406 protein-coding genes, 8 tRNA genes, 1 other RNA gene, 7 pseudogenes and 1 riboswitch (2 of these 423 cut by a window edge) are annotated in these 457,578 nt (G+C 65.1%); of the genes and pseudogenes, 220 read left to right on the top strand and 202 right to left on the bottom strand.

Going from position 1 to position 457,578, the window contains the following annotated elements; all coding sequences use genetic code 11:
* The 4 genes from LDZ26_RS04280 to LDZ26_RS04265 all read left to right on the top strand — a co-directional run.
* Positions 1-928 carry the 3' portion of an MdtA/MuxA family multidrug efflux RND transporter periplasmic adaptor subunit gene (locus LDZ26_RS04280; RefSeq protein ID WP_244848311.1) on the top strand. The gene continues 443 nt to the left of window position 1, outside the view, so the window shows 928 of its 1,371 coding nt (coding positions 444-1,371); its start codon lies beyond the left edge, outside the window; its stop codon occupies positions 926-928.
* A 16-nt stretch (positions 929-944) separates the two neighbouring features.
* Positions 945-4,070, top strand: coding sequence for an MdtB/MuxB family multidrug efflux RND transporter permease subunit (locus LDZ26_RS04275; RefSeq protein ID WP_244848310.1), 3,126 nt, complete (start codon positions 945-947; stop codon positions 4,068-4,070).
* 3 nt (positions 4,071-4,073) lie between these two features.
* Entirely contained in the window at positions 4,074-7,409 is a 3,336-nt protein-coding gene (locus tag LDZ26_RS04270; RefSeq protein ID WP_244848309.1) for an efflux RND transporter permease subunit, read from the top strand.
* A gap of 68 nt (positions 7,410-7,477) precedes the next feature.
* Positions 7,478-8,137: an SDR family oxidoreductase gene (locus LDZ26_RS04265; protein ID WP_244848308.1), complete on the top strand. Its 660-nt coding sequence runs from the start codon at positions 7,478-7,480 to the stop codon at positions 8,135-8,137.
* Between the two features lie 6 nt (positions 8,138-8,143).
* On the opposite strand, the gene kdpE is transcribed toward LDZ26_RS04265, so the two are convergent.
* From kdpE to LDZ26_RS04245, 4 genes are read right to left on the bottom strand one after another with little or no spacing between them, the layout of a single operon-like run.
* Positions 8,144-8,842, bottom strand: a complete 699-nt coding sequence (gene kdpE / locus LDZ26_RS04260; protein ID WP_244848307.1) for a two-component system response regulator KdpE — start codon at positions 8,840-8,842, stop codon at positions 8,144-8,146.
* A 49-nt stretch (positions 8,843-8,891) separates the two neighbouring features.
* Positions 8,892-9,866, bottom strand: a complete 975-nt coding sequence (locus LDZ26_RS04255) for a quinone oxidoreductase (RefSeq protein WP_244848306.1) — start codon at positions 9,864-9,866, stop codon at positions 8,892-8,894.
* A 32-nt stretch (positions 9,867-9,898) separates the two neighbouring features.
* Positions 9,899-10,288 carry a methylglyoxal synthase gene (locus LDZ26_RS04250; protein WP_244848305.1) on the bottom strand — a complete coding sequence of 130 codons (390 nt, stop codon included), beginning with the start codon at positions 10,286-10,288 and terminating at the stop codon, positions 9,899-9,901.
* A gap of 33 nt (positions 10,289-10,321) precedes the next feature.
* Positions 10,322-11,101 carry an SDR family oxidoreductase gene (locus tag LDZ26_RS04245; protein ID WP_206467884.1) on the bottom strand — a complete coding sequence of 260 codons (780 nt, stop codon included), beginning with the start codon at positions 11,099-11,101 and terminating at the stop codon, positions 10,322-10,324.
* A 279-nt stretch (positions 11,102-11,380) separates the two neighbouring features.
* Here LDZ26_RS04245 and upp point away from each other — a divergent pair, with 279 nt between their 5' ends.
* The 9 genes from upp (at position 11,381) to rng (ending at position 19,456) form a co-directional block, all read left to right on the top strand.
* A complete protein-coding gene (gene upp, locus LDZ26_RS04240) occupies positions 11,381-12,034 on the top strand; it encodes a uracil phosphoribosyltransferase (RefSeq protein ID WP_175939928.1) in 654 nt (217 codons plus the stop codon).
* A 300-nt stretch (positions 12,035-12,334) separates the two neighbouring features.
* Complete coding sequence (locus LDZ26_RS04235) at positions 12,335-13,063, top strand: YebC/PmpR family DNA-binding transcriptional regulator (RefSeq protein WP_206467882.1); 729 nt, start codon at positions 12,335-12,337, stop codon at positions 13,061-13,063.
* Positions 13,064-13,261: 198 nt separating this feature from the next.
* Positions 13,262-14,551 (top strand): phosphoribosylamine--glycine ligase, encoded by a 1,290-nt coding sequence (gene purD / locus LDZ26_RS04230; protein ID WP_244848304.1) that lies wholly within the window; start codon positions 13,262-13,264, stop codon positions 14,549-14,551.
* Between the two features lie 111 nt (positions 14,552-14,662).
* The gene (gene hemF / locus LDZ26_RS04225) at positions 14,663-15,622 is read left to right on the top strand and encodes an oxygen-dependent coproporphyrinogen oxidase (protein ID WP_244848303.1); all 960 of its coding nucleotides are present in this window, start codon (positions 14,663-14,665) and stop codon (positions 15,620-15,622) included.
* A complete protein-coding gene (locus LDZ26_RS04220) occupies positions 15,613-16,311 on the top strand; it encodes a nicotinate-nucleotide adenylyltransferase (protein ID WP_244848302.1) in 699 nt (232 codons plus the stop codon). The genes hemF and LDZ26_RS04220 overlap by 10 nt, the downstream gene beginning before the upstream one ends.
* A gap of 13 nt (positions 16,312-16,324) precedes the next feature.
* A complete protein-coding gene (rsfS, locus tag LDZ26_RS04215; protein ID WP_244848301.1) occupies positions 16,325-16,777 on the top strand; it encodes a ribosome silencing factor in 453 nt (150 codons plus the stop codon).
* A gap of 14 nt (positions 16,778-16,791) precedes the next feature.
* The gene (gene rlmH / locus LDZ26_RS04210) at positions 16,792-17,262 is read left to right on the top strand and encodes a 23S rRNA (pseudouridine(1915)-N(3))-methyltransferase RlmH (RefSeq protein WP_244848300.1); all 471 of its coding nucleotides are present in this window, start codon (positions 16,792-16,794) and stop codon (positions 17,260-17,262) included.
* A gap of 90 nt (positions 17,263-17,352) precedes the next feature.
* Positions 17,353-17,979: a nucleoside triphosphate pyrophosphatase gene (locus LDZ26_RS04205; protein ID WP_244848299.1), complete on the top strand. Its 627-nt coding sequence runs from the start codon at positions 17,353-17,355 to the stop codon at positions 17,977-17,979.
* Positions 17,980-17,986: 7 nt separating this feature from the next.
* Complete coding sequence (gene rng / locus LDZ26_RS04200) at positions 17,987-19,456, top strand: ribonuclease G (protein WP_206467875.1); 1,470 nt, start codon at positions 17,987-17,989, stop codon at positions 19,454-19,456.
* Here the strand turns inward: rng and waaC are convergent.
* From waaC to LDZ26_RS04185, 3 genes are all read right to left on the bottom strand, one after another.
* Positions 19,383-20,444, bottom strand: coding sequence for a lipopolysaccharide heptosyltransferase I (gene waaC / locus LDZ26_RS04195; protein WP_244848298.1), 1,062 nt, complete (start codon positions 20,442-20,444; stop codon positions 19,383-19,385). The genes rng and waaC overlap by 74 nt on opposite strands.
* A gap of 64 nt (positions 20,445-20,508) precedes the next feature.
* Positions 20,509-22,233 carry a lipid A export permease/ATP-binding protein MsbA gene (gene msbA / locus LDZ26_RS04190; protein ID WP_244848297.1) on the bottom strand — a complete coding sequence of 575 codons (1,725 nt, stop codon included), beginning with the start codon at positions 22,231-22,233 and terminating at the stop codon, positions 20,509-20,511.
* A gap of 153 nt (positions 22,234-22,386) precedes the next feature.
* Positions 22,387-23,676, bottom strand: a complete 1,290-nt coding sequence (locus LDZ26_RS04185) for an O-antigen ligase (RefSeq protein WP_244848296.1) — start codon at positions 23,674-23,676, stop codon at positions 22,387-22,389.
* Positions 23,677-23,830: 154 nt separating this feature from the next.
* On the opposite strand from LDZ26_RS04185, the gene LDZ26_RS04180 reads away from it, so the two are divergent.
* Positions 23,831-24,826, top strand: coding sequence for a glycosyltransferase (locus LDZ26_RS04180; protein ID WP_244848295.1), 996 nt, complete (start codon positions 23,831-23,833; stop codon positions 24,824-24,826).
* Between the two features lie 49 nt (positions 24,827-24,875).
* Positions 24,876-25,637, top strand: coding sequence for a glycosyltransferase family 2 protein (locus tag LDZ26_RS04175; RefSeq protein WP_244848294.1), 762 nt, complete (start codon positions 24,876-24,878; stop codon positions 25,635-25,637).
* On the opposite strand, the gene LDZ26_RS04170 is transcribed toward LDZ26_RS04175, so the two are convergent.
* Positions 25,630-26,685 carry a glycosyltransferase family 4 protein gene (locus tag LDZ26_RS04170; protein WP_244848293.1) on the bottom strand — a complete coding sequence of 352 codons (1,056 nt, stop codon included), beginning with the start codon at positions 26,683-26,685 and terminating at the stop codon, positions 25,630-25,632. The genes LDZ26_RS04175 and LDZ26_RS04170 overlap by 8 nt on opposite strands.
* Positions 26,685-30,200 carry a DNA polymerase III subunit alpha gene (gene dnaE / locus LDZ26_RS04165; RefSeq protein WP_244848292.1) on the bottom strand — a complete coding sequence of 1,172 codons (3,516 nt, stop codon included), beginning with the start codon at positions 30,198-30,200 and terminating at the stop codon, positions 26,685-26,687. Before dnaE ends, LDZ26_RS04170 begins: the two co-directional genes overlap by 1 nt.
* Positions 30,201-30,425: 225 nt before the next feature.
* Here dnaE and LDZ26_RS04160 point away from each other — a divergent pair, with 225 nt between their 5' ends.
* Entirely contained in the window at positions 30,426-31,289 is an 864-nt protein-coding gene (locus LDZ26_RS04160; RefSeq protein WP_244848291.1) for a sulfurtransferase, read from the top strand.
* A 10-nt stretch (positions 31,290-31,299) separates the two neighbouring features.
* A complete protein-coding gene (gluQRS, locus tag LDZ26_RS04155) occupies positions 31,300-32,172 on the top strand; it encodes a tRNA glutamyl-Q(34) synthetase GluQRS (protein WP_244848290.1) in 873 nt (290 codons plus the stop codon).
* Between the two features lie 53 nt (positions 32,173-32,225).
* Here the strand turns inward: gluQRS and LDZ26_RS04150 are convergent, their stop codons facing one another.
* The 4 genes from LDZ26_RS04150 to purT form a co-directional block, all read right to left on the bottom strand.
* Entirely contained in the window at positions 32,226-33,707 is a 1,482-nt protein-coding gene (locus LDZ26_RS04150) for a DEAD/DEAH box helicase (protein WP_244848289.1), read from the bottom strand.
* A gap of 437 nt (positions 33,708-34,144) precedes the next feature.
* Positions 34,145-34,510, bottom strand: coding sequence for an MliC family protein (locus tag LDZ26_RS04145; protein ID WP_244848288.1), 366 nt, complete (start codon positions 34,508-34,510; stop codon positions 34,145-34,147).
* 37 nt (positions 34,511-34,547) lie between these two features.
* Complete coding sequence (locus tag LDZ26_RS04140; protein WP_244848287.1) at positions 34,548-34,718, bottom strand: DUF6726 family protein; 171 nt, start codon at positions 34,716-34,718, stop codon at positions 34,548-34,550.
* A gap of 31 nt (positions 34,719-34,749) precedes the next feature.
* Positions 34,750-35,997, bottom strand: coding sequence for a formate-dependent phosphoribosylglycinamide formyltransferase (gene purT, locus LDZ26_RS04135; protein ID WP_370650643.1), 1,248 nt, complete (start codon positions 35,995-35,997; stop codon positions 34,750-34,752).
* A 282-nt stretch (positions 35,998-36,279) separates the two neighbouring features.
* On the opposite strand from purT, the gene LDZ26_RS04130 reads away from it, so the two are divergent.
* Positions 36,280-36,840: an META domain-containing protein gene (locus LDZ26_RS04130; protein WP_370650642.1), complete on the top strand. Its 561-nt coding sequence runs from the start codon at positions 36,280-36,282 to the stop codon at positions 36,838-36,840.
* 209 nt (positions 36,841-37,049) lie between these two features.
* Positions 37,050-41,714 carry a DNA translocase FtsK gene (locus tag LDZ26_RS04125; protein ID WP_244848285.1) on the top strand — a complete coding sequence of 1,555 codons (4,665 nt, stop codon included), beginning with the start codon at positions 37,050-37,052 and terminating at the stop codon, positions 41,712-41,714.
* A 16-nt stretch (positions 41,715-41,730) separates the two neighbouring features.
* Here the strand turns inward: LDZ26_RS04125 and LDZ26_RS04120 are convergent, their stop codons facing one another.
* The 3 genes from LDZ26_RS04120 to LDZ26_RS04110 form a co-directional block, all read right to left on the bottom strand.
* On the bottom strand, positions 41,731-42,786 hold the full coding sequence (locus tag LDZ26_RS04120) for a transporter (protein WP_244848284.1): 1,056 nt from the start codon (positions 42,784-42,786) through the stop codon (positions 41,731-41,733).
* 103 nt (positions 42,787-42,889) lie between these two features.
* Positions 42,890-43,468: an antimicrobial peptide resistance and lipid A acylation PagP gene (locus LDZ26_RS04115; protein WP_244848283.1), complete on the bottom strand. Its 579-nt coding sequence runs from the start codon at positions 43,466-43,468 to the stop codon at positions 42,890-42,892.
* 81 nt (positions 43,469-43,549) lie between these two features.
* On the bottom strand, positions 43,550-44,878 hold the full coding sequence (locus LDZ26_RS04110; RefSeq protein WP_370650641.1) for a lactonase family protein: 1,329 nt from the start codon (positions 44,876-44,878) through the stop codon (positions 43,550-43,552).
* Positions 44,879-45,066: 188 nt separating this feature from the next.
* Here LDZ26_RS04110 and LDZ26_RS04105 point away from each other — a divergent pair, with 188 nt between their 5' ends.
* Entirely contained in the window at positions 45,067-45,219 is a 153-nt protein-coding gene (locus LDZ26_RS04105) for a DUF3096 domain-containing protein (RefSeq protein ID WP_244848282.1), read from the top strand.
* Between the two features lie 138 nt (positions 45,220-45,357).
* Here LDZ26_RS04105 and LDZ26_RS04100 read toward each other — a convergent pair whose 3' ends face one another.
* Entirely contained in the window at positions 45,358-45,606 is a 249-nt protein-coding gene (locus LDZ26_RS04100; RefSeq protein WP_244848936.1) for a hypothetical protein, read from the bottom strand.
* Between the two features lie 334 nt (positions 45,607-45,940).
* On the opposite strand from LDZ26_RS04100, the gene LDZ26_RS04095 reads away from it, so the two are divergent.
* Positions 45,941-47,809: a glycoside hydrolase family 15 protein gene (locus LDZ26_RS04095; RefSeq protein WP_244848281.1), complete on the top strand. Its 1,869-nt coding sequence runs from the start codon at positions 45,941-45,943 to the stop codon at positions 47,807-47,809.
* 366 nt (positions 47,810-48,175) lie between these two features.
* Positions 48,176-49,447, top strand: coding sequence for a polyhydroxyalkanoate depolymerase (locus tag LDZ26_RS04090; protein ID WP_244848280.1), 1,272 nt, complete (start codon positions 48,176-48,178; stop codon positions 49,445-49,447).
* 127 nt (positions 49,448-49,574) lie between these two features.
* On the opposite strand, the gene LDZ26_RS04085 is transcribed toward LDZ26_RS04090, so the two are convergent.
* Positions 49,575-50,207, bottom strand: coding sequence for a TetR family transcriptional regulator (locus LDZ26_RS04085; RefSeq protein WP_244848279.1), 633 nt, complete (start codon positions 50,205-50,207; stop codon positions 49,575-49,577).
* A 344-nt stretch (positions 50,208-50,551) separates the two neighbouring features.
* Between LDZ26_RS04085 and rsxB the strand changes: the two genes are divergently transcribed.
* The 3 genes from rsxB (at position 50,552) to LDZ26_RS04070 (ending at position 52,555) form a co-directional block, all read left to right on the top strand.
* Complete coding sequence (gene rsxB, locus LDZ26_RS04080; protein WP_244848278.1) at positions 50,552-51,406, top strand: electron transport complex subunit RsxB; 855 nt, start codon at positions 50,552-50,554, stop codon at positions 51,404-51,406.
* Positions 51,403-52,047: an endonuclease III gene (gene nth, locus LDZ26_RS04075; protein WP_244848277.1), complete on the top strand. Its 645-nt coding sequence runs from the start codon at positions 51,403-51,405 to the stop codon at positions 52,045-52,047. Before rsxB ends, nth begins: the two co-directional genes overlap by 4 nt.
* Positions 52,048-52,123: 76 nt before the next feature.
* Entirely contained in the window at positions 52,124-52,555 is a 432-nt protein-coding gene (locus LDZ26_RS04070) for a DUF1841 family protein (RefSeq protein ID WP_175939885.1), read from the top strand.
* Between the two features lie 89 nt (positions 52,556-52,644).
* Here LDZ26_RS04070 and LDZ26_RS04065 read toward each other — a convergent pair whose 3' ends face one another.
* Together LDZ26_RS04065 and LDZ26_RS04060 are read right to left on the bottom strand one after the other, a co-directional pair.
* On the bottom strand, positions 52,645-53,061 hold the full coding sequence (locus LDZ26_RS04065) for a c-type cytochrome (RefSeq protein WP_244848276.1): 417 nt from the start codon (positions 53,059-53,061) through the stop codon (positions 52,645-52,647).
* A gap of 149 nt (positions 53,062-53,210) precedes the next feature.
* Positions 53,211-53,576 (bottom strand): c-type cytochrome, encoded by a 366-nt coding sequence (locus tag LDZ26_RS04060; RefSeq protein ID WP_159835678.1) that lies wholly within the window; start codon positions 53,574-53,576, stop codon positions 53,211-53,213.
* A 446-nt stretch (positions 53,577-54,022) separates the two neighbouring features.
* Between LDZ26_RS04060 and LDZ26_RS04055 the strand changes: the two genes are divergently transcribed.
* The 7 genes from LDZ26_RS04055 (at position 54,023) to LDZ26_RS04025 (ending at position 60,084) form a co-directional block, all read left to right on the top strand.
* The gene (locus LDZ26_RS04055; protein ID WP_244848275.1) at positions 54,023-54,865 is read left to right on the top strand and encodes a MoxR family ATPase; all 843 of its coding nucleotides are present in this window, start codon (positions 54,023-54,025) and stop codon (positions 54,863-54,865) included.
* A 28-nt stretch (positions 54,866-54,893) separates the two neighbouring features.
* Positions 54,894-55,484 carry a GNAT family N-acetyltransferase gene (locus tag LDZ26_RS04050; protein ID WP_244848274.1) on the top strand — a complete coding sequence of 197 codons (591 nt, stop codon included), beginning with the start codon at positions 54,894-54,896 and terminating at the stop codon, positions 55,482-55,484.
* Positions 55,485-55,509: 25 nt separating this feature from the next.
* Positions 55,510-56,685, top strand: a complete 1,176-nt coding sequence (locus LDZ26_RS04045; protein WP_244848273.1) for a VWA domain-containing protein — start codon at positions 55,510-55,512, stop codon at positions 56,683-56,685.
* A gap of 26 nt (positions 56,686-56,711) precedes the next feature.
* On the top strand, positions 56,712-57,911 hold the full coding sequence (locus LDZ26_RS04040; protein WP_244848272.1) for a benzoate/H(+) symporter BenE family transporter: 1,200 nt from the start codon (positions 56,712-56,714) through the stop codon (positions 57,909-57,911).
* Positions 57,912-57,986: 75 nt separating this feature from the next.
* Complete coding sequence (locus LDZ26_RS04035; RefSeq protein ID WP_244848271.1) at positions 57,987-58,232, top strand: energy transducer TonB; 246 nt, start codon at positions 57,987-57,989, stop codon at positions 58,230-58,232.
* A 215-nt stretch (positions 58,233-58,447) separates the two neighbouring features.
* On the top strand, positions 58,448-59,401 hold the full coding sequence (tal, locus tag LDZ26_RS04030) for a transaldolase (protein ID WP_244848270.1): 954 nt from the start codon (positions 58,448-58,450) through the stop codon (positions 59,399-59,401).
* 221 nt (positions 59,402-59,622) lie between these two features.
* Complete coding sequence (locus tag LDZ26_RS04025; protein ID WP_244848269.1) at positions 59,623-60,084, top strand: VOC family protein; 462 nt, start codon at positions 59,623-59,625, stop codon at positions 60,082-60,084.
* Positions 60,085-60,097: 13 nt separating this feature from the next.
* On the opposite strand, the gene LDZ26_RS04020 is transcribed toward LDZ26_RS04025, so the two are convergent.
* From LDZ26_RS04020 to LDZ26_RS03995, 6 genes are all read right to left on the bottom strand, one after another.
* Positions 60,098-61,198, bottom strand: coding sequence for an FUSC family protein (locus LDZ26_RS04020; RefSeq protein WP_244848268.1), 1,101 nt, complete (start codon positions 61,196-61,198; stop codon positions 60,098-60,100).
* Positions 61,199-61,327: 129 nt separating this feature from the next.
* Positions 61,328-62,878 (bottom strand): monocarboxylate uptake permease MctP, encoded by a 1,551-nt coding sequence (gene mctP / locus LDZ26_RS04015; protein ID WP_244848934.1) that lies wholly within the window; start codon positions 62,876-62,878, stop codon positions 61,328-61,330.
* Positions 62,878-63,132: a DUF3311 domain-containing protein gene (locus LDZ26_RS04010; RefSeq protein WP_244848267.1), complete on the bottom strand. Its 255-nt coding sequence runs from the start codon at positions 63,130-63,132 to the stop codon at positions 62,878-62,880. Before LDZ26_RS04010 ends, mctP begins: the two co-directional genes overlap by 1 nt.
* A 218-nt stretch (positions 63,133-63,350) precedes the next feature.
* Complete coding sequence (locus tag LDZ26_RS04005) at positions 63,351-64,235, bottom strand: spermidine synthase (protein ID WP_244848266.1); 885 nt, start codon at positions 64,233-64,235, stop codon at positions 63,351-63,353.
* Positions 64,232-64,714, bottom strand: a complete 483-nt coding sequence (locus LDZ26_RS04000; protein WP_244848265.1) for a DNA-deoxyinosine glycosylase — start codon at positions 64,712-64,714, stop codon at positions 64,232-64,234. The genes LDZ26_RS04005 and LDZ26_RS04000 overlap by 4 nt, the downstream gene beginning before the upstream one ends.
* Entirely contained in the window at positions 64,711-65,355 is a 645-nt protein-coding gene (locus LDZ26_RS03995) for a chorismate lyase (protein WP_244848921.1), read from the bottom strand. Before LDZ26_RS03995 ends, LDZ26_RS04000 begins: the two co-directional genes overlap by 4 nt.
* Positions 65,356-65,481: 126 nt before the next feature.
* Between LDZ26_RS03995 and LDZ26_RS03990 the strand changes: the two genes are divergently transcribed.
* On the top strand, positions 65,482-65,739 hold the full coding sequence (locus LDZ26_RS03990) for a hypothetical protein (protein WP_244848264.1): 258 nt from the start codon (positions 65,482-65,484) through the stop codon (positions 65,737-65,739).
* A gap of 57 nt (positions 65,740-65,796) precedes the next feature.
* On the opposite strand, the gene htpG is transcribed toward LDZ26_RS03990, so the two are convergent.
* The gene (gene htpG / locus LDZ26_RS03985) at positions 65,797-67,701 is read right to left on the bottom strand and encodes a molecular chaperone HtpG (RefSeq protein WP_244848263.1); all 1,905 of its coding nucleotides are present in this window, start codon (positions 67,699-67,701) and stop codon (positions 65,797-65,799) included.
* Between the two features lie 178 nt (positions 67,702-67,879).
* On the opposite strand from htpG, the gene LDZ26_RS03980 reads away from it, so the two are divergent.
* The gene (locus tag LDZ26_RS03980; RefSeq protein ID WP_244848262.1) at positions 67,880-68,422 is read left to right on the top strand and encodes a Rhs element Vgr protein; all 543 of its coding nucleotides are present in this window, start codon (positions 67,880-67,882) and stop codon (positions 68,420-68,422) included.
* Here the strand turns inward: LDZ26_RS03980 and LDZ26_RS03975 are convergent.
* Positions 68,419-69,867: a PLP-dependent aminotransferase family protein gene (locus tag LDZ26_RS03975; protein WP_244848261.1), complete on the bottom strand. Its 1,449-nt coding sequence runs from the start codon at positions 69,865-69,867 to the stop codon at positions 68,419-68,421. The two genes, LDZ26_RS03980 and LDZ26_RS03975, sit on opposite strands and share 4 nt — an antisense overlap.
* A gap of 175 nt (positions 69,868-70,042) precedes the next feature.
* Here LDZ26_RS03975 and LDZ26_RS03970 point away from each other — a divergent pair.
* The 6 genes and pseudogenes from LDZ26_RS03970 to LDZ26_RS03945 all read left to right on the top strand — a co-directional run.
* Positions 70,043-70,705: pseudogene (locus LDZ26_RS03970) on the top strand (VOC family protein); the annotation flags it as partial.
* 199 nt (positions 70,706-70,904) lie between these two features.
* Positions 70,905-71,858, top strand: coding sequence for a DMT family transporter (locus LDZ26_RS03965; RefSeq protein ID WP_244848259.1), 954 nt, complete (start codon positions 70,905-70,907; stop codon positions 71,856-71,858).
* An 85-nt stretch (positions 71,859-71,943) separates the two neighbouring features.
* Entirely contained in the window at positions 71,944-73,140 is a 1,197-nt protein-coding gene (locus LDZ26_RS03960) for a PLP-dependent aminotransferase family protein (RefSeq protein ID WP_244848258.1), read from the top strand.
* A gap of 49 nt (positions 73,141-73,189) precedes the next feature.
* Positions 73,190-73,651, top strand: a complete 462-nt coding sequence (locus tag LDZ26_RS03955) for a RidA family protein (RefSeq protein ID WP_244848257.1) — start codon at positions 73,190-73,192, stop codon at positions 73,649-73,651.
* 79 nt (positions 73,652-73,730) lie between these two features.
* Positions 73,731-74,621, top strand: coding sequence for a PhzF family phenazine biosynthesis protein (locus LDZ26_RS03950; RefSeq protein WP_244848256.1), 891 nt, complete (start codon positions 73,731-73,733; stop codon positions 74,619-74,621).
* A gap of 355 nt (positions 74,622-74,976) precedes the next feature.
* On the top strand, positions 74,977-77,415 hold the full coding sequence (locus LDZ26_RS03945) for an EAL domain-containing protein (protein ID WP_244848255.1): 2,439 nt from the start codon (positions 74,977-74,979) through the stop codon (positions 77,413-77,415).
* A gap of 22 nt (positions 77,416-77,437) precedes the next feature.
* Here the strand turns inward: LDZ26_RS03945 and LDZ26_RS03940 are convergent, their stop codons facing one another.
* The 5 genes from LDZ26_RS03940 to LDZ26_RS03920 form a co-directional block, all read right to left on the bottom strand.
* Positions 77,438-77,896, bottom strand: coding sequence for a CopD family protein (locus LDZ26_RS03940; RefSeq protein ID WP_244848254.1), 459 nt, complete (start codon positions 77,894-77,896; stop codon positions 77,438-77,440).
* Positions 77,897-78,040: 144 nt separating this feature from the next.
* The gene (gene parC / locus LDZ26_RS03935; RefSeq protein ID WP_244848253.1) at positions 78,041-80,362 is read right to left on the bottom strand and encodes a DNA topoisomerase IV subunit A; all 2,322 of its coding nucleotides are present in this window, start codon (positions 80,360-80,362) and stop codon (positions 78,041-78,043) included.
* Positions 80,363-80,395: 33 nt separating this feature from the next.
* Positions 80,396-82,375 carry a DNA topoisomerase IV subunit B gene (locus LDZ26_RS03930; protein WP_175939858.1) on the bottom strand — a complete coding sequence of 660 codons (1,980 nt, stop codon included), beginning with the start codon at positions 82,373-82,375 and terminating at the stop codon, positions 80,396-80,398.
* Positions 82,376-82,685: 310 nt separating this feature from the next.
* The gene (locus LDZ26_RS03925) at positions 82,686-84,620 is read right to left on the bottom strand and encodes an ATP-binding cassette domain-containing protein (protein WP_244848252.1); all 1,935 of its coding nucleotides are present in this window, start codon (positions 84,618-84,620) and stop codon (positions 82,686-82,688) included.
* A 130-nt stretch (positions 84,621-84,750) separates the two neighbouring features.
* The gene (locus tag LDZ26_RS03920) at positions 84,751-85,152 is read right to left on the bottom strand and encodes a DUF4399 domain-containing protein (RefSeq protein ID WP_244848251.1); all 402 of its coding nucleotides are present in this window, start codon (positions 85,150-85,152) and stop codon (positions 84,751-84,753) included.
* Positions 85,153-85,344: 192 nt separating this feature from the next.
* Between LDZ26_RS03920 and LDZ26_RS03915 the strand changes: the two genes are divergently transcribed.
* A complete protein-coding gene (locus tag LDZ26_RS03915; protein WP_244848250.1) occupies positions 85,345-85,527 on the top strand; it encodes a rubredoxin in 183 nt (60 codons plus the stop codon).
* Between the two features lie 31 nt (positions 85,528-85,558).
* Here the strand turns inward: LDZ26_RS03915 and LDZ26_RS03910 are convergent, their stop codons facing one another.
* Together LDZ26_RS03910 and LDZ26_RS03905 are read right to left on the bottom strand one after the other, a co-directional pair.
* Positions 85,559-86,302: a class I SAM-dependent methyltransferase gene (locus tag LDZ26_RS03910; protein WP_244848249.1), complete on the bottom strand. Its 744-nt coding sequence runs from the start codon at positions 86,300-86,302 to the stop codon at positions 85,559-85,561.
* Positions 86,302-87,105 carry a hypothetical protein gene (locus LDZ26_RS03905; protein WP_244848919.1) on the bottom strand — a complete coding sequence of 268 codons (804 nt, stop codon included), beginning with the start codon at positions 87,103-87,105 and terminating at the stop codon, positions 86,302-86,304. The genes LDZ26_RS03910 and LDZ26_RS03905 overlap by 1 nt, the downstream gene beginning before the upstream one ends.
* A gap of 201 nt (positions 87,106-87,306) precedes the next feature.
* Between LDZ26_RS03905 and LDZ26_RS03900 the strand changes: the two genes are divergently transcribed.
* A complete protein-coding gene (locus tag LDZ26_RS03900; protein WP_244848248.1) occupies positions 87,307-87,486 on the top strand; it encodes a hypothetical protein in 180 nt (59 codons plus the stop codon).
* A 194-nt stretch (positions 87,487-87,680) separates the two neighbouring features.
* On the opposite strand, the gene LDZ26_RS03895 is transcribed toward LDZ26_RS03900, so the two are convergent.
* From LDZ26_RS03895 to LDZ26_RS03885, 3 genes are all read right to left on the bottom strand, one after another.
* Complete coding sequence (locus tag LDZ26_RS03895) at positions 87,681-89,300, bottom strand: histidine kinase famiy protein (protein WP_244848247.1); 1,620 nt, start codon at positions 89,298-89,300, stop codon at positions 87,681-87,683.
* Positions 89,301-89,401: 101 nt separating this feature from the next.
* Complete coding sequence (locus LDZ26_RS03890; RefSeq protein WP_370650638.1) at positions 89,402-89,800, bottom strand: cupin domain-containing protein; 399 nt, start codon at positions 89,798-89,800, stop codon at positions 89,402-89,404.
* A gap of 82 nt (positions 89,801-89,882) precedes the next feature.
* Positions 89,883-90,773, bottom strand: coding sequence for a LysR family transcriptional regulator (locus tag LDZ26_RS03885; protein ID WP_244848246.1), 891 nt, complete (start codon positions 90,771-90,773; stop codon positions 89,883-89,885).
* A 126-nt stretch (positions 90,774-90,899) separates the two neighbouring features.
* Between LDZ26_RS03885 and LDZ26_RS03880 the strand changes: the two genes are divergently transcribed.
* Complete coding sequence (locus LDZ26_RS03880) at positions 90,900-91,763, top strand: SDR family oxidoreductase (RefSeq protein WP_244848245.1); 864 nt, start codon at positions 90,900-90,902, stop codon at positions 91,761-91,763.
* An 86-nt stretch (positions 91,764-91,849) separates the two neighbouring features.
* Here the strand turns inward: LDZ26_RS03880 and LDZ26_RS03875 are convergent.
* Positions 91,850-91,924, bottom strand: a tRNA-Arg gene (locus tag LDZ26_RS03875).
* A 213-nt stretch (positions 91,925-92,137) separates the two neighbouring features.
* Between LDZ26_RS03875 and LDZ26_RS03870 the strand changes: the two genes are divergently transcribed.
* Positions 92,138-92,455: a hypothetical protein gene (locus LDZ26_RS03870; protein ID WP_244848244.1), complete on the top strand. Its 318-nt coding sequence runs from the start codon at positions 92,138-92,140 to the stop codon at positions 92,453-92,455.
* A gap of 12 nt (positions 92,456-92,467) precedes the next feature.
* On the opposite strand, the gene LDZ26_RS03865 is transcribed toward LDZ26_RS03870, so the two are convergent.
* Together LDZ26_RS03865 and LDZ26_RS03860 are read right to left on the bottom strand one after the other, a co-directional pair.
* Entirely contained in the window at positions 92,468-92,650 is a 183-nt protein-coding gene (locus LDZ26_RS03865; protein WP_244848243.1) for a hypothetical protein, read from the bottom strand.
* 85 nt (positions 92,651-92,735) lie between these two features.
* A complete protein-coding gene (locus tag LDZ26_RS03860) occupies positions 92,736-94,628 on the bottom strand; it encodes a bifunctional sugar phosphate isomerase/epimerase/4-hydroxyphenylpyruvate dioxygenase family protein (protein ID WP_244848916.1) in 1,893 nt (630 codons plus the stop codon).
* Between the two features lie 266 nt (positions 94,629-94,894).
* Between LDZ26_RS03860 and LDZ26_RS03855 the strand changes: the two genes are divergently transcribed.
* On the top strand, positions 94,895-95,761 hold the full coding sequence (locus LDZ26_RS03855) for a shikimate dehydrogenase (RefSeq protein ID WP_244848242.1): 867 nt from the start codon (positions 94,895-94,897) through the stop codon (positions 95,759-95,761).
* Positions 95,762-95,813: 52 nt separating this feature from the next.
* Here the strand turns inward: LDZ26_RS03855 and LDZ26_RS03850 are convergent, their stop codons facing one another.
* Positions 95,814-96,515, bottom strand: coding sequence for a TetR family transcriptional regulator (locus tag LDZ26_RS03850; RefSeq protein ID WP_244848241.1), 702 nt, complete (start codon positions 96,513-96,515; stop codon positions 95,814-95,816).
* Positions 96,516-96,784: 269 nt separating this feature from the next.
* Here LDZ26_RS03850 and LDZ26_RS03845 point away from each other — a divergent pair, with 269 nt between their 5' ends.
* The 8 genes from LDZ26_RS03845 (at position 96,785) to LDZ26_RS03810 (ending at position 103,403) form a co-directional block, all read left to right on the top strand.
* A complete protein-coding gene (locus tag LDZ26_RS03845) occupies positions 96,785-97,054 on the top strand; it encodes a hypothetical protein (RefSeq protein WP_244848240.1) in 270 nt (89 codons plus the stop codon).
* Positions 97,055-97,286: 232 nt separating this feature from the next.
* Positions 97,287-97,790, top strand: coding sequence for a YbhB/YbcL family Raf kinase inhibitor-like protein (locus LDZ26_RS03840; protein ID WP_244848239.1), 504 nt, complete (start codon positions 97,287-97,289; stop codon positions 97,788-97,790).
* A gap of 111 nt (positions 97,791-97,901) precedes the next feature.
* The gene (locus LDZ26_RS03835) at positions 97,902-99,269 is read left to right on the top strand and encodes an MFS transporter (RefSeq protein ID WP_370650637.1); all 1,368 of its coding nucleotides are present in this window, start codon (positions 97,902-97,904) and stop codon (positions 99,267-99,269) included.
* 990 nt (positions 99,270-100,259) lie between these two features.
* Positions 100,260-100,811: a type 1 glutamine amidotransferase domain-containing protein gene (locus LDZ26_RS03830; RefSeq protein WP_244848237.1), complete on the top strand. Its 552-nt coding sequence runs from the start codon at positions 100,260-100,262 to the stop codon at positions 100,809-100,811.
* 36 nt (positions 100,812-100,847) lie between these two features.
* Positions 100,848-101,411 (top strand): DUF4142 domain-containing protein, encoded by a 564-nt coding sequence (locus tag LDZ26_RS03825; RefSeq protein ID WP_244848236.1) that lies wholly within the window; start codon positions 100,848-100,850, stop codon positions 101,409-101,411.
* An 83-nt stretch (positions 101,412-101,494) separates the two neighbouring features.
* Complete coding sequence (locus LDZ26_RS03820; RefSeq protein WP_175939838.1) at positions 101,495-101,782, top strand: DUF1488 domain-containing protein; 288 nt, start codon at positions 101,495-101,497, stop codon at positions 101,780-101,782.
* Positions 101,783-101,857: 75 nt separating this feature from the next.
* Positions 101,858-102,412, top strand: coding sequence for a hypothetical protein (locus LDZ26_RS03815; protein ID WP_244848235.1), 555 nt, complete (start codon positions 101,858-101,860; stop codon positions 102,410-102,412).
* 538 nt (positions 102,413-102,950) lie between these two features.
* Complete coding sequence (locus LDZ26_RS03810) at positions 102,951-103,403, top strand: PA2169 family four-helix-bundle protein (RefSeq protein WP_244848234.1); 453 nt, start codon at positions 102,951-102,953, stop codon at positions 103,401-103,403.
* Between the two features lie 80 nt (positions 103,404-103,483).
* On the opposite strand, the gene LDZ26_RS03805 is transcribed toward LDZ26_RS03810, so the two are convergent.
* A complete protein-coding gene (locus LDZ26_RS03805; RefSeq protein ID WP_244848233.1) occupies positions 103,484-103,714 on the bottom strand; it encodes a hypothetical protein in 231 nt (76 codons plus the stop codon).
* Between the two features lie 288 nt (positions 103,715-104,002).
* Positions 104,003-104,365, bottom strand: a complete 363-nt coding sequence (locus LDZ26_RS03800) for a BON domain-containing protein (RefSeq protein ID WP_244848232.1) — start codon at positions 104,363-104,365, stop codon at positions 104,003-104,005.
* A gap of 497 nt (positions 104,366-104,862) precedes the next feature.
* Here LDZ26_RS03800 and LDZ26_RS03795 point away from each other — a divergent pair, with 497 nt between their 5' ends.
* On the top strand, positions 104,863-106,350 hold the full coding sequence (locus LDZ26_RS03795; protein ID WP_244848231.1) for an RNA polymerase factor sigma-54: 1,488 nt from the start codon (positions 104,863-104,865) through the stop codon (positions 106,348-106,350).
* A 124-nt stretch (positions 106,351-106,474) separates the two neighbouring features.
* On the opposite strand, the gene LDZ26_RS03790 is transcribed toward LDZ26_RS03795, so the two are convergent.
* The 9 genes from LDZ26_RS03790 to LDZ26_RS03750 all read right to left on the bottom strand — a co-directional run bounded on the left by LDZ26_RS03790 (position 106,475) and on the right by LDZ26_RS03750 (position 113,271).
* Positions 106,475-107,383, bottom strand: coding sequence for a YihY/virulence factor BrkB family protein (locus LDZ26_RS03790; RefSeq protein ID WP_244848230.1), 909 nt, complete (start codon positions 107,381-107,383; stop codon positions 106,475-106,477).
* Between the two features lie 132 nt (positions 107,384-107,515).
* Positions 107,516-107,878 (bottom strand): chemotaxis protein, encoded by a 363-nt coding sequence (locus LDZ26_RS03785; RefSeq protein ID WP_244848229.1) that lies wholly within the window; start codon positions 107,876-107,878, stop codon positions 107,516-107,518.
* Positions 107,879-108,000: 122 nt separating this feature from the next.
* Positions 108,001-109,449, bottom strand: coding sequence for an alpha,alpha-trehalose-phosphate synthase (UDP-forming) (gene otsA / locus LDZ26_RS03780; protein WP_244848228.1), 1,449 nt, complete (start codon positions 109,447-109,449; stop codon positions 108,001-108,003).
* Positions 109,450-109,637: 188 nt separating this feature from the next.
* A complete protein-coding gene (locus LDZ26_RS03775) occupies positions 109,638-109,874 on the bottom strand; it encodes a hypothetical protein (protein ID WP_244848227.1) in 237 nt (78 codons plus the stop codon).
* Between the two features lie 211 nt (positions 109,875-110,085).
* Positions 110,086-110,292, bottom strand: a complete 207-nt coding sequence (locus LDZ26_RS03770; protein WP_175939827.1) for a hypothetical protein — start codon at positions 110,290-110,292, stop codon at positions 110,086-110,088.
* Between the two features lie 231 nt (positions 110,293-110,523).
* A complete protein-coding gene (locus tag LDZ26_RS03765) occupies positions 110,524-111,927 on the bottom strand; it encodes a sigma-54 dependent transcriptional regulator (RefSeq protein ID WP_244848226.1) in 1,404 nt (467 codons plus the stop codon).
* 357 nt (positions 111,928-112,284) lie between these two features.
* Positions 112,285-112,482, bottom strand: a complete 198-nt coding sequence (locus tag LDZ26_RS03760; RefSeq protein WP_244848225.1) for a hypothetical protein — start codon at positions 112,480-112,482, stop codon at positions 112,285-112,287.
* Between the two features lie 39 nt (positions 112,483-112,521).
* On the bottom strand, positions 112,522-112,839 hold the full coding sequence (locus LDZ26_RS03755; protein WP_244848224.1) for a YqjD family protein: 318 nt from the start codon (positions 112,837-112,839) through the stop codon (positions 112,522-112,524).
* Between the two features lie 69 nt (positions 112,840-112,908).
* The gene (locus tag LDZ26_RS03750) at positions 112,909-113,271 is read right to left on the bottom strand and encodes a hypothetical protein (protein ID WP_244848223.1); all 363 of its coding nucleotides are present in this window, start codon (positions 113,269-113,271) and stop codon (positions 112,909-112,911) included.
* Positions 113,272-113,856: 585 nt separating this feature from the next.
* Between LDZ26_RS03750 and LDZ26_RS03745 the strand changes: the two genes are divergently transcribed.
* From LDZ26_RS03745 to LDZ26_RS03735, 3 genes are all read left to right on the top strand, one after another.
* Positions 113,857-114,921, top strand: a complete 1,065-nt coding sequence (locus LDZ26_RS03745) for a sigma-54-dependent Fis family transcriptional regulator (RefSeq protein WP_244848222.1) — start codon at positions 113,857-113,859, stop codon at positions 114,919-114,921.
* 257 nt (positions 114,922-115,178) lie between these two features.
* Positions 115,179-115,733 (top strand): hypothetical protein, encoded by a 555-nt coding sequence (locus LDZ26_RS03740; protein WP_244848221.1) that lies wholly within the window; start codon positions 115,179-115,181, stop codon positions 115,731-115,733.
* A complete protein-coding gene (locus LDZ26_RS03735) occupies positions 115,730-116,254 on the top strand; it encodes a hypothetical protein (RefSeq protein WP_370650663.1) in 525 nt (174 codons plus the stop codon). The genes LDZ26_RS03740 and LDZ26_RS03735 overlap by 4 nt, the downstream gene beginning before the upstream one ends.
* 203 nt (positions 116,255-116,457) lie before the next feature.
* Here LDZ26_RS03735 and LDZ26_RS03730 read toward each other — a convergent pair whose 3' ends face one another.
* Complete coding sequence (locus tag LDZ26_RS03730) at positions 116,458-117,843, bottom strand: AAA-associated domain-containing protein (protein WP_244848220.1); 1,386 nt, start codon at positions 117,841-117,843, stop codon at positions 116,458-116,460.
* 12 nt (positions 117,844-117,855) lie between these two features.
* The gene (locus LDZ26_RS03725) at positions 117,856-119,607 is read right to left on the bottom strand and encodes an ABC transporter permease subunit (protein ID WP_244848219.1); all 1,752 of its coding nucleotides are present in this window, start codon (positions 119,605-119,607) and stop codon (positions 117,856-117,858) included.
* An 832-nt stretch (positions 119,608-120,439) separates the two neighbouring features.
* On the opposite strand from LDZ26_RS03725, the gene LDZ26_RS03720 reads away from it, so the two are divergent.
* Together LDZ26_RS03720 and LDZ26_RS03715 are read left to right on the top strand one after the other, a co-directional pair.
* A complete protein-coding gene (locus tag LDZ26_RS03720; RefSeq protein WP_244848218.1) occupies positions 120,440-122,122 on the top strand; it encodes a sensor domain-containing diguanylate cyclase in 1,683 nt (560 codons plus the stop codon).
* A gap of 96 nt (positions 122,123-122,218) precedes the next feature.
* A complete protein-coding gene (locus LDZ26_RS03715; RefSeq protein WP_175939818.1) occupies positions 122,219-122,482 on the top strand; it encodes a hypothetical protein in 264 nt (87 codons plus the stop codon).
* Positions 122,483-122,507: 25 nt separating this feature from the next.
* Here the strand turns inward: LDZ26_RS03715 and LDZ26_RS03710 are convergent, their stop codons facing one another.
* Together LDZ26_RS03710 and LDZ26_RS03705 are read right to left on the bottom strand one after the other, a co-directional pair.
* Positions 122,508-123,851: an ATP-binding protein gene (locus LDZ26_RS03710; RefSeq protein WP_244848217.1), complete on the bottom strand. Its 1,344-nt coding sequence runs from the start codon at positions 123,849-123,851 to the stop codon at positions 122,508-122,510.
* Complete coding sequence (locus LDZ26_RS03705) at positions 123,835-124,557, bottom strand: response regulator (RefSeq protein ID WP_175939816.1); 723 nt, start codon at positions 124,555-124,557, stop codon at positions 123,835-123,837. Before LDZ26_RS03705 ends, LDZ26_RS03710 begins: the two co-directional genes overlap by 17 nt.
* 222 nt (positions 124,558-124,779) lie before the next feature.
* Between LDZ26_RS03705 and LDZ26_RS03700 the strand changes: the two genes are divergently transcribed.
* Positions 124,780-125,373, top strand: a complete 594-nt coding sequence (locus LDZ26_RS03700) for a periplasmic heavy metal sensor (RefSeq protein ID WP_244848216.1) — start codon at positions 124,780-124,782, stop codon at positions 125,371-125,373.
* A 64-nt stretch (positions 125,374-125,437) separates the two neighbouring features.
* Here the strand turns inward: LDZ26_RS03700 and LDZ26_RS03695 are convergent, their stop codons facing one another.
* Positions 125,438-126,136: a pirin family protein gene (locus LDZ26_RS03695; protein WP_244848215.1), complete on the bottom strand. Its 699-nt coding sequence runs from the start codon at positions 126,134-126,136 to the stop codon at positions 125,438-125,440.
* A gap of 501 nt (positions 126,137-126,637) precedes the next feature.
* Here LDZ26_RS03695 and LDZ26_RS03690 point away from each other — a divergent pair.
* The 5 genes from LDZ26_RS03690 (at position 126,638) to LDZ26_RS03670 (ending at position 131,952) form a co-directional block, all read left to right on the top strand.
* Entirely contained in the window at positions 126,638-127,324 is a 687-nt protein-coding gene (locus LDZ26_RS03690; RefSeq protein WP_244848912.1) for an ABC transporter permease, read from the top strand.
* Positions 127,325-127,378: 54 nt separating this feature from the next.
* The gene (locus LDZ26_RS03685; protein ID WP_244848214.1) at positions 127,379-128,092 is read left to right on the top strand and encodes an ABC transporter permease; all 714 of its coding nucleotides are present in this window, start codon (positions 127,379-127,381) and stop codon (positions 128,090-128,092) included.
* 28 nt (positions 128,093-128,120) lie between these two features.
* Entirely contained in the window at positions 128,121-128,900 is a 780-nt protein-coding gene (locus LDZ26_RS03680; RefSeq protein ID WP_175939811.1) for an ABC transporter ATP-binding protein, read from the top strand.
* Positions 128,901-129,429: 529 nt separating this feature from the next.
* On the top strand, positions 129,430-130,584 hold the full coding sequence (locus LDZ26_RS03675) for a porin (RefSeq protein ID WP_175940619.1): 1,155 nt from the start codon (positions 129,430-129,432) through the stop codon (positions 130,582-130,584).
* Positions 130,585-130,830: 246 nt separating this feature from the next.
* Complete coding sequence (locus tag LDZ26_RS03670) at positions 130,831-131,952, top strand: porin (protein ID WP_244848910.1); 1,122 nt, start codon at positions 130,831-130,833, stop codon at positions 131,950-131,952.
* 122 nt (positions 131,953-132,074) lie between these two features.
* Here the strand turns inward: LDZ26_RS03670 and LDZ26_RS03665 are convergent, their stop codons facing one another.
* The 3 genes from LDZ26_RS03665 to zwf all read right to left on the bottom strand — a co-directional run bounded on the left by LDZ26_RS03665 (position 132,075) and on the right by zwf (position 136,285).
* Positions 132,075-133,991: a bifunctional transcriptional regulator/glucokinase gene (locus LDZ26_RS03665; protein WP_244848213.1), complete on the bottom strand. Its 1,917-nt coding sequence runs from the start codon at positions 133,989-133,991 to the stop codon at positions 132,075-132,077.
* The gene (gene pgl, locus LDZ26_RS03660) at positions 133,972-134,694 is read right to left on the bottom strand and encodes a 6-phosphogluconolactonase (protein ID WP_244848212.1); all 723 of its coding nucleotides are present in this window, start codon (positions 134,692-134,694) and stop codon (positions 133,972-133,974) included. Before pgl ends, LDZ26_RS03665 begins: the two co-directional genes overlap by 20 nt.
* A 130-nt stretch (positions 134,695-134,824) precedes the next feature.
* Positions 134,825-136,285 carry a glucose-6-phosphate dehydrogenase gene (gene zwf, locus LDZ26_RS03655; protein WP_244848211.1) on the bottom strand — a complete coding sequence of 487 codons (1,461 nt, stop codon included), beginning with the start codon at positions 136,283-136,285 and terminating at the stop codon, positions 134,825-134,827.
* Between the two features lie 602 nt (positions 136,286-136,887).
* On the opposite strand from zwf, the gene LDZ26_RS03650 reads away from it, so the two are divergent.
* From LDZ26_RS03650 to LDZ26_RS03630, 5 genes are all read left to right on the top strand, one after another.
* Positions 136,888-138,141 carry an ABC transporter substrate-binding protein gene (locus tag LDZ26_RS03650; protein ID WP_244848209.1) on the top strand — a complete coding sequence of 418 codons (1,254 nt, stop codon included), beginning with the start codon at positions 136,888-136,890 and terminating at the stop codon, positions 138,139-138,141.
* A 220-nt stretch (positions 138,142-138,361) separates the two neighbouring features.
* Positions 138,362-139,303 carry a carbohydrate ABC transporter permease gene (locus tag LDZ26_RS03645; RefSeq protein ID WP_244848208.1) on the top strand — a complete coding sequence of 314 codons (942 nt, stop codon included), beginning with the start codon at positions 138,362-138,364 and terminating at the stop codon, positions 139,301-139,303.
* Complete coding sequence (locus tag LDZ26_RS03640) at positions 139,293-140,150, top strand: carbohydrate ABC transporter permease (protein WP_244848207.1); 858 nt, start codon at positions 139,293-139,295, stop codon at positions 140,148-140,150. Before LDZ26_RS03645 ends, LDZ26_RS03640 begins: the two co-directional genes overlap by 11 nt.
* A 49-nt stretch (positions 140,151-140,199) precedes the next feature.
* Positions 140,200-141,318, top strand: a complete 1,119-nt coding sequence (locus LDZ26_RS03635) for an ABC transporter ATP-binding protein (protein ID WP_244848206.1) — start codon at positions 140,200-140,202, stop codon at positions 141,316-141,318.
* Between the two features lie 114 nt (positions 141,319-141,432).
* Positions 141,433-143,559 (top strand): prolyl oligopeptidase family protein, encoded by a 2,127-nt coding sequence (locus LDZ26_RS03630; RefSeq protein ID WP_244848205.1) that lies wholly within the window; start codon positions 141,433-141,435, stop codon positions 143,557-143,559.
* A gap of 432 nt (positions 143,560-143,991) precedes the next feature.
* On the opposite strand, the gene LDZ26_RS03625 is transcribed toward LDZ26_RS03630, so the two are convergent.
* The gene (locus LDZ26_RS03625; RefSeq protein ID WP_244848204.1) at positions 143,992-145,203 is read right to left on the bottom strand and encodes a Bcr/CflA family multidrug efflux MFS transporter; all 1,212 of its coding nucleotides are present in this window, start codon (positions 145,201-145,203) and stop codon (positions 143,992-143,994) included.
* 174 nt (positions 145,204-145,377) lie between these two features.
* Between LDZ26_RS03625 and LDZ26_RS03620 the strand changes: the two genes are divergently transcribed.
* The 8 genes from LDZ26_RS03620 (at position 145,378) to LDZ26_RS03585 (ending at position 152,665) form a co-directional block, all read left to right on the top strand.
* Positions 145,378-145,935 (top strand): hypothetical protein, encoded by a 558-nt coding sequence (locus tag LDZ26_RS03620; protein WP_244848203.1) that lies wholly within the window; start codon positions 145,378-145,380, stop codon positions 145,933-145,935.
* Between the two features lie 152 nt (positions 145,936-146,087).
* Entirely contained in the window at positions 146,088-147,371 is a 1,284-nt protein-coding gene (gene hemL, locus LDZ26_RS03615; protein WP_244848201.1) for a glutamate-1-semialdehyde 2,1-aminomutase, read from the top strand.
* Positions 147,372-147,398: 27 nt separating this feature from the next.
* Positions 147,399-148,520, top strand: a complete 1,122-nt coding sequence (ribD, locus tag LDZ26_RS03610; protein WP_244848199.1) for a bifunctional diaminohydroxyphosphoribosylaminopyrimidine deaminase/5-amino-6-(5-phosphoribosylamino)uracil reductase RibD — start codon at positions 147,399-147,401, stop codon at positions 148,518-148,520.
* 27 nt (positions 148,521-148,547) lie between these two features.
* Positions 148,548-149,162: a riboflavin synthase gene (locus LDZ26_RS03605; protein ID WP_244848198.1), complete on the top strand. Its 615-nt coding sequence runs from the start codon at positions 148,548-148,550 to the stop codon at positions 149,160-149,162.
* Positions 149,163-149,294: 132 nt separating this feature from the next.
* Complete coding sequence (gene ribBA / locus LDZ26_RS03600) at positions 149,295-150,461, top strand: bifunctional 3,4-dihydroxy-2-butanone-4-phosphate synthase/GTP cyclohydrolase II (RefSeq protein WP_244848197.1); 1,167 nt, start codon at positions 149,295-149,297, stop codon at positions 150,459-150,461.
* Positions 150,462-150,510: 49 nt separating this feature from the next.
* Positions 150,511-151,020 (top strand): 6,7-dimethyl-8-ribityllumazine synthase, encoded by a 510-nt coding sequence (gene ribH, locus LDZ26_RS03595; protein WP_175939795.1) that lies wholly within the window; start codon positions 150,511-150,513, stop codon positions 151,018-151,020.
* Complete coding sequence (nusB, locus tag LDZ26_RS03590; RefSeq protein WP_175939794.1) at positions 151,017-151,451, top strand: transcription antitermination factor NusB; 435 nt, start codon at positions 151,017-151,019, stop codon at positions 151,449-151,451. The genes ribH and nusB overlap by 4 nt, the downstream gene beginning before the upstream one ends.
* Positions 151,452-151,471: 20 nt before the next feature.
* The gene (locus LDZ26_RS03585; RefSeq protein WP_244848196.1) at positions 151,472-152,665 is read left to right on the top strand and encodes a pyridoxal phosphate-dependent aminotransferase; all 1,194 of its coding nucleotides are present in this window, start codon (positions 151,472-151,474) and stop codon (positions 152,663-152,665) included.
* 86 nt (positions 152,666-152,751) lie between these two features.
* Here LDZ26_RS03585 and LDZ26_RS03580 read toward each other — a convergent pair whose 3' ends face one another.
* Positions 152,752-153,900, bottom strand: a complete 1,149-nt coding sequence (locus LDZ26_RS03580; protein WP_244848195.1) for a lytic transglycosylase domain-containing protein — start codon at positions 153,898-153,900, stop codon at positions 152,752-152,754.
* Positions 153,901-154,487: 587 nt separating this feature from the next.
* Between LDZ26_RS03580 and LDZ26_RS03575 the strand changes: the two genes are divergently transcribed.
* From LDZ26_RS03575 to LDZ26_RS03565, 3 genes are read left to right on the top strand one after another with little or no spacing between them, the layout of a single operon-like run.
* The gene (locus tag LDZ26_RS03575) at positions 154,488-156,098 is read left to right on the top strand and encodes a UbiD family decarboxylase (protein WP_244848194.1); all 1,611 of its coding nucleotides are present in this window, start codon (positions 154,488-154,490) and stop codon (positions 156,096-156,098) included.
* Positions 156,095-157,090 carry an asparaginase gene (locus LDZ26_RS03570; protein WP_244848193.1) on the top strand — a complete coding sequence of 332 codons (996 nt, stop codon included), beginning with the start codon at positions 156,095-156,097 and terminating at the stop codon, positions 157,088-157,090. The genes LDZ26_RS03575 and LDZ26_RS03570 overlap by 4 nt, the downstream gene beginning before the upstream one ends.
* On the top strand, positions 157,087-157,758 hold the full coding sequence (locus tag LDZ26_RS03565; protein WP_244848192.1) for a LysE family translocator: 672 nt from the start codon (positions 157,087-157,089) through the stop codon (positions 157,756-157,758). Before LDZ26_RS03570 ends, LDZ26_RS03565 begins: the two co-directional genes overlap by 4 nt.
* A gap of 8 nt (positions 157,759-157,766) precedes the next feature.
* Here LDZ26_RS03565 and LDZ26_RS03560 read toward each other — a convergent pair whose 3' ends face one another.
* The 3 genes from LDZ26_RS03560 to LDZ26_RS03550 all read right to left on the bottom strand — a co-directional run bounded on the left by LDZ26_RS03560 (position 157,767) and on the right by LDZ26_RS03550 (position 159,978).
* Entirely contained in the window at positions 157,767-158,732 is a 966-nt protein-coding gene (locus LDZ26_RS03560) for a threo-3-hydroxy-L-aspartate ammonia-lyase (protein WP_244848190.1), read from the bottom strand.
* Positions 158,733-158,861: 129 nt separating this feature from the next.
* Positions 158,862-159,182, bottom strand: coding sequence for a hypothetical protein (locus tag LDZ26_RS03555; RefSeq protein WP_244848189.1), 321 nt, complete (start codon positions 159,180-159,182; stop codon positions 158,862-158,864).
* 550 nt (positions 159,183-159,732) lie between these two features.
* Entirely contained in the window at positions 159,733-159,978 is a 246-nt protein-coding gene (locus LDZ26_RS03550; RefSeq protein ID WP_244848187.1) for a hypothetical protein, read from the bottom strand.
* 435 nt (positions 159,979-160,413) lie between these two features.
* Here LDZ26_RS03550 and LDZ26_RS03545 point away from each other — a divergent pair, with 435 nt between their 5' ends.
* The 3 genes from LDZ26_RS03545 to trmB all read left to right on the top strand — a co-directional run bounded on the left by LDZ26_RS03545 (position 160,414) and on the right by trmB (position 161,977).
* Entirely contained in the window at positions 160,414-160,974 is a 561-nt protein-coding gene (locus LDZ26_RS03545; protein WP_244848186.1) for a YggT family protein, read from the top strand.
* A 62-nt stretch (positions 160,975-161,036) separates the two neighbouring features.
* Positions 161,037-161,111: transfer RNA gene (locus LDZ26_RS03540), tRNA-Gly, on the top strand.
* Between the two features lie 116 nt (positions 161,112-161,227).
* Positions 161,228-161,977 (top strand): tRNA (guanosine(46)-N7)-methyltransferase TrmB, encoded by a 750-nt coding sequence (trmB, locus tag LDZ26_RS03535; RefSeq protein WP_244848184.1) that lies wholly within the window; start codon positions 161,228-161,230, stop codon positions 161,975-161,977.
* A gap of 67 nt (positions 161,978-162,044) precedes the next feature.
* Here trmB and LDZ26_RS03530 read toward each other — a convergent pair whose 3' ends face one another.
* From LDZ26_RS03530 to LDZ26_RS03520, 3 genes are all read right to left on the bottom strand, one after another.
* Complete coding sequence (locus tag LDZ26_RS03530; RefSeq protein ID WP_244848183.1) at positions 162,045-162,878, bottom strand: undecaprenyl-diphosphate phosphatase; 834 nt, start codon at positions 162,876-162,878, stop codon at positions 162,045-162,047.
* Between the two features lie 61 nt (positions 162,879-162,939).
* Entirely contained in the window at positions 162,940-163,527 is a 588-nt protein-coding gene (locus tag LDZ26_RS03525; RefSeq protein ID WP_244848182.1) for a DUF1439 domain-containing protein, read from the bottom strand.
* A gap of 50 nt (positions 163,528-163,577) precedes the next feature.
* On the bottom strand, positions 163,578-163,859 hold the full coding sequence (locus tag LDZ26_RS03520) for a YkgJ family cysteine cluster protein (RefSeq protein WP_244848181.1): 282 nt from the start codon (positions 163,857-163,859) through the stop codon (positions 163,578-163,580).
* A gap of 139 nt (positions 163,860-163,998) precedes the next feature.
* Here LDZ26_RS03520 and hemN point away from each other — a divergent pair, with 139 nt between their 5' ends.
* From hemN to LDZ26_RS03470, 10 genes are all read left to right on the top strand, one after another.
* Positions 163,999-165,381: an oxygen-independent coproporphyrinogen III oxidase gene (gene hemN, locus LDZ26_RS03515; RefSeq protein WP_244848180.1), complete on the top strand. Its 1,383-nt coding sequence runs from the start codon at positions 163,999-164,001 to the stop codon at positions 165,379-165,381.
* Positions 165,382-165,592: 211 nt separating this feature from the next.
* Entirely contained in the window at positions 165,593-166,972 is a 1,380-nt protein-coding gene (locus LDZ26_RS03510; protein ID WP_244848179.1) for an amidase, read from the top strand.
* Between the two features lie 140 nt (positions 166,973-167,112).
* A complete protein-coding gene (locus tag LDZ26_RS03505; protein ID WP_244848908.1) occupies positions 167,113-167,631 on the top strand; it encodes a disulfide bond formation protein B in 519 nt (172 codons plus the stop codon).
* 244 nt (positions 167,632-167,875) lie between these two features.
* Entirely contained in the window at positions 167,876-169,402 is a 1,527-nt protein-coding gene (xdhA, locus tag LDZ26_RS03500; protein ID WP_244848178.1) for a xanthine dehydrogenase small subunit, read from the top strand.
* Complete coding sequence (gene xdhB, locus LDZ26_RS03495) at positions 169,399-171,804, top strand: xanthine dehydrogenase molybdopterin binding subunit (protein WP_244848176.1); 2,406 nt, start codon at positions 169,399-169,401, stop codon at positions 171,802-171,804. The genes xdhA and xdhB overlap by 4 nt, the downstream gene beginning before the upstream one ends.
* Positions 171,805-171,850: 46 nt before the next feature.
* A complete protein-coding gene (xdhC, locus tag LDZ26_RS03490; protein ID WP_244848174.1) occupies positions 171,851-172,867 on the top strand; it encodes a xanthine dehydrogenase accessory protein XdhC in 1,017 nt (338 codons plus the stop codon).
* Positions 172,868-172,909: 42 nt separating this feature from the next.
* Complete coding sequence (locus LDZ26_RS03485) at positions 172,910-173,932, top strand: adenosine deaminase (protein WP_206467779.1); 1,023 nt, start codon at positions 172,910-172,912, stop codon at positions 173,930-173,932.
* Between the two features lie 32 nt (positions 173,933-173,964).
* Entirely contained in the window at positions 173,965-175,335 is a 1,371-nt protein-coding gene (locus LDZ26_RS03480; protein WP_244848172.1) for an NCS2 family permease, read from the top strand.
* A 29-nt stretch (positions 175,336-175,364) separates the two neighbouring features.
* Positions 175,365-176,693 carry a guanine deaminase gene (gene guaD, locus LDZ26_RS03475; protein WP_244848171.1) on the top strand — a complete coding sequence of 443 codons (1,329 nt, stop codon included), beginning with the start codon at positions 175,365-175,367 and terminating at the stop codon, positions 176,691-176,693.
* A 129-nt stretch (positions 176,694-176,822) separates the two neighbouring features.
* Complete coding sequence (locus LDZ26_RS03470; protein WP_244848170.1) at positions 176,823-177,263, top strand: hypothetical protein; 441 nt, start codon at positions 176,823-176,825, stop codon at positions 177,261-177,263.
* A gap of 3 nt (positions 177,264-177,266) precedes the next feature.
* On the opposite strand, the gene LDZ26_RS03465 is transcribed toward LDZ26_RS03470, so the two are convergent.
* The 8 genes from LDZ26_RS03465 to LDZ26_RS03430 all read right to left on the bottom strand — a co-directional run bounded on the left by LDZ26_RS03465 (position 177,267) and on the right by LDZ26_RS03430 (position 185,387).
* On the bottom strand, positions 177,267-178,331 hold the full coding sequence (locus LDZ26_RS03465) for a 2-aminoethylphosphonate aminotransferase (protein WP_244848168.1): 1,065 nt from the start codon (positions 178,329-178,331) through the stop codon (positions 177,267-177,269).
* A complete protein-coding gene (gene aepY / locus LDZ26_RS03460; protein WP_244848166.1) occupies positions 178,331-179,521 on the bottom strand; it encodes a phosphonopyruvate decarboxylase in 1,191 nt (396 codons plus the stop codon). The genes LDZ26_RS03465 and aepY overlap by 1 nt, the downstream gene beginning before the upstream one ends.
* A complete protein-coding gene (aepX, locus tag LDZ26_RS03455) occupies positions 179,514-181,211 on the bottom strand; it encodes a phosphoenolpyruvate mutase (RefSeq protein WP_244848164.1) in 1,698 nt (565 codons plus the stop codon). The genes aepY and aepX overlap by 8 nt, the downstream gene beginning before the upstream one ends.
* Complete coding sequence (locus LDZ26_RS03450) at positions 181,208-181,984, bottom strand: NTP transferase domain-containing protein (RefSeq protein WP_244848163.1); 777 nt, start codon at positions 181,982-181,984, stop codon at positions 181,208-181,210. The genes aepX and LDZ26_RS03450 overlap by 4 nt, the downstream gene beginning before the upstream one ends.
* A gap of 25 nt (positions 181,985-182,009) precedes the next feature.
* On the bottom strand, positions 182,010-183,026 hold the full coding sequence (locus LDZ26_RS03445) for a flippase-like domain-containing protein (protein WP_244848162.1): 1,017 nt from the start codon (positions 183,024-183,026) through the stop codon (positions 182,010-182,012).
* Positions 183,023-183,835, bottom strand: a complete 813-nt coding sequence (locus tag LDZ26_RS03440) for a 2OG-Fe(II) oxygenase (protein ID WP_244848161.1) — start codon at positions 183,833-183,835, stop codon at positions 183,023-183,025. Before LDZ26_RS03440 ends, LDZ26_RS03445 begins: the two co-directional genes overlap by 4 nt.
* Positions 183,832-184,572 (bottom strand): CDP-alcohol phosphatidyltransferase family protein, encoded by a 741-nt coding sequence (locus tag LDZ26_RS03435; protein ID WP_244848160.1) that lies wholly within the window; start codon positions 184,570-184,572, stop codon positions 183,832-183,834. The genes LDZ26_RS03440 and LDZ26_RS03435 overlap by 4 nt, the downstream gene beginning before the upstream one ends.
* A gap of 95 nt (positions 184,573-184,667) precedes the next feature.
* Positions 184,668-185,387 (bottom strand): DUF4136 domain-containing protein, encoded by a 720-nt coding sequence (locus tag LDZ26_RS03430; RefSeq protein ID WP_370650662.1) that lies wholly within the window; start codon positions 185,385-185,387, stop codon positions 184,668-184,670.
* A gap of 175 nt (positions 185,388-185,562) precedes the next feature.
* Here LDZ26_RS03430 and pepN point away from each other — a divergent pair, with 175 nt between their 5' ends.
* The 5 genes from pepN (at position 185,563) to LDZ26_RS03405 (ending at position 191,204) form a co-directional block, all read left to right on the top strand.
* Positions 185,563-188,289, top strand: a complete 2,727-nt coding sequence (gene pepN / locus LDZ26_RS03425) for an aminopeptidase N (protein ID WP_244848158.1) — start codon at positions 185,563-185,565, stop codon at positions 188,287-188,289.
* Positions 188,290-188,438: 149 nt separating this feature from the next.
* A complete protein-coding gene (locus LDZ26_RS03420; protein WP_244848157.1) occupies positions 188,439-189,458 on the top strand; it encodes a class 1 fructose-bisphosphatase in 1,020 nt (339 codons plus the stop codon).
* 53 nt (positions 189,459-189,511) lie between these two features.
* A tRNA-Thr gene (locus LDZ26_RS03415) sits at positions 189,512-189,587 on the top strand.
* Between the two features lie 635 nt (positions 189,588-190,222).
* Positions 190,223-190,372, top strand: coding sequence for a hypothetical protein (locus LDZ26_RS03410; RefSeq protein WP_175939762.1), 150 nt, complete (start codon positions 190,223-190,225; stop codon positions 190,370-190,372).
* Positions 190,373-190,592: 220 nt separating this feature from the next.
* Entirely contained in the window at positions 190,593-191,204 is a 612-nt protein-coding gene (locus tag LDZ26_RS03405; RefSeq protein ID WP_244848156.1) for a chorismate mutase, read from the top strand.
* Between the two features lie 2 nt (positions 191,205-191,206).
* Here LDZ26_RS03405 and LDZ26_RS03400 read toward each other — a convergent pair whose 3' ends face one another.
* On the bottom strand, positions 191,207-192,355 hold the full coding sequence (locus LDZ26_RS03400) for an exonuclease domain-containing protein (protein WP_244848906.1): 1,149 nt from the start codon (positions 192,353-192,355) through the stop codon (positions 191,207-191,209).
* Positions 192,356-193,036: 681 nt separating this feature from the next.
* Here LDZ26_RS03400 and LDZ26_RS03395 point away from each other — a divergent pair.
* Together LDZ26_RS03395 and LDZ26_RS03390 are read left to right on the top strand one after the other, a co-directional pair.
* Positions 193,037-193,276 carry a hypothetical protein gene (locus LDZ26_RS03395; protein ID WP_244849185.1) on the top strand — a complete coding sequence of 80 codons (240 nt, stop codon included), beginning with the start codon at positions 193,037-193,039 and terminating at the stop codon, positions 193,274-193,276.
* Positions 193,277-193,805: 529 nt separating this feature from the next.
* Positions 193,806-194,957: a porin gene (locus LDZ26_RS03390; RefSeq protein WP_244848155.1), complete on the top strand. Its 1,152-nt coding sequence runs from the start codon at positions 193,806-193,808 to the stop codon at positions 194,955-194,957.
* A gap of 81 nt (positions 194,958-195,038) precedes the next feature.
* Here the strand turns inward: LDZ26_RS03390 and greB are convergent, their stop codons facing one another.
* Complete coding sequence (greB, locus tag LDZ26_RS03385) at positions 195,039-195,590, bottom strand: transcription elongation factor GreB (RefSeq protein WP_175939758.1); 552 nt, start codon at positions 195,588-195,590, stop codon at positions 195,039-195,041.
* A 154-nt stretch (positions 195,591-195,744) separates the two neighbouring features.
* Here greB and LDZ26_RS03380 point away from each other — a divergent pair.
* Positions 195,745-195,821: transfer RNA gene (locus LDZ26_RS03380), tRNA-Arg, on the top strand.
* Positions 195,822-195,920: 99 nt separating this feature from the next.
* Positions 195,921-195,997 (top strand) — tRNA-Arg (locus LDZ26_RS03375).
* 66 nt (positions 195,998-196,063) lie between these two features.
* Here LDZ26_RS03375 and LDZ26_RS03370 read toward each other — a convergent pair.
* The 5 genes and pseudogenes from LDZ26_RS03370 to LDZ26_RS03350 form a co-directional block, all read right to left on the bottom strand.
* Positions 196,064-196,555, bottom strand: coding sequence for a phage protein NinX family protein (locus tag LDZ26_RS03370; protein ID WP_244848154.1), 492 nt, complete (start codon positions 196,553-196,555; stop codon positions 196,064-196,066).
* A 63-nt stretch (positions 196,556-196,618) separates the two neighbouring features.
* Positions 196,619-199,014: pseudogene (locus LDZ26_RS03365) on the bottom strand (bifunctional (p)ppGpp synthetase/guanosine-3',5'-bis(diphosphate) 3'-pyrophosphohydrolase).
* Between the two features lie 103 nt (positions 199,015-199,117).
* The gene (rpoZ, locus tag LDZ26_RS03360; protein WP_006025620.1) at positions 199,118-199,321 is read right to left on the bottom strand and encodes a DNA-directed RNA polymerase subunit omega; all 204 of its coding nucleotides are present in this window, start codon (positions 199,319-199,321) and stop codon (positions 199,118-199,120) included.
* A gap of 69 nt (positions 199,322-199,390) precedes the next feature.
* Positions 199,391-200,065 carry a guanylate kinase gene (gmk, locus tag LDZ26_RS03355; protein WP_175939755.1) on the bottom strand — a complete coding sequence of 225 codons (675 nt, stop codon included), beginning with the start codon at positions 200,063-200,065 and terminating at the stop codon, positions 199,391-199,393.
* 9 nt (positions 200,066-200,074) lie between these two features.
* Complete coding sequence (locus LDZ26_RS03350; protein WP_244848153.1) at positions 200,075-201,004, bottom strand: YicC/YloC family endoribonuclease; 930 nt, start codon at positions 201,002-201,004, stop codon at positions 200,075-200,077.
* A gap of 267 nt (positions 201,005-201,271) precedes the next feature.
* Here LDZ26_RS03350 and rph point away from each other — a divergent pair, with 267 nt between their 5' ends.
* The 5 genes from rph (at position 201,272) to LDZ26_RS03325 (ending at position 205,213) form a co-directional block, all read left to right on the top strand.
* Positions 201,272-202,030, top strand: coding sequence for a ribonuclease PH (gene rph, locus LDZ26_RS03345; protein WP_244848152.1), 759 nt, complete (start codon positions 201,272-201,274; stop codon positions 202,028-202,030).
* Positions 202,023-202,640 (top strand): RdgB/HAM1 family non-canonical purine NTP pyrophosphatase, encoded by a 618-nt coding sequence (gene rdgB, locus LDZ26_RS03340; RefSeq protein WP_244848151.1) that lies wholly within the window; start codon positions 202,023-202,025, stop codon positions 202,638-202,640. The genes rph and rdgB overlap by 8 nt, the downstream gene beginning before the upstream one ends.
* Positions 202,637-203,860 carry a radical SAM family heme chaperone HemW gene (hemW, locus tag LDZ26_RS03335; RefSeq protein ID WP_244848150.1) on the top strand — a complete coding sequence of 408 codons (1,224 nt, stop codon included), beginning with the start codon at positions 202,637-202,639 and terminating at the stop codon, positions 203,858-203,860. The genes rdgB and hemW overlap by 4 nt, the downstream gene beginning before the upstream one ends.
* On the top strand, positions 203,857-205,080 hold the full coding sequence (locus LDZ26_RS03330; RefSeq protein ID WP_244848149.1) for an MFS transporter: 1,224 nt from the start codon (positions 203,857-203,859) through the stop codon (positions 205,078-205,080). The genes hemW and LDZ26_RS03330 overlap by 4 nt, the downstream gene beginning before the upstream one ends.
* A 43-nt stretch (positions 205,081-205,123) precedes the next feature.
* Positions 205,124-205,213 (top strand) — tRNA-Ser (locus LDZ26_RS03325).
* Positions 205,214-205,458: 245 nt separating this feature from the next.
* Here the strand turns inward: LDZ26_RS03325 and LDZ26_RS03320 are convergent.
* From LDZ26_RS03320 to LDZ26_RS03300, 5 genes are all read right to left on the bottom strand, one after another.
* Positions 205,459-205,860 carry a DUF4279 domain-containing protein gene (locus LDZ26_RS03320; RefSeq protein ID WP_244848148.1) on the bottom strand — a complete coding sequence of 134 codons (402 nt, stop codon included), beginning with the start codon at positions 205,858-205,860 and terminating at the stop codon, positions 205,459-205,461.
* A gap of 69 nt (positions 205,861-205,929) precedes the next feature.
* Entirely contained in the window at positions 205,930-206,349 is a 420-nt protein-coding gene (locus LDZ26_RS03315) for a DUF4279 domain-containing protein (protein ID WP_244848147.1), read from the bottom strand.
* Positions 206,350-206,677: 328 nt separating this feature from the next.
* Positions 206,678-207,133 (bottom strand): hypothetical protein, encoded by a 456-nt coding sequence (locus LDZ26_RS03310; RefSeq protein WP_244848146.1) that lies wholly within the window; start codon positions 207,131-207,133, stop codon positions 206,678-206,680.
* A gap of 130 nt (positions 207,134-207,263) precedes the next feature.
* Positions 207,264-207,749 (bottom strand): hypothetical protein, encoded by a 486-nt coding sequence (locus tag LDZ26_RS03305; protein ID WP_244848145.1) that lies wholly within the window; start codon positions 207,747-207,749, stop codon positions 207,264-207,266.
* Positions 207,742-208,431: a hypothetical protein gene (locus tag LDZ26_RS03300; RefSeq protein WP_244848144.1), complete on the bottom strand. Its 690-nt coding sequence runs from the start codon at positions 208,429-208,431 to the stop codon at positions 207,742-207,744. The genes LDZ26_RS03305 and LDZ26_RS03300 overlap by 8 nt, the downstream gene beginning before the upstream one ends.
* Positions 208,432-209,438: 1,007 nt before the next feature.
* On the opposite strand from LDZ26_RS03300, the gene LDZ26_RS03295 reads away from it, so the two are divergent.
* Positions 209,439-209,744, top strand: coding sequence for a hypothetical protein (locus tag LDZ26_RS03295; RefSeq protein WP_244848143.1), 306 nt, complete (start codon positions 209,439-209,441; stop codon positions 209,742-209,744).
* 18 nt (positions 209,745-209,762) lie between these two features.
* Here LDZ26_RS03295 and LDZ26_RS03290 read toward each other — a convergent pair whose 3' ends face one another.
* Positions 209,763-209,921 (bottom strand): hypothetical protein, encoded by a 159-nt coding sequence (locus tag LDZ26_RS03290; protein ID WP_175939749.1) that lies wholly within the window; start codon positions 209,919-209,921, stop codon positions 209,763-209,765.
* A 133-nt stretch (positions 209,922-210,054) separates the two neighbouring features.
* On the opposite strand from LDZ26_RS03290, the gene LDZ26_RS03285 reads away from it, so the two are divergent.
* Positions 210,055-210,552, top strand: a complete 498-nt coding sequence (locus tag LDZ26_RS03285; protein ID WP_244848142.1) for a TonB family protein — start codon at positions 210,055-210,057, stop codon at positions 210,550-210,552.
* 298 nt (positions 210,553-210,850) lie between these two features.
* Positions 210,851-212,155 carry an MFS transporter gene (locus tag LDZ26_RS03280; protein WP_244848141.1) on the top strand — a complete coding sequence of 435 codons (1,305 nt, stop codon included), beginning with the start codon at positions 210,851-210,853 and terminating at the stop codon, positions 212,153-212,155.
* Positions 212,156-212,378: 223 nt separating this feature from the next.
* Here LDZ26_RS03280 and opgC read toward each other — a convergent pair whose 3' ends face one another.
* Entirely contained in the window at positions 212,379-213,566 is a 1,188-nt protein-coding gene (gene opgC, locus LDZ26_RS03275; RefSeq protein ID WP_244848140.1) for an OpgC domain-containing protein, read from the bottom strand.
* A 235-nt stretch (positions 213,567-213,801) separates the two neighbouring features.
* Between opgC and LDZ26_RS03270 the strand changes: the two genes are divergently transcribed.
* Together LDZ26_RS03270 and LDZ26_RS03265 are read left to right on the top strand one after the other, a co-directional pair.
* On the top strand, positions 213,802-213,981 hold the full coding sequence (locus LDZ26_RS03270) for a hypothetical protein (RefSeq protein ID WP_244848904.1): 180 nt from the start codon (positions 213,802-213,804) through the stop codon (positions 213,979-213,981).
* Between the two features lie 262 nt (positions 213,982-214,243).
* The gene (locus tag LDZ26_RS03265; RefSeq protein ID WP_244848139.1) at positions 214,244-215,623 is read left to right on the top strand and encodes a chloride channel protein; all 1,380 of its coding nucleotides are present in this window, start codon (positions 214,244-214,246) and stop codon (positions 215,621-215,623) included.
* A 105-nt stretch (positions 215,624-215,728) separates the two neighbouring features.
* Here LDZ26_RS03265 and minE read toward each other — a convergent pair whose 3' ends face one another.
* The 5 genes from minE to map form a co-directional block, all read right to left on the bottom strand.
* The gene (gene minE, locus LDZ26_RS03260) at positions 215,729-215,983 is read right to left on the bottom strand and encodes a cell division topological specificity factor MinE (protein ID WP_106855712.1); all 255 of its coding nucleotides are present in this window, start codon (positions 215,981-215,983) and stop codon (positions 215,729-215,731) included.
* Positions 215,984-215,992: 9 nt separating this feature from the next.
* Positions 215,993-216,808 carry a septum site-determining protein MinD gene (gene minD, locus LDZ26_RS03255; protein WP_175939742.1) on the bottom strand — a complete coding sequence of 272 codons (816 nt, stop codon included), beginning with the start codon at positions 216,806-216,808 and terminating at the stop codon, positions 215,993-215,995.
* 79 nt (positions 216,809-216,887) lie between these two features.
* On the bottom strand, positions 216,888-217,667 hold the full coding sequence (minC, locus tag LDZ26_RS03250; RefSeq protein ID WP_244848138.1) for a septum site-determining protein MinC: 780 nt from the start codon (positions 217,665-217,667) through the stop codon (positions 216,888-216,890).
* A gap of 117 nt (positions 217,668-217,784) precedes the next feature.
* Positions 217,785-218,309 carry a GNAT family N-acetyltransferase gene (locus LDZ26_RS03245; protein ID WP_244848137.1) on the bottom strand — a complete coding sequence of 175 codons (525 nt, stop codon included), beginning with the start codon at positions 218,307-218,309 and terminating at the stop codon, positions 217,785-217,787.
* A gap of 172 nt (positions 218,310-218,481) precedes the next feature.
* The gene (gene map, locus LDZ26_RS03240) at positions 218,482-219,264 is read right to left on the bottom strand and encodes a type I methionyl aminopeptidase (RefSeq protein WP_244848902.1); all 783 of its coding nucleotides are present in this window, start codon (positions 219,262-219,264) and stop codon (positions 218,482-218,484) included.
* 220 nt (positions 219,265-219,484) lie between these two features.
* Between map and LDZ26_RS03235 the strand changes: the two genes are divergently transcribed.
* A complete protein-coding gene (locus LDZ26_RS03235; RefSeq protein WP_244848136.1) occupies positions 219,485-219,835 on the top strand; it encodes a hypothetical protein in 351 nt (116 codons plus the stop codon).
* A 102-nt stretch (positions 219,836-219,937) separates the two neighbouring features.
* Here LDZ26_RS03235 and LDZ26_RS03230 read toward each other — a convergent pair.
* From LDZ26_RS03230 to LDZ26_RS03220, 3 genes are all read right to left on the bottom strand, one after another.
* A tRNA-Ser gene (locus LDZ26_RS03230) sits at positions 219,938-220,028 on the bottom strand.
* Between the two features lie 110 nt (positions 220,029-220,138).
* On the bottom strand, positions 220,139-221,434 hold the full coding sequence (gene serS, locus LDZ26_RS03225; protein ID WP_244848135.1) for a serine--tRNA ligase: 1,296 nt from the start codon (positions 221,432-221,434) through the stop codon (positions 220,139-220,141).
* A 118-nt stretch (positions 221,435-221,552) separates the two neighbouring features.
* Positions 221,553-222,869, bottom strand: a complete 1,317-nt coding sequence (locus tag LDZ26_RS03220) for a replication-associated recombination protein A (RefSeq protein ID WP_244848134.1) — start codon at positions 222,867-222,869, stop codon at positions 221,553-221,555.
* 232 nt (positions 222,870-223,101) lie between these two features.
* Here LDZ26_RS03220 and cytX point away from each other — a divergent pair, with 232 nt between their 5' ends.
* Entirely contained in the window at positions 223,102-224,406 is a 1,305-nt protein-coding gene (gene cytX, locus LDZ26_RS03215) for a putative hydroxymethylpyrimidine transporter CytX (protein WP_244848133.1), read from the top strand.
* 252 nt (positions 224,407-224,658) lie between these two features.
* On the opposite strand, the gene LDZ26_RS03210 is transcribed toward cytX, so the two are convergent.
* The 3 genes from LDZ26_RS03210 to LDZ26_RS03200 are packed head-to-tail and all read right to left on the bottom strand — an operon-like array spanning position 224,659 to position 228,325.
* The gene (locus LDZ26_RS03210) at positions 224,659-225,237 is read right to left on the bottom strand and encodes a hypothetical protein (protein WP_244848132.1); all 579 of its coding nucleotides are present in this window, start codon (positions 225,235-225,237) and stop codon (positions 224,659-224,661) included.
* Between the two features lie 58 nt (positions 225,238-225,295).
* The gene (gene lolA, locus LDZ26_RS03205; protein WP_244848131.1) at positions 225,296-225,967 is read right to left on the bottom strand and encodes an outer membrane lipoprotein chaperone LolA; all 672 of its coding nucleotides are present in this window, start codon (positions 225,965-225,967) and stop codon (positions 225,296-225,298) included.
* A gap of 30 nt (positions 225,968-225,997) precedes the next feature.
* Positions 225,998-228,325: a DNA translocase FtsK gene (locus LDZ26_RS03200; RefSeq protein ID WP_244848130.1), complete on the bottom strand. Its 2,328-nt coding sequence runs from the start codon at positions 228,323-228,325 to the stop codon at positions 225,998-226,000.
* 344 nt (positions 228,326-228,669) lie between these two features.
* On the opposite strand from LDZ26_RS03200, the gene trxB reads away from it, so the two are divergent.
* The 5 genes and pseudogenes from trxB (at position 228,670) to LDZ26_RS03175 (ending at position 232,494) form a co-directional block, all read left to right on the top strand.
* Positions 228,670-229,677, top strand: coding sequence for a thioredoxin-disulfide reductase (gene trxB / locus LDZ26_RS03195; protein WP_244848129.1), 1,008 nt, complete (start codon positions 228,670-228,672; stop codon positions 229,675-229,677).
* A gap of 219 nt (positions 229,678-229,896) precedes the next feature.
* The gene (locus tag LDZ26_RS03190; RefSeq protein ID WP_244848128.1) at positions 229,897-230,688 is read left to right on the top strand and encodes a Smr/MutS family protein; all 792 of its coding nucleotides are present in this window, start codon (positions 229,897-229,899) and stop codon (positions 230,686-230,688) included.
* Between the two features lie 10 nt (positions 230,689-230,698).
* Positions 230,699-231,318, top strand: a pseudogene (locus tag LDZ26_RS03185) (trimeric intracellular cation channel family protein).
* Positions 231,319-231,433: 115 nt separating this feature from the next.
* Positions 231,434-232,087: a protein-L-isoaspartate O-methyltransferase gene (locus LDZ26_RS03180; protein ID WP_244848127.1), complete on the top strand. Its 654-nt coding sequence runs from the start codon at positions 231,434-231,436 to the stop codon at positions 232,085-232,087.
* A gap of 83 nt (positions 232,088-232,170) precedes the next feature.
* Positions 232,171-232,494 (top strand): rhodanese-like domain-containing protein, encoded by a 324-nt coding sequence (locus LDZ26_RS03175; protein WP_175939728.1) that lies wholly within the window; start codon positions 232,171-232,173, stop codon positions 232,492-232,494.
* Positions 232,495-232,611: 117 nt separating this feature from the next.
* Here LDZ26_RS03175 and LDZ26_RS03170 read toward each other — a convergent pair whose 3' ends face one another.
* Genes LDZ26_RS03170 through LDZ26_RS03155 form a run of 4 tightly spaced genes read right to left on the bottom strand, consistent with a single transcriptional unit; the run spans position 232,612 to position 237,363 of the window.
* Positions 232,612-233,805, bottom strand: a complete 1,194-nt coding sequence (locus tag LDZ26_RS03170) for a heme biosynthesis protein HemY (RefSeq protein ID WP_244848900.1) — start codon at positions 233,803-233,805, stop codon at positions 232,612-232,614.
* Positions 233,805-235,853: a fused uroporphyrinogen-III synthase HemD/membrane protein HemX gene (gene hemDX, locus LDZ26_RS03165; RefSeq protein WP_244848126.1), complete on the bottom strand. Its 2,049-nt coding sequence runs from the start codon at positions 235,851-235,853 to the stop codon at positions 233,805-233,807. Before hemDX ends, LDZ26_RS03170 begins: the two co-directional genes overlap by 1 nt.
* The gene (gene hemC / locus LDZ26_RS03160) at positions 235,853-236,863 is read right to left on the bottom strand and encodes a hydroxymethylbilane synthase (RefSeq protein WP_244848125.1); all 1,011 of its coding nucleotides are present in this window, start codon (positions 236,861-236,863) and stop codon (positions 235,853-235,855) included. The genes hemDX and hemC overlap by 1 nt, the downstream gene beginning before the upstream one ends.
* Complete coding sequence (locus LDZ26_RS03155) at positions 236,860-237,363, bottom strand: hypothetical protein (protein ID WP_244848124.1); 504 nt, start codon at positions 237,361-237,363, stop codon at positions 236,860-236,862. The genes hemC and LDZ26_RS03155 overlap by 4 nt, the downstream gene beginning before the upstream one ends.
* On the opposite strand from LDZ26_RS03155, the gene ppc reads away from it, so the two are divergent.
* Entirely contained in the window at positions 237,320-240,259 is a 2,940-nt protein-coding gene (gene ppc, locus LDZ26_RS03150; RefSeq protein WP_244848123.1) for a phosphoenolpyruvate carboxylase, read from the top strand. The two genes, LDZ26_RS03155 and ppc, sit on opposite strands and share 44 nt — an antisense overlap.
* Before the next feature lie 24 nt (positions 240,260-240,283).
* Here the strand turns inward: ppc and LDZ26_RS03145 are convergent, their stop codons facing one another.
* Complete coding sequence (locus LDZ26_RS03145) at positions 240,284-241,048, bottom strand: class I SAM-dependent methyltransferase (protein WP_244848122.1); 765 nt, start codon at positions 241,046-241,048, stop codon at positions 240,284-240,286.
* 157 nt (positions 241,049-241,205) lie between these two features.
* Here LDZ26_RS03145 and LDZ26_RS03140 point away from each other — a divergent pair, with 157 nt between their 5' ends.
* The 15 genes from LDZ26_RS03140 to LDZ26_RS03070 all read left to right on the top strand — a co-directional run bounded on the left by LDZ26_RS03140 (position 241,206) and on the right by LDZ26_RS03070 (position 257,551).
* Positions 241,206-242,018: a helix-turn-helix transcriptional regulator gene (locus LDZ26_RS03140; protein ID WP_244848121.1), complete on the top strand. Its 813-nt coding sequence runs from the start codon at positions 241,206-241,208 to the stop codon at positions 242,016-242,018.
* 54 nt (positions 242,019-242,072) lie between these two features.
* Positions 242,073-243,476 (top strand): argininosuccinate lyase, encoded by a 1,404-nt coding sequence (argH, locus tag LDZ26_RS03135; RefSeq protein WP_244848120.1) that lies wholly within the window; start codon positions 242,073-242,075, stop codon positions 243,474-243,476.
* 438 nt (positions 243,477-243,914) lie between these two features.
* Positions 243,915-246,029 carry a glycosyl hydrolase family 18 protein gene (locus tag LDZ26_RS03130; RefSeq protein WP_244848119.1) on the top strand — a complete coding sequence of 705 codons (2,115 nt, stop codon included), beginning with the start codon at positions 243,915-243,917 and terminating at the stop codon, positions 246,027-246,029.
* An 84-nt stretch (positions 246,030-246,113) separates the two neighbouring features.
* The gene (gene gspG / locus LDZ26_RS03125) at positions 246,114-246,599 is read left to right on the top strand and encodes a type II secretion system major pseudopilin GspG (RefSeq protein ID WP_244848118.1); all 486 of its coding nucleotides are present in this window, start codon (positions 246,114-246,116) and stop codon (positions 246,597-246,599) included.
* Positions 246,596-247,801 (top strand): type II secretion system F family protein, encoded by a 1,206-nt coding sequence (locus LDZ26_RS03120; protein WP_244848117.1) that lies wholly within the window; start codon positions 246,596-246,598, stop codon positions 247,799-247,801. The genes gspG and LDZ26_RS03120 overlap by 4 nt, the downstream gene beginning before the upstream one ends.
* A gap of 4 nt (positions 247,802-247,805) precedes the next feature.
* Positions 247,806-249,452 (top strand): GspE/PulE family protein, encoded by a 1,647-nt coding sequence (locus LDZ26_RS03115; protein ID WP_244848116.1) that lies wholly within the window; start codon positions 247,806-247,808, stop codon positions 249,450-249,452.
* 14 nt (positions 249,453-249,466) lie between these two features.
* Complete coding sequence (locus LDZ26_RS03110; protein ID WP_244848115.1) at positions 249,467-250,264, top strand: hypothetical protein; 798 nt, start codon at positions 249,467-249,469, stop codon at positions 250,262-250,264.
* Positions 250,261-251,085, top strand: a complete 825-nt coding sequence (locus LDZ26_RS03105) for a hypothetical protein (protein WP_244848114.1) — start codon at positions 250,261-250,263, stop codon at positions 251,083-251,085. The genes LDZ26_RS03110 and LDZ26_RS03105 overlap by 4 nt, the downstream gene beginning before the upstream one ends.
* On the top strand, positions 251,082-251,603 hold the full coding sequence (locus tag LDZ26_RS03100) for a hypothetical protein (protein WP_244848113.1): 522 nt from the start codon (positions 251,082-251,084) through the stop codon (positions 251,601-251,603). The genes LDZ26_RS03105 and LDZ26_RS03100 overlap by 4 nt, the downstream gene beginning before the upstream one ends.
* Positions 251,600-252,181 (top strand): hypothetical protein, encoded by a 582-nt coding sequence (locus LDZ26_RS03095; RefSeq protein WP_244848112.1) that lies wholly within the window; start codon positions 251,600-251,602, stop codon positions 252,179-252,181. The genes LDZ26_RS03100 and LDZ26_RS03095 overlap by 4 nt, the downstream gene beginning before the upstream one ends.
* Entirely contained in the window at positions 252,178-254,118 is a 1,941-nt protein-coding gene (locus LDZ26_RS03090) for a secretin N-terminal domain-containing protein (RefSeq protein ID WP_244848111.1), read from the top strand. Before LDZ26_RS03095 ends, LDZ26_RS03090 begins: the two co-directional genes overlap by 4 nt.
* 22 nt (positions 254,119-254,140) lie before the next feature.
* Positions 254,141-254,608 carry a type II secretion system protein gene (locus tag LDZ26_RS03085; RefSeq protein WP_244848110.1) on the top strand — a complete coding sequence of 156 codons (468 nt, stop codon included), beginning with the start codon at positions 254,141-254,143 and terminating at the stop codon, positions 254,606-254,608.
* Positions 254,609-254,613: 5 nt separating this feature from the next.
* A complete protein-coding gene (locus LDZ26_RS03080; RefSeq protein ID WP_370650661.1) occupies positions 254,614-254,991 on the top strand; it encodes a type II secretion system protein in 378 nt (125 codons plus the stop codon).
* Positions 254,966-255,448: a type II secretion system protein gene (locus LDZ26_RS03075; RefSeq protein ID WP_244848108.1), complete on the top strand. Its 483-nt coding sequence runs from the start codon at positions 254,966-254,968 to the stop codon at positions 255,446-255,448. The genes LDZ26_RS03080 and LDZ26_RS03075 overlap by 26 nt, the downstream gene beginning before the upstream one ends.
* Positions 255,449-255,481: 33 nt before the next feature.
* Positions 255,482-257,551: a glycoside hydrolase family 19 protein gene (locus LDZ26_RS03070; protein ID WP_244848107.1), complete on the top strand. Its 2,070-nt coding sequence runs from the start codon at positions 255,482-255,484 to the stop codon at positions 257,549-257,551.
* Between the two features lie 38 nt (positions 257,552-257,589).
* Here LDZ26_RS03070 and LDZ26_RS03065 read toward each other — a convergent pair whose 3' ends face one another.
* Positions 257,590-258,435, bottom strand: a complete 846-nt coding sequence (locus tag LDZ26_RS03065; protein WP_244848106.1) for a lytic transglycosylase domain-containing protein — start codon at positions 258,433-258,435, stop codon at positions 257,590-257,592.
* A 272-nt stretch (positions 258,436-258,707) separates the two neighbouring features.
* Here LDZ26_RS03065 and LDZ26_RS03060 point away from each other — a divergent pair, with 272 nt between their 5' ends.
* Entirely contained in the window at positions 258,708-259,340 is a 633-nt protein-coding gene (locus LDZ26_RS03060; protein WP_244848105.1) for a 2OG-Fe(II) oxygenase, read from the top strand.
* A 46-nt stretch (positions 259,341-259,386) separates the two neighbouring features.
* Here the strand turns inward: LDZ26_RS03060 and LDZ26_RS03055 are convergent, their stop codons facing one another.
* Positions 259,387-260,814, bottom strand: coding sequence for a lytic polysaccharide monooxygenase (locus LDZ26_RS03055; RefSeq protein WP_255774850.1), 1,428 nt, complete (start codon positions 260,812-260,814; stop codon positions 259,387-259,389).
* Between the two features lie 392 nt (positions 260,815-261,206).
* On the opposite strand from LDZ26_RS03055, the gene LDZ26_RS03050 reads away from it, so the two are divergent.
* Entirely contained in the window at positions 261,207-262,139 is a 933-nt protein-coding gene (locus tag LDZ26_RS03050) for a bestrophin family protein (RefSeq protein ID WP_244848104.1), read from the top strand.
* Here the strand turns inward: LDZ26_RS03050 and LDZ26_RS03045 are convergent.
* Both LDZ26_RS03045 and LDZ26_RS03040 read right to left on the bottom strand, forming a co-directional pair.
* Entirely contained in the window at positions 262,126-262,509 is a 384-nt protein-coding gene (locus LDZ26_RS03045; protein ID WP_244848103.1) for a T6SS amidase immunity protein Tai4 family protein, read from the bottom strand. The genes LDZ26_RS03050 and LDZ26_RS03045 overlap by 14 nt on opposite strands.
* Entirely contained in the window at positions 262,509-262,997 is a 489-nt protein-coding gene (locus LDZ26_RS03040; RefSeq protein WP_244848102.1) for a type VI secretion system amidase effector protein Tae4, read from the bottom strand. The genes LDZ26_RS03045 and LDZ26_RS03040 overlap by 1 nt, the downstream gene beginning before the upstream one ends.
* 179 nt (positions 262,998-263,176) lie before the next feature.
* Between LDZ26_RS03040 and gstA the strand changes: the two genes are divergently transcribed.
* The gene (gene gstA / locus LDZ26_RS03035; protein ID WP_244848101.1) at positions 263,177-263,782 is read left to right on the top strand and encodes a glutathione transferase GstA; all 606 of its coding nucleotides are present in this window, start codon (positions 263,177-263,179) and stop codon (positions 263,780-263,782) included.
* Positions 263,783-263,862: 80 nt separating this feature from the next.
* On the opposite strand, the gene LDZ26_RS03030 is transcribed toward gstA, so the two are convergent.
* From LDZ26_RS03030 to apbC, 4 genes are all read right to left on the bottom strand, one after another.
* The gene (locus LDZ26_RS03030) at positions 263,863-266,148 is read right to left on the bottom strand and encodes an arginine/lysine/ornithine decarboxylase (RefSeq protein WP_244848100.1); all 2,286 of its coding nucleotides are present in this window, start codon (positions 266,146-266,148) and stop codon (positions 263,863-263,865) included.
* Positions 266,149-266,252: 104 nt separating this feature from the next.
* Positions 266,253-266,822 carry a dCTP deaminase gene (gene dcd / locus LDZ26_RS03025; RefSeq protein WP_014190693.1) on the bottom strand — a complete coding sequence of 190 codons (570 nt, stop codon included), beginning with the start codon at positions 266,820-266,822 and terminating at the stop codon, positions 266,253-266,255.
* A gap of 159 nt (positions 266,823-266,981) precedes the next feature.
* The gene (locus tag LDZ26_RS03020; RefSeq protein WP_244848099.1) at positions 266,982-267,527 is read right to left on the bottom strand and encodes a superoxide dismutase family protein; all 546 of its coding nucleotides are present in this window, start codon (positions 267,525-267,527) and stop codon (positions 266,982-266,984) included.
* A 119-nt stretch (positions 267,528-267,646) separates the two neighbouring features.
* Positions 267,647-268,735 (bottom strand): iron-sulfur cluster carrier protein ApbC, encoded by a 1,089-nt coding sequence (apbC, locus tag LDZ26_RS03015; protein WP_244848098.1) that lies wholly within the window; start codon positions 268,733-268,735, stop codon positions 267,647-267,649.
* Positions 268,736-268,994: 259 nt separating this feature from the next.
* On the opposite strand from apbC, the gene LDZ26_RS03010 reads away from it, so the two are divergent.
* Positions 268,995-269,651, top strand: a complete 657-nt coding sequence (locus LDZ26_RS03010) for an OmpA family protein (RefSeq protein ID WP_244848097.1) — start codon at positions 268,995-268,997, stop codon at positions 269,649-269,651.
* Positions 269,652-269,868: 217 nt separating this feature from the next.
* Here the strand turns inward: LDZ26_RS03010 and LDZ26_RS03005 are convergent, their stop codons facing one another.
* Positions 269,869-270,288, bottom strand: a complete 420-nt coding sequence (locus LDZ26_RS03005) for a type II toxin-antitoxin system HicB family antitoxin (protein WP_244848096.1) — start codon at positions 270,286-270,288, stop codon at positions 269,869-269,871.
* Positions 270,289-270,323: 35 nt separating this feature from the next.
* Positions 270,324-270,503 (bottom strand): type II toxin-antitoxin system HicA family toxin, encoded by a 180-nt coding sequence (locus LDZ26_RS03000; RefSeq protein ID WP_244848095.1) that lies wholly within the window; start codon positions 270,501-270,503, stop codon positions 270,324-270,326.
* A gap of 222 nt (positions 270,504-270,725) precedes the next feature.
* Here LDZ26_RS03000 and metG point away from each other — a divergent pair, with 222 nt between their 5' ends.
* Complete coding sequence (metG, locus tag LDZ26_RS02995) at positions 270,726-272,852, top strand: methionine--tRNA ligase (protein ID WP_244848094.1); 2,127 nt, start codon at positions 270,726-270,728, stop codon at positions 272,850-272,852.
* Between the two features lie 69 nt (positions 272,853-272,921).
* Here the strand turns inward: metG and LDZ26_RS02990 are convergent, their stop codons facing one another.
* Entirely contained in the window at positions 272,922-277,037 is a 4,116-nt protein-coding gene (locus tag LDZ26_RS02990; RefSeq protein WP_370650660.1) for a translocation/assembly module TamB domain-containing protein, read from the bottom strand.
* Positions 277,038-277,071: 34 nt separating this feature from the next.
* Positions 277,072-278,778 (bottom strand): autotransporter assembly complex family protein, encoded by a 1,707-nt coding sequence (locus LDZ26_RS02985; RefSeq protein WP_244848092.1) that lies wholly within the window; start codon positions 278,776-278,778, stop codon positions 277,072-277,074.
* A 484-nt stretch (positions 278,779-279,262) separates the two neighbouring features.
* On the opposite strand from LDZ26_RS02985, the gene LDZ26_RS02980 reads away from it, so the two are divergent.
* The 4 genes from LDZ26_RS02980 (at position 279,263) to panD (ending at position 281,645) form a co-directional block, all read left to right on the top strand.
* Complete coding sequence (locus LDZ26_RS02980; RefSeq protein WP_175940608.1) at positions 279,263-279,451, top strand: DUF3460 family protein; 189 nt, start codon at positions 279,263-279,265, stop codon at positions 279,449-279,451.
* 59 nt (positions 279,452-279,510) lie between these two features.
* Positions 279,511-280,338 (top strand): ScpA family protein, encoded by an 828-nt coding sequence (locus LDZ26_RS02975; RefSeq protein ID WP_175940607.1) that lies wholly within the window; start codon positions 279,511-279,513, stop codon positions 280,336-280,338.
* 72 nt (positions 280,339-280,410) lie between these two features.
* Positions 280,411-281,244: a pantoate--beta-alanine ligase gene (gene panC, locus LDZ26_RS02970; protein ID WP_175939701.1), complete on the top strand. Its 834-nt coding sequence runs from the start codon at positions 280,411-280,413 to the stop codon at positions 281,242-281,244.
* Between the two features lie 14 nt (positions 281,245-281,258).
* Positions 281,259-281,645 (top strand): aspartate 1-decarboxylase, encoded by a 387-nt coding sequence (gene panD / locus LDZ26_RS02965; RefSeq protein WP_244848091.1) that lies wholly within the window; start codon positions 281,259-281,261, stop codon positions 281,643-281,645.
* 57 nt (positions 281,646-281,702) lie between these two features.
* Here panD and LDZ26_RS02960 read toward each other — a convergent pair whose 3' ends face one another.
* Positions 281,703-282,329, bottom strand: a complete 627-nt coding sequence (locus LDZ26_RS02960) for a ParA family protein (protein WP_244848090.1) — start codon at positions 282,327-282,329, stop codon at positions 281,703-281,705.
* A gap of 177 nt (positions 282,330-282,506) precedes the next feature.
* Here LDZ26_RS02960 and LDZ26_RS02955 point away from each other — a divergent pair, with 177 nt between their 5' ends.
* Positions 282,507-282,923, top strand: a complete 417-nt coding sequence (locus LDZ26_RS02955; RefSeq protein WP_244848089.1) for a PaaI family thioesterase — start codon at positions 282,507-282,509, stop codon at positions 282,921-282,923.
* 5 nt (positions 282,924-282,928) lie between these two features.
* On the opposite strand, the gene LDZ26_RS02950 is transcribed toward LDZ26_RS02955, so the two are convergent.
* Entirely contained in the window at positions 282,929-284,401 is a 1,473-nt protein-coding gene (locus LDZ26_RS02950) for a cobyric acid synthase (RefSeq protein ID WP_244848088.1), read from the bottom strand.
* Positions 284,402-284,457: 56 nt separating this feature from the next.
* Between LDZ26_RS02950 and cobU the strand changes: the two genes are divergently transcribed.
* From cobU to LDZ26_RS02930, 4 genes are all read left to right on the top strand, one after another.
* The gene (cobU, locus tag LDZ26_RS02945; protein WP_244848087.1) at positions 284,458-285,006 is read left to right on the top strand and encodes a bifunctional adenosylcobinamide kinase/adenosylcobinamide-phosphate guanylyltransferase; all 549 of its coding nucleotides are present in this window, start codon (positions 284,458-284,460) and stop codon (positions 285,004-285,006) included.
* Between the two features lie 21 nt (positions 285,007-285,027).
* Positions 285,028-285,969: an adenosylcobinamide-phosphate synthase CbiB gene (gene cbiB, locus LDZ26_RS02940; protein WP_244848086.1), complete on the top strand. Its 942-nt coding sequence runs from the start codon at positions 285,028-285,030 to the stop codon at positions 285,967-285,969.
* Positions 285,962-286,957, top strand: coding sequence for a threonine-phosphate decarboxylase CobD (cobD, locus tag LDZ26_RS02935; protein WP_244848085.1), 996 nt, complete (start codon positions 285,962-285,964; stop codon positions 286,955-286,957). The genes cbiB and cobD overlap by 8 nt, the downstream gene beginning before the upstream one ends.
* 233 nt (positions 286,958-287,190) lie before the next feature.
* Positions 287,191-288,039 (top strand): cobalamin-binding protein, encoded by an 849-nt coding sequence (locus tag LDZ26_RS02930; RefSeq protein WP_244848084.1) that lies wholly within the window; start codon positions 287,191-287,193, stop codon positions 288,037-288,039.
* Between the two features lie 183 nt (positions 288,040-288,222).
* On the opposite strand, the gene LDZ26_RS02925 is transcribed toward LDZ26_RS02930, so the two are convergent.
* From LDZ26_RS02925 to LDZ26_RS02880, 10 genes are all read right to left on the bottom strand, one after another.
* Positions 288,223-288,534: a PAAR domain-containing protein gene (locus LDZ26_RS02925; RefSeq protein ID WP_244848083.1), complete on the bottom strand. Its 312-nt coding sequence runs from the start codon at positions 288,532-288,534 to the stop codon at positions 288,223-288,225.
* Entirely contained in the window at positions 288,494-291,091 is a 2,598-nt protein-coding gene (locus LDZ26_RS02920) for a T6SS effector BTH_I2691 family protein (RefSeq protein ID WP_244848082.1), read from the bottom strand. Before LDZ26_RS02920 ends, LDZ26_RS02925 begins: the two co-directional genes overlap by 41 nt.
* Positions 291,088-292,035 (bottom strand): DUF4123 domain-containing protein, encoded by a 948-nt coding sequence (locus LDZ26_RS02915; RefSeq protein WP_244848081.1) that lies wholly within the window; start codon positions 292,033-292,035, stop codon positions 291,088-291,090. Before LDZ26_RS02915 ends, LDZ26_RS02920 begins: the two co-directional genes overlap by 4 nt.
* A complete protein-coding gene (locus LDZ26_RS02910; RefSeq protein WP_244848080.1) occupies positions 292,032-294,098 on the bottom strand; it encodes a type VI secretion system Vgr family protein in 2,067 nt (688 codons plus the stop codon). The genes LDZ26_RS02915 and LDZ26_RS02910 overlap by 4 nt, the downstream gene beginning before the upstream one ends.
* 551 nt (positions 294,099-294,649) lie before the next feature.
* Positions 294,650-295,219, bottom strand: coding sequence for an alpha-ribazole phosphatase (cobC, locus tag LDZ26_RS02905; RefSeq protein ID WP_244848079.1), 570 nt, complete (start codon positions 295,217-295,219; stop codon positions 294,650-294,652).
* The gene (locus LDZ26_RS02900; protein ID WP_244848078.1) at positions 295,204-295,965 is read right to left on the bottom strand and encodes an adenosylcobinamide-GDP ribazoletransferase; all 762 of its coding nucleotides are present in this window, start codon (positions 295,963-295,965) and stop codon (positions 295,204-295,206) included. The genes cobC and LDZ26_RS02900 overlap by 16 nt, the downstream gene beginning before the upstream one ends.
* Before the next feature lies 1 nt (position 295,966).
* Complete coding sequence (gene cobT, locus LDZ26_RS02895) at positions 295,967-297,019, bottom strand: nicotinate-nucleotide--dimethylbenzimidazole phosphoribosyltransferase (RefSeq protein WP_244848077.1); 1,053 nt, start codon at positions 297,017-297,019, stop codon at positions 295,967-295,969.
* Positions 297,020-297,031: 12 nt separating this feature from the next.
* A complete protein-coding gene (locus LDZ26_RS02890) occupies positions 297,032-297,811 on the bottom strand; it encodes an ABC transporter ATP-binding protein (RefSeq protein ID WP_244848076.1) in 780 nt (259 codons plus the stop codon).
* A complete protein-coding gene (locus LDZ26_RS02885; RefSeq protein ID WP_370650659.1) occupies positions 297,808-298,806 on the bottom strand; it encodes a FecCD family ABC transporter permease in 999 nt (332 codons plus the stop codon). Before LDZ26_RS02885 ends, LDZ26_RS02890 begins: the two co-directional genes overlap by 4 nt.
* Positions 298,807-298,841: 35 nt before the next feature.
* Positions 298,842-300,713, bottom strand: a complete 1,872-nt coding sequence (locus LDZ26_RS02880; RefSeq protein ID WP_370650635.1) for a TonB-dependent receptor domain-containing protein — start codon at positions 300,711-300,713, stop codon at positions 298,842-298,844.
* 83 nt (positions 300,714-300,796) lie between these two features.
* Positions 300,797-301,092: riboswitch (cobalamin riboswitch) on the bottom strand.
* A 261-nt stretch (positions 301,093-301,353) separates the two neighbouring features.
* Here LDZ26_RS02880 and LDZ26_RS02875 point away from each other — a divergent pair.
* From LDZ26_RS02875 to LDZ26_RS02855, 5 genes are all read left to right on the top strand, one after another.
* The gene (locus LDZ26_RS02875; RefSeq protein WP_244848075.1) at positions 301,354-301,743 is read left to right on the top strand and encodes an ATPase; all 390 of its coding nucleotides are present in this window, start codon (positions 301,354-301,356) and stop codon (positions 301,741-301,743) included.
* Positions 301,740-302,054, top strand: a complete 315-nt coding sequence (locus LDZ26_RS02870; RefSeq protein ID WP_175939686.1) for a cell division protein ZapA — start codon at positions 301,740-301,742, stop codon at positions 302,052-302,054. The genes LDZ26_RS02875 and LDZ26_RS02870 overlap by 4 nt, the downstream gene beginning before the upstream one ends.
* A 118-nt stretch (positions 302,055-302,172) precedes the next feature.
* A non-coding RNA gene (ssrS, locus tag LDZ26_RS02865) (6S RNA) lies at positions 302,173-302,355 on the top strand.
* 91 nt (positions 302,356-302,446) lie between these two features.
* Positions 302,447-302,905, top strand: coding sequence for an EVE domain-containing protein (locus LDZ26_RS02860; RefSeq protein WP_244848074.1), 459 nt, complete (start codon positions 302,447-302,449; stop codon positions 302,903-302,905).
* Between the two features lie 79 nt (positions 302,906-302,984).
* Positions 302,985-303,710, top strand: coding sequence for an SIMPL domain-containing protein (locus LDZ26_RS02855; RefSeq protein WP_244848873.1), 726 nt, complete (start codon positions 302,985-302,987; stop codon positions 303,708-303,710).
* A gap of 54 nt (positions 303,711-303,764) precedes the next feature.
* Here LDZ26_RS02855 and lgt read toward each other — a convergent pair whose 3' ends face one another.
* Together lgt and LDZ26_RS02845 are read right to left on the bottom strand one after the other, a co-directional pair.
* On the bottom strand, positions 303,765-304,661 hold the full coding sequence (gene lgt, locus LDZ26_RS02850; RefSeq protein ID WP_244848073.1) for a prolipoprotein diacylglyceryl transferase: 897 nt from the start codon (positions 304,659-304,661) through the stop codon (positions 303,765-303,767).
* Positions 304,662-304,697: 36 nt separating this feature from the next.
* Positions 304,698-305,654 (bottom strand): LysR family transcriptional regulator, encoded by a 957-nt coding sequence (locus LDZ26_RS02845; protein ID WP_244848072.1) that lies wholly within the window; start codon positions 305,652-305,654, stop codon positions 304,698-304,700.
* A gap of 106 nt (positions 305,655-305,760) precedes the next feature.
* On the opposite strand from LDZ26_RS02845, the gene ilvD reads away from it, so the two are divergent.
* Complete coding sequence (ilvD, locus tag LDZ26_RS02840; protein WP_206467720.1) at positions 305,761-307,434, top strand: dihydroxy-acid dehydratase; 1,674 nt, start codon at positions 305,761-305,763, stop codon at positions 307,432-307,434.
* A 79-nt stretch (positions 307,435-307,513) separates the two neighbouring features.
* Here ilvD and LDZ26_RS02835 read toward each other — a convergent pair whose 3' ends face one another.
* From LDZ26_RS02835 to LDZ26_RS02825, 3 genes are all read right to left on the bottom strand, one after another.
* Positions 307,514-307,864, bottom strand: coding sequence for a DUF2486 family protein (locus LDZ26_RS02835; protein ID WP_175939681.1), 351 nt, complete (start codon positions 307,862-307,864; stop codon positions 307,514-307,516).
* Between the two features lie 71 nt (positions 307,865-307,935).
* Complete coding sequence (locus LDZ26_RS02830; protein WP_244848071.1) at positions 307,936-308,352, bottom strand: DNA polymerase III subunit chi; 417 nt, start codon at positions 308,350-308,352, stop codon at positions 307,936-307,938.
* Between the two features lie 7 nt (positions 308,353-308,359).
* Positions 308,360-309,901, bottom strand: a complete 1,542-nt coding sequence (locus tag LDZ26_RS02825; RefSeq protein WP_244848070.1) for a leucyl aminopeptidase — start codon at positions 309,899-309,901, stop codon at positions 308,360-308,362.
* Positions 309,902-310,061: 160 nt separating this feature from the next.
* Here LDZ26_RS02825 and lptF point away from each other — a divergent pair, with 160 nt between their 5' ends.
* From lptF to LDZ26_RS02810, 3 genes are read left to right on the top strand one after another with little or no spacing between them, the layout of a single operon-like run.
* Positions 310,062-311,159: an LPS export ABC transporter permease LptF gene (lptF, locus tag LDZ26_RS02820; RefSeq protein WP_244848069.1), complete on the top strand. Its 1,098-nt coding sequence runs from the start codon at positions 310,062-310,064 to the stop codon at positions 311,157-311,159.
* Between the two features lie 4 nt (positions 311,160-311,163).
* Complete coding sequence (gene lptG, locus LDZ26_RS02815) at positions 311,164-312,312, top strand: LPS export ABC transporter permease LptG (protein ID WP_244848068.1); 1,149 nt, start codon at positions 311,164-311,166, stop codon at positions 312,310-312,312.
* Positions 312,313-312,338: 26 nt separating this feature from the next.
* Entirely contained in the window at positions 312,339-312,710 is a 372-nt protein-coding gene (locus LDZ26_RS02810) for a sirohydrochlorin chelatase (RefSeq protein WP_244848067.1), read from the top strand.
* A 63-nt stretch (positions 312,711-312,773) separates the two neighbouring features.
* Here LDZ26_RS02810 and cobA read toward each other — a convergent pair whose 3' ends face one another.
* From cobA to LDZ26_RS02780, 6 genes are all read right to left on the bottom strand, one after another.
* Positions 312,774-313,532 carry a uroporphyrinogen-III C-methyltransferase gene (cobA, locus tag LDZ26_RS02805; RefSeq protein ID WP_244848066.1) on the bottom strand — a complete coding sequence of 253 codons (759 nt, stop codon included), beginning with the start codon at positions 313,530-313,532 and terminating at the stop codon, positions 312,774-312,776.
* Between the two features lie 24 nt (positions 313,533-313,556).
* Positions 313,557-314,870 (bottom strand): sulfate adenylyltransferase subunit 1, encoded by a 1,314-nt coding sequence (locus tag LDZ26_RS02800; protein ID WP_370650633.1) that lies wholly within the window; start codon positions 314,868-314,870, stop codon positions 313,557-313,559.
* A gap of 28 nt (positions 314,871-314,898) precedes the next feature.
* Complete coding sequence (gene cysD, locus LDZ26_RS02795; RefSeq protein ID WP_206467713.1) at positions 314,899-315,861, bottom strand: sulfate adenylyltransferase subunit CysD; 963 nt, start codon at positions 315,859-315,861, stop codon at positions 314,899-314,901.
* An 80-nt stretch (positions 315,862-315,941) separates the two neighbouring features.
* The gene (locus tag LDZ26_RS02790; protein WP_244848065.1) at positions 315,942-316,673 is read right to left on the bottom strand and encodes a phosphoadenylyl-sulfate reductase; all 732 of its coding nucleotides are present in this window, start codon (positions 316,671-316,673) and stop codon (positions 315,942-315,944) included.
* A 3-nt stretch (positions 316,674-316,676) separates the two neighbouring features.
* Complete coding sequence (locus tag LDZ26_RS02785) at positions 316,677-317,216, bottom strand: DUF934 domain-containing protein (protein ID WP_244848064.1); 540 nt, start codon at positions 317,214-317,216, stop codon at positions 316,677-316,679.
* Positions 317,217-317,226: 10 nt separating this feature from the next.
* The gene (locus LDZ26_RS02780) at positions 317,227-318,903 is read right to left on the bottom strand and encodes a nitrite/sulfite reductase (RefSeq protein ID WP_244848063.1); all 1,677 of its coding nucleotides are present in this window, start codon (positions 318,901-318,903) and stop codon (positions 317,227-317,229) included.
* Positions 318,904-319,120: 217 nt separating this feature from the next.
* Here LDZ26_RS02780 and LDZ26_RS02775 point away from each other — a divergent pair, with 217 nt between their 5' ends.
* The 7 genes and pseudogenes from LDZ26_RS02775 to LDZ26_RS02740 all read left to right on the top strand — a co-directional run bounded on the left by LDZ26_RS02775 (position 319,121) and on the right by LDZ26_RS02740 (position 326,184).
* The gene (locus LDZ26_RS02775; protein WP_244848062.1) at positions 319,121-320,062 is read left to right on the top strand and encodes a CysB family HTH-type transcriptional regulator; all 942 of its coding nucleotides are present in this window, start codon (positions 319,121-319,123) and stop codon (positions 320,060-320,062) included.
* A 61-nt stretch (positions 320,063-320,123) separates the two neighbouring features.
* Entirely contained in the window at positions 320,124-321,293 is a 1,170-nt protein-coding gene (locus LDZ26_RS02770; RefSeq protein WP_244848061.1) for an ABC transporter substrate-binding protein, read from the top strand.
* A 64-nt stretch (positions 321,294-321,357) separates the two neighbouring features.
* Positions 321,358-321,442: transfer RNA gene (locus tag LDZ26_RS02765), tRNA-Leu, on the top strand.
* A 577-nt stretch (positions 321,443-322,019) separates the two neighbouring features.
* A complete protein-coding gene (locus tag LDZ26_RS02760; RefSeq protein ID WP_244848060.1) occupies positions 322,020-324,374 on the top strand; it encodes a hypothetical protein in 2,355 nt (784 codons plus the stop codon).
* A gap of 362 nt (positions 324,375-324,736) precedes the next feature.
* Positions 324,737-325,447, top strand: coding sequence for a pseudouridine synthase (locus LDZ26_RS02755; protein ID WP_244848059.1), 711 nt, complete (start codon positions 324,737-324,739; stop codon positions 325,445-325,447).
* A gap of 39 nt (positions 325,448-325,486) precedes the next feature.
* Positions 325,487-325,585: pseudogene (locus tag LDZ26_RS02750) on the top strand (16S rRNA pseudouridine(516) synthase); the annotation flags it as partial.
* A gap of 422 nt (positions 325,586-326,007) precedes the next feature.
* Positions 326,008-326,184: a hypothetical protein gene (locus tag LDZ26_RS02740; RefSeq protein WP_206467705.1), complete on the top strand. Its 177-nt coding sequence runs from the start codon at positions 326,008-326,010 to the stop codon at positions 326,182-326,184.
* Here the strand turns inward: LDZ26_RS02740 and LDZ26_RS02735 are convergent.
* Positions 326,181-327,197 carry an NAD-dependent epimerase/dehydratase family protein gene (locus tag LDZ26_RS02735; RefSeq protein ID WP_244848058.1) on the bottom strand — a complete coding sequence of 339 codons (1,017 nt, stop codon included), beginning with the start codon at positions 327,195-327,197 and terminating at the stop codon, positions 326,181-326,183. The genes LDZ26_RS02740 and LDZ26_RS02735 overlap by 4 nt on opposite strands.
* 81 nt (positions 327,198-327,278) lie before the next feature.
* On the opposite strand from LDZ26_RS02735, the gene LDZ26_RS02730 reads away from it, so the two are divergent.
* The 3 genes from LDZ26_RS02730 to LDZ26_RS02720 all read left to right on the top strand — a co-directional run bounded on the left by LDZ26_RS02730 (position 327,279) and on the right by LDZ26_RS02720 (position 330,194).
* Positions 327,279-328,310 (top strand): CDP-6-deoxy-delta-3,4-glucoseen reductase, encoded by a 1,032-nt coding sequence (locus LDZ26_RS02730; RefSeq protein WP_175939662.1) that lies wholly within the window; start codon positions 327,279-327,281, stop codon positions 328,308-328,310.
* Between the two features lie 280 nt (positions 328,311-328,590).
* On the top strand, positions 328,591-329,775 hold the full coding sequence (locus tag LDZ26_RS02725; protein WP_244848057.1) for an acetylornithine transaminase: 1,185 nt from the start codon (positions 328,591-328,593) through the stop codon (positions 329,773-329,775).
* Positions 329,772-330,194, top strand: a complete 423-nt coding sequence (locus LDZ26_RS02720; RefSeq protein WP_244848056.1) for a GNAT family acetyltransferase — start codon at positions 329,772-329,774, stop codon at positions 330,192-330,194. Before LDZ26_RS02725 ends, LDZ26_RS02720 begins: the two co-directional genes overlap by 4 nt.
* 171 nt (positions 330,195-330,365) lie before the next feature.
* On the opposite strand, the gene LDZ26_RS02715 is transcribed toward LDZ26_RS02720, so the two are convergent.
* From LDZ26_RS02715 to LDZ26_RS02685, 7 genes are all read right to left on the bottom strand, one after another.
* Positions 330,366-331,070: an ABC transporter ATP-binding protein gene (locus tag LDZ26_RS02715; RefSeq protein ID WP_159837870.1), complete on the bottom strand. Its 705-nt coding sequence runs from the start codon at positions 331,068-331,070 to the stop codon at positions 330,366-330,368.
* An 18-nt stretch (positions 331,071-331,088) separates the two neighbouring features.
* Entirely contained in the window at positions 331,089-331,865 is a 777-nt protein-coding gene (locus LDZ26_RS02710) for an ABC transporter ATP-binding protein (RefSeq protein WP_175939658.1), read from the bottom strand.
* A gap of 15 nt (positions 331,866-331,880) precedes the next feature.
* A complete protein-coding gene (locus LDZ26_RS02705) occupies positions 331,881-333,050 on the bottom strand; it encodes an ABC transporter ATP-binding protein (RefSeq protein WP_206467701.1) in 1,170 nt (389 codons plus the stop codon).
* Between the two features lie 24 nt (positions 333,051-333,074).
* On the bottom strand, positions 333,075-334,025 hold the full coding sequence (locus LDZ26_RS02700) for a branched-chain amino acid ABC transporter permease (RefSeq protein ID WP_206467700.1): 951 nt from the start codon (positions 334,023-334,025) through the stop codon (positions 333,075-333,077).
* Positions 334,026-334,246: 221 nt separating this feature from the next.
* The gene (locus LDZ26_RS02695) at positions 334,247-335,464 is read right to left on the bottom strand and encodes a branched-chain amino acid ABC transporter substrate-binding protein (protein ID WP_244848055.1); all 1,218 of its coding nucleotides are present in this window, start codon (positions 335,462-335,464) and stop codon (positions 334,247-334,249) included.
* 349 nt (positions 335,465-335,813) lie between these two features.
* Positions 335,814-336,782 carry a 4-hydroxy-3-methylbut-2-enyl diphosphate reductase gene (ispH, locus tag LDZ26_RS02690; protein ID WP_244848054.1) on the bottom strand — a complete coding sequence of 323 codons (969 nt, stop codon included), beginning with the start codon at positions 336,780-336,782 and terminating at the stop codon, positions 335,814-335,816.
* Positions 336,783-336,784: 2 nt separating this feature from the next.
* Positions 336,785-337,240, bottom strand: coding sequence for a peptidylprolyl isomerase (locus LDZ26_RS02685; protein ID WP_206467698.1), 456 nt, complete (start codon positions 337,238-337,240; stop codon positions 336,785-336,787).
* Positions 337,241-337,447: 207 nt separating this feature from the next.
* On the opposite strand from LDZ26_RS02685, the gene radC reads away from it, so the two are divergent.
* The 4 genes from radC to nadB all read left to right on the top strand — a co-directional run bounded on the left by radC (position 337,448) and on the right by nadB (position 340,730).
* On the top strand, positions 337,448-338,263 hold the full coding sequence (radC, locus tag LDZ26_RS02680) for a DNA repair protein RadC (protein WP_244848053.1): 816 nt from the start codon (positions 337,448-337,450) through the stop codon (positions 338,261-338,263).
* Between the two features lie 239 nt (positions 338,264-338,502).
* Positions 338,503-338,736, top strand: a complete 234-nt coding sequence (gene rpmB, locus LDZ26_RS02675) for a 50S ribosomal protein L28 (RefSeq protein ID WP_008351171.1) — start codon at positions 338,503-338,505, stop codon at positions 338,734-338,736.
* Positions 338,737-338,747: 11 nt separating this feature from the next.
* Positions 338,748-338,915: a 50S ribosomal protein L33 gene (gene rpmG / locus LDZ26_RS02670; protein WP_007180630.1), complete on the top strand. Its 168-nt coding sequence runs from the start codon at positions 338,748-338,750 to the stop codon at positions 338,913-338,915.
* Between the two features lie 216 nt (positions 338,916-339,131).
* Positions 339,132-340,730: an L-aspartate oxidase gene (gene nadB, locus LDZ26_RS02665; protein ID WP_206467696.1), complete on the top strand. Its 1,599-nt coding sequence runs from the start codon at positions 339,132-339,134 to the stop codon at positions 340,728-340,730.
* Positions 340,731-340,733: 3 nt separating this feature from the next.
* Here nadB and nadC read toward each other — a convergent pair whose 3' ends face one another.
* From nadC to purN, 6 genes are all read right to left on the bottom strand, one after another.
* On the bottom strand, positions 340,734-341,606 hold the full coding sequence (gene nadC / locus LDZ26_RS02660; RefSeq protein WP_244848052.1) for a carboxylating nicotinate-nucleotide diphosphorylase: 873 nt from the start codon (positions 341,604-341,606) through the stop codon (positions 340,734-340,736).
* Positions 341,606-342,733: a quinolinate synthase NadA gene (gene nadA / locus LDZ26_RS02655; protein ID WP_244848051.1), complete on the bottom strand. Its 1,128-nt coding sequence runs from the start codon at positions 342,731-342,733 to the stop codon at positions 341,606-341,608. Before nadA ends, nadC begins: the two co-directional genes overlap by 1 nt.
* A gap of 101 nt (positions 342,734-342,834) precedes the next feature.
* Entirely contained in the window at positions 342,835-344,034 is a 1,200-nt protein-coding gene (locus LDZ26_RS02650) for an acyl-CoA desaturase (RefSeq protein WP_244848050.1), read from the bottom strand.
* Between the two features lie 250 nt (positions 344,035-344,284).
* A complete protein-coding gene (locus LDZ26_RS02645) occupies positions 344,285-345,661 on the bottom strand; it encodes a mechanosensitive ion channel family protein (protein ID WP_244848049.1) in 1,377 nt (458 codons plus the stop codon).
* Between the two features lie 7 nt (positions 345,662-345,668).
* The gene (locus tag LDZ26_RS02640; RefSeq protein ID WP_244848048.1) at positions 345,669-346,976 is read right to left on the bottom strand and encodes an RsmB/NOP family class I SAM-dependent RNA methyltransferase; all 1,308 of its coding nucleotides are present in this window, start codon (positions 346,974-346,976) and stop codon (positions 345,669-345,671) included.
* A complete protein-coding gene (gene purN / locus LDZ26_RS02635; RefSeq protein ID WP_244848047.1) occupies positions 346,973-347,623 on the bottom strand; it encodes a phosphoribosylglycinamide formyltransferase in 651 nt (216 codons plus the stop codon). Before purN ends, LDZ26_RS02640 begins: the two co-directional genes overlap by 4 nt.
* 166 nt (positions 347,624-347,789) lie before the next feature.
* On the opposite strand from purN, the gene LDZ26_RS02630 reads away from it, so the two are divergent.
* The 6 genes from LDZ26_RS02630 (at position 347,790) to dut (ending at position 354,947) form a co-directional block, all read left to right on the top strand.
* Entirely contained in the window at positions 347,790-348,785 is a 996-nt protein-coding gene (locus tag LDZ26_RS02630) for a bifunctional riboflavin kinase/FAD synthetase (protein WP_244848046.1), read from the top strand.
* Positions 348,786-348,884: 99 nt separating this feature from the next.
* On the top strand, positions 348,885-351,716 hold the full coding sequence (gene ileS, locus LDZ26_RS02625; protein WP_244848045.1) for an isoleucine--tRNA ligase: 2,832 nt from the start codon (positions 348,885-348,887) through the stop codon (positions 351,714-351,716).
* On the top strand, positions 351,716-352,222 hold the full coding sequence (gene lspA, locus LDZ26_RS02620; protein WP_244848044.1) for a signal peptidase II: 507 nt from the start codon (positions 351,716-351,718) through the stop codon (positions 352,220-352,222). Before ileS ends, lspA begins: the two co-directional genes overlap by 1 nt.
* Positions 352,223-352,277: 55 nt before the next feature.
* Positions 352,278-353,483 (top strand): bifunctional phosphopantothenoylcysteine decarboxylase/phosphopantothenate--cysteine ligase CoaBC, encoded by a 1,206-nt coding sequence (gene coaBC / locus LDZ26_RS02615; RefSeq protein ID WP_244848043.1) that lies wholly within the window; start codon positions 352,278-352,280, stop codon positions 353,481-353,483.
* Between the two features lie 7 nt (positions 353,484-353,490).
* Entirely contained in the window at positions 353,491-354,504 is a 1,014-nt protein-coding gene (locus LDZ26_RS02610; RefSeq protein WP_244848042.1) for an LLM class flavin-dependent oxidoreductase, read from the top strand.
* Positions 354,501-354,947, top strand: a complete 447-nt coding sequence (dut, locus tag LDZ26_RS02605; RefSeq protein WP_244848041.1) for a dUTP diphosphatase — start codon at positions 354,501-354,503, stop codon at positions 354,945-354,947. The genes LDZ26_RS02610 and dut overlap by 4 nt, the downstream gene beginning before the upstream one ends.
* 70 nt (positions 354,948-355,017) lie before the next feature.
* On the opposite strand, the gene clpA is transcribed toward dut, so the two are convergent.
* Positions 355,018-357,321 (bottom strand): ATP-dependent Clp protease ATP-binding subunit ClpA, encoded by a 2,304-nt coding sequence (gene clpA / locus LDZ26_RS02600; protein WP_175939639.1) that lies wholly within the window; start codon positions 357,319-357,321, stop codon positions 355,018-355,020.
* The gene (gene clpS, locus LDZ26_RS02595; protein ID WP_008351199.1) at positions 357,318-357,632 is read right to left on the bottom strand and encodes an ATP-dependent Clp protease adapter ClpS; all 315 of its coding nucleotides are present in this window, start codon (positions 357,630-357,632) and stop codon (positions 357,318-357,320) included. The genes clpA and clpS overlap by 4 nt, the downstream gene beginning before the upstream one ends.
* A gap of 516 nt (positions 357,633-358,148) precedes the next feature.
* Here clpS and LDZ26_RS02590 point away from each other — a divergent pair.
* Positions 358,149-358,355: a cold-shock protein gene (locus tag LDZ26_RS02590; RefSeq protein WP_175939638.1), complete on the top strand. Its 207-nt coding sequence runs from the start codon at positions 358,149-358,151 to the stop codon at positions 358,353-358,355.
* An 89-nt stretch (positions 358,356-358,444) separates the two neighbouring features.
* Here LDZ26_RS02590 and icd read toward each other — a convergent pair whose 3' ends face one another.
* The gene (gene icd, locus LDZ26_RS02585; RefSeq protein WP_244848040.1) at positions 358,445-359,701 is read right to left on the bottom strand and encodes an NADP-dependent isocitrate dehydrogenase; all 1,257 of its coding nucleotides are present in this window, start codon (positions 359,699-359,701) and stop codon (positions 358,445-358,447) included.
* A 220-nt stretch (positions 359,702-359,921) separates the two neighbouring features.
* Here icd and LDZ26_RS02580 point away from each other — a divergent pair, with 220 nt between their 5' ends.
* From LDZ26_RS02580 to LDZ26_RS02535, 10 genes are all read left to right on the top strand, one after another.
* The gene (locus LDZ26_RS02580) at positions 359,922-360,497 is read left to right on the top strand and encodes a pseudouridine synthase (protein WP_244848039.1); all 576 of its coding nucleotides are present in this window, start codon (positions 359,922-359,924) and stop codon (positions 360,495-360,497) included.
* A 348-nt stretch (positions 360,498-360,845) separates the two neighbouring features.
* Complete coding sequence (locus LDZ26_RS02575; protein ID WP_244848038.1) at positions 360,846-361,046, top strand: hypothetical protein; 201 nt, start codon at positions 360,846-360,848, stop codon at positions 361,044-361,046.
* 367 nt (positions 361,047-361,413) lie between these two features.
* The gene (locus LDZ26_RS02570; RefSeq protein WP_244848869.1) at positions 361,414-361,875 is read left to right on the top strand and encodes a DUF192 domain-containing protein; all 462 of its coding nucleotides are present in this window, start codon (positions 361,414-361,416) and stop codon (positions 361,873-361,875) included.
* Positions 361,876-362,151: 276 nt separating this feature from the next.
* Positions 362,152-364,257 (top strand): elongation factor G, encoded by a 2,106-nt coding sequence (fusA, locus tag LDZ26_RS02565; protein ID WP_244848037.1) that lies wholly within the window; start codon positions 362,152-362,154, stop codon positions 364,255-364,257.
* A gap of 101 nt (positions 364,258-364,358) precedes the next feature.
* Positions 364,359-364,838, top strand: coding sequence for a cupin domain-containing protein (locus tag LDZ26_RS02560; protein ID WP_244848036.1), 480 nt, complete (start codon positions 364,359-364,361; stop codon positions 364,836-364,838).
* Positions 364,839-364,984: 146 nt separating this feature from the next.
* Entirely contained in the window at positions 364,985-366,646 is a 1,662-nt protein-coding gene (locus tag LDZ26_RS02555; RefSeq protein WP_244848035.1) for an ABC transporter substrate-binding protein, read from the top strand.
* On the top strand, positions 366,643-367,662 hold the full coding sequence (locus tag LDZ26_RS02550; RefSeq protein ID WP_370650632.1) for an ABC transporter permease: 1,020 nt from the start codon (positions 366,643-366,645) through the stop codon (positions 367,660-367,662). Before LDZ26_RS02555 ends, LDZ26_RS02550 begins: the two co-directional genes overlap by 4 nt.
* On the top strand, positions 367,659-368,510 hold the full coding sequence (locus tag LDZ26_RS02545; RefSeq protein ID WP_244848034.1) for an ABC transporter permease: 852 nt from the start codon (positions 367,659-367,661) through the stop codon (positions 368,508-368,510). Before LDZ26_RS02550 ends, LDZ26_RS02545 begins: the two co-directional genes overlap by 4 nt.
* Positions 368,507-370,588, top strand: coding sequence for an ABC transporter ATP-binding protein (locus tag LDZ26_RS02540; RefSeq protein ID WP_244848033.1), 2,082 nt, complete (start codon positions 368,507-368,509; stop codon positions 370,586-370,588). Before LDZ26_RS02545 ends, LDZ26_RS02540 begins: the two co-directional genes overlap by 4 nt.
* 73 nt (positions 370,589-370,661) lie before the next feature.
* Positions 370,662-371,069: a Rap1a/Tai family immunity protein gene (locus tag LDZ26_RS02535; protein ID WP_206467681.1), complete on the top strand. Its 408-nt coding sequence runs from the start codon at positions 370,662-370,664 to the stop codon at positions 371,067-371,069.
* 127 nt (positions 371,070-371,196) lie between these two features.
* On the opposite strand, the gene LDZ26_RS02530 is transcribed toward LDZ26_RS02535, so the two are convergent.
* The 3 genes from LDZ26_RS02530 to aspT (LDZ26_RS02520) form a co-directional block, all read right to left on the bottom strand.
* Positions 371,197-372,042, bottom strand: a complete 846-nt coding sequence (locus LDZ26_RS02530; RefSeq protein ID WP_244848032.1) for an aldo/keto reductase — start codon at positions 372,040-372,042, stop codon at positions 371,197-371,199.
* Between the two features lie 90 nt (positions 372,043-372,132).
* On the bottom strand, positions 372,133-373,821 hold the full coding sequence (gene aspT / locus LDZ26_RS02525) for an aspartate-alanine antiporter (RefSeq protein ID WP_244848031.1): 1,689 nt from the start codon (positions 373,819-373,821) through the stop codon (positions 372,133-372,135).
* Between the two features lie 22 nt (positions 373,822-373,843).
* Positions 373,844-375,526, bottom strand: a complete 1,683-nt coding sequence (gene aspT / locus LDZ26_RS02520; protein ID WP_244848865.1) for an aspartate-alanine antiporter — start codon at positions 375,524-375,526, stop codon at positions 373,844-373,846.
* Positions 375,527-375,669: 143 nt separating this feature from the next.
* On the opposite strand from aspT (LDZ26_RS02520), the pseudogene LDZ26_RS02515 reads away from it, so the two are divergent.
* A pseudogene (locus tag LDZ26_RS02515) lies at positions 375,670-376,098 on the top strand (NAD(P)-dependent oxidoreductase); the annotation flags it as partial.
* A gap of 26 nt (positions 376,099-376,124) precedes the next feature.
* On the opposite strand, the gene LDZ26_RS02510 reads toward LDZ26_RS02515, so the two are convergent.
* Positions 376,125-376,622 (bottom strand): hypothetical protein, encoded by a 498-nt coding sequence (locus LDZ26_RS02510; RefSeq protein ID WP_244848030.1) that lies wholly within the window; start codon positions 376,620-376,622, stop codon positions 376,125-376,127.
* A 218-nt stretch (positions 376,623-376,840) separates the two neighbouring features.
* On the opposite strand from LDZ26_RS02510, the gene LDZ26_RS02505 reads away from it, so the two are divergent.
* The 4 genes from LDZ26_RS02505 to pdeM all read left to right on the top strand — a co-directional run bounded on the left by LDZ26_RS02505 (position 376,841) and on the right by pdeM (position 383,870).
* A complete protein-coding gene (locus LDZ26_RS02505) occupies positions 376,841-377,890 on the top strand; it encodes a ligase-associated DNA damage response exonuclease (protein ID WP_244848029.1) in 1,050 nt (349 codons plus the stop codon).
* Positions 377,887-379,554 (top strand): ATP-dependent DNA ligase, encoded by a 1,668-nt coding sequence (locus tag LDZ26_RS02500; protein WP_244848028.1) that lies wholly within the window; start codon positions 377,887-377,889, stop codon positions 379,552-379,554. The genes LDZ26_RS02505 and LDZ26_RS02500 overlap by 4 nt, the downstream gene beginning before the upstream one ends.
* 241 nt (positions 379,555-379,795) lie before the next feature.
* Positions 379,796-382,495 (top strand): ligase-associated DNA damage response DEXH box helicase, encoded by a 2,700-nt coding sequence (locus LDZ26_RS02495; RefSeq protein WP_244848027.1) that lies wholly within the window; start codon positions 379,796-379,798, stop codon positions 382,493-382,495.
* A 706-nt stretch (positions 382,496-383,201) separates the two neighbouring features.
* Entirely contained in the window at positions 383,202-383,870 is a 669-nt protein-coding gene (gene pdeM / locus LDZ26_RS02490) for a ligase-associated DNA damage response endonuclease PdeM (RefSeq protein ID WP_244848026.1), read from the top strand.
* Here the strand turns inward: pdeM and LDZ26_RS02485 are convergent.
* Positions 383,864-384,304, bottom strand: a complete 441-nt coding sequence (locus LDZ26_RS02485) for a hypothetical protein (protein WP_244848025.1) — start codon at positions 384,302-384,304, stop codon at positions 383,864-383,866. The genes pdeM and LDZ26_RS02485 overlap by 7 nt on opposite strands.
* Positions 384,305-384,572: 268 nt before the next feature.
* On the opposite strand from LDZ26_RS02485, the gene LDZ26_RS02480 reads away from it, so the two are divergent.
* Both LDZ26_RS02480 and LDZ26_RS02475 read left to right on the top strand, forming a co-directional pair.
* Positions 384,573-385,745 (top strand): MFS transporter, encoded by a 1,173-nt coding sequence (locus LDZ26_RS02480; protein WP_244848024.1) that lies wholly within the window; start codon positions 384,573-384,575, stop codon positions 385,743-385,745.
* A gap of 19 nt (positions 385,746-385,764) precedes the next feature.
* Positions 385,765-386,054 (top strand): annotated as a pseudogene (locus LDZ26_RS02475) (MFS transporter); the annotation flags it as partial.
* Between the two features lie 258 nt (positions 386,055-386,312).
* Here the strand turns inward: LDZ26_RS02475 and LDZ26_RS02470 are convergent.
* From LDZ26_RS02470 to hmgA, 3 genes are read right to left on the bottom strand one after another with little or no spacing between them, the layout of a single operon-like run.
* On the bottom strand, positions 386,313-387,653 hold the full coding sequence (locus LDZ26_RS02470; protein WP_244848023.1) for an MFS transporter: 1,341 nt from the start codon (positions 387,651-387,653) through the stop codon (positions 386,313-386,315).
* A gap of 10 nt (positions 387,654-387,663) precedes the next feature.
* Positions 387,664-388,956 carry a fumarylacetoacetase gene (fahA, locus tag LDZ26_RS02465; RefSeq protein ID WP_244848022.1) on the bottom strand — a complete coding sequence of 431 codons (1,293 nt, stop codon included), beginning with the start codon at positions 388,954-388,956 and terminating at the stop codon, positions 387,664-387,666.
* Positions 388,953-390,290, bottom strand: a complete 1,338-nt coding sequence (gene hmgA / locus LDZ26_RS02460; RefSeq protein WP_244848021.1) for a homogentisate 1,2-dioxygenase — start codon at positions 390,288-390,290, stop codon at positions 388,953-388,955. Before hmgA ends, fahA begins: the two co-directional genes overlap by 4 nt.
* 192 nt (positions 390,291-390,482) lie before the next feature.
* Here hmgA and LDZ26_RS02455 point away from each other — a divergent pair, with 192 nt between their 5' ends.
* Positions 390,483-391,310 carry an EAL domain-containing protein gene (locus LDZ26_RS02455; RefSeq protein ID WP_244848020.1) on the top strand — a complete coding sequence of 276 codons (828 nt, stop codon included), beginning with the start codon at positions 390,483-390,485 and terminating at the stop codon, positions 391,308-391,310.
* Positions 391,311-391,325: 15 nt separating this feature from the next.
* Here LDZ26_RS02455 and LDZ26_RS02450 read toward each other — a convergent pair whose 3' ends face one another.
* Entirely contained in the window at positions 391,326-392,870 is a 1,545-nt protein-coding gene (locus LDZ26_RS02450; RefSeq protein WP_244848019.1) for an FGGY-family carbohydrate kinase, read from the bottom strand.
* A gap of 27 nt (positions 392,871-392,897) precedes the next feature.
* On the opposite strand from LDZ26_RS02450, the gene LDZ26_RS02445 reads away from it, so the two are divergent.
* The 4 genes from LDZ26_RS02445 to LDZ26_RS02430 all read left to right on the top strand — a co-directional run bounded on the left by LDZ26_RS02445 (position 392,898) and on the right by LDZ26_RS02430 (position 397,225).
* A complete protein-coding gene (locus LDZ26_RS02445; protein WP_244848018.1) occupies positions 392,898-393,212 on the top strand; it encodes a hypothetical protein in 315 nt (104 codons plus the stop codon).
* On the top strand, positions 393,209-394,609 hold the full coding sequence (gene dalD, locus LDZ26_RS02440; RefSeq protein ID WP_244848017.1) for a D-arabinitol 4-dehydrogenase: 1,401 nt from the start codon (positions 393,209-393,211) through the stop codon (positions 394,607-394,609). The genes LDZ26_RS02445 and dalD overlap by 4 nt, the downstream gene beginning before the upstream one ends.
* A 116-nt stretch (positions 394,610-394,725) precedes the next feature.
* The gene (gene xylB / locus LDZ26_RS02435; RefSeq protein WP_244848016.1) at positions 394,726-396,207 is read left to right on the top strand and encodes a xylulokinase; all 1,482 of its coding nucleotides are present in this window, start codon (positions 394,726-394,728) and stop codon (positions 396,205-396,207) included.
* A 70-nt stretch (positions 396,208-396,277) separates the two neighbouring features.
* The gene (locus LDZ26_RS02430) at positions 396,278-397,225 is read left to right on the top strand and encodes a sugar-binding transcriptional regulator (protein WP_244848015.1); all 948 of its coding nucleotides are present in this window, start codon (positions 396,278-396,280) and stop codon (positions 397,223-397,225) included.
* A 4-nt stretch (positions 397,226-397,229) separates the two neighbouring features.
* Here LDZ26_RS02430 and LDZ26_RS02425 read toward each other — a convergent pair whose 3' ends face one another.
* The 7 genes from LDZ26_RS02425 to LDZ26_RS02395 form a co-directional block, all read right to left on the bottom strand.
* Positions 397,230-398,093 carry an MOSC domain-containing protein gene (locus tag LDZ26_RS02425; protein ID WP_244848014.1) on the bottom strand — a complete coding sequence of 288 codons (864 nt, stop codon included), beginning with the start codon at positions 398,091-398,093 and terminating at the stop codon, positions 397,230-397,232.
* Positions 398,094-398,165: 72 nt separating this feature from the next.
* Positions 398,166-399,326, bottom strand: coding sequence for an ABC transporter ATP-binding protein (locus tag LDZ26_RS02420; RefSeq protein ID WP_244848013.1), 1,161 nt, complete (start codon positions 399,324-399,326; stop codon positions 398,166-398,168).
* A 61-nt stretch (positions 399,327-399,387) separates the two neighbouring features.
* Positions 399,388-400,056 (bottom strand): HAD family phosphatase, encoded by a 669-nt coding sequence (locus LDZ26_RS02415; protein ID WP_244848863.1) that lies wholly within the window; start codon positions 400,054-400,056, stop codon positions 399,388-399,390.
* Between the two features lie 40 nt (positions 400,057-400,096).
* Positions 400,097-400,948, bottom strand: coding sequence for a carbohydrate ABC transporter permease (locus LDZ26_RS02410; protein WP_244848012.1), 852 nt, complete (start codon positions 400,946-400,948; stop codon positions 400,097-400,099).
* Positions 400,945-401,880 (bottom strand): carbohydrate ABC transporter permease, encoded by a 936-nt coding sequence (locus tag LDZ26_RS02405; protein WP_244848011.1) that lies wholly within the window; start codon positions 401,878-401,880, stop codon positions 400,945-400,947. Before LDZ26_RS02405 ends, LDZ26_RS02410 begins: the two co-directional genes overlap by 4 nt.
* Before the next feature lie 86 nt (positions 401,881-401,966).
* A complete protein-coding gene (locus LDZ26_RS02400; RefSeq protein WP_244848010.1) occupies positions 401,967-403,352 on the bottom strand; it encodes a sugar ABC transporter substrate-binding protein in 1,386 nt (461 codons plus the stop codon).
* Positions 403,353-403,552: 200 nt separating this feature from the next.
* The gene (locus LDZ26_RS02395) at positions 403,553-404,326 is read right to left on the bottom strand and encodes an L-iditol 2-dehydrogenase (protein WP_244848009.1); all 774 of its coding nucleotides are present in this window, start codon (positions 404,324-404,326) and stop codon (positions 403,553-403,555) included.
* Between the two features lie 364 nt (positions 404,327-404,690).
* Between LDZ26_RS02395 and LDZ26_RS02390 the strand changes: the two genes are divergently transcribed.
* The 6 genes from LDZ26_RS02390 (at position 404,691) to LDZ26_RS02365 (ending at position 409,176) form a co-directional block, all read left to right on the top strand.
* The gene (locus tag LDZ26_RS02390) at positions 404,691-405,533 is read left to right on the top strand and encodes a hypothetical protein (protein ID WP_244848008.1); all 843 of its coding nucleotides are present in this window, start codon (positions 404,691-404,693) and stop codon (positions 405,531-405,533) included.
* Positions 405,534-405,712: 179 nt separating this feature from the next.
* A complete protein-coding gene (locus LDZ26_RS02385) occupies positions 405,713-405,985 on the top strand; it encodes a hypothetical protein (RefSeq protein WP_244848007.1) in 273 nt (90 codons plus the stop codon).
* A gap of 138 nt (positions 405,986-406,123) precedes the next feature.
* Complete coding sequence (locus LDZ26_RS02380) at positions 406,124-406,609, top strand: Fur family transcriptional regulator (RefSeq protein ID WP_244848006.1); 486 nt, start codon at positions 406,124-406,126, stop codon at positions 406,607-406,609.
* Entirely contained in the window at positions 406,606-407,499 is an 894-nt protein-coding gene (locus tag LDZ26_RS02375; RefSeq protein WP_244848005.1) for a metal ABC transporter solute-binding protein, read from the top strand. The genes LDZ26_RS02380 and LDZ26_RS02375 overlap by 4 nt, the downstream gene beginning before the upstream one ends.
* Complete coding sequence (locus LDZ26_RS02370) at positions 407,496-408,395, top strand: metal ABC transporter ATP-binding protein (protein WP_370650630.1); 900 nt, start codon at positions 407,496-407,498, stop codon at positions 408,393-408,395. Before LDZ26_RS02375 ends, LDZ26_RS02370 begins: the two co-directional genes overlap by 4 nt.
* Positions 408,388-409,176, top strand: a complete 789-nt coding sequence (locus LDZ26_RS02365; protein WP_244848003.1) for a metal ABC transporter permease — start codon at positions 408,388-408,390, stop codon at positions 409,174-409,176. The genes LDZ26_RS02370 and LDZ26_RS02365 overlap by 8 nt, the downstream gene beginning before the upstream one ends.
* 27 nt (positions 409,177-409,203) lie before the next feature.
* On the opposite strand, the gene fghA is transcribed toward LDZ26_RS02365, so the two are convergent.
* From fghA to LDZ26_RS02345, 4 genes are all read right to left on the bottom strand, one after another.
* Complete coding sequence (gene fghA / locus LDZ26_RS02360) at positions 409,204-410,052, bottom strand: S-formylglutathione hydrolase (RefSeq protein WP_244848002.1); 849 nt, start codon at positions 410,050-410,052, stop codon at positions 409,204-409,206.
* A gap of 14 nt (positions 410,053-410,066) precedes the next feature.
* On the bottom strand, positions 410,067-411,173 hold the full coding sequence (locus LDZ26_RS02355) for an S-(hydroxymethyl)glutathione dehydrogenase/class III alcohol dehydrogenase (protein WP_175939595.1): 1,107 nt from the start codon (positions 411,171-411,173) through the stop codon (positions 410,067-410,069).
* Between the two features lie 34 nt (positions 411,174-411,207).
* Positions 411,208-412,422, bottom strand: a complete 1,215-nt coding sequence (locus LDZ26_RS02350; RefSeq protein WP_244848001.1) for an AGE family epimerase/isomerase — start codon at positions 412,420-412,422, stop codon at positions 411,208-411,210.
* A 95-nt stretch (positions 412,423-412,517) separates the two neighbouring features.
* Positions 412,518-413,939 (bottom strand): xylulokinase, encoded by a 1,422-nt coding sequence (locus tag LDZ26_RS02345; protein ID WP_244848000.1) that lies wholly within the window; start codon positions 413,937-413,939, stop codon positions 412,518-412,520.
* Between the two features lie 354 nt (positions 413,940-414,293).
* Here LDZ26_RS02345 and LDZ26_RS02340 point away from each other — a divergent pair, with 354 nt between their 5' ends.
* Both LDZ26_RS02340 and LDZ26_RS02335 read left to right on the top strand, forming a co-directional pair.
* Positions 414,294-415,685 carry a nucleobase:cation symporter-2 family protein gene (locus LDZ26_RS02340; RefSeq protein WP_244847999.1) on the top strand — a complete coding sequence of 464 codons (1,392 nt, stop codon included), beginning with the start codon at positions 414,294-414,296 and terminating at the stop codon, positions 415,683-415,685.
* Between the two features lie 562 nt (positions 415,686-416,247).
* A complete protein-coding gene (locus LDZ26_RS02335; RefSeq protein ID WP_244847998.1) occupies positions 416,248-418,929 on the top strand; it encodes an excinuclease ABC subunit UvrA in 2,682 nt (893 codons plus the stop codon).
* A gap of 75 nt (positions 418,930-419,004) precedes the next feature.
* On the opposite strand, the gene LDZ26_RS02330 is transcribed toward LDZ26_RS02335, so the two are convergent.
* The 3 genes from LDZ26_RS02330 to LDZ26_RS02320 are packed head-to-tail and all read right to left on the bottom strand — an operon-like array spanning position 419,005 to position 424,992.
* Positions 419,005-420,540 carry an efflux transporter outer membrane subunit gene (locus LDZ26_RS02330; protein WP_244847997.1) on the bottom strand — a complete coding sequence of 512 codons (1,536 nt, stop codon included), beginning with the start codon at positions 420,538-420,540 and terminating at the stop codon, positions 419,005-419,007.
* A 1-nt stretch (position 420,541) separates the two neighbouring features.
* Positions 420,542-423,742, bottom strand: a complete 3,201-nt coding sequence (locus LDZ26_RS02325) for an efflux RND transporter permease subunit (protein WP_244847996.1) — start codon at positions 423,740-423,742, stop codon at positions 420,542-420,544.
* A 17-nt stretch (positions 423,743-423,759) separates the two neighbouring features.
* Positions 423,760-424,992: an efflux RND transporter periplasmic adaptor subunit gene (locus tag LDZ26_RS02320; protein WP_244847995.1), complete on the bottom strand. Its 1,233-nt coding sequence runs from the start codon at positions 424,990-424,992 to the stop codon at positions 423,760-423,762.
* Between the two features lie 395 nt (positions 424,993-425,387).
* On the opposite strand from LDZ26_RS02320, the gene LDZ26_RS02315 reads away from it, so the two are divergent.
* Positions 425,388-426,032 carry a TetR family transcriptional regulator gene (locus LDZ26_RS02315; RefSeq protein ID WP_244847994.1) on the top strand — a complete coding sequence of 215 codons (645 nt, stop codon included), beginning with the start codon at positions 425,388-425,390 and terminating at the stop codon, positions 426,030-426,032.
* A 9-nt stretch (positions 426,033-426,041) separates the two neighbouring features.
* Here LDZ26_RS02315 and LDZ26_RS02310 read toward each other — a convergent pair whose 3' ends face one another.
* The 7 genes from LDZ26_RS02310 to LDZ26_RS02280 form a co-directional block, all read right to left on the bottom strand.
* On the bottom strand, positions 426,042-426,656 hold the full coding sequence (locus tag LDZ26_RS02310) for a cysteine hydrolase family protein (RefSeq protein WP_244847993.1): 615 nt from the start codon (positions 426,654-426,656) through the stop codon (positions 426,042-426,044).
* Positions 426,657-426,714: 58 nt separating this feature from the next.
* Positions 426,715-427,512 (bottom strand): CoxG family protein, encoded by a 798-nt coding sequence (locus LDZ26_RS02305; protein WP_244847992.1) that lies wholly within the window; start codon positions 427,510-427,512, stop codon positions 426,715-426,717.
* A 75-nt stretch (positions 427,513-427,587) separates the two neighbouring features.
* Positions 427,588-427,962, bottom strand: coding sequence for a DUF427 domain-containing protein (locus LDZ26_RS02300; protein ID WP_244847991.1), 375 nt, complete (start codon positions 427,960-427,962; stop codon positions 427,588-427,590).
* 149 nt (positions 427,963-428,111) lie between these two features.
* A complete protein-coding gene (locus LDZ26_RS02295) occupies positions 428,112-428,612 on the bottom strand; it encodes a carboxypeptidase regulatory-like domain-containing protein (RefSeq protein WP_244847990.1) in 501 nt (166 codons plus the stop codon).
* Positions 428,613-428,742: 130 nt separating this feature from the next.
* Positions 428,743-430,245, bottom strand: a complete 1,503-nt coding sequence (locus LDZ26_RS02290) for a DegQ family serine endoprotease (protein WP_244847989.1) — start codon at positions 430,243-430,245, stop codon at positions 428,743-428,745.
* A gap of 813 nt (positions 430,246-431,058) precedes the next feature.
* Positions 431,059-432,384 (bottom strand): ATP-binding protein, encoded by a 1,326-nt coding sequence (locus LDZ26_RS02285; RefSeq protein WP_244847988.1) that lies wholly within the window; start codon positions 432,382-432,384, stop codon positions 431,059-431,061.
* Positions 432,384-433,046 carry a response regulator gene (locus tag LDZ26_RS02280; protein WP_040051669.1) on the bottom strand — a complete coding sequence of 221 codons (663 nt, stop codon included), beginning with the start codon at positions 433,044-433,046 and terminating at the stop codon, positions 432,384-432,386. Before LDZ26_RS02280 ends, LDZ26_RS02285 begins: the two co-directional genes overlap by 1 nt.
* A gap of 203 nt (positions 433,047-433,249) precedes the next feature.
* Between LDZ26_RS02280 and dacB the strand changes: the two genes are divergently transcribed.
* Both dacB and LDZ26_RS02270 read left to right on the top strand, forming a co-directional pair.
* Complete coding sequence (dacB, locus tag LDZ26_RS02275) at positions 433,250-434,854, top strand: D-alanyl-D-alanine carboxypeptidase/D-alanyl-D-alanine-endopeptidase (RefSeq protein WP_244847987.1); 1,605 nt, start codon at positions 433,250-433,252, stop codon at positions 434,852-434,854.
* A 306-nt stretch (positions 434,855-435,160) separates the two neighbouring features.
* Positions 435,161-436,267 carry an SGNH/GDSL hydrolase family protein gene (locus tag LDZ26_RS02270; protein WP_244847986.1) on the top strand — a complete coding sequence of 369 codons (1,107 nt, stop codon included), beginning with the start codon at positions 435,161-435,163 and terminating at the stop codon, positions 436,265-436,267.
* A 213-nt stretch (positions 436,268-436,480) separates the two neighbouring features.
* Here LDZ26_RS02270 and LDZ26_RS02265 read toward each other — a convergent pair whose 3' ends face one another.
* From LDZ26_RS02265 to LDZ26_RS02215, 11 genes are all read right to left on the bottom strand, one after another.
* Positions 436,481-438,202 (bottom strand): YadA family autotransporter adhesin, encoded by a 1,722-nt coding sequence (locus LDZ26_RS02265; protein WP_244847985.1) that lies wholly within the window; start codon positions 438,200-438,202, stop codon positions 436,481-436,483.
* Positions 438,203-438,318: 116 nt separating this feature from the next.
* Positions 438,319-439,128, bottom strand: coding sequence for a hypothetical protein (locus tag LDZ26_RS02260; protein WP_244847984.1), 810 nt, complete (start codon positions 439,126-439,128; stop codon positions 438,319-438,321).
* A 348-nt stretch (positions 439,129-439,476) separates the two neighbouring features.
* Positions 439,477-440,508, bottom strand: coding sequence for an L-threonylcarbamoyladenylate synthase (locus LDZ26_RS02255; protein ID WP_244847983.1), 1,032 nt, complete (start codon positions 440,506-440,508; stop codon positions 439,477-439,479).
* A gap of 20 nt (positions 440,509-440,528) precedes the next feature.
* A complete protein-coding gene (locus LDZ26_RS02250) occupies positions 440,529-441,725 on the bottom strand; it encodes a 5-(carboxyamino)imidazole ribonucleotide synthase (RefSeq protein ID WP_244847982.1) in 1,197 nt (398 codons plus the stop codon).
* A gap of 76 nt (positions 441,726-441,801) precedes the next feature.
* Positions 441,802-442,323: a 5-(carboxyamino)imidazole ribonucleotide mutase gene (gene purE / locus LDZ26_RS02245; RefSeq protein ID WP_244847981.1), complete on the bottom strand. Its 522-nt coding sequence runs from the start codon at positions 442,321-442,323 to the stop codon at positions 441,802-441,804.
* 61 nt (positions 442,324-442,384) lie between these two features.
* Complete coding sequence (locus tag LDZ26_RS02240) at positions 442,385-443,275, bottom strand: phosphoribosylaminoimidazolesuccinocarboxamide synthase (protein WP_244847980.1); 891 nt, start codon at positions 443,273-443,275, stop codon at positions 442,385-442,387.
* Between the two features lie 170 nt (positions 443,276-443,445).
* Positions 443,446-444,510: a class II fructose-bisphosphate aldolase gene (gene fba / locus LDZ26_RS02235; protein ID WP_244847979.1), complete on the bottom strand. Its 1,065-nt coding sequence runs from the start codon at positions 444,508-444,510 to the stop codon at positions 443,446-443,448.
* Positions 444,511-444,662: 152 nt separating this feature from the next.
* Positions 444,663-446,099 carry a pyruvate kinase gene (gene pyk / locus LDZ26_RS02230; protein ID WP_244848861.1) on the bottom strand — a complete coding sequence of 479 codons (1,437 nt, stop codon included), beginning with the start codon at positions 446,097-446,099 and terminating at the stop codon, positions 444,663-444,665.
* A gap of 345 nt (positions 446,100-446,444) precedes the next feature.
* Positions 446,445-447,635, bottom strand: coding sequence for a phosphoglycerate kinase (locus LDZ26_RS02225; RefSeq protein WP_244847978.1), 1,191 nt, complete (start codon positions 447,633-447,635; stop codon positions 446,445-446,447).
* Between the two features lie 379 nt (positions 447,636-448,014).
* Entirely contained in the window at positions 448,015-448,338 is a 324-nt protein-coding gene (locus LDZ26_RS02220; RefSeq protein WP_244847977.1) for an AzlD domain-containing protein, read from the bottom strand.
* Positions 448,335-449,135: an AzlC family ABC transporter permease gene (locus LDZ26_RS02215; protein ID WP_244847976.1), complete on the bottom strand. Its 801-nt coding sequence runs from the start codon at positions 449,133-449,135 to the stop codon at positions 448,335-448,337. Before LDZ26_RS02215 ends, LDZ26_RS02220 begins: the two co-directional genes overlap by 4 nt.
* A 336-nt stretch (positions 449,136-449,471) precedes the next feature.
* Between LDZ26_RS02215 and LDZ26_RS02210 the strand changes: the two genes are divergently transcribed.
* The 6 genes from LDZ26_RS02210 to LDZ26_RS02185 all read left to right on the top strand — a co-directional run bounded on the left by LDZ26_RS02210 (position 449,472) and on the right by LDZ26_RS02185 (position 454,258).
* Positions 449,472-450,392 carry a branched-chain amino acid transaminase gene (locus LDZ26_RS02210; RefSeq protein WP_244847975.1) on the top strand — a complete coding sequence of 307 codons (921 nt, stop codon included), beginning with the start codon at positions 449,472-449,474 and terminating at the stop codon, positions 450,390-450,392.
* 64 nt (positions 450,393-450,456) lie between these two features.
* The gene (locus tag LDZ26_RS02205) at positions 450,457-450,651 is read left to right on the top strand and encodes a zinc-finger domain-containing protein (RefSeq protein ID WP_244847974.1); all 195 of its coding nucleotides are present in this window, start codon (positions 450,457-450,459) and stop codon (positions 450,649-450,651) included.
* Between the two features lie 179 nt (positions 450,652-450,830).
* On the top strand, positions 450,831-451,904 hold the full coding sequence (waaF, locus tag LDZ26_RS02200; protein ID WP_244847973.1) for a lipopolysaccharide heptosyltransferase II: 1,074 nt from the start codon (positions 450,831-450,833) through the stop codon (positions 451,902-451,904).
* A 184-nt stretch (positions 451,905-452,088) separates the two neighbouring features.
* Complete coding sequence (locus LDZ26_RS02195) at positions 452,089-452,532, top strand: nuclear transport factor 2 family protein (protein WP_175939561.1); 444 nt, start codon at positions 452,089-452,091, stop codon at positions 452,530-452,532.
* Between the two features lie 49 nt (positions 452,533-452,581).
* Entirely contained in the window at positions 452,582-453,673 is a 1,092-nt protein-coding gene (locus tag LDZ26_RS02190; protein WP_244847972.1) for a hydrolase, read from the top strand.
* Positions 453,674-453,676: 3 nt separating this feature from the next.
* Positions 453,677-454,258 (top strand): DUF2946 family protein, encoded by a 582-nt coding sequence (locus tag LDZ26_RS02185; protein WP_244847971.1) that lies wholly within the window; start codon positions 453,677-453,679, stop codon positions 454,256-454,258.
* 814 nt (positions 454,259-455,072) lie between these two features.
* Here the strand turns inward: LDZ26_RS02185 and LDZ26_RS25625 are convergent.
* A pseudogene (locus tag LDZ26_RS25625) lies at positions 455,073-456,533 on the bottom strand (M48 family metalloprotease); the annotation flags it as partial.
* A gap of 472 nt (positions 456,534-457,005) precedes the next feature.
* Between LDZ26_RS25625 and moaC the strand changes: the two are divergent.
* The gene (moaC, locus tag LDZ26_RS02170) at positions 457,006-457,497 is read left to right on the top strand and encodes a cyclic pyranopterin monophosphate synthase MoaC (protein ID WP_244847969.1); all 492 of its coding nucleotides are present in this window, start codon (positions 457,006-457,008) and stop codon (positions 457,495-457,497) included.
* 19 nt (positions 457,498-457,516) lie between these two features.
* On the opposite strand, the gene LDZ26_RS02165 is transcribed toward moaC, so the two are convergent.
* Positions 457,517-457,578, bottom strand: the final stretch of a protein-coding gene (locus LDZ26_RS02165) for a Wzy polymerase domain-containing protein (protein ID WP_244847968.1). Its footprint extends 1,762 nt past the window's final position; only the last 62 of its 1,824 coding nucleotides appear in the window; its start codon lies off the right edge, out of view — the gene reads right to left on this strand; its stop codon occupies positions 457,517-457,519.

The following is a 457,578-nucleotide window of genomic DNA, read 5'->3' as shown; positions in this document are numbered from 1 at the left end:
CCCCTACGAGATTTCGCTGCGCAACGCGCAAGGCACGCTCGCCCGCGATCAGGCGCTGCTGCAAACCGCGCGGCTCGACTTGCAGCGGTATCAGACGCTGCTCTCGCAGGATTCCATCGCCAAGCAGCAGGTGGACACGCAGGCCTCGCTCGTCAAGCAGTACGAAGGCGCGGTAACGTCCGACCAGGCCAACGTCGATACGTACAAGCTCGACCTCGCCTACGCGCGCATTACGGCGCCGGTTTCCGGGCGCGTGGGCTTGCGTCAGGTCGATCCGGGCAACTACGTGACGACGGGCGACACCAACGGCGTCGTCGTCATCACGCAGTTGCAGCCGATCAGCGTGATCTTCACGACCTCCGAGGACAACCTCGCCGCGATCATGAAGCCGCTGCGCGCGGGCGTGAAGATGTCGGCAACGGCCTATGACCGCGCGAACACTACGGCGCTCGAATCCGGCTATCTCGAAACGGTCGACAATCAGATCGACACGGCCACGGGCACCGTGAAGCTGCGCGCCACCTTCGACAACAAGGAAAACCGGCTCTTCCCGAATCAGTTCGTGAACACGAAGCTGCTCGTCGACGTGATCAAGGACGCGATCATCGTGCCGACCTCGGCGGTGCTCAACGGCTCGTCCGGTTCGTTCGTGTACGTCGTGAAGCCGGACAACACGGTGACCGTGCGCAACGTGAAAACCGGCCCGGTCGATGGCGAGCGCACGAGCATCAAGTCCGGCCTGCAAGTGGGCGAGCGCGTGGTGATCGACGGCTCCGACCGCCTGAAGGAAGGCGCGAAGATCACGATTCCCGCCGAACGCGCGAAGGCTGCGTCGGGTGCGTCGGGGGCATCGGGCGCGGCGGCGGATTCGGGCGCATCGGGCGCGCAGCACGGCGGGCATCATCGCCGTCAGCAACAGCAGCAGTGAACCTTAAGCCTCGCGCATGAATCCCTCCCGCATATTTATTCTGCGACCGGTCGGCACGGCGCTGCTGATGGCGGCGATCATGCTCGTCGGCCTCGTCGCGCTGCGCTTTCTGCCGCTGTCCGCGCTGCCCGCCGTCGACTATCCGACTATTCAGGTGCAGACCTTCTACCCCGGCGCGTCGCCGGACGTGATGACCTCCAGCGTCACCGCGCCGCTCGAAAAGCAGTTCGGGCAGATGGCGAGCCTGAACCAGATGTCGTCGCAGAGCTCGGCGGGGGCATCGGTCATCACATTGCAGTTCAGCCTCGACTTGCCGCTCGATATCGCGGAACAGGAAGTGCAGGCCGCCATCAATGCAGCGGGCAATCTGCTGCCGTCCGACCTCCCCGCCCCGCCGATCTACGCGAAAGTGAACCCCGCCGACGCGCCGATCATGACGCTCGCGATCAGTTCGAAGACGCTGCCGCTTACGCAGGTTCAGGATCTGGCGGACACGCGGCTCGGGCAGAAGATTTCGCAGGTCGCGGGCGTGGGCCTCGTGTCGGTGAGCGGCGGCAACCGGCCGGCCGTGCGCATTCAGGCCAATACGCGGGCGCTTGCCTCGTACGGGCTGAATATCGACGATCTGCGCACCACGATCTCGAACCTCAACGTCAACACGCCGAAGGGCAATTTCGACGGCCCGACGCGCGCCTACACCATCAACGCGAACGATCAGCTCACCGACGCCAACGCGTACAAGAGCGCGGTCGTCGCGTACCGCAACGGGCGGCCGGTGATGCTGACGGACGTCGCGACCATCGTGCAGGGACCGGAGAACACGAAGCTCGGCGCGTGGGTCGATTCGACGCCCGCCATCATTCTGAACGTGCAGCGTCAGCCCGGCGCGAACGTGATTCAGGTGGTGGATGGCATCAAGAAGCTGCTGCCGCAGTTGCAGCAGTCGCTGCCGGCCGCGCTCGACGTGCGCGTGGTCACGGACCGCACCACGACCATTCGCGCCTCGGTGCGCGACGTGCAGTTCGAGCTGGCGCTGTCCGTCGTGCTCGTCGTGCTCGTCATTTATCTCTTCCTCGCCAACGTCTACGCGACCATCATTCCGAGCTTGTCGGTGCCGCTCTCGCTCGTCGGCACGCTCGCGGTCATGTACCTGTGCGGCTTCTCGCTCGACAACCTTTCGCTGATGGCGCTCACCATTGCGACAGGCTTCGTCGTGGACGACGCCATCGTGATGATCGAGAACATCGCGCGTTACGTGGAGGAAGGCGAAGCGCCGCTCGAAGCGGCACTGAAAGGCTCGCGGCAGATCGGCTTCACGATCATTTCGCTCACGGTGTCGCTCATCGCGGTGCTGATTCCGCTGCTCTTCATGGGCGACGTCGTCGGGCGGCTCTTCCATGAATTCGCGATCACGCTCGCGGTGACCATCGTCATCTCGGCGATCGTGTCGCTCACGCTCGTGCCGATGATGTGCGCGAAACTGCTGCGCCATACGCCGCCGAAGGACAGCAAGCGGTTCGAGGCGCGGGCGCATCGGTTCATCGACTACGTCATCGGCCGCTATGCGGTGGCGCTCGAATGGGTGCTCGACCGGCAGCGCGCGACGCTCGTGGTCGCGCTCCTTACGCTCGTGCTGACCGGCGTGCTCTACGTGTCCATTCCGAAGGGCTTCTTCCCGACGCAGGACACGGGCGTGATTCAGGCGATCACGCAAGCGCCTCAGGCGGCGTCGTATCAGGCGGTCGCGCAGCAGCAGCAGGCGCTCGCGGCGAAGATTCTGCAGAACCCGGACGTCGAGAGTCTCACCTCGTTCATCGGCGTGGACGGCACGAACATCACGCTCAACAGCGGCCGCATGCTCATCAACCTGAAGCCGCGCGACGACCGCAGCAACACGTCGAGCGAGATCATCCGCTCCATTCAGGACGACGTGGCGGACATTCCGAGCATCAAGCTCTACATGCAGCCGGTGCAGGACTTGACAATCGACTCCACGGTCAGCCCGACGCAGTATCAGTTCATGCTGACGGACCCGAATCCGGCCGAGTTCGCGCAATGGGTGCCGAAGCTCGTCGACCGGCTGCAACACACGTCGATTCTCACGGATGTCGCGACCGATCTTCAGCAGAACGGCCAATCGGTGTACGTGGAAATCGACCGCGAAACGGCGGCGCGCTTCGGCATCACGCCCGCGACGGTGGACAACGCGCTCTACGACGCGTTCGGCCAGCGCATCATTTCGACGATCTTCACGCAGTCGAACCAGTACCGCGTGATTCTGGAAAGCGAGCCGACCGACGCGCACTACAGCGAGACGCTCAACGGCATCTATCTGCCCTCTTCCACCGCGACCAACGGACAGGTGCCGCTCTCGGCCATCGCCAAGTTCCACGAACGCGCCGCGCCCTTGCTCGTGACGCACCTCGGGCAGTTCCCGGCGACCACAGTCTCGTTCAACCTCGCGAAGGGCGCGTCGCTCGGCGCGGCGGTGAAGGCGATCGAAGAGGCGAAGAACGAGATCGGCTTGCCGGCCTCGTTCCAGATTCGCTATCAGGGCGCGGCGCTCGCATTCCAGGCGTCGCTGTCCAACGAACTGTTCCTGATTCTCGCGGCCATCGTCACGATGTATATCGTGCTCGGCGTGTTGTACGAGAGCTTCATCCATCCGATCACCATTCTCTCGACGCTGCCCTCGGCCGGCGTCGGCGCGCTGCTCTCGCTGATGATTACCGGTCACGACCTGGACATCATCGGGATCATCGGCATCGTGCTTCTGATCGGTATCGTGAAGAAGAACGCGATCATGATGATCGACTTCGCGCTCGAAGCCGAACGCGAACAAGGCAAGCCGCCGCGCGAGGCCATCTTTCAGGCGTGTCTGTTGCGCTTCCGGCCGATTCTCATGACGACCATGGCCGCGCTGCTCGGCGCGCTGCCGCTGATGCTCGGCTGGGGCGCGGGCTCCGAGTTGCGACATCCGCTCGGCATCGCGATCGTCGGCGGGTTGATCGTGTCGCAACTGCTCACGCTTTTCACGACGCCCGTGATCTACCTCGGCTTCGATTCGCTCGGCCGCAAGCTGCGCGCGCGCTTCGGCGGCGACGGCATGAGCGCGGCGCGTGCGGCCGGCGACGTGGAGTAACGCATGAACCTGTCGCGCCTTTTCATCGACCGGCCTGTGGCGACGACGCTGCTGGCCGTCGGCATCGCGCTCGCCGGCATGTTCGCGTTCGTGAAGCTGCCGGTCGCGCCGCTGCCGCAGGTCGATTTCCCGACCATCTCGGTGCAGGCGTCGCTGCCGGGCGCGAGCCCGGAGACCGTGGCGACGAGCGTCGCGAGTCCGCTGGAGCGGCATCTGGGCAGCATCGCGGACGTGAGCGAAATGACGTCGATGAGTTCGGTCGGCAGCACGCGCATCACGCTGCAATTCGGCCTGAACCGCGATATCGACGGCGCCGCGCGCGACGTGCAAGCCGCGATCAACGCCGCCCGCGCCGATCTGCCGACGTCGCTGCGCAGCAATCCGACGTACCACAAGGTCAATCCCGCCGACGCGCCGATTCTCGTGCTCGCGCTGTCGTCGCCCACGCGCACGGCGGGCTCGCTCTACGATTCCGCCGCAACCGTCTTGCAACAGACGCTTTCGACGGTGCCGGGCGTCGGCGAAGTCGACGTGAGCGGCTCGGCGAATCCGGCGGTGCGCGTGGAACTGGAGCCGGGCGCGCTCTTTCACTACGGCATCGGGCTGGAGGACGTGCGGGCGGCGCTCGCGTCGGCGAACGCGAACAGCCCGAAAGGCGCGATCGAGTTTCAGGGCACGCACGTCCAGCTCTACACCAACGATCAGGCGAGCAAGGCCGCGCAATACAAGGACCTCGTGATCGCGTATCGCAACGGCTCGGCGGTGAAGCTCTCGGACGTCGGCGAAGTGGTCGATTCGGTCGAGGACCTGCGCAATCTCGGCCTCATCAACAACAAGCACGCGGTGCTCGTCATTCTGTACCGGCAGCCGGGCGCGAACATCATCGAGACGATCGATCGCGTGAAGGCGATGGTGCCGCAACTGCAGGCCGCCCTGCCCGCCGACGTCGAGATCACGCCGACCGCCGACCGCTCGACCACCATCCGCTCGTCGCTGCACGACACCGAGCTCACGCTCGTGATAGCGGTCGCGCTCGTCGTGATGGTCGTGTTCCTGTTCCTGCGCAACTGGCGCGCGACGCTGATACCGAGCGTCGCGGTGCCGATCTCGATCATCGGCACGTTCGCGGCGATGTACCTGCTCGGCTTCTCGCTCGACAATCTCTCGCTGATGGCGCTCACCATCGCGACGGGCTTCGTGGTCGACGACGCCATCGTCGTCCTCGAAAACATCGCGCGGCATGTCGAAAAAGGCGTGCCGCGCATGCAGGCCGCGATCATCGGCGCGCGGGAAGTCGGCTTCACGGTGCTGTCCATCAGCGTGTCGCTCGTGGCCGTGTTCCTGCCGATCCTGCTGATGGGCGGCATCGTCGGGCGGCTGTTCCGCGAATTTGCGCTGACGCTCTCGCTCGCCATCGCGGTGTCGCTCGTCGTGTCGCTCACCGTCACGCCGATGATGTGCTCGCGCCTGCTCGAAGAAACGCACGAAAAGCGCGAGGAAGGACGCGTCGCGCGCTGGCTCGAACGGCAATTCGAGCGCATGCAGCGCGGTTACGCGCGCACGCTCGGCTGGGCGCTCGGGCATCCGCGCACTATCCTGCTGATTTTGCTCGCGACCATCGGCCTCAACTTTTATCTGTACGTGATCGTGCCGAAGGGTTTCTTCCCGCAGCAGGACACGGGGCGCATCATCGGCGGCATTCAGGCGGACCAGAGCACGTCGTTTCAGGCGATGAAGGTCAAGTTCTCGGAGATGATGCGGATCGTCGAAGCCGATCCCGCCGTGGATAGCGTCGCGGGTTTCACGGGCGGACGTTCGACCAATTCGGGCTTCATGTTCATTTCGCTCAAGCCGAAGAGCGAGCGCAAGGTTTCGGCGGACCAGGTTATCAACCGCCTGCGCCGCCCGCTCGCCAGTGTCGCGGGGGCGCGCACGTTCCTTCAGGCGGTGCAGGACATTCGCGTGGGCGGCCGGCAGTCGAACGCGCAGTATCAGTTCACGTTGCTCTCGGACACGACCTCGGACCTGTACACATGGGCGCCGAAGATCACCGAGGCGCTGCAACACCGCCCCGAGTTGACCGACGTGAATTCGGATCAGCAGCAAGGCGGCCTCGAAGCGATGGTGACGTTCGACCGCGCGACCGCTGCACGTCTGAACATCAAGCCCGCGCAGATCGACAACACGCTCTACGACGCGTTCGGCCAGCGGCAGGTCTCGACCATCTACAACCCGCTGTCGCAGTATCACGTCGTCATGGAAGTCGCGCCGAAGTACTGGCAAGACCCGGAAATGCTGAAGCAGATCTACATCAGCACGTCGGGCGGCACGGCGAGCGGCGCGGCATCGACCAATTCCACGAGCACATCCAGCGCGACGAGCACGGCATCCACATCCGCGACGGGTTCGACCGGCGCGGGCGGATCGTCGACCAGCACGGCCGACACCACCGCCGCGCTCGCGCTCGAATCCGTGCGCAATTCCGCGACCAACGCCATTGCGGCGAGCGGCAAGTCGGGATCGTCGTCGGGCGCGGCGGTGTCCACGTCGAAGGAAACGATGGTCCCGCTATCGTCCATCGCGAAGTTCGGGCCGGGCAACACGCCGCTTTCGGTAAATCATCAGAGCCAGTTCGTCGCCTCGACCATTTCGTTCAACTTGCCGCCGGGCAAGTCGCTCTCGGAAGCCACCGCCGCGATCTACGAAACGATGGCCGAGCTGGGCGTGCCGCCGACCATTCACGGCAGCTTTCAGGGCACGGCGCAGGCATTCCAGCAATCGCTCAACGACCAGCCGCTGCTCATTCTCGCGGCGCTCGCGGCGGTGTATATCGTGCTCGGCATCCTGTACGAGAGCTACATCCACCCGATCACCATTCTTTCGACGCTGCCGTCCGCCGGCATCGGTGCGCTGCTCGCGCTGCTGCTCTTTCACACGGAGTTCAGCATCATCGCGCTGATCGCGGTCATTCTGCTGATCGGCATCGTGAAGAAGAACGCGATCATGATGGTGGACTTCGCGATCGAAGCGACGCGCCAAGGCGCGAAGAGCTCGCGCGATGCGATCGAGGAAGCGTGCCTGCTGCGCTTTCGCCCGATCATGATGACGACCGCCGCCGCCCTGCTCGGCGCGCTGCCGCTCGCGTTCGGCACGGGCGAAGGCTCGGAGATGCGCGCGCCGCTCGGCATCGCGATTGTCGGCGGCCTGATCGTGAGTCAGATGCTGACGCTCTACACCACGCCTGTCGTCTATCTGTACATGGACCGCATCCGCTTGCGCGGGGAAGCGCGGCGGGCGCGTCGCAAGGGCGGCGCGAGTCCTGCAAGCGCGGTCGAATGAAGTTACGCTGGCATGGGCCGCGAAAATGGCCTACGGTGTTCTGACCGTCCACGCAAGGAGCGTCTCGAATGAAGGCGATGAAAGTCCTGCTGATCGGCGCGCACGGCCGCACGGGCCGCCATCTCGCGCGGCGTTTGCATGAAGAAGGCATTCCCTTTCGCGCGCTGTTGCGCAAGTCCGCGCACAAGAGCGAGTTCGCCGCGCTCGGCGCGGAGATCGTGCTCGGCGATCTGACACACGACTTCTCGCATGCGCTGGACGACATCACGCACGTCGTCTATGCGGCGGGTTCGGCGGAATCGGAAGGCGTGAGCGAGGAACGCGACATCGACCGCGACGCCGTGATGCGCACCGCCGATTACGCGAAGCGCCGCCGCGTGCGGCAACTGGTTGTGGTGAGCGCGTTGTCGGCGTATCAGCCGCAGCGCAGTCCGCTCGCGCTGCGCCACTACTCACGCATGAAGCGCGAAGCCGACGATTACGTCGCCCGCCGCGGCGTGCCGTACGCGATCCTGCGGCCGGGGCCGCTTTCGGATGCGCCGGGGCGCGGGACGATCGCGCTCGCCGACGAACGCGTCGAACAGATGCCGGCGGTGTCGCGCGAAGACGTCGCGGAAGTGGCGATGCGCTGCCTGCTGCTCGGCGTGACGAATCGCACGATCGGCTTCGTCGGCGGCGACGTGCCTATCGACGATGCGCTCGATGCGCCCGCTGCCGCTACCGCGTAAGCGCCTTCAGTTTGCGCCGGCGAGCCGGTAGCCGACGCCCGTTTCCGTGACGATATGCTCCGGCTGCGCGGCGTCCCGTTCGAGCTTCTGCCGCAGATGCGCCATGTAGATGCGCAGGTAATGCGGACTCTCGACATGCGACGGCCCCCACACTTCGCGCAGCAAATGCCTGTGCGTCAGCACGCGCCCCGCGTCGCGCACGAGCGTCGCGAGCAGGCGGTATTCGATCGGCGTCAGATGCACGCTCTCGCCGTTTCGCGTGACGCGCCGTAGCGCCAGATCGACCGTGACATCGCCGAAGCTGACCACGGGCGTTTCGCTCGCCGCAGTCTGATTGCGCCGCCGCAGATGCGCGCGGATACGCGCCATCAGTTCCGAGACGCCGAAGGGCTTGGTCAGATAATCGTCCGCGCCGGCATCGAGCGCGGCGACTTTCTCCTCTTCCTGCGTGCGCGCCGAGAGCACGATCACCGGCACTTCGGTCCAGCTACGCAATTCGCGGATCACGTCGATGCCATCGGTATCGGGCAAGCCGAGATCCACGATCACGAGATCGGGCTTGCGCGTGGCCGCCGCGATCAGCCCTTGCTGGCCGGTTTCGGCTTCGAACACGGTCATCTGCTGCGCTTCGAGCGACACGCGCACGAAGCGCCGGATCTGCTTTTCGTCTTCGATCAGGACGACGGTAAAGGACGGCTCGCTCATCGTTTGTTATGGGTTATGGAGTCGAGCCGGCTGCGCGGCATCCTCGCGCTCAGGGCAAAAGTATGGTCGAGCCGGTCGTCTTGCGCGCTTCGAGTTCTTCGTGGGCGCGCGCCGCGTCCGCGAGCGGATGGCGCTGCCGCACGTTGGTCTTGACCTTGCCCGACGACACCATATCGAACAGGTCGGCGGCCATCGTGTCGAGATCGCTGCGCTTCGCGATATAGCTGAAGAGCGTCGGACGCGTGAAGAAGAGCGAGCCGCGCCCGGCGAGTTCGGACGAATCGATCGGCGGCAGCGGCCCCGACGAATTGCCGAAGCTCACGAAAAGACCGAGCGGCGCGAGGCAATCGAGCGAGCCCACATAGGTGTCCTTGCCGATCGAATCGTAGACCACCGGCACGCCCGCGCCGTTCGTGATCTCGCGCACGCGTTGCGTGAAATTCTCGCGGGTGTAGACGATCGGATGATCGCAGCCGTGCTCTTTCGCCAGCGCCGCCTTTTCGTCCGATCCGACCGTGCCGATGACCGTCGCGCCGAGCGCCTTCGCCCACTGGCACGCGAGCATGCCGACGCCGCCCGCCGCCGCATGGATCAGCACGGTGTCGCCCGCTTTCACGGGGTACGTGCGGCGCAGAAGATATTGCGCCGTCAGCCCTTGCAGCATGATGGACGCGGCATCTTCGTAGCCGATCGCATCCGGCAGCTTGACGACGTAATCCGCCGCCATCACGCGTTCTTCCGCGTAGGCGCCCGGCGGACGCGACGCATACGCCACGCGATCGCCCGGCTTGAATTGCGTGACGCCTTCGCCTACCGCCGTGACTTCGCCCGCGCCTTCCATGCCGAGGCCGCCGGGCAGCGGCATCGGATAGAGGCCGGTGCGAAAATACACGTCGATGAAGTTGAGCCCCACCGCATGATGCTTCACGCGGATCTCGCCCTTGCCCGGCTCGCCCACGTTCACATCGACCCATTTCATGACTTCGGGGCCGCCGGGTTTGTCGAATCGGATTGCCTTGGTCATCGCTCGAACGTCTCCTTCGTTTCGTGGATGCTTCAGCGCGCCCGCGTGAGCCGGGCGCGCAACTCGTCGAGGATCATGCGCGCGGTCGACACGTTGGTCGCGCACGGCACGTTATGCACGTCGCAGGCGCGCACCAGCGCGTTGATGTCGGGCTCGTGCGGCTGCGGCGTCATCGGATCGCGCAGAAAGATCACCACGTCGACGCGCCCTTCCGCCAGTTCGCCGCCGATCTGCAAGTCGCCGCCATGCGGGCCGGACAGCTTGCGTTCGACGTCCAGCCCGTGCGCCGCTGCGATGCGCGCGCCCGTGGTGCCGGTCGCGACCAACTGGCATTGCGCCAATGTGTCGACGTACTCGCCCGCGAGCGCGACGATGTCGTCCTTTTTCATGTCGTGCGCAATCAGCGCGACGCGTGTGCTCATCTGCTGCCTTCTCCCCTCTTGTCGTGTCGCCGGTCAGTAGGTGCCAGGATAAGCGCCGCCGTCGATCAATATGTTCTGGCCGATGATATAGCCGGCATGGACGCTGCAAAGAAACGCGCAGGTCCGCCCGAACTCGTCCGGATTGCCGAAGCGCCCGGCCGGAAGACTCTGCGCGCGGCGCGCGCGCGCCTCTTCGATGGAGATGTTCTGCGCCTTCGCCTGCGCCTCGAAGGTGACGGCGACGCGGTCGGTGTCGAACGTGCCCGGCAGCAGATTGTTGATGGTGACGCCGGTGGCCGCGACCTTGCGCGCCACGCCCGCGACGAAGCCCGTGAGCCCCGAACGCGCGCCGTTCGACAGCCCGAGCACGTCGATAGGCGCCTTCACCGACGAACTCGTGATATTGACGATGCGCCCGAAACCGCGATCGATCATGCCGTCGATCGTCCGCTTGATGAGTTCGATCGGCGTCAGCATGTTCGCTTCGAGCGCCTTGATCCACATGTCATGCGTGAAGTTGCGGAAGTCGCCCGGCGGCGGGCCGCCCGCGTTGTTCACGAGAATGTCCGGCTGCGGACAGGCCGCGAGCGCGGCGTTGTGGCCTTCGGGCGTCGTGATGTCGCACGCGACGGCCTGCACGTTCACGCCGTATTGCGCGCGGATGCTCGCCGCCGTCGCTTCGAGCGTCTCGGCCGTGCGCGCCGTGATGACGAGATTCACGCCCTCGGCGGCCAGCGCCTCCGCGCAGCCGCGCCCGAGTCCTTTGCTTGCCGCGCACACGAGCGCGGTGCGCCCTGCGATTCCCATATCCATCGTCCGTCCTCCATGACCGTCGTTTAGTGTTCGAATCGGTTCCAAGCGTGGCAGCGTGGCATCGTTGCACGCGTCGAAACCCTCTCGCGCATTCTAGAAGAATCGGGGCGGCAACGTCGGCGCTCGCATGGCCGCATCGAGGGCGATTATTCTTAGGTCATGGCGGCCTTTTCGGTAAACTGTCGCCACTGTCGGCCCGGCGCTCTCCGAAAAGCGCGCCGCGCGCGACCGCCCACGGCAGGACCATCACCCGAGCAGGACGCGCATTGCGCGAGACCCATGAAACAAGACAGCCGCTTTCCCAATCTCTTCATCCTCAATCACCCGCTGATCCAGCACAAGCTCACGCACATGCGGGACAAGGACACGTCGACGCGCACGTTCCGCGAGTTGCTGCGGGAAATCACGCTGCTGATGGGCTATGAAATCACGCGCAACCTGCCGTTGACGACCAAGCGCGTGGAAACGCCGCTCGTGGAAATCGACGCGCCCGTGATCGCCGGCAAGAAGCTCGCGATCGTGCCGGTGCTGCGCGCGGGCATCGGCATGTCGGACGGCCTGCTCGACCTGGTGCCGTCGGCGCGGGTCGGGCATATCGGCGTGTATCGCGCGGACGATCATCGGCCGGTGGAGTATCTCGTGCGCCTGCCGCCCGATCTGGAGGAGCGCGTGTTCATTCTCTGCGATCCGATGGTCGCGACCGGTTACTCCGCCGTGCACGCCGTCGACGTGATGAAGCGGCGCAACGTGCAGGACGAGAACATCATTTTCGTGGCGCTGGTCGCCGCGCCCGAGGGCGTAAAGGTGTTCCAGGACGCGCATCCGAACGTGAAGCTCTATGTGGCGTCGCTCGATTCGCATCTGAACGAGCATGCGTATATCGTCCCCGGTCTCGGCGATGCCGGCGACCGCCTCTTCGGCACGAAGAACTGACCGCTCGTCCGTTTTGCCCTGACCGCCGCCTGACCGCCGCCCGACCGCCGCGCACCGCGCGGCGGTTTCGTTTTAGCGGCCGGCCGGCGCGCACGCCGCTGTCCGGGCGTTGCGCCATGCTAAAATTTTGGTCTGTTTCCGATCCGGAATCGACGCGCGTACCAGCATTGCGCCGCGTCGCCGGACGGACCCGGCAGCCGCTCGCAAGCACTCAACGAGGCAGCGCGCAGGCCGGTCGATAATCACGCATCACAGCACACTAGGCGCACGAATTCACGCGGCGCGCGACGGAGAAAGGTAATGGCGGGTCATTCGAAATGGGCCAACATCAAGCATAAGAAAGCAGCGGCCGACGCGAAGAAAGGCAAGATCTGGACGCGCCTCATCAAGGAAATCCAGGTCGCGGCCCGCATGGGCGGCGGCGACATTGACTCGAATCCGCGCCTGCGGCTCGCCGTCGACAAGGCCTACGACGCGAACATGCCGAAGGACAACGTCAATCGCGCGATCCAGCGCGGTGTCGGCGGCGTCGATGGCGCGAACTACGAAGAAATCCGCTACGAAGGCTACGGCATCGGCGGCGCGGCGATCATCGTCGACACGATGACGGACAACCGCACGCGCACGGTCGCGGAAGTGCGCCACGCATTCTCGAAGTTCGGCGGCAACATGGGCACGGACGGCTCGGTGTCGTTCATGTTCGACCACGTCGGCCAGTTCCTGTTCGCGCCGGGCACGCCCGAAGACAAGCTGATGGACGCGGCCCTCGAAGCAGGCGCCGACGACGTCGTGACGAACGAGGACGGCAGTATCGAAGTGCTCTGCCCGCCGAACGACTTCCAGAAGGTGAAGGACGCGCTGGAAGCCGCGGGCTTCAAGGCCGAACTCGCCGAAGTCACCATGAAGCCGCAGACGGAAGTCGAATTCAGCGGCGACGACGCAGTGAAAATGCAAAAGCTGCTCGACGCGCTGGAAAATCTCGACGACGTGCAGGAAGTCTATACGAACGCCGCAATCAACGACGAGTAACGAGGAGCAGGCAGCCGCCGCGCCGGGTGGTTTCGCCGCGCCGCGACTGGAACGGCTTTCGCTTGGCTTCGACGATTGAAAGGCGCGTGACGCAGCCGATGTCCGCGCGAGCCGCCTTTCGACCGCTCTGACCGCGCCGCAACCAGGCGCGTACGCGTGCGCGGCCACAGTTTTCATTCAAGCTTTTCGGGGATTCAAATGAAGTTACTCGTCGTCGGTTCGGGCGGTCGGGAACATGCACTGGCATGGAAGCTCGCGCAGTCGCCGCGCGTGCAGATCGTCTATGTGGCGCCCGGCAACGGCGGCACCGCGCAGGACGAGCGCCTGCGCAACGTCGATATAACGGACCCGGCCGCGCTCGCCGATTTCGTCGAGAAGGAGCACGTTTCGCTGACCGTCGTGGGTCCGGAAACGCCGCTGGCCGCGGGCATCGTGAATCTGTTCCGCTCGCGCGGGCTGAAGATCTTCGGGCCGACCAGGGAAGCCGCGCAGCTCGAAAGCTCGAAAGACTTCGCGAAGGCGTTCATGAAGCGCCACAACATTCCGACGGCCGAGTACGAGACCTTCACGGACGCCGCCGCCGCGCACGCCTACATCGACGCGAAAGGCGCGCCGATCGTCGTGAAAGCGGACGGACTCGCCGCCGGCAAGGGCGTGGTCGTCGCGATGAGCGCCGAAGAAGCGCACGCCGCCGTCGATTCGATGCTCGCCGACAACCAGTTCGGCGATGCGGGCGCGCGCGTGGTCATCGAAGAGTTCCTGACCGGCGAGGAAGCCAGCTTCATCGTGATGGTGGACGGCAAGCACGTGCTGCCGCTCGCCTCCAGCCAGGACCACAAGCGCCTGCTCGACGGCGACAAGGGCCCGAACACCGGCGGCATGGGCGCGTATTCGCCCGCGCCTATCGTCACGCCGCAACTGCATGCCCGCGTGATGCGCGAAATCATCCTGCCGACGGTGCGCGGCATGGAAAACGAAGGCATCCGCTATACCGGCTTTCTGTATGCGGGCCTGATGATCGACGCGAACGGCAATCCGAAGACGCTCGAATTCAACTGCCGAATGGGCGACCCGGAAACGCAGCCGATCATGGCGCGCCTGAAGGGCGACTTCTCGAAGGTCGTGGAAATGGCCATTGACGGCAAGCTCGACGGCGCGGAACTGGAGTGGGATCGCCGCACGGCGCTCGGCGTGGTGCTGGCCGCGCACAATTACCCGGACGCGCCGCGCAAGGGCGACCGCATCAACGGCATTCCGGCCGAAACGGACAACGCCGTGACGTTCCACGCGGGCACGACGCTGGCTGACGGCAAGCTGACGACCTCGGGCGGACGCGTGCTGTGCGTCGTCGGGCTGGCGGATTCGGTTCGCGGCGCGCAATCCGTGGTCTACGATACAGTCAATCAGATCTCGTTCGACGGCATGCAGTATCGCCGGGACATCGGTTACCGGGCGGTGAGCCGCAAACAGGCCGACCGCCACGGCTGACGCGGAGTTTTCCGCTTCGCCGAACCCGCGCTGCCGGACCTAGTGTTCGGCAGCGCGTTTTGAAGAGAACCACGACTTTCGCGCCAGCCGGCTGGCGCAGTGCATCCATCGATGAGTGAACCGAAACGCAGCGCGGACCGCGAGGCACAAAGAGACGCATCGCACGATATCGCGGCGGTGCGCGACTATCTGACGGGCCTGCAAACGCGCATCGCCGACACGCTCGGCGCGTTCGACGGCACGCCCTTCGCCACCGACGCCTGGACCCGCGAGCCGGGCGCGCATCTGCGCGGCGGCGGCGTGACGCGCATTCTCGAAGGCGGCGGGTTTTTCGAGCGGGCCGGCATCGGTTTCTCGGACGTCGCGGGCGACGCCCTGCCGCCTTCGGCCAGCGCGGCGCGTCCGCAGCTGGCAGGCCGCGGCTTCGAGGCGCTCGGCGTCTCGCTCGTCATGCATCCGCGCAATCCGCACTGCCCGACCGTGCACATGAACGTGCGCATGCTGACGGCCGTTGCGCCCGGCGAAGCGCCGATCTTCTGGTTCGGCGGCGGCATGGACCTCACGCCCATCTACGGTTACGAGGAAGACGCGGTGCATTTTCATCGCGTATGCCGGGAAGCGCTGCAACCCTTCGGCGCGGACTTGTACCCGCGCTTCAAGACGTGGTGCGACGAGTACTTCACCCTGAAGCATCGGAACGAACAGCGCGGCATCGGCGGGATCTTTTTCGATGATTTCTCCGAGCCCGGCTTCGAGCGTTCCTTCGCGATGATGCAAAGCGTCGGCGATGCGTTTCTGGACGCGTATCTGCCGATCATCGAGCGGCGGCGCGACACGCCGTACACCGAGCGCGAGCGCGATTTTCAGGCCTACCGGCGCGGGCGCTACGTCGAATTCAATCTCGTCTTCGATCGCGGCACGCATTTCGGTCTGCAGAGCGGCGGCCGCACCGAGTCCATTCTCATGTCGATGCCGCCGGTCGCGAACTGGCGCTACGACTGGCAACCGGAGCCCGGCACGCCGGAAGCGCGGCTGTACCGGGACTTTCTGGTGCGCCGCGAATGGCTGTGATCTCCGCCGCCACTCCGGGCGCGCCGTGCGAGAAGCGCGTCGGCCTGCTCGGCGGCACGTTCGATCCGATTCACAACGGACATCTCGCGCTCGCCCGGCGCTTCGCCGCACTTTTGCAACTGACCGAACTCGTGCTGCTGCCGGCCGGCCAGCCGTGGCAGAAGGCGGGCGTCTCGGCGCCGCATCATCGGCTGGCGATGACGCGCGCGGCGGCGCAATCGCTCGATTTCGGCGGCACGAAAATTACCGTCGCGACCGATGAAATCGAGCGCGACGGCCCCACTTACACCGTCGACACGCTCGCTCAGTGGCGCGAGCGCGAAGGCGCGGGGGCGTCGCTTTCGCTTCTGATCGGCGCCGATCAGCTGGTGAAGCTCGATTCATGGCACGACTGGAAGCGGCTCTTCGACTACGCGCACATTTGCGTCGAGGCGCGGCCGGGCTTCGATATGCGCGTGCTGCCCGAAGAAGTCGCGAAGGAAGTGGCCGCGCGCCGCGCGTCGGCGGACGTGCTCTGCGCGAGTCCGTGCGGTCATGTGCTGATCGACGAATCACTGTCCATCGACGTCTCCGCCACGGCGATCCGCGAGCACGCTCGCGCGCAAGACGGCACGCGCGAACTGCGCGCTCAGGTCCCTTCCGCCGTATGGGACTATATTGTTCAACATCACCTGTACCGGACACGGTAAAGACACAGCAACCATGGAACTTCAAAAGCTGCAACGCGCGATCATCGACGGTCTGGAAGACGTCAAGGCGCAAGACATCAAGGTGTTCAACACGAGCCACCTGACGTCGCTGTTCGACCGCGTGGTCGTGGCGAGCGGGACGTCGAACCGGCAGACCAAGGCGCTTGCGAACAGCGTGCGCGAAAAGGTCAAGGAAGCGGGTGGCGACATCATCAGCACGGAAGGCGAAGAGATCGGCGAATGGGTGCTGGTCGACTGCGGCGACGCGGTCGTTCATATCCTGCAACCGGCGCTGCGCCAGTACTACAACCTCGAGGAAGTCTGGGGCGACAAGCCCGTGCGCGTGAAGCTGCAAAAGCCGAACATGTTCGGCGGCGCGAGCGTGACCGACGACGAGGACGAAGACGAAGAAGACGCGCCCGCGGTGAAACGCCCGGCGCGCAAGACCGCGCGCAAGCAGGCCTGAAGGCTCGCGCCTTCATGAAGCTCTATATCCTGGCCGTCGGACACAAGATGCCCGACTGGATCGAAAGCGGGTTCGACGAGTACGCGAAGCGCATGCCGCCCGAGCTGCGCATCGAACTCAAGGAAATCAAGCCCGAGCAACGCTCGTCCGGACGCAATGCCGAGAGCGTGATGACTGCCGAGCGGCAGCGAATTGAAGCCGCCTTGCCGAAGAACACGCGCGTGGTCGCGCTCGACGAACGCGGCCGCGACTGGACCACGATGCAACTCGCGAACGCCCTGCCCGGCTGGCAGCAGGACGGGCGCGATGTCGCGTTCGTGATTGGCGGCGCGGACGGCCTCGCGCCCGAAGTGAAGGCGCGCGCCGAACTGATGTTGCGCGTCTCCAGCCTCACGCTGCCTCACGGCATGGTTCGCGTGCTGCTGGCCGAACAGCTTTACCGCGCGTGGAGCATCACGCAGAATCATCCCTACCATCGCGCGTGAGTCCGGGCCGCTGGGCTTTGCGCTCAGGTCTTCGTTCAGGCTTGCTGTGCGGTCCGACCACGCGCGCACTTCTTCGAGACCTTTTCGCCGATGTCCGCTCACTCCTCCGCTTACTCCTTCGTCTATCTCGCCTCGCAAAGCCCGCGCCGTCAGGAGTTGCTTCGGCAACTGGGCGTCCCATACGAACTGCTGCTGCCGCGCCCCGATGAAGACGCCGAAGCCCTCGAAGCCGAGCTTCCGGGCGAGGCCGCGGACGCCTATGTCGTGCGCGTCTGCGCGCTGAAGGCGAAAGCAGCCCGCGCGCGTTTGCTTGCCGGCGGACATGCACTCGCGCCGATTCTTGTCGCCGATACAACCGTGACCATCGACGGCCTGATTCTCGGCAAGCCTTTGCATGAAGCCGATGCGGTCGCGATGCTCGAACGCCTCGCCGGCCGCGAGCACGAAGTGCTGACCGCGCTTGCGGTCGTGGATGCCGAAGGCACGCTGCTCGAAGTGGCGCTGTCGCGTTCGACGGTGCGCTTCGCCGCTGTCGAGCGTGCTGCGCTGCAACGCTATGCCGCGACCGGCGAGCCGCTCGGCAAGGCGGGCGCGTACGGCATTCAAGGCCGCGCGGCGGCGTTCATCGAGCGAATCGAGGGGTCCTATTCGGGTATCATGGGTCTGCCCCTTTTCGAAACCGCAGCACTCTTGCGCGTGGCGCGCGTCGCATTCTAAACAGGCCATGAACGAAGAAATCCTGATCAACGTCACACCGCAGGAAACCCGCGTCGCACTGGTTCAGCAAGGCGCCGTTCAGGAGCTTCACGTCGAGCGCACGCTTTCGCGCGGGCGCGTCGGCAATGTGTATCTCGGCAAGGTCGTGCGCGTGTTGCCGGGCATGCAGTCCGCGTTCATCGATATCGGTCTGGAGCGCGCCGCGTTCCTTCACGTGGCCGATATCTGGCATCCGCGCATCGCGGGCGAGGCGCATGGGTCCGCCGCGCATGTTCCGATCGAGAAGATCGTGTTCGAAGGCCAGGCGCTGATGGTGCAGGTCGTGAAGGACCCCATCGGCACGAAGGGCGCGCGGCTGTCGACGCAGGTGAGCATCGCGGGACGCACCCTCGTGTATCTGCCGCAGGAGCCGCATATCGGCATCTCGCAGAAGATCGAGAGCGAGGCGGAACGCGAGGCCGTTCGCGCTCGCCTGACCGCCGTGCTGCCCGCCGACGAGAAAGGCGGCTATATCGTGCGCACCATCGCGGAAGATTCGTCGAGCGAGGAGCTGGCCGCCGATGTCGCCTATTTGCGCAAGACGTGGGCGACCATCGTGACGCAGGCGCAGCGCGTGCCGCCGACCACGCTGCTCTATCAGGATCTGAACCTCGCGCAGCGCGTGTTGCGCGATTTCGTGAACGACGAGACCACGCGCATTCAGGTCGATTCGCGCGAGACGTACCAGATGCTCGCGGACTTTGCGGCCGAGTTCACGCCCGCGGTGGCGTCGCGCGTGCATCACTACACCGGCGAGCGGCCGCTGTTCGACCTGTACAACATCGAAGCGGAGATTCAGCGGGCGCTGTCGCGGCGCGTCGATCTGAAGTCGGGCGGCTATCTGATGATCGACCAGACCGAGGCGATGACGACCATCGACGTGAACACGGGCGGTTATGTGGGCGCGCGCAATTTCGACGACACCATCTTCAAGACGAACCTCGAAGCGGCGCATACCATCGCGCGGCAACTGCGTTTGAGGAACCTGGGCGGGATCATCATCATCGACTTCATCGACATGGAGAACGTCGAGCATCGCGATCAGGTGCTGGGCGAACTCAAGAAAGCGCTGTCGCGGGATCGCACACGCGTGACGGTGAATGGCTTCTCGCAACTGGGGCTTGTCGAGATGACGCGCAAGCGCACGCGTGAATCGCTCGCGCATGTGTTGTGCGAGCCTTGCCCGACGTGTCAGGGCAAGGGGCAGGTCAAGACGCCGCGGACCGTCTGCTACGACGTGCTGCGCGAAATCATGCGCGAATCGCGGCAGTTCAATCCGCGCGAGTTTCGCGTGGTGGCGTCGCAGCAGGTCATCGACCTTTTTCTCGAGGAAGAGTCACAGCATCTCGCGATGCTGATGGATTTCATCGGGAAGCCGGTTTCGTTGCAGGTGGAGTCGAATTTGAGTCAGGAGCAGTATGACATTGTGTTGATGTAGGCGCCTGCCCCGCCGCTTCCTGTTTCTCGGGCTCGACTGCGCGAATGGCCGCCAGGACTTCTTCCACTGAAGGCGGCCTCCCTTCGTCCCCGACCGACAAGCAAACTCCGGGAATGTTGACCCCGAAATGCGGCCGCGACGTCGCGCTGAAGATCATCACGGTGGGCTTGCGCAGTGCGGACGCGAGGTGAACCAGACCCGTGTCGGTTCCGACGACAAGTGCGGCAAGATCGACGTGTTGCGCGATCTCCTCGATCGTGAGCCTCGGCAGCACGCGCGAATTCGGCACCTCGCGGGCAATCGCTTCGGCTTCGATCCGCTCTGCATCCGTTCCCCACGGCAATAGCGGCGTGAGCCCGCGCTCGACAAGCGCCTTTCCCACAGCGATCCAGTTGGCGGCGGGCCACTTTTTTTCCGCTTTCGACGTCGCGTGAAATAGCAACGCAAAAGGCATGTCCGATGCCGCCTGGGGCGCCACCTTCGGCTTCGGAATGGCGAGGACAGCCGGCGGGAACGGCTCGATTGAATATCCGAAAGTTTCCGACAGCGTGCGACGCATGCCTTCCCATGCGTTGTCGTCTCTGCGCGGCGCGAAGCGGTGCGTGTACGCGAAGGCCGCACCGGCCTCGCCCAGATTCGCCCGCGAGTAGCCGAAGCGGCGCTTCGAGCGCGTTAGAAAGGAGATGATGGCGCTCTTGTAAACGCCGTGCAGGTCCACCACCAGATCGTACTTCTCGCGTCGAAGATCGGATATGGAAGACCAGATGGCCGACAGATCACGAAGATTGCGCATCTTCTTGAAGCGTCGCAGCGGCGCGCAGAGCACACGCTCGACACCCGGATTCCAGCGTGGAATGTCGGCAAAGGCCTCGTCGACGGCCCAGTCGACAATCACGCCGGGAAACGCGCGATGCAGATCGCCGACCACCGCCTGCGCCTGAATCACGTCGCCCAACGACGTGACTTTCACGACCAGGATTCGCTTCATCGTCCAGGTATCTTTCCGACGCCAACCGTCGGGATCATGAGGAGACTTCTAGTCGACATGAGAGCTACGCCGCCTCTTGTTGATACTGCATGCGATGCAGATGGGCATAAAGTCCGTTCTGCCGCAGTAATTCCGCGTGACTGCCCTGCTCGGCGATGCGGCCACGTTCCATGACCAGGATGCGGTCCGCGCGTTCGATAGTCGATAGCCGGTGCGCAATCACGAGCGTCGTTCGACCCTTCATGAGCGCCTCTAGCGCGGATTGCACATGCCGCTCCGATTCGGAATCGAGCGCAGATGTCGCCTCGTCGAGAATCAGGATCGGCGCGTCCTTGTAGATGGCCCGCGCAATCGCGAGCCGCTGCCGCTGGCCACCTGACAGACGCATGCCGTTACCACCAATCAGCGTATCGATGCCATCAGGCATCGACGCGACCATGTCCGCCAGGTTCGCCGCAGTGAGCGCGCGAAGCACGCGTTCCCGGTCCGGCGTCGTGCCATAGGCGACGTTGGCGGCGATCGAGTCGTTGAAGAGCACGACATCCTGGCTCACCATCGCCATTTGCGCGCGCAGGTCTGAGAGCGCATATTCGCGCAGCGGAACGCCGTCCACTAGCACGTCGCCGCTCGCCGGATCGAAGAATCTCGGCAGCAGATTGACGAGCGTGGTCTTGCCGCTTCCTGACGGCCCTGCCAGCGCAACCATCTCGCCGGGCGCGACCTTGAACGACACATGATCGAGCGTCGACCGGTCGGGGGAATAGGCGAAGGAAACGTCGCGGAACTCCACTTCGCCGCGCGCGCGTTCCAGACGACGCCCGCCGCCGCTTGGCTCCGGAGGTTCGTCGATCAGGCCGAAGATCAGTTCGGCCGCGGTCATGCCGCGCTGCATCGGCTGATTGATGTCGATCAGATGCTTGAGCGGCGAAATGACCAGCAGCATCGACGTGACGAACGCCACGAAACCGCCGACCGTGGTCTGATCGTTGGCCGATTGCACGACCGCGATGGTGAGCACGACTGCAAGCGCGATCGACGCGAGAAACTGCGTGAGCGGCTGCGCGAGGCCGCCGGATACCTGCATGCGCATGGAATAGCCGCGCAGCCGGTGGCTCATTTCCGTGAAGCGGTCGATCTCGTAGCGCTCGCCGTTGTGCACTTTCACGACCTTATAGCCGCCCACGGTTTCCTCGACGACATACGACAGTTCGTTCGTGAGCGCCTGATGCTCGCGGTTCAGCCGCCGCAGCCGGCGATTGATCTTGCTCACGAGCCAGCCGATCAGCGGAAGGATGACCGCGACGATCAAGGTGAGGCGCCAGTTGAGGATGAACAGATAGCCAAGCAGGAACACAACCGTGAGCGAATCGCGCACGAGCGTCACGACCACGCTCGACAGCACCGATAGAATCTGATTGACCTCGAAGACGATCGCGTTGATGACCGTGCTCGCCGTCTCGCGCTGGAAGAAGCCTGCACTCGTGTGGATCATGCGCTGGAACATCTCGAGCCGCAGTTGCAGCAAGATTTTGTTCGACACGTACGACAGGAAATAGCCGGATGCGTACTGCGCCGCCCCGCGCACGAGCGCGAGACCGATGACGGCTGCAGGCACGAGCCACTTCGCGTGATCGCTGCCCTTTGTACCGAAGCCGTGGTCGAGCAGCGGCTTGAGCAGCATCGGAATGCCGGCCTCGGTCGCGGCGACGATGCCCATCGTCGCGATGCCGAGAATGACCATGCCCATCAGCGGGCGAATGTACGGCCAGAGCCGCTTCATGACGGCCATCGGCGATGAAGCTTCCGTGCCGCCGATGGGCTTGCGGAGTGATGCCGGTTTGTTCAAGAAAGTTTCTCCACTTCGCCCCGCGCCGGTCCGCTGTCGCGTGACCCAATCTCTAATATTACGTCTAGGTGAATCGCTCGAGCCTGATGCGGGCAATCAGCGATTTCGGCTATCGGCTCTCGACTCGATGGTCGAGCTTTGCCGCAGACAAGTGTCACGCGCTATAACCGCAAGCAGCACAGCCCACATAAGCGCGATAAGGGCGGTACTCATCACCACCGTAAGCACGTCGATGCTCAAGCCGAAGATGATAACCGACCCCGACACCGCGATTCCGCAATACGCGGCAGTCGAAACATCGCGGTGCGGCGAACGACGGTATCGCAAGAAGTACACGAGCGGCCCCAAATACAGCAACGCAAGACAGACGACTCCGACGGCGCCGAGTTCGGCAACCGTCGAGAAAAATTCACTGTGCGCACGCTGGTTGACGACGAGCGGCGATATTACGCCGGCGTCCGCCATGCTCTGCAGATGGCTTTTCAAGTGACCCTTTCCCACGCCCAGCAACGGATGCTCTTCGAACATTTGGATTGACGCCCGCCATAGCTGCAAGCGAGCACCGAGCGATGTACTCGGCGCGGCATCGTGGGTCAGTTGCGCAAGATCCGACTCCGTCGCCATGACGCGCTCGCGTCCGATGGGCGATGCAAGAAGAAGCGCCATCGCCAGGACGACGGCACCGGCCGCCGCCAACCCGTCTTGCCACCGTTTCACCCACCCGAAGTTGAACGAACAAAGAACCAAGAAAAGCGGGATGGCGAGCCACCCGCCGCGCGTGCCCGAAAGGTACGACGCATAGAGTCCCGCCGCGAATCCTAACAGTTTGAGCCCGATGCCGAGGCGCCGCATCCAGGCATTGCGGTAGTCGTCCCAGCGAATCGTCATCACTGACAGGAAGCCGAGAAGCAAGGCCGTGTTGCCATACGGGATAGGATTCGTGAAATCGTTGCCGAGACGGTTGAGTTCAGTCACCGTCATGTGGATCGCGCTATCGGCTGCCCAGACGCCCGCACCGAACGCGCCTAGCGTGCAACCCCAACCAAGCGCCTTCAGATATCCGATCGGCACGTTGACGAGCAGAAGAAAGATCGGCAATGACAGCGCAAAGCGCGATAGACCGTCGAACTCGCGCGGCAGATAATATCCTTCGAGTGCCTGCTGCAGGGGCAAATAGACCATGAAGCACAGCATGCCCGCGGTATACAACGGGTAAGCTGAAATCAGCAAACCGGGGCTGAGCCTGAACGGCTTGGACAAACCGGCGAAGACTGCGATCGCGACCAGGACAAAGAAACAGTACCCCGTTCCGCCTCTCACGACCAACGTGCTTGCGGGCGCCAGCAGGACCATGCTGGCAATAAGATAGCGAATTGTCTTTTCCAATCTTCGAACCTGAAGGGGTGCGGCAGGCCGGTCCGGCCGCGTGTCCCAGAACTCCGGTATTATACGGCTGCCCCATGGCGTACTCGTCAACGAAGGCGAGAGAGACCTGCATCAGCAAGGCTCCTTAGAACGGCCGATGTGTCTTGATCGATAAATGTCTGCAACATCCCAATCTACGCCGACCGCGCCGCTCGCGAGCCTGCTGCTCATCACATTCCGCCAAGAAGACACTGTCGCCGATGCAATACGAGGCGCCCTGGAACAAACATGGTCGCCGCTCGAAATCCTGATCTCGGACGATGCCTCTCCGGACGCCACATTTGCGATTGCGCAGCGCTGCGTGAACGCTTATCGAGGTCCGCACACTGTACGGCTCTTTCGGAATGAGGTAAATCTCGGCATCAGCGCGCATCTGAGCGCGCTTGCCGCGCGCGCGTCCGGTGAGATGCTGTTCATCGCCGCCGGCGACGACATATCGAAGCCCGAGCGCGTCGAGCGCGTGATGCGAGTATGGCTCGACAGCGGCAAGCGCTGGGACCTGATCGCCACCGATCTGCAGGACCTCGACGCGAACGGCGAGGCGCACGGCGTGCTGCGCGTGACCGATCTGGACGCTTACCGCAGCTTCGAAGCGTGGTCGGCCAATCGCCCTCATCTGGTGGGAGCGGCGCATGCATGGACGCGGCGACTGTTCGAAGCCTTTGGGCCGATTGCGCCCGGCATTTACGGCGAAGATCAGATCATGGCGTTCCGCGCCATCATGAGCCGTGGCGCATATACGCTGCACGAACCGCTGGTGCTCTATCGGCGCGGAGGGCTATCGAGCAAGCGCACATGGCGCACGCCCTCCGATTACGTTGCGCGCATCAAGCTGGCCAATCTGAATGGCTCCGGCGAAACGCGCCAACTGCAACGTGATGCCGATAAAGTCGGCGTCGGCGAACGAATGCGCGCGCTGCTTGCCGGCAAATCTGCCCGTGAGCGGTACGTCAGCGCCCTGTTCGACGAACCTTCGGCCATGCGCCGCCTCTCGTTGATGTCAAGATCGAAGGACGTGAGCCCCGGCTTTCGCATTCGCATGTTCGTGTATGCGACCTGGCCGTGGTTGCTCGCGCCGTTCTTCTTCGTGAAATGGCATCTGCGCCGTTGACAGGATGCGTCATGGCCGCCCGGCTCTTTTCGTCGATTCGAAGGAAACGTTGAACGTGCCTACCCTCGGCATCGCCATCATCACCTACAACGCCGCCGCGCGGCTCGCGCAGTGCCTGCAATCCGTGTCATTCGCGGATCAGATCGTCATCGTCGACGGCGGCAGCACGGACGCCACGGTGGACATCGCGCGGGCGAACGGCGCGCGCGTGATCGAGGCGCACGACTGGCCGGGCTTCGGTCCACAGAAGAACCGCGCCGTCGATGCCCTGACCACGGACTGGATCATGTCGATCGACGCGGATGAAATCGTTTCGCCGGAACTCGCGGCGTCCATCCAGTCGGCGATTGGCGCTCCGCACGCCGATGTGTACGCAATCGACCGCTTGTCGAGTTTCTGCGGCGTGTGGGTGCATCACAGCGGCTGGTATCCGGACTGGATTCCGCGTTTGTTCAGGCGCGGCACGGCGCGGTTTTCAGGGGATCTGGTACACGAGCGCCTTATCCTGTCGACGGACACACCCGTCACGCGTCTGAGCGGCAAGCTCATGCATTACTCGTACGAGGACTTCGAAGCGGTATTGCGCAAGCTGGACGCTTATTCGACCGCCGGCGCGCAGCAGCGCCATGCGGCAGGCAAGCGCGGCAGTTTCGGCGTGGCGGTGTCGCGCGGCGCATGGGCGTTCCTTCGCACTTACGTGTTAAGGCGGGGCTTTCTCGACGGCAAGACCGGCTTCATGATCGCGCTGTTCAACGCGCAGACCGTCTATTACCGCTTTCTCAAGCTCGCGCACCTCAACAAGACTAGGTAGCGCGAATGCCCTGCGCAAGCGCGAGCAGCGCATCGACGTGCGCCGCAACGCTCGCGTCGTACCGCACGGCCGTCCCGGACACGCGCTCGCGCCGTGATGCAATGGCCGCGCTCGCCACACGACGCAGATCGTCGGCGTCGCCCGGCAGAAATACATGTTTGGCGCTCTCTTCGATGGCATCCACACAGCCGATGCTCGCGGGAAAGATCACCGGCGTGCCGCACATCACCGATTCGATGCCGACAAGGCCGAACGGTTCGTAGCTGGACGCAAGAATGGTAAAGTCCGCCGCGCGATACGCGTCCTCGATGTTCTTCACGTAGCCGAGATAGCGCACGTTCGACGCCGCGGCTTGCGGCGCGCGTCCCGCCACGGCGACCGTTACATTCATGCCTGCGAGCGCCATTTCGATGAGCGGCAGACCCTTGCGCTCGTGACTGCTCGACGGAAACAGCAGCACGGTTTCGTCGCGCGCAAACCCGAACTGCTCGCGCAGACGCTCGCGCTCGGTGGCATCGACGGGCGAGAAACGCGCGCCATCCACGGGCGGGTACAGCACGCGAATCTTGTCGTCGGCAATGTCGTAGAGCGTGCGGAGCTCCTCGCGCATCATCTCCGAATGCGCGACGATCACTGAAGCCGTCGCGTACTGGTTCCGTTCCAGCGCAGTTTGCCGCCTGTCCGAACGCTTCTCGCGCCGTCCCGTCGCGCGCAGAAAGCCGATATGCGTGCCCCCGCAGATCGCAATCTCCGAACCTCTCACGCGATTGCACCCAATCAGCACATCGACGTTGGCGCGCCTGCGCTCGCGCTGCAACGCCCTGGAGAAAAACCCATCGCGCCACTTGCCCGGCAAAAAGGACACGTTGATGCGATGCGCCTCCACCATCGCGTATTCGGGCAGCGAAGAATCGATCTTGCGCGCGAAGAATACGGGCTTGTTCGGCGCGACGAAACCCGCTTGCGCGAAGCCGCGCACGAGGTCCATCGCGTAACGTTCAAGGCCGCCGGAATGCTTCAGCGCATTCGCCGATATGCCGATGCGCATCAATAAACAATCTCGATCTCACTCCCCGCGAACTCCCCGCGCAGCGCGCTGATGAGATCGTCGGTCGGCTTGACGCGCCACGCGTCGCCTAAACGCACTTCGCCTTCGGCGTGCTCGCTGCGATAGACGATGCTGACGTTGAGTCCATTGGGAATCGGCGCGGCGCTCTGACGCTGACGGCCATTGTCTCTGACCGGCATCGGCGGCGGCGCGGCCTGTTCGCCTGCCGCATGCGCTTCGAGCACGCGACGCAGCCGCAATGCGTCGGCGTTCCCGTTCATCTCGACCTTCACGGCTTGCGCGTAGCGGCTACGCGCGCGTTCGAGATCCATCGCCGTATCGACGGTGAAGCGGATGCCGCCCGTGAATGCGTCGTTGCGCGCCTGCCCCTGCACCACCAGCAGTTCGTCTTCCTTGAAAAGCGCCTTGTTCGCTTCGAACTGCTCGTTGAACACGGTCACTTCGCACTGGCCGGTGCCGTCGTCCAGATTGACGATCAGCATCTTGCCGCGCTGGGTCATCTGTGTGCGCATCGACGAAATCACGCCCGCGACGAGCTTGTCGCGGCCTTCCTTCAGCTCGCCGATCTTCTGGCGCACGAAGCGGCGCACTTCGCCCTTGTAGGCGTCGAAAAGATGCCCCGACAGATAGAAGCCGAGCGCCGTCTTTTCTTCCTGCAGACGCTTCTTGTCCGACCACGCGGGCTCGTCGACGAGTTCGTGCTTCTGCAGCGGCGCGTCGCCCATGTCGAAGAGGCCCGCCTGCATGGCGTTCGCGGCGGCCTGTTCGGCGGCCTCCATCGCGAGCGGCACCGAAGCGAGCAGTTGCGCGCGATTCGCGTGCACCGCGTCGAACGCGCCGGCACGAATCAGCGCCTCGACCGTGCGCCGGTTCACGACGCGCCGGTCGATGCGCTCGCAGAAATCGAAGAGGTCGGTGAATGCGCCGTCTTCGCGCGCCCGCAGGACCTCTTCGATGGCGTTCTGGCCGCTACCCTTCACCGCGCCCAGTCCGTAGCGAATGGTCTTCGAACGCTTGCCGTCCGCCTCCGCGACCGGTTCGAAGCGATACGCCGACTGATTGATGTCCGGCGGCAGCACCGTCATGCCGTTGGCGATGCAATCCTCGAAGAGGATCTTCACCTTGTCGGTGTCGTCCATGGCGAGCGACATGTTGGCCGCCATGAATTCCGCCGGATGATGCGCCTTGAGCCACGCCGTGTAGTACGCGAGCAGCGCATACGCCGCCGCGTGCGACTTGTTGAAGCCGTAGCCCGCGAACTTCTCCATCAAGTCGAAAATCTCGTCGGACTTCTCGCGCGTGAGGCCGTTCTTGGCCGCGCCTTCCGCGAAAATCTCGCGGTGCTTCGCCATTTCCTCGGGCTTTTTCTTGCCCATCGCGCGACGCAGCAAGTCCGCGCCGCCGAGCGAGTAGCCGCCGATGATCTGCGCCATCTGCATCACCTGCTCCTGATAGACCATGATGCCGTAGGTCTCTTTCAGGACAGGTTCGACGCGCGGGTCCGGATACTCGACGATTTCGCGCCCGTGCTTGCGCGCGCAGAAGCTCGGAATCAGGTCCATCGGGCCGGGGCGATACAGCGCCACCAGCGCGATGATGTCCTCGAAGCGGTCCGGCTGCGCGTCCTTCAGCATGCCCTGCATGCCGCGGCTTTCCAGCTGGAACACGGCGACGGTGTTCGCCTTCTTGAGGATGGTGAACGAAGCCGGATCGTCCAGCGGCACTTGCGCGAGGCTCCAGTCGCGCTTGCTCGGATCGAGCCGGCGGATATACCGTTCGGCCCAGTCGAGAATCGTGAGCGTGGTCAGGCCCAGGAAGTCGAACTTCACGAGGCCAACGGCTTCCACGTCGTCCTTGTCGTACTGGCTGACGACGCCGCCGTCTTCACCCTGCGTATAGAGCGGGCAAAAATCGGTGAGCTTGCCGGGCGCGATCAGCACGCCGCCCGCGTGCATGCCCACATTTCGCGTCAAGCCCTCGACGCGCTGCGCGAGCTCCAGCAACTGATGCACTTCGTCTTCGGAGTCGAAACGCTCCTGAAGCGCCGGCTCTTCCTTCATCGCGTCTGCGATGGTCACGTGCTTGCCCGGCTTGAACGGAATGAGCTTCGCGATGCCGTCCGTGAACATGTAGCCGAGATCGAGCACGCGGCCGATGTCGCGCACCGCCGCCTTCGCCGCCATGGTGCCGAAGGTGGCGATCTGCGAGACGGCGTCCGCGCCGTACTTGCCCTTCACGTACTGGATGACGCGGTCGCGCCCTTCCTGACAGAAGTCGATGTCGAAGTCGGGCATCGACACGCGTTCCGGATTCAGGAAGCGTTCGAAGAGCAGGTTGTAGCGCAGCGGATCGAGATCCGTGATGCCGAGCGCATACGCGACGAGCGAACCCGCGCCCGAGCCGCGCCCCGGGCCGACCGGCACGCCATTGTTCTTCGCCCACATGATGAAGTCGGCGACGATCAGGAAGTAGCCTGGAAAGCCCATCTTGATGATGGTCCCGCACTCGAAGTCGAGCCGCTTGTAGTACGTGTCGCGTTGCGCGTCGCGCTCGGCCTCGTCCGGGTAAAGCTGCGCGAGCCGCACTTCGAGGCCTTCCTTCGACAACTGCACGAGGTAGTCGTCGAGCGACATGCCGTCGGGTGTCGGGAAAAGCGGCAGCTTCGGCTTGCCGAGTTCGAGCGTGAGATTGCAGCGCTTGGCGATTTCGACCGTATTCGCGAGCGCCGACGGAATGTCCGCGAAAAGCGCGCACATCTCGTCCTGCGTGCGGAAGTACTGCTCGGTCGTGAAACGCTTCTGGCGGCGCGGATTGGCGAGAATGTCGCCCTCGGAAATGCACACGCGCGCTTCGTGCGCGGTGTAGTCGTCCGGGGTCATGAACTGCAGCGGATGCGTGGCGACCACCGGCAGGCGCAGCTTCGCGGCGAGCGCGACGGCCTCCAGAATGTACGCCTGCTCGCCCGGCTGACCGGCGCGCTGCAGTTCGATGTAAAACGCGTTCGGAAAGAGCTTCGCCCAGCGCTCGGCGTGGCGCTCCGCGCTCGCGGTGTTGCCCGCCGCGAACGCCATGCCGATGTCGCCGGTCTGCGCGCCCGAGAGCGCCAGCAGCCCTTTAGCGAGCCCTTCTTCGAGCCATTCGACCATCACCTCCGCGCGGCCGCGATACTGATTCGTGAGCCACGCGCGGCTCAGCAGTTCGCACAGATTCAGATAGCCGGTCTTGTCGCGCACGAGCAGCAACAGGCGCGAAGGCTTGTCGCGATCGGCGGGATTCGTGATCCAGACGTCGCAGCCCGCAATGGGTTTCACGCCCTTGCCGCGCGCTTCCTTGTAGAAGCGCACGAGGCCGAAAGCATTGGCGAGATCGGTCAGCGCGAGCGCGCCCTGACCGTCTTCGGCGGCCGATTTGACAACGTCGTCCAGCCGCACGATGCCGTCGGCAATCGAGAATTCGGAGTGGACGCGGAGATGAACGAAGCGGGGATCTGACATGCCGATATTGTACATGCGGGCTGTCGCGAAATTGCCCGGGAGGGCCGCGTTGGCCGAACGGATAAGGCGCCCGCCGCTCTCGAAATCGGGCACGCGCCGCGAATCGCCGAGCGGGGCCGCGCGCCGCGCCGGACGCGCCCGCCGTTTGCGGGATAATAGCGGTTTCGCGCGACGCACGCGTGCCGCGCCTGGTCCCGTTTCGACATGTTTCACCCGTATCCGATCATGAGCATACTGAATCTCTCCGCCTACAAATTCGTCACCATCGAGGACGGCGCCGCGTGGCGGCCGCTCGTCACCGAACGCTGCAATGCGCTCGGCCTCAAGGGCACGATCCTGCTTGCGCCGGAGGGCATCAATCTGTTTATCGCGGGGCCGGTCGCGCGAGTGCGCGAGTTCATCGACTACATTCGGACGGACGCCCTCTTCGGCGGCCGTTTCGCCGATCTGCAGTTCAAGGAGAGCTTCTCGGAGACGCAGCCGTTTCGCCGCATGCTGGTGAGGCTCAAGCGCGAAATCATCACGATGAAAAAGCCCGCGATCAAGCCGGAACTGGGCCGCGCGCCGTCCGTGGATGCGCCCACGCTCAAGGCCTGGCTCGACCGCGGTCACGACGACGCCGGCCGCCCCGTCGTGATGCTCGACACGCGCAATGCGTTCGAAGTGGACGTCGGCACGTTCGAGAACGCGCTCGACTATCGCATCACGAAGTTCAGCGAGTTCCCCGAGGTGATCGAGCAGAACCGCGCGGACCTCGAAGGCAAGACCGTGGTGTCGTTCTGCACCGGCGGGATTCGCTGCGAGAAAGCTGCGATTCACATGAAGGAAGTCGGCATCGAGCATGTTTATCAGCTCGAAGGCGGCATTCTGAAATACTTCGAGCAAGTGGGCGGCGCGCATTACACCGGCGACTGCTTCGTGTTCGACTACCGCACCGCGCTCGATCCGAACCTCCAGCCGACGGCGACCGCGCAGTGCTTCGGCTGCCGCGCGGTGGTGAGCGTCGAAGACCAGAAATCGCCGTATTACAAGCCGGGCGAGACGTGCCCCGCGTGTCACCCGGACGCGAAAGTCGGCCAGGCGGCTTAAGCCTCGGTACATGATCTATCGCGGCCGCTTCGCGCCTTCGCCGACAGGCCCGCTGCACGCGGGATCGCTCGTCAGCGCGCTCGCGAGTTTTCTGGATGCCCGCGCGCACGGCGGAACGTGGATCGTGCGCATCGAGGACGTCGATTCGCCGCGCACGGTCCCCGGCGCCGCCGACGACATCCTTGCGACGCTCGCCCGCTTCGGCATGCATTCCGACGAGCCGCCCGTCTGGCAGAGCCGGCGCGACGACGCGTACTCTCGCGCCTTCGCTCAGCTGCAAGGCGACGGCCTCGTCTATCCTTGCGGATGCACGCGGCGCGAGATCGCCGATTCCCTCGTGCATGCGCACGCGCGTCACGCGACGCTCGCGTATCCCGGCACGTGCCGCAGCGGGCTGAACGGCCGCCCGGCGCGCGCGTGGCGGCTGCGCGTGCCGGACGGCGACGCGGCGCGCGTCACATTCGTTGATCGCTGGCAAGGGCCGCAGTCGCAAGATCTCGCCACCGAAGTCGGCGATTTCGCCCTGAAGCGCGCGGACGGCTTGTGGGCTTATCAACTGGCAGTCGTCGTCGATGACGCCGACGCGGGCATCACGCACATCGTGCGCGGCGCGGATCTGCTCGATTCGACCGCCCGGCAAATCTATCTCCAGCGCTGTCTCGGCATGCCGACGCCTGCCTATCTGCACGTGCCGGTCGTCAACAATGACATCGGCGAGAAACTCAGCAAGCAGACCGGCGCGACGCCGCTCGACACCACCGCTCCGCTCGACGCGCTCACACAGGCAGCGCGGCATCTCGGAATCGATGCCTCGGCGGCGTGCTCGCTGGATGCGTTCTACGCTCGGGCCATCGCCGACTGGGCGAAGCGATTCGTGCCGTAAAACGAAAAACGGCAGCCGCGAAGGGCTGCCGTTCCGATGGACGCGTGCAAAACTCAGGACGTCTTGCGCGGCATGCCGAGTCCGCCCAGGAGCGCCGCCAGCGGCTGCTTCGAGACGCTCTTGCGCTCGGGCTCAACGCTTTCCTCTTGACGCTTCATCGCCGAGGGCGACGGTTCATACGGCTTCAGGAAGAATTCGTCCACCGGCTGCTGACGCCCGCGCGGCCGGTCGTATGCGCTCGACGTGCGGCGGCGCGAACCCGACTCTTCCCGCGCGCCATGCCGATGCTCGGTGCGCTCGCCGCGCGCCGGCCGCTCGTCGCGGCGGGATGCGTCGCGCCGCATGGGCGTGGCAACCTGCAGCGTCTCGACTTCCAGCGGGCGCTTGATCAGCTTTTCGATGTCGGCCAACTGCTTGCGCTCGTTCGGGCTGCACAGCGACAGCGCGTCGCCCGAAGCGCCCGCGCGCCCCGTCCGGCCGATGCGGTGCACGTAATCTTCCGCGTTGAACGGCAGGTCGAAGTTGATGACCGCCGGCAGTTCGGCAATGTCGAGACCGCGCGCCGCGACGTCCGTGGCCACGAGCGCCTCGATCTCGCCGCGCTTGAACGCGTCGAGCGCCTGCATGCGCTCGCTCTGCGAACGGTCGCCGTGAATCGCGGTCGCCACGATGCCGTCGCGCTCCAGCACGCGCGCGAGCCGGCTCGCGCCGATCTTGCTGTTGCAGAACACGATCACCTGCTTCAGTCCGCGCTCGCGAATGATCTGGGCGACCGCGCCCGACTTGTCGCTCTCGTGGACCTCGTAGACGATCTGGCGCACGTTGGTCGCCGTCGAATTGCTGCGCGCGACTTCGATGGTCTGCGGATTACGCAGGTACGTCGCCGCCAGCTTCTTGATTTCCGGCGAAAACGTGGCCGAAAAAAGCAGCGTCTGACGTTCCTTCGGCAGCAGATTCAGGATGCGTTGCAGGTCGGGCAGAAAGCCCATGTCCAGCATGCGGTCGGCTTCGTCCAGCACGAGCATCTGCACCTGGCCCAGGTTGAGCGTCTTTTGCTGCACGTGGTCGAGCAGGCGGCCCGGCGTCGCGATGAGAATCTCGACGCCGCGGCGCAGTGCCTCCGACTGCGGGTTCATGTCGACGCCGCCGAAGACGACCGTGCTGCGCAGCGGCGTGTGCTTCGAATACGTCTGCACGTTCGCCGCGACCTGATCAGCGAGTTCGCGCGTCGGCGTGAGCATGAGCGCGCGCACCGGATGCCGCGCAGGCGACGCGCTGGTGTTGGCGTTCGGCAGCAGGCGCTGGATGATCGGCAGAGAGAAGCTCGCCGTCTTGCCGGTGCCGGTTTGAGCCGCGCCCATCACGTCGCGGCCCGAGAGCACGACGGGAATGGCTTGCGCCTGGATCGGCGTGGGCGTCGTGTAGCCCGACTCGCGCACCGCCTTGAGGATCTCGGGGGACAAGCCGAACTGGTCGAACGTCGGTGCGGCCGTGGCTTCTTCGGTGGACGTGTTCGGGGCGACGGAATCAGACATGGTGACTATGGTGGCTTTCGCTATAAAACCGCGTATGCGGCGCGCGTGAACGATCGTTGAATCCGACTCGACGTTTCACGCGTAAGTTTCGATGGCGCGGAACGACCCGCGACGCATCTGTTAGGGGTGCACGCTTGTCGTGCGCATGTTGCGTGCCTTGGCGCGCGACTGGACAGGCTGCCGGACATCGGGCATCGGCGGCGAGACTTGTTTCGCACCTTCCTTCGACGCACACCCGAATGGAACACGGCTTCGATGACGCTTTAGCGACACCGGGCGCTGATGCCGCGCGTACGGCCCGCTGCGCAGCGGTTGCTCGGGCGCTGGGAAGGTCCGCTGGCGACCGCCGCCCTCTTACTGCGGGAAAGCCGCACATTGTAGCACCGCCTCTCGAAGCGTTCGGACGCACGCGGCCGGGGCCGCGCGCTCGCATCCGGCTACTTCGTGCGCGCCTGACAGTCCGCAAGCAGCGGCGGGGAATCCTTGGCGGCCATCTCGTCGTACAGGTTGGCCTGCGGGCCCTTGGTCCACCAGACATATTGATCGGCGGCGTATTTCGCGCCCGAACCGGCGACCACGTTCACGAACAGGAGCTTGCGCCCGTCGACGGTCAACGCCGCGAAGCTCTGGCGATTGCGCGTGGTCGTGTACTGCACGGTGACGCTCTTGCCGTCGCGGCAGTCGTAATGCGTGGATTGCGTCGATGCCGTCTGGATCTGCGGAACCGTCAGCGGCATGGCCTGCGCCGATTGCACGGCCAGCGCCGTCGGCAAGGCGATCGAGAGTGCGAGGAACTTGTTCATCGTCCTGTTTTTCGGTGTTGAGAAGACCGCACGCCGGTCAGGGATCGATCACGTCGGCGCACGCATCGGTGGGCGCGGCCGCGACGTGACCGACGACCGGCACGATCTTCAGGCCTGCGGATGCGATCCGGCACGGAGCGGCGGCAAGGCCGCAGCCCGACAGCCCGACGCATGCCGCGACGAGCGCGGCGAGAAAAAAGCGTTTCACTGGAATGCTCCTGTCTGTCGCACGGCTGCCGTCACTTGGTGGAAACCGGACGCACCTTCGATGCCGCGAGCTTTGCGCGCTCGCGCGCCTCGTCCGTATCGACGCCGGTTGCCACCGCGACGCCCATGCGCCGCTTCACGAAACTCTCCGGCTTGCCGAAGAGCCGCAAGTCCGCGCCCGGCACGGAGAGCGCGTCGCGCACGCCTTCGAAGGCGATGCCCGCTTCGTCCAGACCGCCGTAAATGACCGCCGACGCGCCCGGCGTGCTCAACGACGGGTCTACGGGAAGCCCGAGAATCGCGCGAGCATGCAGCTCGAATTCGGAGAAACGCTGCGTCGCGAGCGTGACGAGCCCGGTGTCGTGCGGACGTGGGCTCACCTCGGAGAACCACACGTCGTCACCGCGCACGAACAGTTCCACGCCAAAGAGGCCGCGCCCGCCGAGCGCCGTCGTCACCTTTTCGGCGACCTCGCGGGCTTTGTTCAGCGCCGCCGCGCTCATCGGCTGCGGCTGCCAGGATTCCACGTAATCGCCCGCCACCTGAACGTGCCCGATCGGCTCGCAGAAGTAAGTCCGCGTTTCGCCGCTCGCCGGGTCCGCCGCGCGCACGGTGAGCTGCGTGATCTCGTATTCGAAGTCGATGAAGCCCTCCACGATCACGCGGCCGTGATTGACGCGCCCGCCGGCCATTGCGTACTGCCACGCCGGCTCCACGTCGGCCTCGCTGCGCAGCACCGACTGCCCTTTGCCCGACGACGACATGACCGGCTTCACGACGCACGGAAAGCCGATGGTCGCGATCGCGGCTTTCATCTCGTCGAGCGATTGCGCGAACGCATACGGCGAAGTCGGCAAGCCGAGCGTTTCGGCGGCCAGCCGGCGAATGCCTTCGCGGTTCATCGTGAGCTGCGTGGCCCGCGCGGTCGGAATGACGGTCGCGCTGCCCGACGCCTCGATGTCCGCGAGCGCGTCCGTGGCGATCGCCTCGATCTCGGGCACGATCAGATGCGGCTTCTCGCGTTCCACGAGCGCGCGCAGCGCGGCGGGATCGGTCATGTCGATGACATGCGCGCGGTGCGCGACCTGATGCCCCGGCGCGTTCGCATAACGATCGACCGCGATGACTTCGACGCCGAGGCGCTGTAGCGCGATGATCACTTCCTTGCCCAGTTCGCCCGCGCCGAGAAGCATGACGCGCGTGGCGCTCGGAGAAAGCGGCGTGCCGATGCGCATGGCGATATCGTGCGGTGCGTTCTTGTCGGCTGAGTCGGTCTGCATGCGTGCTCCGGAAGCGTTTCGGTTGTGCGTCGGCAATGAGTCTCTTCGATAACTCGAACGCCGATTGTCACGATTCGGCGGCGATGTTAACACGCAGCGCAGCCGCCGACTGCTATGCCATTCGGCCTATTGACAACGCATATGGACTCGCGTCCGCGCCGGGAATTCCCGCGCGCGTCGATGGTCCGCTGCGCGACAAATCCATTTGTTGCATCTGAATGCTGGACAAACGATACGACGCGTGCGGTACCCTTACGGCTTTCGCCAGTCCTGGGATTTTCGATGTCTTCGCATTTTCGCCGCGCTTTATCTCCACGCTCGATGCCGCGTCCGCTGGCAATCCTTGCGCCGTGCGCTGGCGTCGCTGTTTTAATGGCAAGCCTCGTGAGCGGCTGCGCCATGCCGAAGCACTCGGACGCGAGCGCGCCGCCCACCGATCCTTATAACCCCGCCGCGACACAATTGCTCGACGACACGCATTGGGAACTCACGAGCTGGACCGAGGCGAACGGCCAGCCGCGCGCCGTGCCGACTCGCGCCGCGGGCGGTCAGCCGATCACGCTCGATCTTTCCACGGAGAGCGGCCGTCGCCGGGCGAGCGGCTTTTCGGGCTGCAATCGCTACACCGGCCCGTACGTCCTCAAGGACGGCAAGCTGAGTTTCGGCGCGCTCGCCGGCACGCGCATGGCGTGTCCAACGAGCGTCGGCGGCGCGGCGGAGCAACCTTATCTGGACGCGCTCTCGCATGTCGCAAAGAGCGGCGTGCAGATGAATCCGCCGCAGTCGCTTCAGTTGACGCTCGACAACGGCGGCGTGCTGACGTTCGCGCAGCGCGTTGAATGACTCGCCGCCGCTTCGCGCGCGCGGCACATGACAGGCTAAGTGTTGCTGACTGTTGCGCGCTTGCGCCATGCGCGTCCGGTTTAGCCCGCAACCGTTAAACTGCACAGTCGATACGCCCGGCCCGTGCGCGACACACGCACATTGCGCCGACTACGCGACCGGGCAGCCGTCTCCCATCCGTCTCATCCAACCTTGGTTCGATCCTTAGCATGCACACGGTAGTTCTCGGCTGGTTCGGTGCATCAGTCGTCTGGTTTCTCGCTCTCTTCTGGCGCGTCGTCAAATCGGTGCTTCCGGGCGGCGCGGGGCTGCGCGGTCCCGGCACGATCCGCCTGTGGCTCGGCTTTTTCACCGTTCTGCTGTCGAGCGCAGCGCTGGAAGGCGCGCTCGCCGGCGCACTCGAAGCACAGCAGAACGTCAATCGCGCTGGCCGCGCGCTCGCGGGGGCGCTCGCCGGCCTCGCGCATGCGCCGGGGGCCATCGCCATCGCGGCTGCGGTGCTTGCAATCAGTTTGCCGTGGCTCCTCGAATTCAGCTGGCGTTCGGTGCTCGCCTGGGCCGACGAAGCATTCGGCTTCGGCCTTCCGCAAAGCTGGCTGACGCCGCGCGAGCCGTCCGACCGCGAGTCGCGCGCTCGCGAGCCCGAGCGTGCCAAGTCGAGGTCGAAGCGTAGCGCGCCGGCAAGCGAGCAGCCCACCGGCATGCGTTGGCGCGAGCGCCGCACGCGTGAGACGACGACTGCGGATGCGCCGTTGCGAGGCATCGGCGGCGAGCGTTTCGATGCCATGGCCTCTCGCACTTCGCCCGACGAGCCGACGCTCGGCATGCCCACCGGGCAACGCAGCGGACGTTATCAGCGGCCGACGCCGTGGCGTCCGCCAGCGACGGCCGGGCGCGTCGTGAAGGGCGCGGAGACATCGGCGGCGAGCATCGCGGCGACGGCGGAGGCGTATTCGCGCCGCCCCGCGTTCGAGCGCGCCGGCACGCCGGTGTCCACGTTCGTCGAGCCGGTCGCGCCTGACGGATGGCTCAATTCCCTGTCGACGGCAGCGGCGGCGCTCGGCTCGACGGCTTCGCGCGCCAATTTGCCGTCGGGCTCGCCTGGCCGCAACAACGAGACCGGCGCGGCGGCTTCGACGCGTTCCGCAGCTTTTTCCACGGGTTCTTCTTCTGCGTCGGCCAGGGCGCCGCAGCGGCCGATGTCCACGCAGCCCACGCAGACGACGCCGGCACGCGCCGCCGGGCTTGCGAGCGGCCCGGCTCCCGCGCCGAGGAACGGCGTGCCGGCGCGCAACCCGGTTCCGGCGTCCGCGGCGACATCGACTCAGGTATCGCGTGGCCCGGTAAGGCGCCCCCTGCCGACGGAGATGACAGGCGATGGACGCTCGTCGGCTTTCGCGCCGCCCGCGTTCTCGCGTCCGCCTTCGCCGCCTGTGCCGCCGCCCGCGCCCGACGCCATTCAGGCGACGCTGCGTTCCATCGAGGAAAAAGCGGCGCTCTGGACGTCGCTCGCAGGAGCGAGTCTCGCGCGTCATCACGAGGCGCAGGCGTCGCCGCCGACCGATGCTGCGTCGCTGGTTCCGGAGCGCGCGGTGGCCGCGAACGCGTTGGGGGACGGCGTTTCGGGCGATCGTGCGCCGTTCGGGCTGCGCGCTTCGCCGGATTCTTCGTCTGACACGCGCGCCACGGCTGCACCGATCGGAGAAGCCGCCTTGTCCAGCTTGTCCGTTCAAGGTAAAGCGAGTGCGGAAGCGCCCGTTGCGCCACAAGCCGATGAATTGCAATCAACCGCATTCCGAACGCCGCAGCGCGAGCCCGCGAGCGAGGTCGAAGTGTCGCCGGCAATGCTGGACGCCGGTGCACGCGTCCAGCGCGAACTGAGCGCAACGACGCCTTCGATGCCGTCGCCGATCCCCGATGAGCCGTCGAGCGAACCCATCGGCACGCATGAAGCGCCGATGGCAACCTCGGACGTTGGCGAAGAAACGCCCGGCATCGCGGAAACGCCCGCATCCGTTCCGCAATCAGCAGTCGACGCGCGCGCCGCTTCGGAGACAGCCGAGACTAGCCGACGCCTGACTGACGGCAAAGCATCGCGGGTTGACGAGGCTCCGGCTGTTGCGCTACAGCCAGCGACTGCCGCTACGGCGTTGGCGCACGCGCCCGTATCGCACCAAGTCGTCCACGCGTTTGCGAGCGCTGTGGAAGCGCAAGGCGCGTCGACCGAGCCGGCGACTTTGACGGCATCGCCGTCGCCGACGCCTCTCGCGGAAGTGTTCACGGCGACCGCGGTCGGGCGTGGTGCAGCACTACCCGCCGACGCGCCAAGCATGGAACCGGCGGCAACATCGGCGGCGCACATCGTCCCTGATGCACCGGCCACGCTCGAAGCACGCTCCGATGCCGAACGTGAGCCGCACGCGCCGTCATGGAAAGCGTCCACGGCGACCGCGGTCGGGCATGGCGCAGAACCACCCGCCGACGCGCCAAGCACGGAACCGGCGGCAACATCGCCGGCGCACATCGTCCCCGACGCACCGGCCACTCTCCAAACAAGCTCCGATGCCGAACGTGAGCCGCACGCGCCGTCATGGAGAGTGTCCACGGCGACCGCGGTCGGGCATCGCGCAGAACCACCCGCCGACGCGCCAGGCATGGAACCGGCGGCAACATCGCCGGCGCACATCGTCCCTGACGCACCGGCGACCCTCCAAGCAAGCTCCGATGCCGAACGTGAGCCGCATGCGCCGTCATGGAAAGCGTCCACGGCGACCACGGTCGGGCGTGGCGCAGAACCGTCCGCCGACGCGCCAAGCATGGAACCGGCGGCATCATTGCCGGCGCACATCGTCGCTGACGCACCGGCCACGCTTGAAGCACGCTCCGATGCCGAACGCGAGCCGCACGCGCCCTCATGGATGATGCGCGAACCGCTGGCGGACGAGCCGACGCGTTTGGGCATGGACTCGGCCGCCGTGCGACACGCAAGCCCACAGGATCTCGCGCCCTCTCCCAGCATCGACGTCTCGCGAGACGACCGGCCCACGCCTGCGAACACGCCACGGCTAGAAAAGCGCGAAGCATCGCCCATCGAACCGGACACTGTGCCGGACCGACCGGACTATCCGTTCGATTCGGCGCCCATTCTGCCGCCGCCGCTGCCCCGCGCGCTGTCCGGGCCTGGCGAGCCGCAGCCGTCGTTCGACGAAGCACCGCCCTGGCTCGATCAGGAGCCGCAGACGTTGCGCGTGTTGTCCGCGCCGCCCGCATTCGACGCCCCATCCACGCGCGCAAGCATCGACGAAACGCGCCCCGCCGCCGCTCCCGAGCCGCGTCAGCCGCTGCGCGGCTTCGCGCCGACCGAGTTCGAATTCCACGCGCCGCAGGCGTCGGCCGTCGAGTTGCCGACGCTCGATCTGCTCGAACCCGCCTCCGACGAAGTCGAGCCCGTGTCCGAGGAACGCCTCGCCGATACGGGCCAACTGATCGAACAGCGCCTGCAGGAGTTCAAGGTGCCGGTGACGGTCGTCGGCGCGTCGGCGGGTCCGGTCATCACGCGCTTCGAAGTGGAACCGGCGCTCGGCGTGCGCGGCAGCCAGATCGTCGGGCTGATGAAGGATCTGTCGCGCGGGCTCGGGCTCACGTCGATTCGCGTCGTCGAAACGATTCCCGGCAAGACCTGCATGGGCCTGGAATTGCCGAACGCCCGGCGGCAGATGATCCGCCTCTCCGAGATTCTCGAAGACGACGTGTATCGCGCGTCGAAGTCGAACCTGACCATCGCGATGGGCAAGGACATCGTCGGCAATCCGGTCGTGACCGATCTCGCGAAAGCGCCGCACATGCTCGTCGCGGGCACGACCGGCTCGGGCAAGTCCGTCGCCATCAACGCGATGATCCTTTCGCTGCTCTTCAAGGCGAAGCCCGAGGACGTGCGCCTCATCATGATCGACCCGAAGATGCTCGAATTGTCCGTCTACGAGGGCATTCCGCATCTGCTCGCGCCGGTCGTGACGGACATGAAGCTCGCGTCGAACGCGCTCAACTGGTGCGTCGGCGAAATGGAGAAGCGTTATCGGCTGATGTCGGCCGTGGGCGTGCGCAACCTGCAAGGCTTCAACCAGAAGGTGCGCAACACCGAAGCCGCGGGCAAGAAGCTCACGAACCCGTTCTCGTTGACGCCCGACGCGCCCGAGCCGCTTTCGACGCTGCCGCTGATCGTCGTCGTGATCGACGAACTCGCGGATCTGATGATGGTTGCGGGCAAGCAGATCGAGCAGTTGATCGCGCGGCTCGCGCAGAAGGCGCGCGCCGCCGGCATCCACCTGATCCTCGCCACGCAGCGGCCGTCGGTAGATGTCATCACCGGGCTCATCAAGGCGAACATTCCGACGCGCGTGGCGTTTCAGGTGTCCTCGAAGATCGATTCGCGCACGATTCTCGATCAGATGGGCGCCGAATCGCTGCTCGGCGCGGGCGACATGCTGTTCCTGCCGCCCGGCACCGGCTATCCGCAGCGCGTGCACGGCGCGTTCGTCGCGGACGACGAAGTGCATCGCGTGGTCGAATATCTGAAGCAGTTCGGCGAGCCGGAGTACGAAGAAGGCATCCTCTCCGGTCCGACGCCGGAAGGCGGCTCGCAGGATCTCTTCGGCGAAGCGCCCGATGCCGAAGCCGATCCGCTCTACGACGAAGCCGTCGCGTTCGTCGTGCGCACGCGGCGCGCGTCGATTTCGTCGGTGCAACGGCAGTTGCGCATCGGCTATAACCGCGCCGCGCGTCTTGTCGAGCAGATGGAATCGGCCGGGCTCGTCTCGCCGATGGGCAGCAACGGCAACCGCGAAGTGCTCGCGCCGCCCGGTCCGGCCGACTGAGCCTCAGCCAAGCGCCTCACCAGACGCGCAGCTTGCGCAACAGGTAGATCGTGATGGCGGCGCAGCCCGCCATCACGCCGATGACAATCCAGAACGACGCCGGATTATGCGTGCCCGGCAAGCCTGCCACGTTCATGCCGAAGATGCCGGTAAGCAGCGTCGCGGGCATCAAGAGCGCGGACATGATCGCGAGCCACAGCAGCTTGCGGTTGATGTCCTCGGAGAGCAGCGCCGCGATTTCGTCCTGCAAGAGTTTCGCGCGTTCGTAGAGTCCTTCCAGCCCCGCGCCCAGGCCGTTGAGCACCTGAATGGCCTGCACGAGCGCCTCCATGGAACGCGGCTCGGCCCATTCCAGACGGCGCGTGACGAGCTGCGTCAGCGCGTTGCGCTCCGGATCGATGAAGCGCTTCACCTCCACCAGCCTGCGCCGCACGTCACCGAGATGCGCGCGCCAGTTCGCCTGACGGTTTTCGAGCACGCCCTCTTCCACGTCGTCGAGCCGGTCGCCGATGTCGTCGATGCGATCGACGAAGGTCTCGTTCAGCGCGCGAATCAGGCCCGCGAACAGGTCGACGGTATCGCGGAACGTCGCGCCTTCGAGCACGGCGTGGCGCAGACGGTCGGTCGATTGCAGCGGCCGCGCCCGCACGGTAATCATGCGGTGGCGGTCCACGAAAAAGCGCAGCGCGCTCGTCGCGCGATTGGCCTCGCGCACGCCCGGCGAGGCCGCATCCGGCGCGGCCGCGACGAGTTCGAGGTCCGCGACCACGCCGTACACGAAGTTCGCGCCCATGTGCACGCGCGGCCGCTTGTCCTCGCCGTTGAGGAACTCACGCGCGACGTCCGGCATCGACGTGACGCCTTCGAGCCAGCTTTCCACCGTGTCGTCGTTGGCCGAAAGATGCAGCCACGTGAAGCCGTCGCCCGCCACGGCCCGGCGCGCCTCGTCCCACGAGAGCCGCAACGCGTCGCCGCCCGCGAAGTCGAACGCGCTGATGAATCCCGGCGGCGCCGGCTGGTCGTGGCCGGCGCGCGCGCGCTCGGCCGGGTCCTGCGTACGGGTCGTATCCAATGTTGCTTCCCTGCTGTTACCTTACGAATTGGTCGGGACACCTTTCGATTTCCGATACGATGCGACTTCACGCCCGCATGAAGCGGGCCGCGCGGCCATCGTACTAGAACTCGTAGCGTCCCCAGAAGAAGGCGACGTCGCCGTCGTTAAGTCCGGGCAGGCGCGGAATGAACGTGCCCATGAGCGACGCGCGCTTGTAGCGGATAGAGCCGATGGGCAAGGCGAGCGGCAACGGCAAATAGTGCGCGACGTCCGAGCGCGCGGTGAAGCCTGCGAAGAAGCCGCCGCCGGCCTGCAAGCCGCCCAGCACCGGCTTCGTGAACCACTGCCGCGCATAGCCGCCTATCGGCTGGAAGTTGTGATGCGAGTCCGAGAACCCGAACGCGAACAGGATGTCCTCGTCGCCGTTGGCGTCGGTCCAGTGCTTGCCCGCGCCGCCGCCCCAGGACCACGGATTCAGCTCGCTGCGATTCGTGTAACCGTCGATGTGCCAGCCGTAGCCGGTAACGTAAAGGTCCCACGTGCCCTCGTGCGCGACGCGCATCACGCGCTCGCACGCCGACGACATCCAGTCGCGCTTGAAATCGCATTGCCCTTCGTCGGCGCGCGCGGCGAAGGGACTTATCGCGCACACGCTCAGCAACGAAACCGTGACCGCCCTGACCGCTGTTTTTTTTGTCATCGTCGATGGACTGCGCATCGCTGTGAAGGTAAGACGCCGGGGCGCCGCGCGTCAAACGACGCGCGGCGCTTCGTCATGAGCTCACGAAGGCGAAACGAACTTGAAATCGACCGGCGAGCCGATCGACAGCTGTTTGGGATCGGACGCGAGTTCGCCCGTCGCCGGATCGCGGCGGAAGAAATACGCGCTGTCGCTCTCCTGATTGCCGACGACGAGCCAGCGTCCGGTCGGATCGATGGCGAATTCGCGCGGCGTCTTGCCGAGCGTCGGATAACGTTTTAGCAGCTTCAGATGCCCGTTGGCCGGATCGACGGCGAATGCCACGAGCTGGTTCGCGTCGCCGCGATTCGTCGCGTAGAGAAAGCGCCCGTCCTGCGACAGATGCAGCGCGCCCCCGCCGATCTTGCCTTTGAAGCCGGGCGCGGTCATCGGCACGGACTGCGTTTCGGTGAGCTTGCCGCCGGCGTAGTCGAAGACGACGACCGAAGCGTTCAGCTCGGTCGTCAGATAGGCGTGCTTGCCGCTTGCGTCGAAAATCAGATGGCGCGGACCGGAGCCCGGCTTGATCGGCGTGTAGCGCGACTCGGTCGGGCCGAACAGACCGCGGCTGCCGTCCGGCGTGTAGCGATAGCCGAACACCTTGTCGACGCCCAGGTCCTGCGCGAAGAGATACTTGCCGTCGGGCGAGAAAACGGTCGAATGCACGTGCGAGTTGTCCTGCCGTCCTTTGACCGGGCCGCTGCCCTCGTGATGCACGGTCAAGACCGACGTGCCGACGTGTCCATCGGCGGAAAGCGGAAACACGGCGAAGCTGCCGCCCGGATTCGCCGCGACCGAATAGTTGGCCGTGAGCAAGTACTTGCCGTCGGGCGAGATGGCGAGATAGCAGGGATCGTTGCCGTCCGCCGACACGCGGTTCAGAAAGCTCAACTGCCCGCTCGCGCGATCGAAGCGAAATGCGCTCACGCCGCCGCGCTGCGACGCCGGGCCATTGTCGCCCGGCAATTCGTTCACCGCGTAGACGTAGTTGCGATCGCGGCTGACGACGAGATACGACGGATTCACCGTCTGCGCCGATGCAATGCGCGTGAGTTCGCCGTTGCCCGCATCGAAACGATAGACGTAGATGCCTTCGCTCTTCCCGCTGCCCGTGTATGTGCCGATGAGCAGGTCGAAGACCTCGCCCGAGTTTCCGGTCGTCGCGCTGGCGGCGCTGCCGCTCGCTGCGCTCGCCGCTGGCGTCGCGTTGCCGGCCGTTTGCGCGAACGACTGCGCGGCGGCAAGCGAGAGCATCAGCGCCACGCCTTTGGCCCAGCGCGCCGGCTTGGCGCGCGCGCGCAACGCGCGCAAGAGCGGGCGCGGCGCTTGCAACGGCGCACGCATCGCGGCGCAGGAACGGCTCGGTTGCATGAGACCTCCTCATCGACTATTTGCTGCGTGTTATGGATGTCACGCGCACAGGCGTCGCGCGACGGGCGTGACCGGCGTGACCGGCGTGCGTGGGCAGCAAATTGCGGACCGCTCGCGCGAGGCCTGAGTCGGTGCGTCGCGCGTTCCGTCCAGCCACAGCACTCTAACCAAGAAACGGAGCTGATGCGATGAACATCCACATAAGCCTCGGGCCGCTCGTTTCGCTGATCGCGGGCATCCTTATTCTCGTGATGCCACGCCTGCTCAACTTCATCGTGGCGATCTATCTGATCGTCATCGGGCTCATCGGACTGTTCGGCATGGGCGCGACACACTTGTGACGGCGATGCGCGCTCGCGGTTCCGTGCGCCGGGCGCCGAGCGAAAAAAGGCGCACGCGCGGATGGAGCCGCGGACGTGCGCAGTATGTGATGGATGACGGAAGGCGCCGCGTTTCGGAGGCGCGGCTGGCAACGGCGTTCAGCCGTTTGCAAGCTGGTCCAGACGCAGACGCCCTTGCAGCGACAACGCGCCGACCGACAGGCCGCTCATATCGAAGCTGTAGCGGCTGAAACAGCCCCGTTCTGTGAGAAAGGCCGCAGCCGTGTCCATGGCATTGCGGGAGAGGCCGAGGCGCTTGTGATCGAGAGGAAGCAGGTTGTCGCTGTCGCGCATGCGGCTCGCAGCGGAAAGAATGGCGATGCAGTCTGCTTTCGACGGATTGAGCATAGTGATGGTTTCCTCGAAACGCAAAGCAACGAATGGCGCCGGCCGCCCCGCAAGCCGACAGGGGAAAACGGAGCCGCGAGCGCGGTGACGCGCGGCACGGTTACGTTTAGCTTCCATTCTAAACATCAGCCGAAACGCGTGACAACGGTTTGATCGGCGCTTCGATAGTGCTTTTCCGCCAACGCGGCGCGGCTTGCGGTCGCGGGACGGTTCCCGCGCCGCCGCACGCGCCCGGTTTTCTGCTTGCGCGAAGCGAATGCGGCAGAATGCGACGACATAACCGCCAAATCGCTCTGCCTCGCGGCGCATCGCCGCCAGCACAACCACGCTCACTATGCCCGCTCTGATTGAAGACTACGCCATGATCGGCGATGGCCATACTGCCGCCCTGGTCTCCCGCGACGGCTCCGTCGACTGGCTCTGCTGGCCGCGCTTCGATTCGGGCGCGTGCTTCGCCGCGCTGCTCGGCACGCCCGAGCATGGCCGATGGCTGCTCGCGCCGTCGATGCCGGACGGCGAAGCGCCGGTCGTGCGCCGCCGGTATCGCGGCGACACGCTCATTTTGGAAACAGACTTCGAAACGCCGCAGGGCGCCGTGACCGTGGTCGATTTCATGCCGTCGCGCAACGGTCATTCGGAACTGGTGCGCATCGTGATCGGACGGCGCGGCGTCGTGCGCATGAAGATGGAACTCGTCGTGCGCTTCGATTACGGGTCGGTGGTGCCGTGGGTCAGCCGCCTGCCGAACGACAGCGGCATCCGTGTGATCGCCGGTCCGGACCTCGCGGTGCTGCGCACGCCGGTGGACCTCGTCGGCGAAAACATGCGCACGACCGCCTGCTTCGACGTGACCGAAGGCGAGCGCGTGCCCTTCTCGCTCTGCTATTCGCAGTCGCATCTGCGGCTGCCGCCCGCGCACGATCCGCACACGCAACTCGCGCGCACTGAGAATCACTGGCGCGAGTGGTCCGGCAAGAGCCAGCTCGCGGGCCGCTGGGCCGGCGCCATCCGCCGCTCGCTCATCACGCTGAAGGCGCTGGCCTACGAGCCGACAGGCGGCATCGTGGCCGCGCCGACCACATCCCTGCCCGAACAGCTCGGCGGCGCGCGCAACTGGGACTACCGCTACTGCTGGCTGCGCGACGCCACCATCACGCTGCTCGCGCTGATGCGCGGCGGCTACTACGACGAAGCCCGCGCCTGGCGCGCGTGGCTCGGCCGCGCAATGGCCGGCGCGCCGTCGCAGGTGCAGATCATGTACGGCATCGCGGGCGAGCGTCGGCTCGCCGAATGGGAGATTCCGTGGCTGCCGGGCTATGAAGGATCGCAGCCGGTGCGCGTGGGCAACGGCGCGGTCGAGCAGTTGCAGCTCGACGTGTACGGCGAAGTGATGAACGCGCTGCATCTCGCGCGCGTCGGCGGCCTGCAAAGCGACGAAACCGCGTGGTCCATCCAGTGCACGATGCTCCAACATCTGGATACGGTCTGGGATCAGCCCGACGAAGGCATCTGGGAAGTGCGCGGCGGCCGTCAGCACTTCACCTTTTCGAAGGTCATGGCGTGGGTCGCGTATGACAGGGCCATCCGTTCGGCGGAACAGTTTGCGCTGGCGGGACCGATCGACCATTGGCGTCAAATGCGCGCGCGCATCCACGCGGACGTCTGCGACAAAGGCTGGAATCCGACGGTGAACGCCTTCACGCAGGTGTACCACGGCGATGCACTCGACGCGAGCCTGCTTCTCATACCGCTGCTCGGCTTTTTGCCGCCGGCCGATCCGCGTGTGACCGCCACCGTACATGCGATCGAGACCAATCTGACGCACGATGGTCTCGTCAAGCGCTATCACACGACCGAAACGGCGGACGGGCTGCCGCCAGGAGAAGGCACGTTTCTGGCTTGTAGCTTCTGGCTGGTGGACAACCTGGCGTTGCAGGGCCGGATCGACGACGCGCACGCGATGTTCGAGCGTCTTGTCGGCCTCGCGAACGATGTCGGCCTGCTCGCCGAGGAATACGACACGACGGCGAAACGCATGGTCAGCAATTTTCCGCAGGCGTTTACGCACGTGGCGTTGGTGCATACGGGGATGAACCTGATGAAGCACGAGCAGGCGATGGCGCATGTCACCGGTCAGCCGTCCGCTGCGGACCGCAGCGCCGCAGGCAAAGAGGCTCCGGTTGGTATCAGCGAGGAAGGCTGAGGAAAGACGGAGCGCGTTTTAGTTTGGCGGCATCGCTGCGCGACGCTAGAATGGTGCAATGCACAACGATGAAGCTGTTGCAGGAAAGCCCGCAAGTTTGACCGGTCTATTGTGCTATCCAGGCGTCGAGCGGAAACTGTTGCTGCTTAGTATCAAACTTTTGCATCGCTGGTCGTTAATGTAGGGAATCACGGCGATACCCAGCGACCGAGCGCGAAAACGCGCCTTTGCAGTAAGAAACAGCAGCCCCGCGGTGCGGTCGAGCCGCACGGCGGGGATTTTTTGATTGCCGTTGGGTCAGGTTGCCGGCCGAATCGCCGGGACCAACGGGCATTACCGGTTCGTACCGAAGTCATTGGGGCCACCATGCTCTATCAAATACACGAATTCCAGCGGGCCATGTTGTCTCCTCTCACGGCATGGGCCCAGGCCGCCTCGAAGTCGTTCGTGAATCCGGCCAGCCCCCTCGCCTACGTTCCCGGTTCCACGCGTCTTGCCGCCGGATACGAACTGCTCTACCGGCTCGGGAAAGACTACGAGAAGCCCGAGTTCAACATCCATCAGATCGTCAAGGACGGCCACAACATTCCGATCGTCGAACAAACGGTGGTCGAGAAGCCGTTCTGCCGGCTCTTGCGCTTCAAACGGTTTGCCGATGACAGCGCGACCGTGACGAAGCTCAAGGACGAGCCGATCGTGCTGGTGTGCGCGCCGCTATCCGGCCATCACTCGACGCTTTTGCGCGATACCGTCCGCACGCTGTTGCAGGACCACAAGGTCTACATCACCGACTGGCTCGACGCGCGCATGGTGCCGGTGGAAAACGGCGCGTTCCATCTGGACGATTACGTCGAATATATTCAGGAGTTCATCCGTCACATCGGCGCGAAGGATCTGCACGTGATCTCGGTGTGTCAGCCGACGGTGCCCGTGCTCGCCGCCATTTCGCTGATGGCGAGCCGCGGCGAAGACACACCGCGCACGATGACCATGATGGGCGGCCCGATCGACGCGCGACGCAGCCCGACATCGGTGAACTCGCTCGCGAGCGAGCACTCGTACGAATGGTTCGAGAACAACGTCATCTACACGGTGCCGGCGAATTATCCGGGCGTGGGCCGCAAGGTGTATCCGGGCTTCCTGCAGCATGCGGGCTTCGTCGCGATGAATCCCGAACGGCATCTCACGGCCCATTGGGACTTCTATCAAAACCTGCTGCGCGGCGACGACGACGATGCCGAACAGCATCGCCGCTTCTATGACGAGTACAACGCCGTGCTCGACATGGCCGCCGAGTATTACCTCGAAACCATCCGCATCGTGTTCCAGGAGTTCCGTCTTGCCGAGGGCACGTGGGACGTGAACGGCGAACGCGTGCGCCCGCAGGACATCACGCAGACGGCGCTCTTCACCATCGAAGGCGAACTCGACGATATCTCCGGCGACGGCCAGACGCGCGCCGCGCATGACCTGTGCACGGGCCTTTCGCAGAAGGACAAGCGCCATTTCACCGCGGAAAAGGCCGGCCACTACGGCATATTCTCGGGCCGGCGCTGGCGCACGATGGTGTATCCGCAATTGCGCGAATTCATTCTCGAACACGACAAGTCGCCGAAGAAAGAAGCGGTCCCCGCGTAAGTCGATTCATCGCGGCGCAGTGCTTCAACCTGCGCTTCGGTACCGATTCCATTCGCAAAAGAAAAACGTCGCGCCCTTTGCAAGGCGCGACGTTTTTTTCGTCAGACGGCGCTCTTTTCGAGCGGCGTCAGCGACGGGTCAAATATGCAAGCAGCAATTCCGTGTTCATCTTCACCATTTGTTCGCGCTGCGTAGGTTCGCTGAAGTCGAGACCGAAGCTCACCTGAAGCGTAAAACGATTCGATACGATGTAATAACCGAGGCCCGACAGCGTGATATAGAACTTCAGCGGATCGACGTCGGTGCGAAACAGTCCGGCCTTCTGTCCGCGCTCGAGAATGGTCGCGAGCGTCTCGACCACCGGCGAGATGACCTCGCGCATGCGATTGGATCCCTTGATATATCTCGCCTCGTGCAGGTTCTCGTTGTTGATCAGACGCAGCAATTCGGGGTGGTCACGATAGTAATCCCAAACGAAATGCGCAAGCCGCGTCATGGCTTCGATGGGGGCGAGGCCCTCGAGATCGAGCGAGCGCTCGGCCTCGACGAGTGCGGACAGTGCATGTTCGAGCACGGCTGTGAACAACTGCTCCTTGCTGCCGAAGTAGTAGTACAGCATGCGCTCATTGGTCTCTGCCCGCCGGGCGATTTGATCCACACGTGCGCCAAACAGGCCGCCGGCTGCGAACTCTTCCGCGGCGGCAAGCAGGATACGGCGGCGTGTCCCTTCGGGATCTCTTTTGATTTTCGGCTGATTCATGATGGCATGAGTCGGGAGCCGCGTTGTCCGGATATGCGTCACGCGGCCCGCAGGGGGTACATGACGTGAACGGGCGCTGCCCATGGTTATGGGGGAACACCGTCCTGCGGTCAAACGATAAAGCGCTTCGATTATGCGCACATCAGCGGAGCATTGGCAATTAGGATAAGGATCACCTGCGGCGGGCGTCACGCACTTGCGCGATAATCACGTCTGCCGCAATGAATCGCGGCGCTGACGCGGCGCCGTCTCGCGTCTCTTTTTTTGCCGCTGTTTTTGCCGCTGATTGTTGCTGCCGTTTCTACTGCTTTTTGCCCGCCTTATTTGCCACCGCGCAACCTCACGTGACCGCAACTGTTTCAAAGACGCTCGCCGAGCGCATCGAAAACCTGCTGCCGCAGACGCAATGCACCAAGTGCGGCTATCCGGCCTGCCGCCCTTATGCCGACGCCATCGCGACAGGCGAGGCGAGCTACAACCAGTGCCCGCCGGGCGGACAGGAAGGCGTCGCGCGTCTCGCGGCGTTGCTTGGCAAGCCGGAGATCGCGCTCGATACCACGCATGGCGTCGAGCGCGCGCGACCGCTTGCGGTCATCGACGAGAACCTGTGCATCGGCTGCACGCTGTGCATGCAGGCATGTCCGGTCGATGCCATCGCGGGCGCGGCCAAGCAGATGCATACGGTCATCGACGCGCTGTGCACCGGCTGCGACCTGTGCGTGCCGCCCTGCCCGGTCGATTGCATCACGATGATTCCCGTCACGGGCGACGCCACCGGCTGGGACGCATGGAGCCAGGAACAAGCGGATGCGGCGCGCACGCGGCACGACCGGCGCCTCGCGCGGCTCGAACGCGAACGCACGCAGGCCGAAGCGAAAGCGTCCGCGCGGCAGGCGTCGCGCGCAGCGCAGACAGCGGCCGCTGCCGCATCGGCTATGCCGCCCGCATCGACGGAAGACGCTGAAGCGAAGAAACGCGCCATCATTCAGGCCGCGCTCGAACGCGCGCGCAAGAAGAAAGAAGAAATGGCCAAGCTCGGCGCAGGTCCGAAGAACATGGAGCATGTCAGCGCCGCAGTGCAGGCGCAGATCGACGCCGCCGAAGCTCGCCGCAAACGCATCGGCCTCGTGGAACACGCGAGCCGCGCGAGCGATGCAGGCGGCGATACAAACGAGACCGATTCAGACACGACGCAATGAACGCGAAGAAGCGCCGCGCCATCTTCGAAACGCTGCAGAGCATCGATCCGCATCCGAAGACCGAGCTCGAATACACGACACCGTTCGAACTGCTGATTGCCGTGATGCTGTCGGCGCAGGCCACGGATGTCTCCGTCAACAAGGCCATGCGCAAGATGTTTCCGGTGGCGAATACGCCGGAGAAGGTGCTCGCGCTCGGCGAAGAAGGCGTGACGGAATACATCCGCACGATCGGGCTTTATCGAACGAAAGCGAAGAACGTGATCGCGACGTGCCGCATCCTCGTCGAACAATACGGCGGACAAGTGCCGGACAATCGCGAGGCGCTCGAAGGGCTGCCGGGCGTCGGACGCAAGACAGCGAATGTCGTGCTGAACATTGCGTTCGGGCAACCGACGATCGCAGTCGACACGCACATCTTTCGCGTCGCGAATCGCACGGGCATCGCGCCCGGCAAGGACGTGCGCGCGGTGGAAGCGGCGCTCGAAAAGCACGTGCCGAAAGAGTTCATTCAGGACGCGCATCACTGGCTCATTCTGCACGGCCGATACGTCTGCAAGGCGCGCGTGCCGGAATGCTGGCATTGCGCGATCGAGCCGCTGTGCGAATATCGGCCGAAGACGCCGCCGCCTGCCGAGTGACACGTCGCCTGCGGATCGAGCGGCGACATGCCGCCGCGATCTACAATGATGAATTCCCGAGCCGAACCCCACTCTCATGTTCAACCCTAGTCGCGACGAAGTCCGCCAGTTCTTCACCGAGACGTGGCGTAAGGAGCGCGCGGGCGAAATCCTGACGCCGCTCGAAAGCATGGCCGCCGACTGGATCCGCGAGCATCCCGAGTATCAGGCCGAACTTGCGGACCCCGACGCGCGGCAGGCGGACTATTCGCCCGACGCGGGCCGCACCAATCCGTTCCTGCACCTGTCGATGCATCTCGCCATCAGCGAGCAGTTGTCGATCGACCAGCCGCCGGGCATTCGCCGCGCGCACGACAAGCTCGTCGCGCGCCTCGGCTCGCCGCACGACGCGCAGCACGCCATCATGGAATGCCTCGGTCAGGTTATCTGGGAAGCACAGCGCAGCAACACGCCGCCGGATACGGACGCGTACCTCGCGCTCATCGAGCGGCGGGCTTCGCGCGACTGACGCGCGACTGACGATCCAAACACCACGCGCCCAAACGAAAACACCCCGCGAGAGCGGGGTGTTTCGTTTCCTACGATGCGGCGACGCGCTTACTTCTTCAGCACGAGACTGCCATCGAGCGATTCGATGTATGCGGCAATGTCCTTCAGATCGCTTTGCGACAGGTTCTGCACCTGCGCGGCCATGATCGCGTTGTTGCGACCGAAGTTCGGGTTGCCGTTGCCCATCTGATACTGGCGCAGCGCCCAGTAAATGTAGGTCGCATGCTGGCCGGCCAGCTTCGGATATTCGCCGCTCACCGGCTTGTTGAGGCCGGGGCCGTGGCAGGCCGCGCAGTTGTGGCTTTCGGAAAGCACCTTGCCGTTGCCCGCATCCGCTGCGTGCGCCGTGCTGAACGCCGCCGAGCCGATGATCGCGGCGGCAGCGCATGCTGCCTTGAAGCTGAACCGAAATGCCTGAGACTGTGCCTGCGACTGTGCCTGCGACTGTGCCTGATAGGGCTTCATGAATTCTCCTGTCGACCGGTTTTCGAGGCGCGGCGCCTGAACCCGGTCCCATGCAAGATGATGACTGCCTGCGTTGTCGGACTGCCGTGCATCGGATTGTCCTGTCACGGCGGCGGGCGCTTCGACCCGCTCGATCGCGGCAACGGGGATTACTTGTCGGGGTTGTTCTTCGACTGCGGCGTCTGCGCGGCGTAGTACGCGGCGATATCCGCGATATCCTGATCCGAGAGCGTCACCGCAATGGCGCGCATGGTGTCGAAGTGGCGGTCGCCCTTCTTGTAGGCGTGCAGCGCGTTGGCAATGTACTGCGCGTTCTGACCGCCCAGCATCGGCACCTCGTAGACCTCGGGGTAAGCCGTGCGATAGCCGGGAATGCCGTGGCAGCCGATGCACATCGCGACCTTGCCCTCTGCGGCCTTTGCATTGCCCACGACGTCGGCCGACGCCTGGGTCGCGAAGCCGGCAAGACCGGACAGCACTGCAATCACGGCAAGTTTGCCGACGAAATAGTTCATAGCTTGTAACCTAGCATGAGGGGAAAACCGGCGCTCGAAAGCCGCGGCCCGCGCCGAGCGCATCACAACCTTCTCGGGACTGTTTGCTGCCTTTCACTGCTTCGCAAGCGGCGCATGCGCACCTAAATGCGGCCGCCCGGCCGCGCAGGCCAAAAAAATCGGGCTAATTGTACCGCGCGACCACCCTAGCGTCCATTCTCCGAGATAGCGCAGAGCCGCCTCTGGCAATGGGAACCGGCTGAAAGACGCCTTCTCGCCCTGCGACAATTCGCCTCTGTACGCCGGGCTCGTCTCGCTTCACAGCGTGTTCTCAGCAAGCGGCATGCAGCACTGCCGGGGCTCCTTTGCAGCCCTGTCGCAGGCGGCTGCAACGATACCGGCGAGGCGTCCGTCGCAACAGGGCTTCTGACTTATACTGGGATTTTTTTCCTCACCGAATCTTCGTCATGCGCTTCGAAGGCTCATCGCAATACGTCGCAACGGACGACCTCAAGCTCGCGGTGAACGCCGCGATGACGCTAGAGCGCCCCTTGCTCATCAAGGGCGAACCCGGCACCGGCAAGACCATGCTCGCCGAGGAAGTCGCGGGCGCGCTCGGCATGCCGCTTTTGCAATGGCACATCAAGTCCACGACGAAGGCACAGCAAGGTCTCTACGAATACGACGCCGTCTCGCGCCTGCGCGATTCGCAGCTGGGCGACGAGCGCGTGAAGGACATCCGCAATTACATCGTGAAGGGCGTGCTGTGGCAGGCGTTCGAGTCGGACCGGCAATCGGTGCTCCTGATCGACGAGATCGACAAGGCCGACATCGAGTTTCCGAACGACCTGCTGCGCGAACTCGACCGCATGGAGTTCTACGTCTACGAGACGCGCGAGCTCGTGAAGGCGAAGCATCGGCCGCTCGTCATCATCACGTCGAACAACGAGAAGGAACTGCCGGACGCGTTTTTGCGCCGCTGCTTCTTCCACTACATCAAGTTCCCCGATGCCTCGACGATGAAGGACATCGTCGAAGTGCACTTCCCCGGCATCAAGCAGGACCTGCTCGCTGCCGCGATGCAGAGCTTCTTCGAATTGCGCAACGTATCGGGGCTCAAGAAGAAGCCATCGACATCCGAACTGCTCGACTGGCTGAAGCTCCTGCTCGCCGAGGACATTCCGCCCGAGGCGTTGCAGTCGTCGGATCAGAAGCAGATCGTGCCGCCGCTGCACGGCGCGCTGCTCAAGAACGAACAGGACGTCGCGCTCTTCGAGCGGCTCTTGTACATGAACCGCCACAACCGCTGATCAGCACGCCAAGAAAAGGAAACCACGCATGAGCCGCTGGATCGAACCCGTCACGCTCGAAGGCGAGCACGTGAAACTGGTGCCGCTGACCGTCGAGCACGAACAGGGGCTCGCGGCCGCCGCCGCCGACGGCGAGCTCTGGAAGCTCTGGTACACGAGCGTGCCTTCGCCCGATACGGCGCGCGCCTATATCGACGCGGCCATCGACATGCGCGACCGGCTCGGCGCCCATCCGTTCGCGGTCATCGATGCGAAGACAGGCGATGTAGTCGGCTCCACGCGCTATTTCAACGTCGAAGCGGTGCATCGGCGGCTCGAAATCGGCCATACGTGGTACGCCAGGCGCGTGCAGCGCACCGCGCTCAACACCGAAGCGAAGCGCCTGCTGCTCGGCCATGCTTTCGAGCAACTGAAGGCCATCGCCGTGGAGTTCCGGACGCATTTCATGAACCACCAGTCGCGCGCGGCCATCGCGCGGCTCGGCGCCAAGCAGGACGGCATTCTGCGCAATCACCAGATCGGCCGGGACGGCGCGTATCGCGATACCGTCGTGTTCTCGATCATCGAATCGGAATGGCCGGCCGTGCGCGCGCATCTCACGCACCGGCTCGACCGCTGATCCACGTCACGAAGGAAAGCGCGCCATGCTGATCGACTTCTTCTACTCGCTGCGCGACGCAAAGCTGCCCGTGTCGGTGAAGGAATACCTGACGCTGCTCGAAGCGCTGAAGGCGCAGGTCATCTCGCCGTCGCTCGACGAGTTCTATTTCCTCGCGCGCATGACGCTCGTGAAGGACGAAAAGTACTTCGACAAGTTCGACCGCGCGTTCGGCGCGTACTTCCATGGCGTCACGCAGTTGCCCGACGAAGCGTTCGACATTCCGCTCGACTGGCTCAAGAAGCGGCTCGACCGCGAGTTCACGCCGGAGGAGAAGAAGCGCATCGAGGCGTTGGGCGGGCTCGACAAGCTCATGGAGCGCCTCAAAGAGCTGATGGACGAGCAGAAGGAACGGCACGAAGGCGGCAACAAGTGGATCGGCACCGGCGGCACGTCGCCGTTCGGGCATGGCGGCTATAACCCGGAGGGCATCCGCATCGGCGGGGAATCGGCGGGCAATCGCACGGCGGTCAAGGTGTGGGACGAACGCGCGTTTCGCGATTACGACGATCAGGTGGAAATCGGCACGCGCAACATCAAGGTCGCGCTGCGGCGCTTGCGGCGCTTCGCGCGCGAAGGCGCGGCCGAAGAGCTGGATCTGCCCGACACCATCCGCAGCACCGCGGCGAACGCGGGCTGGCTCGACATCAAGATGGTGCCCGAGCGTCACAACAACGTGAAAGTGCTGATGCTGCTGGATGTCGGCGGCTCGATGGACGACCACATCAAGCGCGTCGAAGAACTGTTCTCCGCCGCGAAGGCCGAGTTCAAGCATCTGGAGTTCTACTACTTCCACAACTGCGTCTACGACTATTTGTGGAAGAACAATCGCCGCCGCCACACCGAGCGCACGCCGACGTTCGACGTGCTTCACAAGTTCACGCCGGACTACAAGCTGATCTTCGTCGGCGACGCGACGATGAGTCCCTACGAAGTGCTTCAGCCGGGCGGCTCCGTCGAATACAACAACGCCGAAGCCGGCGCCGTGTGGCTGCGGCGGCTCGCGGATCAGTTTCCGCATCACGCGTGGCTCAATCCCGAGCCCGAGCGGCTATGGGAATACCGCCAGTCCATTTCCGCGATCCGTCATGTGCTCGGCAACCGCATGTACGCGCTGACCCTGTCCGGACTCGAAAGCGCCATGCGCGCGCTGTCCAAATAACACCGCCAGAAAGAAGCAGAACCCGCATGAAAGCCACGCCGTCTGTCGCGCACGCCCCGCTGCGCCCTTTTTCCGATACATCGGTGTCCGCGGTCGTCGCCGGTTTCGTCGCGATGATGACCGGCTACACGAGCTCGCTCGTGCTGATGTTTCAGGCGGGACAGGCCGCGCATCTGTCGGACGCGCAGATTTCGTCGTGGATCTGGGCGCTTTCCATCGGCATGGCGCTGTGCACGATCGGGCTCTCGCTGCGTTTTCGCGCGCCGATCGTCGTCGCTTGGTCGACGCCCGGCGCGGCGCTGCTCGTCACGTCGCTGCCGAACGTGCCTTACGCCGAGGCCATCGGCGCGTTCGTCGTCTGCGCGCTTTTGCTGACCGCAGTGGGTGTCACCGGCTGGTTCGACGCGCTGATGAAGCGCATTCCGTCGGGCATCGCGGCGGCGCTGCTGGCGGGCATCCTGTTCGAGATCGGCATCGAGATTTTCCGCGCGGCGGAGCATCAGACGGCGCTCGTGCTCGCCATGTTCTTCACGTACCTCGTGTTCAAGCGCGCGACGCCGCGTTACGCCATTCCGGCGACGCTGGCAGCAGGCGTGGCCGTCGCGGGCGCGCTCGGCCTGCTCGATTTCACACGCTTTCACGTCGCGCTCGCGCACCCCGTCTTCACGATGCCCGCGTTTTCGCTCTCCGCCATCGTGAGCATTGGCGTGCCGCTTTTCATCGTCGCGATGGCTTCGCAGAACGTGCCGGGCATCGCCGTGCTGCGCGCGGACCGCTACACGACGCCCTCCGCGCCGCTCATCGCGACGACGGGCATCGCGTCGCTTCTGCTCGCGCCGTTCGGCTCGCACGGCGTGAACCTCGCGGCGATCACGGCTGCCATCTGCACCGGCCCCGAAGCGCACGAGCGCCACGACCGGCGCTATACGGCGGCGGTGTGGTGCGGCGTTTTCTATCTGATCGCAGGCGTTTTCGGCGCGACCATCGCCGCGCTTTTCGCGGCGTTTCCGAAGGCGCTCGTCGTCTCGGTCGCGGCGCTCGCGCTCTTCGGCTCGATCATGAGCGGCCTCGCCAACGCGATGCACGACGCCCGCCAGCGCGAACCCGCGCTCGTCACGTTCATGGTGACGGCCTCCGGCCTCACGCTGCTGTCCATCGGGCCGGCGTTCTGGGGCTTGATCGCGGGCGTCGTGACGCATGTCATTCTGAACGCCCGGCGCGGCTGACGCGGCCTACAATGCGGGAATCGGCCGAACGTGCTTCGCGCCGATGCACCACGACCCCATTTCAGAATCACGAAGATGGCTTTGCTCGACAAACTGCTGGCGCGCACCGCGCCGCCCGGCCCCACCAAACGCAAGACGATCGTCCGCGTGCTGCTCGACGACGCCGGCCACGTTCAGGACGTCGTCCTGAAAATGAGCTGCGGCGATCCCGCAAAAGACGCGCACGCGCTCGAAGAAGTGCGCAAGATGCGCTTCGCCCGCGGGCAGCTCGGCTCCGGCACCGTGCGGCGCTGGCACGAGCTCGCCTACGCCGTCGACTGATTGATGCGGCGCGGCGGGCGACGGAACGCCCCGGCGCTCGCCCGGTCGAACCAGCGACGCGCACGCCCCGAGCGCGAACAGCACGCGCGGGTCTAGAATGAGACATTGGCAGTAGGGGCGAGCCCGGCGCTTCGAAGGCGCATTCCGGCATCGCGATCATGGACACCCCGCGGGTTACCGCAATTTGACAAGGCGCTTCGCGCCGACGACTCGACATGACATCCGCTCTCGACCAGCTCAAGCAATACACCACCGTCGTCGCCGATACGGGCGACTTCCAGCAATTCGTTCAGTTCAAGCCGCAGGACGCGACCACGAATCCGTCGCTGATCCTGAAGGCCGTCCAGAAGGACGACTACAAGCCGCTGCTCGAGAAGACCGTCAAGGAGCACGCCGGCAAGCCGATGGGCCAGATCATCGACCATCTGCTGATCGCGTTCGGCACCGAAATCCTGAAGATCGTGCCGGGCCGCGTATCCACCGAAGTCGACGCGCGCCTCTCGTTCGACACGAAAGGGTCCATCGACAAGGGCCTCGAAATCATCAAGCTGTACGAAGCCGCGGGCATCAACCGCGAGCGCGTGCTGATCAAGCTCGCGTCGACGTGGGAAGGCATCCGCGCAGCCGAAGTGCTGCAGAAGGAAGGCATCCGCTGCAACATGACGCTGCTCTTCTCGCTCGCGCAGGCCGCGGCGTGCGCCGAAGCGGGCGCGCAGCTCATTTCGCCGTTCGTCGGCCGCATTTACGACTGGTACAAGAAGTCGGCCGGCGCGGATTGGGACGAAGTCAAAAACGGCGGCGCGAACGATCCCGGCGTGCAGTCGGTGCGCCGCATCTACTCGTACTACAAGAAGTTCGGCTACAAGACCGAAGTCATGGGCGCGAGCTTCCGCACCGTGAGCCAGATCACCGAACTCGCTGGCTGCGATCTGCTCACCATCAGCCCTGACCTGCTGAAGAAGCTGGCGGACAGCGACGAGAAGGTCGAGCGCAAGCTGTCGCCGGACGCAGCGGACAACACGGATCTGGAGAAGATCAGCGTCGACGAGCCGACGTTCCGCTTCGCCGTGAACGAAGACGCCATGGCGACCGAAAAGCTGGCCGAAGGCATCCGCGCGTTCGCGGCTGATGCCATCAAGCTGGAAAAGCTGATCACGGCGCTGCGATAAGCAATAAGCAATAAGTAATAGGCAATAGGCAATAGGCAATAGGCAACAAGCGATGCACGAGGCGCGCTGCGCGCGCCTCGCCTGCCGCAAGACATTCAGAAAAATACGGTTTCCAGGCGTCTTTTGACGTAAATTGACCTTCTCCGAGTCGGCGCGGCTCCCGGTTGCAATAGACTTCCGAGCTTTGGCGGGAGCGCCGCCCAAGCTCGGAGAAGCTATCAATGCAACTGGATACGTATCTTTTCTTCCACGGAGATTGCGCGGACGCCCTCGCGCTGTATCAATCCGCGTTTGGCGCGGAGATTCAGACGCTCATTCGCTTCCGCGACACGCCCGACGCGGCGAACGTGCCGGCGGAGTGGCACGACAAAGTCATGCACGCGCTCTTTAGCGTCGGCGGCACGGCAATCATGGTGTCGGACGGCCAGTTCGGTCAGCCGCACTGCGAATACCAGGGCTTCACGCTGTCGATCGGCGCCGACAGCCCCGAAGCGGGCGAGCGCGCGTTCAACGCATTGAGCGAAGGCGGCACGGTGCTGACGCCGTGGCAGTCCACGTTCTTCACGGCGGGCTTCGGCATGCTGAAAGACCGCTTCGGCGTACCGTGGCTCATCAACGTCGTCAACGCCGTCGAGATGGCCGACGCACCGCAACCGTCGCAGGACGCGGCAGCGCAGTCCTAAAGCGCGCGGCGCGTCAGCCGGGAAGCGGCCGCGCGCCTTCGATATTCCACTCCCGCTCTATTTCACTCAGACGCAGCCGCAAGCGATCCACCTGCTCCGCGAAACGCATCGCGAGCCAGTGCATGCCCTGCGTCGATCCATCGCCCGCCTCCGCTTCGACGCTCGCATCCGCTTTAGCGTCGGGACGCATGTACAGCAAACCGACGCGGCCGAAACGCAGCGCGCGCGCCATCTTCAGCAGCTTCTGCCGCACCTGCTGCTCGTGCGGTGAGCAGTCGAGTGCGATATTGCACGTCGCGCGCGGCGTATCCGGCATCGACGTCACGAGCATTTCCAGCGCGGCGAGGATCGAGCGATGCAGCCGCTGAATCTCTTCGAGCCGCGCGACCGGCACGCGCGTTTCCTTCGCGACGGACTCCATCAGCGCGCGGGACTGCACGAGGCGCTGACTCATCGCGAAGAAGCGGCGCGCGGTTTCTTCCGCGAGCAACGGCGTGCCGTCGAGCAACGCGCCGTAAAGACGCGCGCATTCGCGCAGATTGTCGGCGAGGCGATAGCGCCACGAGTACGTCGCGTACTGCGGCAGCACGAACGAGAACGCCAGCGCAATGGCAATGCCGATCAGCACGTTCGCGGTCCGCCACAAGCCCACATCGAACGGCGAATCGCCGTGGCCCGCGACAATGACCATGGTGATCGCCGTCAGCAGCGCGACATAGCCCGCCTTGCCGATGGCGTAATACGCGCACGCCCCGGCGATGGCGGACATCAAAATGAAGAACAGCGTGAGCGAGCCGAAGACCGTCTGCACGAGAATCAGCGCGAGTCCGATAGCCGCGCCGAGCGCCGTGCCGAGCGCCCGTTCCGCCGCCTTCTTGCGGATATTGCCGTAGTGCTGCAGCCCGCCGACCACGACGAGCAGCGAGACCGAGGCCCAACTGCCGTGCGGGATATTGATGCCCGTGGTGACGAGAAACGACGTCGCCATGCCGAGCGCGACGCGCACCGCGTGGATCATCTTCGCATGGCGATAGCGGAAGAATGGCGACGCCAGGCCGTGCATGAGCCGCATCGCGCGGCTTCTGCGCGCTGACGCCGATGTCGATGAAAACATGAGTCGCTCGCGTCGGTATCCGGGTTTGTCGATCGACGGGCGCGAAGCAAAACGCCCGCAACGGCCGATGGCCATTACGGGCGTTAGCGTATCAGACAGACTGCCGCGTCACGACACGCAGCGCCGGCTTCAGCTTTCCACGACGTCCAGATAGTCCTCGGGGCGCGTGCGGTCATCCGAGCGCTTCAGGCCGATGGCGCGCACCAGCACGCTCACGCCCACCGACACGATCAGATTGACGATCAGCGCCCACACGGCCGCATAGCCCGGCACGGCGTAACCGAACATGTGCACCGTGAAGATCGAGCCCTTCAACTGGAGCGACACGGCCATCCACGTGCCGACGGCAATGCCCACCGCCCAGCCGATCAACAGACCGCGATGATCGAGCACGCGCGTATAGAGACCGAGCACGAGCGCGGGCAGCGTCTGAATGATCCAGATGCCGCCGAGCAACTGAAGCTGAATCGCGTAGGTGAGCGGCAGCGCCAGAATGAACACGACCGCGCCGACCTTCACGATCAGCGACACCAGCTTGGCGACGTTGGTTTCCTGCTCCGGCGTCATCGAGCGATTAAGGAACTCGCGGTGCACGTTGCGCGTGTACAGATTCGCCGCTGCGATCGACATGATCGCGGCCGGCACCAGCGCGCCGATGCCGATGGCCGCGAACGCCACGCCCACGAACCACGACGGGAAGTAGTGCAGGAAGAGCGCCGGCACCGCGAAGTTCGCGCCGTAAGCCTTGAAGTACGACGCGTACTCCGGCATGTCCTTCACGCCCGAGGCAAGCGCCATGTAGCCGAGCAGCGCCAGCAGCCCGAGCACCAGCGAATACGCGGGCAACAGCGCCATGTTGCGGCGGATGGTGTTGCCCGAGTTCGACGAGAGAATCGCCGTCACCGAATGCGGATACAGGAAGAGCGCGAGCGCCGAGCCGACCGCGAGCGTCGCGTAGGCGCTGTAGCCGTTCAGGCTCGCGGCGTCGGGCGCCTTCAGCAGCAGCTTCGCAGGCGGCACGGCGCCAAAGATATGCCCGAAGCCGCCGAGTTGCGCCGGAATCACGATCATCGCGGCGATGATGGTGATGTAGATCAGCACGTCCTTGACGACCGCGATCATCGCGGGCGCGCGCAGGCCCGACGTGTACGTGTAGGCCGCGAGAATGGCGAACGCGATGATGAGCGGCAGATCGCCGACGAAGCCTTGCGTGCTGAAACCGAGCGCGCCGATCACCACTTCGATGCCGACGAGTTGCAGCGCGATATACGGCATGGTCGCGACGATGCCCGTCACCGCGATGGCGAGCGCCAGCATGCGGCTGTTGTAGCGCGCGTGCACGAAGTCGGCTGCGGTCACATAGCCGTGACGCTTCGCGATGCTCCACAGCTTCGGAAACACGACGAACGCGAACGGATAGATCAGGATGGTGTACGGCAGCGCGAAGAAGCCCGTCGCGCCCGCGCCGAACACGAGCGCCGGCACCGCGACGAAGGTGTAGGCCGTGTAGAGATCGCCGCCGAGCAGGAACCACGTCACGATGGTGCCGAAGCGCCGGCCGCCGAGACCCCATTCGTCGAGCTGGCCGAGATCCGCCTTGCGCCAGTGCGCCGCGATGAAGCCGAGAATCGTCACCCCGACGAAGAACAGAACGAATACGAAAGTTGCGGTGACGTTCATCATCGCGCGCCTCCTTGGCCTTGCCCCGCGCGGCCGGACGACAGCGCCTTGGTTTTCTTGTAGACGACGGCTGTGATGACCGCGCTCAGCAGCACCCAGAGAAGCTGATACCAGTAGAAGAACGGGAAGCCCCACAGCACGGGCTCGATCTTGTTGTAAAACGGCACCCACACCACGCCGATCCACGGAAGGATCAGAAGCCAGAGCCAATGCTTGTTGCGCGGTTGTCCAGTGCGGCCCGGATCTTGAGCCATGATGGTCTCCAGTTTGTTTTTGAGCATTTGCTTCGAGCCGTGGCCCGCGGAGCCGTCCGGTGCGGCGCTCGCGCAGACGACACGCCGCAGAAAGCGCCCCGAAATAACAGGAGGAGTATAGGGACCGCCAAAACACGGTCAAGCAGGGAGAATCCCGAGCATTCCCCAGATGTGAAAGGCGCTGAGGTGGGTCGGCGCCCTGCGTGATTCGCTTCGAACTAGATGGAGAAAGAGCCGTTCAACGGCAGGCCCGCGCTTTCGGCAAGCCCCTTCACCCACTTGCGCCCGGGCAAGCCGAGCTCCGCTTCGATCAACTTCGCGCGTTCGCCGAGCGCGGCGAACGGGACGTCGAGCGCGGGACCGGCGAACGCAATCGCCACGCGGTTGCCGTCATGCACTTCGGGCAGCGCGATCACGCGACGATCGAATGCTTCGTTCAGATGGCGCATGTTGCGCACGAAGCTCGGATGATCGCCGAAGAGATTGATCGTCACGACGCCCGCTTGCGGCGCGAGACACGCGCGGCACGCCCGGTAGAACGACACGCTGTCGAGCACGGGACCGCGCGCAGTGGCATCGTAGATGTCGATCTGCAACGCGCCGATGGTGCCGTGATTCGCGCGGTCGTTGACGAACTCCCATGCGTCGCGTTCGGTCACGGTGAGGCGCGCGTCGTCGTAGGGCAGCTCGAACATCGCGCGCGCGGCGATCACGACCGCCGGATTCAACTCAACCGCTTCGACCTTCGCGCGCTTCAGATACCGATAGCAAAACTTCGTGAGCGCCGCCGCGCCGAGCCCCAGTTGCACGATGCGCTCGGGCGTCTCGATGAACAGCAGCCACGCCATCATCTGCTGCGCGTATTCGAGTTCGATGTGATCGGGCTTTCGGAGGCGCATCGCGCCTTGCACCCATTCGGTGCCGAAATGCAGATAGCGCACGCCGCCTTCTTCGGAGAACGTCACGGGCGCGAAACGCGGCTTGCGCGGCGCGTCGATGCGCGGCGCGTTGGCGAGATCGTCTTCGTCATGTCGATGCTTGTTGTCTTTCTTGCGGCTGAACGCACGCGCTTCGGCCGATGCGCGCTTGATGAGAGTCGTCATTGTGTGCTGAGAAGGTCGCGCCAGATGCGCAATTTTTGATCGAACGAGAGGATAGCATTGGCGGGACTGGACGACGGCAGCACGAGCGTGGCGTAGCCCGCCGCTGCGATCACGGGCGCGAACTTGCCCGATGTCTTGCCGTTGAAGCACACCTTGCGCAGCGTCGGAAAGCGCTCGCGGAACACGGCGAAATCGTTCGGCGATGCATGGCGGATCGCGCTGTCAAGACTGCCTTTGCGCTCGCACGCGGCGAGCACGTCCCACAGGCCGATGCCGTGCTTCATCACGCGCGCGAGCCGTTGTTCGTAGGCGAGTTCGTGCAACGGTTCGCCGATGACCGCGCCGACCAGCCGCCAGAACTGATTGCGCGGATGCGCGTAGTACTGCGTCGCCGCGAGCGACGCGACGCCCGGAAAGCTGCCGAGAATGAGCGTATGGGTATGCGCGTCGCCGACCGGCGCGAAGCCCGCGAGTTTCATCGCGCTTCGCCGTGCGCGACGCGCTTTGCATGCGAGCTCAAATGCTCGTAGGCCCGCGCATGTTCACGATGCACCGCATGCGGCACATGGCGCGATGAGAGCGCGCGCCAGAGCGCATCGAGAAAGCATTCGGTGACCATCAGCGCCGCGCCGTGGCGCAGAAAGACGGACCGCCTCGCGACGAGCGCGTGACTCGCCTGCGCGTGCTTCGCCGCCAGCCGATACAGCGGATGCCGCGCGGTCAGCACGCGGCTGGCGAGCATCGAACGCGACACACTGCTGTCGCTATAGAGAAGCTCGGCGAGCGGCCGCGTGCGCAGGCGTCGCATGGACTGCCACACGCCCGTGCTGTGCGACAGCGCGACGATGCTGTGCGCCGCGACGAACGGCACGCCATCGACCTTCAGCACGACTTCGCGCGTCCAGACCGGCGTGCGCGGCGTCGCGCCGAGCGCGCGGCATTCGTCGCGCCACGGTTTATCGACGGCTTCGCGCGTGACCTCGACCGTCACCGCGCCGAGCGTGCGCAGATGGGCGGTCAACGAGCCGCCGCGCGTGAGCCAGTCTTTCTGATCGTCACTGCAAACGGGATGCGGCGCGATGCGCCAATGGGCATCGACGGGATCGTTCGGAATCGGCATGGCGGCCATTATAGAACCGGCCTCGGGTTCGGATGAATCGTATGGCGCGCGTAGCGCGGGCGGGCAAGACTATTGAATCCGCGCGCTGCCGAACGCCGGAATCTGTAAAACCTTGAGGACATCGAAATGACTAAGAACACGAAGCAAACCTCGCCGAAGGTCGCGCACCTCGCCGCCGATACGCTGCACGATCCGAAGGCATCCGCAATCGCGAAGAAGCTGGCCGGATCGGCGCTCGCGCAATCGCACTCTTCCAAGCAGACGAGCGCCGAATTGGAGCACAAGGCCAGTGAAGTGCTGCACAGCGAAAAGTATTCGCACGAGACGAAGACGCTCGCCGCATCTGTGCTCGCGCAGTCGACGAAAGACCGCAAGAGCAAATAAAAAACGCGCTGCCGGCTCACCCGGCAGCGCGTTCTTTCATGCGCGTCTCAATACGGCTTAGTGCGCGAGCAACAACGCGTTCGTCCGCTTCACGAAGCTCGCCGGATCTTCCAGCGTGCCGCCTTCGGCCAGAAGCGCCTGATCGAAGAGCAGATGGCACCAGTCCGCGAAATTCGCGTTCTCGGCGTTCAGCGCCTTCACGAGCGGATGGTCCGGATTCACTTCGAGAATCGGCTCCGCTTGCGGCGCCTTCTGCCCCGCCGCCTTCAGCATGCGCTGGAGATAGCCGCTCATGTCGCCTTCGTCCGCGACGAGGCAGCTCGGCGAATCGGTCAGACGGAACGTGAGGCGCACGTCCTTCGCCTTGCCTTGAAGCGCCTCTTTCATCTTCTCGACGAGCGGCTTCATTTCCTCGCCGACCTTTTCCTGCTGCTGCTTTTCTTCGTCGTTGAGCGCGCCGAGATCGAGGTCGCCGCGCGCCACGCTCGCGAGCGGCTTGCCGTCGAATTCGTTCAGGAACGACAGCATCCATTCGTCGACGCGATCCGTCAGCAGCAACACCTCGACGCCCTTCTTGCGGAACACTTCGAGATGCGGGCTGTTCTTCGCGGCCTGCCAGTTGTCGGCGGTCACGTAGTAGATCTTCGTCTGCTCGGGCTTCATGCGCGCGACGTAATCGGCGAGCGACACGTTCTGCACGTCGCTGTCGTTATGCGTCGATGCAAAGCGCACGAGCTTCGCGATGCGCTCGCGATTGCTGAAGTCCTCGCCGATGCCTTCCTTCAGCACCTGGCCGAACTCGCGCCAGAAGGTGGCGTACTTTTCCTTGTCGGCGTCTTCGGTCGCTTCGGCCGAGGACGTCGCCAGTTCTTCGAGCATCGACAGCACGCGCTTGGTCACGCCTTCGCGGATCGCCTTCACGTCGCGGCTTTCCTGCAGGATTTCGCGCGACACGTTGAGCGGCAGATCCGCCGAATCGACCACGCCCTTCACGAAGCGCAGATACGCGGGCAGCAGTTGCTCGGCGTCGTCCATGATGAACACGCGCTTCACGTAGAGCTTCAGGCCGCCGCGATGCTCGCGGTTCCAGAGATCGAACGGCGCGTGCTTCGGCACATACAGCAGTTGCGTGTATTCGCTCCGGCCTTCCACGCGGTTGTGCGTCCACGCGAGCGGATCGTCGTGATCGTGCGAAATGTGCTGATAGAACTGCTTGTACTGCTCGTCGGTGATCTCGCTCTTCGGGCGCGTCCAGAGCGCGCTCGCCTGATTGACGGTCTCGTCCTCGTCCTTCACGACCACCTCGCTCTTCTCCGCGTCCCATTCTTCCTTCTTCATCAGAATGGGCAGCGCGACGTGATCCGAGTATTTCTGGATGATCGATTTCAGCCGATGCGACGACAGCAGATCGTCTTCGTCCGCACGCAAATGCAGCGTGATGGTGGTGCCGCGTTGCGCGCGCTCGATGTCCTCGACTTCAAAATCGCCCTCGCCCGCGCTCGTCCAGCGCACGCCCTGGCTCGCCGGCAGGCCGGCGCGGCGCGTTTCGACCGTGATCTTGTCCGCGACGATGAAGCCCGAATAGAAGCCCACGCCGAACTGGCCGATGAGCGCGGCGTCCTTCTGCTGGTCGCCGGAGAGCTTCGAGAAGAACTCCTTGGTGCCGGACCGCGCGATGGTGCCCAGATGCGAGATGGCTTCGTCGCGGCTCATGCCGATGCCGTTGTCGTCGATGGTGACGGTGCGCGCGGCTTTATCGAACGAAATGCGGATGCGCAGGTCGGGATCGTTCTCGTACAGCGCGCTGTTTTCGATCGCTTCGAAGCGCAGCTTGTCCGCCGCGTCCGATGCGTTCGAGATCAGCTCGCGCAGGAAGATTTCCTTGTTGCTGTACAGCGAATGGATCATCAGGTGCAGAAGCTGCTTCACTTCCGCCTGAAAGCTCATGGTTTCTTGCGCCATGGTCGGGTCCTCTGGTTGATGTCGTCGGATGCTGTCGTGCCGCCGGGCAATGCGGCCGGCTTTCGGCGCGCCGCCCGGCGAATTCGTCCGATATGAGGGCGGCCTGCGCCATTTCAAGAGCGTTGAGCGACGCGTTCGATAAGATGCGCCTGCGCCACTTTCCACCTCGCCGAACGACATGCTCAAGCCCGCCCGCCGCTCCCGCTCGCTCACGCCCGGCGAGATCGCGCTGGCGCGTCTCGTCTTTCGCGAGGCGATCGACTATGCGACGGTCCGCGTGCATGCGCGGGCGTATCTGCCCTTCGGCTTGCAGCCGCCGCATACCGCAATGGCCCCCAACGGCAGCCTTTATTTCCCGCGCGCGTGCCATCGCGATGACTTCTCGGGGTGCGGCATCGGCGATCAGATGTGGTTCATCCACGAGATGACGCACGTCTGGCAGTTCCAGCTCGGCTATTGGGTGCGCCTGCGCGGCGCGATTCGCATCGGGCTCGGCTACGGGTATGCGCTCGGAGCGGAGAAGCGCCTGTCCGACTACAACATGGAAGCGCAAGGCAATCTGCTAGCCGACTACTTCGCGCTGAAGTTCTGCGACGCGCCCGGCGCGCTCTACGAACACCGCTACCGGCACGCGCCCGATGCGCTCGCACGTTACGAAACGGTGCTCGCGGATTTTATCGACGCGCCGTTTTCACGACGCCATTTGCCGGGCGGCCGCTAGACCGAGCGCCGCGCGACCTTCTCCAGATGGCCCGCGATCAGCGCGGGCAGCGCCGGATCGCCGCAATTGGCGACGTTGAAGCGCATCCATGTGGTCGGTGACTGCTGCGGCGAAAAAAGACTGCCGGGCGTCATCAGAAAGCCGGCCTCGTGGCCCGCCGCCGCGAGACCGTCCGAATCGACGCCCGCGTCCGCCCACAGGAACATGCCGGCCTCGGGCGTCGTGAAAAGCCGCAGGCCGGTGCTTTCCAGCATGCGCGCGGTCTTGTCGCGCACGGTGTCGAGCCGCGTCCGCAGCCGCTCGACGTGGCGCCGGTAGTGGCCCTCGGTCAGAATCTTGTAGACGACGCGTTCGTTCAGCTCCGGACTCGTCATGCCGACGAGCATCTTTTGATCGGCGAGCGCGTTGGCCACGTCCACCGACGCCGCCACGTAGCCCACGCGCAGGTTCGCGGCGAGCGTCTTCGAGAAGCTGCCGAGAAAGGTCACGCGCTTCAGTTGATCGAGCGAAGCGAGACGCGTGGCGGCGAAGCCCGTCGGGCAAAGGTCGCCGTAGACATCGTCCTCGACGACGATAAAGTCGTACTCCTGCGCGAGCTGAAGAATGCGAAACGCCTGCGCCGCGGTCAGCGACGTGCCGGTCGGATTGTGCAGCACCGAGTTCACGATGAGCATCTTCGGCCGCCACGTCGCGACGAGCGTTTCCAGCGCGTTCAGATCCGGACCCTCGGGCGTGTACGGCATGCCGACGAGCCGCGCGCCCTGCGACGCGAAGCGGCCGAACATCTGGAACCACGCGGGATCGCCGACGATCACCGCATCGCCCGGCTTCACGTAGATGCGCGCGATCAGGTCGATGGCCTGCGTGATGCCCGATGTCAGCACGATCTGCTGCTCGGATGCGCCGATCTCCAGTTCCGCGAGGCGCGTCTGCAACTGCTGGCGCAGCGGCAGGAAGCCTTGCGGCGTGCCGAGACCGAGCATTTGCGCGCCGGCGAGACGGCTCATGGACCGCAGCGCGTTGGTGATCAGTTCGCCGTCGAGCCAGCGCGAAGGCAGATAGCCCAAACCCGGCCCCTTCTCGGGACTCGCCGTGTGCAGCATGTTGCGCAAGAGCCAGACGACGTCGATGGTGCTCTGCACCGGCTCGCGTTGCGACACGGCAAGCGCGCCCGGCGCAGACGGCGTGATGCGATCGCGCACGTAGAAGCCCGAGCCGCGCCGCGAATCGAGATAGCCGTGCGCGACGAGCCGCTCGTACGCTTCGACGACGGTGAAACGCGACACGCCCTTGTCGATCGCGAGCTTGCGGATGGACGGCATGCGCATGCCGGGCCGGAACACGCGCTCGTCGATGCGGCGTCGGCCCCACTGCACGAGCTGGTCGACGAGCGTGAGCTGCTCTGCGTCATGCGGCGCGGGAATCTGGTCGAGCGGAACGGACATGCGGACCTCGGCGGACGGATGGGCGAAACTGTACCGAATGGGATCAGGCCGATTGTACCGTTACTGTTCTGGTGATTGCCGCTACATTTTCCTTTCCGGCGACCGGTACGGACGCCCGACGGGCCAGAATCAGCGGTTATGCTATCGGCCCCCGATTACCGCCTCACGCGAAGCCATGACCGCTCATCCGCTGAAACTCGACCATCTCGTGATCGCCGCGCGCACGCTCGAAGAAGGCGCGCGGTTCGTCGCCGCGACGTTCGGCGTGGAGACGGCGCCGGGCGGCGCGCACGCGCAGATGCGCACGCACAACCGGCTGCTCAACCTGTGGGGCGGCGCGTATCTCGAAGTGATCGCCATCGATCCGGCCGCGCCGCCGCGCGAGGCGCCGCGCGCACGCCTTTTCGCGCTCGACGATCCGGCCATGCACGCGCGCCTCGCGAACGGCCCGCAACTCGTGCACTGGGTCGCGCGGGTCGAGCGTCCGAAGTCGCTCGCGCGCTGGCGCGAGCAGTATCCGCAACGCATTGCGCCGGTGGTCGCGATGTCGCGCGGCGGCAATACGTGGGGCCTCACCGTCCCCGACGACGGCGCGTTCCCCGCGTGGCAAGGCGCCGGCGACGGCGTGCTGCCCTCGCTGATTCAGTGGGACACGCCGCGCCATCCGAGCGGCGCGCTCCCGGAGACCGGCATCCTGCTGCGCTCGCTGACGGGCTATCACCCGAACGCGGAGGCGGTCGCCGAGCAGCTCGCGTGGCTCGGCGCGGCGCATCTGATGCGCGTGGAAACGACGGCGGGCGCGCCCGCGCTCGTCGCGGAATTCGAGCTGCCGGACGGCTCCGTCGTGACGCTCGGCGAAACCGCCGAATCGTCGGATGCGGCCCGGCGCGCGCAGGAAGAAGCGCAGCAGGCGTCGAACAAACGCCGCCGCGCGAAAGCCCGCAAGGCCGACGAAGATGCGCCGCAGCCGGAACTCCCGCTTTCACCCGAAACACTCGATACACCCGACTGACGCATAAGAAAGGAGACGCCCCACGATGAGAACCCGCGAAACCGAAGGCATGCTGCTCGGCCTGATCGGCGTCGTCATCTTCAGCCTGACGCTGCCGATGACGCGCATCGTGGTGCAGGAAGTGCATCCGCTTCTGAACGGCCTCGGGCGCGCGCTCGTCGCGGCGATTCCGGCGGCGCTCCTGCTCGCATGGCGGCGCGAGAAACGCCCGACCTGGCCGCAGATCAAGAGCCTCGCGGTCGTATCGCTCGGCGTCATCATCGCGTTCCCGGTGTTCTCCGCCTGGGCGATGAAAACCGTGCCCGCGTCGCACGGCGCGGTAGTCAACGGCTTGCAGCCGCTGTGCGTCGCCATCTACGCGGCGTGGCTGTCGCACGAACGGCCGTCGAAAGCGTTCTGGGCGAGCGCCGTGGCGGGCAGCGCGATCGTCGTCGCGTTCGCGTTGCAGGCGGGCGGCGGCGGCTTGCAGGCGGGCGACCTGCTGATGCTCGTCGCGGTCGGCATCGGCGCGCTCGGTTATGCGGAAGGCGCGCGTCTCGCGCGTCAGATGGGCGGCTGGCAGGTCATCTGCTGGGCGCTCGTGCTGTCCGCGCCGTTCCTGCTGCTGCCGGTGGGCTGGCTTGCGTGGGCGCATCACGCAGCGCACCCGGAGCCGCTCGCGTTGCGCACGTGGCTCGCGTTCGGCTACGTCACGCTCTTTTCGCAGTTCATCGGCTTCTTCGCGTGGTACGCCGGGCTCGCGATGGGCGGCATCGCGCGCGTCGGACAAGTGCAACTGCTGCAGATTTTCTTCACGATGGCATTTTCCGCGCTCTTCTTCGGCGAGCACGTGAGCGCATCGACGTGGCTGTACGCGGCCGCGGTGATCGTCACCGTGGTGATCGGCCGCAAGACCGCGGTGCGCGCCGCGCCGGCTGCGGTGAGCAGCGTCAGTAAGAGCCCGGCGCCCGTGGCCGCGCATCCCGGCCACGCAAAATAACCCACGCGGGCGATAATCGCAGTTTGCGCGTCTTCCTTGCCCACGCGAACGCAATAACCGAAACCCGAGACAACCGAGACACTTCATGAATCAAGCCGACCTCCGCGCCACGCCGTGGCAACTCTCCGAACGCGCCCGCAAGCTCACCAGTTCGGCGATTCGCGAAATCCTGAAGGTGACGGAGCGGCCCGAAGTCATTTCGTTCGCGGGCGGACTGCCCTCGCCGGCCACGTTTCCGGTCGAAGAAATGCGCGAAGCGTCGGAGCGCATCCTGCGCGATCAGCCGTCGGCGGCGTTGCAGTACAGCGCGACCGAAGGCTTCATGCCGCTGCGCGAATGGGTGGCCGCGCGCTATTCGGTGGACGGCGTGACCATCCGCCCGACGCAGGTGCTCATCACGACCGGCTCGCAGCAGGCGCTCGACCTGCTCGGCAAGGTGCTGATCGATCCGGGCAGCCGCGTGCTGGTCGAAACGCCGACGTATCTCGGCGCGCTGCAGTCGTTCTCGCTGTTCGAGCCGAACTACGTGCAGGTGCCGACCGACGAGTCCGGCCTGATCCCCGAAGGCCTCGATGCCGCGCTCGTCGCGAATGCGCGCCTTTTGTACGCGCAGCCGAATTTCCAGAACCCGACCGGCCGCCGCCTGCCGCTCGCCCGCCGCCGCGCGCTCGCGGCGTTCGCGCAGAAAGCCGCGTTCCCCGTGATCGAAGACGATCCGTACGGCGCGCTCGACTACGCCGGCGCGCCGCTGCCGACTCTGCTCTCCATGGCGCCCGATCACATCGTGCATCTCGGCTCGTTCTCGAAGGTGCTCGCGCCGGGCCTGCGCGTGGGCTACATCATCGCGCCCGAGGAACTGCACTTCAAGCTCGTGCAGTCGAAGCAGGCCACCGACCTGCACACGCCGAGCCTCACGCAGCGCATCGTGTACGAAGTCGTCAAGGACGGCTTTCTCGATACGCACGTGCCGACCATCCGCGCGCTGTATCGCGACCAGTGCGCCGCGATGCTCGCCGCGCTGGAACGCCACATGCCGGCGGGTGTCGAATGGAACCGGCCGGAAGGCGGCATGTTCGTGTGGGTGAAACTGCCGAAGCACATCGACTCGATGAAGCTGCTGGAGGAGTCCATCGCGCAGAACGTGGCCTTTGTGCCGGGCGGTCCGTTCTTTGCGAATCAGGCCGAACACAACACGATGCGCCTCTCGTTCGTCACGGTCCCGCCCGCGACGATCGACGAAGGCGTCGCGAGGCTGGGCGCGCTTATTCGCGCGAGCATCTGACGCGATTCACGGGCGCCCGCGCGCCCTTCACTCTTGAACAGGAGCAACGATGGCATCCAACATTTACGACAAGCTGAAGGAACTCGGCATCGACCTGCCCAGCGCGGGCGCGCCGGCCGCCGCTTACGTGATGAGCGCGCAAAGCGGCAACACCGTCTATCTGTCGGGCCATATCGCGAAGAAGGACGGCAAGCCCTACGTCGGCAAGCTCGGCGACACGCTCACGACCGAAGAAGGCAAGGCCGCCGCGCGCAACGTGGCCATCGACCTGATCGCGACGCTGCATGCGCACACCGGCGATCTTTCCCGCGTGAAACGCATCGTCAAGGTGATGAGCCTCGTGAATTCGACCTTCGATTTCACCGAGCAGCACATCGTGACCAACGGCGCGTCGGAGCTCATCGCGGACGTGTTCGGCGATGCCGGCAAGCATGCGCGCTCGGCGTTCGGCGTCGCGCAGATTCCGCTCGGCGCGTGCGTCGAGATCGAATTGATCGCCGAAGTCGGCTGATCGCGACGGTTCTTGCGCACTTCGCAAACCCGGCCGCGTGAGCGCGCCGGGTTTTTTATTACCCTTCCACTTTCAAACCATGTCCGCCCGCACCGTGCGCTTCAGTCAGGTCGATGTCTTCACGTCCGTCGCGTTCAAAGGCAACCCGCTCGCGGTGGTCTTCGACGCCGACGATCTTTCCACCGAGCGCATGCAGGCCATCGCGCGCTGGACCAATCTCTCGGAAACCGCGTTCCTCCTGCGGCCGACCGATCCGCGCGCCGACTATCGCGTGCGCATCTTCACGACGGCGACCGAGTTACCGTTTGCCGGCCATCCGACGCTCGGCACTGCGCACGCGCTGCGTTCGAGCGGCTACGCGCCGAAAGAACCGGGGATGCTCGTGCAGGAATGCGGCGTCGGGCTGGTGACGCTGCGCGACCGCGATGACGGATGCTGGGCGTTCGCCGCGCCGCCCGCGCGCATGATCGAGCTGGATGAAGCGCAGCGCGAGCGTCTCGCCGCCGCGCTCGCGCCCGTCGAGATCGACTTCAGCGCGCCGCCGTGCGCCGTCGACAACGGCGCGCCGTGGCTGATCGTGCGTCTGAGCGACGCGGCCCAATGCCTCGCGATGTCGCTTCGCGGCGAGGCACGGCAGGCGCTGACGGCGCTCGTCGCGGAAGTCGGCACGCACGGGCTCGTGGTCTATGGCCCGCATGAGAACGGCGTGCCGGCGACGTTCGAGTTGCGCGCGCTGCTGCTCGGCGCGGAGAACGTCGAAGATCCGGTGACGGGCAGCGCCAACGCCGCGCTCGCCATGTTGCTCACGCGCCAGGGCAGGCGCCCCGCCGACGCGTATACGGTGCGCCAGGGCACCGCGCTCGACCGTGACGGCCGCGTGACCGTCATCTACGACGACCGCGCGGACGGCCCGCAGGTGTGGATCGGCGGCGACTCGGTGACGGTCATCGAAGGGACAATCCGCTTGTGAAACAATGGCCTGCGCGCGGCTAGCCGTAAACCCCGAGCGGCCATGCTTTTGCTTTCTTAATCGCTGCGGCTTCAGTACTATCTGAACATTCGGGGGCCGGAAGAAAGGCGCGGAACCCGGTCCCGCGCCCTGCCGCGTAGTGCGGCGAGGCCGCAAACGCAGGCGCAAACGCAGGCGCCGACGCCCGCTTCGTCGTCACGCAAACGGTTAAACGGTCGCATTCAGGCGGCCGAAGCTCGTCAAGCGGTATATTGAACGGCTTTGGCCGAACGTCTCGAGACATGCATCGCCACTTTCACGACGCGCGCTGGTTCGCAGGGCGCGCGCTTCGCGGCATGGCCGCGCCGGGCACTCCATGAAGCGCACGCGCTCCCACGCGGCGAGCGATTCGCGCGTCAACGCGCCGTCGCTGCGGCGGCGCCGCGCGCTGCTGGCGATCCCGGTGCTCGGCAGCTTGCTGCTGGTGCTGCTGTGGGCGGTGATCTTCGCGCGGCTTTCGGTGGAACGAGAGGCCACCATGCACGAATCGATGGCCTCCGCCGCGATTCTTTCGTCCGCGCTCGAACAGCACACCATCAAGGCGATTCATCAGGTCGATCAGATCACGCGCTTCGTCAAATACGAGTACGAGAAAGCGCCCGACCACTTCAACCTGATCGCGACCGTCGAAAAAGGCGTCGTGCAGAGCGACACGCTCGTGCAGGTTTCGCTGATCGACGAGGACGGCATTCTGATCGCGAATACGTCGGACCCGCATCCGAAGCCGATCGACCTGTCCGACCGCGAGCACTTCAAGGTTCACCTGCACGCGAACGACGATCTGCTCTACATCAGCCGTCCGGTGCGCGGGCGCGTCTCGAACCTGTGGACGCTGCAGATCACGCGACGGCTCAATCATCCGGACGGCTCGTTCGCGGGCGTGGTCGTCGTTTCCGAAGACCCGACGTACTTCACGAGCGACTTCTATAACGTCGCGTCGATCGGGCGCGAAGGCGTGATCGCCGTGGTGTCGGACAACGGCTCGGTGCTTGCGCGCAGCACGAGCGGCACGCTGGCGGAGAATTCCGCCCGCGACGCGGTGTCGGCTGGGGGCTCGCGCAACGCGGGCAATGCGTCAGGATCCGCGCACGCCGCATTCAGCGCAAGCGGCGTCTATCCGACCTCCGAGCACGCCTCGGGCATCTATGTCGATCCGATCGACCACGTCAAGCGCCTCGTCTCTTACCGGCATATCGACGGCTATCCGCTCGGCGTGCTCGTCGGCCTCTCGGAGCGCGAGGAATTCGCGGACTACAACCACACGCGCAACGTCTATCTGCTGATGGCGAGCTTCATCTCTTTCGCGATGCTCGGCTTCTTCGCCGTCGCGACAGGATTGATCGGCAAGCTGCTCGGACGCGAGCGCGAGATGACGCATCTTGTCGAATACGATCTGCTCACCGGGCTGCGCAACCGTTATTCGACGCTGCGCGCGTTGCGGGCCGACGTCGCGCAGACGGACAACATCGGGCGGCTCGCGCTGCTCTTCATCGATCTCGACAACTTCAAGACGGTCAACGACACGCTCGGCCACAACGCGGGCGATATCGTGCTGCAAATGACCGCGTCGCGGCTCGCCGAAACGGTGGGCCACGGCGGGACGCTCGCGCGCATTGGCGGCGACGAGTTCGTCGTGATCGTCAAGGGCGACGACGTCGAAAAGCGCGCGGTCGGGCTCGCCAACGACATCGTGACCATGTTCGCGACGCCCTTCGACGTGCGCGGCAGCGCGTTCGTGCTGCACGCGAGCATCGGCATTGCGCTGTACTCGGTGTCGAATGAAAGCGAGATCGACCTGCTGAAGAAGGCCGACCTCGCGATGTACAGCGCGAAGGACGCGGGCAAGAACTGCTATCAGTTCTACTCGCCGCAGCTCTCGCATCGCGCGGACCATCTGATGAAGTGGGAGCAGCAGCTACGCGTCGCGCTCGCCGAGCGCCAGTTGTTCCTCGTCTATCAGCCGAAGATCGATCTGGCGCGCCGCTGCATCACGGGATTCGAGGCGCTCGTGCGATGGAACCATCCGCAGCACGGGCTCATTCCGGCGAACGAGTTCATTCCGGTGGCCGAATCGACCGGGCTGATCGTCGCGGTCGGCGATTTCGTGATTCACACGGCCTGCGCGCAGCTCGCGCAGTGGCAGCGGGCCGGCTACACGGGCCTGTCGCTCGCCGTCAACATCTCGGCGGTGCAATTCTGGCGCGGCGACTTGCTCGAAACCGTCGCCCGCGCGATCGAAGCGTCCGGCATTCCGCCGGCCAAGCTCGAACTCGAAATCACCGAGACCGTGATGGTCGAGTATCCGGAACTGGTGCAGGAGAAGATCGTTGCGCTCAAGCGTCTGGGCGTGCGCATCGCGCTCGACGACTTCGGCACCGGCTATTCGTCGCTGTCGTATCTGAACCGCTTTTCGGTCGATACGCTCAAGGTGGACCGCTCGTTCATCCAGGCCATTCCCGAAGATCGCAGCGTCTGCGTGATGGTGTCCGCGATCATCAATCTGGCCCGCTCGCTCGGGCTGACCGTGGTGGTCGAAGGCACCGAGCGCGAGGAACAGATCACCTGGCTCGCGGCGCTCGGTCCGGTGGAAGCGCAAGGCTTCCTGTTCTCGCGGCCCGTTCCCGCCGACGGCGTCCAGGCGCTTCTGGACCGCTTCGGCGTATGCGGCTGGGCGCTCGCAAGCGGCGCGCTCGGGCTCGGCACGCTCGGCCAGGAGCCGTCGAATACGGCGTTGAGCGACGAGCGCGGTAGTTAATCGGTTGATCCGGTTGCTGGGATCAGATGCCGCGCGACAGCACCGCAGTCCCGATCGTCACGATTCCCAACACGAGATTGACGACAACGAGCCTTCGCACGGTGCCGACCGCCCGCGCGCCATCGGGCCAGTTCTGCGCCTGCACCGCACGGCGGATGCGCGGAAACACGGCGAAGCGGATATGCCCGAAGATCAGCATCATCACGATGCCTAGGCCTGCCATCGCGTGAAGCGGCCATGCGGCATGCGCGCCGCCGTATTGAGTCAGCAGAAAGCCGCCCGTGATCAGGATCACGAGCACCGCGCCCGCGACCCAGTTGAAGAAGCGCGCGAATACGGCTTCCCAGAGCGGCAGACGCAATTGCGGCGCGAGGTCGCCGAGCGCGGGGCGCAGGCAGAAGTGCGCGAAGACCATGCCGCCTATCCATACGGCCACGCCGAGCAAGTGAAGAAAGAGCGCGGCTTCGATGGCATGAGTCATGAGGTGTCGAGGGCAGAAGGTAAGTGAAGTTTGGCCGTTCGACTCAAGCGCGGCGCGTCAGTTCCGAAACGTCGGCGCGAAGCCAGAAGAAAACGCCTCGGTGCGAGGTTCGCAGCGAGGCGCTATCTACGCTTTGGCGCGAAGTCAGCCTTCGAACACCGGCCGCATTTCGCTCACCTTCAGCGACGTATCCGGCGTGCGGCCCTTTCTCGCGCGCTTGCCGAGATGCTGTTGGAGTTGCGCGCCCGAGAGCTTCTCGTCGCGGATCTTGCCGCCGCGCCCCGCGCCGATCAGCACCACGCCACGCGCGTCGATGGCGAGCGCCTGACGCAGCGTTTCGTTGGGATCGAGCGTCATCAGCGTGACGCCGCGTCCGCCGCCCGAGAGCGTTTTCATCTCGTCCATGCCGAAGACGAGCAGGCGGCCCGCATTCGACAGGCACGCGACGTACAGCGCGCCCGGCAGCACCGGCATCGGCGCGAGCGGCAACGCGCCTTCGTCGATGGTCATGAACGACTTGCCCGCCTTGTTGCGGCTCACCATGTCGCCGAGCTTCGCGATAAAGCCGAAGCCGTTGCTCGACGCCAGCAACAACGGCTGCTCCGCCGACGCCGCAAAGTAATGCAGCAGATGCGTGCCCGATTCGAGTTCGATCAGCGACGTGACCGGCACGCCGTCGCCGCGACCGCCCGGGAGCGCGGCCACCGGCACCGAGTACACGCGGCCGTTGCTGCCCCACGCGATGAGCGTGTCCGGCGTGCGCGCCTGGAACACGGCGTACAGCGAATCGCCGGCCTTGAACGTGAAGCCCGCCGGATCGAGCCCGTGGCCCTTCAGCGCGCGCACCCAGCCCTTCTGCGAGACGACGACCGTCACCGGCTCATCCACGACGCGCACTTCGAACGTCGCGCGCTTTTCCTGCTGGATCAGCGTACGGCGGTCGTCGCCATATTGCTTCGCGTCCGCTTCGATTTCCTTGATGAGCAGGCGCTTCATCGCGGCGTCGCTGTTCAGCAGTTCTTCGAGCTTCTTCTTCTCGTCGCGCAAGTCGGAGAGTTCCTGCTCGATCTTGATCGCTTCGAGCCGCGCGAGTTGCCGCAAACGGATTTCGAGAATGTCCTCGGCCTGACGGTCGGAGAGCCTGAAGCGCGCGATCAGCGCCTGCTTCGGCTCCTCCGCCTCGCGGATGATGCGAATGACTTCGTCGATATTCAGGAAGACGATCATCCGCCCTTCGAGAATATGGATGCGGTCGTTCACCTTGCCCAGGCGATGCTGCGTCCGGCGCGTGACGGTGACGAACCGGAAGCCGACCCACTCGTGCAGGATTTCGACGATGCCCTTCTGCCTCGGCCGGCCGTCCGCGCCGATCATCACGAGGTTGATCGCGGCGTTCGATTCGAGGCTCGTATGGGCGAGCAGCGTGTTGACGAACTCCGTCTGGTCGATGCGGCTCGACTTCGGCTCGAACACGAGGCGCACCGGCGCGTCCTTGCCCGACTCGTCGCGCACGGTGTCGACGAGCGCCAGCAGCGTTTGCTTGGTCTGCAATTGATCCGGCGTCAGGGTCTTCTTGCCGAGCTTGATCTTCGGGTTGGTCAGTTCCTCGATTTCTTCGAGCACCTTCTGGCCCGACGTGTTCGGCGGCAATTCGTTGATGACGAGTTGCCACTGACCGCGCGCGAGGTCTTCGATCTTCCAGCGCGCGCGCACCTTCAGACTGCCGCGCCCGGTTTCGTAGGCCGCCGAGATTTCCGCTTGCGACGAAATGATCTGCCCGCCGCCGGGGAAGTCCGGGCCGTTGAGCTTGTCCATCACGCCTGCGTGATCGAGCTTCGGATCGCGAATCATCGCGACGGCGGCTTGCGCGACTTCGCGCAGATTGTGCGACGGCACTTCCGTCGCGAGACCGACGGCGATGCCCGATGCGCCGTTGAGCAACAGGAACGGCAGGCGCGCGGGCAAGAGCTTCGGCTCTTCGAACGAGCCGTCGTAGTTCGGCATGAAATCGACCGTGCCCTGATCGATTTCATCGAGCAACAAGCGCGCGATCGGCGTCAGGCGCGCTTCGGTGTAGCGCATGGCCGCGGCGCCGTCGCCGTCGCGCGAGCCGAAGTTGCCCTGACCGTCGATGAGCGGATAGCGCATCGAGAAGTCCTGCGCGAGACGCACGAGCGCGTCGTACGCGGACTGATCGCCGTGCGGGTGATACTTGCCGAGCACGTCGCCCACGACGCGCGCCGACTTCACGGGCTTCGCGGTGCTCGCGAGGCCCATCTCGTTCATCGCGTAGAGAATGCGGCGCTGCACGGGCTTCTGCCCGTCCGACACGTCGGGCAGCGCGCGGCCCTTGACCACGCTCACCGCGTAGTCGAGATACGCGCGTTCGGCGTAATCGCCGAGCGTCAGGTGTTCTCCGTCGGGCGCCGCTTGCTGTTCGGCGAAAAGATCGTCAGTGATTCCCATCGAATATCCGTTATGCGTTTTCCGAAGCCGGCATCAGATGTCCGCTTCCACTTCGTTGCCCTTCTCTTCGAGCCAGCTTCGGCGCGACGCCGCTTCGCCCTTGCCCATCAGCATGGTCATGCGCGAGACGGTGAGATCGAAGCCGAGATCGCCCAGGCGGACCGGCAAGAGACGCCGCGTGTCGGGGTTCATCGTCGTGTCCCAGAGCTGTTCGGCGCTCATTTCGCCGAGGCCCTTGAAGCGGCTGATGCTCCATTGCGTTTCGCGCACGCCGTCCTTGCGCAGCTTGTCGAGAATCGCTTCGAGCTCGCCTTCGTCGAGCGCGTAGAGCTTCTGCGCCGGCTTCTTGCCGCGCGCGGGGGCATCGACGCGAAAGAGCGGCGGACGCGCGACGCACACATGACCGCGTTCGATGAGTTGCGGAAAGTGTTTGAAGAAGAGCGTGAGCAGCAGCACCTGAATGTGCGCGCCGTCTACGTCCGCGTCCGACAGAATGCAGATCTTGCCGTAGCGCAGATTAGAGAGATCGATCTGATCGTCGGGACCGTGCGGATCGACGCCGATGGCCACCGCAATGTCATGCACTTCGTTGTTGGCGAAGAGCCGGTCGCGTTCGGTTTCCCACGTGTTCAGCACCTTGCCGCGCAACGGCAGAATGGCCTGAAACTCCTTGTCGCGGCCCATTTTCGCGGAGCCGCCCGCCGAATCGCCCTCGACGAGGAAAAGCTCGTTGCGCGTGATATCGGTCGATTCGCAGTCCGTGAGCTTGCCCGGCAACACGGCCACGCCCGAGCTCTTGCGCTTCTCGACCTTCTGACCGGCGCGCGTGCGCGCCTGCGCCTGGCGAATGACGAGTTCGGCGAGCTTCCTGCCGTATTCGACATGCTGATTGAGCCACAACTCCAGCGCCGGCCGCGAGAACGACGACACCAGCTTCACGGCATCGCGGCTATTGAGACGCTCCTTGATTTGCCCCTGGAACTGCGGGTCGAGCACCTTCGCCGACAGCACGAACGAGACGCGCGCGAACACGTCTTCGGCGAGCAGCTTCACGCCCTTCGGCTGAAGGTTGTGGATCTCCACGAAGTTCTTGACCGCCTGAAAGAGCCCGTCGCGCAGGCCGGATTCGTGCGTGCCGCCCGCGGGCGTCGGAATCAGGTTCACGTACGATTCGCGCAAGAGCGGCCCTTCCTCGCTCCACGCGACGACCCACGACGCGCCTTCGCCTTCCGCGAAAGTCTCTTCCGTCGTGCGCGAGTTGTCCGCGTAACGCTCGCCTTCGAACAGCGGAATCAGCAGTTCGCTGCCGCCCATGCCTTCGAGCAGATAGCCGCGCAGGCCGTCTTCGTACTTCCATGTCTGACGCTCGCCGGTCTTCTCGATGACGAGCACCACCTCGACGCCCGGCAGCAGCACGGCCTTCGAGCGCAACAGGCGCTGCAACTCGCCGAGCGGGAGATTGGGCGAATCGAAATACTTCGCGTTCGGCCAGGCGCGCACGCGCGTGCCGCTCTTCTTCTCGCCGCGTTCGGGCGAACGGGTCGTGAGCGGCTCGATGACGTCGCCATTGGCGAACGCCAGATGCGCGACCTTGTTGTCGCGCCAGACCGTGACTTCGAGGCGCGTGGCGAGCGCGTTCGTCACCGACACGCCGACGCCGTGCAGGCCGCCCGAGAAGGTGTACGCGCCGCCCGCGGCCTTGTCGAACTTGCCGCCCGCATGCAGCCGCGTGAACACGATCTCGACGACCGGTACGCCTTCTTCCGGATGCAGGCCGAACGGAATGCCGCGGCCGTCGTCTTCCACCGAGACGGAGTTGTCGGCGTGGACCGTCACGGTGATCTGCTTGCCGTAGCCGCCGAGCGCTTCGTCCGACGCGTTGTCGATGACTTCCTGCACGATATGCAGCGGATTTTCGGTGCGCGTGTACATGCCGGGCCGCTGCTTGACCGGCTCGAGGCCCTTCAGGACCTTGATCGATGCTTCGCTGTAGCCCGCCGCCTTCGCGCTCATCGCGCGCGGCCTGGCGCCCTCGGCGCGCTGTGGGGTGGCTGCTTGGGCCACACTGGATTTTTTCGTGGACATAGTTGAACGTTGATCCGGCTCGCGACCCCGCGCGGGAATGGTCACCGCACGACGCCGCGATGCCGGCGAATGCTTTATCGAATGCTCAAGATTGCCTCACCGGATAGGCGTCGCGAGGGCCTTCGCCCCGTCCGCCCGTCCGGCCGCGCTAGGAGAATAGCGGTTTTCGCCCGCCGCGCCCACCTCGGGCGCGCTAAAGCGAGCGCCGAATGGCGAATCGCGCCGCCCAGCGCAGAGCCTATCCGCGCTTCGCTTCGAGTTCTTCCCAGCGTTCCAGCGCGACGAGCAATTCCTCTTCGATGGCCGCGTGACGCTCGGACAGGCGCGCGCCTTCCTTCGCATCCGTGGCGAAGATGGAGCCGTCTTCGAGCAGCGCGCCGATGCGTTTCTGCTCGTCTTCCAGTTCCGCGATGCGCGCGGGCAGCGCCTCCAGTTCGCGCTGTTCCTTGAACGAGAGCTTGACCGTGCGCTGCGCGTTGCGGCCCGCCGCGCTTTCCTTCGGCGCGTCTTCCTTGGGCGCTTCCTTCGCGCTTTGCCGCGCGGCTTCCTCGGCGATGCGGTCCGAACGTTCGCGCTGAACCTGCCAGTCCGAGAAGCCGCCGACATACTCGCGCCAGTTGCCGCCGCCTTCCGCCGCGAACACGGATGTCACCACGTTGTCGAGAAACGCGCGGTCGTGGCTCACGAGCAGCACGGTGCCGTCGTAGTCTGCGAGCAGTTCTTCGAGCAGTTCGAGCGTGGGAATATCGAGGTCGTTGGTCGGCTCGTCGAGCACGAGCACGTTCGCCGGACGCGCGAAGAGGCGCGCGAGCAACAGGCGATTGCGCTCGCCGCCCGAGAGCGACCGCACCGGCGAACGCGCCCGCTCGGGCGCGAACAGGAAGTCGCCGAGATAGCTCATCACGTGCTTCTTCACGCCGTTCACTTCGACCCATTCGCTGCCGGGACTGATGGTATCCGCGAGCGATTTGTCGAGGTCGAGCTGCGCGCGCATCTGATCGAAATACGCGGTCTGAATGTTGGTGCCGGTGCGAACGCGGCCTTCGTCGGGCTGCAACTCGCCGAGAATCAGCTTGAGCAGCGTGGTTTTGCCCGCGCCGTTCGGCCCGACGAGACCGATCTTGTCGCCGCGCATGACCGTGGCCGTGAAGCTGTCGACGATGGTGCGCGCGCCAAAACGCTTCGTCACGTCCGTCAGTTCCGCGACGATCTTGCCGGACTTCTCGCCCTGCCCGACGTCGAGCTTCACGTTGCCCTGCACGTTGCGCCGTTCGGCCCGTTCCTTGCGCATTTCGACGAGCCGCGCAATGCGCCCGACGCTGCGCGTGCGCCGCGCCTCCACGCCCTTGCGAATCCACACTTCTTCCTGCGCGAGCAGCTTGTCGAACTTGGCCTGCTCCACTTGCTCGACTTCGAGCTGCTGCGCCTTGCGGATCTGATACGCGCTGAAGTTGCCGGGATACGACAGCAAGCGCCCGCGATCCAGTTCGACGATGCGCGTGGCCACGCGATCCAGGAACGCGCGGTCGTGCGTGATGAAAAGCAGGCCCGTGCGCAACGTGACGAGCAGTTCTTCGAGCCAGCGAATGCCTTCGAAGTCCAGATGGTTGGTCGGCTCGTCCAGCAGCAACACGTCCGGCTGCACGACGAGCGCCCGCGCCAGCGCGACGCGCTTTCGCATGCCGCCGGACAGCGCGCCCGCGCGGGCCTCGCCGTCGAGTCCGATCTGCGCGAGCGTGGTGGCGACGCGCGTGCGCCAGTTCCAGGCATCGCGCGTATCGAGCGCCGATTGCAGCGTGTTCATGCGCGCGAGCAACGCGTCGTGCTCCGCGCCTTCGGGCGTGTCCGCGAGCCGGTGCGCGACGGCATCGTATTCGTCGAGCAGCGTGCGCGCATCGACGAGGCCGGAGGCGACGACATCGAACACGGATGCGTCGAGATCGAACTCGGGCTCCTGCGGCACATAGACGGTCGTGAGTTCGCTCTGGCGCGTGACGAGGCCGTCGTCGGGCGCGGCGAGCCCCGCGACGATCTTGAGCAGCGACGACTTGCCCGCGCCGTTGCGGCCGATCAGCCCGACACGTTCGCCCGCTTCGAGCGAGAAGTCGGCGTGATCCAGCAACGCGACGTGGCCGAACGCGAGTTGTGCGTCCGTGATGGAATAAAGCGACATGGGGATGAATGCGAACGAAGGCGATACCGAGGAAGCGGTCATTGTACCGATGTTCCCTCGCGCCGAAGGTCGCATCGGCCGAACGGACAAGGGCGCGCGGGCCGTGGCGCGCGCCGTCCGCCGCCCGCGCCTACTTGACGTGGACCTTGATCGTCTGCGCCATCTCGGGCCCGTACGAGCGATGCGCGCCGTCGCCGAGCTGCATCGTCAGCGTGTGGTCGCCGGGCGGCAGCTTGACGTCGGCTTCGGTCTGCGCCTTGCCGTAGTGCAGCGACGTGTCGCTCGCCGGGATCACGGTTCCCTTGGGCAGCGGGCCGCTGTCGATCAGCAGATGATGGTGCCCCGCGCCTTCCGTCATCGTGCCGGCCGGCGCGAGCGTCATGCCCTCGACGCCGAACTTCACATGGACGGGGCTCGTGACGGTGGCGCCGTCTTTCGGCTCGATGAAGTACACGCGCGACTGCGCGTGCACGTGGCCCGCGAAGGCCGCCGCAACGACGATGGCGCCGGCTAATACGGTCTTGTTCAGCATGGTCTTCTCCTTTTTGATGGAGCGAGCGTCGCTCTGGAAATCAACGGCGCCCCAGCATACACCTGCCTTTTGGCCGACCGCATCGGACGCGCGTTTTTTGCGACGGCGCTTCGGGTAAGATGCCGGCTCGCCGTTTCGCGAGCTTTCTCTCGGGCTTGCACGGCCCTTTTCAATTCGAATCAAGAGTCTGTCGTGAGCGAAGTCATCGAATATAAAAGCTGGGTATGCCTGATTTGCGGCTGGGTCTACAACGAGCAGGACGGCCTGCCGAGTCAAGGCATCGCGCCGGGCACGCGTTTCGCCGATATTCCCGCGAGCTGGCGCTGCCCGGAATGCGACGTCGGCAAGGAAGATTTCGTCGTCGTCGAGTTCTGAAGCAACACGGCGCCGCACTCGCGGCGCTCTTTCAGCGCGCCACCGCGATCAACTCGCGGCTCGTTTCGTCCACCGGCGCGCGGTTCCAGTCCCCATACCAGTCGATCTGCGCGAAGCCCGCGCGGGTGAGCAGTTGCGCGAGTTCGTCGCGAGTGCGGAAGCGCAGTTCGCTTTCGGCACGCAGGGTCTCGGTCTCGCCATCGAAGCGCGCGTGAGTCGTGAACGCGACGCGGCCGGTCGAGAGCGGATCGGGCTTCGCGTGCCGCTCCTGCCACACGTCGACGGCGCGTCCGTCCGCGCTCTCTATGCGTCTAAGCGACCGCTCCGCCGTCCAGTCCTCCCATGCCCGCGCCGCCGGATTGCGGCTCTCGAACGCGATGCGCCCGCCGCGACGCAACGCGCGTCGCGCGGCGACAAGCGTCGCGAAGAACGATGCATCGTCGAGAAACACTTGCGCGACGTGACCGGTCATCACGAGCAGGTCGGCCGCGCCGACGAACGGCAGCGCGGACGCATCGCCTTCGATCCACGTCACGCGGTCGCCGGACGGACGGCCGCGCGCGATCTTGAGCATCTGCGGCGACGGATCGATGCCCGTCACGCGATAGCCGCGCCCGGCAAGCTCGCAAGCAAGCAGACCGGTGCCGCATCCGAGGTCGATCACATGCGCCGCCGACTCGGCGAGCGCCACGTAGAACGCTGTGTCGGCAGCGGCGGGATTGAGCGCGTCGTAGAGCGCGACGAGGCGCGGGTCGGCATAGAGATTCGTCGGCATCAGCGGCTTTGGTAGGCGAGCGCTTCGCGCATCGGCTGGCTGTGGACCATGATCGGGCCGGTGAACGGCGTATCGAGATCGAGAATGACGAGCACGGCCGACGCGATGGAAAGCGCGCCCAGCATGATCGTCACGAGGGACAGCGCGTTGCGCGGGGCGATCAGCCCGAAGCACAGAAAGATGATGAGCAGCCAGCCGACGAGAATGCGGTCGAACGGATACGAAATGGTGCCGTGCGCTTCCTCGATCAGCTTCCAGCGCAGCGCGATGAGTTGCTCGAAGCGCGTGGCGGTGTTGTCGGCGAGCTTGCGGTGATACGCGTCGGCGGGCTGAAGCAACCGGACCTGACGCTGCCCGCGATCGAGCAGTTCGCCCAGCGCGCGACTCTCCAGCTTGCCGCTCGCGTGCGGCGACGGTTCCACTTGCGGGTAGTAATCGCCCGGCGGAGGCGGCTCGGCCGGCCAGGTGCTCGCAATCGCGGCCGCCGTGTAGCTGCGCAGCACGGCGCGCGTTTCGTCGAGGTCCGCGCCGTAGTCGCGCATCGCCCGGTCGAGTTCGATGATCGCGGCGGCGTAGGCGCGCACGTCGTTATCGGTGGTATCGAAAACGGTTTTCGCCGATGCCGTCAGCAGCCCCAGCACGAGCGCCGCGAACGTCACCAGCATGCCGACGACAAGCTGCACGAGCTGCACCGTTTCCTGCGCCTTGTGCTCCTCCGGCAAGAGCGGCCGAATGATCGCGCCGATGCCAGTGCTCGCGAGCAGCAGAAAGAACACGAGCAGCGCGGATTCGATTTCCGTCATGAGCGCATGAGCCGCGAGCGAGAATGGGTGTGCTCGCATTATCCGGTGGAAACGGCTCGCGGTCCAATGCGGGCGGCGACTGAGGCTGACGACGAGCGGCTTCTGCGCGGCTTGTCATAGCCGCGTTTCGTCGAACAACGGCGGTGCATCGCCGAACGCCTCCGCGAGGGAATCCACGAATCGGCGGACAACGATGCCGCGATGCGTCCGACGAACAGCGTCGAGATCAGCGCGCGCCCGGATGAACTACACCGCGCGATGGCGCAACTGCTGGCCGCGAAGCCGCGCATTCGCAATACGGTGCGGCGCGTGGTGTCGAGCGGAAACATCGCGCGGGTTCTGGCGGACTGGACGCTGGCTGTTACGCTACCCGACGGGTAGCCGCACGTCGAATCGGGCTGCGCGACTCAGGTCATGGAGAAAGGAACGGACGATGCCTGGCGGCTTAGAATCTCGAATCCGTTGGAACTGGACTGAGTCGAAAGCCGCTACTTACGAACAAAACGATAAGCACACCGAATCTCACTACACCGCGACGCGTCGCGAAGCCTGCGCTCGTCGCGCAGGCTTCGCGGTCAACTGTCGGTGCCGGGATTGTGCAGCGCCTGCGATATCGCCGCGCGCAGTTCGATGGCCTGATACGGCTTGTGGAGCACCGGAAACTCCGTGCCGTCGATGTCGTTTCTCGCAATCGACGTGTCGGCGTAGCCCGTCGTCAGCAAGACGCGCAGCAGTGGCTTGCGGCGCTTCGCTTCCTGCGCGAGCATCACGCCGTTCATGCCTCCCGGCATGATGAGGTCGGTGAAGAGCAGTTCGACCTGAGCGTCCCCGCCGAGTATCTCGAGAGCGTCATGCGCCCCATGTGCAACGCGCGTCTTGTACCCGCCTTGCTGCAGGATCATCGCGGCGACTTCGGCCACGTCGGGCCGGTCATCGACCACGAGGATCGTCTCGTTGTGCGCGGACTCGGCGACACGTCTGTGCCGCTGCTCGATGGACGGCTCCGCCGCCACCGCCGGAAAGTAGAGCCGCACGGTCGTGCCGTGGCCCGGCTCGGAGTAGATATCGACCGCGCCGCCTGATTGTCTCGCGAAGCCGTAGACCATCGACAAACCCAGGCCCGTTCCCTTGCCTTCTTCCTTCGTCGTGAAGAACGGGTCCATCACATGCGCGAGAATATGGGCAGGAATGCCGGTGCCATTGTCGCTCACCGACACCCATACATACTCGCCGGGCGTGAGCTGCGCGAATCCGATGGGCCTTCGGTCCGTCAGCGACAGATTGCCGGTGCGCACCGTGACTTGCGGCTTGTCCTTGCCGTTAAGCGCATCGCGCGCATTCAGAAGCAGGTTGAGCACGGCCACTTCCAGTTGCGAAGCGTCGAGCTGACAATTGCGCAACCCCGGGTCCGGAACGAAGTCGAGCGCCCCACTGTCGCCGAACGTGTTTTCCGCGAGTTCCCGAATGTCGGCGAGCCGTGCGTTGAGGTTGATGATTCGGCCGCGCAGTTCCTGCTTGCGCGCAAACGCGAGCAGTTGCTGCGTGAGCGTTGACGCACGCGTGATCGCATCGCGCATCCGCTCCACCGGCATCACGAACCGGCTGAGATCAAACCGCTCCTCGATGCCGAGCTTCATCACATCGACATAGCCGCTCATGACCTGCAACAGGTTGTTGAAGTCGTGCGCGATGCCCCCTGTCAATTGCCCGAGCGCTTCCATCTTCTGCGATTGCCGCAGCGCCTCTTCCGCGTCGCGCCGGCGGCTGATATCGAGTTGAGACGCGAAGAAATACACGATATCGCCGGCCTCGTTTCTGACCGGCGAGATGAAGAGCGCGTTCCAGAAGGTCGACCCGTCCTTGCGATAGTTCAGCACCTCGATATTGATTTCGCGGCCTTGCAGGACGGCATCGCGAATCTCGGACACGGTGGCCTGGCTCGTCTCCGGCCCTTGCAAGAGCCGGCAGTTCTGCCCGATCAGTTCCTCGACGCTGAACCCCGTCAGGTTGAGGAACGCCGAGTTCACGAAGACGATCGGGTTGTCGGGCTGATTCGGGTCGGTGACGAGCATGGGCATGCGTGTCGTCGAAACGGCCGCGAAAAAAATATCGTTCGAATGGTCGCTGAAGGATGGCCGTACGTTGCTTACGGTGGGGCGCTCAATGTTCAATTTTTGTCCTCGTTCTGGCCGCATCCACCGTCTGGCGGTGCGCGAGGACCGCCGAAACCCGGCGATGTGTCGACGAGGATTCTAGCTTGCGGCGCCCAACGTTGTCGCGTTCGCGTGGACGCGAATCACGCTCTGGCCGCGCCGCTCAACTGCTCTTCTATCGTCCTCGTCAGCGGCGACTGCACGTCGCCCGTGTGCTTCGTCTCAACAGGCTCGATCAGCACGATCCAGCACTCTTCGTCGGCAACCGGGTTATGCAGCGTGCCGCGCGGCACGACGTGCATGGAGCCTGCGGGCAAACGCACGGCGCGGCCGCCTTCGTATTCGATGGTGAGATTGCCGCGCACCACGAAGAACAACTCGTCTTCGTTCGCGTGGTCGTGCCACGCGAGTTGACCGCGCACCTTGGCGACCTTCACATACTGATCGTTGACTTGCGCGACGACTTTCGGCGACCAATATTCGCGGACATCGCCGAACGCGGCTTCGAGGTCGAATGATTCGGCAAACTGAAGAACAGGCACGGTCAACTCCACATGAACGAAACGTTTGGTCCAGCGTGACGCCGACTCTAGCGCATAAGCGGACGATCTGCCCGAACCACCGTCATTCGATCAGTGCCGCGAGTTCATCCGCCGTACCCGACGGAAACGATGCCTTGAGGTGCGTGAGGAAAGCCGACACGCGCGTGCTCAGCAAGCGCCTGGACGGATACAGCGCCCACAACGCAATCTCCGGCCCGTCGACATCGCCCCAATGCGCGAGTTTGCCGGCGGCGATATCGCGGCTCACCAGCGACAGCGGCAGACAGGCGGCGCCCACGCCGAGGCGAACGGTGTCGCGCACCATGACGAGCGACGACAGTTGCGCGACCGGCTCGATGAATATGCGCGCCTTTCCCCGCGCGCCGATCACGTCCCAGTACGCAGTGCCTTCCGGCGCTACCCGAACGACTGCGCGAACGCTGGATTCGGCGGCCGGTCGCTTCAGTCCCGGCTGCGCGACGACAACGAGCCGGTCGCGCAGGAAGATGCGACCGACCAGCGTCTCGTTCGGTTCAGGGTTGACGCGGATCACGAGGTCATACCCTTCTTCGATCATGTTGACCGGGCGATCTTCCGTCGTCACTTCGATGCGGACCTGCGGGTGCTTCAGGACGAACGACGCCACCAGCTTTCCCATGGCTATCTGCGAGAAGAGCGCGGGCGCGCTGATGCGCAAGCGGCCGCGCGGCTCGTCGCTGCCGGATGCAATGGCGGCGGCGCTTTCGTTGAGTTCGGCCAGGAGCGCGCCGGTGCGCTCGTAGAGGGCGCGGCCCTCCTGGGTGAGCGTGACCCCGCGCGGACCGCGTTCGAAGAGCCGAATGCGAAGGTCGTTTTCGAGTTCGGTGACGCGTCGCGAGAGCGTCGCCTTGGGCCGCTCGGACGCGCGAGCGGCTTCTCCAAAGCTGCCGTAACGCGCGACGAGGTTGAAGTCAGCGAGAGCGAGAAGGTCCATGCGGGTCCTAGTCAGCGTTCGAGGAGTGTTCCATGAGTGAGACGCCTCGTCTCTATATCACATCTTCCGGACAGTCAGTGGATCACTTACCTTAGGTGCATGCCAACCACTTGAAGGAGTTCCACCATGACTATTCTCGTTACCGGCGCCACCGGCCGCGTCGGCCGTCAGGTCGTCGAACAACTCGTCAGCCGCAACGCGGACGTGCGCGTGCTGGTGCGCGATCCATCGAAAGCGCGCTTCCCGGTCGACGTGGCGGTCGCACAAGGCGATATGCTCGATATCGATTCGCTTCGCCGGGCCTTCGCCGGCGTGCGCACGCTGTTCCTGCTCAACGCGGTCGCGGGCGACGAGTTCACGCAGGCGCTGATCACGCTGAACATCGCGCGGGAGTCGGGCGTCGAGCGTGTGGTTTATCTGTCGGTCATGCACGCGGAGCGGTTCGTGAACGTGCCGCACTTCGCGGTGAAGTCCGGCGCCGAGCGCATGATCGACCAAATGGGTTTCAGCGCGACGATCCTGCGCCCAGCGTACTTCATCGACAACGAACTGATGGTCAGGGACGTCGTCGTCGATCACGGCGTATATCCGATGCCCATCGGGAGCAAGGGCGTCGCCATGGTCGACACGCGGGATATCGCGGAGGTCGCGGCCATCGAACTGTTGCGTCGCGACGAGGCCGCTGCGGATCTTCCCGTCGAGGTCATCAATCTCGTCGGACCGGACACATTGACGGGCACTGCGCTGGCGTCCATCTGGTCCGACGTGCTCGGCCGGCCGGTGGCCTACGGCGGCGACGATCCTAGCGGATTCGAGCAGAACCTTGCGGGCTTCATGCCGAAGTGGATGGCTTACGAGATGCGCCTGATGGCCGAGCGTTATGTCAGCGACGGCATGGTGCCGGAAGCCGGCGACGCCGAACGCCTTGTGCGCATGCTGGGGCGTCCGCTGCACACGTACCGCGACTTCGCCGCGCAACTGGCGAGTTGAGCGTCGCGGGTGCTGATTGACGAGGACGAATCGGCACCCGCGGGTGCCGATGAAGGGAGGCGTCGGCGCGCATAGAGAAGCTATCGTGGTCCCCCCGACAGGAATCGAACCTGTATCTAGCGCTTAGGAGGCACTCGTTCTATCCATTGAACTACGGGGAGCGGACCGCACGTCCCGCCGAGGGCCGGATCGACTCAAGCTGCACCCAAGCGGACGTCCGGGCTGGCGGGAGCGCAGAGTATAGCAAACGCATTCGCAAACGCATTCGACGGCCATGCGCACGCCGAACGAAAAAGCATCGGCGCAAAGGTTTGGCGACAAAACCGCGGGTTTGTCCCTATCAAGTTCCGCGCAAACGCGCCGCCATCGGACAAATGGACCCCATATCCGATATCAAGCCCCAGGGCGCGTTTTCGGCGTTGCTGGCAGACCAGGACCTCGCGCATCTTCAGAAGGTGCTGCGTCGTTCGCTGTCTTGCGATCTCGGCGGTCCATTGCTGCCGCCCTCGTACTGGCGCGGGCGGCTTGCTGCCATCACGCGGCAGGCACACCTGTCGCATACGCAGATCCAGATCGTTCACCGGCTTTATCTGGTGATCGATGCGTTCGAAGCCGCGTCCGCCAGGAGCGATGCCGATGCCAATGCCGAAGGCCCCGCGCCCGACGAACCGCTCGCCGCGTCAGGCGCTTGAGCGGCCCGTCGGTCAGTGCCGGTGCCTGAGCCACCACTCGCGCAGCGAATGGCCCGGCGCGGCTGCGCGCGTCGCTGTTTTCGCGCGATGCGCCCGCCTCTCGCGATATTCGTCGCGCCAGTCATGCGCGAGCAACACGAGGCCGATCGCGGCCAGCGCCGCGACGCCGATGAGTATGTCGGGGAAATCGAGCATGGCGCCCTCCTGCTTGCGGCTGCCGTCATGCTTCCATGATAGGCCGCGCGCGGCGCAAGTCGCTGGCATTTACGCGCCTAGTTTCCTATGCTGCCTGGCGAGCGCGCTGCTGCTGCGCATGCGCCGCGAGCCGCACCGCCGCGTTCGCCGCGCCGTAGCCGTCGTAGCCGCCGCGCCGCTCGATCACTTCGAGAAAGAAGCGCTGATCGAGCTGCTCCGTGTAGGCGTGGAAGAACTCGCCGCCGCGCTCGTCCCGGTCGTACAGGATGTTGTGCTCGCGCATCGCGTCGACCTGCTCGTCGGGCAGGCCGTAGCGCGCCACGAGGTCGTCGTAGTAGTTGCGCGGAATGCGCAGGAACTGCACGCCGTCCGCTTCCAGACGCGGAATCGCGTCGAAGATGTCGGGCGTGCTGAACGCGACGTGATTCAAGCCCGAGCCGCGATACGTCGAGAGCGACTCGGACACCGCCGTGAAGCGGTCCATCGACGCGTTGAGCGCGATGCGCACCGAGCCGTCGCGGCTTCGCACGGCGCGGCTGCGCACGAGCCCGTACGGATCGGGCACGAGCACGCTCGCCTCCGTCTCGAAGCCGAACGCGCTGCGGAAAAAGAGCACCCACGTATCGAGCGCCTCGGCCGGCAGCGAAAGGCACACGTGATCGATGCGCGAAAGCGGCCCGACTTCGTAAGGGCCGTCGATATCGGTCAGGACGAAGTCCGATTCCCAGAGCGTCGGCGCGCCGGGCGCTTCATCGACGAAATAGTCGAGGCTGCCGTCCGGCGACTGCACGCCCGGCACCACGCGCTCGTTGGGTCCCACGCGGCCCGAGAACGGCTTGGAGCCGTAAGCGGCGGCGCGCTCGAACGCGCATCTGGCGTCATCGACATGAAACGCCGACGCGCACAGCGACAAGCCATGCTGCTGGAAGAACGCGCTCGCGAACGAATCGGCTTCCGCGTTCAGCACGATCGATCCCGCGCCGTGCCGATACAGCGTCACGTCCTTCGACCGATGCGTGCCCGCGAGCCGGAAGCCGAGCTTGCGCAGCCAGTCGGCGACGTGCTCGCGCGTCGTGTCGTCCACGGCGAATTCGAGGAACTGGAAGCCGATGTGCGCAGGCGGCGCGGGCGGATCGAAGAGTGCCGCGGGCGCGCGCTCGCCCATGAGCGCGCGCGTCTGCTCTTCGAGAAAGCGCAGCGAGCGATGCCCGTCCGCCGCGGTGATGGCGGTCGGCGCGGCGCGAAAGCCGTCGTTGAAGATTTCGAGCGAGAGCGGCCCCGTGTAGCCCGCCTCGAGCACGCGCGCCGTGAAGCCGGCGACATTGAATGCGCCCTGCCCCGGAAAACAGCGATAGTGACGGCTCCATTCGAGCACGTCCATCGAGAGCACGGGCGCATCGGCGATCTGCACGAAGGCGATGCGATCGCCGGGAATGGCCGCGATCTCATCGACGGAATCGCCAATGGACAGCGTATGGAAGCTGTCGAGCACGAGACCGAGGCTCGGATGATTGACGGCATCCACCAGACGCCACGCGTGCTTGTACGAGTTGACGTGCCGGCCCCACGCGAGCGCCTCGTAGCCGACGATCACGCCCGCTTCCTCGGCGAGGCGCGCGAGCACGCCGAGCTGATCGACGATGAGCGCGTCGTTGGCGACGGTGTCCGGCGACACGTTGCTGCACGCGAGCATACGATCCGCGCCCAGTTCGTGCATCAGGTCGAACTTGCGTTTCGCGCGCTCGACGTTTTTCGCGAGCCGCTCACCGCTCACGCCCTCGAAGTCCCGAAACGGCTGGAACAGATAGATGGCGAGGCCCAGGTCGTCGCAGAGACGCCGGACGTCGGCGGGCGTGCCGTCGAAGTAGAGCAGATCGTTTTCGAAGATCTCGACGCCGTCGAAGCCCGCCGCGCGAATGGCCTTCAGCTTTTCGACGAGCGTCCCGCTGATGGATACCGTCGCGATGGATGTCGGGATGGAACGCGGCATCGCTGCCTCCTCTGCATTTCGTTGCGGGGTGAACCGTTAGAGTGTAGGCGCTCTGCGCGCAGTTCACGTCATTGTGTGCGAGCATAACAAACTAACTAGATGGTACAAAATACGTGAAAATACCGAAGGACAGGATGCGCGCGCACGCGCACACTGAGCTTGCAATCGCCGCACTGCACCATCGCGCCCTCTTTCACTGCTGTACGCTACGTGCGAGCGTCTAGCCTTAAGCCTCTTCTCGCGGGAGCACTCGCATGACCAGCAAAACTTCGTATCTGATCGGACTGATCGGCTCGGGCATCGCCGGATCGCTGACGCCCGCCATGCACGAGCAGGAAGGCCGCGTGCTCGGGCTGAACTACGTGTATCGGCGCATCGACCTGCAGGCGCTGAAGCTCGAGCCGTCCGCGCTTCCCGACTTGTTGATCGCCGCCGAGCGCATGGGCTACGACGGCCTCAACATCACGTATCCGTGCAAGCAAAGCGTGATCCCATTGCTCGACGAGCTGGACCCCGACGCCCGCGCGCTCGGCGCGGTGAATACCGTCGTGCTGAAGGACGGCAAGCGCATCGGCTACAACACGGACTGGTCGGGCTTCGCGCGCGCGTTCCAGCGCGGCCTGCCGGATGCGCCGCTCGGCCGCGTCGTGCAACTGGGCGCGGGCGGCGCGGGCGCGGCGGTCGCGCATGCGGCGCTGGTCATGGGCGCGAACGCGCTCACGCTGTTCGATTCGGACGAGGCGCGCGCATCGTCGCTCGCGGCGGAACTGGCGGCGCGCTTTCCGGATCGCGAAGTGACGAGCGGCGGCGACCTGCGCGAGACCTTGCGCCCGGCCAACGGCCTGATTCACGCGACGCCGACCGGCATGGCGAAGCTGCCCGGCATGCCGCTGCCGGCGGAGTATTTGCACAAGGACTTGTGGGTGGCGGAGATCGTCTACTTTCCGCTCGAAACCGAGCTGCTCAAGACGGCGAAGGCGCTCGGCTGCCGCACGGTGAGCGGCGGCGGCATGGCGGTGTGTCAGGCGGTGGATGCGCTGCGCATCTTCACGGGACGCGAGCCGGACGCCGAGCGCATGTTCGCCCATTTCCAGACCTTGCTGCCCGCTGACGCGAAGTAAGCGCGGCATCGAAAACAAAACGGCGGCCTCGCAGGAGAGCCGCCGTTTGTCTTTAGCCTTCGCGCCGCATGTAGCACAGCACCGCTTCGATAATCATCTCGCGATGCCTAGCCCGCGAGCGCGGCCCGGACGGATCGCGCCCGAACGCGGCGCTCCACGTATGGCGGTTCGCCACGCGATGAAAGCAGAACGAGCTGATCATCAGATGCAGGTCGAGCGGCTCGACATCGTCGCGAAAACGCCCTGCCGCGACGCCTCGCGCGATGAGGTCTTCGAGTGTTTTGACGACCGTGGCGTTGCGCCATTTGAAGGTCTTCGACTGCTCGACGTACTTCGCACCGTGCACGTTCTCGATCGTCACGAGACGCACGAAATCGCGATGTTTGTCGTGGTAGTCGAACGTGAAACCGATAAGCTCGCGCAGCGCCTCTTCGGGGTCCATCTCCGCGAGTTCCAGTTCCTGTTCCAGCGCGCGGATATCGCCGTAGACCTGTTCCAGCACCGCCTCGTACAGCCCTTCCTTGCTGCCGAAGTAGTAGTACAGCATGCGCTTGGTGGTGTTGGTGCGCTCGGCGATGGCATCGACGCGCGCGCCCGTGAGGCCCATCGCCGAGAATTCCTGCGTGGCGATGTCGAGAATATTGCGCTTGGTCTCCTCTGGATCGTACTTGCGCCGCCCCTCCGATCCGGCCGGCGCGGACGCAGCACTGGCGGCCTTGCTCACCTCGGTGGCGGCCTTGCTTGCTTTTTTCATGTTTGCGTCTGAGAACGGCATTGGGAAACGATTCTAGCATGGGGGTCATAGCGTTCTTCGCCAAGGAAAGCGCTTCTTTCCAGGGCTTCATCTATACTTTTCCGATGCCCGATTCCCTCATTCGATTTCACTCATTCCGCATGCCGCGCCCCGCAGTTTTCGCCGCATGCTTCGCCCTCTTTTGCACGCTCTGCGCGAACGCGTCGGCGCAAACGCAGCTTCCGCCAAGCCATCCATCGAGGCCGCAACTGCTCGCGGCCGAAGGCGTGATGACAAGCGCGAACATCGCGCGCGGCGCGGCCGATATCTGCCACATCGATGCCGCCAAGGTCGCGCGCTTCAAGGACGCTGCGCGCGCCAACTTCGTGGACGCGCCCGACTTCGAGGCCGAATGGACGCTCGGTTATCGGCAGGCGCAAGCGACGGTAGACCGCTTCGACAAGCTGAAGACGAGCAATCCCGCCGAGTACAAGAAGGAAATCGACGAGGCATGTCCCGCGCTCAACCGCGGTATCGACGAAGTCACGCAGCCGCAATAGCGGCAAGCGAACGCGTGCGCTTTGAACTTCGGGTCATCGACGGCCATCGCCCTTCTGATCCGCGCATCGACCACGGGCCCGCCGCGGAAATTCGGGGGCGGATGCTAAACTCGACGCGCTCCCCCGGCGCTCGCTCCATTGCGGGCACATTCGCTGCGGCGCTTGGCGCATCCGAAGGAGCGCCACGCGCTGCGGGGCACGCTTCTATCGCTTATCAGGAGGCACGACTCACATGGCTGATTTCCGCATCTGGTCCGACGAATTTCCACCGAACGGTTTCATGACCCGCGCGCAGGAACTCGACATGCAGGCGTTCGGCACGTCGGGCGAGAACATCTCTCCCGCGCTCCAGTGGGAAGACCCGCCCGCCGACACCAAAAGTTTCGCGCTCACCGTCTACGACCCGGACGCGCCCACGGGCAGCGGCTTCTGGCACTGGGTCGTGGTCAATATTCCGGCCGATGCGCGCTCGCTGCCGCGCAATGCCGGCAAGGCGGACGGCAGTCTGCTTCCGGCGGGCGCGCTGCAACTGCGCAACGACTACGGCACGGTCGGCTTCGGCGGGGCCGCGCCGCCGCGCAGTGACAAGCCGCATCGCTACATCTTCCGCATTCACGCGCTGCAGGCGGAAAAGCTGCCGCTCGACCTCAACGCGACCAACGCCGTCGCGCGCTTCATGACGCACCTGAACGAAATCGATTCGGCGACCTACACGGGTCTCTACGAACTCAAGTAACGCGTGAACCACGCAGGCCGGGCCGCATGAGCGATCACGCGGCCCGACGCCACAAGCGATTTGAAAACGGCGCGTCGTACAATGCGCCGCCTTGCCACTCAAGATCCGTCGATGGATTCCGATCAAGGCCTGCCCCTTCCCCAACGCTATTGGGCGATTGTCGTCGTCGCGCTCGGCATCACGCTCGCGGTGCTCGACGGCGCCATCGCCAACGTCGCGCTGCCGACCATCGCGCGCAATCTGTCGGCGACGCCCGCCTCGTCCATCTGGGTCGTCAACGCGTATCAGCTCGCGGTCACCATCTCGCTCTTGCCGCTCGCCTCGCTCGGCGACCGGATCGGCTATCGGCGCGTGTATCTCGGCGGCCTCGCGCTCTTCACGCTCTCGTCGCTCGGCTGCGCGCTTTCCGGATCGCTCGTCGCGCTCACCCTCACGCGCGTCGTTCAGGGCTTCGGCGCGGCCGGGATCATGAGCGTGAACACGGCCATCGTGCGCATCATCTATCCGCAGAAACAACTGGGGCGCGGCGTCAGCATCAACGCCACGGTGGTCGCGATCTCGTCGGTGATCGGTCCGACCGTCGCATCGGGCGTGCTGTCGGTGGCGTCGTGGCCGTGGCTCTTCGCGATCAACGTGCCGATCGGGCTCGCGGCGCTCGCCATCGGCATGAAGGCGCTGCCGCGCACGCCGGGCCACCGGCAGCCGTACGATTACGTGAGCGCCGTGCTCAACGCGCTGTTCTTCGGCATTGCGATCGTCGCGGTCGATGGACTCGGGCACGGCGAGCATCGCCCGTACGTGATCGCAGAATTCATCGCGACCGGCGTGATCGGCACGATCTTCGTGCGGCGGCAACTGAACCAGAGCGCCCCGCTTCTCCCGGTCGATCTGCTGCGCATTCCGGTGTTCGCGTTGTCGATCGGCACGTCGGTCTGTTCGTTCTGCGCGCAGATGCTCGCGTTCGTCTCGCTGCCGTTTCTGCTGCAGGACAGCTTCGGCATGAGTCAGGTCCAGACCGGCTTTCTGATGACGCCGTGGCCGTTGGTGATCGTGTTCGTCGCGCCGCTCGCGGGCGTGCTCTCGGACCGCTATCCCGCCGGATTGCTCGGCGGCATCGGGCTGGCGGTGCTGACCGTGGGACTCGTTCTGCTCGCGACCGTCGGCGGGCATCCAAGCGCGTTCGACATCAGCTGGCGCATGGCGATCTGCGGGCTCGGCTTCGGCCTCTTTCAGTCGCCGAACAATCGCCAGATGCTGTCGTCGGCGCCGCGTCATCGCAGCGGCGGCGCGAGCGGCATGCTCGGCACCGCGCGCTTGACCGGGCAGACGCTCGGAGCCGCGCTCGTCGCGCTGATTTTTGGTCTGGAGCCGCATCGCGGGCCGTTGATCGCGCTCGGGGTCGCGGCGGTGTTTTCGGCGGCGGCGGCTGTCGTCAGCATGCTGCGGCTTGCCGGGAAGCGCGGCGTCGAAGCGGCGTGAAGCGCGCCGCGCTGATATGCGACTGAAGCGCCATCGCGAGTGATTGATCGCTCGCCGTGGCAGAGGCATTTGCGGCGGCGGCTGTCGTCTGCATGCTGCGGCTTGTCAGCAAGCACAGCGTTTAAGCGGCGTGACGCGCCGCGCTCGTCTTTGACTAAGACCGCATCGTAGCCCGTTGATCGCGCTCGGCGTCGCGGCGGCGTTTTCGGCGGCGGCGGCCGTCGTCAGTGTGCTGGTGCTTGCCAGCAAGCACAGCATCGAAGCGCGGTGACGCGCGCCGCGCATGTCTCTGACCGAAGCCGCATCGCGGGCCGTTGATCGCGCTCGGGGTCGCGGCGGTGTTCTCGGCGGCGGCGGCTGTTGTCAGCATGCTGCGGCTTGCCGGCAAACACGGCGTCGACGCGGCGTTAAGGGCACCGCGTTTGTCTTTAACTGAAGCGCTTCGCGGGTCGCTAATCGCTCGGCGTAGCGGCGGCATTCGCGGCGGCGGCGGCTGTCGTCAGCGTGCTGAGTCTTGCCAGCAAGCAAAGCATCGAAGCGTGGTGACGCGCGCCGCGCATGTCTCTGACTGAAGCCGCATCGTGGGCAGCTGTTCGCGCTCGGCGTGGCGGCGATGTTTTCGGCGGCGGCCGTTGTTAGCATGTCGCGTCTTGCCAGCAAGCATAGCGTCGAAGCGGCGTGAGCCGCGCCGCGCTCGTCCTTGACTGAAGCCCGCATCGCGGGCCGCTGATTGCGCTCGGCGTGGCAGCGGCATTCTCGGCGGCAGCACGGCCGTCGTCACCATCTGCGTCTCTCCAGCCCGTACAGCGTCGAAGCGGCGTAACGCGCATTGCGGCCGCGATTGGCCTGCCGCCTGATCACGCCGGCATCTGCATCCATCCGATGCAATAAGGCGATTAATTGGGCACATCCCTTGCTCCCCTTTCGAGCGCGAATCCGCGCGTGAATCTGCCGCGCGACCATCCGAAACGAGCAATGACAGGAGTGTTCATGGCGATTTCCCTCAACGGCTACAAGGTAGCGATCCTCGCCGTCGACGGCTTCGAGCAGGCCGAACTCGTCGATCCGCAGCGCGCGCTGAAGGAAGCCGGCGCGCAGGTCGACGTCATCTCGCAGAAGCACGGCGAGATCCAGGGTTTCAAGCACGTCGACAAGGGCGACACCGTGAAAGTGGATCGCACGCTCGACGAAGCGACCGCCGCAGACTACAACGCCGTCGTGTTGCCCGGCGGCGTCGTGAATGGCGACGCCATCCGCCTCGACGCGAAAGCGCAAGCCTTCGTCAAGGAAGCCGATCAGGCGAAGAAGCCGATTGCCGTCATCTGCCACGGCGGCTGGCTGCCGATCTCGGCGGGCATCGTCGCGGGCCGCACGATGACGAGCTGGCCGAGCCTTCAGGACGACGTGCGCAACGCAGGCGGCACGTGGGTCGATCAGGAAGTGCAGATCGACGGCAATCTGATCACGAGCCGCAAGCCCGACGACCTGCCTGCCTTCAATCAGGCGCTGATCGAGGCGCTCGGCCAAGCGCGCGCTGCCTGAATGCGCCGGCTCGACCCACGAACCGGAGCCACGCCGATGCCACGCGCCGCCCATCTCACCGCCCGCTTTATCGCCCTTCTGTTCGCGGCCTGCGCGACCATCGCCCAGGCGCAGATCGAAGAGGCCGCGAGCGCCAGCACGCCCGCGAACGCGCCGCCATCGCAGAAGCTCTCGGCGACCGACCAGCAGTTCATCCAGGACGCCGGCACCGCGGGCGCGACCGAGATCGCGGCGAGCAAGCTGGCGCTCACGCGTTCGGGCGACAAGGACGTGAAGGAGTTCGCACAGCGAATGATCGCGGATCACGCCAAGCTCGCGCGCAACCTCGATGTCATCGCGAAGCGCCACGGCATCACGTCGCCGCCGAGCGCGGATTCGTCCGTCACCGGTAGTCTGCAAAATCTCAAGGGGGCCGACTTCGACAAGGCCTATATTGAGAAAGTCGCGCTCGCCGCGCATCAGAAGGCGGTCGAGCTGTTCGCGAAGGAGAGCGAAAAAGGCAACGATGCCGCGTTGAAGGCGGCGGCGGCGAAGGCGCTGCCGATCCTCCGTCATCACTACGCGATGGCCCAGCAATTAGCCAAGGCGAAGGCGTCATGAGCGCCGGGCACCTTCTCGACCGCGCGGACGCTCCATGCGTTCGCGCGTCCGCCGGCCCTCGTCCGGCTTATGAGGACTCGACCATGCACATCACGTTTTCCGACGATCCCCCCGTCTACAACGGCGACGATCTCGCCATCCACTTCACCGCGCTCGTCGATGGCGAAGCGGTCGTCTGCTCGATCAGCGCCGAGGCGCTCGAAGACCATTTCGGCGCGAAGTCGCCGCGCGAGGAAGACCTGCTGCCCGCGTTCGAAAGCGGCGCAGCGCGCATTCGCGCGGTGTGCGCCGAAGCGCTCGACGACAACGGCGGCCAGTCGGTCGTGCTGCGCAGCGGACTCTTTCGCGTGGCCGGCATGGAGCCGGAATGATTCCGCGCGCGTCTCTCTGAACGGCTCCGCCCTGCGCGAGCCGCATTCGACCAACCGATACTAAAAGGAGGAAACATGTCCCTGATCATCGCGGGCCGGTTCCAGACTTTTCCTGCCGCCGAAACGGCTGCCCAGCGGCTCTTCGCAAACGGCTTCGTGGAAGAGGACGTCACGCTGTTCTTCGTGAACCCGAGCGGGCAGCACGCGCGCTTTCCGATCGGCGGCGACGTCCATACCGACAAGGGCGCGGGCGCCGCGCCCAAAGGCGCCGGCAAGGGCGTGACCATCGGCGCGGTGATCGGCGCGGTCATCGGCGCGGCGATCTTCGCAGTGTTCAAGGCGCCGCTGATCGTGTCGGTGGTGGCTGCCGGCGTCGGTGCCTATATCGGCTCGCTCGCGGGCGCGATGTCGCACACGAAGAAGAAGCCGGGCGCGCCCGCGCAGCCCGAGGAAGAACCCACGCGTCACTCCGGCGTGCTGGTGGCCGTGCACGTATCGCCGGAGACGTATGATCGCGCGGCGAACATTCTGCGCGAAGCCGGCGGGCTGGATATCGAACGCGCGTCGGGCCGCTGGAAGCAAGGCCGCTGGAGCGACTTCGATCCGCTCAAGCCGCCGCAACCGGTTTGATCGTTATCGCTCGACGATCGCACGCATAAAAGCCGAAGCGCCCGGTTCTGGCCGGGCGCTTCTTCGTACTATTTGGTTCTACGCAGCAATCAAACCCATAGCCGCTCGGTTGGCGTCGGCTCCACACGCGCGCGCGCCCGGCAATCGGCGGGGCGCGGGTGCGCTCGCGTCGAGCCATGCGGCGAAGGCTCGCATAGCTGCGAATAAGCCGCGCGCATCGCTGCGGCTGCCGCAGAGTCAGCGGACCGGTCAATCGCTTCTGCACGGACGTGCAGCGCAATCGCCGACGCGACGATCGCAACGAATACGAAAAGCTCGCGATTCGCGAGCATGCGGGACCCTTTCATCGTTTCTCCTGTTGCCTTGTCGCTGCGCATCTGCATGGGACGCGTCGTGATATGTGCGGCAGAGGCTGAGCAATGCATGTGCCGCGCTTTCTGGCCGTCCGGGCACGCGACATGCAATAGCTAACCGGCAAGCGCGCGCCTCGGCACCGAGGCTGCGTAGAACGCAACTTCGTCACTAAAAGGAGGTGTATATGAGCACGAACGTCGTATCGGTACTGAATGACCTCATCGAAACGTCGAAGGACGGCGAAAAGGGGTTCCTGAAGGCCGCTGAAGACACGCGTGACCCGAGCCTCAAGCTGTTGTTCCAGAACCGCGCGGAAGCCTGCGCGCAAGGCGCCATCGAACTGCAAGGTCTCGTGCAGCGTCTGGGCGGCAAGCCCGAAACGGGCGGCTCGATCTCCGGCGCGCTGCATCGCGGCTGGGTGGATGTGAAGTCGGCCGTGACGACGCAAAGCGATCACGCCGTTCTCGCCGAATGCGAGCGCGGTGAAGACGCCGCGAAGAAGAACTACCGCCAGGCGCTCGACAAGGACCTGCCGGCCGATATCCGCGCCGTGGTCGAACGGCAGTATCAGGGCGTCGTCGAGAACCACGACCGCATCCGCGATCTGCGCGACCAGTACGCAGCCGCGAAGTCCTAAAGCGCCAACCGCTTTCATGCGGCGATCGGAAAGCAAAACGGCCACTCGCGTGGCCGTTTTGTCGAGCGCGCGCCGCAGGCTTAGTGCGGCTGGCCCTTGTCGTTCGTGCCGAGCGACGAAGCGGCAGCGGCCGCCGACGCGCCCTTCAGCTTGTGGCTCTTGTTCTGCTGATGCAGATACGTGCCCTTCTTCTTCGCATGCGCGCCGGAAGCTGCGTCCGTCGTCGCGGCGCTGTCCGATGCCTGCGCGAACGCCGTCGTCGTGAATGCGAGCGCCAGCGCGCCGATCAATGCCATCTTTTTCGTCTTCATCAAGAGCTCCTTTTGCCGGGGCCTTCCAGCGCCGCAGTACGGCGCTTCTTGCCGCCTCTAGTGACGCCTGAACGGGCCGTCTGTTTTTAGGGTGTCAACGATGCTGCGAGGTGATGCATCTTCTGCTTCGAGCCACGAGCGGTATGACCGCCTGATGCGCGAACCCGCGCCCGGAGCCCGATGTGCAGCCTGCTTCGGCCACATGACGGACCCCTGCGCGGGTTCGTTTGCTCGCGCCCTGACCCGCCGAGGCAGGCCGGGCATACGAACTATGCCATCACTTTCGTGTTAGTCGGCAGCAATTTTAAGATGGTTCTTCACGGATGCAACACCCGAGACTTCCTTGACAACCTGCTCGGCATTCGTCTTGTCTTCTGCCGACGGCACGGTGCCGGTCAGCGAAACGACGCCGCCGCGCGTCTTCACGTGGATGTGCGTGGACTTCACGTTCTTCGCGCTGAGCAGTTCGGCCTTGACCTTGGTCGTGACCGCGCTGTCATCCACCTTTTTGCCGACCTGATCCATTTTCTGGCCGACGGACGATTCCGAGCCCGAGGACGACGACGTCGAGTTGGTCTGGGCGCCTGCGTTGAGCGCGAACACGACGCACGCGATACCGCCGGCTGCTTTGAGGAATTGAGTCGTCTTCATAGTATTACTCCTTGTTTTCAGTTCTGGCCTTGCGCCCCGGTCTTACCCGCTCTGTCGCGGGACATGGATGGAGCGCCCCGTTTGTGCTGCTGGTCTGGTGCGTGTTGCATGCTGCGTCATCTCGGCCGGCGTCGCCGCGCCGACCGCAAAGGTCTGATGCAACTCGCGTGCCGGGTCGTAGCGAAACGGGTCTTCGTTCGGGGGCGCACAAGCCGGGAACGCTGCCGTCTGCGGGCCGGCAACGGTTCAGACGCCCTCGCTCGCCATGCCGCCGACGCCGCGCAAAACCCCGCGCGCCAAGCCTCGACCGGCGCGGTGCTTTTGTCTGAGCCCGTGTAAAAAGTGCGTGAAAGTGGCCTTCCGCACGCATCAATGCGACGCGCGCCGAGAGAAAAAACTCAAGCTGAGCATGGCTTTAGCAATCGATGGCATAGGTGTTGCTCTAGGTGGTCGGCACACACATCGACCCCGTCAAGAACATCGAGGATTAGCAAGCAATGCCGCCTTCACTCGAACTCCGCACCAAGCAAAGCCTTGCGCTCACCCCGCGCCTACAGCAGTCCGTACGCCTGCTGCAGCTTTCGTCGCTCGAATTTCAGCAAGAGCTGCGTAACGCGCTGGATACCAACCCCTTCCTCGAATACGACGAGTCGCAAACCGAGGACAACGCTCTCGGCGCGGACAACGGCAACTCGATGAGCGACACCGCGCTCTCGCCCGCCGCCGACAGCCCCGCCGAGGCGCCGCTCGCCTCGGAAAGCAGCATGGACGGCGATTCGGGCGCGGACAGCGGTTCGCGCGACGACGCCATCAGCGAATTCTCGTCCGACCCGTTCGGACGCAACGGCTCGCGCAACAACGGCGACGGCGAAGGCTCCGATCCGGCCGACTGGGTCCGCATCGAACCGTCGCTGCACGAAACGCTGCACGACGCGCTGCGTCTTTATCAGCTGAACGAACGCGACCGCGCGGTGGCGCAGCTCATCATCGAAGCGCTCGACGACGACGGCTATCTGCGTCAGGAATTGAGCGAACTGGCCGATGTCGTGGACATCGAGCCCGCGATCAACGAGGACGAGCTCAACATCGCGCTCAAGCTCGTGCAGTCGCTCGACAAACCGGGCGTCGGCGCGCGCAACCTGTCCGAATGCCTGACGCTGCAACTCGACGCGATGCCCGAAGACACGCCGGGCCGCGACGTGGCGCGCGAAATCGTCGGGCATCATCTGGAGCGGCTCGCGCGCCGCGAGCAGGCCGAGTTGCAGAAGAAGATCGGCTGCAGCGCAGAGGAACTGCGCATCGCGTGCGCGCTCGTGCGGCGTCTCGACCCGAAGCCGGGCGAGAACTACGGCCAGAGCGAAGACAACTACGTGGTGCCGGACGTGATCGTGCGCCAGGTCAAGAAGCAATGGGTCGTCACGATCAACCCGGCGGTGCTGCCGCGCGCGCGCATCCACCGCATGTATGCCGAACTCTTCGCGCAGTCGGCGGGCGCGAGCCGTTCGCCGCTCGCGCAGCAGTTGCAGGAAGCGCGCTGGCTGATCCGCAACGCGCAGCAGCGCTTCACGACGATTCAGCGCGTGGCCGAATGCATCGTCTCGCATCAGAAGGCGTTCTTCGACTACGGCGAGATTGCGCTGAAGCCGCTCGTCCTGCGCGATGTCGCCGATGAGCTCGGCCTGCACGAATCGACCATCTCGCGTGCGACGGGCAACAAGTACATGTCGACGCCGCGCGGCATCTTCGAGTTCAAGCACTTCTTCCCGCGCGAACTCAGCACCGAAAGCGGCGGCACGTGCTCGGCTGCCGCAGTGCGCGCGCTCTTGAAGGAGATGATCGCGAAGGAAAACACGCGCGATCCGCTCTCGGACGTGAGTCTCGCGAAGATGCTCGCCGATCAGGGCGTGATCGTCGCGCGCCGCACGGTAGCGAAGTATCGGCATCTGATGAAGGTGCCGCCTGCGGAACTTCGCAGGCAGGCTTGACGGCAGAACGCCGCAAGCAGTTTCCGCGCTCCTGCACTCAGCGAAGACCCGGTCAAGCGAATCGCAGAGCAGCACAGCAGGAAGCGCCATGTCGGGCCGCCCACATCGGGCGGCCTTTTTTTCGTCAGCGCCAGCCGGACTCGCGATGCGTGCGCTTGCGCGCCGCCGTCGCGGAAAGCTCGGCGCCCAGCAGGAAGACCGCCGCCGAGTAGTAGAGCCACAAGAGGATGACGGCGAGCGATCCCGCCGCGCCGAACATGTTCGCCGTGCCCGCGTGTTGCACGTAGAGCGCGAAGAGCCGCTTGCCGCCTTCGAACAGCAGCGCGGCGGCGGCCGCGCCGAGGGCGGCGTCGCGCCAGCGCATGCGCGTCGTCGGCAGAAACTTGAGCAGAACGGAGAACGCGAGCATCAGCATCGCCAGCGAAATGGCGTGGCGCGTGAGGCTGGATAGCACGACGAACGGATTGCCGTCGCCGAGCGCCCAATGCCCGAGCACTTCGACGGCCGCATCGAGCAGCAGCAGCGCGACGACGAGCAGCCCCGCGCCGACCACGAGCGCGAACGACATCACCCGCACGCGCAACAGGCCGACGATGCTCTCGCGCGTGCTGACGAGAGGCGTCGGCCAGATCACGTTCAGCGCGCTGTGCAGCGACGAGAACGTGGCCGACGCGCCGATCAGCACGCCCGCAACGGACAGCACGGCCGTGCTGCGCGCCATGTCCGCGTGCCACGCATTGGCGACGATGGCCTCCAGCGTATGCGCGGCGTCCGCGCCGACGATGCCGCTGATCTCATCGAACAGACGCCCCTGCACGGCGTCCGCGCCGAAGAAGATGCTCGCCACCGCGATCACGATGACGAGCGTCGGCGCGAGCGAGAACGCGGCGAAGAACGAGATGGCCGCCGAGAACATCAGGCAGTGGTCATGTATCCACTGCGTGACGGGATCGGCGACCCACGAAAGCCAGCCGAAGCGCGTCGTGCGGCCTTCGGCGAGCGGAGTCATCGGCTTGGAAACGTCGCGGTTCATCGGCAAGGGCGGCGCGGGCGTGCGCGTTCGTGGTTCGACCGCCGATGTTAGCGTTCCCGGGCGATGCACGTAAAAAGGCGCGCACGGAATGATCCGCGCGCGCCTCTTTTTACGGCTGGCCGGCCCGAACCGTCAGACGTCTTCCTCGTCCGCGTCCGGATCGACGGCTTCGTCGTCGGCCAGATCGCTGATCTCGGTTTCATCCTCGACGCCGTCGGGCAGGATGTCCGCGTTCGCGAAGAGGTTGTTGTCGCCGTCGGCGGATGCGTCTTCGCCGGTGCCGGCGCGGTCGCTGTCGCTGTCGAGCTGCGCATCCGACAGGCCGAGCGCATGGGCGTCGAGTTCGTCTTCGATGTCGCCCGGACGACGCATTTCGCCCTGTACGTCAGAGCCGGAGTCCGAAGAATCGCTCGGGCCGAGCGCGCCGGTGCCGTGCCCTTTGCCCCATTCCGTGCCGCCTTCTTCCGGCGGATTCAGTGTGCTTCCAGTCATCATCGATCTCCTTCAAGTGTGTCGCAGAGGAGATCGCAAGGAGCGTTCCGCGGTTGGCATCGCTCAAGTGAAAAGCCCCGCGCTTGTCTTGATGTGCGGGGCCGAATGGCATCCAATGCAGAGTCTTACGCGCGCGCGGCCCGCTTCGCCTCGGATGCGCCCTGCTTCACCGTCTTGACCGTCTTCGCCGTGACGGACGTCGCAGTGGCAACGCTGCGCAGATCCGACAGGAAGGAATCGCGCCAGACGGAAAGGTTGTTCTTGCGCAAAGGCGCCATCATGTCGGCGTGGCGCGCCTGGCGTTCGGCGAGCGGCATCGAAAGCGCGCGCTCCAGCGCCTCGGACATCTGCGAGAGATCGAACGGATTGACGACGAGCGCGCCCGGCAGTTGATCCGCCGCGCCCGCGAACTGCGATAGCACCAGCGCGCCCGGATCTTCCGGGTCCTGCGATGCCACGTACTCCTTCGCGACCAGATTCATGCCGTCGCGCAACGGCGTCACATAGCCGACCTGAGACAGCCGGAACAGCGCCATCAGCAGATTGCGTTCGTACTTGCGATTGAGGTACTGAATCGGCGTCCAGTCTAGCTGCGCGAAGCGCCCGTTGATGCGCCCCGCCTCGCCTTCCAGGTTCTGGCGGATGCGTTGATACGTTTGCACGTCGGCGCGCGTCGGCGGCGCGATCTGCACGAGCGACACGCGGCCGTGCCAGCCGGGCGCGTTCAGGAGGAGCCGCTCGAATGCCTGAAAGCGCTCGACGAGACCCTTCGAATAATCCAGCCGGTCGACGCTCATGATGAGCTTGCGGCCGCGCATGGAGTCGCGCAGGCTCTTGACCTGCTTGCGCGTGGAGTACTGCTCCGCGGCTTTCGCGATCGCGTCCGGATAGATGCCGATCGGATACGCGCCCACCTTCAGCATGCGGCCGAACGCCTGCAACATGCCGTCGTCGCTAAAGTGGCCGCGGCCGCTGCGCTCGATGTAATCGATGAACGACTGTTTGTCGCTCTCGGTCTGGAAGCCGACGACATCGAACTGGCACAGCGCCGTCATCAGTTCTTCGTGCGGCGGGACCGTGCGCATGACTTCGGGCACCGGAAACGGAATGTGCAGGAAGAAACCGACCGGATTGGTCACGCCGATCTTGCGCAACTCCTGCGCGAACGGCAGCAGATGGTAGTCGTGGACCCAGATGATGTCGTCCGGCTGCAGCAGCGTCTTCAGCTTCGCGGCGAGCGTCGCGTTCACGCGCATGTAGCCCGCGTATTCTTCGCGATCGAAGCGCGAGAGATCGTTGCGATAGTGGAAGGTCGGCCAGAGCGTCGCATTGGAGAAGCCGCGGTAGTACTGGTCGTAGTCGCGCCGCGTGAGCCCGACGGTGGCATAGGTCACGTTGCCGTTCTTCTCGACAACGGGCGCAGCCGCTTCGCCGACGATCTCGCCGCTCCAGCCGAACCACACGCCGCCCGTCTCCTTGAGCGCGTCCAGCACGCCGATCGCGAGCCCGCCCGCGCTGGGCTTGCCTTCCTGGACCGGCGCGACGCGATTCGATACCACGATCAATCTGCTCATTACGGCGTCACTCCATCAGTTATCGTTGCTGCTCGATTGGCGACGGGAAACATGCAAGTCTTATGCCTTTTTGCTCCGCTATCGAGTGGGAAATTCGTATCCAGATGTTACTGGCGAACGAAAACACGCGGCGAAAGGCTGCCGCGTAGAACTTTATGCTTGTGATGGTTGGCCCGAGCGGAGGACGCTCACGCGTCCTGCTCGGAGCCGAGGTCGCGCTGATAGTCGATGCCTTCGGAACGCACGCCGCCCTGGTTGTGTTCGCCATCCGGCGGAACGCCAGGCGCAGGGCGGTTCTGGCCCGCCGGGTCGTGGTGCGCGGGCGGCGTGACCGACGCGGGCGCGGCGCCGTTTTTCGCGGCTTCGGCGCGCGCTTCGCGTTTGGACGAATGACGCGCGGAGCGTCGCAGTGCGGGATGCCTCATTGATGCCTCCAGAAAGAAGGCCGTCGCGAATGGACCTCGGCGGCGTCGGACCGATGCGCTGCCGGGCTTGCCGGCGGCGCGGTTTGAGAAAGAACGACCGACGATCTTAGATGCCGCCGGTCATTCGTACTTCGTCTGTTGTAATCCCTACGTTCGGGATGGAAGATTGTTCAAGGCTTGCACGACTTCGGTGAACCGGCCGAATCGAGCTTCAGCCGACATGCGGCGTTTCGTTCGGCCCGGGCGGCGGATCGCCGATCGGCTGCGTCGGCGGCTCAGGCGGGTCGCGCGTCGGGTCCGGATTGGTATCGGGCGGAATCGGCGTCGGCGGCGGCTGATCGGGCGGCGTCACCGGCGGGTCCGGCGGCTGCGGCGTCTGCGCGCTGATCGGCGCGCGGTCGGAGGCGAAATCGGACATTGCGGGCTCCTTGCGGTCTTGTGATCGTGGTTGCATCCTCGTCCGGAGGCTAGCTGCGGCCCCGTTGTACGCGGATGTCGCATGGATCGGCAGCAAGGGTTATGCCCCTGATTTCACCTCGGCCGACGCGTCCATTCATGTCATTATCGTTGCTGAAAGCGCGCCTGCCAACAAAAACGCCCGCGCTTTTGCAAGCAGCGGGCGTGGTTTTCGTGTGAAGATAGCCGACGTTCAGCGATTTTCGCTTTCCGATTCGCTCACGTCTCCGCCTTCGCCGACGGCCGCCTTGTTCGCATCTTCACCGTACTCCACCAGCCGGTTGTAGAGCGTTTTCAGGCTGATGCCGAGGATTTCCGCTGCCCGCGTCTTCACGCCGCCGCACTGTTCGAGCGTCGCGAGAATGAGTTGGCGGTCGGCCTGCGCGAGCGACGTCCCGAACGGAATCGTCACCGCCGTGCCCGACGAAGGTCGCGACAGCGAGATTTGCAGCGGGACGGTCGCGGTGCTGTCCGAATCGGAGCCGGACATGATGTACGCGCGCTGCACGTAGTTCTTGAGTTCGCGCACGTTGCCCGGCCAGTTGTACGACGCGAGCATCTCGCGCACCGCCGGCGGGAAGTCCTTCTTCGTGTTGTAGCGGGCGTTCAGCTCGTCGAGGAACGCCTGACCGAGCAGTTCCACGTCCTTGCCGCGTTCGCGCAGCGGCGGCAGGTTGATCGGGAACACGTTGAGCCGGTGATACAGGTCGAGCCGCAGCTTGCCTTCGAGCACGGCCTGCTCCGGATCGCGGTTCGTCGCGGCGATCAGGCGCACGTCGGTCTCGATTTCCTTCGTCGTGCCGACGCGCATGAACATGCCCGTCTCCAGCACGCGAAGCAGCTTCACCTGCAATTCGATCGGCATTTCGGTGATTTCGTCGAGGAACAGCGTGCCGCCGTTCGCGCGTTCGAAATAACCCTTGTGCTGGCGATCCGCGCCCGTGAACGATCCGCGTTCGTGGCCGAACATTTCGGACTCGATCAGGTTCGGCGAGATCGCGCCGCAGTTCACCGCGATGAACGAATGCTTGCGGCGCAGGCTGAGCTCGTGCAGCGTCTGCGCGGCGACTTCCTTGCCCGTGCCCGATTCGCCGATCAGCAGGACGGAGGCCGCGGTCGGCGCGACGCGGCCGATCTGGTCGTAGACCGTCTGCATGGCGGGCGAATTGCCGAGCATGAGCCCGAAACGGCCCATGCGGCGCAACTCGCCGCGCAGCGTGCCGATTTCCGCCTTCAGGTCGCCGGCGCGCGGCAGGCGCGACAGAATCGCCTTCACGCGCTGCATGTTGATGGGCTTGACGAGGTAATCGGCGGCGCCCATTTTGAGCGCGCTCACGGCCGATTCCACCGTCGCATGCCCGGTGATGACGATAAATTCCACGCCGGAGCGCGGATCGAGATCTTCGAACAGGTCGACGCCCGTTCCGTCGGGCAGTTTCAGATCGGTGAAAACGACGTCCGGCGTCTGCCGCACGAGCTGAATGCGCGCTTCGCGCAGATCGCTGGCGGTGGCCGTGGTCAGTCCGTCTTCGCCGATGATCGCGGCTAGCGCCTCGCGGGTACTGGGATCGTCATCGACAATCAATACGTGTGGCATTGCGTCTCGAATTCTTCCAAAGCGTTTCAGGGTCACACGCCGCGCGGCGGCGTGGTCTTCTCCGGGCGACTGTGGCCGTCCGGGCCGGTGCGTCTAGCGGGTCGGGCGCCCGAGGGGCTAAAACCCGACCGCGAAGCGCAGAAAACAGATAAATTTCCGAAAGTTCCGCACGCTTGGGTCTCTGAGCCGTAAGTTTTTCCAATTCGCGACTTATGGCAGAGGTTCAATGATTATAAGGGTTTATCAAGATAAAAACGCACGCCACGAGGGCGTGCGTTTTATTGCGTGAGTATCGCGAAGGGCTCGGCGCATCCAGCCGATGCGCCCGAGCGCGCAGTGTCGACGCGAATTGCGCGATCAGCTTTTCGGGAAATGCCAGGCGTCAGGCGTGCCGCCGACGACGTACTTTCCGCCGCGCGAGCGTCCTCCTTGCCAGCGGTTCTTGCCGCTTACGGCGCGCCGCCCGTTCGCGTCCTGCGACTGCACCCATTTCCAGGCGAGCACGCTGCCGACCGCGAAAAGCGCGCCGAACACTCCAATCGATGACCGTGCCATTGTTGTTCTCTCCCGTGTCGTGAATTCGATGCCGCGCCGTTAGCGCGAAATGATTGCGGCCAGCAGGAATCCCGCAGCAGCCGCCATGCCGAGCGATTGCCACGGATTCTCGCGCACGTACCGCTCGGTGCATTCGATGCTCGCGCGGTAACGGCTTTGCGCACTCGCCTGCGCGTCTTCGAGCGCGGCGCGTGCAGTGTCGGCGTGATCGCGCAGACGCGAGCGCAGCGCCTCGACGCCCTCGCCCGGCAGCGCCGACGACAGCCGCAACAACTCTTCCGAGTCGTTCAACAGCACCTTGATGTCTTCGATGATCTTCTGCTTGCCCAACGCAAGCTGGACAGTCGTGTGACTCATGAATCAGTCCTCGCCAAGTGGGTCTTCCGCACGATTGCGGGCCTCAATAAAGCTACAGCGGCCAGGCGACTACTGCGCCTTCGGCACCGTGACGGCCAGCGGCCGATGTGCGCCGCTCGTCGCCATGCGTGCGCGCAGCCGCCGGATGACGCCGCTCGCCGTCAGCGCGCCGCCTGCCACCCCGAACACGAGGCTCGTCACGTTGGCGGCGCGAGCCAGCGCGGGCGTGCCGGCGGCGTAGCCGAGCACCGCGCACATGAGCGCCGTGACCAGCGCGACGGCCGCCCAGTGATAGATGTCGATCGGTTCACCGGCCGCGAGTTCCTGCCGCTCGCCCGATGCCCGCGCACCCCCGCCGCGAGCCGGCCGCGCACCCGCCGCCTGATCGCGACGCTCGTCGGCGGCAACATCGAAATCGAAAATGTCTTCCATGATGTGCTCGACCTCTCCCGTTGCCCGTTTCTTCAGCTTCCCGTCGCGGGCATTCGAATAAGGATGATCACGACGAAGCAGCTTCCGTGCCATTCACGCGGAGGGCGGCGCGCGCGTGGGCGTCTGCGCAAAAGTCGAAATAGACGCGCGTCTGTCGGGTAACTCTTACGCCGTGGACTTGTAAATTCGCGGCGCGCACGGAGAACCTTTCCGGATCACTCGCGCTTCGCAAAACGCATTCAGACAAATTGCCATCCGACTGACGGCACGCATTGCCGCAATATCGTCGCGAATGGTTAAATAGCGTTTATGAGATAGAGTCGCAGCGGCGAATCATTGGGTTGCGCCGCGACTCCGGACTGACGCTTTCGAGGGAAACCGGCTCATCGCCATCGAGCGCACGACAGCGCAGCGCGTCAGCACCGCCGCGCCGCTACCGACGCTCGACGCCACGGACCCGCCCGGCCGCGCCGGACATTCAGCCGAATCGAGCGACCGCGCGTGCCCACCGGGCGGCGCGTCAGCCGTCGGCGCCGCGCGCCGCCCGCCCATCACATTCGCAGAACTCAGGAACTATCAGGACCTATGGCGTCAACCGATCTTGACCCGCCGCTTGTCGCAGGCGAAACACCGGCGCAGAAAAAGCGCTCTGCGGGGGACGTGCCGGGTTTGAAGTCTTACGGACTACTGTACGGCTCGTCGCCCGTCATGCTGGAGTTGTATGCGCAGATCGAGCGCGTCGCCGCCACCGACGCGACCGCGCTCATCATCGGCGAGTCGGGCACCGGCAAGGAGCTCGTCGCGCGGACGATTCACGACCACAGCGCGCGCAAGGACGCGCCGTTCATCGCCGTCAACTGCGGCGCGATTCCGGACAACCTGATCGAAGCCGAACTCTTCGGCCACGAGAAAGGCAGTTTCACGGGCGCGGTGCAGGGCCGCATCGGCTATTTCGAGCATGCGAACGGCGGCACGCTGTTCCTCGACGAAGTGACGGAAATGTCCCCGGTGCGCCAGGTGAAGCTGCTGCGCGCGCTGGAAACCGGCACGTTCTTTCGCGTCGGCGGCAATGATCTGATCAGTTCGGACGTGCGCGTGATCGCCGCGACGAACCGCGATCCGGTCGCCGCGGTCAAGGAAAACGGGCTGCGCGAAGACCTGATGTACCGTCTCGCCGTGTTCCCGCTGCGCGCGCCGCCCTTGCGCGAGCGCGACGCCGACCGCGAACTGCTCGCGCAGCATTTCCTCTCCGAAATGAACGCGCAGGAAGGCACGAACAAGGTTTTCAGCAAGCGCGCGCTCGACGTGCTGCGCACCTATTCGTGGCCCGGCAACGTGCGCGAGTTGAAGAACACGGTCTATCGCGCGTTCATCCTCGCGGAGAAGACGGTCGAAATCGCGCATCCGCACCTGGCGTCGCGGGTGAAGAAGCCCGTCACGCAAGGCGATGCAATGAACGTCTGGGTTGGCACGCCGCTCGCCGACGCGCAGAAGCAGATCATCCTCGGCACGCTCAAGCATTGCGGCGGCGACAAGCGGCGCGCGGCCAAGGCGCTCGGCGTCAGTTTGAAGACGCTGTACAACCGCCTCGGCGCCTACGAAAACGAAGACACCGACGCGAGCGACACCCCTTCCACCAGCGAAAGCTGATCCTCGTCTCAACCGCCGCAGGAGGCCGTTGCAGCCTCTTGCGGCGTCCTTCTCGTGCGGCCCGCGTTACGGAATGCGCAACGCGTTCCCGCCGCTTGCAATTTCTTGCAATTTTCCCGAAGCGGTAATTAGAGGCATGCTTCAAAATGCGCGAAGCCCGCGACAGGACTCGCACTGAGTGACTGCTCGAAGGAACGTCGGCTACGGCCTTTCGGAAGGCCGCAGCGAGAAAAAACGGCAGACGAAGGAAAAGCAATATGCAGATTGGTGTCCCCCGGCGCGGCAAGCGCGCCGCCGCGCTCGCCGCGATCACGAGCGGCGTCATTGCGTGCCTGACTCTCAGCGGATGCAATTCCCTTTATAGCGAAGGCGCGACAGCGGGCGCGGGTATCGCGGGCGCGGCTGTGGCGGCCAAGGTGACGGACAACGCCGCCGTGGCGACAGGCATCGGCCTGGGCGCGGTGGCGGCGGCGCGGGCGGGCGTGCAGTACACGCAGCGCATCGTGCATACGGATACGCAGGACAAGATCGCGGCTGTCGCCGGCCCGCTCGCGGTGGGCGCCGTGGCCCCGTGGGTCGTGACGCATTCGATCCCGCTCGAAGACGACGAAAAAGGCCGCGTGACGGTCAGCCGTACGATCAGCAGCGGCGCGCTCGACTGCAAGGAAATCGTGTTTTCCGTCGATCGCGACGCCACCAAGGACCGCCCCGCCGACAGCGCGTTCTACGTCGCCTCCGTCTGCCGTGACGGAGCCAAGTGGAAATGGGCGTCGGCCGAACCCGCCACGCCGCGCTGGGGCTCGCTGCAATGACGGTGCGGCTCGCAGTCCATCCCGCGCTGCGCTTCTCGCTTGCCGTGGCGGTCGCCGCCGCGTGCGTGACGATGAGCGGATGCGCGTCCATCGGCGCGGCCACGGGCGCGGTCGCAGGCATCGCGACTGGCGCCGTGACGACGAATCCGGCGATCGGCTTAGGCGTCGGCATCGCGGTGCAGGCCGCCACCGACGAAGCCGTGAAGCGTGTGTCGAAGTCGCTGCATACGGATCAGCAAGTGGCCATCGCGGCTGCGGCGGGCGTGTCGGCCGTCGGCGAAACGCGACCGTGGAAGGTCAAGCACACGCTGCCGATCGAAAACGGTCACGGCGATGTGCGCGTGCTGCGCGAGTTCGACAACGCGCTCGCAAGCTGCAAGGAGTTCGCCTTCTCCGTCGGGGACGGCGACGATGCGAACGCGCACGCCGAATGGTTCGTCGCGAGCGCGTGCAAGCAGACCGAAGGCTGGAAGTGGGCGTCGGCGGAGCCAGCGGTCGAGCGTTGGGGCAACTTGCAGTAAGCAACACGCGTGGCGTACGAAAAAGCGCGGCTTCTGTTCTCGGCAGCCGCGCTTTTGATTTGGGCGACAGAACCGCGCAATCTGCTTGTGCGTCCACTCGCGTTCTCCGCCGTGGATGACGACGATGCGAACGCGCACGCTAAAAAAAAGCGCGGTTTCCGCTTCCGGGGCCCGCGCTTTTGTTTTGCGCCGAGAAACCGCAATCAGGCTTCGACATCCTCCAGACTCAGCATTTCCGTCTGGTCGTTATACGAAAAGATCTCGCCGTAACGTCCCCAGTCGATGACCGCATCGAGCGTCTCCTGCGCAGCTTTATCGGAGAGGAAGTCTTCGAGTTCCTGCTCGAAGCGCACGCGCGGCGCGCGATGCCCCGGCCGCTCGTTGAGCACCTTCTTGATTCGCGCGGCGAGCGGCACGTGCCGCAGCAAGTGCTCGGCGAACATCATCTTGCGTTCCTGCGTGCCGAATTCCGCGAACACGCGGGCCTGCGGCGTCAGGTAGATGTCGCCTTCGCGCACGTCCGCGAAACCGAGATGTTGCAGCACTTCGGCAATCGGGAAGAGGTCGTCCACTTCCAGATGCAGCGTCCGCGCAATTTCCGGCATGTCCGCGCGGCCGTGGTACGGCTCGGCGGCAAGCGTTTCGATGAGACCGGCCATCAGGTTCGTCGACACGGACGGCAGCCAGCTTCCCAGCTCCAGCCCCTTCTTCTTCGCGTCGTCGAGCTGGCGCGCGGTCATCTTCGCGTAGATGTCGTCCACCAGGCGCCGGAACGCCGGGTCCAGCCGGTTGCGCGGATGCTTGAACGGCACCTTGATCTCGGCCATCACGCGGCCGGGATTCGACGACAGCACGAGAATGCGGTCGCACATGAACACCGCTTCTTCGATGTTGTGCGTCACGATCAGCACGGACTTGATCGGCAGACGCCCCTGCGTCCACAAGTCGAGCAAGTCGGTGCGCAGGTTCTCGGCCGTCAGCACGTCGAGCGCGGAGAACGGCTCGTCCATCAGGAGCAGCGTCGGATCGACGACGAGCGCCCGCGCAAAGCCCACGCGCTGCCGCATGCCGCCCGACAGTTCGCGCGGATAGGCGTTTTCGAAGCCGTCGAGACCGATCAGGTCGATAGCGGCGAGCGCCCGCTCGCGGCGCTCCCGCGCCCCCACGCCCTGCGCTTCGAGACCGGCCTCCACGTTTTGCAGCACGGTCAGCCACGGAAAGAGCGCGAAAGTCTGGAACACCATCGCGACGCCCTTCGCCGGGCCGCGCAACGGCTCGTTCAGATAGGTCACTTGGCCATCGGTCGGCTCGATCAGTCCGGCGATGATGCGCAAAAGCGTCGACTTGCCCGAGCCCGAGCGCCCGAGCAGACCGACGATCTCGCCTTCGCGCAGCGAGAGGTTCGCGTCGTCGAGCACCAGCAGTTCGCCCTGCGTCTTGTTGAAGCCGCGGCTCACGTTCTGCACACGCAGAATCTCCGGGCCGAGACGCGGCGGCTTCTGCGACGCCGCCTGCGCGCCGGCGGGCGTGCCCGGAGTGCGCACCGCCGCCTGCTGGGCGGGCGTCTGAGTATTTTTAAGGTTCTGCATCGGAACTCGTCCTCAATCCAGTCGAAGCCGCGCTTCGGCGTAGGCGTACAGCGGGCGCCACAACAGGCGGTTGAACAGCGTCACGAAGAGCGACATCACCGCGATGCCGAGAATGATTTTCGGGTAGTCGCCATCGGCCGTGTTCTGCGCGATATAGGCGCCCAGTCCGTGCGCGACGACGCTGGTCTTGCCCCACGACACCGCCTCCGCGACGATGCTCGCGTTCCACGCGCCGCCCGAAGCGGTGATCGCGCCGGTGACGTAGTACGGGAAAATGCCCGGCAGCATGGCCTTCTTCCACCACTGCCAGCCGCGAATCTGGAAGTTGGTCGCGGCCTCGCGATAATCGTTCGGATAGGCCGACGCGCCCGCGATCACGTTGAAAAGGATATACCACTGCGTCCCGAGCACGATGAGCGGCGACAGCCAGATATCCGGGTTCAGATGCCAGCGCACGATCGCGACGACGAACACCGGAAACAGCAGATTCGCCGGAAACGCCGCGAGGAACTGCGCGAGCGGCTGGAACTTCTCGGCGAGCGCCGGGCGCAGGCCGATGAGCACGCCGATCGGCACCCAGATCACCGAGGCAATCGCGATCAGCACCACCACGCGCAGCAGCGTGATGAAGCCGAGCACGAACACATTCCCGACTTCGCCCCAGGTGACGCCCGTCGCGACGAACGACACCACCTTCCAGACCACGTACGCGGTAATCACGAGCACCGCCGCGCCCCACGCGATATCGCCGGCGCGCGTGGAGGACACCGGCGCGCGCAGCGGCAGCTTCACGCCTTGCAGCGACGGCAGTTTGATCGGCACGCGCGCGGCTTTGGCGAGAATCCATCCGGCCGGCACGAGCAGGCGGTGAATCAGGCGCGTGCGACGAATCAGGTCGAGCAGCCATGATTCCGGCGCGTTGCCCGAACTCGTGTTCTCCATGCGGAACTTGTCCGCCCACGCGACGAGCGGGCGGAACATCAACTGGTCGTAGGCGAGAATCACGACGGTCATCGCGAGAATCACCCAGCCGATCGCGCCGAGGTTGCGCTCGCCGATGGCCGCCGCGAGATACGCGCCGATGCCCGGCAGCACGATGCTGCGATTGCCGACCGTGATCGCCTCCGACGCCACGACGAAGAACCAGCCGCCCGACATCGACATCATCATGTTCCAGATGAGGCCGGGCATCGAGAACGGCACTTCGAGCTTCCAGAAGCGCTGCCAGTTGGTCAGGTGAAAGCCGCGCGAGACTTCGTCCAGGTCGCGCGGCACCGTGCGCAGCGACTGGTAGAAGCTGAACGTCATGTTCCACGCCTGGCTCGTGAAGATCGCGAAGATGGCCGCGCACTCCGCACCGATGACGCGCCCCGGGAAAAGCGCGAGAAAGAACGTGACGGTAAAAGAGATGTAGCCGAGCACCGGCACCGACTGGAGGATGTCGAGAATCGGCACCAGCACGAGCGACGCGCGCCGGCTCTTCGCGGCGAGCGTGCCGTAGGCGAGCGTGAAGACGAGCGACGCGACCATCGCGGCCAGCATGCGCAAGGTCGTGCGCAATGCGTATTCAGGGAGATTCGCGGGGTCGAGCGAGATCGCCTGCGTCTGCAGGGTCGAGATGGGCGCGAGCGTCTCGTGAAAGCCGACAGCGGCGAGCGCGATGATGCAGATGATCATCGGGAACGCCACGAAGTCCCAGCGGTTGGGCAGGAGCCGCCAGGCGGACGCGTTCGCCGTGCGATTCAGATTGAAACCAAATTCCATTCAAGGCCCTCCCCGTAAGGCTGTGTTACGACCGCGCCACGCGCGGATGATGCTCGAGACGGCCAATGCCGTCGCCCGGGCGAGCCCCCTCACTCCAGCTGCCGCGACGGCGCGCGATGGCGCACGACACGTTCAACCGGTTCAACGCGTCCGGCCGCCCGGCGGACGACACGCGCTCGCGCTGAACCGAGCGACACTACACCACTCACGATGACAGGCACAACCTTCGCGCCGAACTTTGGCTCGCGGCGCGCGGCTTGTGTTGCTCATCGGCACGGCCCGGCCGAACTGAAGGGCCGGCGCAGACCGAGCGCCCACCGTTTCGTCCTTGCAGCGCGCTTTCGGCCGGCCATCGCACGAATGCACGCACGAATGCACGCACAAGCGGGCCGCCGCGGCAAGCGAAGTCGCGTGGTTGCGAAGCGATGTGTTGGGCGAACGCCGTTCGCAGCAATAAGGCGCTTGATAGACGACGAAAAACATCGTCCAATCTGGGCTTATCACAAACAATAAATGAGCGCCGATGCAATGCGAGACGCCAAGACCGAGTCGGAGGGCCGTCCGACGGACGCGAGACGCCCTTCTGGCCGCACGCCCGAAGCTCGCGCGCATGCAGGCAAAGCCGCTGCCGCGCCTTACAGACGCAATGAACGCGCCCGGGCAAGCCGGCTGAACGCCCGCCTCAGGGCGGCGATTATCGCGTTTTTGGCCCGTGACGGCGAGTCCCCGCGCGAATCGGCCACGCCCGGCGCCCCGCTTTTTGCGAACGCGCCCCGGGCACGCGCCGAACACCCGATGGTCGCGGCGTGACGCCGCGCCACGGGCCCGACCGATGAACAAGCTCCTTCTGCACCGTGCCATCGCGACGCTTTGCCTCGCGTTGCTCGCGCTCGGGTGCTGGGTGGCCGCCGGCCTGCTGTCGGACCGGATGGTACAGCAGGAGATGACCGCGACCGTGCGCACCGAACGGCAGATGGCGGGTTCCATCGTCGACAACATGGCGCAAATCATCGCGAGCGACCTCGCCATGTCCCGCGCCATTCCCGCGACGCTCGCGCAGATGGACGTCACGCAGCGCGCGCTGTCGGAGTCGCGGCGCTATGCGTCGAGCGTGCAGGCGACGGAAAGCGTGCGGCGCCAGCAGTGGATGGCACGGCCCGGACTGGAGAAGGTGAACCGCTTCCTGCATGACGCGCAGGGCTTCTCCGGACTCGACTCCCTTTGGCTCGTGAACGAACAGGGCTACTGCATTGCGTCGAGCAACGCGGGCGAAGAAGACAGCTTCATCGGCTACGACATGAGCGCCCGCGCCTATGTCGTGCGGGCGCTGCTCGGCGGTTTCGTCGAAATGTACGGCGTCGGCCGGCTGTCGGGCGAACCGGGCATCTTCATCGCGGCGCCCGTGTACCAGGACGGGCTTCTGGTCGGCGCGGTGATCGCGAAGGTGAGCATCGACCGGTTGCGGCACTGGGTCTCGCGCCCCGGCACCTTCGTCACCGACGAAAACGGCGTCGTGGTGATGGCGCACGACGGCCGGCTCGAATATCGGGCGATGCCGGACGCGGCCATCGCACGCATGACCGCCCGCGAGCGCCTCGAACATTATCGGCGCGACGCGTTCGCGCCGCTGCGCATTCAAAACGTCGGCGAGCGCATGCGGCAGTCGGCGCCCTGGCTCGCGCCCGCGCTCGCGAAGGGCTTCTTCGCCGTCAACGGCGACTCCGTGCCCTCGCTCTACGACGAGCGCACCGGCCTCAATTCGGGCTTGTCCGCGCATATCGTCCACCCGCTCACCAGCTGGACCGAGATCACGCGCAACCATACTCGCGACCGCCTGCTCGTGTTCCTCACGATGCTCGGCGTCGTCACGCTCGCCGTGGTCATCGCCACCTCGTATTCGCGCGAGCGCAGGCTGCATCGCGCAACGCGTGATCTCGCGGAGCAGTTGCAATCGGCCAATACGCTGCTGTCGGCGGAAGCGCGCCACGATGCGCTCACGGGCGCGCTGTCGCGCCGCTATTTCCTCGACACGCTGCGGCAAGAGGTGGAACTGGCGCGCTCGACCGGCACGCCTCTGTCGGTCGCCATCGCCGATCTCGATCATTTCAAGCAGATCAACGACCGCTATGGGCACGCCTCGGGCGACCGCGCGCTCGAGCATTTCGCGGAGGTCTGCCGCGAGCAGCTTCGTCCGAGCGACGCGATCGGGCGGCTCGGCGGCGAGGAATTCGGCATTCTGCTGCCCCAGACCTCGCTCGCCGACGCGCAAGCCGTGCTCGAACGGCTGCGCAAGCGCTTTCATCATGAGCACTGCGCGCATCTGCCGGACGATGCGGTGCTCTCGGTCAGCATCGGCATCACCGAACAGGCGAACGACGACGCGCTCGAATGGATGCTCTCGCGCGCCGATCTCGCGCTCTACGAGGCGAAGTCGCGCGGGCGCGACCGCAGCGAAGTGCGCCCCGCCGACCCGCCGCCCACGCGCCACACCGTGGACTCGCTCGCCGGCAAGTAGCGCCGCCGGCATGTCCCTCGTCGCCACGCGGACATGTCCGCGCAGGTATCATCGGTCCTTGGGTATCGACTGCGTGGCTGTTATCGGGAGGATTGCATGAAGGGAAATCTGGTCATCGTGTGCCGCGATCAGGACGCTGAAACGTTCGACCAATTGCTCGCGGAGTACGGGTCGTTCCAGACGCGGCTGTCGTCCACCGCGTGGTATCTGAAGATCGACCTCGCGCCGGAAGTGATTCAGGAGGAAATCCTGTCGCGCCTCGGCAAGTACACGACGCACTACATCTTCGAGGCGTCCACCGTGACGTACAACACGGTGGATAGCGAGGCGGCCTCGGCACTCCAGACGCTGTTCGACTGAGCCTCGCGGAAGCACGCGCGCGTCGTCAGAACGCGCGCTCCTCGTGCGGCGCTCCGGCGCGGCGCGGCGGGACCGTTCGGGCGGCGGGATCGAACGGAAAGGTCATCGCGACCTGCAAGCCGCCATCGACCTGATTGCCGATCTCGCACTCCCCGCCCGCGCGCCGCGCGAGCCGCTCCACGATGGCGAGCCCGAGGCCGCTATGCCCGCTGCCGCCGCGCGCCGGATCGAGCCGCACGAACGGGCGGCTCGCCTTGATGAGGTCGTCGGGCGCAATGCCCTTGCCGTGGTCCGACACGGACAGCACCCAGCCTTTCGCCTCGCGCCGCGTCTCGATGACGATGGGCGCCGCGCCATACGCATGCGCGTTGTCCAGCAGGTTCGATAGCAGCCGGTCGAGCGTCGCGGCCGGCAACACGAAGCCCGGCCCGGCTTCGAGCTTCAGACGCACGGTATCCGCGCCCGGCGCGACCGCGCGATACGCCCGCGCGACGCGCTCGCACTGCTCATCCACCGCGACCGGCTCGCTGCCGTCCGGGCGGTCGTGCGCGAAGACCAGAAACTGATCGACGATATGCGCCATGGAATCGACGTCGCGCACCACGCCGTCGCGCGTTTTTTCGTCGTCCATCATTTCGGCGCGCAGGCGCAGGCGCGCAAGCGGCGTCTTCAGATCGTGCGCGACGCCCGCCAGCATCACGGCGCGGTCGCTCTCGCTTTGCGACACTTCGCGCACCATCTGATTGAAGCCGTGCGTGAGCTGGCGCAGCTCGCGCGGGCCGCGCTCCGGCACCGGCGGCGTGGGCTGCCCGCGACCGAAGCGCGCGACCGCCTGCGCGAGCGAGCGCAACGGCGACTGCAACTGCCACGCGGCGAAGAGCGCCGCCAGCACGGCCGTCGAAAAGATGATGGCAAGCCACACGAGCATGCGGTCGCGCGAGCGCGGCGGGCGCAGCGGCTGCACCGGCACGACGATCCAGCCCGCGTCCTTCGCGCCGTGAACCCAGACGCTCGGCGGCGCGCCGGGCGGGCCGGGCCGCACGTCGGTGCCGTCGGGCAAGCGGTCTTTCATGTCCTCGATGAAACGCGAGAGCGGACGCGGAAGCTCGTCGCCGCTCGCGGGCTGCGGCGCATCCGCCGCTTGCAGCGGCACGATGCGCACGCGCGAGGGCAACGGCTGCTCCGGATTGTTGGCGATGTGCTGCCGCACCGCTTCGACGAGGAACGCCGCTTCTTCGACCGCGTAGCGCGTTTGCGAGTAATCCCGCTCGACGCGGATGACGGCAAACCAGGCGAGATGCGAAAGCACCAGCACGCCGATGACCAGAACGACCAGCCGGCCGAACAGAGAATCAATGGGCCGGCGCATTTTGCTCGCCGTCGGGCACGAACACGTAGCCGCGTCCCCGCACCGTCTGAATGAAGCGCGGCGCGGAAGGATCGCTTTCAAGAATGCGCCTCAGGCGCCACACCTGCACGTCGATGCCGCGGTCGGTGCCGTCGTATTCCGGGCCGTGCAGCAGTTCGAGGAGGCGCTCGCGCGTGAGCGTGCGCATCGGGTGATTCACGAAAATCTTGAGGAGCGCGAATTCGCTGCCGGACAGCGTGATTGGCTTTTCGTCGTGTTGCAGCGTGCGCGACTGGAAGTCCAGCCGGAAGCGGCCGAACGAATACGGCTCGCGCTGCTCGGGCGCGGCGGACGGAATGGTGCGGCGGCGGCGCAGCACGGCCTGCACGCGCGCGAGCAGCTCGCGCGGGTTGAACGGCTTGCCGAGGTAATCGTCCGCGCCGAGTTCGAGACCGACGATGCGGTCCACGTCGTCCGCGCGAGCGGTCAGCATGATGACGGGAATGTCGTCGCCCGATGCGCGGAGCTTGCGCAGCGCCGTCAGACCGTCGACGCCCGGCATCATCAGATCGAGAACGATCAGATCGGGGCGCTCGCGCTCGATACGGCGTTCGAGCGAACCGGCGTCGTGCAGCACCGATACCTCGATGCCCTGCCGGACCAGATAATCGCGCAGGAGGTCGCGCAGTTCGGCGTCGTCGTCGACGACTAGAATTTGTGTAGTCATGAGAGGGAGTTTAGCGCGGGAGTCCCGGCCGGTCGGCGGTCTCTCGCGCCGCAAAGGGTTACGGGGTGTTACCGCGAAAGCAGCGCGTAAACCAGCGTAATACGAAACGCCGCCTTGGTAACACGCGCGACGGCACCAGCCACTACGCTGTGTCTCACCGACCAAGCGCGGTCTCAACGAAATCCGCGCATTCGGCTCCGACATCAATCAGGGAGTCTCACGATGAGCAAGCAATATCGCATTCTCGCCGCCGCTGCTACCGCACTCGCGCTGACCTTCGGCGCGGCCCACGCCGCCACCAACGACGCGCCGAACGCGCCGCCGCCCGGCGCTGCGGGCATGATGGGCGGTCCTGGCGGTCATCACATGGAAATGCGCATGCAGAAGCAGCTCGACCAGTTGCACGGCCAACTGAAGCTGAATGCGGATCAGGAGAAGCTGTGGCAGACGGCCATCGACACGATGAACCAGAACCACAAGGCCATGCGGGAGAGCCATCGCCAGATGCACGAGCAGTTCCAGTCGATGCAGAACCAGCCGATTGTGGACCTGAACGCGATGCACGCGGCGCATCAGAAGCTCGAAGAGCAGCAAATGCAGTTGCACGAGCAGACGGCGACCGCCTGGCTCAATTTCTATAACTCGCTGAACGACCAGCAAAAGACGACCGTGAGCACGGCGCTCAAGCAGCACTTCGCCCGCATGCGCGAGCATCAGCAGAAGATGCACGAACGCTGGGGCAAGCATCGCGGCGGGCCGGACGCGGCTCAGGCCGCGCCGGGCGCGCCGGGCGCATCCGCGACTGCGAAGCCCTAAGCGGTTCTTGCAGGCGCAAAAAAACCGCGGGCGCGAGCCCGCGGTTTCTCACATTAATGGCCGGTCAAGCCAGATCGAACAGCAGCACTTCCGCCCGCTCGCCGCCGTTGATGCTCACCTTGGCGATATCCTCGATCTTCGCGGCATCGCCCGCGCCGAGCGCCTCGCCGTTCACCGACACCTTGCCGCGCGCCACATGCACATACACGCGGCGGCCCGCCGGCACGTCGAACTCGCCCCGCTCGTCGCCATCGAACAGGCCCGCGAAAATTCGCGCGTCGGCGCCGATTTTCACCGAGCCGTCCGTGCCTTCGGGCGAAGCGATCACGCGCAGGCGGCCGCGCTTTTCGTCATCGGCGAAACGCTTTTCCTCGTAGCCCGGCGCGCCGCCCGGCGCATCCGGAATGATCCAGATTTGCAGGAAGTGCGCCGTTTCGGTCGGCGAGCCGTTGAACTCGCTGTGCCGCACGCCGGTTCCGGCGCTCATGCGCTGCACGTCGCCGGGGCGGATGGTCGATCCGTTGCCCATGCTGTCGCGATGCGCGAGCGCGCCTTCCAGCACGTAGCTCACGATCTCCATGTCGCGATGACCGTGCGTGCCGAAGCCCTGTCCGCCCGCGACCCGGTCTTCATTGATCACGCGCAGCGCGCCGAAGTGAACGTGCTCCGGATCGTGGTAGTCGGCGAACGAGAAGCTGTGATACGAGTCCAGCCAGCCGTGGTTGGCGTGACCGCGTTCGTTGCTGCGGCGAATCTCGAACATGTTGTGCTCCCGGTGTAGACGTTGAACTGCGATGGAGACAATGTAAGGGCGGCCGCCTGCCGGAACAACGAGCGCAACGGCACTACACCGTCCCGCCGATGGAGGTAATCGGACTTGTCCGGCTATCGCCGCGCGCACGCCGGGTTCGGGTAAAATACCGCGCTTTTCGGGCGGCGGCGGTGTAGCAGCGCCTTCGGAAACACGGACATTCGGGGCATTCGCGGCATCCACGACATTCGCGGCATTTGCGTTTTGGACGTGCTCGCCAATTTTGGCCACCTAGAATACGGACCGCCGGCGGACCGCCAGCGCGCGAGCCACGAGCGGCGCCGGAAAGAAACGAGACCAATCGCGCCGGAGCTTCATCGAGGCAACGCTCGCGAGCCGCGCGTAGGCGGCGAATGGCGGCGGCGAATGGCGGCGGCGAATGGCGGCGGCGAAATCGCGGCGGCGAGCCGCTTCGTGCGCGCGTGGAATGGCGCACCTTATCAAGGAATCACCATGTTGCAAGGCTACGGTCCGCTGATCCTCGCGGGCACCTGGCAGACCGTCAAGCTCGCGGTGCTGTCGCTGGCGTTCGCCTTCGTGATCGGCCTCATCGGCGCGGCGGCGAAGCTCTCCAAGAGCCGTATCACGTCGGGCATCGGCACCGTCTATACGACGCTGATTCGCGGCGTACCCGATCTCGTGCTGATGCTGCTGCTCTTCTACAGCATCCAGATCTGGCTGAACTTGTTGACCGATCACCTCGGCTGGGATCAGATCGATATCGATCCGTTCCTCGCGGGCATTCTCGTGCTCGGCTTCATCTACGGCGCGTACTTCACCGAAACGTTCCGCGGCGCGTTCCTTTCGGTGCCGCGCGGCCAGCTCGAAGCGGGCGCGGCCTACGGCATGACGCCGTGGCAGACCTTCTCGCGCATCATGTTTCCTCAGATGATGCGCTTCGCGCTGCCGGGCATCGGCAACAACTGGCAGGTGATGGTGAAGGCGACCGCGCTGGTGTCGATCATCGGCCTCGCGGACGTCGTGAAGGCCGCTCAGGACGCCGGCAAAGGCACGCAGCGGTTCTTCTTGTTCACGCTGCTCGCGGGCGTCGTCTATCTCGCCATCACCACGATCTCGAACTTCGTGCTGATCTGGCTGGAGCGGCGCTACTCCATCGGCGTGCGCAAGGCGGACCTGTAACCAGCGGCATTCGGACATCCAGCCTTATTCCAGTATCAGAGAGCGGCGGACTTCATGATCGAAATCATCCAGGAATTCTGGAAGAACTACCTTTTCACCGACGGCTACCGCATTACCGGTCTCGCCATCACGATGTGGCTGCTCGTGGTGTCCATCGGACTCGGGTTCTGCCTCTCCGTGCCGCTCGCCGTGGCGCGGGTGTCGAAGAACAAGCTGCTCTCGCGCAGCGTCTGGCTGTACACGTACGTGTTTCGCGGCACGCCGCTCTATGTGCAACTGCTGCTCTGCTATACGGGCCTGTACAGCCTGCAGGTCGTGCGCGATCACATGCTGCTTTCCCAGTTCTTCCGCAGCGGCATGAACTGCACGTTGCTCGCGTTCACGCTGAACACCTGCGCCTACACGACGGAAATCTTCGCCGGCGCAATCAAGGCGACGCCGTATGGCGAGATCGAAGCGGCGCGCGCGTACGGCATGTCGAGCTTCACGCTGTATCGCCGCGTGATTCTGCCGTCGGCGCTGCGCCGCGCGCTGCCTTACTACAGCAACGAAGTCATTCTCATGCTGCACGCGACGACCGTCGCGTTCACGGCGACCGTGCCGGACATCCTGAAGATCGCGCGGGACGTGAACTCAGCGACGTATCAGTCGTTCCAGGCGTTCGGCATCGCTGCCCTGCTCTATCTCGTCATTTCGTTCGCGCTCGTGTGGCTGTTCCGCCGCGCCGAACATCGCTGGCTCGCGTACCTGCGGCCGCAAGGCAAATAAGTCAGGCAATCGGCCTACAGGACCGCACATGAATTCCCAGAAGCACAAGCTTTTCGTCGACGACATTCACAAGCAGTACGGCAGCAACGAAGTCCTGAAAGGCGTCTCGCTGAAGGCGAACGCCGGCGACGTGATCAGCATCATCGGGTCGTCGGGATCCGGCAAGAGCACGATGCTGCGCTGTATCAACTTCCTCGAGCAGCCGAATCGCGGGCGCATCTTCGTCGACGGCGCCGAAGTGCGCACGATGTTGGACAAGACCGGCGCGTTGAAGGTCGCGGACGCGAAGCAACTGCGGCAGGTCCGCTCGAAGCTCTCGATGGTCTTCCAGCACTTCAACCTCTGGTCGCACATGAACGTGCTGGAGAACGTGACGGAAGCGCCCGTGAACGTGCTCGGCCTGCCGAAGAAGGAAGCCGAGGATCGCGCGCGCACGTATCTGGAGAAGGTCGGGCTCGCGCCGCGGCTGGAGAAGCAGTATCCGTCGCACTTGTCGGGCGGTCAGCAGCAGCGCGTGGCGATTGCCCGCGCGCTCGCCATGCATCCGGATGTGATGCTCTTCGATGAACCCACGTCCGCGCTCGATCCGGAACTCGTCGGCGAAGTGCTGAAGGTGATGCAGACGCTCGCCGAAGAAGGCCGCACGATGATCGTCGTCACGCACGAAATGGCGTTCGCGCGCAATGTGTCGAACCATGTCGTGTTCCTGCATCAGGGGCGTATCGAAGAAGAAGGTCGCCCGAACGAGGTGTTCGCTCAACCGAAGAGCGAGCGGCTCAGGCAGTTCCTCTCGGGTAGTCTCAAGTAGCTGCCGCACACTTCTCTGGAAAAAGCGCCCCCAAGGCGCTTTTTTTTCGCCCCCGCGCCCCGCCCGACGGCCCTTCCAGCCCGTTTCGGCCACCTAGCGCCGACACGTCCGCGCGTCAATAGGCGTGAAACCTGACCCCGAAACTTTCCCGAGCGCAGAGCCTTGCTGGGTAAGGCTTTGCGGGCCGTTTCCCATGCTTTGGGTCGCGTCTAAGCCACAATGGCTTTGCGTTTTTGACACACCGCATCGGCGAGCGTCAAATTCCTTTGGCGAGTGTGACGTAATTTGTTAAATTGGTAACTAAAGTACCAAAACGAAGTGCACAAAAAGTAGTTTTACTTCAAAACAAAGTGAGGAGACGCCAGTCGACGGACCAGCGTCAGATTCGCGCCCACGACGCGCGAGTCATCACGAGCACTGTCGTTACGCGTGTGTCGTTCCTCGAAAAACAATTTCCGGTTGGATGCGCCCGCATCGAACCGCACACGGCAGCACTTGGTTCTATTTCTTGACAGGGTTGGAGGAGATGATGAAGAAAGCTTTGCTCGCGGCAGCAGCACTGCTGACGTTCAGCGCAGTGGCTCAGGCTCAAAGCAGCGTGACGCTGTATGGCCGCCTGGACGCCGGCCTGGAGTACATGAACGGCGTGCCGACCGGCGTTGGCGCCAACGGCGCGGCCACCGGCTCGTCGCACCGCTTCCGTGCGGAAAGCGGCGACTGGGGCACGAGCCTCTGGGGCATGAAGGGCGTCGAAGACCTGGGCGGCGGCTATCGCGCCGTGTTCCAGTTGGAAGGCAGCTTCAACACCATGACGGGTCAAGGCCCGGGCGGCGGCGGCCTCTTCAATCGTTGGGCGACGGTCGGTATCGCGAACAACAACTTCGGTACGCTGCTGTTGGGCCGCGAACTCTTCATCGCTAACGGCGTGTGGGACTTCGATCCGTTCGGTCAGTCGAACTGGTCGTCGGCTTCGCTGGTGCGTGGCCGCAACTGGCCGCAATCGAGCAACAACATTTCGTACCAGTCGCCGAAGTTCGCGGGCTTCGACTTCTACGGCCAGTACGCACTGTCGAACGCGACGAACTGGAACGGCAACGGCACGACGCCGCAAGGCCGCGAAGGTGGCGCGTACATCACGTACACCACGCCGCTCTTCCAGATTCGCGGCATGTACGACGAAATCCGCAACCCGGCCAACGGTACGCTCGGCGGCGCCTACAACGCGCTCAACGGCGGCACGAACAACGGCAACGGCGTCTACGCGTACTCGCGCGAGTACACGGCGATGTTCAACCTGTTCCTCGGCCAGTTCAAGGTTCAGGGCGCTTACCAGGCGATCCGCTCGTCCGGCATGGTGGGCCAGTTGCCCGGCCAGCCGACCACGCTCGACCACGAATGGGGCGGCGTGACGTGGCAAGCAACGCCGGCGGCGGCGCTGATCGGCGCGGTCTACCACGTGAACGGCAACAACGGCGCGGGTAACGCGACCATCTACACGGTCGGCGGCTCGTACAACCTGTCGAAGCGCACCCTGTTCGACCTGCAAGTCGCGACGGTCCAGAACAGCAAGAGCGCCAACTACGGCCTGAACGCCAACAACTTCGGCACGGCTGCCGCGACGGACAACCCGTTCGCCGGCCACAGCCAGACGGGCGTCTATGCCGGCATTCAGCACTCGTTCTAAGCGAGTCTGAAGCAAGAATAGTTCTATAAGGTTTTCACGCTGCTGCGAGAGGCGCGTATCGGTGCGGTGCCCGAAAGGGTGTCGCACCGTTTTTTATTGGCGGCTCGTCTGACGCATGCATGCGGCGGCTTGTTGCCGCGTTTGTCAAATTGAATCAAAAGTACACGCTCGACCCTCCGAAAATGTAGTTCTCCTTCAAAATTCCGACGGCAGTTGGTTCACTTTTGACAGGAGTTGGAGGAGATGATGAAGAAGGCTTTGCTTGCAGCGGCGGCGCTGCTGACGTTCGGCGCGGCGGCGCATGCCCAAAGCAGCGTGACGCTGTATGGCCGCCTGGACGCGGGACTCGAATACATGAACGGCGTGCCGACCGGGGCGGCGAAGAACGTCACGGCAAGCCGCATCCGCGCCGAAAGCGGCGACTGGGGCACGAGCCTCTGGGGCTTGAAGGGCGCCGAAGATCTGGGCGGCGGCAATCGCGCCGTGTTCCAGTTGGAAGGCAGCTTCAACACCATGACGGGCCAAGGCCCGGGCGGCGGCGGCCTCTTCAATCGCTGGGCGACGGTGGGTATCGCGAACAACAGCTTCGGCACCGTGCTGCTGGGGCGCGAACTGTTCGTGTCCAACGGCGTATGGGACTTCGATCCGTTCGGCCAGTCGAACTGGTCGTCGGCTTCGCTGGTGCGTGGCCGCAACTGGCCGCAATCGAGCAACAACATCTCGTATCAGTCGCCGAAGTTCGCGGGCTTCGACTTCTACGGTCAATACGCGCTCTCGAATGCGACCAACTGGAACGGCAACGGCACGACGCCGCAAGGCCGTGAAGCAGGCGCGTACGTCACGTACACGTCGCCGTATCTCCAGGTGCGCGGCATGTACGACGAGATCCGCAATCCGGCCAACGGTCAGCTCGGCGGCAGCTATGGCGCGACTCAGGGCGTCTACGCCTACTCGCGCGAATACTCCGCCATGGCGAACGTGTTCCTCGGCCAGTTCAAGCTCCAGGCGGGTTATCAGGCGATTCGTTCTTCGGGCATGACCGGCCAGTTGCCGGGCGAGCCGACCACGCTCGACCACGAATGGGGCGGCGTGACGTGGCAGGCGTCGCCGGCCGCGGCGCTGACCGCCGCCGTCTATCACGTGAACGGCAACAACGGCGCAGGCAACGCGACGATGTACACCGTCGGCGGTTCGTACAACCTGTCGAAGCGCACGTTGTTCGACCTGCAAGTCGCCACCGTTCAGAACAGCAAGACGGCGAACTACGGCCTCAACGCGAACAGCTTCGGCACCGCTGCGTCGACGGACAATCCGTTCCCCGGCCGCAGTCAGACGGGCGTGTACGCGGGCATTCAGCACTCGTTTTAAGCCGCGCGTCTGATGCACTGAGCGGCGCGGCCCCCCCGCAAGGGCCGCGCCGTTTTATTGTCCGCCATAGAAAAAGGGCCGCCGATTCGCATCGACGGCCCTTTGTTCGAACTGCTCGGGCGCTATTCCTTCGCCATGCCCGACGCACCGTGACTCAGCCAGTCGAGCACGGCGGCGGCTTCGTCGTCGCTGGACTCGCGCGCGTGCGCGACCGTCTCGCTGATCTGCGCGCCCGGCTGCGGCGCCGCGCGGCGGATCGCCACGCCGACCGCGAGGATGTCGATGATCACGAGATGCAGAATGCGCGAGATCATCGACAACTGCGACTCGCGAATCTCGATGTGATCGGTCTCCAGCGCCACCGTCGCGCGCTTGGCGAGCGGCGTGTTGCTCGACGTGATCGCGATGACCGTCGCGCCCTGCTGCATCGCCACTTCCAGCACGCGCAGCAGTTCCGGCGCGCGCCCGGACTTCGACACGGCCACGATCACATCGCCCTTGCCGAGCAGCGCCGCCGAGGCTGCCTGCATGTACAGATCGCCATAGGCGATCGTCGGGATGCCGAAGCGGAAGAACTTGTAATGCGCGTCCTGCGCGACGATGTTCGAATTCCCGAGGCCATAGAACTCGATGCGCCGCGCGCCGTTCAGAATGTCGATCGCGCGCTCGACGTTCTCGAAGTTCAGATGCTCGCGCAGTTGAAGGATGGCGGACACGGTGTTGTCCAGCACCTTCGCGCCGAAGTCGGTGGCCGTATCGCCGAGATGCACCTGACTGTGGCTCACCGGAATCGTGCCCGTGAGCCCCGTCGCGAGCTTCAGCTTGAAGTCGGACAGGCCCTGACAGCCGAGCGAGCGGCAAAAGCGAATCACCGTCGGCTGGCTCACGTCCGCCTTGCGCGCGATGTCGATGATCGGATCGTTGATGATCGAGCGCGGATGATTCAGCGCGAGATCGGCCACGCGCCGCTCGGCGGGCGTGAGCGCGTCCCGCATCTGGCGAATGCGTTCGAACACGGCCGACGATCCGCTGTTCGCGCGGTTCGACAACTGCTCGGCAAGAATCGCGGACACGCCGAGGAACGCCGGATATTCCGCGGTGATGACGTAAGTCGGAATGCCGGACAAATACTGCTGGAAGCGCCCTTTCGACTCGAATCGCTCGCGAAACGGCGACTTGTGGAACAGCTCGCCCAGCTTCAGCACGATGCCGCCGCCGATATAGATGCCGCCCAGCGCGCCGAGCGTCACCGCGATGTTGCCCGCGAATGTGCCGAGGATCGCGCAGAAGCAGTTCACCGTTTCGAGCGCGAGCGCTTCGCCTTGATGCGCGCGCGTAGTGACGTCGGCGGCGGTGAAGGTGTCGGCGACCGCGACGTTGTCGCGCTCCGCGAACGCGCGGTAGATCAGCTCCAGCCCCTGCCCCGCGCACACGCGCTCGAACGACACGTGCGGGTACTTGCGGCGCGCATAGCGCGTGACGAGGTCTTCGCTTTCATCGAACGGCGAGAAGGTCGCGTGGCCGCCTTCGCTGCCGAGCGCGATCCAGCGATCGTCAGCGGGGATCAGACCCGACACGCCCAGGCCGGTGCCCGGACCCAGCAAGCCGATCACGCTGTTCTGCCGGCGCGCGCCGCCGCCCACCTGCACGCGCTGCCCATCGGTGAGGCCGGGCAGCGCCATCGCGAGCGCGGTGAAATCGTTGACGACGAGCAGCGTGTCGAAGCCGAGCGCGCGGCGCGTCGCTTCGATCGAAAAGCTCCAGTCGTGGTTCGTCATTTTCACGTGATCGCCGTCCACCGGATTGGCGATCGCGATCGCCGCGTGATTCACGCGTCCGACTTTCGTGTCCTTCAGATACTGCTGCATGACTTCGGCGATGCCCGGGTAATCGGCGCCCGGATACACGCGAATCTGCCCGATCTCGCCGGGCGCCGTCTCCAGCGCGAAGCGCGCGTTGGTGCCGCCGATGTCGGCGAGCAGCCTCGGTCCGTCGGCGTGGCTCGGCGCCGGCGCGGCCTTATGCACACCAGTAGACATCGAGCTTCACTCCTTCATCGTTGGCCAGGGTCGAGATGGCATTCTTTTGGCGCGCGGCGAGCGCCGCGTTCAGCACGTCCAGTTTCTTCTGGCCGGAGATGAAGAGGAAAAGCTGCTTCACCTGCTTGAGAGCGGACATCGACAGGCTCACCCGCGCGTGCGGCGCGCTGCCCGGATGCACGGCGACGAAGCGGTCCTGCGTGGAAATGGCGAAGTCCCATTCGGGCGCGTCCGCAAAGATGGACGCCGTGTGGCCGTCCTCGCCCATGCCGAGCACCGCGACATCCGGCAGACGGCGGCGCGCGTCTGCGTTGAGCGCGGCGACGTGCGCGTCGAGCGTGGCGGACGTATCGACGAGCGGCAGGAAGTACGCCGCCGCGCCCGCGTCCTGCAAAAGCGTCTCGCGCACGAGTCGCGCGTTGCTCGCGGAATCGGTTTCAGGCACCCAGCGGTCGTCGACGAGCGTCACGTCGATATGCGCCCACGCGAGCGGCTCGCGCGACAGCGTCTGCAAGAACGGACGCGGGCTCGTGCCGCCGGACACGGCGAGCGTGGCATGAGCGGACTGTCCTGATGCGGCTGCGCTGGCATCGGCCGATGCGGCGCCTCTGGCCGCGAGCGACGCGGCAAGCGCGTCGCTGACGGCCTTCGCCAGCGCGTCCGAGTGGGCGCGCGGGTCGTCGAAAGTGCGAAGCTCGATCACTGCTCCTCCATCCTGCTTGTCTTGGTTTATCGACCCGCCTTATGCCGCGAAGCCGCGAACGGCCCGCGAAGCGGTCTTGTGTGCTGGCGCGCGCGGCGTCTCTCTGAACGGAGCCGTCAGCGCGACGCCCTCAATTCTCTTCTTCCAGCCAGCACGTGCCATGCTGCGCGAGCATTGCGCTCGACGCCGCCGGCCCCCACGTGCCCGCCGCATACGGCTTGGGCTTGTTCGTGGACGCCGCCCACGCGTTGAGAATCGGCTCGACCCAGCGCCACGCGGCTTCCTGCTCGTCGCGACGCACGAAGAGCGCGAGCCGCCCGTGGATCACGTCCAGCAACAGCCGCTGGTACGCCTCCATCTGCCCTTCCTTGAAGAACTGGTCGAACGCGAGGTCCAGATGGACGCTTGCGAGATTCATGCCCTCGCCCGGCTGCTTCGCGAGGCAGTAGAGGCGAATCGTCTCGTTCGGCTGCAGGCGGATCACGAGCCGGTTCGCGCCCGCGCGCAACGCATTCGCGCCGAGCGCCGAATGCGGCACGGGCCGGAAATTCACGACGATCTCCGCGACGCGGTCCGCGAGCCGCTTGCCGGTGCGCAGGAAGAACGGCACGCCGGCCCAGCGCCAGTTTTCGATTTCGACTTTCAGCGCGACGAAGGTTTCCGTGTTGCTGTCGGGGCGCACGCCGGCTTCCGTCGCGTAGGCCGGCACCGATGCGCCGCGAATCACGCCGGCGTGATACTGCCCGCGCACGGCGACGCGGCTAATGTCGCGTTCGTCGATCGGCTTCAGCGCGCGCAGCACGCGCAGCTTTTCGTCGCGCACGGAGTCGGAATCCATCGAATGCGGCGGCTCCATCGTCACGATGGAAAGCAGTTGCAGCAAATGGTTCTGCACCATGTCGCGCAACGCGCCGGTGTTGTCGTAGAAGTCGCCGCGCGCTTCCACGCCGAGTTCTTCCGCGATGGTGATCTGGATGCTCTCGACCCATTCGCGCCGCCACAGCGGCTCGAAGAGCGCATTGCCGAAGCGCAGCGCGAGGAGGTTCTGCACCGGCTCCTTGCCGAGGTAATGGTCGATCCGGTAGATCTGCTCTTCCTGAAAGATCTCGCCGACCGCGTCGTTGATGGCGTTGGACGACTTCAGGTCGTAGCCGAGCGGCTTTTCCAGCACGATGCGCGCGTTCTGGTTCAGACCGACTTCCGACAGCGCGCGGCAGATGGGTACGAAGAGCGACGGCCCGGTCGCGAGATAGAAGACGCGCGTGCCGTCGTATTTGGCGAGCGCGTCGCGCAACACCACGAAGTCTTCCGCGCGACCGAGATCGAGCTGCACGTATTCGATGCGCTCCAGAAAGCTGCGCCACGCGGTCTCGTCCAGGCCCTTCTTCGACACATGCGGCTTCACGTGTTCCTCGACCCACGCGAGGTATTCGCCGGGGGCCTGCGCGCCGCGCGCCACCGCGACGATCTTGCCCGACGCGGCCAGCATGCCCGCCCGGTGCGCTTCGAACAGCGCCGGAAGAATCTTGCGCATGGACAAGTCGCCAGTCCCGCCGAAGAGCACGAAGATGAAATTCGAGTCGCTTTGCATGGGTTTTGAGGCCGCCTGTGAAGTCGGTGGGACGTCGAACGAAAGGCTACCGTAGTTCGACAAAATTTTTTTTGACACTGAATTGTAGTTTAACTACAATCCAAATCAAGAGGAAATGTCACCCGGGAAAAAAATGGCTTGTCAATCAGAAGCTGAGTGTTTTCCCTAAGGCGACCGCGTACTCATGTTAGCGAAGACCGGAAATCGCTGCTTCCATGCACCGGCTGCGTCTCACACGTGTACCGCCTCGTGCCTGCGCCCTCTCGTCCGCTTGCAATGCGGCTCGTGTGCGCGGGTAAAAATCAAAAGCAATCACTAGCATGGGCCGGCACAGGCATGACGCCATCGGCTCGCAGAGGAGACAGTCGTTGCGATTTGACCTACTCATCTCTTGAGAGCCGTGCGGCCGACTAATCGGTACCGGACTGCCGGCTTCGCACGCGCGCATGCATCGCCCGCGTGGCGCGCTTTTCCGCCGACACCCCCGACACCCGAGTCCCGGCCACCCAAGCATTGCCGTTGTGTAACCACCGTTTTTTCAACGCTTCCTGGCGACATCAGGGGCCACTCGTTACTTGTTCAGGTGCTGGAGGAGATAAACAATGAAAGTCCGTAAGCTCATGGGCGCGCTGTGCGCCGCAGGTCTTCTGTGCGGCGCGACGGCGTCGGCGGTTCAGGCTGCCGAGGCTGTTTCCGTGCTGCACTGGTGGACCTCGGGCGGCGAATCGAAAGCGGTCGGCGTGCTCAAGGACGACATGACCAAGCAGGGCTATCAGTGGAAGGACTTCGCGGTCGCGGGCGGCGCAGGCGCTGCGGCGATGACCGCGCTGAAGACCCAGGTGATCTCGGGCAACGCGCCGTCGGCGGCTCAGATCAAGGGTCCGCTGATCCAGGAATGGTCGGAGCAAGGCGTGCTGGTGCCGATCGACTCGGTCGCCGGCGACTGGAAGAAGAACCTGCCGCCGGAAATCGACAAGATCATCCACGCTGACGGCCACTACGTCGCGGCGCCGTTCTCGGTGCATCGTGTGAACTGGCTGTACATCAACAAGGCCGCGCTCGACAAGGCAGGCGGCAAGGTGCCGACGACCTGGGCCGAGTTCTTCCAGGTGGCCGACAAGATGAAGGCCGCGGGCATCATGCCGATCGCGATGGGCGGCCAGCCGTGGCAAGACCTGACGCTGTGGGAAGACGTCGTGCTGTCGCAGGGCGCGGACTTCTATAAGAAGGCCATCGTCGATCTGGACCAGAAGACGCTGACCTCGGACAAGATGGTTCAGGTGTTCGACACCGTCCGCAAGATCCAGGGCTACTTCGATAGCGGCCGCACCGGCCGCGACTGGAACCTCGCCACCGCCATGGTCATCAACGGCAAGGCCGGCATGCAGTTCATGGGCGACTGGGCGAAGGGCGAATTCGCCGGCGCGAACAAGAAGGCCGGCACGGACTACATCTGCGCCGCGGTGCCGGGCACGGAGAAGGCGTACACCTTCAACGTCGACTCGTTCGTGTTCTTCCAGCAGAAGGGCCAGAAGACGGCCACGCCGGGCCAGCTCGCGCTCGCGAAGACCATCATGTCGCCGGAGTTCCAGGAACAGTTCAGCCTGAACAAGGGCTCGATCCCGGTGCGTCTCGGCGTGAAGATGGACAAGTTCGACGACTGCGCGAAGAAGTCCTACGCTGATGAACAGACGGCGATCAAGTCGGGCGGCTATGTTCCGTCCCTCGCGCACGGCATGGCTCAGGGCGACGCTGTCGCGGGCGCCATGACCGACGTCGTGACGAAGTTCATGAATTCGTCGCAGGATTCGAAGAGCGCGGTTCAGGCGCTCGCGAACGCCGCCAAGACGAAGTAAGGACGTAGCAGCGTGACGGGCGGCAGGCGGCGCAATACGGCCGCCCGCCGCCCGAGCCACAGAAGCGTCGCACAAGGTCGTACAAAACGCGTACCAAGCGCCGGTCGTGCCGAAGTCAGCCGATCCGAAAGCACACCTTCGCACCGCGCGCGCAAGTCAGCGTCATTCAAGCGCGTCATGGCGCCATTCAAGCGCCGGCGCATCTTCCAGGAGTCGAGTTGTGACTGCCTCCCTCAGCGGTACCGCGGAAAAGAGTCCGCACCAGCCTCGCCGCGCTTCGCCCACGGCGGCGCTCGCCGATCGCTGGATTCCCAAGCTGGTGCTCGCTCCCAGCATCGTGATCGCGCTTATCTTCGTCTATGGCTTCATCGCCGTGACGGGCTATCTGTCGCTGTCCGAATCGCGACTCATGCCGCGCTACGAGTTCGCCGGTTTCGACCGATACCGTCAACTCTTTGCCAACGACGTCTGGTGGACTTCCGCCGCCAATCTCGGCTGGTTCGGCATTCCGTTCATCGCCATCTGCGTCGGTCTGGGCCTTTTCCTCGCCATCCTGCTTGACCAGAAAATCCGCAACGAAGGCGCGCTGCGCGCGATCTTTCTCTATCCGATGGCGCTGTCGTTCATCGTGACGGGCACCGCGTGGCAATGGATTCTGAACCCCGGCCTCGGCATCGAAAAGGTGTTCCACGACTGGGGCTGGACGAGCTTCACCTTCAACTGGCTCGGCGACCCGGACAAGGCCATCTTCTGCGTCGTGATCGCGGCTGTCTGGCAATCGAGCGGCTTCGTGATGGCGCTCTTCCTCGCGGGCCTGCGCGGCGTGGACAGCGAAATCTTCAAGGCCGCGCAAGTGGACGGCGCGACGCTGCCGACCATCTACCGCAAGATCGTGATTCCGAGCATGCGTCCGGTGTTCTTCTCCGTGCTGCTGATTCTCTGCCACATCACGATCAAGACCTTCGACCTCGTCGTCGCGTTGACCGCGGGCGGACCGGGCACGTCGTCGTCGCTGCCGGCCATCTTCATGTACACGTTCTCGTTCAACCGGGGACAACTGGGCGTCGGCGCCGCTTCGTCGATGATGATGCTCGCCACGGTGGTCGCGGTTCTCGTGCCGCTCATGTATCTGGAATCGAGGAGCACTCGCAATGCAGCCTAAGATGACGATCAGCCGCGCCGTCATTTACGCGGTGCTGATTCTTTTCGCGCTCTACTTCCTGTTCCCGATCTACGTGATGCTGTCCACGTCGTTCAAGGACCTGGACCAGCTTCGCACCGGCAACCTGCTCACACCGCCCACGCATATCACCTTCGCGCCGTGGGTGAAGGCGTGGCAGGAAGCGTGTACCGGCGTGCGCTGCGACGGCATGGAGCCGTTCTTCATGAACTCCGTGCGCATGGTGATTCCCGCCGTGCTGATCTCGTCGATCGTCGGCGCGTTCAACGGCTACGTGCTCACGCACTGGCGCTTTCGCGGCGCGGACGCGTTCTTCACGATGCTGCTCGTCGGCTGCTTTATTCCGTTCCAGGCCATTCTTCTGCCGATGGCGCGGCTGCAAGGCTTCCTCGGACTGTCGAACACGACGAGCGGCCTCGTGCTCGTGCACGTGATCTACGGCATCGCGTTCACGACCATGTTCTTCCGCAACTTCTACGTGAGCATTCCGGCTGAACTCGTGAAGGCGGCGCGCATCGACGGCGCGGGCTTCTTCACGATCTTCACGAAGATCCTGCTGCCCGTCTCGCTGCCGATCTTCATGGTCTGCCTGATCTGGCAGTTCACGCAGATCTGGAACGACTTCCTGTTCGGTATCGTGTTCTCGGGCGTGGATTCGATGCCGATCACGGTGGCGCTGAACAACCTCGTCAATACGTCGACGGGCGTGAAGGAATACAACGTGGACATGGCGGGCGCGATCATCGCGGCCTTGCCGACGATTCTCGTCTACATGATCGCAGGACGTTACTTCGTGCGCGGCCTGACGGCGGGCGCGGTGAAGGGTTGAGCGCAACGAACGCGCTTCCCGCTGAAGAGACAACATAGAGGATTCAAGCATGGCAAGCCTTTCCATCCGTGACGTGTACAAGACCTACCCGAACGGGGTGCCGGTTCTCAAGGGCGTCAACATCGACATCGAGGACGGACAGTTCCTGATCCTCGTCGGCGGCTCGGGCTGCGGCAAGTCCACGCTGCTCAACATGATCGCGGGGCTGGAGACCGTCACCAAGGGCGAAATCCAGATCGACGGCAAGACGGTCAACAACCTCTCGCCGAAGGACCGCGATATCGCGATGGTGTTCCAGTCCTACGCGCTCTACCCTTCCATGAGCGTGCGCGACAACATCTCGTTCGGCCTCAACATCCGCAAGGTGCCGAAGGACGAGCAGAAGAAGATCGTCGATCGCGTGTCCGAGACGCTGCAGATCGGCCATCTGCTCGACCGCAAGCCGGGGCAACTGTCGGGCGGTCAGCGTCAGCGCGTCGCCATGGGCCGCGCGCTCGCGCGCGATCCGGTGATGTTCCTCTTCGACGAGCCGCTCTCGAACCTCGACGCCAAGCTGCGCATCGAGATGCGCTCGGAAATCAAGCTGCTGCATCAGCGCCTCGGTACGACCATCGTCTACGTGACGCACGATCAGATCGAAGCGATGACGCTCGGCGACCGCATCGCCGTGATGAAGGACGGCATCGTGCAGCAGTTCGGTGCGCCGCAGGAAATCTACGACTCGCCGTCGAACCTATTCGTCGCGGGCTTCATCGGCGCGCCGCCGATGAACTTCATCAGCGGCAAGCTGGTCGAGGCCGGCGCGGGCGTCGGGCTGCAACTGGACACGGGCGTCGCGCGCAATGTGCTGAAGCTGCCGTTCGATGCCGCGAAGCTGCGCGGCAGGATCGGTCAGGACGTGGTGCTCGGCCTGCGCCCGGAGCGCATCACGGACGCGCGCAGCGCGCACGACGTTGCGGACGCGAGCCTGCAACCGATGGACGTGCGCGTCGACGTGATCGAGCCGACCGGCCCGGACACGCTCGTGTTCGCGCAGGTGAACGGCAAGCGCATCGTGTCGCGCGTGCACCCGGCGAGCAATCCGCAGCCGTTGTCGAACATGACGCTGCTGTTCGATGTGTCGAAGGCGGTGCTGTTCGATCCGAAGACGGAAGAGCGGCTGGCCTGAGCGCCGTCGTCGCTAATCTGCTTCGAAGCCGCGCCTCGTGCGCGGCTTTTTGTTTGATGGCGCGGTCGCGCCGATGCGGCACAATCAGCGTTTCGCTTTCGAATGCGCCGCGCCATGTCCCTGCTCTCCGATCACCCTTCGCTCCTCTGGCCGCAAGCCGACAACCCTGATCCCTTCATCGGCCTCGAATCGCTCGACGACACCCGCGTGCAAGCCTGGGTCGATGCGCAGAATCGCCGCACCGAAGCCGCGTTCGGCGAAACGCGCGACGCGCGCGCGCTCGCCGCGCGGCTCGAGAAGGCGTACACGTCGCAGGATCGCATCGTCACCTGCTCGCGCTACGGCGACTGGGCCTACAACACGTGGCAGGACGACGCGCATCCGCTCGGCATCGTGCGCCGCGCACCGTGGAGCACGTGGCTCGCCGGAACGCCCGAATGGGACATCGTGCTCGATGTCGATGCGCTCGACCTCAACACGAACGAGCGCGACGACACGCGCTGGGCGCTCGCCGACTTCGACATGCTCTACCCCGGCTACGACCGCGCGCTGGTGTCGCTGTCGCCGGGCGGATCGGATGCTTGCATCGTGCGCGAGTTCGATATCGAGGAACGCCGCTTTGTCGAAGACGGCTTCGTGCTGCCGGAAGTCGGCAAGCACGACATTTCGTGGATCGACCGCCATACGGTCTATGTCGGCTGGGACGACAGCAAGACGAGCGCGCGGCCCGCGCTCACCACTTCGGGCTTTCCGCGTCAGGCGCGGCGCTGGAAGCGCGGCACGCCGCTCGCGGATGCGCCCGTCGTGTTCGAAGGCGCGCGCCGCGACGTGTCGGCGGGCGCGGACTACGATCCGCTCGAAAAGCTGCATCTCGCGTCGCGCGCCGTGACGTTCTACGACACGCTGCACTTCTGGCTCGACGAAACCGCGAACGAATGGCGTCAGTACGACTTGCCTCAGCACGTCGAGATCGAGCACTGGAACGGCTGGCTCTTCGTCACGCCGCGCAAGCAATGGAACGTGGGCGGCCGGCGTCACGCGGCAGGCTCGCTCACCGTGATCCGGCGCGACGCGTTTCTCGACGGCTCGCGCAACTTCACCGCGCTCTTCACGCCCGCCGAACGGCGCGTGCTGGCGAGCATCGACTTCACGAAGCAGTGGCTGATCGTCTCGCAAATGGACGACGGCACGCCGCGCGTCACGCTCTGGCGCCCGCCCACGGATGTCGACGGCGCGTGGCAATCGCGCGAGTTCGCGTTGCCGGAGTCGAGCCAGAGCTATGTCGATTCCATCGACAGCGAGCGCGACGACACGGTGCTCATTCACGTCGAGCACTTCCTGATGCCGCCGTCGCTCTATCACGCCGATCTTGCCAGCGACGCCCCGTGGACCTTGCTCGCACGCCTGCCCGCGCAGTTCGACGCGACCGGGCTCACCGCCGTGCGCCGCCACGCAATTGCGCCCGACGGCGAGCGCATTCCGTACTGGCTGATCGGCCGCGATGTCGATGCGCAAACGCCGCAGCAAGCGCGGCCGTGCCTCCTCTACGGCTACGGCGGCTTCGAAGTCGCGCTCGACCCGCATTACGACGCGACGACCGGCATCGCGTGGCTGGAGCGCGGCGGCCTGTACGCGGTGGCGAACATTCGCGGCGGCGGGGAGTTCGGTCCGCAATGGCATCAGGCGGCGCTGCGCGAGAACCGGCAAGTCTCGTTCGACGATTTCGTGGCGGTCGCGCAGGCGCTCGTCGAAAGCGGCGTCACCACGGCGAAGCAGCTCGCCATTCGCGGCGCGAGCAACGGCGGCCTGCTCACCGCCGTGTGCATGGTGCAGCGGCCGGAGTGCTTCGGCGCGGTGCTGTCCGAAGTGCCGCTCGTCGACATGGCGCGGTTTCATACGCTTTTGCAAGGCGCGTCGTGGATCGACGAGTACGGCGATCCGGACGACGCCGCCGATCTCCCGCATCTGATGGCTTATTCGCCGTATCAGAACGTCAAAGCGGATGCCGTCTATCCGCCGGCGCTCTTCACGTCATCCACGAGCGACGACCGCGTGCATCCGGGCCACGCGCGCAAGATGGTCGCGAAGATGCAGGCGCAAGGCCACGACAACGTCTGGTATCAGGAAACGGGCGAAGGCGGGCACGGCGCGGGCGTCGAGCCGGAAGCCGTCGCGCAGGCGGAGGCTGCGGCGTTCACGTTCCTCGCGTCGGTTGTCGGGCCGCTGCCGCCGACACGGTGATCCGCACGGGGCGCAACGGCGCGTTTCGGTGAAAAAGGGTCGCTCTCTTACGATTCGAATTCGTTCGATATAGCCGAGCTTACGGCCCGCCTATAGTTCAACCATTCCTTGTTGATCCGGCGAAACGCCTTCCTCGACAGAAGGTGCGCGGCAACGGGAATGGTTGACTGACTTTTCGACCGAAACGAACCGATCGGGAACACCTTTGACCCAGGCACCCGATTCTCGACAGGAGCAGACGCCTATCGCCCAAGCCGAATCGAGCGAGTATTCACCTTTGACCCGGACGAATACTGCCCACTGAAAACCGCTCGACCGCGCGGCCTTCTGACCCAAGGCGGCATGAGTCGAGTTTGAAGCACCTTTGACCCAGATTGACCTCGCCATCGCGCGAGGTTTTTTTTCGCCCGCGCGCCGCGCGACTGCCTGATCTCAGACACGCACGGGCGCGGCGTGCGAGCGCATCACGAGCGTGCGCCCGGCGAACGTCAGCACGCCGCACGTGCCGATCACGATGCCCATGCCGTGCGGCGAGACGTCGTGAAAGAGGCCGACGGCGAGACTCGCCAGCGCGCCGAGCGCGAGCTGCATCGCGCCGAAGACGGCGGCGGCCGCGCCCGCGTTGCGCGGATACCGGTGCATGAGTTCCGTCGTGCAATTGGCGGACAGGAGACCGACCACGCCGACCACGAAGAACAGGCTCGCGACGATCGACCACAAGCCGCCCCAGCCCGTCAGCGCGACGAACGCCACCACGATCGCCGCCACGACGCTGACGAACGCCGCTGCCGAGATCATCTTCATCGCGCCCACGCGCCCGACGAGCTTCGTGTTGAGCACGTTCCCGCCGATGATCCCGACGATATTGAGCCCGAACAGCAGCCCGTAATGCTGCGGCTTGACGTGGAAATAGTCGATGTAGACGAAGGGCGTCGCGGTGATGTACGCGAACATCGACGCGAACGCCATGCCGCCGCAGAGCACGTGGCCCCACGTGACGGTATCGGCCAAGAGATGCCCGTATGCCGCGAACGACGTGCCGAGCGCCGCGCCCGCGCGTTTCTCCTTCGGCCATGTTTCGGGCACGCGCAGGAACGCGGTCACCGCGCACAGCGTGCCGAAGAGCGTGAGCGCAACGAACACCACACGCCAGCCGCCGAGCAGCAGCAGTTGCCCGCCGATCAGCGGCGCGAGCAGCGGGCCGATGGACGTCACGATGGACAGCATCGACAGGACGCGGGCGGCGTCGGACGGCGCGTGCGCGTCGCGGGCGATGGCGCGCGCCAGCACAGACGCCGCGCCCGCGCCGAGCGCCTGCAGGAAGCGTACGAACACGAGTGCGTCGATGGAAAACGCCGTCGCGCAGGCGATGCTCGCGATCGCATACAACGCGATGCCGCCCAGAAGAATCGGCCGCCTGCCGTAGGCGTCGGACAGCGGGCCGTACAGCAGCATGCCGAACGAGAAGCCGAACATGAAGCTCGTCAGCGTGCTTTGCGCGGCGGCCGGGCTCGTCCCGAACGCGGCGGCGAGCGACGGCAGGCTCGGCAAATACATGTCGATGGACAGCGGACCGCATGCGGCGAGCGCGCCGAGCAACAGGATCAGCCGGCCATCGGGCCGGCGGCGGGTGGTGTCTGACATCGAGTGTGCAAGGAAGAGGACGGGCGCTCAATGGCCCGTCGTGGTGGTTGCAGCTATCGGGGAAGCGTTCGAAGCGAGCGGCCATTGTACGCGACGCCCCGATTCGGCCGGGTGCGCTAAGCTCACCGCTCCTGCCCTTTCCGCCTTGCGCCCTTGCCCCCTTGCCACGACAGGATGACCGCCTTTTTGCTGATCTGGAGCCCGAAGAAATGGCCGTGGCCCGAGTTGCCCGACATCGCGCGCCGCGTGGCGGCAGGCGAAGCCGTCGCCGATGTCTGGGGCTGCGGCACGGCGCGCGGCCTCATGCCCGGCGATCGCGTGTTCGTGCATCGCGTGGCGCAGGAGCCGAAGGGCGTGTTCGGCTCGGGCTACGTGACGCGCGCGCCGTACGAGGTGCCGGACGCGCAGTCGAAGCGCGGGTATCGGCTATGCATCGACTTCGTGTATGACTGGCTCGCCGATGCACACGAAGAAGTCGTCGTCACGCGCGACGAGTTGCGGGCGCACCCGTTCTCCGTGCAGACGTGGGATGCGCAAAGCTCCGGCACGCTCATCAAGCCGATGGCCGAGGGCGCGCTCGAAAAGCTCTGGACCGAGCGCACCGGCCGCCGCGGCCGTCCGCCCGCGTTGAGCAATCCCGTTCCCGCGATGCCGAGCAAAGCAAGCGCGCGCCAGGCCCGCGCAGCCGGCGACGCGCCGCCGCGCAAGCCCGCGCGAACGCGCCAGCCGTAACCGGCTCCCCGTCAACGACTCCGGTACAATTTCAGGCAACATTTGTCGCACCGGACGCGCATCGGCGCCGTGCTTTCATCGCGCCGCGGGGCGTCTTTCGCCGCGTAAGCCGGTCGCGTGTCTTGCATCCACTTTCAGCGCAGGCCTTCTCCATGTCCAAGAACCAAGCCCTCTTCGAACGCGCTCAGCGAACCATTCCCGGCGGCGTGAATTCGCCGGTGCGGGCGTTTCGCTCGGTCGGCGGCACGCCCCGCTTCATCGAGCGCGCGCAAGGCCCGTACTTCTGGGATGCCGAAGGCAAACGCTATATCGACTACATCGGCTCGTGGGGGCCGATGATCGTCGGCCATGTGCACCCGGAAGTGCTCGAAGCGGTGCAGCGCGTGCTCGCGGACGGCTTCTCGTTCGGCGCGCCGACCGAAGCTGAAATCGAGATCGCGGAGGAAATCTGCAAGCTCGTGCCGTCGATCGAACAGGTGCGCATGGTGTCTTCCGGCACCGAAGCGACGATGAGCGCGCTGCGTCTTGCACGCGGGTTCACGAACCGCAGCCGCATCGTGAAGTTCGAGGGCTGCTATCACGGCCACGCGGACAGCCTGCTGGTGAAGGCGGGCTCGGGCCTGCTGACTTTCGGCAATCCGACGTCGGCGGGCGTGCCCGCGGACATCGCCAAGCACACGACGGTGCTCGAATACAACAACGTCGAGCAACTCAACGAGGCGTTCGCTGCGTTCGGCGCGGAGATCGCGTCGGTGATCGTGGAGCCGGTCGCGGGCAACATGAACCTCGTGCGCGCGACGCCCGAGTTCCTGAACGCGCTGCGTGAACGCTGCAACGAGTACGGCTCCGTGCTGATTTTCGACGAAGTGATGTGCGGGTTTCGCGTCGCGCTCGGCGGCGCGCAGCAGGTGTACGGCATCCAGCCGGACCTGACGTGCCTCGGCAAGGTCATCGGCGGCGGCATGCCGGCGGCGGCATTCGGCGGACGACGCGACATCATGGCGCATCTCGCGCCGCTCGGCGGCGTCTATCAGGCGGGCACGCTCTCGGGCAATCCCATCGCGGTCGCGGCGGGTCTGAAGACATTGCAGATCATCCAGCGCGAAGGCTTCTACGACGACCTCGCAAAGAAGACGCGCAAGCTCGTCGACGGGCTGACTGCCGCCGCCCGCCAAGCGAAAGTGCCCTTCTGCGCCGACTCCATCGGCGGCATGTTCGGCCTGTACTTCATGGATTCCGTGCCGGGCAGCTTCGCGCAGATCGCGAAGGGCGACACCAAGCGCTTCAACGCGTTCTTCCACGCGATGCTCGATGCCGGCGTGTACTTCGCGCCGTCCGCGTTCGAAGCGGGGTTCGTGTCCAGCGCCCACGACGACGCCGTGCTCGACGCGACGCTCGACGCCGCGCGTGGCGCGTTCGCGTCGCTCGCGGTTTAAGGCCGCGTCGCGCAACGGGCCGCCGCGATGTTCTCGCAATCCGATTTCACCTACATGGAGCGCGCGCTCGCGCTCGCCTCGCGCGGCATGTACACGACGACGCCGAATCCGCGCGTCGGCTGCGTGCTGGTCAAGAACGGCGAAGTGATCGGCATGGGCTTCACGCAGCCGGCCGGCCAGGATCACGCCGAAGTGCGCGCGCTGAAAGACGCCCGTTCGCGCGGCAAGGACCCGCGCGGCGCGACCGCCTATGTGACGCTCGAACCGTGCAGCCACTTCGGGCGCACGCCGCCCTGCGCGCACGCGCTGATCGACGCGCGCGTCGAGAAAGTCATCGCCGCGATGGAAGACCCGAACCCGACGGTCTCCGGGCGCGGACTCGCGATGCTGCGCGACGCGGGCATCGACGTGCGCTGCGGGCTGCTCGCGAACGAGGCGCACGAGATGAACATCGGCTTCGTCTCGCGCATGACGCGCCGTCGCCCGTGGGTGCGCATGAAAGTGGCGGCGACGCTCGACGGGCGCACCGGCCTGCCGTCGGGCGAAAGCCAGTGGATCACCGGCGAAGACGCGCGCGCCGACGGCCACGCCTGGCGCGCTCGCGCCTGCGCGATCCTGACCGGCATCGGCACGGTGCGCGAGGACGATCCGCAACTCACCGTGCGCGCGGTCGACACGCCGCGCCAGCCGCAGCGCGTTCTGATCGACAGCCGGCTCGACGTCCCGCTGGACGCGCGCATTCTCGACGGCGCGCCGCCGTGGATCTTCCATTCCGCCAATGCCGACGCCCAACGCGCCGAGTTGCTGCGCGACAAGGGCGCGCAATTGATCGAGTTGTCGAACGAGCACGGCAAGGTCGATCTCCCCGCGATGCTCACGGCGCTCGCCGATCGCGGCATCAACGAATTGCACGTCGAGGCGGGCCACAAGCTGAACGGCTCGCTCTTGCGCGAAGGCTGCGTGGATGAACTGCTGGTGTATCTCGCGCCGAGCCTGCTCGGCAGCGCGCCCGGCATGTTCGACTTCGCGCCGCCCGCCACGCTCGATGCGCGGCCGCATCTCAAGTTTCATCGCATCGACCGGCTCGGCGACGATCTGCGCATTCTGGCGCGCTTCGCCGATGCGCACGTCGCCGGTCCGCTGCTCTAAACACGCTTCGATAAAGGAACGCGCTTCATGTTTACAGGAATCGTCGCGGCGGTAGGCCGCATCGAAAAGGTCACGCCGCTCGGTACGGAGCCGCAAGCCGGCGTGCGTCTGCGGGTGGCGGCGGGCGGCCTCGATCTCGCGGATGTCGAACTGGGCGACAGCATCGCGATTCAGGGCGCGTGCATGACGGTGATCGAGAAGACGCCGGATGCGTTCGATGTCGACGTCTCGCGCGAAAGCCTGAACAAGACGGTCGGCCTGGGCGATGCGGGCGCAGAGGTCAATCTGGAAAAGGCGCTGCGCGCGCACGACCGGCTGGGCGGGCATCTGGTTTCCGGCCACGTCGATGGGCTCGGCACGGTGTCGCGCTTCGAGCGCGTGGGCGAATCGCATGAATTGCGCATCGTCGCGCCGAAGGACATCGGCAAGTATCTGGCTTACAAGGGCTCCGTGACCGTGAACGGCGTGAGCCTCACGGTGAATGCCGTGGAGGATGGCGCGGACGGCTGCGAGTTTTCCATCAATCTGATTCCGCACACGGTCGAAGTGACGACGTTGAAGGCGCTTCACGCGGGCGCGAAGGTGAATCTGGAGATCGATCTTATCGCGCGGTATGTGGAGAGGATGATGTCGGCGGGGTGAGGCGGCACGGAAGCAACGCTCATCGACACAGCACGCAACACCGCCGCCCCGCCCCGCGTTTTCCCGACAACTGTCCATCGGCCGTGGCGTAAAATACAGGCCTTTCCCAAACAGACCTGCCGGGACGCCACCATGTCGATCGCTTCCACTCCAGAAATCATCGCCGAGCTCAAGGCCGGCCGCATGGTGATCCTCGTCGACGAAGAAGATCGCGAGAACGAAGGCGATCTTATCGTCGCCGCCGACTTCATCACGCCCGAAGCGATCAACTTCATGGCGCGCTACGGCCGCGGCCTGATCTGCCTCACGCTCACGCAGGAACGCTGCAAGCTGCTCAACCTGCCGCTCATGACCCAGCGCAACGGCACGCAGTACGGCACGGCGTTCACCGTCAGCATCGAAGCCGCCGAGGGCGTGACCACCGGCATTTCCGCCGCCGACCGCTCGCGCACCATCGCAGCGGCGGTCGCGGCGAATGCGCGCGCCGAGGACATCGTCCAGCCGGGCCACGTGTTCCCGATCATGGCGCAGCCGGGCGGCGTGCTCGTGCGCGCGGGGCATACGGAGGCCGGCTGCGACCTGACCGCGCTCGCGGGCCTCACGCCCGCCGCCGTGATCTGCGAAGTGATCCGCGACGACGGCGAAATGGCGCGTCTGCCCGACCTGATCGAGTTCGGCGAGCAGCACGGCATCAAGATCGGCACCATCGCGGACCTGATTCACTATCGCAGCCGCACCGAATCCATCATCGAGAAGGTCAGCGAGCGCACCATGCAGACCGCGCACGGCACCTTCCGCGCGGTGCTGTATCGCGACGAACCGACCGGCTCGCCGCATATCGCGCTCGTGCGCGGCACGCCGTCGCCGGATCGCGAAACGCCGGTGCGCGTGCACGAACCGCTGTCGGTGCTGGATCTGCTCGAGATCGACGCGTCCACGCACTCCTGGACCATCGACGCCGCCATGAAGGAAATCGCCGCGCGCGATCTCGGCGCCATCGTCATGTTGAATTGCGGCGACAGCCGCGAGCATCTGGTCGAAACCTTCCGCGCGCTCGACGAAAGCGACAAAGCGGCCAAGCCCCAGCGCCGCCCGATCGACTTCAAAACGTACGGCATCGGCGCCCAGATTCTGCGCGATCTGGGCGTCGGCAAGATGCAGGTGCTCGCCAATCCGCGGCGCCTGGGCAGCATGTCGGGCTACGGGCTCGAAGTGACCGGCTTCATTCCGATGCCCGGCTGCCCCGCGACGGCGGCGAGCGCCACGGACGGCACGGTCGCGCATCTGCGTTCGGCCTGATTCACGACAGCCGCTGCATTCAACTTATTCCAAACCAACGGATCTCTACATGGAAATCGGACAATACCAGCCGAACCTCGACGGTGACGGCCTGCGCATCGGCATCGTGCAGTCGCGCTTCAACGAACCGGTGTGCAACGGCCTCGCGGACGCATGCATCGAGGAGCTGGAACGCCTCGGCGTGATCGGCGAGGACGTGCTGCTCGTGACCGTGCCGGGCGCGCTCGAAATTCCGCTCGCGCTGCAAAAGCTCGCCGAATCCGGCCAGTTCGACGCCCTGATCGCGCTCGGCGCGGTCGTGCGCGGCGAAACGTATCACTTCGAGCTCGTGTCGAACGAGAGCGGCTCGGGCATTTCGCGCATCGCGCTCGATTTCGGCATTCCGGTGGCGAACGCGGTGCTCACGACCGAAAACGACGAACAAGCCGTCGCGCGCATGACCGAAAAAGGCCGCGACGCTGCGCGCGTGGCGGTCGAAATGGCGAACCTGTCGGTCGCGCTGGAACAGCTCGGCGGCGACGAAGAAGACGACGAAGACGAAGACGAGGACCGCGCATGAAGAGCGCACGACGCCGCTCGCGTGAACTCGCGACGCAAGGGCTTTACCAATGGCTGCTGTCGGGCGCGCCCGGCGGCGAGATCGACGCGCAACTGCGCAACGCGCAGGGCTTCGACAAGGCCGACCACGAACATCTGGACGCGATTCTGCACGGCGTCATCAAGGAAGCCGATGCGCTTTCCGCCGAACTGCAACCGTGCCTCGACCGCCCGATCGACCAGTTGTCGCCGGTCGAGCGCGCGGTGCTGCTCGTGGCCGCGTTCGAGTTCAAGCATCACATCGACATTCCGTATCGCGTGGTCATCAACGAGGCCGTGGAGCTGACGAAGACCTTCGGCGGCTCCGACGGCTACAAGTACGTGAACGGCGTGCTGGACAAGCTCGCCGTCGCCATGCGCCCTGCCGAAGCGCAGGCGCGCGGCCGCGGCTAACGGGAAACGGGATCGACGGCATGAATACCGCCTCTGAGCCGCTCATGCGGCTCGCCTCCCGCGTCGACGCCATCGAGCCGTTCTACGTGATGGAACTGATGAAGGACGCCCAGGCGCTGGAGCGCGCCGGACGCGACATCATCCATATGGGCATCGGCGAGCCGGACTTCACCGCGCCCGCGCCGGTCACGCGCGCCGCCGCCGACGCGCTCACGCGCGGCGTCACGCAGTACACGAATGCGCTCGGCGTCACCGCGCTGCGCGAGGCGATCGCCGCGCATTACCGCGACGCCTTCGGCCTCGCCGTCGATCCCGCGCGCATCGTGGTGACGGCGGGCGCGTCGGCGGCGCTCTTGCTCGCGTGCATGGCGCTCGTCGACAACGGCGACGAAGTGTTGATGCCCGACCCGTGCTATCCGTGCAACCGGCACTTCGTGTCGGCGGCGGACGGCAAGCCGGTGCTGATCCCGAGCGGCCCGGCCGAACGCTTCCAGCTCACCGCCGATCAGGTCGAAGCGCACTGGACAAGCGCGACGCGCGGCGTGCTGCTCGCGTCGCCGTCGAACCCGACGGGAACCTCCATCGAGCCGGACGAATTGCGGCGCATCGTCGGGAAAGTGCGGGAACGCGGCGGCTTCACCATCGTCGACGAGATCTATCAGGGCCTGAGCTACGACGCGAAGCGCGTGTCGGCGCTCTCCTTCGGCGACGACGTGGTGACGGTCAACAGCTTCTCCAAGTACTTCAACATGACCGGCTGGCGGCTCGGCTGGCTCGTGGTGCCGCCCGCGATGGTCGGCGCGGTCGAGAAGCTCTCGCAGAATCTGTTCATCTGCGCATCGGCGCTGGCGCAGCATGCGGCGCTCGCGTGCTTCGAGCCGGAGACGCTCGCCATCTACGAAGCGCGCCGGCTGGAGTTCAAGCGGCGGCGCGACTACATCGTGCCGGCGCTGCGTTCGCTCGGTTTCGGCGTGCCGGTGGTGCCCGACGGCGCTTTCTACGTCTACGCCGATACGACGAGCGTGCCGCATCCCGCCGCCGGAGACAGCGAAAGGCTCACGCGTTCCATGCTGCACGACGCGGGCGTCGTGCTCGTGCCGGGCGCGGATTTCGGCTTTCACGCGCCGGACCGTTACATCCGGCTCTCGTATGCGACGGCGTATTCGAAGCTGGAAGAAGCGGTGTCGCGGCTCGGGGACTTGTTCAGTCGCTGACCACTACTCGACGCAAACGACAAAAAGGGCACCCGCATGAGGTGCCCTTTTCTTTTGCCCGACCGTCCGACCGTCCGACTGACCGATCAAGCGCCCAGTTCTGCGGACGCGGCGTGCTTCGACTCGCCGGAATCGCTGTCGTCCTGCGCGTCGGCCTTCTTCGCGCCGTCGATCGTCACGTGAACGCGCTTGGCCGTATCCGCCGAGGCGGACGCCAGCACCTGCTTCGGCGCGGCCTGAACCGGCGCCTGCGGCGCGTTGATCGGCACGTTGCGGCCGCGCGCGACATCGCGCAGACGCGCACGCTCGGCGAGCACCTTGGCGCCATAGCCGCCGTCGTCCTGCGAGGTCGAGCCGACGTAGTAGCGCAGGCCGCCCGCCACGGAGCCGCCCCGCGCGATGCAGTCCTTCAGCACCAGCGCCCCGACCTTGATGTTCGCGAGCGGATCGAGCGCCGCGTGGCTGCCGCCGAAGTACTCGAACTTGTCCGAGTGCACCTTTGACATCACCTGCATCAGCCCTTTCGCGCCGACGCCGCTTTCCGCGTACGGATTGAAACCGGATTCAATGGCCATCACCGACAGCAGCAGCAGCGGATCGAGACCGACTTCGCGGCCGGTGTCGAACGCGGCGCGCACGAGGTCGCTGACCGGCTCTTCGGCCACGCGATACCGCCGCGCGATGAAGCTGGCAACGAGCTTCTGCTCGCGCGTGGAGACGAGCACGCGGTCGTCGCGCGCATCGGCGACGATGCGCTGCGCCGGAATCGCGCTCGCCAGCAAGCTGACCGAAGGCATCGTGCGCGGATCGAGCCCGTTGGGCGACACGGCGAGACTGATGCCGCCCGTCAGTTGACGGGTGCTCTCGTCGTCGGTGGCGGCGGCGCCGAGCGACGGCACCTGCGCCGGCGGCGCAGCCGGCAGTTCCGGGTTCGCGGCGAGGCTGACCGGCGCGGCGTCCGCCCGCTGGCGATGCACGGCCGAGAACGGCGGAAGCGGCTGGCCGGCCAGAAGCCGCGCAGGACCCGCCTGGACCGCGGCGGACACGAACGGCATGATCCGTGCGGCAAAGGTGGTGCGCCAGGACGGCAGGAGCCACAGCGCGAGCGCCGTGACGATGGCCGCGCAACCGACCAGGCTGAAGAGATAGTGACTCATACGGCTTCCACGACGCAGCGCGGTGCGCAAACTTTGCGCGACGCGAGTGTCAGGACGCCACGATAACCAAGCGTTCATCGATGCTCCCAATGTTGCATGATTTAGGCTGATGAATACCAATAAACCGGTGTTCGAAAGCGCAAATCAGACACCGCTCGCTCTTGGCAAGGCGTAAGCGGCATCGGGGAAACGGCATGCGCCGTCTGGAAAGCCGAACCGGCAAAAGCGGCCGGAGTGCGCGACACGAACAGCATGCCCTTGATGCGCAGATGGCTTCCCACGCGAAAAACCGGCGTTCGATAACGCCGGCCGTGACAACCAACAGCCATGAATCGCCGGGCAGGTGCGGCGCAGGCGACGCATAGCGTCTGAGAAAAGACCTGAGGCTAAGGTAAAAAGTTTCAAAACCTGCAATGGATGCGAAGGGATTCTAGCAGGGTTTAATGATCCGTCAATGCTATACCGTTCCGTTTCAATTACTTACAGTAATAATGAACACTGTTTAGGAGCGCCAGCGCACGTGCCGGAGGCGGTTTCCAGCGGAATGTCCTGAATGTCTCCCAGCGCACGGACTGACACGCAGGTAAAATCGACAATCGCTTAGCGCGCAGCCGTCCCGCCCGTCCCGCTCCTTGTGGCGGCCTCGAGTCCTCGTCCGACCATCGATGAAATATAAAGATCTGCGCGACTTCACCGCCCGCCTCGAAGCGCTCGGTGAACTGCGCCGCATCCCGCAGCCTGTCTCCCCCATCCTTGAAATGACCGAACTGTCCGACCGCGTGTTGCGCGCGGGCGGCCCGGCGCTGCTTTTCGAAGCGCCGACCGGTCACACCATGCCAGTGCTCGCGAACCTTTTCGGCACGACCCGGCGCGTGGCGCTCGGCATGGGCATCGAAACCGAGGCGCAGCCGGGCGCCGATGCGAGCCTCGGCAGCGACACCGCCGCGCTCAGTTCGCTGCGCGATATCGGCAGGCTGCTGTCCGCGCTCAAGGAACCGGAGCCGCCGCGCGGCCTGAAGGACGCCGGCAAGCTGCTCTCGCTCGCCAAGGCCGTGTGGGACATGGCGCCCAAGTCGGTGAGCGCGCCGCCCTGTCAGGAGATTGTGTGGGAAGGCAACGACGTGGACCTCGCGCGTCTGCCGATCCAGACCTGCTGGCCGGGCGACGCCGGACCGCTGCTCACGTGGGGCCTCACCGTCACGCGCGGGCCGAACAAGACGCGGCAGAACCTCGGCATCTATCGGCAGCAACTCATCGGGCGCAACAAGCTCATCATGCGCTGGCTCGCGCATCGCGGCGGCGCCCTCGATTTCCGCGAGTTCGCGCTCGCCAATCCGGGCAAGCCGTATCCGGTGGCGGTCGTGCTGGGCGCGGACCCGGCCACCATTCTCGGCGCGGTCACGCCGGTTCCCGACACGCTCTCGGAATATCAGTTCGCGGGCCTCCTGCGCGGATCGCGCACCGAGCTCGCGAAGTGCCTGACGCCGGGCGTCGATACCTTGCAGGTCCCGGCCCGTGCCGAGATCGTGCTCGAAGGCTTCATCTATCCGCAGGAAGGCGCGGTGCCGCCCGCGCCGGAAGGCGCGCCGCCGCGTCCGTCGACAGGCGCCGCCGCGCGTTACGAACACGCGCTCGAAGGTCCGTACGGCGATCACACCGGCTATTACAACGAGCAGGAGTGGTTTCCGGTCTTTACCGTCGAAAAAATCACGCTGCGCCGTGACGCCCTGTTCCACTCGACCTACACCGGCAAGCCGCCCGACGAACCGGCGGTGCTCGGTGTCGCGCTCAATGAAGTCTTCGTGCCGCTGTTGCAGAAGCAGTTTCCCGAGATCACGGACTTCTATCTGCCGCCCGAAGGATGCAGCTACCGCATGGCCATCGTGCAGATGAAGAAGAGCTACGCCGGCCACGCCAAGCGCGTGATGCTCGGCGTCTGGAGCTTCCTGCGGCAGTTCATGTATACGAAGTTCATCGTCGTGGTGGATGAGGACGTCAACGTGCGCGACTGGAAGGAAGTGATCTGGGCGATCACCACGCGCGTCGATCCCACGCGCGACACGGTCATGGTCGACAACACGCCGATCGACTATCTCGACTTCGCGTCGCCGGTCGCGGGCCTCGGCTCGAAGATGGGACTCGACGCGACCAACAAGTGGCCGGGCGAGACCAATCGCGAATGGGGCCGCCCCATCACGATGGATGCGGCCGTCAAGCGGCGCGTCGATGCGCTTTGGACCGAAATCGGACTGGACGACGCGGGGAAAAACGCATGATCGCAGCGACCTTGTATCGGGGAAACGCAATCGAGAACACGCACGTCGCGCATGTCGCGGTGGTCGATGCCAACGGCCGTCTGCTCCATTCGTTCGGCGATCCGCATCGCGTGACGCTGCCGCGCTCGGCCGCGAAGCCGGCGCAGGCGCTTGCCGTGATCGAAACAGGCGCGCTGGAACAGTTCGGCTTCGACGAAGCCGATCTCGCGCTCATGTGCGGCTCGCATAGCAGCGAGCCGCGCCACATCGAACGCGCCCGCGCGATGCTGGTGAAGTCCGGCGCGAGCGAGAGCGATCTGCGGTGCGGCGGCCATCCGCCGCTATCGGATGCCGTCCACAAGGACTGGATTCGCCGCGATTTCACGCCGACGCCCGTGTGCAGCAACTGTTCCGGCAAGCATGCCGGCATGCTGGCAGGCGCGCGGGCCATGAACGCGGCGCTCGACGGCTATCACTTGCCGGAGCATCCGCTGCAGGCGCGCGTGAAGCAAGCGACGGCGCAGGCAGTCGATCTGCCGTTCGGCGACGTGCTCTGGGCCATCGACGGATGCAATTCGCCGACGCCCGCCTTCCCGCTCGACCGCCTCGCGCGGCTTTACATGAAGATCGCCGATGCGCCGGACGGCTCGCCGCTCGGGCGCATTTATCGCGCGATGACCTCGCATCCGGAACTCGTCGCGGGCGAAGGACGCTTCTGCACGCGCTTGATGCGGGCGTACGGCGGCGCGCTCGTCGGCAAGACCGGCGCGGATGCGAGCTATGCGATCGGCGTAAAGCGGCCGGAAGGCGCGCTCGGTATTGCGGTGAAGGTCGAAGACGGCAACACGAACGTGCTGCACGCGATCGTCGCGCACGTGCTGCAGCTGCTCGACATCGGCACGCGCGAGCAACGCGCCGCGCTCGACGATTTCCGTCACCCGCCGATGCTGAACACGATGCGCGTGCCGACCGGCCATCTCGACGTCACGCTCGCGCTCACGGAGCACGCATGACGCATTCGTGGTCGTTGATGTCGGACGGCTTCTTCCTGTCGCTGTCGCTGTGTCTGGATATCGGAATCGCCAACGTCGCGATCATTTCGCTCGCGCTGTCGCACGGGTTCAAGCCTGGGCTCGTGCTCGGCCTCGGGACGTGTTTCGGCGACCTGTTCTACGCCGCCCTGGCGCTGGCGGGCATGTCCGCGCTGCTGCAATTCTCCGCCGTGCGCTGGGTCGTGTGGATCGGCGGGGCCATCGTGCTGCTGTTTCTCACGTGGAAGATGGCGCGCGAGGCGCTGAATCCCGCGTCCGCGCCGCCCGTCGAGGGCGAAGCGGATGCGCGCGCGCCGCGCCAGAGCCATCTCAAGAGCTTCCTGCGCGGATGCCTGCTCGCGGTTTCATCGCCGAGCGCGATTCTGTGGTTCGCGGCGGTCGGCGGCGCGCTGATCGCGAAAGCCGGGGCAACGAGCCCGATGAGCGCGTCGGTGTTTCTGCTCGGCTTCTTTTGCGGCGGACTCGGCTGGACGCTTTTCGTCTGCACGCTCGCCGCCCACGGCCGCAAGCGCGCCGGCACGCGCCTCCTGCGCGCGTGCCATGTGATGTCCGCCGTGCTGTTCGCTTATTTCGCGTACAGCGTGATCGTCAACGGCTACCGCGATCTGATCGTTCACGCGGCGTCCTGACGCCCGCTTCACGCGATGAACTGCGCGAAGCGCGCCAAGTCGACGTTGCCGCCGCTTACGATCACCCCCACGCGCTTGCCCTCCACCGGCACGACCTTCTGAAGCACGGCCGCTGCCGCCAGGCAGCCGGTCGGTTCGACGACCATCTTCATGCGCTCGGCGAAGAAACGAAGCGTATCGACGAGTTGCGCGTCGCTCACGGTGACGATGCGCTCCACATGCTTGCGGATGATCGGAAAGTTGTATTCGCCGACGTGCGTGGACGCCGCGCCGTCCGCGATGGTGCGCGGCACCTCGATATGCACGATCTCGCCGCGCGCGAGCGACTGCTGCGCGTCGTTGCCGGCTTCCGGCTCGACGCCGATGACCTTGCACGAAGGCGACAGCGCCGCCGCCGCGAGCGCGCAGCCCGCGATCAGCCCGCCGCCGCCGAGACACACGAAGAGGTAATCCAGCGGCCCGGTTTCTTCGATCAATTCCTTCGCCGCCGTGCCCTGCCCCGCGATCACATGCGGATGGTCATACGGCGGAATCAGCGTCATGCCGCGCTCCTCGGCCAGCACGCGGCCGATCTCCTCGCGATTCTGCGTGTAGCGGTCATACGTGATGACTTCGCCGCCGTAGCCGCGCGTCGCCGCGATTTTCGCGGCGGGCGCGTCTTCCGGCATGACGATCGTCGCGCGGATGCCGGCGAGCTTGGCCGATAGCGCGATCGCCTGCGCGTGATTGCCCGACGAATACGTGATGACGCCGGCCGCGCGCTGGGCGTCGTCGAAATGCGAAAGCGCGTTGAACGCGCCGCGGAACTTGAAAGCGCCCATGCGCTGGAAGTTCTCGCACTTGAAGAAGAGCGACGCGCCGGCGGTTTCGTCCGCCGTGCGGGACGTGAGAACCGGCGTGCGATGCGCGACGCCGTCTATACGGCGGGCGGCATCGGCGACGTCATCGAAAGTCGGGGCAGGAAGTGGAAGCATCGGATGTGAAGTGGCGTCGGAAAAACGCCATTCTCGCCAGTTCCGAAGCAAACCGGAATAGCCAGTTTCAGCGATGCCGAAGAAAAAGCCCCTTGCGGGGCTCCTGCGGTCGATCGCGAAAATCGGTTATTAGTGCCAGCGGCCGTGACCGTAGCCGTAACCGTGGCCATATGGGTGGCCATAATACCCGTGCCGCCAATAAGGACGGCCGTAATATCCGTATCCATAGCCGCCCACGGCGACGGCCGGCGGCGGCCCATAAACGACAGGCGGTGGCGGCGCGACATAAACCGGCTGCGGGGGAGCGACATAAACCGGCGCGGGCGGCGCCTGATACACCGGATACGCCGGCACGCTGATACCGACCCCGACCGAAACATGCGCTTGCGCGACACCCGCGGCACCCAGGCCAAGGGTGCCGGCGATCAATAAACTACCGAGCTTTTTCACTTTGGTTCTCCTCGCCGCTTAGGGCCGACCGGTCCATCCGGTCGCGCGGCTGCGTACTCTGAATTTAGCGAAAAACGTACGCGGACGCTCGGGCCATTTGTTGCAAATTGCAAGGTCTGCGAATGCCGCGCGGGCGGGCTGGCGATGCACCGGGCTAGGAACCGGCCGAGCGGCAAGGTGGACGGCGCACCGTCCATCTAGCTGCGTCGAGCGAACGTGCGATTGCAGTAACGCATCTTTACAAATCAAATTAAAAGCCCCGCCGGACTGACCGTCCGGCGGGGCTGTGTATTGTGTCTCGACTCCTTTTGAGGCGATCAGCCTACTTTGACATAAGCGAATTCGCGCGTGACATTCGGCGGGACATACGCCCCACCGATTACGACACGCGGCGTCAATCGCTTCTTCTGATCCCACCACCGACGCCTTTGCGCCTGGCTCAAGAAACGCAGATGCTTTCGATAAGAGAAAATGCTCATGCGACCTCCGAACGTAGCGTTTTGAAACGTGGAGGAAAGCAGCCGCTTAAAACGCGGACCATGCGTTTCCGTTAATCACTCTTGTCTTTAGTATTCGCGCCCGGTTCGTTCATCAATGTTCGCAAAAGAACCAAAACCCGCAAGCCGCGTGCGGTGAACCACATAAACAGGATTAAACCAGCAGAAAACATGCCATGGATTAACCGGCGCAATGCCGCCAGATCTGTAACGGCGTCTGATTCAATCGTTTTCTGTCGTCCTATGCTGCCATCTTTGCGTGAAACGCGCTCGCGGAAAGCGTCGTGCGGCGGCAACATCAGGGTTTGCGGCAATGCGCGCGCACATACGCTATGCTTGCGATCGCCTTTCAGTCGACTGTGAGAGGAAACGCTCGCCGTTGTTCGACAACGCGCCCAAGCCGCCCCGCAGCCATGTTATGGTGACGTCCGGCGCGCCACCGGCATCGACGGTGGGCGGGGAACGCAAGGCGCCAGTGGCTTGCAAGAGAAAGAAATCGCGGCGCTCGCGGGCAGCGGCACGAGCGCGACGACTTCACATGACATCCAGTCCAGAGAACGAACAATGATCAAGGTCACTCATTACGACTCGCGCGACGCAGCGGGCGCGTTCGCCGCGCCACGCCAGCATCTGTCGCGGCGACCGTCGTAGCGGCTGCCAGCGTCATTCGTTCCTTCGCTTTTCCCGACCCCGGCGCGGCCCTCGTCCCGCGCACGTTTTCCAGAGGACCCGAGATGTTCGGCGATATCGCCCGTTTTCTGCTCAATACCGTTTTCACCCTGTTCGGCGCGGCGCTGCTCCTGCGCGCGTGGATGCAGGTCGTGCGCATGCCGCCGTACAACCCGGTTTCGAATGCCGTCATGCAGGCGACCAACTGGATCGTGCTGCCGCTGCGCAAGATTCTGCCGGGCGGCAAGATCGACTGGGCCAGCATTGTCGCCGCCTATATCGCGGCGCTCGTCTATGTGACGTTGATGGTCTATCTCGCCGGCGTCGATCCGACGGTCATGCTGCCGATGCTTCTGCTCGTCGCGGCGCTGACGGTGGTGAAGTGGGCGCTCAACCTCATCATCTGGATGACGATTCTGATGGCGCTGCTTTCGTGGCTCAATCCGCAGTCGCCGGCCATGCCGTTGCTCTATCAGATCACCGCGCCGTTTCTCGAGCCGCTGCGCCGCATCTTGCCCCGTTTGGGCGGCATCGACCTGTCGCCGATCCTGCTTTTCGTGATCGTGCAGGTGCTGCTGATGGTCGTGACGCGCGTCGCGGTCTCGATGACGCTCTTCGGCATCTGAGTGAGGCCGCGCCGCCCGCGATTGCGCGGCGGCGCGCGTTGCGCTTACAATAGTCGGCTCACGCGGGCGTCGTATAATGGCTATTACCGTAGCTTCCCAAGCTACTGACGTGGGTTCGATTCCCATCGCCCGCTCCAGAATGACGAGCAGCACATAAGCAGCAATTAAGCAGCAAATAAGCGAAAGCCGCCTTCCATACAGCGAGGCGGCTTTTTAGTTTCCGCGCGACGCTTCTTCGCCTTCCGATCCCGCCATGAACGACCAATCCCACGATTCCCACGACGACGACGCGCATGCCGCCGGTGAGCGTAGCGAGAGTGCGGCATCGCAGCCGCTGCATCATCGGCGTATTCGCAGTTTCGTGACGCGCGCGGGCCGCGTTTCGCCGGGGCAGCAACGCGCGATGGACGAACTGGGTCCGCGTTTCGTCGTGCCGTACGCGCCGGAACTGGCGGACTGGGACGCCGTCTTCGGCCGGCAGGCGCCGCGCGTGCTGGAGATCGGTTTCGGCATGGGCGCGACGACGGCCGAAATCGCGGCCGCGCGCCCTGGCGACGACTTCATCGGCGTCGAAGTGCACGAGCCGGGCGTCGGCGCGCTGTTGAAGCTGATCGGCGAGCAGCAGCTTGGCAACATCCGCATCCTTCAGCACGACGCGGTCGAGGTGCTCGAACACATGATCGCGCCCGCGAGTCTCGACGGCGTGCACATCTACTTTCCCGATCCGTGGCACAAGGCGCGGCACCACAAGCGCCGGCTCATCCAGCCGAAGTTCGTCTCGCTCCTGAGCTCGCGCGTGAAGCCGGGCGGCTATCTGCATCTCGCGACCGACTGGCAGAACTACGCGGAGCAGATGCTCGACGTGCTGTCGGCGGAACCGACGCTCGAAAACACCGCGGACGGCTACGCGCCGCGTCCGGATTACCGGCCCGTGACGAAGTTCGAGCGCCGCGGCTTGCGGCTCGGACACGGCGTCTGGGATCTGCTCTTTCGCCGCAAGTAAGTCGCGCTGAAAACGACAACGCCACGGCTAGCCGTGGCGTTGTCGTTCGTGCGGCACGCGAGCCCGATTAGTCCGCCCAGCTCAGCCCGCCGCTATAACCGACGATCAGAATCAGCAGCCCGAAGCCGATGCGATACCACGCGAATGCCGTGAAATCGTGCGAGGCGACGTAACGGAGCAGCCAGCGCACGCAGATGAAGGCGCTCACGAACGCCGATACGAGCCCGATGGCGAAGAGCCCGAGGTCGTTCACGGTGAGCGTGCGCCAGTACTTGGCCATTTCGTAGAGCGTCGCGCCGAAGATGATCGGAATAGCGAGAAAGAACGAGAATTCGGTGGCCGCGCGGCGCTCCAGCCCGAAGAGCATGCCGCCGATGATCGTCGCGCCCGAACGCGAGGTGCCCGGAATCAGCGCGAGACATTGCGCGATGCCGACCTTGAGCGCATCGGCGTAAGAGAGGTCATCCACCGAATGCACGCGCGGCGGCGCCCCGCGATCCCGCTGGCGCGCCTCCGCCCAGAGAATCACGATCCCGCCGACGATCAGCGCGACCGACACCGGCACCGGCGAGAACAGCACCGACTTGATCTTCTTCTCGAGCAACAGGCCCAATACGATGGCCGGAATCGTCGCGATGATGACGTTGATCGCAAAACGCCGCGCGTCCGGACGGCTGCCGAGGCCGCCCACCACCGAGCCGATCTTCGCGCGGTACTCCCAGCAGATCGCCAGAATCGCCCCGAACTGAATGACGACGTCGAACGTCTTGGCTTGCGCGTCGGTGAAATTCAGCAGACTGCCCGCGACGATCAGGTGCCCCGTGCTCGACACCGGCAGAAACTCCGTCAAGCCTTCCACGACGCCCAGCACGAGCGCCTTCACCATCAAAATCCAGTCCATCCGTCAGCCCTTGTTCGCTTTTTTGCTGTGGGTGTGCAGCAGTGCGCGCCGAGATTTCGAATCACTTCTCGACAATCTGAACGCGTATGCCGTTTGTAAGGACTGTGATTGTACCGGGTTCGTAAGACACGCCCGCAAATTGCAGCTCTTCCGGCTTGAACGTGTAGATCGGATAGCGGTCGAGCAATTGCGCGGCGAGCAGCGCGCCGGCCGCCGCGATTTGTTGGTTGTACTGGGCAGCGTCGCCGGTTAGCTGCGAATCGTCAACTGTTGGCGAGACGAGCACGACCGAGCGGCTCGGTGCGTCGTAGGCCAGTTGCGTCGACAACGTGAACGCGCCGTTCACCGGGTTCGGCATGAAGGGCGTGGACAGACGCGCATCCACGCGCACCGTGACGCGGTTGCGGTCCGCCGCCATGCCGACCACAGGATTGCTCAGCACGACATCGAAAATCTGCCGCGCGGTGCGTTCCAGCGGAAACTTGCGCGCGACCGCTTCCTGTACCTGCTTTTGCGAGAATGTGTAGTGGTCCGGAATAAACGGAAAGATGGATGCGGCATGCGCCGTCGATGCGAGCGCGAGTGCCGGCCACGCGGCGAGCGCGCCCAGCAGCAACCGGCGCCTGAGCGGCGCGACGGGTCGTGGCATGCGGGAATCTCCTCTACTGAATGTCGTGACGGTGCTTGGACACACGAAGTTCATTGCGGTTGCGTGTCGATTTCGAGCCGCGCGAGCCATTGAACGGCGTGCTCGCGCGTTTCGCCGCACATCTCGGCGGACGGCTGCAGGCCGCCGCAGCACGCGGGCCGGCGCGGATCGCCGAAGATCTTGCAGCGCAGGTCATCGTCGAGCTGGACGCACGGCTCGCCCGCGCGCTTGCCGTTGGGCATGCCGGGAATGGCGCTCGTGATGGACGGCGCGATGCAGCACGCGCCGCATCCTTCGCGGCAGGCATGAGGGGACGAAGACGAAGTAGACATGGCGAAAGCGGACGAGACAGCGGCTAAGGCGCCATTGTCCCATGCCGGCCAGGAGCACCCCGGAAAGCGGCTGCGACGTTATCACGCAAGGCGCGCGCGCACGCGCCCGCGTAAGATCGGCGCAACTTCAAGGCTGCCCATGACTCTCGCCGACACCCTCTTTCGCCCGGACCTGCTCGCGCGCTACGACGCGCACGGCCCGCGCTACACGTCCTACCCCACGGCCGTCCAGTTCACGGATGCGTTCGATCCCGCGCACTACTTCGAAGCCGCACGCCAAGGCGGCGCATCGGCGGATCTGTCGCTGTACTTCCACATTCCGTTCTGCGACACCGTCTGCTTCTACTGCGGCTGCAACAAGGTCGCGACGAAAAACCGCGCGCACGCCCGCCCGTATCTGGACCGCATGAAGCGCGAACTCGCGATGCAGGCCGCGTGCTTCGATACGCGCCGCCCCGTCACGCAGCTTCACTGGGGCGGCGGCACGCCGACATTCCTCTCGCACGGCGAGATGGCCGAACTCATGGCCGCCACCGCCGAGCATTTCAATCTCGTGCCCGATGCGCGCGCCGAATATTCGATCGAAGTCGATCCGCGCGAAGCGTCCGTCGGAACCATCAAAGTGCTGCGCGAACTCGGCTTCAACCGGTTAAGCCTGGGCGTGCAGGATTTCGACGAGCGCGTGCAGCAGGCCGTCAACCGCATCCAGCCGCGCGCGATGACCGAGGACGTGATGCGCGCGGCGCGCGAGCACGGCTTCGAGTCGGTGAGCGTCGATCTGATCTACGGCTTGCCGCATCAGAGCGTCGAGAGCTTCACGCGCACGCTCGATACGATCATCGCGCTCGCGCCGGACCGCGTCTCCGTGTTCGGCTATGCGCACATGCCCGCGCTCTTCAAGATGCAGCGTCAGATCGACGAAGCGGCGCTGCCTTCGGCCGCCGTGCGGCTCGCCATTCTGGAGCGCGTGATCGAGCGGATGAGCGATGCGGGCTACGTCTACATCGGCATGGACCATTTCGCGCTGCCCGGCGACGAACTCGCCCGCGCCTTCGAGGCCGGCACGCTCCAGCGCAACTTTCAGGGCTACAGCACGCATGCGGACTGCGATCTGATCGGCATCGGCGCGTCGTCCATCGGCAAGGTCGGCGACGTCTACGCGCAAAACGCGCGCGATCTCGCCGACTACGCAGCCGCCATCGACGCGGGCCGCTTCCCCATTCAGCGCGGCGTGCGTCTCTCCGCTGACGATGTCTTGCGCCGCGACGTCATCATGCGGCTGATGTGCGGCGGCGCGCTGCGCTTTGCCGACGTCGAGCGCGAACACGGCATCGTCTTCGCACACGCTTTCGCGGCCGAACTCGCGCGCCTCGCGCCGATGGCCGACGACGGCCTCATCGACATCGCGCCGGACGCCATATGCGTGCTGCCGGCCGGACGCATGCTCGTGCGCAACGTCGCATCGGTGTTCGACCGCTATCTGGGGCAGGCGAGCCTCCGGCGGTTCTCGCGGACGATCTAAACACACGACTCATCGCGAGGTCGGGTATTTCTTACTGCGCTGGCTTAGAATGACAGCCACCCTGGGCGTCCGGCTTCAGTTCGCCAACCGCCCGCCCTTTCACCGCCGATGCGCCGCGCCGCCGCCCGCATCGGACCGCCGCCGGCACGATGACCGAAGCCCGCCGCACGCTTCGCCTGCGCCACCGCCGGCAACGCCACTGCTCGATGCCATGCCGACCACTTCGCCGCAGTTTCCCCCGCTAGCCCTCCTCGCCGCAGAACTGAAGTGCGGCCGCACGACGAGCCGCGCGCTCGTCGAGACCGCGCTGGAACGGATCGCCGATCCCAACGGCCAGGGCTCGACCGTGTTCCTTCAGGTCGATGCCGAACACGCCCGCGCCGCCGCCGACGCCCACGACGCACTGCGCCGCGCAGGCACAGTGCTCTCGCCGCTCGCGGGCATTCCGGTGTCCGTGAAAGATCTCTTCGATGTCGAAGGTCAGGTAACGCGCGCCGGATCGCGCGTGCTGGCGAACGCGGAGCCCGCCCGCGCCGACGCCGTCACGGTGGCGCGCCTGCGCCGCGCGGGCGCGGTGATCGTCGGACGCACGAACATGAGCGAGTTCGCGTTTTCGGGGCTCGGCCTGAATCCGCACTACGGCACGCCCCGCTCGCCGTACCGGGCGAACGGGCCGGACGACGCGCGCATCGCGGGCGGATCGTCGTCGGGCGCGGCGGCATCCGTCGCGGACGGCATGGCCGCCGTCGCGCTCGGCACCGATACGGGCGGTTCGCTGCGCATTCCCGCCGCGTTCTGCGGCCTGACCGGCTTCAAGCCGACCGCGAGCCGCATTCCGAAGCAAGGCGGCGTGCCGCTTTCCAAGACGCTCGATTCGTTCGGCCCGATCGGCGCGACGGTCGCGTGTTGCGCGCTCGTCGACCGCATTCTCGCGGGGCGAGAGCCGGACGTGCCCGCCACCCGCCCGCTCGACGGCGTGCGCCTCGGCGTGCTCACGAATTACGTGACGGACGGCGTGGAAGCGCCTGTCGCGCAGGCCGTGCAGGCGGCGGTCGATCATCTCGCCGCTGCCGGCGCGCTGGTGGAAGACGTGCGCTTCGCGCCGCTCGACCGTCTGCCGGAAATCAACCGCTTCGGGCTGGTGGCGATCGAGGCGTACGCGTGGCATCGCAAGCTGATTGCCGAGCACGCAAGCGAATACGATCCGCGCGTGCTCGCGCGCCTGATGCGCGCGGAATCCGCGAGCGCCGCGGACTACATCGAACTGTGCGAAGCCCGCGCCGCCATGATCGAGGCCGCGCGAACGACGCTCTGGCAACGCTTCGACGCCATTGTCTGCCCGACGGTGCCCGTGCTGCCGCCGCGCATTGTCGATCTTGAGACCGACGACGACCGTTTCGCGCGCACCAACGCGCTCGTGCTGCGCAACCCGACGACCTTCAATTTCCTCGATGCCTGCGCGCTGTCGCTGCCGTGTCATCGGCGCGGCGAGGCGCCGGTCGGCCTGATGCTCGCGGGCGCGCCGAACGCCGACGACACGCTGCTCTCCATCGGCCGCGCGGTCGAAGCCGTGCTGGAGACGACGCGCTGACACGCCGCATCGGTCACGAAAACGCGGCTGTGTTTCGCGCCGGGCGATCGCGCTAGAATTCCTGCGCGATGCCCGCCCGGTCAGGTGCTTCCTTCTCGAAACGTTGCGAAATAATGAACAACCATCTACATCAATTCACGATGCACGAGGACGACCGCGCGCTGCGCCGCGAGCGTCGGCTCTTGACGCTCCTGGGCTTCGTGTGTCTCGCGCTCGTCGCCGGGGCGCTGTATCTGCAGTTCTTCCGTGGCGAAGACCCGTGTCCGCTTTGCATCATCCAGCGCTACTTCTTCGTGCTGATCGCCGTGTTCGCGTTTCTCGGCGCGGGCTTCAACGGCTGGCGCGGCGTCGCGCTGCTGGAGGCGCTGGTCGCGCTTTCGGCGCTGGGCGGGCTGGCCACGGCCGCGCGGCATGTCTACATTCAGGCGAATCCCGGCTTCAGCTGCGGCTTCGACGCGTTGCAACCCGTCGTCGACAGCCTGCCGCCCGCGCGCTGGCTGCCGCAAGTCTTCAAGGTAGCGGGGCTTTGCGAGACCGCTTATCCGCCGATTCTCGGGCTCTCGCTGCCGCAGTGGTCGCTGGTCGCGTTCGCCATTATTTTCGCGCTCGTTGCGTTGAGCCTCCGGTCGAGGCGCAAAACGCGGGCGGCGGCGCTTTGACTTGCCTTCGGCGCGGGCATTCACGGCCCGCGCGTCTTGCCTTTCTCTCGCATTTCACTTCCCCGCATCAGCGCTTCCGCATAATCTGAATACGATCCCAAAAATATTTTTGGGATATTGCGGTGCTATGGTCGAGGCTGGATGGCGATCTACGTGCGCGCAGTCCGCATGACATGCCCGAATTTCGGGATGCAGGCGGAAACCGCGTAACGCGCGCCTGGTCCGCAATGTCCCTGCCCGGCTCATGACAACGCACACCATCCGCTTCCTGCACCGCGGCATCGTCCGCGACATCGCCGATGCGCCCGCCACGCGCACCGTGCTTCAGCATCTGCGCGCGAACGACTGCACCGGCACCAAAGAAGGCTGCGCCGAAGGCGATTGCGGCGCCTGCACCGTGGTCGTCGGCGAACTCGATTCAGCCGGCGAGCTCGCGCTCAAGGCCGTCAACGCGTGCATCCAGCTTCTGCCGACGCTCGATTCGCGCGCGCTGTTCACCGTCGAAGATCTGCGCAACGCGGACGGCGCGCTGCACCCGGTGCAACAGGCGCTCGTCGATTGCCACGGCTCGCAATGCGGCTTCTGCACGCCGGGCTTCGTCATGTCGCTGTGGGCGCTGTATCACGCCCATCCGCGCGATGCCGGCCCGCCGTCGCGCGACGAAATCGCCGCCGCCATTTCCGGCAATCTGTGCCGCTGCACCGGCTACCGGCCGATCATCGACGCCGCCGAGCGCATGTTCGACTACCCGCCGCCGGCTTTCGACCGCGATGCGATCCGCGCAACGCTCGCCGGCTTGCGCCGCGATCAGACGTTCGAGTACCGCGCGCCGGACGCGCGCGGCGAAGCCTTCGGTGCGCCGGCGTTCCATGCGCCCGTCACGCGCGCCGAATTCGCCCGCCTCCGGGCAGCGAACCCGGACGCGCGGCTGCTCGCGGGCAGCACCGATATCGGCCTGTGGATCACCAAGCAGTTTCGCGATCTCGGCGACATCCTCTTTATCGGCAACGTCGAGGAACTGAAGCGCATCGAACGCGACGCGCAGACGCTGACGATCGGCGCGGCGGCATCGCTCGAAGACGCCTATGCCGCGCTCACCGCCGATTACCCGGAACTCGCCGAACTCTGGACGCGCTTCGCGTCGCGCCCGATCCGCAATGCCGGCACGCTCGGCGGCAACATCGCGAACGGCTCGCCGATCGGCGATTCGATGCCCGCGCTCATCGCGCTCGACGCCGAACTCGTGCTGCAACTCGGCGACAAGACTCGCACGATGCCGCTCGACGCGTTCTATCTCGCGTATCAGAAGACCGCGCTTCAGCCGTGCGAATTCGTCGCGGCGATTCGCGTGCCGCGCCCGGGCGCGGACTTGCGGTTCCGGACGTACAAGGCGGCGAAGCGCTACGATCAGGACATCTCCGCCGTATGCGCCGCCTTCGCGATCCGGCTCGACGACAGCCATCGCGTGACGAGCGCACGCATCGCATTCGGCGGCATGGCGGCAACGCCCAAGCGCGCGGCGCAGGCCGAAGCGGCGCTCATCGGCGCGCAGTGGAGCGACGACACCGTGCGCGCCGCGATGAACGCGCTCGACGCCGACTTCCAGCCGCTCACCGACATGCGCGCATCCAGCGCTTATCGGGCGAAGGTGGCGCGCAACCTGCTGCGGCGCTTTCATCTGGAGACGCGCGCCGACGCGCCGCTCGCGCTGGCCCAAGTGAACGCGTTCGCGTACGCCGCGCATGCGTCGATCTCCGAGGAGCAGCCATGAACAAGGCGAGCGAACCGATCGCACTCGATACGGCACTGGATGCCGCAGCCCGCCCCGCCAACGTGGACGCCGATGCCGCGGGCGCCGCGCTGCCGCACGAATCGGCGGCGCTGCATGTGAGCGGCGAGGCCGTCTACACCGACGACATCCGCGAATTGCGCGGCACGCTGCACGCGGCGCTCGGGCTGTCGCGATACGCGCACGCGCGCATCGTCTCGATGAATCTCGATGCCGTTCGCGCCGCGCCCGGCGTCGTCGCGGTTCTGACCGCCGCCGACATTTGCGGCGAGAACAACTGCGGCCCAGTGCTGCACGACGACCCGATCCTCGCTGCCGACGAAGTGCAGTACCTCGGCCAGCCGGTGTTCGCGGTGATCGCCGAGACGCACGACCTGGCGCGCCGCGCCGCCGCGCTCGCCAAAAGCGACGATGTCGTGCGCTACGAGCCGCTCGAAGCCGTGCTCACGCCGCGCGAAGCCAAGGCGCGCAAGCAGTTCGTGCTGCCGCCGCTGCATCTGAAACGCGGCGATCCGGACGCGCGCATCGCGGGCGCGAAGCATCGCATCGCCGGGGAATTCGAGGTCGGCGGGCAGGAACAGTTCTATCTCGAAGGCCAGGTGGCGTACGCGGTGCCGAAGGAATCGGACGGCATGCTCGTCTACAGCTCAACCCAGCATCCGAGCGAAATGCAGCAGGTCGTCGCGCACATGCTCGACTGGCCGACGCACGCGGTCGTGTGCGAATGCCGGCGCATGGGCGGCGGGTTCGGCGGCCAGGAATCGCAATCGGCGGTGTTCGCGTGCGTCGCGGCGCTCGCCGCGCATGTGCTGAAACGCCCCGTGAAGCTGCGCGCCGACCGCGACGACGACTTCATGATCACCGGCAAGCGCCACGACGCGGTCTACGAATACGAAGCGGGCTTCGACGACGACGGGCGCATCGTCGGCGCGCGCGTCGAGATCGCGCTGCGGGCCGGTTATTCGGCGGACTTGTCGGGCGCGGTCGCGACGCGCGCCGTCTGCCACTTCGACAACGCGTACTTCTTGAGCGATGTCGATATCCGCGCGTTCTGCTGCAAGACGAACACGCAGTCGAACACGGCGTTTCGCGGCTTCGGCGGCCCGCAAGGCGCGCTCGTGATGGAAGTGATGCTCGATGAAATCGCGCATCGGCTGAAGCGCGATCCGCTCGATGTGCGGCGCGCGAACTACTACGGCATCGACGCGCGCAATGTCACGCCGTACGGCCAGACGGTCGCGGACAACGTGCTCGCGCCGCTCACCGACGAGTTGATCGCGACGAGCGATTACCACGCGCGCCGCCAAGCGATCGCCGCGTTCAACGCGACCAACGACGTGCTCAAGCGCGGCATCGCGTTCACGCCGGTCAAGTTCGGCATCTCGTTCAACGTGCCGTTTCTGAATCAGGCCGGCGCGCTCGTGCATGTCTACAAGGACGGCTCGGTGCTCGTCAATCACGGCGGCACGGAAATGGGCCAGGGGCTCAATACCAAAGTCGCGCAGGTGGTGGCGAGCGTGCTCGGCATCGGCCTCGCGCGCGTGCGGGTGACGGCCACCGATACGTCGAAGGTCGCGAATACGTCGGCGACGGCGGCATCCACTGGAAGCGATCTCAACGGCAAGGCGGCGGAAGCGGCGGCGCTGACCATCCGCGAGCGCCTCGCGGAACTGGCCGCGAAGCAGCTCGGCGGCGCAGCGGCCGACGTGCGCTTTCACGGCGGCGTTGTCGAGGCGAACGGCGGGCAGATGCCTTTCGATCAACTCGTCGCGGCCGCGTATCTGGCGCGCGTGCAGTTGTGGTCCGACGGCTTCTACGCCACGCCCAAAGTCCATTGGGACGCGAAGACGCTGACCGGCCATCCGTTCTACTACTTCGCGTACGGCGCGGCGGTCTCCGAAGTGGTGGTCGATACGCTCACCGGCGAATGGAAGCTGCTGCGCGCCGACCTGCTGCACGACGCGGGGCGCTCGATCAATCCGGCCATCGACTTAGGCCAAGTGGAAGGCGGCTTCATTCAGGGCATGGGCTGGCTCACGACCGAGGAGCTGTGGTGGAACCGCGACGGACGCCTGATGACGCACGCGCCTTCCACCTACAAGATTCCCGCCGTCAACGACACGCCCGCCGCGTTCAACGTCGCGCTCTTTCGCGGCGCGGGCAACGAGAATGTCGAGCCGACCATCTTCCGCTCCAAGGCGGTCGGCGAGCCGCCGCTGTTGCTGGCGTTTTCGGTGCTGCTCGCGATCCGCGCGGCCATCGCGGGAGCTTCGCCCGACGCGCAGCACGCGCCGAAGCTGCGCGCGCCCGCCACGCCCGAAGCGATTCTCGACGCGCTGGCTTCGCTTGCCGTCGAAGCCGAGTCCGCCGCCCCGGTAAACTAGCGCCTGCGACGACGCAACAACCCGATCCTCTCCCGGAGCCTCATCCATGCAAGTTTGGCTGAACGACCTGCAACACCTGCTCGCGCACGGCGACGCCGTCGTGCTCGTGACGGTCGCGCGTGTCGAAGGCTCCGCACCGCGCGAGCCGGGCACGAAGATGATCGTCACGCGCGAGGACGCCCGCTACACCATCGGCGGCGGCCATCTCGAATGGAAGGCGATCGAAACCGCCCGGCAAGTGCTGAAGGACGGCATGCGCAGCCCGCGCATGCGCAGGCTCGAGCGTTTCGCGCTCGGTCCGAGCCTCGGCCAGTGCTGCGGCGGCGCGGTCGTGCTCGCGTTCGAGCGGCTCGACGTATCGGACCTGAACTGGGTGACTTCGCTCGCCAAACGCACGGCAGCCGGGCTTTCGACGGTGCGCAGCGTCTCTTTCGCGCCGATGCCCGACGCCGTGATGCTGTCCGATCCCGAGCCGGGCGCCGACAACGCCGACTGCCTGTTGTGGGACGGCGCGGGCTTCGACGAGAGCGGCGCGCTGCTCACCGAAACCATCGCGCCGCGCGACTTTCAGGTGGTGCTGTTCGGCGCGGGTCACGTGGGCGCGGCGCTCGTGCGCGTGCTCGCCACGCTGCCCTGTCACGTGCGATGGGTCGACGAGCGCGACGCCGCGTTTGCCGCCGCGCAGTTCGTGCCGGACAACGTGACGATCGAGCCGAACGACGCGCCCGACGAAGCCGTCGACAACGCGCCGCCGGGCACGTACTTCATCGTCATGACGCACAACCATGCGGTGGATCTCGTTTTGGCCGAACGCATTCTCGCGCGCGGCGACTTCGCGTTCTTCGGCATGATCGGCTCGCACACGAAGCGCAGGCAGTTCGAGCACCGGCTCGCGGCGCGCGGCATCGACCCCGCGCGCATCGCGAGAATGGTGTGTCCGATCGGCATAGACGGCATCGTCGACAAAGCGCCGGAAGTGATCGCCGTCGCAGCGGCCGCCCAGCTGCTGCAGGCCGTGGAAGCGCGTGCCGAGCTTTCCGCGTCGTCGCAACAGACCGCTTGACCCCGAGCGGAAGCCCCTAGCATCGACATAAGAACCCAGCCCATGAATCCCACACTCGCCGACAAGATCGCGCGCGCGCCGAAGGCGGAACTGCACATTCACATCGAAGGCTCGCTCGAGCCGGAACTGATCTTCGCGCTTGCCGAAAGGAACGGCGTGAAGCTCGCGTACGACTCCATCGACGCGCTGCGCGCCGCGTACGCGTTCACCGATCTGCAGTCGTTCCTCGACATTTACTACGCGGGCGCGAGCGTCCTCTTGCATGAAGCCGATTTCTACGACATGACGATGGCCTACGTCGAGCGCGCGCTCGCCGACCACGTCACGCACGCGGAGATCTTCTTCGATCCGCAAACGCATACGGAGCGCGGCGTCGCCATCGAAACGGTCGTCGCGGGCATCGAGCGCGCGCTTGCCGAAGGCGAAAAGCGCGGCCTCACGTCGAAGCTGATTCTCTGCTTCCTGCGTCATCTTTCCGAGGAAGACGCGCTGGCCACATATGAAAGCGCGCTGCCGCTCTTCGATCAGTACGCGCACCGGCTGATCGGCGTCGGGCTGGATTCGTCGGAACGCGGGCATCCGCCGTCGAAATTCGAGCGCGTCTTCGCGAAGGCGCGCGAGCGCGGCCTGAAGCTCGTCGCGCATGCGGGCGAGGAAGGCCCGCCCGCGTATGTCTACGAAGCGCTGGATGTGCTCAAGGTGGATCGCGTCGATCACGGCGTGCGCAGCATCGAGGACGCGGCGCTCGTCGCGCGTCTCGCGGATGCGCGCATCGCGCTGACCGTGTGCCCGCTCTCGAACATCAAGCTCTGCGTGTTCGACGACATGACCAAGCACACGCTGAAAGACCTGCTGGATCAGGGCGTCGCGGTGATGATCAATTCGGACGATCCCGCGTACTTCGGCGGCTACGTCAACGCGAACTACTTCGCCATCGTCGATGCGCTGAAGCTGTCCGACAAAGAGGTCTACACGCTGTTGAAGAACAGCCTGGAAGCCTCGTTCGTCACCGATGAGGAACGCGCCGCGATGGTCGCGCGCCTCGACGCGTACTGGAAGCAATAAACCCAAGCACTAACCGCACTAAAGCAAGACAGATGGATACCACAGCAACAACACAACGCGACACCACCGCCCTCGAACGATTCTTCGGCATTCGCGCGGCCGGCTCGCGTACGAAGACGGAGATCGTCGCGGGCATCACGACGTTTCTCACGGCGATGTACATCATCGTCGTCAATCCGGGCATTCTTTCGCAGGCCGGCGTGCCGTTCCCGGCGGCGCTCACGGCAACGGTCATCGTCAGCTTTCTCGGCAGCTGCGCGATGGGCCTCTACGCGCGCAACCCCGTGCTCGTCGCGCCCGGCATGGGCATGAACGCGCTCTTCGCCTTCGTGATGGTCCACGGCGGCAAGATGCCGTGGCAAACGGCGCTCGGCTGCGTGTTCTGGGCCGGCGTGATCTTCGCGGTGCTCGCGGTGTTCAACGCGCGCAAGCTCGTCGTCGATGCGATTCCCGCGAACCTGCGCCATGCGGTGTCGTGCGGCATCGGCTTGTTCATCAGCCTCATCGGGCTCGTGAACGCGAAGTTCGTCGTCGGCGATCCGGTGACCATCGTGCATTCGGCCTCGCTCAATCCGGTGGTCATCACGTTCCTGATCGGCCTCGCCGTCACGACGATTCTGGTCGCGCGCAAAGTGACCGGCGCGCTGATGCTCGGCATCGTGTTCACGACGATCATCGCCATTCCTATCGGCCGCGTCTGGGGCGACGGCACCGCGTACTGGCCCGCCGCCATCGCCACGAAAACGCTGGTGAACTGGAACGGCCTGTTCTCCGCGCCGGACTTTTCGGGCATCTGGCAACTGGACCTCACGGGCGCGCTGAAAGTGGTCTACTGGCCGTTCATCTTCGTGATGCTCTTCACGTCGTTCTTCGACGCGCTCTCCACGTTCATGGCGATCTCGGAGGCCGGCAAGCTCTTCGACGCGAACGGCAACCCGCGCAACATCCGCCAGTCGATGATGGTCGACGCGTTCTCCGCGCTCGTTTCCGCGCCGCTCGGCACGAGTCCCGCGAACGCGTATATCGAATCGGCGGCGGGCATTTCGGCGGGCGGGCGCACCGGGCTCGTCGCAGTAGTCGCGGGGTTGTGCTTCCTGCCGTTCCTTTTCCTCTCGCCGCTCTTGTCGCTCGTTCCGGCGATCGCGACCGCGCCCGCGCTCGTGCTGGTCGGCGTGTTCATGATGGAAGCGATCACGCAGATCGAATGGCATCGCTTCGATGAAGCCATTCCCGCGTTCCTCGCGATGATCCTGATTCCGCTGACCTACTCGATCACCGACGGCGTCGCGTACGGCTTTCTCGCGTTCGTCGTGCTCAAGGCCGCGACCGGGCGCGCGAAGGAAATCAAGCCGGCGATGTGGATCATCGCGGCCTTCTCGCTCGTATTGCTTTCGCAGTTGTAGACATCACTAGAAATCGGAGACGTTGCACCATGACTCAGACCGCCTACCGCGCCCAGTTGCTCACCTTCCGCGAAGACCCCGCGCTCGCCGCCGACGGCGCGGTGTACGAGGCCGACGGCCTTCTGATCGTCGAGGACGGCAAGGTGGTCGCGGCGGGCGCGTATGCGTCGCTGCGCGACACGCTCGGCGCGGACGCGACCGTGCACACCATGCGCGACAAGCTGATCGTGCCAGGCTTCATCGACTCGCATATCCACTTTCCGCAGACGGACATGATCGCGTCGCCCGCGCCGGGTCTTCTGCCGTGGCTCAACACGTACACGTTTCCGACCGAGCGCGGCTTCGAGAATTCAGCCGTCGCGCGCGAGACGGCGAGCTTTTTCCTCGATGAACTGCTCGCCTGCGGCACGACCACGGCGCTCGTCTACTGCACGGTGCACAAGCAATCCGCCGATGCGTTCTTTACCGAAAGCGAGGCGCGCAATCTGCGCATGGTGGCGGGCAAGGTGCTGATGGACCGCAACTGCCCCGAGTTCCTGCGTGACACCGCGCAATCCGGCTACGACGAAAGCGCCGAGCTCATCGCGCGCTGGCATGGCCGCGGGCGTCAGCATTACGCGCTGACGCCGCGTTTCGCGCCGACATCGACGGAAGCGCAACTGGAAGCGTGCGGCGCGCTCGCGCAGCAGCACCGCGATGTGTTCATCCAGACGCACGTCGCGGAGAACACCGACGAGATCAAGTGGGTCGAAAGCCTGTTTCCGGGGCACCGCAGCTATCTGGACGTCTACGATCACTACGGCCTATTGCGGCGGCGCGCGGTGTACGGCCACTGCATCCACCTCGACGATACCGACCGGCAGCGCATGGCCGAAACGGGCGCGGTGGCGTCGCATTGCCCGACTTCGAACCTGTTTCTCGGCAGCGGCTTGTTCGATTTCGAGAAAGCTGGCGCGTCGAAGATGCCGGTCGCGCTCGCGACGGACGTCGGCGGCGGCACGTCGTTCTCCATGCTCCAGACGATGAACGAAGCGCACAAGGTCGCGCGTCTGACCGGGCATCACCTGAGCGCGACGCGCATGTTCTGGCTCGCGACGACGGGCGCGGCGCAAGTGCTCGAACTCGACGACAAGATCGGCACGCTCGCGCCCGGCAGCGAAGCGGATTTCGTGGTGCTCGATCCGGCCGCGACGCCGCTGCTCGCGCGGCGCACGGCGCGCGTGGAGTCGCTGGAAGAACTGCTGTTCGCGTTCGCGCTGCTCGGCGATGACCGCGCCGTGTCCGAGACCTACGCGGCAGGCAAGCGCGTGCACGAGCGCGAGCGGCGCAGGACGACGGCGCTGGAACTGGCGGCCTGAGTGTTCAAGAAGCGCCCTTCTGACGAAGGGCGTTTTTCCTTGCGGGATGGACCGGACGCGCTCATCCGAGCACAATCTTTGCAGGCTCGCTAAAGTGCAAGCTTTCGTCCGTCACCGTGAAGATTCGTTATGAAGGCCGCTGCGCTTTTCTTTCGCCTAGCCGCATCCATTGCGCTCGCCATGTCGGCCGCGCCGTCGCATGCACGCGCAATCGAAGCGCAACTCGACTGCCGCTCCACCGCGCACGACTTCATCGCGCCGCTTCAGCAGGACGGGTTGATCGAGAAGAAGCCGATGCGTGTCGAGCCGAACTCGGTCAACGCATTCAAGGCGGTCAAAGGCGCGACGCTGACGGCATACGGTTTCAAGGTGTATGCGGTCGTCGGCTACCAGAAGGACGATCCGATGTTCAAACAGGGCAACGGTGAGCCGATCGCGGATTCGGCTTACGGCGTGGTCGTCTGGGCGAGCGACGACGCCGTGAAGGAAAAGGTCGACGCAGCGGGCAGCGACGCGGATGTACACCACGTCGCGCCCTTCATCACGGCGATCTTCTGCAAAGGCCGTTAGCTGTTAATGCAGCAGTTCCGCGACGGATCCGATCAGCCGATCCATGTCGCTGGCATCGAGCGCGCCCATCGTCGAGATGCGGAACAAGGTCTTCGACAAGCCGCCCTGCCCCGCGTAGATCACGAAGCCCTTGGCCTTCAGGGCATCGTGCAGCGTTTCGTAGCTGATGCCCGCCGGCAACCGGTACGCGCGCAGCACGACTGATGACTCGTCCGCCGGCAACCCGCTCTCGATACCCAGCGCCGCAAAGCCCGCGCGCACTTGCTCGGCGAGCGCGGCATAACGCTCGTGGCGCTTGCGCCAGCCGCCTTCGTCCTCGAACTCGCGCAACGCCTCGACGAGCGCGTAGTACGCATGCACGGACGGCGTGAACGGCGTGTTGCGCGCGTCCTGCAACTTCGCGAGCCGCGCGATGCCGAGGTAGTACGTGCGGCTCGCGGCCTTCGCCAGCGCGTCGCGCCGCGCGATCACGAACGCCGCGCCCGGCACGCCGTGCAGGCACTTGTTCGCCGTCGCCGCCACCGCGACGATGCCGCCGCCGTCGAAGTCGATCGCTTCCGCGCCGAAGCTGCTCACGCCATCGACCAAGAGGCCGACGCCGCGCTCGGCGCACGCCCGCGAGAGCGCATCCAGCGGATTCAGGCGGCCGGTCGTCGTTTCATGATGAATGATTGCGACGTGCGAGAACGCCTTCTCGTCGATCATCCGGACGATCGCGTCGGTGTCCGGCGCCTGCATCCATTCGTACTTCAGCACTTCATGCTCGATGCCGTACTGCGCCGCGATCTGCGCGATGCGGTCGCCGTACACGCCGTTTTCCACGACGAGCAGCCGCCCGCCTTCCGGCACGAGGCCCGCGATCATGCTTTCGACGGCAGCCGTGCCGGAGCCGGTCATCAGCACCGCCGTCCACTTCGCGGGATCGAGCTCGTACGCCGCGACGAGCCGCGCTCTCGCTTCGTCCTGCAAGTCGAAGAACTCCGGCTCGCGATGGCACAGGTCCGTCCGCAGCAGGCTGTTGCGCACGCGTTCGGTCAGCGTGACGGGGCCGGGATTGAGCAGCAGCATCAGCGTTCTCCGATGTGTCGTTGCAAGCGCGCGCGCACGTCTTGCGGCGTGATCTTCGGGCGCGGCAGATCGGCGGGCGTGCCGGTGCTGATCGACAGCCGCGCGAAGCGCGCGCCTTCGGGCGCTTGCGCGTCGAAGAGGCGGTCGATCACGCCGATGTCGTCGCCGTCGAGCGCGAGCGCGTAGCCGCACGCCGACGCGATCGACGCGAAATCGACGCCGCGCGAGACGGTCGCCTGTCCGCCCGTCGATTCGTGCGCGCCGTTGTCGAGCAACAAGTGGATGAGGTTGGACGGGCCGTACGCGCCGAGCGTCGAAAACGCGCCCATGCGCATGAGCGCCGCGCCGTCGCCGTCGAGCGCGACGACGGCCAGGTCCGGACGCGACAACGCCAGGCCGAGCGCCATCGGCGTCACGCAGCCCATCGAGCCGACGAGATACAGCTGGTTCTCGCGGTCGTCGATGGCGTACAGCTCGCGGCCGCAGAAGCCGGTCGAAGCCAGCACGACAGTCGAATCCTTAGGCGTGCGTGCGATCACGCGCTCAAGCGCGGCATGACGCGTCACGCGCTCGCCTTCGAATCGGTCGACCGGCGCGGCGGCTTGACCGGAGCGCACGCCGGACAGCCCGGTCTTCTTCAGTTCATACGGCGCGACGCTGCCCTTCTGCATCACGAGCGCATACGGACGGCCCGTGCGGTCCATGTATTCGGTCGCGCGGTCGAGCGCCGGACCGATGGCGTCCGCTTCCGTCGGGAAAAGCTCCCACGGAATCTCCATCGTGTCGAGCATTTGCGGCGTGATCGGGCCCATCAGCGCGTGCTGCGGTTCATCGGCGACGCCCGGCTGGCCGCGCCACGTCACGATCAGAAGCTGCGGCAGCCGGAACGTCCACGTAAGCGAGGTCAGCGGGCTCACCGCGTTGCCGAGCCCGGAGTTCTGCATCATCGCGATGCCGCGACGTTTGCGCTCACCGTTCCCCGCGCCGTTCCCCGTGCCGCTTCCCGCGCCAAGCGCCACGCCTGCGATCAGCGCGACCGCATCGCCTTCGTTCGCCGCCGACACGTAATGCAGCGATTCGTCCTGCAGCACGTAGTTGATGAACGGCGTGAGAAACGAGCACGGCACGCCCGCATACCAGTCGAAGCCGCGCGCGCGCGCCGCTTCGACGAACTGGGCGGCCTCAATCACGCGCGTTCTCCAGACCTTCCGAGCCGATCGGCGTTTGTCCGTGCGCGAAGTCGCCCGCGCGGCGGAAGTCGTCGAGGTCGTTCACGCCGCGCCAGTGGCCGTGCACGTACTGCACTTCGATCTTCTCGCCCGCCGCGACGAGCGCATTCAGCAGCGCGGCCATGTCGAGCGTATCGAAGTCGGGACGCGCCTGAAGCTGCGCGAGCACCGCGAGCAGGCGCTCGCGCGCGCCGCTGCGCACATTGATGAGACCCATCCAGCGGCCCTGCGGCGCGCGTCCTTCGGTCAGAGCGTGTCCCGCGCCGACGACGCTTTCCAGCCACACTTTCTGGCCGAAGAGCGCGCGGTCATCCGGTTGCGAGCAGTAAGCGAAGTCGGTCGCGGACGCGCCCGATTGCGGCGTCTGCGACGAATCGACGACGACGCAGAAGTCGCTCGGCGATTCGACGAGATCGCGCAGGATATAGCTGCGAAACAGCAGGTCGCCGTAGGAGAGCACCGTGTCGCCGGTGATGTGCTTCGCGGCGCACGCGAGCGATGCCAGTTCGCCCGTCGACGCGTGCTTGTCGTTGACGACGAGGCGCACGCCCGACGTATCGATCGCATCGGCACGGTAGCCGCCGACCACGGTGATGTCGTTGATGCCTTCCTTCTTGAACGCCTCGACGAGATGGCGCAGAAGCGGCTTGCCCGCGACCGGCAGCATCACTTTCGGACGATCGGCCGTCACGGCTTCGAGCCCCGCGCCGCGGCTCGCCGCCAGCACGACCGCGCTGCGCTTCTCGTTGGCCGCCGTCAGATAGATGTTCTCGGCGGCGGAGTATTCGTCGGCGTCTTGCAGGCGGAAGATCTCGTTGACCGTCGCGATGCGGTCTTCCACATTGACGAGCGTCTCGCTGTCGTGGATTTCCTTCGCGATGGCCTGCATCGCCGACACCGCGCCGCGAATCAGATGGTTCGCCCAGATCACGCAGCTGATGCCCGCCTGACGGAACGCGTCGGTCGGCGTGCTGTAGTACTTCGTCGGCACGATCACGAGCGGACCGCGCCCGGCCCATTCGCGCGCGAAGGTCAGGATTTCGTCGGGCTTCGAGAGCTTGCTGTGGATCAGGATCGCGTCCGCGCCCGCCTGGCGATACGCCTCGGCGCGCTTGAGCGCTTCCTCCATGCCCCAACCGGCGATCAGCGCCTCGACGCGCGCCACGATCGAAAAGTTAGGATCGCTTTGCGAATCCTTGCCCGCCTTGATCTTGCCGCAGAATTCGTCGATGTCGGCGAGCGGCTGCGCTTCGCCGTTGATGAAGCTGTTGGTCTTCGGGAACTGCTTGTCCTCGATGCACACGCCCGCGATGCCGCGCTGCTCCAGCTTCTTCACGAGCCGGCGCACGTTGTTGAAGTTGCCGTAGCCGGTGTCGCCGTCGAGCAGGATCGGCAGATCGCTCGCGTCGGCCATGAATTCCAGGTTATCGACAACCTGCGTCCAGCTCGCTTCGTTGTTGTCGCGCACGCCGAACTGCGCGGAGATCGAGAGGCCCGAGCCCCAGATCGCCTTGAAACCGGCTTCCTTCGCGATGCGCGCGGAGATGCCGTTGTGCGCTTCCATCAGGAATTCGAGGCGGCTGCTTTGCAGCATCTCGCGCAGGCGCATGGTGCGCGAGTAGCCGACGGGAATGGTTCGGGGTGCGTTCATTGTTGGGAGGCTCCTGCAAACTGACGTAGCGGTTGCAACTGCGGCAGCACTTCGTCCGCTGCGCGCTTCACGTCGTTCTGAAAGTCGATTTCGATCCACGGCGCGCCGGTGACATCGGCGATATCGAACACGTGGGCTTTTTCCAGCAGCAGGTCGCGCACCGCTTCTTCGTGCGGCATCTTCGCGCGGCCCGTTTCGACATAGCTCGCGACGATATCGGCAAGACGCGCGGCCGTTTTCTCGTCGAAGCGGAAGAAACCGACCGATTCGCCGATGGTGTCGTACGCGAGGCCCGCCGCGACCTGCTTGCGCAGTTCCACCGGCACGCCGTTTTCGATGCACAGCTTCACCGGCTCGTCGCCGGCTTCGAAGTCGCGGTCGATCAGCAGGCGGTTTACGGTTCCGCCCGCGACCAGCGGTTCGATGATGCGCTCGTCGTAGAGCACGTCGGCGTCCATCAGCAGCACGTCGCCGCCGCGCGTCATCGCCTCGCGCGCGGTGTGCACGGACAGCACGCTGCCGAGCGTGAATTCCTCGTTCACGACGATTTCGGTCTTCGGCTTCCAGTCGATCGACGCGAGTTCGGCCTCGATCTGTTCGTGCTTGAAGCCGGTGACGAAGACGATTTCATCGACGCCCGCGCCTTTCAGATAATGAAGATGGCGTTCGAGAAGCGACGCGTCCCCAAAGCGCAGCAGGCATTTCGGCTTTTGCTGGCCTTCGGGCTGGACAAGACGCAGTCCCATCCCGGCCGCAAGAATAATTGCGCGCATGGTTGTTGTTCCCTTCGAGGGTGAATCAGTCGATATCCGGCACGCGCGCAAGACGACGGCGCTGCCAGCCTTTTTCAACGAAATGCAGGTAGACGATGCCCGGCACGCCGAGCAAGAGCTCGCGGGCGCGCTTCGCGAGCGAGAGCGCCAGCGCCGTTTCGGGCGGCAGGCCGACGAGGCGCGCGAGCAGCAGATAACCGCCCTCCTGCACGCCGAGCGAGCCGGGAATGGCGAAGGCCGCGCCGCGAATCGCCTGACCGAGGCTTTCGAGCAGCAGCGCTTCCGTCCAGCCGACCGGATGCCCTAGCAGATCGAGCACGATCCAGACTTCGCCCGTGCCGACGATCCAGCCGAAAAGGCTCAGGCCGAAGCTCGCCACCACCTTGCTCCGCTCGCGATACAGCGCGTGAACGGCGGTATCGACCGCCTCGGCGCGCGTGACGAGCGACGACCAGTCGCGTTTCTTCGAGAAGCGGGCGGCGATGCCGGACGCAAAGCGCATCGCACGGCCGAAGAGACCGCGCCGCTGCGCAAGATAGAAACCGAAGATCATCGCGCCGATCACGCCGACGACCGCGAGGACCGCAATCGACACGACCGTCGACGAGCCGCCCGCCGCGTAGCTCGTCAAGAGCACGACGCCGACGAGCGCGAAGAGCAGTTGCGCGACGGTCTGCATCGTCGTGCTCACGGTGATAACGGCGGCGGCGTCGCGTGCGCGCATGCCGCGCTGCGAGAGATGGCGCACCATCAGCATGGGCCCGCCGATCTGCCCGGCGGGCATCAGGCTATTGACCGATTCGCCTGCCCAGCGCGCGAGCAGCGCGTCGCGCAAAGTGACGTCGCGTTCGTTGCGGGAGAAGAGCACGCTGATCGCGCCCGCGTCGAGCACGAGCGGCGCGAAGTGAAAAGCGGCCACCGCGAAGAGGCCCCAGCCCGCGTCAGCGAGCGTCGACGCAACCGAGCCGAAACCTTGCCAGCCGAGCAGCGCGATGAACAACACCACGCCGATCGAGAGCAGAAACGTGCCCGCGCGACTCATGCCTGTCCGTTTTTGCCGCCTTTGCGGCGAAAGACCTGCTTGAAGCCGAAGTACGCGATCGAGTCCTTCATGTTCGAGATGAAACGCTGGAACGGCCGCATCTCCGGGTTCGTGACGTACTCGAACGTGAGCGATACGCGCATCTCGTTTTCGCCGAGCGGCGTGACGCGATGCCGGAGCTTGTCGCCGTCGAAGAACACCAGCGCGCCGGGCGGATACTGCACCGAGCCGGGTTCCGGCGTCGCGTTCGGCGTGCGCGTGTGCAGTTCGTAGTCGAGACGGCAGGATGAGTCGTCGATCACGCCGAGCAGCATGGTGTAGCGGCGGCCGTTGTAGTACGACGTGTCGTAGTGCCAGCCGATGTGATCGCCGGGGCGCGTATAGAAATAGAGCGCGTAGGCGTGAGGATCGTCTTCGGGCGAGAGTTGCAGCTTGTCGCCGCTCACCGCCTCCAGCCACTTGATGAGCGCTTCCGAGCGGTACAGGTCCGCGATGAACGGCGCGAGCTTGTCGAGCGTATGACGGCTCACGCTGCCGCCCGCCTTGTGGCCCGGCAGATAGTTGCGGTTCACGGCCGGCATCACGTCGTGCACGGCGGCGATCAGGCGTTCGGTGTAGTCGCGCGGAAGAAAGTCGTCGAGATAAAGGAAAGAGCCTTGTTTCTCGTAGTCCGCGTGCAGCTTGGGCGTGGGCAGCGAGGCGAGGCGCGCGTCGAGGGTCGCGTCGATATCGCGCGGCGACGGGCGGCCCGCAGGGTCCGCGTGTGACTGTCGAGGTTGCTGGTTGACCGGAGTTGCCGTATCGCTCATCTCACCGCCTGGAAATCGTTGCCGTCCTTGCGCGCCGCGTGCGCCGACTGTGCCGTCTGTGCCGTCTGTGCCTTGGCGCGTACGGTGGCCTCGGCGCGCACGCGGCGCGTCACGCGCCGGTAGTCCACCGCGACGAATACCGCGAACAACGGCGCGCCGATGGCCGCCGCGATCAGAAACGGCGTCATGCCGTTCAGCACCGTCACGACCGGCAGCAGATACAGCACGTCTTCGGTTTCGAAGCCGGCGACCGAAGCCTGCTTGGTGCCGGACTTGCCGACCATCGACTCGATGCGCATGCGCAGGAAGAAAATGAGCGCGACCGCGACGCCCGCCACGCCGCCGAGCCACTGCGCGGCCGTCGCGTACGAAGGATGATGCACCGCGACGTAGAAACCGATGCCGGCGAAGAGCAGCACGGTCACGAGCGCGTCGCACGCAAGGTCGTAAAAGTGTCCGATCTTACTCGACTGACCGCTGATGCGCGCAAGCTCGCCGTCGGTGTGATCGACGAAATTTGACAGCGCGATCAGAAGCGCGCCGAGCGAGCACAGCCAGAAGTCGCCGAGCGAAAGGTAGTACGCGCCGCCGAGCCCGATGGCAAGGCGAACGGTCGTCAGATGATTCGGCGTGACGGGCGTGCCGACGAGCGGCGTGACGAGGCGGCGGGCGAGCCGGGCGTCCCATGTGGCGGGCTCGGGAACGGCTTTCGGATGGGGCGGACACGGTTTTGTCATGACCGCGAATATATCGCTTATTGACCGCCGCTGCATATATTGCGGCGCGGCCGAATGCCCTGTCCTGGCGCGTCTCGGCGTGCCGCAAGCCACCGTCACTCAGCAGTTTTGGGCGCTGTTGCGGGTGCCGGCGCGGCGCCGCTCGCCGTCGAATCGAGCGATGCCGCAGTTTCGTTGCCGATGCCGCCGTTCTTGTCCACCGGCAGCGTCACCGTGCGCACCGTGCCGTTGCCGAGCGGGAAGTCGGCGAGCGCGCTGCGGGCGAGATAGGGCATCGCGCGATACAGCGAGGCGTCGTCGGACGAATTCACCGCCGTCACCTTGTAGACCTCGCGTCCGGTCGCCCGGTCGGTCATGCGGATTTGCAGCGCGTGAATATAGACGGGGTAACTCTGGTCGACATAGCCCGTCGGACCCCACGGGCCGTATGGACCGAAGCCGCCCCACGGCCCCCAGAAGGGACGGCCGTAGTAGCCGTACCACGGCCACGGATCGTAATAGACGGGCCGGCGCACCGTCACCAGGTCGCCGCGCACCGAATACGCGAGCGCCACCCGATAATGCGCGCTCGCTTGCGGCGCCTCCTTGAACGCGTATTTCGCCAGTTCGCCCGCGACGAGCGTCTCGTAAGTCTTCTGCTCGATGCTGTTCTGCTGTTCGTCACCGCGAGCGAACGCGTACGTGCGCGTGGCGTCGCTGCCGGTCCAGTCCGAGAACGCTGTCACCTGCGTCTGGACGTAGGTGGTGCAGCCCGCGAGCCATAGCGCGCCCGTCAGGCAGGACGCGCGCATCAGGCAATGGATCGAGAGATTCATGGTCATCCTCACTTCGTTGACTGCGCTTCGGGCGACGTCGCACTGCGGCGTCCGACTCACCGGACTCACGATAGCCAACCGTTTTGTACAATGGTTCGACCTGCGGAGCCCGCATTCGTGCCGTACTCATGCACATGACCGAGCGGGCCGCCACTCTCACCGAGAAGATCTTGCCATGTCCAACACGCCCGCACCGACCGCGTCCGCTGTGATTCGCCGCGAGGACTATACGCCGCCCGCTTTCCTCATCGATTCGGTCGCGCTGGAATTCGACCTCGTGCCGTCGCGCACGGTCGTGAAGAACACCATGCGCCTGCGCCGCAACCCGGACGCGCCCGGCCACGCGCCGCGCCTCGAACTGATCGGCGAGCAAATGGAGTTCGTGCGCGCGGCGATCAACGGCGCGGCGCACGCGGATGTTCAGATCAACGACAACGGCCTGTCGATCGGCGATCTTCCCGGCGACGCGTTCGAACTCAGCATCGAGAGCATCTGCAATCCGGAGCAGAACACGACGCTCTCCGGTCTTTATGTGTCGAGCGGCAACTTCTTCACGCAATGCGAGGCGGAAGGCTTCCGGCGCATCACGTACTTCCTCGACCGTCCGGACGTGATGGCCACCTACACCGTCACGCTGCGCGCCGACAAGGCGGCGTATCCGGTGCTCTTGTCCAACGGCAATCTGATCGAGGAAGGCGATCTGCCCGATGGCCGCCACTTCGCCAAGTGGGAAGACCCGTTCAAGAAGCCGAGCTATCTGTTCGCGCTCGTCGCAGGCAAGCTCGTCGCGCTGGAAGAACGCATCAAGACCGGCTCGGGCAAGGAGAAGCTGTTGCAGGTGTGGGTCGAGGAACACGATCTCGACAAGACGCGCCACGCGATGGATTCGCTCATCCACTCGATCCGCTGGGACGAGAAGCGCTTCGGGCTGGAACTGGATCTGGACCGCTTCATGATCGTCGCCGTGAGCGACTTCAACATGGGCGCGATGGAGAACAAGGGCCTCAACATCTTCAACACGAAGTACGTGCTCGCCAATCCGGAAACGGCCACGGACACGGACTTCTCGAATATCGAAGCGGTGGTCGGCCACGAGTACTTCCATAACTGGACCGGCAACCGCGTGACGTGCCGCGACTGGTTTCAGCTGAGCCTGAAGGAAGGGCTGACGGTGTTTCGCGATCAGGAGTTCTCCGCCGACATGGCCGCCGGCGACGCCGATGGCGCGGCGAGCGCCGCAGCCCGCGCGACGAAGCGCATCGAAGACGTGCGCGTGCTACGGCAGATGCAGTTCGCCGAGGACGCCGGCCCAATGGCGCATCCGGTGCGCCCGGAGAGCTACGTCGAGATCAACAATTTCTACACGATGACCGTCTACGAGAAAGGCTCGGAAGTCGTGCGGATGTATCAGACGCTGTTCGGCCGCGACGGCTTCCGGCGCGGCATGGACCTCTACTTCCAGCGCCACGACGGCCAGGCCGTGACCTGCGACGACTTCCGTCAGGCGATGGCGGACGCGAATCATCGCGACCTCGCGCAATACGAGCGCTGGTACAGCCAGGCGGGCACGCCGCGCGTCACCGTTCGCGCGTCCTACGACGCCGCGAACAAGAAATACACGCTGACGCTCGCGCAAGGCTACGGCGAGACGTCGGAAGCCGCCCGCGCGACGCAAAAAGGGCCGCTGCTGATTCCGTTCGCGGTCGGTCTGATCGGCGCGAACGGCGCGGATCTGCCGCTGCGTCTGGAAGGCGAAAACGAGCCGAGCGGCACGACGCGCGTGCTCGAATTCACCGAGCGCGAGCAGGCGTTCACCTTCGTCGATGTCGCCGAGGCGCCCCTGCCCTCGCTCTTGCGCAATTTCTCGGCGCCTGTGATCGTCGAATTCGACTACACGAACGAACAGCTCGCGTTCCTGCTCGCGCACGACAGCGATCCGTTCAACCGCTGGGAAGCCGGCCAGCGCCTCGCCACGCGCGAGTTGCTTGCGCTCGCCGGGCGCGCGGCCAACGGCGAGACGCTTTCTATCGGCGATGAAGTCATCGCGGCGTTCGCGCAGGTGCTCGACGACACCACGCTCACGCCCGCTTTCCGCGAACTCGCGCTGATGCTGCCGTCCGAGAGCTATCTCGCCGAGCAGATGAGCGTGTCGGACCCGGCCGCCGTCCACGCTGCGCGCGTGTTCATGAGCCGCCGGCTCGCGTCGCAGTTGCGCGACAAGTGGCTCGCCGTCTACGAGGCGAACCAGACGCCGGGCGAGTACCAGCCGACGCCCGAAGACGCCGGCAAGCGCGCGCTCAAGAATCTGGCGCTCGCCTATCTGAGCCAGCTCGACGATCCGAGCGACGCCGTGCGTCTCGCGCAGAAGCAGTACGACGACGCGAACAACATGACGGACCGCTCCGCCGCGCTTTCCGCGCTGCTGCTCGCGAGCGCGACCGCTGGCGCGGACGCCACCGTCGCCGACGCGGCGCTGGCGGACTTCTATCGCCGGTTCGAGAAGGAGGCGCTGGTGATCGACAAGTGGTTCGCGCTTCAGGCGACGCAGCGCGGCGGCGACGAGCGCAAGGTGATCGATATCGTGCGGCAGCTGATGCAGCATCCCGCGTTCACGCTGAAAAATCCCAACCGCGCGCGCTCGCTCATTTTCAGCTTCTGTAGCGGTAATCCCGCGCAGTTCCACGCGGTCGACGGTTCCGGCTACGCGTTCTGGGCCGAGCAAGTCATCGCGCTCGACGCGCTGAATCCGCAGGTTGCGGCGCGGCTCGCGCGCGGGCTCGAGATGTGGCGGCGCTTCACGCCGGCGCTGCGCGAGAAGATGCACGCGGCGTTGAGCGAAGTCGCGTCGAAGGCGAAGTCGCGCGACGTGCGCGAAGTGGTCGAAAAGGCACTCGCGGCCTAAGCGTTGTTAGCTGCTCAGTGGCCGTCGCGCGATGTTTCGCGCGGCGGCCATTCTTGTTTATGGCGGCGACGGCCGGTGCTGTCACACGGGCGAGCAGGATCGAGCGGTTAGAATCGTGAATATTCGTCTAACGCTCACCGGAGCCCAGCATGTCCTCCATTTCAAGCCGTACCACGCTCACGAAGTATCTGATCGAGCAGCAGCGCGAACACCAGAACCTGCCCGCCGACTTGCGTCTTCTGATCGAAGTCGTCGCGCGTGCCTGCAAGCAAATCGGCTATCAGGTGAGCAAGGGCGCGCTCGGCGACGCGCTCGGCTCGGCCGGCAGCGAAAACGTGCAGGGCGAAGTGCAGAAGAAGCTCGACGTGCTCTCGAACGAAATCCTGCTCGAAGCCAACGAATGGGGCGGCAACCTGGCCGCGATGGCATCGGAAGAAATGGAAAAAATTTTCCCGATTCCGAACCGCTACCCGAAGGGCAACTATCTGCTGACGTTCGATCCGCTCGACGGCTCGTCGAACATCGACGTCAACGTGTCGATCGGCACGATCTTCTCGGTATTGCGCTGCCCGGACGGCGCTGACCCGACGGAAGCGGTCTTCATGCAGCCGGGAAGCGCGCAAGTGGCCGCGGGTTATGCAGTGTACGGACCGCAGACGGTGCTGGTGCTGACGACGGGCAATGGCGTCAACTGCTTCACGCTCGACCGCGAACTCGGATCGTGGGTGCTCACGCAGCGCGACATGCAGGTGCCGACCGAAACGCGCGAGTACGCGATCAACGCATCGAACAGCCGCCACTGGTACGAGCCGGTGCAACGCTACGTCAACGAACTGAACGAGGGCAAGGACGGTCCGCGCAAGGAAGACTTCAACATGCGCTGGATTGCGTCGATGGTCGCGGACGTGCATCGCATCCTGAATCGCGGCGGCATCTTCATGTATCCGGCCGACAAGCGCACGCCGGATCGCCCGGGCAAGCTGCGCCTCATGTACGAAGCGAATCCGATGGCGTTCATCGTCGAGCAGGCGGGCGGTGCCGCGACCGACGGCGAGCGGCGCATTCTCGACATCGTTCCGACGAGCCTGCACCAGCGCGTGCCGGTGTTCCTCGGTTCAAAAAACGAGGTGGACCGCGTGACCCGCTACCATCTCGAAAAGAAAAATTGATTCAGGGTCTTGCCAAATCGAGAATGTGGTCGCTATAATCTTGTTTCTCTGATGCCGGAATAGCTCAGACGGTAGAGCAGCGCATTCGTAATGCGAAGGTCGGGGGTTCGATTCCTCTTTCCGGCACCACAAGATTCAAGCAGCAAACCAAAACTCGCGTTCATGCAAATGACGCGGGTTTTTGTTATTGGTGTCTCGTATCGGTGGTCTCCTATCGGTGGTCTCGAACGCGCGCGAGACCGGCCCTCCCCTCAGCGCGCAATCGCCCGCACCTCTCGGCTGCTTCCCGATTCGGTTCTCGACGGAAATACGCAAAAGCATTTCGCATTTGGACACTCGGAATGTCGAAGTTGCGCCGAATGTGCGCTTTCGTACAACGACGAACCTTTTTCCGCTTTGCACCACAGCGTCAACTAACGTTTCCCGGTATCGTTATATCCATAGAGGAAAGGCGACGATCCAGCGTGGACACGCCCCAGCGCCTCGCGCGACGGGGCTCTGCGCTGTCCCGACGGCTGGTCCACTGCGGTTGTTTTTGCTAAAACTTGAGTAAGCGAACTCATCCGCCAGCGAGAATTACCGACGGCCGTACGAACGGTCATATGCTTGATCGGTCCCCGCGGTTTCGTGCTCAAGCCGAAGCCACGCCGAACCGATAACGCTTAATTAGAGGATCAGTTAATCGGCCATTGCGGCGGCGCACGAGACATGCAGCAGCCGCGATCGCCAGCAATCGAATGTCGATGTCACCCGAGGAGAGAACCATGGACGCCAAACCGACGAAAATCCCGACGCCCGACAAGGTGCATTGTCCGGACCCGGAGCCGGTAGCCGTCGAGTTTCTCGCGACCGAACTGCCCGAGCACGTGCGCGCGTTCTTCGACGAACAGCGCAAGCTGGCTTCGGTCAAGTAGGCGGCTGCGCTGAACCATCACGCCGCCGTCGTGAACACGACGCCCGGTGCGCGCGGCGCGCACGGACTTCGTAGTCCGCATATGGCGCTCGCCAGGAAGCGTCACGCCCTCTCCTTCTGAAACGAGTCGGGCTGACGCCTGGCTTCGCTCGTCTGATCTCAGAGCCCGCACGACTGCGCGCCTGCGCTATGCTGGCGCTTTTGCGCGAACCGCCCAGACGATGCGCCACCGATCGGCCCCCGTTCTCCTCTCTCTTCTTTCTCGCCTGACCGTCGCCTGCACGCTGCTGCTCGCGGCCGCCGCGCCCGCACAAGCAGATGGCGACGACACGGCGTTCACCAACCTCATCGCGCTCGTTTCACAACGCTTGGCACTCGCGGAACCGGTCGCCCGCTACAAATGGGCGCGCCATGAGCCGATCACCGACGGGCCGCGTGAAGCCGCGCTGCTCCGGCACGTGGACGAAAAAGCGCGCGCCGCGGACATCGATCCCGAGTTCGCGCAACAGTTCTTCCGCGATCAGATCGACGCTAGCAAGGACGTGCAGAACGCGCTGTTCGCGAACTGGCGCGCGCTGAAGGCCGCGCCCGAAGGTTCGCCGCCCGATCTCGCTACCGACACGCGTCCGAAGCTGGACCGGCTGACCACCGCGCTGTTGACCGGCCTTGCCCGTATCGAGCCGATGCGCCACGCCGATGACTGTCCGCTGCGCCTCGCCGACAGCCTCGCGCGCTGGAAGCACGTCACGCGCTATGACTCGTCGATGAACGCGCCGCTCGGACGTGCGTTGTCGCACGTGTGCGCGGCCGGGGGCGTCGGCGCGGTCGGCTGACGTTACGAAGTCGCGCTCGCCAGCACGTCCTGCCGCAACGGCACGAACGCGAGACCGCGAGCAAGACGTTCGCCGAGAATGCGGTAGATGGCGAGGTCAAAACGCGCGGGCTCGGCCTTTCCGCGCAATTCTCTTGCTTGCTCGAGCGACTCAGCCGTGCCGAAGTACTGCCAGTTGTCGATGACATGCCATGCGCGTTGCCCGCTTGCCGCGTCGCGTTCCTCGATTGCGATGGCGCCTGCGTGCGGCCACGGCATGCCGCGCGCATCGCCAGAACGGGACTTCGGCGCGCGATTGAGCGAAGGACGCAGCGTCGCGATCATTTGCGCTTCGGCAAGCATCGCGCCGATTTCGCCGCCCGTCGCCTTCCATTCCACGCGCCGCACGAGCGCGGCCAGGCGCAGATCTTTCGCTGATCGGCGCGGCCCGGTCAAATGCGAACGCACGCGCTGGCGCAGCCGCACGCTGCGGCCGACATAGAGCGGCGCGTCGTCGTCGCCGAAGAACACGTACGCGCCGCAGCCGGCCGGAATGCGCTCGATGGTGTCTTCGTCGATCTGCGCCGCAAGCCGAAACCGGCGCGTCACGCGGCCCACGTGCTCGGCAACCGTCTCCGGCGCGTGCGCCCGATGCAGATGCTGCCAGAACTGCCAGAGGAGATCCGCATCGGCGAGCGCGCGATGCCGGGCGGCAGGCACGAGCGCGTGACGTTCGACGAGCGCATCCAGACCGTGCCGCGTTTCGGCCGGATACACCGCCCGCGACAGTTGGACGGTGCACAGCACGTCCGGCACGAAGCGCATGCCGATGCGCCTGAACTCGCCCTTCAGAAAACTGTGGTCGAAGTGCGCGTTGTGGGCGACGAAGAGCCGCCCGTCCATCCGGTCGAGCAGGCCGGCCGCGAGTTCGGCGAACGTGGGCGCGTCTCGCACCATCGCGTCGTCGATGCCGGTCAGCTGCTGAACGAATGCGGGAATCGGCCGCTCCGGATTCACGAGCGAGGTCCACTGCGACACGCCTTGCGGCCCGGCCTCGACAATTCCGATTTCAGTAATGCGATCGACGCCGAACGTGCCGCCTGTGGTTTCGAGATCGACGAAAACGAGAGGGGTGGAAGGCAGGCTCAGCGCGGGAGGGAAATGAGGGTGCATCGTGATCTGAGGCAATGCGGCGGCTTCGGCCGTGCAGCGGAGGTTTCTGAATTGCCCATTCTAACGCACTGGTATCTCGGAGGCATCGGCGGAAATTTCGGAGAAAGCGGGTGTGGGCGGCATTTCATCGGATATCTTTAGGGCATCGGCGTAAGTATTTTCACCGATTTACCCGGCTATTATGGAGTCGCAGGGGCGACCATAACGCATAACGGGTTTGTACGCTTCCGCTCAAATTTACCGGTTTGCAAATTGGTATAAGCCCCGAGCCAGCAGACCCTTAGGCGAATATTTTTTCAGAGATTTGGCGTGCTAGGGCTCGCCGGGCATCCATAGCGGGCCGCACCCTTCCCGCCAAGGCGGCTGCGCCGAGCCTGTCGGGTTGCGCAGCCTCGCAAGGCCGCGCACGACGCGCCACGGCTGATTACCTCCTTATTAACGGCGCACGGGATTATATGGTCCGTATTAATCACGCCTGTTCAATCAGCCTCAGTTGAATCATGCGACAGTTTTACTCCCCCTATAAGGCTCAATAAAAAAGGAGCGACTCTCCCGACTGATTATCTCGCACGGTCTTTAAAAGCCATTGCGCAAGATTAAGTGTTAACTCGCCTTGCCTGATTCTCCGCCCGAGAGGATCATTGGAATCAGCACGCGGCGTAATGAACGGGAGGATCGACGATGAATTACTTGACGCACTTCGCGCAATGGCTGAAATCACGCGTCGGTCCGTCTTTTTCACCGAGCACGCCGTCGATATCGCCACTTCCATTTGAACCGGCATGGCATGGCGACCACTGGCAGAACCTGCTTGCATCGCCGATGGACGCCCGCCGCTACGTCATGGAGGACTGGGCGACGCCGCTCGACGACGACCTGGTGCCGGACTCGCACGAGGCCGTGGGCTTGGAGACGCTTTGATCCGGCGCGACGGAGAGAGATCGGCAAAAAAAAGCGCGACCCAAAGGCCGCGCTGACAAAGTTTGGAGATCTTTTCCGTCAACGAAAAAGTCTGCTTCGGAAAGCAGAAATGACAGTATAGCCACGGCCATCGCAATAATTACCCTCAGGCGCAGCAATCTTCTGTTGCCAATTCCTCAACAATCCGTTTTCTTGGAGTTATCCGATTGCCTGAACGCGTGAATCGTGTCGCGCATCTGCAACGCGCATTGGTTGACACTTAATCGCGCGACACTTTATTCGACTATAAAGCATTGAAAATAAAGGCGAAAAACGCCTCTTTCGATCATTGCTAATCGGAGAATGATTTATTGCGCGAACTGGAACGTCCTGTCTGTAACACCCTCTTTACACTTCGTCTGGTCCGGAAACAAATGTGTCGCCCCTGGCGGCATGTTGCTCCTCCGACCGCGCCTCTCGCAGCCGGTCGCAGCGAGGTTTCCTCAAAGCCTGGGTTCCTTAGGCCCAATCTGCTCTCGGAGTTACAAAGATGAAAAAGACTCTCATGGTCGCAGCCCTCACGGGCGTCTTCGCTACCGCAGCTCACGCGCAAAGCAGCGTCACGCTCTACGGCCTGATCGATGCGGGCATCACCTACACGAACAATCAGAACGGCCACAGCAACTGGAAGGCGACGAGCGGCGCGGTCAACGGCAGCCGTTGGGGCCTGCGTGGTTCGGAAGACCTGGGCGGCGGCCTGAAGGCGATCTTCACGTTGGAGAACGGCTTCAACATCATGAACGGCACGAACGGCCAAGGTGGTCGTGAGTTTGGCCGTCAGGCATATGTCGGTCTGTCGAGCACCCAGTTCGGCGCCGTTACCCTCGGCCGTCAATATGACTCCGTGGTCGACTTCCTCGGGCCTCTGGCTCTGACGGGCACGCAATACGGCGGCACGCAGTTCGCCCACCCGTTCGATAACGACAACCTGACCAACACGTTCCGCGTCGACAACTCGGTCAAGTACACGAGCGCAAACTATGCTGGTCTGAAGTTCGGCGCGATGTACGGTTTCTCGAACCAGGCTGGCGGTTTCGCGAACAACCGTGCGTACAGCGCGGGCGTGTCGTACAACTACGGTCCGTTGAACGTGGCGGGTGCGTACTTCCAGACGAACAACAGCGCGCCGCTCAATGCAGCGGGCGCGGCAATCGCGGGCGGCGCGGTCACGGCTGACCAGGCTCCGTTCTCGGCAGGCCGTCAGCGCATCTTCGGCGGTGGCCTGAACTACGCGTTCGGTCCGGCGACGGTCGGTTTCGTCTTCACGCAGACCATGCTCGACAGCGGCGTCGGTCTGACGAACGTCGGCTCGCAAGGTCTCGGCAACCTCGCGCTGGGCAACAGCGTGCGCTTCCAGAACTACGAAGTGAACGGCCGCTACAACCTAACGCCGGCTCTGTCGCTGGCAGCGAACTACACGTTCACCGATGCGCGCATCGAAGGCGTGAAGCCGAAGTTCCACCAGGTCGACCTGCAAACGGCATACGCGCTGTCGAAGCGTACCGACGTGTACCTGCAGGGCGAGTACCAGCACGTGACGAACACGGACGGCACGAACATCGGCGCGACGATCAACGGCGTTGGCATCTCGTCGACGTCGAACCAAGTCTCGGCAACGGTTGGCGTTCGTCACCGCTTCTAAGCCTCGACTGCAGTTCTGCTTGTCAAAAAGCCGCTCTTCGGAGCGGCTTTTTTTTCGTCCGTTCGTCGCGTGACGCGCGAACTAGCGCGGATACCGCACATCAAGAATATCGATCTGCTGCACGCCCGCCGGCGTGTGCAGCGGCACCGTATCGCCGATACGCGCTTTCAGGAGCGCCCGCGCGACCGGCGAGATCCAACTCACGTGCCCGCGGTCCAGATCGACCTCGTCGACGCCGACGATCGTCACCGTATGCACGATGCCGTCGTCGCCCGCGTAGTCCACCGTCGCGCCGAAAAAGACCTGATCGACGTTCTCCTGCTTGCGCGCATCCACGACCTCCGCGAGATCGAGACGCTTGGTTAGAAAGCGGATGCGCCGGTCGATCTCTCGCAGGCGCCGCTTGCCGTAGATGTAGTCGCCATTCTCCGAGCGATCACCGTTGGACGCCGCCCACGACACGAGCTTGACCACTTCGGGGCGCTCGTTGTCGAGCAGTTGCAGCAGCTCGTCACGCAGCCGCTGATGCCCCGCAGGCGTGATGTAGTTCTTCGCGCCCGCCGGCACATCCGGCTGGGCCAGTTCGAGATCGTCGTCGCTCTCGTCGGATTCTTTGACAAATGCCTTGTTCATGATGCAAACCAATTCCAGAATTCCGCGCATCGCGCGCTGAGTGTGTAGAGGCGTGTAATCGTCAACTTACCACGGCGCTAGCCGGTCTCAGCCACTTTTCGGTCAACGCCTCTTCCTTTTTCAAACAGGCTTGGCTATAATTCCGCTTCTGCGTGCGGCTGTAGCTCAGTTGGATAGAGTACTTGGCTACGAACCAAGGGGTCGTGGGTTCGAATCCTGCCAGCCGCGCCACTTTTTCCGGTGTTTTGCTTCAAAGCCGAACACCAGCGCTTAACCAAAAGCGCGTTGAAGTCACAAGTAGTAGTACCGTTTAGTAGCACCGTTTTGCGTGCGGCTGTAGCTCAGTTGGATAGAGTACTTGGCTACGAACCAAGGGGTCGTGGGTTCGAATCCTGCCAGCCGCGCCACTTTCGAAGGGCCTTCCATCCGGAAGGCCCTTTTTGTTTTGGCCGCGCTTATCGCTACGCTGATCGTCAGGGCCGCGGCGGCGACTTGATATCGCCGATGCGCGCGTTGGGCGCCGGCACATCCTCGGCCGAGATGAACGCCGTCGGCTCGCTGATCGCTTCCGCGCGCGTGCCGAGCAAGGTCTGCGGATGCCGCAAGTAGACATCCTCGACGGTATCGCCGAACGAATGCCGCACAAACGCGCGCAAGAGCGCCACGCGTAGCGACGGCCCGCGCGCGCGCACCGGCTCGCCGTCCTTGCCGAACGTCGCGGTGCATTCCACTTCGCCGCGCCCAACATCGCTCATTTCGAGCCGGCAGGCGCGCTCCAGCACGACAGAGGCGGCCTCCCACGACGTCGACGGCAGAAACCGCCCGTCCCACGCCTTGCCGCGGTCGTTGCCGCGGATCGAAAGCGTCGTGCCGCTGTCGGTGAAGTGGATTTCCCTGATGAAGTCGTGAAGGCCGCGCGCCACCCAGTAATCGAGCGTGGGGCCTTCGAGGTCGGATGTATTCATATCGGCGCTCTCCATGCTTTCGGTCGACTGACGACCGCATGCACGCCGCGTTCCCGCGCCGGATCAGTAGTCGGCGCGTTCCCGGTCGATGCGCATGCCGCCGTCCTGATTGCGATGATGCGGCTCGTCGCTCGGACGCTCGCGCGCAATGCGCATCACGTCCAGATTCGTGCGCACGCGACGCATCACGTTCGCGAGATGCACGCGATCGCTCACCTGAATGACGAAGCGCAGCAGCTTCGCTTCCTGCGAGACGTCCTCGTCCATCGCGATGTGAACGATGTTCGCGTCCGCCGACGTGATATCCGCCGCCACGCGCGCGAACACGCCCTTCGTGTTCTTCACGAGCACCTTCACGGCGACGTCGAAGAGACGCCCGGCTGCGGCGCCCATGCCACGTCGATCCAGCGTCCCGGATCGCGCCGGTGGATGCGCTGCGCGACGCGGCATTCCGTCGTGTGGATCGCCATGCCGAGCCCGATGCCGATATAGCCCATGATGTCGTCGCCCGGAATCGGGCGGCAGCACGGCGACAGTTGCACCGACATGCCTTCCGTCCCGGTGATGACCACGGGCGGCGCGGTATTGGTGTTGTGGTGCTCGCGATGCGGATGATCCTCGTCGTCCGCGATGCCGTTCATCAGCACTTCGATGCGCTTGGCCATGACCGCCGCCACGCGCCGGCCGAGGCCGATATCCGCGAAGATTTCCTGACGCGTCTTGTTGCCGGTCCACAGCACGAGCTTGTCCCACACTTCCGGCGTGACGTCCGACAGCGCGAGGCCGTAGCCCTTGAGACTTTGATCGACGAGGCGCTCGCCGAGCTGCACGGATTCGTTCAGGCGCATCGTCTTCAGATAGTGACGGATGGCCGAGCGCGCCTTGCCGGTGCGCACGAAGCCGAGCCACGCGGGATTCGGCTTCGAATACGGCGCGGTGATCACTTCGACGATATCGCCGCTCTTCAGCTCCGTGCGCAGCGGCAGCAGTTCGTTGTTGATCTTGACCGCGACGCACTGATTGCCGAGGTCGCTGTGGATCGAATACGCGAAGTCGAGCGCCGTCGCGCCACGCGGCAGCGGCATGATCTTGGACTTCGGCGTGAACACGTAGACCGCGTCAGGGAACAGGTCGATCTTGACGTGTTCGAGGAATTCGCTCGAATCGCCCGCCTCGCTCTGGATGTCGAGCAGCGATTTGAGCCATTGATGCGCGCGCTTCTGCACGTCGTTCAGATCGGCGCCGCCGTTCTTGTACAGCCAATGCGCCGCTACGCCTGCCTCGGCGATCTCGTGCATCTTGCGCGTGCGAATCTGGAACTCGATCGGCGCGCCGAACGGCCCGACGAGCGTGGTGTGCAACGACTGATAGCCGTTCACCTTCGGAATGGCGATGTAATCCTTGAACTTGCCCGGCACGGGCTTGTAGAGCGCATGCAGCGCGCCGATGCACGTATAGCACTCCAGCGCGCTTTCCACGACCACGCGAAAGCCGTACACATCCAGCACTTGCGAGAACGACAACTGCTTGTCCCGCATCTTCTTGTAGATGCTGTAGATGGTCTTTTCGCGGCCGGTGACTTCGGCGCTGATCTTCGCGTCCGCAATCGTGCGCTGCACCGCTTCGAGAATCTTGCCGACCACCTCGCGCCGGTTGCCGCGCGCCGCCTTCACCGCTTTTTCGAGCGTGGCGTAGCGGTTCGGGTTGAAGTTCGCGAAGCTCAGGTCCTGCAACTCGCGATACGTGTTGTTGAGGCCGAGCCGATGCGCGATCGGCGCGTAGATATCCAGCGTTTCGCGCGCGACGCGCCGACGCTTCTCCGGCGGCACCGCGCCCAGCGTGCGCATGTTGTGCAGCCGGTCGGCGAGCTTCACCAAGATGACGCGCACATCGCGCGCCATGGCGAGCAGCATCTTGCGGAAGTTCTCCGCCTGCGCTTCCTCGCGGTTGCGGAATTCCATCTTGTCCAGCTTGGACAAGCCGTCGACCAGTTCCGCGACCTTCGCGCCGAAACGCTCGGCGATTTCGGTCTTGGTCACGCCCTGATCTTCAATCACGTCATGGAGGAGCGCGGCCATGATGGACTGCGCGTCCAGCTTCCAGCCCGCGCAGATTTCCGCGACCGCGACCGGATGCGTGATGTACGGCTCCCCGCTCTGGCGATATTGCCCGAGATGCGCTTCGTCGCTGAAATGGAACGCCGACTTGACTTCCTTGATCTCGTCGGCGGAGATGTAGCTTGCCAGCGCGTTCGTCAGATTCGCGATGGAAACGACGTCGTGCTTGCGCGGCTGCTCCGGCGTGGCGGTCGGCCCGAACAGATGACGAAACGACTGTTCGAGAACCGCGTCGATGTACTTGCGCGCCGCGTGCGGCTTGTCGGCATCGAGAAGCGAATCCTGATCGATCTCGATGTCCGGTTCCACTGAAGCGGAGACGGGCAGCGGTGTCTGACTCATGTTCGCCTCCGTGTTCGTCTGACGCGCCGCTTATCCATCAGTTGCGCCGGTTGCAAGAAGTGAAACGGGTGAAACGGGTAGAAGACTTCGAAAAAGCCGCCCGTCAGACGGGCACTTTCTTCAGCATTTCGACGCCCACCTGCCCCGCTGCGATTTCGCGCAGCGCGACGACCGTCGGCTTGTCGCGGCTTTCGATCTTCGGGGTGTGGCCTTGCGCGAGCTGACGCGCGCGATACGTTGCCGCGAGCGCGAGCTCGAAGCGGTTCGGAATTTGTTTCAGGCAGTCTTCGACAGTGATGCGGGCCATGTTTGTATCCTTCTCGATGTGGGTTTTATTCTACCTTATGTGACCGATACGACTCGGCCACCGCTCGCGTCATTGCGGGTGCGTGGGATGAATGCCGAGCTCGACGAAAAGCTGCGTATGACGCGCGTATTGCGACGTGAAGCGCAGGCGCGTGGCGGCCACGAGACAGCGCAGTTCGTTGAGCGCGCGATCGAAGTTCTCGTTGATGACGACATACTCCGCTTCCGACGCATGCGCCATCTCGCTGCCCGCCGCGAGCAGCCGCCGCACTATCACGTTGGGCGCGTCCTGGCCGCGCTTCTTCAGGCGGTCTTCGAGCGCATCCAGCGAAGGCGGCAGAATGAAAATCTCGACCGCATTGCGAAAGCGCTTCTTGACCTGCTGCGCGCCCTGCCAGTCGATTTCGAGCAGCACGTCGTGGCCCATTTTCATCTGGTCCTCGATCCACAGGCGCGAGGTCGCGTAGTAGTTGCCGTGCACTTCCGCGCTTTCGAGAAACTCGCCCTTGTCGTGCCGCTCCATGAATTCGTCGACGGACACGAAGTGATACTGCACGCCGTTGGTCTCGGCCGGGCGCGGGTCGCGCGTCGTGTAGGAAACCGACAGGCGGATGGCCGGGTCCTGCGCGAGCAGCGCGTTCACGAGCGTGGACTTGCCCGCCCCCGACGGCGCGACGACCATGAACAGGTTGCCGGGATAGATGCCCGTGTACGTGCTATGCGAGCGGTGCGTGGTGTTCGGCATGATCGAGCGTTACTCCAGATTCTGTACTTGTTCGCGCATCTGTTCGATGAGCAGCTTCAGCGTCATGGACGCATCCGCGAGTTCCTTGGCGGCCGCCTTCGAGCCGAGCGTGTTCGCTTCGCGATTGAGCTCCTGCATCATGAAGTCGAGCCGCTTGCCGACCTTGCCGCCCTTTTGCAGCACGTGGCGCGTTTCCGTGAGATGCGCGCTTAAGCGCTGCAACTCTTCCGCGATGTCGATGCGAATGCCGTACATCGTCACTTCCTGACGGATGCGCTCGGCGATTTCATCGCGCGGCACGCTCGTCGTCGCGGCATTGTCCGACGTCGCGATGCCGAGCGCGTCCTGCAGGCGCTCGACGATCTTCTGCTGATGCTTCGCGATCAGTTCGGGCACGAGCGGCGTGATGCGCGCGACGATCGCTTCCATCTCCGTCACGTTGTTGATGAGCACGCTGGCGAGCGCCGCGCCTTCGCGCGCGCGCACTTCGATGAGATCCGCGATCGCCTGCTTGGCGCACGCGAGCACCGCTTCGCGCAGCGTGTCCTGCGAGACCGAGCTTTCCGCGAGCACGCCCGGCCAGCGCAGGATTTCGCCGGTGCGCATGCGTTCGGCATCCGGAAAGACGTCGAGCACCGCGCGCTCCAGCGTGGCGAGTTGCGTGAGCGCGTCGCGATTGAGCGCGCCCGCATTGGCCGTCTGCTCGACGCGATTCAGGTTGATGCGGATATCGACTTTGCCGCGCGAGAGCTTCGTCATCAGCATTTCGCGCATTTGCGGCTCGGTGGCGCGCACGTCTTCGGGCATGCGGAAGTTCAGGTCGAGAAAGCGCGAATTCACCGTGCGCAATTCCACCGAAACGCCGACGCCTGCGCCGCCCGCGCCGTCCGCTGCGACTTCGCGCGTCGCGCTGGCATAGCCTGTCATGCTGTAGATCATGGTACGTCTCGCGATGTGCGCCTTCGCTTGCCGAAGGCCGGTTCAACGAAACGCCCGGCGCGAATGAAGGTGCGCTGGGATTGGCACGCGTTTGGCCGCCGGGCGATGAACCCGCATTATCCCATTTTTGCCGCGCGCCCCGCCCGCTCCGGGCCCGCGGCGCGCATTCCGCGGTCGGCAACGCCGCCCGGGGATTGACGATAAAATCGCACCACCTGGCGCACCGGACATTCGAATCGCGCCCGACTCTTTCTTCCCTCGCTCACCATGACCGACTCTCCCCTGCTCAAGCCTTCCATCGCCCGTCCGAGCGGCCGCCGCGCGAGCCAGTTGCGCGACGTGCGCATCACACGGCACTACACGAAGCACGCGGAAGGATCGGTGCTCGTCGAGTTCGGCGATACGAAGGTGATCTGCACGGCGAGCATCGCCGAACGCGTGCCGGCGTTTCTCACCGGACGCGAGCAAGGCTGGCTCACCGCCGAATACGGCATGCTGCCGCGCGCGACGCACACGCGCAGCGACCGCGAAGCCGCGCGCGGCAAGCAGACCGGGCGCACGCAGGAGATTCAACGGCTGATCGGCCGAGCGCTGCGCTCCGTGTTCGATCTGAACGTGCTCGGCCCGCGCACGCTGCATCTCGACTGCGACGTGATCCAGGCCGACGGCGGCACGCGCACCGCGAGCATCACGGGCGCGTTCGTCGCCGCGCACGATGCCGTGACGAAGCTGCTTGCGAGCGGACGCATCGCGCAGTCGCCGGTGAAGGATTTCGTCGCGGCCATCTCGGTCGGCATTTTCGAAGGCTCGCCCGTGCTCGACCTCGACTACGAAGAAGACTCGCAGTGCGATACCGACATGAACGTCGTGATGACGGGCGCGGGCGGTTTCGTCGAAGTGCAGGGCACGGCCGAAGGCGCGCCGTTTTCGCGCGACGAGATGAACGCGCTGCTCGATCTCGCCGACAGCGGCATCAAGGCGCTGATCGCCAAGCAGAAGGCCGCGTTGGAGATCGAAGGTGTCTGATTCACATGGCATCGGACGCGTCGTGCTCGCGTCGAATAACGCGGGCAAGCTGCGCGAGTTTGCGTCGCTTCTGAACGCCGCGGGCATCGAACTGATCGCGCAGGGCGAACTGGGCGTGCCGGAAGCCGAGGAGCCGCATCCGACGTTCGTCGAGAACGCGCTGGCGAAGGCGCGTCACGCGTCGGCATTGACCGGCCTGCCCGCGCTCGCCGACGATTCCGGTCTCTGCGTGCGCGCGCTGAACGGCGCGCCCGGCGTGCACTCGGCGCGCTACGCGATGAAGCACGGCGGCGAAAAGAGCGATGCCGCGAACAACGCGCGGCTCGTCGCCGATCTCGCGAACGAAGCGGACCGTCGCGCGTATTACTTCTGCGTGCTCGTGCTCGTGCGTCACGCCGATGATCCGGAGCCGCTCATCGCGGAAGGCCGCTGGCACGGCGAAGTGATCGACACGCCGCGCGGCGCACACGGCTTCGGCTACGACCCGCACTTCTTCCTGCCGGCGCTCGGCGCGACCGCCGCCGAGCTCGATCCGGCGCGCAAGAACGCGGTGAGTCATCGCGCGCTTGCATTGCGCGATCTGCTGCAACGACTGAAGGAACTCGCGTGAGCAGCGGACCGAAGACGATCAACATCGTGCAGGCGTTCACGTCGCCCGGAAGCATTCGGCTGACGTCGCTGCCGCCGCTTTCGCTGTACGTGCATTTTCCGTGGTGCGTGCGCAAGTGCCCGTATTGCGACTTCAACTCGCACGAGTGGAAGGACGATACGTTCCCCGAAGAACGTTATCTCGATGCCTTGCGCGCCGACCTCGAACGTGCGTTGCCGCTCGTCTGGGGACGGCACGTGCATACCATCTTCATCGGCGGGGGCACGCCGTCGCTGTTGTCGGCCAAGGGCCTCGACAGGCTGCTCTCGGACGCGCGCGCGCTCTTGCCCATCGACGCCGACGCCGAAATCACGCTCGAAGCGAATCCCGGCACGTTCGAAGCGGCGAAGTTCGCGTCGTTCCGCGCGAGCGGCGTGAACAGGCTGTCGATCGGCATTCAGAGCTTCAACGAGGCGCATCTGAAGGCGCTCGGCCGTATCCATGACGCGACGCAGGCTCAGCGCGCCGTCGAGATCGCGGCGAAGCACTTCGACAACTTCAACCTCGATCTGATGTTCGCGCTGCCGCAGCAGTCGCTCGACGAATGCCGGCGCGATATCGAAACGGCGATTGCCTTCGCGCCGCCGCATCTGTCGCTGTATCACCTGACGATGGAGCCGAACACGCTCTTCGCCAAATACCCGCCCGCCCTGCCCGACGACGATGCCGCCGCCGACATGCAGGACTGGATACACGAGCGCACGCTTGACGCCGGCTACGAGCGCTATGAAGTGTCGGCGTATGCGAAGCCGCATCGGCAGAGCCGCCACAATCTCAACTACTGGCGCTTCGGCGATTACCTCGGCATCGGCGCGGGCGCGCACACGAAGCTGTCGTTTCCGTCGAAGATCGTGCGGCAGGCGCGCTTCAAGCATCCGGCGACGTACATGGATCACGCGCTGTCGGCCACGGAAAGCGCGATTCAGGAAGAGCGCGAAGTGGGCCCGCGCGATTTGCCGTTCGAGTTCATGCTGAACACGCTGCGGCTGGTCGAAGGCTTTCCGGTGCATGCGTTCGTCGAGCGCACCGGACTCGCGCTTTCGGCGATCGAGCCGGCGCTCGTGGAGGCGGAGAAGCGCGGCCTCATCACGCGCAGTTTCGAGCGCATCGCGCCGACCGAGCGCGGTCAACGCTTTCTCAACGATCTGCAAGAGCTCTTTCTGGACGATTCGGCACGATGAGCGCACCGACGATGGCGCCGGGCTCGGTCATGCGGCATCGCCCGTTCGCGCTCTTCTGGACGGCGCGCGTGATGTCTTCCGTCGCGTTTCAGATGATGTCGGTCGCAATCGGCTGGCAGGTCTATTCGATCACGCACAGCGCGTTCGCGCTCGGTCTCGTCGGCCTCGCGCAGTTCCTGCCGATGTTCGTGCTGACGCTCGTCGTCGGGCACGTCGCGGACCGCTATGACCGCCGCACGATTGCGTACGTCTGTCAGACGGTCGAGAGCGTCGCGGCGCTCATGCTGTGTCTTTACGCATGGCGCGGCTGGAATCACGCCGGCCCGATCTACGCGATCGCCGCGATCACGGGCGCGGCGCGCGCGTTCGAATCGCCGTCGATGGCGGCGCTCCTGCCGAACCTCGTCGCGCGAAACCAGTTGCAGCACGCGAGCGCCTGGTCGACGTCCGCGAACCAGACGGCGCAGATTCTCGGTCCCGCGATGGGCGGCCTGCTCTACGGCCTGGGCGCGTCGACCGTGTACGGCGCGGTGTGCGTGGCGTTTCTCGTTGCCGCGTGCGCGGTCGGCGCGATCAAAATCGAGAGCGCCGTGCGCGTGCGCGCGCCGTTGTCGTTCGAGGCGCTGTTCTCGGGCATCGGCTTCATTCGCAGCAAGCCGGTGATTCTCGGTGCGCTGTCGCTCGATCTGTTCGCCGTGCTGCTCGGCGGCGCGACGGCGCTGCTGCCGGTCTTCGCGCGCGACATTCTGCACACGGGGCCGTGGGGACTCGGCATCCTGCGCGCGGCGCCGGCCGTGGGCGCGCTCTGCGGGTCGATCTGGCTCGCGCATTTTCCGCTGCGACGGCGCGCGGGCACGGCGCTCTTTGCCGGCGTGATCGCGTTCGGCATTGCGACGATCGTGTTCGGGCTCTCGCGCAACGTTTATCTTTCGCTGATTGCGCTGGCGGCGCTGGGCGCATCCGATGTGATCAGCGTGGTCGTGCGCATGTCGCTCGTGCAGTTGCAGACGCCGGACGAGATGCGCGGTCGCGTCGGCGCGATCAATTCGCTCTTTATCGGCACGTCGAACCAGCTCGGCGAGTTCGAATCGGGCATGACGGCGGGCCTGTTCGGCGCGGTGCCGGCGGTGCTGATCGGCGGATTGGGGACGATCATCGTCGCGCTTCTGTGGATGCGGCTTTTCCCCGCGCTCCGGGCAACGCGTACGCTCGAAGGCTGAGGTCCTCGACGCCGACGAGTTGCGCTACAATACGCGCCTTGCTGGAGGTGTGGCCGAGCGGTTTAAGGCACCGGTCTTGAAAACCGGCGAAGGAGCGATCCTTCCGTGAGTTCGAATCTCACCGCCTCCGCCAATTCTCCTTTCCGCGCTGGTCCCCTTCCGTCTGAATTGTTCCCCGAAACGCTCGCCAGGTAAGTTCCGCCGGCACGCCCTTAGAGCCGCCGCCGATTCGTTGTTCACATTCGCCAACGGGAACTTACAAGTCGTTCGGCGATGCCGCGCACCGGCACGATGAGCGCCCGGGCTTACCTCCCCTGACCGATGCTCATGCGCCGGCGCGCCGGCGGACGGAACTACCGCAGGCGTCGGCCCGCCCTGTCACCGGTATTCGTCGATATCAATCTCAATTCCCGTCGCGTCAGCCATCCTTCGAATATCCGGAGGCACGTCCGGCACTCGGTTTCCGTCCGCGTTGTTCCAATAGCAGAAGAACCGAACCTGCGCGTGCTGCCGCTCGATCTGTGCGCGCAGATCGCCACGAGGAAGACCGAGAAGGCTAACGAGATAGCGGAGGTGCGGCGAGAGGTAGTCGCTAGACACGACATCCTTGCTCGAAACGCTCCAGTATCCTTGGCGCCAAGGGAATGCACTCTTGCCGCCGGATAGGGTTAGCCGGGGCTGCCCCTTTACTCCGGTCGTCGAAGGCGGCAAGCCGAAATAGCCCGTCCAGAATTCTGGCGGCTCCACGTCTTGATAAATGGAAAACGACGCATAGGCCAAACGCTCTGGTCCGCCTCGACGCAGAGTCGCGTGCGGGCGCACGAACCTTCTTCAAGCCGCGGGGCGAATCTACCACCGGTACTCGTCAATCTCGATGGTGCCGCCCAGCGACTCCATCATGGCGCGAATGTCATCGGGGACTTCTGGCACGCGGCCGCCCCCTTCGTTATCCCAGTAGCACCAGAACCGCGCCTTGACCCCTTTCTGCTCCAGCGTTTCGCGAAGGCCGGAACGTGTCAGATTCAGTCGTTCAATGAGAAAGCGCAGATGCGGCTCGAGGACATCGCTGTGGACGAATGATTTGCTCTCGGCACCCCACAGTCCTACGCGGCCAGGCGAGCGGCTCAGTCTTCCAGAAGGTGTCGTGAAGAATTCGCCCTTGGTTATGGCCGTGTCAGGCCTGACGCCGAAATAGTCGGTCCAAAACGCCGGGACTAACGAGTCATCCATTACATGGAACGTCGCGTGCGCTAGTTGATAGTCAGTCATTCTCGATCCCGTCAATTGGCCCAATCGTGAAAGTTGCCAACGAAATCCCCGTTGAGTAGACATCGCCGTTGTCATGCCAGATTACGTTGTCAGCTGGCCCTAGGCCGCTATCGGGTTTGAACTTGTGCAAGATGTTGCCAAAGGTTTTCTGGTCGTAGCCGAGTATCTTCGCCGCATAGCGCGGGTTGTTCGTGCTAGCCGCGAGCTCGTCGACATCGCCGCCGAGCTCATCGGGAACGTACTCGAACGGCTGTGCATCGGCGAAAAAGCACTTCGAGACCGGCGTTGCGATGGAACCGTCCGGCAGGATGTCGCCCGGTTCCGCCGCCTAAATTGCTGGGCCATCGGCGGCAGTTAGCTGCCGCACTGCTGGCGCAACGTACGACGCGGCGAGCGGCAACACGCTCGCCGCACGCTTAAAGAGCTGCGACGGCGTGAACGTTGGTCCTGATGCAAATGAGCGGGGCCCGCCGCCCGACTGACCGCCCTCGCGTGGTCGATCGTGCGCGGTCTCAATCGGCGCGTCCGGAATTGTGACCAGTTCGCCCATTTCGATGGCACGTTCGATCTTCCATCGCAGAAGCAGCGAATCGGGTTCGCTGATACCAAGAAGTTTGCGCATTCCTTCGAGGAACTGAAGATCCCCAATCCAGTCGAGTTTGTTCGACAGGAACGCCCGCGCTGCCCGCTCCGCCTGCTCCTTTTCGTCGGCGGTCTGAGCAACGACGCTGCGACGATGTATCACCGTCAAGGCTCCCCACTGCGGCCTGATGCCGTTCGGCATTGTCTCGTCCTTCTGATTGAATCGCCCTCGACTCATACAGCGTGGCGGGAGCGAGTTCAACTGTCTGGCTGTGTCGTCTTTTGACAGATTTGCGACGCACATGACGGCTTCGATCAAAGTCATCTTCGCGCTAAGACAACGACCACGGGTCGATATTCCCTCCTTCGACAACGAAATGCTTGATGCCACTGCCCGGTTCAAAGAGCCGCCAATCTTCCTCATCTGGCATCGTCCCCGCAACGACTTCTAAACAAAAACTATTCGCCATTTCGAGTTGAAAACCGCCGAACTCAGTTGCCGATAGGCTCTTTACAATCGTTGGTCCGTCCGTCACCAAAAGCCTGTTGAGCCAAGTCGCACCACGATGGGCCGCGTCATCGGAACCGGCAAGCACGGCTTGCGTTGCCACGACAACACCGGCTCGCGCGATCTGCCACTGACATTGAACATGTAGGGCCCAAGTACCGCCTTGTAGAACAGCGCCTCTGCGCGTTGTGTACTGCTTTTGTGGACCAAAATGTATGGTCAGCATATCTGCCGCATGGCTGACTGCACTCACGTCGAGTCCGATGAGCACTGACAGGCGTTGAGTGATTTCGCTTTTCGTGTCAGTCACCTGCACCTCCAAAAAGGTCCTGCGCGCGCTCCATGATTTCGTGATAGCCCAGCCCCTGCTTACTAACTTCCATGTGGAGTTCTTGCGCTTGATCTTTGTCGAGACCCAACGCCCTCACTACGGCTCTGAACTGCTTGTTCTGTGCTTGATTATTGCTCGGGGTTCCTTCCCCACCTGCCAAAGTATCCACGGCTCCGCCGGGATCATCCGGCTGATACTCGAACGGTTCCGCGTCACCGAACGAAGACGCGATATCGAGATTTTGCGGCAAGCGCGGCGGCTTGCTCATCATCTGCTGCACAGTCGCGTAAGGGTTGGAGTCATGCTGCTGCACTGCGAGTGAACACTGCTTCTGCCGGTCCGCCTGGATGGCTCGGGCGCATCTGCGCAAATCCTCCGGCTCTGGAACGAAGACCAAGCGGCCTTTTTCTACTTCCTCGCGCACGGCTTCGGCCATCTGCCGTTGGTCCTGCCATACCCATTCCGGAAACGATTCGCTGGAGCGTCCCAGCACGGAGCGCAGGTGTTCGCGTGAGTGCGCCATTCGCATGCCGTCAAAACCCAGAAGAAATGCCTGTCTTGCGGCTTGCATCGCCGACGCGATTGCGGCGATCTCGTCGCGGGTGACATCGGCGGCGCTCCGGCTCGTCCCAAAACAATAATGATCGGCGGCGGAAAACATGCATGGGTTCTGCACGCTCACAGCGAGCGATTGATGGAGGCTTGCCCAGAAGAGATGTGCATATTCCGTGTAAGCGCCATGCGTGTCGTAGTCCGGAACAAGGTAAGACTTGAATCGTGTTCCCCACTTCCTGCGTCTCGAAAGGCAACGACAGAAGTAGCACGCAGCCGTGGCAGGGGAATAGTGCGTTTGTCCGAAACGTGGCGCAGTTGACTATGGGCTGGCAGCGCTCTTGTTTGTTTTGAAGCGATGAGAACACCGCTTTGACCTAGTTCGCCACGGTATGCGCGAGCGAGTTCAGCAACGTCATTAGCGCAGTCCGGTCGCTGGCCCAAGCGCGGAAGCTGCTGCGAAAGCCGTGGGCCGTGGCGATGCGTCCGGCCTATCGTCTTCGCTTGCACGCGGCGAAGAAAGGACGTTAGAAACAGTCGCTGACAAGTCTCCTGCGTGGTGACGGAAAGACAAAGGTCTCGCGTAGCTTCAGTGCCGACGGACAGCGCAACGCGATGCGTTTTTCGCATCGATCCGGCCGACCGGAATCGTCGAATCTGCGGCATGAAGGGTTTGAGCGAGTCGACGTGCCATCCTTCGGAATTACTCGACACAATCTTTCTGCGGCTCTGACGCCCACTCGACCATTCAAAGATTGGGCCGGCAGATTCCGACGCTCGACCCGATTAACATTTTAGGAGAGCGAAAGCGGGTCCGGAAAGCGCAATGACGCGTCGGCCTGCGCGTTCGTCACAAACGCGCCGTGATCCGTCGCATAGGAGCGTTCGAGTTTCAGACAAACCGCATTGCGCCCCCACTCGCCGCCAAGTATCGTCGCAGAGCTTCTTCGCGCGTTCCCCCGTATCCGCGTGATGGGAGCCTTCGATGGTAGGTTGGCTTGGGCCTCGCCGGGCGCGAGGCTCTTTTTTGCCGCTGCGGTCACTTCTAACGGCAAGTGAACGCCGCGCCCGCTACCGCATCTAACCGCGCTTACGACTCAGCGCGGAGACCTGCCGATGCGCCGCACTCGCAGCATCCCTCTTCTGTTGGCGCTCGCCTGCTGCCGCGAAGCGTCGGCGCAGGCGGACACATTGCCCAACGCCCAATGGCGCCGCGCCGACACCACCCTCTTCGATCTAGTCCAGAACGGCTACACCATCGTCGCGGTGACGAGCGCGCCCGCGCGCAGCCCGGCGTCGTCCGAGGACACGTATATCCTGCAGAAAACCAATAGCGTGTACCGCTGCGTGGAAACGCGCGAAGCGACGCGCCCGACGTCGCCGCCGCTTTGCGCCGAGCTCGTCAAGCCCTACTCCGACTAGCCCGGCGCGCAACCGCGCTCAACCCACGGGCGGTTCGCCCTCGCCGGGCTGCTGGCCCGGGTTGTCGTGCGGCGCCTGCTTGCGCCCCTGATCGTCACGCTCCGGCAGCTTGCTCTTCTCGTTATCGCTGTGTTCGGCAGGCTGTGCGTCGTCGGGACGATTCGTTTCACCGGTCATGGCTCCCTCCTTGTACGTTCGATGTATCTGAGTAGCGGAGCAAAACCCGCACCCGGAAAGCGCTAATACCGGGCCGCTCCGGCAGCGGCTACTATTTGGGTATCGCCCTCTGCGCCACTCGTCCTCACGAATCATGATCGCGACGTCCGCATCGCCCGTTCGCATCGCCGCCGGCTGGCTCGGCATCGCGCTGATCCTCTCGACGACCGCCTGCACGTTCACGCCGCCGCCGAGCGTCGTTCAGGCGCGCGCCGCCGCGCCTTCAGCGGCGCCCGGGCTGACGCTCGATCAGTACAAGGCGCGCATCGCGGAAAGAATTTTCGAGCGCAATCCGTCGCTCGTGCTGCACGGCACGCCGCAGGCGATGCTGCGGTCCTTCGTGCTCGTCGCGTTTACGGTTGACCGTAGCGGGCGGCTCGTGCAATCGTCCGTGTATCGAACCAACGGCGACGACGAAGCCGAAGCCACAGCGCTCGCATCCCTGCGTCGCTCGGCCCCGCTGCCGGCGCCGCCCGTCCGCCTTCTGGACGGCAAAGGTCAGGTCGAATTATTCGAAGGCTGGATGTTCAACGACAACGGACAGTTCCAGTTGCAGACGTCGCATTCGCCCCAAGCGACGAGCATCGAATAGCGCGGAGTGGCGCAGACTCGCGCGCGTTGGTGCAGATTGGCGCTCGCCGGGCGCGATCGTTATAATTTTTGGCATCCCTCGCCGGTTCCACACCGGCCGGCCTTCGCCACGCGCTTACCCCGCGCGCCGTGCGAAGCGCCTCCAAGCATGGCCCGCCCGCGCCCGCCTCGCGCACCACGCCTCGCGCGAGCCCGAGCCATCGCGCCCGACTTTCCAGACGCATGCAGCGCCCATCGAGCACGTCCCGCGAATGCGAGCGCGCAGCAACAGACACTACAACGCTATAAACGGAGACAGCATGTCATCACCCTCGCTTTCCGCCGCCAAGCACGGCGACAAAGCCCAAAGCACGTCGCGCGTGATCTTCGCGAGCTTCATCGGCACCGCGATCGAGTTCTACGACTTCTACGTCTACGCGACCGCCGCCGCGCTCGTCATCGGGCCGGTGTTCTTTCCGCACGGATCGCCCGCCGCACAGGCGCTGTCGGCGTTCGTGACGTTCGGCATCGCGTTTCTCGCGCGGCCGGTCGGCTCGTTTCTGTTCGGACATTTCGGCGATCGCGTCGGCCGCAAATCGACGCTCGTCGCATCTCTGCTGGTGATGGGTGTGTCGACGACGCTCATCGGCTTCGTTCCCGGCTATGCGTCGATTGGCAGCCTCGCGCCCGTGCTGCTGTGCATCCTGCGCTTCGGGCAGGGCATCGGGCTCGGCGGCGAATGGGGCGGCGCGGCACTGCTCGCTACCGAATACGCGCCGCAAGGCAAGCGCGGCCTCTTCGGGATGTTTCCGCAACTCGGGCCGTCGGTCGGCTTTCTGGCGTCGAACGGGCTCTTCTTCGGCCTCGCGCTCTCGCTGTCGGACGAGCAGTTTCGCAGCTGGGGCTGGCGCGTGCCGTTCCTCGTCAGCGCGGTGCTGGTGGCGCTCGGCCTCTACGTGCGCCTGAAAATCGCCGAGACGCCCGCGTTCCGCGCCGCGCTGGAGCGTCACGAGCGCGTGAAGGTGCCGATCGCGACGCTGTTCAGCCGCTATCTCGCGCCGACGCTGCTGGGCGCGCTCGCGATGGTCGTCTGCTACACGCTCTTCTACATCTCGACGGTGTTCTCGTTGTCGTACGGCGTCGCGACGCTCCACTTCTCGCGCGAGAAGTTCCTCGGTCTGCTCTGCTTCGCGGTGCTGTTCATGGCGATCGCCACGCCGATTTCGGCCATCGCCAGCGACCGGTTCGGCCGCAAGCCGGTGCTGATCGTGAGCTGCATCGCGGCGATTCTGTCCGGTTTCGCGATGTCTCCGCTGCTCGGCAGCGGCAACACGGCTTACGTGGCGCTCTTTCTGACCATCGAGCTGTTCCTGATGGGCGCGACGTTCGCACCGATGGGCGCGCTCCTTCCCGAGCTTTTTCCGACGAACGTGCGCTACACGGGAGCGGGCGTCGCCTACAACCTCGGCGGGATTCTGGGCGCGTCGGTCGCGCCGTATATCGCGCAATTGCTTGCCAATCGCGGCGGGCTGGCGTGGGTCGGCGGGTATGTGTCGGCGGCAGCGGCGGTCAGCCTGCTCGCGGTGCTCGCCATGCGGGAGACGCGCGACATCGTGATGGAGTAAGGGCGTGGCCGGCGCGCTAGCGCGTGCGATGACGCGCGGAAGCGGAAAAGGCCGGCCTGCCCAGCAATCATTCCAGAAGCGTTCGCCTACTGTCGCGGTGTCGTAGCTGGCGCGCTCGTCAGCGCGAAGACGTACCCGAATGAAGCGGCGTTTGCGGGCCGTCGCTGTGTCGGGGACGTCAACGAGTCCCGCGACAACGACGAGCAGCCACGCACGCCCGCACTCACCGATCGCACCGTTTGACCGCATGCGCGGGAACGGGCCGTCGATTCATGGCGGCACGAGGCTGGGCCGTCGCGTGACCGACGCGCGCCGCCTTTGCTGCTCTCGCCGCTTTGCGCTCCGCCCAAAACCGCGCGAGCCACATCAGAAAGCCGACGGCGATCGCATCCGCGGCGATCCCCGCCAGCCAGTGCGACGGATACCGCCCAAGGTTCTCGACGCCCATCGCGCGCAACGCCGAATCCAGCACGAGCGAAACCGCCGCGCCCGCGATAAAGCATACGAGCCCCTGCTGCCCAACCGTCACGATGCCCGGAAACCTGCGAGCGAGCGCGCCGATCCACCCCGCATAGACCGCGCGCGCGATGATCCACGCCACTGCGCCGAAGCTCACGATGCGCAGCGTCGCGAGGTTCTGCTTCATGTATCCGGGCGGCGCCTGCGTTTCCAGAAAGAGCTTCGCGAACGCAAACGTCAGCGCGAACGCAACCGCCAGGCAAGTCAGCGCCCGCGCGACGCGGCCCGCGTGGAAGTCGTCGCTGATCGGCTGCACGCGCGCGAGCACGCCGGTCACGAACATCAGCTGCCACGCGAAGGGATTGAAGGACCACGCCTGCGCATAGGAAGCCGGAAGCGCGTTCGCAAGCGGCGTGGCTGCGAGCCAAAGGAGCAGGCTGCCGAACATCGCGACGACGGGCCTGCGCGCGGCGAGCGGCACCACGACCGGCACGGCGAGAGCGAAGAGCGAATACATCGGCAGAACCGACGACAGATACGGCTGCTGCCGCAGCAACGCGACATCGAACAGCAGGCTGAAAGGACGCGCGAGAAGCGCCGGCCATTCGGTGTACTGGAGCATCGGCGAATCGATCCGCAGCAGCATCAGGAGCGCGCCGCCGATGAGCATCAGCACCGCCGTCAGCAGATACGCGCGGTAGATTTCCCAGCTGCGCCGGAAAAAGCGACGGCGAGCGGCCGAATCACTGCGGCGCGTCGCAAGCGCCGTGTAAGCCGCCGCCGACGCGTAACCGCCCAGAAACACGAACACTTCCGCGGAATCGCAAAAGGCGTACTGATGCAGCGTGAAGCGCGATAAAACGCTTCCCGATATGTGGTCCACCGCGATGATCAGAAGCACGATTCCCCGAAAGAAATCGACTTCGAGCGAACGTGCCGGCGGGGAAGTCATCTGTCGAATGCTCCTCGGACTGCGGTCGGGCGCGCCTGGCGGAAGCGATCGCGCGCATACGGGGTTTGTACCTAGCGTCGAAATAAAATTCCCGTGGCAACGTAATCAGGTACGTACTTTCAAGGTAACACCCGCAGACGGTCGGCAAGCTGGCGGCGAAATGGCCGTTTCGCCGGTTTCGCCGCGCCCGGTTCGACCGATCCTGGACAACAACGGACGTTGCATCGAGACCATCATGTCCCTCCACCTGACCAGCTCCCATCTCGTCGCGATGATCGCCATCGCGCTCTCGGTCGCGTTGCTGCTCGCGATCCGGTTCCGGCCTGCGACCTGGCGCGGCGTGGTGTGCGAGGCGCTCCTTGCCAACCTGAGCGCGATCGCGGCGGTCGTCGCTTTCGAAATGCTGACAGCCTGACTTTTTTGCGGACTACTTTCGATTTCTTTGAACTCTGGCGAGCGGGCGTGGTCGGAAGCTGTATTGCCGTTCGCGTCGCTGACTGCGGCGCGCCCGGCTCTCTTCTCCTCTCCGCTCCTGGTTGATAGGAGCGTTTCCTGGGCGCCTGGCGAAAGCCTCGCGCCTGTTCTTTTTCCGCGCCGGCTTTCCTGTCTTCACGCTGGCGACGCGGATTGCGTTTTGAGATCGTCGTTATAATCGGCGCTTTGCCGGTGGCTTTCGCATGATCCGCGCGCTTCGTTCCCTCTCGACTCTCACCACGCGCAGAACGCGCAGCCTCTGGCGCCGCTACGGCATCTTCTGGCTGGGCGCGATTCTCGTCGGTCTCGTCGCCGTGTATTACGCGCGGCTAATCGACTGGGGATACGGCCTTTTCATGGGCTTTCGCGCGGAACATGCGTGGCTGCCGCTCATCGTGACGCCGACGGTTGCCGCGCTTTGCGTGCTCGTCACGCGCGCGTTCTTTCGCGGCTCGGAAGGCAGCGGGATTCCGCAGGTGATCGCCGTGCTGCATAGCCCGACATCGGCGGCGGGCGGGCGTCTGCTCACGCTCAAGATTCTCGCCAGCAAGATCGCCGTTTCGTTCCTCGCCATTCTCGGCGGCTTCACCATCGGTCGCGAAGGGCCGACGGTGCAGGTGGGCGCGGCGCTCATGTTCAACATGCGGCGCTTCTATCCTCGCTCGAATTCGCTGATCGAACGCCAGCTCGTGCTCGCCGGCGCGGCGGCCGGATTGTCCGCGGCATTTAATACGCCGCTAGCGGGCATCGTGTTCGCCATCGAGGAACTCACGCGCAGCTTCGAAGTGCGCGCGAGCGGCGTGCTGATCACCGGCATCATCATCGCGGGTATCGTCGCGCTCGGGCTCAACGGCAACTACACCTACTTCGGCACCATCGACGTCGGCGCGCATTTTCCGAAGATGCTGGCCGTGGCCGTCGTCGTCACGGCGATCGTCACCGGCATCGCGGGCGGCGTGTTCTGCTGGCTGCTGCTCAACACGAGCAAGTGGATTCCCGCGCCGTTGCGCAAGCTCCATGCGTCGCAGCCGGTCGCGTTCGCCGCGCTGTGCGGGCTCGTGATCGCGGCGGTCGGCATCGTGTCGGGCGGCAACACCTTCGGCAGCGGCTACGCGGAAGCGCGCGGCCTGCTGGAAGGACGCGAGCATCTTTCGGTGTTCTATCCGCTCCTGAAGATGGTCTCGATGATCGGCTCGTATCTGCCCGGCATTCCGGGCGGGATTTTCGCGCCGTCGCTGTCCATCGGCGCGGGCTTCGGCAACGTCCTGCACATGGTCTTCTCGGACATGCAGTTGCCGATGCTGATCGCGCTCGCGATGGTCGGCTATCTCGCCGCCGTCACGCAATCGCCGATCACCGCGTTCGTGATCGTGATGGAGATGATCAACGGGCACGCGCTCGTCATCTCGCTGATGGCGACCGCGCTTATTTCGAGCCGCGTGTCGCGCGTGTTCGCCCCGCCGCTCTACGAGGCGCTGTCCGAGCGTTACATGACACCCCTCGCGCATCCCGCCGCGCCTTCGCCCGAAGTGCCGGACCCCGAGACGGAGGCCGCTGCCGAGGCGGCTACACCGCAGAAATAGCGCGCGCAAACGATAGCGCGGCAAACAAAAAGCCAGGATCGCGCGATCCTGGCTTTTTCATTTCGATGTCCGCGACAGCACGCGCCGCGCGGACCGATGGCGGCGCTAGGCCTGTGGAATCTCGATCTTCACTTCCAGCACTTCGAGATCGTCCTGACGTTCGAGGCTCACCCGAATATCGTCATCGGAAATCTTCACGTATTTCGAAATCACGGCAACGAGTTCTCGTTGCAACGCCGGCAGGTAATCGGCGGCGGCTTTGCCACCCGCGCGCTCGTGCGCAATGATCAACTGCAAGCGTTCCTTCGCGACCGAAGCGGACTTCTTCTTCTCGCCCAGCAAAAACGAAAGAATCGACATTGCGTCCCCTTACTTGGTGCCGAAGATGCGTTGCAGCAGACCAGGCTTCTGATAGTCGGTGAAACGCAGCGCCTTGTCCTCGCCGAGGAAACGCGACACCACGTCCTTGTAGGCTTCCGCGACGTCCGTGCCGTCCAGATGCACGGCCGGCAAGCCCTGATTCGATGCATGCAGCACCGCTTCCGATTCCGGAATCACGCCGATCAGGTCGATGCGCAGAATCTCCTGAATGTCGTTGAGCGACAGCATCTCGCCTTCGGACACGCGCTTCGGGTTGTAGCGCGTGATCAGCAGGTGCTCCTTCACGGGCTCCTTGCCTTCCATCGCGCGCTTCGTCTTCGACGCGAGAATGCCGAGAATGCGGTCCGAGTCGCGCACGGACGACACTTCCGGATTCGTCACGATGAGCGCCTCGTCGGCGAAGTGCATGGCCATCAGCGCGCCCGACTCGATACCGGCCGGCGAATCGCACACGATGTACTCGAAGTCCATCTTGATGAGTTCGTTGATGACCTTCTCGACGCCTTCGAGCGTGAGCGCGTCCTTGTCACGAGTCTGAGACGCCGGAAGGATGTAGAGGTTCTCGCACTTCTTGTCCTTGATGAGCGCCTGATGCAGGTTCGCCTCGCCCTGGATCACGTTGATCAGGTCGTACACCACGCGGCGTTCGCAGCCCATGATGAGGTCGAGGTTGCGCAGACCGACGTCGAAGTCGATCACGGCCGTCTTGTGGCCGCGAATCGCGAGCGCCGATGCGAAACTCGCGCTCGTGGTCGTCTTGCCGACGCCGCCCTTCCCCGAAGTCACCACAATGATTTTTGCCATACAAGTACCTTGTGTTCGTCAAATGGGTCCGCCTGCGCTTCCTGCACGAGCGCGCGCCAAACGCACCGGGCGCGCGGCTTCAGGTCAGCCGCAGCGGTTCGATCATGAGTTTTTCTTCGTCCAGCCAGATTTGCACGGGCTTGCTCGCCACGTCGGCGGGCAGCGGGTTCTCGGTCGTCCGGTAGATTCCCGCGATGGAGATCAGTTCCGGTTCGAGACACGTGCAGAAGATGCGCGCGTCCAGATTACCGTGCACGCCGGCGAGCGCGCGGCCCCGCAGCGGCGCATAGACGTGGATGTTGCCTTCCGCGATGACTTCGGCCCCGTACGACACGAGCCCGAGCACGATGAGATCGCCCTTCGCGTAGACCTGCTGCCCCGAGCGCAGCGGCCGGTCGATGATGGTCGCCGGTTGCGGCACCGCGGGCGGCGGTTCCTTGGCGACAGCCGCTTCGATGACGGCTGCGGCTTCGGTGTTGGGCTTGGCTTCGTCCACCGATGGCTTCGGCGCGCCGCGGCGATCGCGTGCTTCGAGAATCGGCAGGCCGCCCGAGTTCGCCCATTGAATCGCCCATGTCTGCGCGGGCAGCGCGACGACGCCGACCGGCCGCATGCGCACGCTCTTGAGCAGCGCTTCGAGGTCCGCGAGCGAGATGCGTTCGCCTTCGCCATTACCCAAAGCCGCGAGACGCCGCACGTCGATGGCGACGACATCGTTAGCAAAGAATTCGGGAGTCGCCTCGAAGCGCCGCGTGAGTTCGGTGCGCAGGGCATCGAGGTCTGGAGTCTTGACGACGAAGAGAAGCGTGTCGACGGAGCCGCTGCGCAGTTCGAAGAAGGGCGTTTTGTTGAGCGACATAGGAACGGCCAAAAATTTTGCGTATTTTACAGGCGTACACGCTCGCGGCCATAGTTTTTAAGACCGATTTGCAGCCGCTGGAAAGGAAGAACGCGCGATGAGATGCGCCCGAAAGTCTCAGGCGTCGCGCCCGGTCTTCATGTGACGCACATACAGCGATTCGGCTTCCTGCTCGTTCGCAGGCATGGCGCGGCGATCGCCCGTGGGACCGAAGCCGAGCCGTTCGTAGAAGCGCATCGCGGTGCGGTTTTCATCGGCGATCCACGCATGCACTTCGGATACGCCCTGCTCGGCGAGCCATTGCGACGCGACGTTCACGAGCAGTTCACCGCCGCGCAGGTGACGCACGGCCGGCGCGACCCACAGCGCGCTCACGAACGCGCGCTTGTTGCCGCTCTCCTCGATGTACGCATGCACGAGCCCCGCGGGATGACCTTCGGTGTACAGCAGAAACGTCGCGAGCCGGGGCGAGCTGGCGTGCAGCGCAGCGGTCTGATCGAACGATGCGGGATCGACGAGCAGTGCATCTTCGAGCGTCTCGCCGAACGCGTAGGGCGCTTCGCGCAGCGACGACGTGCGAAGCTCGCGCAGAACCGAACCTTGTTGCGCGGCAATGCGGCTGACGGTCAGTGAGGGACTCATGCGGGCAATTATCTCTCTGGCTTTCTGGCTGTGCTTCGAACGCCTTGCAGCGGCTCGGACACATGGCCCATTCGCGTAGCTTCAACCGAACGGGCGAACCCGTCAATTCCTAAATCTTTGCAAAGTGCCTTACAGCGCACATCCTTCGCGCGCGGCCGGCCGAGGGCGCGGCTCAGGGTGCCGGATACGCGCCGGTGCCGTCCGGCCACGGTGTGAGGACCTCGTAGCCGTCGTCGGTGACGGCGACCATGTGCTCCCACTGCGCGGAGAGCGACCGGTCCTTGGTGGTCACCGTCCAGCCGTCGCGCGATTGCTGCGTGGCCGCGCGGCCCGCGTTGATCATCGGCTCGATGGTGAAGACGAGGCCAGGCTTGAGTCGCAGACCGGCGCCCTTCTGGCCGTAGTGCAGCACTTGCGGGTCTTCGTGATACACGCGCCCGATGCCGTGGCCGCAGTACTCGCGCACGACCGAAAAGCCTTCGCGATGCGCGACCGACTGAATCGCGAAGCCGATATCGCCGAGCGTCGCGCCGGGACGCACCTCGCGGATGCCTGCGAGCATCGCTTCGTAGGTCGTCTCGGTGAGGCGGCGTGCTTCCTTGCCGGGCGTGCCCGCGTAATACATGCGGCTCGTGTCGCCGAAGTAGCCGTCCTTGATGATCGCGACGTCGATGTTGATGATGTCGCCGTCTTTCAGTTCCTTCGGTCCCGGAATGCCGTGGCAGACCACGTGATTCACCGAGGTGCAGACGGTCTTCGGAAAGCCCATGTAGCCGACGTTCGCCGGCACGGCCTTGAGTTCGTTGACGATGAACCGGTTGCAGATGGCGTCGAGCTCGTCCGTGGTGACGCCGGGGCGGACGTGTTCGGCGATCATCGCGAGAACTTCGGCGGCCATGCGGCCAGAGATGCGCAACTTTTCGATGTCGGCGGGGGTCTTGAGCGTGATGGCCATTGAGCGATGCGGATGGATTCGTGCCGCCTGCATGCGGGCGCCGGGCCGCCGTTCGCGAACGTTCGACGCGCGCCGCGCACGAGGACAATGAGGCCGATGATAGCATTCCCGCTTTCGTCGCCGGCTGCTTTCAGGCTGCGTCCCTTGCCCGATGGCTGCCCTTGCGATGCGGCTTCGTCTGTGTTCAAGTGCGACGAATCGACTTTTCGTACGGAGCGTTATGAGCTTGTATCGCTTGAGTGTGGCTTGTGTGCTGGCGTCGGCTGCGGCGGCGCTCGCCGCGTGTGGATCGACGAGTGGCCCGGAACTGCGGGCATCGAAACCTGTGATCTATGTGTCTTCGGCGCGCACGGCGTCGGATGTATCCAGTTGCCTTCAGCGCATGCTGCCGTCGGCGCAGATGACGCGCGACCAGGGCTCGACCGAGCTTCTCGTAGGATCGAACGCGTGGCTCGTGACGCTGACGCCGTCCGGTTATGGCTCGATCGTCAAGGTGCAGCACGCGGCGTCCGACGACGGCGGCGTGCCCGAGCCGGAACTGCGCTTCGATGTGGCGCGCTGCGCGGTCTGAAGGCAATGCGCGGCCGTCGCGCCGCGCGTCCCGTCCATCAGTGAACCGCTGACTGAAAACGAAAAACCCCGCAAGCCTGACGACTTGCGGGGTTTTGAATTTTGGCGGAAAGGGTGGGATTCGAACCCACGGTACGGGGAAACCGTACGCCTGATTTCGAGTCAGGTACATTCGACCACTCTGCCACCTTTCCGTCTACCAGCTTCCTGCTGCCGGCCTTCGCTGAACGGGTCGTTGCTCAACGAAGAATCGAAGTATATCGAAGTCGTGAAAGCTTTCCAAGCACCTTTTTGCAAATAAACATCATGCAGCCGGCGCTTCAATTCGCTCCGCGCCGCGCATGTAGGGACGCAGCGCGGCCGGAATGGTCACCGAGCCGTCCGCATTCTGGAAGTTCTCCAGCACCGCGACGAGCGTGCGGCCGACCGCGAGCCCCGACCCATTGAGCGTGTGTACGAACTCCGGCTTGTTCTGCGCATTGCGAAAGCGCGCCTGCATGCGCCGCGCCTGAAAGGCCTCGGTGTTCGAGCAGCTCGAGATCTCGCGATACGTGTTCTGCGCCGGCAGCCACACTTCCAGATCGAACGTCTTCGCCGCCGAGAAACCCATGTCGCCCGTGCAGAGCGTGATCACGCGATACGGCAGTTCGAGCTTCTGCAGAATGGCTTCGGCCTGTCCGACCATCTCGTCGAGCGCCGCGTACGAGTGTTCGGGCGCGACGACCTGCACCATCTCGACCTTGTCGAACTGATGCTGGCGAATGAGACCACGCGTATCGCGGCCATACGAGCCCGCCTCCGAGCGGAAGCACGGCGAATGCGCCGTCAGCTTCACCGGCAGCGCGCTCGCTTCGAGAATGCTGTCGCGCACCGTATTCGTCAGCGAAATCTCGGACGTCGAAATGAGGTACTGCGTGACCGTGTTCTCGTCGCCGCCCTTCTCGACGCGGAACATGTCGTCGGCGAATTTCGGCAACTGACCCGTGCCGTAGAGAATCTCCGGATTCACGATGTACGGCGTGTAAGCCTCGGTGTAACCGTGCTGTTCCGTATGCGTGTCGATCATGAACTGCGCGAGCGCGCGATGCAGCCGCGCAATCGGCCCGCGCAGCAGCGTGAACCGCGCGCCCGAGAGCTTCGCGCCGGTCTCGAAATCGAGTCCCAGCGGCGCGCCAACGTCCACGTGGTCCTTCACCTCGAAGTCGAACGCGCGCGGCGCGCCCCAGCGCCGCACTTCGACGTTGTGCGTCTCGTCCTGGCCGACGGGCACGCTTTCGTGCGGCAGGTTCGGCACCGTCAGCATGAGGTCCGACAGGCGCTTCTGGATGTCTTCGAGCTTCGCCGCCGATTCCTTCATCGTGTCGCCGATGCCGCTCACTTCCGCCATCACGGCCGACGTGTCCTCGCCACGGCCCTTCATCGCGCCGATCTGCTTCGACAGGCTGTTGCGGCGCGCCTGCAGTTCTTCGGTGCGCGTCTGAATCTCGCGGCGCTCGGCTTCGAGCGCGGCGAAGGCGGCGACGTCGAGCGTGTAGCCTCGATCGGCGAGGCGCTTCGCGACGCCGTCCAGGTCTTTGCGGAGGAGTTGAATGTCGAGCATGGCGGGGCTGCGTTTGTTAAGTATTCGGAAACGCCGATTCTAGCGCACGGGCTCAGGCGTTCGCGGGCATCGCGGGATCGCTTGGCGAAATGCGCCTCGTGCCGCAGCGAAACGACGCTCAACGCTTCTTCGGGTCCGGATGCTCGCGGCGCCAGGCTTCGTCGAGTTCGGAAAGCCGCGCGAGCTTTTCGCTGATCTTGCCTTCTAGGCCGCGCGGCGTCGGCTGATACCAGTGCGGATCGCGCATGCCGTCCGGCAGATACGTTTCGCCCGCGGCGTACGCGTCCGGCTCATCGTGCGCGTAGCGGTACTCGTGGCCGTAGCCCAGTTCTTTCATCAGCTTGGTCGGCGCGTTGCGCAAATGCACCGGCACGCCACGCGACTGGTCCCGGCTGACGAACCGCCGCACCTCGTTGTACGCGTTGTAGCCAGCGTTCGACTTCGGCGCGACGGCGAGATAGATGAGCGCCTGCGCGATGGCGAGTTCGCCCTCCGGCGTGCCGAGACGCTCGTACGTTTCGGCGGCGTCGAGCGCGATGCGCGCGCCGCGCGGGTCGGCGAGCCCGATGTCCTCCCACGCCATGCGCACGATGCGCCGCACGAGATAACGCGGGTCCGCGCCGCCGTCGAGCATGCGGCAGAACCAGTACAGCGCGGCGTCCGGATTGCTGCCGCGCACCGACTTGTGCAGCGCGCTGATCTGGTCGTAGAACGCGTCGCCGCCCTTGTCGAAACGGCGCAGATTCTCGGCGAGCGCGCTACCGAGCAGCGCGCCGTCCACCTCGGTTTTCTTCTGCTGGGCCGCTGCCCGCGCGACGATTTCCAGATTGTTCAGCAGTTTGCGGCCGTCGCCGTCGGCCGAACCGACGAGCGCCTCGCGCGCTTCGTCCGTGAACGTCAGTCCGCCGAGTTCGGCCGTCGCGCGTTCGAGCAGTTCCTTGAGCTCGTCGGCATCGAGACTCTTCAGCACATACACGGCCGCGCGCGACAACAACGCGCTGTTTACTTCGAACGACGGATTTTCCGTCGTCGCGCCGACGAACACGAAAAGCCCCGACTCGACGTGAGGCAAGAACGCATCCTGCTGGCTCTTGTTGAAGCGATGCACTTCGTCGACGAACACGAGCGTCTGCCGCCCGTTCGCGCGATGAATCTGCGCCGTCTCGACGGCCTCGCGGATGTCCTTCACGCCCGAGAGCACCGCCGACAGCGAGATGAACTCGGCGTCGAAGGCCGCTGCCATCAAGCGCGCGAGCGTGGTCTTGCCGACGCCGGGCGGGCCCCACAGAATCATCGAGTGGGCCTCGCCCGACTCGAACGCGACGCGCAGCGGCTTGCTCGGCCCGAGCAGATGCTTCTGCCCGATGACTTCGTCGATGGTGCGGGGACGCAGACGCTCCGCGAGCGGAACGGTGCCACGGTTTTCTTCGAACATGTGCTGTGGACGCAATTGGAGCGGTTGAAGCAAATGGATGCGGGCTCTCGCGCGGAGTCCGCACGCGGCGATAAGCTTGCGCTTTTTCCCGTGCGCCCGGCATCGGCCGTTCGGCCTAGTTTTCAAGCCGGGCGACGGCAGGCACAATCGCGCACGATTCGGGTGATTATGACAGCCGCGCGCCGGGCGCGAACGGCACCGCTCCAACCGACTTCTATAGGCAGACCTTTCGATGCAGCAAGAGAACACTTCCACCTACGCGCCGCTCGTGCCGGTGCCCGCCGAGCGCCGCGCCTTCGGCATGAGCGACGCCTTCGCGCTCTGGTTCTCGCTCGGCATCGGCCTGCTCGTCGCGCAGGCGGGCGCGCTGCTGGTGCCGGGACTTTCGCTGCCGCACGCGCTCGCCGCGATCGCCATCGGCACGGTGATCGGCGTCGTGCTGCTGGCGCTCGCGGGCGTGGTCGGCACGGATACCGGGCTCGCGGCCATGTCCTCGCTGCGGCCGACGCTCGGCGTGCGCGGCGCGTCGGTGCCCGCCGTGCTCAATGCGGTGCAACTGGTCGGCTGGGGATCGTTCGAGATCATCGTGATGCGCGATTCCGCCGACGCGCTCGCGAAGCAATCCTTCCATCTCTCGATGCCGCTCGTCTGGACGCTGCTTTCCGGCGCGCTCGCGACGCTGCTCGCGGTGAGCGGGCCGCTCTCGTTCGTGCGGCGCTTTTTGCGCACATGGGGCATCTGGCTCCTGCTCGGCGGGGCCGGCTGGCTCACATGGAATCTGCTGTCGAAGCACGATCTCGCCGCGCTGATGGGGCGCCCCGGCACCGGCGAAATGGCGTTCGGCGCGGGCATCGACCTCGTGGTGGCGATGCCGCTGTCGTGGCTGCCGCTCATCGCCGATTACACGCGCTTCGGCCGCAGCGCGAGCGGCACGTTTCGCGGCACGCTGCTCGGCTACGGCATCGCGAATCTCTGGTTCTATGCGCTCGGCGCGGTCTACGGCCTGGCTGCGGGCGGCGGCGACACGTTGCTCACCGTCGCGCTCGCGCAGGCGGGCGGCGGCATTGCGCTGCTGCTGATTCTGATCGACGAAATCGACAACGCCTTCGCCGACATTCACTCGGCGGCCGTGTCCACCGGCACGTTCTGGGCGCGCGCGAGCGTGCCGATGTTGTCGGCGGCGTTCGGCGCGCTGTGCACGCTCGTCGCGCTCGTCGTCGCGATGGGGAAGTATCAGAACTTCCTGCTCCTGATCGGCTCCGTGTTCGCGCCGCTTTTCGGCGTCGTGCTGGCGGATCACTTCATCGTGCGAAAGCGCCGTGTGGATGCTGCCGCCCTCGGCCGTCTCGACGGGCGCTACGGCTACTCGGGCGGCTGGCACGTGAGCGCGTTCATCGCGTGGGCGGTCGGCATCGCGGCCTATCACGCCATTAACGCGTGGCTGCCGAATCTCGGCGCGACGCTGCCGGCGCTCGCGCTCGGCGCAGTGTGCTATTTGCTGCTGGTATCGACGCGGCGGGCGGCGGTCGCCTCGTGACCTGAACGGCAGCGCGCGAGGATTCGGCTCGCAAATCAACGCGCTAGGCGACTTGTCAGGCGCTTTTCCACAGGGCGTTGCACAGAAGTTGTGGAGAACTGCCCAGGGCGCGCGCTGGTATTTCCGTTCACGCGTTTGAGAAGCGATGCCTTCATCGCGAGTCTAGCGACGGCGCTCCGCGTCTTGTGATTGCAGCTTCTTAGCAGTCGAAACTATCGAACATCTGCCTAGGCAACACGCATCGCACATTTTTCAACCGCGCAAGCGAAAAGTCATTGTCGAATCAATCGGAGTCCTCCTATTATCGTCTGACGCATTGACGGATCGAGTAAGACCACATCCGCCGATGCGCGCGGTATCGAACCGCGACAACACGACCAATAAGGGGAACACGATGAACAAGATGACGCTGCGCAGTGCGGGAAGCTGGCGAATTGCAATGGCAGGCGCGGCCGCCTGTTTCGCCCTATCGGCGAACGCGTACACCATGCCGGGCGGCACGATCACGTTCCGAGGCGCGCTTGTCTCGCCACCTTTCGCGATATCGGCGCGACCAGCCATGCACGCAGGTGCATCGACCACGCTGAGGCAAAACGGACGAACAGCGACCGTCGCGTTCGACGCTTTTCCGAACAGCACCCCGAACGCCGTGGCTTCGCTGATGGTCGACAACCATCGTGCGAAATCGGATGCCCTCGTCACGGACTTCGTCGACGGCAACGGCCATCGCATCGCCGCAGCAAGCGACGGTGCATTCCGCGTCGGCGCTTCGGGCGGACTGTTGTCGATGCAAAACAGATCGCCGTCCGCGATGCGCGTGACGCTCGTCACGGAATATCGCTAGACGCGCCATAAGCGACGCGCGGCTCCGAAGAGCCGCGCCGCGACATCATCCGTTGATGACGTCCGCGCCTTTCGGCACGTTGAACTTGAAGGTGTCGGCCTTGACCGGCGGGTTCTTCTGGATGTTCGAGAACGTGAGCAGCGTCACGTTGCCGAATACGTCGTGCAGTTCCATCGCTTCGAGATTGCCGTCCTTGAAGCCGATGCCGACCGTCTGGAATTGCGTGTCTTTCGCCTTCGGCGTGAGTTCGAGCCAGTCGATGCCGCCCTTCACGCCCGCATCGCGCAACGTGAAGTTCTTCTCCAGATCGTTGCTGCCGAAGAGAATGGCCGCCGGGCTCGCGCCGAGCGCGCCGCCGAGATTGCGCACCGTCACCTGGTTCAGGTCTTTGTCGTAGACGTAGAGCTTGTCGCCGTCGGCCTGCAACAACTGCGAATACGGCTTCTCGTAGGACCAGATGAACTTGCCGGGCCGCGCGAACATGAACGTGCCGCTCGATGTCGCGCCCTTGGTCGGCGTCGTGGTGCTGCTTGCGCCGTTGTTGACCTTGCCGGGCGCCTTGACTTCCTGCTGCGTGAAGTCGCCGCGCGCCGCGTGAACCTGCGACACGAACATCTTCAACTGCTCCGTGCCGCTCGCGAATGCATGCGATGCAAACAGCATCGACGCCGACAGCAGCGCCGCGCCGAATGCCTTCTTCCCCGTGTACTGCTTCATGCCGTTGTTCTCCTTCCGTTGCCGCCCGCGCTATTCCGACTCGCGCGCGGGCGTGAGGATCTCGCGGTTGCCGTTCGACGACATGGCGGACACGAGACCCGAATTCTCCATCTGTTCCAAAAGGCGCGCGGCGCGGTTATAGCCGATGCGCAAGTGCCGCTGCACGAGCGAAATCGACGCGCGCCGGTTCTTGATCACGACCTCGACCGCCTGATCGTACAAAGGATCGGACTCGCCATCGGTCGAGCCGGTTCCGCCCGCGCCCGCCGCGCCTTCGTCGCCCTCGCCCGCGAGCCCGCCTTCCAGAATGCCTTCGATGTAATTCGGCTCGCCGTGCTCTTTCAGCTTGTCGACCACGCGATGCACTTCCTCGTCCGACACGAACGCGCCGTGCACGCGCACCGGCAAGCCCGACCCCGGCGGCAGATACAGCATGTCGCCCATGCCGAGCAGCGATTCCGCGCCCTGCTGATCGAGAATCGTGCGCGAGTCGATCTTCGACGACACCTGGAACGCCATGCGCGTCGGCACGTTCGCCTTGATGAGGCCGGTGATCACGTCCACCGACGGGCGCTGCGTCGCGAGAATCAGATGGATGCCCGCCGCCCGCGCCTTTTGCGCGATACGCGCGATCAGTTCTTCCACCTTCTTGCCGACGACCATCATCAGATCGGCGAGTTCGTCGATCACCACGACGATATTCGGCAGGCGCGTGAGCGGCTCGGGATCGTCGGGCGTGAGGCTGAACGGGTTCGGGATCTTCTCGTCGCGCTTCTTCGCCTCGTCGATCTTCGAGTTGAAGCTCGCGAGATTGCGCACGCCCATCTTGCTCATGAGCTTGTAGCGGCGCTCCATTTCGGCGACGGCCCAGTTCAGCGCGTGACCGGCCTGCCGCATGTCGGTGACGACCGGGCACAGCAGATGAGGAATGCCTTCGTAGACGCTCATTTCGAGCATCTTCGGATCGATCAGAATGAGCCGCACCTGCTCGGCGCTCGCCTTGTAGAGCAGCGAGAGGATCATCGCGTTGATGCCGACCGACTTGCCCGAGCCCGTCGTGCCCGCGACCAGCAAGTGCGGCATTTTCGCGAGGTCGGCGCACACCGGATTGCCGCCGATATCCTTGCCGAGGCCCATCGTGAGCGGCGAGGCCGCCGCCGCGTAGACTTCGGAACCGAGAATTTCGGACAGCTTGACGGTCTGCCGGCGCTGATTCGGCAATTCGAGCGCCATGTAGTTCTTGCCCGGAATCGTCTCGACCACGCGGATCGACACGAGCGAGAGCGAGCGCGCCAGATCCTTCGCGAGCCCGACGATCTGGCTGCCCTTCACGCCCGTCGCCGGCTCGATTTCATAGCGCGTCACGACCGGCCCCGGATACGCGGCGACCACGCTCACCTCCACGCCGAAGTCCTTCAGCTTCTTTTCGATCAGGCGCGACGTGTATTCGAGCGTATCGGCGGCGATGGTTTCCTGCGTCTTGGGCGGCGGATCGAGCAACGAGATGGCCGGCAATGTGGAATCGCCCGGCAGATCGGCGAAAAGCGGCACCTGCTTTTCCTTCTCGACGCGCTCCGAGCGCGGCGGCGTGGCGACCGGCGGCACGATCACGATCGGCTCGTGATCCTCGCTCTTCACGCGCGAGCGCACGACCTTGCCTTCGCGCTTGGATGCGGCTTCTTCGCCGAGCTTGCGGTCGCGGCCCGCTTCGCGGCGCAGTTGCGCGCCGGTGATCGCATTGAGAATGCCCTCGCCGACCTTCTCGCACACCGAGAGCCACGAGAACCGGAAATAGAGCGACAGACCGATGGCGAGCGCAATCAGCAGAAACAGCGTCGCGCCCGTGAAGCCGAGCGCATGCGAGACGTGACGCGCGATCATGTCGCCGACCACGCCGCCCGGCGCGCGCGGCAGCGGCACCTTGAGCGACCACATGCGAAGCGCCTCGATGCCGTCCGTTGCAAGCAGCACGAGCACGAACGCGAACGCTTCGGCAAGCCACGTGCGGTCGCGCGGCGCGTTTTCATCGTCCGACGATGCTTGCGCCGCCGGCTCCGCGATGCGCCGGTAGTTCGCGACGATGCGCCGCCCGAGCAGCACGACGAGCCAGTAAGACGACAGCCCGAACACGAGCAGCAGAATGTCCGACGTGTACGCGCCGACGCGCCCGGCCCAGTTGGAAATGTGATCGACGCTCACCGCGTGCGTCCAGCTCGGATCTTTCCGGCTGTACGAAATGAGCGCCATGACGAGGAAGAGCCCGAGGGCGACCTGGAGAATCCAGCGAATCTCGGTGAAGAGCCGCGACATGCGGTGCGGCAACGCCTGCGGGCTCGCGGAATAGGATGCTTTGGCCATTGATTCGGTGTCGCTTGTCGCGGCCTTCGTCGGTTGGATCGGGGCCGCATGAACGGTGACCTATTGTAAACGCTGCATTGCGGTGAAAGGCGCAAAAACGGCCCCGTTCTTGCAACCTGTAACACTCCTCACATGCCGTTCATCGCCCGTTTCTGCGTGAAATCTGCGACGCGCGCCTATCAAAGCCATTGAAAGGTTCACTCGGAACGCTTTGGCAGCGGCCTTTATAATCGAGGTTTCGCATCCAACTACGGGTCATCGGCGGCACGCATCGGGTGCCGAACTTGCTGCGCGAAGCAGAGCGCATGCACTGCCGATCCGACCATCCATAACGGACCACCATCATGTCATCACCGCAACCCGCGCCCAAACACGCCAAAGTGCTGATTCTCGGTTCCGGCCCCGCCGGCTATTCCGCCGCCGTCTACGCGGCCCGGGCGAATCTGGCGCCGCTGCTCGTCACCGGCCTCGCGCAAGGCGGCCAGCTGATGACCACGACCGACGTGGAAAACTGGCCGGGCGATCCTTCGGGCGTGCAGGGTCCGGAACTGATGCAGCGCCTGGAAGAGCACGCGCGCCGGTTCAACACCGAGATCGTCTTCGACCACATCCATACGGCGAAGCTCAACGAGCGTCCGCTGCGTCTCATCGGCGATGCGGGCGAGTACACGTGCGATTCGCTCATCATCGCGACGGGCGCGTCGGCGCAGTATCTCGGCAATCCGTCGGAACAGGCGTTCATGGGCAAGGGCGTGTCGGCCTGCGCGACCTGCGACGGCTTCTTCTATCGCAACGGCGAAGTGGCGGTGATCGGCGGCGGCAACACCGCGGTCGAAGAAGCGCTGTATCTGTCGGGCATCGCGAAGAAGGTGACGGTCATTCACCGCCGCGACAAGTTCCGCGCCGAGCCGATCCTGATCGACCGCCTGCTCGCGAAGGAAAAGGAAGGCGTCGTCGACATCAAGTGGAATCACGTGCTCGACGAAGTGACCGGCGACGAATCCGGCGTCACGGGCCTGCGCGTCAAGCACACGCAGACCGGCGAAACCACGGACATTGCGCTGCAAGGCGTGTTCGTCGCGATCGGCCACAAGCCGAACACCGAGCTCTTCGCGGGTCAGGTGGAGATGAAGAACGGCTACATCCTGACGAAGGGCGGCACGAGCGGCAACGCGACGGCAACGAGCATCCCCGGCGTGTTCGCCGCGGGCGACGTGCAGGACCACATCTACCGCCAGGCCATCACCAGCGCGGGAACCGGCTGCATGGCCGCGCTCGACGCGCAGCGTTATCTGGAAGCGATCGACGAAACGCCGACGCCGCACTCGATGAGCCACGAAAAGGATCGGTAAGCACGAGGGCGCGGCGCGCCTTCACCTTGACGACGCATTTCGTCGAAGAACGGGCCCCGGTTCGCGCCGCCGGCCCGTTTTTTGTTTCCTACGTTGTCGATGCCCGTTTCGCGCCGGCGTATCCGAGGATGACCGCGCCCGTGGCACAATCGGCGCGCTGCGTCGGATTGCCGCCTCCCTTCCGCCGCTGCCCGCGCAGCCGTACCTTCTGGCCGAACGATGCCGAAAAATCATCCTCACCCGAACGAACCGAAGCCTCGCCGTCCGCAGACGCCACGCCCGGCCGCTGTCGAAAAGCCTCCGGCCGCCGATCCGCGCGATGTCAAGGACGCCGTCAAGCGCGACGGGCTCGCGGGCCTCGCCGGGCTGAAGGACGCGCTCAAGTCCGACGCCGACAAGCGCGCCGCCGAACGCGCGGCGGCGGTGCTCGCCGAACGGGAAGCAGCCGCACACGCGGACGAGTTTCGCCGGTCCATCGGCCAGATCGAGCCGCTCAAGACGCCGCCGCGCATGCCGGTGACGCGCGTGCCCCCGCCGCCGCTTCCGCTGCAAAGCCGCCGCGACGAGGAAGCCGTGTTGCAGGAGGCGCTCTCCGACGAATACGACCCGGAAAGCCTGCTCGATATCGACGAGACGCTTTCCTACTGCCGGCCTGGCATCAGCCAGGAAGTCGTGAAGAAGCTGCGGCGCGGCGCGTGGATCGTCCAGGCGCAGCTCGATCTGCACGGCATGCGGCGCGAGGAAGCACGCGAGGCGTTGGCGGAATTCATCCGCGAATCGGTGAAGCGCGGACTGCGCTGCCTGCGCGTGATTCACGGCAAGGGGCTCGGCTCCATCGGCAAGGAACCGATTCTCAAAGGCAAGGTGCGCGCGTGGCTCACGCAGAAGGCCGAAGTGATTGCCTTTTGTCAGGCGCGTCCGCACGACGGCGGCGCGGGGGCCGTGCTCGTGCTGTTGCAGCCGGGCGGCACGCCGCGGCACCACAATCATCCCCAAGACAAGACCCGCTGACTGAACGACCGTGCATCCGAGACTCACCCTCGCCATTTCCATCATGGAGGCGTTCGCGATCTTCGCGTATGCGCTCTCCGGCCTCATCGAAGCGAGAAAGCGGCGGCTGGACGCCGTGGGCGCCTTTCTCGTCGCGCTCGCCACGGCGTTCGGCGGCGGCACGGTGCGCGACGTGCTGCTCTCGCGCCGGCCGTTCTACTGGGTCGAGCATCAGGATTACGTGCTCGCGATCTTCGCGATGGCGATCTTCGCGCCGCTCTTTCTGCGCCTGACTTCGCGCCTGTTCGACCAGCGCGCGCTGCTCGTCACCGACGCGATCGGACTCGGCCTGTTCAGCGGTCGGGCACGTCGATCGCGCTCGATGCGCAGATGCCCGCGTTCACCGCGACGATGATGGGCGTCACGACCGGCGTCTTCGGCGGCATCATGCGCGACGTGCTGTGCAACGAGATTCCGCTGATTCTGCGCGATTCGCGGCCCTACGCCGTGTGCGCGTTCGCGGGCTGCTGGATCTATCTCGGCCTCGCGCAACTGGACGTCGATACCATCTACAACGTGCTGCTTTCGACGGCATTCATCCTCGTCGCGCGGCTCGCCACGTTCAAGCTGGACATTCGCCTGCCGCATTAGGGCGGGCGGGAAAACCCGTCCGTTTGCTACAATCGCGAAGTCAATCCGCCCCGTCCGGCCGCTCGCGCCGGTGCTTCGGGGCATCGGTTTCCTGTCGTCAACACGCACACAGAACATGAATATCGAGCAAGCGCGTTTCAACATGATCGAGCAACAGATTCGTCCCTGGGATGTGCTGGACCTGGACGTGCTCAACCTGCTGTCGATCGTCAAGCGCGAGAACTACGTTCCCGCCGCCTATCGCAATATCGCTTTCGCGGACCTCGAAATCCCGCTGCCGGGCGGCGAGCGCATGCTGGCCCCGAAGATCGAAGCGCGCATCCTGCAAGAACTGACGGTCCACAAGGGCGAGACAGTGCTCGAAATCGGCGCGGGCTCGGGCTACATGGCCGCGCTCCTCGCGCATCGCGGCCGCAGCGTGACGACCGTCGAAATCTCGCCGGAACTGGCCGAATTCGCGAAGCAAAATCTCGCGGCCAACGGCGTGACGAATGCGGAAGTAGTTGTGGGCGACGGCGCGCGCGGCTGGAGCCAGGGCGCACCGTTCGACGTCATCTGCGTGTCGGGCGGCCTGCCCGTGATGCCGCAGGAGTTTCTGGAACTGCTGAACATCGGCGGGCGCATCGCGGCGTTCGTCGGCACGGCGCCTGTGATGGAAGCGCAGATCATCACGCGCATCGACGAGAAGCAGTTCCGCGTGTCGGCCGTGTTCGAGACGTTCGTCGCACCGCTCAAGAACGCGCTGCATCCGCCCGCGTTCAAGTTCTGAGCGTTCGACTTTCGCCGCCGGGCCGCCGGGCTTCCCCGCGCCCGGCGTCCGCTTCGCCCACATCCTTCCGCGCCCGGTATTTCATGCAAAACCTGACCGCATCCGAACTCGCCGCGTGGCTCGCGGATTCTTCCCGCCCCGCTCCCGTTTTGCTCGACGTGCGCGAGCCGTGGGAACTGCAAACGGCGAAGATGGAGAACGTCGTGTCCATTCCGATGCGCGACATTCCCGCGCGCAGCGAAGAACTGGAAGACGACGCGCAGATCGTCTGTATTTGCCATCACGGCGCACGCAGCGCCCAGGTCGGCATGTTCCTCGAATCGCGCGGCTTCACGAATATCTTCAATCTGTACGGCGGCATCGACGCGTGGTCGCGTCAGGTGGATCCTTCGGTTCCGACGTATTGACTTCTGCGGGCGCCGTCGCCCGCGTCTCGTTTGGCTATTTCAGCTATTTCGGCGCCCCACAAAGCAAAGGCCGCATACGCTCTCACGCATGCGGCCTTGTCTCGCTGAACCCACGCCCTAGACGACGTTCATCGCCAGCGCGCTCGCCCGATAATGCTCGGCGGCCTTCTCGGCATCGCCCAGTTGCTCATGCAGGCGCGCCAGCGCCCGATGCGTCCGGATCTTGAGCGGCTCGTTGTCCGCCAGCTTGAGCGCCGATTCGAGAAACGCCTGCGCCTTGCCCCACAACTGCTGATGCAGGCACAAGCGCCCGAGCGTGAAAAGCAGGTCCGCGTCTTCCGTGCGCTCCTTCTGCCAGGCTTCGGCGCGCTGAATGAGCGGGAACGCATCGCCGCCCACCACGCAATCCGGATAGCGCCGCAGCAGCCGCGCGTCCCAGTTATGCGCGAGCGCCTCCTCGACAATCTTTCTCGCCTCCGCGCGGCGGTCCAGCGCGATCAGCAGTTCCGCGGCGAGATCCGCGAGACGCGGCGACTGGCGCTCCGTCGCGGAAAGCGACTGCCACAGTTCCAGCAACGCGTCCGGATTGTGCCGCCGGTCGCGCAGCAGATTTTCCGCCGCGACCTGCCGCAAACGCACGGCGACCGCCGGATGCAACGCCTCGCGCTTCTCTAGCATGCGCACGAGCTTCAGCACTTCGGCCCAGTTCTTCAGCTGTTGCTGCGCGCGCAGCGCGATCTGCTGCGCGTGAATGCGCCGCCCGCCCTGCGCCTGAATCTCCGTCAACGCGACGAGCGCGCCGTCCGCGTCGCGGCCATCGGCGCGCATGTCGGCGGTGGCCATCAGACGCGCGTCCTGCCAGTCCGCTCCGCTGATCTGCGCGAGCCATTCGTCGCGACGCCCGTATTCATGCAGCCGATGCGCCGCGTTCGCGCCGATCAGCCCCGCCGCGCCCTGATTCTCCGCGACGGAAAGCGCATCGCGGGCAGCCTTCTCCGCCTTCGAGAAACGCCCGGCGTACAGGTGGCCGATGGCATCGCGCAACGAAGCGTTCGCCTTCGCGAGCCGGCTGCGGGCGCGGTAAGCGGCCACGCGCTGCGGCATTTTCCAGACGCCGCGCGCCGCCCGAATCAGCGCGTACAGCGCGATGAACAGCACGACGAGCGCCACCGCGAACAGATTGAGCGACACGTCCACGCGATACGGCGGAACGACGATCAATACCTGCCCGCCATTGAAGCCGCCGACCGTCGCGACGATCACCGCGACCGCGAAGAGCAGCGCGAGCCAGATGAGTCCTCGAATCGTCATCATCCGCCTCGCTTGAACTGATGAACGGCGGCAAGGCTCGCGTCCAGGTTCGGCACGGCGACCGCGAGCGACGACTGATCGACCTGTTTCACGAGATCGCGCACGGCGGCGACCTTCTTGGACGACGGATCGAAGTAGCGGCCGAGCGCGGCATCCGCTGCCGCGAGATCCGACTTCAGCGTGGATTCACTGCGCGAAAGCAGCGACAGACGCGCCGACAACAGGCGCAGCTTCACGTTCTCGCGCACGAAGTAGCCCTGATCGGGCGACGTGAGCATGGCGTCCGCATTGTCGATGCGCCGCACCGACACGAGACTGGACAACTGCTGTCCGATGCCGGTCGTGATCTGCCGCCACAGCACCTTCCAGCGCGGCTCGCCGGTGGCCGCCGCGATCGACGCGCTGTCGCCCGGCGCGGCGGCCTGCGCCCGCGCGGGCTCGATCGGCGCCTCGCCCGCGAGCGGCAAGCCGTCGATCTGCTCGATGGCCGTATCCAGCTTGATCGCGAGACCGGTGAGGTCGGTGGTTTGCGTCGACTTGAGCTTGTCGATGTCCTGCGCGATGGCCTTGCGGATCGCGACGACTTGCGGGCCGGTCGTCGCGGCGAGGCGCGTGTCGGCGCTTTGCAGCGCGAAGAGCGCGAGCTGGACGTTGCCCGTCAACTGCAACTGCTGGCTTGCGCTGGAGAGAATCTGCTCGACTTCCGCGATCGTCCAGTCGTCGCGGTTGCTCGCGAGATCCTGATACTGCTGCTGCAACGCCTGACTGTGCGCTTCGGCATCGGCGAGCTTGCCCTGCAACTGGATCAGCTGCGTGTTGAGCGCGGAGGTGGCGCTCGCCGCCTGATCGGCCTTCGCGCGCAGCGCGGCGTTCTGCGCATCGGCTTCTTCGACGCGCTGCGCCATTTCCTGTTCCTTGCGGTCCACTTTGCGGTTCAGCGCGTAGCCGCCCGCGCCCGCCGCCACCGCCAGAATGGCGATGACGAACCACAACAACACAGTGCCCGCGCCGCCGCGCCGCTTCTGTTGTTCATACGGCGTGAAGGGCGTGTTCGGCGGCAAGGGCGGTGTCACGTTCGGCTGAGGTGAAGCTTTCTTGGAATCGTTCGAGTCAGTCATGCGTGATTGAGCCGTTTGGTGGGCCGGCGGCGTGGCCGGCGATGTGTCGGTCGCTCGAGAGAATGCGCCGGCCGTCGCCTGCGCGTCGGGCTCCTGATTCGCTGCCGAGGCGTAGGGAAACAGCGCCTTCAGCGTATGCACGATGCGTTCGTCGCCGGCGCCGGACACCGTAATCCTATCAAAACCCGTTTGGCGCGCGGCTTCGGCAATGCGCGGGTGCGGGCAGACGAGCGGCGCGTGCTTGAGCCGGGCGATCTCGTCGGCGGTGAGATGCTCGCGGGCGAGCTCATCCAGATTGCGCACGCCTTCGGAACTGGTGAGCAGCCACGCATGATCGCCGCCCAGCAGCGCGTGAATGCGCTCCCACTTGCGCATGGACGGCTCGGGCAGCAGACGCCGGTATGCCGCGACCTTCGTCACCCGGGCGCCGGCCTGTTCGAGCCGTTCGGCGAGCCACTCGCGCCCGCCGTCGCCGCGCACGATCAGGACGCGCCGGCCGTCGAGTCCGTTCGCGCCGAAGTGCGACTCGATGGCGGCGTAGAGCGCCTCCGAGTCGAAACGCGGATCGTCTGCTTCTTCCGACGGGCTGATCACGCAATGCGTCGGCGCATGCACGCCTTGCCGCGCGAGCGCCGCGACGCTGCCCGGGCCGACGACCGCCACCGCCACGTCCGCCGGCCACGGCGCGAAGAGGCGGCCGAACGCATGATCGACCGCGTTCGGCGACACGAACACGACGAGCGCGTAGCGCTCGGGCGCATACAGTTCGTCGAGCGCGGCGCGAAGAGGCGCGTCGTCGGCGACCGGCGCGATGTCGATCAGCGGAAATTCGAACGCGTCGAAGCCGGCGCGCCCGAGCCGCTCGACGAGCGCCGACGACTGCCCGCCCGGACGCGTGATGACGACGGTGGCGCGGACCGCGCTCGCCATCAGGATGCGTTCGCCGCGGGCGGCGGCTCGTTGGGCGCGTCGGCGCGGCTCATCGTCGAAAGCGCGTTGACGATCTCGCTCGCGCCCTGCGCTTCGAGATCGGCCGACACCCGCTGACCGAGCGCGAGCGCGCCGGCCAGATCGGGCGCGCGCACCGCTTCCTCGGCGCGCAGCATGCGTTTGCCGTCAGGCATCGACACCGCGCCGCGCAGAAACAGCGCGCCGTCGCGCCAGTGCGCGAACGCGGCGAGCGGCACTTCGCAGCTTCCGCCGAGCGCGCGCGACACCGCGCGTTCCGCTTCGACGGCGAGCGCGGTGGCTTCGTCATGCAGCGGCGCGAGCCACGCCGCGAGTTCCGGGCGATCGGCGCGAATCTCGATGCCGAGCGCGCCCTGCCCCGCCGCCGGCAAGCTCTCGGACGCATCGAGGCATGCGCGAATGCGCGATTCCAGGCCGAGCCGCTTGAGACCCGCCGCCGCGAGAATGATCGCCGCGTAATCGCCGCGATCGAGCTTGGCGAGGCGCGTGTCGAGATTGCCCCGCAGCGGCCGCACGTCGAGATGCGGAAAGCGCGCGCGGATCATCGCTTCGCGGCGCAGGCTGGACGTGCCGACGACGCTGCCCGCAGGCAAGGCATCGAGCGATTCGTAGTGCGGCGACACGAAGGCATCGCGCGGGTCTTCGCGTTCGAGAATGGCGCCGAGCGTGAAGCCTTCGGGCAACTGCATCGGCACGTCCTTCAGTGAATGCACCGCGAGATCGGCGCGGCCTTCCGCGAGCGCGGCTTCCAGTTCCTTCACGAAGAGACCCTTGCCGCCGACCTTGGACAGCGTGCGGTCCAGAATCTGATCGCCGCGTGTCGTCATTCCGAGAATTTTGACGTCGCAAGATGGATATAATTTGTGCAGCGCACACCGCACATGCTCGGCTTGCCACATCGCGAGCCGGCTTTCCCGCGAAGCGATGACAAGCGTGGCGGGCGGTGTCGTTGAATGCGTCTCGGAATTCATTGATGCTCGATCGAATACGGGATGAAATAACGAACAATGGTAGCACGCACGCCACGGTCCATTCGGGCATGGGCGGCGCGCGAGAGCCTTGTCCGGCGCGCCTTTCCGAGCGCCGGGAAGCGGGCTTGGCGCATGGGGAGACACATGCGCCGGGCGCGGACGCCTCGCACACGTTCATCTTTTGCTGGTCCGCATGACTTGCTTCGCGCGGCGCCGCACAGGCCGCCGTTTCGCCGATGGTCCCTGGCTTCGCCTATCAGAGAGCAGAGAGAGGAACTCAACGTGACGTCTTCCGCTTCGGCCCGCCCGGCGCGCCGCAACGCCGCATCGCCCGACTCATCCTCCGACACGTCCAGCGCGGCGGCGTCGCCTTCCAATTCGAAGACGCGGGCCGCAGGCGCCGCGAAAGCGTCCACGGCGGCGGTCGACGTCGAGGAGAAGCCGGGCGTCGAAGTAATGGTGAAAGCGCCGAAAGCGGAGAAGCCGTCGAAGAAGGCCAAGGCCGCTTCGGTCGCGGACGCGAACGTCGCCGCCGAATCCCCGGAAGCCGAGCCCGCCGACCGCGCGAAGCCCGCGAGCCGCGCCCGCGACGACAAAGACCGCCCGCTCTTCGAAGACATTCGCTTTATCGGCCGCGTGCTCGGCGAAGTGCTGCGCGAGCAGGAAGGCGACGCCGTGTTCGACATGGTCGAGGCGATTCGCCAGACCGCCGTCAAGTTTCGCCGCGAGGACGACGTGGATGCCTCGCAGACGCTGGAAAAGCGCCTGCGTGCGTTGTCGCCGGAGCAGACGGTATCCGTCGTGCGCGCGTTCAGCTATTTCTCGCATCTGGCGAACATCGCGGAAGACCGGCACCACAACCGCCGCCGCCGCATTCACGCGCTCGCGGGCTCGGCGCCGCAGCCGGGCACCATCGCCTATGCCATCGAGCGCATGCGCGAGCAGAAAAACGTCAGCGCGACGCGCAAGATGCTGCAGAACTTTTTCGACGACGCGCTGATCGTTCCGGTGCTCACCGCGCATCCGACCGAAGTGCAGCGCAAGAGCATCCTCGACGCGCAACACGACATCGCGCGTCTGCTCGCCGAACGCGATCAGGAACTGACCGCCCGCGAACGCGCGCAGAACGAGTCGGTGCTGCGCGCGCGCGTCACGTCGCTCTGGCAGACGCGCATGCTGCGCGACGCGCGCCTGACCGTCGCCGATGAAATCGAGAACGCGCTCTCCTACTATCGCGCGACCTTCCTCGCGGAGATTCCCGCGCTCTACGCCGACATCGAAGCCGCGCTCGCCGAGCACGGCCTGCCCACGCGCCTGCCGCCGTTCTTCCAGATGGGAAGCTGGATCGGCGGCGACCGCGACGGCAACCCCAACGTCACGGCGGAAACGCTCGACGCTGCCATCACGCGGCAGGCGACCGTCATCTTCGAACACTATCTGGAAGAGGTGCACAAGCTCGGCGCGGAACTGTCGGTGTCGAACCTGCTCGCAGGAGCGAGCGATGCGCTGCTCGCGCTCGCCGATGCGTCGCCGGACCATTCGCCGCATCGCACGGACGAGCCGTACCGGCGCGCGCTGATCGGCATCTACACGCGGCTCGCGGCGAGCGCGCGCGTGCGGCTCGGCGAAGGCGTGGTGTCCGTGCGCAGCGCCGGGCGCGGCGCGGCCCCGATCCGCGCGACGCCGTATGCGGACGCCGCCGAGTTCACGCGCGATCTGAACGTGTTGATCGAATCGCTTGGGCAGAACCACGGCGCGTCGCTGGCGGCGCAGCGCCTGTCGCCGCTCGCGCGGGCGTCGGAAGTGTTCGGCTTTCATCTCGCGAGCATCGACTTGCGGCAAAGCTCGGATATTCACGAAGCGGTCGTGGCGGAACTGCTTGCGCGCGGCGGCGTCGTGGCCGATTACGCGTCGCTCGACGAAGCGCAGAAGCGCGACGTGCTGTTGAAAGAGCTCGGCCAGCCGCGGCCGCTGCGCCTGCCGTACGCGCAATACTCCGATCTCGCGAAAAGCGAACTCGGCGTGCTGGAAGCGGCGCGGGAAATCCGCGAGAAGTTCGGCGCGCGGGCGGTGCGCAACTACATCATCTCGCACACGGAAACCGTCAGCGATCTGCTCGAAGTCATGCTGCTGCAAAAGGAAACCGGCGTGCTGCAAGGCTGTCTGGGCAGCAAGGACGACGCCGCGCGCGACGGCCTGATGGTCATTCCCCTCTTCGAAACCATCGCGGACTTGCGCAATGCGCCCGTCATCATGGGCGAATTCTTCGCGCTGCCGGGCATCGACAAGCTGATCGAGAATCAGGGCCAAGAGCAGGAAGTCATGCTCGGCTATTCGGACAGCAACAAGGACGGCGGCTTTCTCACGTCGAACTGGGAGTTGTATCGTGCGGAACTGGCACTCGTTGCGCTGTTCAAGGAGCGCAAGACGACGCTCAGGCTCTTTCACGGACGCGGCGGCACAGTCGGGCGCGGGGGCGGTCCGACGTATCAGGCGATTCTTTCGCAGCCGCCCGGGACCGTCGACGGCCAGATCCGGCTAACCGAGCAAGGTGAAGTGATCGCGAGCAAGTTCGCGAACGCGGCAATCGGGCGGCGCAACCTGGAGACGGTCGTGGCCGCGACGCTCGAAGCAACGCTCTTGCCGCACGAGAACGCGCCCGCGCAGCTGCCGCAGTTCGAAGCGACGATGCAGACGCTCTCGGATGCCGCGATGTCGGCGTATCGCGCGCTCGTCTACGAGACGCCCGGCTTCACCGACTACTTCTTCTCCTCGACGCCGATTGCGGAAATCGCGGAACTGAACATCGGCAGCCGGCCGGCGTCGCGCAAGCTGCAAGACCCGAAGCATCGGAAGATCGAGGATTTGCGCGCGATTCCGTGGGGCTTCTCGTGGGGCCAGTGCCGGCTGCTCTTGACCGGCTGGTACGGCTTCGGCAGCGCGGTGACCGCCTATCTCGATGAAGCCGGATCGGATGCCGAGCGCAGCCGGCGTCTTGCAGCGCTTCGCAAGATGCACAAGACCTGGCCGTTCTTCAAGAATCTGCTGTCGAACATGGACATGGTGCTCGCGAAGACCGATCTCGCGGTGGCGTCGCGTTACGCGCAGCTCGTCAGCGACAAGAAGCTGCGCAAGCTCGTGTTCGACAAGATCGTCGCGGAACACGAGCGCACTTGTCGCGTGCTCACCGAGATCACCGGCCGAAGCGAGCGGCTTTCCGACAACCCGCTGCTCGCGCGTTCCATCAAGAACCGCTTTCCGTACCTCGATCCGCTGAATCACTTGCAGGTGGAACTGCTCAAGCGCCACCGCGCGGGCGATCAGAACGTGCGGCTGCGGCGCGGGATTCATTTGACCATCAACGGAATCGCGGCGGGGCTGCGCAATACCGGCTGACGCTTTCCGCGAGGCAAAGCGGCTTTATTCGCGCCGCTTTGCCTCGATCATCAACGCGTCCAGCTCGAACGAAAAGTCGTCCTTCACGCCGAAATACTGGCGCACTTCCTCGGGCGCGTTCTTCCACATTGATCTGATCGCCGTCACGCGCTCGGCCGGCGTGCGCATTCTCGTCACCCATGCGTCGAACTCCAGCGGCAGGCGCCAGCGTTCGGTGACGCGCGCGTCGAAGCCGGCGGCGTCGAGCATCGCGATCCATTCGTCCGCGCGATAGTCGCGGATATGCGATGCGTCGCGCAGCACTTCGATCGCCTGAATGTGCGTGTCGAAAAGCGGATCGTCGATGCCCGCGATGTCGATGAACTTGAGCCGCCCGCCCGGCTTCAGCACGCGATGCACTTCGGCGAGCGCCTTTCGCACGTCGCGCCAGTGGTGCGCGCTCATGCGGCTAATCGCCCAGTCGAACGAGGCGTCGTCGAAGGGCAGCGTTTCCGCCGCGCCCTGCTGCGTGCGGATGGTGGTCAGCCCGCGCTCCTTCGCGGCGGCTTCGACGGTGGCGAGCATCTGCGGCGCGATGTCGTAGGCCACGACTTGCTTCACATGCGGCGCCACCGCGAAGCTCGCGTGACCCGCGCCGCAGCCCATGTCCAGCACGGTCGCGTTGCCGCACGTCGCGGCGAAAGTCGCGGCGAGGTTCTGCAAATCGGCGCCGGTCGCGTGAACCTGACTCGTGAGATACGCGGCGGCAGTGCTGCCGAAGGCGTCGGCGACCTGTTCGTGGTGTTTCATCGTGACTCCGCATGGTTGCGTGTTGTGCATCGGATTCCGGTCGCCGCAGCGCCGGCCTGTCGATACAATAGAGCCCGCCTTGTACCGGTACAAGTTGACTGGTTATCCTGGTATCCGAACCACCCGTCGCGCGCCGACGTTTGCGTCCGAAGTCCGCATGAACCGAACCGAAAACAAGCCCGCCGAACCGCTCGCTGATACGCCCGCGCGCGCGCTCGGCGAATTCATCCGCACGCACCGCGAACGTCTGTCGCCGCTCGCGGTCGGTTTGCCGCCGGGTCCGCGCCGCCGCACGCCGGGCCTGCGCCGCGAGGAAGTCGCGCAACTGTGCGGCGTGAGCCCGACCTGGTACACGTGGATCGAGCAGGGCCGGCCGGTTTCCGCTTCCGCCGAAGCGCTCGCGCGCATCGCCGTCGCGCTGCAACTGTCGCGCGCCGAACGCGCGTATCTGTTCGAACTCGCCGCACAGCGCGACCCCGCCGAGCCCGATCCCGCCGCGCAGGACGTCCCCGCCGCGCTGTTGCAGACGGTCGGCCTGATCGGCGCGCCCGCCTACGTGCTCGACCGTCAGTGGAACGCGCTGCGCTGGAACGCGCCGGCGGCGGACCTGTTCGTCGGCTGGCTCGACGGCGAGCACGACCGCAATCTCCTGACCTACACGTTCACGTCGCCGGCGGCGCGGACGCTGATCGTCGACTGGGAAACGCGCGCGCGGCGCCTCGCCGCCGAATTTCGCGCCGATTCCATCCGCCATCTGAACGATCCGCCGACGCGCGCATTGATCGACGCGTTGAGCGCCGCAAGCGATGCCTTCGCGCGCTACTGGGCCTCGCAAGACGTGTTCGAGCGCGAAGGCGGCGAGCGCGCGTTCGACCATCCGTCGCGCGGGCGCGTGGTGTTCAATCAGATCACCTTCAAGCCGGCGCATCGCGAAGACCTGAAGCTCGTGATTCTGGTCGGGGACGCGTAGCCCCGAATGTTAAAATTCTCGTCTTTCTGACGCCTCGAACGCCGAAAACACACCATGACGTCTCAACTTCACAAAAAAGGCGAAGCCTGGTCGGCTCGCTTCTCCGAGCCGATGTCGGAGCTCGTCAAACGCTATACGTCGTCGGTGTTCTTCGACAAGCGGCTCGCGCTCGTCGACATTCAAGGCTCGCTCGCGCATGCGTCCATGCTCGCGGCGCAGAAGATCATCGGCGCGGATGACCTCGCGGCCATCGAGCGCGGCATGGCGCAGATCAAGGGCGAGATCGAGCGCGGCGAGTTCGAATGGAAGCTGGATCTGGAGGACGTGCACCTGAACATCGAGGCGCGACTGACCGCGCTGATCGGCGATGCGGGCAAGCGGCTGCACACCGGCCGCTCGCGCAACGATCAGGTTGCAACCGACATCCGCCTGTGGCTGCGCGGCGAGATCGACCGCATCGGCGACTTGCTGAAGGACCTGCGCCTCGCGCTCATCGACATGGCGGAGAAGCACGCGGACACCATCATGCCCGGCTTCACGCATCTGCAAGTGGCGCAGCCGGTGACGTTCGGGCATCACCTGCTCGCGTACGTCGAAATGTTCACGCGCGATGCCGAACGCATGCGCGATTGCCGCCGTCGCGTGAACCGGCTGCCGCTCGGCGCGGCGGCGCTCGCGGGCACGAGCTATCCGATCGACCGTCACGCGGTGGCGGCCTCGCTCGGCTTCGACGGCATCTGCGCCAATTCGCTCGATGCCGTCTCCGATCGCGACTTCGCGATCGAATTCACGGCGGCGGCCGCGCTCATCATGACGCACGTCTCGCGCTTCTCCGAAGAACTCGTGCTATGGATGAGCCCGCGCGTCGGCTTCATCGATCTGGCGGACCGCTTCTGCACCGGTTCGTCGATCATGCCGCAGAAGAAGAACCCCGACGTGCCGGAACTGGCGCGCGGCAAGACGGGCCGCGTGAACGGGCATCTGATGGCGCTGCTCACGCTGATGAAGGGTCAGCCGCTCGCGTACAACAAGGACAATCAGGAAGACAAGGAACCGCTCTTCGACACGGTCGATACGGTCGCCGACACGCTGCGCATCTTCGCGGAAATGGCTGCGGGCATCACGGTGAAGCCGCAGGCGATGCGCGCGGCGGCCCTGCAAGGCTTCGCAACCGCCACCGATCTCGCGGACTATCTCGTGAAGCGCGGCCTGCCCTTTCGCGATGCGCACGAAGCCGTGGCGCACGCGGTGCGCATCTGCGACGAGCGCGGCTGCGATATCGCGGATCTCTCGCTGGACGCGATGCGCATCGAACTGCCGAACGTCGCGCATCTCATCGGCGAGGACGTGTTCGAGTATCTGACGCTCGAAGGCTCGGTCGCGAGCCGCAATCATCCGGGCGGCACCGCGCCGGATCAGGTGCGCGCGGCGGCCAGGGCGGCACGCGAGTCGCTCTGAAAGCCCTCTTCGACGCATTTGAATGACCCGCACGACCCGCATCATGCGGGTCATTTTTTTTGCGGCATTCGCGTAACGAAACCATCATTGCATTGCGCAGGATTGCTGCGCGGTTGCGTTCACGTCTTCGATAGACGTCGAACCGCATGATGATCGCGCATGAACCGCCGTCGGCAACGACGGCTTCGACATCCATCCATCCGTGCCCTCCTTGAAACATCGTTTCGAGAAACGGATGCGTGGTTCATAGCGCCTAAGATCCTCGAAATCGAATTCCAGCGATGCCTGTTCTCCTTTTGCAACTTGCTTCGCATGGGTCGTTGGGCTATCAATACATCCGCATGACCTCGCGCCGGCGATCCGCTTATCACGTCGAACGCCACGGCTAACTCAAAGATCGAAACGCACAACGCACAACAAAGTGGCGGAGCCGTCTTCATGAATCGACTTCGTAAGCAATCCAAAGTTTTGCCACTGGTTCTGGCTGCGATCGTCGCCTATTCGACATCCGCATCGGCCGCCGAGTGGCAGGAAGGCGCGACCTACACGGCAGGCACGACCGTCACATACAACGGCCACACATATCAGGCGCTGCAGACGCACACGGCCTATGCGGGCGCGGGTTGGACGCCCTCTTCGACGCCGACGTTGTGGAAAGATCTCGGGGCGTCGGGCGGAACGCCATCGCCGGCTCCGGCGCCCGCTCCTGCTCCCGCACCGACGCCAACGCCGACACCCACGCCGACGCCCGCACCGACGCCCACTGCGTGCTTCGCGGCGTGGTCGGCAACGCAGGTCTATGCGAACGCGGGCAGCCGCGTGACGTACAACGGGCGCAATTATCAAAACAAGTGGTGGACGCAAGGCGAGAATCCGGCGCAATCGGGACAATACGGCGTGTGGCAGGACATCGGCGCATGCTCCGGCGGGCCGACGCCGGCTCCTGCACCTGCACCTGCACCTGCACCTGCACCTGCACCTGCACCTGCACCTGCACCTGCACCTGCACCTGCACCTGCTCCTACGCCGACGCCCACGCCCACGCCCACGCCCACGCCAACGCCAACGCCAACGCCAACACCGACACCGACACCAACGCCAACGCCAACGCCAACGCCGACGCCGACGCCGACGCCGACGCCGACGCCGACGCCAACACCAACACCAACGCCGACGCCAACACCGACGCCCACACCAACACCGTCCCCCGCGCCCGTCGGCGGTCGGGAAATCGGTGGCTATTTCGCCCAGTGGGGCATCTACGATCGCAATTACAAGGTGAAGGACGTCGACGCGACGGGTTCGGCCAGACTGCTCACCTTCATCAATTACGCATTCGGCAACATCTATCAGAAGAACGGCGGTTACGAATGCGGCATCGTCAACAAGGCGGAGCCGGGCGCGACCAATCCGAGCGCGCCGGATGCAGGCACCGGCGGCGATGCATGGGCCGACTACCAAAAAGGCTTCTCCGCGAATGAAGCCGTCAGCGGTCAGGCCGATGCCTGGGACTTCCCGCAAAACGATCCGCGTTACGGCAGCGGCAAGGCCGGGCCGCTCAAGGGCAACTTCAACCAGTTCAAACAGTTGAAGGCCAAATATCCGAACCTCAAGGTCATCATTTCGATCGGCGGATGGACGTGGTCGAAGTGGTTCGGCAAGGCCGCATCGACGGATGCAATGCGCAAGCAACTGGTCGCATCGTGCATCGACGTCTACATCAAGGGCAATCTGCCGTTCGACTCGGGCTCGAATGCGGGCGGCGAAGGCGTCGGCGCGAACGTGTTCGACGGCATCGATATCGACTGGGAATTTCCCGGCGGCGGCGGCCAGCCGTACAACGTCGTCGACCCGAACGACAAGAAGAACTACACGCTGTTGCTCGCCGAGTTCCGCAAGCAACTGGATGCAATCGGCTCGCAAAACGGCAAGCACTACTACCTGACTGTCGCCATCGGCGCGGGCGGCGACAAGATCGCCATGACCGAGCCGGCCGAATACAGCAAGTCGCTCGACTGGATCAACATCATGTCCTACGACTTCCACGGCGGCTGGGAAGCGAACGGGCCAACGGACTTCCAGGCGCCGCTCTATGGCGACCCCGACAGCCCGAACTACAAGGCAGGTCAATACGCGCCGACCTACAACGTCGACGGCGCGGTGAAGGCGCTGCTCAACGCGGGCGTGCCGGCGACGAAGATCGTCGTGGGCATCCCGTTCTACGGACGCGGCTGGTCCGGCGTGAGCGCGGGCCCGAGCGGCAACGGTCTCTATCAGAAGGCGACCAAGCCCGCGCCCGGCAAGTACGAGGAAGGCATCGAGGACTACCGCATCCTCAAGAGCGCAGCGGGCACGCTGTACGAGCATCCGGTCGCGAAGACGTCCTACAAGTTCGACGGCAACAACTGGTGGTCCTACGACTCGCCGGCCGCCGTGCGGCTCAAGATGGACTACGTCAAGGCGCAGAGCCTGCGCGGCTCGTTCGCCTGGGAACTGGACGGCGACGGCCCGAGCGCGGAGCTTCTGAAAATCATGAGCGACGGACTCAAGTGATTCGTGAACAGACGCGCGCGTGTCGCATGACGTGACGCGGCGACCGCGCGCATGGCGACGTATCGAAATCTGGCGGGAGCAGCCATGCACCGACTCTCACTCAAAGCCGCATGCGCGACGGCGGCGGCTTCACGCGCGCGGCTCGCCCGCCGCGCAATCAGTTGGCGGCAACGCGGATTCACCTTGCTGGAACTGCTCGTGGTGTTGCTCATCATCGCGCTGCTGGCGGGTTATGTCGGGCCGAAGCTCTTCGGCGAAGTGGGCAAGGCGCGCAGCAAGACGGCCGCCTCGCAGATGAAGGGCATCGAAAGCGCGCTCGATCGATACCGGCTCGACACGGGACACTTTCCGGGCACGGACGCTGGCCTCGCGGCACTCATGACCAACGTGGGCAACGCGAGCGGATGGGAAGGCCCGTACATGAGCAGCGCGATTCCGAACGACCCGTGGGGCAAGCCGTATATCTATCGCTCGCCAGGCGAAGGCGGCAAGGACTACGACCTGATGACCTACGGCGCCGACGGCAAGCCCGGCGGCTCGGGCGAGGACGCGGATATCGTCAACAAATGACGAGCGCACCGGTCATCATGCGATATCGCGCCCGGGTGGATAGCGAAAGCGGCCCGCAGTATCTCGAACTCGACGCCGACGACGAAGCGCAGTTGCGCATGCGGCTCGCGGAAATGGGTCTCTCGCTCGTCGACGCCGCGCCGCTCGACCCGAAAAAGCGCGGCTTCTCGTTGCGCAAGCCGGTGTTCGAGCGCGGGCTCTTCACGCAGGAACTCATTGCGCTGCTCGAAGCCGGACTCAGCCTCGTCGAGACGGTGGAAACGCTGCGCGACAAGAGCAAGGAAGGCTTGAACCGGACCGTGCTGCAAGGCATCGTCGCGGCGCTGTACGAAGGCGAGCCGCTCTCGCGCGCGCTCGAACGTCAGCCCGAACACTTTCCGCCGCTGTATGTGGCGACGGTGGCATCGGCGGAGCAGACCGGGCATCTGGCCGAGGCGCTCAAACGCTATCACCATTACGACGCGCGGCTCTCGACGGTGCGCAAGAAAGTCGTGTCGTCGATGGTGTACCCGTCGATCGTCATCGGCACGGGCGCCATGATCATCCTGTTCATGGCGTTCTACGTGATCCCCAAGTTCAGCCAGGTTTTCGCGACGATGAAGGACATGCCCTTCACCGTCCGCATGATGCTCGCGTGGGGCAAGCTGGTGGAGGCGCACGGCGGCGTACTGCTCGCGGCGCTCTTCGCGGCGCTTGCCGGCGCGGCTCTGTCGCTGCGCAGCGCGAAGGTACGCGAGCGGCTGATGTCGGCGTTCTTCCGCTTGCCGAAGCTCGCGGATTACCAGCGCCTCTTCGGCCTTACGCGCTTTTATCGCACGCTCGGGCTGCTGCTCGCAGGCGGCATGTCGATGGTGACATCGCTCGAACTGGCCGCACAGGTCTTGCCCGCGCATCTGCGAAGTGCATTGTCCGAGGCGCTCGACGAGATTCGCGCAGGCAAGCCGCTATCCGGCGCGCTGCCCGCCGCGAACCTGACGACGCCGGTGGCCGAGCGGCTCATCCGCGTCGGCGAACAGAGCGGCGAGCTCGCCGACATGGTGACGCGCTCCGCCGAGTTCTGCGACGAGGAACTCGACCGCGCCATCGACACGCTCATGCGCGTCGTCGAACCGGTGCTGATGCTCGCGGTGGGCGGCATCGTCGGAACCATCATCTTCTTGCTGTACATGCCGATCTTTCAATTGGCCGGCGCGGTGGGGTGACAACATGAACGAAGCCGTCAGCGCACCGGCTCGCCGGCGTCAGCAACAGGTCTGGGACGACGCCGGCCACGATCCCGCCGCCTATCTCGAGACGGTCGCGAGCATGCTCCACTTGCGCGCATTCGACGCCGCCGCGCTCGAAACGCTCGAACCGCGCTTCGACCTGCTCTCCTTCGGCGATGCCGCCTCGCGCAAATGCCTGCTCGCCGCCGATCCGAGCCGGACGGAAGCCAAACTCTGGCTCCTGCTCGCCGATCCCTTCGACCCGCTCTTGCGCGCCTGGGCGATGAACCGCGTCAAGAAGCCGTTCGCCTTCGGAATCTGCGTGCCGTCGGAGTTGATGGCGTTCCTCGCGCTGCACGAATCGGCGCATCAGGCGCTCATGCAGATCAATGTCGAAGGCCAGTCGGCGGCGATCGCGGATGCGGGCGTCGAAATCACGCTGGCGACGCTCGCCGCCGACTCGCATCCGGTCATACGGCTCGTCAATTCGTCGCTGTACGACGCGCTCAAGGCTCGCGCATCGGATATCCATATCGAAAGCACGGCGACGGGACTCGTCATCAAGTACCGCATCGACGGCGTGTTGCAGGAAACCGCGAGCGCGAACGGCATCGACACGGCGGAACAAGTGCTCTCGCGCCTGAAGGTGATGGCGGATCTCGACATCGGCGAGCGGCGCATTCCGCAGGACGGGCGCTTCAAGGCGATCATCAGCCAGCGCGAGATCGATTTTCGCGTGTCCATCATGCCGTCGATCCACGGCGAGGATGCCGTCCTGCGCGTGCTCGACAAACAGCGCGGCGAAGCGACGACGAGCGCGCTGCGGCTCGATTCGATCGGTCACGAGCCGGAGATCGTCCACGCGATCCGCAAGATCGCGCACGAGCCGTACGGCCTTCTGCTCGTGACGGGACCGACAGGCTCCGGCAAATCGACGACGCTCTACGCCACGCTCACCGAGATCAACACGGGCGACGAGAAGATCATCACCATCGAAGATCCGGTCGAGTACGAACTCGCGGGCGTGCTGCAAATCCCGATCAACGACAAAAAAGGGCTGACCTTCGCGCGCGGGCTGCGCTCGATCCTGCGCCACGATCCCGACAAGATTCTCGTCGGCGAGATTCGCGACGGCGAGACCGCGAACATCGCGGTGCAGGCGGCGCTTACGGGTCACCTCGTGCTCACCTCCGTGCACGCGAACAACGTGTTCTCCGTGCTCGACCGCTTTCTGCACATGGGCGTCGACATGCACAGTTTCGTCGATGCCCTGCTCGGCGCGGTCGCGCAACGGTTGATGCGCAAGAACTGCCCGCACTGCGTGCGCGACGACGATCCGCCCGACGACGCCATGCTGCGCGCCTCGGCGCTTTCGCGCGAGCAGGTGGCGAACTGGCGCTTCAGGCGCGGCGCGGGCTGCGAGATGTGCCGGCGCACCGGTTATCTCGGGCGTCAGCCGATTGCCGAAGTGCTGCGTCTGAACGATGCGATCAAGCAGTGCTTCGTCGAGCGGCGCCCGATCATGGAACTGAAGCAACTGGCCTACGACAGCGGCTTCGTGCCGATCCGGCAGATCGCGCTGCGCGCGGTGGCCGACGGGCGCACGACGCTCGCCGAAGTCAATCGCGTCACCATCGTCGAAAACTAGGCGCAAGGCGCACGATGTCGCGTTTCTCCGATCACATCGACTCTCTGCGCGCGAAGGCCGCGGCATCGGCCAGCGCCGCGTCCGGCCTTGTCAGCCGCACGACGATTCTGCTCGAAGGCGCGCGCGCACGCGTGCCCGGCACGGCTCGCAGCGCCGGTTCGTTTTCGCCCGGCGATGTCCCGGCGGCGCTCAAGGCCATCGAAACGCTCGCGCCGAAGCCGTCGCGTCTCGGTCTGCATGCGCTGCGCGTGGTGGCCGGCGCGCCTTTCGCCCGCTATCACGCGCTGCCTTGGCAGCCGCTCGCGAAGCCGCAGGACTGGATTGCCGCCGCACGCGTGCAGTCGTTGCAGACCGGCGCGGGCAGCGAGCCATCGCGCTTTGCCGCAACCGACGGCAACTGGCGATGCCCACGCCTCGTCGCCGCGATGCCGGAGGCGTTGTGCGCGGGCATCGAGAAGATGTGCAAGACACGCAGGCTGATGCTGAGCGGCATCGAGCCGGCTTATACGTTCGCGCTGCAACGGCACGCCGCGCGGATTCGCGACGGTTCCATCGCCATCGTCGCGCTGGAGACCGTGGACGAAGGCGCGGCCGTCGCGCAAATCGGACTGCGTAACGGCGGCGGCTGGACGGGTTTTATCGCGCTGCCGGTGGCAGGCACGCTCGACGACGTGCTGCGCGATGCCTTCGTGCTCTGCGCCGACACGCCACCCGCGCGCCGCTACGTGATCGGCGCGGGCGACGGCGCGCGCTGGTCGGCAGAGGCGCCGGGCATCGAATGGCTTCGCGCGCCCTGGGACGAAGCGACATGAAAGCGCCGCGCATCGATCTGCATCGCGCGAATCGTCCGGGCGCGGCCGCGGGGCTCGCCGCGCTCGTCGCGGGCGTCGCCGCCGTGATCGCGGCGATGCAGGTCCGCGATGCGCTGCACGCGAAAGGCGAGGCGCTGGACGAGCGCGAGTCCGTCATCGCGAGAAAGGAGGCGCATTTCGCGCGCATCAGCAACGCGCATCGCGGCGGCAGCGACGCGCGCAGCGCCGCGCTGATGGCGCAGCAACGCTATGCGGCCGAGCCGGCGCGCGATCTGATCGAAGCGGGATGGCATCCGAATATCGCCTTCCTGACGATAGATATCGTCACGGCATCGCGGCAGATCAACATGCAGTTCGAGACGCGCTCGGTGCAGGAAGCGATTTCTTACGCCGACTGGTTTCAGGTGCAGCCGCAAACCGAAAGCGTGACGCTCAAGCGGCAGACGGAAAAGCCGGGACCGCCGGCGCCGTCGGTGCAAACGTCGTTGCAGGTGACGTGGAAGGCTTTCGCCAGCGCGCCCGCGCGGGGGGCGGCGGCGGCTTCAGCCGCTTCAACGGCTGGCTTGGCGACGGCGACTGGCTCGGCGACTGCCTCGTCGACCGATGCGCCAGCTTCCGCGCCGCGCACTGCTGAGCGAGGCAGGACCGCGCCGCCGACTGCCACGCCGACATCTGCGCCGACAGGCTCACCGACACCCGCTTCGACAGGCTCGCCGACATCCGCTTCGACAGCCACGCCAGCTCCCGCCTCACCGACGCCTGCGCCAACCCCGCCCGCCGCGCCGACGCCCACCGGCCACGCATCCGGAGGCCGCCGATGAACCGCTGGACGTGGGAGCTGCGCCGTCTGAGGTGGCGTCTCGGGACGTTCGGGCTGATCGCGCTGCTTCTGCTAGGCGGCGCGGCCATGATCGCGCTCGCGGACATCGTCCCGCTGCGCCGCGACATCGCCGCGCGCGAGGCCGATCTCGACGCGCGCGCCGCGAAGCTCACGCAACCGCCGCCGTCGTCGCCCGATGAGGCGGTCGCCCCCGTCAGCGCCGAACAACGATATTTCGTATTCCTTCACAGCATGCACGCCATCGCCGCGAAGAACGGCCTGACCATCCCGCAGGTCACGTATCAGCTCGCCGCGCAGGACAAGGATTCGTCGCTGCGCCGATATATCGTGGAGGCGACGTTCACGAGCCGCTATCTTCCGCTGCGCAACTTCGTCTTCGAAATGCGAACCTTGCCGGGCACGCGCTGGGAGCGCGTCACGATCTCGCGGCCGAACATCGGCGCGACGAATCTGGAAGTGCGCCTGCAATGCGCGTTCGTCGTGGAAGCGTCGAAATGAAAGCCCTCGACACGCGCGCGCTGAAAGTGTCGAAGCCGCTTTTGCTGCTCCTCGCGCTGACGCTCGGGCTGATCGCATTCGTGTACTTCCGGGGCGAAACGCAGGACGCCGCGCCGCCCGTGGACGCAACGACGCCATCGACGCCATCGACGCCCCGCGCAGCCGCGCCGCAGTCCCCTGCCAGCGCGCCCGAATCGCCCGAGCCCGAGACCGTCGCGAATGCCGCGAGCGCGCCCGTCGATCTGTTTCCGAGCCAGAACTGGCAACCGCCGCCACCCCCGCCGCCGCCACCGCCGCCGCCCGGCTCGGTGAAGCCGCCCCCGCCGCCGGAACCGCCGCCGCTGCCCTTTGCCGTGCGCTCGCTGTGGCTCGATTCGCGTGGCGCGTTCTACATCGTGCTGTCCGGCACCGGACGCGAGTTCCGGCTCTGCGCGAGTTGCCAGAACAAAGGCTTCCTGCACCAGGGCGACACGATCCTCAACGCCTACCGGATCGACGAGATCGACCGCAAGCACGTCCGCTTCACGTACCTGCCGCAGAAACGCCAGCAAACGCTGCCAATCGGGGGAATCCAATGATCCGGCTGAAAGACGTGGCCGTGTGGCTGCTGCTGCCGCTTCTGAGCTCGTGCGCGGGCGAACTGCATCGTCAGGACCTGCAAAACCGGCTCGCCGGCATGCCGCCCGACGCGCAACTGGACCTGCTCGCGCAGCAGAGCGCGGAGTATCCCGACGATCTCGAAATCAAAAGCTGGTACATGAGCTTGCGACGCCGCCTGTCGGTGGAGTACCTGCAGCGCGCGACGGTCGCATACCGCGCGGGCGACTCCGCGCAGGCGCTCGCGTGGGCGCGCCGCGCGCAAGCCGCCGCGCCCGGCGACGACCAGCCGCGCGAACTGATCGAGTGGATCAACCGGCAAGCCGCCATCGACGGCGCGCTGCAATACGCCGAATCGATCCGGGTGGACCAGCCGCAAGCGGCGCTTGCCATCGCCACGGACACGCTCGCCAGGCAGCCCGAAAACGCCCGCGCCGCGCGTCTGCGCGACGAGCTGCTCACGCCGAAAGCCGCCGATCTCGCGCCCAGACTGAACAAGGACATGGATCAGCCCATCACGGTGCAGTTTCGCGATCAGCCGCTCATCAGCATTTTCGAGCTGATGTCGAACATCACGGGGCTGAATTTCAGTTTCGACCGCGACGTGCAGTCGGGCGCGCCGACCACCATCTACGCCAGCAATACGCCGGTCAAACAAGTGCTGACCATGGTGCTTCAGGCCAATCAGCTTTCGAGCAAGGTCGTGGGCGACAACGCCATCCTCATCTATCCGAAGCGGCCGGACAAGGAAACGGAGTACCGCGATCTCGTCGTTCGCACGTTCTATCTCACGAACTCGTCGGCAGCGCAGGTGCTCGGCGTGCTCAAGCAGATGGTCAAGACGCGCGACGCCGTGCTCGACGAGCGCACCAACGCCATCGTCATGCGCGACGCGCCGGAAACGCTGAAGGTGGCGGAGCGCATCATCCGCGCGCTGGACGTGACGCCCGCCGAAGTCGTCATCGATGCGCAGATTCTCGAAGTGTCGTCGTCCGATCTGCTGCATCTGGGCATTCAATATCCGGACAACATCGTGTTCGGATTGCAGTCCGGCACCGCCGCCGATCAGACCACGCTGCCGCCGAACACGGTCACGCTCCAGCAATTGCGCAACCTCAACAGCAGCGACGTGCTCGTGCGTATCGGGCCGGTAGGCATCGACTTCCTCCAGACGCAGGGCAAGACGCGGACGCTCGCGAACCCGAGCATCCGCGTGAGAAACCGCGAGAAGGCGAAGGTGCTGATCGGCGACCGGCTGCCTGTCGTGACGACCACGCTGTCGAGCAACTTCAGTTCCGAGAGCGTCAACTATCAGGACGTCGGGCTGTCGCTGGAAGTCGCGCCGGTCATCGTCAACAACGACGAAGTGCAGGTGAAGCTGCACATGGAAGTGTCGAACGTGACCGATACGATCACGACATCGACGGGACTCGTCGCGTATCAGATCGGCACGCGCACGGCGGACACCGTGATGAGCGTGCGCAACAACGAAACGCAGATGCTCGCCGGGCTGCTCCAGCGCAACGAGCGCGCAGCCGCGAGCGGCCTGCCGGGGTTGAGCCGCCTTCCGCTGCTCGATCGCATTTTCGGCGACCGCACCAACGACGCCCGCGAAACCGAACTCGTGCTCTTGCTGACGCCGCGCATCGTGCGTAATCAGGCGATCCCCGCGGGAAACGTCGTGCAATTCGATTCGGGCACGGAAAGCCGCATCACCACCGAACGCGACGTGGTCGGCGGAAATCAGGCTGCGCGCCTGCCGCCTCCGGTGGCGCCGCAGACATCCGCGCCGCCGCCTCAGCAGCCGCCGCAGCCGCCCGCGCCGCCAGAGCCGGTCGGCGCGTTGCCGCCGCCGCTGCCGTCGTCACGCATGTCGCCGGCTGCCGCGCCCAATGGGCCGCCGCGCACGCAGCCCTGAACCACCGCATGAGCCGATCACGATGCAACGAGGCTTCACGATCATCGAACTGCTGGTGACGCTCGCGATTCTCGCCGCGCTCGCCATGGTCGCCGCGCCGCTCGTTCAGGTGGCGGCGCAGCATCAGCGGGAGGACGAACTGCGTCGCGCGCTGTGGAGCATTCGCGATGCGATCGACGCGTACAAGAAAGCCGGCGACGAAGGAAAGATGGATCGCGCGCCAGGCGATGCGGGCTATCCGCCGAAGCTTGCGACGCTCGTCGAAGGCGTGGTCGACAAGACCAGTCCCACGCACGCGCGCATCTACTTCCTGCGGCGCGTGCCGCGCGATCCGATGTGCGACTGCCCGAGCCGTTCGGACGAGGCCACGTGGGGCAAGCGCAGCTACGCGAGCGACGCGGAATCGCCCGCCGAAGGAGACGACGTCTACGACGTGTATTCGCTCTCGGAAGGCACGGGACTCAACGGCATTCCCTACCGGAGATGGTGATGGCGATGCTACGCAAGCTGCGTCGCGCGTTCACGCTGATCGAGCTGCTCGTGGTGCTGGCGATCATCGCGACGCTGCTGACGATCGTCGTGCCGCGCTACTTCGGCCAGGCGGACAAGGCGAAGGAAACGGTGCTGCACGAAAACCTCGCCGCGATGCGCGATTCGATCGACCACTTTCGCGCGGATCAGGGCCGCTACCCGCAATCGCTCGACGAACTCGTGCAGAAGCACTATCTGCGCGAGGTTCCGCTGGACCCCGTTGCCATGAGCCGCTCGACATGGACTGTCGAGCCGCCCGCCGACGGAACGCCGGGCGTCTACAACGTGCGCAGCGGCGCGAAAGGCAAGGCGAAAGATGGCACCGATTACAGCGCGTGGTAGGCAACGCGGCTTCGGCATGTTGTGGGCGCTGATGTCCGTGGCGGTCATCGGCATCTATCTGATGAAGGTCGGCGAGGTGTGGAGCACGCAGACGCAGCGCGCGAAGGAAGACGAACTGCTGCGTCGGGGCGACGCGATACGCGCAGCCATCAAGGCGTACGTCAAGGCGGACAAGAGCGGTGCGTTCCCGAAGGAATTGAAGGACCTCACACGCGATCCGCGCGCGTCGTTCGTGCGGCGCTACCTGCGCCAGCCCTACGACGATCCCATGACGGGCGGCGAGTGGCAAACCATTCGCGGGCCGGGCGGCGAGTTGTACGGCGTCTATAGCGCATCGACGCAAGCGCCGCTCAAGAAGGACGGATTCTCCGACAGCGACGCGAGCTTCGCGACGCAGACGAGCTATTCGGAGTGGAAGTTCACCCATTTCCCCGACAGAGGCATGACCCGGCGCTGACCGCCGCCGGACGTTCGCGTGTGGAGGACTGAGATGTCATCGATTCGAAGAAAGCTGGCGGTGCTGCCCGCCGCATTGCTGCTCCATGCCGGCGCGGCGCTCGCGCAGGAAGCATGGCGCGAGGGCGCGACCTATTCGGCCGGCGCGACCGTGACGTACAACGGGCGCGTGTATCAGGCGTTGCAGACGCACACGGCGTATCCCGGCGCGGGATGGACGCCATCGGCGTCGCCGACGTTGTGGCGCGATGTGGGCGCGGCCGACGCGGTGCCTGCGCCTGCTCCTGCTCCTGCTCCTGCTCCTGCTCCTGCTCCGGCTCCGGCTCCGGCTCCGGCTCCTGCGCCTGCGCCTGCGCCTGCGCCTGCGCCTGCGCCTGCGCCTGCGCCTGCGCCTGCGCCTGCGCCTGCGCCTGCGCCTGCGCCTGCGCCTGCAGGATGCTATGCGGCCTGGTCGTCGAGTCAAACCTATGCGCAGCCCGACACCCGCGTGACATACAACGGCCGAAACTATCGCAACAAGTGGTGGACGCAAGGCGACAACCCCGCGCAATCGGGCATGTATGGCGTCTGGGAAGACCTCGGCGCATGCGGCGGAGCGCCTGCGCCTGCGCCTGCGCCTGCACCTGCTCCTGCTCCTGCACCTGCACCTGCACCTGCGCCTGCGCCTTCGCCCGCACCCGCTCCTGCTCCTGCACCAACGCCGGCACCGGCACCTGCGCCCGCACCTGCCCCCGCCCCTGCTCCCGCACCAACGCCGACGCCAGCACCGGCTCCATCGCCATCACCGGCGCCTGCCCCTGCTCCAGCTCCCACGCCCGCGCCCGCCCCGAGCGCCGCCTATAAACCGAAGATCACCTACATCGCCGAACCGGCGGGCTATCCGACGCCCGCGCAATTGAGCGCCACCGAGAAGACGCTCGTCGATCAGACCAACGGCCTCATCGCGATCGTGCGCGACGCGCTGCGCGTCTTGCCCGACGACGACGTCAATGCCGTCGTCCCCGGCCGCGCGGCGAATCCGTCGAACGTGAAGCGTGTCGAGTCGATCATCGACGAGCAGAAGTTCGATCAGCTCTTCCCGGTGCGCGACATCCGCTACTCGTATGTGAACTTCCTGCGCGGCGTCGCGAAGTTCCCGGCGTATTGCGGCGACTATGCGGACGGACGCGATGCGCTCGCCATCTGCCGCAAGCTGCTCGCGACATCGTTCGCGCACTTCACGCAGGAAACCGGCGCAAACTGGCCATCGCTCACGCCCGCGCAAGTGCGCTCCGGGTATCCGGACCACAACAACGCCGTGCTCGCCAAGATGCCTCAGGACACGCCGATTCCCTTCTGGCAGCAGGCGCTGTGGTTCCTGCGCGAATCGGGATATCAGGAAGGATCGGCGGTCGGCGCGTATCAGCAATGCGAGCCGGGCTCGCACGCGACCAACTGGATCTTCTATGCGTGCGCGAAGAATTCGGCGGGCCGCTATCTCGACTACTTCGGACGCGGCGCGAAGCAACTGTCGTGGAACTATAACTTCGGGCCATTTTCGCAGGCGCTCTACAACGATCCGAACATCCTGCTCGACAATCCGGGCCGCGTCGCGGATACGTGGCTCAACTTCGCGTCGGCGATCTGGTTCGCGGTGACGCCGCAAACGCCCAAACCGCCGATGACCTGGGCTATCGACGGCACCTGGAAGCCGAATGCGGTCGACCTCGGCAACAACATGAAGCCGGGCTTCGGCGCGACGGTGTTCATCATCAACGGCGGCATCGAATGCGGCAAAGGCGGCGCCGAGCAGCCGCAAGTCACCAACCGCATCAACGCGTACAAGGAAATGGCGCGCGAACTCGGCGTCACTATCCCGGCCGACGAACCGCTCGGCTGCGCCAACATGCGCGGCTTCAACGAAGGCTCGGCGGCGGCGCTCAAGGCCTATCTCGACAAGGACTATTCGTGGGCCGACGGCAAGCCCGTGACCGGATGCAAGGTCGTCGACTACGGCATGCCCTTCTCGCTCGTCAATCCGGGCGATTACAAAGCCTGCACGGACTACTTCTTCCGGGGCAAGGTCGAATACAACGGACAGATCGTGATCGACAACACGAAGTAGACGCGCGGCGCGATCGACAGCGCCGACCAAGTGGGCCGCTAGCGCACAGCGCGATAGCGGTCCACGAGCAGCTTCACGCGCGAAACGTACGCCTGCGTCTCGGCATAGGGCGGCACGCCGTCATGACGCGCAACCGCGCCTTCGCCGCTGTTGTAGGCCGCGAGCGCAAGGTCGACGTCGCCGCCGAAGCGCCGCAGAAGCCACGCGAGATAGCGCACGCCGCCGCGGATGTTCTGCGCGGCGTCGAACGGATCGCCCACGTCGAAGCGCGCTGCCGTCGCGGGCATCAACTGCATGAGACCCTGCGCGCCCTTGCCCGAGATAGCGTCGGCGCGGTATCCCGATTCGGCGTGAATCACGGCTCGCACCAGCGCGCGATCCACGCCGAACGATGCCGCCGCCGCGTCGATCTCGCGTTGGTATGAACGCGTGTCGAGCGAGAGCGCGGCGACGTTCACGTCCGCGGCGGGCTCGCACAGATTGCACGTTTCGATGTAGTGCAGCTCGATCACCGACACGCTCGCTGCGACGCCTTGCGGCTTGCGCGTGAGATAGTGCCGCACGCCGTCCTCGACGTAGCTGTAGATGCGCGTCGTGGCTTCGCGCCGCCGCAACGCGACGGGGCGCGGCATGGCGGGCGCGGACGCAGACGCGCTGGTCGCGGGCAACGCCTGTTGCCGCCAGTTCATCGGCACACGGCTGCATCGCGCATGTTCGATGCGCTCGCTGACATAGCTCACCGTGTTGTCGTCGGACTCGCAGCGCAGCATGGTCGCCGCGTGCGCGTGACAGGCGCACAGCGCGCACGCGAAGAGACACGCTCGCATCGTGCCGCGCGCTGTTTCAAGCACGGCGTTGTGATGCGCGCGCTTTTGTGCTTCCATGAATGGACGTCCCGTCATCATCGCCAGGCCGCCATGAGCACCCTTCCTCGCTTCGATGCCGCATGGAAAACGTGGCTCGATGAGAACATCGTTCGCGGATGCACGCATCAATCGCTGATCGACGCCATGATCGCCGCGGACTTTCATCCGAACACCGCGCGGCTGATTCTCGCGCGTCACCTGGCGGGCGAAGCGTTCGACGAGTCCGCTACGGCGCAAGCCGCCGATGCCTCCGAATACGTCTACGGCACGCCGATGCTGCCGCCCGGCGCGTGCTCACCGCGAGCGACTGTGAAGCGCCCAAGCTCTTCAGTTGCGGCCAGCCCGTCGTCGCGCTGCTCGCCGATGTCCTCACGCACGGCGAATGCGACCGGCTTATCGAAATCGGCCGCGCGCGCGTGCAGCGCTCGTCGGTCGTCGATCCGGATTCGGGCAACGAGATCACCATCACCGAACGCCAAAGCGAAGGCGCGTTCGTCGATGCGTCGACGGATGCGCTCGTCGGCACGATCGACCGGCGACTCGCCGAACTGTTCCGGCAGCCCGTCGAAAACGGTGAGGATCTGCATATCCTTCGTTATGGCGTGGGCGGCGAATATCGTCCGCATTTCGATTATTTCCCCGAGGAGCAGGCGGGCAGCCGGCATCACATGCAGCGCGGCGGACAGCGGGTGGCGACCGTCATCCTCTATCTCAACGAAGTCGCGCGCGGCGGCGACACGACTTTTCCGGCCGCCGGACTCGCCATCCATCCGCGGCGCGGCTGCGCGCTCTACTTCGAGTATGTGAACGAACTCGGCCAGAGCGATCCGAGAACGCTGCATGCCGGCACGCCCGTCGAAGAAGGCGAAAAGTGGATCGCGACGAAGTGGATCCGACGCGGACGCTTTCGCGCGGAGCAGTGAACGCATCGCGCGAAGCGCTTCGTCTCGCGCGATGCGCGGCTCACGACTACTTGCACGGCCCGATCTTTTCCCACGCGCCGTCGGAGTTCGTCGCCGGATCGACATTCGCCGACCACCACTTGTTGCGATAGTTCATGCCGTTGTAGCTCACGTTCGTGCCGGCGGTCGCGTAGGTCTTGCTCGCACTCCACGGCGCCGCGCACGCCAGCGACGTTTGCCCCGAGCATGTACCCAGGTCTTGCCACGCCTTGTCGCTGCCGGAGTTGGTCACCGGATTGTCGCTGTTCTCCCAGCGTGCGCTGTAGTTGTGTCCGTTCGCCGAGACCTGCTCCTTCGACTTGTAGATGGTGCCCGCCTGCCACGGCACCGCACACGTGCCGCCGGTAGCTGGCGATGGTGCGGGTGCGGGTGCGGGTGCGGGTGCGGGTGCGGGTGCGGGTGCGGGCGTCGGAGTCGGTGCAGGCGCGGGAGCCGGAGCAGGCGTTGGCGCAGGCGCAGGCGTCGGCGTCGGCGTCGGCGTCGGCGTCGTCGAGCCGGTGTAGTCCACCATGAAGTTGTAGTCCGTCGGGCCATCGACATAAATGCGGTTCGCCGACGGCTCCTTCTGCGGCACGATATTGCCGTTGTTGTCGATCAGGCCGATATGCACGCGCCTCGACTGAGCGTTGATGGTCGTCGCCATCGCGTACATCCAGTCGGCGGCGTTCGTGGTCTGCGCCGTCACGATGTAGCTGATCGATTCGAGATCGTGGCCGTCCGGGTCGAATACGCGCAACGTGATCTTCATGCCGGCAGGCTGGTTCTGCGCGGTCGTCGGCACCGGTCGCAGTTCGCGCCACGTCGACTTGACCGCGTTGATGACCACGTCCGTACACGCGTAGAAAGCCTCGGCGCTGTCGTTGCGCTGCCAGATCACATAGATGATGCGCTTGCCCGTCTTGCCCGCCGGGAGTTTGCACTGCATCTTGTAGCGTCCGTTATCCAGCGTGACGTTGTTGATCTCGCAAAACGGCGCGCTGTCGAGATCGGACCATTTCAGCGGCTGGTTGAAATCGTAGTTGTCGTTCGTCATGTAGAACTGGAAGTATCGCGTGACGTGCGGCGCGGTCGCATTCCAGACAAACGTGAAGTTGCCGCTGAGATCGGCGGAAATTGAAGTCGCCGGCCAGTCGTTGCGACCGAGATCGAGCCCGTAGTAATTCGTCTTGCCGCCGCTGCACAGATGCCCGTCCGGCACGAACGCCTTGTGATCGCCGTTGGGCAACTGGTTGACGCCCGCCCAGTCATACAGGAACGCCGGCCCCGCGACGGCCACCGCCGCCTGGCACGCGGCCGACTTCGGATTTTCAGGCCCTTCGAGATAGCACGAATACACACGGCTCAACGGGGTCTCGAGCGTTCCGTGCGCCGATACGGCACATGGAACCGCAAGGGGAACCAGCACCAAAAAGACGTTGCGCCTGGCTGCGAGCATGAATGCCTCCGTTTTTGTCGTCTATGTGCGAGGTTTCTGGAACAGGTGTCGAGACCGTTTCGGCGCCGCAACCATCGTCACGTTTACTTCGAATACCTAACTATCACTTGAAGCAAGCGTCGGCTGACCTTCATTCTAGTAGGCGGCGCCAGAAGCGGTTAGCACGAAGACGTCAAGGCACATCGTGATCGACTCGCGCGGCGCATCAGTCGCGCGGCATCCGCGCCTGGCCGCACCTTGCGAACGAAGCGCGTCGAGCCGATCGTTCAATGTTCCGATACGGCGGCATGCTGACTTAGAATGCAGGACGCGCAACGTCTCGTCGCGACGTATCACGTCGTATTGCGTCGTATCGCGCCGCACGCCATTCATTCCGAAAGCAGACCCGAAACATGATCATTCGCCCGAAGCTGCACTGGTTCCGCATGCTGTTCGTCTGGCGCGGCTCCGTGCTGCCGCAACTGTTGCCGCGGCTCGGGCTGATCTTCGCGCTGTCGGTCGCGGCGATCTTCATGCACGACCACATGCGGCACTATCCGATCGGGCTCGGCACGCCGCCGTTCGCGCTCGTCGGCATTGCGCTCGCGGTGTTCCTGGGCTTTCGCAACAGCGCGAGCTACGACCGCTGGTGGGAGGGACGCAAGCTCTGGGGCTCGCTCGTCATCACGGCGCGTTCGCTTGCGCGCCAGGCGTTGTCGATGCCGCATCCGCGTGATTCCGTCGACACGCGGCGCTTTCTCGCGGCGATAGGCGGACTGGCGCATGCGTTGCGGCATCAGTTGCGCGGCACCGACGCGACGAGCGATCTCGCGCCGCGCCTGCCGCCCGAACTGCATGCGCGCGTAGCCGCCGCGCAGTACAAGCCCGCGCTGATCTTGCTGTGGCTCGGCGAATGGGTCGCGGCGAGAAAGCGCGAAGGCGCGCTCGACGGCTACGCGATGCTCGCCATCGACGCGAACCTGAACGCGTTGTCGAACGTGGTCGGCGGCTGCGAGCGGCTCACCTCGACGCCGCTGCCCTTCTCGTACTCGGTGATGATTCACCGCACGATTTATCTGTTCTGCGTGCTGCTGCCCTTCGGTCTTGTCGATGGCGCGGGCCTGTTGACGCCGCTCTTCGCGTTGCTGGTGGCGTATGCGTTCATGGCGCTTGAGGCGATTGCGGCGCAGATCGAAGACCCGTTTGGGCTGGAAGAGAATGACCTCGCGCTGAATGCGATCTGTGCGACGCTCGAAGCGGCGCTGCACGATATGGCGGCGGACCCGGCGTTCGAACCGGCGCCGCCCGTATCGCGCGATCCATCGCGCAGATTCATCGTCGATTAGCGGCGGCGGATGGTGCAGTCACGATTCGGGCGGTGAGATCGTCGAGCGCTCTGCTATCGAAAAGATCGATGCATTTCTTCGTTCCGAACGACGAGTGAACCGCGCCCGAGTAACGCCGGTTCGCGTACTCGGTCGCGAGCTTGTCCACAGCGAGGTATGCGTCAGCCGGGACACTGCCAGCTTCGAGATAGCTACTCGCGGTAGCGTTCGCGTCGTCCCTCGCCGGTGAGCCGGGATAGACCTTCGCGAGGCAACGGCTCAGTGCCCATCGCTTCAAGAGCGCCTGTTGCTTCTCAGTCACTGACGCCGGGGAGGCGAGTGCAAGCTGGCCGAGCGCCAAGAGCATGACACCTGCGACGAACAGGCGCATCAATGCAACTCCCACAGCGATGCCGTATCGGGAATGAACGTGCCGTTGTCCGGATTCTGAAGCAGGTGGCAGGAATCCGAACATGCAGCCCCGTTCCAAAGGGTGACGTGCCCTCGCGCATCCTTCCCGCCGTGTCCGCGTACGACAAGAATGCCTCGCTGACCCCGGAAGTCTGTTTCCTTCGGAGACTTCACTGTTTGATCGGGCCTTCCGAACTCGCGTTCAAGGTAGGCCATCATGTCGTTAACCCGGAACAGGTACTGCTTTCCGTCAGCGCCCGATACAGTCGCATAGCCTGCTTCCTTCTCGACGGGAAAACCGGTGCTGTTCAGCACGTAGCTCATTCTTATCGGACATGCGTTCTGGAAGATACCTGACTTGATGTTATCGTCGACGCGACCGCCGATCAATTTCCCGACATCCGCCACGCTCATGCGTACCCGGGTGAATGCGAGCCATGCGCTCCCGAATGCTGGCCTGCCGCTCATGATGACCTCGCTGCTTTGCTATCGATCGGACAGCATGGTCGTGAACAGCTTGAACGAACACACGATTTGTCCTATTTGCAGCTGAGGCAAATTGATCTCCGAATGTCAAAAGCGATCGCTCGCGCCGCGCCCTAGTTTGAATCGTTCATAATGGCGCGCGTTTCACCTTGGAGATTCGAATGAAACTGTTCTACAAAGCCGGCGCCTGCTCGCTTGCCTCGCATATCGTCCTCGAAGAATCCGGTCTGCCCTACGAGATCGAAGCCGTCGACCTGAAGACGAAAGTCACCGCAAGCGGCGCCGATTTCATGGCGATCAACCCGAAGGGCTACGTGCCCGCGCTTCAGCTCGATGACGGCAACGTGCTGACCGAAGGTCCGGCCATCATGCAGTACATCGCGGATCAGGTGCCGGGCAAGCACCTCGCGCCGCTCGCCGACGCGATGTCGCGCTATCGGCTGCAAGGCTGGCTGACGTTCATCGGCACGGAACTGCACAAGAACTTCTCGCCGTTCTTCAACCCGGCCGCGACGAGCGAGTGGAAAGCCGCCGCGATGGCCAATCTGGAGCGCCGTCTCGCGTACGTGGCGAAGCATATCGACGACAAACAGTATCTGCTCGGCAATGAATACAGCATCGGCGACGCGTATCTCTTCACCGTGCTCGGCTGGGCGTCGTTCATCGACCTCGATCTGAACAAGTGGCCGGCGTTGACCGCGTATCAGGCGCGCGTCGCGGCGCGTCCGGCGGTGCAGGCGGCGATGAAGGCAGAAGGCCTGATCTAAGCGATCCGCGCTTGCCCCGAACGACAAACGGCCCTTCGATGAAGGGCCGTTCGTTTTTAGAGCCGGGAATCAGAACGAAATCAATCGCGCACGCAATCGACGAAATACTCGATGCGCCCGTTGATCATCTCACCGACGAGCCCGTGGATATCCGTGTGGAAGCCCGGGAAGCGCTCGTTGAACTCGCGCGCGAAGCGCAAATAATCGACGATCGTGCGGTTAAAACGCTCCCCCGGAATCAGCAAAGGAATGCCCGGCGGATACGGCGTCAGCAGAATGCTCGTCACGCGCCCTTCGAGTTCGTCGATCGGCACGCGGTCGATCTCGCGGTGCACGAGCTTCGCATACGCTTCCGACGGTTTCATCGCGGGCTCCATGCTCGACAGATACATCTCGGTCGTGAGCCGCGCGATGTCGTTCGCGCGATAGACGCTGTGGATCTGCTCGCACAGATCGCGCAGCCCGATGCGCTCGTACGACGGATGCTGCGCGATGAATTCCGGCAGCACGCGCCACAACGGCTGATTGTTGTCGTAGTCGTCCTTGAACTGCTGAAGCTCGGTGACCATCGAGTTCCAGCGGCCCTTCGTGATGCCGATCGTGAACATGATGAAGAACGAATAAAGCCCGGTCTTCTCCACGATGATGCCGTGCTCGGCCAGATACTTCGTCACGATGGCGGCCGGAATGCCCGTCTCGCCGAACTCGCCGTCCACGTCGAGGCCCGGCGTGATGATCGTCGCCTTGATCGGGTCGAGCATGTTGAAGTTCTCGGCGAGCGCGCCGAAACCGTGCCAGCGGTCGTTCGGCTTCAGCATCCACTCCTCGCGGTCGCCGATGCCCTCTTCGGCCAGCGCGTCCGGGCCCCAGACCTTGAAGAACCAGTCGTCGCCGTATTCGGCATCGACCTTGCGCATCGCGCGGCGGAAGTCGAGCGCCTCGGCAATCGACTCTTCCACGAGCGCCGGGCCGCCCGGCGCTTCCATCATAGCGGCGGCCACGTCGCACGACGCGATGATCGCGTATTGCGGCGACGTCGACGTGTGCATCAGATACGCCTCGTTGAAACGATGGCGGTCGAACGTGCTGTTCTCGCTGTCCTGCACGAGGATTTGCGATGCCTGCGAAATGCCGGCGAGCAGCTTGTGCGTGGAGTGCGTCGCGAACACGAGCGCGCCGGTGCGCGGGCGGCCCGCGCCGATCGCGTGCATGTCCTGATAGAACGAGTGGAACTCGGCGTGCGGCAGCCAGGCTTCGTCGAAATGCAGCGTGTCGAGCATGTCGCCGAGCAGGTCCTTGATCATCTCGACGTTATAGACCACGCCGTCGTACGTGCTCTGCGTGATGGTCAAAATGCGCGGCTTGACCTTCGGGTTCTTCGCGAGCGCCTCGCGTGCGAACGGATTCGCTTCGATCTTGCGGCGGATGTTCTCGGGCTTGAACTCGTCGCGCGGAATCGGCCCGATGATGCCGAAGTGATTGCGCGTCGGCGTGAGGAACACGGGAATCGCACCCGTCATCGTGATGGCGTGCAGAATCGACTTATGGCAGTTGCGGTCCACGAGCACGATATCGCCCGGCGCGACGGTCGCGTGCCACACGATCTTGTTCGAGGTCGACGTTCCGTTGGTCACGAAAAAGAGATGATCCGCGCCGAAGATGCGCGCCGCGTTGCGCTCCGAGGCCGCGACCGGGCCAGTGTGATCGAGCAGCTGGCCGAGTTCCTCCACCGCGTTGCACACGTCCGCGCGCAGCATGTTCTCGCCGAAGAACTGGTGGAACATTTGCCCGAGCGGGTTCTTCAGGAACGCGACGCCGCCCGAGTGGCCCGGACAGTGCCACGAATACGAGCCTTCGTCCGCGTACTGCACGAGTTCCTTGAAGAACGGCGGCGCGAGCGCATCGAGATAGACCTTCGCTTCGCGAATGACGTGGCGCGCGACGAACTCCGGCGTGTCCTCGAACATGTGAATGAAGCCGTGCAGTTCGCGCAGGATGTCGTTCGGCAAGTGCCGCGAGGTGCGCGTTTCGCCGTACAGGAAGATGGGGATGTCGGCGTTGCGGCGGCGCACGGCGTTGATGAACGCGCGCAACGCGACGATGGCCGACGCCAGCTCGGGCGTGTCGCCTTCCACGACGACATTGTCGGCGTAAGGCAGCAGTTCGTCGTCGTCGATCGACAAGATGAAGCACGACGCGCGGCTCGACTGCTGCGCGAAGGCGGCGAGATCGCCGTAGCTCGTGAGACCGAGCACTTCGGCGCCTTCGCCCTCGATCGCCTCGGCCAGCGCGCGAATGCCGGAACCCGAGATGTTCTCGGAGCGAAAGTCTTCGTCGATGATGACGACGGGGAAGCGGAACTTCATGAGGCGAATCTCCAAATGGAACGACCGCTGCCCGAGACTTTTTCCCGGAGCCAGCGGTCCTTCGACAAGCGCGTGCCGTGTGCGGTTCTAGGGACGCAAAGCGATCAGGTTTTCGGCAGCGTCACGCCGTGCTGCCCTTGATACTTGCCGCCGCGGTCGGCGTAGGACGTCTCGCAGATCTCGTCGCTTTCGAAGAAGAGAACCTGCGCGACGCCTTCGTTCGCGTAGATTTTGGCGGGCAATGGTGTCGTATTCGAGAATTCGAGCGTCACATAGCCTTCCCACTCCGGCTCGAACGGCGTGACGTTCACGATGATCCCGCAGCGCGCGTAAGTCGACTTGCCGAGACACACGGTCAGGCACGAGCGCGGAATGCGGAAATATTCGACGGTGCGCGCGAGCGCGAAGGAATTCGGCGGAATGATGCAGACATCGCCCTTGAAGTCCACGAACGATTTCTCGTCGAACGCCTTCGGATCGACGATGGTCGAGTTGATGTTCGTGAAGATCTTGAATTCGTCAGCGACGCGAATGTCGTAGCCATAGCTCGACGTGCCGTAACTCACGATCTTGCGGCCGTCCTCGGCCACGCGCACCTGATCGCGCACGAACGGCTCGATCATCTTGTGCTCTTCGGCCATGCGCCGAATCCACTTGTCGGACTTGATGCTCATAGGGGACGTACCCAACGTTGCGGCGTGAAGTCGCGCAGAGGGCGAGACTGCAGGCCTGCGGTGAAACGGCGCATGGCCGCGTGCGGCCAGACGAAAATGGAAGCGCGTATTTTACGCGGAACGACGCCCGCCGCGAGATCGGCCGTTCGGACGATGCCGTTATCGCCGGATGACGCCGCACGCAAGCGTCGGACCCACGTTGTGCGGGCTCATCGCGTAGGGGTCGGCCGCTTCGCGGTGCAGCATGATCGCGCGTGAGATGACCGAGCGCACGCCGTCGAGCGACACGTCCGTCGCCACGATAAAGCCGGTGGCCGCTCCGGTGGCGTCCGCGTGGATATTGCCGAGTTCGCCTTCGAGCCGGCTGCCGGCACGCCCGCGGTCCGAGGGCAGCGCGAAGACCGGGCTCGCGTCGCCGTTCACCGCGATGCAGTCGCCGCGTTCGTGAACTTGCAGCGCGTGGTCGCTGTTGGGCGGCATATCGACGAGGTTGTACGAAATCTGTACGCCGTCGGCGCGCTCGATCAGCGTCACGGTGCCGCGCGCCGTGTTGCCGGGCGTGGGCGTGAGCGTAGCGTCCGCCCGTTTCTCGTGATTCTGGAAGATGATGCCGCAGCCGCCGAGCAGCACGCTGCACACCGCCGCGGCCACGGCGAACAAGGCGAACCAGGCGAAGCGCGTCCGCCCGTTGACTCTGTCTCTCATGCGATCCTCTCGGCGGCCCGCCGACACCCGTTGCGTCGACGCTGCCGCGTCTCGAAGGCGACATGATACCGCGAGCCGCGCCGCACAAGGCTCGCGCGAGAGGGCCGCTTTGCCGCGGATCAGGTGTTCTGCACGACGATGCTCGGGAACTTCGAGGTCATGTCGCGCTGACGCTCGGCAACCGAAATCGCGACGCGCCGCGCAATCGCGCGATACGTCTCCGCAATCCTGCTTTCCGGCTGCGATACGACCGTCGGCTGGCCGGCGTCGGTGCGCTCGCGGATCGAGATGTCGAGCGGCAAGGAGCCGAGAATCTGCACGCCGTATTCCTTCGCCATGCGCTCGCCGCCGCCCGCGCCGAAGATATGCTCCTCGTGGCCGCAGTTCGAGCAGATATGCGTGCTCATGTTCTCGACGATGCCGAGAATCGGAATGCCGACCTTCTCGAACATCTTCAGGCCCTTCTTCGCGTCGAGCAGCGCGATGTCCTGCGGCGTCGTCACGATCACCGCGCCCGTCACCGGCACCTTCTGCGACAGCGTGAGCTGGATGTCGCCCGTGCCCGGCGGCATGTCGACGACGAGGTAATCGAGATCCTTCCAGTTGGTCTGGCGCAGCAGTTGTTCGAGCGCGGACGTGACCATCGGGCCGCGCCACACCATCGGGTTATCCTGCTCGATCAGAAAGCCGATCGAGTTCGCCTGAATGCCGTGGCCGGTCAGCGGATTCATCGACTGATTGTCGGGCGATTCGGGCCGGCCGGAAATGCCGAGCATCATCGGCAGCGAGGGGCCGTAGATGTCGGCGTCGAGCATGCCGACCGATGCGCCTTCCGCCGCCAGCGCGAGCGCGAGGTTCGCGGCGGTCGTGCTCTTGCCGACGCCGCCCTTGCCCGACGCCACCGCGATGATGTTCTTGACGTTCGGCAAGAGCTTCACGCCGCGCTGCACTGCATGCGCGACCACTTGCGAAGAAACGTCGACGGCGGTATCGGTGACGCCTGGCACCTGACGCAGCGCGTCCTCGACGAGTTTGCCGATCAACGCGAACTGCGTCCTGGCCGGATAGCCCAGCACGACGCTCACCGAAACCTTGCCGCCTTCGACCGATACGTTGCGGATGCTCTTGGTGTCAACAAACTTGCGGTTGGTGTTGGGATCGGTCAGGTTAGCGAGTGCGGTGTCAATCTGTGCGCGGTCAATGCTCATTGATACTCCGTGGAACGAGGGTTGCTGCCGTGCGTCGCCGTGCAACAAACTGAGGAATTTGCAAGTAATTGTTAGCGCCGTTGCGCGCGACTCGGCAATCGCTGCACTATGCCGCTGCTGTCGTTTTCCGGGGACGTATCGCCGGGGAAAAACGGACGTTTCTCAATATTGTAGAGGCTCGTCCGAAAGCCCGTCCGAAGACCCTTTCGCACTGTCGGCGCGTGGGCGTCGAATCGCTTGTTGAATCAAGGAGATCAAGATGAAGATGAAGATGTTGACCCGTTTGTCCGTGTTCGCCGTCGCGGGCGCGCTCGTCGCAGGCTGCGCGTCGCAGCAAGGCACCAACGCGGCGGTCGGTACCGGCGTCGGTGCGGCCACGGGCGCGGGCATTGGCGCGATTTTCGGCGGCGGCAAGGGCGCGGCGATCGGCGCGGCCACGGGCGCGGCGGTCGGCGGCATCACCGGCTACAACTGGCAGTCCATCCGCAACAAGATTTCCGGCGACTCGAAGGGCACCGGCACGCAGGTGACCGAGCAGCAGGACGGCTCGCTGAAGGTCAACATCCCGAATTCCATCTCGTTCGATACGAACAGCTACGCGATCAAGCCGTCGTTCGACCCGGTTCTGAACTCGGTCACGCAAACGTTGCAGCAGCATCCTGAGCTGATCGCGAGCGTCGTCGGCCATACGGACAACACCGGCACGGCCGCGTACAACCAGACGCTGTCGCAGAACCGCGCGCAGAGCGTGGCGTCGTATATTTCGAGCCATGGCGTCGCGGCGCAGCGTCTGTCGGCGCAGGGCATGGGCCAGAACCAGCCGATCGCCGACAACTCGACGGAAGCCGGCCGCGCGCAGAATCGTCGCGTGGAAATCTATCTGCGCGCGACGGCGCAGCCGGGCCAGGTTCAGTAAGACCTGACTGTGAGGCGACGGGCGTGATCCGGCACCGTTTCAGAGGCGAGTGAAAAATTTTTGAAACTTGCCGGCGCGCCGCTGGTCTGTCGTTATGGTGGGTGGATGGCTGGGCCATCGCCTGCCATTCTCCTCTTGTCGTTGTTGCTCCGGGGCCCGATTGGACCCCGGTTTTTTTTGGGCGGCGTAAATCCGCCGTTTCGCGCGCAGGCCGCCCCTACGCGAGAGAAATGCTGAGGCGCTTGCCCAGCGACTTCAATGCGGCTTCAATAGCGTCGAGTTTTGACGGATGACGCGGATTCAGCAGCCGGTCCACCTGCGGCATGTGAACGTTGAGCCGACGCGCAAGCTCGGACTTTCGCACGCCTTGCCGCACCATTTCGTTAGCCAATAGAACTTTCGAGACGACGAGCGCCGGCAACGTAACGACGGCCTGCCCCTTGCGCGGCTTCGACGGAGGCGGCAATTCGCGTTTCTCATCGAAGTAAATTTCGATGGCGCTTTCGAGCGCATCCAGCGCATTCAGAAGCGCCTCCTGTTCGTCGTCGCCTACCGACACCGCTTCCGGAATGTCGGGGAACGTCACCAGGTAGCTGTTGTTGGTATCGAGCTCCAGGTTGACTGGATAAGACAACATGACTGTGTCAGCTCCCGCGTGCATGAGACTTTCTTTCACTTCAATCCCAGTTGTTTCTTGATCTGTTCGACTAGCTTGGTACCGATTTCCCTGCTTCCATGGTCGGGGAAAATCGTTGTTCTTCCATGCAAGGTCACGCGAAAACGGCTTCCTTTTGCCGGCTTGAACTCAGCTCCTTGCTGGCGCAGCCACCTTTTGAATTCGCTGTACTTCATATGCCTCCTGCAGTGCCAAAGTCACAGTACAGCGTCTCTCGCGTCGCTCGATCAACCATAGCACAACATCTGTGTTGCATTTTGTCGTGACGCGTAGCGAGCTTCGCCTGGTGGGTTGATTTGCCCGGCGCAACCCGCAGCCGCGCGTCCTGCCCGCCCGCCCTGCTAAAATCGACATTCCCCTTTTCACCCGCTTCCAGCACTCCTTCGGGCCGCGCCTCCATGTCAGCATCGTCAGCACCGATTACCGTCACCGCGTCCGCCGCTTCGGCCAACGAAGGCGGCCGCCGCCAGATTCTCGTCACGTCCGCGCTTCCGTATGCGAACGGCCAGATTCATATCGGCCACATGGTCGAGTACATTCAGACCGACATCTGGGTGCGGACGCTGCGCATGCACGGCCACGAGGTCTACTACGTCGGCGCCGACGATACGCACGGCACGCCGATCATGCTGCGCGCCGAGAAGGAAGGCATCACGCCGAAAGCGCTGATCGAGCGCGTCTGGAAGGAGCACAAGCGCGATTTCGACAGCTTCGGCATCTCGTTCGACAACTACTATTCGACCGACGCCGAAGAAAATCGCGTGCTGTGCGACTCCATCTACACCGCGCTCCAGCAAGCCGGCCTGATCGACGCACGCGACATCGAGCAAGCCTACGATCCGGTCAAGGAAATGTTCCTGCCGGACCGCTTCATCAAGGGCGAATGCCCGAAATGCGGCGCGAAAGACCAATACGGCGACAACTGCGAAGTCTGCGGCTCCACGTATCAGCCGACCGAGCTCATCAATCCGTATTCGGTGGTGTCGGGCGCGACGCCCATCCGCAAGACGTCGACGCATTACTTCTTCCGCCTGTCCGATCCGCGTTGCGAAGACTTCCTGCGCGGCTGGGTCGGCGGACTCGCGCAAGCCGAAGCGACCAACAAGATGCGCGAATGGCTCGGCGACAAGGGCGAAGCCAAGCTCGCCGACTGGGACATTTCGCGCGACGCGCCGTACTTCGGCTTCGAGATTCCCGGCGCGCCGGGCAAGTACTTCTACGTGTGGGTGGACGCCCCCGTCGGCTATTACGCGAGCTTCAAGAATCTGGCGGATCGCATCGGCGTGAATTTCGACGCCTGGGTGAAGCCCGGCTCGAAGGCCGAGCAGTATCACTTCATCGGCAAGGACATTCTGTATTTCCACACGCTGTTCTGGCCCGCGATGCTCCAGTTCTCCGGCCACCGCACGCCGACGAACGTGTTCGCGCACGGCTTTCTGACCGTGGACGGCGCGAAGATGTCGAAGTCGCGCGGCACGTTCATCACCGCGCAAAGCGTGATCGACACGGGCATCAATCCGGAGTGGCTGCGCTATTACTTCGCGGCGAAGCTCAACAGCACGATGGAAGACATCGACCTGAACCTCGACGACTTCCAGGCGCGCGTGAACAGCGATCTGGTCGGCAAGTACGTGAACATCGCGAGCCGCGCGGCGGGCTTCCTCATCAAACGCTTCGATGGCCGCGTGCAGGACAGCGCGATGCAGCATCCGCTTATCGCGCAACTGCGCGGCGCGATTCCGCAGATCGCGTCGTTCTACGAATCGCGCGAATACGGCCGCGCGCTGCGCACGACGATGGAACTCGCCGACGCCGTCAACGCATACGTGGATACGGCGAAGCCGTGGGAACAGGCGAAAGATCCCGCGAACGCCGTCGCGCTGCATGAGACGTGCAGCGTGAGCCTCGAAGCGTTCCGGCTGCTTTCGCTGGCGCTGAAGCCGGTGATGCCGAAGCTCGTCGAATCCGTGGAAGCGTTTCTCGGCATCGCGCCGCTAGCATGGGCCGATGCCGAACGCCCGCTTTCGTCCGGGAACGCGATCAACGCGTACAAGCATCTGACCACGCGCGTCGATCCGAAGCAGATCGAGGCGCTGCTCGCGGCGAATCGGGAATCGCTGCAACCGGCGGCGCCGGAAGCCGCGACCGCCGCTGCGAAACAGGAAATCAAAAAGGAAGACTCCGGCGTCATTTCCATCGACGATTTCGCGAAGGTCGATTTGCGCATCGCGAAGATCGTCGATTGCAAGGCCGTGGAAGGCTCCGACAAGCTGCTGCAACTGACGCTCGATATCGGCGAGGAGAAGACGCGCAACGTGTTTTCCGGCATCAAGTCGGCGTATCAGCCGCAGGATCTCGTGGGCAAGCTGACGGTGATGGTCGCCAATCTCGCGCCGCGCAAAATGAAGTTTGGCATGTCCGAAGGCATGGTGCTCGCCGCATCCGCCACGGACGAGAAGGCCGAACCGGGCCTCTACATTCTGGAGCCGCATAGCGGCGCGAAGCCGGGCATGCGGGTGAAGTGACGCGCGTCGGCGGAGAGATAAAGGGCACGCGAAACCGCGTGCCCTTTTGCTTTCAGCCAGACCCGGCGCTCAATCCGAATCCACCGCCGTCGCCGATGCCCCGAACGGCGCCGACACGCCCGACGCGCCCGATGCCGCCGAAGGCTGCTCCGCCGAACGCGAATCCGGCGAGCTCGACGCAAAGAGCCGCATCCACGAATTGAAGCGCCGCGTGTACGACAGATCCACGCCCTGATACGTGCCGCCATACGCGGTCACCGACCAGAAGCGCGACAGGCTCAGCGTCGCCTTGACCGCGTTGGCCGCCGACTGCAGCCCCTGCTCGTAGCCGATCACGAGCCGCTCGTTGATCGCCTTCGAAATCAGCACCACTTGCTGATCCGTCAGGCCGACTTCGCTCGATCCGATCGAGAACTCGTCGAGCCCGAAGGTCTGCGCGATGCGCTTGCCGCTCGACCCGCCGATGAGCGCGAGCGCGCTCGTCATCGCGCTTTGCTGGCCGATGTTGTTGCCCTGATCGGTGCCATGGCCGAACAGCAGCCACGAGAGCTTTTCGTTGTCCGGCACGTTCGGCTCCGAAATGAGCTTCGCCACCGGCGACTGCACCGTGCCCGTCACCTGCACGCCCGCCTCGATTTCCTGATTGCGGCGCATCGCGAGAATATTGAGGCCGGGATTGGTCACCGGGCCGTTGAACGTGAAGAAGCCGTTCTCGATGTTCAGCTTGCGGCCGAACGCCGTGTAGGTCGATCCGGGCGTCACGCGCACGTTGCCCACCGCGCGCAGCGGCATGTTCGGCGCGCTCATCGCGGTGATCGTGCCGGCAAGCCCGAGGTCGGCGCCCGCGCCCTTGAAACGGAACCGCTGCCCGAGGTCGATATCGATATTCGCGCGCGGCGTGAACGGCCCGACCGGTTTCTCCGTCGCGGCTTCGAACGATTTCGCGTTCTCGCCCTTCACCGTGCCGTCCGGACGCATGACCACGACGTCGTCGCCGAGCGCGGGCGCCGAGCTTTCCGGCAAGTCGAAGAGTCCGTGATCGACGGTGAACTTGCCGTTGATCGCCATGCCGCCCGCAAGACCCGCATTCGCGATGCTCGCGCTGCCCGAGAGCATGAGTTGCCGGTCCGGCGACGCGAAGAGTTCGAGCTTGTCCGCGATGATGCTCGCCGTCAGATCGGGCTGCTGCTGGTCGAGCCGCACCTTGCCGGTCGCGCGCAACGTGCCGCTCGCGCCGTGGAACTCCACTTGCCGGAAGTCGACGAGATTCTCCGACAGCGCAATCCGGATGATGCCGTCCTTCAACTGCACGCCCTGATCCACGACCGTCGCCGACACGTTGTCGCCCGTCAGCGAACCGGAGAGCGTCGGCTTCGCGACGATGCCCGCGATCGTCAGTTTCAGCGCGAGCCTGCCGCCGAGCAGATAGTTCGCGCCGAGCAGGCCGCCGGTCGTGCGCAGTTCGGGAATGTTCGCGTCGATGGCCCCGGTGAGCGGCGCATCGTCCGCGACGGTGAGCGCGCCGTCGCGGGTGACGAGCGTCGTGTGCGCGTTCGCGTCGATCACGCCGATGCGGCTTGCCTGCGCGTGCAGCGTCGCGTTCAGGCGATTGCCGCCAGTGAAATCCGCACGCGCGACGATATCCGAAATGCCGAGCGCCGCGACGCCGCGCGTGCCGTCGATGGTCACGTCCCCGGCGCGGCGTTTGATCTGCGCGTAGCCGGTCGCGGTCGAGCCGAGCGAGAAGTTCCAGTCGCCGTCGAAAACGAGGTCCGTGCGCAGCGACGATTCCTCGCCGGTCATCTCGCGCCGCACTTCCATCAGGCGCGGCACCGAGAGATTCGTGAGCGTGCCGGCCGATTGCATGCGCCCGTTTTCCAGCGCGAACGACTTGAGACTAAGCACCGCGCCCTCCGCGACGAGCCGCGTCGCGCCGAGCACGATGCGCTTCGGCCCGTAGCTCACCGCGAGAGGCGCTTCGAGATTCACCGACGGCGTGCCCTTGTTCGACAGCTTCGTGATGGCGCCGTCCCAGTGCGGGCCGTCGGCGGCGTCGGTGAACTTGCCGTTCGCGCCGAGCGCCAGATTCACCGCCTGACCCTGCACCTTGCCGGTCGCCGTGACCGCGAGCGTGTGCTGCATGCGCGTGCCGTTGAGATTGGCGTCGAGCGTGGCGACTTCGATGCCCGTCGTGCTCGCGTCGCGCGCCTTGAGCGTGAAGACGAGCGGGCCGTTCGCGCCGTCGCGGATATCGGCGCGGCCTTCCGCGTGGCCGAGCCGGTTCGCGCCGAACACGACGCCATCGGCCTGATAGTTCGCCGCGACATTCGGATGCGCGAGCGAGCCGGTGAGATCGCCGTCCGCCTTCACGGTGCCCGCGATGCCGAAGCCGAGCCGCTCCAGCTGCGGCGCATCGACGCGAAAGCGCAGCCGGTCGCCCGGCGCGCCGAAACTGCCGTTCAGATCGACATCGTTGCCCGCAATCGAAAGCTGCGCCGTGCTAGGCAGGATGCGCATGCCCGCCACCTGTACGGTGCCCGCGCCGGTGAGCGGCAGGTTGTCGTATGTGCTGTCGTTCAGCTTGAACGTGGCTTTTGTGGTGAGCGTCGGCGCGAGCATGCCCGAGGCGGCCAGCGTGCCGTTCACGCGGGCCTCGATCACGCGCAGCGGCGGTCCTTTCTTCGCGGCGGGCTTCGGCTGAACGAGTTGCTGCGTGAGCAGAAGCGGATTGAAGTCGATGAACTTCGCTTTCACGTCGTAGCTCGAATTCGCGTCTTTCTTCAGCGCGCCGCTCGCCTCCACGCGGCCTTTCCCGACGATCAGCTTCACGTCGTCGAGCGTGGTCGCTTTCGGATCGAGTTTCACCTTCGCCTGCGCGCGGATGGCGGCGCGCGGATCGTTCAGATCGGCGGTGACGGTTTGCGTATCGCCCGCCAGCACGACGCGCACGGGACCCGCGAAGTCCGTCGGGCGCACGCTCGGCTCGATTGCGTTCAGATCGAGCTTCGCCACGTTCAGGTCGAACTGTCCGTTGCCGCCCGACAGCGCGCCGCCGCCCGTGATCGTCGCGTTCTTCAGAAGCCGCACGTTCAGGTCCGCGATGCGCTGCGCCGACGCGTCGAGCCGCACGTTCGCCCGCGCGTCGATGAGCGGCAGCAGTTTCTTGTCGATGGAACCGGGCTTCGCGTTGACGATCGACACCGGCCCGCTCACCACGAAGGTTTTCGCGTCGGGCACCGGCTTCACTTCGGCGCGCACGGCGAGATCGGCGGCGGGCGCGCCCGCGCTGAACGCCTGCGGGTTGATGTGATCGGCGGTGACGATGGCGAGCTTGAGCGGCACGTCGGCGAAAGGCGTCGCTTCGACGTGCGCCTGCCCCGCGAGCTTCATGCCGCTCGCATTCACGTCCGCGACGAGGTCTTCGAGCGAACCCGAAAGGCGCGCGCCGACCTGCACCGTCTCGCCGCTGACCTTGCCCGCGTAGGTCACATCGCCCGTGAGCGGAAACGGCCGCGCGCCGCCGTCGAGCTTCGCGGCCGCCGTCACGGCGCCGAACGGCGTGTCGAGACGCTGCACCGTCGCCTCGTGATGCTGGCCGTCGCTGCGCCCGTTGAAGAGCAGGCGCGAGAATTCGGTGGTCGTCGTCCCCTGGTGCAGCCGCAGTTTTTCGACGCTCAGATCGCGGATCGCGAGCTGGATCGGCAGGCGCAGGTCCTTCGGCAGTTCCGTCTTCTTGCTCGGCTCGTTGGATGGCGCAATGCGCGCGTCGATGGTGCCGACATGCAGATAGTCGATGGTAAAGCGCAGCGGATCGCGCGTGAGCGACCAGCGGCCCGACACGCTGTCGACGGCGATATCGCTGCCTTTGCCGTCGAGGCTCTTCCAGTGGACATCGCGCAATTGCAGGCCCGTGGCGACCGCGCCGCCGTCCAAGTTGCCGGTGAGCCGGCCGCCGAGGAGCGAGGTCGCCGCCTGCCACAGATAGCGCGTGCCCGGCTCGGTCGTGAGCGCGAAAAACACCGTGCCGAGCGCCAGCACGACGATGATCAGGACGACGAGCACCAGCGCCGCGAGCCAGCGCAGCGCGCGCCGCCCGCCGCTGCGGCGCGGCGGCGTCTTCGGAGTTTGCGGCGCGTCGCCGCTGCCGTTGCCATTGCCGCCTGCTTGCGCGTCGGGTTCCGTCATGCGTTCGTTGTCGGGAAGATCGCTCATGGCGTGCTCAGAACGCGATGCCGAGCGTCAGATACGGCTTGATGCTCTTGTTCTTCAGGCCGTAGGCGACGTCCACGTTGACCGGCCCGACCGGGCTGCGCCAGCGCGCGCCGACGCCCACGCCCGGCTGAAACACGCGCTCGTGCCAGGTATCGGTCGCCGTGCCGATGTCGAAGAACACCGCGCCGCCCCAGTCGTGCGTGAACCAGTGCTGATATTCGCTGCTGCCCGTCACCATGTACTTGGTCGGCAACACCGAACCGGAGACATTGTGGCCGATACCCAGATAGCTATAACCGCGCACCGAATTCGCGCCGCCCGCGCGAAACAGCAGCGACGCCGGCACGCCGCTCGACGGCCCGGTCGTGAACACGCCGCCGAACTCGGCGCGAAACACCAGCAAATCGTTCTTGCCGAGCGGCAGGTACTGCTGCGCATTCGTGTAGAGGCGCGCGAACGTCTGATCGGTCATCACGTTTTTCACGGCGAAGCCCGCCTCCGCCCGGATCACGTTGCCGCGGCGCGGGAACAGCGGATCGTCGACGTCGCGGCGCACCCACGTCCACGCGGGCACGAGCGCGCGCGCGGTCGACGGGTTCGGCTCGTTCTGCGTGAGACGGTCGTCGTAAAAGGTCAGCGAGTACGTCGTGTCGATGTTCTGCGTCGAGCGCGAACGCTGCACGCCGACGCGCGCGCTGTAGATCTTCGTATCCGATACGTCCGTGATCGTGTAGGAGCCGAACACCGCGTTGACCCAGCCGCGCGAATCCGGCGGCATGGCGAGCTGCACGCGGCCGTACTGCTGCGTCTGGTCGAGCCGGCCGGAGATGGTGAACGGGTACGCCGCGCCGAACGTATTCAGATAGCTGTAAGCGCCCTGAATGTGAAAGCCGGTGTCCGTCGCATAGCCGACGCCGTAGCGCACGCTGTTGTACGGATACTCGCTCACCTTGATGTGCAGCGGCGTCTCGATGGGCTTCGTGACGTCGTTGCTCGCGTCGATCGCGACGCTCGCATAGTACGGCGTGTTCTGCACCTGCCGCTGAAGCTCGTTCACGCGGGCGATGTCGTAGATTTCGCCTTCGTGGATCGGATTCACGTTCTCGATGATCTTCTGCGGATAACGCTTCGTGCCGCTGATATCGAGCTTGCCGAAGGTGAAGGTCGGGCCGCTGTCGAACGTGACCGAGAGATCCGCCATCTGCGTGCGCGGATTGATGCGCGCCTGCGACCGGACGATGCGCGCGCCGAGATAGCGGCGCGATTGCAGCGCCCGCAGCGCCGCGCTCTTCGCGTCGTCCCACGCGTGCTGCGAGAAGGCGTCGCCTTCGTTGACCGAAAACGCGAACCGCGCGGCGTTTTCCTGCGCGCGGTCTTCTGTCGCCACCGCGCCCGTGAACTTCAGGTCCACCGAAGCGACTTTCGTCTGCGGACCGGGATCGACGCTGACTTTCACCGAACGCTTCTCGCCCGCCGTGTTGACGTCCGTGCGCACGACCGGCGTGAAATAGCCCTCGGTCGCGACGAGATCGCGCACGTCTTTCGGCGTGGCGGTGACGAGGAACTGGAACTGGTCGTCGCTCACGTCGTCGCGCTTCGCGAAACGCGCGAGGTCGAGATGATCCTGCAACAGCTTCTTGATGCTGCGCGGTGCGTCGATGTCCACGTCGTATTTCGCAAAGGCGGGCGTCGCGGCCGCCAGCAATGCAAGCACCGCGAGCGCAGCCGACGCAAGGCGGAACCCGGCGACGGCGGCCGGGCGATTGCGGCCAGGAGGCGCAAACGGTTTCGCTGTGCGCGGTATTGCGGCCAGGTTGCGCAGCGCGCGCAGCGAATCAGACAAACGCCCCGCCAAACGTGACCTCCGGCATCGGGATGAGTGGGAATCGAAAGGTGAAGCGGTCCTGCGGGTGCTTCCGGTACGGCTCGAGTGCGGCTTCGGCGCGGCTCGCGCCGCACGGCGCAGGCGCTATTTCACCACATCGATGCGCGCGGGCGACGCAAAAAAGCACGGTACGGCACGAAAGCCGTGCGCCGTTGGACGGCGCGAGGGCCCGGCGGGTTCCGCACGCGAGCGCGGCAAGCGCCGATATGCGTGGACCGCGCCTCTCCTTGCGGTAAAATCGCCGACGAACTCGCGCGCCCGATTGCCCGGGCGCGCCGCCCTCATCGAACCGAATCGACTCAACGGAAGCCGCATCATGTATCAGTCGGACATCACCCAGTTCATCAATCAGCTGAAGGCGCAGAAACCCACGCTGGAAGACGAACAGCGCCGCGGCCGCGCGCTCCTGTGGGACAAACAGCCCGTCGATCTCGACGAGCGCGCGCGTCAGCAAACCTCGCGCGTGAAGCAGACGCCTTACGTGTACTACCAGAACTTCTGAACGTGAGCGCCGGCCAGGAGCCGCAAGCAGCGCGGGACGATGCACGCGAAACTCGCGACGTGGCGCTCGCCGCGCCGGCGACCGATTCGACGCCCGACACCATCGACGGCGTCGCGATCGCGCATCTGTACGGCGAGCCGCTCTGGAAGCTGCCGACGGATCTCTACATTCCGCCGGACGCGCTCGAAGTCTTTCTGGAAGCGTTCGAAGGCCCGCTGGACCTTCTGCTCTACCTGATCCGCAAGCAGAATTTCAACGTGCTCGACATTCCGATGGCGGATGTCACCGCGCAGTATCTCGGCTACGTGGACCAGATTCGCCAGTCGAATCTGGAACTGGCGTCGGAATATCTGCTGATGGCGGCCATGCTCATCGAGATCAAGTCGCGCATGCTGCTGCCGGTCAAGAAAGCCGACACCGGCGAGGACGCCGAAGACCCGCGCGCCGAACTCGTGCGCCGGCTGCTCGAATACGAGCAGATGAAGCTCGCAGCGCAGCGCATCGACCAGTTGCCGCAACTCGGCCGCGACTTCCTGCGCGCGGAGGTCTATATCGAGCAGGCGTCGGTGCAACGCTTCCCGGACGTCGACATGAACGACCTGCGCGCCGCCTGGGCCGACGTCATCAAGCGCGCGAAGCTCGTGCAGCATCACAAGATTTCGCGCGAAGAGCTTTCGGTGCGCGAGCACATGAGCATCATCCTGCGCCGTCTGCAAACCGCGCGCTTCATGGAGTTCACGGAGCTTTTCGATACGTCGCGCGGCGTGCCGGTCGTCGTCGTGAACTTCATCGCGATGCTGGAGTTGTCGCGCGAATCGCTGCTCGAAATCACGCAGGCCGAGCCGTATGCGCCCATCTACGTCCGGCTGGCGTACTCTCCTGCCTAAGAACCCGCTTTTCTCCCACATTTGCCTCGGGGCAGCCGTTTTTCACGCCGCCCGCCAGGAGACACCCGCTCGATGAAAGTCATCAGCTCGATCCATGAACTGCGCGACCAGTTGCGCGGCCAGAACCGAACCGCCTTCGTCCCGACGATGGGCAATCTTCACGAAGGCCATCTCTCGCTGATGCGGCTCGCGCGTCAGCATGGCGATCCCGTGGTCGCGAGCATCTTCGTGAACCGCCTGCAATTCGGGCCGAACGAAGACTTCGACAAATATCCGCGCACGTTGCAGGACGACATCGAAAAGCTGCAAAGCGAGAACGTCTACGTGCTCTTTGCGCCGACCGAGAAGGACATGTACCCGGAGCCGCAGCAGTATCGCGTGCATCCACCGCACAATCTCGGCGACATTCTGGAAGGCGAATTCCGCCCCGGCTTCTTTCATGGCGTGTGTACCGTCGTGATGAAGCTGATGTCGTGCGTGCAGCCGCGCGTCGCGGTGTTCGGCAAGAAGGACTACCAGCAGTTGATGATCGTGCGGCAGATGTGCCACCAGTTCGCGCTGCCGACGGAGATCGTCGCCGCCGAGACCGTGCGCGACGAAGACGGCCTCGCGCTGTCATCGCGCAACCGCTTTCTGTCGCCTGCCGAGCGCGCCGAGGCGCCGCAGCTGGCCGCGCAACTGCAGCGCGTGCGCGAAGCCGTGCTGTCGGGAAACCGCGATATCGCCGCGCTCGAACGCGACGCCATGAACGCGCTCGCCGAGCGCGGCTGGAAGCCCGACTACGTGAGCGTGCGCAAGCGCGCCGACCTGCTCGCGCCGGGCGAGGCGGACGCGGATGCGCCGCTCGTCGTGCTCGCCGCCGCGAAGCTCGGCGCGACGCGCCTCATCGACAATCTGGAAATCTGAAGGAAGTCCGCAACATGCAACGCACCATGCTCAAATCGAAGATTCATCGCGCGACGGTCACGCACTGCGAGCTGCACTACGAAGGCTCGTGCGCCATCGACGAGGATCTGCTCGAAGCGGCGAATCTCCTGGAGAACGAGCAGATCGACATCTGGAACGTGAACAACGGCGAGCGCCTGACCACGTACGCGATCAAGGGCGAGCGCGGCAGCGGCATGATTTCGCTGAACGGGTCGGCCGCGCGGCGCGCGCAACTGGGCGATCTCGTCATCATCGCGGCATTTGCGCAGGTGGACGAAAAGGAGATCGCGGCGGGCTGGAAGCCGAATCTCGTGTTCGTGGACGACAACAACCGCATCAAGGGCAGCCGCGATCACGTGCCGACGCAGAACTGGACGTAAATCGTCGGAGCTTTGCCCCACGAAGCCGGCGCATCCGTCAAGGAGCGCCGGCTTTTTTCATTTCTTCTGCACCCAGTCGATGATCGGCTGCCACTGCTCCAGATCCTTCTCGACGCGGCTTTGCGCGACATCCCAGATGGTGAGACCGTGCGCGGCGAGCTGCACGTAGTTCTGCGTGTCGCGCAGAAAGGCGAGCACCGGCAGATCGAGCCCTTCCACGAAACGATGCAGCTGGTCTGCCGAGCGCGTGCGCGCATCGACGCGCATGCCGACCACGCCCACCTGTATCGAGCCTTTGCGCACCGCCTTTTCCTTCGCCAGCTTCGCGAGAAATTCCTGCGTCGCGAGAATGTCGAACATGGACGGCTGCAACGGCACGATCACCTTGTCCGCCAGTTGCAGCGCCAGCGCTAGCCGGTTGCCGTGTACGCCGGCCGGTGTATCGACGATGGCTTTTTCCAGACCTTTCGGCGGCTTCGTAGGCGCATCGGGATTCACGCCCCATTCCTCGATTTTCGGCAGCGTGTCGACGCGCAGCGAAAGCCAGCCGTGCGCCGAGCGCTGTTTGTCGAGATCGGCGAGCGCGACCCATTCGCCGTTCGCGGCGAAATAGCCTGCGAGGTTCGTTGCGAGCGTGCTTTTGCCGACGCCGCCTTTCGGATTTGCCACCACGATCACGGTCATGGAATGTCCTGATATTTGTACGGCGCGCGAGAAAGTGCGGAAGCCGCGCGCACGGTTTCGTCGTTATAGAACGGATACATGATTCGAGCCGTTGATAATATCGGCAAACGACACGCGCGGCACGCTGGCCGGTTGGCCGATGGCGCGCGCTTTCTCTTCTCGACCGGATGACCGCTCATGCCCCTTCGCCCCGACGTCACGCTCGACTTCTTGCGCCACCGCCAGAAAGGCCGTCTGCCCGATCTGCTCGGCATCCAGCTGCTTTCGCTCGATGAAGGCGCGCTCAGCGGCGAACTCGTGATCCGCCCGGAACTGCTCGCGCCGAACGGCTTTCTGCACGCGGCGACCGTCGTCGGGCTCGCGGATACGTGCTGCGGCTATGCGTGCATCGCGCATCTGCCGGAGAAGGCGCAAAATTTCACGACGCTCGAACTCAAGAGCAACCACGTTTCGACGGCGCGCGAGGGGAAGATCGTCGCGAAGGCCAGCGCCGTGCATCTTGGACGCAGCACGCACGTGTGGGACGCGACGGTGACGAATGGCGACGGCAAGCTGATCGCGATGTTTCGGTGTACGCAGATGATCCTGTACTGACGCCCTTACCCGAACAACGCCGCCACCGCATCCATATCGAGCGACTCGGCAAACGCATCCGCGAGACGTTCCAGCGACGCCTCGCGCAGCGCGGGATAGTCGAGCGGCGCGGCATCATCGACGCCGGCCCACGCGAGCAGCGCGGCGCAGGCTTCGGGCGTATCGAACACGCCGTGCAGATACGTCGCGGCGATCTGTCCATCGTCCGATATCGCGCCATCGACGCGCCCCGAATCCAGCGCGACCAAGGGCCGGTCCAGCGCCGCGCCGCTCGTGCGGCCCATGTGAATCTCGTAGCCACGCACGGGCGCTGAATCCGAATCGACCAACAAGCGACCGCTCACGTTCTCCAGTTGCTTCTGCGGCGTGAGCATCGTGTACAGATCGAGCAGGCCGAGACCCGCAACACGCCCCGCCGCGCTTTCCACGCCATCCGGATCGTCGATCTCGCGCCCGAGCATCTGCATGCCGCCGCAAATGCCGAGCACTTTCCCGCCGTATCGAAGATGCCGGGTGATCGCGCGATCCCAGCCGTGCTCGCGCAGCCACGCGAGATCCCGCTGCACGCTTTTCGACCCCGGCAGCACGATGAGATCCGCAGGCGGCGGCGCGACGCCCGCGCGCACGTACTCGAAATCGACCTGAGGATGCGCCCGCAGCGCATCGAAGTCCGTGTGATTGCTGATGCGCGGCAACGCCGGCACGATCACCCTCAGCGCCGCGCCTTCACTCGGCGTACGGGAATCGCGCGGCAGCATGTCTTCGGCATCGAGCGTGAGGCCATGCAGATACGGCAGCACGCCGAGCACGGGCTTGCCAGTCTGCGCTTCGAGCCAGTCGAGCCCCGGCTTCAGGAGGCCGATATCGCCGCGAAACCGGTTGATGACGAAGCCGCGCACGCGCGCCCGCTCGCTCTCCGACAGACACGCCAGCGTGCCGACGAGATGCGCGAACACGCCGCCGCGATCGATGTCCGCCACCAGCACCACCGGGCAATCGACGCGCTCGGCGAAGCCCATGTTCGCGATATCGCGGTCGCGCAAGTTGATCTCGGCGGGACTGCCCGCGCCTTCCACGATCACCGCGTCGAAGTCGGCCTGCAAGCGCGCGTACGACTGCAAGACGGCATCGAAGGCAATGCTTTTGTACGCGTGATAAGCGCGCGCGTCGAGATTGGCGTGCGCGTGGCCGTGGATGATGACCTGCGCGCCGCGATCGCTCGTCGGCTTGAGCAGCACCGGATTGAAGTCGATGCGCGCCGGCACGCCCGCCGCGACCGCCTGCAACGCCTGCGCGCGGCCGATCTCGCCGCCGTCGATCGTCACCGCGCTGTTGAGCGCCATGTTCTGCGGCTTGAAGGGCGCAACGCGCGCGCCGCCGCGCCGCGCGAGACGGCACAGACCCGCGACGAGCGTGCTTTTGCCGGCATCGGACGTGGTGCCCTGAATCATCAACGTGCCGCGCGGAGTGAAGGGCATCGGAGGATTCCCATGAAGAACGACGCGCTATCTTAGCCCGTCAGTACAATATTGCGATGATCCCCGACATCACGTTCATTCTCGGCGGCGCTCGCTCCGGCAAAAGCGCGCACGCCGAACGCCTCGCCGACGAAAGCGGCCTGCCCGTCACGTATATCGCGACGGCGCGTATCGGCGATGCCGAGTTCGCCGAGCGCGTGCGGCATCATCGGTTGCGCCGGCCCGCGCACTGGACGCTCGCCGAAGCGCCGCTCGATCTCGCGGGCGCGTTGCGCGAGGCGGATCGCGCGGGACAGTGCGTGCTGATCGACTGCCTCACGCTCTGGCTCGCGAATCTGCTCTGCCCTCCCGATGCCTCCTTCGACGAGCCCGCCACGCTGCCGCCCGCCGCCATCCAAGCATTCGATGCCTTCGACCGCGCCCTCGCCGATGCGCGCGGCAAGGTCATCGTCGTGAGCAACGAGATCGGGCTCGGCGTGGTGCCGCTCGGCTCGGTCACGCGCCTTTACGTCGACGAGCTCGGCCGGCTGAACCAGCGCGTCGCGGCCGCCAGCACGCGCGCCATGTTGATGGTCGCGGGCCTGCCGCTCGTGCTAAAGGGCTAAAGGGCTAAAGGGTCGAACGTCATGCTCCTTCTTTCCGTCTACGCGATGTCGCTGCTCGCCGTCCTCGGCGTGATCGTCGATCGCATCGTCGGCGAGCCGCGCGGGCGGCATCCGCTGGTCGCGTTCGGCCAGTTCGCGACGAAGCTCGAAGCGCGGCTCAACACCGGGCATCGCGCGCGGCCGGCGGGGATTCTCGCGTGGATCGTCGCGGTGGCGCCGCCCGTTTGCATCGCGTGGCTCGTCGTGAGCGTGCTGCCGTTCGCGTACGCGTGCATCGTTCACGTGATGCTGCTGTGGTTCGCGCTCGGCGCGAAGAGTCTGCGCGAACACATCGCGCCGATTGCGCGGGCGCTCAGTCTCGGCGATCTCGACGGCGCGCGGGCGCTCACGTCGCGCATCGTGTCGCGCGATACGTCGGAGGCGGACGAGCTGGCGTTGTCGCGCGCGGCGGTCGAATCGGCGCTGGAGAACGGCAACGACGCGATCTTCGGCGCGCTCTTCTGGTTCGCGATCGCGGGCGGGCCTGGCGCGCTCGCGTTCCGGCTCGCGAACACGCTCGACGCGATGTGGGGTTATCGCACGCCGCGCTATCTGCGCTTCGGCTGGGCGGCGGCGCGCTTCGACGACGTGCTCAACTACATCCCCGCGCGTCTCACGGCCGCGAGCTACGCGCTCACGGGCGACACCGGCATGGCGTGGCACTGCTGGCGCACGCAGGCGCGTTCGTGGGACAGTCCGAACGCCGGCCCGGTGATGGCCGCGGGCGCGGGCAGCCTGAACGTGCTGATCGGCGGCGCGGCGGTCTATCACGGCGTGCTCGAAGCGCGGCCGACGCTCGGCGCGGGCCACAACGCGACGCCCCGGCATGTGGTGGCGGCGCTGCGGCTCATCGACCGTTCGGTGCTGCTGTGGCTCGCCGTCTTTCTGGTCCTCGCCATCCTGAGTGTGACGACGAATGCCTGATCCGATTCCGCACGGCGGCAATTTGCGCTACGCCGCGCGCCGCTATTCGATACCGCTCGACGACTGGCTCGATCTCTCGACGGGCATCAATCCGCGCGGCTACCCGGTGCCGCCCGTGCCGCCCGACGCCTGGCGACGCCTGCCCGAAGACGACGACGGACTCGCCGATTGCGCCGCGCGTTACTACGGCGCGCCGCTCGCGTTGCCGGTGGCGGGCTCGCAAACAGCGATCCGCGCGCTCCCGTATCTGCTCGAGCGCGGCACGGTGGGCGTCGCGCCGCTGACCTACGGCGAATATGCGCCGGCGTTCGTTCGCGCGGGGCATCGCGTCGTGACGCTCGATGTCGCCTGCGCGGAGCTGCCTGCGTCGCTCGATCACGTGATCGTCGCGAATCCGAATAACCCGACGGCCGAGCGGCTCGACCGGAAAACACTGCTGCGCTGGCAAGCGCGGTTGGCTTCGCGCGGCGGCACGCTGATCGTCGATGAAGCCTTCGCCGACGCCGATCCCGCCGCGTCGCTCGCCAGTGACACCGCCCGCGAGGGTCTCGTCGTGCTGCGTTCGGTCGGCAAGTTCTTCGGGCTGGCGGGCATCCGCGCGGGCTTCGTGCTCGCCGCGCCCGCGTTGCTCGACCAACTGCGCGACGCGATGGGCGCGTGGACCGTCGGCGGACCGGCGCGGCATGCGGTCATGGCCGCTTTTGCCGATCACGCGTGGCAGGCCGAGACGCGCGAGCGCTTGCAGCGCGACGGCGCACGACTCGCCGCAATCATCGCGCGACATGGGTTCGATGTGCGCGGCACGCCGCTGTTCGCATGGACGCAAACGCAGCGGGCGCGGTCGCTGCAACACGAACTGGCGATGCGCGGAGTCTGGACGCGGCTCTTCGAGCGGTCCGATATGACGCCGAGTCTGCGCATCGGTCTGCCGGGCAGCGAAGGCGACTGGGCGCGGCTTGAACGCGCGCTTGCGGAGATCGTCGGATGAACTGGTTCGCCGTCTTCGCGATGAATCGAGCTCACGCGTCGTTGAACTGCCGGTGCCAGCGGAGACCGCCGCATGAAGGCGCGCACATGGAGACTGCACTTAATCGCATGCGTCGCCCTCATTCCAATGAATCACGCCCACGCCCCACTGACATGGCCCGCGCCTGGGCAGATCGCCGCATGACGACGCGCACGTTCAACTTGCGTCTCGCCACATGCGCCGCCCTTCTCGCAATGAACCAAGCGCACGCGTCGCTGACCGTCACCGACGACACCGGCGCTCCCGTCACGCTCCCTGCGCCCGCGACGCGCGTCGTGAGTCTCGCGCCGCATGTCACCGAGTTGCTGTACGCGGCGGGCGGCGGCGCGCGCATCGTCGGCACGGTCAGCTATAGCGATTATCCGAAGGAAGCGCAGTCGATTCCGCGCGTCGGCGACAACAAGGCGCTCGATCTCGAGCGAATCGTCGCGCTGCATCCGGATCTGATCGTCGTCTGGCGGCACGGCAATGCCGCGCGTCAGACGGACAAGCTCAAGGCGCTCGGCATCCCGCTCTTTTTCAGCGAGCCGAAGCATCTGGCCGACATCCCCGCGAGCATCGACAAGCTCGGCGCGCTGCTCGGCACGGAAGACACGGCGCGCGCCGCATCGACGGCTTTCACGCGCGATATCGCGGCTCTGCGCGCGAAATACGCGCAACTGCCGCCGGTGCGCGTGTTCTATCAGGTCTGGGACGATCCGCTGATGACGCTCAATCGCGACAACGTGTTCAGCGAAGTGATCGGGCTATGCGGCGGCGTGAACGTGTTCGCTGCCGAAGCGCCGCGCGTGCCGACCGTTTCGACCGAAGCCGTGCTCGCGGCGAACCCCGAAGCGATCGTGACCGCGACGCCCGGCGCGACGAAGCCCGACCGCCCGTTGCCCGCGCTCGACCGGTGGAAGCAGTGGACGTCGCTGACGGCGGTCGCGCGTGGCAATCTGTTCGGCATCGACGGCGATCTGATCAATCGGCCGACGCCGCGGCTGGCGCTCGGAGCGGCGCAGCTTTGTCGTGATTTGGATGGGGCGCGGAAGCGGCGTTGAAAGCGGAGGCGGATGGCCGAATGCGAGCGTACGGGCCGCCTTTGTTGGGAGGCGGTAGACAGATGCGCCTAGACGAGTTCGTCCTGCGTTGCGCAAGCCAGGCGCGCTCTGCGTACGAGCGTGAGCTTGTTTGGCAATGAGCCGCTGAAACAGGCAATCGCGCATGGGCAAGTCAAATCGCTATCAGACGCGTGCATAGCCATCCGCGCAAGACGAGCAGATCGAACAGCCGCACTCGAGCGCGGCGGGCTCGAACACCAGCGGTCGACCGTCGATGGCGGCTGAGGCATCGCCGCCAGAAACGAGGGGAAACTTGCCGTCGTGCTTGGGACAGATCGCCATGTCGCCCAACACGCACTGTCGGATGTCGTTCACGGGGAAGCCGCTGGCTTCCACCATGACGCCGCCGCCCGAATGTCTGTCGCCTAAACGAATTGCACCGCCTGACATTGATTTACCTTCCTTGTTGATCTTCGACGAATAAACCTTTCTCATGGCGCAGTCCGCGATTCGATATCCATCGCTTCGGGCCACTCGACCTTCGGTGCCAGACGCAGGGCGAGGTTGTACGGCGCAACATCGTTAGCATTGCGCGGTTCACCACCCGCACCGCCCCAGCGAAACTCGTCGCCGCATCGGCCACTCCCCCCACCGCCGCGAACACCCCACCCGCCTTCACCAGCACCTCACCCAGCCCGATCACCTTCGATAACGTGGGCGTGACCTCCGTCCCCGCGCGCTGAATGAACGCCTGTATCGCCTTGGCCGGAATCTTAATTGCCTGCCCTGCGATCTCCGCGCCGCCACCCATCATCCCGATCGACGCGCCATAAAACGACGCCACGGCCTCCGGATGACGCGCGCCCACTTTCGCATCCAAATCCGCAAGACTGTTCTTCAGCGAGTCTTGCAGGAAGTACAGGCTGATCATCGACAAGCCGCCGTCCACACCGTTAATGGACAAATTCTTCAAGCTTCTGAAGCTGCCACTGGCGAAATCACGCGCGGCCTGTCCGGCGATCTTGATGCCGCGCAGCGCTTTGGCGACCTCCGGCTCCAGGTTCTTCAAGCCCGCGGCTACTTCGCGTAACACCTCGCCCGTATTAGCTTTCAGCCCACCGCCCGCCGACATTAGCCGTTGCTTTGCCTGTTCCGCGCTACCCTGTACCCACAGTGTCACCTCGATCAGTGTCTTGCGCACAGCAGGATTTGGGATGGCAATCAGGCCAGCGAAGACCATCGCCCGCACGCGCCGTCCGGCAGCTTTGGTGGAATCGACCGAGCCGCGCAGATTTTCGGAGAGGATATCGAAGCACTCGCCTACGGTGAGCTGTATCTTGACCTGTGTCAGCTGGAAACCTCCGTAGAGCCAGTTAGCTCCTTGGTGGAGTCCGTTCAGGGCCAACTTGGTGCCATCGCTCAGTTGCTTGTCCAGGCGGTTGACGGCGTCGTGCATGGCGGCCAGCAGACGATCCGCAGCCTCGGCGGTGAGGTGCTCGCGCAAGTCGGCGACTCCCTTGCTGCCGGCGACACCTTTCACGCTGTCGTAATACTTCTTGCCCGCATCGTTGGCCATATTCGCTGCGTTGAACAGCGGGGTCAGCGCGGCGAGCAACTGCGTGCGCTGGCCTTGGAGGGCCACGTAAGCAGCACTCTTCGGATCGCTGAGCAACTGCTGCCAGGCCTTACCGCTCGGACCCAACACTTCAGGTGTCGGCTTTGCACCGGGTTTGGCCGGCGGAGGCGGCCCATCGGTCACGCCGCCCAGCAGGCAATCCGACACCATGCTCAGACGGGATGCCCAGCACCGAGATTCGGTGTCTACGTAATCCAGTTCGACGATGCGGCTCCAGTCTGCCTTGACCACGGCCTCGGCCCAATCCTTGGCATACGCATCGATACGTTTCTGGGAATCCGCTGAAGCCTTGTCGTACTGATCCTGAAAGTCCTTGCGTGTCTTTTCATCGTAACGATCCTCCAGGCGGGCGTGACGGCTTTTTGTCTTGCTGGCTGCGAGCTGGTCGGTCTGCCGCGCGACGTCGACGGGAGGCATGCCAGCCTTGGCGGAAAGAAATGGATTGTTGTTCCAGGCTTCCACCCGAGCCGCATTCGCCTTGGCTTCGGCTGCGGCGTCATCGCGTGCGCGCGAAGCTTCCAGTGCCTTGATGCCGAGCAGACATTGCGAGGTAAGGTATTTGTAGCGAATCGTCGGCTCTTCCGCCCAGCGCTGCTTTTGCGTGCGTTCGGCAAGACGCAGGTTGTTGAGTTCGTGAATCGTTCCTGCCGGGTCGGGCAGGACGATGCCCGCGACGCCATTGGGCAGTTGGTACTGCTTCTCCATGATGTGCAGAAAATCGCGCATGGCCTGCGTGCGAGACTGGCGCGAGTACCAGCCGTGTACGCTGCCGAAATCGCTCATGACGCTTGAGTATTCAGCAACCTGGCCCACGAGCGGATGAGCGTGTTCCAGCGCGAGCGCCTGAGCTTTCGCGGGATCGGTCTTCAAAATGGTCAGATCGACGACGGTAAAACGACTGCGCCAGTCGCTACGAAGCGGGACGGCGAAGCGTGTGCCATTGCCGTCGGTCTTGATGGTCTTCCCAGTTTTGTAGGCGTCGAGCACTGCCATAGCCCAAGGGTCCTGCGAAAACGCAATCCACGCTTCCTTGTACCTGCTGGTGTCTATGTTCAGGAACGCGGCACGCAGATCATGCCCGGCAGTGATGCAATCCTTCGAAAGCGGCGGCGCCTTGGCGCGCGGCATCTCGTAAGGGTTGAAGCTCCGTAGATACCCTTCGGGCGTGACCTGATAGGCCTGCCAGTGGTTCTGGTCGAGGAGCACGTACACATAGCCTTCGCGCAGCACGCGCGCACCCATTTGCGTGTTCGGATTACTGAGCGTCCCGTGCTTGGCTAGTGATTGGGTGGCCGGCAACACGGCTTCGCGCAGCGGCAAGATGGGCAAGCCCTTGCGCTGACATGCGTTGCAATGTCCCGGTGTGACCGGACTGGTTTCCGCGCCAGCGGCGCTGAGCGCTCGGCTCGTGCTCATGAGTATTCCTTCGCTGGGGGCAGTGACGCGACGATGCGCATCCACGCGCGATCGTCATACTGTTCTAAGAGGACGCTTAGGCTGGACTCGCCGCGAGCTGCTCGCTTGATGTCGGCCTGGACGCCCGGGTCGTACGGGACGTGAGGATGCACGGACACCCGCACAAGCGCCAACATGATGATGTCGTGGCTATCACGCAAGCCGAACTTCCGTGCATCGCGAATCAGGCGATACGCATGGGCCGCTGCCTGCGGCGGAAGCATGCTGACAGGAGAGCGCCAGCGATGCGGCGCATAGTCCATTGGCGCGACTGTCGAACGCTTCCACGCCGCGAGTACGGCAGCGACCAACGGCGCCTCGCGCTGAACGTCGAACGCAAGGGCAGGCAAAGGTGTTGCGGGGGTGTCGCGACTTTCAGTGAGCACCGCGAAGTCGCCCCAACTGGTAGGACACAGCCAATGCGAAATTGGACTGAGGCGACTGGCGAATTCGCTGCGCGCCGCGGACGCCAGCAGTTCGAGTCGGAGCGGCTCAAAGACCGGGAAGAACTCCTCCATGTCGGGTTGTGAAGAAAACTGGCAGAACGACACGAGGTGCGCCGCCAGCGCCTCGGGCGGTAAGCGGCTAGTCAGCCATCCGCAGACGTACGGCTTGCGGTAGCCTCGATCGTCCGCTGCGTAGGCATGCGAACGGGTCAGTAGTTCCTCATCGGGTCGATCCTCAGGCTCGGCCAACGTAATCAAAACCGGGAACGCTTCCGAGGCGTGAGAAAGGTCGGGACGCGGCACGCGCTGAACGGCAGCGTCGCCCAGACGTTTGGCGAGCGAATTGATGTGGAGAGGATTCGCCTCATCGCACGCGGACAGGGGATCGAGCAAGAGATAAAGATATTGATCGGCCGGCCGGGTGTCGCGCGCGAAGTTCAGAACAGTGTCCACGCTCATCGGTTCTTCTCCACGCAATCGGCCGCGCCTTCCATCACCGAGCCATTGAACGAGAGGCCGTTGCCCGATCCGGTGCTCACCGTGACGGCGCCCTCAAGGCGGATCTGAGGCCCCTTGATCGTGATGCCACTGCCGTCGATCGTTATCGTGCCACCTGGCCCTTGAATGACCGCGCGGTCGCTGGCCTGCAACTGGTACATCTGCGTCTGGCGTTCGATGCTTTGCCCGACGCTGAGTTTGTGATGCCCCTGCACGGTTTGTTCGACGTGGCCTCCCACCTCGGTGGTGTGGTTGGCAGTAATCTTATCGGTGCGATCATTTCCTATTGTTTCGACACGATTCTTGCCGATGGTGAGCGTGTGGTTGCGCTCGATCATGAGTGTGGCGTCCTGGCCGACCCGGTGAGTACGGTTATGACCGACGCTCACCTCTTCGTCGTTGCCCACCGTCTCGCTACGGTCGTGCCCGATGCCGATGGTTTCATCACGCTCGACATTCTCGCTGCGGTCGTTACCGACGAAGATCGTCTCGTCATGATTGACGTGGATGTTCTGATCCTTCTGCGCGTGAACGTAGATTTCCTCCTGATCCTTCTCGTCCTCAAAGCGCAGCTCGTTGAAGCCATCGCCCTTGTGCGTCTGGCTCTTGATGGTCATGCGCGTCTTGTGACGCGGCAGCTCATAGGGCGGCAAGTTCTCCGCGTGATACGTGCGCCCGATGATGATCGGCTGGTCCGGGTCGCCGTCCAGAAATGCCACGATCACTTCCTGACCGATGCGGGGAATCGCCATGTGGCCCCAGGTCGCACCCGCCCAGTTCTGCGCCACGCGCACCCAGCAGGAGCTTTGCTCATCGGGCGGGTCGTTGCGCTGCCACGGAAAGCAAATCTTCACGCGGCCGAACTCGTCGCAATAAATCTCCTCACCCGCAGGACCGGTGACGGTCGCGATCAGCGGCCCGTCGATACGCGGCTTAGGTGGCAGCGGCGCTTTCCATTCGACATCGTCGGGCACCAGCTCGGCGGTGTAGCCGTAGTGCGTGCCTTGCTGAGCATCCGCAGATTCCTCTTGCTGGCTCACGTGCTGGGTGCCGCGATGCATGATGCGCACGGGCCGCCAGCCGCGATTCCATTCCTCGCGCGGATGGTCGACGAGATCGAAGCGCAAGCCCGGCACAAGGCGCGCGTCGTCGCCCTCGGCGATCGCAATCTGCGCATCGCGCCGCAGCGCCAAGAGGCGCGTCTGCGTGAAGGGAACACCGGCCGCATCTTCCTTGTAGCGTCCGGGGTAGCCGTAGCGTTCGTAATCCCGACCCTGGTGGTCGACATTGGCCCCGTCCTGGCTGTGCTGCTGGCCGTAGCGCGGATTCTTGAACGTGTAGTCGCGTTGCGCCTGACGGGCCGTCCGTACGCGTTCGGCGTAGCGGAAGCTGCGTAAGCCCGGCTCGGGCGCATCGCCGCCGGGATTCGGGTTATAGGAGACCGGCCCGCCCGCGATCGCGCCATGCACGATGAGCTTGTCGCCGTGGATCAGGCGGTGGCCGTTCGCGGAGAACTGAAAGGCATAGTAGAAGCCTTCCTCCGCGCCAATGCGCTGCACCCATTCGAGTGTCGACTCCCCTGCCTGCACACAATACTCACGGGGCAAATGCGTGCTAAACGCCATCTGTTCGTAGTCGGTGATGCCTTGCTCGGTCATCAGCGTCTGCAGAATCTGCGGAATGCTCTTCTGCTGGAACACGCGCCAGTCGCTGCGCAAGTCAGCCCGGGCCAAGGCCGGCGTCACCGTCGCGTGATACACCGTGCGTCGAAATCCCGTCTCGCCTTGCTCGAAGGCGCTGACGATGCCGTGGACGTAGCGCACTGGCACATCATCGCGCCAGATGGTCAGCAGCGCGCCTTGGTCGAGCACATCACCGAAGTCGACGGCAGGATCGTGGCTAGCAAGCTCCAGATCAAGCTCAAAGGGCTCGGAAAGCCCTTCCACTAAGTCAAAGCTGCGAACATCGAGCGTGAGGCCGCTCGCGGTCCCGAAAGTGAAGCGCAAGTCGGATTGACGCGGCATGAATAATGAGTTCCCCGAAAGGCCTCGTGCGAAGCGAGTAAGTCGTAAGATGCGGCGCACACGTCAGAAGAGACGTCCGTATGCGAGTATCCTCAATGGGCAAGTTTTCGATACAAGAAAACTCCGAATGCGTCCCTTATTTTGATATCAATGAGTCAGCGCGCAGCCTTGAAGCTTTGAAACTTGCTGGTCGGCAATCTGTTCGATGAGATTTCGACGTGATCTAAGCGGGACCGAAGAAGCGCCCTGGGGCGCGCAACCGCATCCGGTGTGAACCGCAGACGGAGTTAGGTAGGTGTTGGTCGTCCATGCCTGGCGCTGTAAGCGCGGTCGGAGAAGCTGCGGTCCCGAATCCTTCGAGGCGCGGCCGGGCGACCGAACGGCGGCCGTGCGCTCGCGTCGACCCGTCAAGCCGCGCGAACGTCGCGTACGGCTTGACACGACCTCGTCAGCACTCAAGCGTGCGTCAGAGACACGCGCTGGCAGCCAAGGAACCGCCAGGCATGACGCGTTCGGTATCGAACGCCGACGGACTTGCGCCCGCTAATGCCCTACGCATTCCACCGCACAAGCCCCCACCCCGTACCGAACCGCCGAAGCTGCACGATCCCGCCAAACGCGAGCGGCCATTGCAGCACGCTCGCCCGATCCACGCGCAGCAAATGCGCCGCGAGCACCCGCACGACGCCCGCATGCGCGACGACATGCACCGCATTCGACGCGTTCGCGCACGTGTCATCGAACCATCCCGTCACGCGCTCGCCGAACTGCGCGAGACTCTCGCCGCCGTGCGGACGCGCGTGCTCGATATCGGCGGCCCACGCGTCGATGAGCGCGCGGTCGATATCGTTCCAGGCGCGGCCTTCCCATGCGCCGAAATGCAGTTCGGAGAGCCGCGCGTCGATGCGAACCGCGCCGAGCGCCTCGGCCAGCAAAGCGCATCGGCGCAAAGGACTCGTGTGCCATCCATCGACGCAAGCGGGAACATCGAGCGAACGCATGCGCGCGTCGATCTCATGCGCCGAAGCTCGCGCATCGCGGGCAAGCGGCACATCGCTTTGGCCGTAGCAGACGCCTTCATCGACGGCCACAGCCGGGTGACGTATCAATACGAGGTCCATGCGAGCCCGACGAGATAGATCGCGATTTCGAAAATCTGCTGCGCGCAGCCGAGGCAATCGCCCGTATAACCACCGATGCGCCGCACGAAGTAGCGCCCGACGACCACGCGCAGCAACGCGAGCACGGCCATCGCGACGCAGGCGAACGTCCAGCCGAAGCAAAAGAGCCACGGCAAGCCGAAGAGCATCGCGATCGCGAAGGACATCGCGCTCATGCGCTGCGCGACCGGCTTCGCCTTGCCTTCGGCGCGCACGTAATCGAGCGTGACGAGATAGCTGATCGCGAACGCGCGGCTCGCGGCGTGCGCGGCAATCATCAGGACTACTGCACGAATCGGCGGCAACGCCGCGAGGCTTTGCCACTTCAGCGCGAGCGCGATGACGAGCGCGATCGCCCCGAATGCGCCGATGCGCGAATCGTGCATGATGCGCAGCACGTCGTCGCGCGTGTAGCCGCCGCCGAAGGCATCGGCGCAATCGGCAAGTCCGTCTTCGTGAAATGCGCCGGTGAGCAGAAGCGTCGCGGCCATCGAAAGCAGCACCGCGATGCCTGCGGGAAACACGCGCAGCGCGGCGAGATACACGAGCGCCGCGACGCCGCCGACCATCGCGCCGACGAGCGGAAAGTACCGCGCCGCCGCGTTCAGATAGTCGCGCTCGAAGCCGACCCAGCGCGGCACCGGCACGCGCGTGAAATAGCCGAGCGCCGTGAAGAAATAGCGCAGTTCGTCGAGCGGCCGGTTCATGTCAGGCTTGTTTGTTCGAGACGCCCGCTGCATCGAAGCTCGCCATTTCGTCGACGAAAGCCACGGCCGCGCGCAAGATAGGCAGCGCGAGCGCCGCGCCCGTGCCTTCGCCGAGACGCATGTCGAGTTGCAAGAGCGGCGCGGCGTCCAGATGCGCGAGCATGCGCTGATGCCCCGCTTCGTTCGATGCATGCGCGAACACGCAGTACTCGCGCACGTCCGGCGCGATCCGCGACGCGACGAGCAGCGCGGACGTCGCGATGAAGCCGTCGACGAGAATGGTCATGCGCGCTTCTGCCGCCGCGAGATACGCGCCCGTCATCATCGCTATTTCGAAGCCGCCGAACGTGGCGAGCGTGTCGATCGCGTTGCCGCTCGCCGCATGCGATGCGAGCGCGCGCCCGAGCACATCGCGTTTATGCGCGAGGCCGCGATCGTCGAGACCCGTGCCGCGGCCGACGCATTCGTCGATAGGCAGCGCGCACAAGCGGCTCATCAGACACGCCGCCGCCGACGTGTTCGCGATGCCCATTTCGCCGAAGCCGATCACGTTCGTCCCGAGCGACGCGTGATGGCGCACACGCGACGCGCCCCGCGCGATGCCTTCGAGCGCCGTCTCGCGCGACATCGCCGCTTGCCGCGCGAAGTTGCGCGTGCCGAGACCGAGCGACAGCCGCTCGTAGCCGTGATCGACCGGAATGGGCGTCGCCACGCCCGCATCGACCACTTCGAGCGCCATGCCGACCGAGCGCGACAACGCGTTGATCGCCGCGCCGCCCGCCAGGAAATTCGCGACCATCTGCGCCGTCACTTCCTGCGGATACGGACTCACGCCTTCGGCCGCGATGCCGTGATCGCCCGCGAACACGATCATCGCGGGACGCTCGATGCGCGGCTTCGTCGTCTGCTGGATCAAACCCATTTGCAGCGCGAGCGTTTCGAGCCGGCCGAGGCTGCCGGGCGGCTTCGTCTTCATGTCGATGATGCGGCGCAGCTCCGGTTCGATGCTGCGGTCGAGCGGGCAAGGCTTCGGCAGCGCGTGAGCAGTGGACATCGGCGTTCCTCGTCAGAAAGGGTGAAGCGAAGGCACGAGCGCTTCGTGCTCGCCATCGCGGATCAGGACCAGCGGATAGCCGAACGCCGCGCTCGCGCGCGCGGGCGTCAGCACGTCGGCGACGGGACCGACATGCGCGCCGCCCTTGCCGTCGAGCAAGAGCGCGTGCGTGGCGAAGCGGCGCGCAAGATTCAGGTCATGGCACGAAAAGACGATCGCGCGTCCCTCGTCGCGCGCGGCGGCGGCGAGCGCATGCAGGCAGTCGATCTGATGATGCAGGTCCAGATGCGCGAGCGGTTCGTCGAGCAGCAAGAGCGGCGCTTGCTGGCATAGCGCGGCGGCAAGCGCCACGCGCTGCCTTTCGCCGCCCGAGAGCGTGAGCACGTCGCGCGAAGCCAGGTCTGCGAGACCGAGCGCCGCGAGCGCGGCATGCGCGGCGGCGCGGTCGTCTTCGCTTTCCCAGCCCCAGCCCGTCAGATACGGAAAGCGGTTGAGCAGCACGGTGTCGAGCACGGTTGCGCTGAAGGCGTCGTGCGTGCTTTGCGGCATCAGCGCGCGTTCCCGGGCGAGGTCCGCCGCGCGCCACGACGCAAGCGCGCGGCCGCCGAGCGTGATCGCGCCCGACGCCGGCTTCGCGATTCCCGCGAGCACGCCGATGAGCGTGGTCTTGCCCGCGCCGTTCGGCCCGGCGATACACCACACTTCGCCCGCCGCGATGGTCGCAGAAAGGCCATCGACGAGCGTTCGGGCGCCCGCGCGCAAGGCGAGGTTATCGACAGAGAGCGGCTTCATCGCGGCCTTCGCAGCAGCATCCACAGGAACATGGGCACGCCGATCAGCGCCGTGACGACGCCCACCGGCAACTGCGCCGGCGCGATGACCGTCCGCGCGGCGAGGTCCGCGCTCATCACGGCGAGGCCGCCCGCGAGCGCGGCGGCGGGCACGAGCATGCGCTGGTCGTTGCCGAACGCGAGCCGCAGCAGATGCGGCACCACGAGCCCGACGAAGCCGATGGTCCCCGCCGTAGTCACCGCTGCCGCCGCCGCGAGCGATGCCACCAGATACACGCGCAGCCGCACGCGTTCCACCGGCACGCCGAGCGAACGCGCGGTGGCTTCGCCGCGCAACAGCACGTTCAACTGCGGCGCGCACGGCACGATCAACGCGAGCGCCACGCCGAGCGCGATCATCGCGGGCCACGGCGTCGATGCGCCGTTGAGGTCGCCGGTCAGCCAGAAGACCATGCCGCGCAGCCGGTTCTCGGGCGCCACGCTGAGTATCAGCGTGATGAGCGCGCCCCAGCCCGCCGCGACCACGACGCCCGTGAGCAAGAGCCGTGGCGATGCGTCCTGTTCGCCGTGCCACATGTGCGTGCGCGCAAGTCCGAGCACCAGCACGATGGATGCGAGCGCGCCCGCGCACGCGGCGAGATCGACGCCCCACCACGGCATCGACGCGAGCATCGCGGAAAGAGCGAACGCCGCCGCGCCGCCGGACACGCCGAGCACGTACGGTTCAGCGAGCGGATTGCGCAGCAGCACTTGCAGCAGCGCCCCGGCGAGCGCGAGCAGCGCGCCCGATGCGAAGCCCGCGAGCGCGCGCGGCAATCGCAGGTTCAGCACGATTTCATCGGCGATATCGGGCGTGGCCGCGTGCGCGTGCAGCAGCGCGGCGATGGCGCGCGTCGGCGGCAGCGCGACGCTTCCGAGCGCGAGCGACGCCGCCAGCACGACGACGACCGCCGCGCCCAACGCGAGCCAGATCGCGGCGGCGCGGCCTGCGTGCATCGCCTTCATCGGACGGCGCGCGTCAGCGGCGTGGCTCACGACGGATGCCAGCCGATCGTGACGTAAGCGCCGCGACGCGGCGTGTTGTACGAGTAAGCCAGTTCATAGTTGCGGTCGAACAGGTTGTCGATGCGCGCATTCACGTACCACGACTTCGTGATGTCGTATTGCGCGGACAGATTGACGACGCCGTAGCCCGCGAGCGTCGAATCGTAATCGCTGCGCGCGCCGCTCACGATCCACTCGCCGCCCACGCGCCAGCGCCCGATCGACCGATGCGCCGACAGCGACGCGAAGCGCCGCGCGCGACGCGTCAACTCTTCGTGATTCGTCTCGTCGACGGGATTCTGGAACGTCACGCTCGCGCGCACGTCCGTTGCGCCCACGTGTCCCGCCCACGATCCCTCGACGCCCTGCACCTTCGCGCGCCCCACGTTCTGCGCGGTATAGAAGCCGCTGCTGTCGCCCACGTAGTCGATCAGATTCGAATAGCGCGTCTCGAATGCCGTCACGCGCATCACGCCGATCTTGTCCGATGCGTACTGCAACGCGGCCTCGGCCGAATGGCTGCGCTCCGGCTGTATCGACGGATTGCCGCTGAACGGATAGTAGAGATCGTCGAAGCTCGGCGCGCGAAACGACGCCGCGTAGCTCGCGCTCGCGCGCCAGTGCGAATCGAAGTTGTACGCGTAGCCCAGATAGTAGCTGTTCGCGCCGCCGAAGTCGGAATACTGGTCGCGGCGCACGTTGGCCTGCACTTCGCTCGGACCGAAGCGGCCGACATAGCCCGCGAAAACGGAGTTCACATGCCGGTCGGGCGCGCTGAACTGGTCCGAATCGAGCGACTGGTCGAGGTGCTCGTAGCCGAACACGAGCTTGTGCGCGTCTGTGAGCCGAAAGTCGTTCTGCCACAGATACTGATGATTCTCCGAGTCGAAGCGGCTCGTATAGACGCCGTTCTTCTCGATGTTCGCGCGGTCTTGCCCCTGCGCGACGGTGAAGTGCGTCGTCCAGTTGTCGGTGAGCTTGCCGTTCGCGAACACCGACGCCGAGCGCACGCGATCATGCGATTCGTTGAGATCGGTCGGCACGCCGTAGGGATCGTCGAAGCTGTTCACGCCGTTCGATTGCAGGAAGCGCACGCCCGCGTCCCACTTGTCGCTGAACTTGTGGCGCAGCGTCGCGGCGACGCTTTCGTTCAGATAACCGTTCGCGTTCGGATTCGCGCCGGGCGCGCGCGCGGGATCGATCGACGAAAAGCCGTCGGTCTTCTCGCGCGACACGTTCAGGCTGAACGTGGTGCGGCCCTCGGCATCGAGCGCGCCGTCGACGCCCGCCGATTGCCGTTGCGTGTGATAGCTGCCGTATTCGGCTTCGAAGTGAAAGCGCGGCGGATGTGCTTCGCCCTCCTTCGTGAAAATCTGCACGACGCCGCCGATCGCGTTCGATCCATACAGCGCCGACACATTGCCATTGACCACTTCGACGCGGCCGGTCTGATCGAGCATCAATTGCGACAACTGCGCCGCGCCCAGAGAGACGGATTCGACGCGCACGCCGTCGATCAGCACGAGCGATTGCGTCGACGACGCGCCGCGTATGAAGACGCCCGAGGTCGCGCCGGGCCCGCCGTTGCGCGTGATCTGCACGCCGGGCGCGAGCGCGATGAGTCCGAGCACATCGTCCGCATTGCTGTCGGCGATGTCTTGCGCGTCGAAGAGCGTCGCCTGCGGGATGGAATCGGCGAGCGGTTGCGCGCCGCGCGTCGCCGTGACGACGACGGGCGCGAGTGTCTGCGACGGAGAATCGGAATCGGCGTGCGCGGCCTGGACAAGCGGCGCACTCGCGGCGGCGCACATCACGACGCGCGCCGCGCGACGAATGAGGCCGGACGAAGGCAAGACCATGTGGATGCGTTCCCGTTGGAGACTGGCGCGTGCCCCGCTCCCCGCGAGGTCTGTGCGCGACGCACGCGCCGTCTTGCGAAGCATCGGCGCGCTGGACGATTGGCCGGTATCCGGGCTGGCGACGCATCGTCCCGCCTTCCCGCGCTTCGAAGCGCAGTGGCGCCGACACGTTTCTTGCAGTCGCGTCTCCAATGGCAAACGACCACGGAGCAACACGGAGAAACGCGCGAGGGACGACTTGCAACTTGCGTTGCGGTCGCTTACCGTTGCGGGGGCAGCACAGGTTGGCGAGCCGCGCGAGGCGAGACGACGCTTCCTGTTTCCCGTTTGACTGCGCCGCAAGAAAGGCGGCGCGAGCACCAAAAGTGCGGCAAGTGTAGGAGCGCGCATGGGGGCCGTCAAGAAGGCGCGCGGCGCCTCACCGCGAGGTCTGGACAACGAGCAAGCGACGAGCAAGCGACGAGCAAGCGACGAGCGAGCATCGTCAGCCGCGCATCCGGGTGCGTCACGCGCGGACATTCCACACATGAATACGCGGCGATGCGCGCAAGATCGCGTGTTGTTACGTCTCGAAACGAGACAATTATCGGAAGCGCCTTTGAACCGCGCTAAAATGCCAGGTCTTTAGAGGACGCAGCACATGCTCAACGAACTCGAATCACTGTCAGGGAACATCGGCCGGCTGATCAAGATCAGCGAGCGCCACAATCAGGCGCGTCTCGCGCTCGAAGCACAAATGGAACAGCTGCGCGCCGATTACGCCAGCGTTCAGGCCGAACTCGCGCAGGTTCGCCAGGAGCGCGACGCGCTGCAAGGCGAACGGGATTCGCTGTCCGCGAAGATCGACGACGCGCAAGTGCGCCTCAACGCGATCCTCGAAAAGCTGCCGCGCGGCAAAGCGCATCATGCCGAGAGCGACAATCAGCTCGATCTTCTGAACGCCGAAGCCAGCGCGTCGCGCGAAGCGCAGCACGAACATGCGCACGCGGAAGAAGTGCACGGCGAGCATCATCAAGGAGAGAAGGCATGACGACCACGCAGATCGAAGTATCCATTCTCGGCCAGCAGTATCGCCTCGCGTGCTCGCCGGAAACCGAAGCCGCTCTGCGCGAAGCCGTGGCCCGCGTCGATGCCGAAATGAACAAGGTCCGCAACGCAAGCAGCGTGCGCGGCACGGACCGCATCGCGGTAATGGCCGCGCTTTCGTTGGCGTCCGAATTGCTCAAGCTGCAGGAAAGCGTGCGCCACGGCGAAGCGTTCCCGGCCGAGGAAATCCGCCGCACCATGCATTCGATGAACGAGCAGCTCGGCGCTGTCATTGCGCAATATGAAGCGCACTGAGCGAAGCGCACTGACGGTCATGCGCTGACCTAATCAGCGTCGCGATATCCATCAAAAAAAGATACCGCGAGAAACGCGGGCAAACGCTGCAAGGACCAAACGTTTGGTGTACAGTGAGGTCTCCCTGCCTGGTACGCCAAGGTCATATATTCCTTGAACCAATGCTACATTGGCACGGTTGCGGAACGTTGCAGCACGGGCGCGCGCGTCACTCTGTCTGATGTACCCGAAGTGTTGCTTACCGCGACCAATCTTGAACCCAGGTTCAGGATGCCGGCCTAGCGGCTGAGGCGGGGACCTTATTTACGAAGCACGAACGGCATCGGTTCTTACCGGTGCCGTTTTCATTTGCATCGCCCAAAACCGCACGCACACTCCTTCACGCCGAAATCATGCGCTACTGGCTGATGAAGTCCGAACCGGACGAAGCGAGCATCGATCATCTCGCGCACGCGCCCAAGAAGACGCTGCCGTGGACCGGCGTGCGCAACTATCAGGCGCGCAACTTCATGCGCGACCAGATGAAGATCGGCGACGGCGTGCTCTTCTACCATTCGAGTTGCCCCGAGCCCGGTATCGCGGGAATCGCGAAGGTCTGCTCGACGGCGCATCCCGATCCCACGCAGTTCGATCCCGAAAGCGCCTACTACGATCCCAAGTCCAAGCAGGACACGCCGCGCTGGATGCTCGTGGATGTGAGATTCGTGAAGAAGACGCGGCTCATTGCGCTCGCCGAACTTCGTGAGCACGCGGAGCTCGCCGGCATGCAAGTGCTCGCGCGCGGCAACCGGCTGTCGATCACGCCTGTCACCGAGGACGAGTGGCGCTTTATTACCGAACGCCTCGTCTAGAGCAGGAACTAAGGGCTGCAGGCCGACGCCTAAGTGCGGTCGCGAATCACGCGACGCCTTGCGTTGGAGCCCTTCGATGATGAACAAGAAAACCGCCGCCGCCCTCGCCCTCGCGATGTCGGGCGCCACTCTCGCCTATTCCGCCTCGGCCGCCGCGCAGACGGTCATCGCCAATCCGCAGCCCGCGGGCGTGCTCTCGCTCTCGGCGCAGGCGAGCGCGCAAGTGCCGCAGGATGTCGTCACCATCACGCTCTTTTACGAGCAGGAAGCCGCCGATCCGTCATCGCTCACCGCGACGCTCAATCAGCGCGCCGAAGCCGCACTGCGCGAAGCGAAGGGTGTGGATGGCGTGACCGCGAAGAGCGGCTCGTTCACCGTGTATCCGTCGACCGACCGCGACGGCAAGATTTCCGCGTGGCGCGGGCGCACGGAGGTCGTGCTCGAATCGCACGACTTCGCGGCGGCCTCGAAGCTCGCGGGCAAGATGAGTTCGTCGATGCAGGTCGGCAACGTCACGTTCTCGCTGTCGCCGGAAGCGCAGCGCGCCGCGGAGCAGAAGCTCTCGACGCAGGCCATCGATTCGTTCCGCAAGCAGGCGCAAGCCGCCTCGCAGGCGTTCGGCTACAGCAGCTATTCGATTCGCGAGGTGAACGTCGGGCATAGCGGCGTGGCGCCGCGCCCGGTGATGATGATGCAGTCGCGCGCCATGGGCGCCGACGCCAAGATGGCCGCGCCGATGGCGCTCGAAGCCGGCACCACGACCGTGACCGTCGATGTGTCCGGCTCGGTGCAGATGGGCCGCTGATCGAGCGAGCTCAAGCTAACCCAAGCGGGACCGCAAGCGCGGCCCCGCGCGAGATCACGCCGCGTTCGCCGCCACGCGACGATGCCGCTTGTACGCCCACACCAACATGATGACGCCCGCGACGATCATCGGCAGCGACAGCCACTGGCCCATCGAGAGGCCCAGCGCGAGCAGGCCGAGATAGTCGTCCGGTTCGCGGGCGAATTCCACCGTGAAGCGCGCGAGTCCATAGCCGATCAGAAAGAGCGCGGAGATGGCGCCGACCGGACGCGGCTTGCGCGAGAACGTCCAGATCACGATGAACAGCACGATGCCTTCGAGTGCGATCTCATACAACTGCGACGGATGGCGCGGCAGCATGTGATAACGCTGGAAGATCTCCGTCAGATGCCACTTGGCGTCGAGCTGCGGATTCTTCGCGAGCCAGATGGCGTCGTCGTTCGTCGAGTTCTGGAACAGCATCGCCCAGGCTGCGGCAGGGTCGGTCACGCGGCCCCATAGTTCGCCGTTGATGAAGTTGCCGAGACGCCCCGCCGCGAGGCCGAGCGGCACCATCGGCGCGACGAAATCGGTCACTTGCAGCCACGTGCGTTTGCGCTGGTACGCGAACAGCACCATCGCGAAGGTCACGCCGAGGAAGCCGCCGTGAAACGACATGCCGCCTTCCCACACCTTGAAGATGTCGAGCGGATGCGCGGCGTAATAGCTCGCCTTGTAGAACAGCACATAGCCGATGCGCCCGCCGAGAATCGTGCCGAGCACGCCGTAGAACAGCATGTCGTCGATATCCTTCGCGCTCCAGCCTTGCGCGGCGACGTACGGCAGGCGCAGCCGCAGCCGTCCGATGACGATGGCCGAAATGAACGCGACCAGATACATGAGGCCGTACCAGCGCACGGCGAGCGGTCCAAGGTGAATCGCGACGGGATCGAAATTGGGGTGAATGAGCATCGTAGAGTTCTTGAGCCAAGCGAAGTCAGGCACGAATCATAAAGCAGAGACGGCGGCGGCCCGCGCGCGCACGATCTCGATGAAGCCGGCGAGCACCGGACTCACCTCGGCCGCGCGCCACACGAGTCCGGTTTCGACGACCGGCGCATCCGCCACCGGCCGCAGCGGACGATACACCACGCCCGTGCGCCGCAAATGCCGCAGCGACTGCGGCACGAGCGCGACGCCCATGCCGGCGGACACAAGGCTCACGATGGTCTGCATCTGGATCGCCTCCTGCCCGATGCGCGGCGTGAGTCCCGCCGCGCCGTAGCAGCCCATAATGATGTCATACAAACCCGGCGCGAGACGCCTCGGAAACACGACAAGCGGCGCCGTTGCGAGATCGCGCAGATCGACGCTCGTGTCGGCCCATTCGGCCGTACCCTGCTGCAATTGCTCGGCGGCGTCCGCGGACATCGCGACGACGAGCGGCTCGCGGGCAATGGCGAGATACGACAGCGACATCGCGTGGCGCGGCGGCAGCGGCGGAATGACGAGCCCCGCGTCCACGCGCCCGGCGACGAGTTCTTCGATCTGCACGTCGCTCGTCGCTTCGGTCAGCTGCAGCCGCACGCCGGGATAGCGCGCGCCGAAATCGCGCAGCAGCGCGGGCAAGAGGCCGTAGTCGGCGGTGGACACGAACGCGAGCGACAGCACGCCCGCCTCGCCGCGCGAAAGCGACTGTGCGAGCGGACGCAGCGCATCGGCGGCGGCGAGTATGCGCCGCACTTCCGGCAGCAGATCCTTGCCGACCGGCGTCAATTCGACCGTGCGCTTGGTGCGCGCGAAGAGCGCGACGCCGAGCGCGTCTTCGAGCGCGCGAATGGCCTGCGAAAGCGGCGGCTGCGTCATCGCGAGGCGCGCGGCGGCGCGGCCGAAATGCATCTCTTCCGCCACCGTCACGAAATAGCGCAGCAAACGCAGTTCGATCGGCGCGTTTCGCTCGTCCATCAATATCTTCTCCGACCTAATAGACCCTGAATAATATATTGGACAGATACAAGCCGACGCTGCATTCTTGCGCCACTAGACAAAAGAATCTTCAAGGAGCCCCAACATGGCCTTCAATCGCCGCTCGAAAAACGTAACGCAGGGCGTCGCGCGTTCGCCCAATCGTTCGATGTACTACGCCCTTGGCTACAAGGAAGAGGATTTCGACAATCCGATGATCGGCGTCGCCAACGGCCACTCGACGATCACGCCGTGCAACGCCGGCCTGCAGCGCCTCGCCGATGCCGCCATCGCGGCGATCAAGCAGTCGAACGCGAATCCGCAAGTGTTCGGCACGCCGACGATCTCCGACGGCATGTCGATGGGCACGGAAGGCATGAAGTACTCGCTGGTGTCGCGAGAGGTGATCGCGGACTGTATCGAGACGGCCGTGCAGGGCCAGTGGATGGACGGCGTCGTGGTGATCGGCGGCTGCGACAAGAACATGCCGGGCGGCATGATCGGCTTGGCGCGCATGAACGTGCCGGGCATCTACGTGTACGGCGGCACCATTCGTCCGGGCAACTGGAAGGGCAAGGACCTGACCATCGTGTCGTCGTTCGAGGCGGTCGGCGAGTTCACGGCTGGCCGCATGTCGGAAGAAGACTTCAAGGGCGTCGAGAAGAACGCGTGCCCGTCCACCGGCTCGTGCGGCGGCATGTACACGGCCAACACCATGAGCTCGTCGTTCGAGGCGCTCGGCATGTCGCTCTTGTATTCGTCGACGATGGCGAACCCCGACGACGAGAAAGTGGACTCCGCCGCCGAATCGGCGCGCGTGCTCGTCGAAGCCGTGAAGAAGGACCTGAAGCCGCGCGACATCATCACGAAGAAGTCGATCGAGAACGCGGTCGCGCTCATCATGGCGACGGGCGGCTCGACCAACGCCGTGCTGCACTACCTCGCCATTGCGCACGCGGCGGAAGTGGAATGGAGCATCGACGACTTCGAGCGCATGCGCAAGAAAGTGCCGGTTATCTGCGATCTGAAGCCCTCGGGCCAGTATGTCGCGACGGACCTGCACAAGGCCGGCGGCATCCCGCAAGTGATGAAGATCCTGCTCGACGCGGGTCTCATGCACGGCGACTGCATCACGATCACGGGCCGCACGCTCGCCGAAGAACTGAAGGACGTGCCGAGCAAGCCGCGCGCGGATCAGAAGGTGATCTACCCGATCGAGCAGGCGCTTTATAAGGAAGGCCACCTCGCCATTTTGCGCGGCAATCTCGCGGAAGACGGCGCGGTCGCGAAGATCACGGGGCTCAAGAACCCGGTCATCACCGGTCCGGCGCGCGTGTTCGACGACGAGCAGACCGCAATGGAAGCGATTCTCGCCGACAAGATCAAGGCAGGCGATGTCGTCGTGCTGCGCTATCTCGGCCCGCAGGGCGGCCCGGGCATGCCGGAAATGCTTGCGCCGACATCGGCGATCATCGGCAAGGGGCTGGGCGAATCGGTCGGGCTCATCACCGACGGGCGTTTCTCCGGCGGCACGTGGGGCATGGTGGTCGGCCACGTCGCGCCGGAAGCGTACGCGGGCGGCACGATCGGGCTGGTGCAGGAAGGCGACTCCATCACCATCGACGCGCACAAGCTGCTGCTTCAACTGAACGTGGACGACGCGGAAATCGCGCGCCGCCGCGCCGCCTGGAAGAAGCCCGCGCCGAAGTACACGCGCGGCGTGCTGGCGAAATTCGCGGCGCTGGCGCTGCCGGCGAATCGCGGAGCGGTGACAGGCTGACGCTGATCGACAGTCTTCGTTGATGCAAGCAAAAGGGGCGCTCGATGCGCCCCTTTCGTCATTCCCGGCAACGCGAGACTCAACCGCCCCGCTGCCGCTGCAACTCTTCCTCGACCGCCACGGCCACCCACTCGCGCATCTTGCTTTCGAGCGCCAGCGACACTTCGCGCGTGATCTCCTGCACCATCTTCGCCGAATGCTCGCGCAGCACGTCCTGGCAACGCGCCTCGATGATCGCGCGGGCATCGCCGCTCAAAAACTGCGTGACACGGCCTTGCAGCCGCTCGCCGACGCGTTGCGCCTCGTAGGCGGCCGCCGCGTCGTTGACGCCCGCGGCGCGCGCGAATTCCGGCTTGCCGGGCACGACGACATCGGTGAGAACGGGAATGGACGAATCGAAAGATTCGGGCGTGTGCGTGTTGTCGGTCATGATGTCGGATGGTCTCTCAGTGGTCTCCACGCGCCGATGCTAACGCGGCGCGGGGCTTGCCCACTGTTCGCTCAACCGCCTTGCTTGTGCGTTTCGATGGCGTAGCCGCGATCGCGATAGAAGCGAAAGCGCTCGCGCCCTGCCGCGAGCTCGTCGGCGTCGTCGCCGATGATTTCCACCAGACGCTCGAAGCGCGCGAACTGCGCGGGCACCGGCGCGCCCAGATTCACGAGCACCTGATGATGCGGCACGTCGTCGAGGTCGGCGGCGAGCACCACCGGCGTTTCCTGCGCGAGCGCGCTCTTCGCCATGCAGTGCGGCACGAACTCGAGCGGCGCGAAGGTCCACAACTGTTCGTCGAACGCGGCGAGGCGCGCAGGTTCCGCGAGCACGACGAGCGAGCGCCCGCTCGCATACGCCTTGCGCGCGAGGCGGCAGGCATAGGCAAGCGGATCGCCGACGTTCGTGTGAAAGTCGATGCGCGTCATGGCGCGATCACTGCCCCGCGCGGTCGATCAGGAACTGCGAGAGGAGCGGCACCGGACGGCCCGTCGCGCCTTTCGCCGCCCCGCTCTTCCACGCGGTCCCGGCGATATCGAGATGCGCCCACGGATAGTTCTGCGCGAAGCGCGACAGGAAGCACGCCGCCGTCACGCTGCCCGCCGGACGCCCGCCGATGTTCGCGACATCCGCGAAATTCGACTTGAGCTGATCCTGATACTCCTCGTCGAGCGGCAGACGCCACGCCGGATCGACCGCCTCGCGCGATGCGTCGAGCAGTTCGCCCGCGAGCGCGTCGTCTTTCGAGAACAGGCCCGTGTTGTGATGGCCGAGCGCGATGATGCACGCGCCGGTCAGCGTGGCGATGTCGACGACCGCAGCCGGCTTGAAGCGCTCCGCGTAAGTGAGCGCGTCGCACAGAATGAGGCGGCCTTCGGCGTCCGTGTTCAGCACTTCGATGGTCGTGCCGTTCATCGCGGTCACGATGTCGCCCGGTTTCAGCGCGTTGCCCGCAGGCATGTTCTCGCACGTCGGCACAATGCCGATCACGTTCAGCTTCAGGCCCATTTCCGCGACCGCGCGCAGGGTGCCGAACACCGAGCCCGCGCCGCACATGTCGTACTTCATCTCGTCCATCGCCTCGCCGGGCTTGATCGAGATGCCGCCCGAATCGAACGTGATGCCCTTGCCCACGAGCACGATCGGCGCGTTCTTGTTCTTGCCCTTGCCCGATTCGCCCGAAGCCGCGCCCGCGCCCTGGTACTGCATGACGATGAACTGCGGCGGCTGCACCGAACCCTTCGCCACGGAAAGGAACGAGCCCATGTTGAGCGCCTCGATCTGCTTGAGGCCGAGCACGTCTACTTTCAGCTTCCAGTCGCGGCCGAGCTGCTTCGCGGTCTGGCCGAGATAGGTCGGCGTGCACACGTTCGGCGGCAGATTGCCGAGATCGCGCGTCAGATCCATGCCGTTCGCAATCGCGACGCTCTGCTTGATCGCCGTGCGGCCGGCTTTCTCGTCCGCCGGGTCGATGCTGAAGACGACCTTTTTCAGCGAGCGCGCGCCGTTTTCGGGCTTGCTCTTCATCTGCGTGAACTTGTAGGTCAGCTCGCGCAGCGCGAGGATGGCCGCGCGCACCGCCCAGTCGCCGCTGCGCTCTTGAATGGGCAGTTGCGCGAGCGTGAACGTGACTTGCGCGATCTTCGTGCCGAGAATGACGCGCCACGCCGCGCGCACGGCTTCGCCATACGCTTTCTGATTGAAGGCGTCCTGCTTGCCGAGGCCGACGAGCAGCACGCGCGCCGCGCCGATGCCCGTGACTTCCGGCACGAGCAGCGTGGTGCCCGCGCGGCCGTTCATGTCGCCTGCCTTCACGATGCGCGAAATCAAGCCCTTCGTCGCGAGATCCAAGGCGAGGGCCGCGCCCGAGAGCGTCTGTGCTTCGAAGACGCCGAGCACCACGACATCGGCCTTTCCGGTCAGGAAACCATTTGACTCGCCTTTGCTCCAATCACAGGCTTTTATGCTAAAGTCCATCGCGCTTATCCTCGGTAAAATCCAGGCTGAAGGATGAAAGCCGCAATTATCCGCTATTTTTACCGCGGCGGTCACAGGCTCGCGGCGCCGGGGAACGAAGCTGCGTTTCCCGGGTCAGTCAACGCGTAGCCGCATCGCCGCCGGCCTCAAGCAGAAATCAATGATCTTCGAACGCTCCCTGCAGCGCGAACTCGCGTATACGGCCGGCGCCGTATTCATGGTGCTGCTCACGATCATGCTCACGACGATGATGATCCGCATCGTCGGCTTCGCGGCGCAAGGTCAGGTCGACCCGCGCGATGTCGTCGTGCTGATCGGCCTCACCGTCATCGGCTATCTCGCCGTCATGCTGATCGTGACGCTCTTCGTCTCGATTCTCTTCGTGCTCACGCGCTGGTATCGCGATTCGGAGATGGTGGTGTGGCTCGCCTCGGGCGTGAGCCAGACGCAGCTCATCAAGCCGATCGCCGTGTTCTCCACGCCGATCATCATTCTCATCATCTTCTTCGCGTTCATCGGCTGGCCGTGGTCGAACCAGCAAAGCAAGCTCATCAAGGCGCGTTTTCAGCAGCGCGATGAAGTGTCGCTGCTTGCGCCCGGCCAGTTCCGCGAATCGCCGTCGAGCCACCGCGTGTTCTTCATCGAGAAGATGTCGCCGGATCAGGGGCACGTGGAAAACGTGTTCGTCACGAGCACCGAGGGCGGCAAGGTCAACGTGATCGTGTCGAAGAACGGCCACACGGAAACGCGCGCGGACGGCGACCGCTTCATCGTGCTGGAAGACGGGCGGCGCTACGACGGCACGCCCGGCCAGCCGAACTTCCGCATCATGGAGTTCGCGCGATATGGCGTGAAGATCATGAGCCATCAGGTGGTCAATACGCCGACCACGACCGGCATCTCCACGCCCAATCTGCTCGCCAATCCGACCAAGGAAAACCTCGCGGAATTCGCCTGGCGCATGGGGTTGCCGCTCATCGCCATCAATCTGATGCTGCTTGCCATTCCGCTTTCTTATCAGAACCCGCGCCGCAGCCGGACCATCAATCTCGTGATGGCCGTGCTGATCTATCTCACGTACTCGAACCTGCTGAACGTGGTGCAGTCGTGGATCGAACAGGGCAAGCTCTCGTTCGGCGTCGGCATCGTCGGACTGCATGTGCTGGTGCTCGCGCTCGTCGCGTTCATCTTCTGGCTGCGCGTGCGCAACCGGCCGCTCTTCACGCGAGCGAGCTTCACGCGCTCGAAGGGAGCCTGAGCCCATGCGCATCTACGAACGATACTTCGCGCGCCAGATTTATCTCGCGTTCATCTTTATTCTGTTCGCGTTCTCGGGCCTGTTCTTCTTCTTCGACCTGATCAACGAACTGAACACGGTCGGGCACGGCAACTACAAGTTCACGCTCGCGGTGCTGCGCGTGGCCTTGCAGACGCCTTCGCGCTTCTACGAAATCATTCCGGTCGCCGCGCTCATTTCCGCCATCTACGTGTTTGCGCAGATGGCGGCGGCATCCGAGTTCACCATCTTTCGCGTCTCCGGGCTCTCGACCGGCGCGGCGCTGCGCTCGCTTTTGAAGATCGGCGTGCCGCTCGTGCTGGTGACGTACATCATCGGCGAAGTGGTCGGGCCGTATGCCGATCAGTTGTCCGAGCGCGTGCGGCTGGAGGCGCTGGGCTCGTCGGTGTCGTCGAATTTCGAGTCGGGCGTGTGGGTGAAGGACACGCTCTCCGCGAAGGAAAACGGCGAACAGGTCACGCGCTTCGTCAATGTCGGCACGCTGAACCCGGATACGACGATCGCCAACGTGCGCATCTACGAATTCGATTCGAAGTTCCGGCTCTCGAGCGTGCGAATCGCGCAAAGCGGCGTGTACCAGCCGCCGGGCCACTGGAAGCTGACGGGCGTGACGGAGACGCAACTGGTCGATGCGCAACCGCAGACCGCGACCACCGCCGATGCGCTCAACCCCGTGTATCGCGCGAAAGAGACGACGCTGCCGCAGTTCTCGTTGCGCTCGGAGCTGACGCCTCAGATTCTTTCGGTGCTGCTGGTGTCGCCGGATCGCATGTCGATGTTCAATCTGTTCCGCTATATCCAGCACTTGACGGAGAATCATCAGGACACGCAGCGGTATCAGATCGCGTTCTGGCGCAAGATTCTGTATCCGTTCGCGGTATTCGTGATGCTGGTGCTGTCGCTGCCGTTCGCGTATCTGCATACGCGCGCGGGCGTGGTGGGCGTGAAGGTGTTCGGCGGCATCATGATCGGCATGAGCTTCCAGTTGTTCAATACGCTTTTCTCGCACATCGGCACGTTGAACACATGGCCCGCGCCGATCACGGCGGCAGCGCCCGCGCTGGCTTACCTGGCAATCGGCTTGCTGGGTCTCAAATGGGTCGAGCGGCACTGACGGCCGTGTGAACGGAGGACAACGCGATGAGCACTCACGGCATCATCCTTTTCGGACACGGCGCACGCGATCCGCGCTGGGCCGAGCCGTTCGAACGGCTCGCCGCGAAGCTGCGGGCTTTGCGGGGCGAACCGGTGTCGCTCGCGTTTCTCGAACTGATGACGCCGGATTTGCCCGCAGCGGTAGCCGCGCAAGCTGCGGGCGGCTGTGACGCGATCACCGTCGTTCCGGTGTTCTTCGGGCAAGGCGGACATGTGCGGCGGGATTTGCCAGAAGTCGTCGCGAAATGCCGGGAGGCGCATCCGGATGTGGTCATCCACTGCGCGACGGCGGTGGGCGAGGACGATGCGGTGCTGGATGCGGTGGCCGCGTACTGCGTGCGGCAAACGGACGCTTAACGCACGCGCAATGAAAAAAGCGCATCGTCTCCGATGCGCTTTGGTCTTCCGGGAGGCTGAAAATCAAGCCGCCGCCTGCATCCCCTTAAGCTGCACCTTCGCCTTCCCCGCCGACGCCCTTTCCCTGAACGCCTCGCCGATCATCAGCAGACTCGGCTGCGATGGGTCCAGCCACGCCTGCGCCTCGCCGAGCGCCATTCGCGCGAGCGTCAGCGTGAGCGTGCGTTCGCGCGGCGTGCTGCACGCCTCCACGATCGCCACCGGCGTCGAACCCGGCCGCCCCGCGTCGATCAACTGTTGCGCGATATCCGCCGCGCTGTCACGGCCCATGTAGAACACGAGCGAATCGGCCTTCGCCTGCTCGCGGATGTCCTCGCTGTCGGCGGCACGGCTGTGCGTCGCGAGCGCGACACTGCGCGATACGCCGCGCAACGTCAGCGAGCGACGCAGCGTCGCCGCGCTCGCGAGCGCCGCCGTGATGCCCGGCACCACTTCGTATTCGATGCCCGCCGCTTCCAGCGCGCGCATCTCTTCGTCGGCGCGACCGAACAGCATCGGATCGCCGCCCTTCAGCCGCACGACGACGCCATGCTCGCGCGCCGCATCGACGATCTGCTTGTTGATGAAATGCTGGGCCGTCGACCGCTGTCCGCAGCGCTTGCCGACCGCAATCCGCTTCGCATTCGGCGCGTAGTCGAGCATCGCCGGCTCGATCAGCGCGTCGTGCAGGACGACATCCGCCTGTTCGAGCAAGCGCATGCCGCGCACGGTGATGAGATCCGCCGCGCCCGGTCCTGCTCCGATCAGATAGACCTTACCCATGTGCATTCCGTCCGTCATCAAGCATCAAGCCGCGATCTCGCGAATCATGCCGGCCGCGACCGTGTGATGCGTCGCCTCGTCGATCAGCACGAACGCGCCGGTGCCCTGATGCGTATCGTACTCGTCCGCGACGATCGGCTTTTGCAGCGTGAGCGCCACACGGCCGATATCGTTCATCGCGAGCGTCGTGCGGTCCACCGAATGCGACAGCGTGTGCACGTCCAGCACCTCTTTCACCGCGCCGATGCGCGCGAACACGGTATTGGTCGTCTGCTTCAGCAGATACTTGCGCTGCGGCGAAAGCGGCTCTTCGTCGAACCAGCACAGGTCGGCTTCGAGCTTCTTCGCCGGGGCGACGGTCGCCGTCGCCGGGACGAACGTATCGCCGCGCGACACGTCCACGTCTTCGGTCAGGCGAATGGTCACCGTCTGGCCCGCGAACGCGCGATCCACCGGCGCGACGCCGCCCGGCACCGGCGCGATAATCTCCGCGACCGTCGCCTGGCGATTCGCCGGCAGCACGTTGATCGCGTCGCCCACGCGCACCTCGCCCGCCTCGACACGGCCCATGTAGCCGCGGAAGTCGTCGGCCTGGGAGCCGTCCTGACGCGCGACCCATTGCACCGGAAAACGCAGCGCCTGTTCGTTCGGCTGCGCAACCGGCAGCGATTCGAGCAGATCGAGCAGCGGCTCGCCCGCGTACCACGGCATGCGCTCGCTCGCGCTCACGATGTTGTCGCCCTTCAGCGCCGACACCGGCACGAAGCGCACGTGCTCCAGACCGAGCTGACGCGCGAGCGCGACATACGCATCGCGAATCTCGTTGAAGCGCGTCTCGCTGTACTCGACGAGATCCATCTTGTTGATCGCGACGATCACGTGCTGCAAGCCGAGCAGCTTCACGATGGCGCTGTGGCGCTTGGTCTGCGGCAGCAGTTGCGCGTCGCCGTTCTCGAACGTGACGCGCATCGCGTCGACGAGAATGATCGCGGCGTGCGCCGTCGATGCGCCCGTCACCATGTTGCGCGTGTACTGCTCGTGGCCCGGCGTGTCCGCGATGATGAACTTGCGCTTGGCGGTGGCGAAATAGCGATACGCGACGTCGATGGTGATGCCCTGCTCGCGCTCGGCTTCAAGACCGTCCGTGAGCAGCGACAGGTCGATTTCATCGCCGACGGTGCGCTTGTTCTTCGCGCGCGAGATGGCCGACAACTGGTCGGACAGGACCGCCTTGCTGTCGTACAGGAGTCGGCCGATCAGCGTGCTCTTGCCGTCGTCGACGCTGCCCGCCGTGATGAAGCGCAACACGCCCAGGTCTTCCGCTTGATAGATGCTCATGATTCGTTGGTTCCTCGGAGCGTGATGCTTAGAAATAGCCTTGCTTCTTGCGCTGTTCCATCGCGGCTTCGGACGCTTGGTCGTCCATGCGCGTGGCGCCACGCTCGGTAATCTCGGTCACGGCCGTTTCGGCGATGATCTTCTCGACGTCGTCGGCATCGCTCGCCACCGGGCACGTGCAGCTGATATCGCCGACCGTGCGGAAACGCACCTGCGCGATCTCCGGCGTCTCGCCTTCGCGCACCGGCGTGAGCGGCGTCACCGGCACGAGCAGCCCGTTGCGGCGCACGATTTCGCGGTCGTGCGCGTAGTAGATGGACGGCAGTTCCAGCTTCTCGCGCGCGATGTACTGCCACACGTCGAGTTCGGTCCAGTTCGAAATCGGGAACACGCGCAGATGCTCGCCCGCATGCAGGCGCGCGTTGTAGATGCTCCACAGTTCCGGGCGCTGCGCCTTCGGGTCCCACTGGCCGAATTCGTCGCGGAACGAGAAGATGCGCTCTTTCGCGCGCGCCTTCTCTTCGTCGCGGCGCGCGCCGCCGATCATCGCCGTGTAGCCGTATTGCTCGATGGTTTCGAGCAGCGTGACCGCTTGCGCGGCGTTGCGCGAATCCGTCTCGCGGCGCAGGCGCACGGTGCCCTTCTTGATCGAATCCTCGACGTGTCCGACGACCAGTTCCGCGCCGATCTCCGCCGCGCGGCGGTCGCGGAAGTCGATCACTTCCTGGAAGTTGTGGCCCGTGTCGATATGCACGAGCGGGAACGGCAGCACCGTCTTGCGGTTGCCGCCTAAGCCGAACGCCTTCAACGCGAGCGCCAGCACGACGACCGAATCCTTGCCGCCCGAAAACAGCAGCGCGGGCTTGCTGCACTCCGCGACGAGTTCGCGCAGGATGTGGATCGACTCGGCTTCGAGCCAGTCGAGGTGGTCCATCCGCGTCGCCTGATTGACGATCGGGGCCGTGACGTTGGGGTCGAGCGTGGTGCTCATGTTCGTCGATCCTTTTTTGTGCGGCGTGGTTCGCCAAGCCGCGTTCAGTAACAGGGTTAAGCCGGCGTCTGTGCGCCTTTTCAGATCGCGGAGCTCGGCGCTTCCTGAACGATCTTGATGCAGCTGATATTGGTCATGTGCAGGCCGCATTCCTTCGTATCGCGCGATTCCCACCACCAGCGGCCCGCGCGGCTGTCCTCGCCGGGACGCACGGCGCGCGTGCACGGCTCGCAGCCGATGCTCGGATAGCCGCGCGCATGCAGCGGGTTCACCGGCACGTCGAAGGCTTTCAGGTAGTCCCACACGTCCGTTTCGGTCCAGTCCGCGAGCGGATTGAACTTCGCGATGCCGCGCGGCGCGTCGTGCTCTTCCTCGTGCAGTTCCGCGCGCGTCACCGACTGCTCGCGGCGCTGGCCGGTGACCCACGCGGAGACATCGGCGAGCGCGCGGTTCAGCGGCTCCACCTTGCGGATATGACAGCAGCTCTTGCGCAAGTCGATGCTCTCGTAAAACGCATTCACGCCGTGATCGCGCACGTATTCATCGACAGCGGCTTGCTGCGGATGAAACTGCTCGATGTCGTAGCCGTAGCGTTCCTTCACGCGGTCCATCATGCCGAGCGTTTCCGCGTGCAGACGCCCCGTGTTCAGCGAAAAGATGCCGATGCCGACCTTGCGCGAAAGAATGGCGTGCGTGAGCACCATGTCTTCGGCGGCAAGGCTGCTAGCCAGCTTGACGCGCTGGTGGCGCGCTGCGATGGAATCCAGCAGCGCATCCAGGCGGTCGATTTTAGCTTGGAGCTCAGGCGTCATTCTTCAGACTCCGAGCGTCGCGAGCACGGCGGCGCGGCGGCGGAACAGCGGTTCGGGGTTGTCGGTCGCGCCCTGATACAGCTCGCTGAATTCGTTGAACGCGTTGAGCGCGTCGTTGATGTCCTTGTCCGCGCGCACGGCGAAAGCGTCGAAGCCGCAGCGGTAGTGGAAGAACACCTGATCGCGCAGCACGTCGCCGATGGCGCGCAGCTCGCCCGTCCAGTTGTAGCGCTCGCGCAGCAGGCGGCCGATGGAAAAGCCGCGGCCATCGCGAAACACCGGGAAATCGACTGCGATCACCGCGATCTTGTCGAAATCCGGCGCGAGGTCGGCGGGTTCGTCGTCGGGCGCGAGCCACACGCCGAGCGATTCCTTCGCACGCGATGCGACGAGCGCGTCCTTCGCGTCCTTCCACAGCGCGAACGGCACGATCACCTTGCCTGCGGGAAGCGCATCGGCGGCCGGCAGCACGCCGTCTTCGCCTGCGCGCACGACGGTGAAATCGTCTTCGACGACCGCGCGGTTTTTGATAATCAACGTCATCTGCAGATCCTTAAGCGTGGGCTTGGCGCGATGCGTACACGCGCTCCTTGAACGGCGCGATGCCGATGCGGCCGAACGTCTCGATGAAGCGCTCGCCTTCCAGTCGGTTGTCGACGAAGGTGTCGATCACGCTCGAGACGACGTCCGGCATTTCGTGCGCCGAGAACGACGGCCCGATGACCTTGCCGAGATGCGCGCCCGTCGCGCCCGAGCTTTGCTCGCCGCCGAGCGTCACCTGATACCACTCCGAGCCGTCCTTATCGACGCCCAGCACGCCGATGTTGCCGACGTGGTGATGACCGCACGCGTTCATGCAGCCCGAAATGTTGATCGACAGGTCGCCCAGGTCGTAGACATAGTCGGCGTTGTCGAAGCGTTCCTGGATGGCTTGCGCGATCGGGATCGACTTCGCATTCGCGAGCGAGCAGAAATCGCCGCCCGGGCACGAGATGATGTCCGTCAGCAGGCCGATGTTCGCAGCCGCGAGACCGATCGCCTTCGCGCGCTCCCAGACGGCGTACAGGTCGCGCTTTTTCACGTTCGCGAGAATCAGGTTCTGCTCGTGCGAGACGCGGATTTCGCCGTAAGAGAACTCATCGGCGAGATTCGCGACTTCGTCCATCTGCTTGTCGGTGGCGTCGCCCGGCGCGACGCCGGTCGGCTTGAGCGACAGCGTGACCGCCGCGTAGCCGGCGATCTTGTGCGGGCGCACGTTGCGCTCGACCCAGCGCGCGAACGCCTTGCTTTCGATCAGATGCTTCTCATAAGAGGCGTCCGTGTCCGCGAGCTGTTCGTACACCGGCGGCGCGAAGAACTTCGACACGCGCTCCACTTCGTCCTGCGTGAGCGTCGAGGGACCATCCTTCAGATGCGCCCACTCTTCTTCCACCTGCTTCGCGAACTTCTCGGGCGACAGCGCCTTCACCAGAATCTTGATGCGCGCCTTGTACATGTTGTCGCGGCGGCCGTAGCGGTTATAGACGCGCAGCACGGCTTCGCAGTACGTGAGCAGATGCTGCCACGGCAAATCTTCCTTGATGACCGCGCCGATGATCGGCGTGCGGCCGAGCCCGCCGCCCGCGAGAATGCTCGCGACGACTTCGCCCTCTGCGTTCTTCTTCAGATACACGCCGAGATCGTGAATCTGCACGGCCGCGCGGTCTTCCGCCGAGCCGCAGACGGCGATCTTGAACTTGCGCGGCAGCCACGCGAATTCCGGGTGGAACGTGGACCACTGGCGCAGAATTTCGGCCCACGGACGGGGATCGACGGTTTCGTCCGGCGCCACGCCCGCGAACTGGTCCGCCGTGATGTTGCGGATGCAGTTGCCCGACGTCTGGATCGCGTGCATTTGCACCGACGCCAGCTTGCGCAGGATTTCCGGCGTTTCTTCCAGCTCGATCCAGTTGAACTGGATGTTGGTGCGCGTTGAAAAGTGGCCGTAGCCGCGGTCGTGCTCCCGCGCGATGGTGGCGAGCATGCGCAACTGGTCGCTGCGCAGGTTGCCGTACGGAATCGCGATGCGGTGCATGTATGCGTGGCGCTGCATGTACAGGCCGTTTTGCAGCCGCAGCGGACGGAATTCTTCCTCGCTCAACTCGCCCGACAGACGCCGGCGAACCTGATCGGCGTACTGCGCGACTCGTTCGTCAACGATTCGCTGGTCGATCTGATCGTATTGGTACATTCGGGGGCCCCAAGTTTTTGTTTGGCCGCCGGCGCCCTAGGTTGCGCCGCGCGTCAGATATCCATTGATTCGCCGATGCGCGCGGCGTTCAGACGGAACGCTCATTTGCTAATGACGAAAACAGCTATGGATATTGGAAAAATTGGACTGATAGTAATAAACCTGCTATATATTGCAAACGACTGAAAAATTACTTTGATATGCGCGTGGGTTATAAATGAATCTGCATCAGTTCCGCTTCGTGCGGGAGGCCGTGCGGCAGAACTTCAACCTGACCGAAGCCGCCAAGGCGCTGTACACATCGCAGCCGGGCGTGTCGAAGGCGATCATCGAGCTGGAAGACGAGCTGGGCGTCGAAATCTTCACGCGGCACGGCAAGCGCGTGCGGTCGCTGACCGAACCGGGGCGCATCATTCTCGCGTCCGTCGAAAAAATCCTGCAGGAAGTGGAAAGCCTCAAGCGCGTCGGCAAGGATTACGCGGCGCAGGATCAGGGCAATCTCGTGATCGCCGCGACCCACACGCAGGCGCGCTACTCGCTGCCGGCCGCCATCGCGGAATTCAAGAAACGCTTCCCGAAAGTGCATCTGTCCATCCTGCAAGGCAGCCCGACGCAGGTCGCCGAGATGGTCATTCACGATCAGGCGGACATCGCCATCGCCACCGAAGCCATCGCGAACTATAAGGAACTGGTGTCGCTGCCCTGCTTCCAGTGGCAGCATCTGGCGGTCATGCTGCCGGAGCATCCGCTCCTGGAACGCAAGCTTCTCACGCTCGACGATCTCGTGCAGTACCCGCTCATCACGTACGAAGCGGCGTTCGCCGGGCGCACGAAGATCAACCATGCGTTCCACCTGCGCAATCTGACGCCGGATATCGTGCTCGAAGCCATCGACGCGGACGTCATTAAGACTTACGTCGAACTGGGGCTCGGCGTCGGGATCATGGCGGACATCGCGTTCAATCCCGAGCGCGACCGCCATTTGCGCGCGATGCCGGTGGGGCATCTGTTCGGCACGAACGTCACGCGGCTCGCGCTCAAGCAAGGCGCTTATCTGCGCAGCTATGTGTATACGCTCGTCGAGCTGCTTTCGCCCTCGATGAACCGGAAGCTGATCGAGCAGGCGCTTTCCGGCGACCACGAAAGCTACGAACTCTGACTCTGAAGGCGACGGCGCCATGCCGATCACAAAAACACGAACTTCCCTGGGGAGCTTTCCGATGACGTTGTCGAAAATCACGCGCCGGCTCGCCGCCGGCGCCGCGCTGGCTGTGCTGTCCGTGTTGCCCGCCGCCGCCCACGCACAGATCAAGGTGGGCGTGGACTTGTCGAGCACGGGGCCTGCCGCCGCCATCGGCATTACGAGCAAGAACGCGATGCTGATGTGGCCGAAGACCATCGCGGGACAGGAAGCGCAGTACATCATTCTCGACGACGGCTCGGACCCCGGCGCGGCCGTGCGCAATATCCGCAAGCTGATCACCGAGGACAAGGTGGACGTGATCGTCGGGCCGAACATCACGCCGGCCGCGCTCGCGGCGCTCGATCCGGTCGCCGAATATCAGACGCCGATGATTACGCTGATCGGCTCGGCGTCGGTCGTCGAACCGCAGGAAGGCAAGAAGGTCTGGGCGTTCAAGATGGCGCAGACGGACCGCGCGATGGCCGACGTGATGACGCGCTACATGGCCAACCACGGCGTGAAGACGGTCGGCTTCATCGGTTTCGCGGACAGTTACGGCGATAGCTGGCTGTCCGAATTCACGAAGTTCGCGGATCTTCGCCATATCAAGATAGTCGCGAGCGAACGCTTCAACCGGACGGACGCGAGCGTCACCGGCCAGATTCTGAAGCTGATGGCCGCGAAACCCGACGCCGTCCTGATCGCGGGCGCGGGCACGCCGACGGTGCTGCCGCAGCGCACGCTCGTCGAGCGCGGGTACAAGGGCGCGATCTACCAGACGCACGGCATCGCGACGCCGGAGTTCATCAAGCTCGGCGGCAAGGACGTGGAAGGCACGCTCTTTCCGACGCAGCCGGTGGTCGTCGCGCGCACCCTGCCGGCGGATCATCCGTCGAAGAAGGCGGCGCTCGCGTTCGTCGATGCTTACGAGAACAAGTACGGCAAGGGCACGGTGACGCAATTCGCCGGCGATGCGGCGGGCGTTTATCCGCGCTTGCAGGACGCGGCGACGCGCGCGCTGAAGGCCGGCAAGCCGGGAACGAAGGAATTCCGCGTGGCGCTGCGCTCGGAACTGGAGCACGCGCATGAGCTGGTGGTGCCGAACGGCGTCGTCAATACGAGCGCCAGCGACCACGTCGGCCTCGATCAGCGCGCGAGCGTGATGGGCATCGTCCGCAACGGGGCCTTCACGTATCTGAGTCAGTAATTCGCCGACAACCGGCGCTGCTTGCCGAGCGCGCGGTTTTGGGTCATAATCGCCGACTCAGCATGCCCAGGTGGTGAAATTGGTAGACGCAGGGGACTCAAAATCCCCCGCCGCAAGGCGTGCCGGTTCGATTCCGGCCCTGGGCACCACGAATTTTCCGAAAGAGCCGCTCATCGAGCGGCTTTTTGCGTTTGGGCGGCGCGGTGTGCGTTTCTCGCATTGCTTGCCGTCCGGCGTCGCGCTGCGTAGCGATGGTGGCACGGCTGACACCCGGCACACGGCGCTTCGCTCTGCCAACCACATTGCGTTGCGCATTGCTTCGACGTCCTTACGGACCTCGACGCAATCCTATCTCCGTTTCGGCGCCCATCGCCCACATTCGCGGACGACTTTGCGCGAAGCCATCCGACAAAGCACAGGCATACTCATCTTCCCGCCCGCTCGCGCTCTGATACGCACGACAGAACGTGCGTTCGACGCGAGATGCGGAACGCTCGCACTCCGCGTTTTCCCTGACGCGATCATTACGCGAATGTGCGCAATCGCTTAGACGCGTGGCTGCCGGCGTCGCAAGAATGGGCGCTGGATCGGCGTCGCGGCATCCCGGCGCGGGGCGTGTCACGAGGGCACGCGCCCGCGGGCAATCGGCTTTCGGTTGCAATGGATACACCGCTGCCGTGATCTCGCTTCGCGCGTTGCGCGAGCCATAACTCGAACGAGCGCGCCATGACGCAATCCGAATCTTCGCTGACGCTTGACGCCGTCATTTGCGGCCGCTGCCACGCCATTTCGCCGGCCGGCGAGCTTACCTGCCCGTACTGCGGCTCGGATCGCCACGGCGCGGTCTTCACGAGCGTCGCCGACGCGGCAGCCGTTGCGCCCATCGAGGAGATGTACGGCGTCGTCGATCTTCGCGACACCGGCTGGCTTACGCGGCTCGCGCGTCGAAAGATGGTGACGTCTTATCCGAGCCTCGTCGAGCCGGGCGACGAGCCGGCCGCCCCGGCGCGACGGCCCGCGCGCAAGATGCTCGCGGTGCTGGTGAGCGGCATCGTCGCGGGCGCGGCGGCGGGCGCGTACTTTTATGCGGAGCAGGACGCGGGCGTCGCGCCGACGAAGTCGGTCAGCGCAGCGGGATCGGTCGGCGACCGCGTTTCGGGAGCGCAAAGCCATGCCGACGCGGCGCGTCCGGCGCTCGCGCGTCGCGGGAGCGATGTATCGAGCGACGACGCGCAGGCGCATTCGACTGTTGCGGCAGCCAAAGCATCTCAGAGCGATTCGGTGCCGAACACCGGCGAGCGCATGCAGGCATTGCAGGCAGACACTGCGACGGGGGCAGTGGTTTCGCAGACACGGTCGGCGGATGTTTCGTCTGCAAGCGCGACGGACAAAGCTGCAATGACGTCGGGATCGACGACTTCGGCGGAGGCACGGACGACTGCCGCTGCAAGCGCGGGCGCGACGGTCCCACCGACAGTCGCGAGAGCGACGGACAGCGCCGCCGCGACTTCGGCGCAAGCACGCGGCACCGCGTCTGCAAGCGCGGGCGCGACGGTCCCGCCCACAGTCGCGCGATCGACGGACACGGCAACGGCTGCGGCGGCAACTTCTGCGCAGGCACGCGCGTCCGTACTTGGAAGCGCGGCCGCGACAGTCCCGCCCAGAGTCGGGCGATCGACGGACGCGGCAACGGCAACGGCGACGGCGGCGAGTTCTGCGCAAGCACGCACGTCCGCGTCTGCGAGCGCGACGGTCCCGCCCACAGTCGGCCACTCGACGGAAGAAGCCGCTGCGACGTCGGCGCAAGCACGCGCCTCCGCGTCCACAAGCGCGGTCGGGATAGCGGGCGCGCCAGCAGCGTCGGCGACTGCTGCGCGGGCGTCCTCGTCTGCGCCTGGCAACACTGTCGCGGCGACGCCTACGGTCACGCCACCAACGGATAAAACCGCGACGAAGAACGCGACCGCGCCGCGCTCGCCCATGCCAACGGCGGTGGCCGATGCCACTATAGCGACCGGAGCGGGCGTCTCCGCACCTGTAGCGGTCGCACCGCTCACGCGCGCCGCGCCGACAGCCTCCGCGCGGTCCGTGCCGGCTACGTCCAGCCTCGCGGCCAACGTCCCCGCCGCACCGGCCACGAACGCGCTCGCGCAGGCAAAGGCCGCTCCGACGTCGAGCAGTTCCCCTGCGCCGATGGCTTCGGCGGCTCCGCCAGCGCGCAGCCGTGGATCGCAGGCTGAATCGACGGCGACGCACCCGACACCCGCTTCGCCGATGGCTGCCTTGCCGGCGAACCGCCCAACGCCCGACCTCGCTTCGCAGCCGCAAGCGACGACGACGCATCCGGCACAAGCCTCGTCGATCGCATCGCTGCCGACGAGCCGTCCAGTGTCTGGCCTCGCGCCGCAATCGCAAGAGCCGGCCGCGCGCCCGGCGCAGGCCTCGCCGATGGCATCGTCGATCGCATCACTGCCGGGGAACCGTCCGAGCCCGGCCCCGCAGCCGCAGACAGCAACGCCGAGAACCGCCAACGCCAACGCAAGCGCACGCCCCCAGGACAACGCGGCGCAAAAAGCACTGCCCGCGGTCGCGCGGAACATCGTCGCGATAAAGCAGGCGCTGGCCGCTCACGACCTCTCCGCTGCGCGCCGCCACATGCGCGGCCTGTACGCGAATCAGGCCCCGAGCCCGGAGATTCAACAACTGGCCGCCGATCTGACGCGCGAGGAGCGCGCACGCGACAGCGCGATGGCCAGCGCCCGCTCATGCTCGGTCAAGCAGGAACCCGCCTGCGCCGTGCGCAACGCCCGCCGCGCGGTGGCGCTCGATCCGCGCAATCCGCAAGCGCAGACGCTGCTGCGTCAGGCGACCGCCGCACAGGCCGAAGCCAACACCGCGTACTTCCGTCAGGCGAGCGCACTGCCCGCGCCTGTGCCGGCAGCCATGACATTCGACGGACGCTGGAGCGCCGCAGGCAGGCACGGCGTAACGGCGAGCCAGCAGGACCGCTCGCCGTCGACATTCACGATCTTCGGCCTGGGCGTGCCGACGGTGGCGAAGGGCCGCGGCGACGCGCATTGAGGCAGCCGCGATCCGCGCCTGTTCGACACGGGTAACTCGCCGCCGCGTGGCTTGGCGACAGTTCTCAACGCGCATGCCTTGCGGCGATCAGCCGTCCGCGCGCCTGTTCGACTCAGACAACTCGCCTCCGCGAGGCGTAGCCGACAGCTCTCAACGCGCATGCCATGCCGCGATCGGCCGTCCGCGCGCCCGTTCGACTCAGACAGCTCGCCTCCGCGCGACTTGGTCGAAAGCTCCGAACGCGCATGCCATGCAGAGATCGGCCGTCCGCGCGGCTTAGCCGACTGCGCACGTCGGCCACGGACCTCGCGCGTTCACGCCCCTCCGCTTGCTAAAATGCGCCCTCCGTCCCCACTCGTCCGATGGACCTCGAAACACTCCTCTTCTCGCAAGGCTTCGGCTCGCGCCGTCAATGTCGCGGCATCATCGCGGAGGGCCGCGTGCGCATCGGCGGCGAGGTGTGCAGCGATCCGCACGCCAGTGTCGCGGTCGCCGAATCGCCGGACTTCGAAGTCGACGGCACCGTCTGGACGTATCGCGAGAAGGCGTATATCGCGATGAACAAGCCCGCCGGCTACGAATGCTCGCGCGATCCGCAGCATCACTTGAGCGTGTTTCACCTGTTGCCGCCGCAACTCATCGAACGCGGCGTGCAGCCGGTGGGCCGGCTCGATCAGGATACGACGGGCCTCCTCCTCTTCTCGGACGACGGCGCGTTCGTCCACGCCTTCACGTCGCCCAAGCGCAAAGTGCCAAAGGTGTATCTCGCGACGCTGCGCCATCCGCTCGACGACGCCCAGCTCGCCAGCCTGCGCGACGGCGTGCTGCTGCACGGCGAAACGAAGCCGAGCGCCGCGCTCGCCGCGCATCGCCGCGACGAACGGCTGCTCGAACTGACCGTGCTCGAAGGCAAATATCATCAGGTGAAGCGGATGGTCGCGGCAGCGGGAAATCGCGTGGAGAAGCTGCATCGGGAGCGCGTGGGCGGTTACGCGTTGCCGGCGTCGCTCGCGGAAGGCGAATGGCAGTGGCTCGGTGACGACGATCTCGCTGCACTGCGCGCCCAGGGCTGAGGCGCCGCGCTCGGCCGCGCAGCACAGAAGCTGCATCCGAAGCGGGTGGGCGGGTATGCGCTGCCCGCGTCGCTCGCGGAAGGCGAATGGCGCTGGCTCGATGACGACGACCTCGCTGCACTGCGCGCCCAGGGCTGACGCGCCGCGCCGCCCCGCAGCAACAAAAACTGCCCTCCGGGAGCGTAGGCGGCTTCGCGCTGCCGGCGTCTCCCCGAAAATGCGAATGGCAATAGCTCCGCGACGACGATCTCGATGCACTTTGCGCCCAGCGTTGACGCGCCGCGCTCGGCCCCGCAACAACAGAGAATCCGCACTCCGGGAGCGCGTGAGCGGCTATGCGTTGCCCGCGTCGCTCGCGGAAGGCGAATGGCGCTGTCTCGACAGCGACGACCTCGCCGCACTGCGCGCCCAGGACTGACGCGCCCCGCAGCCATCAATCTTCACGCCAATCGGTACAAGCCCCGATGCCTCGCCGCTGCGCCGCAGCATGCCTTCTGCGCGCCCCGCTCATATACTCGTCTTACGGAATCAAAATCACTAGAAGAAAGCAGGAGGGCATCATGGCTTCCCACATGAGCGTCGCGCTGATCGCGTTCGTGGCGTTGAGCGCGGTCGTGATCGGGGTATTGGGTGTCGTCATGCACGTGCGTCACCGGTATTCGCCGAACCTCATCGGCGCATTGATCGGCGCGCTGATGTGCTTCGTCCTGCTCGAAACGATTCCCGCGCTGATCTAGCGCCGCGTCGTGCCGGCGCGCGAGCGCAAGAAGTCGTCCACGGTCGGATGACGCAGCGCGTAGCCTAACTCGCGCTTCATCCGTGCGTTGGACAGACGGCGCGACTCGCGCATGAACGAAAGCGTCACCGGTTCCAGACGCGCCTCCGCCTCCTCGCGCGTGATGCGTGGCACGCGCGGCAAACCGTACGCGTCGGCGACGCGATCGAAATAGTCGGCCATGCGCAAATTGGTGTCGTCCGATGCGTTCACGACGCGCTGCGGCCGCCCGCGCCCGAGCGCGCGCACGAGAATCGCGGCGAGATCGTCCGCGTGAATGTGATTCGTGTAGACATCGTCGCGTTCGGTGAGCGCGGGCATCGCCCGTTCGATGCGCGCAAGCGGCAGGCGATTCTCCGCGTAAATGCCGGGAATCCGCACGATGGAAACGCGCCAGCCGCTTCGCGCGCCCACGCGGCGCAACTGCTGCTCCGCCGACACGCGCCGCCGTGCGCGCTCGTTGTCCGGCCGCGCGGGCCGCGTTTCGTCGATCAGCGCGCCCCCGCAGTCGCCGTAGACGCCCGTCGTGCTCGCATACACGAAGCGCACAGGCGCAACGCGCGATGTGGCTCCAAAAGAGGCGTCGGGTACAATGAAAGTCCATGCGCGCCAGGCACGATGCCGCGCAACGGCGCCCTGAGCGCCACGCGCGACGGAACGGCGCGGCGCGCGCATGGCCGCGAGCAACGCACGCGTGCGGCGGTCGGTGTCGCCTTCGCGCTGAGGCGGCGCGAGATGCAGCACCTGCGGCGCGATGCCTGCGAGCCTGCGAAGGCTGCGCTTCGCATCGAGGTCGCCGGCGATCGGCAAGGCGCCCGCGGCGCGAAGTTCGGCGGCGCGTTCCGCGTGATGCGTGAGCGCGATCACGCGCGGCGACGCGGCGCGCGAACGCAAGAGCGGCAACGCGCGCAGCCCGACATCGCCGCATCCGACGATCAAGACGCGCGGGCGGCGCAAGGTTCGAGTGGCGATCATGCGAAGCATTGTATCCGCCGCTTGCGTGACGCGTTCCGGCGTCATCGAGAGACACATTCACACATCGCAAGAAATCGATCTATGGCATTCAACGTAACGCTCCGGCAAAGCGGCCGGCAGTTTCAGGTGGAACCCGACGAGCCGGTGCTGACCGCGGCGCTGCGCCAGGGCATCGGCTTGCCTTATGGCTGTAAGAACGGCGCGTGCGGTTCCTGCAAGGGCGCGGTCGTCGAAGGCGAAGTCGAGCAGGCGCCGCATTCGTCGTCGGCACTCTCCAACGACGAAAAAACGCGCGGCATGGCGCTCTTCTGCTGCGCGACCGCGCAGAGCGATCTCACGATCGACGTGCGCGAAGTCGCGGGCGTCGGCGACGTGCAGGTCAAGAAGCTGCCGTGCCGCGTGAACGCGCTTCAGCGCAAGGCCGACGACGTCATCGAAATGAAGCTGCAACTGCCCGCCAACGAGCGCCTGCAATATCTCGCGGGGCAGTACATCGAATTCATTCTGAAGGACGGCAAGCGCCGCAGCTATTCGATGGCGAGCCCGCCGCATCACGAAGGCCCGCTCGAACTGCACATTCGCCACATGCCGGGCGGCACGTTCACGGACCATGTGTTCGGCGCGATGAAAGAGCGCGACATCCTGCGCTTCGAAGGCCCGCTCGGCACGTTTTTCCTGCGCGACGAATCGGACAAGCCCATCGTGCTGCTCGCATCGGGCACGGGCTTCGCGCCGATCAAGGCGATCATCGAACACGCGGTCTTCAAGAACCTGAACCGGCCGATGACGCTTTACTGGGGCGGCCGCCGCAAGAAAGACCTGTACATGATGGACCTCGCCGAGCAATGGGCGAAGGAAGTGCCGAACTTCAAGTTCGTGCCGGTGCTGTCCGAACCCGATCCGCACGACGGCTGGACCGGCCGCACGGGCTTCGTTCATCGCGCTGTCATCGAAGATCTGCCAGACTTGAGCGCGTATCAGGTCTATGCGTGCGGCGCGCCTGTGATGGTGGAATCGGCGCAGCGCGATTTCACGCAGCATCACCGCTTGCCGGAGGACGAGTTCTACGCCGATTCGTTCACGAGCGCAGCGGACCTCGCGCATCCGGTCTGACGGCCCGCGCGGGCCTCGCAACCCGCCGGCGCGCAACAAATCGACGCCGGCGGTTTACATGCACGAACGTCATCACGTATCCTTCGCGAATGAACCGAATCGCAACCATCGTCCGACGCCGCCGCTCGCCGCTTCCCTAGGGATGCCGCTGGCTCGTCACGCATTCGCGCTCGTCATGTTCGGTTAGTCTGAAGCGAGAGAATGAAGCCACGGAAACACCGTGGCTTTTGTTTTTTGCGCGCCGTTTTTTCACCTGAGTCAACGCCCGGAGCCCGCTGTCATGAATTTCAATGAGTACCCTGTCGATTCGCTGATGTACATCACGAACCGCCCCGAGATCGTGTTCACGCACGGCAAGGGCTCCTGGCTTTACGACAACACCGGCAAACGCTATCTCGACTTCATTCAGGGCTGGGCAGTCAATTCGCTCGGCCACTGCAACGACGGCGTGATCGAGGCGCTCGACAAGCAGGCGCGCACGCTGATCAATCCGTCGCCCGCGTTCTATAACGAGCCGATGGCGAAGCTCGCCGCGCTGCTCACCGCGCACAGTTGCTTCGACAAGGTGTTTTTCGCCAACAGCGGCGCGGAAGCGAACGAAGGCGCGATCAAGCTCGCGCGCAAGTGGGGCCGCAAGTTCCGCAACGGCGCGTACGAGATCATCACGTTCGATCACAGCTTCCATGGCCGCACGCTCGCGACCATGTCCGCGAGCGGCAAGGCGGGCTGGGACACCATCTATGCGCCGCAAGTGCCGGGCTTTCCGAAGGCGGATTTGAACGATATCGCATCGGTCGAGAAGCTCATCACCGAGAAGACCGTAGCCGTGATGCTGGAGCCGATTCAGGGCGAAGGCGGCGTGATTCCCGCGACGCGCGAGTTCATGCAGGAATTGCGCGCGCTGACGAAGCGCCACAACATTCTTTTGATCGTCGATGAAGTGCAAAGCGGCTGCGGTCGCGCGGGGACGTTGTTCGCGTACGAGCTGTCGGGCATCGAGCCGGACATCATGACGCTCGGCAAGGGCATCGGCGGCGGCGTGCCGCTGGCGGCGCTGCTCTCGACTTCGGATGTGGCGTGCTTCGAAGCGGGCGATCAGGGCGGCACGTACAACGGCAATCCGCTGATGACGGCGGTCGGCTATTCGGTGATTTCGCAACTGACGGCACCGGGCTTTCTCGAAGGCGTGCGCGAGCGCGGCGAGTATTTGCGTTCGGAATTGCTGAAGCTATCCGACGAACGCGGTTTCAACGGCGAGCGCGGCGAAGGTCTCTTGCGCGCGTTGCTGCTCGATGGCGATCAGGGGCCGCAGATCGTCGAGAAGGCTCGGCTGATGCAGCCTGATGGACTCTTGCTGAACGCGGCGCGGCCTAATCTGCTGCGCTTCATGCCCGCGCTCAATGTGACCAAGGATGAGATCGATCAGATGATGTCGATGTTGCGTTCGGTGCTCGATTCGCTGTGATCATCCGTACCTTCGATGCGAGCGATCGCGATGCCGTGATCGCCTTGTGGCGCGATGTGTTCCCGGAGTATGCGGATGCATCGCGGCCGCAGCGCGATCCGGCGTTGTCGATTGCTAATAAGCTGCGCACGCAGCCGGAGTTGTTCTTTGTCGGAGTTTCCGACGGGGATGTCGTCGGGACTGTGATGTGCGGGTATGACGGGCATCGCGGGTGGATTTATTCGCTCGCAGTTTCGCCTGCTATGCGAGGGCGTGGTTTCGGGCGCGCTTTGATGCTTCATGCGGAAGCGGCGCTTGGTCGGGCTGGTTGTCCTAAGGTTAATTTGCAGATTCTTTCTGCTCGGACGGACCTTTTGCCGTTTTATGAGCGGCTTGGGTATCGTGTTGATGAGGTTGTTAGTCTTGGGAAGCGGCTCTAGTTTTGTCGCTTCGTTCTCTTGTTTCGGTCTATTAGTGTTGCCCCTCCCCGGGGCGGGGAGGGGCAACGCCAATAGACCGACAAGAAAGCAAGTTTCACGAAAGAACAAAGAAACGAAAAGAGCGGGAAGCAAAACCACGCCCCCGCCCCGCGAGGGAAAGAAAAAGAACCCTCACTCGCCCAAATAGGCAGCCCGAACCTTAGGATCATCGAGCATGACCTTGGCATCGCCGGACATAGTGACAGTCCCTGAATCCATCACATACCCGCGATTAGCGGCCTGCAGAGCAAGACGAGCATTCTGCTCGACGAGCAGCACGGTCAGCCCTTCGCTAGAAATCTCCCGAACCACTTCAAAGATCTTCTCGACCATGATGGGCGAAAGTCCCATCGAAGGCTCATCGAGCAACAGCAGTTTCGGTCGCGACAACAACGCCCGCGCCATCGCCAGCATCTGCTGCTCGCCGCCGGACAGCGTGCCCGCATACTGCGACGCCCGCTCCTTCAGACGCGGAAAGAAGCCGAACATCCGTTCGGTGTCCTTCTGAATGCCGTCCGAATCGTTGCGCAGATACGCGCCCATCTGCATGTTTTCGAGAATCGACATGCGCGCGAAGATGCCGCGCCCTTCCGGCACCATCGCGAGGCCGCGCTTCAAAAGCTCGTGCGTGGGCACGCCCTTGATCGACTGGCCCATGTACTCGATATCGCCGCCCGAGAACGGCTTCAGGCCCGTGATGGCCTTCATCGTCGTGGTCTTGCCCGCGCCATTCGCGCCGATCAGCGTAACGAGTTCGCCCTGCCCGACTTCCAGATCGACACCCTTCACCGCCTGGATGCCGCCGTAGTTCACCTGCAGACCCTTGACCTTCAACATTGCGCTTGTGGTCGCCATTTAGTGCACCCCCGCACCCAGATATGCCTCGATCACCTTCGGGTCCTTCTGCACGTCCTGCGGCAGACCTTCGGCGATCACCTTGCCGTAATCGAGCACCGTCATGCGGTTGCACAATCCCATCACGAGTTTCACGTCGTGTTCGATCAACAGAATCGTCTTGCCGTCCGCGCGAATCTTGTCGAGCAGGCGCGTCAGCTCGACCTTCTCCGTCGCGTTCATGCCGGCTGCCGGCTCGTCGAGCGCGAGCAGCTTCGGATCGGTCGCGAGCGCACGCGCGATCTCCAGACGACGCTGGTGGCCGTACGACAGATTGCGCGACGTGTAGTCCGCGTATTGCAGCACGCCGACGTACTCCAGCAGTTCCAGCGCGCGCTCCTTGATTTCCTTCTCTTCACGGCGCTCGGCGGGCGTCTGGAACACCGCGCCGATCAGGCCGTGCTTCGTGCGCACATGGCGGCCGACCATCACGTTCTCCAGCGCGGTCATGCCGCCAAAGAGACGAATGTTCTGGAACGTGCGCGCAATGCCCGCCTTCGCCACCTGATACACGGCGGTCGGCGTGTAGGCTTCGCCGTCGAGCTTGAATTCACCGGAATCCGGCGTGTAGAGGCCCGTGATGACGTTGAAGAACGTCGTCTTGCCCGCACCGTTCGGGCCGATCAGGCCGTAGATTTCGCCTTCCTTGATTTCGAGGCCCACTTCGGACAGCGCCTGCAAGCCGCCGAAACGCTTGTTCACGCCCTTCACGGACAATCGAGTACGTTTGTCGCTCATTTTTGATTCCCCCGCTTAGGCGCGCACCGGCTTCTTGCCGTTGCGCTTCGCGATCTTCGCGATCTTGTCTTCGTGTTTCGCGGCGGGCCACAGGCCTTCCGAGCGATACAGCATGATCAGCACCATCGCCAGGCCGTACAGCAACTGGCGGATGACTTCGGTATCCACGATCTGATGGCCGAAGACGGCGTTTTGCAGCGGACCCATCGTCGAGCGCAGGAATTCGGGGAACACGGCGAGCAGCACCGCGCCCAAAATCACGCCCGGAATGTGGCCCATGCCGCCGAGCACCACGCACGCCAGCACGACGATCGATTCCCAGAACGTGAACGATTCCGGCGACACGAAGCCCTGGAACGCGCCGAACATCGCGCCCGAGAGGCCGCCGAACGACGCGCCCATCGCGAAGGCGAGCAGCTTCACGTTACGCGTGTTGATGCCCATGGCCTTCGCCGCGATTTCGTCTTCGCGAATGGCGGCCCATGCACGGCCGATGCGCGAATGTTGCAGACGCGTACAGACCCAGATCACGATGAGCGCGCCGAGCACGAACAGGTAGTAGTACATGTACACCGACGGGAACTTCATGCCGAAAAGCTCGTGCGTCTGCGACAGATTGAAGCCCGCCACCGTCACCGGATCGATGCCCGTGATGCCCTTCGGGCCGTTCGTGATGTTCACCGGGCGGTCGAGGTTGTTCATGAAAATACGCACGATTTCCCCGAAACCGAGCGTCACGATAGCGAGGTAGTCGCCACGCAGACGCAGCGTCGGTGCCCCGAGCAGCACGCCGAAGGTGGCGGCGAGCGCCATCGCGACCGGCACGATCAGAAGGAACGGCACATGCAGCCCGCCCGGCGCAAGATGCGCAATCCATTCGAACTGCGAGGTCAATTGCGGCGAAGACAAGAGCGCCGCCACGTACGCGCCGACCGCATAAAACGCGATGTAGCCCAGGTCGAGCAGGCCGGCGAAGCCGACGACGACATTGAGGCCCAGCGCGAGCATCACGTAAAGCATCGCGAAGTCGAGCACGCGGACCCAGTAGTTGCCGCCGGCTGCGCCGATCACCATCGGCGCGGCGATCACGAACGCGGCGACGATGATGCCGACGACGAGCGTCTTGCCCGTGTTCTTCTCGGGGATGAGCGTCGTGGACGGCTCAATCGGTTGAATCGAAGTCATTTTGTAGAGCTCCTCACACGGTCTTTAAGCGCGGTCCGCGACACGTTCGCCGAGCAGACCCGACGGACGGAACACGAGCACGATGATCAGCACGACGAAGGCGAACACGTCCTGATAGTTACTGCCGAAGACGCCGCCTGTCAGATTGCCGATGTAACCGGCGCCCAACTGCTCGATCAAACCGAGGAGCACGCCGCCGACCATCGCGCCGCCCAGGTTGCCGATGCCGCCCAGCACCGCCGCCGTGAACGCCTTCAGGCCGGGAATGAAGCCCATGTAGAAGTGCGCGTTGCCGTATTCGGACGCGATCATCACGCCGGCGAGCGCAGCAAGCGCCGAGCCGATCATGAAGGTCGCCGAGATCACGAAGTTCGGGTTCACGCCCATCAGCGATGCGACGCCGGGGTTCTCCGCGATCGCGCGCATCGCGCGGCCGAGCTTGGTCTTGTGCACGAGCAGCAGGAGGCCGCCCATCACGAGGAACGCCACCACGATGATGACGATTTCCGTCATCGAGATGACCGCGCCGGGACGCGTTTCAGTCGCGGTGATGACGTTGATCGGGTCGGTCGGCAGCAACTGCGGAAACGCGAGCGGGTTGCGGCCCCAGATCATCATGGCGACCGTTTGCAGCAGGATCGACACGCCGATTGCGGTGATGAGCGGCGCGAGACGCGGCGCCTTGCGCAGCGGCCGGTACGCGACGCGTTCGATGGTGTAGCCGACGATCGCGCAGACGATCGCCGCGACGATAAGCGCGATCGTCAGCATGATCGGGCCGGGCATCGAGGGAAAGTGATTCTGCATGACGCCGATGGCTGAAAGCGCCACCATCGCGCCCACCATCAGCACGTCGCCGTGCGCGAAGTTGATGATGCCGAGAATGCCGTACACCATCGTGTAACCCAACGCGATGATGGCGTAGACGCTGCCAAGCACCAGACCGTTGAGGATCTGCTGGATGAAAATATCCATTTAAAGCTCCTTAGCCCCGTGCGACCGGATGACGCCTTTATCACCGGCCGATAAACCGGTGTGAAGCGAAATCTGGAGCGGCACTGCGCGTACTTTTAAAAAAACCGGTAAGGATTAATCGCCTGCCGTTGCGCCCGCCGCCGGATAGGTGCGGGCGTCCGCCAGACGCATGCGAAACGGCGCTTGTCGGATAGGCGCCGCAAGACTGCAAACGCCTGCTGCTACTGCTTCACGACGTCGAGCACATCCTTCTTTTTGTCCTTGAAGTCGTAAAGCGTGATGGTGCTGGTCTTCAGATCGCCTTTGTCGTCAAAAGCGATATGCCCCGTCAGACCGTTGAAATCCGTCGTGGCCACCGCCGCGAGCACCTTGCTCGCTTCGATGGAATTGGCGCGCTTCATCGCATCGACGATCACGTACACCGCGTCGTACGTGAACGGCGCGTAAATCTGCACCGGCGTGTGAAACCGTGCCTCGTACTTCTGCGCGAAGTCCGCGCCCTTGTCCATCTTCGCGAGCGCGGGCCCGGCTTCGGAACACACGACGTTCTGCACCGCGTCGCCCGCCAGTTGCGGCAATTGCTGCGTGCAAACGCCGTCGCCCGCCAGAATCTTCGCCTTCACGCCGAGCGCCGCCGCTTCTTTCGCGAACGGTCCGCCCGTTGCGTCCATGCCGCCGTACATCACGGCGTCCGGCTGCATGCGCTTGATCTTCAAGAGGATCGCCTTGAAGTTGCGCGCCTTCTCCGACGTCGTCTCGCGCGCGGCGACCTTCACGCCGCCCGCCTGCGCCGTCTTCGCGAACTCGTCGGCGAGGCCGCGGCCGTAGGCGGTAGCGTCGTCCACGATCACCACTTTCTTCGCGTGCAGCGTCTTGATCGCGTAGCCGGCCAGCACGGGGCCTTGCTGCGCATCGGTTGCGACCACGCGGAAGGTCGTCTTGTAACCCTGCTTCGTGTATTGCGGGTTCGTCGTCGACGGCGAAATCTCCGCGATGCCCGCATCGCTATAAATCTTGGACGCCGGAATCGATACGCCCGAATTCAGATGGCCGATTACCGCGACCACATGGTCATCCACCAGGCGCTGCGCGGCTTCTTCGCCGGTGCGCGGGTCGGCTGCGTCATCCTGGCTGTCGAGCACGAGGCGGATGGAGCGGCCGTCGATGGTGAGACCCTGCGCGCTGATTTCCTCCAGCGCGAGCCGCGCGCCGTTTTCGTTGTCTTTCCCTAAATGCGCCTGCGTGCCGGACAACGGCGCGACATGGCCGATCTTCACCACCGTCGCTTCGCTCGCCGGTGCGGGCGCAGCCGTTGCCGCCGTCGGGGCGCTTGCCGCCGGTGCTGCTCCGCTCGCTCCGCCTTCGTCCTTCTTGCCGCATGCAGTTGCCATTGCAACCGCAGCCGCGATGGACACGGCGTAAGCAAACTTGAATCGCATCAAATGAGATCTCCTGCGCCTTTCAGAACCGTTGCCAGAGGCCCTTCCGGACTCAGGACGCGCGAATTGTAACGCTAAATATGAGACGAGCAATATTCTTGCGTGGCGGGGTTTTCCAGCATTGCAACCCGCATTTTCCGGCGATTTTCCGTCAAAAGCGCAACCGGGTTGCGATCCGGTTTTGTGCAGCAGTTGCACCATTCCGGGAGCGGGGTTTATCGAGGCTCGGCGGAATACGTTTGCGACGCTTTGCAGCGGTGCACCGAAATGGTTCACGCGCGGTCGGCTTGCCTGTGCCCGGGCGAAAAAAAAGCGCCCGCTGGGCGCTTTTTCGAAGGTTTCGTCTAACTTATTGCGGCAACGACAGTCCGCGCGGCAGCGGAAACGAAATCGTCTCTTCGATGCCCTCCAGCGAGCGCACGCTGCGCACGCCGAGTTCGCGCAGCCGCGCGATGACAGCCTGCGCGAGCACTTCCGGCGCCGACGCGCCCGCCGTCACGCCGATGCGCTTCTTGCCTTCGACCCAGTTCGGATCGATCTGCGTCGGCGAATCCACCATATAGGCCGGAATGCCGCTGCGCTCGGCTACTTCGCGCAGCCGGCTCGAATTCGAGCTGTTCGGGCTGCCGACCACGATCACGACATCGCACTGCGGCGCGAGGAACTTCACCGCGTCCTGGCGATTCTGCGTCGCGTAGCAGATGTCCTGCTTCTTCGGCTCCTTGATCGCGGGATATTTGTTCTTGAGCGCGTCGATGATCGCCGAGGCGTCGTCGACCGAAAGCGTCGTCTGCGTGACGTACGCAATGCGCTCCGGGTCGGGCAGATCGAGCTTCAGCACGTCCTCGATATCCTCGACCAGATGCATGCCCTCGCCGGACTGCCCCATCGTACCTTCGACTTCCGGGTGTCCCTTGTGGCCGATCATCACGATATCGAAGCCTTCCTGCCGCATCTTCGCGACTTCCATGTGCACCTTGGTCACGAGCGGACACGTGGCGTCGAACACGCGCAGCCCGCGCGTTTCCGCTTCGACGCGCACGGCTTTCGAAACGCCGTGTGCGCTGAAAATCAGCGTGCTGCCCTCGGGCACGTCCGACAGGTCCTCGATGAAGATCGCGCCCTTCTTGCGCAGATCCGCGACGACGTACGCGTTATGCACGATCTCGTGACGCACGTAGATCGGCGCGCCGAACAGCTTGATCGCGCGCTCGACGATCTCGATCGCGCGGTCCACGCCCGCGCAGAAGCCGCGCGGCTGCGCGAGCAGGATTTCGACGTCGGTTTCGATATCGGTGAGGCTTTCGGTCAGGCTCATGGCTACAGAATTCCGATGATTTTCACTTCGAACGCCAGCGTCTGGCCGGCAAGCGGGTGATTGAAGTCGAAAAGCGCCGACGTCTCGCCCACTTCCTTGAGCACGCCCGCGTAGCGCCCGCCGTTGGGCGCGTTGAATTCGACGAGATCGCCGGGAGAAAAATCCTCGCCGACCATGCTGTTTTCGCGCAGCGTCGCGAGCGACACGCGCTGCAGCAGTTCCGGATTGCGCGGCCCGAACGCCTGCTCCGGCGTTAGCCGAAAGGTCGAATGGTGGCCGACCTTGAGGCCGAGCAGAATTTCTTCGAGCGGCGGGGCGAGCTGGCCTGCGCCGAGCAGGAGCGTGGCGGGCTTGTCGGTGAAGGTGTTGACGATGTCGGCGCCGTCGGCCAGTGCCAGCCGGTAATGCAGCGTGACATGGGAGCCGGGCTTGACCTCGGAGATATCGATGATGCTCATGAGTATTGGATGTGGCGGTTCAGTCGAAAGCGCGGCGTGGGCCGGGCGAGCGGCGGCTCGTCGGCGCGAAGCTGCGAACCGCGTGGCGCAGGGTCGAAACGGGCGCCAAAACCGCTATTGTAAGACAGAGTGGTCCGGCGACGCGTCAGGCGCGTGCGGCGTTGGTGCGGCGGCGCGCGCAATTCGGTCTCTTCGGAGGAGCGGGCGATGACGGGCGTCGTGGCGCTGCATGCTGCGCCGGTTGTCGCGCCGGTTTCCGCGTCGCTTACCGCGACCGACGCCGCGCCAGTTGCTGCGTCCGTTCCCGCCGCGCCAGCGGAGGCTGCGGAAACCGTCCGGCTCGCGGCACTAGCCATCTCGAAATGGGACAAGGCCGACCGGCCGCGTGAACGCCTGCTCAGTTCGGGCGCCGAGAAGCTAGCCGATGCCGAATTGCTCGCGCTCTTCTTGCGCACCGGCGTGCCGGGGTTCACCGCCGTCGATGTCGCCCGCGCGCTGCTGCTGCGTTTCGGCTCGCTGCGCGCCGTGCTCGATGCATCCGCCGCCGAGTTGCAAGCCGAACGCGGCATCGGCGAGGCGCGCGCAGCGACGCTCATCGCGGTTTCCGAACTGTGCCGGCGCATGCTGGCGGAGAAAGCGCGCGAGCGCATGCTGCTGAATTCTCCCGGTGCCGTCGAAGACTTTCTGCGCCTGAAAATCGGCACGCGGCCGAACGAAGTGTTCATCTGCATCTATCTCGACGCGCGCCACCAGTTGCTGGACATCTGCGAGGAAGCGCGGGGCTCGCTCACGCGCGTGGCCGTGTATCCGCGCGAAATCGTCAAGCGCGCGCTCGCGCTGAATGCGGCCGGGCTGATCGTCGCGCATAATCACCCTTCCGGCAGCATCCAGCCGAGCGCGGGCGACCGCAAGCTCACGCGCACGCTCCAGGACGCGCTCGCGCTCATCGACGTGAAGCTGCTGGATCACATGGTCGTCGCGTCGAATGACATTTTTTCGTTCGCGCGCGAGGGTTGGCTGTGACGCTGGCTTTCAGGTCGATCCGCCGAATAGGAAAAGGAGCAAAACGCCTTGATAACGCACGGCTTTTCCTGCTAGAATCCGCGTTTGCTTTTCTCAACCCACCTGTTCTGAGCTTACGCGGTCCTCATTGGCATAACCGTGCTGCCAAGTTCCCGGTAAAGGCAACCAGGGAAAAAGAGGTCGGCTCGCAGAATCCGCTGCGCCGAGCGTAGGAATCAGACTGTATTAGGAGTGCTCGCATGGCACGCGTATGCCAAGTAACTGGGAAAGGGCCGATGTCCGGCAACAACGTTTCCCACGCCAACAACAAGACCAAGCGTCGTTTCCTGCCGAACCTGCAGAACCGCCGTTTCTTCGTTGAAAGCGAAAACCGCTGGGTCCGTCTGCGCGTTTCGAACGCGGGTCTGCGCCTGATCGACAAGAACGGTATCGACGCCGTGCTCGCAGATTTGCGCGCACGCGGTGAAATCTAAGGAGCACGCACATGGCCAAGGGCGCACGCGACAAGATCAAGTTGGAATCGACCGCAGGCACGGGTCACTTCTACACGACGACCAAGAACAAGCGCAACATGCCGGAAAAGATGCTGATCAAGAAATTTGATCCCGTCGTCCGCAAGCATGTTGAGTACAAGGAAACCAAGATCAAGTAAAGCGGCGTTGTTCCGCGCAAGCGGAAGACGGACCGCACTTGAGATTGAGTGCCTGACGAAGACAGCAGAAAGCCCCGCTCACGCGGGGCTTTTTGTTTTTGCGGCGCGCTTTTCACACGCGTTTCACATGGTCGTGCATGGGTTTTCGCGGTTTCTTTGCCCTCGCGCGTTATGCTTGCCGGCTATCGACAACGACAGCGACGGAGACACGGCGGCATGAACTTCGATGTAGCGATCGTGGGGAGCGGACTCGCGGGCCTGAGCGTCGCGCTGAATCTGGCCGAGACGCGGCGCGTGGCGATCATCGCGAAGCGCGCGGCGAGCGAAGGCGCGAGCGACTGGGCGCAAGGCGGCATCGCGGCGGTGCTGGATTCGGCGGACAGCGTCGACGACCACGTGGCCGACACGCTCATCGCGGGCGGGGGCCTGTGCGACGAGGCGGCGACGCGCTACATCGTCGAAAACGGGCGCGCCGCGATTCAATGGCTGATCGACGAAGGCGTGCCCTTCACGCGCGACGTCTCGGCCGAACTCGGCTTCCATCTGACGCGCGAAGGCGGGCATAGTCATCGCCGCATCATCCACGCCGCGGACGCCACCGGCCACGCGGTCGTCACGACGCTCGGCGAGCGCGTGCGCAATCATCCGAACATCACCGTTCTCGAAGATCACTACGCGATCGACCTGATCACGTCCGACCGGCTCGGGCTGCCGGGCCATCGCTGCCACGGTCTGTACGCGCTCGACCTGAAAAGCGGCCGCACCGTCACGATCGAGGCGCCGCACACGGTCCTCGCGACGGGCGGCGCAGGCAAGGTCTATCTCTACACGACCAATCCCGACACCGCGACCGGCGACGGCATCGCGATGGCATGGCGCGCGGGCTGCCGCGTCGCGAACATGGAGTTCATCCAGTTCCATCCGACTTGCCTCTTCCATCCGTACGCGAAGTCGTTCCTGATCTCGGAAGCCGTGCGCGGAGAAGGCGGCGTGCTGCGCCTGCCGGACGGCACGCGCTTCATGCCCGCGCACGACGAACGCGCCGAGCTCGCGCCGCGCGATATCGTCGCCCGGGCGATCGACTTCGAGATCAAGAAGCGCGGCATCGACTGCGTGTACCTCGATATCAGCCACCAGCCGCGCGCGTTCCTCGAAGAACACTTCCCGACGATCCTCGCCCGCTGCCGCGAGTTCGGCATCGATATCGCGAAGGAGCCGATTCCCGTCGTGCCGGCCGCGCACTATACCTGCGGCGGCGTCGTGACGGATCTCGCCGGGCGCACCGACCGTCCCGGGCTGTATGCGGTCGGGGAAACGTCGTGCACGGGCTTGCACGGGGCGAACCGGCTGGCGAGCAATTCGTTGCTGGAATGCATCGTGGTCGGCCGGGCGGCGGCGGCGGCCATCGAAGCGGACGGTTTTTCGGCCGGATGCCACGCGCCCCTGCCCGACTGGGACGAAAGCCGCGTTTCCGATCCGGACGAGGAAGTCGTCGTCGCGCATAACTGGGACGAGCTGCGGCTTCTGATGTGGAACTACGTCGGCATCGTGCGTACGGACAAGCGGCTCGCGCGCGCCCGGCATCGCATTGCGCTCTTGCGCGACGAAATCCACGAGTACTACGCGAATTTCAAGGTGAGCCGCGACTTGCTGGAACTGCGCAATCTGGTGGATGTGGCGTCGCTGATCGTGGAAAGCGCATGTTCGCGGCGCGAAAGCCGCGGCCTGCACTACAGCCGCGACTGGCCCGAAACCTTGCCGAAGGCGCTGCCGACCGTGCTGACGCCGCCGGCGGCGCGGCGGCGCGCGGTCTGACGGCTAGATAAGGCGCATCGAGTAATCGGTGGCGCGCACGTCCTTCGTGAGCGCTCCAATCGAAATGCGGTCGACGCCGGTTTCCGCTATCGCCCGCACAGTTTCGAAGTTCACCCCGCCCGACACTTCCAGCAACGCGCGGCCCGCCGTCACGCGCACAGCGTCGCGCATCGCGTCGAGCGTGAAGTTGTCGAGCAGAATGGACTCTGCGCGGTGCGCGAGCGCCGTTTCGAGCTGCGCGAGCGTTTCCACTTCGATCTGAACCGGCACGCCCGCGTTCAGCGCGAGGGCCGCGTCCATCGCCGCGCCGACGCCGCCCGCCGCCGCGATGTGGTTCTCCTTGATCAAAATGCCGTCGTAGAGCGCGAGCCGCTGGTTCGCCCCGCCGCCCACGCGCACGGCGTACTTTTGCGCGAGCCGCAGGCCAGGCAGCGTCTTGCGTGTGTCGAGAATCCGCGCGCGCGTGCCTTCGATCGCGTCGACGTAACGGCGCGTCGCGCTTGCCACGCCCGAAAGCAGTTGCAGGAAGTTGAGGCCATTGCGCTCGGCCGTCAGCAGCGAGCGCGCGGGGCCGTGCAGCAGCACGACCGGGGTATCGGCGGCCATGCGCTGCCCTTCGCGACACTGCCATTCCACTTCGATGGACGCATCGACGCGCCGCATCACTGCGTCGAACCACGGCGCACCACACAGCACGGCTTCTTCCCGCACGATGATCCGCGCCGTGCGCCGCGCGTCCGCCGGCACGAGGCGACCGGTCACGTCGCCGGTGCCGATGTCTTCGGCGAGCGCATCGGCGACATTACGCGCGAGCGCGGCGTCGAATGCTTCGCCGTATTGCGAGCGCACTTCGTCGAAAATCGGTGAGTACGGCATCACGCGGCTCCCACGTTCGAGAACAGCGCGGCGTCCTTCGCCAGATCGCCGCTCGCCTGCACGGGCTTCTTGTGACGCGCGGCGAAATCGAGCATCCGGTCGATCGGCACGCGCGCACGCTGCCCGATGGCGGCGTCGACGTGAATCTCGTTATGCCCGCGTTCGAGCACGTCGGCGAGATTGGTGAGACCGTTCATCGCCATCCACGGACAATGCGCGCAACTCTTGCACGTGGCGCTGTTGCCGGCCGTCGGCGCTTCGATAAACGTCTTCCCCGGCGCGGCGAGCCGCATCTTGTGCAGAATGCCGAGATCGGTGGCGACGATGAAGCGGCTCGCGTCGAGGCGCACGGCGGCGTCGATCAACTGCGTGGTCGAACCGACGACATCGGCCAGCTTCACGACCGCTTCCGGCGACTCGGGATGCACGAGAATCTTCGCGTCCGGATACTCGGCACGCAGCAGGTCGAGTTCGATGCCCTTGAACTCGTCGTGAACCAGACAGGAGCCCTGCCACAGCAGCATGTCCGCGCCCGTCTTCTTCTGGATGTAGCCGCCGAGGTGACGATCCGGCGCCCATAGAATCTTCTCGCCGCGTGCGTGCAAGTCCGCGACGATTTCCAGCCCGATGGACGACGTGACCATCCAGTCGGCGCGTGCTTTCACGGCGGCGCTCGTGTTCGCGTACACGACGACCGTGCGGTCCGGATGCGCGTCGCAGAACGCGGCGAATTCGTCGGCGGGACAGCCGAGATCGAGCGAGCACGTGGCGTCGAGGTCGGGCATCAGCACGCGCTTGTCCGGGCTGAGGATCTTCGCTGTTTCGCCCATGAACCGCACGCCCGCGACAACCAGTGTCTTTGCCGCATGGTCGCGGCCGAAGCGCGCCATTTCCAGGGAATCGGCGACGCAGCCGCCGGTTTCGTCGGCGAGTTCCTGTAGCTCGGCATCGACGTAATAGTGCGCGACCAATACGGCCTGTTCCCGCCGCAACAGCGCGCGAATGCGCTCCTTCAACGCGCGTTTTTCGTCCGGCGACGGCGCTTGCGGCACGCGCGCCCACGCCTCGCCTACTCCACACGTCAGCCCTTGCGGCCGGTCGTACTCGACGCTTCTGATCGCCTGCATGTCCCCTGTCTCCTGCCGAATCAGCGAAAATCCGTCGCCCAAAAACAAAGACCCCGCCAAAGCGGGGTCTTGTGACGTCTAAGAATTTTAGCGGATATCGCTTACAGGGCGTAGCGGCGCAGACGCAGCGCGAAGTCCTGCAGCGCCTTGATGCCGCTTTGTTCCGCGCGATGACACCAGTCCTGCAACTGCGCCAGCAGTTGCTCGCGCGATGCGTTCGAGCGGTCCCACATCGCCGCCAGGTCCTTGCGAAGTTCGATGTACGTGCGCAGCTTCTGGTTGTCCGAGAACAGTTCCGGCAGTTGCTTGCGCTGCGGCTCGTTCAGGCCGTCCTCGTCCTTGTGGAACCACTTGCGCGCCCCGCGCATCAGCTGATACTTCTCGCGCGCGCCGGCTTCCTTCAGCTTCACGAGTTCCTGCTTGTACGCACGCTTGAGCGCCTTGCCATAACGCGCCATGACTTCGTAACGGTTCGCGAGCACGGCTTGCAGCGTGTCGTGATCCGGCACCGACTTCGATTCCGACAGGCGCGGCGTGGGCGCGAGCTTCTTCACCTTGGCGAGGCCAACTGCCGACAGAATGCGGATGTACAGCCAGCCGATGTCGAACTCGTACCACTTGCTCGACAGCTTGGCCGAGGTCGCGTACGTGTGGTGATTGTTGTGCAGTTCTTCCCCGCCGATCAGGATGCCGAGCGGGAAGATGTTCGTGCTTGCATCGCTCGAATTGAAGTTGCGATAACCCCAGAAGTGCGCGAGACCGTTGACGACCCCCGCCGCCCAGAACGGAATCCAGATCATCTGCACGGCCCACACCGACAGCCCGACGATGCCGAACAGCGCCACGTCGATGACCATCATGATGCTGATGCCGAGGATCGGATAACGCGTGTACACGTTGCGCTCAATCCAGTCGTTCGGCGTGCCGTGGCTGAAGCGGCGCAGCGTTTCTTCGTTCTTCGCTTCCGCGCGATACAGTTCCGCGCCTTCGAGCAGCACCTTCCAGATGCCGCGCGTTTGCGGGCTGTGCGGATCTTCTTCGGTCTCGCACTTCGCATGGTGCTTGCGGTGGATGGCCGCCCACTGGCCGGTCAGCATGCCGGTGGTCATCCACAGCCACAGGCGGAAAAAGTGGCTCGCGATGGGGTGCAGGTCCAGCGCGCGATGCGCCTGGCAGCGGTGCAAATAAATGGTGACGCCCGCGATGGTGACGTGCGTCACCGCCAGCGTGAACAAGAGAATCTGCCACCAGGAGAAATCCAGCAATCCGTTGGCGAGAAAATCGAGGGAGGAATTCAGCAAGGCAATTTACCTATGTAGCTGTGAAATTCGGAAAAAATGGCCGACGAAGAGAGTCAAAAATCGACTTATCGCCGCATGTCGGGCGCGTGAAAGGTCAGCGCCGAAGTTCGATCGCATTCTACTGCATGCGTTCCAAGTCGTTGTCGTAAAGGTGAATTTTTTTGAATCTCGGACATTCAAGAAAAATCTTACGCGGCAAAGATTGGCGTCATCCTTGCAGAAAAGGAAGGAATGCCGCCCCGTTGATGCTTCAAACGGCGCCTCCAGCCGTCGACGAAAGCTCGTCGCGCTGGAATCCGGCATTTCCTACCGATTCACTTGCCGCACCGCCGACGATTCGCACTTCGCGCTGCGCGTACGGAATCTCGATGCCATGCTCGCAGAATAACCGCCACACGCTGCGATTGACTTGCGACTTAACGCCGCCCGTGCCCTTCGCCGCGTCCTCGATCCAGAAGCTCAGTTCCAGATTGATGCCGTCCGCGCCGAAACTCGCGAGCAGCGCCGCCGGTGCCGGGTCCTGCAACACGCGCTCGACGCCCTGCGTTGCTTCGACGAGGAGTCGCATCGCGCGTTCCACGTCCGAGCGATAACTCACCTGCACCGCGATTTTCGCGTTGCCGCGCGTCAGATACGACGAGTGATTCTGTACGACATCGGTAATCAGCTTTTCGTTCGGAATCAGTGTTTCGATGCCGTCCAGCCCGCGCACGACCGTGTATCGCGTGCGAATCTGCGTGACGGTGCCCTGAAAGCCGCTGACATTGATCATGTCGCCGAGCCGGAGCGACCGGTCGAGCAGAATGATGAAGCCCGACACGTAATTGCTGGCGATCTTTTGTAAGCCGAAGCCGAGCCCGACGCCCAGCGCGCCGCCGAACACGCCGAGCACCGTGATGTCGATGCCGACGATCGACAGGCTCACGAGTATCGCCGCGAGAATCATCAGCGCCCGCGCGACGCGCCCGAGCACCACCTTCAGGTTCGCGTCGAGCGAGCGCGAACGCGTGAGGCGGTCGTCGAGAAGCGCGCCGGCCCACATCGCTACGATCAGCGTCACGCACACCCAGAGCAGGCCCGAGGCGAGCGAGAGCAGCGTCATGTGCGCGTTGGCGAAGTTGAAGCGCACGCTCGCCATCCAGCGGACGACGTCGTCCTGAATGCCCATCACCGTGAGGAGCATCGCGACCCAGACGAGCACCGTGACCAGCTTTTCGAAGAGGAACAGCAGCGCGCCCGCCTCGTGGTCCGCGCCGCCGGTGGCGCTCTTGCTGAAGACGCGCCGCACCACATAGAACATGGTGTAGATCACGGTGATGCCGCACAGCGGCACCAGGGCGAGCCGCAGCAGCGCCGTGTGCATGACGGGCGCGAGCGCGAGTTGCGCGATCGAGACGAAAACGGTCCCGAGCAGCGGAAACAGCGCCTTGTTGAGACTCTCCGCGCCGAAGCGGACGGCCTCGAAGCGCGACTGCCGCCGCGCGTCGAGCTGTTTGCGCAAGAAACCCGCGCACCACCACGCGATGGCGAGCAGCGCGATCAGCGCGCCGACTTGCCACAGCACTTCCGCCTCGCCGAAATCGCGGACGAGCCGTTCCGAAAGGTGGCTCAGGAAGCGGGTCTGCATCGCGCGCTTATGCGCTCTCTTCCCCGGAGCTTTCGTCCGCCGCTTGCGCCTTCGCGCCGGGCACGCGCTCCAGCACGGCCGCGAAGAAGCCGTCCGTGCCGTGCTTGTGCGGCCACAACGACAAATACTCGCCCGTGTCCAGCTCGATGCGCTGCTCGGCGAGCACGTCGCGCGCAGGGACGACGCGGAAGTTCGGATGCGTTTCCAGGAACTGCGCGACGACGCCCTCGTTCTCCGCTTCGAGCATGCTGCACGTCGCGTACACGAGGCGGCCGCCTGTCTTCACGAGCCGCGCGGCGCTCGTGAGAATGGAAAGCTGCTTCGGCGTGAGTTCCGCGACGGTCGCGGGCGACTGCCGCCACTTGAGGTCGGGATTGCGGCGCAGCGTGCCGAGCCCGGAACACGGCGCATCGACGAGCACGCGGTCGATCTTGCCCGCGAGGCGCTTGATCTTCGCGTCGTGTTCGCTGTCGATCAGCACCGGATTCACGTTCGAAAGACCGCTGCGCGCAAGGCGCGGCTTCAGCTTCGCGAGCCGCCGGTCGGACACGTCGAAGGCATACAAACGGCCGGTGGAGCGCATCATCGCGCCGAGCGCAAGCGTCTTGCCGCCCGCGCCCGCGCAGAAATCGACGATCATCTCGCCGCGTCGCGGGGCCACCAACGAACACAGCAACTGGCTGCCCTCGTCCTGCACTTCGATCCAGCCTTCCTGGAACGGCTGCAGGCGCGTGAGCGCGGGCTTGCCGTCCACGCGGATGCCGAACGGCGCGAACGGCATGTCGAACGCGTCGATGCCCGCGTCGATGAGCGCCTTGCGCACCACGTCGCGGCTCGCCTTGATCGGATTCGCGCGCAAGTCGAGCGGCGCCGGATAGTTCAGCGCGGCGGCAAGCTGCGCGAGCTCGTCCGGCTCGAAGCGCTTGGCCATCGCGTCGTAGATCCACTGCGGCAGGTTCGTGCGCACGCGCACCGGCAGGCTCGCGGGGTCGATCTTCGAGACTTGCGCGAGCCACTGATGCTCGTCCGCCGAGACGAACGGCTTGAGCGCGGTGAGGCCCGCGGTCTGCATCAGCCCGAGCAGCGCGAGACGCCGCGCCTGATTGCCCGTGCCGCTTTCCGCGAGATGCGAGAACTCCATCTTCCGCCGCAGCACGGCGAAGACCGCCTCGGCGATCACGCCGCGCTCGCCGTGACCCAGCTTCGGATGCGCGCGGAAGAAACGGCTCGTCGCCGCATCGGCGGGACCGGAAAAGCGGAGCACGTCCGCCAGCAGCGTTTCGGTTTGACCAATCAGAAATCCATGCAGCCTCATGCGCCCTCCCCGGCAATGTCGGCAAAGAGCCACTGCGGCTCAGACGGCGTGAGGGCGACTCGTTCGCCCTCGATAGAAAGACGCCCTTCCACGAACCAGCGCACCGCGCGCGGGTAAATGATGTGTTCTACGGCGAGCACGCGCGCCGCGAGCGCGGCGGCGTCGTCGCCCGCGAGGACCGGCACCGCGCCCTGCGCGACGATCGGCCCGTGATCCAGCTTCGCCGTCACGAAATGCACGCTCGCGCCGTGCACGCGCACGCCCGCGTCGAGCGCCTGCTGATGCGTGCGCAGGCCGGCAAAGCACGGCAAGAGCGACGGATGCACGTTCAGCATGCGCCCGGCGTAGCGTTCGACGAACGCATCGGTGAGCACGCGCATGAAGCCGGCCAGCACGACGCAATCCGGTTCGAAGCGGTCGATTTCACGCGCGAGCGCCGCGTCGAACGCTTCGCGGCCGTCGAATTCGCGGTGATCGACGACCACAGTTTCGATGCCGTTCGCGGCCGCGAAGCCGAGCCCGGCGGCATCCGGCCGGTTTGAAATGACCGCACAGACGCGCGCCGGCCAGCCCTCGCGCGCGCAAGCACGCACGACGGCCTCCATGTTGCTCCCGCGTCCGGAGATCAGAATGACGATTTTTTTCATCCGCAGATTTTATCATTCCAGGGACGGCGAAAATCGTGCCAGTGAGACGACGGCGGCGCGCGAGTCCCTCGGGCGCCGCCGCCCGGCACGCGCGCCCGTGCATCCGTGTGAGCGTTTATAATCGAACGCTTTGCAGCATCAGCCCTCCCACCGACCAACGCCTATCGTGAGAGTCTTTCGCGGCCTCCCCAATGCCGAAAGCCGGGCGCCCTGCGCACTGACCATCGGCAACTTCGACGGTGTCCATCGCGGGCACCAGGCGCTGCTTGCGCGCGTGCGGGCCGCTGCGGACGCGCGCGGGCTGCCGGTCTGCGTGATGACTTTCGAGCCGCATCCGCGCGAGTTCTTCAATCCGGCGGGCGCGCCGCCGCGCATCGCCATGCTGCGCGACAAGCTCGAAGCGCTGCGCACCAACGGCGTGGATCGCGTGGTGGTCGAGCATTTCAATCACACGTTCGCGAGCCAGCCGCCGGACACGTTCGTCAAGAACGTCATCGTCGACGGCCTGCACGCGCGCTGGGTCATGGTCGGCGACGACTTCTGCTACGGCGCGAAACGCGCGGGCAATTTCGATTCGCTCAAGGCCGCAGGCGACAAGTACGGCTTCGAGGTCGAGCAGATGGCCACCGTCGCGCATCCGAACGGCGCGCGCATTTCGTCGTCGTCGGTGCGGGCGTCGCTCGTCGCGGGCGATCTCGACGCGGCGAACGTCGCGCTCGGGCGTCCGTACATCATCAGCGGCCACGTCGTGCATGGCGCGAAGCTCGGCCGCGATCTCGGCTTTCCCACGCTCAACCTTCCGATTGCCCACAAGCGTCCGGCGCTCGCGGGCATTTTCGTCGTGCGCGTGCACGGCCTGACGGATGAACCGCTGCCCGCCGTCGCGAGCCTCGGCCTGCGTCCGACCGTGGACGATTCCGGCCGCGTACTGCTCGAAGTCTTCGTGCTCGACTGGCACGGCGACGCGTACGGCAAGCTCGTGCGCGTGGAGTTTCTGAAGAAGCTGCGCGACGAGGAAAAGTACGTCGATCTCGAAACGCTGTCCGCCGCCATCGCGAGGGACGTCGACAACGCGCGCGCCTACTTCGGCCTGCCGCCCGCCAGCAACGCGGGCAACCGCGCGACGGGCTTCGCCATTTCGGCCACCGACCGAATTAGGTAAGCGCGCCGTGCCGCATGATCCATGCGCGCATCGCCCGCTGCCCCGCCTCCGAATCATCGCGCGCCAACGCGCCGTCTCACCGAATTCACTGAGTCACCCATGAGCGACAAGAAAGAGAAAGCCTCCTCGAAATACCCGGTCAACCTGCTCGACACGCCGTTTCCGATGCGCGGCGATCTGCCCAAGCGCGAACCTGCGTGGGTCAAGGAATGGCAGGAGAAGAAGGTCTACGAGAAAATCCGCGCGGCGAGCCGCGGCCGCAAGAAGTTCATCCTGCACGACGGCCCGCCGTATGCGAACGGCGACATCCACCTGGGCCACGCGGTCAACAAGATCCTGAAGGACATGATCGTCAAGGCGCGCAATCTCGCGGGCTTCGACGCCGTCTACGTGCCGGGCTGGGACTGCCACGGCATGCCCATCGAGATCCAGATCGAAAAGCAGTTCGGCAAGTCGCTGCCCGCCGCCGAAGTCATGCAGAAGGCGCGCGCCTACGCGAGCGAGCAGATCGAGAAGCAGAAGGTCGGCTTCCGGCGTCTGGGCGTGCTCGGCGACTGGGACAATCCGTACAAGACGATGAACTTCGTCAACGAAGCGGGCGAAATCCGCGCGCTGGCGAAGATCATGGAAAAGGGCTTCGTGTTCCGTGGCCTGAAGCCCGTGAACTGGTGCTTCGACTGCGGCTCGGCGCTGGCCGAAGCGGAAGTCGAGTACAAGGACAAGACTGACCCGACCATCGACGTGCTGTTTGGCTTCGCGGAACCGGAGAAGACCGCGCAGGCGTTCGGCCTGCCGTCGCTGCCGAAGACGGAAGGCGGCATCGTCATCTGGACGACGACGCCTTGGACCATCCCCGCCAATCAGGCGCTGAACGTGCATCCGGAGATCGTGTACGCGCTCGTGGATACGCCGCGCGGCTTGCTGATTCTCGCGCAGGAGCGCGTCGAAGCGTGCCTGCAGAACTACGGTTTGCCCGGTGAAGTCATCGCCACGACGACCGGCGCGAAGCTCGCGAACGTGCGCTTCCATCATCCGCTCGCGGCGGCGCATCCGGGCTACAAGCGCACGTCGCCCGTCTATCTCGGCGAGTACGTCACCACGGAGAGCGGCACGGGCGTCGTGCATTCGTCGCCGGCTTATGGCGTGGAAGACTTCGTGTCGTGCAAGGCGCACGGCATGGCGGATTCGGACATCATCAACCCCGTGATGGGCGATGGCCGCTACATCGAATCGCTGCCGCTCTTCGGCGGCTTGTCGATCTGGAAAGCGAATCCGGAAATCGTGGAAGCGCTGAACAACGCCGGGTCGCTGCTCAAGACCGAAAAGTACACGCACAGCTACATGCACTGCTGGCGTCACAAGACGCCGATCATCTATCGCGCGACGTCGCAATGGTTCGCGGGCATGGACGTCACGCCGAAAGACGGCGGCAAGACGCTGCGCGAAACGGCGCTCGAAGGCGTCGAGAACACGGCGTTCTATCCGTCGTGGGGCAAGCAGCGCCTTTTCAGCATGATCGCGAACCGCCCGGACTGGACGCTCTCGCGTCAGCGTCAATGGGGCGTGCCGATGGCGTTCTTCGTGCACAAGGAAACGGGCGAACTGCATCCGCGCACGATCGAATTGCTGGAGGAAGTGGCGAAGCGCGTGGAGCAAGGCGGCATCGAGACGTGGCAAACGCTCGATCCGCGCGAGCTGATCGGCGACGACGCGAACATGTACGAAAAGAACCGCGACACGCTCGATGTCTGGTTCGACTCAGGCACGACGCACTGGCACGTGCTGCGCGGCTCGCACAAGGACGAGCTGCAATTCCCGGCTGATCTGTATCTGGAAGGCTCGGACCAGCATCGCGGCTGGTTCCATTCGTCGCTGCTCACGGCTTCCATGCTCGACGGCCGCCCGCCCTACGACGCGCTGCTCACGCACGGCTTCACCGTCGATGGCGAAGGCCGCAAGATGTCGAAGTCGCTCGGCAACGGCGTCGATCCGCACGAAGTGGCGAATCGCCTCGGCGCGGAAATCATCCGCTTGTGGATCGCATCGACGGACTATTCCGGCGAGCTCGCCATCTCCGAGGAGATTCTCAAGCGCGTGACGGAGACGTATCGCCGCATCCGCAACACGCTGCGCTTCCTGCTCGCGAATCTCTCGGATTTCGACTTCGAGAAGAACGCGGTGCCGGTCGCGGATTGGCTGGAAATCGACCGTTACGCGGTGGCGCTCACGCGCAATCTGCAGGACGACGCGCTCTCGCACTACGAGAGGTACGAGTTCCATCCGGTCGTGGCCAAGATCGCGACGTTCTGCTCGGAAGACTTGGGCGGCTTTTATCTCGACGTGCTGAAGGACCGTCTCTACACGACGAAGCCCGATTCGCGCGAGCGCCGCAGCGCGCAGACCGCGCTCTTTTACATCGCGCACGGCTTGCTGCGACTCGTGGCGCCGTATCTCTCGTTCACGGCGGAAGAAGCGTACAAGGTGCTGAAGCCCGGTCAGGACACGATCTTCGCCGAGGTCTACGCGACGTATCCGGACATTCCGAACGGCGGCGAGTTGCTGGACAAGTGGTCGCTGATCCGCTCGGCACGCGGCGACGTCACCAAGGCGCTCGAAGAAGCGCGCACCGCGAATCTGATCGGCTCGTCGTTGCAGGCGGAAGTCGTCGTTCGCGCGAGCGGCGCGCGTTACGACGCGCTCGCGAGCCTCGGCGATGCGCTGCACTTCGTGCTCATCACGTCGCAGGCGTCGGTTGAGCGCGTGGGGAGCGAAGCGGAAGAAGGCGTCGACGTGGCCGCATCCCCCTACCTGAAGTGCGAACGCTGCTGGCACTATTGCGCCGACGTCGGCTCGCACCCCGAGCATCCGGGTCTGTGCGGCCGCTGCTTCTCCAACCTGTTCGGCGCTGGCGAAACGCGAGGCGCAGCATAATGGCAAGGACTATGGCGAAACAAAGTACTTCGAGCGGTTCGCTCGCGCCGTGGATCGGCGTCGCGCTCATCGTGATTCTGTTCGACCAGTTGACGAAGATCGCGGTCCAGAAGGTCTTCGCGTACGGCGAGCCACATGCGCTCGCGCCCTTCTTCAATCTGCTGCTCGTCTATAACCGCGGAGCCGCGTTCAGCTTTCTCGCGGCGGCGGGCGGCTGGCAGCGCTGGGCGTTCACCGCGCTCGGCGTCGTGGCGGCGGCTGTCATCTGCTATCTGCTCAAGAAGCATTCGGCGCAGCGGCTTTTCTGCGCGGCGCTCGCGCTCATCATGGGCGGCGCGATCGGCAACGTGATCGACCGGCTGGCCTACGGCCATGTGATCGACTTTCTCGACTTCCACGTGAAGACGTGGCACTGGCCGGCGTTCAATCTGGCCGACAGCGCGATCACGGTCGGCGCGGTGCTGCTGATTTTCGACGAACTGCGGCGCGTACGCGGCTCGAAGTGATGTGCTCAGGCGCGGCTCCCTTTCCGGAGCCGCGTTTTTTTGCGACGGAGGCAAGTTGGAACTCGCAGGCAAACATCTCGTGCTGGGACTGACCGGCGGCATCGCGTGCTACAAGATCGCGGAGCTGACGCGGCTGCTCGTGAAGGCCGGCGCGACCGTGCAGATCGTGATGACGGAAGCGGCCACGGAATTCATCACGCCCGTCACCATGCAGGCGCTCTCGGGCCGTCCCGTGTATGTGTCGCAATGGGATGCGCGCATGCCGAACAACATGCCGCATATCGATCTGTCGCGCGAGGCGCATGCCATCGTCGTCGCGCCCGCCTCGACCGATTTCATCGCGAAGCTCGCGCATGGCATGTGCGACGACCTGCTCTCCACGCTCTGCGTCGCGCGTGATTGTCCGCTGCTCGTCGTGCCCGCGATGAACCGCCAGATGTGGCAGAACCCGGCGACCCAGCGCAATGTCGCGCAGATCCGCGCGGACGGCGTCGACGTGCTCGGCCCGGATTCGGGCTCGCAGGCGTGCGGCGAAGTCGGCGACGGCCGCATGATCGAGCCGGAAGCCGCGTTCGAAGCCATTTGCGCGTCGTTTCAGCCCAAGATTCTGCGCGGCCGCCGCGTGCTGATTACCGCCGGCCCGACGTTCGAGCCGCTCGATCCGGTGCGCGGCCTCACCAATCGCTCGTCGGGCAAGATGGGCTTCGCGCTCGCGCGCGCGGCGGCGCAGGCGGGCGCGGACGTGCATCTCGTCGCCGGGCCGGTTTCGCTGGCGACGCCGTGGGGCGTCTATCGCGAAGACGTGCAGACCGCGCAGCAAATGCACGATGCCGTCATGCAGGCCGCGTCCGATGCCGAGATTTTCATCGCGGTGGCGGCGGTCGCGGACTGGCGCGTCGATCACGCAAGCGAGCACAAGATCAAAAAGTCGAGCGATGCGTTGCCCGCGTTCAACTTCGTCGAGAATCCGGACATCCTCGCTTCGGTCGCGAATCTGCCGAACCCGCCGTATTGCGTCGGCTTCGCGGCCGAAAGCGGCGATCTCGACTTGCACGGCGAGGAAAAGCGCAAGCGCAAGAACGTGCCGCTCCTGGTCGGCAATCTCGGGCCGCTCACCTTCGGCCTCGACGACAACGAAGTCGTGCTCTTCGAGGCATCGGGCCGCACGCCGTTGCCGCGCGCCGACAAGCAGTCGCTCGCGCGCACGCTGATCGCGGAAATCGCCAAGCGCGCGCCGAGCGGCGGCTCGCTTCTCTCGTAGGCTCGACATGACGAAGTTATCCGTTCTCGACCAGACGCCGGTCATCCACGGCCACACGACGGCGGACGCCATCGCGGCGACGCTGGACCTTGCGCAACTCGCCGACGACCTCGGCTACACGCGCTACTGGTGCGCGGAGCATCACGGCCTGTACGGCGTGTCGAACCCGTGCCCGGAAGTGATGCTCGCGCGTATCGGCAGTCTGACGAAGCGCATCCGCATCGGCTCGGGCGGCGTCATGCTGCCGTATTACAGCCCGTTCAAGGTCGCCGAGCAGTTCCTGATGCTGGAGGCGCTGTTCCCGAATCGCGTGGATCTGGGCGTCGGGCGCGCGCCCGGCGGCGACATGCGGACCGCGCAGGCAGTGGCCGCCGGGTCGTACAATCGCGGCGATATCTTTCCGCAGCAAGTGGCGGAACTCATCGCGCTCTTCGACGGCAAGATTCCCGACGATTCGCTCGCCCAAGGCGTGCTGCTGCAACCGCAGATCGACACGCGTCCCGAACTGTGGGTGCTCGGATCGAGCGATTTCGGCGGTCTGCTCGCCGCGCAGCTCGGCATTCGCTTCGCGTTCGCGCATTTCATCAACGCGCACATGGGGCATCACGTGGCCGAGGCGTATCGCGAGCGGTTCGTCGCGGGTCACGAAGAAAAGCCGTATCTCGCGGCGGCGGTGTTCGCGATCTGCGCCGATACCGAAGACGAAGCCGAGGCGCTGGAAAAGGCCGTCGATCTGCGTCGCGTGCAGATGGCGTATGGCCTCAACCAGCCGATTCCGTCGGTCGCGCAGGGCGTCGCGCAGCAATACGGCGAGCGCGAGCGCGCGGTGATCGCGCATGAGAAGGCGCGCAGCATCATCGGCACGCCGGAGCGCGTCACGGAGAAACTCCACGCGCTGCAAGAACAATTCGACGCCGACGAACTGATCGTTCTGACGGTCGCCGGCAGCTACGCCGCACGCACGCGGTCCTATCAACTCCTCGCCGACGCGTTCGCGCTCGGCCGCTCAGCCCGACCATGAAACTCGACGTCAAGATTCTCGACGCGCGCATGCGCGATTTTCTGCCCGCTTATGCTACGCCCGGCAGCGCCGGCCTAGACCTGCGCGCGTGTCTGGATGCGCCGCTCGTCATCGAGCCGCATCAGACCGTGCTCGTGCCCACCGGCCTTGCCATCCACCTCGCCGATCGCGGCTATGCGGCGCTCATTCTGCCGCGCTCAGGCCTCGGCCATAAGCACGGCATCGTGCTGGGCAATCTCGTCGGCCTGATCGATTCGGATTATCAAGGGCAACTGATGGTTTCGACGTGGAATCGCGGCGACACCGCGTTCACGCTGAATCCGATGGAACGGCTCGCGCAACTGGTCATCGTGCCGGTGGTGCAGGCGCAGTTCAATATCGTCGATGACTTCGAGGCGAGCGAACGCGGCGCGGGCGGATTCGGCAGCACGGGCAAGCACTGAGCTTTCCGAAGCAAAAAAAACGGCGCGTTCATTGAAGAACGCGCCGTTTTTCTTTGAGGCTAACTTACGATCAGTCGACTTCGATCGCTTCCGGATTCGGATTACGCGGCGGCGCCGAGTTCTCGTCGAACGTCAGCTGCACCTTGTCTTCCGCATCGACGTCCACGGTCACGCGGCCGCCGTTGAGCAGCTTGCCGAAGAGCAGTTCGTCGGCGAGCGCGCGGCGAATCGTGTCCTGAATCAGACGCTGCATCGGACGCGCGCCCATCAGCGGATCGAAACCGTGCTTCGCCAAGTGCTTGCGAAGCGCATCCGTGAACACCGCATCGACCTTCTTCTCGTGCAGCTGATCTTCCAGTTGCATGAGGAACTTGTCGACCACGCGCAGGATGATTTCCTCGTCCAGCGAGCGGAAGCTGATGATCGCATCGAGACGGTTGCGGAACTCCGGCGTGAACATGCGCTTGATGTCGGCCATTTCGTCGCCCGACTCGCGGCGCGACGTGAAGCCGATCACCGCCTTGCCCATCGCCTCGGCGCCCGCGTTCGTCGTCATGATGATGATGACGTTGCGGAAATCCGCCTTGCGCCCGTTGTTATCCGTCAGCGTGCCGTGGTCCATGACCTGCAAGAGCACGTTGTAGATGTCCGGGTGCGCCTTCTCGATCTCGTCCAGCAGCAGCACGCAATGCGGCTTCTTCGTGACGGCCTCGGTCAGCAAACCGCCCTGATCGAAACCGACGTAGCCCGGGGGCGCGCCGATCAGCCGGCTCACCGCATGGCGCTCCATGTATTCCGACATGTCGAAGCGCAGCAGTTCGATGCCGAGCGTGAACGCAAGCTGCTTCGCCACTTCCGTCTTGCCGACGCCCGTGGGGCCGGAGAAGAGGAACGCGCCGATCGGCTTGTCCGTCTTGCCGAGACCCGCGCGCGCCATCTTGATCGACGCCGACAGCGCGTCGATGGCCGGATCCTGACCGAACACTACCGCCTTCAGGTCGCGGTCCAGCGTCTGCAGCTTGCTGCGGTCGTCCTGCGACACGCTTTGCGCCGGCACGCGAGCGATCTTCGAGATGATCTCTTCGATCTCGCTCTTGCCGATAGTCTTCTTCTGCTTCGACTTCGGCAGAATGCGTTGCGCCGCGCCCGCTTCGTCGATCACGTCGATCGCCTTGTCCGGCAGATGACGGTCCGTGATGAAGCGCGCCGACAACTCAGCCGCCGCCGACAGCGCGCCCGACGAATACTTCACGCCGTGGTGCTCCTCGAAGCGCGACTTGAGACCGCGCAGAATCGCGACCGTCTGCTCGACGGAAGGCTCGGTGACATCCACCTTCTGGAAGCGCCGCGAAAGCGCCGCGTCCTTCTCGAAGATGCCGCGATATTCCGTGAACGTCGTCGCGCCGATGCACTTCAACTGCCCCGACGACAACGCCGGCTTCAGCAGGTTCGAAGCGTCGAGCGTGCCGCCCGATGCCGCGCCCGCGCCGATCAGCGTGTGGATCTCGTCGATGAACAGAATGGCGTGCGGACGCTCCTTCAGTTCCTTCAGCACCGTCTTGAGACGCTGCTCGAAATCGCCGCGATACTTCGTGCCCGCGAGCAACGCGCCCATGTCGAGCGAGTAGACCTGCGCATCCGCGAGGATGTCCGGCACTTCGCCGCGCGTGATGCGCCAGGCGAGACCTTCGGCGATGGCCGTCTTGCCGACGCCCGCTTCGCCCACGAGCAGCGGATTGTTCTTGCGGCGGCGGCAGAGCACCTGCACCACGCGCTCGACTTCCAACTCGCGGCCGATCAAAGGATCGATCTTGCCGTCCTTCGCCTGCTGGTTCAGGTTCTGCGTGAACTGCGCGAGCGGCGTTTCCTTCTGGGCGGCGGCGTCTTCCGATTCCGGATTCGCTTCGCTGTTCGCCTTCGCGGCGTCGCCGCTGTTCGTCTTCGCGATGCCGTGCGAAATGAAATTCACGACATCCAGACGCGTCACGCCCTGCTGCTGCAGGTAGTAGACCGCGTGCGAGTCCTTCTCGCCGAAGATCGCGACGAGCACGTTCGCGCCCGTCACTTCCTTCTTGCCGTTCGAAGTCGATTGCACATGCATGATCGCGCGCTGAATCACGCGCTGGAAACCAAGCGTCGGCTGGGTATCGACGTCGTCCGTGCCGGGCACGGTCGGCGTGTTGTCATGAATGAAATTGCGCAGGTTCTGACGCAAATCCTCGATATTTGCTGCGCAGGCGCGCAGCACTTCAGCCGCGGTCGGATTGTCCAACAAGGCCAGTAAAAGATGCTCGACCGTTATGAACTCGTGCCGCGCCTGACGTGCTTCCATAAACGCCATGTGCAGACTGACTTCCAGTTCCTGGGCAATCATGCTTCCTCCATCACGCACTGCAGCGGATGCCCCGCTTGCCGTGCATGGCTAACGACTTGCTCAACTTTGGTCGACGCAATGTCCCGCGTATAGACCCCACAAACTCCCCTGCCCTCGCGATGAACCTTCAGCATGATCTGCGTCGCAGTCTCACGATCTTTATTGAAGTATTCCTGCACGATCATCACGACGAATTCCATCGGCGTGAAGTCGTCATTCAGCAGCACCACCTTGTACATCGCCGGCTTTTTGAGCTTCTGCTCCTGCCGCTCGAGTACCGTGCCATCCTGCTTGTTGGGATTTATCGCCATACACCCATTCTAAACAACACGGACGCCTTCGCAATTGCCGCTCCAGCACTGGCCGCACGGCCCTATGGTATGGCTGGAAAACACGCGTTGCGCAGCGACCGTCCATCGAATCCTGCCGGCGCCCAACCTTCGGCGCGGCCCGCTTGCACCTCGTCGAATCCAGTATCGCACAGCTTCAAAAAAAACAAACCGCACGACGGTGGCGCGCTGCCGGGCGTATCACACAAGTGAGACGATTATGCGACTTTTCAAGATGCCTTGCTTGGACGGCGGCGCACACGGCAAAGCAGGAATTACCCTACGAATGTGGACTTTGCAACGAGCTTATCGGCCATCCCAAAAATTCCTTGACACTCGATTTAAGAGATTTAACAATCAAACTGGCACTTTTTTCCGGGGGCATCGGGCAAAAAAGGCCGAGGGGAGCAGTGAGGAGGGGGCGGTTCGCTGTGGGGGTGGGCCGTCGAGCTTTTCGAGCGTGCTCTGGTTGAGACGAGAGTTAGAGGGGAAGTACGAATGTCTACTGGTACGGTCAAGTGGTTCAATGACGCGAAAGGCTACGGATTCATCACGCCCGACGAAGGCGGCGAGGATCTGTTCGCACATTTCTCGGCGATTCAGATGAACGGTTTCAAGACGCTCAAGGAAGGCCAAAAGGTCACTTTCGAGATCGTCCAGGGACCGAAGGGCAAGCAGGCATCGAACATCCAGGACGCAGCCTGACCGTTCAAGTGCCATGAGCTCGTAAAAACCCGGCTTCGCGCCGGGTTTTTTTATGCGCGCTGCAGCGGGCGTTGCCCGCCGGGACCGCGTCACATGTTCTCGATCATCACCTCGCCGAATCCCGAGCACGACACCTGTGTCGCGCCTTCCATGAGCCGCGCGAAGTCGTACGTGACGCGCTTGGAAAGAATCGACTGCTCCATCGACGCGATGATGCGATCCGCCGCCTCAGTCCAGCCGAGATGGCGCAGCATCATTTCGGCGGACAGAATTTCCGAGCCCGGGTTCACGTAATCCTTACCGGCGTACTTGGGCGCGGTGCCGTGCGTGGCCTCGAACATTGCAACGGAGTCCGACATGTTGGCGCCCGGCGCAATGCCGATGCCGCCGACCTGCGCCGCGAGCGCATCGGAGATGTAGTCGCCGTTGAGGTTGAGCGTGGCGATCACGTCGTATTCCGCCGGACGCAGCAGGATCTGCTGAAGGAACGCATCGGCGATCACGTCTTTCACGACGACATCCGCGCCCGTCTTCGGGTTCTTCACCTTCATCCACGGGCCGCCGTCGATGAGTTCGGCGTTGAACTCCTTCTGTGCGAGCGCGTAACCGTAGTCGCGGAACGCGCCTTCGGTGAACTTCATGATGTTGCCCTTGTGCACGAGCGTGACCGAGCGCCGGTTGTTGTCGATCGCATACTGAATCGCCTTGCGCACGAGCCGCTCCGTGCCCTCGCGCGACACCGGCTTGATGCCGAGCCCCGACGACTCCGGGAAGCGGATCTTCTTCACGCCCATTTCATCGCGCAGGAACGCGATTACCTTCTTCGCTTCCGCCGATTCGGCCGGCCATTCGATGCCCGCGTAGATGTCTTCCGAGTTCTCGCGGAAGATCACCATGTCCACCTTGTCGGGCTCGCGCAGCGGCGACGGCACGCCCTTGAAATAGCGCACTGGGCGCAGGCAAACATACAGGTCGAGTTGCTGCCGAAGCGCAACATTCAGCGACCGGATGCCGCCGCCGACGGGCGTCGTGAGCGGTCCCTTGATCGAGACGACGTATTCCTTCACGACATCGAGCGTTTCGTCCGGCAGCCAGACGTCCGGACCGTAGACGCGCGTGGCCTTTTCGCCGGCGAAGATCTCCATCCAGTGAATCTTGCGCTTCCCGCCGTAGGCCTTCTCGACTGCCGCATCCACCACCTTGAGCATGACCGGCGTGATATCGACGCCCGTGCCGTCGCCCTCGATGTACGGAATGATCGGCTGATCCGGAACGTTGAGCGAGTAATCCGCGTTGACGGTGATTTTTTCACCGCCCGCCGGAACCTGGATGTGCTGATACGACATGGTCGACTCCAATGAAGGCCGGACTTGATGATTGGTTGGCGCGGACGCTCGCTGCGCCAGTGCTTTCATTCTATCCACGGCAGGCGGGCGACAGGCCCTTCGCCCGGCGTGGCAGTGAGAGAAACGGATCGCGATCCATTATGCATTAAGATGCCGCATCCACGCCCCGGCGCCTTGCCGCGCGGCGTGCACGCCTTCCACCCGTTCCGCTTGTCTGCCGATGCCGCTCATCGCTCTGAATAAACCGTTCGGCACGATCTGCCAGTTCTCCGCGCACGAAACCCGCGCGTCGCTCGGCGACTTCGTGAAGGTGCCGGGCGTCTATCCGGCGGGCCGGCTCGATGCGGACAGCGAGGGCCTTCTTCTGCTCACCGACGACGGCGCGTTGCAGGCGCGCATCGCGGAGCCGCGCCACAAGCTCGTCAAGCGTTATTGGGCGCAGGTCGAAGGCGCGCCCGGCGACGAAACGCTCGCGCGTCTCGCGAAGGGCGTCGATCTCGGCGATTACGTGACACGGCCATGCAAGGCCGCTTTCGTCGCGGAGCACGACATCGAAAGGCTGTGGCCGCGCAATCCGCCGATCCGCTATCGCGCCGCCATCCCGACGACGTGGATCGAACTTGCCATCACCGAAGGGAAGAACCGCCAGGTCCGGCGCATGACGGCAGCGGTCGGCTTTCCGACGCTGCGGCTCGTGCGCGTGGCGATCGGCGCGCTCGACGTGTTTTCGCTCGGACTCGCGCCCGGCGAAAGCGTCGAAGTGCCGGCGCAATCGCCATGGAAAACCGGGCGTTGAATCGCCATTGAAGTATCGCGCCGGGCGCTTTTGTGAAACGCGCCGATTAGCCGCGTATCAACCCGCGAAGATTTTTTGCATCTGGGCAGTGAATCGCTGCGAAATTGCGTCAACCGACTCTTTCGGCGAGGCGTTAAGGGCCACAGATGCCGCACAAAGCTATCCGGCATGAACGAAACACCCTTTCGATTAACCTGTGTGCTCCAGGCTTTTTGAAAGGAACAAGCGTTCACAGCCGTATCGAGTTTTTGCCGATACGACTGTCAACCGAAAGGTGGATGGCTCGTTTACCGACATGACTCAATGACCGGGTCGTTTGGTTAATTAACTCAAGCTGAGGATTCACAAATGAACAAACTGATCGCTGCTCTCGTCGCTGGCCTGTTCGCAACGGCTGCATTCGCACAAGCTTCGGCTCCGGAAGCGGCTGCTCCGGCTGCTGCTTCGGCTGCTTCGGCTCCGGCTCACAAGGCTGCCAAGAAGCACTCGCACAAGAAGTCGCACAAGGCTGCCGCTTCGGCACCGGAAGCTGCTTCCGCAGCTCAGTAAGTTCGTTGTAAGACGCGGTATAGCGAAGCTAAAAACGAGCATTACCGCCGTCTTCACGGCGTTAAAGGGCAGATCGCCGAATGGCAATCTGCCCTTTTGTTTTGCATCCGGCCTTTGCGTGCGGTCTTTGCGTCCGGCCTTTGCGTCCTTTCGTTTTGCGCCGTGAACTGCGTCCGCTGCCTTTGCCCGCGCTTTTTACATTCGCGTCTCGCTTCAAGTAACATGCGCGGGGCTGCTGTTTTTTCTTGGCGTGGACGATCGATTTTCCAAGGAGCATCGTGTGAATTCGCTGTTGCATTCTCTGCGCGCGTTGCGCGCGCCATTCTCTTTTGCTGAATCGATTCGCCGCGCGAGTGTCGTTCGACGACTGCGCGCGCTCCTCGTCGCGATTCTGCTGCCGCTCGCCGCGCTTTCGCTCGCGCAGGCTCAGACGATGCCGCCCGGCGCGAAGCAGCCGTCGGACTTTCCACGCGCGAAGCTCACCGCCGGCATGTTCGTCATCGACGCCGCCGTAGCCGCCAACGATGCCGATCGCGAGCAGGGTCTCATGTATCGCACGCAACTCGCGGCGAACGAAGGCATGCTTTTCGTCTTCGACGAGAACGCAGTGCATTGCTTCTGGATGAAGAACACGCTGATCCCGCTGTCGATCGCGTTCATTCGCGCGGACGGCACGATCACCGACATCGACGAAATGGATGCCGAAACCACGAATAACCATTGCCCGCGCAACAACGGCGTGTATGCGCTCGAGATGAGCAAGGGCTGGTTCACGGCGAAGGGCATCAAGCCGGGCATGAAAATCAAGGGATTGCCGGGCGTGCAGTAAGCGCAAGTCTGGATGAACGACAAAAACGGCGTGTCGCCTGACGCGCCGTTTTTTTTCGCCCTCGCGGGGCGCGCAGGGACAATCCGAAACCGTTTGTCGCAACGTTCGGCAGGGCTGGCAAGATTCCTGCAAGAAGCTGGTCTACGCGCTATCCTAAAAAGATTGCATGGGACCGCAATTGAGGCTAAAGCCCTAACTGCGGTCGACAGCTTTGCATGAGACCGTAGTAAGGGCCGAAGCCCTAACTGCGGTCGCAATTACCCACAGGAGGTTCACGTGCCCCGCAAGACTCCCATCGAGCGCTATCGCAATATCGGTATTAGCGCCCACATCGATGCCGGCAAAACGACCACTACCGAACGCATCCTTTTCTACACCGGCGTGACGCACAAGATCGGCGAGGTTCACGACGGCGCGGCGACGATGGACTGGATGGAGCAGGAGCAGGAACGCGGCATCACGATCACGTCCGCCGCGACGACCGCCTTCTGGAAAGGCATGGCCGGCAATTATCCGGAACATCGCATCAACATCATCGATACGCCGGGACACGTCGACTTCACGATCGAAGTCGAGCGTTCCATGCGCGTGCTCGACGGCGCCTGCATGGTCTACGACTCGGTCGGCGGCGTGCAGCCCCAGTCCGAAACCGTGTGGCGTCAGGCGAACAAGTACAAGGTGCCGCGCATCGCGTTCGTCAACAAGATGGATCGCGTCGGCGCGGACTTTTTCCGCGTGCAGCGGCAAATCGGCGAGCGCCTGAAGGGCGTCGCGGTGCCGATCCAGATTCCGATCGGCGCGGAAGAGCACTTCCAGGGCGTGGTCGACCTCGTGAAGATGAAGGCCATCGTCTGGGACGACGAGAGCCAGGGCATCAAGTTCACGTACGAAGACATCCCCGACAACCTCAAGGACGTCGCGCACGAATGGCGCGAGAAGATGGTCGAGGCCGCGGCGGAATCCAGCGAGGAACTGCTCGAAAAATATCTGGAAGACCACGAAAGCCTGACGGAAGAAGAGATCAAGACGGCGCTGCGCAAGCGCACCATCGCGAACGAAATCGTGCCGATGCTGTGCGGCAGCGCGTTCAAGAACAAGGGCGTGCAGGCCATGCTCGACGCGGTGATCGACTATCTGCCCTCGCCGGTGGATGTGCCCGCGATTCTCGGCCACACCGAAGACGACCAGGAAGCGGAGCGCCACCCGAGCGACGACGAGCCGTTCTCCGCGCTCGCCTTCAAGATCATGACCGACCCGTTCGTCGGCCAGCTGATCTTCTTCCGCGTGTATTCGGGCGTCGTGAATTCCGGCGATACGGTCTACAACCCGGTGAAGGAAAAGAAGGAGCGGCTTGGGCGCATCCTCCAGATGCACGCGAACGAGCGCAAGGAAATCAAGGAAGTGCGCGCGGGCGATATCGCGGCGGCGGTCGGCCTGAAGGAAGCGACGACCGGCGACACGCTGTGCGATCCGGGCAACATCATCATCCTGGAACGAATGATCTTCCCGGAGCCGGTGATCTCGCAGGCCGTCGAGCCTAAGACGAAAGCCGACCAGGAGAAGATGGGCATCGCGCTCAATCGACTGGCGCAGGAAGACCCGTCGTTCCGCGTCACGACCGACGAGGAATCCGGCCAGACGATCATCTCCGGCATGGGCGAGCTGCACCTCGAAATTCTCGTCGACCGCATGAAGCGCGAGTTCGGCGTGGAGGCGACGGTCGGCAAGCCGCAGGTCGCGTATCGCGAAACCGTGCGCAACAAGGTGACCGATGTCGAAGGCAAGTTCGTTAAGCAGTCCGGCGGGCGCGGCCAGTACGGGCACGCGGTCATCACGCTGGAACCGGACCCGGGCAAGGGCTATGAATTCGTCGACGCCATCAAGGGCGGCGTGATTCCGCGCGAGTACATTCCGGCGGTGGACAAGGGCATCCAGGAGTCGCTCAAGTCGGGCGTGCTGGCGGGCTATCCGGTCGTCGACACGAAAGTGACGCTGACCTTCGGCTCCTATCACGACGTCGATTCGAACGAAAACGCGTTCCGCATGGCCGGCTCGATGGCCTTCAAGGAAGCGATGCGCCGCGCGAAGCCCGTGCTGCTCGAACCCACGATGGCCGTCGAAGTGGAAACGCCCGAGGAGTTCATGGGCAACGTGATGGGCGACCTGTCGAGCCGGCGCGGCATCGTGCAGGGCATGGAGGACATCGCGGGCGGCGGCGGCAAGATCGTGCGCGCCGAAGTGCCGCTTGCCGAAATGTTCGGCTACTCGACGTCGCTGCGCTCGCTGACGCAAGGCCGCGCGACCTACACGATGGAGTTCAAGCACTACGCCGAGACGCCGAACAACGTGTCGGAAGCGATCATCAACTCGAAGGGGAAATGATCGCCGCCCGCTTTGGGCGCTTCGCCGTGTAATATCGGAAGTCCGTTGCTCGCGCGGTGTCGGCGGCAACGGACTTTTTCTATCTGTAGACCAGAGGCACCATGAGCGACGCACATCATATCGATTGGCGCGAGAACGGCGTCAAGGTCATCAAGGGCGATCAGCTCGACACCAACACGCCGCAGACGCCGGGCATGAACCGCGCGGCCGCCATCGACGCGGCGCGCGTCGGCGCGCAGAAGATCTGGGCGGGAACGGTCACCATTCATCCGAACGCGAAGACCGGCGCGCACCATCACGGCGCGCTCGAAAGCGTGATCTACATCGTGCGCGGCCAGGCGCGCATGCGCTGGGGCGAGCACCTCGAATTCACGGCAGAAGCCGGTCCTGGCGATTTCATCTTCGTGCCGCCGTACGTGCCGCATCAGGAAATCAACACGAGCACAGACGAGCCGCTCGAATGCGTGCTCGTGCGCAGCGACAACGAAGCGGTCGTCGTGAATCTGAACATCGACGCGGTCGAAACGCCGGAAGAAGTCTTCTGGGTCGATCCCATCCACAAGCATCCGCACAAGCATTGAGGCGCCGCCCAACTAAGCGGCGCGTTCCTTGCTACCACGCCGAGACGCGCTGACTTCGCGTCTCATCGGCGAAGCGCGCCACGCAACGGCAACGCGACAACGCGACAACGCGACAACACGACAACACGCACAGGGAACGATCACCGATGAAGAAAGCATCGACGGACGCGCATCACCTGGAGCTTGCGCGCGGCAACGCGGGCGAGCTGGGCAATCACGCGATCGACGAGTTCATGGCCGGCCGCCTCACGCGGCGCGAACTGCTGCGGCACGCGAGCGTGCTGGGCTTCGCGCTGACTGCGGGCGGGCTTTTCGGCATGCCGGCGGCGCGCGCGCAGGGTGCGGCCAAGCCCGGCGGCACGATCCGCGTCGCGCACATGACGCCGGCGGGCGCGGTCGATCCGCTGACCGTCACCGATGCAGCCGGTCTCGTGCTCATCAATCAGACGGGCGAATTTCTGATCGACGACGACAGCGAGACGCTTACGCTGCGCCCTGCCCTCGCGCTCTCGTGGTCGTCGAACGCGACGGGCGATGTCTGGACATTCAAGCTGCGCCAGAATGTCAAGTTCCACGACGGCCAGCCCATGACCGCGAAGGACGTCGCAGCTACGTTCAACCGCCTGGCCGATCCGGGCGCGGGGTCGGCTGCCCTCTCGGTGCTGAAGGGCGTGCTGTCGAAGGATTCGGCGAAAGCGGTCGACGATCACACCGTCGAGTTCCATCTCGACGCGCCGAACGGCAATTTCCCGTACTACGTTTCCTCCGACAACTACAACGCGGTGATCCTGCCCGCGAACTTCAGCGGCCCGTACGAGAAGTCGTTCATGGGCACGGGCGCGCTGAAGCTGGAAAAGTACACGCCGAAGGTCGGCGCGTCGTTCGTGCGCAATCCGGACTACTGGGGCGACAAGGCGCTGCCCGACCGCGTGCAGTTCTCGTTCTACGCCGACCAGCAGGCGCAACTCCTCGCAATGCAAGGCCGCCAGGCCGACGTGATGGGCGACTTCACCGTGCAGGGCGGCGTCTCGATGTTGTCGAACCCGCAGTTCAAGGTGCTCGGCGCGAAGTCGAGTTCGCATCGGCAGATTCACATGCGCTGCGACATGGGCGCGTTCAAGGACAAGCGCGTGCGTCAGGCGCTCGCGCTCGCGATCAATCGCGAAGTCATCGTGAAGGGCCTGTTCCGCGGGCGCGCGGTGGTCGGCAACGACAGCCCGTTCGCGCCGGTCTTTCCGTCGAGCGATCTCACCGTGCCGCAGCGGCATCTCGACATCGCGAAAGCGAAGCAGCTGATGAGCGAAGCGGGCGTGGCCAACGGCTTCGACATCACGCTCACGACCGAGAAGTACATGGAGATTCCCGATCTCGCCGTGGTCGTGCAGAACGCGGCCAAGGCAATCGGCATCCGCATCGCGCTGAAGGTGGAGAGCCAGGATCTGTATTACGGCTCGGGCACCTTCGGAAAGTCCGATTGGCTCGATTCTCCGCTCGGCATTACGGACTACGGGCATCGCGGCGTGCCGAACGTGTTTCTCAATGCGCCGCTCACTAGCAGCGGCACGTGGAACGCGGCGCACTTCAAGAACGCGGAATACGACAAGCTCGTCGCGCAGTTCGTCGCGGCGCTCGACGTGGCCTCGCAAAAAAAGCTCTCCGGGCAGATTCAGCGCCTGCTGCTCGACGAAACGCCCGTCGTGATTCCGTACTTCTACGACCAGTTGATCGTCACGCGCGCGAACGTCTCGGGCGTGCGCTTCAACGCCATTTCGCAGATGTGGTTCGACCGCGCGACGGTGGCCGCTTGAGCACGATCACGTCCCCGGCGCGCATCGGCGGCAAGCGCAACGGCTCGGCGAAGGCGCGGCGCGTGCTGCGCTTCGTCGGCGTGCGCGTGCTGCTTGCGCTCGTCACGCTGTGGCTTTTGTCGATGATCGTCTTCGCGGGCGGACAGCTCTTGCCCGGCGACGTGGGCCGCGCGATTCTCGGCCCGCTCGCCGATGCGCGCGCCGTCGCGGCGCTGAATCATCAACTGGGCGTGGACCGGCCGCTTCTCACGCAATACACCGGCTGGATCACGCACTTCCTGTGCGGCGACATGGGCGAGTCGTATGCGTTTCGCGCGCCGGTCGCGCCGTTCATCGGCGGCGCGCTGTGGAATTCGGCGAAGCTCGGCGCGCTCGCGTTCGTGGTCGTGGTGCCGCTCGGCATCGCGGGCGGCGTGTACGCGGCGCTGCACGCGGGGCGCTGGATCGACCGGTTCATCAGCATCGGCGGACTCACGGCGACGGTCGTGCCGGAGTTCGTGTCGTCCATCGTGCTGATTCTGATCTTCGGCGTATGGCTGCAATGGCTGCCGATCGAAGCGAGCGCGCCCGCCAATGCCAGCGCGCTCGTGCAACTGAAGCATCTGATTCTGCCGGTGCTGCCGCTCGTCTTCGTGTTCTTCGGCTATATCGCGCGGATGGCGCGCGCCGGCACCGTCGAGGCGCTCGACGCCGACTACACGCGCACCGCGATTCTCAAGGGCTTGCCGCGCCGCGTCGTGATTCTGCGGCACGTGCTGCGCAATGCGCTGCTGCCGACGATCACGGTCGCCGCGACGCAGCTCGGCTACATGATCGGCGGGCTCGTCGTCGTGGAGACGCTCTTTCACTATCAGGGCATCGGCTCGCTCATCTACAACGCCGCGAAGGCGAAGGACTTTCCGATGCTCGAAGCCGGCGTGCTCACCATCGGCGTGATCTATACGGCGGCGAATCTCATCGCGGATGCGCTCTACGTCGTGCTCAATCCGCGCCTTCGCACCGGAGGCGCGCGATGAGCACGGTCGCCGCCCTCGGACCGAAGCGGTTCGACGCCCTCGGCGCGCTCGTGCGTTCGGCCACGTTCGATGTCGGCGTGCTGATCCTGCTCTTCTGGGTCGCGTGCGCGCTCTTCGGGCACTGGCTCGCGCCGCAAGACCCGTACGCCTCCGACCCGTTGAATTCGCTCACCGCGCCTTCCGCCGAACACTGGTTCGGCACCGACCAGCTCGGCCGCGATGTATTCGCGCGCGTGATCGTCGGCTCGCGCGACATTCTCACCATTGCGCCGCTCGCGACGCTGCTCGGCACGGCGGCGGGCACGGCGCTCGGGCTCGTCGTCGGCTATTTCGGCGGCTGGGTGGATGCCGTGGTCGGCCGCGCGATCGACGCGCTGCTCGCGCTGCCGCTCGTGATCGTGGCGCTGCTCGCGCTGGCCGCGGTCGGCGCGAGCAACACGACGGTGATTCTCGTGATCGGCCTCACCTTCGCGCCGATCACCGCGCGCACGGTCCGCGCCGCCGTGCTCGGCGAGCGGCATCTCGACTACGTGCTCGCGGCGCAACTGCGCGGCGAGAACGCGTTCTACATCATGTTCGCGGAGATTCTGCCGAACGTGCTGCCGCCGATCATCGTGGAAGCGACGGTGCGGCTCGGTTACGCGATCTTCGCGGTCGCGACGCTGTCGTTTCTCGGCTTCGGCATTCAGCCGCCTTCCGCCGACTGGGGCTTGGCGCTCTCGGAAAGCTACACGCTGATGGCGGGCGGCGCGTGGTGGACCGTCGTGTTCGACGCGGCGGCGATTGCATCGCTCGTCGTCGCGGTGAATCTCGTCGCGGATGCCGTGCAAGGAGTGCTCGACCGATGAACGGACCGCCGCCATCGGCCTTCCCCGCGTTCGGCGCGGCCAAGGGCAGCGAGACGGACGCGCTGACGGTCGTCGGCCTGACGGTCTCGTACCGCACGCGCTGGCACGACCGCGATGTCCTGCAAGACGTGACGCTGCGCGTGCGGCGCGGCGAGGCGTACGGGCTCGTCGGCGAATCGGGCTGCGGCAAATCGACGGCCGCGCTCGCGATCCTGCGCTATCTGCCGCGCAACGGCCGCGTGAAAGCGGGCCGCATCACGGTCGGCGGACACGACGTCGCCGCGCTGCCCGCCGAAGCGCTTCGCGTGCTGCGCGCCAACGCCGTGTCGATGGTCTATCAGGACCCGGGGCGCGCGCTCAATCCATCGCTGACGATCGCGCGTCAGGTGTCCGAAGCATTCGAAGCGGCGGGCGCCTCCGCCGACGACGCGCTCGCCCGCACCGCCGACATGCTGCGCCACGTGCGCATCGCGTCGCCGGAGCGGGTGATGGAGAGTTATCCGCATCAATTGTCGGGCGGCATGCAGCAGCGCGTCGTGATCGCGATGGCGCTCGCGTGCAATCCCGAACTCCTCATTCTCGACGAACCGACGACCGGACTCGATGCCACCGTCGAAGCCGAAGTGCTCGATCTGATCGCCCAGTTGCGCGCGGAACTCGGCACGGCGGTGCTGTTCATCAGCCACAACCTTGCGGTGATCGGGCGCATGTGCGACCGCGTCGGCGTGCTGTATGCGGGCCGGCTCGTGGAAGAAGGCGCGACCGCCGACGTCTTCGCGAAGCCGCGCCATCCGTATACGGTCGGCCTCTTGCGCTGCCTGCCGACGAGCACGCGCACGAAGGAAACCGGCCGCCTCGACACGATTCCGGGTTCGCTGCCGCTGCCGGGATCGGTCGTGCAAGGCTGCATCTTCGCGCCGCGCTGCAAGATGGCCGACGAACGCTGCGTGAAGGAAGCGCCGCCGCCGTATCGCGTGGCATCGCTTCACGGCGACCAGATGTCGCGCTGTCATTACCACGAGCGCGCGCATCTTCTGCCCCGCTCGACCGACGAAACGCCGCCGCCCGCGCCGCCGCGCGAGCACGCCCCGCTCGCGCTGTCGGCCCGTCATGTTTCGAAAACCTTCCGCGTCGGCGATGAAGACGTGCGCGCCGTCCACGATGTCTCGCTCGATCTCGCGCAGGGCGAAACGCTCGGGCTCGTCGGCGAGTCGGGCAGCGGCAAGACGACGCTCGCGAAACTGCTGCTCGGCCTCGTCTCGCCGGATGAAGGCGCGACGCTCGAACTCGACGGCCAGCGCCTCGCCGAGCGCGTCACGCGGCGCAGCGGCGAGCAGGTCAAGTCGCTGCAGATCGTCTTCCAGAATCCGGATTCGGCGCTGAACCGCGCGCATTCGGTGCGCAGGCTCATTGCGCGGTCGCTCGCGAAGCTCGGCGCGCTGCACGGCGAAGCGAAGGAGCGGCGCCTGCACACGCTGACCGAAGCGGTGCGGCTGCCCGAGCGTTATCTCGGCTCGCGCACGCGGCAACTGTCGGGCGGGCTCAAGCAGCGCGTCGCGATTGCGCGCGCCTTCGCGGGCGATCCGCGCGTGGTCGTCTGCGACGAGCCGACTTCCGCGCTCGATGTCTCCGTGCAGGCCGCGATTTTGAATCTGCTCGCGGATTTGCAGCGCGAGCGGCGCGTGAGCTATGTGTTCATCTCGCACGATCTGCATGTGGTGCGCTATCTGTCGGACCGCATCGCCGTGCTGTATCTCGGGCGCATCATGGAAATCGGCCGCGCCGCCGATGTGTTCGACGGCCCGCAGCATCCGTACACCGAAGCGTTGCTGTCGTCGGCGCCATCGCTCGACGACGCGCACGCGGCGCATCAGCGCATCCGGCTGTCGGGCGAGTTGCCGAGCGCGGCGAATCCGCCGTCGGGCTGCGTGTTTCACACGCGATGTCCGCGCAAGATCGGCGAGATTTGCGAGCGCGAGACGCCGCCCAGCCGCGATGCCGGAAACGGCCACGTGATCCATTGCCATATTCCGGTGGCCGAACTGCGGGCGCTGCGATCGCGCGAAAACGTGACCTGAAGCAAGCCGCCGGAACCAAACGCGCTCTCGTCGCCTCTCAACGGTTCAACGTTCATACAAGAGGATACCCACGATGAAACGCGCTCTCTCGCTCGCCGCTTCTCTCGCGCTTTGCGCAGCCACGGCCGCCCACGCGCAATCCGCGCCGACGCCCGGCGCATCCGATCCGAGCTTTTCCGCGTGGTCGCTCGCGCAGCAGTGCGGCCAGAAAGGCGACAACGCCGCGCAGGGACAATGCGTCGGCGCGGTGCGGGGCATCGTGCGCGGGTATCAGTACGGCGTGCTGTTCCTGTCGCAACGCGCGTCGATGCCGGCGAACGAAACGCGGCGCGTGTCGCTGTGTTTGACGGATACGACGGTGTCGTCGATCGTCGATGATTTTCTCGCGGACGCCAAGCAGGTCAGTGAGGCGGATCTCAGGCGCACGCCCGCCGAAGTGGCGGTGCTCGGGTCGGTGCATGCGCATCATGCGTGTTCGTGAGTAGGAGCGGTTAGCGGGCGCTGGAAGGCCCGCTGAGGCAATCACGTCTCACCACAGCCAGCGAGCAATAGTCGGGAGGACAAACTATTCTGCTCGCTGCTGTTCTTCCGCAACGGCGATATCGCCTCTAGAGCATCTCCAACCCCCTCTTTCTCGTGGGCGGCCGGAACTCCCCATCGATCTGCGCCAGCTCCTCCGCCGACAACCGCAACTCCACCGCCGCGCGATTCTCCCGCACATGCGCGACATCCGCGGCCTTCGGAATCGCGAACACACCTGGCTGTTGCAGCACCCACGCCAGCGCCACCTGAAACGCCGACACGCCGCGCGCCGCCGCGATCTTCGCAAGCACCCCGCCGCGCGGCAGCCGCGCATGATCGACCGGGCTGTACGCCATCGCGGGCAGCCGGCGTTCGCGCAGCCACGGCAGCAAGTCGAACTCCGGCCCGCGTCGCGCGACGTTATAAAGAATCTGATCCGTCGCGCAGGCATCGCCGCCATCGAGCGAGAAAAGCTCCTCCATGTCGTCGGTGTCGAAATTGCTCACGCCCCAATGCCGAATCTTGCCGTCGCGCCGCAGCTTCTCGAAGCCCGCCACGACGCCCTGCAAGTCTTCGCCGCCGCGCCAGTGCAGCAAGTACAAGTCGATGCGATCGGTTTTCAGCCGCTTCAGACTCCGCTCACACGCCGCCTGCACGCCGCGCTCGCTGCCGTTGTGCGGATACACCTTGCTCACGATGAACACGTCGTCGCGTACGTCCGACAGCGCCTCGGCGATGAGCTTCTCGCTCTCGCCGTCGCCGTACATCTCGGCGGTGTCGATGAGCGTCATCCCCAGTTCGACGCCCTCACGCAGCGCCGCGATTTCCGCCTTGCGCGCGTTCGGGCGCTCGCCCATTTCCCAGGTGCCCTGGCCGAGCTTCGGGATCGCTTCGCCGTCGGGCAGCGTGACGACGGGTATGGTATTCGCCATGAAATGCCTCCTTGTTCGCCCGCCAATTATGGCGCAAGGAGCACGCCCGAGCCGCCACGCCAGCCACTACGCCAGCCGTTACACCAGCCCCTACACCAGCCCGACCACGAGCGGCCCGAGCAGCGTCAGGAGCACGTTTGCGAGCGCATACGTCACCGCGAAGGCGGCCGTCGGCACCGGGCTTTCCGCCTTGTCGAGCACGCCGCCGAACGCCGGATTCGCGCTGCGCGAACCGGACAGCGCGCCCGCGAACACCGCTGCGTTGTCGTAGCGCAGCACGTAGCGGCCGAAGAGCATCGTCAACAGAAGCGGAAACAGCGTGACGAAGACGCCGAGCAGGAAGATGGTGAGGCCGCTTTGCTTCACGGTGACGACGGCCTGCAAGCCGGAGTTCAGCCCGACCACCGCGACGAACGCCGCGAGCCCGAAGTCCTTCAGCAACTGCGACGCGGCGGGCGGCATCACGCCGTACATCGGATGCTTGCCGCGCATCCAGCCAAAGACGAGGCCCGCGAGCAGGCAGCCGCCGCCCGAGCCGAGCGTGATCGGAATGCCGCCCACGCGCACGACGACGAGCCCGAGCAAAAGCCCGACCACGATGCCCACGCCCATATAGATGAAATCGGTCTTGTTGCTGTACGGCAGCTCGTAGCCGGCTGCGTCGACGGCGCGCTTCGTGTCCTGCGGCGAGCCGTAGAACGTGAGCACGTCGCCATGTTCGAGCCGCGTTTCCGGCAGCACCGGCAACGGCATGCCGGCGCGCGAAATCGCCTGCAAATAGACGCCGTGGCGCATGTCGCGGTCGACCGTCGCGCGCACGGCGGCGATCGTCGTGTGATTCATGCCGCGCCGCGCGAACACGCCCTGGCGCTTTTGCATCACGATGCTGATGCCGTCGCTGTCCGCGACTTCCTCGCCGATGTGCGACGCCGCACCGGCCATCACTTCGCGCCGCCCGACGACGAGCACGATATCGCCCGCTTCGAGCATCACGTCCGGGCGCGGTTCCAGTGCGTGGCCCGCGCGCCGCACGCGCTCGACGGTGATCAGGTCGTGCTGCGCCATCTCGATCTGCGCGACCGTGCGTCCCGCCGCGCCTGCCGCCGTCACGCGATACGCGCGCCCGACGAGCGGCGGCAACGCAGAAACTTGCCCCGGCGCGGGACCGGCATCGCCCGAGAGCGACTTCTCGGCCTCGATCGACGCGTCCTTCAGACTCTGCCCCATGAATTTCGGCAGGATGTTCACGCACACGATGATCGCGCCGAGCGAGCCGAACACGTACGTCACCGCGTAGGCGATCGCCACGTCGCCCTGCAGCGCCTTCGTTTCGGCAGCGGGCAGGCCGAGCCGCGCGATGGCGTCGCCCGCCGTGCCGATGATCGCGGATTGCGTGAGCGCGCCGCCCGCCAGCCCCGCCGCGAGCCCTTTGTTGAGGCCGAACACCTTCGCACAGACGATCACGGTGACGAGCGCCGTCACCGCGAGAAAAACGGCCATCGCGATCTCGCGCAAGGTCTGCCGGTTCAGCGAGTTGAAGAACTGCGGCCCCGAGTCGTAGCCGACCGCATAGATGAACACGGCGAACATGACGGACTTCACGCCGTTGTCGATCTGCACGCCGACCTGGCTCACGACGACCGCGGCAATGAGCGAGCCGCCGACGCCGCCCAGCTGAAACTTGCCGAAGTTGATCTGGCCGATCAGATAGCCCGCCGCGAGCGACAGAAACAGCGCCGTTTCGGGCGACTTCGCGAAGATCGCGTGGAGCCAGTCCATTGAACCCCCGATGTGCGTCGATCTAGCCGAGCCTGCTCACCAGTCCGACGACGAGCGGCCCGAGCAGCGGCAGCAGCACGTTGGAAATGGCGTAGGTGATGGTGTAGCCGATGACGGGCGTCGCGTTGCCCGTCACGCCGACGAGCGCGCTGATCGCGGGCGTGCTGCACTGCTGGCCCGCGATCGCGCCGAGCAGCATCGGCACGTCGAGCCTGAGCAGCACGCGCCCGACGAAGAGCGACGCAAGCGCCGGCACGAGCGTGATGACGATGCCCGCCAGCGGCAGCGCGATGCCGAATTCGCGGATCAGCCGCAGCGCGTCCGCGCCCGCCGAAAGGCCGACCGCTGCGATGAAGGTGCATAGCCCGAAGTCCTTCAAAATCTGCGCCGCCGCGGACGGCAACGAGCCGATGACCGGATAGCGCGAGCGGATCCAGCCGAACACGAGCCCCGCCAGCAGACAGCCGCCGCCAGTGCCGAGCGACAAGTCGATGCCGCCGACATGCGCCGACAGCCGCCCGACTCCGATGCCGACCAGCACGCCGAGCCCGACGAACACGAAGTCCGTCTTCTGCGTCGCGCGAACGATGTAGCCGAGCTTCGCCGCGCCGCGCGTCACGTCTTCCTTGCTCCCGACGAGCGTGAGCACGTCGCCGCGCTGCACCTGCGTGCCGGGCAGCGCGGGCACCGTGCTGTCGAGACGCGTCACGGCCGCGACGAACACGCCGCGCCCATCCGCCGGATTCGCGCGGGCGCGCGCCTGCGCGAGCGTGAGTCCGTGCAGCGCGCGGTTCGTGAGCATCACGTCGACCTTTTCGACGAAGTAATCGGAGCCGCCGCCGTTGAACACTTCCTCGCCAATCCACGGAATGGCTTCGACGAGCGCCTCGCGCCGCCCCGCGATCACGATGCGATCGCCCGCCTTCAGCGTCACCGAAGGCTGTCCTTTGATGACGGAGCGGTCGCGCACCACGCGCTGCACGCTGATGTTGTGGCCGAAGCGCTTTTCAAGCTCACCGATGCTGCTGCCGGCCGCGGCCGTCACCTTCAGCTCGCGCCCGGCGAGCGGCATGATGGCGGGCGTCTGCCCTTCGCCGAGCGCGCCGTCGCCGCCGAGCTTGCGCCAGACGCGCTCGGCTTCATCCCGCAGGTTCACGCGCAGAATGAGCGGCGCGAACTGGCTCGCGAAAAGCACGATCGTCACGAGCCCGAAGAGATAGCTGACGCTGTACGCGGTGACGATATTCGCCTGAAGGCGCGCAGTGTCGGCCGCGGACAAGCCGAGCCGCGCGACCGCCTCGGACGCCGTGCCGATCACCGCGGATTCCGTCGCGCCGCCCGCGAGCAGGCCGGCGGCCGTACCCGGATCGAGCTTGAGCATCGCCGCGATGCCGAGCACGAGCGCGACCACGACGATGACCTCGACAAGCGAAAGCGCGGCGTACCGCCAGCCGCGCCCGATGTTCGCGAAAAACTGCGGACCACCCGTAAAACCGAGCGCGAAAATGAACAGCGCGAAGGCAATGTTTTTCAGATCCGGCGATATGCGCGCGCCGCTTTGACCGAGAATCAGCGCGACGATCAGCGTGCCGCAGACACCGCCAAGCTGTATGGGGCCGAACTTGAACGAGCCGATAAAGAAGCCAATAGCGAGACTCGCGAAAAGCGCGATTTCAGGTTGTGCCGCGAGCAGGCGCCATAGCATGAGTCGGTTCATCCTTTCGGCATTGCGAATATCACGCCTGGCCGCACGAATATCGAAATGACGACTGAGTCGAGAAACTCGCCGTTGAAGTCGCAATGCGTCGATTAATAAAATCTTCGCCCGCTCCGTCTTCGATCAACTTCCTCGACGAGCTACTCGCGAACTCGGACATCGTGTCGCTGCACTGCCCGCTTCTGCCGTCGACGTATCACCTGATCGACGAACGCGCGCTCGCCAGCATGAAGCGCGGCGCCATGCTCATCAACACCGGGCGCGGCGGGCTCGTCGAAAGCAACGCGCTCATCGGCGCGCTCAAGAGCGGCCAGCTCGGGCATCTGGGGCTCGACGTGTACGAGGAAGAAGGCGGCCTCTTCTTCGAGGACCACTCGGATCACCTCTTGCAGGACGACGTGCTCGCGCGGCTGCTCACGTTTCCGAACGTCATCATCACCGCGCATCAGGCGTTCTTCACGCGCGAGGCGCTCATCGAAATCGCGACGACGACGCTCGGCAACGTGAAAGCGTGGGCGGACGGCGCGCCGCGCAATGTCGTCGACGCGCCGCCTGCGTGATACATCGCTCAGGCATCACTCAGGCATCAAACCTCGCCGTACTCCGCGACTGCATCGCCAGGCGCCGCGCACATCGCGCGCAGCAGATCGGCCTCGCGCTCGTGCACTTCCACCGGCATGCAAAGGGCGCCGGCGTGCGCCATGTACCGCGCGCGATGCTGGCCGTTGCGAAACGCGACGACGCCCTGCCGATGCACGCCGATCAGCCCGAGCAAGCCTTCCGCGCGCCGCACGCTGATGGTCACGTACGGCATTTCGGGCACGCGCGGGTTGTCCGGGTCGAGGAATTCGCGGATGCCGCGCACCTTGCCCGCGTGCCAGTCGTCGACGGCCTTGAGCACGTAGTCGGTGTCGTCGCGGTCGGCGCATTGCAAGAGCCGCTTCACATCCACCAGCACGACCTGATGGCGCGAACCGGGCTCGGCGAACACCCGCTTCAGGCGCACGAAGTCATACTGCGGATGGCTCCTGAGCCTGACAATCCAGACCGCCTCTGCGGCAGTCGACGCAACCATCGTGTCCATATTCGGCTTCATTCCAAAACACCAGCGGAAGATCACGTGAGACAAGGCATTGCAACGAGCCTCGCGGCTCGAACCGGCTCCTTCGGTCTCAAACGAAAATAAGACGATGCTGAACAAACCTTTTACACCGTAGTCGCTGTTCGTGAAAGCGCCGTGACGGGCATGTCACGTGCTTTGTTGCCTGCACGACACTTCTCAGGAGCACGACCGAAAAACCCGTGAACACATCCGCCGATCTCATCGTCGCGCGTCCCGAGGGCCTGTACTGTCCGCCGGGCAACTTCTATATCGACCCGTGGCGGCCCGTCGAGCGCGCGGTCATCACGCACGCCCATGCCGATCACGCGCGCTTCGGCCACGCGCGCTATCTCACGGCCGAAGCGGGGCTCGGCGTGCTGCTCTCGCGGCTGCCGGGCATCGACGTGCAAGGGCTGGCTTACGGCGAGCGCATCGACGTGAACGGCGTGCGGGTGTCGCTGCATCCGGCGGGCCATGTGCTCGGCTCGGCGCAAGTGCGCGTGGAGCTCGGCGGGCGCGTATGGGTCGCGTCCGGCGATTACAAGGTCGAGCCCGATCCGACCTGCGCGCCGTTCGAGCCCGTCCGCTGCGATACCTTCATCACCGAATCGACCTTCGGCCTGCCGATCTACCGATGGGAACCGTCGCGCGCCGTGTTCGAAGGCATCGACTCATGGTGGCGGCACAACGCGGCAGAAGGACGTGCGTCGGTGCTCTTCTGCTATTCGTTCGGCAAGGCGCAGCGGCTCTTGGCGGGCATCGACGCGGGCATCGGCCCGATCTTCTGTCACGGCGCGGTGGAGCCGCTCAATCGCGCGTACCGCGAATCGGGCGTCGCGCTGCCCGACACGCGGCTCGTCAGCGAAATCGCCGCGCGCGACAAGGCTGCGTTTCAGGGCGCGCTGATCGTCGCGCCGCCGTCCGCGCAGGGCAGCACGTGGATGCGCCGCTTCGGCGATTACAGCGATGCCTTCGCCTCCGGCTGGATGCGCCTGCGCGGCACGCGGCGGCGCAAGGGCGTCGATCGCGGCTTCGTGCTGTCGGATCACGCGGACTGGCCCGGTCTGCAAACTGCCATCGGCGCGACGGGCGCAGAACGCGTGATCGTCACGCACGGCCAAATAGAGCCGATGGTGCGCTGGCTCTGCGAGCAAGGGCTCGACGCGGGCGCGTTCAAGACCGAATACGGCGACGACGCGATCGAAGCCGACACGGCCACCGAAACCACGACGGAGACGCCGTCGCAATGAGACGCTTCGCGACGCTCTATGCCGCGCTCGACGCGACGACCTCGACCAACGAAAAGCTCGAGGCGCTGATCGCGTATTTCTCGGGCGCGGAACCGGAAGACGCGGCGTGGGCCTCGTACTTTCTCGCGGGCGGCAAGCCGCGCCAGTCGGTGCCGACGCGTCTTCTGATCGAATTCGCACGCGAGCGCGCGGGCTTGCCGGAATGGCTCTTCGAAGAGTCGTATCAGGCGGTCGGCGATCTCGCGGAAACCATCGCGCACGTGCTGCCGCCGCCGCAGCGCGAATCGGAGCTGGGCCTCGCGCAATGGATCGAGGATCGTGTGCTGACGCTGCGCGGCGCGAATCCCGTGGAGCTGCGCGAGCGCATGCTCGGCTATTGGGACGAGTTGAACTGGAGCGAGCGCTTCCTGCTGACCAAGCTGATCGGCGGCGGCTTTCGCGTGGGCGTGGCGCGGCAACTCGTCGTGCGCGCGCTCGCGCACGTGGCGGGCGTGGATCACAAGCGCATCGCGCAACGCATGGTCGGCTGGACCGATTCGCGGCAGGCGCCGAGCGCCGCGCGCTATCTCCGGCTGATCGCGCCGGCGGCCGAGGGCGACGACATCGACACGCCGCTTGAGAGCGACGTCGGCTTGCCGTATCCGTTTTTTCTCGCGCATCCGTTGCAGGCCGATCCGGCGACGCTCGGCGCGCCCGCCGAGTGGATCGCCGAATGGAAGTGGGACGGCATTCGCGCGCAACTCGTGAAGCGCAGCGGCCGCGTGTGGATCTGGTCGCGCGGCGAGGACCTGCTGACCGAACGCTTTCCGGAACTCGCGTCGCTCGGCGCGGCGCTGCCCGACGGCACGGTGATCGACGGCGAAATTCTCGCGTGGGAGCCCGGCGCGACCATGCCGCTGCCGTTCGCGCGCCTTCAGCCGCGCATCACGCGCAAGTCGCTGACGAAGAAAGTGCTCGCCGATTCCCCCGCTGCGCTGCTCGCCTACGATCTGCTCGAAGCCGATGGACGCGACCTGCGCACCGAGCCGCTGCACGCGCGCCGCGCGAAGCTCGATGCGCTCGCGCATACGCTTTCATCGACGCTCGCGGTCGATCTGCTGCGCGTGTCGCCCGTGGTCGAAGCTGCGGACTGGGACGCGCTAGCCGCATTGCGCGACGAGAGCCGGGCGCGCGGTGTCGAAGGGCTGATGTTGAAGGAGCGCGCGTCGATGTACGGCGTCGGCCGCACGAAGGCGTCCGGGACGTGGTGGAAGTGGAAGATCGACCCGTATTCCGTCGATGCCGTGCTCCTCTACGCGCAGCCGGGCCACGGCCGGCGCGCGAGCCTCTACACGGATTTCACCTTCGCCGTCTGGGACGAAGCGGACGGCGTGCGCACGCTGGTGCCGTTCGCGAAGGCGTACTCGGGCCTGACCGACGAGGAGATGCGCCAGGTCGATGCCATCGTGCGCAAGACGACCGTCGAGAAGTTCGGGCCGGTGCGCAGCCTGACGCCGACGCTCGTCTTCGAAATCGGCTTCGAAGGCATTCAGGCGAGCCCGCGCCACAAGTCGGGCATCGCGGTGCGTTTCCCGCGCATGTTGCGCTGGCGGACGGATAAGGGCATCGACGACGCGGATACGCTCGACATGCTCAAGGGCTTTCTGAACGAGGCGATGGCATGAGCGGGCGCTGTTCAGGCGATGAGGCGGGGAAGCGCGGAAGGTTGGCGCGCGCGACGGCATTGGGCGGCGGGGTTGGCGTTTGGGATTGCGCGCGCGTTCGTGGCGGCTCTCGCGTTGCCGGCGGTCTTCGCGTTGCCGGTGTTCTTCGCATTCGCGACGGCTTTCACATGCGCGATTGCTCTCGCGTTCCCGGCGACCGTCGCGTTTCCGATCGCGTCGCATACGCAAGCGAGGCGGCCGCATGAACCGCGACGATCAACTCTCAACCGAATATGGCGACGAGCAACCGCCCGACGCACCAACCCGCGCCAAACGCCGCGCCCCGCGCCCCCGCCGCGTGCCGCGCACGCAGGCCGCGCAAGCCAAGCTGGATGCTGCCGCCGAGCTTTTCCGGCCCGCGCCGTTCGTGTACGACGCGATAGAAGCCGCCAAGCCGATGGACGAGCGCATCGCGCGCTGGTTCGATGCGCGCGGCTGGCAGCCGTTTCCGTTTCAGCGCGAAGTGTGGCGCGAGGTCGAACGCGGCGCGAGCGGGCTGCTGCATGCGACCACCGGCGCGGGCAAGACATGGGCGATCTGGCTCGGCGCATTGACCGCGTTCGCCGGCCCGCCAAAGCCGAAGGCGAACCGCAAGCGCCGCTCGATTTCGCAGGCCGCAGATTCAGCTGCCGACATCGACAAAGCGCCGCTCCCAGCCCCGCTCACCGTGCTCTGGATCACGCCGATGCGCGCGCTCGCCGCCGACACCGCACGCGCCCTGCAAACCGCGGTCAGCGCGCTCGCGGTGCCGTGGACCGTCGGGCTGCGCACGGGCGACACGTCATCGACGGAACGCGCGCGGCAGAACCGCCGCATGCCCTCTGCGCTCGTCACGACGCCCGAAAGCCTCACGCTGATGCTCACCCGCGCGAACGCCCGCGAAGAACTCGCGCACGTGCGGCTCGTGGTGATCGACGAATGGCACGAACTGCTCGGCAACAAGCGCGGCACGCAGACGCAACTGGCGCTCGCGCGCCTCGCGCAGTGGCGCGCCGATCTGCAAATCTGGGGCTTGTCCGCGACGCTCGGCAATCTGGCGCTCGCTCACGACGCGCTGCTGCATCCGGTGAAGACGCCGCGCGTCGTCGTGCAGGGCGCGCAGCCGAAGACGCTCGTCGTGGATACGCTGATTCCCGAGACCATCGAACGCTTTCCGTGGGGCGGGCATCTCGGCGTGCGGCAGGTCGGGCCGGTCGCCGATGAAATCGAACATGCGCAAAGCTCGCTCGTCTTCACCAACACGCGCTCTCAATCGGAAATCTGGTATCGCGCGCTGCTGGATCTGCGGCCGGACTGGGCGGGACTCATCGCGCTGCATCACGGCTCGCTCGACAAGGAAGTCCGCGACTGGGTCGAACTCGGGCTCAAGAACGGACAACTGAAGGCGGTCGTCTGCACGTCGAGTCTCGACCTCGGCGTGGATTTTCTGCCGGTGGATCGCGTGTTTCAGATCGGCTCGCCCAAAGGCGTCGCGCGTCTGATGCAGCGCGCCGGGCGCTCCGGCCACGCGCCGGGCCGCGTGTCGCGCGTGACGATCGTGCCGACGCATGCGCTCGAACTGGTCGAAGCGGCGGCGGCGCGCTGGGCCATCGGCGAGCATCGCATCGAAGGGCGCGACATGCCTTTGAAGCCGCTCGACGTGCTCGTGCAGCATCTGGTCACGGTGGCGATCGGCGGCGGATTCAGGGCGGCCGAGATGTTCGACGAAGTGCGCACCGCCTACGCGTATCGCGATCTGAGCCAAGCGGAATTCGATTGGGCGCTTGCATTCGTCGAGCGCGGCGGCGCGTCGCTGGCGGCGTATCCGGATTATCACCGCGTCGTTTTGGGCGATGACGGCGTGTATCGCGTGCCGCGCGAAGACCTCGTGCGACGGCATCGGAACAATGTCGGCACGATCGTCGCGAATGCCACGATCAACGTCGCATACATGACGGGCGGGCGCATCGGCGCGATGGAGGAATCGTTCATCTCGCGCCTGAAGCCCGGCGACGTCTTCACCTTCGGCGGACGCGCGCTGGAACTCGTGCGCGTGCGCGACATGACCGCTTACGTGAAGCGCGCGACGTCCTCGCGCGGGGCCATGCCGCAATGGGCGGGCAGCAAGATGCCGCTGTCGTCCGAACTGGCGGAAGCGGCGCTCGTGATGCTCGCCCGCGCGAACGACGGCATCTACGACGAGCCCGAGATGCAAGCCGTCAAGCCGCTGCTCGACTTGCAGGCGAAGTGGTCCGCGCTGCCCGGACCGGGCGTGCTGGTCGTGGAGACGGTGCGATCGCGCGAGGGGCACCACTTCTTCTGCTATCCGTTTGCGGGGCGCATGTCGCATATCGGGCTGGGATCGCTGATCGGCTGGCGCGTGGCGCGCGATCAGCCGAGCACGTTCTCCATCTCGATGAACGATTACGGCTTCGAGTTGCTGTCGGCGCGTCCGTTCGACTGGGAAACGCTGATCGCGGAAGGGCTCTTCTCGCCCGACAATCTGGAGCACGACATTCTCGCGAGCCTGAACGCATCGGAACTTTCGGCGCGGCGCTTTCGGGAAATCGCGCGGGTATCGGGGCTGATCTATCAGGGCCATCCGGGGCAGCAGAAAAGCGCGCGGCAGTTGCAGGCGTCGAGCGGGCTCTTCTACGAAGTCTTTCGCAAGCACGACAGCGGCAATCTGCTGCTCACGCAAGCCGATCAGGAAGTCATGCTGCAAGAACTTGAACTGAGCCGTTTGCGCCACGCGCTCGTGCGGATGAGCGAAAGCCGCCTCGCGCTCACGCATCCGAAGAAGCCGACGCCGTTCGCGTTCCCGCTGATCGTCGGGCGGCTGCGGGAGAAGGTGAGCACGGAGAAGCTCGCGGATCGTGTGGAGCGGATGCTGGCGGAGTTGGAGAAGGCGGCGCAAGCGTAGGAGTGGTTTGGCAGTCAGGCACTGACGATCGACGCCCGCTTGCCCGTTCGAGCCCGATGTAACTCAAAGCTGATCGTTTGCACTCTTACGCAATTTTTGGTAGCTTGCGGCAGGCGCGACGAGCTTGACTTGCGTTGCCTGGTTGCACGGTTTCTCTGCGATTGCGGAGATAGGCCGGTCCTCGACGGGTTGGAGTTGTGACCGCGAGAAATCCTCCGCGTAGCGGAGACCTAAAAGGAGCTCCGTTTGTGAGCTCCTTTTTTTCTTTGTCATGCTGACAACAACCAGGCTGTTGTTGCCCTTCCCTGCGCCGTAACTGCTTTGTGGAGCGCTTTGATGCGCTTCACAAGCGGTCTCGTGCCAAAAAACAGGAGTCCCGATCTTTCCGAAAAATTGGGCCTACCACACCTTGAGTCGGCGTATCACGGCTATGCTGTGTGGACTGTTGTTGGAAAGTCCTGGACGGTTTGGAATGAGAGGCGCAGGTTGCGAATGAAACGGAAGAAGCAGTCGTCAAAGGTATCGAGCAAAGTCGTCGTTGGGGTTGTCCGCAAAGTCGTCGTCATCAAATTTCTCCTGGCGCTTGCGCTATTGCTCTGGCTTCGATATGCATGGTAAACGTACTCCAGGGGACGCGAGAAGTAAGCTCGCGCGGCTCGCATCTTGCACGAGGTTCCGGTCTCCGAGGTACTCCCGATACGCCCCAATGCCAATCGAAGCCCTGACCATCGATATAAACGGCCACGCGCTCGTGCTCTCCGCCGAGCGCGCCGCGTTCGATCCGCTCGAAAAGAGCCTCTTCATCGCCGACGCGCATTTCGGCAAGGACGCCGTCTTCCGCGCGCGCGGCATCCCGGTGCCGGCTGGCGCGACCGCCGACAACCTGACGCGGCTCGATGCGCTCATCGCGACGCATCGCCCGGAGTCGATCGTCTTTCTCGGCGACTTGCTGCACGCACGCGAATCCCACGCCGACGAAACCCTCGCCGCGCTCGATGCCTGGCGCGCGACGCATCGCGCGTTGCGGCTGGTGCTCGTCGAAGGCAATCACGACCGGCATGCGGGCGAGCTGCCGGCGCGCTTCGGCGTGGAACTGGTGCAGGAGCCTTATCGGCTCGGCCCGTGGGCGCTGTGCCATCACCCGCAGAGCGTGGACGACGGCTACGCGCTCGCCGGCCACGAGCATCCGGTGTATCGGCTGGCGACGCGCATCGACAGCGTGCGGCTGCCGTGCTTTCGCTTCGGCCGGCGCGCGGGCGTGCTGCCGGCGTTCGGCGCGTTCACCGGCGGCTTCGAAGTCAACGACGCCGTGCGCCGCGCGAGCGAAGCCGTCTACGTGGTCGCGGGCGAGCGCGTGTTCGGCGTGCGTCAGTGATACGTTCTGGTCGTTGCCTGCAGCTTCGTGAGCGTGCCGCGTTCCAGCTTGTACCAGCCCGCCGTGGTCTGCATCACGACATCGTCGCCTTGCCAGAACACGCGCTGCACGGTCATGCGCTTGCCCGCGCGCTGTACCAGCGGCGGATTGCGGCGGAAGTCATAGAGCACCGGGCCGGTGTCCGTCTGCATCAAGGCGCGCGTGATGGAACCGTTGCTGCCCGCTTCATCGAAATGCGCGAGACGGCGTGCATCGAAGCGATCGAACGCCTGCGTGCCGAGCATCGCGGCAAAGCCCGATTCGTCGCGCAGGAAGTAGACGGTGCCTGCTTGCGTCGCGACGGGGCCGGCGGCATCGCTTTGGGCGTGCGCGTGCGTGACAAGCAGAACCGCGCAGGCGATGGCCGCGCGCAGGCAGGTTTTCAAAGGCGACATATGTCTTCAGTCAGTGCTGTGTTTTTCCAACACCCGCGCCGCGCAACGATTCGCGCGTGCCGGGTAAGAATGCAGAACGTGGGCCGCGCCGCTGACCCGAATCATGCAGAATCGTGCGCCGCATAAAAGGAACCGCTCATGATCCGGCATTGTCGGCGCGGCGCAATCTCAGGGTTTCTACCAGCACCAAAAATCACCTTTCGGTAGAATTCGATCCTTCCTTGCGTCGCCATTCAGGCCGGCGCGCCCATTTTCCCCGCCTTTTGCCATGCCCTTGCCTCTCCTCGCTCTTGCAATTGCCGCGTTCGGCATCGGCACGACCGAATTCGTCATCATGGGCCTCTTGCCCAACGTCGCGCGCGATCTCGCCGTGTCGATTCCCGCCGCCGGCATGCTCGTCTCGGGCTATGCGCTCGGCGTGACCATCGGCGCGCCGATTCTCGCCATCGTCACCGCGAAGATGCCGCGCAAGAAGGCGCTGATGGGCCTGATCGGCGTGTTCATCGTCGGCAATCTGCTGTGCGCGCTCGCGCCCAACTACTGGGTGCTGATGGGCGCGCGCATCGTCACCGCGTTCTGCCACGGCGCGTTCTTCGGCATCGGCTCGGTGGTCGCCGCCGATCTCGTCGCGCCGAACCGCCGCGCGCAAGCCATCGCGCTGATGTTCACCGGCCTCACGCTCGCCAACGTGCTGGGCGTGCCGCTCGGCACCGCGCTCGGTCAGGCGGCCGGCTGGCGCGCGACGTTCTGGGTCGTGACGCTCATCGGCATCGCGGCGGCGGGTGCGCTGGCGGTGTGTCTGCCGAAGCACATCGAGATGCGCGAAAGCAGCATCCTCCGCGAATTCAACGTACTCAAAAACCCGCAAGTGCTGATGGTGCTCGGCATCAGCGTGCTGGCTTCGGCGAGCCTCTTTTCGGTGTTCACGTATATCACGCCGATCCTCGAAGACGTGACGGGCGTTTCGCCGCACGCGGTCACGTACGTGCTGCTGCTCTTCGGCCTCGGGCTGACGGTGGGCAGCACGCTCGGCGGCAAGCTCGCGGACTGGAAGCTCCTGCGCTCGCTGCTGTCGTTCCTGGTGTCGATCGTGGTGATTCTCACGGTCTTCGCCGCGACGATGCACGAGTCCATCTCCGCGATGATCACCATCTTCCTGTGGGGCGTGCTCGCATTCGCCATCGTGCCGCCGCTGCAAATCCTGATCGTCAACCGCGCGAGCGATGCGCCGAATCTCGCCTCGACGCTCAATCAGGGCGCCTTCAATCTCGGCAACGCGACGGGCGCGTGGCTGGGCGGCTGCGCGATCAGCGCCGGCGCGCCGCTGACCTCGCTGCCGTGGGTGGGCGTCGCGATGGCGTGCGGCGCGTTCGGGCTGACGCTGCTCTCCGCGACGCTCGACAAGCGCGCGCGCCGTCTCGCCATCGGGCAGGCTGCCTGAGTCTCGCTGCGCGCAGTCGATGAGAGGCGTCCGCTCGCGCGACTTCTTCGCGCTGTATCGAGCGTCGCGGTGGTGGGCCTGGGCCTCGGCGCGACGCTGCCGCTCACCGCGCTCGCGCTGACGCAGGCGGGTTACGGGTCGGACGTCGTCGGCATCATGACGGCGATGCAGGCCGGCGGCGGAGTCGTCGTCGCGCCGTTCGCGAGCCGCATCGCGTCGCGATACGGCGCGCGCGGCACGATCATGGGCGCGGTCGTCGTCGCGGCGCTCGCGACCATCGCGATGCAGTTTTCCATCGACCCGTGGCTATGAGTGTAATGCGACGAGGCATTGCTTTGTATGACCTACGTACTACTAATAAACGGGGAAACGATCGCGTTCGATATTCATGCGTTCCTCCTCGCGCATGTTTCGCGTTGAATCACGGCATGGCATTCATACGACGCAGCCGGGTCTATGCCCGGCTGTGCAGATGGCTTCATTGTTGGCTCCCGGCCGTGCGTTTTCAAGCACGAATCGGCGTATCGCGCGGTCGTCTTTTCCGATTGATGGAACAGCGTTGCCCGACTAGGCTGCTGTCATCACGCGACGCACTTCCCTGCGGACCAGCGCGAGCAGCACCACGAGCAGCGCCGAACAGAACACCGGCACCGCCGCCGCGTGAAACAGCTCGACGTTGCTCCATCCGAGCGCGATCATCTGCCCGCCGACGAGCGGCCCGATCACCGATCCCACGCGCCCGATGCCCAGACTCCAGCCGATGCCGGTGGAACGCAGCGTCGTCGGATAGTAATGGCCGGCGAGCGCGTTGACGGCCGGTTGACCGCCGACGATGCAAAAGCCCGCCGCGAATACGGCCAGGAAGAGCCACGTCTGAACGTGCGCGACGCCGCCGATCACCCCGACGCAAACCGCGCCGACGAGAAAGCAGCCGAGCAGCACGCGCACGAAGCCGAAGCGCTCGATGAACCAGCCGAGCAGCAAGGTCCCGATCACGCCGCCCGTCTGCAACAGCGTGCCGACGAGCACCGCCATGCCGGGCGAATAGCCCGCATCGCGCATGACGGTCGGCAGCCAGTTCGAGAGGAAATACAGGTCGATCAGATTCATGAAGCTGATTGCCCACAAGATCAGCGTGACAGGCGCGCGCCCCGCGCGGAAGAGCTCGGCCACCGGCGCGCCCTCGCCGCCTTTTTCGCGGACGATGAGGCGCGTCGTCGAGTCGATTCGAAGCGACGGATCGAACTTCGCCAGCCACGCGCGCGCCCGCGCTTCATGCCCCTTCAGCACGAGAAATTGCAGCGATTCGGGCAGCCCGACGAACATGGCGAGCGCGAGCACGATCGGCACCGCGCCGCCGACCCAGAAGACCGAGCGCCAGCCGAGCGACGGAATCAGCGCCGCGCTCAGGAAGCCGCCGAGCGCCGCGCCGAGCGTAAAGCCGCACGAGACCAGCATCATGCGCTTGACGCGGTGCTGGGTGCTGGAGAATTCGCCGACCAGCGCCATCGCGTTCGGCATGATGCAGCCGAGCCCGAGGCCGGTCACGAAGCGCAACGCGGTCAGCACCGGCAGGCTGTGCGTGAAGGCGGTCGCGATCATCGTGAGTCCGAAGAACAGCGTCGCGCCGATCAGCACCGGCCTGCGCCCGATGCGGTCGGCGAGCACGGACAAGCCGAGCGCGCCGAGCAGCATGCCGAAGAGGCTCGCGCTGAACACCGGCGCGAGCGCCGACTTCGGCACGCCCCATTCGGCGATGACGGCCGGCGCGACATAACCCATCGCCTGCGCGTCGAAGCCGTCGATCACGAGGCACAGCCCGCACAGCGCGAGCAGCAGGAAATGAAACGCGGGCCGGTGCGCATCGCCGAGCGCGCGCTCGACGTCGATTGTCGTCTTTGTCGTCATGTTCTTTTCCTCACGCTAAGGAACGCGCCGGGACGATGCGCCCCACGCACTCCCCGAAGCCCACGCGATAACCATCGCCCTGACACCAGCCGCGCAGCGTGATCTCGTCGCCGTCCTGAAGGAACGCGCGCTCGCCGCCTTCTTCGAGTCGCACGGGCCGCTGGCCATTCCATGTCGCTTCGAGCAGGCTGCCGCACGAGTCGGGCGTCGGCCCGCTGATCGTGCCCGAGCCCAACAGGTCGCCCACGCGCGTGTTGCAGCCCGACACCGTGTGATGCGCCAACTGCTGCGCCATCGACCAGTACATCAGCCTGAAGTTGGTGCGAGAAATGGTGGTCGCGGTGGCTGCGCCTTCGGGCCGCAAGTCGACGGATAGCTCGATATCGAAAGCGTGATCGCCCGCGTGTTGCAGATACGCAAGCGGCTCTGGCTCCTGCGCCGGCGTCGCGGTGCGGAACGGTTCGAGCGCATCCAGCGTGACGATCCACGGCGAGATGGTCGTCGCAAACGTCTTCGAGTTGAACGGGCCGAGCGGCACGTATTCCCATTGCTGGATGTCGCGCGCGCTCCAGTCGTTGAGCAGCACCATGCCGAAGATGTGCGCTTCGGCTTCTTCGCACGGGATCGGTTCGCCGAGCGCATTGCCTTGCCCGACGATGAAGCCCGTCTCCAGCTCGATATCCAGCTTGCGGCACGCGCCGAAAATCGGGCGCGGCTCGTCCGGCAGCTTCAGTTGGCCGTTGGGCCGGCGCACCGGCGTGCCGCTCACCACGACCGACGACGCGCGTCCGTTATAGGCGATCGGCATCTCGGACCAGTTCGGCAGGAGCGCGTTCTTCGGATCGCGGAACATGGAACCGACGTTCGTCGCGTGCTCCTTCGACGAATAGAAGTCCGCATAGCCGGGAATCTCGACCGGCAGATGCATCGTCGCGGTCTCGCGCGGCACGAGCGCGCGGCGGCGCAGCGCGGCATCGTCGCGCAGCGTCGGCGTATCGCGTGCGAGCAACGCGGAGAGCGCGACACGCACCGCGCGCCATGATTCGCGTCCCAGCGCGATGAACGCATTCAGGCGCGGCTCGCTGAATGTGCCGTTGGCGTCGATCAGCCGCGCGTCTTCGAGCGCCGCCAAATCCACGATCCAGTCGCCGATCGCCACGCCCGCGCGCGGCCGCTCGTTCACCGCGTCGCTGAAGACGCCGAACGGCAGGTTCTGAATCGGAAAGTCGCTCTTGGGATCGTTCGCGGATTCGATCCAGCTTTTGAGCGTCGGGGCGAGCGTCGCCTTTAGCGCATCGTTCATCGTTGCTCCGGGTTGAAGTGTTTCGTGAGGCCCTGCCAGCATTCGTAGTAATGCGCCTGCAATTGCGCGGTCTCCAGCGCGAACTGCGTGGGCTTGATGAGCGTGCGCGTTTCGAACATGAAGGCCATCGTGTCGCCGACTTTCGCGGGCTTCGACGTATCGCTCGCCGATGCCTTCTCGAACGTATCCGCGTCCGGTCCGTGACCGGACATGCAGTTGTGCAGGCTCGCGCCGCCCGGCACGAAGCCTTCCGCCTTCGCGTCGTACACGCCGTGCACGAGGCCCATGAACTCGCTTGCGACATTGCGGTGAAACCACGGCGGCCGGAACGTGTCCTCGGCGGCGAGCCAGCGCGGCGGGAAGATCACGAAGTCGATGGAATCGACGCCCGGCGTGTCGCTCGGCGATTGCAGCACGAGAAAGATGGACGGATCGGGATGATCGAAGCTGATCGAGCCGATGGTGTTGAAGTGCCGCAGATCGTACTTGTACGGCGCGTAGTTGCCGTGCCACGCGACCACATCCAGCGGCGAATGGCCGATATCCGCGCGCCACAGCACGCCGTTCAGCTTCGCGACGAGTTCGAAATCGCCCTCGCGGTCCTCGAAGGCCGCGTGCGGCGTGAGAAAGTCGCGCGGATTCGCGAGTCCGTTAGAGCCGATCGGGCCGAGATCAGGCAGTTGCAGCAGCGCGCCGAAGTTCTCGCAGATGTAGCCGCGTGCTTCGCCATCCGGCAGCGTCACGGCAAAGCGCACGCCGCGCGGAATCACCGCGATCTCGAACGGCGCGATATCGATATGGCCGAACTCCGTCGCAATCGAAAGCCGTCCCTGCTGCGGCACGATCAGCAGTTCGCCGTCCGCGTTGTAGAAGAAGCGGTCGCGCATCGGGCGGTTGGCCGCGTACAGATGGATCGCGCAGCCGGTCATCGACTCGGCCGCGCCGTTGCCGGCCATCGTCACCCAGCCGTCGATGAAGTCCGTCGGCGCGTCGGGCATCGGCAGCGGGTCCCAGCGCAGTTGATTCGGCGGCGTCGGCGGAACATCGGCGAAATTGGCGACGAGCCGCGCCCGCAACGCATCGTCCATCACCCGCGTGAACGGCTTATGGACCGCCGCCGGCCGGATGCGATACAGCCACGAGCGCCGGTTGTGCGCGCGCGGCGCGGTGAACGCGGTGCCCGACAACTGCTCGGCGTACAAGCCGTATGCCGCGCGCTGCGGCGAGTTACGGCCCATAGGCAGCGCGCCGGGCAGCGCTTCCGTGGCGAAGTCGTTAGCGAAGCCGGACTGATAGTGCCGGCTCGCGTCGGTGTGCGTGTCGAACGGGGGCATCGTCGGATCTCCTCGACAAAGTTTTACGGCATGTTAAACGCATTACGTTTAGTGAAATAGCTCGTATACCCTGATTCGATGCGCCCGGCCGGCATATCAATATGTCAGTTCGGTGCAAGCGGCCCTCGCGCGCGCTGATACCATCCGAATAATCACAAAGCGTCCGGTCGGCCTGCACCCGAATCCACATCCATGATCTCCCCGTCCCTGCCGGAACTCGTCGCCCGCGCCGCCGACCATCCGTTTCTCGGCGCGCATATCGTGCTGGCCGGCGACGAGCATGCGCGGCAGGCCATCGCCCGTTATGGCGAACTGACGCTCGCGAGCGCCTATGAGCCGATCTTCGATGTCGGCACGCACAGCTTTCCGCAAACGCTGTCCGCGTCGGCGGAAAGCGCGCAACGCTTCGGCGACGAACTCGGCTTGCAGGCGCTGACGTTGATCGAAGGCGACATGCCGCGCGATCCGTTCGCGCACCTTGAAGACGACAACGAACTCGTCACGCTGGACCGTCTATCGCGCGCGCTGCATGCGTTCAATTTCTTCGGTCCGCAGCGGCCGGGCTTGCTGTTCCTGCGCGTGCACGAGCGGCTCCTCAAAAGCGTGAAGTACGACCACGGGCTGGTCTTCTCGTCGGTGCTGCGCAAGTTCGGCATGAACCCGGCGCGCGTGGTGATCGAGCTGCCGGCGGCGGCGGTCGCGCACAAAACGTTTCTCGGCTATCTGACCAAGAGCTATCAGCGCTACGGATTCAAGGTGGCCGGCAATCTGCCCAATGCCGGGCAGATCATGGCGGTATCGGAGATGGCGAGGCTCGATTTCATCAAGATGGATGCGGGGGCGGCGCTGCGCGATTCGGTCGTGAAGCATCTCGTCGCGTATGCGCACCGGCTGAAGATTCCGCTCATCTTCTCGAACGTGTCCGATGAAGCGCAGTTCGACGCGCTTCAACAGTTCGATGTCCACTTCGTGCAGGGACCGGTGTTCGACGCGCATCCGACGCAGATGCGCGAACCGTGAACGCGCAGGTCGGCGTCAGGCGTCGCGCAGCCGATGCATCGCGTCCTTGAGCGCGGGATAAAGGTCGAGATACACACCGAACCGCGCGTCGTACACGCGTTGCCGCGCGGCATCGGGCTTCGCGCGCTCGACGAGCGTGACCCAGCCGCCCTCGGCCGTTTCGCGCGAGATCAGCCCCGCGCCGAGCGCCGCGAGCAGCGCCGCGCCCATCGCGGCTTCCACTTCCTGTTCGATCGACAAGACCGGAAAGCCGGTCACGTCCGCGATGATCTGCATCCACAGATCCGAATGCGCCGCGCCGCCGACGACGATCAGCCGGTCATCCAGCGATTGCGCACCGCGCCGCCCCGCTTCCATGTTGTGCCTGAGCGCGAACGCGACGCCTTCCAGCACCGCGCGATACAGCGTGGCGCGCGTATGAAAGAGATTCAGGCCGACGAAGGTGCCGCTCGCGTGCGCGTCCCACACGGGGCTGCGCTCGCCCATCAGATACGGCAGGAACACGACGCCGTCCGCGCCCGCCGCGACGTTCGACGCCGCTTCCTCCAGCAGCCGATGCGGGTCGCCGTGCGGCGTCGCTTTCGCGGCTTCGATTTCCGCCTGACAGAACTGGTCCCGATACCACGCGACGCATGCGCCCGCCGTGCTCGCGCCGCCGAACACGTAGAGATCGCGCTTGCCGTTGTAGACGTGCGGCATCGAAACGAGGCCGTGCCGCGCATCGACCGTCTGGTTGACGTAGCCCCAGCACATGCTCGTGCCGATCATCGCCACGTGGTGGCCCGCCTGCGTGACGCCCGCGGCGAACGTGGCGACGGCCGCATCGACGCCGCCCGCGACGACCGGCGTGTTCGCGGCGAGCCCGAGCTTCTCGGCCCATTGCGGCAAAAGCCCGCCGACCACCTCGGACGATTCGACGAGACGCTCGGGCATCATCGAAGCGGGAATGCCGAGCATATCGAGTGCTTCATGCGACCACGCGCGTGCGTTGACGTCGTACACGCCGCCGAGATTGCCCGCCGAACTGTGATCGACGGCGAGCTCGCCCGTGAGCCGCTGAATCACGAAGGCGTTGGGCGGCAGCAAATAGCGCGTCTTCTGCCAGACATCCGGGCGATGCTCGCGCAGCCACAGCATCTTCGTGAAGCCGTAGTAGCTGTCCACGCCGTTGCCGGTGATCGCTTCGAGGCGCGGCACGTCGACGTGCTCGCGCACCCATTCGACTTCGGCGGTGGCGCGGCGATCCATCCAGATGAGGCACGGATGAAGCGCCTCCATATGCTCGTCCACCGGAATGCCCGATCCGCCGTAGAGGCTGCTCACGCACAGCGCCTTGATCTGCCGCGCGTCGATGCCCTGCGCCTTCGTCTTCCCGACGCATCCGGCGATGCACTCGGTCACCGCGTCGAACCAGACGGACGGCCATTGCTCGGCCCAGAGCGGCTTGGGCGTATCCGGATGGTAGGCGCTCGAATGCTGCGCGACGATCGCGCCTTCCGTATCGACGACGAGCGCCTTCGTGCTCTGCGTGCCGATGTCGATGCCGATCACATAGTCCATGTCCGTGTCTCGCGTTTATGGTTGTGCTTGCCGTTGCCGCTGCTGGTGCCGTGGATTTGGTCGAAGCTGCATGCACCTTCCGTCAATGCGAGCCGCGTTGACTATCCGGGTATGTCCCAATCAGGCTGCGCGCGTTCGATGGTGCATCGCAACGCGCCCCGCGAAGCTCGCGTGCAAAGCGCGGCGCGGCGATTCACGCCGCACCGCAGCGACGACGCGCCCGCCGCGCGCCTTGACTTTCGACCGGGCGAATACGATCATTCGACCACCTATCGAGCAAATGCTCACGAACCGTCCGCGCAGAACGGGCGCATCAGCCAATCAGAGGAAGACAAGACATGAGCAGCGTATCCAGCGAAGGCACGGCGAGCGCGAACGTGATCCTGCATATCGGCGCGGGGTCGTTTCATCGCGCGCATCAGGCGTGGTATCTGCACAAGCTGATCGAATCGGGCGATGCGGACTGGTCGCTCGCCGTCGGCAACATTCGCGGCGACATGAACGCCGTGCTCGACGCGCTCGCCGCGCAACACGGCGAGTACACGCTGGAAACGGTCACGCCGCAAGGCGAGCGCGAGTACGAAGTCGTGCGCTCCATCAAGAAGGTCGTGCCGTGGTCGGCGGATCTCGGCGAGCTGATCGCGACCGGCGCCGCGCCCGCCTGCAAGATCGTCTCGTTCACCGTGACCGAAGGCGGCTATTACCTCGACGAGCACGACAAGCTCGACACCGCCAACCCCGATCTCGCCGCCGACCTCAACGGCGCGAAAACGACCATCTACGGCGCGCTTGCGGCGATCCTCGAAGCGCGCATGCAGAACAATGCGGGAAAGGTCTCGCTCCAAAACTGCGACAACCTGCGCAGCAACGGCGACCGCTTCAAGGCCGGCATGCTCGAATTCCTGCAACGGCGCGGACAGACGGCGCTGCGCGACTGGATGATCGCGAACACGTCGTGTCCGAACGCAATGGTCGACCGCATCACGCCGCGCCCGACGCCCGATGTCGCCGAGCGCGTGAAGGCGGCCACCGGCTTCGACGATCGCGCGCCCGTGATGGGCGAGAAGTTCATCCAGTGGGTCATCGAAGACAACTTCTGCGCGGGACGTCCGGCGTGGGAAAAAGTCGGCGCGGAGATGGTGCAGTCCGTGCATCCGTACGAGGAGGCGAAGATCCGCATTCTCAACGCGAGCCATAGCTGCATCGCGTGGGCGGGCACGCTCGTCGGCCTCCAATACATTCACGAAGGCACGCAGGACATGGAGATTCGCGCGCTCGCCGAAGCCTATGTCACCGAAGACGTGATTCCGTGCCTCACGCCGAGCCCGATCGACCTCGCGAAGTATCGCGACGTGGTGCTCGACCGCTTCAGCAATCCGTATATCAAGGACACGAACCAGCGCGTCGCCGCCGACGGCTTCTCGAAGCTGCCCGGCTTCATCGCGCCGACGCTCTCGGAATGCTTCGCGCGCGGCATCGATCCGAACGCCACGGCCATGCTTCCCGCGCTCTTTTTCCGCTTCCTCGAACGCTGGCACGAAGGCAAGCTGCCGTACACGTATCAGGACGGCGTGATGGACCCGGCCGTCGCGCACGGCTTCTTCACGGCAGCCGATCCGATCAAGGCGTTCACCGGCGACAAGCTGCTCTGGGGCAGCATGGCGCAAAGCGAAAGCCTCGAACGCGTGATGCGCGCGGCCGTCGCGCGCGTCGATGCGTGGCTCGCGAACCGTCCATGAGTTCATCCGCAAGCACCTGAAGCTCCGGTATTGTGCTCATGGCGCGCAGCCGCGCCGGGCGGTAAATTTCACGTTTTCGCCGGACATGCGCTCCGGCAACGACCAAGGGCTCGTTCATGTACTTAGGCATCGACCTCGGCACCTCCGAAGTGAAAGTGCTGCTGCTCGCGAGCGACGGCAGCGTCATCGGCACGGCGGGCACGCCGTTCACCGTCTCGCGTCCGAAGCCGCGCTGGTCGGAACAGAATCCCCTCGACTGGTGGGAAGGCACGCGCGCCGCGCTTTTTCAGTTGCGCGAGAAGTTTCCGTCGGAGTTCGCGCAGGTTCGCGGCATCGGCCTGTCCGGTCAGATGCACGGCGCGGTGCTCCTCGATTCGAGCGATCGCGTGCTGCGTCCCGCGATTCTCTGGAACGACATGCGCAGCGACAAGGAATGCGCCGAGCTCTACGAGCGCGCGCCGAACCTGCATGAAATCGCCGGCAATCTCGCGATGCCCGGCTTCACCGCGCCCAAGCTGCTGTGGGTCGCGCACAACGAACCCGCCATCTTTAACCAGACCGCGTGCGTGCTGCTGCCGAAGGACTATCTGCGCATGCATCTCACGGGCACGAAGGTGTCCGATCCATCGGATGCCGCCGGCACGCTCTGGCTCGACGTCGCGCGCCGCGACTGGTCCGACGAGCTGCTCGCCGCGTGCGGCATGTCGCGTCAGCAGATGCCGTCGCTCGCGGAAGGCAGCGAGCCGTCGGGCACGCTGCGGCCCGGGCTTGCCGCAGAACTCGGCTTGCGCGATGACGTCGTCGTGGCGGCGGGCGGCGGCGACAACGCCGCGAGCGCGGTCGGCATCGGCGCGACGGAACCGGGCGATGGCTTCCTGTCGCTCGGCACCTCGGGCGTGCTGTGCGTGGTCGGCGACCGCTTCCGGCCGAATCCGGCCTCCGCCGTGCATGCGTTCTGTCATGCGATTCCGGACCGCTGGCATCAGATGAGCGTGGTGCTGTCGGCCGCAAGCTGCCTGCGCTGGGTCTGCAAGCTGACGTCCACCGACGAGCCCACGCTGCTCGCCGAAGTCGAGGCGTTGCCTCCCGACGCGCTCGCGACCGCCCCGCTCTTTCTGCCGTATCTGAGCGGCGAGCGCACGCCACATAACGACCCGTACGCGCAAGGCGTGTTCTTCGGCATGACGCACGCCACCGACCGCGCGCTGCTCGGCTACTCGGTGCTCGAAGGCGTGACGCTCGCGCTCACGGACGGGCTGGATGCACTGCAATCCGCGGGCACGCAGACGCGCGCATTGTCGATGCTCGGCGGCGGCGCGAGAAGCGCATACTGGGGCCAAATGTTCGCCGATGCCTTCGATACCCCGACGCGCACGCACGGCGGCGGCGAAACCGGCGCGGCGCTGGGCGCAGCGCGCTTAGGCTGGCTGGCGGCGGGCGGCGATCCGTCGGTCGTGCTCGCCAAACCGGCGGTGAAGCAGGAGTTCACGCCGAACGGCGAACGGCATCAGGCCTTGCGTCAGCGGCTGAAGAGCTTCCGGGAGCTGTATCGGCACGTGCGGCCGCTGTTCGATCCGGCGCGCCCACGCCTGGCGTAGCTGACGCACGGCACCCCCACGCCGCGCACTGACGAACCAGCGAATTCGCGAAGGAAAAGAAAAGACCTCAGTGCCTAAATCAACCGAAAAACTCGACCTGGCGACCCGCGCGGCGTGGCTCTACTACGTCGCCGGCAACACGCAGAACGAGATCGCCGAGAAGCTCCAGATCTCGCGTCCCGTGGCGCAGCGGCTCGTCGCGTTCGCGGTGGAGAAGAATCTGATCCGCGTGCGGGTGGATCACCGCATCGCGGATTGCCTGTCGCTCGCGAAGCAGCTGTGCGACCGCTATGGCCTCGCGATGTGCGAAGTGGTGCCCATCGACGGCGACTCGAAAGAGCAAGTGGACCGCAAGCTCGCCGTCGCGGGCGCGCAGGTCATGGAGCGCTATCTGGTCGATGAGAAGCCGATCGTCGTGTCCATCGGCAGCGGGCGCACGCTGAAGGCGGTCGTCGAGCAGATCGGACAGATCGACCGCCCGCAGCATCGCTTCGTGTCGATGGTCGGCGCGATCGCGCAGGACGGATCATCGAATCGCTACGACGTCGCGCAGCAGCTATCGGAGAAGACGGGCGGCAAGCACTTCATGCTGCCTGCGCCGCTCATGGCCGACAACGAAGCCGAGCGCGCGCAATGGGTCAATCACCGGCTGTACCGTATCGTCGATGAACTCGCGCAGAAAGCCGACGTGGCGTTCGTCGGCATCGGCAATGTGGGCATCAATTGCCCGCTGCATCAGGACGGCTTCATTACGCGCGCCGAAGTGGACGAGATGATGAAGGCGGGCGCCGTCGCGGAATGGCTCGGCTTGCCGATCGACGTGAACGGCAAGCGCGTGCAGTCGAAGACCGGCGCGCGCGTCACGAGCCTGAAGCTCGACGCGCCGCCGAAGCGGCCGACCATCGGCTTCGCGGGCGGCGAACGCAAGCGCGAAGCGTTGATCGCGGCGCTCAAGGGCCAGTGGCTGTCGGGACTCGTGACCGACGAGCTTTGCGCGAAAGCCGCGCTCGACGCGTGAGCCTTTAGAACGCGATCTGCGCGTCCACCGCTTGGCCCGCTTCGAGCATCGCGCCCTCGCCTTCGATCACCATCGCGTTCTTGCCGAACGTGAGCTTGCCGTCGTGCTGCGCGCTTGCGCGGTACGTGCTCATGGTGTCGAGCGGTTCGTGCGGCCACTCGGGATTCGGTGCGCCGGTGAGTGGGTCGATGGTCGGCACCGGGCAGCGCGTGCAGAGCTTGACGAGGCGCAGTTGCACGTCGCGGCCGTCCGCGCGAATCAGCATGTCTTCGACGAAATCTTCCTCGTAGGCATCGAGCCCGCCGACCACGAGATTCGGGCGGAAACGGTTCGCGGCAATGGCGGGCGCGCCCTTCTGCGCGAGTCGTGCATTGAGATCGTCGAGCGATGCCTGGCCAAGGACGAGCAGCGGGAAACCATCGGCGAAGCGCGTGTGCGTAGTGAGCGGCGCGGTCCACTTTTGGTCGACGTTGCGCCGCGCCTGCGGTGCGAAGCGCGCGAGGCGCGCGGGCATGCCCAGCAGTTCGCTGAACCATTGCGCAGTCTGCGCGCCGGTGTCGAGCGCATCGACGGTATCGCGCCAGACGGTCGCGCGCATCGGTTCGGCATTCGACAGCGCGGCAGCATCCAGCGGCGTGCGCAGCGTCGGCATGCCGGGCGCGTCGATGACGAGATCGCCGCCGTCGAACGCCGTGCGGATCAGCGCCATGCGCGGATGCGTGCGCTGCGTCAGCATGCCGCCCGACGCGTCGGTGACCATCCAGTTTCGGTCGAATTTGAGACCGGTTTCCAGCAGTATCGCGCGTTGCAGCGCGATGCCGGCGCAGGACTTGATCGGATAAACGTAGAGCTCGCTCAGAACGTGCATGGCGCGTGTCGGTGCAGTGGCGGGATGAGCCGCATTATCGCCTGCCGGCACGCGAACAAAACACGCACCGCGTCAGGCCGACGCGCTTTGCACGCGCGGCATTTTCACTTCGGGATGCTCCGCGAGATACGCCTGCACCGCGTTGCGCGCGAACGCTTGGCCCGCTGCGTCGAACATATGGCAGTGGTCCGGCTCCGCGCCGAGCTTGAGCTTCTGGCCGCGCGCGTGCTTTTCCAGCGGCGGAATCCGCGAGATGAGGCCATCCGGCGCCACGGATGTTTCCGCATAGAGATAAGCGGCATCGCCGAGCGTTTCGACAGTCATCGTGCTCGCGGACACGCCGTAGTCGCTCGTGGCGGGCATCGGCTGCAAGTGCTCCGGACGAATGCCGACGGTCACCGCATCGCCCGGCTTCGCGTTGCCCGGCAGCACGCCGACCAATTGCGTCTCGCCGGTCTCGTACTTGACGAGCACGCCGTTGCTCTGGACCTGCGCAACCGTGCCCGACAGAAAGTTCATCTTCGGCGAGCCGATGAAACCCGCGACGAACTTGTTCGCCGGCGCGTGATACAGCGTGTTGGGCGTGCCGACCTGCTCGACGTTGCCCGCCGACAGCACGACGATCTTGTCCGCGAGCGTCATCGCTTCGACCTGATCGTGCGTCACGTAGATCATCGTCGTCTTGAGATCATCGTGAAGGCGCGCGAATTCGAGGCGCATCTTCACGCGCAGCGCGGCGTCGAGATTCGAGAGCGGCTCGTCGAAGAGAAAGACTTTCGGCTTGCGCGTGATCGCGCGGCCGATCGCCACGCGCTGGCGCTGACCGCCCGACAGCTGCTTCGGCTTGCGGTCGAGCAGATGGTCGATATGCAGAATCTTCGCGGCCTGCTTCACGGCTGCGTCGATGGCGGGCTTCTTCTCGCCCGCGAGCTTCAGGCCGAAGGCCATGTTGTCGTACAGCGTCATGTGCGGATAGAGCGCGTACGACTGAAACACCATCGCGATGCCGCGCTTCGCGGGCGGCAGGTCGTTCACGCGCGCGCCGTCGATCATCAGGTCGCCGCCGCTGATGTCTTCGAGACCCGCGATCATGCGCATGAGCGTGGACTTGCCGCAGCCCGACGGCCCCACGAACACGACGAACTCGCCGTCTTCGATATCGAGGTTGACGCTGCGCATCACCTCCGTGTCTTCATAACGCTTGTTGATGTTGCGTAACGTCAGGCTAGCCATGATGTGTCTCCTGTCGGCCTTGCTTCGCCGAGTCATGTGCCGCGCACGGTGGCCGTGCGCGCTAATTCGTTTCGAACGACGCGTGTTGCAGCCAGCGATCGACGAGCGCGGGCAGGCGCGCCATGTCGTCGAACACGATGGCCGCGCCCGCGCGCCTGAGCGTGTCCATGTGGCCTTCGCTCGCGTGTCCGCCGCCGATGAAACCGAGCACCGGCATGCCCGCCGCGCGCGCAGCCGTGACGCCCGTCACGCTGTCTTCGACGACGAGGCACATCGACGGCTCGACGTTCATCGCGCGCGCCGCCGCCAGATACACGTCCGGCGCGGGCTTCGGATTGGCGACCATGTCCGCGCAGAAGCGCCGCTCGCCGAAGAAGCGCACGAGGCCGGTGCGTTGCAGCGCGGTATCCACGTACGACGAGAAGCTGTTGCTCGCGCAGGCTTTCGTGAGCGGCACGGCCGCCAGCGCCTCGGCGATGCCCGCGACCGGCGGCGCCTGCACGGCCGCTGCCTCGACCGATCGCCGGATCGCGACGACCTGCTCGGGCGTCAACGTGCGGTTGACGCTGTCGGCGGCGCTCGCGAGCACGGCTTCGATGCGCAGCCCGAGCAGCGGCAGCACCACCGGCTCGACATCGACGCCCGGCCACAGCGCCTGCAATTCGGTGACGAGCATGCGCGCCGCCACGGCTTCGCTGTCGATCAAGACGCCGTCGCAATCGCAGATCATCAGGCGGTCATGTGCGAGAGTCAGGTTCACGAGCCCGCCCTCACTTGACTGCGCCGAAGGTGAGACCGCGCACGAGCTGCTTCTGCGAGAGCCAGCCGACGATCAGGATCGGCGCGACCGCGAGCAGAGAGGCCGCCGAGAGCTTCGCCCAGAAGAGCCCTTCCGGACTCGAATACGACGCGATGAACACGGTGAGCGGCGCGGCATTCGAACTCGACAGGTTGATGCTCCAGAACGCCTCGTTCCACGAGAGGATCACGAGCAGGAGCCCGGTCGATGCGAGGCCCGGCAGCGCCATCGGCATGAGCAGATAGACGATCTCCTGCCATGTCGTCGCGCCGTCGATGCGGCCGGCTTCCAGAATGTCCTTCGGCACTTCGTTGAAGTACGTGTAGGCCATCCACACCGCAATCGGCAGATTGATGAGCGTGTACACGATGATGAGACCGCTCACCGTATCCAGCAGTCCCGAGTTCTTCCACAAGAGGTAGATAGGCACGAGCACGCCGACCGACGGCATCATCTTCGTGGAGAGCATCCACAGGAGCAGCTTCTGCGTCTTGCGCGTGGGGAAGAAGGCCATTGCGTAGGCGCACGGCACCGCGAGCAACAGGCAAACCACCGTCACGCCGAGCGAGATCAGCACCGAATTCCACGCGAAGCCGAAGTAGTTGCTGCGCGCGAAGACTTCGCGAAAGCTCTCGAGCGTCGGCGAAAAGATGAGCGACGACGAATACGCCTGCTGCTCGGTCTTGAACGCGGTGATCGTCATCCAGAAGATCGGGAAGAACAGCAGGATGGAGACGAGCCACGCGACGACGCCGGGCACGATGCGCTTCACATGATCCAGCACGGGCACCGAAGTCGTGGAGGTAACGGGATGCGTGCTCATGACTCGTACTCCCCTTTGAGGTTCTTCGCGAGCATTCTCACGAGGAAGAACGCGACGATATTGGCGAGAATCACCGCGAGAATGCCGCCCGCCGAGGCGAGGCCGACATCGAACTGTTGCAGGCCGAGCGCATAGATCAGGTACGACAGGTTGGTCGTCGCCGTGCCGGGGCCGCCGCCCGTCGTCGTGTAGATCTCCGCGAAAATCGACAGCAGGAAGATGGTTTCCATCATGACGACGACCGCGATTGCGCGCTTCAGGTGCGGCAGCGTGATGAAGAAGAACATCGAGAACGGACCCGCGCCGTCGATGCGCGCGGCTTCCTTCTGCTCCTGATCGAGCGACTGGATCGCGGTGAAAAGAATGAGGAACGCGAACGGCAGCCACTGCCACGCGACGATCACGATCACCGCGAAGAGCGGATACTCGGCGAACCAGTCGATAGGCTGCATGCCGAGCGACCGCATCAGCGAGGCGACGAGCCCGTACACCGGATGCAGGATCATGTTCTTCCAGATCAGCGCGGAGACCGTCGGCATCACGAAGAACGGCGCGATCACGAGCAGCCGCGCGATGCCCTGCCCGATGAACTTGCGGTCGAACAGCACCGCGAGCAGCACGCCGCCGATCACCGTGATCGCCAGCACGGACGCGATCAGCGTCAGCGTATGCGCGATGGACGGCCCGAACGCGGGATCGGTGACGAGGAACCCGAAGTTGTCGAGCCCCGCGAATCCTTTGACATCGGGATTCAGCAGGTTGTAGCGCGAGAACGAGTACCAGATGGTCATCGCGAGCGGAATGGCCATCCACAGGAACAGCAGCCCGGACGACGGCGTTATCAGCCAGCGGACCGACTTCGCGCGTTTCTTGTCGCGCTCGGCGGCGGACACGTCGAAGTGATCGGCGATGGGGGGATTCAGTTGGCGCATGATCGTGTCACCTCTCGATGATGCCGGCGGGCCGCTCCGTGTGAACGGCCCGCTTGCTTGCTGCTTGCTTGCTGCTTATCTGCCGCTTACTTCTGATAGCCGGCCTGTTTCACCGCGCGATCGGCGGTGGCGTTGGCTGCCTTCAGCGCATTGTCGACGCTCGTCTGTCCGGCGACGACGCCCGCGATGGACTGCCCGACCACCGTGCCGAACGACTGGAACTCCGGAATGCCGACGAACTGGATGCCGCTATACGGCACCTTCTTCAGCGTCGCGTCGTTCGGATTCGCGGACTCGATCGCCTGCAGCACGAAGTCGCCGAACGGCGCGGCCTGCTTGTACTCGGGGCGAGCATAGGTCGACTTGCGCGTGCCCGGCGGCACCGAGGCCCAGCCTTCGTCCTTGCCGACCATCTCGATGTATTCCTTCGACGTCGCCCACGCGGCGAACTTCTTCGCGGCGTCCTGCTGCTTCGACGTCTTCGGAATCGCGAGCGACCACGACCAGAGCCAGTGCGAGCCCTTCGGCGTAACTTGCGTCGGCGCGGCGGCGAAGCCGATCTTGTCGGCGACTTGCGACTGCTGCTTGTTGTAGAGCATGCCCGCGGCAACCGTCGCGTCGATCCACATCGCGCACTTGCCCGAGGACATCAGCGTGAGGTTTTCGTTGAAGCCGTTCGAGCTCGCTCCCGGCGGGCCGTCGTTCTTCAGCAGGTCCGCATAGAAGGACACGGCCTTGTGCCATTCCGGCGTGTCGAGTTGCGCCTTCCACTGCTCGTCGAACCAGCGGCCGCCGAACGTGTTCACGACAGTCGAGACGTACGCCATGTTCTCGCCCCAGCCCGCCTTGCCGCGCAGACAGATGCCGTACTGGCCCTTCGCCTTGTCGGTGAGCTTGTCGGCGAACTGCTTGATCTGGTCGTAGGTCGGCTGATCCGGCATCTTCAGGCCCGCGGCCTGGAACAGGTCCTTGCGGTAATACGTCATCGAGCTTTCGACGTAGAACGGCAGCGCGTAGAGCTGGCCGTTGTACGAGAGACCGTCGCGGGCCGTCTTCACGACATCGTCGAGATCGTAGTTCGAAGGCAGATTCGACATCGGCGACAGCCAGCCGCGCTTGCCCCACTGCGGCGCTTCGTACGTGCCGATGGTCAGCACGTCGAACTGGCCGCTATTGGTCGTGATGTCGGTGGTCGCGCGCTGGCGCAGCACGTTCTCTTCGAGAATCACCCACTTGAGCTGAATGTCGGGATTGGCCTTCTCGAACGCCGGCGAGAGCTTTTTCAGCTCGATCATGTCCGGATTGTTGAGCGTGGCGATGGTGATGGTCGTCGCGGCGTGCGCGGCGAGCGGCGCGAGCGCGGCGGCGGCGAGCGCGGCCGAAACCGCCGCGATGGAACGCCGCGTGCGCGGCTGGGGCTGACCGGTGCGTCGGGTGCGTTCGGTGCGTTGCGTGCGTTGGGTGCGTTTCATGTTGGTTCGTCTCCTTTTTCGTTTGCACGGTGCAGCGGATCGTGCATGCATGGCGCACGTGCCGTCTGTGCCGCTGCCTGATTCTGCTGCGCTGGGAACCGCGTGGTTGCTCGTTTTCGTAGGCTGGCCCGCGTATGCTTCACCGCGACGCCGTTTCACTATAGACGGTGCGCCTCATGCTGCAAGGCGCACGCGCCGGCTCAACTCATCCAGTTGCCGCCATCGACGTTGATCGTCTGCGCGGTGATGTAATCCGAATCCGCCGATGCGAGGAAAAGCGCCGCGCCGGTCAGGTCGTCCGGCACGCCCATGCGCCCGAGCGGCACTGCCTCGCCGACCATGCGCTTTTTTTCGCCGAGCGGCCGGTTTTCGTAACGGGCGAAGAGCGCATCGACCTGTTCCCACATCGGCGTATCGACGACGCCCGGCGCGATGCCGTTCACGTTGATGCGCGACTTCGCGAGCGCGAGCGCCGCCGACTGCGTATAGCTGATGACGGCCGCCTTGGTCGCGCAGTAGTGCGACACGAGCGCCTCGCCGCGCCGCCCGGCCTGCGACGACATGTTGATGATCTTGCCGCCGCGTCCCTGCTCGACCATGCGCCGGGCGACCGCCTGCATCAGAAAGAACATGCCCTTGACGTTGACCGCGAAGAGGCGGTCGTAGACGTCCCAGGACTCGTCGAGGATCGGGCGCATGTCGAAGAGCGCCGCGTTGTTGAAGAGAATGTCGATGCCGCCGAAGCGCTCCACGGCGCCCGCCACGATGCGCTCGATGTCTTCGCGGCGCGTGACGTCGGCTTCGAGCGCGAGCACGCGGCCGGCGGCGTTCTCATGACGCTGCGCCATGCCATGCGCGTCTTTCACGTCGACCAGGACGAGCTTCGCGCCTTCGTCGAGGTAGCGCCGCGCGACCGCCTCGCCGATTCCGCTCGCGGCGCCTGTGATGACCGCGACCTTGTCTTCCAGTCTCACCGATGTCTCCGATTCTCTGCCCGACCGGCGCGAAAGTGAGCGAACGCTCGACGGCCGATCAATTGCTCTCTGTTTGATCGAATGATCGGTGTTGCGGAGGCGCGTGTCAAGGCGTGGTTTCGCGGTTTCGATGCTGCAATGCGCAATCAATCCAACGCCGCTGGCTCGTGGGCGGGCATCACTTCGGAAGTTTGGGTCGCTGAATCTCAGAAAACGTCCATTGACGCGTCTGGGGCCGCGGGTCAAAGTTCTCGCCCCTCTTCTGCCCGGAATCACTGCAACGGAAACTGATGCGCTGCGCTGTACGTACCCATGCGACGTGAGAAGCCGGCACCCACTTTCGACCGTGCAAATTTAGCCGCACATGAATGGCAATCAACTCGTAGACTTAGTGGCTCGTTTGAGAATCGCGCTGATCGCAATCGCGCTCACCTTCCCCCTCATCGCAAACGCGGCGCTCGGCTCCTCACGTGCCGCCCATCCCGTCAAAACGGTTCAGTCGTCGCACCCGCCCTATGTCGCCAACGTGGCGGACGGGCATCTGCTCTCGATTGCGCTGCCGCCGATGCGCTTGCGGCTCGATATGAACGCCGCGAACTCCATTAGATCGGAGACCGGAGACTTCAAGCCCGCACGGTATTCGTTCCCTGAAGCTCGCGTGCCGCAGTCCGTGCTGTCGAGCCTGACTGACATTTACCGCTACGATCGTCGGCGCGACGTCCCTATTGTTTCTTCCGGGGGAGACTGGGTCATTGCCGAGTATTTCCGCGCCGGGTCACACGTGCCGGTCGTGCGGTTCCAGCTACTTGGCAAGCAAGTGCAGCGTCAGGAGGTGCTGGACCGAACCGGCAAGGCGGTGGAGATCGTCACTGTCGGCTGGACATCGTCTACGGCGAAAGATGACGAGGATACAACCGAGCCGTCCACGGTCGACACGCATCCTGCATGGATACGTGTGTTCAAGGTATCGCCCGCCGGACAGAAGACACTGGTCGCGTTAGCCTGGCGCAAGACACGCTTCCTCGTAGCGCCGGACCGATACGCTACGCCCGAAGACACCGAGCTTGTTTTCGGGCTGCCCGATGGAAAGTCGAAATGGCGGACGAAGGCGGAATTCCTGAAGGCCTGCAATATTGACCTCGATGCGAAAAGTCTTGGCGGGCCGTCTGCGTCCACGCCGCCTCATTCGCGAAGCACCAAACGATGAGCACATGCCGTCGTCGGTTCGTCAGCGCCCTGCCCGTCCTTTGCCTCCTGTTGACTTTGCCTACTGCCGTCTTACATTCGCTCGCTGCGCCCTCTGCGGCTCATTCGGACCAGGCAGACGGCGTTGCGCCGCAGCCTCAACCCGAACACTCGTATGTCGGACGGCAAGGAAATGCGTTCGTGTATGAAAAGGCTTCGGTCGACGGCGCGGATACCGAAGCGCCCGTTCTGGTCTGGTATGTGGGCGTGAGCAAAGGCAACGAGCCTGTCGTTCGCTATCGGGACGGACCGGCCACCGGAACACTGAGCTGCTATGACGACTGTCAGTTCGTGACAGGCATCACTCAGACCGGCGGGAGAATCACGCAGACCGGTCGGATCCGCGTGACGAACGACCCCCTCATCAACGCGATCATGCGCGACGCCCGTTCGGGCGCCCTCTCGCAGCCTTAGTCGCTCCTCTCTCGGCGAACGGTCGTCCAGCACCGCGCCGGACGCTCTGAGCACAACGGAAAGCCGACGTGCAAACCACCGTGATACGTTATATCATCGCCACTCGCTCATAGCGCCGCCTTGCGCGGCCACGATGACATGACCGCATCAATCGAAACCATGCTCGCCCGCGCCGAGGCGTTAGCCGACGAGCGCGGCCTCGCGCTCACGCCCCTGCGCCGCCACGTGTACGAACTCGTGCTGAAGGCGCACAAGCCCATCGGCGCATACGACCTCATCGACGCGCTCGAACCGCAGCGCGGCGCGCGCGTGCCGCCGACCACGGTGTATCGCGCGCTCGACTTTCTGGTCGAAAACGGCCTGGTGCATCGGATCGAGTCGAAGAACGCGTTCGTCGCGTGCTGCGACGCCGGCCGCCCGCACGAAAGCCAGTTTCTGATCTGCGACGAATGCGGCGCGACGCTCGAAATCCAGGGGCGCGAACTGGCGTCGTCGCTGTCGGCGAGCCCGCCCGCGCACGGCTTCCAGCTGCGGCATCAGGTTGTCGAACTGAGCGGCCTGTGCAGCGATTGCCAGCAGAAACATCGTGCGAACGATCACGCCCACACACAAGGAGCCCGATGAAACTCGCGCACATTCTGAGTTGCATCGCGGCCGTGTTCAGCATCGGCCAGAGCGTGACGGCGCATGCCGCCGGCGTGCCGGTGGTCGCAGCGGAGAACTTCTATGGCGACGTCGTGCGCCAGCTCGGCGGCGATCACGTCGAGGTCACGAGCATCCTCAACAATCCCGACGAAGACCCGCATCTCTTCGAAGCCAGCCCTAAGACCGCGCGCGCGCTTCAACATGCGGCGCTCGTCGTCTATAACGGCGCGGACTACGACCCGTGGATGGACAAGCTGCTCGCGGCATCCAACAGCAACGGCAAGAGCAGCGGCAAGCGCACGGTGATCGTCGCGGCGCAGTTGACCGGCAAGAAGTCCGGCGATAATCCGCATCTCTGGTACGACCCGCCGACGATGCCCGCCGTCGCCAAAGCGGTGAGCGCCTATCTGGCGAGCGCGGACCCGGCGCACAAGAGCGATTACGACGCGCGCCTCGCCGCGTTTCTGGCGTCGCTCGAGCCCATCGACGCGCGCATCGCGCAGTTGAAGTCGCGCTATCGCGGCGTGCCCGTGACCGCGACCGAGCCGGTGTTCGGCTATACGGCGGACGCCATCGGCTTCGAAATGCGCAATCAGCGGTTCCAGACCGCCGCGATGAACGAGACGGAGCCGAGCCCCGCCGATATCGCCGCGTTCGAGAAAGACTTGCGCGAACGGCGCGTGCACGTCCTGATCTACAACAGCCAGGCGACGGGCGCGCTCACGCGGCGTCTGCTCGGCATCGCGAAAGACGGGCATGTGCCGAGCATCAGCGTGACCGAGACGCTGCCCGCCGGCAAGACGTATCAGCAATGGATGGAAACGCAGCTCGACGCGCTCGCGGGCGCGCTGCAAGGATGGCAGCAATGATTCGCGAGTCGAAGGCCGCGCTCGAAGTCGATCGCGTGACGCTCGAACTCGGCGGACGCGCGATTCTGAACGATGCGAGCTTCACCGTTCACACCGGCGAATTCATCGGCGTGCTCGGGCCGAACGGCGCGGGCAAGACGACGCTGATGCGCGCGCTGCTCGGCCTCGTGCCCGTCGCGTCCGGCGCGATCCGCGTGAACGGCGAAGCGGTCGTGCGCGGCAATCCGTCCATCGGCTATATGCCGCAGATTCGCGCGGGGCTCGCCAATCGCCGCGTGCTCGGGCGCGATTTCGTCGCGATGGCCGCGGACGGGCATCGCTGGGGCCTGCCGCGTCGCGACGCGCGCACGCGCGCCGACGTCGAGCGCGTGCTCGATCTCGTCGGCGCGCGGCAACTCGCGGCGCGGCCGTTGTCGGAGCTATCGGGCGGCGAGCGTCAGCGGCTTCTGCTCGCGCAATGTCTGCTCGGCAACCCGCGTCTCTTGCTGCTCGACGAGCCGCTCATCAGCCTCGATCCGCGTCATCAGACGAGCGTCGTGGAACTCGTGCGGCGCGTGCAGCGCGAACTCAACATCACGGTGCTTTTCTCCGCGCACGAACTGAATCCGCTGCTCAATTCGCTCGATCGCGTGCTGTATCTCGGCAACGGGCGCGCGGCGCTCGGCACCGTCGATGAAGTCATCTCGAAGCCGGTGCTTTCGCGTCTCTACGGCTCGACCATCGACGTCATGCGCGTGAACGGCCGCATCTTCGTGATGTCGGGCGACGTCGAAATCGACAAGCTCGATCACGCGCACGAAAATGGCAACGGGCATCAGCACGAGCACGACCACCAGCACGACCACGCTCGTACGCACGGCCACGGCAAGAAGGGAACGCACACGCACGATGTTTGAATACGACTTCATGGTGAACGCCTTCGCGGCGTCGGGCATCGTCGCGGTGCTGGCGGGAATCGTCGGGTATTTTCTGGTGATGCGCGGGCAGACGTTCGCGGGACACGCGCTGTCGCACGTGGGCTTCACCGGCGCGACGGGCGCGGTGCTGCTCGGCGTATCGCCCATCTGGGGCATGGTCGGCTTCACGCTCGCGGCGGGCGTCGGCATGGGCGCGCTAGGCGAGCGGCTGTCGGGGCGCGACGTGGCCATCGGCGTGATTCTTTCGCTGTCGCTCGGCTTCGGGCTGCTGTTTCTGCACTTCTTCACCGCGTACGCGACGCAGGCCACCGCGCTGCTGTTCGGCAACGTGCTCGGCGTGAGTCACGAAACGCTCGTGGTGCTCGCCGGACTCGCGACGGTCAGTCTCGTTGCGCTGGGCGTCATCATGCGGCCGCTGCTCTTCGCTTCGTTGCAGCCGGAACTGGCCGAAGCCAAAGGCGTCTCGCTGCGCCTCGTCTCCGTGCTGTTTCTCGCGATCACCGCGCTCGCGGTGGCGGCGTGCACGCAGATCGTCGGCGTGCTGCTCGTTTTCGCGCTGATGGTCGGGCCGGCAGCGGCGGCGCAGAACGTGACCACGCGGCTGTCGACGGGCCTGCTGCTCGCCGCGCTCTTCGCGCTGGGGCAAGCGTGGGCGGGCCTCACGCTCGCCTATTACACCGACTGGCCGACGAGCTTCTGGATCACGATGCTCGCCGCCGTGGTCTATGCGGCGAGCCTGCTGGCGCGGCGCGGAAGCTGACCGACCGCTGCCGCTGCCGCGCCGCGCTCAACGGCAGAGCACCCGCGCGTGATGCGCGATGTGCTCGCCGATGAACGTCGCGATAAAGAAGTACCCGTGGTCATATCCTTCGTGACGACGCACCGTGACGCTATGCCCCGCTTCGCGCGCGTTGCGCTCGAACACATCGGGATGCAACTGCTCGGCGAGAAAGTGATCGGCCAGTCCCTGATCGATCAGAATGCCGCCTTCGAAGCGTGACGCTGCATCGCCCTTCACGAGCTCGCTCGCGTCGTACTGCTTCCACGCGTCGCGGTCGTCGCCGAGATAGCCGGTGAACGCCTTCACGCCCCACGGACATTGCGAAGGCGCGGCAATCGGCGCGAACGCCGACACGCTGCGGTACACATCCGGATTGCGCAGCGCGAGCACGAGCGCGCCGTGCCCACCCATCGAATGGCCGAAGATGCCGAGCCGGTCCTCGCGCACCGGCAATTCCGCCAGCACCGCTTCGCGCAAATCCTGCGTCACGTACGAATACATGCGATACCGCTCGCGCCACGGCTCGCGCGTCGCATCGACATAGAAGCCCGCGCCGACGCCGAAATCCCAGGCGTCCTTCTCGCCGGGAATGTCCGCGCCGCGCGGCGACGTGTCCGGCGCGATCAACGCGATGCCATGCTCGGCCGCGTACCGCTGCGCGCCGGCCTTGATCGGAAACGTCTCTTCGGTGCACGTGAGACCGGCGAGATAGAAAAGCGCCGGCACTTTCGATGCCGACGCAGCGGCGGGCAAGAACACCGAAAAGCGCATAGGCAGGCCGATGGACCGCGACTCATGCCGATAGATGCGCTGCACGCCATCGAAACAACGGTGTTCCTCGACGAGTTCGAGCATGGCGTCCTCCGCGCTCAATAGATGACGACCGAGCGGATGGACTCGCCCTTTTTCATCAGGTCGAAGCCGTCGTTGATCTGATCGAGCTTCAGATGGTGCGTGATGAGATCGTCGATATTGATCTTGCCTTCCATGTACCAGTCGACGATCTTCGGCACGTCGGTGCGGCCGCGCGCGCCGCCGAACGCCGAGCCCTTCCACTCGCGGCCCGTGACGAGCTGGAACGGCCGCGTGCTGATCTCTTCGCCCGCCGCCGCCACGCCGATGATGAACGACTGTCCCCAGCCCTTGTGCGTGCATTCGAGCGCCTGACGCATCAGCTTCACGTTGCCGACGCATTCGAACGAGTAGTCCGCGCCGCCATCGGTCAACTGCACGATGCGATCGACCACGTTCTCCACTTCGTTCGGGTTGATGAAGTCCGTCATGCCGAACTTCTTCGCCAGCTCGACGCGGCCCGGATTGATATCGACGCCGATGATCTTGTCCGCGCCCACCATCTTCGCGCCCTGAATCACGTTCAGGCCGATGCCGCCGAGCCCGAACACGACCACGTTCGCGCCCGCCTCGACCTTCGCCGAATACACGACCGCGCCGACGCCCGTGGTCACGCCGCAGCCGATGTAGCAGATCTTGTCGAACGGCGCGTCTTCGCGCACTTTCGCCACCGCGATCTCCGGCACCACGATGTAGTTCGAGAACGTGGACGTGCCCATGTAGTGAAAGAGCGGCTTGCCGTCGAGCGAGAAGCGCGAGGTCGCATCGGGCATCAGGCCCTTGCCCTGCGTCGCGCGGATCGCCTGACAGAGATTCGTTTTGCGCGAGAGGCAGAACTTGCACTGGCGGCATTCCGGCGTGTAGAGCGGAATGACGTGATCGCCCTTCTTCACGGTGCCGACGCCCGGTCCCACGTCCACGATCACGCCCGCGCCTTCGTGGCCGAGAATCGCCGGGAAGATGCCTTCCGGGTCCGCGCCCGAGAGCGTGTAGTAATCGGTGTGGCAAATGCCCGTCGCCTTCACTTCGATCAGCACTTCGCCGGCGCGCGGCCCTTCGAGATCGACTTCCTCGATGGTGAGCGGCTGACCTGCTTTCCATGCGATTGCGGCTTTTGTCTTCATCGTTGGGTTCCTCGTTTCAATGGCAATGTTTCGTTCAGCGCACGACGTTCAGGACTTCGTAACATGCGCCCATCGTGTGATAGTCGGTCTTGCCGGCGGGGCTTTTTTCGTCGCTGTACTGGCGGTTGTCGCGCGTCAATATGCGATACCACGCGCCGTAATGATGATCGACGAAATGCGCCCAGCTATACGTCCACAAGCGGTCGTAATCGCTCCAGTAGCGCGCGGCGGCCGACTGATCGCCATCGCGAGCCGCGCGCTCGGCAAGCAGCGCCGCCGCCGCGAGCGATTCCGCCTGCACCCAGAAGTACTTGTCTTCGTCGTAGAACTTGCCGTCCGGATCGAAGCCATAGACCATGCCGCCGTGCTCGTGATCCCATGACAGTTCGAGCGCGCGATCGAACAGCTCCCTCGCGCGCTCTGCATGCCACGCTTCTGGCCGATGCCGGTCGAGAATCAGCAGCAGCTTGGCCCATTCCGTCTGATGCCCCGGCTGAAAGCCCCACGGACGAAAGATGTTGCTGCGGTCGCCCTTGTTGTAGTCCCAGTCGATCGACCAGTCCGGCTTGTAGTGCTCCCACACGAGACCGCCCGCAAGCGCGGCCTGACGGTTGACCATGTTGTCGGCCAGAAGCGCGGCGCGGTCCAGATAGCGCGTCTCGCCGGTCGCTTCGAACGCAGCCAGAAACGCTTCGCATGCGTGCATGTTCGCGTTCTGCCCGCGATAGTCCGACACCTTCCAGTCCGCGCTGGCCTCGTCTTTGTAGAGCCCGTGCGGCGCGTCCCAGAAGTGCGTTTCCATCAGGTTCCACGTTTCGTCGAGATAGGCGCGCGCCTCGTCGAAGCCCGCTTCCACCGCCTTCGCATACGCGAGGACGACGAACGCGAGGCCGTAGCAATGGTTGGTCGCATCCGTGACTTCGCGGCCCTTGAGCGTCCACGCATAGCCGCCCGTTTCCGGATTGCGATGAACCTCGCGCAGATAGTCGATGCCGTGCCGCACGCCGCCGCGATATTCGTCGAGGCCGTAGTGCTTGTACGCCATTGCGTAGTTGAAAATGAAGCGCGTGCTCGACACGAGATGACGCGACTTGCGGTCGTAGATCGTGCCGTCGTTCTTGTAGAAGTGATAGAAGCCGCCTGCCGGGTCCATGCAGTGCGGGTGGTAGAAGATCATCGTGCGCAGCGCGTGATCCAGGAGGAACTGGCGCGAGCGGAAGTCGGGTTGCGGCGTGTCGGATGCGGACATAGCGGATGTCGTTGATGTTGTGATGGGCCGACGGCGCGGCCCTCGCCTGAAGTGACGCGAATCGCACGTCAGTTTAAGGGCTCGCGCGCAAGACGTCAGAACCAGTCTTCGACGCGCTCGTAGAGCGCGATGAAACGCGCGTGCCTTTCGTCGAGCGCGGCGTCGCCTCGCGGACTCGCGACGCGCATGCTGGCAGGCGCAAGCGACGCTAAGTCATCGGCGCGCCAATGCCCCGCCGCCATGCCGCCGATGATTGCCGCGCCGCGCGCCGCCGCATTCGGGCAATCGCAGGCGTGCAGTTCGACATGCAGCGCATCGGCGAGCAGTTGCCGCCAGCGCGCGTCGATGGAGCCGCCGCCCGCAAGCCGCATCGACGACAACGGCGTGCCGCTCGTCCGGATGGCGTCGAGTCCCGCCCGCAATGCGAATGCCACGCCTTCGAACGCCGCGCGCATCATCGTGCCGCGCGTGTCGTCGAGGCCGAGGCCGAGCCAGCCGCCGCGCGCCGCCGGGTTCATCCACGGAGAACGCTCGCCACTCAGGTACGGCAGGAAGCTCACGGACGCGCTCGCATCCGATGCGAATGCGTCCTCGTAAGCGGCGGGCCACGCTGCATAGCCGAGCCAGCCGCGCACCGTCTCCAGCGCGACGCCCACGTTCTGCATCGCCGCCATGCGATACCAGCGCGCGCCGGCGCTGGCCGCGCCGCGATATGTGTGGAGTCCGCGCACCGGCGACGGCGCTTCGTCGCTCATCACGACGATCTGCCCGCCGCTGCCCGTGGTGAGCAGCGCGTCGCCATCCGCGATCAGGCCGCTGCCGAGCGCGGCGCACGGCGTATCGCCCGCGCCGACGGCCATCGGAATGCCGGCGCGCAGGCCGAGCGCCGAAGCAGCTTCCTCAGACAACGCGCCCGCCTGCGCATCCGATGCCGCAAGCGGCGCGAACCACTCGCGCGACAAGCCGAGCCTCTCGATGAGCGCCGCGTCCCATTCGCCCGATGGGGCAGCGAGCGCGGTCGCGCACGCGTCCGACGGATCGGTCACGAACGCGCCGCCGAGCCTCGCGCGCAGCCAGTCCTTCGGCTGCAACGCCCAGCGCATGTCGGCGGCGAGCGCGGGTTCGTGCGTAACAAGCCAGCGCAGGAGCGGCCCAGCCATGCCCGGCGCGACTGGGTTCGGCTGCGGCTCCGGCCACGCGTCGAGCAGCGCGCGGGCGCGCGTGTCCGGCCAGAGCATCGCGGGGCGCAGCGCGCGGCCGTCGGCGGCGGTCGGCACCACGCCGTGCATTTGCCCTGAGAAGCCGATGGCGCTCACGGCTTCGCGTTCGTGCGCGGGCAGGCGAGAGGCAGCATCGACGACAGCGGCATACCACGCATCGGCGGATGTCTCGGCCCAGCCCGGCTGCGCGCTCGTCACCGCATAGGCCGCGCTCGACGCTGCGACTTCGCGCGCGTGTTCGTCGACGATAGCCAGTTTCACGGAACCCGTGCCGAGATCGATGCCGAGAAAACGCATAAATGAGCCGCTCGAAAAGACGTTAGGGAAAACGCGGTAAGCGTGGAATAACGCGGAATTACGCGGGTTAACCCCGCCGCCGCACACGATGAACGAAAAACGGACTATACGCGCGCCGTGATGAACATCATAACGACGCGCCCCTTCAGTCGGCCTTGCATCAGCCGACAAAAATCCCTCGCGATGCGTCAAGTCGCTTGCAGCAAGGGCCTCGCCGCGAATCAGCTGCGCTCTTCGCGCCGTTTCCATATCGCCCCGCGAACGCGACGTATAGCGCCGCGTGGTCTTGTTCGCGCTTTTTGTCGCACTTACCTTGGAGGCCGTTCAAATGGAAAGGCGATCAAGGAGACACATATGGCATCGAGCACGAGCCACCCGAAGGTTCATCCGTGCGACGAACGGCTGCCGACCGGCCAGTTGCTCACGCTCGGCATACAGCACGTCCTCGTGATGTACGCGGGCGCCGTCGCGGTGCCGCTGATTCTCGGCGCGGCCATGCATCTGTCGAAGGACGAGGTCGCGTTCCTCATCAGCGCGGACTTGTTTTCATGCGGCGTCGCCACGCTGATTCAGACGCTCGGCCTGTGGATCTTCGGCATCCGTCTGCCGGTCATCATGGGCTGCACGTTCGCGGCGGTCGGACCGATGGTCGCCATCGGCACGAATCCGTCGCTCGGCATTCTCGATGTGTTCGGCGCGACCATCGCGGCCGGCGTCATCGGCATCTTTCTCGCGCCGATGATCGGCAAGCTGCTGCGCTTCTTTCCGCCGGTGGTGGTCGGCACGGTGATCGCGGTGATCGGCCTGTCGCTGATGGGCGTGGGCATCAACTGGGCGGCGGGCGGCGTCGGCAATCCCGATTACGGCAATCCCGTGTATCTGCTGCTGTCGCTCGTCGTGCTCTCGCTCATTCTGCTCATCAACAAGTTCGCGCGCGGCTTCATCGCGAACATCTCGGTGCTGCTCGGCATCGTCGCGGGCTTCGTGATCGCCGCGATGCTCGGGCGCGTCAACATGGACAGCGTCGCGCATGCGCCGTGGGTCGGCATCGTGCTGCCGTTCCACTTCGGCATGCCGCACTTCGATGCGCTCTCCGTCGCAACGATGGTCATCGTGATGTTCGTGACGTTCATCGAATCGACGGGCATGTTCCTCGCGGTCGGCGATCTCGTGGAGCGTCCGGTCGATCAGAAGGCGCTCGTGCGCGGCTTGCGCGTGGATGGTCTCGGCACGCTGATCGGCGGCGTGTTCAACTCGTTCCCGCATACGTCGTTTTCGCAGAACGTCGGGCTGATCGGCGTGACGGGCGTGAAGAGCCGCTTCGTCTGCGCGACGGGCGGCGTGATTCTCGTCGTGCTCGGCCTCTTTCCGAAGATGGCGCAGGTGGTCGCCTCGGTGCCGCCGTTCGTGCTCGGCGGCGCGGGCATCGTGATGTTCGGCATGGTCGCGGCGAATGGCATCAAGGTGCTGTCGAAAGTGGACTTCGTGAAGAATCACCATAATCTCTTCATCGTCGCGGTGAGCGTCGGCCTCGGGCTCGTGCCGGTGGTCGCGCCGAAGTTCTTCTCGCAACTGCCGCACGCGCTTGAGCCGATTCTTCATAGCGGCATTCTGCTGGCGTCGGTGTCGGCGGTCGTGCTCAACATCGTGTTCAACGGCGTGCGCAAGGAACGCGAAGCGCGCTGCGAGATTCGTCAGGCAGGGCATGATCTCGACGGCGCGGCGCGCGCATCGGAAGCGCAGTGATGGCTTGAAGGAAGTGCTTGCGGGTTGTGATGGGTTGGCGCCGCGGTGGGAATCGCGGCGCTTTTTTGTTTTCGCTCCTAGGGTCGATGCCCGACAAAGTCGGCAACGTAACCGCTTGCACGACGATTCGGATCACTGGTTATCTATCGGTCGATGCCACTCGAACAAATGACTCTGACGACGCGGGTAGCCGTTCAGCATCTGCCGGCAGATCTGGTGATACATCAGGAAACCAGCCGTCTGGGTGCCGGACGATGCCATTGCACTATGCCGGGGCCTGACCTGCCCATGCTACGCGCATCGACGCGTGACTGCGCCGAAAGCTGCGAAGACGGTTGTCGCGGCGAAGGACATGGCTTCACGGCTCCTGACTGCGGTCTCGGCCTCCGAATGCCGTTCTCAGCTAAGTCGCTCGAATCCATCGCGCTTGCCGCCTGCGCGCGCGTCGAGCTTGACATATCATGCGAGCCGTTGAGCGAATGGCCGCACACCACGCCATAATGGCACGCGACATGCTGCCGACCCGTTCCTTCACGCGCTTCCCGGATTCTCCGACGAGTGGATGCCAGCAACTAAAACACATACGCAGACGCGATCATCGAAAGGCGACACCAGCGAGTCTCTGACGGGCTTCGTGCGCGTGCGTGGCGCGCGAGAGCACAACCTGAAGAACGTCGATGTCGACGTCCCCCGCGATGCGCTCGTCGTCTTCACGGGCGTATCGGGCTCCGGCAAGTCGTCGCTCGCGTTCGGCACGTTGTACGCCGAAGCGCAACGGCGCTACTTCGAATCCGTCGCGCCTTATGCACGCCGTCTGATCGAGCAGGTCGGGGTGCCGCAAGTCGGGTCGATCGAAGGTCTGCCGCCCGCCGTCGCGCTTCAGCAGCAGCGCGGCGCACCGAATGCGCGTTCGTCGGTGGGAAGCATCACGACGCTCTCCAGTCTCGTGCGCATGCTCTACTCTCGCACGGGCAGCTATCCGGCCGGGCAACCGATGCTCTACGCCGAGGACTTCTCGCCGAATACCGTACAGGGCGCGTGCCCGGTCTGTCACGGGCTGGGACGCGTCTACGAGGTCACGGAAGCGTCGATGGTGCCCGACGATACCCTGACCATCCGCGAGCGCGCCGTGGCCGCGTGGCCGCCCGCCTGGCACGGGCAGAATCTGCGCGACATCCTGGTGACGCTGGGTTACGACGTGGACAAGCCGTGGCGTGACTTGCCGAAGAAGGATCGCGACTGGATTCTATTTACCGAAGAACAACCGACCGTACCGGTCTATGCGGGCCTCACGCCGAAGGAGACGCAAGCGGCGCTCAAGCGTGGCGCGGAGCCGAGCTATCAGGGCACGTTCACGGGCGCGCGCCGTTACGTGCTGCATACCTTCGCGCACACGCAAAGCGCGCTGATGAAAAAGCGGGTGTCGCGCTTCATGGTCGGCAAGGATTGCGCCGCATGTCACGGCAAACGGCTGAAGCAAGAGGCGCTGTCGGTGACGTTCGCCGGACTCGATATCGCCGAGTTCTCGCGGCTCTCGCTTAACCGGCTGGCTGAACTGCTCGAACCGATCGCACGCGGCGCGTGGCCCGAGACGGATAGCGACGGCCATGTGCTCAACGAAGACGCGCGGCGCGCGGCGACGGCGAAACGCGTGGCCGCCGGCGGCTCGGCGCACAAGGCGGCGCCGGACGTGCGGCGAACGCCCAATCTCTCGGACGAGAAACGCGCGGCCGCCGAGCGCATCGCAGCCGACCTGCTGGAGCGCCTCGTCACGCTGACCGATCTGGGGCTCGGCTATCTTTCGCTCGATCGGGCGACGCCCACGCTCTCATCCGGCGAGTTGCAGCGCTTGCGGCTGGCGACTCAGCTTGCGTCCCAGCTTTTCGGTGTCGTGTATGTGCTGGACGAGCCTTCCGCCGGTCTGCATCCGGCCGACAGCGAGGCGCTCTTCGTCGCCTTGCAGCGCCTGAAGTCGGCGGGCAATTCCCTCTTCGTGATCGAACACGATCTGCACATGATGCGGCGCGCGGACTGGCTCGTGGATGTCGGCCCGGCAGCCGGCGAAGCGGGCGGCGAAGTGCTGTACAGCGGGCCACCTGAAGGACTGGCCGAGATAGAAGCATCGCAGACGCGAAGGCATCTGTTCGCCGAGGGTTCGCCCGCGATGCGCCGGCCGCGTGCCGCGCGCGACTGGTTGAGGCTTGCGGGCATCACGCGCAATAACTTGCATGGAATCGATGTCGCGTTCCCTCTCGGTTGCTTCACGACAGTGACCGGAATATCCGGCTCCGGAAAGTCGAGCCTCGTGAGTCAGGCGCTGCCCGAGCTCGTCGCCGCGCGGCTGGGACGGCTGCTCGACGACGAAGGCGATGAAGAACAGGACCCGCTGCTCGCGCGCGCGGAGACGCCTGCGGACGGACATATCGCGGCAGGCATGGAGACCGTGAAGCGACTGGTGCGCGTCGACCAGAAGCCGATTGGCCGGACGCCGCGCTCGAATCTTGCGACCTACACCGGTCTCTTCGATCACGTGCGCAAGCTCTTCGCCGATACGCCTGCCGCGCGCAAGCGCCGCTATGGCGCGGGCCGCTTCTCGTTCAATGTGGCACAAGGGCGTTGCCCGACATGCGAAGGCGAAGGCTTCGTGAGCGTCGAGCTTCTATTCCTGCCGAGCGTCTTTACCTCGTGCTCCACGTGTCACGGATCGCGCTACAACCCGCAGACGCTGGAGATCGAATGGCAAGGCAAGAACATCGCGGACGTGCTTGCGATGAGCGTGGATAGCGCATGCGCGTTCTTCGCCGCCGAGCCTGCGGTAATGCGCGCGCTCACCGTGTTGCGCGACATCGGGCTCGGCTATCTGCGTCTCGGCCAGCCCGCGACGGAACTGTCGGGCGGCGAGGCGCAGCGCATCAAGCTCGCGACCGAACTACAGCGGGCGCATCGCGCGGACACGCTTTATATTCTCGATGAACCGACTACCGGCCTGCACCCCGCCGATGTCGACCGCCTGATGGCGCAACTGCAAGGCCTCGTCGATGCCGGCAATACCGTGGTCGTTGTCGAGCATGACATGCGGGTCGCAGCGGACAGCGACTGGGTCATCGACATGGGTCCGGGCGCGGGAGAGGATGGCGGGAGGATACTCGTGGCGGGGGAGCCGCGCGTGGTTGCGGGTCACGAGGAGAGTCGCACGGCGCGGTATTTGCGGGAGGCTATTCGACCGTTGCGCCAGCGTCAGTGATGCCGGACGAGCCGACGTCCTAAACGATGAAAGCCCGGCACGCTGGCCGGGCTTCCAAACAATCGACTAAACGAATCACCCCGCGACAGCAGCCGACGCCGCCTGCGGTGTACTCGCCGCGCCGACATCGGCGGGAGCTGCGGGCATAGCTGGCGCATCGGCCGGGCGCGGCGCATCGCCGGTATGCTCGACCCATCCGCCGCCCAGGGCCTGATACAGATTGACGAGGTTGGCGAGCCGCTCGGTGCGCACGGTGATGAGCGTCTGCTGCACCGAGTACAGGTCCTGCTGCGCGGTCAGCACGTTCAGATAGCTATCGACGCCCTGCCGGTACCGCATCGTCGACAAATCCAGCCGGCGCTGCTCCGCCGCCGTGTCGCGTTCGAGCGCCCGGATCTGCTGATCGTAGGTGCCGCGCGCGGCGAGGCCATCGGCGACATCGCGGAAAGCGGACTGAATCGCCTTCTCGTACGCCGCGATCTGGATGTTCTTCTGGATGTTGGCCAGATCCAGATTCGCCTGATTCTGACCGCCCTGGAAGATCGGCAGCGTGATCGTCGGCGCGAAGCTCCACGCCGCCGAGCCGGGCTTGAACAAGCCGCCGAGCGTCGGACTGAGCGTGCCGAAACTGCCGGTAAGCGAAATGCTCGGGAAGAACGCCGCCCGCGCCGCGCCGATGTTCGCGTTCGCCGCGAGCAGGTTCTGCTCGGCTTCCATGATGTCCGGACGACGCGTGAGCAGATCCGACGGCAAGCCAGCGGGAATGTCCGTCAGCAAGTCCTGCTCGTTGAGCGGCATGCCGGCCGGCAGATCATCGGGAATCGGCTCGCCGATCAGCAGCGCCAGCGCGTTCACTGCCTGCGCCCGCGCACGCTGCTGCGCCTGCAGGTTCGCCACCGCCGTTTCCACCACCGTCTGCGACTGCGACAGATCCAGCTCGGAAGCCGTGCCGTTGTCGAACTGCAGCTTGACGATGTTGTACGACTCCTGCGCGGTCTTGAGCGTCTGCTCGGTGACTTGCAGCAGGTCATCCGCTTGCAGCACTTGCAGATATTGCGAAGCCACTTGCGACACGAGCGAAATCTCGAACGCCTTGCGCGCGTAGGCCGTGGAGAAATACTGCGCGAGCGCCTGATCCTTCAGGCTCTGCACGCGGCCGAACAAGTCGAGTTCCCACGACGCGTTCAGGCCCACGGAATACGTGTTCGAAATGGTCCGGTCGAAGAACGACAGATTGCGCGGCGTGCGCTGCTTCGACTGCTGGGCCTGCGCCGTGATCGACGGGAACAGCTCCGAGCGCACGATGCGGTACTGCGCCTGCGCCGCCTGAATGTTGAGCACCGACGCGCGCAGATCGCGGTTGTTCTTCAGCGCGATGTCGATGAGCCGCTGCAACCGCGCATCCACGAAGAAATCGCGCCAGCCGATCTCCGCGCCCGCGACGCCGTTCGCGCTGCGCGCGCCGGCATCCGCCGCGCCCGGCTGCGTCGAGTACACGCCGCCGGTCGGGAACGTCGACGAGACCGGCGGCGCGGGACGCTCGTACTTCGGGGCCAGCGAGCAGCCCGCCAGCACCGCGACGGCCGCTGCTATCAAGGAAAGTCTACGCATTTCAATGTCCTTCGTTGGAGCCGCCGCCATCGCGCGGACGGTGCTCATCGGGATGATGCTGCTCGTAGTGCTCGAGCGCCGTCTCCGGATTTTCCTTCTCGCCGCTGAACTGCGCGCGGATCACGACGAAGAACATCGGGACCATGAAGATCGCGAGGAAGGTCGCGGTCAACATGCCGCCGATCACGCCGGTACCGATCGCGTGCTGGCTCGCGGAGCCTGCGCCGTTGCTGATCGCGAGCGGCATCACGCCGAGAATGAACGCGAGCGACGTCATCAGAATCGGGCGCAGGCGCAGCCGCGCCGCTTCCATTGCCGCTTCGATCGGGCCCATCTTCTCCGACATCTGCAGTTCGCGGGCGAATTCCACGATCAGAATCGCGTTCTTCGCCGACAAGCCGACCGTGGTCAAGAGACCCACCTGGAAGAACACGTCGTTCTCCAGACCGCGCAACGTGACGGCAAGCAGCGCGCCGATTACGCCGAGCGGCACGACCATGATGACCGAGAACGGAATCGACCAGCTTTCATACAGCGCCGCGAGACACAGGAACACGACGAGAATCGAGATGCCGTACAGAATCGGCGCCTGCGAACCCGACTGGATTTCCTGATAAGACAGTCCCGTCCATTCGTAGCCGATGCCCGCCGGGAGCTTCGCCGCGATGGCTTCCATCGCCTGCATCGCCTGACCCGTGGACTTGCCGGGGCCAGCCGCGCCCTGGATTTCGACCGACGAGATGCCGTTGTAGCGTTCGAGCTTCGGCGAACCGTACGTCCAGTCGCCGGTGGCGAACGCGGAGAACGGCACCATCCCGCCCGATCCGTTGCGCACGTACCAGTCGTTCATGTTCTCCGGCGTCATGCGGAACGGCGCGTCGGCTTGCAGGTACACCTTCTTGATCCGGCTGTCCGTATCGAGGAAGTTGTTCACGTACTGCGAAGCCCACGCGATCGAGAACGTCTGGTCGATGGACGCAGCCGTCACGCCGAGCGCGAGCGCCTTCTCACGGTCGATGTTCACCTTGAACTGCGGCGTATCGTTCAGGCCGTTCGGACGCACCTGCGCGAGCGTCGGGTCCTTCGCGGCCATGCCGAGCAGCTGGTTGCGCGCGGCCATCAGCGCGTCGTGGCCCACGCCTGCGCGGTCCTGCAGCTCGAAGTCGAAGCCCGCGGCCGTGCCGAGTTCAGGAATGGACGGCGGATTGACCGGGAACACCACCGCGTTCTTGTAGCCCGAGAAGCGGCCAAAGAGCCGGCCCACCAGCGCCTGCACCTTCTGGTCGCCCTTCTGGCGCTGCGCGTAGTCCTTCATGCGCACGAACACGAGACCCGCGTTCTGACCGCGGCCCGCGAAGCTGAAGCCGTTGACCGTGAAGGTCGATTCGACGATGGACGCTTCCTGATTCAGCAGGTAGTCGGAGACGTCCTTCAGCGCGCGCGCCGTGGTTTCCTGAGTGGAACCGGCCGGCGTCTGCACGAGCACGAACATCGTGCCCTGGTCTTCGTCGGGGAGGAACGACTTCGGCAGCTTCACGAACAGGAAGCCGACGGCGACGATCACCACCAGATAGATGACGAGCCAGCGCCCGGAGCGCCGGATCACGTGATAGACGCCCGAATGGTACTTCTCGCGGCTCTTGTCGAACGTGCGGTTGAACCAGCCGAAGAAGCCCTTCTTCGCTTCGTGATGCCCTTGCGGGATCGGCTTCAGGATGGTCGCGCACAGCGCCGGCGTGAGAATCAGCGCGGTCAGCACGGACAGCACCATCGCGGAGACGATCGTGAGCGAGAACTGTCGATAGATCGCGCCCACCGAGCCGCCCGACAGCGCCACCGGCACGAACACCGCCGACAGCACGAGCGCCACGCCCACCAGCGCGCCGGTGATCTGGCCCATCGCCTTGCGGGTCGCTTCGCGTGGCGATAAGCCCTCCTCCGCCATCACGCGTTCGACGTTCTCCACGACCACGATCGCATCGTCCACCAGCAAGCCGATGGCGAGCACGAGACCGAACATCGATAGCGTGTTGATGGAGAAGCCCACCGCCGCCATGATCGCGAACGTGCCGAGCAGCACGACCGGCACCGCGATGGTCGGAATGAGCGTGGCCCGCAGGTTCTGCAGGAACAGATACATCACGAGGAACACCAGCACGATGCCTTCGATCAGCGTCTTGACCACGTCCTCGATGGACAACCGCACGAACGGCGTGGTGTCGTACGGATACTTCACGACGAGGCCGTTCGGGAAGTACTTCGAGAGCTCGTCGATCTTCTGGCGCACGGCCTTCGCGGTGGCGAGCGCGTTCGCGCCCGTCGCGAGCTGAATACCGAAGCCCGCCGCCGGCTGGCCGCTGTACTTGGTGTCGAAGTTGTAGTTCTCGCCGCCGAGCTCGATGCGCGCAACATCCTTCAGACGCACCTGCGAGCCGTCCTGGTTCACCTTCAACAGCACGTTGCCGAACTGTTCCGGCGTGGTCAGCAGCGTGGCTTCCGTGATGGTCGCCTGCAGCAACTGGCCCGGCACCGACGGCGTGCCGCCGAGCGAGCCGCCCGCGACCTGCACGTTCTGCGCGGTGAGCGCCGCCTGCACGTCCACGGGCGTGAGGCCGAAGTTGTTCAGCTTGTTCGCGTTCAGCCAGATGCGCATGGCGTACTGCGAGCCGAAGAGCGTCACCGTGCCCACGCCGTCCAGACGGCTCACCGGATCCTGAATGTGCGACGCCACGTAGTTCGCGAGGTCGTACTTGCTCATGCTGCCGTCCTGCGAGACGAACGCCAGCACGAGCAGGAAGCTGTTGCTCGACTTCGTGACCTTGGTGCCCAATTGCTGCACGATCTGCGGCAGGAGCGGCGTGGCGAGCTGCAGCTTGTTCTGCACCTGCACCTGCGCGATGTCCGGGTTCGTGCCGGGCGCGAACGTCAGCGTGATGGTCGCGGTGCCGGAGTCATCGGACGTGGAGGACAGATACAGCAAGTGGTCGAGACCGCTCATCTGCTGCTCGATCACCTGCGTGACGGTGTTTTCCACCGTCTTCGCCGATGCGCCCGGATACGTCGCGCTGATCTGAACCGCCGGCGGCGCGATGGTCGGATACTGCGCGACCGGCAGCGTGAAGATGGACGCGATACCCGCGAGCATCAAAACGATGGCGATCACCCACGCGAAAATCGGGCGATCGATAAAGAACTTTGCCATGAGGCGGGCTCCTGGTTTTACGCGCCCGACGCAGCAGACGCGGGCTGCGCGGACGAGGCGGGCTGCGCGGCTTGCGCATCGCTCGCCTGCGACGCTCCGGCTGCGGGCGCTGCGGGCAGTTGCGCGGGCACGGTCTTCACTTCCATGCCCGGACGCACCTTGTCGACGCCCTGCACGATCACGCGGTCGCCGGCGGCAAGACCGCTATCGACCACCCAGTTCTGACCGTAGGTGCCGGACGTCACGAGCTGGCGCAGCGCCACCTTGTTGTCCGCGCCGACGACGAGCGCGGTCGGCGTGCCCTTCTGGTCGTGCGTGATGCCGATCTGCGGCACGACGATGGCGTTCGGATTCACGCCTTCCTCGATGCGCGCGCGCACGAACATGCCGGGCAACAGCACACGGTCCTTGTTCTCGAAGATGGCGCGGACCGTGACCGAACCGGTGCTCGGATCGACGGTCACGTCGGTGAACTGCAGCTTGCCCTTCTCCGAATAGACGCGGCCGTCTTCCAGCACGAGCGAGACTTTCGCCGCGTTCGGGCCGCTCGTCGTGAGACGGCCTTGCTGGATCTGGCGGCGCAGCTTGAGGCCGTCGAGGCTCGATTGCGTCAGATCGACGTACATCGGATCGAGCTGCTGGACCGTCGCCATGAGCGTCGCCTGGCTCGCCTGGACATACGCGCCCGGCGTGACCTGCGAGATGCCGACCTGCCCCGTCACGGGCGCAACGACATCCGTGTAGCCGAGGTTGATCGCTGCGGTATCGACCGCGGCCTTGCCGGCGGCGACGTCGGCCGCGGCCTGGCCTTGCGCGGCGACGGCGTTGTCGTAGTCCTGCTTGCTCACCGCGTTCGCCGAGACCAGCACCTTGTAGCGGTTCGCCTGCGCGGTCGTCGATGCGAGGTTCGCCTGCGCCTTCGCGAGCGACGCCTTCGCGTTGTTCAACTGCGCGATGTAGGGCGCCGGATCGATCTTATAGAGCCGCTGGCCCGCCTTGACGATGCTGCCTTCCGTGAACTCGCGGCGCAGCACGACGCCGTCCACGCGCGCCCGCACCTGCGCGACGAGATACGCGCTCGTGCGGCCCGGCAGTTCGGTTCTGACCGGCACGGCGCTCGGCTCAATCGTCACGATGCCGACTTCGGGCGTCTGCGGCGGCGGCGCCGATTGTTTTTGTCCGCACGCCGCCAGCAGGATGGCAGCCGTTGCGGCACTGACGAGGTGAAACGGAACCCTTTCGAAGCGCATGGAGCGACCTCTGTTTGTGACTGATAGCGAAAAAAACACGCGCATCGCCGGATCGGCGGCTCAGTGATGAGACGCACTTCTCTCTAAAACGGCGATGCGCACATGAGCGAGCATCTGGCGCGCGTCGGAACGACGGCGGCGCCACACGCGAATCTGAACAACGATGGTGACGAAAATGACCAGCCGACAAAAATGTTCGAGTCTTGACGTCGTGTGGGCTGGTATTATAAATACATTCACGAATGGATGTAAAAATAAGATTCCGCGAAGATTACGGCTGTAACGAGACGTTCCGCCGCTGCCCTTCGACAAAAACGGTACAGCTTTTCGTTCACCGCATTCACACCCCGCATCGCGATTCCGATCTGCTCGCGGAAAGCCGTCAATCCCAGGATATGGTCAGACGAACCAAGGAAGAAGCGCAGGAGACGCGCAACCGCATTCTCGACGCCGCCGAGCGCGTTTTTTATGAAAAGGGCGTGTCTCGCACGTCGCTCGCGGACATCGCACAGGCGGCAGGCGTGACGCGCGGCGCCATCTACTGGCATTTCACCAATAAAGGCGATCTTTTCAACGCGATGTTCGAGCGCAGCCTGCTGCCGCTCGACGAACTCGTCGCAGCCACGCTCGACGGCAAGGAACCCGACCCGCTCGCGCGCATCCGCGAAATTTTTATCTGGTGCATGCGCAACATCACCGAGGACGAAAAACGCCGGCGCGTGTTCGACATCCTGTTTCTCAAGTGCGAGTTCGTCGAGGAAATGGGACCCGTGCGCGAGCGCCAGCAAAACAACATGCGCGACGGCATGGAACGCATCGCGCGGGCGCTGCGCAATGCCATCGACAAGGCGCAACTGCCCGCCGCGCTCGACGTGCGCCGCGCCACGACGCTTCTGCACGCGCTCTTCACGGGCATCCTGCACGACTCGCTGATGATGCCCGAACGCGTCGATCCGTCGAAGGACGCCGAAGCGCTCATCGATGCCTGTTTCGACGCGCTGCGCGCAAGTCCCGCGCTGCTCACCACCGCCAGCGTCTGAGCGCGGCGCTCAGCGGCCACGCGCGCGCTGGTTCGACGCGTAGATGTTGTCGCGCGGCGGCGCCTCGCCGCTTTTGAGCGCCGCGATCCATTCGTCGGTGGTCAGCACGGCGGCAAAGCGCGACTGCATGACGACCGTGAACACGCGATGGATTTCCTCCGCGCTCGCCCGCCCCGCGCGATTCTCGTACGGCACGGCGCCGGTGGCGTCGGTCAGGAATTCGACCGATAAGCCGGCGTGCACCGCGTGCCGCACCGTGGAATCGTCGCAATTGTGGGTCATGTAGCCGGCGATCACGATGGTGTCGATGTCGTGCGCGTTCAGCCAGTCCGCGAGATCGGTGCCGGCGAACGCGCTCGGCAGCGCCTTTTCGACATAGTGAGCGCGGGGGCGCGTCGCGACCGATTCGTGCAGTTCCGCCATCTTCGAGCCGCGCGCGAAGATCGGCGCGGTCGCGGGCGCGAAGTTCTGCACGACGACGATCGGCACGCCGTGCGCGTCGGCGGCATCCATCGCGCGGGAAATATTGGCGAGCGACACGTTCACATCGGGATATTCGATCGGCAGATTGCCGGTGACATACTCGTTCTGCACGTCGATGACGATCAGGGCGCGGCGCGGCATGGTGGATTCCTTCCGAAAACGTCGGGGAGAAACGCAGCACTCTAGCGCCGATCGTCCGTTATTGCAGGCTTGCGCGCTCCGCGAAGAACGCGAGCAGCGCGACGAAGACGAGCATCGCGGCCCACGCCCAGCCCGGCAGGCCGAACGGATGCGGATCGTGCTCGTGATTGTGATGGTGATGCCGCTCGCGATGCGCGAACGGATGCGCGCCCAGCCGATGCCGCAGCACGCCGCTCGGCGCGGCATCGCCCGGTGCGCCGTGGACTGCCCGCGCGGTCGCCCCCGCGCGGCGCGAGAACGCCGCCGACATGCCGCCGGGGCGCAGGAAAACGTGACGGCGCGCACGGTCGCCCGCCGCGCGCAGCGACGGCAGGCCGTGCTTTGCGCGCACGACTTCGCAGAATTCCGCGAAGAAATCGTCGGCGCCTTCGCGCAGCGCGTTTTCGATCTGGCGCGCTGGCAAGCCCGCGAGCGGCCCGGCGACCGTCGCCCAGACGGTGTATTCGATCCACGTCGACTCGCCGCCGTCGCCGGGATTGAGCGCCACGGCGATCTGTCCGCGCAACGAACCGACGCCCTCGCCGCGCGCCTTGAAACTGAGCGTGCGGGCGTAGGCGCGGTCGTCGTGCTGCTCGGGGTCGCCCTGCCGCGTGCGCCCGGCCGGATGCGCCCGCACGTCATACGGGGCGCGCAGCGCGCCTAACGGCACGAAGAGCGTGAGCGCGTACTCGCCGGCCGGCGTGCGCGTGAACGATTCGCAATTGTCGAGACTCGCGCGCAACAACGCGAGATCGCCGAGCGCGTCCTCGACATGTGCCGGCTCGAGCGGCACGCGCAACGCTTCGGTGACTTCCATCCGAGCCTCCGGGACAAGAAACGCGTCTTCGTGCTTTATCGCACGCGAGGAAGAATGCGTCTGTTGGCCGGGCCGCTAAGCCGTCTCGTCGATGCGGTCCACGCGCGACGGATAGAACGCCAGATAGCCTTTGATCTGCGCGGCGGCGTCGAACGGGCTTTCGTAGCTCCACGCGGCGTTTTCCACCGGACCGTCTTCCGTCAGCAAATGGTAGTGCGTGGCCTCGCCCTTGAACGGGCAGTGCGTGGTGTGCGCGGAGCGCTGGAGCCGCGCCATGTTGACATCGGCGCGCGGGAAATAATGGACGGGCTCGTGCCCGATTTCGATGAGCGTCATCGACGCATGCGTGTCCGCGAACGTGACGCCCTGATGAATCACGCGACAGCGCCGCGAGTTCGGCTTGATCTCGATGCGGCGCGCCTCTTGGCCGTGGTTCAGGTCCGTGCTCATCGTGCGTCCTCCGCGCTGCGGTCGAGAGAATCGCGGGCGCTAGCGCCTCGCTCACAAAAAAGCCACGAGCCGGGAGCGACTCGTGGCTTCATTATGAGACAAGTTTTCGCCGCAAGACAGAGGCGGCATTGGATGCGGCGACTACCGCGTCATTGAATGCTCCAATGAAACGCAGCCTTCGCCTTGCCCGGCCCGGACACGTTGACGGCCTGCTTCTTTTCCTGATCCTTGTACTTGGCGTACACCGTATAGCTGCCCGGCGGCAGCTTGACGAGCATGTACGGCCCCATCGATTCGGTGTTCAGCACTTCGCCGCCCTTCCCGCCGACGATGCGCACGGTCACGCCCGACAGGTAATCGGCGGTCGGTCCCGTGAAGCGCAACGAGAGCGGCCAGTGCCCCTGTTCGCGCAACAATGCGCGCGATTCGTCGAGCCCCACGCCGCCCGACGTGTACGAGACATCGCCTTGTTGCTGGATTTGCGGCAGGCCGCCGCCGTTCGCGTTGCCGGCGCTGCCCGTATCGCTCGTGCCGGCGCTCGCTGCATTGCCCGAATCCGCAGACTGCTGCGCCCACGCGCCGCCAGCCAGCCCGGCGCTCAATGCGGCCGCCATCAGCGTCGCGGCCAGTTTGCCCGTTTTACTCTTCATCTTCTTGGCTCCTTTATCCGATGCCGCCGCGCCACGGCGAGAGCGGCGTCACGCCCGATGCGCGGTGACACGCGATGGGGCCCCGGCGAGCCTTTGAGCATGGCCCGTGCCCGCATCGCGCGTCGCGGGGTCAGCCGAGGTCGACCGGAACGAAGATCTGCGCGTCGTCGCGCTGGATCAGAAGCGCGATGCTGTCGCCGGCGTGCGCGACCATCGACTTGAGCTGCTGCACGCTCGTGACCGGCTGGCCGTTGACCGCGAGGATCACGTCGCCCGGCTGAATGCCCGCGCTCGCCGCCGCGCCGCTCGCCTGCTGCACGACGAGTCCGCGCGAAAGCGAAGCCTGCTGCTTTTCGTCCGGCGTGAGCGGCCGCACCGCGACGCCGAGCCGCGCATCCTGCGACGCGCCGCCCTGATCGCCGTTCGCGTCCGCGCTGGCGGTCTTCGCGTCCTTGAGCGCGCCGACGGTCACGGTCAATTCCTTCGAGCCCTTGTCGCGCCACACTTGCACCTTCGCCGAGCTGCCCGGCGACAAGCCGGCCACTTGCGACGGCAGCGAGGTCGAATCCGTCACCGGCACGCCGTTCAGTGCGGTGATTACGTCGCCCGGTTGCAGGCCGGCCTTCGCGGCCGGTCCGCCCGGCTCGACCGAGCTCACGAGCGCGCCCTGCGGCGACTTCATGCCGAAGGAATTCGCGAGCGTCTGGTTCATCGCCTGCACGGTGACGCCCAGGCGGCCGCGGTCCACATGACCGGTCTTGATGAGCGCGTCCTTGACCTTGATGGCTTCGTTGATCGGGATCGCGAACGAAAGGCCCTGGAAGCCGCCCGTCTGCGAGTAGATCATCGAATTGATGCCGATGACTTCGCCTTGCAGGTTGAAGAGCGGGCCGCCCGAGTTGCCCGGATTCACCGGCACGTCGGTCTGGATGAACGGCGTGTAGTTCTCGTTCGGCAGCGACCGCGACTTCGCGCTGATGATGCCGGAGGTCACGGTGTTATCGAAGCCGTAGGGCGAGCCGATCGCCACGACCCACTGCCCGACCTTGCTGCCGTTCGGATCGCCGATCTTGACCGTCGGCAGGTTCTTCGCGTCGATCTTCAGCACGGCGACGTCGGACTGCTTGTCCGAGCCGATCACCTTCGCGCGATACTCGCGCTTGTCCGTGAGCTTGACGGTGACGACGTTCGCGTTATCGACGACGTGCGCGTTCGTCAGAATGTAGCCATCGCTGCTCACGATGAAGCCTGAACCGAGCCCTTCGCTCGGACGGTCCGCGCCGGGGCCGTTATCTCCGCCGCCGAAGCCCGGCATGACGCCGAAGCGCTTGAAGAACTGGTAGAACGGGTCGTCCGGGTCCATCGGCAACTGGTTCTGGCTGCGGCGCGCGGACGTCTGCTTGACGAGATGCTTCGCGCTGATGTTGACCACGGCCGGGCCGTACGTTTCGACGAGGCCGGAGAAGTCGGGCACGCCCGTTTTGGCGGCGGCTTCGGCCGGCATCATCGCGGCTTGCGCGGGGGCAATAACCTGCGGCGCGGGGATGTTGTTGTGACCGGCGACATAGCCTGCCGACAAGGCAACGGCGACGGCGGCTGCGACGGCGCTGCGGGTGAGGATCTTCGCTTTCATCGTGTGCTCCTGACGGATTGCAATGCGCTTGAGAAGTTGGCGCAGTGGGATGAACGAAGATTACGGGGCGTGGCTTAAACGTCTCTTAAACGATGAGGGTGGCGTAAGATGGGTTTGCTTCTGCTGTCGTGACTGCGGCGGTTGTGGCGAGCGAGGCGCGGTGAGGCGGCTACTCTTTCGGATGACTGGTTGGTTGGCCTCTTCGGTTTTCTAGCTGCTTGCGCTGCTCGGTACGTCGCGCGAGCCGCTTGGCCGTCGTCCGCTCCGGTTGCGATGCCGTTCGAGGCCGAACCGATCGCTCCCATGAACGTCGCGGTGCTGGGGATCGGGCCGCATCTGGACGAGCCACCGGCTGTCGCTGGAACCGATCGATGGCACGCGAGATCGGTCGCCCAACCTTTGGTAGCCCACGACCACCGTTGTTCGCCTGCCGCAACCCGATACTTCGCATGGCCGGCGTGGCAACGACCACGCGTGCTGCGCAGTCGCGTCGGCGCCATACGCACCGCGTCAATCTGATTACGCTTGGCCGCGTCCGTGCCGTTGGCGCCCGGCGGAAGGTTCGTTGCGTGCAGATCGAATCGACCGTGCGCGGATGCTGCCACTTCTCAAGATAAGGAATGCCAACAAAGCCTCGGGGCAACGGCACGCACGAGGAAACCTACGCGCTACAGACTAGCGCGGCACGCAGATTCGTCTCCAGAACAATTACCGACCGAACTCAAGGTTCGTGCTTGCGAACAAGGAATTCCCGGCCGCTGACCGACGCCGATGATGCCGGTCCAGCACGCGCCGAGGCAGCAAAGACTCCCCTCAGTCCCGCCCTCGCGTTCCCGCCGCGAACTCGACGGTGACCTTCAGGCCGCCAGCAACCGATTCGCCCAGCGACACGACCGCGCCATGCTGAACCGCGATCCGCCGCACGATTGCGAGCCCGAGCCCGCTGCCCGCCACGTCGGTGCGCGCGCGATTCACCCCTGCGCCCACGCGATAAAACCGGTCGAACACCCTTTCGCGTTCTTCTTCGGGAATGCCCGGCCCGCTATCCGCGATTTCGACGATCGGCCGCCCTGCCGCGACCTTCAGGCACACATCGACGCGCCCGCCCTTCGGCGTGTACTTGATCGCGTTATCAATGAGATTGTTGAGCATCACGCGCAGCGAATTCGGATCGCCGATGACCATCGCCGGTTCGCTCGCCTCGACGCCCAGATCGACGCCGCGTTCCTGCGCGACGAGCACGTATGCGCGCACGCAGTCGTCGAGGAGCGCCCGCAGATCGACGGCAGCCGCGACCGCCTTGCCGTCCGGCTCCGACCGCGCAAGCGCGAGCAGTTGCTCCGCAAGCCGCGTCGCGCGCCCGATGCCTTCGTCCAGATCGGTGAGCGCCTCGCGGCGCGCGGCGTCGTCCTTGGCGCGCCCGACGAGCTGCGCCTGAATCTTCACGGCGGCGAGCGGCGTGCGCAGTTCGTGGGCGGCATCCGCGACGAACGCCTTCTGCGTGTCGAGCGCCGTGGAAAGCCGCGCGAGCAGCGCATTGAGCGCGCGCACGAGGGGCCGCACTTCCTGCGGCAGACGCTGGTCCGACAGCGGATCGAGCGCCTCCGGATGCCGCGAGTCGAGCGCGCGCGTCACGCGCTGCAGCGGTGCGAGCCCCCGCCCGACGATGATCCAGATCGCGAGCCCGAGCAGCGGCAACAGCAGCACGAGCGGCCACAGCGTGCGCCACGCGACGCCGGCTGCGACACGGTTTCTGATCGACAGCGGCTGCGCAAGCTGCACCACGTTATCGCCGACGATCGCGCTATACACGCGCCACTCGCCGCGCGGCGTCGTCTCGGTGGAAAAGCCCAGTTCGGCATGCGGAGCGAGCGGCACGCGCGGATGCGAGTAGTACATCAGCACGCCGTTGCGGTTCCAGATCTGAATGACCACGCCTTCGTCCGTCTCGCTGCGCGAACTGAGCACCGACGAGAACGGCTCGGAAGGCAGCGCCGCCGCGATCTGCTGAAGCTGGTAATCGAAGAGTTCGTTGGCTTCGGCGAGCGCCTGCCGGTAGATGAGCCATCCCGCGAAGCCCACACCCACGAGCACGAGCGCGAGCAGCCAGACGAGAAGCTGGCGGCGAATCGACCGCATCAGGCGTCCTTCGCGACCATGTAGCCCAAGCCGCGCACGTTGCGGATGAGATCGGCGCCGAGCTTCTTGCGCAGCGAATGGATATACACCTCGACGGTATTGCTGCCGATTTCCTCGCCCCAGCCGTAGATTTTTTCTTCGAGCTGGCTCTTGGAAAGCACCGCGCCGGGCCGCGCCATCAACGCTTCGAGGAGCGCGAACTCGCGCGCCGAGAGCGCGACGGGCGCGCCCGCGAGCGTCACCTGATGACCGACCGGATCGAGCGTCAGATTGCCATGCCGCACCAGCGATTCGCCCCGGCCCGCGTGGCGGCGGATCAGCGCGCGCATGCGGGCGCCGAGTTCGTCGAGATCGAAGGGTTTGACGAGATAATCGTCCGCGCCGGCGTCGAGACCTTTCACGCGATCCGCGATGGCATCGCGCGCCGTGACGATCAGCACCGGCAGCGCGTTCGCGCGGGCGCGCAGCGTCTTCAGCACGTCGAGGCCGTCGCGCTTGGGCAGGCCGAGGTCGAGCAGCATCAGGTCGTAGGCCTCGCCGCTGACAGCCGTGAGCGCGGCCTCGCCGTCCTGCACCCAATCGACCGCGAAGCCGTCCGCGCGCAGCGCCTTGCGCACGCCCTCGGCGATCATCCGGTCATCTTCGACTAGCAGGATTCGCATGGTGATTCGGGAAGATGTGTGTGCGGCTCATTTTAGCCGCGCGGCTCGGCCGCAGGCTTAAGCCGGACTTAACCGCAAGCCCGCTCCGCCCGCCGCGTACGATTTCCGCAAGCCGGCTTGTCTACAATAGCCGCTTCGCCCGCGCGGCCCGGCCCAGCCGCGCGGGGCAGTCTCAGAACTCACACCAAGAACGCATGTTCCGTATGCCGCTCTTTTCCCCGATTCCCCGTTCACTTTCCGCGCGTCTGTCGGCCCTCGCTTTCGCGGCGGCGCTCGCCTGCGCCGGACTGTCCCACGCACCGGACGCGCACGCCCGCGGCGGCACGCGGTCCGACTCGCAGAAGCACGCGCCCGAGCGCGCGGCGCGCGGCGCTTTGGGCGCGAAGAAAAGCGCCAAGGCGGAGAAGGCCGCACGCGTCGCGCCGGCGGGTCCCCTGCCCGCCTCCGTGATGAGCGCGCTCGCCCGCGCGCACGTGCCGCTTTCGTCGATGAGCGTCGTCGTGCAGCGAATCGGCGCGCCGGAGCCGCTCGTCGCGATCAACGCGGAGAGACCGATGCTCCCCGCCTCGACGATGAAGCTCGTCACCACCTACGCGGGCCTTTCGCTGCTCGGCCCGGACTACCGCTGGAAGACGACCGCCTACGCCGATGGCGACGTGGACGCGCAAGGCGTCTTGCACGGCAACCTCTACATTCAGGGCACTGGCGACCCGAAGCTCGTGCCGGAAGAATTGATCGATCTCGTCGAGCAGATTCGCAAGAACGGCATCACCGGCATAGACGGCGCGCTCGTGCTCGACAAGCGTTACTTCGACGCGTCCACGCGCGATCTGCCCGCCTTCGACAGCGACGAAGCCGCGCCGTACAACGTCGGCCCCGATCCGCTGCTGTATGCGTTCAAGTCGCTTTCGTTCACGCTGACGCCGAATCCGGACGGGCAAGTGTCCATCGACGTGCTGCCGCAGCTCGCGCAGCTTCAGATCGACAACGAACTGCGTGTCACGCGCGGCGCGTGCGCGGGCACGCTGCCGGCGGCATCGCCGAGCGTCGCGCAGACGCAGGGCGGCTTCGTGCAGGCGTCGTTCATCGGCGACTATCCGCTGCGCTGCGGCTCGCGCACCATCAACGTCGCCGCGCTCGACCACTCGACCTTCTTCGCGGGCGGCTTTCTCGCGCTGTGGAAGCAGGCGGGCGGCACCTTCCAGGGCGCGACGCGCGAAGGCCCGACGCCTTCGGGCGCGCGGCTCGTCGGCACGCATCGCAGCCCGGTGCTCTCGGACATCGTCCGCGACATCAACAAGTTCAGCAACAACGTGATGGCGCGCAACCTGTTCCTGACCATCGGCGCGGTGCAGTCGAAGCCGCCCGCGACGACCGCGAAGTCCGCGCAGGCCATCCAGACCTTCCTTCGCCGCAACGCGCTGCCGATGGACGGTCTCTCGCTCGACAACGGCTCCGGGCTCTCGCGCGACGAAGCCATTTCCGCGAGCTCGCTCGCCCATGTGCTGGAGGCCGCGAACGCCAGCCCGGTCGCGCAGGTCTTCGTAGAATCGCTGCCCATTGCGGGCGTGGACGGCACCATGCGCAACCGCCTCACGAACGCGGGCGCGGGCGGCAATGCGCACATCAAGACCGGCACGCTGCGCGACGTGCGCGCCATCGCGGGCTACGTCGGTGCGGCCAACGGCGAAAGCTATGTGGTCGTGAGCTTCATCAACGATCCGCGCGCCGAAGCGGCGCGCGCGGCCCACGATGCGCTGCTCGAATGGGTCTACGAAGGCTCGCGCAAGCCTGGCATCGAAGACTAAGCGCGCATGCACGGCGTTGCCCGAACGGCAATCCTGCAAAACCCGCGATTCTTGCGAACGACCGTGCGCGAGAGCCGAATATTTCTTCTACGAAGTCGCGCCCGCCAAGGCTCGCGCGCCGTGTACGCTGTCGAAACGGCGCGCGTCGCCGGTCGCGCGGCAGGTCCAGAACTGGCCGCATCGCTCGACATGCGCCCGCTTTGCGGCACAATGGACGCAGCAGTGACACAGCAATGACACAGCAGTAAGGCGGCCGCGAGCGCCGCGAGAAACAACTACAAAACACCGAAAACGGAGACGAGGTCCATGAAGAAGCAACTCTCGATGCGCGCTGTCGTCGTGCGCACCACGCGCATCGCGGCCGCGAGCGCGGCATTCGCCTTCATCGCAGCGTGCGGCGGCGGCGGCGACGACAACAATTCGACGCCCGCAGGCGGCATCAAGCTGCAAGTCGTGTCCTTCGGCGACAGCCTCTCCGATGTCGGCACCTATTCGCCTGTCGCGGCTGCGAACTTCGGCGGCGGACGCTTCACGACGAACCCCGGCGAAATCTGGGTGCAGGACGTCGCGAAGTATTACGGCGACACGCTCACGCCCGCTATGAGCGGCGGCTTCGGCACGCCGCCGACCACGCTCGCGGGCTTGGGCTACGCGCAAGGCGGATCACGCGTGACGAATCCGATCGGCGTCGGTCATCAGAGCACCGACCCGGCCAACTACACGGGCGCGCTGACGGTGCCGGTCGTGCAGCAGGTGACGAACTATCTGTCGTCGCATGGCAGCTTCAATGCGAATCAGCTCGTGATCGTCAACGGCGGCGCGAACGACATTCTCTACAACCTGACCGCGGTGCAGGCCGGGCAGATCACCGCCGCGCAGGCGCAGGCGGCGATCGGACAGGCGGCCGTCGATCTCGCGGGCGTGATCGGCAAGATCGTGGGAAGCGGCGCCACGCACGTGCTGGTGTCGAACGTGCCGGATATCGGCGCGACGCCGCAGGGCGTGACGAGCAATGCGGCGACGCGCGCGCTGCTCACGCAGGCATCGCTCGGTTTCAATCAGGTGCTCGCAGGCGCGCTGACGCGAACCGGACTCATGTCGAAGGTGATTTATCTCGATATCGTCCCGGCGCTCGCTAATATCACGGCGAACTATCAGCAGTACGGGTTCGCGGTGTCGAATACCGGCACGGCCTGCAACCTTCAGGCGATGGCGGCGGCCGCGCAGAAGTTCGGCGAGCCGAATCCGCAGGCGTTTGCCACGTCGCTGTTCTGCTCGCCGCAGACGCAGACCGTCGCCGGCGCGGACCAGACCTACATGTACGCCGATACGGTGCATCCGACGACGCATCTGCACGCGCTCTACGCGCAGACCGCCGAGCAGACGATCGCGAAATCGGGACTCGGGAAGTAACTTCGCGCGTTATGCGCGCTCTCGAAGCCGCCCGGGTTTCGGCCCGGGCGGCTTTGTTTCTGATGCGCTCAGAACTTCGACGCGCGCGCTCAGTTCTTCAACGTCGCAATTTCGCCCGGCGAGCACGATTCCGCGACGAGCCCGATTCGTTGCCATCCGTCAGCATTACTAACTATTTGCGCGGAAACATGCGCCGCCCGCAGTGCATGCCGATTACCAGCGGTATCCGACTTGCGCTTTGATGCCCGCCGACCCGCTATCGGTCGTGGAAACGGCCATTCCAACGTTCAGATTCGCAGACGCCTGATACGCCGCCGCAACGCCGATTCCGATACGGCTGCCGTAAGCGCCCATGCTGGTGCCGACCCATTTATCGCCGGCCTGGAGCATGGGAATGCTCGGCATGGCGAGGACCGCGGCCACGGCTTTGTCGGTGTAGTTCTTCGACTGTTGAACGCCAGCCGAAACCGCCCTGTCCGTGTACGCGTTGGCACTGGACACCGCTCTGTCCGTATAGCCGTTGGCTTGCTGCACCGCGCCGTTCAGTTGATTGACATTGACGGCATCGGTGCCCTGCGTCCCGGCGGCGACGTTGACGACCTGCCGCTCATTGCCCGCCGAGCCGACCGACACCGTATTCGCGCGATCGGCAAGCGAGTTCGCCCCGATTGCAACCGCGCCATCGGCGGTTGCTTTTGCGTTCGCGCCCATTGCCGTCGATTGCGCGCCGCTTGCGACGGCCGCTTCGGTCGATGCATTGCCGTCAGCCGCAAACAGCGGATTCGAGCCGCCTCCGACCGATATGTTCGCGATTTTATTGGTGATGACGGACATCGCGGAGTTGAGCTGGCCGACATTCACGGCATCCATGTCGGACGAGCCGGCGGCGAGGTTGTGAATCGCCGTGCCGTTCGCACCGGCGAGGGTCACGTTGCCGAAATCCGGTGACGAATCGCTCTTCGCGTCGTATCGCAGCGCGCCCGGATCGGTTGCGCCGTTCGTGGGGTTCGAATTGTTCACGATGTTCGCGATGGTCGTGTTGATGTTCGTGAGAGAACTGTCCACGCCGCCCAGCGCGCTGCCGACATCGTGATACGTCACGCCGTTGACGACGTACGACGGCACGACAATGCTTCCATCGGGCAGCGCGAAAGCGCCGCCGCCTAGCGCCGACGCCGTGCCGTTGGCCACTAGCCGAAGCTGATTGAGGTTCACTGCGTCCGTGCCTTGCGTGCCGGCCGACACGTTGATGATGCGTCGTTCCGAACCGACACTGCCCACACTTACGACATTGCTTTGGCCGCCGTCATAACTGCTCGCGCCAAGCACCACGGAGTTATCGCCTTTCGCATACGCATAGTTGCCGATGGCCACCGAGTTTTGACCCGCGGATGTCGTACTGTTGCCGAGCGCCACCGACGTCGCGCCTTGCCCCACCGCATTGCTGCCAATCGCCACGGCACTGCTTCCGCTTCCGTTCGCGTTGCGCCCTATTGCAACGGCGGCGTTCGAAGCGATGCTGCCTGCACCGGCCGCCACGGCAGCGTCCGCCGCGGACGAATCGATGCCGAAAGCCACGGCGCGATAGCCCGCGTTGGCGTTGTCGCCAATCGCGGTGGCCTGGTTGTTGGTCGCAATCGCGTTACGGCCGATCACCACGCCGTTCTGTTGCGCTTGCGCGCCGGAACCGATCGCCACGGAGGCTTGATCGGGTGACTGGTTTCCGCCGTTTACGACTGCGCCATCGCCGACGACCACGCTTTCCTCGATGTTGCTATGCGCCCCGTTGTTCCCGATCAGAACACCTGTGCTCGCCGACGTCGTTCCGGTGCCGAGGACGATGGCTTGTCCGGACGCTGAGTTCATCGCGAGGCCCGCGAGACTGGCGACGACAGCGGCGATAATCGGTTTGAGTCGGAAATTCGTTTTATACATGTCAAGGATTCCTTATAATAGATAGCGCGTTGAACCCGCCTCCTTTCACTGCATGTCGGCTTCCGGCCAAGGTGTCCGATTGCAGCGTAAAAATTCGTGTGAAAAAGATGATGCGGTTATATCGTTCCGGAATCTGACTTCGGCGCGAAGTGAAGCCAGGTCATCGGCTTCGCCCGGCCTTCTGAGCAAAGAAGCCAACGGTCGGAGTCGGTCCAGTGGTCGGCTATCAAGGGAATCTGCGATAAGTCGCGAGCGCCGACTTTTATCTCCGTGACAATGAAGTATTCGCTCGCGCGGGCGATCAGATTCGGCAGCCATTTCTCCCGGTCTGGGCCGACAATCATGAAGTCATGAATTTCGACGATGACGTGCGCATGCCTCAGCGTGCGGAGGCAGTCCCGCGTGAGCGTGTCGAATTCATGTCCTTCGATATCGCAAAGCACGACCGAGTCTTCGAAATCGACGCCCTGAGCAGCGAGTTCTTCCGCAAATGTCGGCGTCGCTGCGCCCAAAATGGTCACCCGGTGTTCGACGCCCCGTTCAATTGCGAGACTTCTCAAGTTGTCGCGGCTGGCTTCGTCGATCTCGTAGCATATCGAGCGTCCGAAAACGCCCGTGCAAACTAATCCTATTGCGTAGAATCCGTCGGCCGCGCCGAGATCAATGAGCGTGCTGCGCCCGCGATGGATGCTGCGAATAAGTTCGCATACTTCGAGTTCGTAGAGTCCGACCAGTTTCGTTCCCGTATCTTCGTAGCGCCACGTGGCCCGTTCCCCGAGGAAATAGCCTTTCAGAAGGCCGTGTTGAACGACTCCGTTCGTCGCCCGCCAAAGTCGACGCCCGTTATACATACGTCGCGCTTCTACGACTTCGGCGCTCATTTTGATGAAGTCGGGAGAGTCCAGAAACGAGTCGGCAGGGTTCATCGAGAATCCTTGATTCGAATGGAAGTAACGTTTAACGAGGGAGCGAGTAACGCCGGTGCACGGCCTCATCCGCCGCAAGTGTTGCGGCAGCAGGCGATAAGCCGAAGGATTCGGTTTTGTTAGGAATGCGGAATTCTAACGCGCGACGCCTGGAATTGATTAACACAGACGCGGGTTTTTACGCATCATTGCGTTTGTTGGAGAATCCGTCTCAATGATTCGGGCGAACGACTTAATACTTTACGTCAGTGCAACCGACCATACGAAAAATCCGAAACCAAGCAACGAAGAAATCGTCGGCCGACATTATTGGAGATTCATATCGGCAAGAGTTGTTCGAGACGCCGGCTACTCCTGCTCCTCGAACGCCGCAGCCGCTCTCCCCAAGCGGTCATTCACCGCGATCCATTCCACCGTTTCTGGCAGCTTTTCGATCAAGATGCGCTCGACATTCGCGCGGTCCAACGCCCGCAGCAAGCCATAAAGCTCGCGCGCATAGCTCTGTGGATCTTCGGGCGCGGCGACAAAATGCACATGCGGCGCGTGCGCCCACTCGCCCGCGCTCGACGGCCGCGCGACCAACGCAAGCGCCCCGCCACTCGCGCGATCGAAGGCCGCGAGCAACGGCTCGATAGCCGCGAACGGCAATAGCGCCAGCGGCGTGCGCGGCGCGTAGTGCGCCTTGAGCGTGCCCGACGCGCGGGGCGCGGTCGCATCGCCGCCATCGGGCAGACGCGGCGCGGTGCCGATCACGTCGGCAATGGCCTGCGGGCTCACATGCCCCGGCCGCAGCAACGCCGGAAAGCCGCGCGACAAATCCAGAATGGTCGATTCTATGCCGACATCCGCCGCGCCGCCATCGAGCACATGCACCGCGCTGCCGAACTCGTCGCGCACGTGTTGCGCCGTGGTCGGGCTGACGTGCCCGAAACGGTTCGCCGAAGGCCCGGCCACGCCCGCTTGCTTGCCCGTTCCTTGACGCCGCGCATGAAACGCCGACAAAAGCTGCTGCGCCACCGGATGCGAAGGACAGCGAATCCCGACCGAGTCCTGCCCGCCGCTCACGGCCGCCGGAATATGCGCGGCACGCTTCAGGATCAGGGTCAGCGGACCGGGCCAAAACGCGTCGATGAGCTTCTGCGCATCGTGCGGCAACTCGCGCACCCAATAGCCGGGATCGGCCTCTGGCGCGAGATGCACGATCACCGGATGATTCGCCGGCCGGCCCTTCGCGGCATAGATTCGCGCGATCGCCGCCGGGTTCTCGGCATCGGCGCCGAGGCCGTACACCGTTTCGGTCGGAAACGCGACGAGTTCGCCCGCGTCGAGCAGGGCCGCGGCTTCGTCGATCTGCGCGGCGCTCGGGAGAATGATGGTCATTGCAGCTACTGCCTGAAAGTTCAGTCGAGCGCGATATGCAGCATGCGCGCGCAGTCGCGCGCCGCCGTGCGCGCTTCCTCGAGCGTCGCCGCCGTGAAGTTGATGTGCCCCATCTTGCGGCCGGGACGCGCTTCCTCCTTGCCGTAGAGATGCAGCCGCGCCGCCGGCATGGCGACGACTTCGGGCCAGGCGGGCGGGCGCGGCTTGTCGGCCTGGCCCCCTTCGAACCAGATATCGCCGAGCAGGTTCAGCATGGCGGCCGGCGAATGCTGGCGCGTGTCGCCGAGCGGCATGCCGGTCATCGCGCGGACCTGCTGCTCGAACTGGCTCGTGGCGCAGGCATCGACCGTGTAATGGCCGGAATTGTGCGGACGCGGCGCCATTTCATTCGCGATCAGCGAGCCGTCTTCCAGCACGAAAAATTCGACGCACAGCACGCCCACGTAGCCGAGCTTCGCGGCGATGGTGAGCGCGGCGTCCTGCGCCTGCGCGACGAGCGCGTCCGACGCGTCCGGCGCGGGCACCACGGTCTTCGCGAGAATGCCGTTCACATGCGTGTTCTGCGCGAGCGGAAACACGGCGGACTTGCCGTCGCCGCTGCGCGCGATCAGCACCGACACTTCGTATTTGAGCGGCATGCGCTTTTCCAGTACGCACGGCACGCCCGACAACGAGCCGTACGCCGTGCGCACTTCTTCCACGTTGCGCACGCTGACCTGGCCTTTGCCGTCGTAACCGAGGCGCGCGGTCTTGAGAATGCCCGGCAGCACGGCGGCGATTTCATCGTCGGACAGCGCGGCGAGTGCTTCCGGCGATTCGATCACCACGTGCGGCGCGACCGGCACGCCGGCCCCGGCGATGAAACGCTTCTCGGCGACGCGATCCTGCGCAATCGCGACGCAACTCGCCGCCGGACTCACGAACGTGAGCGACGCCAGAAAATCGAGGCTCGTGGACGGCACGTTCTCGAATTCGGTCGATACCGCCGCGCACAGCCGGCCAAGCTCGGTGAGCGCGGTTTCGTCGTCGTAGGCGGCGCGGATATGGCGATCCGCGACCGCGCCTGCCGGACTCGTTTCGTCCGGATCGAGCACGGCCACGCGATAGCCCATGGATTGCGCCGCGAAGCAGAACATGCGGCCGAGCTGGCCGCCGCCGACCATGCCGAGCCACGCGCCCGGCAGAATGGGGGAATTCGGGGAGTTGTGTGGGTTCATCGTGGGGCTGGCCGATAACCTGTATGGGGAGTTTCGCCGACGCCGCGCGCCGCGCGCGGCTCGGTCAACGGAACGCTCAGAGCGGCGGCAGCGTCATGTCGTGCGCGGCCTGATTCTGCTTCACGCGAAACGCGGCGAGCGCCTCGGCATAGCGGGCATCCGTCACGCTCAAAATGGATACCGCGAAGAGCGCCGCGTTCGCCGCGCCGGCCTCGCCGATTGCAAACGTCGCGACGGGCACGCCTTTGGGCATCTGCACGATCGAATGCAGCGAATCGACGCCCTTCAGATACTTGCTCGCCACCGGCACGCCGAGCACGGGCACCGTCGTCTTCGCAGCGAGCATGCCCGGCAAATGCGCCGCGCCGCCCGCGCCCGCGATGATCGCGCGCAGGCCGCGTTGCCGCGCGTTTTCCGCGTACGCGAACATCTCGTCCGGCATGCGGTGCGCGGAGACGACCCTCGCCTCGTATGGCACGCCGAACTCCTGCAGCATCGCGACCGCGTTCTTCATCACGTCCCAGTCGGAACTGGAGCCCATCAACACGCCGACGAGCGGCGCGTCGTGCGCATGCGCTCCGGTCTGTACTTCGCTCATTGCTTTTCCCTCGATCCGAGCGCGCCGTGCCGGTGTCGGTGCCACGGCGCGCGTGCCGACATTACGACAGCGTCTTGCCCGTGATGCGTTGCAGCGCTTCCTGATACTTCTCCGACGTCTTCGCGATCACGTCTTCCGGCAGCTTCGGCGCGGGCGGTTCCTTCTTCCACGGCTGCGTTTCGAGCCAGTCACGCACGAACTGCTTGTCGAACGACGGCGGATTCGTGCCCACCGTGTAGCCGTCCGCCGGCCAGAAGCGCGACGAATCGGCGGTGAGCACTTCGTCCATGAGGAACAGTTCGCCCTTGTTGTCGAGGCCGAACTCGAACTTCGTATCCGCGATGATGATGCCGCGCGTGGCCGCGTATTCGGCCGCTTCCTTGTAGAGCTGAATGGAGATGCGCTTGATGGTCGCCGACAGTTCCGTGCCGATGCGGCGCTCCATCTCGTCGTAAGTGATGTTCTCGTCGTGATGGCCCATCTCGGCCTTCGCCGCCGGCGTGAAGATCGGCTCGGGCAGCTTCTCGGCGTTTTGCAGGCCCGGCGGCAGTTGCACGCCGCAAACGGCGCCCGTCGCCTGATAGTCTTTCCAGCCGCTGCCCGCGAGATAGCCGCGCACCACTGCTTCGACGAGAATCGGTTCCAGGCGCTTCACGACGACCGCGCGGCCCTTCACCTGCTCGACTTCGTCCGGCGCGACCACCGATGCCGGATCGATGCCCGTGTTGTGGTTCGGCACGATATGGCCGAGCTTGTCGAACCAGAAATCGGCCATCTGATTGAGCACGCGGCCCTTGTTCGGAATCGGCTCGCCCATCACGACGTCGAAGGCGGAAAGGCGGTCGGTGGTCACGATCAGCAGCTTGTCGTTGCCGACGGCGTAGTTGTCGCGGACCTTGCCACGGCCGAGCAGCGGCAGCGATTTGATCGTGGATTCGTAGAGCGTGGACATCGTCATGTACCGAAAAGGTGCCGAAAAAAGTGAATCGCCGCCGCGAGCCTGGCGCGGCGGCGATGGAAAAAAAGCGAACGGGTCCCGTCGCCGGAACCCGTTGATTTTACTTTACAAATGAAGCGAGCTTGATTGAGACCTGCGTGAGACCTGCGTGAGACCTGCGCCGCTCACCGGACAATCTGCGCGAGTTCGCCGGATTTGTACTTCTCGGCCATCTTGTCGAGCGTGACGGGCTTGATCTTGCCCGCCATGCCCTCGCAGCCGAACTGCATGTACCGCTGACGGCAGATTTCTTTCGCTGCCTCGCGCGCGGGCTTCAGATAGTCGCGCGGATCGAACTTCGACGGATTTTCGAACAGATAACGGCGAATCGCGCCGGTAATCGCGAGACGCAAGTCCGTGTCGATGTTCACCTTGCGCACGCCGTGCTTGATGCCTTCCTGAATCTCCTCGACCGGCACGCCGTACGTTTCCTTCATGTCGCCGCCGAACTCGCGGATTTCGGCCAGCAACTCCTGCGGCACCGACGACGAGCCGTGCATCACCAGATGCGTGTTCGGAATGCGCTGGTGAATCTCCTTGATGCGGTCGATCGCGAGGATATCGCCGGTCGGCTTCTTCGAGAACTTGTACGCGCCGTGCGACGTGCCGATGGCAATGGCGAGCGCGTCGCACTGCGTGAGCTTCACGAAGTCGGCGGCCTGCTCCACGTCGGTCAGCAACTGCTCGCGCGTCATCGTGCCTTCCGCGCCGTGGCCGTCTTCCTTGTCGCCCTTCATGGTTTCCAGGGAGCCCAGCACGCCGAGTTCGGCTTCGACCGTGACGCCGATGGAATGCGAGAACTCGACCACCTTGCGCGACACATCGACGTTGTACTCGTACGACGCGACGGTCTTGCCGTCCGCTTCGAGCGAGCCGTCCATCATCACGCTCGTGAAACCGGAGCGGATCGCCGCCATGCACACGGCCGGCGACTGTCCGTGATCCTGATGCATCACGACCGGAATGTGCGGATACGACTCCACGGCCGCTTCGATCAGATGCCGCAGAAACGCTTCGCCCGCGTACTTCCGCGCGCCGGCCGACGCCTGCATGATGACCGGCGCGTTGACTTCGTTCGCCGCCGACATGATGGCCTGCACCTGTTCCAGATTGTTCACGTTGAATGCCGGGAGACCGTAGCCGTGTTCGGCTGCGTGATCCAGCAGTTGACGCATTGATACGAGAGGCATTGAGAAACTCCAGGATGCGAAACGAAATCCTTCGCGCGCACGGTTCTGCTCTTCGCTTCTTTCGAGCTTCTCAGCAGCTTCCGGCCTTGGCGCGCTATTCGGCGTTCGCGGACCGAACCGCGAACGCCTTGCCATACGTCGAAACGCGCCGATCAGAAATGGTCGCCGACGCGCACGATCTTCAGCGTGTTCGTGCCGCCCGCCTGTCCCATCGGCTCGCCGACGGTGAGCACGACCATGTCGCCGCGCGCCGCATAGCCTTTGGACACGACCACTTCGAGCGCCTGATTCAGCGCCGTATCGCGATCCATGTTGGTGTCGAGATGCAGCGGCGTGACATTGCGATACAGCGCCATCGTCCGCTCGCTGCCCACGCGCGGCGTCAGCGCGAAGATCGGCACATGCGTCCAGTGACGCGACATCCACAGCGCCGTCGAGCCGGATTCCGTCAGCGCGACAACGGCCTTCGCGCCCAGATGGAATGCGGTAAACAAGGCGCCCATCGCGATCGACTGGTCGATGCGCGTGAACGTGCGGTCGAGAAAATCGCGGTCCAGTTGCGATTCCTCGGACTTCTCCGCTTCGATGCACACGGCGGCCATCGTTTCGATGGTCGTCACCGGATACTTGCCCGCCGCCGTTTCGGCGGAAAGCATGACGGCGTCGGTGCCGTCGAGCACGGCGTTCGCCACGTCGGACACTTCGGCGCGCGTCGGCACGGGCGCGTGGATCATCGATTCCATCATCTGCGTGGCCGTGATCACGAGCTTGTTCGACTCGCGCGCCATGCGGATCATGCGCTTTTGCAGCGCGGGCACTGCCGCGTTGCCCACTTCGACCGCCAGATCGCCGCGCGCGACCATGATGCCGTCGGAGGCGTCGAGGATGCCTTGCAGCGCCGGAATGGCCTCGGCGCGCTCGATCTTCGCGATCATCTTCGGCTTGATGCCGTACGGCGCGCCGGCGATGTTCGCCAGTTGCCGCGCCATTTCCATGTCCGTCGCGTTCTTCGGGAACGACACCGCGACGAAATCCGCTCCGAGCGACATCGCCGTCTTGATGTCCTCCATGTCCTTCTCGGTGAGCGCGGGCGCGGTGAGCCCGCCGCCCTGCCGGTTGATGCCCTTGTTATTCGACAGCTCGCCGCCGACCTTCACGGTCGTGTGAATCTCCTCGCCGATCACGCGCGTCACGTCGAGCACGATCAGGCCGTCGTTGAGCAGAAGCACGTCGCCTGCACGCAGATCGCGCGGCAGATCCTTGTAGTCGAGGCCGACGCGGTCGTTGTTGCCCATCTCGCAGTTCGCATCGAGGATGAACGTGTTGCCCGCGACCAGCATGGTCTTGCCGTTCTCGAACTTGCCGACGCGAATCTTCGGGCCTTGCAGGTCCGCCATGATCGCGACTTCGCGGCCGACCTGCCGCGCCGCCTCGCGCACCCACTCGGCGCGCTGGCGATGATCGTCGGCGGTGCCGTGCGAGAAGTTGAAGCGAACGACGTCGAGCCCGGCCTGCATCATCTGCAGCAGGATGTCCGGATTACTCGACGCCGGACCGATGGTGGCGACAATCTTGGTGGCGCGATGCATGTCTTTCCTCGTCTCTTTGGGAACGGCCGTAACCAGGCTGCGAGCACGTTGCGCTTGCAGTGACGTGTTGCTCACTGGCTGCGCGCGCGCGCCGGTTCGTGCCGGCGTCGCTTTATCGATGGGCTGCGCGGCATGAACGGGCATGCCGCCGATGGTGACGACAGCAGCCGTCTGTTCTTCCACATGCGGCTCTTCACTCAGAGCCGCGTCAGCGATGACGACAGCCGCAACGGCGGCGGCATCGGGTTGACTGCCGTTGTCGATGACATCCGCTTGCGCGCCGCCGGCTGCGTGCGCGCCCTTCCTTGCTGCTTTCGCCGGATTGTCTCGGGCCGTCACCCGGCGTTACGCCCGCGACTCGAGCACTTCCACCGCCGGCAGCGTCTTGCCTTCGAGGAACTCGAGGAACGCGCCGCCGCCGGTCGAGATGTAGCTGACCTTGTCGTGGATGCCGTACTTCGCGATGGCCGCGAGCGTGTCGCCGCCGCCCGCGATCGAGAACGCCGACGAATTCGCGATGGCCTGCGCCAGCGTCTTCGTGCCGTTGCCGAACTGGTCGAATTCGAACACGCCGACCGGGCCGTTCCACACGATGGTGCCCGCCGTCGCGAGCTGCGCGGCGAGCGCGTTGGCGGTATCCGGGCCGATGTCGAGAATCATGTCGTCGTCGGCGATATCGGCGACGGGCTTCGTTTCGGCCTTCGCGGTCGCGGCGAATTCCTTCGCGGTCACGACATCGCTCGGAATAGGCACCGATGCGCCGCGCGCGCGCGCCTCTCCGATAATTTCCTGCGCCTCGCCGACGAGATCGGCTTCGGCCAGCGACTTGCCGATCTTGAGTCCCGACGCCAGCATGAACGTGTTCGCGATGCCGCCGCCGACGATCAGCTGATCGACCTTCTCGGCGAGCGACTTCAGAATGGTGAGCTTCGTCGACACTTTCGAACCGGCGACGATAGCCACGAGCGGGCGCTTCGGGTTGCCGAGCGCCTTGCCGAGCGCGTCGAGTTCAGCGGCGAGCAGCGGACCGGCGCACGCAACGGGCGCGTATTTGGCGATGCCGTGCGTGGTCGCTTCGGCGCGGTGCGCGGTGCCGAAGGCGTCGTTGACGTAGATGTCGCAGAGCTTCGCGAGCTTCTGCGCGAGGCCGTCGTCGTTCTTCTTCTCGCCCTTGTTGCAGCGGCAGTTTTCGAGCAGCACGACATTACCCGGCTGCACGTCGACGCCGTCCACCCAGTCGGCGACGAGCGGCACGTCGCGACCTAGCAGTTCCGCGAGACGCGCCGCGACCGGCGCGAGCGAGTCTTCCGGCTTGAACTGGCCTTCGGTCGGGCGGCCCAGATGCGACGTGACCATCACGGCCGCGCCGGCATCGAGCGCCGCCTTGATCGCCGGGACCGAGGCCCGCACGCGCGTGTCCTCGGTGATGTTGCCGGCGTCGTCCTGCGGCACGTTGAGGTCCGCGCGGATGAACACGCGCTTGCCGGAGACTTTGCCTTCGGCGATCAGATCGGTGAAACGCAGTACTTTCGTCATGGGAGTCAACGTTAGTCAGAAAAGCGGTTCGGGCGAAGATGGCCGGACGAACGCCGGCCGGTTCGTTGCAAATTCGGTGCGGGGACTGAAAACGGAAACTGGGAACAGAAAGACGCGAGCGGAACGAGCGGCCGGCGCATGCCGCGCGAACGTGCCGAGGGTCGAGTGGAGTGAGACGCGGAGAGAGATACGCGCCAAGCGCGCAGACACGGACGCAGCGGACAAGCCGGAGGCGGCGAGCTTCGGAACCGTTGCGGTGACTGCCGGACTCACTTTCGACCTCGCTCCATGCGACAGGAAAGACCGACATTTTAACCGATCACCCCGCCCGCTATTAGCCGGTGATTCTTGATGATGCGTATTTGGCGTGCAGCGCGCCTCACGCGGCGAGGCGCAGCAGCGTGAAAACGATCATGCCGACAGCGATGGTGCCCATCATGCCGCGCCGCCACACGTAATATGCGAGGCCGGCGAGCGACGCCCACACCGCATGATTCGAGAACGCGATCGAGAAGCCGGCGGACGTTTCGAGCACGTCGGGCACGACGACGCCCGCCAGCGCGGCGGCCGGCGCGTAGCGCAGCACGCGTTGCACGCGCGGCGGCAGCACGGTGCGCTCGCCGCCGATCAGGAAGAATGCGCGCGTCGCCGCGGTCACCACACCCATGCCGAGAATCGCGAGCCAGATCTGGAGCGTGGTCATCGCGCGGGCCTCGCGGGGCCGGGCTCGGCGTCGGCCGCTGCATCCGGCGCGGCGGGCGCTTCGGCGTCGCTGGCACGCGGAGCCGCCGGGCGCGCCCGTTCCGCGATGGAATCGGCGAGCGTGCCGGCCAGCAGCGCGGCGAACACCGCGAGCGGCAAGCCGAAGCGATACGGCAGATGAAACGCGAGCAGCGCGACCACGCTCGCAACGACGACCGCGGCGAGCGTCGAGCGTGTGGCGATCGCGGAGACGATCAGTGGAATCAGCGCCAGCGTTCCCGCCAGTTCCAGCCCCCAGTTGTCGGGGATGAGGCTCGCGAGCAGAATCCCCGCCACCGACGAAGCCTGCCACGCGAGCCAGCACGCGAGCGCGAGCCCCCAGAAGAACGCTTCCTTGCCGGGCTGCCGGCCGACGGGGAAATTCCGCGCGGAGAACATCAGATAGATGATGTCGCCGTTGAAGTAGCCGATCGCGAGGCGCCGCCACATCGGCAGATAGGAGAAGTGCGGCGCGAGCCCGGCGCTGAAGATGACGAAGCGCAGATTCACCATGGCGGCGGTGAGGAGCACGGTCCAGAGCGGCAGCCTGGCGGCCAAGAGCGGCAGCACGGCGAGTTGCGACGACCCCGCGTACACCGCGAGCGACATGCCGAGCGCCTGCGGCACCGTGAGCACCGATTTCGTCATGGCGACGCCGGTGACGAGCCCCCACGAGAACGTCGCCATGACGGCGGGAGAGAAAGCGCGGGCACCGTCGAAAAATGCGCGGCGATTCGTGTCGGATAGCCGGTGGAGCATGCAAGGGTGCGCGGCTGCATTGCCGCGATGACGATATGTGGAAACGCCGCGCGCCGGCACCGCGAAAAACGGACGACTCGGCGCAGCTTGCCGCTTGCCCGGTCGGCACGACGCTTTCGGGCAGCTTGCCGGTTCGCGGCGAAAGGCAAAGTATAGCGGCGTGAAAGGCGCTTCCCATCCAGTTTGATCGCGAAAAGACGCTAAAATGACGAACTTTGACCGCTCTTGCAGCCGACAGCGCCGGCAACGCGCGGAAGGGGAAGATTCACCCCGAGATTCACCCGGAGATTCACCCGGATTCATCGAATTTCTGAACGAGACAGCTAGGAGAACCGTATGTCAATGGCCGACCGCGACGGCAAGATCTGGATGGATGGCAAGCTCATCGACTGGCGAGACGCCAACATCCACGTTCTGACGCACACGCTGCACTACGGCATGGGCGTATTCGAGGGCGTGCGCGCGTACAAGACCGCCCAGGGAACGGCCATTTTCCGCCTGAAGGAGCACACCAAGCGCCTTCTGAACTCGGCGAAAATCTTCCAGATGGAAGTCCCGTTCGATCACGCGACGCTCGAAGCCGCGCAGCTCGAAGTCGTGCGCGAGAACAAGCTCGAATCGTGCTATATCCGCCCGATCATCTGGGTCGGCTCAGAAAAGCTCGGCGTCTCGGCCAAGGGCAACACCATTCACGTGGCCATCGCCGCGTGGCCGTGGGGCGCGTATCTCGGCGAAGACGGGCTCGCGAAGGGCATCCGCGTGAAGACGTCGTCGTTCACGCGCCATCACGTCAACGTGTCGATGGTGCGCGCGAAGGCCTCCGGCTGGTACGTGAACTCGATTCTCGCGAATCAGGAAGCCGTCACCGACGGTTATGACGAAGCCCTGCTGCTCGACGTGGACGGGTACGTGTCCGAAGGCTCTGGCGAAAACTTCTTCCTCGTGAACAACGGCAAGCTGTACACGCCGGACTTGTCGTCGTGCCTCGACGGCATCACGCGCGACACGGTCATCACGCTGGCGCGCGACTTCGGCATCCCGGTCATCGAGAAACGCATCACGCGCGACGAAGTCTATACGTGCGACGAAGCGTTCTTCACCGGCACGGCCGCCGAAGTCACGCCCATCCGCGAACTCGACAACCGCACCATCGGCGAGGGCAAGCGCGGCCCGATCACGGAGAAGCTGCAAAGCGCGTTCTTCGACGTGGTCGGCGGCAAGAACGAAAAGTACGCGAGCTGGCTCGCGAAAGTCTGACGCCGCGAGGGCCGCGCCCTCGCGCGAAAGACGACAGCAACGAACGACATTGAAAGAGATAGCAATGAGCGACCTGAAGGAAATGCCGCTGGTGGAATTGTCGGCGAAAGATATCCCCGCGTTCTGCCCGAATCCGAAGATGCAACGCTGGAGCGCGCATCCCCGCGTGTTCCTCGACGTGACGCACGGCGAAGCGCGCTGCCCGTATTGCGGCACGCGCTACAAGCTGAAGGACGGCGAAGTCGTCAAAGGCCACTAAGCTCGCCGAAGCACTCTCCGAGCGTCGTCGATGCGCGCGTTCCGGGTTCTCCCGAGCGCGCGCTTTCGTTCGCTCTCGCTTCTTTTCGCCGCATGGCCGCCGCGCCATGACACCACACGACCGACGTCCCGCCGCCCGATGCGGCGAGCCGCCACTATTTTGAGACCGGAAAACGACTGATGCGCCGTGCGCTGGTTATAGCACCGAACTGGATCGGTGACGCGTTGATGGCGCAGCCGCTGTTCACGCTTTTGCGAAAGCATCATCCGCGCATCGCAATCGATGCCGTCGCGCCGACCTGGGTCGCGCCCGTGCTCGAACGCATGCCGGAAATCCGCGACGTCTACGCGACGGATCTCGCGCACGGCAAGCTGCAACTGCTGCGCCGCTGGCAGCTTGCGAGCGACCTGCGCGATGTCGGCTACGACGCCGCGTACGTGCTGCCCAATTCCGCCAAGTCCGCGCTGATTCCGTGGATGGCGGGCATCCGGCTGCGCATCGGCTACAAGGGCGAGGCGCGTTACGGGCTCTTGAACGTGCGACATCCGAATCCGCCGAAGACCGAGCGCCCGCCGATGACCGCGCAGTATGCCGCCCTCGCCTATGCGCCGGGCGCGAAGCTGCCGTTCATCGACCGCTACGCGCAGGCTCACGACGCAGCGGCAAGCGACGCGCCGCTTTTGCCCGTGCCGCGCCTCGAAGCCGATCCGAACGAAGCGGCGCGCGTGTCGGCGCGCTTCAATCTGGATACGCGCGCGCCGCTCGTCGTGTTCTGCCCCGGCGCGGAGTACGGCCCGGCCAAGCGCTGGCCGCCCGAGCACTTTGCGTCGCTCGCGCAGTTCGTCGCGCAGTCGTTTCCGTATGCGCGCATCGTCGCGCTCGGGTCGAAGAAAGATTCGGCGGCCGCGCAGGCCATCGCGGAGCGCGCGCCGAACGTGCGCAATCTGTGCGGCCAGACATCGCTCGGCGAAGCGTGCGCGCTGATCGCCCGGGCGAGCGCCGTCGTCACCAACGACTCCGGGCTGATGCACGTGGCGGCAGCGCTCAAACGTCCGCTCGTCGCGGTGTACGGCTCCACCGATCCGCGCCACACGCCGCCCTTGTCCGACGTCGCAAAGGTACAATGGCTTCATCTTGAGTGCAGTCCGTGCTTTTCCCGCGAGTGTCCGCTCGGCCATCTGAACTGCCTGCGCGAACTCTCTGCCGAACAGGTTTTCGCCGATCTGCGCGGCATGTTGCTCGCGCATCGCTAAGGCGTCGCGCCTGCCCTGCGTCACGCCTGCCCTGCCGCGGCGGCTTTGCGGCGGCATCGGCTTTTTCGTGTGCGGGCGCGGACACGCGAGTGTCTCCGAACGGGAGGCATGCTTTGAACCATGACCGATGCGGCACGCCATCGTGACACGGCGTTGCGCGCGAATGCCAGAGACCCACGAGCCCATGCCACGTTTCGCCCGCCTATTCGAAGCCGCCGCCGACACTCTCAACGCTTACTATCAGGCTGTCGCGGACAACAGCATCGACGCTGTGATGTCGCTTTGGATCGACGAGGAGTTCGCCACCTGCATCTGCGCGGACGGCACGCATCTGCATGGCCTCGAAAGCATTCGCGCGGGCCTCGGCAAGCAGTTCGGCGCGCAGGCCGTCAGCATCGAGCCGCTCGATATTCGCGTGTACGACAGCCTCGGCACGGTCGTGTATGCAATCGCGGAGGCGCATCAGCCGGCCGGGACCGCCGCGCCGCGCATGATTTTCTCGACTTACGTGATGGTTCACGAACGCGGCGAATGGCGTATTGCGCACATTCACGCGAGCGAAATGCCGATGGAAGCGGCCGGCCAGTTCGCCGCGAAGCTGCGTCACGGGCAGGGACCGTTGCACTGAAATACCGCAGTCACGAAGCATAGAAAAGACGTTCGCCGGGGAGAAGGCCATGAAGCGCGATCCGTTGTTGAAACACGATTCGTCGTTCGTGGACAAGGCGCCCGCAGTCGCGCTGAAGGAAACCGTGCAGGCCGCAGGCAGCGTGCTCGCCGAACCCGTCTCGCAATGGCTCTACAGCGCGCCGCGCTGGCTGCCGACAAGTCACGCGCAAACCATCGTGCCCGCGCTCTTCGGGCGCAAGCCGGCGGTGCGTTATCGGCGCGAACGCTGGGATACGCCGGACGGCGATTTCATCGACGTGGACTGGCTCGCGCACGATGACGCAACGCGCCCGGCATCGACCGCGCCGCTTTTCGTGCTGTTTCATGGCCTCGAAGGCAACTCCGACTCCCACTATGCCCGCACGATGATGGCCGCCGCCCATGCGCGCGGCTGGCACGGCGTGGTGCCGCACTTTCGCAGTTGCAGCGGCCCGATGAACCGGCTGCCGCGCTTTTACCACCTCGCCGATAGCGCGGAAGTCGACTGGATCTTGCGGCGACTGCGCGAAAGGCATGCGGGCCCGATCGTCGCGGCGGGCGTGTCGCTCGGCGGCAATGTGCTTCTGCACTGGCTATGCGAGCGAGGCACGGACGCTTCGATTATCAGCGCGGCCGCCGCCATTTCGGCGCCGCTCGATGTCCACGCGGGCGGTCAGGCGATCTCGCAAGGCTTCGGCATGATCTATACGCGCAGCTTCCTGAAGTCGCTCAAGAAGAAGGCGCTCGCGAAGCTCGATCAGTTTCCGGGTCTGTACGACCGCCACGCCGTGCTCGCCGCGCGCACGCTCTATGAATTCGACAACGTCGTGACCGCGCCACTGCACGGTTTTCGCGATGCCGACCATTACTGGACGACGGCGACCATCCGCGCGCATCTGAACCGCATCGAAGTGCCGGCGCTCGTCTTGAACGCCCGCAACGATCCGTTCCTGCCCGAGCGCGCGCTGCCTTCGCAGGCCGAAGTGTCGGCGTCCGTCACGCTCGATCAGCCGAACCACGGCGGCCATGTCGGCTTCATGACGGGGCCGTTTCCGGGACGCATCGACTGGCTGTCGTCGCGCGTGTTCGGCTACCTCGAACATTTTCTTCCGGGCGAATGAATCATGGATGAGATCGTCAAGCAGGCGCTGGCCAAGTGGCCGAACGTTCCGCATTGCACGGGCTGGCTGTTGCTGGACCGCCGCGGTCAGTGGCGCATGCGGGACGAGGCCGCACAGGCCGCGGGCGCGCTCGGCGATGCCATTCGCCACGAAGCGCTGATCGGCTTCATCAACCGCAATTACGAGCGCGATCCGGACGGCCAGTGGTTCTTTCAGAACGGGCCGCAGCGCGTGTATGTGGAACTGGCTTATACGCCGTGGATCGTGCGTCTTTCCGCGATGGACGGCGCATTGCGGCTGACGGACCATACCGGCGCACCGTTCGACCCGGCGCAGGCATTTCTCGACGACGAAGGCGCCCTGCTCTTTTCCGACGCTGCCACGCCGCCGCGCGTCGCCGCCCTGCACGATCACGATCTCGATCTGTTTTCGAGCCACGCGACGTTCGATGACGCGTCGCGCGGCGGCGTCTTCCATTTGCGCGATGGAGCCGATCTGCCGTTACAGCCTATCGCACGCGCCGACGTCGAGTCGCGCTTCCGGTTCGTCGCCAGTCCGGCTGCGCGCGCGGCATCGAAAGCCTGAAGCGTCAGCTCCTTTTTTCCTCGTCGCGCTCTTCCTTGTAGCGTGCTTCGAAATCGCGCAGCCGCGCGGAAATCGTCGAGAGATCGTAGAAGCTGGCGGTTCTGACATCGCGTGCTTCCTTCAGCTGGCGGATGGCGGACGGCCATGCGCCGTCGAGCGCCAGTTTCTCGGCCATCGCCTGATGCTGGCGCAGCGGATCGTTCAAGCCCGCGCTGGCCTGCGCCAGATACAGCCACCAGTCCCCGCGCGCCGGTTCTGCGCGCGTTTCGCGGCGCGCGAGCGTCTGCGCTTCCTCGTAGCGATGCGCGGCCATCAGCGCTTGCAGATGCGCGTCGATCGCCGCGTGCGAGTTGGGCCAGCGCGTCTGGGCGATATCGGCGAGGCGCACGGCGTCGTCGTAGCGGCCCGCGCGACGCGCGATGTCGGCGGCGAGCACGTCGAGGCTCGGCGTGCTGCGGGCGGCTTCGTGGGCGGTCACGCGCACGGGCGGGAGCGCGATGGGCGCGCTTGCCGCAGCAGGCGCGGCGCGCTCGGCGTTGGGCGCGTTCAGCGCACCGTATGCGCTGCTGCTCAGGAGCGAAGACATCGAGACGGCCGGCGCGGAGGGGGTCGCGAGCGCGGCGGTCTGTGGCGTCGAGTGCGGGGCGGCGTTGGTTGTGGACGCGTCGCGAAGATTGACCGCTCGAGAAGGTGGCACGTCCTCGCCGCGAACAGGAGCACGCGCAGCTTGCATTCCGCCCCGAGCGTTGGCCGCCGAAACGGACGCGCCGTGAGCGTTGGCCGCTTGGGAAGGTGGCGCTTCCGTCGCGCCCTCAGGCGCACGCGAAGCTTCGATTCCGGCGCCAACGCCCGCCGCCGGAGCCGAAGCGCCGTATCGCGACGATGCGGCAAGGCTTTCGCTTTGCGCGCTCGACGCACGCTTTTGCCCCTGTGCGTGGGACTTGCTTTCGCTGCGCGCGCCCGACGCCGCACTGGCTCCGGAAGCCCGGGGGCTCTTAGCTGGACCGCCCTCGACCGTCTGCGCCAGTTCGCGCCGCGCCTGCACCGAAGCCGCCGCCGCGCTCGCCTCCTCGCCTTCGAAGAGCCGCCGGGCGTTGGCGAGCGCATCGTTGGCGGCGTCGTAATCGCCCATCAGCGAACGCGCGAGCGCGATGCCGTACCAGTTCGCGGCGGGATTGAGCGCGGTCTGGTCGTCGATTTCCGACTTTAGACGGCTCGCGACCTCGCGATAGTCGCTCGCATAGTTGACCTGAAGCACGCGCGAGCGCGCACGCACGAACGCGTATTCCGGCGACTGCCGCGGCTGCCGGTACGGCACCCGTCGCGCGCGGTCCTCCATGTCGGCGATGCGCTCGGTCGTCAGCGGATGCGTGCGCGCGTACGCCGGCACGCCGTTATCGGCCATCGACGCGCGGTCGAGCCGCTCGAAGAACGCGGTCATCGCGTAGGGATCGTAGCCCGCTGCCGCGAGCATCTGAAAGCCGACGCGGTCGGCCTCGTGCTCGGCGGCGCGTGAAAAGCGCAGCTGGTTATCGACGGCGAAGGCCTGTCCGCCCATCGCGATGCCCATGCCGAGATCGCCGCTGTGCGTCATGACGCCCGCCAGCAGCCCGGCGAGCATGGCCGCGAGCGCCGCGTACCCGCTCTTCTCCTGCGCGCCGATCATGCGCGCGATGTGGCGCTGGAGCACGTGCCCCATCTCGTGCCCGACGACGGACGCGAGTTCCGATTCCGTCTGCGTCGCCGAGATCAGCCCCGTGTTGACGCCGACGAAGCCGCCCGGCATCGAGAACGCGTTGATCTGCGCATCGCGCACGGCGAAGAGTTCGAAGTCCGGACGATAGCCGCCGAGGTACTGCGTCGCGGCGGCAGCGGAGAGCTTCGATGCGATGGAGTCGAGGTAATCGCGGATCAGCCAGTCGTCGAGGTAGTCGGGATCGGCGCGGACTTCGCGCATCATCCGCTCGCCGAGCTTGCGCTCCGCCTGAGGCGAGAGCGTGCCGCCGGAGCCGTCGCCCAGATCCGGCAGTTGCACGGACGACAGCGGCGCGCGCAGGCCCGCCATCGCGCCCGGCCGATTGGCGAAGCGGCTTTCGGCGCCGCCGTAGACGCCGAAGATGCCGTCGGCGACGGTGTTAGGTGGTGTGCTGGCGGTGGAGGTTGCGGGGGGCTGCGAGGTTGCGTTCGCGGCGTTGGTTGCATTCGCTGCGGTCGGCCCGTTCGTCGCGTTGGTCGCGTTCGTCGCGTGGGTCGCGTTGGTCGCGTTGGTCGCAATTCTTGCGTTGGTCGCGTTGACTGTATTGGCCGTATTCGCCGCGCTCGCCGCGCTCGTCGTGCTTGTCGCGCTTGTCGCTGCTGCACCGTTGGCCAAGTTTGCCCGGTTAGTCGCGTTCGTCGAAGTCGTCGAAGCCGTCGAAGTCGTCTCGGTCGTCCCGGTCGCGATGTTCACCGCGTTCGTCGCCTTCGCCGCGCTCGCGTCATGCTCCCCACGACCCGCGCTCGCGCCCGCCTGCGCCGCAGCGAACGGCGGCATGGCGAGACTGAGGCACAAGGCGAACACGAGCCCGCGGCTCGGACGATTCAAGAGCATGGCGCGAAGCCGGAGCGTCGCCGGCGGTCAGCGTGAGAACAGGAACGCGCTTATCGTATCAAGTGTTGCCCGCGCGGCGGTACGTGCGGACACGGCTTCGCGCCGAATTTGCCGGAGGCCCCGCTGGTAAGATAAGCGCCCACTGCAAGGAGACGCTATGTCCGGACTCACACATTTCGATGCCGCCGGCGAGGCGCACATGGTCGATGTCGGCGGCAAGAACGAGACGCGGCGCATCGCGGTGGCGCGCGGGTCCATCGTCATGCGCGACGACACGCTCGCACTGATCCGCGAAGGACGCGCGAAAAAGGGCGATGTGCTCGGCGTCGCGCGCATCGCGGCCATCCAGGGCGCAAAGCGCACCGCCGATCTGATCCCGCTGTGTCATCCGCTTGCCCTGACGCGCGTGGCCGTCGAGTTTTCCGTCGATGACGCGCTGCCCGGCGTGCATTGCGAAGTACGCGTCGAGACCGTGGGGCGCACGGGCGTCGAGATGGAGGCGCTCACCGCCGTGCAAGTCGGCCTGCTGACCATCTACGACATGTGCAAGGCCGTCGATCGCGGCATGACCATCACGAACGTGCGCGTGATGGAAAAGCACGGCGGGAAGTCGGGCGACTGGGTGGCGGACTCTCAGCCGTCCGCCTGAACCGCGCCCGAGCCGGCGCTTATTCGTCGGCGTCGTCGTCCGTGGGGGAATCGGTGCCCTCCGGCGACCCATACCGCTTGA

This window comes from Caballeronia sp. SL2Y3 (assembly GCF_022879575.1).
GTDB lineage: Bacteria > Pseudomonadota > Gammaproteobacteria > Burkholderiales > Burkholderiaceae > Caballeronia.
The sequence above is the reverse complement of the archived record's forward strand: the minus strand, read 5'-3'. Positions and strand labels throughout refer to the sequence as shown.

Bases quoted from the DNA above. Each gene is read 5' to 3' on its own strand.
- LDZ26_RS04275 (WP_244848310.1), top strand. From the start codon at position 945: ATGAATCCCTCCCGCATATTTATTCTGCGACCGGTCGGCACGGCGCTG.
- LDZ26_RS04270 (WP_244848309.1), top strand. From the start codon at position 4,074: ATGAACCTGTCGCGCCTTTTCATCGACCGGCCTGTGGCGACGACGCTG.
- LDZ26_RS04265 (WP_244848308.1), top strand. From the start codon at position 7,478: ATGAAGGCGATGAAAGTCCTGCTGATCGGCGCGCACGGCCGCACGGGC.
- kdpE (WP_244848307.1), bottom strand. From the start codon at position 8,842: ATGAGCGAGCCGTCCTTTACCGTCGTCCTGATCGAAGACGAAAAGCAG.
- LDZ26_RS04255 (WP_244848306.1), bottom strand. From the start codon at position 9,866: ATGACCAAGGCAATCCGATTCGACAAACCCGGCGGCCCCGAAGTCATG.
- LDZ26_RS04250 (WP_244848305.1), bottom strand. From the start codon at position 10,288: ATGAGCACACGCGTCGCGCTGATTGCGCACGACATGAAAAAGGACGAC.
- LDZ26_RS04245 (WP_206467884.1), bottom strand. From the start codon at position 11,101: ATGGATATGGGAATCGCAGGGCGCACCGCGCTCGTGTGCGCGGCAAGC.
- upp (WP_175939928.1), top strand. From the start codon at position 11,381: ATGAAACAAGACAGCCGCTTTCCCAATCTCTTCATCCTCAATCACCCG.
- LDZ26_RS04235 (WP_206467882.1), top strand. From the start codon at position 12,335: ATGGCGGGTCATTCGAAATGGGCCAACATCAAGCATAAGAAAGCAGCG.
- purD (WP_244848304.1), top strand. From the start codon at position 13,262: ATGAAGTTACTCGTCGTCGGTTCGGGCGGTCGGGAACATGCACTGGCA.
- hemF (WP_244848303.1), top strand. From the start codon at position 14,663: ATGAGTGAACCGAAACGCAGCGCGGACCGCGAGGCACAAAGAGACGCA.
- LDZ26_RS04220 (WP_244848302.1), top strand. From the start codon at position 15,613: ATGGCTGTGATCTCCGCCGCCACTCCGGGCGCGCCGTGCGAGAAGCGC.
- rsfS (WP_244848301.1), top strand. From the start codon at position 16,325: ATGGAACTTCAAAAGCTGCAACGCGCGATCATCGACGGTCTGGAAGAC.
- rlmH (WP_244848300.1), top strand. From the start codon at position 16,792: ATGAAGCTCTATATCCTGGCCGTCGGACACAAGATGCCCGACTGGATC.
- LDZ26_RS04205 (WP_244848299.1), top strand. From the start codon at position 17,353: ATGTCCGCTCACTCCTCCGCTTACTCCTTCGTCTATCTCGCCTCGCAA.
- rng (WP_206467875.1), top strand. From the start codon at position 17,987: ATGAACGAAGAAATCCTGATCAACGTCACACCGCAGGAAACCCGCGTC.
- waaC (WP_244848298.1), bottom strand. From the start codon at position 20,444: ATGAAGCGAATCCTGGTCGTGAAAGTCACGTCGTTGGGCGACGTGATT.
- msbA (WP_244848297.1), bottom strand. From the start codon at position 22,233: ATGGCCGTCATGAAGCGGCTCTGGCCGTACATTCGCCCGCTGATGGGC.
- LDZ26_RS04180 (WP_244848295.1), top strand. From the start codon at position 23,831: ATGTCTGCAACATCCCAATCTACGCCGACCGCGCCGCTCGCGAGCCTG.
- LDZ26_RS04170 (WP_244848293.1), bottom strand. From the start codon at position 26,685: ATGCGCATCGGCATATCGGCGAATGCGCTGAAGCATTCCGGCGGCCTT.
- dnaE (WP_244848292.1), bottom strand. From the start codon at position 30,200: ATGTCAGATCCCCGCTTCGTTCATCTCCGCGTCCACTCCGAATTCTCG.
- LDZ26_RS04160 (WP_244848291.1), top strand. From the start codon at position 30,426: ATGAGCATACTGAATCTCTCCGCCTACAAATTCGTCACCATCGAGGAC.
- gluQRS (WP_244848290.1), top strand. From the start codon at position 31,300: ATGATCTATCGCGGCCGCTTCGCGCCTTCGCCGACAGGCCCGCTGCAC.
- LDZ26_RS04150 (WP_244848289.1), bottom strand. From the start codon at position 33,707: ATGTCTGATTCCGTCGCCCCGAACACGTCCACCGAAGAAGCCACGGCC.
- LDZ26_RS04145 (WP_244848288.1), bottom strand. From the start codon at position 34,510: ATGAACAAGTTCCTCGCACTCTCGATCGCCTTGCCGACGGCGCTGGCC.
- purT (WP_370650643.1), bottom strand. From the start codon at position 35,997: ATGCAGACCGACTCAGCCGACAAGAACGCACCGCACGATATCGCCATG.
- LDZ26_RS04130 (WP_370650642.1), top strand. From the start codon at position 36,280: ATGTCTTCGCATTTTCGCCGCGCTTTATCTCCACGCTCGATGCCGCGT.
- LDZ26_RS04125 (WP_244848285.1), top strand. From the start codon at position 37,050: ATGCACACGGTAGTTCTCGGCTGGTTCGGTGCATCAGTCGTCTGGTTT.
- LDZ26_RS04115 (WP_244848283.1), bottom strand. From the start codon at position 43,468: ATGACAAAAAAAACAGCGGTCAGGGCGGTCACGGTTTCGTTGCTGAGC.
- LDZ26_RS04110 (WP_370650641.1), bottom strand. From the start codon at position 44,878: ATGCAACCGAGCCGTTCCTGCGCCGCGATGCGTGCGCCGTTGCAAGCG.
- LDZ26_RS04105 (WP_244848282.1), top strand. From the start codon at position 45,067: ATGAACATCCACATAAGCCTCGGGCCGCTCGTTTCGCTGATCGCGGGC.
- LDZ26_RS04100 (WP_244848936.1), bottom strand. From the start codon at position 45,606: ATGCTCAATCCGTCGAAAGCAGACTGCATCGCCATTCTTTCCGCTGCG.
- LDZ26_RS04095 (WP_244848281.1), top strand. From the start codon at position 45,941: ATGCCCGCTCTGATTGAAGACTACGCCATGATCGGCGATGGCCATACT.
- LDZ26_RS04090 (WP_244848280.1), top strand. From the start codon at position 48,176: ATGCTCTATCAAATACACGAATTCCAGCGGGCCATGTTGTCTCCTCTC.
- LDZ26_RS04085 (WP_244848279.1), bottom strand. From the start codon at position 50,207: ATGAATCAGCCGAAAATCAAAAGAGATCCCGAAGGGACACGCCGCCGT.
- nth (WP_244848277.1), top strand. From the start codon at position 51,403: ATGAACGCGAAGAAGCGCCGCGCCATCTTCGAAACGCTGCAGAGCATC.
- LDZ26_RS04070 (WP_175939885.1), top strand. From the start codon at position 52,124: ATGTTCAACCCTAGTCGCGACGAAGTCCGCCAGTTCTTCACCGAGACG.
- LDZ26_RS04065 (WP_244848276.1), bottom strand. From the start codon at position 53,061: ATGAAGCCCTATCAGGCACAGTCGCAGGCACAGTCGCAGGCACAGTCT.
- LDZ26_RS04060 (WP_159835678.1), bottom strand. From the start codon at position 53,576: ATGAACTATTTCGTCGGCAAACTTGCCGTGATTGCAGTGCTGTCCGGT.
- LDZ26_RS04055 (WP_244848275.1), top strand. From the start codon at position 54,023: ATGCGCTTCGAAGGCTCATCGCAATACGTCGCAACGGACGACCTCAAG.
- LDZ26_RS04050 (WP_244848274.1), top strand. From the start codon at position 54,894: ATGAGCCGCTGGATCGAACCCGTCACGCTCGAAGGCGAGCACGTGAAA.
- LDZ26_RS04045 (WP_244848273.1), top strand. From the start codon at position 55,510: ATGCTGATCGACTTCTTCTACTCGCTGCGCGACGCAAAGCTGCCCGTG.
- LDZ26_RS04040 (WP_244848272.1), top strand. From the start codon at position 56,712: ATGAAAGCCACGCCGTCTGTCGCGCACGCCCCGCTGCGCCCTTTTTCC.
- LDZ26_RS04035 (WP_244848271.1), top strand. From the start codon at position 57,987: ATGGCTTTGCTCGACAAACTGCTGGCGCGCACCGCGCCGCCCGGCCCC.
- tal (WP_244848270.1), top strand. From the start codon at position 58,448: ATGACATCCGCTCTCGACCAGCTCAAGCAATACACCACCGTCGTCGCC.
- LDZ26_RS04025 (WP_244848269.1), top strand. From the start codon at position 59,623: ATGCAACTGGATACGTATCTTTTCTTCCACGGAGATTGCGCGGACGCC.
- LDZ26_RS04020 (WP_244848268.1), bottom strand. From the start codon at position 61,198: ATGTTTTCATCGACATCGGCGTCAGCGCGCAGAAGCCGCGCGATGCGG.
- mctP (WP_244848934.1), bottom strand. From the start codon at position 62,878: ATGAACGTCACCGCAACTTTCGTATTCGTTCTGTTCTTCGTCGGGGTG.
- LDZ26_RS04010 (WP_244848267.1), bottom strand. From the start codon at position 63,132: ATGGCTCAAGATCCGGGCCGCACTGGACAACCGCGCAACAAGCATTGG.
- LDZ26_RS04005 (WP_244848266.1), bottom strand. From the start codon at position 64,235: ATGACGACTCTCATCAAGCGCGCATCGGCCGAAGCGCGTGCGTTCAGC.
- LDZ26_RS04000 (WP_244848265.1), bottom strand. From the start codon at position 64,714: ATGAAACTCGCGGGCTTCGCGCCGGTCGGCGACGCGCATACCCATACG.
- LDZ26_RS03995 (WP_244848921.1), bottom strand. From the start codon at position 65,355: ATGCCGATTCCGAACGATCCCGTCGATGCCCATTGGCGCATCGCGCCG.
- LDZ26_RS03990 (WP_244848264.1), top strand. From the start codon at position 65,482: ATGACTAAGAACACGAAGCAAACCTCGCCGAAGGTCGCGCACCTCGCC.
- htpG (WP_244848263.1), bottom strand. From the start codon at position 67,701: ATGGCGCAAGAAACCATGAGCTTTCAGGCGGAAGTGAAGCAGCTTCTG.
- LDZ26_RS03980 (WP_244848262.1), top strand. From the start codon at position 67,880: ATGCTCAAGCCCGCCCGCCGCTCCCGCTCGCTCACGCCCGGCGAGATC.
- LDZ26_RS03975 (WP_244848261.1), bottom strand. From the start codon at position 69,867: ATGTCCGTTCCGCTCGACCAGATTCCCGCGCCGCATGACGCAGAGCAG.
- LDZ26_RS03965 (WP_244848259.1), top strand. From the start codon at position 70,905: ATGAGAACCCGCGAAACCGAAGGCATGCTGCTCGGCCTGATCGGCGTC.
- LDZ26_RS03960 (WP_244848258.1), top strand. From the start codon at position 71,944: ATGAATCAAGCCGACCTCCGCGCCACGCCGTGGCAACTCTCCGAACGC.
- LDZ26_RS03955 (WP_244848257.1), top strand. From the start codon at position 73,190: ATGGCATCCAACATTTACGACAAGCTGAAGGAACTCGGCATCGACCTG.
- LDZ26_RS03950 (WP_244848256.1), top strand. From the start codon at position 73,731: ATGTCCGCCCGCACCGTGCGCTTCAGTCAGGTCGATGTCTTCACGTCC.
- LDZ26_RS03945 (WP_244848255.1), top strand. From the start codon at position 74,977: ATGAAGCGCACGCGCTCCCACGCGGCGAGCGATTCGCGCGTCAACGCG.
- LDZ26_RS03940 (WP_244848254.1), bottom strand. From the start codon at position 77,896: ATGACTCATGCCATCGAAGCCGCGCTCTTTCTTCACTTGCTCGGCGTG.
- parC (WP_244848253.1), bottom strand. From the start codon at position 80,362: ATGGGAATCACTGACGATCTTTTCGCCGAACAGCAAGCGGCGCCCGAC.
- LDZ26_RS03930 (WP_175939858.1), bottom strand. From the start codon at position 82,375: ATGAGCGCGAAGGCGGCGGGCTACAGCGAAGCATCGATCAAGGTCCTG.
- LDZ26_RS03925 (WP_244848252.1), bottom strand. From the start codon at position 84,620: ATGTCGCTTTATTCCATCACGGACGCACAACTCGCGTTCGGCCACGTC.
- LDZ26_RS03920 (WP_244848251.1), bottom strand. From the start codon at position 85,152: ATGCTGAACAAGACCGTATTAGCCGGCGCCATCGTCGTTGCGGCGGCC.
- LDZ26_RS03910 (WP_244848249.1), bottom strand. From the start codon at position 86,302: ATGCCGACGAATCTCTATGCCGACCCGCGCCTCGTCGCGCTCTACGAC.
- LDZ26_RS03905 (WP_244848919.1), bottom strand. From the start codon at position 87,105: ATGACGGAAATCGAATCCGCGCTGCTCGTGTTCTTTCTGCTGCTCGCG.
- LDZ26_RS03900 (WP_244848248.1), top strand. From the start codon at position 87,307: ATGCGTCCGACGAACAGCGTCGAGATCAGCGCGCGCCCGGATGAACTA.
- LDZ26_RS03895 (WP_244848247.1), bottom strand. From the start codon at position 89,300: ATGCGGCCAGAACGAGGACAAAAATTGAACATTGAGCGCCCCACCGTA.
- LDZ26_RS03885 (WP_244848246.1), bottom strand. From the start codon at position 90,773: ATGGACCTTCTCGCTCTCGCTGACTTCAACCTCGTCGCGCGTTACGGC.
- LDZ26_RS03880 (WP_244848245.1), top strand. From the start codon at position 90,900: ATGACTATTCTCGTTACCGGCGCCACCGGCCGCGTCGGCCGTCAGGTC.
- LDZ26_RS03870 (WP_244848244.1), top strand. From the start codon at position 92,138: ATGGACCCCATATCCGATATCAAGCCCCAGGGCGCGTTTTCGGCGTTG.
- LDZ26_RS03865 (WP_244848243.1), bottom strand. From the start codon at position 92,650: ATGCTCGATTTCCCCGACATACTCATCGGCGTCGCGGCGCTGGCCGCG.
- LDZ26_RS03855 (WP_244848242.1), top strand. From the start codon at position 94,895: ATGACCAGCAAAACTTCGTATCTGATCGGACTGATCGGCTCGGGCATC.
- LDZ26_RS03850 (WP_244848241.1), bottom strand. From the start codon at position 96,515: ATGAAAAAAGCAAGCAAGGCCGCCACCGAGGTGAGCAAGGCCGCCAGT.
- LDZ26_RS03845 (WP_244848240.1), top strand. From the start codon at position 96,785: ATGACAAGCGCGAACATCGCGCGCGGCGCGGCCGATATCTGCCACATC.
- LDZ26_RS03840 (WP_244848239.1), top strand. From the start codon at position 97,287: ATGGCTGATTTCCGCATCTGGTCCGACGAATTTCCACCGAACGGTTTC.
- LDZ26_RS03835 (WP_370650637.1), top strand. From the start codon at position 97,902: ATGGATTCCGATCAAGGCCTGCCCCTTCCCCAACGCTATTGGGCGATT.
- LDZ26_RS03830 (WP_244848237.1), top strand. From the start codon at position 100,260: ATGGCGATTTCCCTCAACGGCTACAAGGTAGCGATCCTCGCCGTCGAC.
- LDZ26_RS03825 (WP_244848236.1), top strand. From the start codon at position 100,848: ATGCCACGCGCCGCCCATCTCACCGCCCGCTTTATCGCCCTTCTGTTC.
- LDZ26_RS03820 (WP_175939838.1), top strand. From the start codon at position 101,495: ATGCACATCACGTTTTCCGACGATCCCCCCGTCTACAACGGCGACGAT.
- LDZ26_RS03815 (WP_244848235.1), top strand. From the start codon at position 101,858: ATGTCCCTGATCATCGCGGGCCGGTTCCAGACTTTTCCTGCCGCCGAA.
- LDZ26_RS03810 (WP_244848234.1), top strand. From the start codon at position 102,951: ATGAGCACGAACGTCGTATCGGTACTGAATGACCTCATCGAAACGTCG.
- LDZ26_RS03805 (WP_244848233.1), bottom strand. From the start codon at position 103,714: ATGAAGACGAAAAAGATGGCATTGATCGGCGCGCTGGCGCTCGCATTC.
- LDZ26_RS03800 (WP_244848232.1), bottom strand. From the start codon at position 104,365: ATGAAGACGACTCAATTCCTCAAAGCAGCCGGCGGTATCGCGTGCGTC.
- LDZ26_RS03795 (WP_244848231.1), top strand. From the start codon at position 104,863: ATGCCGCCTTCACTCGAACTCCGCACCAAGCAAAGCCTTGCGCTCACC.
- LDZ26_RS03790 (WP_244848230.1), bottom strand. From the start codon at position 107,383: ATGAACCGCGACGTTTCCAAGCCGATGACTCCGCTCGCCGAAGGCCGC.
- LDZ26_RS03785 (WP_244848229.1), bottom strand. From the start codon at position 107,878: ATGATGACTGGAAGCACACTGAATCCGCCGGAAGAAGGCGGCACGGAA.
- otsA (WP_244848228.1), bottom strand. From the start codon at position 109,449: ATGAGCAGATTGATCGTGGTATCGAATCGCGTCGCGCCGGTCCAGGAA.
- LDZ26_RS03775 (WP_244848227.1), bottom strand. From the start codon at position 109,874: ATGAGGCATCCCGCACTGCGACGCTCCGCGCGTCATTCGTCCAAACGC.
- LDZ26_RS03770 (WP_175939827.1), bottom strand. From the start codon at position 110,292: ATGTCCGATTTCGCCTCCGACCGCGCGCCGATCAGCGCGCAGACGCCG.
- LDZ26_RS03765 (WP_244848226.1), bottom strand. From the start codon at position 111,927: ATGCCACACGTATTGATTGTCGATGACGATCCCAGTACCCGCGAGGCG.
- LDZ26_RS03760 (WP_244848225.1), bottom strand. From the start codon at position 112,482: ATGGCACGGTCATCGATTGGAGTGTTCGGCGCGCTTTTCGCGGTCGGC.
- LDZ26_RS03755 (WP_244848224.1), bottom strand. From the start codon at position 112,839: ATGAGTCACACGACTGTCCAGCTTGCGTTGGGCAAGCAGAAGATCATC.
- LDZ26_RS03750 (WP_244848223.1), bottom strand. From the start codon at position 113,271: ATGGAAGACATTTTCGATTTCGATGTTGCCGCCGACGAGCGTCGCGAT.
- LDZ26_RS03745 (WP_244848222.1), top strand. From the start codon at position 113,857: ATGGCGTCAACCGATCTTGACCCGCCGCTTGTCGCAGGCGAAACACCG.
- LDZ26_RS03740 (WP_244848221.1), top strand. From the start codon at position 115,179: ATGCAGATTGGTGTCCCCCGGCGCGGCAAGCGCGCCGCCGCGCTCGCC.
- LDZ26_RS03735 (WP_370650663.1), top strand. From the start codon at position 115,730: ATGACGGTGCGGCTCGCAGTCCATCCCGCGCTGCGCTTCTCGCTTGCC.
- LDZ26_RS03730 (WP_244848220.1), bottom strand. From the start codon at position 117,843: ATGCAGAACCTTAAAAATACTCAGACGCCCGCCCAGCAGGCGGCGGTG.
- LDZ26_RS03725 (WP_244848219.1), bottom strand. From the start codon at position 119,607: ATGGAATTTGGTTTCAATCTGAATCGCACGGCGAACGCGTCCGCCTGG.
- LDZ26_RS03720 (WP_244848218.1), top strand. From the start codon at position 120,440: ATGAACAAGCTCCTTCTGCACCGTGCCATCGCGACGCTTTGCCTCGCG.
- LDZ26_RS03715 (WP_175939818.1), top strand. From the start codon at position 122,219: ATGAAGGGAAATCTGGTCATCGTGTGCCGCGATCAGGACGCTGAAACG.
- LDZ26_RS03710 (WP_244848217.1), bottom strand. From the start codon at position 123,851: ATGCGCCGGCCCATTGATTCTCTGTTCGGCCGGCTGGTCGTTCTGGTC.
- LDZ26_RS03705 (WP_175939816.1), bottom strand. From the start codon at position 124,557: ATGACTACACAAATTCTAGTCGTCGACGACGACGCCGAACTGCGCGAC.
- LDZ26_RS03700 (WP_244848216.1), top strand. From the start codon at position 124,780: ATGAGCAAGCAATATCGCATTCTCGCCGCCGCTGCTACCGCACTCGCG.
- LDZ26_RS03695 (WP_244848215.1), bottom strand. From the start codon at position 126,136: ATGTTCGAGATTCGCCGCAGCAACGAACGCGGTCACGCCAACCACGGC.
- LDZ26_RS03690 (WP_244848912.1), top strand. From the start codon at position 126,638: ATGTTGCAAGGCTACGGTCCGCTGATCCTCGCGGGCACCTGGCAGACC.
- LDZ26_RS03685 (WP_244848214.1), top strand. From the start codon at position 127,379: ATGATCGAAATCATCCAGGAATTCTGGAAGAACTACCTTTTCACCGAC.
- LDZ26_RS03680 (WP_175939811.1), top strand. From the start codon at position 128,121: ATGAATTCCCAGAAGCACAAGCTTTTCGTCGACGACATTCACAAGCAG.
- LDZ26_RS03675 (WP_175940619.1), top strand. From the start codon at position 129,430: ATGAAGAAAGCTTTGCTCGCGGCAGCAGCACTGCTGACGTTCAGCGCA.
- LDZ26_RS03670 (WP_244848910.1), top strand. From the start codon at position 130,831: ATGAAGAAGGCTTTGCTTGCAGCGGCGGCGCTGCTGACGTTCGGCGCG.
- LDZ26_RS03665 (WP_244848213.1), bottom strand. From the start codon at position 133,991: ATGTCTACTGGTGTGCATAAGGCCGCGCCGGCGCCGAGCCACGCCGAC.
- zwf (WP_244848211.1), bottom strand. From the start codon at position 136,285: ATGCAAAGCGACTCGAATTTCATCTTCGTGCTCTTCGGCGGGACTGGC.
- LDZ26_RS03650 (WP_244848209.1), top strand. From the start codon at position 136,888: ATGAAAGTCCGTAAGCTCATGGGCGCGCTGTGCGCCGCAGGTCTTCTG.
- LDZ26_RS03640 (WP_244848207.1), top strand. From the start codon at position 139,293: ATGCAGCCTAAGATGACGATCAGCCGCGCCGTCATTTACGCGGTGCTG.
- LDZ26_RS03635 (WP_244848206.1), top strand. From the start codon at position 140,200: ATGGCAAGCCTTTCCATCCGTGACGTGTACAAGACCTACCCGAACGGG.
- LDZ26_RS03630 (WP_244848205.1), top strand. From the start codon at position 141,433: ATGTCCCTGCTCTCCGATCACCCTTCGCTCCTCTGGCCGCAAGCCGAC.
- LDZ26_RS03625 (WP_244848204.1), bottom strand. From the start codon at position 145,203: ATGTCAGACACCACCCGCCGCCGGCCCGATGGCCGGCTGATCCTGTTG.
- LDZ26_RS03620 (WP_244848203.1), top strand. From the start codon at position 145,378: ATGACCGCCTTTTTGCTGATCTGGAGCCCGAAGAAATGGCCGTGGCCC.
- hemL (WP_244848201.1), top strand. From the start codon at position 146,088: ATGTCCAAGAACCAAGCCCTCTTCGAACGCGCTCAGCGAACCATTCCC.
- ribD (WP_244848199.1), top strand. From the start codon at position 147,399: ATGTTCTCGCAATCCGATTTCACCTACATGGAGCGCGCGCTCGCGCTC.
- LDZ26_RS03605 (WP_244848198.1), top strand. From the start codon at position 148,548: ATGTTTACAGGAATCGTCGCGGCGGTAGGCCGCATCGAAAAGGTCACG.
- ribBA (WP_244848197.1), top strand. From the start codon at position 149,295: ATGTCGATCGCTTCCACTCCAGAAATCATCGCCGAGCTCAAGGCCGGC.
- ribH (WP_175939795.1), top strand. From the start codon at position 150,511: ATGGAAATCGGACAATACCAGCCGAACCTCGACGGTGACGGCCTGCGC.
- nusB (WP_175939794.1), top strand. From the start codon at position 151,017: ATGAAGAGCGCACGACGCCGCTCGCGTGAACTCGCGACGCAAGGGCTT.
- LDZ26_RS03585 (WP_244848196.1), top strand. From the start codon at position 151,472: ATGAATACCGCCTCTGAGCCGCTCATGCGGCTCGCCTCCCGCGTCGAC.
- LDZ26_RS03580 (WP_244848195.1), bottom strand. From the start codon at position 153,900: ATGAACGCTTGGTTATCGTGGCGTCCTGACACTCGCGTCGCGCAAAGT.
- LDZ26_RS03575 (WP_244848194.1), top strand. From the start codon at position 154,488: ATGAAATATAAAGATCTGCGCGACTTCACCGCCCGCCTCGAAGCGCTC.
- LDZ26_RS03570 (WP_244848193.1), top strand. From the start codon at position 156,095: ATGATCGCAGCGACCTTGTATCGGGGAAACGCAATCGAGAACACGCAC.
- LDZ26_RS03565 (WP_244848192.1), top strand. From the start codon at position 157,087: ATGACGCATTCGTGGTCGTTGATGTCGGACGGCTTCTTCCTGTCGCTG.
- LDZ26_RS03560 (WP_244848190.1), bottom strand. From the start codon at position 158,732: ATGCTTCCACTTCCTGCCCCGACTTTCGATGACGTCGCCGATGCCGCC.
- LDZ26_RS03550 (WP_244848187.1), bottom strand. From the start codon at position 159,978: ATGTTGCCGCCGCACGACGCTTTCCGCGAGCGCGTTTCACGCAAAGAT.
- LDZ26_RS03545 (WP_244848186.1), top strand. From the start codon at position 160,414: ATGTTCGGCGATATCGCCCGTTTTCTGCTCAATACCGTTTTCACCCTG.
- trmB (WP_244848184.1), top strand. From the start codon at position 161,228: ATGAACGACCAATCCCACGATTCCCACGACGACGACGCGCATGCCGCC.
- LDZ26_RS03530 (WP_244848183.1), bottom strand. From the start codon at position 162,878: ATGGACTGGATTTTGATGGTGAAGGCGCTCGTGCTGGGCGTCGTGGAA.
- LDZ26_RS03525 (WP_244848182.1), bottom strand. From the start codon at position 163,527: ATGCCACGACCCGTCGCGCCGCTCAGGCGCCGGTTGCTGCTGGGCGCG.
- LDZ26_RS03520 (WP_244848181.1), bottom strand. From the start codon at position 163,859: ATGTCTACTTCGTCTTCGTCCCCTCATGCCTGCCGCGAAGGATGCGGC.
- hemN (WP_244848180.1), top strand. From the start codon at position 163,999: ATGACTCTCGCCGACACCCTCTTTCGCCCGGACCTGCTCGCGCGCTAC.
- LDZ26_RS03510 (WP_244848179.1), top strand. From the start codon at position 165,593: ATGCCGACCACTTCGCCGCAGTTTCCCCCGCTAGCCCTCCTCGCCGCA.
- LDZ26_RS03505 (WP_244848908.1), top strand. From the start codon at position 167,113: ATGCACGAGGACGACCGCGCGCTGCGCCGCGAGCGTCGGCTCTTGACG.
- xdhA (WP_244848178.1), top strand. From the start codon at position 167,876: ATGACAACGCACACCATCCGCTTCCTGCACCGCGGCATCGTCCGCGAC.
- xdhB (WP_244848176.1), top strand. From the start codon at position 169,399: ATGAACAAGGCGAGCGAACCGATCGCACTCGATACGGCACTGGATGCC.
- xdhC (WP_244848174.1), top strand. From the start codon at position 171,851: ATGCAAGTTTGGCTGAACGACCTGCAACACCTGCTCGCGCACGGCGAC.
- LDZ26_RS03485 (WP_206467779.1), top strand. From the start codon at position 172,910: ATGAATCCCACACTCGCCGACAAGATCGCGCGCGCGCCGAAGGCGGAA.
- LDZ26_RS03480 (WP_244848172.1), top strand. From the start codon at position 173,965: ATGGATACCACAGCAACAACACAACGCGACACCACCGCCCTCGAACGA.
- guaD (WP_244848171.1), top strand. From the start codon at position 175,365: ATGACTCAGACCGCCTACCGCGCCCAGTTGCTCACCTTCCGCGAAGAC.
- LDZ26_RS03470 (WP_244848170.1), top strand. From the start codon at position 176,823: ATGAAGGCCGCTGCGCTTTTCTTTCGCCTAGCCGCATCCATTGCGCTC.
- LDZ26_RS03465 (WP_244848168.1), bottom strand. From the start codon at position 178,331: ATGCTGCTGCTCAATCCCGGCCCCGTCACGCTGACCGAACGCGTGCGC.
- aepX (WP_244848164.1), bottom strand. From the start codon at position 181,211: ATGAACGCACCCCGAACCATTCCCGTCGGCTACTCGCGCACCATGCGC.
- LDZ26_RS03450 (WP_244848163.1), bottom strand. From the start codon at position 181,984: ATGCGCGCAATTATTCTTGCGGCCGGGATGGGACTGCGTCTTGTCCAG.
- LDZ26_RS03445 (WP_244848162.1), bottom strand. From the start codon at position 183,026: ATGAGTCGCGCGGGCACGTTTCTGCTCTCGATCGGCGTGGTGTTGTTC.
- LDZ26_RS03440 (WP_244848161.1), bottom strand. From the start codon at position 183,835: ATGAGCGATACGGCAACTCCGGTCAACCAGCAACCTCGACAGTCACAC.
- LDZ26_RS03435 (WP_244848160.1), bottom strand. From the start codon at position 184,572: ATGACAAAACCGTGTCCGCCCCATCCGAAAGCCGTTCCCGAGCCCGCC.
- LDZ26_RS03430 (WP_370650662.1), bottom strand. From the start codon at position 185,387: ATGAATCTCTCGATCCATTGCCTGATGCGCGCGTCCTGCCTGACGGGC.
- pepN (WP_244848158.1), top strand. From the start codon at position 185,563: ATGTCCAACACGCCCGCACCGACCGCGTCCGCTGTGATTCGCCGCGAG.
- LDZ26_RS03420 (WP_244848157.1), top strand. From the start codon at position 188,439: ATGTCCTCCATTTCAAGCCGTACCACGCTCACGAAGTATCTGATCGAG.
- LDZ26_RS03410 (WP_175939762.1), top strand. From the start codon at position 190,223: ATGGACGCCAAACCGACGAAAATCCCGACGCCCGACAAGGTGCATTGT.
- LDZ26_RS03405 (WP_244848156.1), top strand. From the start codon at position 190,593: ATGCGCCACCGATCGGCCCCCGTTCTCCTCTCTCTTCTTTCTCGCCTG.
- LDZ26_RS03400 (WP_244848906.1), bottom strand. From the start codon at position 192,355: ATGCACCCTCATTTCCCTCCCGCGCTGAGCCTGCCTTCCACCCCTCTC.
- LDZ26_RS03395 (WP_244849185.1), top strand. From the start codon at position 193,037: ATGAATTACTTGACGCACTTCGCGCAATGGCTGAAATCACGCGTCGGT.
- LDZ26_RS03390 (WP_244848155.1), top strand. From the start codon at position 193,806: ATGAAAAAGACTCTCATGGTCGCAGCCCTCACGGGCGTCTTCGCTACC.
- greB (WP_175939758.1), bottom strand. From the start codon at position 195,590: ATGAACAAGGCATTTGTCAAAGAATCCGACGAGAGCGACGACGATCTC.
- LDZ26_RS03370 (WP_244848154.1), bottom strand. From the start codon at position 196,555: ATGAATACATCCGACCTCGAAGGCCCCACGCTCGATTACTGGGTGGCG.
- rpoZ (WP_006025620.1), bottom strand. From the start codon at position 199,321: ATGGCCCGCATCACTGTCGAAGACTGCCTGAAACAAATTCCGAACCGC.
- gmk (WP_175939755.1), bottom strand. From the start codon at position 200,065: ATGCCGAACACCACGCACCGCTCGCATAGCACGTACACGGGCATCTAT.
- LDZ26_RS03350 (WP_244848153.1), bottom strand. From the start codon at position 201,004: ATGATCTACAGCATGACAGGCTATGCCAGCGCGACGCGCGAAGTCGCA.
- rph (WP_244848152.1), top strand. From the start codon at position 201,272: ATGACCGACTCTCCCCTGCTCAAGCCTTCCATCGCCCGTCCGAGCGGC.
- LDZ26_RS03330 (WP_244848149.1), top strand. From the start codon at position 203,857: ATGAGCGCACCGACGATGGCGCCGGGCTCGGTCATGCGGCATCGCCCG.
- LDZ26_RS03315 (WP_244848147.1), bottom strand. From the start codon at position 206,349: ATGACTGACTATCAACTAGCGCACGCGACGTTCCATGTAATGGATGAC.
- LDZ26_RS03310 (WP_244848146.1), bottom strand. From the start codon at position 207,133: ATGCCGAACGGCATCAGGCCGCAGTGGGGAGCCTTGACGGTGATACAT.
- LDZ26_RS03300 (WP_244848144.1), bottom strand. From the start codon at position 208,431: ATGTTTTCCGCCGCCGATCATTATTGTTTTGGGACGAGCCGGAGCGCC.
- LDZ26_RS03295 (WP_244848143.1), top strand. From the start codon at position 209,439: ATGCGCCGCACTCGCAGCATCCCTCTTCTGTTGGCGCTCGCCTGCTGC.
- LDZ26_RS03290 (WP_175939749.1), bottom strand. From the start codon at position 209,921: ATGACCGGTGAAACGAATCGTCCCGACGACGCACAGCCTGCCGAACAC.
- LDZ26_RS03285 (WP_244848142.1), top strand. From the start codon at position 210,055: ATGATCGCGACGTCCGCATCGCCCGTTCGCATCGCCGCCGGCTGGCTC.
- LDZ26_RS03280 (WP_244848141.1), top strand. From the start codon at position 210,851: ATGTCATCACCCTCGCTTTCCGCCGCCAAGCACGGCGACAAAGCCCAA.
- opgC (WP_244848140.1), bottom strand. From the start codon at position 213,566: ATGACTTCCCCGCCGGCACGTTCGCTCGAAGTCGATTTCTTTCGGGGA.
- LDZ26_RS03270 (WP_244848904.1), top strand. From the start codon at position 213,802: ATGTCCCTCCACCTGACCAGCTCCCATCTCGTCGCGATGATCGCCATC.
- LDZ26_RS03265 (WP_244848139.1), top strand. From the start codon at position 214,244: ATGATCCGCGCGCTTCGTTCCCTCTCGACTCTCACCACGCGCAGAACG.
- minE (WP_106855712.1), bottom strand. From the start codon at position 215,983: ATGTCGATTCTTTCGTTTTTGCTGGGCGAGAAGAAGAAGTCCGCTTCG.
- minD (WP_175939742.1), bottom strand. From the start codon at position 216,808: ATGGCAAAAATCATTGTGGTGACTTCGGGGAAGGGCGGCGTCGGCAAG.
- minC (WP_244848138.1), bottom strand. From the start codon at position 217,667: ATGTCGCTCAACAAAACGCCCTTCTTCGAACTGCGCAGCGGCTCCGTC.
- LDZ26_RS03245 (WP_244848137.1), bottom strand. From the start codon at position 218,309: ATGAGTCCCTCACTGACCGTCAGCCGCATTGCCGCGCAACAAGGTTCG.
- map (WP_244848902.1), bottom strand. From the start codon at position 219,264: ATGGCCATCACGCTCAAGACCCCCGCCGACATCGAAAAGTTGCGCATC.
- LDZ26_RS03235 (WP_244848136.1), top strand. From the start codon at position 219,485: ATGAGCTTGTATCGCTTGAGTGTGGCTTGTGTGCTGGCGTCGGCTGCG.
- serS (WP_244848135.1), bottom strand. From the start codon at position 221,434: ATGCTCGACATTCAACTCCTCCGCAAAGACCTGGACGGCGTCGCGAAG.
- LDZ26_RS03220 (WP_244848134.1), bottom strand. From the start codon at position 222,869: ATGTTCGAAGAAAACCGTGGCACCGTTCCGCTCGCGGAGCGTCTGCGT.
- cytX (WP_244848133.1), top strand. From the start codon at position 223,102: ATGCAGCAAGAGAACACTTCCACCTACGCGCCGCTCGTGCCGGTGCCC.
- lolA (WP_244848131.1), bottom strand. From the start codon at position 225,967: ATGAAGCAGTACACGGGGAAGAAGGCATTCGGCGCGGCGCTGCTGTCG.
- LDZ26_RS03200 (WP_244848130.1), bottom strand. From the start codon at position 228,325: ATGGCCAAAGCATCCTATTCCGCGAGCCCGCAGGCGTTGCCGCACCGC.
- trxB (WP_244848129.1), top strand. From the start codon at position 228,670: ATGTCATCACCGCAACCCGCGCCCAAACACGCCAAAGTGCTGATTCTC.
- LDZ26_RS03190 (WP_244848128.1), top strand. From the start codon at position 229,897: ATGCCGAAAAATCATCCTCACCCGAACGAACCGAAGCCTCGCCGTCCG.
- LDZ26_RS03180 (WP_244848127.1), top strand. From the start codon at position 231,434: ATGAATATCGAGCAAGCGCGTTTCAACATGATCGAGCAACAGATTCGT.
- LDZ26_RS03175 (WP_175939728.1), top strand. From the start codon at position 232,171: ATGCAAAACCTGACCGCATCCGAACTCGCCGCGTGGCTCGCGGATTCT.
- LDZ26_RS03170 (WP_244848900.1), bottom strand. From the start codon at position 233,805: ATGACGATTCGAGGACTCATCTGGCTCGCGCTGCTCTTCGCGGTCGCG.
- hemDX (WP_244848126.1), bottom strand. From the start codon at position 235,853: ATGGCGAGCGCGGTCCGCGCCACCGTCGTCATCACGCGTCCGGGCGGG.
- hemC (WP_244848125.1), bottom strand. From the start codon at position 236,863: ATGAATTCCGAGACGCATTCAACGACACCGCCCGCCACGCTTGTCATC.
- ppc (WP_244848123.1), top strand. From the start codon at position 237,320: ATGGTGAAAGCGCCGAAAGCGGAGAAGCCGTCGAAGAAGGCCAAGGCC.
- LDZ26_RS03145 (WP_244848122.1), bottom strand. From the start codon at position 241,048: ATGAAACACCACGAACAGGTCGCCGACGCCTTCGGCAGCACTGCCGCC.
- LDZ26_RS03140 (WP_244848121.1), top strand. From the start codon at position 241,206: ATGAACCGAACCGAAAACAAGCCCGCCGAACCGCTCGCTGATACGCCC.
- argH (WP_244848120.1), top strand. From the start codon at position 242,073: ATGACGTCTCAACTTCACAAAAAAGGCGAAGCCTGGTCGGCTCGCTTC.
- LDZ26_RS03130 (WP_244848119.1), top strand. From the start codon at position 243,915: ATGAATCGACTTCGTAAGCAATCCAAAGTTTTGCCACTGGTTCTGGCT.
- gspG (WP_244848118.1), top strand. From the start codon at position 246,114: ATGCACCGACTCTCACTCAAAGCCGCATGCGCGACGGCGGCGGCTTCA.
- LDZ26_RS03120 (WP_244848117.1), top strand. From the start codon at position 246,596: ATGACGAGCGCACCGGTCATCATGCGATATCGCGCCCGGGTGGATAGC.
- LDZ26_RS03115 (WP_244848116.1), top strand. From the start codon at position 247,806: ATGAACGAAGCCGTCAGCGCACCGGCTCGCCGGCGTCAGCAACAGGTC.
- LDZ26_RS03110 (WP_244848115.1), top strand. From the start codon at position 249,467: ATGTCGCGTTTCTCCGATCACATCGACTCTCTGCGCGCGAAGGCCGCG.
- LDZ26_RS03105 (WP_244848114.1), top strand. From the start codon at position 250,261: ATGAAAGCGCCGCGCATCGATCTGCATCGCGCGAATCGTCCGGGCGCG.
- LDZ26_RS03100 (WP_244848113.1), top strand. From the start codon at position 251,082: ATGAACCGCTGGACGTGGGAGCTGCGCCGTCTGAGGTGGCGTCTCGGG.
- LDZ26_RS03095 (WP_244848112.1), top strand. From the start codon at position 251,600: ATGAAAGCCCTCGACACGCGCGCGCTGAAAGTGTCGAAGCCGCTTTTG.
- LDZ26_RS03090 (WP_244848111.1), top strand. From the start codon at position 252,178: ATGATCCGGCTGAAAGACGTGGCCGTGTGGCTGCTGCTGCCGCTTCTG.
- LDZ26_RS03085 (WP_244848110.1), top strand. From the start codon at position 254,141: ATGCAACGAGGCTTCACGATCATCGAACTGCTGGTGACGCTCGCGATT.
- LDZ26_RS03080 (WP_370650661.1), top strand. From the start codon at position 254,614: ATGCTACGCAAGCTGCGTCGCGCGTTCACGCTGATCGAGCTGCTCGTG.
- LDZ26_RS03075 (WP_244848108.1), top strand. From the start codon at position 254,966: ATGGCACCGATTACAGCGCGTGGTAGGCAACGCGGCTTCGGCATGTTG.
- LDZ26_RS03070 (WP_244848107.1), top strand. From the start codon at position 255,482: ATGTCATCGATTCGAAGAAAGCTGGCGGTGCTGCCCGCCGCATTGCTG.
- LDZ26_RS03065 (WP_244848106.1), bottom strand. From the start codon at position 258,435: ATGGAAGCACAAAAGCGCGCGCATCACAACGCCGTGCTTGAAACAGCG.
- LDZ26_RS03055 (WP_255774850.1), bottom strand. From the start codon at position 260,814: ATGCTCGCAGCCAGGCGCAACGTCTTTTTGGTGCTGGTTCCCCTTGCG.
- LDZ26_RS03050 (WP_244848104.1), top strand. From the start codon at position 261,207: ATGATCATTCGCCCGAAGCTGCACTGGTTCCGCATGCTGTTCGTCTGG.
- LDZ26_RS03045 (WP_244848103.1), bottom strand. From the start codon at position 262,509: ATGCGCCTGTTCGTCGCAGGTGTCATGCTCTTGGCGCTCGGCCAGCTT.
- LDZ26_RS03040 (WP_244848102.1), bottom strand. From the start codon at position 262,997: ATGAGCGGCAGGCCAGCATTCGGGAGCGCATGGCTCGCATTCACCCGG.
- gstA (WP_244848101.1), top strand. From the start codon at position 263,177: ATGAAACTGTTCTACAAAGCCGGCGCCTGCTCGCTTGCCTCGCATATC.
- LDZ26_RS03030 (WP_244848100.1), bottom strand. From the start codon at position 266,148: ATGAAGTTCCGCTTCCCCGTCGTCATCATCGACGAAGACTTTCGCTCC.
- dcd (WP_014190693.1), bottom strand. From the start codon at position 266,822: ATGAGCATCAAGTCCGACAAGTGGATTCGGCGCATGGCCGAAGAGCAC.
- LDZ26_RS03020 (WP_244848099.1), bottom strand. From the start codon at position 267,527: ATGAGAGACAGAGTCAACGGGCGGACGCGCTTCGCCTGGTTCGCCTTG.
- apbC (WP_244848098.1), bottom strand. From the start codon at position 268,735: ATGAGCATTGACCGCGCACAGATTGACACCGCACTCGCTAACCTGACC.
- LDZ26_RS03010 (WP_244848097.1), top strand. From the start codon at position 268,995: ATGAAGATGAAGATGTTGACCCGTTTGTCCGTGTTCGCCGTCGCGGGC.
- LDZ26_RS03005 (WP_244848096.1), bottom strand. From the start codon at position 270,288: ATGTTGTCTTATCCAGTCAACCTGGAGCTCGATACCAACAACAGCTAC.
- LDZ26_RS03000 (WP_244848095.1), bottom strand. From the start codon at position 270,503: ATGAAGTACAGCGAATTCAAAAGGTGGCTGCGCCAGCAAGGAGCTGAG.
- metG (WP_244848094.1), top strand. From the start codon at position 270,726: ATGTCAGCATCGTCAGCACCGATTACCGTCACCGCGTCCGCCGCTTCG.
- LDZ26_RS02990 (WP_370650660.1), bottom strand. From the start codon at position 277,037: ATGACGGAACCCGACGCGCAAGCAGGCGGCAATGGCAACGGCAGCGGC.
- panC (WP_175939701.1), top strand. From the start codon at position 280,411: ATGAAAGTCATCAGCTCGATCCATGAACTGCGCGACCAGTTGCGCGGC.
- panD (WP_244848091.1), top strand. From the start codon at position 281,259: ATGCAACGCACCATGCTCAAATCGAAGATTCATCGCGCGACGGTCACG.
- LDZ26_RS02960 (WP_244848090.1), bottom strand. From the start codon at position 282,329: ATGACCGTGATCGTGGTGGCAAATCCGAAAGGCGGCGTCGGCAAAAGC.
- LDZ26_RS02955 (WP_244848089.1), top strand. From the start codon at position 282,507: ATGCCCCTTCGCCCCGACGTCACGCTCGACTTCTTGCGCCACCGCCAG.
- LDZ26_RS02950 (WP_244848088.1), bottom strand. From the start codon at position 284,401: ATGCCCTTCACTCCGCGCGGCACGTTGATGATTCAGGGCACCACGTCC.
- cobU (WP_244848087.1), top strand. From the start codon at position 284,458: ATGATCCCCGACATCACGTTCATTCTCGGCGGCGCTCGCTCCGGCAAA.
- cbiB (WP_244848086.1), top strand. From the start codon at position 285,028: ATGCTCCTTCTTTCCGTCTACGCGATGTCGCTGCTCGCCGTCCTCGGC.
- cobD (WP_244848085.1), top strand. From the start codon at position 285,962: ATGCCTGATCCGATTCCGCACGGCGGCAATTTGCGCTACGCCGCGCGC.
- LDZ26_RS02930 (WP_244848084.1), top strand. From the start codon at position 287,191: ATGAACCAAGCGCACGCGTCGCTGACCGTCACCGACGACACCGGCGCT.
- LDZ26_RS02925 (WP_244848083.1), bottom strand. From the start codon at position 288,534: ATGAGAAAGGTTTATTCGTCGAAGATCAACAAGGAAGGTAAATCAATG.
- LDZ26_RS02920 (WP_244848082.1), bottom strand. From the start codon at position 291,091: ATGAGCACGAGCCGAGCGCTCAGCGCCGCTGGCGCGGAAACCAGTCCG.
- LDZ26_RS02915 (WP_244848081.1), bottom strand. From the start codon at position 292,035: ATGAGCGTGGACACTGTTCTGAACTTCGCGCGCGACACCCGGCCGGCC.
- LDZ26_RS02910 (WP_244848080.1), bottom strand. From the start codon at position 294,098: ATGCCGCGTCAATCCGACTTGCGCTTCACTTTCGGGACCGCGAGCGGC.
- cobC (WP_244848079.1), bottom strand. From the start codon at position 295,219: ATGGACCTCGTATTGATACGTCACCCGGCTGTGGCCGTCGATGAAGGC.
- LDZ26_RS02900 (WP_244848078.1), bottom strand. From the start codon at position 295,965: ATGAACCGGCCGCTCGACGAACTGCGCTATTTCTTCACGGCGCTCGGC.
- cobT (WP_244848077.1), bottom strand. From the start codon at position 297,019: ATGTCCACTGCTCACGCGCTGCCGAAGCCTTGCCCGCTCGACCGCAGC.
- LDZ26_RS02890 (WP_244848076.1), bottom strand. From the start codon at position 297,811: ATGAAGCCGCTCTCTGTCGATAACCTCGCCTTGCGCGCGGGCGCCCGA.
- LDZ26_RS02885 (WP_370650659.1), bottom strand. From the start codon at position 298,806: ATGCACGCAGGCCGCGCCGCCGCGATCTGGCTCGCGTTGGGCGCGGCG.
- LDZ26_RS02880 (WP_370650635.1), bottom strand. From the start codon at position 300,713: ATGGTCTTGCCTTCGTCCGGCCTCATTCGTCGCGCGGCGCGCGTCGTG.
- LDZ26_RS02875 (WP_244848075.1), top strand. From the start codon at position 301,354: ATGCTCAACGAACTCGAATCACTGTCAGGGAACATCGGCCGGCTGATC.
- LDZ26_RS02870 (WP_175939686.1), top strand. From the start codon at position 301,740: ATGACGACCACGCAGATCGAAGTATCCATTCTCGGCCAGCAGTATCGC.
- LDZ26_RS02860 (WP_244848074.1), top strand. From the start codon at position 302,447: ATGCGCTACTGGCTGATGAAGTCCGAACCGGACGAAGCGAGCATCGAT.
- LDZ26_RS02855 (WP_244848873.1), top strand. From the start codon at position 302,985: ATGAACAAGAAAACCGCCGCCGCCCTCGCCCTCGCGATGTCGGGCGCC.
- lgt (WP_244848073.1), bottom strand. From the start codon at position 304,661: ATGCTCATTCACCCCAATTTCGATCCCGTCGCGATTCACCTTGGACCG.
- LDZ26_RS02845 (WP_244848072.1), bottom strand. From the start codon at position 305,654: ATGGACGAGCGAAACGCGCCGATCGAACTGCGTTTGCTGCGCTATTTC.
- ilvD (WP_206467720.1), top strand. From the start codon at position 305,761: ATGGCCTTCAATCGCCGCTCGAAAAACGTAACGCAGGGCGTCGCGCGT.
- LDZ26_RS02835 (WP_175939681.1), bottom strand. From the start codon at position 307,864: ATGACCGACAACACGCACACGCCCGAATCTTTCGATTCGTCCATTCCC.
- LDZ26_RS02830 (WP_244848071.1), bottom strand. From the start codon at position 308,352: ATGACGCGCATCGACTTTCACACGAACGTCGGCGATCCGCTTGCCTAT.
- LDZ26_RS02825 (WP_244848070.1), bottom strand. From the start codon at position 309,901: ATGGACTTTAGCATAAAAGCCTGTGATTGGAGCAAAGGCGAGTCAAAT.
- lptF (WP_244848069.1), top strand. From the start codon at position 310,062: ATGATCTTCGAACGCTCCCTGCAGCGCGAACTCGCGTATACGGCCGGC.
- lptG (WP_244848068.1), top strand. From the start codon at position 311,164: ATGCGCATCTACGAACGATACTTCGCGCGCCAGATTTATCTCGCGTTC.
- LDZ26_RS02810 (WP_244848067.1), top strand. From the start codon at position 312,339: ATGAGCACTCACGGCATCATCCTTTTCGGACACGGCGCACGCGATCCG.
- cobA (WP_244848066.1), bottom strand. From the start codon at position 313,532: ATGGGTAAGGTCTATCTGATCGGAGCAGGACCGGGCGCGGCGGATCTC.
- LDZ26_RS02800 (WP_370650633.1), bottom strand. From the start codon at position 314,870: ATGAGCATCTATCAAGCGGAAGACCTGGGCGTGTTGCGCTTCATCACG.
- cysD (WP_206467713.1), bottom strand. From the start codon at position 315,861: ATGAGCACCACGCTCGACCCCAACGTCACGGCCCCGATCGTCAATCAG.
- LDZ26_RS02790 (WP_244848065.1), bottom strand. From the start codon at position 316,673: ATGACGCCTGAGCTCCAAGCTAAAATCGACCGCCTGGATGCGCTGCTG.
- LDZ26_RS02785 (WP_244848064.1), bottom strand. From the start codon at position 317,216: ATGACGTTGATTATCAAAAACCGCGCGGTCGTCGAAGACGATTTCACC.
- LDZ26_RS02780 (WP_244848063.1), bottom strand. From the start codon at position 318,903: ATGTACCAATACGATCAGATCGACCAGCGAATCGTTGACGAACGAGTC.
- LDZ26_RS02775 (WP_244848062.1), top strand. From the start codon at position 319,121: ATGAATCTGCATCAGTTCCGCTTCGTGCGGGAGGCCGTGCGGCAGAAC.
- LDZ26_RS02770 (WP_244848061.1), top strand. From the start codon at position 320,124: ATGACGTTGTCGAAAATCACGCGCCGGCTCGCCGCCGGCGCCGCGCTG.
- LDZ26_RS02760 (WP_244848060.1), top strand. From the start codon at position 322,020: ATGACGCAATCCGAATCTTCGCTGACGCTTGACGCCGTCATTTGCGGC.
- LDZ26_RS02755 (WP_244848059.1), top strand. From the start codon at position 324,737: ATGGACCTCGAAACACTCCTCTTCTCGCAAGGCTTCGGCTCGCGCCGT.
- LDZ26_RS02740 (WP_206467705.1), top strand. From the start codon at position 326,008: ATGGCTTCCCACATGAGCGTCGCGCTGATCGCGTTCGTGGCGTTGAGC.
- LDZ26_RS02735 (WP_244848058.1), bottom strand. From the start codon at position 327,197: ATGATCGCCACTCGAACCTTGCGCCGCCCGCGCGTCTTGATCGTCGGA.
- LDZ26_RS02730 (WP_175939662.1), top strand. From the start codon at position 327,279: ATGGCATTCAACGTAACGCTCCGGCAAAGCGGCCGGCAGTTTCAGGTG.
- LDZ26_RS02725 (WP_244848057.1), top strand. From the start codon at position 328,591: ATGAATTTCAATGAGTACCCTGTCGATTCGCTGATGTACATCACGAAC.
- LDZ26_RS02715 (WP_159837870.1), bottom strand. From the start codon at position 331,070: ATGTTGAAGGTCAAGGGTCTGCAGGTGAACTACGGCGGCATCCAGGCG.
- LDZ26_RS02710 (WP_175939658.1), bottom strand. From the start codon at position 331,865: ATGAGCGACAAACGTACTCGATTGTCCGTGAAGGGCGTGAACAAGCGT.
- LDZ26_RS02705 (WP_206467701.1), bottom strand. From the start codon at position 333,050: ATGACTTCGATTCAACCGATTGAGCCGTCCACGACGCTCATCCCCGAG.
- LDZ26_RS02700 (WP_206467700.1), bottom strand. From the start codon at position 334,025: ATGGATATTTTCATCCAGCAGATCCTCAACGGTCTGGTGCTTGGCAGC.
- LDZ26_RS02695 (WP_244848055.1), bottom strand. From the start codon at position 335,464: ATGCGATTCAAGTTTGCTTACGCCGTGTCCATCGCGGCTGCGGTTGCA.
- ispH (WP_244848054.1), bottom strand. From the start codon at position 336,782: ATGAGCCTGACCGAAAGCCTCACCGATATCGAAACCGACGTCGAAATC.
- LDZ26_RS02685 (WP_206467698.1), bottom strand. From the start codon at position 337,240: ATGAGCATCATCGATATCTCCGAGGTCAAGCCCGGCTCCCATGTCACG.
- radC (WP_244848053.1), top strand. From the start codon at position 337,448: ATGACGGGCGTCGTGGCGCTGCATGCTGCGCCGGTTGTCGCGCCGGTT.
- rpmB (WP_008351171.1), top strand. From the start codon at position 338,503: ATGGCACGCGTATGCCAAGTAACTGGGAAAGGGCCGATGTCCGGCAAC.
- rpmG (WP_007180630.1), top strand. From the start codon at position 338,748: ATGGCCAAGGGCGCACGCGACAAGATCAAGTTGGAATCGACCGCAGGC.
- nadB (WP_206467696.1), top strand. From the start codon at position 339,132: ATGAACTTCGATGTAGCGATCGTGGGGAGCGGACTCGCGGGCCTGAGC.
- nadC (WP_244848052.1), bottom strand. From the start codon at position 341,606: ATGCCGTACTCACCGATTTTCGACGAAGTGCGCTCGCAATACGGCGAA.
- nadA (WP_244848051.1), bottom strand. From the start codon at position 342,733: ATGCAGGCGATCAGAAGCGTCGAGTACGACCGGCCGCAAGGGCTGACG.
- LDZ26_RS02645 (WP_244848049.1), bottom strand. From the start codon at position 345,661: ATGCAGACCCGCTTCCTGAGCCACCTTTCGGAACGGCTCGTCCGCGAT.
- LDZ26_RS02640 (WP_244848048.1), bottom strand. From the start codon at position 346,976: ATGAGGCTGCATGGATTTCTGATTGGTCAAACCGAAACGCTGCTGGCG.
- purN (WP_244848047.1), bottom strand. From the start codon at position 347,623: ATGAAAAAAATCGTCATTCTGATCTCCGGACGCGGGAGCAACATGGAG.
- ileS (WP_244848045.1), top strand. From the start codon at position 348,885: ATGAGCGACAAGAAAGAGAAAGCCTCCTCGAAATACCCGGTCAACCTG.
- lspA (WP_244848044.1), top strand. From the start codon at position 351,716: ATGGCAAGGACTATGGCGAAACAAAGTACTTCGAGCGGTTCGCTCGCG.
- LDZ26_RS02610 (WP_244848042.1), top strand. From the start codon at position 353,491: ATGACGAAGTTATCCGTTCTCGACCAGACGCCGGTCATCCACGGCCAC.
- dut (WP_244848041.1), top strand. From the start codon at position 354,501: ATGAAACTCGACGTCAAGATTCTCGACGCGCGCATGCGCGATTTTCTG.
- clpA (WP_175939639.1), bottom strand. From the start codon at position 357,321: ATGATTGCCCAGGAACTGGAAGTCAGTCTGCACATGGCGTTTATGGAA.
- clpS (WP_008351199.1), bottom strand. From the start codon at position 357,632: ATGGCGATAAATCCCAACAAGCAGGATGGCACGGTACTCGAGCGGCAG.
- LDZ26_RS02590 (WP_175939638.1), top strand. From the start codon at position 358,149: ATGTCTACTGGTACGGTCAAGTGGTTCAATGACGCGAAAGGCTACGGA.
- icd (WP_244848040.1), bottom strand. From the start codon at position 359,701: ATGTCGTATCAGCACATCCAGGTTCCGGCGGGCGGTGAAAAAATCACC.
- LDZ26_RS02580 (WP_244848039.1), top strand. From the start codon at position 359,922: ATGCCGCTCATCGCTCTGAATAAACCGTTCGGCACGATCTGCCAGTTC.
- LDZ26_RS02575 (WP_244848038.1), top strand. From the start codon at position 360,846: ATGAACAAACTGATCGCTGCTCTCGTCGCTGGCCTGTTCGCAACGGCT.
- LDZ26_RS02560 (WP_244848036.1), top strand. From the start codon at position 364,359: ATGAGCGACGCACATCATATCGATTGGCGCGAGAACGGCGTCAAGGTC.
- LDZ26_RS02555 (WP_244848035.1), top strand. From the start codon at position 364,985: ATGAAGAAAGCATCGACGGACGCGCATCACCTGGAGCTTGCGCGCGGC.
- LDZ26_RS02545 (WP_244848034.1), top strand. From the start codon at position 367,659: ATGAGCACGGTCGCCGCCCTCGGACCGAAGCGGTTCGACGCCCTCGGC.
- LDZ26_RS02540 (WP_244848033.1), top strand. From the start codon at position 368,507: ATGAACGGACCGCCGCCATCGGCCTTCCCCGCGTTCGGCGCGGCCAAG.
- LDZ26_RS02535 (WP_206467681.1), top strand. From the start codon at position 370,662: ATGAAACGCGCTCTCTCGCTCGCCGCTTCTCTCGCGCTTTGCGCAGCC.
- LDZ26_RS02530 (WP_244848032.1), bottom strand. From the start codon at position 372,042: ATGGCGAATACCATACCCGTCGTCACGCTGCCCGACGGCGAAGCGATC.
- aspT (WP_244848031.1), bottom strand. From the start codon at position 373,821: ATGGACTGGCTCCACGCGATCTTCGCGAAGTCGCCCGAAACGGCGCTG.
- aspT (WP_244848865.1), bottom strand. From the start codon at position 375,526: ATGCTATGGCGCCTGCTCGCGGCACAACCTGAAATCGCGCTTTTCGCG.
- LDZ26_RS02510 (WP_244848030.1), bottom strand. From the start codon at position 376,622: ATGGACACGATGGTTGCGTCGACTGCCGCAGAGGCGGTCTGGATTGTC.
- LDZ26_RS02500 (WP_244848028.1), top strand. From the start codon at position 377,887: ATGAGACGCTTCGCGACGCTCTATGCCGCGCTCGACGCGACGACCTCG.
- LDZ26_RS02495 (WP_244848027.1), top strand. From the start codon at position 379,796: ATGAACCGCGACGATCAACTCTCAACCGAATATGGCGACGAGCAACCG.
- pdeM (WP_244848026.1), top strand. From the start codon at position 383,202: ATGCCAATCGAAGCCCTGACCATCGATATAAACGGCCACGCGCTCGTG.
- LDZ26_RS02485 (WP_244848025.1), bottom strand. From the start codon at position 384,304: ATGTCGCCTTTGAAAACCTGCCTGCGCGCGGCCATCGCCTGCGCGGTT.
- LDZ26_RS02480 (WP_244848024.1), top strand. From the start codon at position 384,573: ATGCCCTTGCCTCTCCTCGCTCTTGCAATTGCCGCGTTCGGCATCGGC.
- LDZ26_RS02470 (WP_244848023.1), bottom strand. From the start codon at position 387,653: ATGACGACAAAGACGACAATCGACGTCGAGCGCGCGCTCGGCGATGCG.
- fahA (WP_244848022.1), bottom strand. From the start codon at position 388,956: ATGAACGATGCGCTAAAGGCGACGCTCGCCCCGACGCTCAAAAGCTGG.
- hmgA (WP_244848021.1), bottom strand. From the start codon at position 390,290: ATGCCCCCGTTCGACACGCACACCGACGCGAGCCGGCACTATCAGTCC.
- LDZ26_RS02455 (WP_244848020.1), top strand. From the start codon at position 390,483: ATGATCTCCCCGTCCCTGCCGGAACTCGTCGCCCGCGCCGCCGACCAT.
- LDZ26_RS02450 (WP_244848019.1), bottom strand. From the start codon at position 392,870: ATGGACTATGTGATCGGCATCGACATCGGCACGCAGAGCACGAAGGCG.
- dalD (WP_244848017.1), top strand. From the start codon at position 393,209: ATGAGCAGCGTATCCAGCGAAGGCACGGCGAGCGCGAACGTGATCCTG.
- xylB (WP_244848016.1), top strand. From the start codon at position 394,726: ATGTACTTAGGCATCGACCTCGGCACCTCCGAAGTGAAAGTGCTGCTG.
- LDZ26_RS02425 (WP_244848014.1), bottom strand. From the start codon at position 398,093: ATGCACGTTCTGAGCGAGCTCTACGTTTATCCGATCAAGTCCTGCGCC.
- LDZ26_RS02420 (WP_244848013.1), bottom strand. From the start codon at position 399,326: ATGGCTAGCCTGACGTTACGCAACATCAACAAGCGTTATGAAGACACG.
- LDZ26_RS02415 (WP_244848863.1), bottom strand. From the start codon at position 400,056: ATGATCTGCGATTGCGACGGCGTCTTGATCGACAGCGAAGCCGTGGCG.
- LDZ26_RS02410 (WP_244848012.1), bottom strand. From the start codon at position 400,948: ATGAGCACGCATCCCGTTACCTCCACGACTTCGGTGCCCGTGCTGGAT.
- LDZ26_RS02405 (WP_244848011.1), bottom strand. From the start codon at position 401,880: ATGCGCCAACTGAATCCCCCCATCGCCGATCACTTCGACGTGTCCGCC.
- LDZ26_RS02400 (WP_244848010.1), bottom strand. From the start codon at position 403,352: ATGAAACGCACCCAACGCACGCAACGCACCGAACGCACCCGACGCACC.
- LDZ26_RS02390 (WP_244848008.1), top strand. From the start codon at position 404,691: ATGAATGGCAATCAACTCGTAGACTTAGTGGCTCGTTTGAGAATCGCG.
- LDZ26_RS02380 (WP_244848006.1), top strand. From the start codon at position 406,124: ATGACCGCATCAATCGAAACCATGCTCGCCCGCGCCGAGGCGTTAGCC.
- LDZ26_RS02375 (WP_244848005.1), top strand. From the start codon at position 406,606: ATGAAACTCGCGCACATTCTGAGTTGCATCGCGGCCGTGTTCAGCATC.
- LDZ26_RS02370 (WP_370650630.1), top strand. From the start codon at position 407,496: ATGATTCGCGAGTCGAAGGCCGCGCTCGAAGTCGATCGCGTGACGCTC.
- LDZ26_RS02365 (WP_244848003.1), top strand. From the start codon at position 408,388: ATGTTTGAATACGACTTCATGGTGAACGCCTTCGCGGCGTCGGGCATC.
- fghA (WP_244848002.1), bottom strand. From the start codon at position 410,052: ATGCTCGAACTCGTCGAGGAACACCGTTGTTTCGATGGCGTGCAGCGC.
- LDZ26_RS02355 (WP_175939595.1), bottom strand. From the start codon at position 411,173: ATGAAGACAAAAGCCGCAATCGCATGGAAAGCAGGTCAGCCGCTCACC.
- LDZ26_RS02350 (WP_244848001.1), bottom strand. From the start codon at position 412,422: ATGTCCGCATCCGACACGCCGCAACCCGACTTCCGCTCGCGCCAGTTC.
- LDZ26_RS02345 (WP_244848000.1), bottom strand. From the start codon at position 413,939: ATGCGTTTTCTCGGCATCGATCTCGGCACGGGTTCCGTGAAACTGGCT.
- LDZ26_RS02340 (WP_244847999.1), top strand. From the start codon at position 414,294: ATGGCATCGAGCACGAGCCACCCGAAGGTTCATCCGTGCGACGAACGG.
- LDZ26_RS02335 (WP_244847998.1), top strand. From the start codon at position 416,248: ATGCCAGCAACTAAAACACATACGCAGACGCGATCATCGAAAGGCGAC.
- LDZ26_RS02330 (WP_244847997.1), bottom strand. From the start codon at position 420,540: ATGCGTAGACTTTCCTTGATAGCAGCGGCCGTCGCGGTGCTGGCGGGC.
- LDZ26_RS02325 (WP_244847996.1), bottom strand. From the start codon at position 423,742: ATGGCAAAGTTCTTTATCGATCGCCCGATTTTCGCGTGGGTGATCGCC.
- LDZ26_RS02320 (WP_244847995.1), bottom strand. From the start codon at position 424,992: ATGCGCTTCGAAAGGGTTCCGTTTCACCTCGTCAGTGCCGCAACGGCT.
- LDZ26_RS02315 (WP_244847994.1), top strand. From the start codon at position 425,388: ATGGTCAGACGAACCAAGGAAGAAGCGCAGGAGACGCGCAACCGCATT.
- LDZ26_RS02310 (WP_244847993.1), bottom strand. From the start codon at position 426,656: ATGCCGCGCCGCGCCCTGATCGTCATCGACGTGCAGAACGAGTATGTC.
- LDZ26_RS02305 (WP_244847992.1), bottom strand. From the start codon at position 427,512: ATGGAAGTCACCGAAGCGTTGCGCGTGCCGCTCGAGCCGGCACATGTC.
- LDZ26_RS02300 (WP_244847991.1), bottom strand. From the start codon at position 427,962: ATGAGCACGGACCTGAACCACGGCCAAGAGGCGCGCCGCATCGAGATC.
- LDZ26_RS02295 (WP_244847990.1), bottom strand. From the start codon at position 428,612: ATGAAGAGTAAAACGGGCAAACTGGCCGCGACGCTGATGGCGGCCGCA.
- LDZ26_RS02290 (WP_244847989.1), bottom strand. From the start codon at position 430,245: ATGAAAGCGAAGATCCTCACCCGCAGCGCCGTCGCAGCCGCCGTCGCC.
- LDZ26_RS02285 (WP_244847988.1), bottom strand. From the start codon at position 432,384: ATGCGGTCGATTCGCCGCCAGCTTCTCGTCTGGCTGCTCGCGCTCGTG.
- LDZ26_RS02280 (WP_040051669.1), bottom strand. From the start codon at position 433,046: ATGCGAATCCTGCTAGTCGAAGATGACCGGATGATCGCCGAGGGCGTG.
- dacB (WP_244847987.1), top strand. From the start codon at position 433,250: ATGCCGCTCTTTTCCCCGATTCCCCGTTCACTTTCCGCGCGTCTGTCG.
- LDZ26_RS02270 (WP_244847986.1), top strand. From the start codon at position 435,161: ATGAAGAAGCAACTCTCGATGCGCGCTGTCGTCGTGCGCACCACGCGC.
- LDZ26_RS02265 (WP_244847985.1), bottom strand. From the start codon at position 438,202: ATGTATAAAACGAATTTCCGACTCAAACCGATTATCGCCGCTGTCGTC.
- LDZ26_RS02260 (WP_244847984.1), bottom strand. From the start codon at position 439,128: ATGAACCCTGCCGACTCGTTTCTGGACTCTCCCGACTTCATCAAAATG.
- LDZ26_RS02255 (WP_244847983.1), bottom strand. From the start codon at position 440,508: ATGACCATCATTCTCCCGAGCGCCGCGCAGATCGACGAAGCCGCGGCC.
- LDZ26_RS02250 (WP_244847982.1), bottom strand. From the start codon at position 441,725: ATGAACCCACACAACTCCCCGAATTCCCCCATTCTGCCGGGCGCGTGG.
- purE (WP_244847981.1), bottom strand. From the start codon at position 442,323: ATGAGCGAAGTACAGACCGGAGCGCATGCGCACGACGCGCCGCTCGTC.
- LDZ26_RS02240 (WP_244847980.1), bottom strand. From the start codon at position 443,275: ATGTCCACGCTCTACGAATCCACGATCAAATCGCTGCCGCTGCTCGGC.
- fba (WP_244847979.1), bottom strand. From the start codon at position 444,510: ATGCCTCTCGTATCAATGCGTCAACTGCTGGATCACGCAGCCGAACAC.
- pyk (WP_244848861.1), bottom strand. From the start codon at position 446,099: ATGCATCGCGCCACCAAGATTGTCGCCACCATCGGTCCGGCGTCGAGT.
- LDZ26_RS02225 (WP_244847978.1), bottom strand. From the start codon at position 447,635: ATGACGAAAGTACTGCGTTTCACCGATCTGATCGCCGAAGGCAAAGTC.
- LDZ26_RS02220 (WP_244847977.1), bottom strand. From the start codon at position 448,338: ATGACCACGCTCCAGATCTGGCTCGCGATTCTCGGCATGGGTGTGGTG.
- LDZ26_RS02215 (WP_244847976.1), bottom strand. From the start codon at position 449,135: ATGCTCCACCGGCTATCCGACACGAATCGCCGCGCATTTTTCGACGGT.
- LDZ26_RS02210 (WP_244847975.1), top strand. From the start codon at position 449,472: ATGTCAATGGCCGACCGCGACGGCAAGATCTGGATGGATGGCAAGCTC.
- LDZ26_RS02205 (WP_244847974.1), top strand. From the start codon at position 450,457: ATGAGCGACCTGAAGGAAATGCCGCTGGTGGAATTGTCGGCGAAAGAT.
- waaF (WP_244847973.1), top strand. From the start codon at position 450,831: ATGCGCCGTGCGCTGGTTATAGCACCGAACTGGATCGGTGACGCGTTG.
- LDZ26_RS02195 (WP_175939561.1), top strand. From the start codon at position 452,089: ATGCCACGTTTCGCCCGCCTATTCGAAGCCGCCGCCGACACTCTCAAC.
- LDZ26_RS02190 (WP_244847972.1), top strand. From the start codon at position 452,582: ATGAAGCGCGATCCGTTGTTGAAACACGATTCGTCGTTCGTGGACAAG.
- LDZ26_RS02185 (WP_244847971.1), top strand. From the start codon at position 453,677: ATGGATGAGATCGTCAAGCAGGCGCTGGCCAAGTGGCCGAACGTTCCG.
- moaC (WP_244847969.1), top strand. From the start codon at position 457,006: ATGTCCGGACTCACACATTTCGATGCCGCCGGCGAGGCGCACATGGTC.